The sequence below is a fragment of the Limnobaculum xujianqingii genome (assembly GCF_013394855.1).
Lineage (GTDB): Bacteria > Pseudomonadota > Gammaproteobacteria > Enterobacterales > Enterobacteriaceae > Limnobaculum > Limnobaculum xujianqingii.
In genome coordinates, this window is sequence record NZ_JABMLK010000001.1 from 1,622,844 (window position 1) to 2,084,216 (window position 461,373).

Annotated in this window: 409 protein-coding genes, 4 tRNA genes, 3 rRNA genes, 1 other RNA gene, 5 pseudogenes, 1 riboswitch and 1 other annotated feature (1 of these 424 cut by a window edge); of the genes and pseudogenes, 177 read left to right on the top strand and 245 right to left on the bottom strand. The window is 46.6% G+C overall.

What is annotated here, in order from left to right; genetic code table 11:
• Positions 1-122, bottom strand: the 5' portion of a protein-coding gene (locus tag GOL65_RS07415) for a hypothetical protein (protein ID WP_140919962.1). It extends 115 nt beyond the left edge of the window; only the first 122 of its 237 coding nucleotides appear in the window; its start codon is at positions 120-122; its stop codon lies beyond the left edge, outside the window.
• A 223-nt stretch (positions 123-345) separates the two neighbouring features.
• Here GOL65_RS07415 and epd point away from each other — a divergent pair, with 223 nt between their 5' ends.
• A complete protein-coding gene (gene epd / locus GOL65_RS07420) occupies positions 346-1,407 on the top strand; it encodes an erythrose-4-phosphate dehydrogenase (protein ID WP_140919963.1) in 1,062 nt (353 codons plus the stop codon).
• A gap of 264 nt (positions 1,408-1,671) precedes the next feature.
• On the opposite strand, the gene thiD is transcribed toward epd, so the two are convergent.
• The 6 genes from thiD to GOL65_RS07450 all read right to left on the bottom strand — a co-directional run bounded on the left by thiD (position 1,672) and on the right by GOL65_RS07450 (position 20,320).
• Complete coding sequence (gene thiD, locus GOL65_RS07425; protein WP_140919964.1) at positions 1,672-2,469, bottom strand: bifunctional hydroxymethylpyrimidine kinase/phosphomethylpyrimidine kinase; 798 nt, start codon at positions 2,467-2,469, stop codon at positions 1,672-1,674.
• Positions 2,466-3,281, bottom strand: coding sequence for a hydroxyethylthiazole kinase (thiM, locus tag GOL65_RS07430; protein ID WP_140919965.1), 816 nt, complete (start codon positions 3,279-3,281; stop codon positions 2,466-2,468). The genes thiD and thiM overlap by 4 nt, the downstream gene beginning before the upstream one ends.
• 34 nt (positions 3,282-3,315) lie before the next feature.
• Positions 3,316-3,419, bottom strand: a riboswitch (TPP riboswitch).
• Positions 3,420-3,467: 48 nt separating this feature from the next.
• Positions 3,468-4,637: an HlyD family efflux transporter periplasmic adaptor subunit gene (locus tag GOL65_RS07435; protein WP_140919966.1), complete on the bottom strand. Its 1,170-nt coding sequence runs from the start codon at positions 4,635-4,637 to the stop codon at positions 3,468-3,470.
• 10 nt (positions 4,638-4,647) lie between these two features.
• Positions 4,648-6,807: a type I secretion system permease/ATPase gene (locus GOL65_RS07440; protein ID WP_179038209.1), complete on the bottom strand. Its 2,160-nt coding sequence runs from the start codon at positions 6,805-6,807 to the stop codon at positions 4,648-4,650.
• Positions 6,807-8,216: a TolC family outer membrane protein gene (locus tag GOL65_RS07445; RefSeq protein ID WP_179038210.1), complete on the bottom strand. Its 1,410-nt coding sequence runs from the start codon at positions 8,214-8,216 to the stop codon at positions 6,807-6,809. Before GOL65_RS07445 ends, GOL65_RS07440 begins: the two co-directional genes overlap by 1 nt.
• 104 nt (positions 8,217-8,320) lie before the next feature.
• Entirely contained in the window at positions 8,321-20,320 is a 12,000-nt protein-coding gene (locus GOL65_RS07450) for an Ig-like domain-containing protein (protein WP_140919969.1), read from the bottom strand.
• 751 nt (positions 20,321-21,071) lie between these two features.
• Here GOL65_RS07450 and raiA point away from each other — a divergent pair.
• From raiA to pheA, 3 genes are all read left to right on the top strand, one after another.
• Positions 21,072-21,410, top strand: coding sequence for a ribosome-associated translation inhibitor RaiA (gene raiA / locus GOL65_RS07455; protein ID WP_130592956.1), 339 nt, complete (start codon positions 21,072-21,074; stop codon positions 21,408-21,410).
• Between the two features lie 159 nt (positions 21,411-21,569).
• Positions 21,570-21,706, top strand: a sequence feature (Phe leader region).
• Positions 21,571-21,618, top strand: coding sequence for a pheA operon leader peptide PheL (pheL, locus tag GOL65_RS22030; RefSeq protein WP_218652040.1), 48 nt, complete (start codon positions 21,571-21,573; stop codon positions 21,616-21,618). (Overlaps the previous feature by 48 nt.)
• Positions 21,707-21,738: 32 nt before the next feature.
• Positions 21,739-22,896, top strand: a complete 1,158-nt coding sequence (pheA, locus tag GOL65_RS07460; protein ID WP_140919970.1) for a bifunctional chorismate mutase/prephenate dehydratase — start codon at positions 21,739-21,741, stop codon at positions 22,894-22,896.
• Between the two features lie 491 nt (positions 22,897-23,387).
• On the opposite strand, the pseudogene mrcB reads toward pheA, so the two are convergent.
• Together mrcB and hrpB are read right to left on the bottom strand one after the other, a co-directional pair.
• Positions 23,388-25,718, bottom strand: a pseudogene (gene mrcB, locus GOL65_RS07465) (bifunctional glycosyl transferase/transpeptidase); the annotation flags it as partial.
• 145 nt (positions 25,719-25,863) lie between these two features.
• The gene (hrpB, locus tag GOL65_RS07470) at positions 25,864-28,302 is read right to left on the bottom strand and encodes an ATP-dependent helicase HrpB (protein ID WP_140920070.1); all 2,439 of its coding nucleotides are present in this window, start codon (positions 28,300-28,302) and stop codon (positions 25,864-25,866) included.
• A gap of 405 nt (positions 28,303-28,707) precedes the next feature.
• Between hrpB and sfsA the strand changes: the two genes are divergently transcribed.
• The 6 genes from sfsA to GOL65_RS07500 all read left to right on the top strand — a co-directional run bounded on the left by sfsA (position 28,708) and on the right by GOL65_RS07500 (position 34,416).
• Positions 28,708-29,412: a DNA/RNA nuclease SfsA gene (gene sfsA / locus GOL65_RS07475; RefSeq protein ID WP_140919972.1), complete on the top strand. Its 705-nt coding sequence runs from the start codon at positions 28,708-28,710 to the stop codon at positions 29,410-29,412.
• A gap of 200 nt (positions 29,413-29,612) precedes the next feature.
• On the top strand, positions 29,613-30,068 hold the full coding sequence (gene dksA, locus GOL65_RS07480; protein WP_108901630.1) for an RNA polymerase-binding protein DksA: 456 nt from the start codon (positions 29,613-29,615) through the stop codon (positions 30,066-30,068).
• A 68-nt stretch (positions 30,069-30,136) separates the two neighbouring features.
• The gene (gene gluQRS, locus GOL65_RS07485) at positions 30,137-31,066 is read left to right on the top strand and encodes a tRNA glutamyl-Q(34) synthetase GluQRS (protein ID WP_140920071.1); all 930 of its coding nucleotides are present in this window, start codon (positions 30,137-30,139) and stop codon (positions 31,064-31,066) included.
• A gap of 116 nt (positions 31,067-31,182) precedes the next feature.
• Positions 31,183-32,571, top strand: a complete 1,389-nt coding sequence (pcnB, locus tag GOL65_RS07490; protein WP_140919973.1) for a polynucleotide adenylyltransferase PcnB — start codon at positions 31,183-31,185, stop codon at positions 32,569-32,571.
• A gap of 53 nt (positions 32,572-32,624) precedes the next feature.
• A complete protein-coding gene (gene folK / locus GOL65_RS07495; RefSeq protein WP_140919974.1) occupies positions 32,625-33,110 on the top strand; it encodes a 2-amino-4-hydroxy-6-hydroxymethyldihydropteridine diphosphokinase in 486 nt (161 codons plus the stop codon).
• A gap of 205 nt (positions 33,111-33,315) precedes the next feature.
• Complete coding sequence (locus tag GOL65_RS07500; protein ID WP_140919975.1) at positions 33,316-34,416, top strand: GGDEF domain-containing protein; 1,101 nt, start codon at positions 33,316-33,318, stop codon at positions 34,414-34,416.
• A 9-nt stretch (positions 34,417-34,425) separates the two neighbouring features.
• Here GOL65_RS07500 and GOL65_RS07505 read toward each other — a convergent pair whose 3' ends face one another.
• The 4 genes from GOL65_RS07505 to GOL65_RS07520 form a co-directional block, all read right to left on the bottom strand.
• Complete coding sequence (locus GOL65_RS07505; protein WP_140919976.1) at positions 34,426-35,712, bottom strand: polysaccharide deacetylase family protein; 1,287 nt, start codon at positions 35,710-35,712, stop codon at positions 34,426-34,428.
• Between the two features lie 122 nt (positions 35,713-35,834).
• Positions 35,835-36,488, bottom strand: a complete 654-nt coding sequence (locus GOL65_RS07510; protein ID WP_322091092.1) for a DUF1287 domain-containing protein — start codon at positions 36,486-36,488, stop codon at positions 35,835-35,837.
• Between the two features lie 102 nt (positions 36,489-36,590).
• Complete coding sequence (locus tag GOL65_RS07515; protein ID WP_130592963.1) at positions 36,591-37,361, bottom strand: ABC transporter permease; 771 nt, start codon at positions 37,359-37,361, stop codon at positions 36,591-36,593.
• Positions 37,358-38,284, bottom strand: coding sequence for an ABC transporter ATP-binding protein (locus GOL65_RS07520; protein ID WP_140919977.1), 927 nt, complete (start codon positions 38,282-38,284; stop codon positions 37,358-37,360). Before GOL65_RS07520 ends, GOL65_RS07515 begins: the two co-directional genes overlap by 4 nt.
• A 337-nt stretch (positions 38,285-38,621) precedes the next feature.
• On the opposite strand from GOL65_RS07520, the gene can reads away from it, so the two are divergent.
• The gene (gene can, locus GOL65_RS07525) at positions 38,622-39,278 is read left to right on the top strand and encodes a carbonate dehydratase (RefSeq protein WP_130592965.1); all 657 of its coding nucleotides are present in this window, start codon (positions 38,622-38,624) and stop codon (positions 39,276-39,278) included.
• 69 nt (positions 39,279-39,347) lie between these two features.
• Here can and hpt read toward each other — a convergent pair whose 3' ends face one another.
• Both hpt and GOL65_RS07535 read right to left on the bottom strand, forming a co-directional pair.
• Positions 39,348-39,884 (bottom strand): hypoxanthine phosphoribosyltransferase, encoded by a 537-nt coding sequence (gene hpt, locus GOL65_RS07530; protein ID WP_140919978.1) that lies wholly within the window; start codon positions 39,882-39,884, stop codon positions 39,348-39,350.
• A gap of 174 nt (positions 39,885-40,058) precedes the next feature.
• Positions 40,059-40,727: a TetR/AcrR family transcriptional regulator gene (locus GOL65_RS07535; RefSeq protein WP_140919979.1), complete on the bottom strand. Its 669-nt coding sequence runs from the start codon at positions 40,725-40,727 to the stop codon at positions 40,059-40,061.
• A gap of 115 nt (positions 40,728-40,842) precedes the next feature.
• On the opposite strand from GOL65_RS07535, the gene GOL65_RS07540 reads away from it, so the two are divergent.
• Positions 40,843-42,054: a Tm-1-like ATP-binding domain-containing protein gene (locus GOL65_RS07540; protein WP_140919980.1), complete on the top strand. Its 1,212-nt coding sequence runs from the start codon at positions 40,843-40,845 to the stop codon at positions 42,052-42,054.
• Between the two features lie 9 nt (positions 42,055-42,063).
• Positions 42,064-42,894, top strand: a complete 831-nt coding sequence (locus GOL65_RS07545) for a phosphoenolpyruvate hydrolase family protein (RefSeq protein ID WP_140919981.1) — start codon at positions 42,064-42,066, stop codon at positions 42,892-42,894.
• 337 nt (positions 42,895-43,231) lie between these two features.
• Here GOL65_RS07545 and GOL65_RS07550 read toward each other — a convergent pair whose 3' ends face one another.
• On the bottom strand, positions 43,232-43,510 hold the full coding sequence (locus GOL65_RS07550) for a YdgH/BhsA/McbA family protein (protein WP_140919982.1): 279 nt from the start codon (positions 43,508-43,510) through the stop codon (positions 43,232-43,234).
• Between the two features lie 127 nt (positions 43,511-43,637).
• Complete coding sequence (locus tag GOL65_RS07555) at positions 43,638-43,907, bottom strand: YdgH/BhsA/McbA-like domain containing protein (RefSeq protein ID WP_140919983.1); 270 nt, start codon at positions 43,905-43,907, stop codon at positions 43,638-43,640.
• Between the two features lie 338 nt (positions 43,908-44,245).
• Here GOL65_RS07555 and GOL65_RS07560 point away from each other — a divergent pair, with 338 nt between their 5' ends.
• From GOL65_RS07560 to speD, 6 genes and pseudogenes are all read left to right on the top strand, one after another.
• Positions 44,246-44,905, top strand: coding sequence for a TetR/AcrR family transcriptional regulator (locus GOL65_RS07560; RefSeq protein WP_179038211.1), 660 nt, complete (start codon positions 44,246-44,248; stop codon positions 44,903-44,905).
• Positions 44,902-45,099: an AraC family transcriptional regulator gene (locus tag GOL65_RS07565; RefSeq protein ID WP_140919985.1), complete on the top strand. Its 198-nt coding sequence runs from the start codon at positions 44,902-44,904 to the stop codon at positions 45,097-45,099. Before GOL65_RS07560 ends, GOL65_RS07565 begins: the two co-directional genes overlap by 4 nt.
• A gap of 15 nt (positions 45,100-45,114) precedes the next feature.
• Positions 45,115-45,225, top strand: a pseudogene (locus GOL65_RS22575) (helix-turn-helix domain-containing protein); the annotation flags it as partial.
• A gap of 221 nt (positions 45,226-45,446) precedes the next feature.
• The gene (locus GOL65_RS07575; RefSeq protein ID WP_140919986.1) at positions 45,447-45,797 is read left to right on the top strand and encodes a YacC family pilotin-like protein; all 351 of its coding nucleotides are present in this window, start codon (positions 45,447-45,449) and stop codon (positions 45,795-45,797) included.
• Between the two features lie 222 nt (positions 45,798-46,019).
• A complete protein-coding gene (speE, locus tag GOL65_RS07580; protein WP_140919987.1) occupies positions 46,020-46,877 on the top strand; it encodes a polyamine aminopropyltransferase in 858 nt (285 codons plus the stop codon).
• A gap of 42 nt (positions 46,878-46,919) precedes the next feature.
• Entirely contained in the window at positions 46,920-47,720 is an 801-nt protein-coding gene (gene speD, locus GOL65_RS07585; protein WP_140919988.1) for an adenosylmethionine decarboxylase, read from the top strand.
• A gap of 55 nt (positions 47,721-47,775) precedes the next feature.
• Here the strand turns inward: speD and tyrA are convergent, their stop codons facing one another.
• Both tyrA and GOL65_RS07595 read right to left on the bottom strand, forming a co-directional pair.
• On the bottom strand, positions 47,776-48,897 hold the full coding sequence (gene tyrA, locus GOL65_RS07590; protein ID WP_140919990.1) for a bifunctional chorismate mutase/prephenate dehydrogenase: 1,122 nt from the start codon (positions 48,895-48,897) through the stop codon (positions 47,776-47,778).
• 333 nt (positions 48,898-49,230) lie between these two features.
• Positions 49,231-50,298, bottom strand: a complete 1,068-nt coding sequence (locus tag GOL65_RS07595) for a 3-deoxy-7-phosphoheptulonate synthase (RefSeq protein WP_140920074.1) — start codon at positions 50,296-50,298, stop codon at positions 49,231-49,233.
• Positions 50,299-50,550: 252 nt separating this feature from the next.
• Between GOL65_RS07595 and btsR the strand changes: the two genes are divergently transcribed.
• Positions 50,551-51,267, top strand: coding sequence for a two-component system response regulator BtsR (gene btsR / locus GOL65_RS07600; protein WP_140919991.1), 717 nt, complete (start codon positions 50,551-50,553; stop codon positions 51,265-51,267).
• Between the two features lie 73 nt (positions 51,268-51,340).
• The gene (locus tag GOL65_RS07605; RefSeq protein ID WP_140919992.1) at positions 51,341-51,706 is read left to right on the top strand and encodes a DUF2799 domain-containing protein; all 366 of its coding nucleotides are present in this window, start codon (positions 51,341-51,343) and stop codon (positions 51,704-51,706) included.
• 87 nt (positions 51,707-51,793) lie between these two features.
• On the opposite strand, the gene GOL65_RS07610 is transcribed toward GOL65_RS07605, so the two are convergent.
• Positions 51,794-52,117, bottom strand: coding sequence for a hypothetical protein (locus tag GOL65_RS07610; protein WP_140919993.1), 324 nt, complete (start codon positions 52,115-52,117; stop codon positions 51,794-51,796).
• A 377-nt stretch (positions 52,118-52,494) separates the two neighbouring features.
• Positions 52,495-52,818, bottom strand: a complete 324-nt coding sequence (gene pspE, locus GOL65_RS07615; RefSeq protein ID WP_140919994.1) for a thiosulfate sulfurtransferase PspE — start codon at positions 52,816-52,818, stop codon at positions 52,495-52,497.
• Positions 52,819-53,303: 485 nt separating this feature from the next.
• Here pspE and GOL65_RS07620 point away from each other — a divergent pair, with 485 nt between their 5' ends.
• The 5 genes from GOL65_RS07620 (at position 53,304) to GOL65_RS07635 (ending at position 59,761) form a co-directional block, all read left to right on the top strand.
• Positions 53,304-54,380, top strand: coding sequence for an HlyD family secretion protein (locus tag GOL65_RS07620; RefSeq protein ID WP_140919995.1), 1,077 nt, complete (start codon positions 53,304-53,306; stop codon positions 54,378-54,380).
• A complete protein-coding gene (gene rbbA / locus GOL65_RS07625; protein WP_179038212.1) occupies positions 54,377-57,124 on the top strand; it encodes a ribosome-associated ATPase/putative transporter RbbA in 2,748 nt (915 codons plus the stop codon). The genes GOL65_RS07620 and rbbA overlap by 4 nt, the downstream gene beginning before the upstream one ends.
• 2 nt (positions 57,125-57,126) lie before the next feature.
• Positions 57,127-58,251 carry an ABC transporter permease gene (locus GOL65_RS07630; protein ID WP_140919996.1) on the top strand — a complete coding sequence of 375 codons (1,125 nt, stop codon included), beginning with the start codon at positions 57,127-57,129 and terminating at the stop codon, positions 58,249-58,251.
• Between the two features lie 202 nt (positions 58,252-58,453).
• Positions 58,454-59,209 carry a hypothetical protein gene (locus GOL65_RS22035; RefSeq protein WP_218652008.1) on the top strand — a complete coding sequence of 252 codons (756 nt, stop codon included), beginning with the start codon at positions 58,454-58,456 and terminating at the stop codon, positions 59,207-59,209.
• A gap of 318 nt (positions 59,210-59,527) precedes the next feature.
• Positions 59,528-59,761: a helix-turn-helix domain-containing protein gene (locus GOL65_RS07635; RefSeq protein WP_140919997.1), complete on the top strand. Its 234-nt coding sequence runs from the start codon at positions 59,528-59,530 to the stop codon at positions 59,759-59,761.
• Between the two features lie 75 nt (positions 59,762-59,836).
• Here GOL65_RS07635 and GOL65_RS07640 read toward each other — a convergent pair whose 3' ends face one another.
• The 3 genes and pseudogenes from GOL65_RS07640 to GOL65_RS07650 all read right to left on the bottom strand — a co-directional run bounded on the left by GOL65_RS07640 (position 59,837) and on the right by GOL65_RS07650 (position 62,940).
• Positions 59,837-60,544 carry a M15 family metallopeptidase gene (locus GOL65_RS07640; RefSeq protein ID WP_140919998.1) on the bottom strand — a complete coding sequence of 236 codons (708 nt, stop codon included), beginning with the start codon at positions 60,542-60,544 and terminating at the stop codon, positions 59,837-59,839.
• A 25-nt stretch (positions 60,545-60,569) separates the two neighbouring features.
• Positions 60,570-61,628, bottom strand: coding sequence for an ankyrin repeat domain-containing protein (locus tag GOL65_RS07645; protein ID WP_140919999.1), 1,059 nt, complete (start codon positions 61,626-61,628; stop codon positions 60,570-60,572).
• A gap of 113 nt (positions 61,629-61,741) precedes the next feature.
• A pseudogene (locus GOL65_RS07650) lies at positions 61,742-62,940 on the bottom strand (TCR/Tet family MFS transporter).
• A gap of 188 nt (positions 62,941-63,128) precedes the next feature.
• Here GOL65_RS07650 and GOL65_RS07655 point away from each other — a divergent pair.
• Positions 63,129-63,764, top strand: a complete 636-nt coding sequence (locus tag GOL65_RS07655) for a TetR/AcrR family transcriptional regulator (RefSeq protein WP_140920000.1) — start codon at positions 63,129-63,131, stop codon at positions 63,762-63,764.
• Between the two features lie 109 nt (positions 63,765-63,873).
• Here GOL65_RS07655 and GOL65_RS07660 read toward each other — a convergent pair whose 3' ends face one another.
• Entirely contained in the window at positions 63,874-64,779 is a 906-nt protein-coding gene (locus tag GOL65_RS07660; protein ID WP_140920001.1) for a LysR family transcriptional regulator, read from the bottom strand.
• Positions 64,780-64,896: 117 nt separating this feature from the next.
• On the opposite strand from GOL65_RS07660, the gene GOL65_RS07665 reads away from it, so the two are divergent.
• The 3 genes from GOL65_RS07665 to GOL65_RS07675 all read left to right on the top strand — a co-directional run bounded on the left by GOL65_RS07665 (position 64,897) and on the right by GOL65_RS07675 (position 67,326).
• The gene (locus tag GOL65_RS07665) at positions 64,897-65,763 is read left to right on the top strand and encodes a pirin family protein (protein ID WP_140920002.1); all 867 of its coding nucleotides are present in this window, start codon (positions 64,897-64,899) and stop codon (positions 65,761-65,763) included.
• Between the two features lie 52 nt (positions 65,764-65,815).
• The gene (gene ycaC, locus GOL65_RS07670) at positions 65,816-66,442 is read left to right on the top strand and encodes an isochorismate family cysteine hydrolase YcaC (RefSeq protein ID WP_140920003.1); all 627 of its coding nucleotides are present in this window, start codon (positions 65,816-65,818) and stop codon (positions 66,440-66,442) included.
• A gap of 134 nt (positions 66,443-66,576) precedes the next feature.
• Entirely contained in the window at positions 66,577-67,326 is a 750-nt protein-coding gene (locus GOL65_RS07675; protein WP_140920004.1) for a GNAT family N-acetyltransferase, read from the top strand.
• 171 nt (positions 67,327-67,497) lie between these two features.
• On the opposite strand, the gene GOL65_RS07680 is transcribed toward GOL65_RS07675, so the two are convergent.
• The 3 genes from GOL65_RS07680 to GOL65_RS07690 all read right to left on the bottom strand — a co-directional run bounded on the left by GOL65_RS07680 (position 67,498) and on the right by GOL65_RS07690 (position 70,313).
• A complete protein-coding gene (locus GOL65_RS07680) occupies positions 67,498-67,671 on the bottom strand; it encodes a hypothetical protein (protein WP_179038213.1) in 174 nt (57 codons plus the stop codon).
• A 786-nt stretch (positions 67,672-68,457) separates the two neighbouring features.
• The gene (locus tag GOL65_RS07685) at positions 68,458-69,432 is read right to left on the bottom strand and encodes an XcyI family restriction endonuclease (protein WP_140920005.1); all 975 of its coding nucleotides are present in this window, start codon (positions 69,430-69,432) and stop codon (positions 68,458-68,460) included.
• Positions 69,429-70,313: a DNA-methyltransferase gene (locus GOL65_RS07690; protein WP_140920006.1), complete on the bottom strand. Its 885-nt coding sequence runs from the start codon at positions 70,311-70,313 to the stop codon at positions 69,429-69,431. Before GOL65_RS07690 ends, GOL65_RS07685 begins: the two co-directional genes overlap by 4 nt.
• Positions 70,314-70,771: 458 nt before the next feature.
• Between GOL65_RS07690 and GOL65_RS22370 the strand changes: the two genes are divergently transcribed.
• The 4 genes from GOL65_RS22370 (at position 70,772) to GOL65_RS22050 (ending at position 74,138) form a co-directional block, all read left to right on the top strand.
• Positions 70,772-71,272, top strand: coding sequence for an AAA family ATPase (locus GOL65_RS22370; RefSeq protein ID WP_218652009.1), 501 nt, complete (start codon positions 70,772-70,774; stop codon positions 71,270-71,272).
• The gene (locus GOL65_RS07695; protein ID WP_218652010.1) at positions 71,235-72,827 is read left to right on the top strand and encodes an AAA family ATPase; all 1,593 of its coding nucleotides are present in this window, start codon (positions 71,235-71,237) and stop codon (positions 72,825-72,827) included. Before GOL65_RS22370 ends, GOL65_RS07695 begins: the two co-directional genes overlap by 38 nt.
• A gap of 61 nt (positions 72,828-72,888) precedes the next feature.
• Positions 72,889-73,203 carry a hypothetical protein gene (locus GOL65_RS22045; protein WP_218652011.1) on the top strand — a complete coding sequence of 105 codons (315 nt, stop codon included), beginning with the start codon at positions 72,889-72,891 and terminating at the stop codon, positions 73,201-73,203.
• A 119-nt stretch (positions 73,204-73,322) separates the two neighbouring features.
• On the top strand, positions 73,323-74,138 hold the full coding sequence (locus GOL65_RS22050; protein WP_218652012.1) for a hypothetical protein: 816 nt from the start codon (positions 73,323-73,325) through the stop codon (positions 74,136-74,138).
• Between the two features lie 202 nt (positions 74,139-74,340).
• On the opposite strand, the gene GOL65_RS07705 is transcribed toward GOL65_RS22050, so the two are convergent.
• Positions 74,341-74,721 carry a plasmid mobilization protein gene (locus tag GOL65_RS07705; RefSeq protein WP_140920007.1) on the bottom strand — a complete coding sequence of 127 codons (381 nt, stop codon included), beginning with the start codon at positions 74,719-74,721 and terminating at the stop codon, positions 74,341-74,343.
• Positions 74,722-75,198: 477 nt separating this feature from the next.
• Between GOL65_RS07705 and GOL65_RS07710 the strand changes: the two genes are divergently transcribed.
• The 6 genes from GOL65_RS07710 (at position 75,199) to GOL65_RS07740 (ending at position 79,804) form a co-directional block, all read left to right on the top strand.
• Complete coding sequence (locus GOL65_RS07710) at positions 75,199-75,408, top strand: TraC family protein (protein ID WP_140920008.1); 210 nt, start codon at positions 75,199-75,201, stop codon at positions 75,406-75,408.
• A 2-nt stretch (positions 75,409-75,410) separates the two neighbouring features.
• Positions 75,411-75,635: a hypothetical protein gene (locus GOL65_RS22170; protein ID WP_124401819.1), complete on the top strand. Its 225-nt coding sequence runs from the start codon at positions 75,411-75,413 to the stop codon at positions 75,633-75,635.
• Positions 75,636-75,903: 268 nt separating this feature from the next.
• A complete protein-coding gene (trbJ, locus tag GOL65_RS07720) occupies positions 75,904-76,698 on the top strand; it encodes a P-type conjugative transfer protein TrbJ (protein WP_140920010.1) in 795 nt (264 codons plus the stop codon).
• A 32-nt stretch (positions 76,699-76,730) separates the two neighbouring features.
• Positions 76,731-76,889 carry a hypothetical protein gene (locus GOL65_RS07725; protein WP_228723069.1) on the top strand — a complete coding sequence of 53 codons (159 nt, stop codon included), beginning with the start codon at positions 76,731-76,733 and terminating at the stop codon, positions 76,887-76,889.
• 2 nt (positions 76,890-76,891) lie between these two features.
• Complete coding sequence (trbL, locus tag GOL65_RS07730) at positions 76,892-78,436, top strand: P-type conjugative transfer protein TrbL (RefSeq protein ID WP_218652013.1); 1,545 nt, start codon at positions 76,892-76,894, stop codon at positions 78,434-78,436.
• A gap of 627 nt (positions 78,437-79,063) precedes the next feature.
• On the top strand, positions 79,064-79,804 hold the full coding sequence (locus GOL65_RS07740; protein ID WP_179038214.1) for a hypothetical protein: 741 nt from the start codon (positions 79,064-79,066) through the stop codon (positions 79,802-79,804).
• A gap of 285 nt (positions 79,805-80,089) precedes the next feature.
• On the opposite strand, the gene GOL65_RS07745 is transcribed toward GOL65_RS07740, so the two are convergent.
• On the bottom strand, positions 80,090-81,382 hold the full coding sequence (locus GOL65_RS07745; protein WP_228723070.1) for a helix-turn-helix domain-containing protein: 1,293 nt from the start codon (positions 81,380-81,382) through the stop codon (positions 80,090-80,092).
• Between the two features lie 114 nt (positions 81,383-81,496).
• On the bottom strand, positions 81,497-81,721 hold the full coding sequence (locus tag GOL65_RS07750; RefSeq protein ID WP_031597374.1) for a helix-turn-helix transcriptional regulator: 225 nt from the start codon (positions 81,719-81,721) through the stop codon (positions 81,497-81,499).
• A gap of 109 nt (positions 81,722-81,830) precedes the next feature.
• Here GOL65_RS07750 and GOL65_RS07755 point away from each other — a divergent pair, with 109 nt between their 5' ends.
• A complete protein-coding gene (locus tag GOL65_RS07755) occupies positions 81,831-82,661 on the top strand; it encodes a helix-turn-helix domain-containing protein (protein ID WP_140920014.1) in 831 nt (276 codons plus the stop codon).
• Positions 82,662-82,679: 18 nt separating this feature from the next.
• On the opposite strand, the gene GOL65_RS07760 is transcribed toward GOL65_RS07755, so the two are convergent.
• From GOL65_RS07760 to GOL65_RS07775, 4 genes are all read right to left on the bottom strand, one after another.
• Complete coding sequence (locus tag GOL65_RS07760) at positions 82,680-83,900, bottom strand: tyrosine-type recombinase/integrase (protein WP_179038373.1); 1,221 nt, start codon at positions 83,898-83,900, stop codon at positions 82,680-82,682.
• A 462-nt stretch (positions 83,901-84,362) separates the two neighbouring features.
• Positions 84,363-84,653: an addiction module antidote protein gene (locus GOL65_RS07765; protein ID WP_140920015.1), complete on the bottom strand. Its 291-nt coding sequence runs from the start codon at positions 84,651-84,653 to the stop codon at positions 84,363-84,365.
• 3 nt (positions 84,654-84,656) lie between these two features.
• Positions 84,657-84,953 (bottom strand): type II toxin-antitoxin system RelE/ParE family toxin, encoded by a 297-nt coding sequence (locus tag GOL65_RS07770; protein WP_140920016.1) that lies wholly within the window; start codon positions 84,951-84,953, stop codon positions 84,657-84,659.
• 95 nt (positions 84,954-85,048) lie between these two features.
• Complete coding sequence (locus GOL65_RS07775) at positions 85,049-85,957, bottom strand: phage integrase N-terminal domain-containing protein (RefSeq protein ID WP_228723071.1); 909 nt, start codon at positions 85,955-85,957, stop codon at positions 85,049-85,051.
• A 1,002-nt stretch (positions 85,958-86,959) separates the two neighbouring features.
• Here GOL65_RS07775 and GOL65_RS07780 point away from each other — a divergent pair.
• On the top strand, positions 86,960-87,271 hold the full coding sequence (locus tag GOL65_RS07780; protein WP_179038215.1) for a HigA family addiction module antitoxin: 312 nt from the start codon (positions 86,960-86,962) through the stop codon (positions 87,269-87,271).
• 21 nt (positions 87,272-87,292) lie between these two features.
• Positions 87,293-91,117 (top strand): hypothetical protein, encoded by a 3,825-nt coding sequence (locus tag GOL65_RS07785; RefSeq protein WP_179038216.1) that lies wholly within the window; start codon positions 87,293-87,295, stop codon positions 91,115-91,117.
• A gap of 117 nt (positions 91,118-91,234) precedes the next feature.
• Here the strand turns inward: GOL65_RS07785 and GOL65_RS07790 are convergent, their stop codons facing one another.
• The 3 genes from GOL65_RS07790 to guaB all read right to left on the bottom strand — a co-directional run bounded on the left by GOL65_RS07790 (position 91,235) and on the right by guaB (position 95,864).
• Positions 91,235-92,443: a tyrosine-type recombinase/integrase gene (locus tag GOL65_RS07790; protein WP_179038375.1), complete on the bottom strand. Its 1,209-nt coding sequence runs from the start codon at positions 92,441-92,443 to the stop codon at positions 91,235-91,237.
• A 215-nt stretch (positions 92,444-92,658) separates the two neighbouring features.
• Positions 92,659-94,236: a glutamine-hydrolyzing GMP synthase gene (gene guaA, locus GOL65_RS07795; protein WP_140920023.1), complete on the bottom strand. Its 1,578-nt coding sequence runs from the start codon at positions 94,234-94,236 to the stop codon at positions 92,659-92,661.
• A gap of 158 nt (positions 94,237-94,394) precedes the next feature.
• Entirely contained in the window at positions 94,395-95,864 is a 1,470-nt protein-coding gene (guaB, locus tag GOL65_RS07800; RefSeq protein WP_140920024.1) for an IMP dehydrogenase, read from the bottom strand.
• 174 nt (positions 95,865-96,038) lie between these two features.
• Here guaB and xseA point away from each other — a divergent pair, with 174 nt between their 5' ends.
• Entirely contained in the window at positions 96,039-97,397 is a 1,359-nt protein-coding gene (gene xseA / locus GOL65_RS07805; protein ID WP_140920025.1) for an exodeoxyribonuclease VII large subunit, read from the top strand.
• 218 nt (positions 97,398-97,615) lie between these two features.
• Positions 97,616-97,933 carry an MliC family protein gene (locus GOL65_RS07810; protein WP_140920026.1) on the top strand — a complete coding sequence of 106 codons (318 nt, stop codon included), beginning with the start codon at positions 97,616-97,618 and terminating at the stop codon, positions 97,931-97,933.
• A 96-nt stretch (positions 97,934-98,029) separates the two neighbouring features.
• Here GOL65_RS07810 and GOL65_RS07815 read toward each other — a convergent pair whose 3' ends face one another.
• Complete coding sequence (locus GOL65_RS07815) at positions 98,030-98,257, bottom strand: zinc ribbon domain-containing protein (protein WP_140920027.1); 228 nt, start codon at positions 98,255-98,257, stop codon at positions 98,030-98,032.
• A 12-nt stretch (positions 98,258-98,269) separates the two neighbouring features.
• On the bottom strand, positions 98,270-99,226 hold the full coding sequence (locus GOL65_RS07820; RefSeq protein ID WP_140920077.1) for an AEC family transporter: 957 nt from the start codon (positions 99,224-99,226) through the stop codon (positions 98,270-98,272).
• A gap of 442 nt (positions 99,227-99,668) precedes the next feature.
• Between GOL65_RS07820 and GOL65_RS07825 the strand changes: the two genes are divergently transcribed.
• Entirely contained in the window at positions 99,669-101,492 is a 1,824-nt protein-coding gene (locus GOL65_RS07825; RefSeq protein WP_140920028.1) for a monovalent cation:proton antiporter-2 (CPA2) family protein, read from the top strand.
• 104 nt (positions 101,493-101,596) lie between these two features.
• On the opposite strand, the gene der is transcribed toward GOL65_RS07825, so the two are convergent.
• The 21 genes from der to trmJ form a co-directional block, all read right to left on the bottom strand.
• Complete coding sequence (gene der, locus GOL65_RS07830; RefSeq protein ID WP_140920029.1) at positions 101,597-103,096, bottom strand: ribosome biogenesis GTPase Der; 1,500 nt, start codon at positions 103,094-103,096, stop codon at positions 101,597-101,599.
• A 154-nt stretch (positions 103,097-103,250) separates the two neighbouring features.
• Complete coding sequence (gene bamB, locus GOL65_RS07835) at positions 103,251-104,432, bottom strand: outer membrane protein assembly factor BamB (RefSeq protein ID WP_140920030.1); 1,182 nt, start codon at positions 104,430-104,432, stop codon at positions 103,251-103,253.
• Positions 104,433-104,442: 10 nt separating this feature from the next.
• Positions 104,443-105,048, bottom strand: coding sequence for a YfgM family protein (locus tag GOL65_RS07840; RefSeq protein ID WP_140920031.1), 606 nt, complete (start codon positions 105,046-105,048; stop codon positions 104,443-104,445).
• 14 nt (positions 105,049-105,062) lie between these two features.
• Positions 105,063-106,352, bottom strand: a complete 1,290-nt coding sequence (gene hisS, locus GOL65_RS07845; RefSeq protein ID WP_140920032.1) for a histidine--tRNA ligase — start codon at positions 106,350-106,352, stop codon at positions 105,063-105,065.
• A gap of 147 nt (positions 106,353-106,499) precedes the next feature.
• A complete protein-coding gene (gene ispG / locus GOL65_RS07850; protein ID WP_140920033.1) occupies positions 106,500-107,615 on the bottom strand; it encodes a flavodoxin-dependent (E)-4-hydroxy-3-methylbut-2-enyl-diphosphate synthase in 1,116 nt (371 codons plus the stop codon).
• A 45-nt stretch (positions 107,616-107,660) separates the two neighbouring features.
• A complete protein-coding gene (rodZ, locus tag GOL65_RS07855; protein WP_140920034.1) occupies positions 107,661-108,599 on the bottom strand; it encodes a cytoskeleton protein RodZ in 939 nt (312 codons plus the stop codon).
• Positions 108,589-109,341 carry a type IV pilus biogenesis/stability protein PilW gene (gene pilW, locus GOL65_RS07860; RefSeq protein ID WP_140920035.1) on the bottom strand — a complete coding sequence of 251 codons (753 nt, stop codon included), beginning with the start codon at positions 109,339-109,341 and terminating at the stop codon, positions 108,589-108,591. Before pilW ends, rodZ begins: the two co-directional genes overlap by 11 nt.
• 81 nt (positions 109,342-109,422) lie before the next feature.
• Positions 109,423-110,589: a bifunctional tRNA (adenosine(37)-C2)-methyltransferase TrmG/ribosomal RNA large subunit methyltransferase RlmN gene (locus tag GOL65_RS07865; RefSeq protein WP_140920036.1), complete on the bottom strand. Its 1,167-nt coding sequence runs from the start codon at positions 110,587-110,589 to the stop codon at positions 109,423-109,425.
• A 337-nt stretch (positions 110,590-110,926) separates the two neighbouring features.
• Positions 110,927-111,358 carry a nucleoside-diphosphate kinase gene (ndk, locus tag GOL65_RS07870; protein WP_140920037.1) on the bottom strand — a complete coding sequence of 144 codons (432 nt, stop codon included), beginning with the start codon at positions 111,356-111,358 and terminating at the stop codon, positions 110,927-110,929.
• A gap of 540 nt (positions 111,359-111,898) precedes the next feature.
• Positions 111,899-114,202, bottom strand: a complete 2,304-nt coding sequence (gene pbpC / locus GOL65_RS07875) for a peptidoglycan glycosyltransferase PbpC (protein WP_228723072.1) — start codon at positions 114,200-114,202, stop codon at positions 111,899-111,901.
• A gap of 408 nt (positions 114,203-114,610) precedes the next feature.
• The gene (locus GOL65_RS07880; RefSeq protein WP_179038218.1) at positions 114,611-119,563 is read right to left on the bottom strand and encodes an alpha-2-macroglobulin family protein; all 4,953 of its coding nucleotides are present in this window, start codon (positions 119,561-119,563) and stop codon (positions 114,611-114,613) included.
• A gap of 357 nt (positions 119,564-119,920) precedes the next feature.
• The gene (gene pepB / locus GOL65_RS07885) at positions 119,921-121,216 is read right to left on the bottom strand and encodes an aminopeptidase PepB (protein ID WP_179038219.1); all 1,296 of its coding nucleotides are present in this window, start codon (positions 121,214-121,216) and stop codon (positions 119,921-119,923) included.
• A 78-nt stretch (positions 121,217-121,294) separates the two neighbouring features.
• Positions 121,295-121,495 carry a Fe-S cluster assembly protein IscX gene (iscX, locus tag GOL65_RS07890; RefSeq protein WP_108901592.1) on the bottom strand — a complete coding sequence of 67 codons (201 nt, stop codon included), beginning with the start codon at positions 121,493-121,495 and terminating at the stop codon, positions 121,295-121,297.
• A 20-nt stretch (positions 121,496-121,515) separates the two neighbouring features.
• Positions 121,516-121,851 carry an ISC system 2Fe-2S type ferredoxin gene (fdx, locus tag GOL65_RS07895; RefSeq protein ID WP_130593009.1) on the bottom strand — a complete coding sequence of 112 codons (336 nt, stop codon included), beginning with the start codon at positions 121,849-121,851 and terminating at the stop codon, positions 121,516-121,518.
• A 2-nt stretch (positions 121,852-121,853) separates the two neighbouring features.
• Complete coding sequence (hscA, locus tag GOL65_RS07900; RefSeq protein WP_140920039.1) at positions 121,854-123,704, bottom strand: Fe-S protein assembly chaperone HscA; 1,851 nt, start codon at positions 123,702-123,704, stop codon at positions 121,854-121,856.
• Between the two features lie 12 nt (positions 123,705-123,716).
• Positions 123,717-124,247 (bottom strand): co-chaperone HscB, encoded by a 531-nt coding sequence (gene hscB / locus GOL65_RS07905; protein WP_140920040.1) that lies wholly within the window; start codon positions 124,245-124,247, stop codon positions 123,717-123,719.
• A 130-nt stretch (positions 124,248-124,377) separates the two neighbouring features.
• The gene (gene iscA, locus GOL65_RS07910; protein WP_130593012.1) at positions 124,378-124,701 is read right to left on the bottom strand and encodes an iron-sulfur cluster assembly protein IscA; all 324 of its coding nucleotides are present in this window, start codon (positions 124,699-124,701) and stop codon (positions 124,378-124,380) included.
• A gap of 24 nt (positions 124,702-124,725) precedes the next feature.
• A complete protein-coding gene (gene iscU, locus GOL65_RS07915) occupies positions 124,726-125,112 on the bottom strand; it encodes a Fe-S cluster assembly scaffold IscU (RefSeq protein ID WP_130593013.1) in 387 nt (128 codons plus the stop codon).
• 55 nt (positions 125,113-125,167) lie between these two features.
• A complete protein-coding gene (locus tag GOL65_RS07920; RefSeq protein WP_140920041.1) occupies positions 125,168-126,382 on the bottom strand; it encodes an IscS subfamily cysteine desulfurase in 1,215 nt (404 codons plus the stop codon).
• A 47-nt stretch (positions 126,383-126,429) separates the two neighbouring features.
• The gene (gene iscR / locus GOL65_RS07925; protein WP_130593015.1) at positions 126,430-126,933 is read right to left on the bottom strand and encodes a Fe-S cluster assembly transcriptional regulator IscR; all 504 of its coding nucleotides are present in this window, start codon (positions 126,931-126,933) and stop codon (positions 126,430-126,432) included.
• Positions 126,934-127,110: 177 nt separating this feature from the next.
• Positions 127,111-127,884 (bottom strand): tRNA (cytosine(32)/uridine(32)-2'-O)-methyltransferase TrmJ, encoded by a 774-nt coding sequence (gene trmJ / locus GOL65_RS07930; RefSeq protein WP_140920042.1) that lies wholly within the window; start codon positions 127,882-127,884, stop codon positions 127,111-127,113.
• Positions 127,885-128,015: 131 nt separating this feature from the next.
• Here trmJ and suhB point away from each other — a divergent pair, with 131 nt between their 5' ends.
• Together suhB and GOL65_RS07940 are read left to right on the top strand one after the other, a co-directional pair.
• Positions 128,016-128,819 (top strand): inositol-1-monophosphatase, encoded by an 804-nt coding sequence (suhB, locus tag GOL65_RS07935; RefSeq protein WP_140920043.1) that lies wholly within the window; start codon positions 128,016-128,018, stop codon positions 128,817-128,819.
• A 57-nt stretch (positions 128,820-128,876) separates the two neighbouring features.
• A complete protein-coding gene (locus GOL65_RS07940) occupies positions 128,877-129,626 on the top strand; it encodes a hypothetical protein (RefSeq protein WP_140920044.1) in 750 nt (249 codons plus the stop codon).
• A gap of 56 nt (positions 129,627-129,682) precedes the next feature.
• Here the strand turns inward: GOL65_RS07940 and GOL65_RS07945 are convergent, their stop codons facing one another.
• The 5 genes from GOL65_RS07945 to glyA all read right to left on the bottom strand — a co-directional run bounded on the left by GOL65_RS07945 (position 129,683) and on the right by glyA (position 133,909).
• Positions 129,683-130,423 carry a glycerophosphoryl diester phosphodiesterase gene (locus GOL65_RS07945; protein WP_140920045.1) on the bottom strand — a complete coding sequence of 247 codons (741 nt, stop codon included), beginning with the start codon at positions 130,421-130,423 and terminating at the stop codon, positions 129,683-129,685.
• A 30-nt stretch (positions 130,424-130,453) separates the two neighbouring features.
• Complete coding sequence (locus GOL65_RS07950) at positions 130,454-131,461, bottom strand: nickel/cobalt transporter (protein WP_140920046.1); 1,008 nt, start codon at positions 131,459-131,461, stop codon at positions 130,454-130,456.
• A complete protein-coding gene (locus GOL65_RS07955) occupies positions 131,452-132,090 on the bottom strand; it encodes a DUF1007 family protein (RefSeq protein WP_140920047.1) in 639 nt (212 codons plus the stop codon). The genes GOL65_RS07950 and GOL65_RS07955 overlap by 10 nt, the downstream gene beginning before the upstream one ends.
• Before the next feature lie 18 nt (positions 132,091-132,108).
• Positions 132,109-132,483 carry a rhodanese-like domain-containing protein gene (locus tag GOL65_RS07960; protein WP_218652014.1) on the bottom strand — a complete coding sequence of 125 codons (375 nt, stop codon included), beginning with the start codon at positions 132,481-132,483 and terminating at the stop codon, positions 132,109-132,111.
• A gap of 172 nt (positions 132,484-132,655) precedes the next feature.
• Entirely contained in the window at positions 132,656-133,909 is a 1,254-nt protein-coding gene (glyA, locus tag GOL65_RS07965; RefSeq protein ID WP_140920049.1) for a serine hydroxymethyltransferase, read from the bottom strand.
• A gap of 322 nt (positions 133,910-134,231) precedes the next feature.
• Between glyA and hmpA the strand changes: the two genes are divergently transcribed.
• Positions 134,232-135,425 carry an NO-inducible flavohemoprotein gene (gene hmpA, locus GOL65_RS07970; RefSeq protein ID WP_140920079.1) on the top strand — a complete coding sequence of 398 codons (1,194 nt, stop codon included), beginning with the start codon at positions 134,232-134,234 and terminating at the stop codon, positions 135,423-135,425.
• Positions 135,426-135,490: 65 nt separating this feature from the next.
• On the opposite strand, the gene glnB is transcribed toward hmpA, so the two are convergent.
• From glnB to purL, 6 genes are all read right to left on the bottom strand, one after another.
• The gene (glnB, locus tag GOL65_RS07975) at positions 135,491-135,829 is read right to left on the bottom strand and encodes a nitrogen regulatory protein P-II (RefSeq protein WP_108901578.1); all 339 of its coding nucleotides are present in this window, start codon (positions 135,827-135,829) and stop codon (positions 135,491-135,493) included.
• A 13-nt stretch (positions 135,830-135,842) separates the two neighbouring features.
• On the bottom strand, positions 135,843-137,462 hold the full coding sequence (locus GOL65_RS07980; protein ID WP_140920050.1) for an NAD+ synthase: 1,620 nt from the start codon (positions 137,460-137,462) through the stop codon (positions 135,843-135,845).
• Between the two features lie 77 nt (positions 137,463-137,539).
• Positions 137,540-138,877 carry a two-component system response regulator GlrR gene (glrR, locus tag GOL65_RS07985; protein ID WP_130593025.1) on the bottom strand — a complete coding sequence of 446 codons (1,338 nt, stop codon included), beginning with the start codon at positions 138,875-138,877 and terminating at the stop codon, positions 137,540-137,542.
• A gap of 29 nt (positions 138,878-138,906) precedes the next feature.
• Complete coding sequence (locus GOL65_RS07990; RefSeq protein ID WP_179038220.1) at positions 138,907-139,983, bottom strand: hypothetical protein; 1,077 nt, start codon at positions 139,981-139,983, stop codon at positions 138,907-138,909.
• A gap of 6 nt (positions 139,984-139,989) precedes the next feature.
• On the bottom strand, positions 139,990-141,438 hold the full coding sequence (locus GOL65_RS07995; RefSeq protein WP_407657467.1) for a sensor histidine kinase: 1,449 nt from the start codon (positions 141,436-141,438) through the stop codon (positions 139,990-139,992).
• An 888-nt stretch (positions 141,439-142,326) separates the two neighbouring features.
• On the bottom strand, positions 142,327-146,214 hold the full coding sequence (purL, locus tag GOL65_RS08000; protein WP_140920053.1) for a phosphoribosylformylglycinamidine synthase: 3,888 nt from the start codon (positions 146,212-146,214) through the stop codon (positions 142,327-142,329).
• A gap of 425 nt (positions 146,215-146,639) precedes the next feature.
• Here purL and mltF point away from each other — a divergent pair, with 425 nt between their 5' ends.
• On the top strand, positions 146,640-148,133 hold the full coding sequence (gene mltF / locus GOL65_RS08005; protein WP_140920054.1) for a membrane-bound lytic murein transglycosylase MltF: 1,494 nt from the start codon (positions 146,640-146,642) through the stop codon (positions 148,131-148,133).
• 15 nt (positions 148,134-148,148) lie between these two features.
• Here mltF and tadA read toward each other — a convergent pair whose 3' ends face one another.
• Both tadA and yfhb read right to left on the bottom strand, forming a co-directional pair.
• A complete protein-coding gene (gene tadA, locus GOL65_RS08010) occupies positions 148,149-148,646 on the bottom strand; it encodes a tRNA adenosine(34) deaminase TadA (protein WP_140920080.1) in 498 nt (165 codons plus the stop codon).
• Between the two features lie 53 nt (positions 148,647-148,699).
• Positions 148,700-149,341, bottom strand: a complete 642-nt coding sequence (yfhb, locus tag GOL65_RS08015) for a phosphatidylglycerophosphatase C (protein ID WP_228399073.1) — start codon at positions 149,339-149,341, stop codon at positions 148,700-148,702.
• A 200-nt stretch (positions 149,342-149,541) separates the two neighbouring features.
• Here yfhb and GOL65_RS08020 point away from each other — a divergent pair, with 200 nt between their 5' ends.
• From GOL65_RS08020 to GOL65_RS08035, 4 genes are all read left to right on the top strand, one after another.
• The gene (locus GOL65_RS08020; RefSeq protein WP_218652015.1) at positions 149,542-150,345 is read left to right on the top strand and encodes an AraC family transcriptional regulator; all 804 of its coding nucleotides are present in this window, start codon (positions 149,542-149,544) and stop codon (positions 150,343-150,345) included.
• Between the two features lie 90 nt (positions 150,346-150,435).
• Positions 150,436-151,146, top strand: a complete 711-nt coding sequence (locus tag GOL65_RS08025; RefSeq protein WP_218652016.1) for a LysE family translocator — start codon at positions 150,436-150,438, stop codon at positions 151,144-151,146.
• A gap of 593 nt (positions 151,147-151,739) precedes the next feature.
• Complete coding sequence (locus GOL65_RS08030; RefSeq protein WP_179038221.1) at positions 151,740-152,501, top strand: BRO-N domain-containing protein; 762 nt, start codon at positions 151,740-151,742, stop codon at positions 152,499-152,501.
• 68 nt (positions 152,502-152,569) lie between these two features.
• Entirely contained in the window at positions 152,570-153,490 is a 921-nt protein-coding gene (locus GOL65_RS08035; protein WP_179038222.1) for a GNAT family N-acetyltransferase, read from the top strand.
• A gap of 5 nt (positions 153,491-153,495) precedes the next feature.
• Here the strand turns inward: GOL65_RS08035 and GOL65_RS08040 are convergent, their stop codons facing one another.
• From GOL65_RS08040 to GOL65_RS08200, 34 genes are all read right to left on the bottom strand, one after another.
• A complete protein-coding gene (locus GOL65_RS08040) occupies positions 153,496-154,011 on the bottom strand; it encodes a tail fiber assembly protein (RefSeq protein WP_179038223.1) in 516 nt (171 codons plus the stop codon).
• Positions 154,008-155,342 (bottom strand): phage tail protein, encoded by a 1,335-nt coding sequence (locus GOL65_RS08045; RefSeq protein ID WP_179038224.1) that lies wholly within the window; start codon positions 155,340-155,342, stop codon positions 154,008-154,010. Before GOL65_RS08045 ends, GOL65_RS08040 begins: the two co-directional genes overlap by 4 nt.
• Before the next feature lie 3 nt (positions 155,343-155,345).
• The gene (locus GOL65_RS08050; RefSeq protein ID WP_179038225.1) at positions 155,346-156,005 is read right to left on the bottom strand and encodes a DUF2612 domain-containing protein; all 660 of its coding nucleotides are present in this window, start codon (positions 156,003-156,005) and stop codon (positions 155,346-155,348) included.
• Positions 156,002-157,189, bottom strand: coding sequence for a baseplate J/gp47 family protein (locus tag GOL65_RS08055; RefSeq protein WP_179038226.1), 1,188 nt, complete (start codon positions 157,187-157,189; stop codon positions 156,002-156,004). Before GOL65_RS08055 ends, GOL65_RS08050 begins: the two co-directional genes overlap by 4 nt.
• Positions 157,176-157,529, bottom strand: coding sequence for a hypothetical protein (locus GOL65_RS08060; protein WP_179038227.1), 354 nt, complete (start codon positions 157,527-157,529; stop codon positions 157,176-157,178). The genes GOL65_RS08055 and GOL65_RS08060 overlap by 14 nt, the downstream gene beginning before the upstream one ends.
• Positions 157,526-158,218, bottom strand: coding sequence for a Gp138 family membrane-puncturing spike protein (locus tag GOL65_RS08065; protein ID WP_179038228.1), 693 nt, complete (start codon positions 158,216-158,218; stop codon positions 157,526-157,528). Before GOL65_RS08065 ends, GOL65_RS08060 begins: the two co-directional genes overlap by 4 nt.
• Positions 158,219-158,220: 2 nt before the next feature.
• The gene (locus tag GOL65_RS08070) at positions 158,221-159,036 is read right to left on the bottom strand and encodes a baseplate hub protein (RefSeq protein WP_179038376.1); all 816 of its coding nucleotides are present in this window, start codon (positions 159,034-159,036) and stop codon (positions 158,221-158,223) included.
• Positions 159,029-159,325, bottom strand: a complete 297-nt coding sequence (locus tag GOL65_RS08075) for a phage baseplate plug family protein (RefSeq protein ID WP_179038229.1) — start codon at positions 159,323-159,325, stop codon at positions 159,029-159,031. The genes GOL65_RS08070 and GOL65_RS08075 overlap by 8 nt, the downstream gene beginning before the upstream one ends.
• 1 nt (position 159,326) lies before the next feature.
• Positions 159,327-159,854 (bottom strand): phage baseplate protein, encoded by a 528-nt coding sequence (locus GOL65_RS08080; protein ID WP_179038230.1) that lies wholly within the window; start codon positions 159,852-159,854, stop codon positions 159,327-159,329.
• Positions 159,851-161,788: a phage tail tape measure protein gene (locus tag GOL65_RS08085; RefSeq protein ID WP_179038231.1), complete on the bottom strand. Its 1,938-nt coding sequence runs from the start codon at positions 161,786-161,788 to the stop codon at positions 159,851-159,853. The genes GOL65_RS08080 and GOL65_RS08085 overlap by 4 nt, the downstream gene beginning before the upstream one ends.
• 84 nt (positions 161,789-161,872) lie before the next feature.
• A complete protein-coding gene (locus GOL65_RS08090; protein ID WP_179038232.1) occupies positions 161,873-162,334 on the bottom strand; it encodes a hypothetical protein in 462 nt (153 codons plus the stop codon).
• A gap of 44 nt (positions 162,335-162,378) precedes the next feature.
• Positions 162,379-162,831, bottom strand: coding sequence for a phage tail fiber protein (locus tag GOL65_RS08095; protein ID WP_179038233.1), 453 nt, complete (start codon positions 162,829-162,831; stop codon positions 162,379-162,381).
• 9 nt (positions 162,832-162,840) lie between these two features.
• Positions 162,841-164,328, bottom strand: a complete 1,488-nt coding sequence (locus GOL65_RS08100; RefSeq protein WP_179038234.1) for a DUF3383 domain-containing protein — start codon at positions 164,326-164,328, stop codon at positions 162,841-162,843.
• A gap of 10 nt (positions 164,329-164,338) precedes the next feature.
• Complete coding sequence (locus GOL65_RS08105; RefSeq protein ID WP_179038235.1) at positions 164,339-164,854, bottom strand: phage gateway protein; 516 nt, start codon at positions 164,852-164,854, stop codon at positions 164,339-164,341.
• Positions 164,844-165,212, bottom strand: a complete 369-nt coding sequence (locus tag GOL65_RS08110; RefSeq protein WP_179038236.1) for a phage collar protein — start codon at positions 165,210-165,212, stop codon at positions 164,844-164,846. Before GOL65_RS08110 ends, GOL65_RS08105 begins: the two co-directional genes overlap by 11 nt.
• Positions 165,212-165,673: a hypothetical protein gene (locus tag GOL65_RS08115; RefSeq protein WP_179038237.1), complete on the bottom strand. Its 462-nt coding sequence runs from the start codon at positions 165,671-165,673 to the stop codon at positions 165,212-165,214. The genes GOL65_RS08110 and GOL65_RS08115 overlap by 1 nt, the downstream gene beginning before the upstream one ends.
• A complete protein-coding gene (locus GOL65_RS08120) occupies positions 165,670-166,104 on the bottom strand; it encodes a DUF4054 domain-containing protein (RefSeq protein ID WP_179038238.1) in 435 nt (144 codons plus the stop codon). The genes GOL65_RS08115 and GOL65_RS08120 overlap by 4 nt, the downstream gene beginning before the upstream one ends.
• Positions 166,104-166,445, bottom strand: coding sequence for a hypothetical protein (locus GOL65_RS08125; protein WP_179038239.1), 342 nt, complete (start codon positions 166,443-166,445; stop codon positions 166,104-166,106). Before GOL65_RS08125 ends, GOL65_RS08120 begins: the two co-directional genes overlap by 1 nt.
• Positions 166,446-166,486: 41 nt before the next feature.
• Complete coding sequence (locus tag GOL65_RS08130) at positions 166,487-167,557, bottom strand: major capsid family protein (RefSeq protein ID WP_179038240.1); 1,071 nt, start codon at positions 167,555-167,557, stop codon at positions 166,487-166,489.
• A 2-nt stretch (positions 167,558-167,559) separates the two neighbouring features.
• Positions 167,560-168,054 carry a structural cement protein Gp24 gene (locus GOL65_RS08135; RefSeq protein WP_179038241.1) on the bottom strand — a complete coding sequence of 165 codons (495 nt, stop codon included), beginning with the start codon at positions 168,052-168,054 and terminating at the stop codon, positions 167,560-167,562.
• Positions 168,054-169,313 (bottom strand): DUF2213 domain-containing protein, encoded by a 1,260-nt coding sequence (locus GOL65_RS08140; protein WP_179038242.1) that lies wholly within the window; start codon positions 169,311-169,313, stop codon positions 168,054-168,056. Before GOL65_RS08140 ends, GOL65_RS08135 begins: the two co-directional genes overlap by 1 nt.
• A gap of 2 nt (positions 169,314-169,315) precedes the next feature.
• Positions 169,316-170,104 carry a phage head morphogenesis protein gene (locus GOL65_RS08145; RefSeq protein ID WP_228723073.1) on the bottom strand — a complete coding sequence of 263 codons (789 nt, stop codon included), beginning with the start codon at positions 170,102-170,104 and terminating at the stop codon, positions 169,316-169,318.
• Positions 170,067-171,572 (bottom strand): phage portal protein, encoded by a 1,506-nt coding sequence (locus GOL65_RS08150; RefSeq protein ID WP_179038243.1) that lies wholly within the window; start codon positions 171,570-171,572, stop codon positions 170,067-170,069. The genes GOL65_RS08145 and GOL65_RS08150 overlap by 38 nt, the downstream gene beginning before the upstream one ends.
• A complete protein-coding gene (gene terL / locus GOL65_RS08155; RefSeq protein WP_179038244.1) occupies positions 171,572-172,999 on the bottom strand; it encodes a phage terminase large subunit in 1,428 nt (475 codons plus the stop codon). The genes GOL65_RS08150 and terL overlap by 1 nt, the downstream gene beginning before the upstream one ends.
• Complete coding sequence (locus GOL65_RS08160; protein ID WP_179038245.1) at positions 172,962-173,540, bottom strand: terminase small subunit; 579 nt, start codon at positions 173,538-173,540, stop codon at positions 172,962-172,964. The genes terL and GOL65_RS08160 overlap by 38 nt, the downstream gene beginning before the upstream one ends.
• A gap of 4 nt (positions 173,541-173,544) precedes the next feature.
• A complete protein-coding gene (lysC, locus tag GOL65_RS22635; protein ID WP_456152036.1) occupies positions 173,545-173,754 on the bottom strand; it encodes an Rz1-like lysis system protein LysC in 210 nt (69 codons plus the stop codon).
• Positions 173,687-174,061 (bottom strand): hypothetical protein, encoded by a 375-nt coding sequence (locus GOL65_RS08165; protein WP_179038246.1) that lies wholly within the window; start codon positions 174,059-174,061, stop codon positions 173,687-173,689. Before GOL65_RS08165 ends, lysC begins: the two co-directional genes overlap by 68 nt.
• A complete protein-coding gene (locus tag GOL65_RS08170; RefSeq protein WP_179038247.1) occupies positions 174,058-174,492 on the bottom strand; it encodes a lysozyme in 435 nt (144 codons plus the stop codon). Before GOL65_RS08170 ends, GOL65_RS08165 begins: the two co-directional genes overlap by 4 nt.
• Positions 174,482-174,790 carry a phage holin family protein gene (locus GOL65_RS08175; protein ID WP_179038248.1) on the bottom strand — a complete coding sequence of 103 codons (309 nt, stop codon included), beginning with the start codon at positions 174,788-174,790 and terminating at the stop codon, positions 174,482-174,484. The genes GOL65_RS08170 and GOL65_RS08175 overlap by 11 nt, the downstream gene beginning before the upstream one ends.
• A 152-nt stretch (positions 174,791-174,942) precedes the next feature.
• Complete coding sequence (locus GOL65_RS08180) at positions 174,943-175,356, bottom strand: type II toxin-antitoxin system HicB family antitoxin (RefSeq protein WP_179038249.1); 414 nt, start codon at positions 175,354-175,356, stop codon at positions 174,943-174,945.
• Positions 175,357-175,408: 52 nt separating this feature from the next.
• Positions 175,409-175,585, bottom strand: coding sequence for a type II toxin-antitoxin system HicA family toxin (locus GOL65_RS08185; protein WP_179038250.1), 177 nt, complete (start codon positions 175,583-175,585; stop codon positions 175,409-175,411).
• Positions 175,586-176,010: 425 nt separating this feature from the next.
• Positions 176,011-176,433 (bottom strand): antiterminator Q family protein, encoded by a 423-nt coding sequence (locus GOL65_RS08190; RefSeq protein WP_179038251.1) that lies wholly within the window; start codon positions 176,431-176,433, stop codon positions 176,011-176,013.
• Positions 176,434-176,874: 441 nt separating this feature from the next.
• Positions 176,875-179,142, bottom strand: coding sequence for a DUF5906 domain-containing protein (locus GOL65_RS08195; RefSeq protein WP_179038252.1), 2,268 nt, complete (start codon positions 179,140-179,142; stop codon positions 176,875-176,877).
• 3 nt (positions 179,143-179,145) lie between these two features.
• Positions 179,146-179,349: a helix-turn-helix transcriptional regulator gene (locus GOL65_RS08200; RefSeq protein WP_179038253.1), complete on the bottom strand. Its 204-nt coding sequence runs from the start codon at positions 179,347-179,349 to the stop codon at positions 179,146-179,148.
• A 143-nt stretch (positions 179,350-179,492) separates the two neighbouring features.
• Here GOL65_RS08200 and GOL65_RS08205 point away from each other — a divergent pair, with 143 nt between their 5' ends.
• The 14 genes from GOL65_RS08205 to GOL65_RS08270 all read left to right on the top strand — a co-directional run bounded on the left by GOL65_RS08205 (position 179,493) and on the right by GOL65_RS08270 (position 190,801).
• Positions 179,493-180,167: a S24 family peptidase gene (locus GOL65_RS08205; protein ID WP_179038254.1), complete on the top strand. Its 675-nt coding sequence runs from the start codon at positions 179,493-179,495 to the stop codon at positions 180,165-180,167.
• A 588-nt stretch (positions 180,168-180,755) separates the two neighbouring features.
• Positions 180,756-181,721 carry a hypothetical protein gene (locus GOL65_RS22175; protein WP_228723074.1) on the top strand — a complete coding sequence of 322 codons (966 nt, stop codon included), beginning with the start codon at positions 180,756-180,758 and terminating at the stop codon, positions 181,719-181,721.
• Positions 181,722-181,724: 3 nt separating this feature from the next.
• A complete protein-coding gene (locus tag GOL65_RS08220) occupies positions 181,725-182,483 on the top strand; it encodes a hypothetical protein (protein WP_179038257.1) in 759 nt (252 codons plus the stop codon).
• Positions 182,484-182,485: 2 nt separating this feature from the next.
• On the top strand, positions 182,486-183,778 hold the full coding sequence (locus GOL65_RS08225; RefSeq protein ID WP_179038258.1) for a DUF2800 domain-containing protein: 1,293 nt from the start codon (positions 182,486-182,488) through the stop codon (positions 183,776-183,778).
• Between the two features lie 16 nt (positions 183,779-183,794).
• Positions 183,795-184,343, top strand: a complete 549-nt coding sequence (locus GOL65_RS08230) for a DUF2815 family protein (protein ID WP_179038259.1) — start codon at positions 183,795-183,797, stop codon at positions 184,341-184,343.
• A gap of 51 nt (positions 184,344-184,394) precedes the next feature.
• Positions 184,395-184,523, top strand: a complete 129-nt coding sequence (locus GOL65_RS22375) for a hypothetical protein (protein ID WP_267313816.1) — start codon at positions 184,395-184,397, stop codon at positions 184,521-184,523.
• A 52-nt stretch (positions 184,524-184,575) separates the two neighbouring features.
• Positions 184,576-185,199, top strand: coding sequence for an Nmad5 family putative nucleotide modification protein (locus tag GOL65_RS08235; RefSeq protein ID WP_179038260.1), 624 nt, complete (start codon positions 184,576-184,578; stop codon positions 185,197-185,199).
• Positions 185,200-185,279: 80 nt separating this feature from the next.
• Positions 185,280-187,346, top strand: coding sequence for a DNA polymerase (locus GOL65_RS08240; RefSeq protein ID WP_179038261.1), 2,067 nt, complete (start codon positions 185,280-185,282; stop codon positions 187,344-187,346).
• A 3-nt stretch (positions 187,347-187,349) separates the two neighbouring features.
• Positions 187,350-187,826, top strand: coding sequence for an HNH endonuclease signature motif containing protein (locus tag GOL65_RS08245; protein ID WP_179038262.1), 477 nt, complete (start codon positions 187,350-187,352; stop codon positions 187,824-187,826).
• A gap of 14 nt (positions 187,827-187,840) precedes the next feature.
• The gene (locus GOL65_RS08250) at positions 187,841-188,071 is read left to right on the top strand and encodes an ANR family transcriptional regulator (protein ID WP_179038263.1); all 231 of its coding nucleotides are present in this window, start codon (positions 187,841-187,843) and stop codon (positions 188,069-188,071) included.
• Positions 188,055-188,324: a PDDEXK family nuclease gene (locus GOL65_RS08255; protein WP_179038264.1), complete on the top strand. Its 270-nt coding sequence runs from the start codon at positions 188,055-188,057 to the stop codon at positions 188,322-188,324. The genes GOL65_RS08250 and GOL65_RS08255 overlap by 17 nt, the downstream gene beginning before the upstream one ends.
• Positions 188,321-188,935: a SprT family zinc-dependent metalloprotease gene (locus GOL65_RS08260; protein WP_179038265.1), complete on the top strand. Its 615-nt coding sequence runs from the start codon at positions 188,321-188,323 to the stop codon at positions 188,933-188,935. Before GOL65_RS08255 ends, GOL65_RS08260 begins: the two co-directional genes overlap by 4 nt.
• Before the next feature lie 14 nt (positions 188,936-188,949).
• Positions 188,950-189,405 (top strand): HNH endonuclease signature motif containing protein, encoded by a 456-nt coding sequence (locus GOL65_RS08265; RefSeq protein WP_228723075.1) that lies wholly within the window; start codon positions 188,950-188,952, stop codon positions 189,403-189,405.
• On the top strand, positions 189,362-190,801 hold the full coding sequence (locus tag GOL65_RS08270; protein WP_407657468.1) for an SNF2-related protein: 1,440 nt from the start codon (positions 189,362-189,364) through the stop codon (positions 190,799-190,801). The genes GOL65_RS08265 and GOL65_RS08270 overlap by 44 nt, the downstream gene beginning before the upstream one ends.
• 205 nt (positions 190,802-191,006) lie before the next feature.
• On the opposite strand, the gene GOL65_RS08275 is transcribed toward GOL65_RS08270, so the two are convergent.
• Positions 191,007-192,407 carry a tyrosine-type recombinase/integrase gene (locus GOL65_RS08275; RefSeq protein WP_179038267.1) on the bottom strand — a complete coding sequence of 467 codons (1,401 nt, stop codon included), beginning with the start codon at positions 192,405-192,407 and terminating at the stop codon, positions 191,007-191,009.
• Between the two features lie 215 nt (positions 192,408-192,622).
• Here GOL65_RS08275 and GOL65_RS08280 point away from each other — a divergent pair, with 215 nt between their 5' ends.
• Positions 192,623-192,883, top strand: a complete 261-nt coding sequence (locus GOL65_RS08280; RefSeq protein WP_179038268.1) for a YfhL family 4Fe-4S dicluster ferredoxin — start codon at positions 192,623-192,625, stop codon at positions 192,881-192,883.
• A gap of 72 nt (positions 192,884-192,955) precedes the next feature.
• Here GOL65_RS08280 and GOL65_RS08285 read toward each other — a convergent pair whose 3' ends face one another.
• Entirely contained in the window at positions 192,956-193,999 is a 1,044-nt protein-coding gene (locus tag GOL65_RS08285; RefSeq protein ID WP_140920056.1) for a tRNA/rRNA methyltransferase, read from the bottom strand.
• A gap of 181 nt (positions 194,000-194,180) precedes the next feature.
• Between GOL65_RS08285 and trxC the strand changes: the two genes are divergently transcribed.
• From trxC to GOL65_RS08305, 4 genes are all read left to right on the top strand, one after another.
• Positions 194,181-194,612, top strand: coding sequence for a thioredoxin TrxC (gene trxC / locus GOL65_RS08290; RefSeq protein WP_130593034.1), 432 nt, complete (start codon positions 194,181-194,183; stop codon positions 194,610-194,612).
• A gap of 123 nt (positions 194,613-194,735) precedes the next feature.
• Positions 194,736-195,476 (top strand): tRNA-uridine aminocarboxypropyltransferase, encoded by a 741-nt coding sequence (locus GOL65_RS08295; protein WP_140920057.1) that lies wholly within the window; start codon positions 194,736-194,738, stop codon positions 195,474-195,476.
• Between the two features lie 207 nt (positions 195,477-195,683).
• The gene (pssA, locus tag GOL65_RS08300) at positions 195,684-197,039 is read left to right on the top strand and encodes a CDP-diacylglycerol--serine O-phosphatidyltransferase (RefSeq protein ID WP_140920058.1); all 1,356 of its coding nucleotides are present in this window, start codon (positions 195,684-195,686) and stop codon (positions 197,037-197,039) included.
• Positions 197,040-197,246: 207 nt separating this feature from the next.
• Complete coding sequence (locus GOL65_RS08305; RefSeq protein ID WP_140920059.1) at positions 197,247-198,008, top strand: transporter substrate-binding domain-containing protein; 762 nt, start codon at positions 197,247-197,249, stop codon at positions 198,006-198,008.
• Positions 198,009-198,065: 57 nt separating this feature from the next.
• On the opposite strand, the gene GOL65_RS08310 is transcribed toward GOL65_RS08305, so the two are convergent.
• From GOL65_RS08310 to gmhB, 6 genes are all read right to left on the bottom strand, one after another.
• Positions 198,066-198,662: a hypothetical protein gene (locus tag GOL65_RS08310; RefSeq protein ID WP_140920060.1), complete on the bottom strand. Its 597-nt coding sequence runs from the start codon at positions 198,660-198,662 to the stop codon at positions 198,066-198,068.
• A gap of 252 nt (positions 198,663-198,914) precedes the next feature.
• A 5S ribosomal RNA gene (rrf, locus tag GOL65_RS08315) occupies positions 198,915-199,030 on the bottom strand.
• A 126-nt stretch (positions 199,031-199,156) separates the two neighbouring features.
• Positions 199,157-202,064 (bottom strand): 23S ribosomal RNA (locus GOL65_RS08320).
• 229 nt (positions 202,065-202,293) lie between these two features.
• A tRNA-Glu gene (locus tag GOL65_RS08325) sits at positions 202,294-202,369 on the bottom strand.
• Between the two features lie 90 nt (positions 202,370-202,459).
• Positions 202,460-204,002, bottom strand: a 16S ribosomal RNA gene (locus GOL65_RS08330).
• The 16S, 23S and 5S rRNA genes sit together here with 1 tRNA gene alongside, the layout of an rRNA operon.
• A gap of 370 nt (positions 204,003-204,372) precedes the next feature.
• On the bottom strand, positions 204,373-204,945 hold the full coding sequence (gene gmhB / locus GOL65_RS08335) for a D-glycero-beta-D-manno-heptose 1,7-bisphosphate 7-phosphatase (protein WP_140920785.1): 573 nt from the start codon (positions 204,943-204,945) through the stop codon (positions 204,373-204,375).
• A 213-nt stretch (positions 204,946-205,158) separates the two neighbouring features.
• Between gmhB and metN the strand changes: the two genes are divergently transcribed.
• The 6 genes from metN (at position 205,159) to proS (ending at position 210,824) form a co-directional block, all read left to right on the top strand.
• Positions 205,159-206,190, top strand: coding sequence for a methionine ABC transporter ATP-binding protein MetN (gene metN / locus GOL65_RS08340; RefSeq protein ID WP_140920783.1), 1,032 nt, complete (start codon positions 205,159-205,161; stop codon positions 206,188-206,190).
• Positions 206,183-206,836: a methionine ABC transporter permease MetI gene (locus tag GOL65_RS08345; protein ID WP_140920780.1), complete on the top strand. Its 654-nt coding sequence runs from the start codon at positions 206,183-206,185 to the stop codon at positions 206,834-206,836. Before metN ends, GOL65_RS08345 begins: the two co-directional genes overlap by 8 nt.
• A 60-nt stretch (positions 206,837-206,896) precedes the next feature.
• A complete protein-coding gene (locus GOL65_RS08350) occupies positions 206,897-207,712 on the top strand; it encodes a MetQ/NlpA family lipoprotein (protein WP_140920779.1) in 816 nt (271 codons plus the stop codon).
• A gap of 175 nt (positions 207,713-207,887) precedes the next feature.
• On the top strand, positions 207,888-208,229 hold the full coding sequence (gene rcsF, locus GOL65_RS08355) for an Rcs stress response system protein RcsF (protein ID WP_140920778.1): 342 nt from the start codon (positions 207,888-207,890) through the stop codon (positions 208,227-208,229).
• Entirely contained in the window at positions 208,230-208,937 is a 708-nt protein-coding gene (tsaA, locus tag GOL65_RS08360; protein ID WP_140920777.1) for a tRNA (N6-threonylcarbamoyladenosine(37)-N6)-methyltransferase TrmO, read from the top strand.
• A 162-nt stretch (positions 208,938-209,099) separates the two neighbouring features.
• Positions 209,100-210,824: a proline--tRNA ligase gene (proS, locus tag GOL65_RS08365; protein WP_140920776.1), complete on the top strand. Its 1,725-nt coding sequence runs from the start codon at positions 209,100-209,102 to the stop codon at positions 210,822-210,824.
• A gap of 41 nt (positions 210,825-210,865) precedes the next feature.
• Here the strand turns inward: proS and arfB are convergent, their stop codons facing one another.
• Both arfB and GOL65_RS08375 read right to left on the bottom strand, forming a co-directional pair.
• Entirely contained in the window at positions 210,866-211,282 is a 417-nt protein-coding gene (gene arfB, locus GOL65_RS08370; protein ID WP_140920775.1) for an alternative ribosome rescue aminoacyl-tRNA hydrolase ArfB, read from the bottom strand.
• A gap of 3 nt (positions 211,283-211,285) precedes the next feature.
• Entirely contained in the window at positions 211,286-211,834 is a 549-nt protein-coding gene (locus GOL65_RS08375) for a YaeQ family protein (protein WP_140920774.1), read from the bottom strand.
• A gap of 346 nt (positions 211,835-212,180) precedes the next feature.
• On the opposite strand from GOL65_RS08375, the gene GOL65_RS08380 reads away from it, so the two are divergent.
• Together GOL65_RS08380 and rof are read left to right on the top strand one after the other, a co-directional pair.
• Positions 212,181-212,381, top strand: a complete 201-nt coding sequence (locus GOL65_RS08380; protein ID WP_108901554.1) for a YaeP family protein — start codon at positions 212,181-212,183, stop codon at positions 212,379-212,381.
• Positions 212,374-212,634, top strand: a complete 261-nt coding sequence (gene rof / locus GOL65_RS08385; RefSeq protein WP_130593594.1) for a Rho-binding antiterminator — start codon at positions 212,374-212,376, stop codon at positions 212,632-212,634. Before GOL65_RS08380 ends, rof begins: the two co-directional genes overlap by 8 nt.
• A gap of 56 nt (positions 212,635-212,690) precedes the next feature.
• Here the strand turns inward: rof and GOL65_RS08390 are convergent, their stop codons facing one another.
• From GOL65_RS08390 to GOL65_RS08400, 3 genes are all read right to left on the bottom strand, one after another.
• Positions 212,691-213,008, bottom strand: coding sequence for a c-type cytochrome (locus tag GOL65_RS08390; protein WP_140920773.1), 318 nt, complete (start codon positions 213,006-213,008; stop codon positions 212,691-212,693).
• Positions 213,009-213,074: 66 nt separating this feature from the next.
• Positions 213,075-214,412, bottom strand: a complete 1,338-nt coding sequence (gene tilS, locus GOL65_RS08395) for a tRNA lysidine(34) synthetase TilS (RefSeq protein ID WP_140920772.1) — start codon at positions 214,410-214,412, stop codon at positions 213,075-213,077.
• 63 nt (positions 214,413-214,475) lie between these two features.
• Complete coding sequence (locus tag GOL65_RS08400; protein ID WP_140920771.1) at positions 214,476-214,871, bottom strand: VOC family protein; 396 nt, start codon at positions 214,869-214,871, stop codon at positions 214,476-214,478.
• Positions 214,872-215,049: 178 nt separating this feature from the next.
• Here GOL65_RS08400 and GOL65_RS08405 point away from each other — a divergent pair, with 178 nt between their 5' ends.
• From GOL65_RS08405 to GOL65_RS08425, 5 genes are all read left to right on the top strand, one after another.
• Complete coding sequence (locus GOL65_RS08405) at positions 215,050-216,594, top strand: L-lactate permease (protein ID WP_140920770.1); 1,545 nt, start codon at positions 215,050-215,052, stop codon at positions 216,592-216,594.
• Between the two features lie 182 nt (positions 216,595-216,776).
• Positions 216,777-217,496, top strand: coding sequence for a (Fe-S)-binding protein (locus GOL65_RS08410; protein WP_140920769.1), 720 nt, complete (start codon positions 216,777-216,779; stop codon positions 217,494-217,496).
• Between the two features lie 11 nt (positions 217,497-217,507).
• Positions 217,508-218,929 (top strand): LutB/LldF family L-lactate oxidation iron-sulfur protein, encoded by a 1,422-nt coding sequence (locus GOL65_RS08415; RefSeq protein ID WP_140920768.1) that lies wholly within the window; start codon positions 217,508-217,510, stop codon positions 218,927-218,929.
• 2 nt (positions 218,930-218,931) lie between these two features.
• The gene (locus GOL65_RS08420) at positions 218,932-219,636 is read left to right on the top strand and encodes a LutC/YkgG family protein (RefSeq protein WP_228723076.1); all 705 of its coding nucleotides are present in this window, start codon (positions 218,932-218,934) and stop codon (positions 219,634-219,636) included.
• 138 nt (positions 219,637-219,774) lie between these two features.
• Positions 219,775-220,545 (top strand): class I SAM-dependent methyltransferase, encoded by a 771-nt coding sequence (locus GOL65_RS08425; RefSeq protein ID WP_140920767.1) that lies wholly within the window; start codon positions 219,775-219,777, stop codon positions 220,543-220,545.
• 85 nt (positions 220,546-220,630) lie between these two features.
• Here the strand turns inward: GOL65_RS08425 and accA are convergent, their stop codons facing one another.
• The 19 genes from accA to GOL65_RS08520 form a co-directional block, all read right to left on the bottom strand.
• Positions 220,631-221,590, bottom strand: a complete 960-nt coding sequence (gene accA, locus GOL65_RS08430; RefSeq protein WP_140920766.1) for an acetyl-CoA carboxylase carboxyl transferase subunit alpha — start codon at positions 221,588-221,590, stop codon at positions 220,631-220,633.
• A 12-nt stretch (positions 221,591-221,602) separates the two neighbouring features.
• On the bottom strand, positions 221,603-225,085 hold the full coding sequence (gene dnaE / locus GOL65_RS08435; RefSeq protein WP_140920765.1) for a DNA polymerase III subunit alpha: 3,483 nt from the start codon (positions 225,083-225,085) through the stop codon (positions 221,603-221,605).
• A gap of 62 nt (positions 225,086-225,147) precedes the next feature.
• The gene (gene rnhB / locus GOL65_RS08440; RefSeq protein WP_407657497.1) at positions 225,148-225,741 is read right to left on the bottom strand and encodes a ribonuclease HII; all 594 of its coding nucleotides are present in this window, start codon (positions 225,739-225,741) and stop codon (positions 225,148-225,150) included.
• A gap of 27 nt (positions 225,742-225,768) precedes the next feature.
• On the bottom strand, positions 225,769-226,947 hold the full coding sequence (lpxB, locus tag GOL65_RS08445) for a lipid-A-disaccharide synthase (RefSeq protein ID WP_140920764.1): 1,179 nt from the start codon (positions 226,945-226,947) through the stop codon (positions 225,769-225,771).
• Between the two features lie 3 nt (positions 226,948-226,950).
• Positions 226,951-227,739 carry an acyl-ACP--UDP-N-acetylglucosamine O-acyltransferase gene (lpxA, locus tag GOL65_RS08450; protein WP_140920763.1) on the bottom strand — a complete coding sequence of 263 codons (789 nt, stop codon included), beginning with the start codon at positions 227,737-227,739 and terminating at the stop codon, positions 226,951-226,953.
• A gap of 4 nt (positions 227,740-227,743) precedes the next feature.
• Entirely contained in the window at positions 227,744-228,199 is a 456-nt protein-coding gene (gene fabZ, locus GOL65_RS08455; protein ID WP_108902140.1) for a 3-hydroxyacyl-ACP dehydratase FabZ, read from the bottom strand.
• A 139-nt stretch (positions 228,200-228,338) separates the two neighbouring features.
• Complete coding sequence (gene lpxD, locus GOL65_RS08460; RefSeq protein ID WP_140920762.1) at positions 228,339-229,364, bottom strand: UDP-3-O-(3-hydroxymyristoyl)glucosamine N-acyltransferase; 1,026 nt, start codon at positions 229,362-229,364, stop codon at positions 228,339-228,341.
• Between the two features lie 3 nt (positions 229,365-229,367).
• Positions 229,368-229,853 carry an OmpH family outer membrane protein gene (locus GOL65_RS08465; protein ID WP_140920761.1) on the bottom strand — a complete coding sequence of 162 codons (486 nt, stop codon included), beginning with the start codon at positions 229,851-229,853 and terminating at the stop codon, positions 229,368-229,370.
• A 67-nt stretch (positions 229,854-229,920) separates the two neighbouring features.
• The gene (bamA, locus tag GOL65_RS08470) at positions 229,921-232,329 is read right to left on the bottom strand and encodes an outer membrane protein assembly factor BamA (RefSeq protein ID WP_140920760.1); all 2,409 of its coding nucleotides are present in this window, start codon (positions 232,327-232,329) and stop codon (positions 229,921-229,923) included.
• 31 nt (positions 232,330-232,360) lie between these two features.
• Positions 232,361-233,719 carry a sigma E protease regulator RseP gene (rseP, locus tag GOL65_RS08475; RefSeq protein ID WP_140920759.1) on the bottom strand — a complete coding sequence of 453 codons (1,359 nt, stop codon included), beginning with the start codon at positions 233,717-233,719 and terminating at the stop codon, positions 232,361-232,363.
• 25 nt (positions 233,720-233,744) lie between these two features.
• Positions 233,745-234,596 (bottom strand): phosphatidate cytidylyltransferase, encoded by an 852-nt coding sequence (gene cdsA / locus GOL65_RS08480; RefSeq protein WP_179038270.1) that lies wholly within the window; start codon positions 234,594-234,596, stop codon positions 233,745-233,747.
• Positions 234,597-234,614: 18 nt separating this feature from the next.
• Positions 234,615-235,364, bottom strand: coding sequence for a (2E,6E)-farnesyl-diphosphate-specific ditrans,polycis-undecaprenyl-diphosphate synthase (ispU, locus tag GOL65_RS08485; RefSeq protein ID WP_140920757.1), 750 nt, complete (start codon positions 235,362-235,364; stop codon positions 234,615-234,617).
• A 207-nt stretch (positions 235,365-235,571) separates the two neighbouring features.
• Complete coding sequence (ispC, locus tag GOL65_RS08490; RefSeq protein WP_140920756.1) at positions 235,572-236,768, bottom strand: 1-deoxy-D-xylulose-5-phosphate reductoisomerase; 1,197 nt, start codon at positions 236,766-236,768, stop codon at positions 235,572-235,574.
• Positions 236,769-236,968: 200 nt separating this feature from the next.
• Positions 236,969-237,526: a ribosome recycling factor gene (gene frr / locus GOL65_RS08495; RefSeq protein WP_130590637.1), complete on the bottom strand. Its 558-nt coding sequence runs from the start codon at positions 237,524-237,526 to the stop codon at positions 236,969-236,971.
• 144 nt (positions 237,527-237,670) lie between these two features.
• Positions 237,671-238,405: a UMP kinase gene (pyrH, locus tag GOL65_RS08500; RefSeq protein ID WP_140920755.1), complete on the bottom strand. Its 735-nt coding sequence runs from the start codon at positions 238,403-238,405 to the stop codon at positions 237,671-237,673.
• 97 nt (positions 238,406-238,502) lie between these two features.
• On the bottom strand, positions 238,503-239,354 hold the full coding sequence (gene tsf, locus GOL65_RS08505; RefSeq protein ID WP_140920754.1) for a translation elongation factor Ts: 852 nt from the start codon (positions 239,352-239,354) through the stop codon (positions 238,503-238,505).
• Between the two features lie 131 nt (positions 239,355-239,485).
• Complete coding sequence (gene rpsB, locus GOL65_RS08510; RefSeq protein WP_130590634.1) at positions 239,486-240,211, bottom strand: 30S ribosomal protein S2; 726 nt, start codon at positions 240,209-240,211, stop codon at positions 239,486-239,488.
• Positions 240,212-240,540: 329 nt separating this feature from the next.
• Positions 240,541-241,842, bottom strand: a complete 1,302-nt coding sequence (locus GOL65_RS08515) for a dihydroorotase (RefSeq protein ID WP_140920753.1) — start codon at positions 241,840-241,842, stop codon at positions 240,541-240,543.
• Positions 241,842-242,765 (bottom strand): aspartate carbamoyltransferase catalytic subunit, encoded by a 924-nt coding sequence (locus tag GOL65_RS08520; RefSeq protein WP_130590632.1) that lies wholly within the window; start codon positions 242,763-242,765, stop codon positions 241,842-241,844. Before GOL65_RS08520 ends, GOL65_RS08515 begins: the two co-directional genes overlap by 1 nt.
• 425 nt (positions 242,766-243,190) lie before the next feature.
• On the opposite strand from GOL65_RS08520, the gene map reads away from it, so the two are divergent.
• The 3 genes from map (at position 243,191) to dapD (ending at position 247,920) form a co-directional block, all read left to right on the top strand.
• Positions 243,191-243,985 carry a type I methionyl aminopeptidase gene (gene map, locus GOL65_RS08525; RefSeq protein WP_140920752.1) on the top strand — a complete coding sequence of 265 codons (795 nt, stop codon included), beginning with the start codon at positions 243,191-243,193 and terminating at the stop codon, positions 243,983-243,985.
• 401 nt (positions 243,986-244,386) lie between these two features.
• The gene (gene glnD, locus GOL65_RS08530) at positions 244,387-247,062 is read left to right on the top strand and encodes a bifunctional uridylyltransferase/uridylyl-removing protein GlnD (RefSeq protein ID WP_140920751.1); all 2,676 of its coding nucleotides are present in this window, start codon (positions 244,387-244,389) and stop codon (positions 247,060-247,062) included.
• 33 nt (positions 247,063-247,095) lie between these two features.
• A complete protein-coding gene (dapD, locus tag GOL65_RS08535; protein ID WP_140920750.1) occupies positions 247,096-247,920 on the top strand; it encodes a 2,3,4,5-tetrahydropyridine-2,6-dicarboxylate N-succinyltransferase in 825 nt (274 codons plus the stop codon).
• A gap of 70 nt (positions 247,921-247,990) precedes the next feature.
• Here the strand turns inward: dapD and GOL65_RS08540 are convergent, their stop codons facing one another.
• Positions 247,991-248,947 (bottom strand): SMI1/KNR4 family protein, encoded by a 957-nt coding sequence (locus GOL65_RS08540; RefSeq protein WP_140920749.1) that lies wholly within the window; start codon positions 248,945-248,947, stop codon positions 247,991-247,993.
• 93 nt (positions 248,948-249,040) lie between these two features.
• Between GOL65_RS08540 and GOL65_RS08545 the strand changes: the two genes are divergently transcribed.
• On the top strand, positions 249,041-249,442 hold the full coding sequence (locus GOL65_RS08545; protein ID WP_140920748.1) for a DUF3461 family protein: 402 nt from the start codon (positions 249,041-249,043) through the stop codon (positions 249,440-249,442).
• A 125-nt stretch (positions 249,443-249,567) separates the two neighbouring features.
• Here the strand turns inward: GOL65_RS08545 and GOL65_RS08550 are convergent, their stop codons facing one another.
• The 4 genes from GOL65_RS08550 to syd form a co-directional block, all read right to left on the bottom strand.
• Positions 249,568-250,014 carry a flavodoxin gene (locus tag GOL65_RS08550; RefSeq protein ID WP_179038271.1) on the bottom strand — a complete coding sequence of 149 codons (447 nt, stop codon included), beginning with the start codon at positions 250,012-250,014 and terminating at the stop codon, positions 249,568-249,570.
• A 25-nt stretch (positions 250,015-250,039) separates the two neighbouring features.
• Complete coding sequence (truC, locus tag GOL65_RS08555) at positions 250,040-250,819, bottom strand: tRNA pseudouridine(65) synthase TruC (protein WP_140920746.1); 780 nt, start codon at positions 250,817-250,819, stop codon at positions 250,040-250,042.
• A complete protein-coding gene (locus tag GOL65_RS08560; protein WP_140920745.1) occupies positions 250,819-251,148 on the bottom strand; it encodes a YqcC family protein in 330 nt (109 codons plus the stop codon). Before GOL65_RS08560 ends, truC begins: the two co-directional genes overlap by 1 nt.
• Positions 251,149-251,959: 811 nt before the next feature.
• Positions 251,960-252,517, bottom strand: coding sequence for a SecY-interacting protein (gene syd / locus GOL65_RS08565; RefSeq protein WP_140920744.1), 558 nt, complete (start codon positions 252,515-252,517; stop codon positions 251,960-251,962).
• 88 nt (positions 252,518-252,605) lie between these two features.
• On the opposite strand from syd, the gene queF reads away from it, so the two are divergent.
• The 3 genes from queF (at position 252,606) to xni (ending at position 255,923) form a co-directional block, all read left to right on the top strand.
• Positions 252,606-253,460 (top strand): NADPH-dependent 7-cyano-7-deazaguanine reductase QueF, encoded by an 855-nt coding sequence (queF, locus tag GOL65_RS08570; protein WP_140920743.1) that lies wholly within the window; start codon positions 252,606-252,608, stop codon positions 253,458-253,460.
• A gap of 250 nt (positions 253,461-253,710) precedes the next feature.
• A complete protein-coding gene (gene ppnN, locus GOL65_RS08575; RefSeq protein WP_140920742.1) occupies positions 253,711-255,078 on the top strand; it encodes a nucleotide 5'-monophosphate nucleosidase PpnN in 1,368 nt (455 codons plus the stop codon).
• A gap of 68 nt (positions 255,079-255,146) precedes the next feature.
• Entirely contained in the window at positions 255,147-255,923 is a 777-nt protein-coding gene (gene xni / locus GOL65_RS08580) for a flap endonuclease Xni (RefSeq protein ID WP_140920741.1), read from the top strand.
• A 58-nt stretch (positions 255,924-255,981) separates the two neighbouring features.
• On the opposite strand, the gene rlmM is transcribed toward xni, so the two are convergent.
• The 4 genes from rlmM to GOL65_RS08600 form a co-directional block, all read right to left on the bottom strand.
• Positions 255,982-257,085: a 23S rRNA (cytidine(2498)-2'-O)-methyltransferase RlmM gene (gene rlmM, locus GOL65_RS08585; protein ID WP_407657469.1), complete on the bottom strand. Its 1,104-nt coding sequence runs from the start codon at positions 257,083-257,085 to the stop codon at positions 255,982-255,984.
• The gene (locus GOL65_RS08590; RefSeq protein WP_140920739.1) at positions 257,085-257,471 is read right to left on the bottom strand and encodes a DUF423 domain-containing protein; all 387 of its coding nucleotides are present in this window, start codon (positions 257,469-257,471) and stop codon (positions 257,085-257,087) included. Before GOL65_RS08590 ends, rlmM begins: the two co-directional genes overlap by 1 nt.
• 101 nt (positions 257,472-257,572) lie before the next feature.
• The gene (locus tag GOL65_RS08595; protein ID WP_179038272.1) at positions 257,573-258,487 is read right to left on the bottom strand and encodes a transcriptional regulator GcvA; all 915 of its coding nucleotides are present in this window, start codon (positions 258,485-258,487) and stop codon (positions 257,573-257,575) included.
• Between the two features lie 384 nt (positions 258,488-258,871).
• The gene (locus tag GOL65_RS08600; protein ID WP_140920737.1) at positions 258,872-259,096 is read right to left on the bottom strand and encodes a YgdI/YgdR family lipoprotein; all 225 of its coding nucleotides are present in this window, start codon (positions 259,094-259,096) and stop codon (positions 258,872-258,874) included.
• Positions 259,097-259,369: 273 nt separating this feature from the next.
• Between GOL65_RS08600 and csdA the strand changes: the two genes are divergently transcribed.
• From csdA to GOL65_RS08615, 3 genes are read left to right on the top strand one after another with little or no spacing between them, the layout of a single operon-like run.
• The gene (csdA, locus tag GOL65_RS08605; RefSeq protein ID WP_140920736.1) at positions 259,370-260,572 is read left to right on the top strand and encodes a cysteine desulfurase CsdA; all 1,203 of its coding nucleotides are present in this window, start codon (positions 259,370-259,372) and stop codon (positions 260,570-260,572) included.
• Complete coding sequence (csdE, locus tag GOL65_RS08610) at positions 260,572-261,009, top strand: cysteine desulfurase sulfur acceptor subunit CsdE (RefSeq protein WP_140920735.1); 438 nt, start codon at positions 260,572-260,574, stop codon at positions 261,007-261,009. The genes csdA and csdE overlap by 1 nt, the downstream gene beginning before the upstream one ends.
• Before the next feature lie 49 nt (positions 261,010-261,058).
• On the top strand, positions 261,059-261,571 hold the full coding sequence (locus GOL65_RS08615; RefSeq protein ID WP_140920734.1) for a hypothetical protein: 513 nt from the start codon (positions 261,059-261,061) through the stop codon (positions 261,569-261,571).
• A 66-nt stretch (positions 261,572-261,637) separates the two neighbouring features.
• Here GOL65_RS08615 and tcdA read toward each other — a convergent pair whose 3' ends face one another.
• Together tcdA and mltA are read right to left on the bottom strand one after the other, a co-directional pair.
• Positions 261,638-262,444: a tRNA cyclic N6-threonylcarbamoyladenosine(37) synthase TcdA gene (gene tcdA, locus GOL65_RS08620; protein ID WP_140920733.1), complete on the bottom strand. Its 807-nt coding sequence runs from the start codon at positions 262,442-262,444 to the stop codon at positions 261,638-261,640.
• Positions 262,445-262,626: 182 nt separating this feature from the next.
• Positions 262,627-263,739, bottom strand: coding sequence for a murein transglycosylase A (gene mltA / locus GOL65_RS08625; protein ID WP_140920732.1), 1,113 nt, complete (start codon positions 263,737-263,739; stop codon positions 262,627-262,629).
• Between the two features lie 212 nt (positions 263,740-263,951).
• On the opposite strand from mltA, the gene GOL65_RS08630 reads away from it, so the two are divergent.
• The 3 genes from GOL65_RS08630 to GOL65_RS08640 all read left to right on the top strand — a co-directional run bounded on the left by GOL65_RS08630 (position 263,952) and on the right by GOL65_RS08640 (position 264,644).
• A tRNA-Met gene (locus GOL65_RS08630) sits at positions 263,952-264,028 on the top strand.
• A gap of 66 nt (positions 264,029-264,094) precedes the next feature.
• Positions 264,095-264,171 (top strand) — tRNA-Met (locus tag GOL65_RS08635).
• Between the two features lie 131 nt (positions 264,172-264,302).
• Positions 264,303-264,644: a DHCW motif cupin fold protein gene (locus GOL65_RS08640; RefSeq protein ID WP_140920731.1), complete on the top strand. Its 342-nt coding sequence runs from the start codon at positions 264,303-264,305 to the stop codon at positions 264,642-264,644.
• Here GOL65_RS08640 and amiC read toward each other — a convergent pair.
• Positions 264,641-265,882 (bottom strand): N-acetylmuramoyl-L-alanine amidase AmiC, encoded by a 1,242-nt coding sequence (amiC, locus tag GOL65_RS08645; protein WP_140920730.1) that lies wholly within the window; start codon positions 265,880-265,882, stop codon positions 264,641-264,643. The two genes, GOL65_RS08640 and amiC, sit on opposite strands and share 4 nt — an antisense overlap.
• A gap of 305 nt (positions 265,883-266,187) precedes the next feature.
• Between amiC and argA the strand changes: the two genes are divergently transcribed.
• On the top strand, positions 266,188-267,516 hold the full coding sequence (gene argA, locus GOL65_RS08650; protein WP_179038379.1) for an amino-acid N-acetyltransferase: 1,329 nt from the start codon (positions 266,188-266,190) through the stop codon (positions 267,514-267,516).
• Positions 267,517-267,818: 302 nt separating this feature from the next.
• A complete protein-coding gene (locus tag GOL65_RS08655) occupies positions 267,819-268,760 on the top strand; it encodes a siderophore ABC transporter substrate-binding protein (protein ID WP_179038274.1) in 942 nt (313 codons plus the stop codon).
• Between the two features lie 39 nt (positions 268,761-268,799).
• Here the strand turns inward: GOL65_RS08655 and recD are convergent, their stop codons facing one another.
• The 4 genes from recD to recC all read right to left on the bottom strand — a co-directional run bounded on the left by recD (position 268,800) and on the right by recC (position 280,629).
• Positions 268,800-270,674 (bottom strand): exodeoxyribonuclease V subunit alpha, encoded by a 1,875-nt coding sequence (recD, locus tag GOL65_RS08660; protein ID WP_140920727.1) that lies wholly within the window; start codon positions 270,672-270,674, stop codon positions 268,800-268,802.
• Positions 270,674-274,210, bottom strand: a complete 3,537-nt coding sequence (gene recB / locus GOL65_RS08665; protein ID WP_140920726.1) for an exodeoxyribonuclease V subunit beta — start codon at positions 274,208-274,210, stop codon at positions 270,674-270,676. Before recB ends, recD begins: the two co-directional genes overlap by 1 nt.
• Before the next feature lie 2 nt (positions 274,211-274,212).
• A complete protein-coding gene (ptrA, locus tag GOL65_RS08670) occupies positions 274,213-277,092 on the bottom strand; it encodes a pitrilysin (RefSeq protein WP_140920725.1) in 2,880 nt (959 codons plus the stop codon).
• Between the two features lie 156 nt (positions 277,093-277,248).
• Positions 277,249-280,629, bottom strand: a complete 3,381-nt coding sequence (gene recC, locus GOL65_RS08675; RefSeq protein ID WP_140920724.1) for an exodeoxyribonuclease V subunit gamma — start codon at positions 280,627-280,629, stop codon at positions 277,249-277,251.
• A 359-nt stretch (positions 280,630-280,988) separates the two neighbouring features.
• On the opposite strand from recC, the gene GOL65_RS08680 reads away from it, so the two are divergent.
• Complete coding sequence (locus tag GOL65_RS08680) at positions 280,989-282,086, top strand: NADH:flavin oxidoreductase/NADH oxidase (protein ID WP_140920723.1); 1,098 nt, start codon at positions 280,989-280,991, stop codon at positions 282,084-282,086.
• A 67-nt stretch (positions 282,087-282,153) separates the two neighbouring features.
• On the opposite strand, the gene GOL65_RS08685 is transcribed toward GOL65_RS08680, so the two are convergent.
• From GOL65_RS08685 to rppH, 7 genes are all read right to left on the bottom strand, one after another.
• Positions 282,154-282,510 (bottom strand): prepilin-type N-terminal cleavage/methylation domain-containing protein, encoded by a 357-nt coding sequence (locus GOL65_RS08685; protein WP_140920722.1) that lies wholly within the window; start codon positions 282,508-282,510, stop codon positions 282,154-282,156.
• Positions 282,498-282,968, bottom strand: coding sequence for a YgdB family protein (locus GOL65_RS08690; RefSeq protein WP_140920721.1), 471 nt, complete (start codon positions 282,966-282,968; stop codon positions 282,498-282,500). Before GOL65_RS08690 ends, GOL65_RS08685 begins: the two co-directional genes overlap by 13 nt.
• A 1-nt stretch (position 282,969) precedes the next feature.
• Positions 282,970-283,575, bottom strand: a complete 606-nt coding sequence (locus GOL65_RS08695) for a prepilin peptidase-dependent protein (protein ID WP_140920720.1) — start codon at positions 283,573-283,575, stop codon at positions 282,970-282,972.
• Positions 283,569-284,087 (bottom strand): prepilin-type N-terminal cleavage/methylation domain-containing protein, encoded by a 519-nt coding sequence (locus GOL65_RS08700; RefSeq protein ID WP_140920719.1) that lies wholly within the window; start codon positions 284,085-284,087, stop codon positions 283,569-283,571. The genes GOL65_RS08695 and GOL65_RS08700 overlap by 7 nt, the downstream gene beginning before the upstream one ends.
• A 189-nt stretch (positions 284,088-284,276) precedes the next feature.
• Positions 284,277-285,071, bottom strand: a complete 795-nt coding sequence (gene thyA, locus GOL65_RS08705) for a thymidylate synthase (RefSeq protein ID WP_130590596.1) — start codon at positions 285,069-285,071, stop codon at positions 284,277-284,279.
• Between the two features lie 7 nt (positions 285,072-285,078).
• Positions 285,079-285,957, bottom strand: a complete 879-nt coding sequence (gene lgt / locus GOL65_RS08710; protein WP_140920718.1) for a prolipoprotein diacylglyceryl transferase — start codon at positions 285,955-285,957, stop codon at positions 285,079-285,081.
• Between the two features lie 235 nt (positions 285,958-286,192).
• On the bottom strand, positions 286,193-286,720 hold the full coding sequence (rppH, locus tag GOL65_RS08715) for an RNA pyrophosphohydrolase (RefSeq protein WP_140920717.1): 528 nt from the start codon (positions 286,718-286,720) through the stop codon (positions 286,193-286,195).
• Between the two features lie 709 nt (positions 286,721-287,429).
• Between rppH and mutH the strand changes: the two genes are divergently transcribed.
• From mutH to GOL65_RS08745, 6 genes are all read left to right on the top strand, one after another.
• Positions 287,430-288,116: a DNA mismatch repair endonuclease MutH gene (gene mutH, locus GOL65_RS08720; protein ID WP_140920716.1), complete on the top strand. Its 687-nt coding sequence runs from the start codon at positions 287,430-287,432 to the stop codon at positions 288,114-288,116.
• Positions 288,117-288,532: 416 nt separating this feature from the next.
• Positions 288,533-289,066 carry a fimbrial protein gene (locus GOL65_RS08725; protein ID WP_140920715.1) on the top strand — a complete coding sequence of 178 codons (534 nt, stop codon included), beginning with the start codon at positions 288,533-288,535 and terminating at the stop codon, positions 289,064-289,066.
• 98 nt (positions 289,067-289,164) lie between these two features.
• Positions 289,165-289,905: a fimbrial biogenesis chaperone gene (locus GOL65_RS08730; protein WP_140920714.1), complete on the top strand. Its 741-nt coding sequence runs from the start codon at positions 289,165-289,167 to the stop codon at positions 289,903-289,905.
• Positions 289,906-289,992: 87 nt separating this feature from the next.
• The gene (locus GOL65_RS08735; protein WP_140920792.1) at positions 289,993-292,533 is read left to right on the top strand and encodes a fimbria/pilus outer membrane usher protein; all 2,541 of its coding nucleotides are present in this window, start codon (positions 289,993-289,995) and stop codon (positions 292,531-292,533) included.
• Positions 292,534-292,559: 26 nt separating this feature from the next.
• Positions 292,560-293,909, top strand: coding sequence for a fimbrial protein (locus tag GOL65_RS08740; RefSeq protein WP_140920713.1), 1,350 nt, complete (start codon positions 292,560-292,562; stop codon positions 293,907-293,909).
• A 25-nt stretch (positions 293,910-293,934) separates the two neighbouring features.
• Positions 293,935-294,699, top strand: a complete 765-nt coding sequence (locus GOL65_RS08745; protein ID WP_179038276.1) for a fimbrial biogenesis chaperone — start codon at positions 293,935-293,937, stop codon at positions 294,697-294,699.
• Positions 294,700-294,788: 89 nt separating this feature from the next.
• On the opposite strand, the gene lplT is transcribed toward GOL65_RS08745, so the two are convergent.
• From lplT to GOL65_RS22380, 3 genes are all read right to left on the bottom strand, one after another.
• Entirely contained in the window at positions 294,789-295,991 is a 1,203-nt protein-coding gene (gene lplT / locus GOL65_RS08750; protein WP_140920711.1) for a lysophospholipid transporter LplT, read from the bottom strand.
• Positions 295,988-298,144 (bottom strand): bifunctional acyl-ACP--phospholipid O-acyltransferase/long-chain-fatty-acid--ACP ligase, encoded by a 2,157-nt coding sequence (aas, locus tag GOL65_RS08755; protein WP_140920710.1) that lies wholly within the window; start codon positions 298,142-298,144, stop codon positions 295,988-295,990. The genes lplT and aas overlap by 4 nt, the downstream gene beginning before the upstream one ends.
• A gap of 68 nt (positions 298,145-298,212) precedes the next feature.
• Positions 298,213-298,347, bottom strand: a complete 135-nt coding sequence (locus GOL65_RS22380) for a hypothetical protein (RefSeq protein ID WP_267313818.1) — start codon at positions 298,345-298,347, stop codon at positions 298,213-298,215.
• Positions 298,348-298,554: 207 nt separating this feature from the next.
• Between GOL65_RS22380 and galR the strand changes: the two genes are divergently transcribed.
• The 10 genes from galR (at position 298,555) to GOL65_RS08805 (ending at position 308,240) form a co-directional block, all read left to right on the top strand.
• On the top strand, positions 298,555-299,553 hold the full coding sequence (galR, locus tag GOL65_RS08760) for an HTH-type transcriptional regulator GalR (RefSeq protein WP_140920709.1): 999 nt from the start codon (positions 298,555-298,557) through the stop codon (positions 299,551-299,553).
• A gap of 281 nt (positions 299,554-299,834) precedes the next feature.
• Complete coding sequence (locus tag GOL65_RS08765; RefSeq protein WP_179038380.1) at positions 299,835-300,083, top strand: CopG family ribbon-helix-helix protein; 249 nt, start codon at positions 299,835-299,837, stop codon at positions 300,081-300,083.
• 3 nt (positions 300,084-300,086) lie between these two features.
• Positions 300,087-300,362: a type II toxin-antitoxin system RelE/ParE family toxin gene (locus GOL65_RS08770; protein WP_140920708.1), complete on the top strand. Its 276-nt coding sequence runs from the start codon at positions 300,087-300,089 to the stop codon at positions 300,360-300,362.
• A 176-nt stretch (positions 300,363-300,538) separates the two neighbouring features.
• On the top strand, positions 300,539-302,440 hold the full coding sequence (locus GOL65_RS08775) for an ATP-binding protein (protein ID WP_140920707.1): 1,902 nt from the start codon (positions 300,539-300,541) through the stop codon (positions 302,438-302,440).
• A gap of 8 nt (positions 302,441-302,448) precedes the next feature.
• Entirely contained in the window at positions 302,449-303,819 is a 1,371-nt protein-coding gene (locus GOL65_RS08780; protein WP_140920706.1) for a sigma-54-dependent transcriptional regulator, read from the top strand.
• A gap of 207 nt (positions 303,820-304,026) precedes the next feature.
• A complete protein-coding gene (gene phnD, locus GOL65_RS08785) occupies positions 304,027-305,088 on the top strand; it encodes a phosphate/phosphite/phosphonate ABC transporter substrate-binding protein (RefSeq protein WP_218652017.1) in 1,062 nt (353 codons plus the stop codon).
• A gap of 72 nt (positions 305,089-305,160) precedes the next feature.
• Complete coding sequence (phnC, locus tag GOL65_RS08790) at positions 305,161-305,955, top strand: phosphonate ABC transporter ATP-binding protein (RefSeq protein WP_218652018.1); 795 nt, start codon at positions 305,161-305,163, stop codon at positions 305,953-305,955.
• On the top strand, positions 305,943-306,731 hold the full coding sequence (phnE, locus tag GOL65_RS08795) for a phosphonate ABC transporter, permease protein PhnE (RefSeq protein ID WP_140920705.1): 789 nt from the start codon (positions 305,943-305,945) through the stop codon (positions 306,729-306,731). Before phnC ends, phnE (GOL65_RS08795) begins: the two co-directional genes overlap by 13 nt.
• Entirely contained in the window at positions 306,728-307,573 is an 846-nt protein-coding gene (gene phnE / locus GOL65_RS08800; protein WP_218652019.1) for a phosphonate ABC transporter, permease protein PhnE, read from the top strand. The genes phnE (GOL65_RS08795) and phnE (GOL65_RS08800) overlap by 4 nt, the downstream gene beginning before the upstream one ends.
• A 67-nt stretch (positions 307,574-307,640) precedes the next feature.
• Positions 307,641-308,240, top strand: a complete 600-nt coding sequence (locus GOL65_RS08805; protein WP_140920704.1) for a histidine phosphatase family protein — start codon at positions 307,641-307,643, stop codon at positions 308,238-308,240.
• A gap of 133 nt (positions 308,241-308,373) precedes the next feature.
• On the opposite strand, the gene GOL65_RS08810 is transcribed toward GOL65_RS08805, so the two are convergent.
• The 6 genes from GOL65_RS08810 to GOL65_RS08835 all read right to left on the bottom strand — a co-directional run bounded on the left by GOL65_RS08810 (position 308,374) and on the right by GOL65_RS08835 (position 313,138).
• The gene (locus GOL65_RS08810) at positions 308,374-309,129 is read right to left on the bottom strand and encodes an aminopeptidase (RefSeq protein WP_140920703.1); all 756 of its coding nucleotides are present in this window, start codon (positions 309,127-309,129) and stop codon (positions 308,374-308,376) included.
• Positions 309,130-309,472: 343 nt separating this feature from the next.
• Positions 309,473-311,542, bottom strand: coding sequence for a heavy metal translocating P-type ATPase (locus tag GOL65_RS08815; protein ID WP_140920702.1), 2,070 nt, complete (start codon positions 311,540-311,542; stop codon positions 309,473-309,475).
• A gap of 8 nt (positions 311,543-311,550) precedes the next feature.
• Positions 311,551-311,862 (bottom strand): YtxH domain-containing protein, encoded by a 312-nt coding sequence (locus GOL65_RS08820; protein WP_140920701.1) that lies wholly within the window; start codon positions 311,860-311,862, stop codon positions 311,551-311,553.
• A complete protein-coding gene (locus GOL65_RS08825) occupies positions 311,846-312,160 on the bottom strand; it encodes a hypothetical protein (protein ID WP_140920700.1) in 315 nt (104 codons plus the stop codon). The genes GOL65_RS08820 and GOL65_RS08825 overlap by 17 nt, the downstream gene beginning before the upstream one ends.
• Positions 312,153-312,791: a YtxH domain-containing protein gene (locus GOL65_RS08830; protein WP_228723078.1), complete on the bottom strand. Its 639-nt coding sequence runs from the start codon at positions 312,789-312,791 to the stop codon at positions 312,153-312,155. The genes GOL65_RS08825 and GOL65_RS08830 overlap by 8 nt, the downstream gene beginning before the upstream one ends.
• Positions 312,792-312,805: 14 nt before the next feature.
• Complete coding sequence (locus GOL65_RS08835) at positions 312,806-313,138, bottom strand: HMA2 domain-containing protein (RefSeq protein ID WP_140920699.1); 333 nt, start codon at positions 313,136-313,138, stop codon at positions 312,806-312,808.
• Positions 313,139-313,400: 262 nt separating this feature from the next.
• Between GOL65_RS08835 and GOL65_RS08840 the strand changes: the two genes are divergently transcribed.
• Complete coding sequence (locus GOL65_RS08840) at positions 313,401-313,769, top strand: HMA2 domain-containing protein (protein WP_140920698.1); 369 nt, start codon at positions 313,401-313,403, stop codon at positions 313,767-313,769.
• A gap of 237 nt (positions 313,770-314,006) precedes the next feature.
• Positions 314,007-314,843, top strand: a complete 837-nt coding sequence (locus tag GOL65_RS08845; protein ID WP_140920697.1) for a 3-hydroxyacyl-CoA dehydrogenase NAD-binding domain-containing protein — start codon at positions 314,007-314,009, stop codon at positions 314,841-314,843.
• A gap of 123 nt (positions 314,844-314,966) precedes the next feature.
• On the opposite strand, the gene GOL65_RS08850 is transcribed toward GOL65_RS08845, so the two are convergent.
• The gene (locus tag GOL65_RS08850; protein ID WP_140920696.1) at positions 314,967-315,401 is read right to left on the bottom strand and encodes a hypothetical protein; all 435 of its coding nucleotides are present in this window, start codon (positions 315,399-315,401) and stop codon (positions 314,967-314,969) included.
• A gap of 155 nt (positions 315,402-315,556) precedes the next feature.
• On the opposite strand from GOL65_RS08850, the gene GOL65_RS08855 reads away from it, so the two are divergent.
• Entirely contained in the window at positions 315,557-315,790 is a 234-nt protein-coding gene (locus tag GOL65_RS08855) for a DUF2594 family protein (protein ID WP_140920695.1), read from the top strand.
• 812 nt (positions 315,791-316,602) lie between these two features.
• Here GOL65_RS08855 and GOL65_RS08860 read toward each other — a convergent pair.
• Positions 316,603-317,592, bottom strand: coding sequence for a TerC family protein (locus tag GOL65_RS08860; RefSeq protein ID WP_140920694.1), 990 nt, complete (start codon positions 317,590-317,592; stop codon positions 316,603-316,605).
• Positions 317,593-318,390: 798 nt separating this feature from the next.
• On the opposite strand from GOL65_RS08860, the gene GOL65_RS08865 reads away from it, so the two are divergent.
• The gene (locus tag GOL65_RS08865) at positions 318,391-319,692 is read left to right on the top strand and encodes an HAAAP family serine/threonine permease (RefSeq protein WP_140920693.1); all 1,302 of its coding nucleotides are present in this window, start codon (positions 318,391-318,393) and stop codon (positions 319,690-319,692) included.
• A gap of 33 nt (positions 319,693-319,725) precedes the next feature.
• On the top strand, positions 319,726-321,093 hold the full coding sequence (locus GOL65_RS08870) for an L-serine ammonia-lyase (RefSeq protein WP_140920692.1): 1,368 nt from the start codon (positions 319,726-319,728) through the stop codon (positions 321,091-321,093).
• Between the two features lie 92 nt (positions 321,094-321,185).
• On the opposite strand, the gene GOL65_RS08875 is transcribed toward GOL65_RS08870, so the two are convergent.
• The 5 genes from GOL65_RS08875 to uxaC all read right to left on the bottom strand — a co-directional run bounded on the left by GOL65_RS08875 (position 321,186) and on the right by uxaC (position 327,167).
• The gene (locus GOL65_RS08875) at positions 321,186-321,626 is read right to left on the bottom strand and encodes a helix-turn-helix domain-containing protein (protein WP_140920691.1); all 441 of its coding nucleotides are present in this window, start codon (positions 321,624-321,626) and stop codon (positions 321,186-321,188) included.
• A 164-nt stretch (positions 321,627-321,790) separates the two neighbouring features.
• Positions 321,791-322,501 (bottom strand): GNAT family N-acetyltransferase, encoded by a 711-nt coding sequence (locus GOL65_RS08880; RefSeq protein WP_140920690.1) that lies wholly within the window; start codon positions 322,499-322,501, stop codon positions 321,791-321,793.
• A 188-nt stretch (positions 322,502-322,689) separates the two neighbouring features.
• Positions 322,690-324,180, bottom strand: a complete 1,491-nt coding sequence (locus GOL65_RS08885; RefSeq protein ID WP_140920689.1) for a UxaA family hydrolase — start codon at positions 324,178-324,180, stop codon at positions 322,690-322,692.
• Positions 324,181-324,199: 19 nt separating this feature from the next.
• Entirely contained in the window at positions 324,200-325,660 is a 1,461-nt protein-coding gene (locus GOL65_RS08890) for a tagaturonate reductase (protein WP_140920688.1), read from the bottom strand.
• A gap of 94 nt (positions 325,661-325,754) precedes the next feature.
• Complete coding sequence (uxaC, locus tag GOL65_RS08895; protein ID WP_140920687.1) at positions 325,755-327,167, bottom strand: glucuronate isomerase; 1,413 nt, start codon at positions 327,165-327,167, stop codon at positions 325,755-325,757.
• A gap of 318 nt (positions 327,168-327,485) precedes the next feature.
• Here uxaC and GOL65_RS08900 point away from each other — a divergent pair, with 318 nt between their 5' ends.
• The 4 genes from GOL65_RS08900 to exuR all read left to right on the top strand — a co-directional run bounded on the left by GOL65_RS08900 (position 327,486) and on the right by exuR (position 331,342).
• The gene (locus GOL65_RS08900) at positions 327,486-328,475 is read left to right on the top strand and encodes a TRAP transporter substrate-binding protein (protein ID WP_140920686.1); all 990 of its coding nucleotides are present in this window, start codon (positions 327,486-327,488) and stop codon (positions 328,473-328,475) included.
• Between the two features lie 75 nt (positions 328,476-328,550).
• Positions 328,551-329,051, top strand: coding sequence for a TRAP transporter small permease (locus GOL65_RS08905; RefSeq protein ID WP_140920685.1), 501 nt, complete (start codon positions 328,551-328,553; stop codon positions 329,049-329,051).
• Entirely contained in the window at positions 329,051-330,370 is a 1,320-nt protein-coding gene (locus GOL65_RS08910) for a TRAP transporter large permease (RefSeq protein ID WP_140920684.1), read from the top strand. Before GOL65_RS08905 ends, GOL65_RS08910 begins: the two co-directional genes overlap by 1 nt.
• Before the next feature lie 189 nt (positions 330,371-330,559).
• Complete coding sequence (exuR, locus tag GOL65_RS08915) at positions 330,560-331,342, top strand: transcriptional regulator ExuR (protein ID WP_140920683.1); 783 nt, start codon at positions 330,560-330,562, stop codon at positions 331,340-331,342.
• An 88-nt stretch (positions 331,343-331,430) separates the two neighbouring features.
• Here the strand turns inward: exuR and GOL65_RS08920 are convergent, their stop codons facing one another.
• The 3 genes from GOL65_RS08920 to ttdR all read right to left on the bottom strand — a co-directional run bounded on the left by GOL65_RS08920 (position 331,431) and on the right by ttdR (position 333,477).
• A complete protein-coding gene (locus tag GOL65_RS08920) occupies positions 331,431-332,087 on the bottom strand; it encodes an SdpI family protein (protein ID WP_140920682.1) in 657 nt (218 codons plus the stop codon).
• Complete coding sequence (locus GOL65_RS08925; protein ID WP_322091096.1) at positions 332,084-332,365, bottom strand: autorepressor SdpR family transcription factor; 282 nt, start codon at positions 332,363-332,365, stop codon at positions 332,084-332,086. The genes GOL65_RS08920 and GOL65_RS08925 overlap by 4 nt, the downstream gene beginning before the upstream one ends.
• A 197-nt stretch (positions 332,366-332,562) precedes the next feature.
• Positions 332,563-333,477: an L-tartrate utilization transcriptional activator TtdR gene (gene ttdR, locus GOL65_RS08930; protein ID WP_140920681.1), complete on the bottom strand. Its 915-nt coding sequence runs from the start codon at positions 333,475-333,477 to the stop codon at positions 332,563-332,565.
• A 278-nt stretch (positions 333,478-333,755) separates the two neighbouring features.
• Here ttdR and ttdA point away from each other — a divergent pair, with 278 nt between their 5' ends.
• The 3 genes from ttdA to GOL65_RS08945 are packed head-to-tail and all read left to right on the top strand — an operon-like array spanning position 333,756 to position 336,784.
• Positions 333,756-334,664: a L(+)-tartrate dehydratase subunit alpha gene (gene ttdA, locus GOL65_RS08935; protein ID WP_407657470.1), complete on the top strand. Its 909-nt coding sequence runs from the start codon at positions 333,756-333,758 to the stop codon at positions 334,662-334,664.
• Positions 334,661-335,266, top strand: a complete 606-nt coding sequence (ttdB, locus tag GOL65_RS08940) for a L(+)-tartrate dehydratase subunit beta (protein WP_140920679.1) — start codon at positions 334,661-334,663, stop codon at positions 335,264-335,266. Before ttdA ends, ttdB begins: the two co-directional genes overlap by 4 nt.
• A 54-nt stretch (positions 335,267-335,320) precedes the next feature.
• The gene (locus GOL65_RS08945) at positions 335,321-336,784 is read left to right on the top strand and encodes an anion permease (RefSeq protein WP_179038277.1); all 1,464 of its coding nucleotides are present in this window, start codon (positions 335,321-335,323) and stop codon (positions 336,782-336,784) included.
• Between the two features lie 280 nt (positions 336,785-337,064).
• Here the strand turns inward: GOL65_RS08945 and fdnI are convergent, their stop codons facing one another.
• The 4 genes and pseudogenes from fdnI to GOL65_RS08965 form a co-directional block, all read right to left on the bottom strand.
• On the bottom strand, positions 337,065-337,709 hold the full coding sequence (fdnI, locus tag GOL65_RS08950; RefSeq protein WP_140920981.1) for a formate dehydrogenase-N subunit gamma: 645 nt from the start codon (positions 337,707-337,709) through the stop codon (positions 337,065-337,067).
• Positions 337,693-338,583 carry a formate dehydrogenase subunit beta gene (gene fdxH / locus GOL65_RS08955; protein ID WP_140920904.1) on the bottom strand — a complete coding sequence of 297 codons (891 nt, stop codon included), beginning with the start codon at positions 338,581-338,583 and terminating at the stop codon, positions 337,693-337,695. The genes fdnI and fdxH overlap by 17 nt, the downstream gene beginning before the upstream one ends.
• A 12-nt stretch (positions 338,584-338,595) precedes the next feature.
• A pseudogene (gene fdnG / locus GOL65_RS08960) lies at positions 338,596-341,645 on the bottom strand (formate dehydrogenase-N subunit alpha).
• A gap of 481 nt (positions 341,646-342,126) precedes the next feature.
• On the bottom strand, positions 342,127-343,017 hold the full coding sequence (locus GOL65_RS08965) for a LysR family transcriptional regulator (RefSeq protein ID WP_140920905.1): 891 nt from the start codon (positions 343,015-343,017) through the stop codon (positions 342,127-342,129).
• Positions 343,018-343,162: 145 nt separating this feature from the next.
• On the opposite strand from GOL65_RS08965, the gene GOL65_RS08970 reads away from it, so the two are divergent.
• The 9 genes from GOL65_RS08970 (at position 343,163) to GOL65_RS09010 (ending at position 353,157) form a co-directional block, all read left to right on the top strand.
• Positions 343,163-344,140: a saccharopine dehydrogenase NADP-binding domain-containing protein gene (locus GOL65_RS08970; protein ID WP_140920906.1), complete on the top strand. Its 978-nt coding sequence runs from the start codon at positions 343,163-343,165 to the stop codon at positions 344,138-344,140.
• A 606-nt stretch (positions 344,141-344,746) separates the two neighbouring features.
• Complete coding sequence (locus GOL65_RS08975; RefSeq protein ID WP_130590555.1) at positions 344,747-345,415, top strand: cysteine hydrolase family protein; 669 nt, start codon at positions 344,747-344,749, stop codon at positions 345,413-345,415.
• A gap of 6 nt (positions 345,416-345,421) precedes the next feature.
• Positions 345,422-346,315, top strand: a complete 894-nt coding sequence (locus GOL65_RS08980; RefSeq protein ID WP_179038278.1) for a DUF2877 domain-containing protein — start codon at positions 345,422-345,424, stop codon at positions 346,313-346,315.
• Between the two features lie 108 nt (positions 346,316-346,423).
• Complete coding sequence (gene fdrA, locus GOL65_RS08985) at positions 346,424-347,980, top strand: acyl-CoA synthetase FdrA (RefSeq protein WP_140920907.1); 1,557 nt, start codon at positions 346,424-346,426, stop codon at positions 347,978-347,980.
• Between the two features lie 11 nt (positions 347,981-347,991).
• The gene (locus tag GOL65_RS08990; protein WP_140920908.1) at positions 347,992-349,434 is read left to right on the top strand and encodes a YlbE family protein; all 1,443 of its coding nucleotides are present in this window, start codon (positions 347,992-347,994) and stop codon (positions 349,432-349,434) included.
• Positions 349,431-350,390, top strand: a complete 960-nt coding sequence (arcC, locus tag GOL65_RS08995; RefSeq protein ID WP_140920909.1) for a carbamate kinase — start codon at positions 349,431-349,433, stop codon at positions 350,388-350,390. Before GOL65_RS08990 ends, arcC begins: the two co-directional genes overlap by 4 nt.
• Positions 350,391-350,458: 68 nt before the next feature.
• Positions 350,459-350,851, top strand: coding sequence for an allophanate hydrolase-related protein (locus GOL65_RS09000; RefSeq protein ID WP_108901462.1), 393 nt, complete (start codon positions 350,459-350,461; stop codon positions 350,849-350,851).
• A gap of 25 nt (positions 350,852-350,876) precedes the next feature.
• Positions 350,877-352,103, top strand: coding sequence for a cytosine permease (locus GOL65_RS09005; protein WP_140920910.1), 1,227 nt, complete (start codon positions 350,877-350,879; stop codon positions 352,101-352,103).
• Positions 352,104-352,248: 145 nt separating this feature from the next.
• On the top strand, positions 352,249-353,157 hold the full coding sequence (locus GOL65_RS09010) for a LysR substrate-binding domain-containing protein (protein ID WP_130590550.1): 909 nt from the start codon (positions 352,249-352,251) through the stop codon (positions 353,155-353,157).
• 312 nt (positions 353,158-353,469) lie between these two features.
• Here GOL65_RS09010 and GOL65_RS09015 read toward each other — a convergent pair whose 3' ends face one another.
• Positions 353,470-353,676 (bottom strand): hypothetical protein, encoded by a 207-nt coding sequence (locus GOL65_RS09015; protein ID WP_140920911.1) that lies wholly within the window; start codon positions 353,674-353,676, stop codon positions 353,470-353,472.
• 476 nt (positions 353,677-354,152) lie between these two features.
• On the opposite strand from GOL65_RS09015, the gene GOL65_RS09020 reads away from it, so the two are divergent.
• Positions 354,153-355,115, top strand: coding sequence for a bifunctional helix-turn-helix transcriptional regulator/GNAT family N-acetyltransferase (locus GOL65_RS09020; RefSeq protein WP_140920912.1), 963 nt, complete (start codon positions 354,153-354,155; stop codon positions 355,113-355,115).
• 498 nt (positions 355,116-355,613) lie between these two features.
• Here the strand turns inward: GOL65_RS09020 and GOL65_RS09025 are convergent, their stop codons facing one another.
• The 11 genes from GOL65_RS09025 to GOL65_RS09075 form a co-directional block, all read right to left on the bottom strand.
• On the bottom strand, positions 355,614-356,732 hold the full coding sequence (locus GOL65_RS09025; RefSeq protein ID WP_140920913.1) for a PIN domain-containing protein: 1,119 nt from the start codon (positions 356,730-356,732) through the stop codon (positions 355,614-355,616).
• 518 nt (positions 356,733-357,250) lie between these two features.
• Complete coding sequence (locus GOL65_RS09030; RefSeq protein WP_140920914.1) at positions 357,251-357,790, bottom strand: DUF2058 domain-containing protein; 540 nt, start codon at positions 357,788-357,790, stop codon at positions 357,251-357,253.
• 244 nt (positions 357,791-358,034) lie between these two features.
• Positions 358,035-358,805, bottom strand: a complete 771-nt coding sequence (locus tag GOL65_RS09035; RefSeq protein WP_140920915.1) for a heme ABC transporter ATP-binding protein — start codon at positions 358,803-358,805, stop codon at positions 358,035-358,037.
• On the bottom strand, positions 358,798-359,808 hold the full coding sequence (locus GOL65_RS09040; protein WP_218652020.1) for a FecCD family ABC transporter permease: 1,011 nt from the start codon (positions 359,806-359,808) through the stop codon (positions 358,798-358,800). Before GOL65_RS09040 ends, GOL65_RS09035 begins: the two co-directional genes overlap by 8 nt.
• 52 nt (positions 359,809-359,860) lie before the next feature.
• Positions 359,861-360,493 carry an NAD(P)H-binding protein gene (locus tag GOL65_RS09045; protein WP_140920916.1) on the bottom strand — a complete coding sequence of 211 codons (633 nt, stop codon included), beginning with the start codon at positions 360,491-360,493 and terminating at the stop codon, positions 359,861-359,863.
• The gene (gene hutX / locus GOL65_RS09050; RefSeq protein WP_140920917.1) at positions 360,490-360,984 is read right to left on the bottom strand and encodes a heme utilization cystosolic carrier protein HutX; all 495 of its coding nucleotides are present in this window, start codon (positions 360,982-360,984) and stop codon (positions 360,490-360,492) included. The genes GOL65_RS09045 and hutX overlap by 4 nt, the downstream gene beginning before the upstream one ends.
• Before the next feature lie 29 nt (positions 360,985-361,013).
• Positions 361,014-362,336, bottom strand: coding sequence for a heme anaerobic degradation radical SAM methyltransferase ChuW/HutW (gene hutW / locus GOL65_RS09055; protein WP_140920918.1), 1,323 nt, complete (start codon positions 362,334-362,336; stop codon positions 361,014-361,016).
• A gap of 84 nt (positions 362,337-362,420) precedes the next feature.
• Positions 362,421-363,266, bottom strand: coding sequence for a heme/hemin ABC transporter substrate-binding protein (locus GOL65_RS09060; protein WP_140920919.1), 846 nt, complete (start codon positions 363,264-363,266; stop codon positions 362,421-362,423).
• Positions 363,266-365,422: a TonB-dependent receptor plug domain-containing protein gene (locus GOL65_RS09065; protein WP_140920920.1), complete on the bottom strand. Its 2,157-nt coding sequence runs from the start codon at positions 365,420-365,422 to the stop codon at positions 363,266-363,268. Before GOL65_RS09065 ends, GOL65_RS09060 begins: the two co-directional genes overlap by 1 nt.
• A gap of 262 nt (positions 365,423-365,684) precedes the next feature.
• Positions 365,685-366,548: a hypothetical protein gene (locus tag GOL65_RS09070; protein ID WP_179038279.1), complete on the bottom strand. Its 864-nt coding sequence runs from the start codon at positions 366,546-366,548 to the stop codon at positions 365,685-365,687.
• 134 nt (positions 366,549-366,682) lie between these two features.
• On the bottom strand, positions 366,683-367,126 hold the full coding sequence (locus tag GOL65_RS09075; RefSeq protein ID WP_218652021.1) for a hypothetical protein: 444 nt from the start codon (positions 367,124-367,126) through the stop codon (positions 366,683-366,685).
• A gap of 297 nt (positions 367,127-367,423) precedes the next feature.
• On the opposite strand from GOL65_RS09075, the gene GOL65_RS09080 reads away from it, so the two are divergent.
• Positions 367,424-368,791 (top strand): class-II fumarase/aspartase family protein, encoded by a 1,368-nt coding sequence (locus tag GOL65_RS09080; protein WP_140920922.1) that lies wholly within the window; start codon positions 367,424-367,426, stop codon positions 368,789-368,791.
• Positions 368,792-368,840: 49 nt separating this feature from the next.
• Here GOL65_RS09080 and GOL65_RS09085 read toward each other — a convergent pair whose 3' ends face one another.
• Positions 368,841-369,728, bottom strand: coding sequence for a MurR/RpiR family transcriptional regulator (locus GOL65_RS09085; RefSeq protein WP_179038280.1), 888 nt, complete (start codon positions 369,726-369,728; stop codon positions 368,841-368,843).
• Positions 369,729-370,039: 311 nt separating this feature from the next.
• Between GOL65_RS09085 and dcuC the strand changes: the two genes are divergently transcribed.
• Together dcuC and GOL65_RS09095 are read left to right on the top strand one after the other, a co-directional pair.
• Positions 370,040-371,410, top strand: coding sequence for a C4-dicarboxylate transporter DcuC (gene dcuC / locus GOL65_RS09090; protein ID WP_140920924.1), 1,371 nt, complete (start codon positions 370,040-370,042; stop codon positions 371,408-371,410).
• Between the two features lie 123 nt (positions 371,411-371,533).
• The gene (locus GOL65_RS09095) at positions 371,534-371,893 is read left to right on the top strand and encodes an MmcQ/YjbR family DNA-binding protein (protein ID WP_140920925.1); all 360 of its coding nucleotides are present in this window, start codon (positions 371,534-371,536) and stop codon (positions 371,891-371,893) included.
• A 34-nt stretch (positions 371,894-371,927) separates the two neighbouring features.
• On the opposite strand, the gene GOL65_RS09100 is transcribed toward GOL65_RS09095, so the two are convergent.
• Together GOL65_RS09100 and GOL65_RS09105 are read right to left on the bottom strand one after the other, a co-directional pair.
• Positions 371,928-372,533 carry a YdcF family protein gene (locus GOL65_RS09100; protein WP_140920926.1) on the bottom strand — a complete coding sequence of 202 codons (606 nt, stop codon included), beginning with the start codon at positions 372,531-372,533 and terminating at the stop codon, positions 371,928-371,930.
• 180 nt (positions 372,534-372,713) lie between these two features.
• A complete protein-coding gene (locus GOL65_RS09105) occupies positions 372,714-373,142 on the bottom strand; it encodes a hypothetical protein (protein ID WP_140920927.1) in 429 nt (142 codons plus the stop codon).
• 281 nt (positions 373,143-373,423) lie between these two features.
• Here GOL65_RS09105 and blc point away from each other — a divergent pair, with 281 nt between their 5' ends.
• Positions 373,424-373,951 carry an outer membrane lipoprotein Blc gene (blc, locus tag GOL65_RS09110; protein ID WP_140920928.1) on the top strand — a complete coding sequence of 176 codons (528 nt, stop codon included), beginning with the start codon at positions 373,424-373,426 and terminating at the stop codon, positions 373,949-373,951.
• 226 nt (positions 373,952-374,177) lie between these two features.
• Here blc and GOL65_RS09115 read toward each other — a convergent pair whose 3' ends face one another.
• From GOL65_RS09115 to GOL65_RS09125, 3 genes are all read right to left on the bottom strand, one after another.
• The gene (locus GOL65_RS09115) at positions 374,178-374,450 is read right to left on the bottom strand and encodes a hypothetical protein (RefSeq protein ID WP_140920929.1); all 273 of its coding nucleotides are present in this window, start codon (positions 374,448-374,450) and stop codon (positions 374,178-374,180) included.
• Between the two features lie 531 nt (positions 374,451-374,981).
• Positions 374,982-375,055: transfer RNA gene (locus tag GOL65_RS09120), tRNA-Gly, on the bottom strand.
• 161 nt (positions 375,056-375,216) lie between these two features.
• The gene (locus GOL65_RS09125) at positions 375,217-375,951 is read right to left on the bottom strand and encodes a class I SAM-dependent methyltransferase (protein ID WP_140920930.1); all 735 of its coding nucleotides are present in this window, start codon (positions 375,949-375,951) and stop codon (positions 375,217-375,219) included.
• 1,104 nt (positions 375,952-377,055) lie between these two features.
• Here GOL65_RS09125 and GOL65_RS09130 point away from each other — a divergent pair.
• The 5 genes from GOL65_RS09130 to GOL65_RS09150 all read left to right on the top strand — a co-directional run bounded on the left by GOL65_RS09130 (position 377,056) and on the right by GOL65_RS09150 (position 383,507).
• Positions 377,056-378,447: a GntP family permease gene (locus GOL65_RS09130; protein ID WP_179038281.1), complete on the top strand. Its 1,392-nt coding sequence runs from the start codon at positions 377,056-377,058 to the stop codon at positions 378,445-378,447.
• 30 nt (positions 378,448-378,477) lie between these two features.
• Complete coding sequence (locus tag GOL65_RS09135; protein WP_130590524.1) at positions 378,478-380,034, top strand: acyl CoA:acetate/3-ketoacid CoA transferase; 1,557 nt, start codon at positions 378,478-378,480, stop codon at positions 380,032-380,034.
• Positions 380,035-380,115: 81 nt separating this feature from the next.
• A complete protein-coding gene (gene fabG / locus GOL65_RS09140) occupies positions 380,116-380,847 on the top strand; it encodes a 3-oxoacyl-ACP reductase FabG (RefSeq protein ID WP_210405327.1) in 732 nt (243 codons plus the stop codon).
• Between the two features lie 19 nt (positions 380,848-380,866).
• Complete coding sequence (locus tag GOL65_RS09145) at positions 380,867-382,078, top strand: acetyl-CoA C-acetyltransferase (RefSeq protein WP_140920932.1); 1,212 nt, start codon at positions 380,867-380,869, stop codon at positions 382,076-382,078.
• 514 nt (positions 382,079-382,592) lie between these two features.
• Positions 382,593-383,507, top strand: a complete 915-nt coding sequence (locus GOL65_RS09150) for a LysR family transcriptional regulator (RefSeq protein WP_140920933.1) — start codon at positions 382,593-382,595, stop codon at positions 383,505-383,507.
• A gap of 247 nt (positions 383,508-383,754) precedes the next feature.
• Here GOL65_RS09150 and dps read toward each other — a convergent pair whose 3' ends face one another.
• Positions 383,755-384,258 carry a DNA starvation/stationary phase protection protein Dps gene (dps, locus tag GOL65_RS09155; protein WP_179038282.1) on the bottom strand — a complete coding sequence of 168 codons (504 nt, stop codon included), beginning with the start codon at positions 384,256-384,258 and terminating at the stop codon, positions 383,755-383,757.
• 566 nt (positions 384,259-384,824) lie between these two features.
• Here dps and focA point away from each other — a divergent pair.
• Positions 384,825-385,673 (top strand): annotated as a pseudogene (gene focA / locus GOL65_RS09160) (formate transporter FocA); the annotation flags it as partial.
• A gap of 161 nt (positions 385,674-385,834) precedes the next feature.
• Here focA and GOL65_RS09165 read toward each other — a convergent pair.
• From GOL65_RS09165 to prfB, 5 genes are all read right to left on the bottom strand, one after another.
• Positions 385,835-386,491 carry a DUF799 domain-containing protein gene (locus GOL65_RS09165; protein WP_140920936.1) on the bottom strand — a complete coding sequence of 219 codons (657 nt, stop codon included), beginning with the start codon at positions 386,489-386,491 and terminating at the stop codon, positions 385,835-385,837.
• The gene (locus GOL65_RS09170) at positions 386,488-386,844 is read right to left on the bottom strand and encodes a DUF4810 domain-containing protein (RefSeq protein ID WP_140920937.1); all 357 of its coding nucleotides are present in this window, start codon (positions 386,842-386,844) and stop codon (positions 386,488-386,490) included. The genes GOL65_RS09165 and GOL65_RS09170 overlap by 4 nt, the downstream gene beginning before the upstream one ends.
• A gap of 18 nt (positions 386,845-386,862) precedes the next feature.
• The gene (locus tag GOL65_RS09175) at positions 386,863-387,534 is read right to left on the bottom strand and encodes a CsgG/HfaB family protein (RefSeq protein ID WP_179038283.1); all 672 of its coding nucleotides are present in this window, start codon (positions 387,532-387,534) and stop codon (positions 386,863-386,865) included.
• Between the two features lie 254 nt (positions 387,535-387,788).
• On the bottom strand, positions 387,789-389,312 hold the full coding sequence (gene lysS, locus GOL65_RS09180) for a lysine--tRNA ligase (RefSeq protein ID WP_140920938.1): 1,524 nt from the start codon (positions 389,310-389,312) through the stop codon (positions 387,789-387,791).
• Positions 389,313-389,329: 17 nt separating this feature from the next.
• Positions 389,330-390,428 (bottom strand): peptide chain release factor 2 gene (gene prfB / locus GOL65_RS09185; protein WP_140920939.1). Its coding sequence is split into 2 segments (ribosomal slippage): positions 389,330-390,352 and positions 390,354-390,428, totalling 1,098 coding nucleotides; the frame shifts between segments, so codons are not numbered across the junction.
• 294 nt (positions 390,429-390,722) lie between these two features.
• Here prfB and GOL65_RS09190 point away from each other — a divergent pair.
• From GOL65_RS09190 to GOL65_RS09200, 3 genes are all read left to right on the top strand, one after another.
• Positions 390,723-392,738 carry an LTA synthase family protein gene (locus tag GOL65_RS09190; protein ID WP_140920940.1) on the top strand — a complete coding sequence of 672 codons (2,016 nt, stop codon included), beginning with the start codon at positions 390,723-390,725 and terminating at the stop codon, positions 392,736-392,738.
• Between the two features lie 413 nt (positions 392,739-393,151).
• The gene (locus GOL65_RS09195) at positions 393,152-393,571 is read left to right on the top strand and encodes a MarR family winged helix-turn-helix transcriptional regulator (RefSeq protein WP_140920941.1); all 420 of its coding nucleotides are present in this window, start codon (positions 393,152-393,154) and stop codon (positions 393,569-393,571) included.
• 35 nt (positions 393,572-393,606) lie between these two features.
• The gene (locus GOL65_RS09200) at positions 393,607-394,884 is read left to right on the top strand and encodes an MFS transporter (RefSeq protein ID WP_218652022.1); all 1,278 of its coding nucleotides are present in this window, start codon (positions 393,607-393,609) and stop codon (positions 394,882-394,884) included.
• A gap of 232 nt (positions 394,885-395,116) precedes the next feature.
• Here the strand turns inward: GOL65_RS09200 and hpaR are convergent, their stop codons facing one another.
• The gene (gene hpaR / locus GOL65_RS09205) at positions 395,117-395,569 is read right to left on the bottom strand and encodes a homoprotocatechuate degradation operon regulator HpaR (protein ID WP_140920942.1); all 453 of its coding nucleotides are present in this window, start codon (positions 395,567-395,569) and stop codon (positions 395,117-395,119) included.
• 405 nt (positions 395,570-395,974) lie between these two features.
• Between hpaR and GOL65_RS09210 the strand changes: the two genes are divergently transcribed.
• The 12 genes from GOL65_RS09210 to GOL65_RS09265 all read left to right on the top strand — a co-directional run bounded on the left by GOL65_RS09210 (position 395,975) and on the right by GOL65_RS09265 (position 408,813).
• Positions 395,975-396,610 carry a fumarylacetoacetate hydrolase family protein gene (locus GOL65_RS09210; RefSeq protein ID WP_140920943.1) on the top strand — a complete coding sequence of 212 codons (636 nt, stop codon included), beginning with the start codon at positions 395,975-395,977 and terminating at the stop codon, positions 396,608-396,610.
• Positions 396,607-397,377: a fumarylacetoacetate hydrolase family protein gene (locus GOL65_RS09215; protein ID WP_140920944.1), complete on the top strand. Its 771-nt coding sequence runs from the start codon at positions 396,607-396,609 to the stop codon at positions 397,375-397,377. The genes GOL65_RS09210 and GOL65_RS09215 overlap by 4 nt, the downstream gene beginning before the upstream one ends.
• Positions 397,368-398,834 carry a 5-carboxymethyl-2-hydroxymuconate semialdehyde dehydrogenase gene (gene hpaE, locus GOL65_RS09220; RefSeq protein WP_140920945.1) on the top strand — a complete coding sequence of 489 codons (1,467 nt, stop codon included), beginning with the start codon at positions 397,368-397,370 and terminating at the stop codon, positions 398,832-398,834. Before GOL65_RS09215 ends, hpaE begins: the two co-directional genes overlap by 10 nt.
• A gap of 114 nt (positions 398,835-398,948) precedes the next feature.
• Positions 398,949-399,824, top strand: a complete 876-nt coding sequence (gene hpaD, locus GOL65_RS09225; protein ID WP_140920986.1) for a 3,4-dihydroxyphenylacetate 2,3-dioxygenase — start codon at positions 398,949-398,951, stop codon at positions 399,822-399,824.
• 30 nt (positions 399,825-399,854) lie between these two features.
• Positions 399,855-400,247, top strand: coding sequence for a 5-carboxymethyl-2-hydroxymuconate Delta-isomerase (locus tag GOL65_RS09230; protein ID WP_130590508.1), 393 nt, complete (start codon positions 399,855-399,857; stop codon positions 400,245-400,247).
• Complete coding sequence (locus tag GOL65_RS09235) at positions 400,244-401,695, top strand: NAD-dependent succinate-semialdehyde dehydrogenase (RefSeq protein WP_140920946.1); 1,452 nt, start codon at positions 400,244-400,246, stop codon at positions 401,693-401,695. The genes GOL65_RS09230 and GOL65_RS09235 overlap by 4 nt, the downstream gene beginning before the upstream one ends.
• A 14-nt stretch (positions 401,696-401,709) precedes the next feature.
• On the top strand, positions 401,710-402,513 hold the full coding sequence (gene hpaH / locus GOL65_RS09240) for a 2-oxo-hept-4-ene-1,7-dioate hydratase (protein ID WP_140920947.1): 804 nt from the start codon (positions 401,710-401,712) through the stop codon (positions 402,511-402,513).
• Between the two features lie 10 nt (positions 402,514-402,523).
• Positions 402,524-403,342, top strand: coding sequence for a 4-hydroxy-2-oxoheptanedioate aldolase (gene hpaI / locus GOL65_RS09245; RefSeq protein WP_179038383.1), 819 nt, complete (start codon positions 402,524-402,526; stop codon positions 403,340-403,342).
• A 294-nt stretch (positions 403,343-403,636) separates the two neighbouring features.
• Entirely contained in the window at positions 403,637-405,025 is a 1,389-nt protein-coding gene (gene hpaX, locus GOL65_RS09250; protein ID WP_407657471.1) for a 4-hydroxyphenylacetate permease, read from the top strand.
• Between the two features lie 514 nt (positions 405,026-405,539).
• Positions 405,540-406,472 carry a 4-hydroxyphenylacetate catabolism regulatory protein HpaA gene (gene hpaA, locus GOL65_RS09255; RefSeq protein ID WP_140920948.1) on the top strand — a complete coding sequence of 311 codons (933 nt, stop codon included), beginning with the start codon at positions 405,540-405,542 and terminating at the stop codon, positions 406,470-406,472.
• 206 nt (positions 406,473-406,678) lie between these two features.
• Entirely contained in the window at positions 406,679-407,848 is a 1,170-nt protein-coding gene (locus GOL65_RS09260; protein WP_140920949.1) for a p-hydroxyphenylacetate 3-hydroxylase oxygenase component, read from the top strand.
• A 23-nt stretch (positions 407,849-407,871) separates the two neighbouring features.
• A complete protein-coding gene (locus GOL65_RS09265) occupies positions 407,872-408,813 on the top strand; it encodes a p-hydroxyphenylacetate 3-hydroxylase reductase component (RefSeq protein ID WP_140920950.1) in 942 nt (313 codons plus the stop codon).
• Between the two features lie 57 nt (positions 408,814-408,870).
• On the opposite strand, the gene GOL65_RS09270 is transcribed toward GOL65_RS09265, so the two are convergent.
• From GOL65_RS09270 to xerD, 4 genes are all read right to left on the bottom strand, one after another.
• Positions 408,871-410,094: an OmpA family protein gene (locus GOL65_RS09270; RefSeq protein WP_140920951.1), complete on the bottom strand. Its 1,224-nt coding sequence runs from the start codon at positions 410,092-410,094 to the stop codon at positions 408,871-408,873.
• A gap of 473 nt (positions 410,095-410,567) precedes the next feature.
• Entirely contained in the window at positions 410,568-412,298 is a 1,731-nt protein-coding gene (recJ, locus tag GOL65_RS09275) for a single-stranded-DNA-specific exonuclease RecJ (RefSeq protein ID WP_140920952.1), read from the bottom strand.
• Between the two features lie 93 nt (positions 412,299-412,391).
• The gene (gene dsbC, locus GOL65_RS09280; RefSeq protein ID WP_140920953.1) at positions 412,392-413,129 is read right to left on the bottom strand and encodes a bifunctional protein-disulfide isomerase/oxidoreductase DsbC; all 738 of its coding nucleotides are present in this window, start codon (positions 413,127-413,129) and stop codon (positions 412,392-412,394) included.
• 38 nt (positions 413,130-413,167) lie between these two features.
• Positions 413,168-414,067, bottom strand: coding sequence for a site-specific tyrosine recombinase XerD (gene xerD / locus GOL65_RS09285; protein ID WP_140920954.1), 900 nt, complete (start codon positions 414,065-414,067; stop codon positions 413,168-413,170).
• Between the two features lie 104 nt (positions 414,068-414,171).
• On the opposite strand from xerD, the gene fldB reads away from it, so the two are divergent.
• The gene (gene fldB, locus GOL65_RS09290; RefSeq protein ID WP_140920955.1) at positions 414,172-414,690 is read left to right on the top strand and encodes a flavodoxin FldB; all 519 of its coding nucleotides are present in this window, start codon (positions 414,172-414,174) and stop codon (positions 414,688-414,690) included.
• A gap of 6 nt (positions 414,691-414,696) precedes the next feature.
• On the opposite strand, the gene GOL65_RS09295 is transcribed toward fldB, so the two are convergent.
• A complete protein-coding gene (locus GOL65_RS09295) occupies positions 414,697-414,948 on the bottom strand; it encodes a hypothetical protein (RefSeq protein ID WP_140920956.1) in 252 nt (83 codons plus the stop codon).
• A gap of 126 nt (positions 414,949-415,074) precedes the next feature.
• Between GOL65_RS09295 and GOL65_RS09300 the strand changes: the two genes are divergently transcribed.
• The gene (locus GOL65_RS09300) at positions 415,075-415,332 is read left to right on the top strand and encodes a helix-turn-helix domain-containing protein (RefSeq protein WP_140920957.1); all 258 of its coding nucleotides are present in this window, start codon (positions 415,075-415,077) and stop codon (positions 415,330-415,332) included.
• A 27-nt stretch (positions 415,333-415,359) separates the two neighbouring features.
• Positions 415,360-415,902 carry an RNA 2'-phosphotransferase gene (gene kptA, locus GOL65_RS09305; RefSeq protein WP_140920958.1) on the top strand — a complete coding sequence of 181 codons (543 nt, stop codon included), beginning with the start codon at positions 415,360-415,362 and terminating at the stop codon, positions 415,900-415,902.
• A 104-nt stretch (positions 415,903-416,006) separates the two neighbouring features.
• On the opposite strand, the gene GOL65_RS09310 is transcribed toward kptA, so the two are convergent.
• The 3 genes from GOL65_RS09310 to cdiI form a co-directional block, all read right to left on the bottom strand.
• Positions 416,007-416,384 carry a hypothetical protein gene (locus GOL65_RS09310; protein ID WP_140920959.1) on the bottom strand — a complete coding sequence of 126 codons (378 nt, stop codon included), beginning with the start codon at positions 416,382-416,384 and terminating at the stop codon, positions 416,007-416,009.
• Between the two features lie 139 nt (positions 416,385-416,523).
• Positions 416,524-416,808, bottom strand: coding sequence for a hypothetical protein (locus tag GOL65_RS09315; RefSeq protein ID WP_140920960.1), 285 nt, complete (start codon positions 416,806-416,808; stop codon positions 416,524-416,526).
• A gap of 98 nt (positions 416,809-416,906) precedes the next feature.
• A complete protein-coding gene (gene cdiI, locus GOL65_RS22580) occupies positions 416,907-417,011 on the bottom strand; it encodes a ribonuclease toxin immunity protein CdiI (RefSeq protein ID WP_179038384.1) in 105 nt (34 codons plus the stop codon).
• Here cdiI and GOL65_RS09325 point away from each other — a divergent pair.
• Positions 417,004-417,177 carry a SymE family type I addiction module toxin gene (locus GOL65_RS09325; RefSeq protein ID WP_140920961.1) on the top strand — a complete coding sequence of 58 codons (174 nt, stop codon included), beginning with the start codon at positions 417,004-417,006 and terminating at the stop codon, positions 417,175-417,177. The genes cdiI and GOL65_RS09325 overlap by 8 nt on opposite strands.
• Before the next feature lie 126 nt (positions 417,178-417,303).
• Here the strand turns inward: GOL65_RS09325 and GOL65_RS09330 are convergent, their stop codons facing one another.
• From GOL65_RS09330 to sdhE, 11 genes are all read right to left on the bottom strand, one after another.
• Complete coding sequence (locus tag GOL65_RS09330) at positions 417,304-417,990, bottom strand: hypothetical protein (protein WP_140920962.1); 687 nt, start codon at positions 417,988-417,990, stop codon at positions 417,304-417,306.
• Positions 417,991-418,074: 84 nt separating this feature from the next.
• Positions 418,075-418,641, bottom strand: a complete 567-nt coding sequence (locus GOL65_RS09335) for a hypothetical protein (RefSeq protein WP_140920963.1) — start codon at positions 418,639-418,641, stop codon at positions 418,075-418,077.
• Between the two features lie 196 nt (positions 418,642-418,837).
• Entirely contained in the window at positions 418,838-419,227 is a 390-nt protein-coding gene (locus tag GOL65_RS09340) for a DUF6911 family protein (protein ID WP_140920964.1), read from the bottom strand.
• On the bottom strand, positions 419,224-427,923 hold the full coding sequence (locus GOL65_RS09345; protein WP_179038284.1) for a hemagglutinin repeat-containing protein: 8,700 nt from the start codon (positions 427,921-427,923) through the stop codon (positions 419,224-419,226). Before GOL65_RS09345 ends, GOL65_RS09340 begins: the two co-directional genes overlap by 4 nt.
• Before the next feature lie 56 nt (positions 427,924-427,979).
• On the bottom strand, positions 427,980-428,528 hold the full coding sequence (locus GOL65_RS09350) for a toxin-activating lysine-acyltransferase (RefSeq protein ID WP_140920966.1): 549 nt from the start codon (positions 428,526-428,528) through the stop codon (positions 427,980-427,982).
• Positions 428,529-428,539: 11 nt separating this feature from the next.
• On the bottom strand, positions 428,540-430,264 hold the full coding sequence (locus GOL65_RS09355) for a ShlB/FhaC/HecB family hemolysin secretion/activation protein (protein WP_179038285.1): 1,725 nt from the start codon (positions 430,262-430,264) through the stop codon (positions 428,540-428,542).
• A gap of 474 nt (positions 430,265-430,738) precedes the next feature.
• On the bottom strand, positions 430,739-432,505 hold the full coding sequence (gene creD, locus GOL65_RS09360) for a cell envelope integrity protein CreD (RefSeq protein WP_179038385.1): 1,767 nt from the start codon (positions 432,503-432,505) through the stop codon (positions 430,739-430,741).
• Between the two features lie 113 nt (positions 432,506-432,618).
• Positions 432,619-434,049: a two-component system sensor histidine kinase CreC gene (creC, locus tag GOL65_RS09365; protein ID WP_179038286.1), complete on the bottom strand. Its 1,431-nt coding sequence runs from the start codon at positions 434,047-434,049 to the stop codon at positions 432,619-432,621.
• Complete coding sequence (gene creB, locus GOL65_RS09370; protein ID WP_140920970.1) at positions 434,046-434,726, bottom strand: two-component system response regulator CreB; 681 nt, start codon at positions 434,724-434,726, stop codon at positions 434,046-434,048. The genes creC and creB overlap by 4 nt, the downstream gene beginning before the upstream one ends.
• 54 nt (positions 434,727-434,780) lie before the next feature.
• Positions 434,781-435,212: a protein YgfX gene (locus tag GOL65_RS09375; protein WP_140920971.1), complete on the bottom strand. Its 432-nt coding sequence runs from the start codon at positions 435,210-435,212 to the stop codon at positions 434,781-434,783.
• Entirely contained in the window at positions 435,187-435,450 is a 264-nt protein-coding gene (gene sdhE / locus GOL65_RS09380) for an FAD assembly factor SdhE (RefSeq protein ID WP_140920972.1), read from the bottom strand. The genes GOL65_RS09375 and sdhE overlap by 26 nt, the downstream gene beginning before the upstream one ends.
• Before the next feature lie 335 nt (positions 435,451-435,785).
• Between sdhE and ygfZ the strand changes: the two genes are divergently transcribed.
• On the top strand, positions 435,786-436,784 hold the full coding sequence (gene ygfZ / locus GOL65_RS09385; RefSeq protein ID WP_140920973.1) for a tRNA-modifying protein YgfZ: 999 nt from the start codon (positions 435,786-435,788) through the stop codon (positions 436,782-436,784).
• Between the two features lie 43 nt (positions 436,785-436,827).
• On the opposite strand, the gene trhA is transcribed toward ygfZ, so the two are convergent.
• Both trhA and GOL65_RS09395 read right to left on the bottom strand, forming a co-directional pair.
• Positions 436,828-437,475 carry a PAQR family membrane homeostasis protein TrhA gene (gene trhA / locus GOL65_RS09390; protein ID WP_130590437.1) on the bottom strand — a complete coding sequence of 216 codons (648 nt, stop codon included), beginning with the start codon at positions 437,473-437,475 and terminating at the stop codon, positions 436,828-436,830.
• Between the two features lie 272 nt (positions 437,476-437,747).
• Positions 437,748-439,160 (bottom strand): alanine/glycine:cation symporter family protein, encoded by a 1,413-nt coding sequence (locus GOL65_RS09395; protein ID WP_140920974.1) that lies wholly within the window; start codon positions 439,158-439,160, stop codon positions 437,748-437,750.
• Positions 439,161-439,611: 451 nt separating this feature from the next.
• On the opposite strand from GOL65_RS09395, the gene GOL65_RS09400 reads away from it, so the two are divergent.
• The gene (locus GOL65_RS09400) at positions 439,612-440,007 is read left to right on the top strand and encodes a hypothetical protein (protein ID WP_140920975.1); all 396 of its coding nucleotides are present in this window, start codon (positions 439,612-439,614) and stop codon (positions 440,005-440,007) included.
• 107 nt (positions 440,008-440,114) lie between these two features.
• On the opposite strand, the gene gcvP is transcribed toward GOL65_RS09400, so the two are convergent.
• The 3 genes from gcvP to gcvT form a co-directional block, all read right to left on the bottom strand.
• Positions 440,115-442,994 carry an aminomethyl-transferring glycine dehydrogenase gene (gcvP, locus tag GOL65_RS09405; RefSeq protein ID WP_140920976.1) on the bottom strand — a complete coding sequence of 960 codons (2,880 nt, stop codon included), beginning with the start codon at positions 442,992-442,994 and terminating at the stop codon, positions 440,115-440,117.
• A 128-nt stretch (positions 442,995-443,122) separates the two neighbouring features.
• Positions 443,123-443,512, bottom strand: coding sequence for a glycine cleavage system protein GcvH (gene gcvH / locus GOL65_RS09410; RefSeq protein ID WP_140920977.1), 390 nt, complete (start codon positions 443,510-443,512; stop codon positions 443,123-443,125).
• A gap of 72 nt (positions 443,513-443,584) precedes the next feature.
• On the bottom strand, positions 443,585-444,691 hold the full coding sequence (gene gcvT, locus GOL65_RS09415) for a glycine cleavage system aminomethyltransferase GcvT (protein ID WP_140920978.1): 1,107 nt from the start codon (positions 444,689-444,691) through the stop codon (positions 443,585-443,587).
• A gap of 546 nt (positions 444,692-445,237) precedes the next feature.
• Here gcvT and GOL65_RS22180 point away from each other — a divergent pair.
• Positions 445,238-446,026: a tetratricopeptide repeat protein gene (locus GOL65_RS22180; protein ID WP_228723080.1), complete on the top strand. Its 789-nt coding sequence runs from the start codon at positions 445,238-445,240 to the stop codon at positions 446,024-446,026.
• 27 nt (positions 446,027-446,053) lie between these two features.
• On the top strand, positions 446,054-446,767 hold the full coding sequence (locus GOL65_RS22185) for a glycosyltransferase family 9 protein (protein WP_228723081.1): 714 nt from the start codon (positions 446,054-446,056) through the stop codon (positions 446,765-446,767).
• A gap of 26 nt (positions 446,768-446,793) precedes the next feature.
• On the opposite strand, the gene ubiI is transcribed toward GOL65_RS22185, so the two are convergent.
• The 4 genes from ubiI to GOL65_RS09440 all read right to left on the bottom strand — a co-directional run bounded on the left by ubiI (position 446,794) and on the right by GOL65_RS09440 (position 452,005).
• Complete coding sequence (ubiI, locus tag GOL65_RS09425) at positions 446,794-448,002, bottom strand: FAD-dependent 2-octaprenylphenol hydroxylase (protein WP_140920979.1); 1,209 nt, start codon at positions 448,000-448,002, stop codon at positions 446,794-446,796.
• Between the two features lie 11 nt (positions 448,003-448,013).
• A complete protein-coding gene (gene ubiH / locus GOL65_RS09430) occupies positions 448,014-449,195 on the bottom strand; it encodes a 2-octaprenyl-6-methoxyphenyl hydroxylase (RefSeq protein ID WP_140920980.1) in 1,182 nt (393 codons plus the stop codon).
• Complete coding sequence (gene pepP / locus GOL65_RS09435) at positions 449,192-450,508, bottom strand: Xaa-Pro aminopeptidase (protein WP_140920989.1); 1,317 nt, start codon at positions 450,506-450,508, stop codon at positions 449,192-449,194. Before pepP ends, ubiH begins: the two co-directional genes overlap by 4 nt.
• A 927-nt stretch (positions 450,509-451,435) precedes the next feature.
• Complete coding sequence (locus tag GOL65_RS09440) at positions 451,436-452,005, bottom strand: YecA/YgfB family protein (protein WP_140921508.1); 570 nt, start codon at positions 452,003-452,005, stop codon at positions 451,436-451,438.
• A 296-nt stretch (positions 452,006-452,301) separates the two neighbouring features.
• Here GOL65_RS09440 and zapA point away from each other — a divergent pair, with 296 nt between their 5' ends.
• The 3 genes from zapA (at position 452,302) to GOL65_RS09455 (ending at position 453,544) form a co-directional block, all read left to right on the top strand.
• Entirely contained in the window at positions 452,302-452,631 is a 330-nt protein-coding gene (gene zapA / locus GOL65_RS09445; protein WP_130590425.1) for a cell division protein ZapA, read from the top strand.
• A gap of 104 nt (positions 452,632-452,735) precedes the next feature.
• A non-coding RNA gene (gene ssrS / locus GOL65_RS09450) (6S RNA) lies at positions 452,736-452,919 on the top strand.
• 37 nt (positions 452,920-452,956) lie between these two features.
• Positions 452,957-453,544, top strand: coding sequence for a 5-formyltetrahydrofolate cyclo-ligase (locus tag GOL65_RS09455; RefSeq protein WP_140921507.1), 588 nt, complete (start codon positions 452,957-452,959; stop codon positions 453,542-453,544).
• 70 nt (positions 453,545-453,614) lie between these two features.
• On the opposite strand, the gene serA is transcribed toward GOL65_RS09455, so the two are convergent.
• Together serA and rpiA are read right to left on the bottom strand one after the other, a co-directional pair.
• Positions 453,615-454,847 carry a phosphoglycerate dehydrogenase gene (gene serA, locus GOL65_RS09460; RefSeq protein WP_140921506.1) on the bottom strand — a complete coding sequence of 411 codons (1,233 nt, stop codon included), beginning with the start codon at positions 454,845-454,847 and terminating at the stop codon, positions 453,615-453,617.
• Positions 454,848-455,138: 291 nt separating this feature from the next.
• A complete protein-coding gene (rpiA, locus tag GOL65_RS09465) occupies positions 455,139-455,798 on the bottom strand; it encodes a ribose-5-phosphate isomerase RpiA (RefSeq protein WP_140921505.1) in 660 nt (219 codons plus the stop codon).
• Between the two features lie 149 nt (positions 455,799-455,947).
• Between rpiA and GOL65_RS09470 the strand changes: the two genes are divergently transcribed.
• Positions 455,948-456,841, top strand: a complete 894-nt coding sequence (locus GOL65_RS09470) for a LysR family transcriptional regulator ArgP (protein WP_130590421.1) — start codon at positions 455,948-455,950, stop codon at positions 456,839-456,841.
• 61 nt (positions 456,842-456,902) lie between these two features.
• Here GOL65_RS09470 and GOL65_RS09475 read toward each other — a convergent pair whose 3' ends face one another.
• From GOL65_RS09475 to pgk, 4 genes are all read right to left on the bottom strand, one after another.
• Positions 456,903-457,565: an oxidative stress defense protein gene (locus GOL65_RS09475; protein ID WP_179038287.1), complete on the bottom strand. Its 663-nt coding sequence runs from the start codon at positions 457,563-457,565 to the stop codon at positions 456,903-456,905.
• A 142-nt stretch (positions 457,566-457,707) separates the two neighbouring features.
• On the bottom strand, positions 457,708-458,334 hold the full coding sequence (gene argO / locus GOL65_RS09480) for an arginine exporter ArgO (RefSeq protein WP_140921503.1): 627 nt from the start codon (positions 458,332-458,334) through the stop codon (positions 457,708-457,710).
• Between the two features lie 188 nt (positions 458,335-458,522).
• On the bottom strand, positions 458,523-459,599 hold the full coding sequence (gene fbaA / locus GOL65_RS09485) for a class II fructose-bisphosphate aldolase (RefSeq protein WP_140921502.1): 1,077 nt from the start codon (positions 459,597-459,599) through the stop codon (positions 458,523-458,525).
• A gap of 97 nt (positions 459,600-459,696) precedes the next feature.
• Positions 459,697-460,860: a phosphoglycerate kinase gene (gene pgk, locus GOL65_RS09490; protein WP_140921501.1), complete on the bottom strand. Its 1,164-nt coding sequence runs from the start codon at positions 460,858-460,860 to the stop codon at positions 459,697-459,699.
• Positions 460,861-461,373: the final 513 nt, after the last annotated feature.

Sequence of the window (461,373 nt, forward strand, 5' to 3'; positions counted from 1 at the left end):
ATCGGTCGTTCCCGATCGTTAACCACACAACCAGAGCCTCGTGGACAAGGTTCAGTATAAGACTCAGAAGTGCATCCCAACAGAAACAGGGTAATACCAGCAATTAACGATAATCTAATCATAGAAACTCCAACATCGCCGCAACAATATAATCACTAAAGTTAATTATAATTTATAGAATTATACAAAAACGATATTAGCGCACTTTACATTGATACCTGAAGTCTGCCATCTTGTTGATTATCTCAAGTCTGGCTATTGATATTGTGATCTCACAACACACACATCTTCTTGCATTACATTATGCTAACCAGCCGGCATGATAACGAACAATAAAGGTATAACATGACCATCCGAGTAGCTATTAATGGCTTTGGCCGTATTGGCCGCAGCGTTTTACGCGCTTTGTACGAATCAGAGCATCATAAAAAAATCAGTGTGGTGGCGATTAATGAATTGGCTGATCCTAACGGTATGGCACATTTATTGAAATACGATTCAACTCACGGGCGCTTTGCCCGTCGCGTTCGTCAGGAAGGAAGAATGTTATGGGTGGATGATGATGCAATACAATTATTCCATCAAAAAGAGATCGCCAACCTGCCGTGGAAATCATTAAACGTTGATATCGTGTTGGATTGCAGCGGCGTTTATGGCAGCCGGGCCGATGGCGAAGCACATATCGCGGCCGGTGCCAAAAAGGTGCTGTTCTCCCATCCGGGAGGAAACGACTTAGATGCCACCATTGTTTATGGCGTTAACCACCATGATTTAAAGGCTGAGCACCGAATCGTTTCCAATGCCTCCTGTACCACTAACTGCATTATTCCGGTGATCAAACTGCTGGATGATGCATTTGAGATTCGCTCAGGCACTGTTACCACCATTCACGCTGCAATGAATGACCAGCCGGTGATTGATGCTTACCACAAAGACTTACGCCGTACCCGTGCCGCCAACCAATCGATCATTCCAGTCGATACCAAACTGGCGGCGGGAATTACCCGTATTTTCCCTAAGTTTTGCGACCGATTTGAAGCGATTTCAGTGCGAGTACCCACCATCAACGTAACCGCTATCGACCTGAGCGTTACGCTGGAAGTCCCTGTCAGCGTGCAAGATATTAACCAACTGTTAGAACATGCGGCTAAAAATACCTTTCAGGGAATTGTGGATTATACCGAGCTGCCACTGGTTTCTACCGACTTTAACCATGATCCTCACAGCGCTATTGTCGATGGCACACAGACCCGCGTCAGCGGTCAGCATCTGGTAAAAATGTTGGTATGGTGTGATAACGAATGGGGTTTTGCCAACCGTATGCTGGATACCACATTAGCGATGATTGCCAGTGAACAGCAATCAGAAGAAAGTTCTGCTAAAAAACTCACAGAACAAACCCTATAGCATTCACTGCGTTTGTTATCTGACGAGAAAACCTAATAAATAGGCTTCAATGGATATTCCGGTCGTAAAAACTAAAGTGTGTATATTGGTTTTGTGCTCGACCGGAAGACCATTTGTACTTAGCCATAGAGTGCGTCGGGCCTAGTCCGCCTAGGGGCACTCCGGCAGCTAAAGCTGCTACGACCCCAACGGCGGCCTCTCCCTCCGATTAACTATGTTTAAACATAAACCTACCCCGTTAGCTAATTACAGAAGGTTTTATGTTTACCACCAACGATGAAAATGATGTACCGGGCCGATGCCGTGACCTACTTCCAGACTGTCAGCCATAATCAAAGCCTGCTGCAAGTAATCTTTCGCCAGCTGTATTGTCTGCTCCCAGCTATCACAACGCGGGCGTAATGCCGCCAGTGCAGCAGAAAGTGTGCATCCGGTTCCATGAGTATGTTTAGTGGCAATTCTTGGGGCACTAAAACGCAGCGTTTGCTGTGGCGTAATCAACCAGTCGGGGCTTTCTGCTTCACTTAAATGCCCCCCTTTCATGAGTACCGCCGGACAGCCCATCCCTAACAGCGCTTTCCCCTGCTCCAGCATTTCAGCCTCACTGGTGGCAACGGGGCAATCAAGCAAAGCAGCAGCCTCCGGCAGGTTAGGCGTAATCAGAGAAACAATCGGCAACAATTGACGACGTATCGCTTCTACCGCTTCAGGAGCCAGTAACGGATCGCCACTTTTTGCCACCATCACTGTATCCAGTACTACGTAAGGAATGGAATAGCGCTTTAGTGATTCAGCGACCACCTGAACAATATCTGATTCAGCCAACATGCCAATTTTGGCACTGTCGATACGCACATCATCCAGCACCGAACTGAGCTGGGCCGCCACAAAATCAGGATCAATGCGATAAACAGACTGTACACCCAGCGTATTTTGCGCCACCAGCGCGGTCATAACACTGGTGCCATAAGCTTCCAGCGCAGAGAAGGTTTTTAAGTCGGCCTGAATACCCGCACCACCGCTTGGATCGGTGCCGGCAATAGTTAATGCATTAATTCTCATAACGTTTTACCCATCAGATGTTCTGGTTGCAGTTGATAAAGCAAATCAAGAAAACGAGGAACAAAGCTCCCCGGCCCGGCAGACTCTTCGGCAGCCACTCCACCACAAAAAGCCATCACCATGCAGGCACTGGCTACCAGTTCGAGTGCTTTCTCTTTATCCAGCGATAAAAAACCAGCCACCACGGCGGATAATGCACAGCCCGTTCCAACCACTCGAGTCATTAGCGGATTGCCAAAAGGCAATGCATAACAGGTTTGACCGTCGGTCACATAGTCAATAGCGCCGGTCACTGCAACAACAGCGCCACTGCGGTTGGCTAACTCAATCGCTGCCGGTAACGCAGCTAAAGAATCATCAGTGCTGTCAACGCCCCGCCCTGCTGAACTAAAGCCGGCCAGCGCCATAATTTCCGAAGCATTACCACGAATAGCAGCAGGTTTCATGGTAAGTAATTGGTGAGCGAAGTCAGTACGATAACCCAATCCACCTACTGCCACCGGGTCCAAAACCCAGGGAACCGCTGCACGATTGGCCGATTCCACCGCCAGCAGCATAGCTTCTGCCTGAGTTTCATTCAGGGTTCCCACATTAATCAAAAGCCCGCTGGCAATAGCGCTAAAATCTCCGGCTTCCTGACGAGCCACCACCATTGCCGGTGAAGCACCTAAAGCCAGCAGAACATTGGCAGTAAAATTTTGCACCACCTGATTTGTCAGGCAGTGAACCAAAGGGGAAGAGGTTCGCAATTGCGTCAGCCAATGGGCCGCAGCAGAACCGGGAAAAGGTTGAAGGTTGTGAGATGAATTCATAAAGCTCCCAACCGGCGTTAAAGAAGGCAGTACCGGTGGGATACCGTGACTTCCCTACGCTGGCATAATCCAGATCAGGTAATACGGGTGATATCTCAGCCGCTGTGCGTGTTGCACAGGGCACCCCGAGTCGAAGTTACATATTAGACGATTGAGTAAAAGGATCAAGGCATTGTCAGGAAGTTATTAACGCTCCCGCAATGCTTCCTCTAACTTATTCAACGGCTTAATCAAATATTCCAGCACTGTCTTCTGTCCGGTTTTAATCTCTACATTGGCGACCATGCCCGGCATAATGGGGAAACGCTTACCGTTTTTATTATGCAGCTCTGCATTTTTGGTTCGCACATAAACCCGATAATAGTACTGATCCCGCCGAACCTCATCCTGTAAGGTATCCGGTGAAACCACCACTACTGTCCCATCCAGATTGCCATAAATAGACGAATCGTAAGCAGTCAGCTTGACCGTTGCCGGAAGGTCCGGGCGAATATAAGCGATATCACGCGGGTTAATGCGAGTTTCAATCAACAAATGGTCTTCCAGCGGTACAATTTCCATTAACTTGCCGCCCGGAGGCAAAACACCCCCCACTGTGGTTACCTGAATATCTTTTACCACCCCATGCACCGGAGAATAGAGCGTGGCGCGATCCAGTTGATCGGCTTTACCTGCCATCACTTCCATCTGAGCATCCAACTCGGCATTGTTTTTTACCTGCTCTTCACGGGCCCGCACTGCGTACTGATTACGTGCTTCATCAATTTTGCCCTGTAGTTCCGTTGCCTGACGCTGCAGACGAATCACTTCAACCCGACTGGCGGCCCCTTTCTCGATTAGCGGCTGGGTCATTTTCAGTTCAGAATTGACCAGATTATATGAGCGCTGCAAGTTAGAAACTGTTTCATCCAGATTGCGTCGTCTTGACTCATACAGTTGACGCTCACGTGCCACCAGCTCCGGCTCCTGTAAGGTATCCGGGCTGAATTCCAGCGGAGCTCCAGTCAGTTCAGAACGCAAACGCTCCGCAGAAGCTCGCAGAGTTCTCACCCTTGATGCTGCCTCACCGTAGTTAGACTGAAAGCGTTTAGGATCAAGCTGTGCCAACACTTGCCCCTTATTAACAATGTCACCTTCATGTACCGACATAACAGAAACAATGCCGCCATCCAGACTCTCAATCACCTGAGCCCGGGTTGAAGGCGTCACCTTTCCGGTTCCAACGGTAACTTCATCTAATGAAGCAAAACTCGCCCAGATAAAAAGCAATATTCCACCTAATAGCGTCAGCCAAACCACTGACGAATGACGGCGTCCTTGCTGAGCCATATCTTCCTGCATTGATAGTTCAGTCATTGGGCGATCCTCAGGCAACGATAGATGCAACATTGGTGTTATGGCGAGCCTGATTCAGGATTTCATCGCGTGCACCATCTGCGACAATTTTTCCTCCATCAACCACCACAATTCGATCCACCAGCGCCAGTAAAGCCGGGCGATGTGTCACTAAAATCAGTGAACGCCCAACCAGCCAGCTTTGCAGCTGACGGATAACATAGCTTTCCAACTGTTCATCCATGGATGCGGTGGGTTCATCCATGGATGCGGTGGGTTCATCCAGCAATACCACCTGCGGATTACGCACAATTAATCGGCTCAACAGCACCATCTGGCGCTGCCCTCCGGATAACCCTCGCCCACCTTCATTTATCAAACGGTCAAGGCTGGAGGCATCCTGTTGTACCAGCGTTAACGCCCCACTGATACGCAAGGCTTGGATCAACTCCTGATCGGTGGCATGAGGATGGCCTAACATCAAATTCTGGCGCAGCGTGCCAAAAAACAGGCGAGAATCTTGCGACAGGTAACCTACCTGACGCCGGATATCTGCCGGATCTATTTGCGCCATATCGACACCATCGATAATCACTTTTCCTTTGGTGGCTAATGCCTGTCCGGACAACAGCCGTAGCAAGGTTGATTTCCCCATACCTACTTTGCCCAGAATTGCTACTCGCTCGCCCGGCTTAATATCCAGACTGGATATCTGTAGTGCTAAATCGCTTTTTTCTTCGTCATAGCTATATTGCACATCTTTCAGTTGATAATGCCCCGCCAGCACCGGACAGCGCGCCATCGGTTTTTCTGTATTGCGATCCAATGGTTTTTTAAGCAGGTCATTAAGTCCGGTCATGGCACTTTTGGCATGCTGCCAGCGAGAGAACACCATGGTGAGTTGCATCAAGGGAGCAATAGTACGGGAAGACAACAAACTACAGGCCACCATGGTACCGGTGGTAATAGTGCCTTCCAGCACCAGATAAGCGCCAAATACCAACATTCCGGCATAGGTAATTTGCTGAACCGACGATGCCCAACCGCTTAACCGGGCACCCCACACTCGCTGCTTCATACCAATCGCAGCACTGACTTTGTGCGTTTGCTCCCACTGACGTTGAAAATAGGGCTCCGCCTGCAGCGCTTTAATGTCTTCAACGCCCTCGATTGACTCCACCAGTACCGCATTGCGCAAGGCACTTTCACGCATTCCCTCTTTGGCTAACTTAGCCATCGGCCACTGTACCAGCAAACCGGGAATCACAATCAGAGGAATAGCCAACAGTGGAATCAACACCAACTCACCGCCGACTGCCGCCATGATGGCCAAAAACAACAGCACAAATGGCATATCCATCGCGGCACCCACGGTGGTTGAAGTAAGCAACTCGCGTACCTGATCAATTTCTCTTAGCTGAGAAATAAAGGAGCCCGTCGACTTAGGACGTGAATCATTTTTAATCGCCAACGCACGGGTAAAAAACATGGAGGAAACTTTTAAATCGATATGCTTACCCATCAAGTCTGAAATATGAGTACGCGACAGGCGGATAAAAAACTCCATTAACGCCGCCATCAATACCCCAACAAACAACACCCACAATGTAGGATAAGACTGCGATGGAATAACCCGGTCATACACTTGCATGGAGAACAAAATACCCGCCAGAGCCAGTACATTACTGATAATCGAAGCCAGTGAAATCTCTGCCAGTTGCCGCCCGGTATGGCGGAAATGGCGCCAAAACCAGTGCTCACGATAGGGTTGTACAAACTCATCAATACGCGAGTCCTGCCCACGGGCAGCAATACCCAGTAACACCACATCCGGCTGGATACGGGCAAGCAACTCAGGCAGCGGCTCCTCACGCAGTAAATCGCCCCCGTCGCCTAACCAATACACTACGCGTTGTTCTTCATCCAGCGACTCTAAAACAATCAATGAACCATCCTGCAACTGCGCCATTACCGGTAATATTTCGTTGCGCCAGCGTACACTGGTCGCCGTCTGAATCTTTACCTGCATGCCCATCAGGCTACTTAAACGCTCCAACCGCCGGGGCAGCGGTAAACTCTCATACCAGCGCATTTGCTGGCGCAGCGCATTAATATCTGTTGAGATGCCAAAACGTCCGGCAGCCCGGGACATGGCGGTTATCCAGCTATCTGAATTGGGTAAATTAGCCATTATGACGACCCTCCAAGTGTAGGGAGGTCATCGCCGGTCACTTTTTGACGCTCGATCCCCAACATATCTAATAGATTATCCACTGCACCGGCATAGCGTACTGCGGCATCCCAGGCATCGTAGCGGGCCATAATGGCGGCGTTATCTGCCTGTAAAACATCTTGTTCAACGCTGAGTAAGTCATTCAGGCTACGCTTATTCAGGCGGTATTCATCCTGATAGACGCTGCGCGTTTGTTCTGCACTGGCTTGCTGTGCTTCTCCCGCTTGCTGACGCTGCTGTGCTCCCAGTAAATCGGCATAGGCGGTTGAGGCTTTCTGATCGATATCCAGCTTGCTGGCTTCAACTTCTGCCTGAGCATTCTGGCGCTCCCCTTCCGCAGCATCGACTCTGGCCGAAGTAGCGCCGCCCTGATAAATAGGCGCATCCACCACCAGCTGTACCTGATCGTCCCAGTATGAGCCGTCACCATCAGCATATCGGGTACGCCCAGCCTGCACTGAAATAGTAGGCCAGTGCTGAGCTTTAGCCTGTTGAATTCGCTTTTCAGCGGCCAGTTGCTTAGCCTGAGAGCTACGAACTGCGCTATTTTGCTGATAGGGTAATGATTTAACGGAAATCTTTTGCCCCAACAGGTCTTTTGGTAAATCCGGATAGTCGGTAGCAACCACGCCGGTCAGTGCCGATAGTGAGGCCTGCGCTGACATCACCTGAGCCTGATACTGTTGATAAGTGGCTTTCATACCGGCAATGCGCGTTTCTGCCTGTAACACATCAGACTGAGAACTTAAGCCCGCCTCTGCCCGCAACGTAGCCATTTCCCGAACGCTTTCAAGGGAAGCCAGATTACGCTGCGCAGCCTGCGCCAATTCCTGATAGCGTTTAACCTGAAGATAACTTTGCAGAGTCTGTTGCCCCACCCCATTCAGAGTGCTGTAAAGCTGATAATTGTAGGCATCAGATAAATCATGCTGTTCATCAATGCTGCCTCCGGTTTTACCAAAGTCATACAGCAATTGCTTTAAATTGAGGCCAACGGAACCATTATTATCCAGCGAGCCTGAGGAATCGGTTTGATGAGAGCGACCAACGCCGCCCTGCAATGATACCTGAGGAAACCAACCGCTTTTTGCTACGTTCAGATTGGCTTTCCCAACGCGAATTTGGGCTGCGGCCTGAGCTATTTGCGGATTACGGGCAAATGCCCGTAAAATCGCTTCATGAATGGATAAACTGGATTGGTTTTGTTCACTGGGAGCAACCTGCCACTGATACTCTTCCGCCGCATAGCTTGTGGGCAGAAAAGTTAAAAACAGGCTGCTTATGCCGCAACATAAACCGATAAGGTAACTGGAGGGCCGAACAGCGGATCGATGTCCGGCGCCAGGGCAACGTTTGGTGTATTTCATTTTTCCCACATTCTATTAGATGATGGTTGTTATAAATAAAGCTATACCAGAGTCGATCCCTATCTCTGACCGGTGCGGCCAACGACCGCACCAGTGTTTACTGCTTAAACCAGATTAACGTGCAAGCCCTGCTGAACCAGAACATCTCCCAGTGTGTTATTCCCTTGGGATGAATTGTGATAAACGTCGTAAATCACCCCACCAATGGTGCTCTGTCCATTTAAGTTCCAGATATCTCCCTGACCATGTACCAGATTGACCTTATCGCCCTCAGAACCCTTAATCAGTAGCTGCTCCTGAGTTGGATCTTTAACGTTTAGCGCCTCGTTCAGATCCAGAGTGATGCTGTTGCTGCCAGACAGTCCTAAGTCGAAGATATCGATATTGGTTATCTTCTCGCCCAGTTGAGTAAGATCCAGATGGAGATTAGCGCCATCCAGTACCAACGTATCGATTCCGGCACCACCATCAATGTAGCCAAAGCCCAGCGTACTCAGATGGATCACATCGTTACCACTGCTGCCCTGAACGCTGGTTCCACTATTGTGAGTTCCATCCGCTAAATCGATGGTTACCCCGCCAATAGTGAAAGTTCCAGAAACGGCGGCCGCACTCTGCTCTGCTCCGGATGAAGCCTGGTGGTTTTCTGAGCTCAGCGAAGAGGTCAGACGCTCTTCCGTCGTGTTTTCTGTCGAAAGAAGTTGAGTGCTATGTGAAGCATCAGAATTGGCAGCAGCGTCCACTTCATGCATCAATGGCTCTGCCTGTGCGGCAACCGCTAACGGAGGCAGGTTCAGCACCGTACCCAGTCCCAAATCTACGCTAAAGCCGTTTTGCGCCTCATCCTGTGCAGATAAGTGAAGAATCGGCGACAGCAGATTCAGCGTCAGTAATTGAGCCAGCGTCAGATGAATATTGGCACTCCAGCTTCCATCCGCTTTGACCTGAGCCGTAAGCGAAGCCAGCCCCAACAGGGTAATGTTTACATCAGCACCTACTTTCAGGTTGCGCGAGCTACCGCCAATAGTCAGCCCTTTAGTCAATAGGGTTGTGATATCCAACGTGGCTAACGGGTTATAAGAAAGCAGCGGTGGGCTCAGCTTAACGTAAATATCTGTTCCGTCAGTTTTGGTGTTGCCAACCTTATCGGTTACTGTCACGCCCACGTGCAGAGAACCATCTTTCAATAGACTCAGCACGCTGGGTGGCAGACTCAACGACCAGGTGCCGTTTGAACCCACCGTCGCAGTGTAATTGGTACTACCCAATGTCACCACTACGCTGCCACCCACTAAATTACTCAGCGTTCCGCTCAGGGTTTGCGTTTGTCCGGCATCAAGGATATTCAAAATACCATCGTTACCAAACAGACTTCCCAGCGAAATATTCGGCAAGTTATGGGTAATAACATCCAGTTTACCAACGGCATTGGCTACTTCTCCGGCTGCGTTGGTCAGGGCTGCGCTTACGTTAAAACTACCATCTGCCAGCGCAGATAAATCAAGCGTCGGTACGCTCAGCGTCCATTTACCATTGGCATCAACCGTAGCGGTATAATGATTCTGTCCCAGCGTGATATTAACGATCGAACCCTGCGCGTTGGTGGCACTACCGCTAATAACCTGAACATTCTGAATATCCACCGCATTCAGGTTGCCATTGTTAAAGATGCTATCCAGCGACAGAGTCGGCAGTACATGGGAGATAACATTCAATAATCCACTGGCGGTAGCTTCGTTCCCTGCCACATCTTTAACTGATACATCAACGCTAAAGTTACCGTCTAATAAAGCCTTCAGATCCAGAGGTGGTATTGATAACGACCATGCGCCACCAACACCCACTTTAGCGATATATGCCAGACTACCCAGCTTCACACTGATCTCTGCACCAACGGCCAGATTGCTACTGGTACCGCTAATCACCTGAGACGTCAGTAAGTCCACCAGGCTAAGAATGCCATCACCAAAAATCGAACCAATGGAAATGGTTGGCAGGCTGTGAATAATGGTGTTCAGTGAAACGGCCGCACTGGCGGTATTACCCACTCCATCGCTGACCGATACGCTGACAGCCAATGGCCCATCGGGTAATAAGTTCAGAACATTGGTTGGAATCGTTGTGCTCCAGGTACCGTTTGGATTAATGGTCGCCGTTAGCGTATTGCCACCAACTTTAATGGTTACACTGCCGCTGGTAAGATTAGTCACCGTCCCGCTGATTAGCTGGGCAACGCCCGCCTCCAGATGGTTGAGGAAACCATCGCCGTTAAACAGAGGATCAAGGGTAATTTGTGGCAGATTTTTCAACCCAACAATCACGCTGGCACTGCCGGTGTTGGTATTTCCATCCGGGGTGGTTATGGTAATTGCCGCTGTAAGAGGCCCATCCGGTAACTGAGATAAATCAGACGGTAACAGAGCAATAGAAAACGAACCATTTGCCAGCGTAACACCAGCAAAGGTTTTTCCACCCAGCAGAACACTAACTTTAGTTCCTTCCGGTGCATTGCTGATGGTTCCACTAATAAGCTGTGATGCGCTGGCATCTACCGCATTGAGTAAACCATCACCAAATACTGATACCGTTTGTAGCAACGGAGCCAACAGCGACAGGTGCACACCCGCACTCACATTGACCGGGTTACTGGCAATATCGGTGGCGCTGGCTGATACGGTAATATCTCCGCTGCCAATACCTTTCAGGATATTAATAATGGATGGCGTTAACTCTGCACTCCAGCTGCCATCTGAACCGACTACTGCGCTAAGGGTTGAAGAGCCAGCAATGCTCAGGATAATGGTTCGCCCTGCCAGCCCGGTAGCCGTTCCTCCAATTGATACCAGCCCCAGCAAATCACTCAGGCTTAATACTCCATCACCAAACAGCGGATTAAATTTAATGGTTGGTAAGTTATGGGTAATGACATCAAGGTCAATGGATTGTTTAACCACGTTGCCACCGGCATCCGTAACCGTCACACCCACTTTAGTAATACCATCCAACAGTGATGCTAAATCTGTTTTAGGAATCGATACTGACCAGTTACCATTGGCATCAATGCCTGCGCTATAGGTATTGGTACCCAGCGTTACGCTAACCGTGGTTCCTGCCGCCATATTACCAATCGTGCCGCTAATCAGTTGATCAAGCGCAGTTTCGGCTTTATTCAGGAAGTTATCCCCAAACGCAAGAATATTGTTGATGACCGGCAAATCAGTCAGCGCTAATCCAACATGAATCAGCTTATCAACCGTATTTTCATTGGCATCAGTAATGCTGACATTCACATCGAGAGTTTTTGCCGTCAGGCCCAACCATAAATCAGGGGTAAGATCGATGCTCCACTTACCGTTGTTACCTACATTGGCAGTAAAGGTTTGCCCCAGTATGGTTACACTGACTTTCGCCCCGTTGTAGTCACCGGTTGCGGTTCCCGTTAAGGTTTGTGTTAACAACGATTCAGCCAGATTCAGAATACCGTCCGGACCAAAGATAGTACTGATTCCGGCACCCAGTGAACTGTTTAGCGCAACGTTTAAACCTACATTCACCGAAGTAACGTTACCGGCGCTGTCCCCTACGCTGACATTAATGACCTGTGGGCCATCCGTCAGTGTTTCTAATCTCACGGTTGGGAAATTTACACTCCAGTTGCCGTTCTCATCTACAAGGGCGGACAACTGCAACGGCCCCAGCGTTACCGTTATGGTATCCCCCGGATCGCCTTTCCCACCTAATGGCAGTCCCAGCAGAATTTCTGCCGCCGTTAATACGTTCCCTACACCAAGGGCGTCAACCGTCAGGAATGGCGTAATGGTGTCTACCGTAATCGGATGGGTCACGCTGGTGAGGTTACCGGCCTTATCCGCCAGCTCAACCACGATATCCTGAGGCCCTTGTGGCAGCATTTTCAGCTCCGCAGAACTCAGTGACAGGCTCCAGCTACCATCACTTTGCACCTGAGCATAATGGGTTACGCCATGTATCTTGATTGACACATTGGTACCAATTTCACTACCGGTACCACGAAGAATCTGTACGCTTCCGGCTTCGGAGGCATTAAGCACATCGTTTCCGGCAAACACAGCTACCGTAAGCTGAGGAGGTACCCGATCAACCAGAATATTGGCTGACGCAGTGACGCCTCCGAGCGTTGATGCAGACAGGACATAGTTACCATCCTGCAGCAATGCGATAGAAGGAATCGTGACACTCCACTTACCATCTAAACCGATAGTGGCGGCAGGAATAATTAATCCACCAAGACTCAGGTTAACGATTTGTGTCGCCATAGATGGGTCGGCGGTTCCGCTTATGGTTAGCATTCCACCGGATTCACTCAGGTTAATGGCGTTGTCACCCGCTACCGGGTCGAGAGTCAGGAACGGTGTTGGTACCGAGGTATCAACCGTTAATGTTATAGCTGGTGCATTAGCGCTGTTACCCGCTTTATCTGCAACAGTTGCGGTAATTTGCCCTGAAGCCAGCAAGGCCAACTCAGTTGGTGTCAAGGTAATCGACCAACTGCCATCAGTAGTGACCTGCGCACTTCGGCTCAAACCACCAATCGTGATTTGTACCGTTTGTCCTACTTCGACATTGCTGGTAGTACCGCTTAATATTTGTGTTTGGTGACTCTCTGCATAGTTCAGAAGATTATCACCAGCAAAAGCATTAATAGTGATTGCTGGTGGCGTCAGAGAGAAATGTGCTAATCCGCTTACGCTATTGGTATTCAGCGCTTCATCAGTCACGGTAACCACTATCGCTTTATCGCCGTTACCCAATCCGGTCAATTCACTCGATGTCAGGGTCAAAGACCAGGTGCCATTAGCATTCACTACCGCATCATGATTTATACCGCCAACAGAAACACTGACTTTTGCTTTGGTCGGATCCCCCACTACATTCAGTTGCCCGCTTAGCGTCTGATTAACACCGGACTCACTGATATTAAGATAGCTATCACCAAACGGCGTGGCTAATGTCGGCTGTGGCAGCGAGAACTGAGTAGAGAAGTTCTGACTGATGGAGGTACTGTTACCTGCCGCATCGGTGACCGTCAGACTAATCGGATATGTAATACCACTGGTCAACGTTAACAGTGCATTAGCCGGAATATTGGCTGACCAGTTACCGTTAGAATCGATAGTGGTCGGATAAGAAACGCCATTAATGGTTAAGGTTAGTGTTGCACCCAGTCCGGAAATATTGGCATTGGTGGTCCCAGAGATTGTCGAACTGTTTCCGGCTTCACTCAGGTTAAGAATGCCATCGCTAAACGGCTGAGTAATAGTCAGGGTTGGCAGCGTTAATAATGCATCAAAACTGAGATCCTGTTGAGAGGTATTACCAGCCTTATCCGTCACCTTAACCTGTATATCATGCTCACCAGTTCCTAAGGCATTTAACGCCGAACTGTCTAAACTGACGCTCCACTGACCATTGTCGGATACTGTAACGATTTGCGGTTTACCATCAATGGTTACCGTCACTGTCTGACCGGTGCCGGTTATTCCGGTAGTGCCACTAATAACCTGTCCGGTTAAAGCATTCGCTTCAGCGATGTTCAGTAAACCATCACCGAACGGCAGATTAATCTTGGCATTGGGAAGTGTATGGGTCAGTACTTCTACTGAAGCGCTACCGTTAACCGTATTACCGGCGCTATCGGTAGCAATAATGGTGACTGGCCAGGTGCCATCCGGTAGCGCCGTCAGATCGCCGGAAGTCAACGTCAGGCTCCAGTTGCCGTCACTATCCACAGTAGCAGAATGAGATTGGCCGTTAATACTCACCGTGACACTTTGCCCTGCACCACTCACATGGGTTGAACCGGTAAGAGTTCCTCCCGCGGCTGCTTCGATAGCATTCAATATTCCATCAACAAACGGTAAATCGAGCGTTGGTGCCGGTAGATTATGAGTCACTGCATTGAAAGTTAACTCACTGCTGGTGGTACTGTTGCCCACCCGATCGGATAGCGTCACGCTAATGTCGTGAGAACCATCCTGTAAGGCTAATAATACATTCGGTGGGAGTAGAACTGTCCAGTTGCCATTAATATCAACCGAACCGGAATACTTAGTGCCATCAAGGGTGACTTCAACCGTTTGTCCCAGCCCTGTCAGACCTGACTTACCGGTAAGAATCTGACCTGAAGTGGCTTCAGATAAGTTCAGTACATCATCACCAAACAGGGGTGCTTTAAACTCGGCGGTGGGTAAGGTATGCACCAGTGCGTCCAGTGAGCTTAGCACTGAGGTGGTATTGCCTGCGGAGTCTACTGCGGTAATCACAATAGGTACCGAGCCATCGGTTAATGACAACAGCGCGCCAGGAGGTATGGTTGCACTCCAGTTGCCATCGCCAGTAACCACTACCGGATAATTTTGACCGCCGATGGTGATAGTAATGGCTCCCGTTGCGCCCAGCGCCGTTGTGGTACCGGTAATCACACCACCAGCGGTTGCTTCAACAATATTGAGTAAACCATCGCTAAAAGGCTTATCCAGTGTCACTACCGGCAACGTAGTGGCAACCGTCAGATTAAGCGACCCTGAACTGATGTTGCCAGCCTCATCGGCTACCGATACCGCTATCACTGAAACTTTGCCGGAGGTTAAAGCTAACAGATCGCTGGCTGATAAAGCTAACTCCCAATGACCGCCGCTGTCGGCTGTAACCTGAGTGGTCACGCCATTCAGCGTGATATTCACTTTCAGACCAGCTTCAGTGGTACCACTTAATAACTGACCCAGCGAAGCCTCGTCAAAATTAAGAACATTGTTTCCGGCAAAAATATCGATGGTTAATAATGGTGGAACGGTATCGACCTGAATCGTATGGCTAACTGTGGCAGGGTTACCCGCCAGGTCACTCACTTCAACCGTCACGGTTTGTGAACCTTGTGGTAATCCCTGAACTACCTGAGCTGGAAGCGTCAGGGACCAGTTGCCGTCGGCATCGACTACTGCGGTGTACTTCACATTGTTGAGCGTTATGCTAACAATTTGCCCTTGAGTCACATTTTGAGTAAAACCGCTAATTACCACATCGCTTTGCGCTTCCGTTCTATCGATAACGTCATTGCCCGCAATGATATTAAGGTGAAGCTTCGGCAGATTAGCGCTATCGCTAATAACGGTGACGGCATGGCTGTCTTGTGCGGTATTACCGGCAATATCGGTTACGCTCACCGTGGCATTCAATGTTCCATCAGGCAATTGTTGTACATCAACAGCCGGAACCGTATAACTCCAACTGCCATCAGGCTGTATGGTGGTGGTGTAAGTCTTACCATTCAGGGTAATGGTCACTGTCTGGTTCGCTTCGATGTAAGCCGATGTACCGGAAATTACCAGAGGCGCCGCTGACTCCAGCGCATTGATATAGTTATCGCCAGAGATTGCATTGATATGAACCTCTGCTGCGGTATCAAGCGTAAAGGTAGCCGGGAATGTGGTGGTATTACCTGCCACATCGGTCAGACTAACACTGACATTCACCGTGCCATCGGCGATACCCGCCAATTCCCCCGCAGGTAACAAAATCGACCAGGAACCATCAGACTGAACGATACCGGAGTAGGTAACGCCAGTAGAAGACAAGGTTAGTAGCACCAATTGTCCCGCATCACCTGGAGAAGCCAGACCATTAATCGGAATAGCAGCCTGAACGTCTGATGCATTAACAATATTATCGCCAGAAACAACGTTCATTGATAACACCGGAGGTGTCCGATCGATAATCGCTACACTGTTCAGCGTTGAGCTGTTACCCGCCACATCGGTTGCAACCACCGTAATGGGCTGCTGACCATCGCTTAATGTGGCTAAATCAGCGCTGGGGATAGTCACTTGCCAGTTACCATTACTGTCAACGGTTGCGGCATAGTCAATGCCTTTAATGGTGACCGTGACATGTTGCCCACTGCCGGTAACGCCTGTTGAACCACTCAGGGTTTGGTTCTGAGTTGACTCCTGCAAATTCAAATAGCCATCGCCAAACGGAAGATTAATGCTGGCATCAGGAAGAACCGTAGTGATTACCGTAAAGTTATGGCTGCCGAATATCACATTTCCCGAATTGTCTATGGTTGAAACGACTATGGTGGCTGTACCATCAGCTAACGCCAGTGCATCTTCTAAGGCCACAGCAACAAACCATGTGCCATTAGGCAAAACAGCGGTAACGTAAGATTTTCCGTTCAGGGTCAAAGTTACCGTTGTGCCAAGCAAAACACCAACCGATGTGCCGGTGATAAAAAAGCCGTGGCTGGCTTCGACCAGATTGAGATAGTCATCTCCGGTAACCGGAGAAATCGATATGGAACTGGCCAGCGTATCGACGGTAAATCCATGGATTGCCGACGCGCTATTACCACTAAGATCGCTGACGCTAACTTGAAGGTTGTAATCACCATTTGATAATGCGGTTAAGACAGAAGACGGTATTGAAACGGCCCAATTTCCCCCGGCAGTCACTACGCCGTAGTAGGATTGACCATTCAGTACAACAGTAACAGTTTGCCCTTCCTCAACGTTGAGAACTTTACCGGTGACTAACTGATCTACCTGCTGTTCAGCAGCGCTGAGTATGTCATTGCCGGCAAAAGGATAAACACTGATTAACGGTGCGCTAAATGGATTGGCATTAATTTCTACCGGATGCTGAACCAGCGCAGTATTTCCGGCAACATCCGATACGCTGACCTGAATATTTTGTTGACCATCCTGTAGTGCTGCTAAATCGGCAGCAGGAATATTAACGCTCCAGTTGCTGCCATTAACCGTGGTGGTATAGGTTTTACCATTCAGGATCACGGTGATAACCTGACCGTTTTCTGCGCCTGATACGGTGCCAGACAGGGTTTGATCAACTAATGCTTCAGCAATATTGAGGCGATCGTCGCCGGTAAAGCTATTTACTGTTAACAGTGGCGGCAATCGGTCAACCGTCGCCGTTGTGGTTAATGAACCCGCATTACCAGCGGCATCAGTACAAGAGACGTTAATTAAAACACTACCTTCCGGTAGTTGTTGTAACGCCCCCGTTGGCAAACTAACGCTCCATTGCCCATCTGCATCAACACTGGCCTGATAAGTATTATTACCCACCGTCACGGTAACTACCTGCCCTGCACCTTTGACGTTGGTGTTACCGCTTAAGGTTTGGTTACTCTGATTTTCCTGAGCATTCAGATAGCCATCACCAAATGGGGTATTAATCGTAAGCTGTGGAAGCTCATGAATGATAACGGTAAAATCATGACTGGTTGTCGCCAGGTTACCATCACTATCTATAACAGAGGCCACAATAGTTGCTTTGCCATCCTGTAACAGCTGTAAGTCATTACTGCTGACAGAAGCCTGCCAGGAGCCATCCTGCTGTACAATAGCAATATAGGTTTTACCATTCAGAACTACCGTAACCAATTGACCAGCAATAACATGGCTGGTGGTACCATTAATCAGCAATGTCTGATTCGACTCTTGCAAACTCAGATAATCATCTGTTGCCACAATGCCAATGGCAATGCCGCCCTGATTGTTATCAACGGTAAAGCTGTGATTGGTTTCAGCGGTTTGTCCGGCAAGATCGGTAACGCTAACCTGAATGTTAAAGGTGCCATTAGCTAACTTAGCCAGATCCTCAGCAGGAACCATGACACTCCAGGAGCCGTCTGCCAATACCTGTGTGGTATACGTTTGGCCGTTAAGCACCACAGTAATCAGGCTACCGGTTTCTGCATTGGTAGTGGAACCACTCAGCAGTTGATCGGTTTTGACTTCTGAACCATTCAGTACATCATCACCGGTAAACGGCAGAATAGTAACCCCAGGCAATACCGTTTTAACGCCAATAATCTGTGAAATTTGAGTGCTATTGCCGGCTAAATCTTGCAGTGAAACCGTAATAGTATAATTACCGCTGCTCAACAATTGCAGATCGGCTGATGGTACAGATGTACTCCACTGCCCATCCGCACCAACCACCGCCTGATAAGATTTTCCATTTAACGTGATAATAACGGTCTGGCCCTGTTCGGAAATTGAGGCCGAGCCGGATATCGTCTGGGTTGCTGCCATTTCAGACGTAGTCAGAATATTGTCGGTAGCAAATGCTTTTATCGCCAGCGTTGGTGGGGTGGTATCCACCACTGATTGCCCCGCACCAATAAGGCCTGATTTTCCCTGCAGGGTCTGGCTTAACAGTTCCTCCGCAGCATTGACTATACCATCACCAAAAGGGGTATTCAGTGTTGGTTGCGGTAACTGATTAATCAGAACGTTTAAGGTATGTTCCGCGCTAAAGGTGCCCGCTGGCGCGGTGACTGCAGCAGTGATGGTTGTTGCACCATCACTTAACAGTTTCAGGTCACTTGATGGTACCAGAGCACTCCAATGACCAGAGCCATCGACAATAGCCTGATAGCTTTTTCCATTTAACGTCACAATAACAACAGAACCCGCATCAACGCCGGTGGTTACACCGTTGATGGATAAGTCCTGGGTGGCTTCAACTGCGCTCAGGTAATCATCATTCGATACTATCGCAATTGAAATACCCGGCTGATTAAGATCGACAACAAAGGTATGGGTATCTGTCGCGGTTTGCCCGTCAAGATTGGTTACCGTTGCCACGATGGTATAGGTACCGGAAGAGAATTGTTCCATGGCGCCAGCAGGTATTGTCAAATGCCAACTGCCGTCAGCACCAACCGTGGCCAGATAGGTTTGTCCTCCACTCGATAAAGAACGTGCCAGTGCACTACCATCAGAAATATTGACTACCACCGAGCTGCCTGGTTGGGCATTTTGTGTCATACCGCTCAGAACTTGATCGGTTTTCGACTCTGCACTATCAATCTTATCATCACCACCAAATGTATTAATGCTAATGGCTGGTACAGTAATTTTGGCAATATCCAGCGAGCCGTTGGCACTGTTACCCACCGCGTCGCTGACGGTAGCACTCAAGGTGTAATTTCCATCCGCTAATGCTTGTAAATCAGTGCTGGAAATTACCGTTTGCCAGTTCCCTTGTGCATCTACTGTGGCGGTATAACTATTTTGCCCGAGCGTAATGGTGACGATCTGACCTTCTGCACCTATCGCCGTTCCACTGACGGTTTGATTGGCTGTTGATTCGGTTGCATCCAGTGTATTATCACCGGCAAAAGAGGAAATCGTCAGAACCGGAGCCGTAATATCAATCGTGACTTCATGACTATCCTGAGCCGTTAGCCCGGCCTGATTACTAACGCTCACCTGCAATGAGGTTTTTCCATCGGCTAAAAGCTGTAAATCAGCGGCGGGAACGCTGACTTGCCAGCTTCCATCGGCAGCTACCTGAGTGGTATAGGTTTTACCACCTAAGATAATAGTTACCGTCTGTCCCGCTTCTACATGGCTAGTAGAACCACTAATCGTTTGAGTAGATTTTGCTTCAGCGGCGTTAAGTACATCATCCGTTGCGAAAGGGTTTACTTTGATGGTTGGCGCCGTAGCATTACTGTTTCCGTTATTATTACCACCACCATTGTTATCGTTATTTCCACTATTGTTGCCACCATCACCATTGCCAAGATTACCACCGTTATCCTGATCGCTGCTGTGATGCCCTCCACCTCCGGAACCACCTGCTGCGATAGCAATACCAGCTCCCACCGCCAGAGCACCAATAATACCGGCGATAGCTGTTGCAGATAATCCATCGTCAATCAGGCTATCAGTGCCGATAGTGGCATAAGTAGGTGAAATGGTTTCTGCCGCCGCAGGTCCTGGCAGATCGGCCAATGGGAAGACGGCGTGCTGAGTCTCTTTACCATCATCAAATACCAGCTCGCTATGTTCACCTTTTTCATCAAGGGTAAAAAATCCCTGATAGCGTACGGTACTGCCATCTTTCATATGAACAATCAGATCGTTGCCCTGTCGCTCATAGCTGGAAACTAGCGCAGAAGTACCATGAATTCGCACTACACTGGATTGAGTTAATGTAACTACCTGACTTCCCTGAGTATAGTGTGCCAGTTGAGCACCATTATTGCGGGCGACAACTTCAACAGTTCCTAAAACGCTATTTTCCTGAGCCATTGATAACCCCTTGCTATATACGTTGGGTAAATGTGCCGTAAAAACGGCATCAGTAAGTGCTCTCCGATAACTCTTTGGTTATCAGAGAATGAATCTCAGTCCGAGGGGAAAAATATCCATAAAAGAAAATAAACAATAATGAGTTTTCATTATTTTATTTATAGATATATAAGCAATGATTCTCATTTTGGCAAAATAAATACAGAAAATTATTTCAATCGATTAATTCATGAAATAATTTGAAATATCAAAATAAAGAGATGACAGTAACAATTAAATAAAAACAATAAGATAAAAGAAAATTAACCAATCAACAAATAATGCAAAACAAAGGCAATAAATTAAGTGAAAATATAAAAAACACATGTTAATAAATAGACGTTAGTATCAAAAAATATCCATATAATAAATCAGGTAAATAAATTTTTTGTCACTTAAAAAAACCTGATTGATTATGGATAAAGTGATAACGAAATAAACGGTATATAACCAGATGAAAGATGGAAGTAATTGATCAAAAAAGGAGAGTGACGAACTTTTGTACAGATTCAGGCAAAATACACAATCACTAATACTGCTTGAGCTATACTCAATATACAAGTGGAGAGTGATAAATCTTTATGGCTATCACACTTCTGTCATCTTTGTTTTAGGGTGCCACAAAAATTGATCCAGATCACACAATTGTCTGGCTACATCGGTATTCTAAAATCATATCTGACGGCAATTGACTGACAAAGAGGTAGGTTATATGACATTAAATATTACTAGCAAACAAATGGACATTACACCGGCAATCCGTTCACACGTCGAGGACCGTCTTAAAAAGCTAGATAAATGGCAGGCTCAGTTAATTAATCCGCATATTGTGTTATCAAAAGAACCTAAAGGTTTCGTGGCCGACGCTACAATCACTACGCCAAATGGCCCTCTGGTGGCAAGTGCTAAGCATGAAGATATGTATGCCGCTATCAATGAGCTACTTCTGAAGCTCGAACGGCAACTGAATAAAGTACAGCACAAGAGTGAAGCCCGGCGTACTGAGGGCAGCGTGAAAGAGGCTAATTTGCAACAGCTTGAAGAAGATTAATCATTTTATTGAGTTTATCAACGCGCCTCCGGGCGCGTTTTTTTATCTTAAACTATTACTTTTCTCCGCTATCCCTCATCCACTAAACAATAATAGCGGTTGACAGAACTAAAACCTCGCGGTTAAGTTAGAGGCATCATTTATTGGAGTTTTGTTATTTATGCACCATATACCGTTTTTCTTCGCTTTCTTTTTTAACGTCCCCTGACTGGGAGGCGATTCGTCCGTGGCTTGGAAACAAGCAGAGAGAAAGCGAAGACGAACATTAAAGCCTCCCACCGGGGGGCTTTTTTATTGGATAAGATAAAAAATAAGGTAAGACGACACCATGAGCGATAACCCATTATCAGGGCTGAGAGAACGTATCACTGCACTCGATCTTAAACTGCTGGAGCTGCTGGCCGAGCGTCGGGATTTAGCACTGGACGTAGCCAGAACCAAACAGTCAACTCACCTGCCTATTCGTGATAAAGAACGCGAACGCGATCTGTTAAGACGCCTGGTGGAAGAAGGAAAAAAACATCGACTTGATGGTCACTATATTACCCGTCTGTTTCAAATCATCATTGAAGATTCAGTACTGACCCAGCAGGCTCTGCTGCAACAGTATATTAATCAGGACAAACTTAGCTCGGCACGTATTGCTTTCCTTGGGCCTAAAGGTACTTACTCTCATCTGGCTGCACGCCAATATGCTGCTCGTCATTTTGATACCTTGGTTGAATGCGGCTGTAATAAATTTGACGACATTTTCAGACAGGTGGAAATCGGTCAGGCAGACTACGGCATTCTTCCTATTGAGAACACTAGCTCTGGTTCCATTAACGAAGTATATGATCTGCTGCAATCCACCAATTTGTTTATCGTGGGTGAATTGACTAATCCTATTAACCACTGCCTGCTATCGTCGGTAGATACCGATCTGAGTCAGATTGAGGTGGTTTACAGCCATCCACAACCTTTCCAGCAGTGCAGCCAGTATCTTAACGGCTTCCCTAACTGGAAAATCGAATATTGCGAAAGCACCTCAGCGGCAATGGAAAAAGTTGCCAGTCTGAAATCGCCGAAAGCGGTAGCGCTGGGCAGTGAGCCAGGTGGTGCGCTATATAACCTTCAGGTACTGGAACACAGTCTGGCAAACCAAAAAGATAACATCACTCGCTTTATCGTGGTGGCACGTAAACCGGTTGAAGTTGCCCCACAAATACCGGCCAAAACCACTATTATCGTTGCTACCGGCCAACAGTCTGGTGCACTGGTGGAAGCCTTGTTGGTATTGCGTAAACACAATGTGGTAATGACTAAGCTGGAATCCCGTCCGATTAACGGTAACCCTTGGGAAGAGATGTTCTACATCGATATGCAGGTGAATCTGGAGTCAGAATCCATGCAGAAAGCGCTGGAAGACCTGACGCCGATTACTCGTTCAGTGAAGGTGTTAGGGTGTTATCCGAGTGAGACGGTGGTGCCGGTTAAGGTAAATTAGTTGATTTGAGTATTAGTAAATCGGCTTATTGGATATTCCGACCATAAAGACAATATGCCTATATACACCTTTGGTGTACGGCCGGAAGGGCCATATACTCAGCTACAGAGCGTGTCGGGCCTAGCTTCTGATAAGCACCCTTTATAATTAAGGCCGCTATATAGCGGCCTTAATGTGCTGAGAAATCGAATAAATCAACTGTTGTGTATATTCCGACCGTAAAAAACAATGTGCTTAAATCAACACTTAGTACGGTCGGTAAACCATCTATACTCAGCTACAGAGCGTGTCGGGCCTAGATTCCCTAGGGGCGCTTCGTTGGCTTACGCCAAGTCGACCCCAACGGCAATCTCTCCCTCCAATTGCCTATGCTAAAACATAAAACTAAATCATCTGACTTTGTCATCAATCTAAGGCCGCTGTATCGCGGCCTTACTATTTAAAGATATTCACGTTATGCCGCTATCAAATATAAACAGCAATAACTTCAGTTACCCACCAAACATATCCCTGACCCAGTCAGGAACGCTGCTTTCGCTCTGCTGTTGTGGTTGCTGTTGCTGCTGTTCAACTGGCTGTTGCGGTGCCAAACACAGGCTTTCAGGACTGTCAGTCCACACTGGTAACCGGCGATCGCCGCCGTTGCAGACGAAATTACCATCACTGTCGGTGCCCATCATACTGATGTGTTCCGGAGGCGTTAACGTCAGTGCCAGCGGGGTTTGGTTTTCCAGATAGCGGCGGTACAGTGTTAGTGCACCGTTGGCCCCTGTCAGTTTCGCCGGGCCGTTATTATCACGACCAACCCAGGCAATGGAAACTTCTTTGCCGTCAATACCCACAAACCAGCTGTCGCGCAGGTCATTGGTGGTACCGGTTTTTGCCGCCAGATTATAGTTACCAAACTTACCCGCCAGTGAACGTGAGGTTCCGCGGGCAACACCTTGCTGCATCGCATATAAAGTCAGATAAGCGGCTTGAGGTTCCACAACGCGCTGGGCTTGTGGCAGGCTTTGGAACAACACCGTGTTATCTTCAGAGAGCACTGAACGCAGAACCGAAAGCTTCGCCCGTTGACCACCGCTACCGATTGTTTGATACATCTGTGCGGCTTCCATTGGCGTCAGGCTGGTTGAACCCAGCAGCATAGCAGGAACAGTTTGAATTGAGCTGTCCGGCACGCCCAAGCGCTGAAGCATGTCTTTCACTTTATCCAGACCTAAATCCAGACCAAGGTTTACCGTTGGAATATTCAGCGAGTTTGCCAGCGCATCAACCAACATCACTCTGCCACGGAACTGGCGATCGTAGTTTTGCGGCTGCCACGTCTTACTGCCGGGAATATTGACCGACAGCGGCTCATCTTTTAGCCAGGTATTTAAACGATAGTTGCCGGGTTCACTCAACGCCGTCAGATAAGTTGGTGGTTTAGCTAAAGAACCAATCGAGCGCCGGGCCTGAACCGCACGGTTAAAACCAGCATACTGAGGCTGAGAGCCACCGACTACCGCCCGAACTTCCCCGCTAAAGCGGTCAACAATCACCATTGCCGCTTCTAAATCTTTTACGTTACGTGCAGCCCGCAAAGCAGGAACGCCCTCTTCCACCGCTTTTTCCGCCGCATTCTGCGATACCGGGTCCAGAGTAGTAAAGATCTTCACGCCGGACAGATCGTTAACTTTATCCCCCAGTTTTTCCTGCAGCTCATTATGCACTAACTGCATAAACGCTGGCTGAGGAGTAATCACCCCACCACGCGGCTGAACACCCAGAGGACGCGCGCTCAATACGCCGTACAATTCCTGATCGATAACATTTTGCTGTTGGGCTAAACGCAGTACCAGATTACGCCGTTCCAGAACAATATCCGGATTCTTCCATGGGTTATACAGAGAAGCCCCTTTCACCATACCCACCAGCATCGCCTGCTGATCGACACTCAATTCATTAATTGGACGACCAAAGAAATAGAGGCTGGCTAACGGGAAGCCACGAATCTGATCGGCACCACTCTGCCCCAAATAAACTTCGTTCATATACAGCTCAAGAATACGTTCTTTGCTGTATCGGGCATCCAGAATAACCGCCATATAAGCTTCGCGTAATTTACGCGACAGGGAACGCTCATTGGTTAAAAACAGGTTCTTCACCAATTGTTGCGTTAAAGTACTTCCTCCCTGAACGGTGCGCCCCGCTGAGAGGTTAGCTAACACCGCACGACCAATAGAGAACAGACTGATACCGTCATGGCTATAGAAATTACGGTCTTCAGTGGCAATCAGCATATCTGCCATTGGATAAGGGAAACTTTTACCGGCCACAAACAGGCGCTGTTCGCCGTTCGGAGCCTGTAACATAGTAATAAGCTTAGGATCGAGGCGGAAGAAGCCAAACTCACGTCCGGTATCCAGATTCACAATGCGTGACAATCCGGCGTTATTAAACTCCAGACGAGCGCTAATCTGTTCTTCTTTGACGTCAGGGAAATCAAACGGACGGCGCAGCATCTCAATATTATTATTCTGAACGGTATACTCACCGGGACGGGTGATTTTAGTGACATTGCGATACTGCATGCCATTAAGCAAATCCACCATCTCTTTCTTGCTGTAAGACATACCCGGCTCAAGGTTTACCATGCGCCCATACACTGCTGCCGGTAAATTCCAAACCTTACCATCGATACGGCTACGGATTTGTGAGTCAAGATAGATGCCATAGAATGCCAACAGGGCAATAGCCACGATCGCCAGCTTAATACAAAGCCCGACGGTACGACGTAGCCAGCTCGGCTTACGGGATTTTTTAACTTTAGGCGGCATGAATAGCTCCCGATATCATTACGCTTGTCCTCTTGAATTCAGTCATCATCGTTTAGCTTCACTACGGGTAATAAATTGCGGGCGTATTGTACCCTAATTAGAAGGCAGGGTAGACCATTGGTTTTTACCCGCCGATAAATATATATCACCCATTATGAAAACGTTTAGTTTTACGGGTGGGCAGCGCATTTGCCGGATCGTCAGGCCACACATGTTTTGGGTAGCGGCCCTTCATCTCCTTTTGCACCTCTTTATAAGCGCCCTGCCAAAAAGCGGCTAAGTCCTGAGTAATTTGCAGTGGTCGGTGCGCCGGGGATAACAACTCAACCACCAGAGAAACCCGACCATCAGCAATCACCGGAGTTTGTTTTTCACCAAACATCTCTTGTAAACGAACCGCCAGCACTGGCGGCCGTTCGCTATCGTAACGTATTGGCAAACGAGAACCGGTTGGTACGCAATAGCTAACAGGCAATTCACTGTCCAGACGCTGGCGCTGCTGCCAGTCCAGCTTACGATTTAATGCTTCAGAAAGATTAACCTGTTTAAGCCCCTTAATATCCCTGATGCCTTTTAGTGAGGGTAATAACCATGCCTCTAGGGTTTCCAACAGTTCACTGTCATCCACCAACGGCCACGAATACTGAGGCAGCCACTCCCTCGCCCGCTGAATACGAGTACGCAGTTGCATCGCCTCCTCATCCCAGGCTAAAGCAGAAATACCCTGAGTTCTCACCCACTCCAGTAACGCAGCATGCAGTTGCTCTTCAGAAGGTTTACTGAGCGGTTGGGCTTTTAGTATCAGACGACCAATCTGTTGACGCTGCCAGGCTCGTAATGTTCCTTTCTCTTCATCCCACTCAATAGCGCTCTGTTGTGTAACTAACTGCGGCATACGTTGAGCTAATGCCTCCGGCTCGATTTTAGCTGCTAACAATATACGTGCATCAGGGCTATTAGCCCCTTGCAATAACGAAGCCGCAATCAACCACTCAGAGCGCCACAGGCCATCATCCGTATCAATTTGAGCCCCCATACCGTTAGCCAGCAGATAACGCCCTTCTTCTCCGCGCTTTTGTGCAATACGATCGGCAAAGCCCGCTGCCAGCAAAAAAGGTATTTCATCACTGTCCGGATGGGTATTGCGGAATTTTAATCGCTGCCCCAGCTGACGAGCGCGTTTTGTCCATGCAGCCTGAGGATGCAGTAACCAATAACTAATATCTTTACTGCCGTTTCTTGGTGGCTCTTCCACAATGGCGGTCAATAATAAAGCGGTAGCTAAAGATTCTGGCTTTTGTTGCGCCGCATAAACCAGCATCGCTGCTAATCGCGGTTCACAGCCGGTTTCCGCCATCTGGCGACCAACCTGAGTCAGATTTCCCTGTTCATCGACAGCGCCAAGTTGTATCAATAGCCGTCGGGCGGCAGCCAGAGAAGTGGAAGGAGGTAAATCCAGCCAGCGCATTTGCTGAATATCACGACAACCCCATTGCAGCAATTCCACGGTCAGGCCGGATAAATCACTCTGCATAATCTCCGCCTCACCCTGCTCTGCAGCACGTTCCGCCTGCTCACGGGAAAACAGATGCCAACATGCACCGGCAGATAGACGGCCTGCACGTCCGGCACGCTGGGTCATGGAGGCTTTAGAAATACGTTGAGTGATTAAACGCGTCAGTCCGGTTCGCGGATCGAAACGAGCTACTCGCTCAAGACCACTGTCGACCACCAGATTAATACCGTCGATAGTCAGACTGGTTTCAGCGATATTAGTCGTCAGCACAATTTTTCGCCGACCAGGTGGAGAAGGCGAAATCGCTTTTTGTTGTTCAGCTAAAGACAGTGCGCCATACAGCGGACAAAGATCGATATCATCCGTCAGGCTACCGGATAACAAATCACACACCCGACGAATTTCGGCTACACCTGGCAAAAACAACAGCATTGACCCTGAATGTTGATTCACTACCTGCCTGACCGCCTGCGCCACCTTATCTTCAAAATATCCACTGGCAGGTAACGACAGGTAGTGACGTTCAACGGCAAAACTACGCCCTTCAGCTGAAATCACCGGCGCATCCGGCAAAAATTGTTGCAGTCGCTGGTTATCCAGCGTTGCCGACATAATCAGCAGCTTCAAATCATCCCGCAGACCGCTCTGAACATCTAATAATAAGCTAAGGGCTAAATCCGCCTGTAAACTACGCTCATGAAATTCATCCAGAATCACCAGAGAAACATCTTCCAGCATCGGATCCTGTTGCAGCATCCGGATCAACACCCCTTCCGTCACCACTTCCAGACGAGTCGCCGGCCCGCTAAGACTCTCAGAACGCATCCGATAGCCAATACATTCCCCCACCGGCTGATTCAACTGCTGAGCTAACCGCTGCGCCACACTGCGAGCCGCCAAACGACGCGGCTCCAGCATAATAATACGCCCCGACAGCCAGGACGATTGCTCAAGCAACCTCAACGGCAACCAGGTCGATTTCCCCGCACCGGACGGTGCCTGCAACAATACACAAGGCGAATGCTGCAAAGCATCAAGCAATGGCTGAAGAACTTCACTTACCGGCAGAGACACACATAACCTCAATCAGATAACTTAGGTATCAAAATAAATTTTATCGGCCCATAGTGTACCAGCCACCAAAACAACCGGCAGGATAACTTTCATTGATTTACCAAACTGAATACATGATGAATAATAGGCCGCGTTAAATAAGGCACCCTGTCGATTAGCATTGTTCATCGGAGGGAGAGACGGGCGTGGGGGTCGACTTGGCGTAAGCCAACGAAGTGCCCGTAGCCCGGCTAGGCCCGACGCACTCTGATGCTAAGTGTAAGGCCCTTCCGACCGGGTACGGCGACAATATTCTCACATTGTCTTTACGGTCGGAACCTCCACGGAAGCCATCAAAACCAAGGTTGTTATCACTACCCGGAGTTTCAAAGCGACCTTTAAAAACCAATAGGATCTCCCATGAACTTCACCACCCCACTGCAACCCGCCACGCTAATCAAACGCTACAAGCGTTTCCTTGCCGATGTCATCACACCGCAGGGGGACCAACTCACACTACACTGCGCAAATACCGGTGCCATGACCGGCTGTGCTGAACCCGGTGATACCGTCTGGTACTCCACTTCAGACAACCCCAAGCGAAAATATCCCCACTCATGGGAACTCACCCAAACCCAGTCTGGCGATATCATTTGTGTCAATACGTTACAGGCAAACGCTCTGGTAAAAGAGGCACTGGAAAACCAGTGGATTAAAGAACTAAGTGGCTACAGCTCGCTACGCAGCGAAGTTCGCTATGGCGATGAAAACAGCCGCATCGATTTTCTGCTCGAACATCCCGAGCGACCAAAGTGCTATGTTGAAGTGAAATCGGTCACCTTATTACAGCAGCACTGCGGCTATTTTCCCGACGCGGTCACAACTCGTGGTCAAAAACATCTGCGTGAGCTACAAATAATGGCAGAAAATGGACATCGCGCTATGCTTTTCTTTGCCGTGCTACACAGTGGAATTGACAGCGTTAAAGTGGCACAACATATTGACCCAATTTACGCAAAGCTTTTTGAACAAGTTAAGAAACACGGTGTCGAAGTCGTCTGTTATAAAGCCAGACTATCGCCAACAGAGGTGATACTACAAAGTCCGGTATCCGTCATAAGTTAAATTTTCAGGTAAAAAGTAATAAAAGAAGATAGTTTTGGTCAAATAACCAGCAGTTACACCGGCATGAACATGCTTTTCTTCACAGCATTGTCATACTTAAGACAGGAAAAATTGCTAACTTCATCTTCATCTGTTATTTATAGCGGCCTGATTTTTTCTCTAGTGTAAAACTACAACGCGTATTTTGTAGGAGAAGCAAAATGCAAGAAGGGCAAAAGCGTAAAACATCGTCCTTAAGTATCCTGGCTATCGCAGGCTTAGAGCCTTATAAAGAGAAGCCGGGAGAAGAATATATGAACGAAGCCCAGCTTAAACATTTCAAGCTGATTCTTGAAGCATGGCGTGGCCAATTGAGAGACGAAGTCGATCGTACTGTCAGCCATATGCAAGACGAAGCGGCTAACTTCCCCGACCCTGCCGATCGTGCAACACAGGAAGAAGAGTTTAGTCTGGAACTGCGGAACCGTGACCGTGAACGTAAGCTGATCAAAAAAATCGATAAAACTCTGCAAAAAATTGCAGAAGACGATTTTGGTTACTGTGAATCCTGCGGCGTTGAAATCGGTATTCGCCGCCTTGAAGCCCGTCCTACTGCCGATCTTTGTATCGACTGTAAAACACTGGCTGAGATTCGCGAAAAACAAATGGCAGGTTAATCTGTCCGTTACATCTGAATCCCTTATTGGTTCTGCCACCTTTATGATGGCAGAACAAGGGAACAATGATGACGGATTCAGGCTATTCAACCACCTTAATGACTAACCGTTATGTGGGGCGTTTTGCCCCCTCTCCTTCCGGAGATTTGCATTTTGGTTCCCTGATTGCCGCGCTGGGCAGTTTTCTGCAAGCGCGGTCAAATCATGGGGACTGGTTAGTTCGTATCGAAGATATTGATCCCCCCAGAGAAGTGACCGGCGCTGCTTGCCGAATTCTGACCACCCTGGAACATTATGGACTGCACTGGGATGGTGAAGTGCTTTATCAGTCTCAACGCAGCGACGCCTATTACCAGATTTTGCATCAGCTTTATCAGCAGAAACGTTGCTACTATTGCCACTGTACCCGAGCCAGAATTCAACAATCCGGCGGGGTTTATGATGGACACTGCCGCAATTTATCACTGTCATCTCAGGATGCATCTTTACGGTTACATGTGACACAACCGGTTTATCAGTTTTACGATAAACATCTCGGAACACTGGTAGCCGAACCGAATTTCGCCAGCGAAGATTTCATTATCCATCGTAAGGATGGATTGTTTGCTTATAATCTCGCCGTGGTGGTGGATGACCACTTTCAGGGAGTGACAGAAATTGTGCGGGGCGCCGATTTGATTCAGCCAACCGTACGACAAATCGCCCTGTATCACCAGCTAGGTTGGAAAGAACCTGACTATTTTCATCTTCCACTGGCATTAAATAATCAGGGGCATAAGCTGTCGAAACAGAACCATGCCCCACCGTTATCCCTTGACCATCCTCTGCCGGTACTGGCCGAAGCCATGCAGTTTTTAGGACAATCACTGCCTGATGACTGGCAAGATGCTTCCATCGAAGCATTACTGGCGTGGGGTGTTGACCATTGGGACCACAGCCGCATACCCGTAACGCCGGAGCTAACCACACACTTTCCATTCTCAAATGATTCAGTGTGAGCTATTATAGGCCGCCGTTTACCATACGTGGTTTACTGACTACTATTTGATTATTTGATGAGTCTCCTGAACGGCGCCGCTCATCACTGACAGATACACTATGACCGAGGTGCCCTATTTTTACCCGCGTAGCTAATTTTTGCCGCAAGGTACTCACCCGAGAGTCTGATTCAGACATACAGGAACAGAACCACAACACTGATGATGTCGTGGTCATTCCCCGTGCGCAGCACACCATTTCTCGTAAGGACATTAGCGATAATGCCCTGAAAGTCCTGTACCGATTAAATAAATCGGGATATGAGGCCTATCTGGTTGGCGGCGGTGTCAGAGACCTGCTGCTGAATAAAAAACCAAAAGATTTTGATATCACAACCAATGCGACACCAGAACAGGTGCGCAAGCTGTTCCGCAACTGCCGCCTGATTGGTCGCCGCTTTCGTCTGGCCCACATTATGTTTGGCCCGGAAATTATCGAAGTTGCTACCTTCCGTGGTGTGCACAGCGATAACAATGACAAAAATGAATCTCAGCAAGCTAATAACGGCATGCTGCTACGTGATAACGTCTATGGCTCCATTACTGAAGATGCTCATCGTCGCGATTTTACCGTTAACAGTCTGTACTACAGCGCTGATGATTTCACCCTGCGTGATTTCACCGGAGGACTGCAAGATTTACAACAGGGCATTATCCGCCTGATTGGCGACCCGGAAACCCGCTATCGTGAAGATCCGGTCAGAATGCTCAGAGCTATTCGTTTTGCCGCCAAACTTGCTATGCGTATTGAGACAGCAACCGCAGAGCCGATTACTCGTTTAGCCCATTTGCTACGTGATATTCCCCCGGCACGACTGTTTGAAGAAGCTTTAAAGCTGCTACAGGCTGGGTACGGCTACCCTACTTATCAATTGCTGCGTGAACATAACCTGTTTAAGGCTTTATTCCCGCTGATTGACAAGAGCTTTACGCCGCAGGGCGACAGCAACATGGAGAAGATCCTCAGCCAGGTGCTGAAGAATACTGACCAACGTCTGCAAAACGGTAAGCGTGTCAATCCGGCATTCCTGTTTGCAGCCATGCTGTGGTATCCGCTGGTTGAGCATGCCCAGAAACTCACTCAGGAAAGTGGCCTGGCCTATTATGATGCCTTTGCCCTTGCCATGAATGACATTCTGGATGAGCAGTGTATGACGCTGGCCATTCCTAAACGAATTACTTCGTTAGTGCGTGATATCTGGCAATTACAGCTGCGTCTGCCTCGTCGTCAGGGCAAGAAAGCCTATAAGCTGATGGAACATCCAAAATTCCGCGCCTCGTTCGATCTGTTGCTGCTCAGAGCCGAAATTGAAAAAGGTGAAGTTCAGAAACTCAGCCACTGGTGGGATGAATTCCAGCAGGCCGATATGCAACGCCAAAAGACCATGCTTAATGCGCTGGGTGATGAACCATCCCGCCATCGCCGGTCTCGTCGGCCACGCAAGAATACGCCTAAGCCGCAGTAACTTTCTGACTTAAGCCTCCTCCCGGAGGCTTAATAACATAATGGACAGAGATAATGACTCAGGTATTTATCGCATTAGGCAGTAATCTTAATCAGCCACTGGCTCAGGTTGAAGTGGCACTGAATGCTATAAAGCTGATCCCTCAGACTCACCTGGTCGCCTGTTCGCCATTATATCGCACCAAACCATTAGGCCCACAGGACCAACCTGATTATCTGAATGCAGTAGTAGAACTGGAAACCCAGCTTTCTGCTGAGCACCTGCTTGATGCTACGCAGGCTATTGAACTCAATCAGGGACGGGAAAGAAAAGAACACCGTTGGGGACCCCGTACGCTGGATCTGGATATTTTACTGTTTGGTAATCAGACTATTAACACCCCGCGTCTGACAGTTCCTCATTATGATATGCACAACCGAGGGTTTATGCTTTATCCACTGGCTGATATTGCTCCAGACCTGATTTTTCCTGATGGCAGCACGCTGGCTTCGCTGCTGTCCCGGGTACCGGCTGACGGATTAGAGCGCTGGTTTCCTTAGTTATTATCGCTAACTGAATACCATCATTTTTACTGCGAAACCGCTTTAACGGGCCGTTGAGGCAATTGTATTTTTGTTATTCTTAGTTATGTGCAGATTATTTAAGGACTATTTTTACAAAAGGCAATCATCTATCTATGCTTGAGTAACGGCCTGAATTGTCAAATGTGAATAACTTCAGTGCTCAACCTTTCGGGGTCATGTTATGTTTTTTGACGGTGTCATCATTAACATCAGTATTGTGCTGACTGGTTTTTATTTTATTTCCAAGCTGTCTAAACTTCCTTTAGATGCCGCTCTTCCGTTGGGAAAACAAATACAAATTGGCCTGTGCAATGGTCTCCTGTGTTTCACTTTGATGAAATTTTCTATTCCTACTATCAATCACACACTGATCGATTTACGCCATATTCCCCTGATCGTTGCAGCTTGCTATATCGGACCGGTTCCCACCCTGATTACAGCCCTAATCATTTCGGTTTCCCGTGTGGTTATCAACTTTAACGATACAGCCCTTATTGTTTCTGTTTTTTATGCATTCCTGGGAATTGTACTGGCGTTTTGTTCACATTATATTCAGAAGTCCCTGCGCTATCGTGCCGCATTGTTCAGCGTTATTACCGTTGTTTTTATCTGTATTGCCTATGCCATCGCTACACAAAACGTAGCTAAAATAATTAAATTCACTTTTTTAATGACGCTGTTTTCCACTATTGGAATGTTGCTTTCGCTGATGCTATTAAAGGACCTTAAACAGCGAAAAATAGAGATGCTGACATACCAGGGGCTTGCCCAGCAGGACTTCCTCACCAGCTTACTGAATCGCAGAATGTTCGATCAGGCAATACAGAGCATTAATCTGTCTAAGCAAAATGTTGTATTGATGCTGATGGATGTAGATTATTTTAAACAGATTAATGACCAGTATGGTCACGATGCTGGCGATCGTGTCCTGAGAGATATTGCCCACATCCTTGACTCTTACACCGCCTATGGACAGAAGACATTTCGAATTGGTGGAGAGGAATTCTCAGCTATTCTGATTGATTGCCCAATCCCTCTGGCAAAAAAAATCGCTGAAGATATTTGCCGTAAAGTGGAAAGTCATGCCTGTATTCTGGCCAATGGTGAGGTAATCCATGCCACTATTTCGATTGGCATTAGCGGCAGTGGACCACATTATAATAAAAACAGCCTGTCCCTGTTTCGACGCGCGGACCGGGCGCTATATCAGGCAAAATCAGACGGCAGGAACCGAATATCCTACGCGTCTGATGATATCTACCACGACCCAAATTCCGCTTAATAACTCAGCTTATTGCTTTGGTACCATCGGTTTAATATCCGAACGGGTATTAGCAATACGTTCGGCCATCGCCTGAATACTATCTGAACTTAAGATATATAAACGTTTCAGGGTAAAAGGATTATCGCCTGGTTTAACCTTTCCTCTGACGGTGGTCACTGCCAGACGATAACCTGCCAGTTTCGCTGCCTGAATCGCATTGTCGTTATAACCACCAAACGGATAGGAGATATATTGCACTCGTGGATTAAATTGGGTTAGTGCCCGACGAGAGCGTTCAAAATCTAATTCAATATTATGTTCATCACGGCTCAATAACACCGGACGTTTATCATCCGAATAACGATGCAGGAAATGAGTATGTGACTGGATATCGAAGACTTCCTGAATCTGTTTTAGCTCGCTGATACTCATAAACTGTAAAGAGTTCGGATCCCAGTTTTGTGGATCGTGCTTAATCCGCGATGAAATAATAAAAGCCGTTGCCTGAAGCTCATATTTTTTCAGAATCGGATAAGCGTAGCGATGCACCGATTTCAATCCATCATCAAAGGTTAATACTACCGCCTTTGCCGGAATATTAAGGGTATTATTCAAATAACCCTCTAGCTGATACAGGCTGATAGTTTGATAATTTGCCTGCTTCAGGTAGGCCATTTGATTATCAAATGCCGATACCGAAGTGGTGGTTGAGGTATGACGAAAATATTTATTCTCGCTATCCTGCAAAATATGATGATAGGTCAGTACCGGCACGCCGTTGTCCAGTTCGCATTCATCTGCCTGAATGTATTTAGCATCATCGCCGATATTAATTTCATACCACAGAGAACCATCCTCGCCTCTTAAACGACCAAGAATGGGATAACGTAGATTCTCGTTCAGTACTCCAAAAACTTTACTGGTATCTTTTGGCCGATCGTAAATCGTCGTTGGACGAACAGTGATCAGGTTCTGATTTAGCTTTTGTAGATCGGCTAATGCCAGTCCCAAAGCTTTTTTCGATTTAGTGAGAGGTAAGACGGCATCTTTCGGGATCAACCCATGGGCGTTACCAAAAGTAAATTCGTAGTAGTTAGGGCTCAGAGGGTAGACCATAATCTCCTGATCTTTATCCACACTACCCACGTTAATAATGTCATTGCCAACTTGAGCCATAATCTGGCTGTCACGAATAATGCGTACCTGAACTGGTTTTATATCATCACTTTGCGATTCACCTTCTGCCGCAGCACAGGTCGAAAATATAAACAAAGGTAATGTAATCAGCGTAATGAGAAGAGACTTAAGACGCATAAGTTATATTTTTCTTATAGGAATACAAAACACCGGAAATACCAGAACTGAATATTAAAATTGTTCTTATGCAATTATGTAATAAATTGCCTGATGACAGGATCGTTACATCTGGCATGCCACTATTTATTAAAATAGCGGTAATGCCCATTAATTTTCCATAAAAACAGAATATCTTCAGCCCGAGCACCGGAACCTATATTGTGAACAATCAACGGCCTGCCTTCGCGGGTATAACGATCGGTCACAATACCTATATGGGGTAGTCCATTATCCAAACGCCAGGAAACAATGTCACCAGGTAAGTAATCCCTTGCATTGAGTGAGACTGGCTGTTCCATTTTATGCCGTTTAAAATAAGTTTCAAGATTCGGCACTCGTCGATGATCAATATTTGTGTCCGGTTTCTTCAATCCCCAATTGCGTGGGTAAGAAGAAAAGTTTCCTTTCATGTCCTGATGAACCAATTGCTGTAAATCCGCACCCTGCTGGCGCAAAGCCCGAATCACCACATCAGAACAAACACCTCGTTCAATATCTACATCACCGCCGGGATACTTCAAAGAAACATAAGCCGGATCGTAATAACGCGTTTTTCCTATCTGGTCTTCAGCGCTTAACGCCAACGCCTGATTAGTTTGTTTTTTCACCGGTGTTGCAACCGAAGCTGTTGTTGCACGAACCGGAGTCTGACTGTCTGACTGAAGAGAACCGCTGAAAAAAATAGCGGCACCAAACATAAGCAAAAGTGCTGCAACCGTACTGAAAATCTTCATCCCTGAATCCTTTTCTGACAGGTCTTAACAAAAGAACCCGAAAACAAATGTAATTTGATTAAAACTACACTTAAATTCGGGCTCCACACTGCATGATTACTGTTAGCTACGTAAACCGCGGCCGCGGGAAATTAACCACCAGCTTAACAGATAAAATGCCACGGTAAACGCAATTAGCACCCCAAAAGTCAGGGTTAATGTTACGTCTGAAATACCAAGAAAACCGTAACGGAAACCGCTAATCATATAAACGATTGGGTTTACTTTCGACACCATCTGCCAGACTGGAGGAAGCAGCGTCAGGGAATAAAACACCCCGCCCAGATAGGTCAGCGGCGTCAACACGAAGGTTGGTACGATACTGATATCATCAAAGGTTTCTGCAAAAATAGCATTCACCAATCCACCTAACGAAAACAGCACAGAGGTCAGTAGCAGAGTGACTGCAATCACCCACCAGGAATGAATTTCCAGCGAGACAAAAAACAGTGACACCAGAGTAACCAACACACCTACGCAAATACCGCGAGCAACACCGCCACCCACAAAACCCAGGATGATGATGTGCGTCGGTACCGGTGCTACCAACAGTTCCTCAATACTGTGCTGATATTTAGCACCAAAGAATGATGAAGCTACGTTGGAATAGGAGTTGGTAATCACTGACATCATGATTAAACCAGGCACGATAAACTGCATGTAGTCTACGCCCTGCATCTCACCAATACGCGAACCAATCAGGTTACCAAAGATAATAAAATAGAGCGTCATGGTGATCACTGGTGGAACCAGAGTTTGCACCCAGATACGGCCGAAACGAGTGACCTCTTTTATCCAGATACTTTTTAACGCTATCCAGTAGAGATTCATCATTCTGCCTCTTCCTTATAATCATTAACCAAATGAACAAATAACTCTTCGAGTCGGTTGGCCTTATTACGCATGCTCAACACTGAGACACCCTGTGCACTAAGCTGAGCAAATACGCTATTCAGCCCCTGCTCTCTTTCTACTTCCACTTCTAATGTTGAGGTGTCCAGTAACCGACTGATATAACCTTCCAGATGAGGAATTGGACTTTTGGGAGCTAAATCGAGAATAAAGGTTTCTGATTTTAGTTTCGCCAGCAGCTCACGCATCGAGGTATTTTCCACCAGTTCTCCCTGACGAATAATACCAATATTACGGCACAGCATTTCTGCCTCTTCCAGATAGTGAGTGGTAAGAATAATGGTAATTCCCTGTTGATTCAGCTCTTTCAGGAACTGCCACATTGATCGACGCAGCTCAATATCAACACCAGCGGTTGGTTCATCAAGAATTAACAACTTCGGCTGATGCATTAATGCACGGGCAATCATCAGTCGACGTTTCATACCACCGGAAAGGCGCATGGCTTTCTCATTACGCTTTTCCCACAATTCTAAACGTTGCAGATAGGTTTTCGCACGGGACAACGCTTCCTGACGAGGAACACCATAATATCCCGCCTGGGTTATCACAATCTGCATAACCGTTTCGAAGGGGTTAAAGTTAAATTCCTGAGGAACCAAACCCAACTGGCGTTTGGCATTCACTAAATCATTATCAATGTCATAGCCAAATACGCGCACATGACCCGCGCTTTTATTCACCAGAGAGCTGATAATGCCAATTGTTGTGGATTTACCGGCTCCATTAGGGCCAAGCAGCGCATAAAAATCGCCGGCTTCCACGTTCAGATTTATGCCTCGCAACGCTTTCACGCCACCGGCGTAAACTTTACTTAATTGCGATAACTCCAACGCGTATGTCATAAATTAGGGATTACCTTGTATTGATGCAAAAAAATAGAAACCGTCCGCAAAATGCGGCCGTTCTTTATGGTGCTAGCTTAATCGTTACATCAAAAGTTAACAAATTAAAAATTAACACTTTTGAAACATATCAATCGGGTATAACATAATCTTCTTGCTGTTATCCCACTACCCAACGGGTCGAGCATGCTATTTTCACTGATGTTCATAGATGCCCGCGCCATTGGTATGAATAACCTGCAACACCATAAACGATAGTCAATCCGTGGTTCTGTTTTGAAAAGTACCACCATTACCTTATATTAACGCCATTAAAAACTACGAGCTATTAAACTGTATGAAAGAAATAGAACGACTAATGCATAATAATGAGGTCTGGTCAGCCAGTATCAGCAAGGACGACCCCGAATTTTTTGAGCGTTTGGCACTAGCACAACGGCCACGCTTTTTATGGATTGGTTGCTCGGACAGCCGTGTTCCAGCAGAACGGTTAACCGGTCTGGAACCTGGCGAACTATTTGTACACCGCAATGTTGCTAACCTGGTCATCCATACCGACCTTAACTGCTTATCCGTCGTTCAGTACGCCGTTGAAGTACTGGAAGTAGAACACATTATTATTTGTGGTCACTATGACTGTGGCGGTGTAACCGCGGCAATAAATAACCCGGAGCTGGGCCTGATTAATAACTGGCTGCTACACATTCGCGACCTCTGGTATAAACACAGCTCACTGATTGGTGAACTACCGCCAGAAAAACGTGCTGACCTGCTAAGCGAAATCAATGTCGTTGAGCAAGTGTATAACCTTGGCCACTCCACCATTGTTCAGTCCGCCTGGAAACGCGGGCAAAAAGTTCTGATTCATGGGTGGGTATACGGTATGCAGGATGGTAGATTACGCGATCTGGAAGTCAGTGCTAATAGCCGTGAATCCCTTGAGTTATTGTATCGCAAAGCGATATCCAATTTGCTACTGACAGACAGTAAGTAGACCTCAGCAGCAATACAATAAAAGCGGAATAATCGAAAAACGGTCATTCCGCTTTATTTTTACTGGTGATTACTCGTCCAGCAGTACAACCTTACCCACATAAGGCAAATGGCGATAACGCTGTGCGTAGTCGATGCCGTAACCAACCACAAACTCATCTTCAATCGAGAAACCAATATAGTCGATTGGTACCGGAACTTCGCGGCGTGATGGCTTATCCAGCAGAGTACACAGTGCAATAGAGTTAGGCTCGCGCAACTGCAAAATTTCACGCACTTTAGTCAGGGTATAACCTGTGTCAATGATGTCCTCAACGATCAACACATCTTTACCACGAATATCTTCATCTAAATCTTTCAGAATTTTAACATCACGATTGCTGGTCATACTGCTGCCATAGCTGGAAGCAGTCATAAAATCGACTTCGTGATTTACCGTGATCATACGGCATAAGTCAGCCATAAAAATGAAAGAACCGCGCAATAGCCCAACCAGGACCAGCTCTTTGCCGCTGTCGCGATAATGTTGATTAATTTGGGTGGCGAGTTCAGCAATGCGTGTTTTCACGTCTTGCTCGGAAATCATAACTTCAACAATGTGTTTCATAGAAAAATCCGATCAGTTTGCCTGAACGTAGATCCTTTGGCTGAAAGAAAGCACGAGAGTTTACCACAACTCTTTCGCTGGCGCGATGCGTGCTTTGGGTGGTCAATCTTATTGAAATGACTTATTTATGTATAAAAAATAGCCGGTTAACTAAGGAATTAACCGGCCAGATAATTAATTTTTTAACCCGGCGTCTTCTTCAACCTGACGTACAATGGCTTTACCCATCCACTGAACGATATCCTGAATTTGATCTGAATCCAGGTTCCAGATGTCTTTAAACACCAGAAAAACTTCTGAACCGTAAATTAACGAGAAGGCATGTTTCATGCGGTTCAAATCGGCTTCTGCTACCTGATTTTTTAACGGTTCCGCCGCCATTTCAACCAAGCGCTTACGATTCCCCCGGACAAACAGCTTTTCTTTATCCGTCTCTTTATCCAGTCGCTGAGCGCGCAAATCGGCCCACTGTTGTAAAGAGACGCGTAAAGCCGCTCTCAGAGCACCTTCATGTTTTTCCATCTGAGGATAAGCAAATGACAATAAAGCAGAAATTCGCTCACTTACGGTATCTTGCTGAGGCCGCCACTCTTGTATTGGCCCTAAGCTTTCATCGACAATCGTCGAGACCAGAGCACTCTGAGTAGGAAAATAGCGATAAGCCGTAGCACGAGAAACTCCGGCTTCATTTGCCAGCTCGGTAATAGAAGGAAACCATCCCTTCTCAAGCATTTCCATGGCGGTAGAAATCAGCTTATTCAACGTACGGGCCCGAGCACGAGTCAACATTGGTTGCCCTTCATTTGAAGCGACTTTTTTTTCATTTTGTAAGTCATTTCTCATTTTTAATATGATACTCTAGTCTCATTATGGCTATTTTACATACATGGAGTACAGTATGTGACGTTTACTAACTATTACCTCGTCTAAATAAATTCAGAGCCAAGGAAATGTTACGATGAAAAGAAAAACTGTTTATGTTGCAACGACTTTTGATACCAAAAGTGAAGAGGCTTTTTACATTCGGGACCTGATTAATGCAACTGACCTTTTAGTCACCACCGTTGATTTATCGACCAAATCTTCAGACAGCCAATTTGACACGACCTTTTCCGCACAAGATATCGCCGCCCATCACCCACAAGGAGCCGCAAGCGTGTTTTGTGGCGATCGTGGAAAATCGATGGTAGCGATGGCTCAAGCTTTTGAAAAATTTATGCTATCCCGGGACGATGTGGCAGGAATTATCGGCCTTGGAGGATCAGGTGGTACATCTCTGGTTACTCCGGCAATGCAAGCATTACCTATTGGCTTACCTAAACTGATGGTGTCCACCATGGCTTCCGGCGATGTATCAAACTACATTGGCGCCAGCGACATCGCCATGCTCTATTCGGTTACTGATATTGCCGGCCTGAACCGTATTTCCCGTCAGGTACTGGCGAATGCTGCCCATAGTATTGCCGGTGCAGTAAAGTTTGTTATTCCTGAAGTTAAAAATGAAAAACCGGCTTTAGGTCTGACGATGTTTGGTGTGACAACACCCTGTATGCAGGCCATTTCAGCCCAGTTAACCGATAAGTTTGACTGCCTGACTTTCCACGCAACCGGAACCGGCGGCACTGCAATGGAAAAACTGGCTGCCAGCCATTTACTGGACGGGCTGCTGGATATTACGACAACTGAAATCTGCGACCTGCTGTTTGGTGGAGTACTGGCCTGTGGCCCTGACCGTTTGGATGTTGTGGCCCAAACCGAACTTCCTTATGTCGGCTCCTGTGGCGCGCTGGACATGGTCAACTTCGGCAACCCGAATACTATACCTGCACACTATAAAGACCGTCTGTTCTACCCCCACAATGCTCAGGTAACGCTAATGCGTACTACTAAAGAAGAAAATCAACAAATGGGTGAATGGATTGGTCGCAAACTGAATGCCTGTAACGGCGAAGTACGTTTTCTGATACCGGAAGGTGGCGTTTCCGCGCTGGATGCACCTGGTCAACTATTCTGGTCACCAGAAAATGATGCCGCCCTGTTTGAAGCCCTGGAAAAAACCGTGATCCAAACTGAACGCCGTCGTCTGATCCGCGTTCCTTACAATATTAACGATCCGCGTTTTTCCGATGAGGCGGTTAACCAATTTCATCAAATCTGGAACAAAAAATAAGGAGTTCCTATGTCACGTTTTACCCGTGAAGAGCTATTACAAAAATTTCGCGCCATGATTGCACGTAAAGAACCCATTATCGGCGGTGGTGCCGGTACCGGGCTGTCAGCTAAGTGTGAAGAAGCGGGTGGTATCGACCTGATTGTTATCTATAACTCAGGACGCTATCGCATGGCGGGTCGTGGATCTCTGGCTGGTTTGTTGGCCTACGGCAATGCTAACGACATTGTTATGGAAATGGCTAAAGAAGTCTTGCCGGTAGTGAAAAACACCCCGGTTTTAGCCGGTGTAAACGGTACCGATCCTTTCGTCAATCTGGATGTATTTTTAGACGATGTGGCTCGGGTTGGCTTTTCCGGAGTACAAAACTTCCCGACCGTGGGTTTGATCGATGGTAACTTCAGGGCCAATCTTGAAGAGACCGGGATGGGATATGGGCTGGAAGTTGAGATGATCCGTAAAGCTCATCAAAAAGGCCTGCTGACTACCCCATACGTCTTCAGCGAAGCTGATGCCATTGCCATGACGGAGGCCGGTGCCGATATCATCGTTCCTCATATGGGCCTGACCACTGGCGGTAACATTGGTGCGGAAACCGCCATGAAGCTGGAAGATTGTGTTCCGGTGATTAATGCCTGGGCTAAAGCGGCTAAAAGCGTGCGCAAAGATATTATTGTGCTTTGTCACGGTGGCCCTATATCCTCTCCGGAAGATGCGCATTACATTCTGGCTAACTGCCCGGATTGTGATGGTTTCTACGGAGCCAGCTCAATGGAGCGTCTGCCAACAGAAGTCGCACTGACGGATACCACCCGTCAGTTTAAGAATATAACCCGGTAACTACTAAAAAGCCTGCCAGTACTATACTGGTGGGCTTTGAGGCTGTTGATAAACCCTGATAGTTCAGTTTTCTATCTTAAGATAGCCAATCGTTGGGGTCGACTTGGCGTAAGCCAACGACAAACAGGCAAAGCCTGTTTGAACAGCGCTAGCGCTGGCCCGAAGGGCAAAACACCAAAGGTGTTTTGTAACGGCCCCTAACCCGACCAGGCCCAACGCACTCCATAGCTGAGTACAGATGGTTTACCGACCGTTCTCAGTGTAGATATTAGTACCATGTCATTACGGTCGGAATATTCACAGGTGCTGATTGAATAGAATTTATCAACAGTCTCAACTACTTATAAATTTCCGCAGAAACCCGCCAATACGGCGATGTATCAAAAGAACGCGCGCCGATAACGCGAAAGTAGGTTGCCCCGGCTTTTTCCGCCTTCTCTCCTATGGCCTGCACGGCCTGATCAAAGGTTTCAACTCTTACCGTATCGCTAATCACCCCCAGACTGGTCAGATTCATCTTTTCAGCCTGTTGGGTATTAATAATTTCAGTAATGGCATAAGCCGAATTAAGACTTAAAGCGAGAAATGCAGCAGTCAGTATCGAAGATACCTTCATGGCTTTTATCCTTCAGGATTTTACATTCTGCTTATCATACGCTGGATTTTCAGGAGGGAGAAGCTATCGCCAAGCCGGATACCTGCCTGACGGCAGGTTATCCATAGCGAGATTTAACACTCAGAGATTAACGATAAATCTCTGCAGCAACACGCCAGTTATTTGAGTCATCATTAGAGTTAGCTGCAATTACACGATAGTAAGAAGCATGTTGGCTTTCAGCTTTCTTAGCAATAGCACTAACAGCCTGATCCATATCAGCTACGCGAACTGAGCCTGAAATTGTACCCAAGCTTTGTAAGCTGGCTGCCTGTTGGCTACTGACTTCAGTTGCAGCATAAGCAGAACCAACGCTAAATGTTAATAACAGAGCAGCTAAAGTTGTTGATACTTTCATGATATATACCTTCTATAATTTTCAAATTTTTTGAATATGATTTTCAAAATAATTAAATATAAAATCAAACCATTATTTAACACATTGATTAAAATGGCCATTCAATAAAAATCTAAGTCAATTTAATTCAAATCTTGTGTGAATAATAAAATCAAAAATGTGATCTGGATTAGCTTTTAATGCTTATTTTTTTAACATTTGCATAATTAGCACTCAACAAAACCAACACATTCTAGTAAATTCACAGACTTAACCCCTTTTGATTTTTAGTGCTATTACAGTTGATTCTTTCTTTTCAATAAAATACTGTACCGTACAGTACGAATATGGAGAGAAAAATGGGACTAAGTAAAGAAGACCGCCGGACACACATTCTTCAGAAAGCTACAGATATCTTTTTGAATCATGGCTATGAACGCACTTCTATGGATGAAGTTAACGAGTGTATCGGCTGTTCCAAAACCACTCTGTACAAGTACTTCAGTTCTAAACAGGAGTTGTTTGTTCATGTAATTGACCATTCAATTCATACCTATACCCAAGTGATTATTAATGCAATCACACAGCTTCAGAACCGGGAAGTAGATTGCTGGCAGGCTTTACATACCTTTGGTGTCAGCTACCTAAACCTGCATCTGTCACCTGTGATGTTGAAAATCACCCGCATGATCATTGCCGAATGTGAACATATTGGTATTGGTGAGTTGATGTATCAACAAGGCCCACTAAAAGGTTGGCTAAAAATATCCGCACATATCCAACTGTTGATGGAACACCGCATATTGCGTCAGGCCGATCCATTTGTTACCGCCATGCAGCTTAAAGGACTGCTGGAGGCAGGACTAATTGATAAACGACTGCGCGGAGCTATTTCAGATGTAAGTGAAGAAGAGGTTCAACGTCAGGTAGATAACGCTCTCGATACTTTTCGACGCGCTTATGCACTAAATCAGGATGCAATATCCACAAATATAAAAATGGAAGGAAATAAATCATGATTCAAACCAACATTATTCACGACTTGGTTTACTGGATTGAAAGCCATTTAGAAGAACCACTTAACGTCAAGCGCGTAGCGTCAAAATCGGGCTACTCTCAATGGCATCTGCAACGGTTATTTAAAGATATTACCGGCGACTCACTCGCCTATTATATCCGCAAAAAACGCTTACAAAGCGCTGCCTCAGAGTAAAAGCAGAGTAAAAGAAGCATTGCAGAAATCGCCTATCAATACCAGTTTGACTCACAGCAGAGCTTTACCCGGGCATTTAAGAAGATGTTCTCGACCACCCCTTCGGACTATCGCTACCACAACTAAAAAGTACTGTCTGAATGCTTTCAGGCAGTACTTTTTGTCAACTTATGAAAACGCCATAAAGCCAATAGAAACAATTAAAATTGTGCCAAAGCTGGACAAAACCGCAGATCCCCTATCAGAATGAATATACAGAACTCGCTGTATCAAAACGGTATAAAAAAATTTGTCATCCTCTAACTGTATGATACCGTCAATACCTTAATGAACTAATTATCTAGCTAATGAACAACAAATCACCGTTTAATTTACCGTTATTATTACTGTCGCTAATTGGGTTTTCATCTACCTGTCAGGCATTAACAGAGTCAGAAGCTGAGGAACTTGCCGATCTTACTGCGGTTTTTTTCTATCTGAAAAAAGAGTGCGGCTACAAAGATCTTCCTATCCCTGAAATAAAGCGTGCTTTAATCTATTTTGCACAACAAAATCATTGGGATCTGGCAAACTATAATCAAATCAATATGGAAGAATTAGGTCAGTCAAGTTATGACGATTTGAGTCGTATTCCCGTCGATAAAGATAAGAAATGCGCGGCGTTAGCTAAAGACTCGTTTGGTATCATGAACAATTAATCAGTAAAGCACCACGCTTTTAAACTCATTGGCTATACCCACCGTTTATTTCCCCATTTGGCGATTGTTTTTTCAACGTCAGGAGAGATAAAACTTTCTTTCAGCCCGTCTCAGGCTAATTCTCTTAATAAAACAATCAAATAGCCATTAATCGTGCATAATCCCCCCTAGTTCGCTATTATATTGCGCTAACTTTTTATCCAGCCCGGAGGATTAGCGGTGATGTCAAATAAAGAAACCTGGTTTGAAACCCTATACAGCGGCTTTGGTCAGTTTTTTTCTATTAATAAAACGTTATATCACAGCAAAACGGAACATCAGGATCTGATCATTTTTGAAAACGATCTGATGGGTAGAGTAATGGCGCTGGATGGCGTAATACAAACCACCGAGCGCGATGAGTTTATCTATCACGAAATGATGGCCCATGTACCGATTCTGGCTCATGGTAAAGCTAAGCGAATTCTGATTATCGGCGGTGGTGATGGTGGAATGCTGCGTGAAGTATGCTGCCATCAGAGCGTTGAACATATTACTATGGTAGAAATTGACGAAAACGTCGTGGAATTTTGTCGGGAATACCTGCCAAACCATAACGCCGGTGCCTATGAAGACCCACGATTCAATCTGGTGATTGAAGATGGCGTAAACTTCGTTAACCAAACCGATCTGAAGTTTGATGTGATTATTTCAGACTGTACTGACCCTATCGGTCCGGGTGAAAGTCTGTTTACCTCTGAGTTTTATCAGGGCTGTGCTCGTTGCCTGAATGAAAATGGTATCTTCGTTGCTCAAAACGGCGTGTGCTTTTTACAGCAGGATGAGGCGGTTAACAGTCATCAGAAACTCTCTACCTATTTTGAAGATGCCAGTTTTTATCAGGCGGCTATTCCCACCTATTACGGTGGCATCATGACCTTCGCCTGGGCCAGTCAGAATCCACTATTGCGTCAGCACGATCTGGCAACGCTGGAATCACGCTTTAAATCACTGGGAATTCATTGTCGCTACTATAACCCGGCAATCCATGTTGGCAGTTTCGCCCTGCCCCAGTATTTACTGGATGCCCTGAATAAATAACAGGGCGTTCTCTAACCATAAAACATAAGGCGGTGAACCAAATTGCATAAGCTAAAACTGCACGGCTTCAATAATTTAACCAAAAGCCTGGGTTTTTGTATCTACGATATCTGTTATGCCAAAACGGATTATGACAGAGAGCAATACATTGCATATATTGACGAGCAGTATAATGCAAATCGGCTGACTGAGATTCTGACGGAAACCTGTTCTATTATTGGTGCCAATATCCTGAATATTGCCCGTCAGGACTACGATCCCCAGGGCGCGAGTGTCACTATTCTAATCAGTGAAGAACCGATGGACCCGAGCCTGGTGGATCAGTCAGAGCATCCTGGCCCTCTACCTGACTCCGTAGTGGCTCATTTAGATAAAAGCCATATCTGCGTCCATACCTATCCTGAAAGTCATCCTCAGGGCGGCTTATGCACCTTTCGGGCGGATATTGAAGTTTCAACCTGCGGCGTCATTTCCCCACTTAAGGCGTTGAACTACCTTATTCACCAACTGGAATCAGATATTGTTACGCTGGACTATCGGGTTCGCGGTTTTACTCGTGATATTAATGGGGTAAAACACTATATCGACCACAAGATTAATTCGATTCAGAACTTTATGACTGATGACATTACTTCCCTCTACCATATGGTGGATGTGAATGTTTATCAGGAAAATATCTTCCATACCAAAATGATGCTAAAAGAGTTCGATCTTGACCATTATCTGTTTAATGCCAGGCCGGAAGATCTGGATCAGCAGGAGCGTCAACATATCACTCGTCTACTGCGTAAAGAGATGCAGGAGATTTATTACGGCAGAAACATGCCGGAAGTCATGGTATAACGAGAAATGCGCCACACCCATTTGGGTGTGGCGATACAGAAAGGATGCTTTTGATTTACTGCCGACTATCGTTGGCCTGACGTAACAGAGTCCGACTTTCGTTTAAGAAGCGCGTTGCGTAATCACCAAACCAGCTCTTCACCTGATTAAAACTCTCAATAAACTCAGTCTTATCACCCGTCTCAATCAGCTTAATTGCCTCACCAAAGCAGTGGTAGTAGCGCTTAATCAGTGCCTGATTGTCCTGCGATGACATAATAATATCCGCATACAGTTGGGCGTCCTGAGCAAATAAGCGGCCAATCATTGCCAGTTCCAGACGATATATTGGCGAAGAGAGTGACAGCAGCTGCTCCAGGTCTACATTCTCCTGAGACAAATTCAAACCATAGGTGAAAGTTGCGAAGTGACGCAGCGCCTGAATAAAGGCCATATTCTTATCGTGCTCTACCGCATCAATGGCGTGTAGCTTCGCTCCCCATACCTGTAATTGATCCAGCAGCCACTGGTAGCTTTCCGCCCCTCTGCCATCGCAGTAAGCGATAACCTGCTTTGCCAGACTGCCCACATCGGGTCCAAACATTGGGTGTAAGCCTAATACCGGACCCTGATGCACTTCCAGCATTGCCTGTAGCGGCTGGTTTTTTATCGATGCAATATCTACCAAAATGCAATCATTTGGCAGTTTTGGTAAACGGCGGATAATTTGTTCAGTGATGTGAATCGGTACGCTGACAATTACCATGCCGGCACCGGACAGAATTGTTTCTGCTCTTTCCCAGTCTTGCTGTTCCAGTACCCGAATTTGATAGCCAGAAAGTTGAAACAGCTTGCTGAGCAATTGCCCCATTTTGCCGTTACCACCAACAATGACAATTGGCCCCATTTCCGGCTTTAAGGTTTTAAAACCTTTATCATTTTCGCTGGAATAGGATTCACGCATGATCCGGCGCAGTACGTCTTCAATCAGATCGGGAGGAACCCCTAAATCGGCGGCCTCTTTGCGGCGGGAAGCCAGCATACTGCTTTCACGTTCAGGAACGTAAATAGGTAACCCATGCTGGCTTTTTACTTCACCGACTTCTGCTACCAAATCTAAGCGTTTGGCCAGTAGTTTCAGTAGCGCTTTATCAACTTCGTCGATTTGGTCGCGCAGTATTGTTAGTTCAGCCACCATTTTTTTGTTGTTCTCCTGGGGTAAGGATGTGGTGTTGTTTTTATAAGCACTTCGTCGCCATAGGGCGACGAAGTGAAATACTAATAAATTTCAGAGGATATTCCGGCCATAATAACATAGTACCCATATCATCTAAGTGTCCGGCCGGAAGACCATTTGTACTTAGCATCGGAGAGCGTCGGGCCTAGCCCGCCTAGGGGCACTTCGTTGGCATACGCCAAGTCGACCCCAACGGCGGTCTCTCCCTCCGATAACCTTTCGGATAAAACCAATTCCGTCACCTACTGGTGACGGAATTTAGTGGATTAATATATCAACAAATATCACTATAAATCACGGACAAACTAAGGTCTTTTCCTTCAGCTCTTGGTGAACTTTGCGTAATAAGGTGTCGGTGGTTTCCCAGTTGATGCAGGCATCCGTTACGGAAACGCCGTAGCACATGTTGGCTCTTGGTTGTTCCGATGATTGGTTGCCTTCATTGATGTTACTTTCCAGCATCATACCAATGATAGAGCGGTTACCAGCCTTAATTTGCTCCAGTATGGAGTAGACTACATCGGCCTGGCGGCGGAAATCTTTATTCGAGTTGCCGTGACTGCAGTCGATCATTAACGATGGGTTGAGCCCTGCTTTACGCATTTGCTCTTCACAAGCCTGCACGTGTTCCGCTTCATAGTTTGGTGTCTTACCGCCACGCAGGATGATATGACCGTTTGGGTTGCCTTGAGTCTGCAACAGGCAAACCTGACCAGACTGGTTGATTCCCATAAAACGATGTGGCATCGAAGCAGCTTTCATTGCGTTAATCGCAGTTCCCAGACTGCCATCGGTACCATTTTTAAAACCAACCGGCATTGACAGACCAGAGGCCATTTCGCGGTGGGTTTGTGATTCTGTGGTACGCGCACCAATTGCTGACCAGCTGAACAGGTCGCCCAGGTATTGTGGACTATTTGGATCAAGCGCCTCTGTTGCCAATGGCAAACCCATTTCAACCAGCTTCAGCAGTAATTGACGGGCAAGGTGTAAACCATGCTCCATATCAAATGAACCATCCATATGGGGATCATTAATCAGCCCTTTCCAGCCGACGGTGGTTCTTGGTTTTTCGAAGTAAACTCGCATCACGATGTACAGGCGATCCTGTGTTTCGTCTGCCAGTTTCTTCAGGCGATGAGCGTAATCGATCGCAGCGTCCGGATCGTGAATAGAACAAGGCCCACACACCACCAGCAAGCGGTCGTCACGACCATGCAAAATATTAGCAATAGTCTGACGGGCTGCAGAAATATTGGCTTCGTCACTGGCGCTCAGCGGGTATCGTGCTTTCAGTTCTTCTGGTGTAATTAAAACCTGCTCCGCGCTGATATTGACGTTATTAAGTACATCTTTCTGCATAATCATAATGAGTTCCTTAAATCACCGCTCCTGTTAGCGGTAAAACACCAGATAGTTATAGAAAATAAAATAGCACAAACTGAGTGTAAACTTTTAAATCCAATTTTGTAAACATATTTTTACTCTATTTTTTCATCCTACAAATCCCCATCTAAAAAACTCAAAAAACACCCTGATGAAAACTGTCTTCAATGACGAGAATTCGCAGATAACCTCCACCATGTTAAACTAGAGCAAATCAATGGAGGTTTTATGCTTAGAGCAATTATTGTTGACGATGAACAACCAGCCCGGGAAGAGCTGGCTGAGCTACTTACAGAAGTAGACGATCTCACCGTCATTGGTGAGTGCAGCAATGCTTTAGAGGCTATTCAGACCATCCATCGTTTACAGCCGGACGTGGTTTTTCTTGATATTCAAATGCCCAAAATTAACGGTTTAGAGATGGCGGCAATGCTTGACCCTGCCAACATGCCCCATATCGTTTTTGTCACAGCATATGATGAATATGCAATAAAAGCGTTTGAGCAACACGCTTTTGACTACCTGTTAAAACCGGTCGACCTTCAGCGTCTCTGTAAGACGATTTCCCGATTAAAAACCGCCAAAACCGTAAACAATAATTTACACTTAGTCACGGATACTACCTTAAAACATATCCCTTGTTACGGACATAACCGCATCTTTTTACTTCGTCTGGAAGAAGTAGAATATTTAAGCTCAGAACTTAGCGGTGTTCACGTGGTTGGTACGGCGCAAAGTGGTTATACCCAACTTACGCTGAAAATTTTAGAAGAAAAGACCTCTTTCACCCGCTGTCATCGCCAGTATTTAATCAATCTCGACCAGGTCGGAGAGATTCAGTTACTGGAGAATGGCTCCGCCGAAGTTATCACCCGCTCAGGAAAACATATTCCTGTCAGCCGACGTTACCTGAAGCCGCTAAAAGAGCAATTGGGACTGTCATAAGCTTGGGTAAGGTTTTCAATATCATGCCCAATCCTGATATGATGCGCCGGAACTTTAAGACAAAGGCAATGTGATGAAACATATGATAACGATATTTTGTACTCTGCTGTTTATTAGCGGCTGTTCCAGCTCACCAGATGGCATGCCGGGCAGTTCAGATAACAGCGGGCCACCATCAAAATGGTTTGAAATCGGTCACTATGAAGCCATCACAGGTAACGATGTTAAAGACAATACGGTACTGTCCGAGTGGTATGGTGAAGCAGAAATTAACCGTACCTCCTACTTACAGGGTTTTGCCAAAGGTCAGGATGAGCTGTGTCAGCCAGAAAAAATTGCCGACCTGGCTAAAACTAATAAAGAATTCCCGGCCAGTTGCAATAGCGTAGCCAATGCAGAACAGCTAAAAAATAGCTGGCAGCAGTTAATTGAGAAGTAACTCAGTTATCAATAATCATCGATAAAAATATGCCTCACCAAATCCTGCTTCGGTGAGGCATATTTTATTAGTGCTAATCAAAATACGTTATTCTTCAACCGCAATGTAGTGAAAATACAATGGTGAATCATTGTTTACCAGACAGAAAATAGTCCCTAATTTTTCCTGTGCACTATTAATTTTAGCGGTTACCACTGTGCTTACAGGCTGTTTCCCCACTTTCCCATCAAAACGTTCAGTAATAACGCTTGATGGATCAATTTTGGCCTGACCTAACAGGGAAACCATATCCGGGTTCTCCTTCATCACTTTCTGGCCATAATTCAGGCAGCTTTGTTCAACCGAGGTTGCCATTGCACCAGCGCTGCATGATAGTGCGCCAATCATCAAAAAGAGTTTTATTGCTTTCATTTACTACTCCCTATTCTGTCTATTTACAGGCGCTATTTGTCTGTATCTGCTGTATGTCTAACTGCTCCGGGCTTCTGTCTGGTTCAATAAACAAAAAACCTCATGCATATTTTGGTTATGCCGTCATCTCTGAACGACACAGCCAAAATATGCATGAGGTGATTTAAAACAATCAATAGTGATAATTGAGTATTATATAGTTACAGTTAATATCATTCGAATTGATTTTGATATAACGTCTTAAATTGATTAGGTTAAGATGCTCACGCTTCTTTTCAAATTTTAATCAAGTACCTGCACCCGTTTCTGCTCAATTATCATTTCAAACTAATAAACCTGATACCTGATAAGAAAACCGTGGTATTCCACAAACGTTATCAACCGCCGTGTTGGCTCTCTTTTGGAAGATCGATTCCGCTGATTCCCCCTTCATCCAGCACTTGGGTATAACCCATATCCTGAAGGATCTGTTTTGCCATTCCCGACTGGCGACCTGAATTGCAATACAGATGCAAAGTGTCATCCTTATTGCTTATCTGGCTGACGATCTGCTCTTTAAGCTGCCTCAGTGGAATATTGATAGCACCTTTAATATGTTCGGCCTGATACTGTTCCGCTATTCGTACATCAATCCAGTGTTCTGCCGCCATTACAGACGCGGAAAACATCAGCATGATGGTGATTAAGCAACTTCTGAGCATTTCGCAATTTTCCTGAATAAGTTTGGTTAATGATGGTGATTAAATACCACCAGCAATCTTAATGGTAAATAAATTTGAGGCTGGATAATACCCTTAATATCCAATATAGCTGGCGACATAAAATATCAGTAGAAGGGAAACCATACCTCGATATTTAATCTTAAATGACATTTTTACCAGGTTGCCGGATTTCTGCGACTATTTGATATGCTTTCAATATCAGTAATATCTTTAAAAATACCTTTACTCACACATGATTAAACCTCTGAAAAATTCAATCACCATAATGAAAAAATTCTCATAACAAACGCTTTCACATACAAATTCATTAATAGAATTTCATTACCCGTCAATTAATCAACAACAAAACAATAAACAAATTCAAATAATTTGAAACACGTTCAATATTCACTGCGCCAATCATTGTACTATCGGACTAAAGTCAGCTGAACGGCCTTTGCCTACTCTAGAGGGAGTTCTACATTATGAAACTTGCCTTCACCAATAAAAAAGTCATTTATACCCTGCTGATCCTTGCCGTGATTGCTGTCTCGGCTTACACCTGGACTCGCCTGCAGGATAACGGCCCGGGAGACGGTTTTGTCAACGGCAACGGCCGACTGGAAGCGACCGAAATTGATATCTCAACCAAACTGGCCGGGAGAATTGATGACATTCTGGTTAATGAAGGTGACTTTGTGCGCAGCGGGCAAATTCTTTCCCATATGCAAATACAGGTGTTGGAAGCTCAGCGAGCTGAGGCCACGGCACAGTATCATCAGGCAGTTCATGCAGAAAAAAGCGCTCAGGCGCAAATAAAACTACAGGAAAGTGACGTACTGGCCGCCAAAGCCACCGTTGCCCAAAGAGAAAGTGAACTGGATGCCGCTCAGCGCCGTTTGGCCCGTTCAGAAGTACTGGCTAAATCACGAGCCCTGTCATTCCAACAGCTTGATGATGACAGAGCCAGCATGAAAAGCGCTCAGGCCGCACTGATGGCAAGTAAAGCGCAGGTTGCCTCTGCGGATGCCGCAGTAGAGGCGGCTAAAGCTCAGGCAGTGGGCGCAGCGTCCAGCGTACAGGCGGCACAAGCCACCATTGACCGCGTTCAGGCCGATATCATCGACAGTCAGCTTATTGCTCCTCGTGACGGGCGGGTACAATACCGTATTGCACAACCTGGGGAAGTTTTAGGAGCCGGTGGCAAGGTGCTGAATATGGTGGATTTGTCTGATGTATATATGACCTTTTTTCTGCCGGAAACTGCCGTGGGTAAAGTGTCTATCGGCGGTGAAGTTCGGGTGATTCTGGATGCAGCCCCGGGCTATGTTATCCCGGCCAAAATATCCTTTGTTGCCAGCACGGCTCAGTTCACCCCTAAAACCGTTGAAACTGCCAGCGAACGGCAAAAATTGATGTTCCGGGTAAAAGCGCAAATTGACAAACAGCTGCTGCAAAAATATATCGAACTGGTAAAAACCGGTTTGCCCGGTGTAGCCTGGGTCAAACTGGATGCCAGTGAACAATGGCCTGAAAATCTGACGGTGAATGTCTCGCCATGAAACAGCAACCACCGGTAGTACGACTGACGCAAGTCAGCTTACATTACGGTAAAACGCTGGCGCTGGATAATATCTCGCTGGAGATCCCGGCTGGTTGCATGGTTGGCCTTATCGGGCCTGATGGTGTCGGTAAATCCAGTCTGTTATCTCTGGTATCCGGAGCTCGAGCCATTCAGGATGGTGAGATCAACGTACTGAATGGCGATATGCGCAGTAAACAGCATCGGGAGTCCGTTTGTCCGCGCATTGCCTATATGCCTCAAGGGTTAGGTAAGAACTTATACCCAACGCTCTCGGTAGAAGAGAATCTGCAATTTTTTGCCCGTCTGTTTGGTCATAATGCTGCTGAACGCCGCCGCCGTATCGACCAACTCACCTACAGTACCGGACTCTACCCTTTCCTTAATCGACCGGCGGGTAAGCTTTCCGGCGGAATGAAGCAGAAACTGGGCCTTTGCTGTTCCCTGATCCACGATCCTGATTTACTGATTCTGGATGAACCCACCACCGGTGTGGACCCTCTGGCCCGCTCTCAGTTCTGGGATCTTATCGATCGGGTAAGAAGCGAACAGCCGGGTATGAGCGTTATTGTCGCTACTGCCTATATGGATGAAGCTCAGCGCTTTGACTGGCTGGTTGCCATGGACGACGGAAAAATTCTGAAAACGGATACTCCTGCCCGGCTGCTGGAACAAACTCAAACCGACTCACTGGAAGCAGCCTTTATTTATCTGTTACCGGAAGAGAAACGCCGAAATCATGTACCAGTAGAAATCACTCCACTATCAACCAATGACAAAACCGATATCGCCATTGAAGCGCAGGATCTCACCATGCGCTTTGGTAATTTTGTTGCCGTTGATCACGTTAACTTCCGTATTCAGCGCGGTGAAATATTTGGCTTTTTAGGTTCGAACGGCTGTGGCAAATCTACCACCATGAAAATGCTAACCGGTTTACTGCCTGCCAGTGAAGGGCAAGCCTGGTTGTTTGGTCATAAGATCGATTCTAATGATATGAATACCCGCAAGCGGGTTGGTTATATGTCACAGGCATTTTCGCTGTATAGCGAACTGACGGTACAGCAAAACCTGTTGCTACACGCCCGATTGTTCCACGTCCCGGCAGACCAACAGGACCAGCGCATTCAAGAGATGGCGGAACGCTTTGACTTAACCGGAGTGATGGACAGGCTGCCGGACAATCTGCCGTTAGGTATCCGCCAGCGGCTATCGTTGGCGGTGGCGATGGTGCATAAACCAGAGCTATTGATTCTGGATGAACCCACTTCCGGGGTAGACCCCATTGCCAGAGATAATTTCTGGCGGTTGTTGATTGAGCTATCCCGGCGGGATCGGGTCACTATCTTTATCTCAACCCACTTTATGAATGAGGCGGAACGCTGCGATCGTATTTCTCTGATGCATGCGGGTAAGGTACTGGCCAGCGATCCACCGGCTGAATTAATGAAGAAGCGCGGTGCCACTACGCTGGAACAGGCATTTATTGATTATTTAATCGATGCAGGAGCCGGTACCGACACCGGTTCTTCTGCCGCTAAGCCATCTGAACCGACGGTATCGTCTTCCACCAACACCGCAGAGCCTAAAAAGCACGTGGTATTCAGCATTGGGCGCACCATGAGCTATATGTGGCGGGAGACGCTGGAATTACGCCGCGATCCGGTACGGGCAACGCTGGCGCTGCTTGGGTCACTGATCCTGATGTTTGTTATCGGTTTTGGTATCAGCATGGACGTGGAAGATCTGAATTACGCCATTCTGGATCGCGACCAGACTGGCCTGAGCCAAAACTATGCTCTCAATCTTTCCGGCTCACGCTATTTTATTGAACAACCACCCATTCGTGACTATCAGGATTTAGACACCCGCATGCGAAATGGTGATATATCGCTGGCGATAGAAATCCCGCCTAATTTCGCCAGAGACGTACAGCGAGGCAGTGCCGCTCAGATTGGGGTCTGGATTGATGGCGCTATGCCACAGCGGGCAGAAACGGTTCGCGGCTATGTACAAGGAATGCATCAGGGTTGGTTGATGGATCAGGCTACTTATCGGCTGGGTACGCCAGCAAAAGGCGTTATCGATATTGAAACCCGCTTTCGCTATAACCCTGATGTTAAAAGTCTGCCAGCGATTGTTCCGGCAGTAATCCCGATTTTATTGCTGATGCTGCCCGCGATGTTAACCGCACTGGCGGTAGTACGGGAAAAAGAGCTGGGTTCGATTATTAATCTGTATGTTACACCGGTAACCCGTACCGAGTTCCTGATAGGTAAACAGATCCCCTATATTGTGCTGGCGATGGTGAACTACTTCCTGATGGCGTTGGTGGCGGTCACTCTGTTTGATATTCCTATTACCGGCAGTTTCACCCTTCTGACCGTAGCAACCTTTATCTACTGTATTATTTGTACCGGCATGGGGCTGTTGGCTTCCACCTTTACCCGTAGCCAGATAGCCGCCATGTTTACTACCATGATTGCCACCCTGCTCCCTGCTATCCAGTTCTCAGGCATGATTAATCCGGTTTCCTCACTGGAAGGTGGTGGTCAGATTATCGGTCAGATTTATCCGACTACTCATGTGCTGATTATATTCCGGGGAGTATTTTGTAAGGCGCTGGATTTCTCCGATCTCTACAGTGCGGTATATATGCTGTTGATAACCGTACCGGTGATTCTTGTTTTAACTATTCTATTACTGAAAAAACAGGACACTTAACTATGCAACAGTTATCGAATATCTATCGTTTAGGTGTCAAAGAGCTCTGGAGCCTTATCAGAGATCCTGCCATGCTGGTGCTTATCGCCTTTACCTTTACGGTGTCTATCTATACTGCGGCCAGCGCAATTCCTGAATCACGGTATAAAGCGACGATAGCTATTGTTGATGAAGATGACTCTCCGCTTTCCCTGCGCATTAGTTCAGCATTTTACCCACCGCAGTTTGTCACGCCGAAGAAGATTACGCTGAATCAGGTGGACCCGGGGATGGATTCCGGTGATTACACATTCGTGCTGAACATTCCGCCAAACTTCCAGAGTGACGTGCTGGCAGGTCGTTCGCCTGCTGTACAGCTCAACGTGGATGCCACCCGCATGAGTCAGGCATTTACCGGCAACGCCTATATTCAGCAAATCGTAACGGATGAAGCCACCGCCTTTGTGCAGCGTTATCGTGAAACAGCAATTCCACCGGTAGATCTGGCGCTTCGGGTACGTTTCAATCAAAACCTGACCCAGTCCTGGTTTGGTGCATTAACCGAAATCATCAATAACATTACCATGCTGTCGATTATTCTGACCGGCGCGGCGCTGATCCGCGAGCGGGAGCACGGCACCATTGAGCATCTGCTGGTGATGCCGGTTACCCCAACGGAAATTATGTTGGCTAAGGTGTGGTCGATGGGATTGGTGGTATTAGTTGCCTCTACCCTGTCGCTGATTTTTATTGTGCGCGGAGCGTTGAATGTTCCTATTGAGGGTTCGATCTTTTTGTTTATTACCGGTGCGGCGTTACACCTGTTCGCCACCACCGCCATGGGAATATTTTTAGCCACTCTGGCTCGCAGTATGCCGCAGTTTGGTATGTTGCTGATTCTGGTGCTGTTGCCGTTGCAGATGCTGTCCGGTGGCAGTACACCGCGAGAGAGTATGCCGGAGTTTGTGCAGGACATTATGTTACTGGCACCAACCACTCATTTTGTTGAGTTGGGTCAGGGGATTTTGTTCCGTGGGGCGGGGATTGATGTGGTCTGGACGTCGTTTTTAGCGCTGTTTGTGATTGGTTGTGTGTTGTTTGCAACTTCACTGGCGAGGTTCAGGAGGACGATTAGTCAGATGGCGTAGGGATACAGCAATTAAAATAGTTCAAACCAAGTAATCTGCACACTTTTAATACCACTAGTTCAAAAATAATTGAAAATAAAATGACGATAAAACTATTAAAGATTACATTTTAGAAATATCTTCATTATTAAGAGAAAATAAATTTGACAAAGAACTAAAAGAAGAAAGAGAGAATTATCAGATAAACTATGCACTAACACTATTGGCAGTTATAGCTCTATTTATTATATATCTCTCACGCGAAAGTTCCGATTGGACCTGGTTTACTGATTATCAATATTTAACAAAATTATTTGGTATTACCTTATCGTTTATTTATATCGGTATTTCAATTGAGAAAACCTCATTTTTTAAAATAATATGGAATTTTGGATTTTCTAAGTTTATTATTTCAATCGCAATCTCAGCAATAATCTTATTTAGTTCAGGTAAAGCATCAGAGTTAATTAATTTAGTATTTAATGTCGACGCATCTGCTTTTCCTTATACACGAGCCTACATTGTAGGACTATTAGTTTTTCAATACACCTCTCCATTTTTAGTAATTATCGCTTGTTTTTATATATTGCACTCAATCGATATTTGGTACTATATTAAAAAGTTAATAAATAGAAACAGCAGTTATTATACAGAAGTCCCCTATTTATCAATTCTATTCTTAATATCTTCTATAACATTTTTATTATTTTCATATAACTGGGTTAAACGTGATTTTTCTGAAGATGCATATCCTAGTAAAATTTACCGACTAGCTCATATTTTAGATTTTAATTCTAAACACCCATGTCTAAATATTAATAAAAATACTAAAGTTATCTTTTTAGATTCTGCATACAATAAAGTATTAGTTGATGAGAATAATATAAAAACCAAAAATATCGAATCATTCATTAATAAAGATTCGAGTAAAGTGTTCATCCCAAAAAAATTTAATATTGTATTTTGCAAAATAGACTAAAACTCAAGTTATTAAGTCAATAGAATTATATTTATAATTAACGAGTTAGCAAACTGGTATGCTGATCGAAATTTCAGAAAACAAATTTTATTATCATAAAACCAATCCGAGAATTTACCTATTCACCATCAAACCTGATATGAAAAAATAACACTCTAAATTCAAGCATTCCATTAATTATTAAAGGAATCCATGAAGAAGCCTCAAAAATTAAATGAGAGAATACATGTCAATACTGAACTGACTTAGCTAAAAATCAAACAGTTATAGCCAAAGTATTACATGACTTATCTCAGTAAAACAGAAAGGAGGCACACCATGAAAACAGAACAAGATTGGCATTCAGCTGACATCATTGCAGCATTAAGAAAAAGGGGAACTTCTCTATCCGCAGTTTCAAGAAATGCAGGTCTGGCATCATCAACGTTGGCTAACGCGCTGGTAAGGCCGTGGCCAAAGGGAGAAATGTTGATAGCTATTGCTCTGGATTGTAAACCAGCAGAGATATGGCCTTCGCGCTATAACTCAAGAAAGATGACTAAAGATATATAGATGTTTGTATTTAGGGGGGGAATCAATAAAAGAGCCAGCTATCAATTAAGAAACTGGCTCAACAGATACCAATTATCAAGATCGTTCGTTGTTCAACCCCGTCAACGGTAAACAAATATTCTGAACGTGGTTTTTAAACAATTCTGGCAGCCGCTCTAAAACCCTGTGTTTTCCTGACATATCCGCGCTTTTAATAGCATCCACCAGCATATCGACCGTCAGGCTTTGCAGCATTCTGTTTGCCACCGGCCAATAGCTTAAATGCCAGGGCTCCGGGTACATTCCCCCCTGATGCATCCCATATGGCCTGAAGAAGCCATACTTCTCAATATTTTCATTCAGCCACAGGTGCAAATCATAAAATACACCGCCCTTAACCGTTTCTTGTGGTAACAGCTGAACATGATAATTCTCTGGTGCTTTAGTTAAATCAACCACATCAATCTCAGTTCCCCATTGATGCCGGCTGGCACCCGGTAGAGCGGACCAGTTTAAAATACAATCAATGACTTCATCTTCGCTATGGAGCTGTGAATAATCTCTTGGCACCCCGTGAATATCATATAGCGGCTTCTGCCCGTTGAATTTGCCATTCCAGATTTTAAGCTGAGTCTCAAACCCTCTGAATGCGCTAAAAGGAAACAGCGTGAAGCCATCCTTTTGGGCTGCATTTTGCAGCTCACAAAATGGTTGATAAACTTCTTTATTAACAGCGAAACGGGGGTTATTTAACTGAATAACATGCGATCGGGTTCGTCCGGTCAACTCCAGTTCATTCCACATAAAAAATTCTCTCTGTGTTACAGGACTACCGCCGATACTCCACTTTCCCAACCATCAGCGGCTTAGGATTCAACCTCACCCAATCAACTGCAAATTCAGTTAATCGGTAAAGCTCATCCTTATCACCATTACCGCCTTTAATTTGGGCCGCTATAGTTTTGGCTTCCTGCTGCTTATCGCCGCTAAGTGGATTTCCTGATTCAAAATATGCCAGTAATGCACTCAGCATTTTGCGAAAATCCGCATCCCAGTTCATTCCGCCATTATCCAATATCTCATGGGATAAACGACCGGTAATGCGAATCACCTCTCCCTGAACCGTATCGGCATTACCGCTGGAAGGTACCAGCAGTTCCCACAGTTCCTGATGGGCTTTCTGCCAGCGCTGGGAACTAACAATAATATCGGAAGCGCCATCATGCATTTGTCGTGTAGCCACCGGCGTTACATCAAACAAACGGTAGAGTTTTGATAAACCGGCATCGGTTTCCGCAATATGATCTTTAGAAAAGTTAGCCCGATGAAATTCAAACATTTCACCGATGCTGGTAATACGTTCACGCATTTCTGGAGAAATCTTGTTTCCGGCGTTGAGCAAAAGCTCTGCGATCTTCGCCATTCGGTCAATATCAGCATTGCGGCAGCGATCAAGCGCTGCGGCCAGTGCGGTTCTTCCCATGCTGTCTTCAGCGTAAATATTTGCGCCATGGGCAATTAATGTTTGAACGTGATGAACATGGTAAGCGCGGGCCGCCATATGTAGTGGAGTCGCATTCTGATAATCTTGCGCTTCGATGTTTGCACCCAATGCCAGAAGTAATTCAATATTACCGCACCAGGTACCCGCCTGCTCATGCAGCGCGGTGCGTTTATAATTATCTGCGGCTTCAATATCCGCCCCCTGCTCAATCAGCCAACGCGTCAATTCATCGGGGATCTTATAAAGACTTAAAGCCGTTCTCTTACCCAGCCCTCCACGGGCATCCAGCTCACAGCTATCGTAAATCGCTTTCAATACATCAATATCACCGGCTTCCAGCAATTCTCTAATATCTTTGGGTAAGGTCTTTTTCTTTTTAGCCATTATGCAGATCCCTCTTGGTTTTCTTTTTAATTTTATCAGGCTATCTAATGTGCCCGTGGATTTTTAACATTTCAACGTTTAAATAAACCACACCAAACTTCAAGCGCCTGATGCTATATGTTCACCGAACGAGCTTTACGAGTACTGAAAACAATCAATGGAATAGCGATGAAATAAACCACCACCACCGAAAGCCAGATAGCACCGGGCCAGTCCTTTTGAACCACAAAATAAAAGGTTGAGAACGCCAGCGGTCCAACAACAGAAGCCAGACTCACCGCCGATGCCAGCACCCCCTGAAACTGTCCCTGACTGTCACGATCAACCTGTCTGGTTGCCAGCGCCTGAAGTGCTGGAGAACCAATGCCGCCGAGGGCGAACAACGGCATAATAGCGAAAACCATCCAGCCCTGGTTGATAAACGCCAAAGTGATCAGCGCCACGCAGGAACAGGCAACACCAACTAACACGGCTCCCCGCTCCCCAAATAATCTGGTCGCCGGGCCGGGCAACAGTGCCTGTACCAATGTCTGGCAAATACCAAAGGCACCCAGAGACAGGCCAATCCATAAACCATTCCATTGGAAAGTATCAAATCCCCACAATGCCCAGCAGGTACCATAGACTTCACCCGTGGCGCTTAAAATAAAGAACACCAGAACGATTGGCAGAATTCCTTTCATAGAAAAAGCCCAGCGTAGTGGACGTAGCGGATTAAGCGCCGCCAGATTAATCTTTTGACGGCTCGGCACCCGCGACTCCGGCAGAACAAATAGTGCCAGCAAAAAATTACAGGCGTTTAACAGTGCAGCAGCAATAAAAGGAAGCCGTATCCAGTAATCACCCAACAACCCGCCGAGAACCGGCCCGATAATAAAACCAATGCCAAACATGGCGTTAAACAAACCAAAGCGACCAGCTCGCTGATCCTCTGGCGTAATATCAGTAATGTAAGCCATGGCGACAGAAATGTTAGCACTGCTCAACCCGGCAATAGCACGGCCATAGCACGGCCAAGTAATAGCATCCAGAGATGGGGAGCGAACGCCATAATCACATAGTCAATTGCCGCTCCGGCTAAGGAAATCAGCAGCACCGGACGCCTGCCAAGATTATCGCTCAATGCACCAAGTACCGGCGCGAAGACAAACTGCATTGCCGCGTAAAGCGCGGTCATAATACCGATATAGGGCGCGATATCCTGAGTATGCGTTACCTCTTCGAGGAGGCGCGGCAAAATAGGAAAAATAAGACCGATACCCGCAGCATTAAGGCAAATTGCAGCGAAGATAACGATAAGGGGTTTATTCATTGATTGAATTCCAAATAATACTTATGCAGCCAATATTTCTGCTCAATAATCAGCAAATCGACTGAAATCTACTTAACAGTGTAGGAGAGCCAACAGGAGTCATAATCAGACTCACAATTTGCCTTTTCATTTATTTTTATGTATACCTGACATAAATATATACTCAGTACAATTAAAAGAGAAGTTATATGTCCATACCATCCGATCGTCGTTCTCGTAAACGGCTCGCTACACGACAGGCAATTTCCGTGGCGGCTACGCGCCTGTTCTTAGAACGAGGTTTTGATCGTGTAACAGTAGATGAAATTGCAGATGCCGCTGATGTCGGACGCATGACGGTGTTTAACCACTTCCCTCGCAAGGAAGACATGTTCTTCGATCGTGATGAAGAAGGTCGTGAAATGCTGCGTGAGGTATTACAGCAGCAGAATTCTGTTGCTCCTATTGAAAGGTTGCATCTGCTCGCTCATCAAATGATTGCTGAACAGCGACCTTACGTTAGATTCACCGCCGAGAGTCAGGGATTTATACAAACTATCGAAAACAGCGAAACCCTTAAGGCACGAGCAAGAGCAATACGTGATGAGATCGCACAGTTAGTGGCGGAGGAATTGTCTGGATATGCAGGAAAAAAATCAGACGACCCTGATGCGCATCTGGCAGCAAATATGCTGCTGGCGATTTGGACGGTAGCTTTTATTCAGGCTCACAGAGCCTTTCCACAAGAGCAAAAAACTGAGGAAGCTGAGAAGGTATTTCTTTCCGTTGTCGATAAAGGGATGATTGGTTTGAAGGCGGTTATGGTAGGGACACCTTATATTTGAGCACTAATCTCATCAACCAAAACAGAAATTGTTATTGCCGTATTTATCACATTCAACAGGCTGACGATATAAAAAACCTCTCAGAAAATTATAACGGACAGCATCATGATTATTCTCCCTGTACTTGTTTAAAACGTTGAGCAAGAAAATCGATAAGTGCACGAACAGAAGGTAACAGACCACGCCTCGAAGGAAAGACAGCATGGATGATCTCCCGACTCGGCCCCCATTCCGGCACTACTCTGACTAACGAACCATCAGCCAATTGATCGCTTATCATTAACATAGGTAATTGCACTACACCAACACCCGCAACGGCCGCATTACGCAACGCAATCATATCGGTAGTCACAAAACGAGGCTGATGTTGAATATCTAAATGCGCATCGTTTGGACCAAACAGGTTCCAGTGATGAGGCTGTTGAGGCTGCCCTACGGCAAGACTTGGCCAGTCGCTCAGATCGGCAGGAGAAACAGGAAAACCCAATCGCTGAACCAGTTCAGGCGCGGCTACCAGACATTGCATACGGTCAGCCAGAACACGCATCACCAAATCACTGTCCTGTAACGGTGACGGACGAACACGAATCGCCACATCGATAGCTTCACTTACCACATCAATCCGACGATTAGTCGCGTTCAGATGCAGAGTAATATGCGGATGCTCAACCATGAATTCCGCCAGCATCGGACCAACCAGAGCGTGTAATAAAGCTATCGGGCAGCTCAGGCGGATAACACCGCACGGTTCGGCACGGTTGGTATCAATAACTTCCTGAGCAGCTTCAGCCTCAATCAACATGGCTTTACAGTGCTCATAGTAAGCACTACCGATTTCAGTGACACTGAAGCGCCGGGTTGAGCGCTGAATCAATCGAACACCCAGCCGTTCTTCCAGTAAAGCAATGCGTCGGCTAAGTTTTGATTTTGGCATGCCCAACGCCCGCCCAGCCGGTGCAAAACCACCGTGCTCAACGGCTTTGACAAAGTAATAGAGGTCATTCAGATCTTGCATTAGCTTATCGTTCCAAAAATAGGACTCTGATACACAATTTAGCAGACTACCGATAACTTTGTCCCGAAACTATGCTTTATCTAAAGATGTAATCAATAAGATTTCTCAGGAGAGCATATGAAAAAAGTAGTTGGTGTTTACAGCGCCCCACGTGGGCATTGGGTTGGCGACGGTTTTCCGGTGCGTTCGATGTTCTCTTATAACAATCACGGTAAGCAGCTCAGTCCTTTTTTACTACTCGATTATGCTGGTCCAGCCGATTTTGCATCGACCAAAACTCCACGCGGTGTAGGGCAACATCCGCATCGTGGTTTTGAGACTGTGACTATCGTTTATAAAGGTGAGGTCGCGCATCGAGATTCCACCGGTCAGGGTGGCGTAATCGGCCCTGGCGATGTGCAGTGGATGACCGCCGCCAGCGGCATTTTGCATGAAGAGTTTCATTCGCCAGATTTCACTACATCCGGCGGTGAGCTGGAGATGGTGCAGCTTTGGGTAAATCTACCGGCTAAAGACAAAATGAGCGCGCCAGGCTATCAAGCCATCGCTAATCAGGACATTCCAGCTATTTCATTGCCCAATGGAAATGGCACGGTACGCGTAATCGCTGGTGAGTTCGATGGACATACCGGCCCGGCCCGTACCTTTACACCAATGAACGTCTGGGATATGCGGCTGACTCAAGGCAGTCACAACACACTGACGTTACCAGAAAATTGGACCGTCGCGCTGATCGTCCTGCACGGTACCGTACAGGTCAATGACGCAGAAATTGTCCGCGAGTCACAAATGGTGATTCTGGATAGCGCTGGGCAGAATTTATCTATTGAAGCCAACAATGACGCCACGGTTCTGCTACTCAGTGGTGAGCCGATTGACGAGCCAATTGTAGGTCACGGCCCTTTTGTAATGAATACTCAGCAGGAGATTGTGCAAGCAATCGATGATTTCAACAGCGGTCGGTTTGGAACCATGTCGCGTTAATCCCTGCTATCAAACATCCCGGTGCTATGCACTATCATTAAAGGAGTAAATCATGAGTAAACCTTATGTCCGATTAGATAAAGAGCAAGCCGTTGTTTTACTTGTCGACCATCAAGCGGGGCTATTGTCCCTGGTACGCGATATTGAGCCCGATAAGTTCAAAAACAATGTTCTGGCACTCAGCGATCTGGCCAGCTATTTCAAGCTGCCAACCATTCTGACAACCAGTTTTGAATCTGGGCCAAACGGGCCGTTGATGCCGGAATTAAAAGAGAAGCATCCCAATGCGCCTTACATTGCCCGTCCCGGTAATATTAACGCCTGGGATAATGAAGATTTCGTCAATGCGATTAAGGCTACAGGCCGCAAGCAGCTGATCATCGCTGGTGTCGTCACTGAAGTCTGTGTCGCCTTCCCTGCGCTATCGGCTCTGGGAGAAGGTTATGACGTATTTGTTGTTACTGATGCTTCCGGTACCTTCGATGAAGTAACGCGTCTGGCCGCATGGGATCGCATGTCACAGGCCGGAGCCCAGTTGATGTCGTGGTTTGGTGTGGCTTGTGAACTACACCGCGACTGGCGCAATGATGTGGAAGGTCTGGCAGCACTGTTCTCAAATCATATTCCGGATTACCGCAATCTGATGACCAGCTACAACGCACTGACGGCTAAAAAGTAAATCCAAAACAGATGCTTGTGGTTATCATAGGCATCTGTTCAATTAAAATGATCAGGGCACCACAAAAAATATCCATATTAAATATTTTTAACCGCATAATAACCAACAAAGGTTAATTTAAAGCGGAGGTGTACATGAGCGCTGACTTTGTAAACTTAACAGCAGAAAACCTTTCCAATGAACATTTATGCTGCATCATCCGCAGTAGAAAATTCCATCCTGGCATTGATGCCAAGCGACAATGGCTTTCCGACCGACTAAATGAAGGTCATGTTTTTAGAAAGCTAAATGAAAAAGCAACAGTCTTTATTGAATATGCTCCTCTTGAAACAGCCTGGGTTCCGATAACCGGCGATAATTATTATTACCTGTATTGCTTATGGATTTCCGGTAACCACAAAGGAAAAGGTTATGGGAAAGCACTGATGGAATATTGTTTAGCGAATGCCAAAGCACAGGGTAAATCAGGTATTTGTATGCTTGGAGCAAAAAAACAAAAATCCTGGCTTTCTGATCAATCCTTTATAAAAAAGTACGGCTTTGAGGTTGTTGATACCACGGATAATGGATACGAATTGCTGGCACTTTCTTTTGATGGAACAACACCAAAGTTCGCACAACAGGTAAAAAAATCAGAAATTGAAAGTAAAGCACTGACAATCTATTACGACATGCAATGCCCGTATATCTATCAAAATATTGAGACGATAAAACAGTATTGTGAAATGAATGACATTCCAGCCGCTTTCATTCAGGTAGATACGCTACAAAAAGCCAAGGAGTTACCTTGTGTTTTCAATAATTTTGGCGTGTTTTATCAAGGGAAGTTTGAGATGGTGAATTTGTTGGATATTGCTTATTTAAAAAGAATACTTAAAAAATAAAAAACCCAGTTAATCTGTTGAGATAACTGGGTTTAACTTATAGTTTATTGATAAGGGTTAAATACTTATTCCCACTCTATTATAAATTGACTAAAAAAACCTTATAAAACAATATATTAAGACATGACATAATCCAATGACCATGAAAAATGCCATGCACAGTAAAAATTTTCAAGAAGTCGGATCAACCTCTCCCGTGGCAAAGGCTACCAATAGCTGCCTCTCTAAAATGGCCAACTCATCCACGCTACCATCCCGAACAACCTCGGCCAGCAGCTCCGCCGCATAAGAGGGATCGGCCTGGAAACGCTCTACCATTGCCTCGTCGTGACTACGATCTTTCATCGATCGCCCCTATTCGTAGATGCCCTCAAACTTCAAGAGTAGCCTGCTCAGGTCACTAGATGACCGTCGGATTCTGGCCGGTACTGCCTCTCAACGCTGCAGTAAGCGGCCAAAAGCAGCCATTTGGCTTCGAATTACAGGGCAGACCTTCGCCTCACCGGCTTGCATAGGGAGTTCACGGCCTATGCTGCTCGCTGTTAATCAGGCCGTCCACCCGCAGCGCCCAGGCGAAACTCTTGAGCGCGAAAGGTGTATAGGATCACGCTGACATTCCGGTGTTCATCGGTGCTGTCCATCTCACGCTCCCGGCCCGCATGCGAAACGACTGCGCCCCCAACTCGGCCGAGGCCGAGTGTTGCGCGGGTTTCCGGCCGCCCCCAATGCTAGCTGTACCTCGCAGTCGGTGCACATCCCCCTGATCACGCTTCACCGCCAAGAAATATGTACAATCCTATGTCTTCTTTACCGTCAGAGTTTCTAATGCACCTTTTAAACACTTACGACACCAGGGATGACGCAGACGATGCGGCTTCAGCTCTGAAAGGGTTGCTACGCATAGCAAGCGAAAGGGATGACACCACCACTATTTACAATTTATTTGGTGAAGCCACATGGGCCAACCTATATAGTTTGAAGATGTATAATCTAGTGGAGCTGAAAGATTTGCTCGCACGTAGATCGCAGTGGACAGACTCTGACCTAGCGCAGCATGGTCATATTCTCCAAGGCGTGGAAAGGGTCGCCAATAAATACCAACTGACTATTCCGTCACACTGGAAGTAAACTTCACGAGGAAATCCCTACCATCGCGATTATGTTTTGCTTGAAGTCCTCATAGACTGCTCCTTTCCTTAACTGAAGAGCCTTTAGAGCATAGAAGACGTTGGTGGTCGGTGACTCTAGCTTTGCTTTATCAATGTCCAACTTTGAGACATTTACGACAGTCCAACACTCACGATAGCCGTCTTTTTTGGCCTTCTGGTGGCTTTTCTCAGCTTCGCCAATTCGGTTATGAATGTTGGACACATCCGTACCACTCTTCACTTCAATTGCTAAGATTCTTCGTGAAGATTTGTCCGGCATTACTTCACGAATGACGATATCCGGATCGGCTGCAAACTCCACCCACACATCCCGGCCGCTCATGTTTTTTATTTCAATTGCCCCACGTGTGGCGTTGATAATTGCAGGCCTGAGAATCTCTTCAATGACGTCAAAGACGTCCACGATGCCTTGCTGGCCAAGTTTATTGTTCACTCCTCCCCGCATCTGCGGTCCAACAGTTAGCAAGGTCAGGTCATCCAGGAGTCCAATGCTCAGGTCTTTTGCTTTTAAGTTACCCACAAGATGCGAGGCCGCGTTACAAAGAGCGACGCAGAGCTCCTCCATTTTCACCACAGAGCGCGGATTCAGGCGACCACTAACCTCCATACATTTCATGGAAGCCACGCCAAACTCCGAGCCATAAAACTCTTTCTGGCTATAGCCGAGGAGAAGGCGGTAGTAGCCGAGCAGATGCGGGTTCGCGTGCAGAATTGCTGGCACTGCGAAGACAAGTTCTCCTCTTAATCCCCTAGCGGCGAGCGCTTTGAGGTCTTTTGCCGGAACGTATTTGGACAGCTCTGCATCAATGGTTGGAACGGCTAACTCGGATACCGTTTCCAAGAGAGCGTCCTGAAGCCAGACGTTTCTAAATTCCTGAAGCTTCAGAGAGAACGAGACCTGAAGCTCAGGCAATGGGAAAGCGAGGTCCTTCTTCAAGCAGCCGATATCCTTACTACGTTATGGAAAATTCCTCCAAGCCGCTCTACCGCAAGGTCTACGTATGAAGGGTTGAGCTCAACACCAGCATACTTCCTGCCTTCTTCATTGCAGACCAAACCAACTGTACCCGCGCCGAAGAAAGGGTCTAGCACGAAATCACCCGGTTCGGTAGAGGCCTTGACGCAAGGCCGTACCAGCTCAGGAGGGAATGTCGCGAAGTGAGCGCCTGCGTATGGCTTAGTGTTCACATTCCAGACAGTTCTTAAATTGCGCAAGCCGCCGCCATCAGCAACCTGTTTAACTGCATCTGAATTGTAAAAATACTTCTCCGACTTGCTGAACATGAAGAGGAACTCGTGCGAACGGGTCGGCCGGTCCTTTACACTTTCAGGCATGGCATTCGGCTTGTTCCAAATAATGTCGGTTCGTAGATACCAACCATCATCCTGAAGAGCGAAAGCCAAGCGCCAAGGGATGCCCATCAGATCTTTAGGTTTGAGGCCTTCGGGAGTGTCCGGCCTAACAGCCATGGCCCTTGCCGGATTTTTTTTATCCGCCGCACGATAGCCGCGATTTCCGCTTGTATAGCCATCACCGATGTTGATCCACAGCGTTCCGTCATCAGTAAGCACGCGTCTTACTTCAGAAAATACTGCAACTAGTTTCTGGATGAATTGAGGCATAGTCAGTTCGAGACCGATTTGATCGTCGATACCATAGTCTCGAAGCCCCCAATATGGAGGGGAAGTTACAACGCAGCGCACGCTATTGCTTGGCAAGCGTCTTAATACTGTGACCGCGTCACCTTCAAAAATTGTGGAGGCGTCTAGGTTTAATTGCGCTTCGCGAGTAACTTTTTCAACAATTGGGTTATTCATACTTGCCTCTGGCCTGCGTGCGCGGCGATTCTACACTATTTTCAAATTCTTTGCATTTGTTTTCGACCCCAATACCAATAGTTTCAATAAGAGATATCAGCAAAAAAAATGATATCTAATTTTCTCGTAAAAAGTCATAAATGTATATGAACTCGAATTACTGTTATCAACAGTTTGAGTTCATTCTGATCCACCGGCAGCTTCGGATAAGACGAAATCTTTCACGAAGGGCAGCTCTTGGCCGGTTGGCCACTCCTCTGAGCGACTAAAAAAGCAGTAGATCACGACAGCGGGTGCGCGGTGATAATTTTCGATTGCTACCGCCTTCCCAAGCTGGTGTATTGGTCTATGCTGAGGCGGCAAAAGGCCACTGCCTGATCTGGATTTTAGGACGACGTGCGCCAAATGTAAGGCCGCCTTGGCCTGCTCCTACCTTCCCCTCTCCACGGATGCGAGACATGATTGAATCGATCACCCTCTCCGGCATAGCGACCTACAGCCCCGTAACCCCTGAAGCGATTCAAAACCTGAAGGCTTTGAACTACTTCTACGGTGCAAACGGAGCAGGTAAGACAACGATCAGTAGGCTGATAAACAACCCAGCACTATCAACTGCCTCCAAGGTCACTTGGGTGAAGGGCAATCCAATTCCGGCACTGGTCTACAACAACGATTTCATCGCGGCGAATTTCACTGATTCTAAACAGTTCAAAGGTGTGTTCACGCTGGGGCAGGCCGAGCAGGCGCAACTTGATCACCTGGAAGAGCTCAAGAAGGAAAGAGACCGCCACGCGCTTTTCAAAACCAAAGCTCAAGAAAACCTGAATGGCCCGGACGGCAAGAGCGGGAGGATTGCCGAAAAAAATGCCTTGGAAGAGAAGCTAGTAGGACGGTGCTGGGAGCAAAAGCAGAAGCACGACGATGAGTTTCAGGGGGGCTTTCAAAGGTCTAAGAAATAACCGGGAGGCCTTCAAAAATAGGGTCTTACAGGAGAGCAAGAATAACACCTCCCAGCTGGTTGATATCGAAGACCTGCGCAAACGTGCAGATGTACTTTATGGTGACGCACCATTACCCATGAATGCTGTCTCCAATCTAGACCTGTCCCGTTTGGTCGCGCTTGAGCAAAACCATGCCCTGAGCAAGAAAGTGGTCGGTAAAGAAGATGTCAATGTATCTGCGATGATCCAGCACTTGGGAAACAGTGACTGGATAAGGCAAGGTATGAAGTACTTGGGCCATACCGACGATGACTGTCCTTTCTGTCAACAGAAATTACCGCATGAATTCGAAAAAAGCCTCGAAGATTACTTCGACGAAACATTCGAAGCTGATACTCGAGCCCTTTCGATGTTTCGGGATACTTATAACGACTTAGCAGATACTCTGTTAGCCCAGGCTCAAACAGTCCTGACCACGAATTGCTCGCATCTAGATAAAGATAAACTTGATCTTGAGTTGCAGGCCCTAAATGCAATCATATTGGTGAACAGGCAACGCATTGACCACAAGGTGGCTAGCCCTAGTACTGAAGTGACGCTAGAAGGTCTGACAGAAATTTCGCTTAAAATTTCTGAGCTAATCGAGGCGGCCAACCTCAAGGTATCTGAACATAATCGTCTTATTTCGGGATTCTCCGTCGAGCAAAACAAGTTAACAGATGCGGTGTGGCGATATCTAATTGATGTTGAGCTTAAAGACACTCTTGCTGATTATACTAAAGATATTGACCGTATCGGCAAAGCAATTGACGGCATAACTGCGAGCATGGATAGGGCAACAGTAGACATATCCACAGCTGACGCAGAAATTGCAAAGATTGAAAATTCGCTGACAAGTGTGAGACTTACTGTCGTTGCGATCAACAAAATTCTGAAAGACTTTGGATTCCGAAGCTTCTCGCTAGATCCTGCATGTGCCGACAATTCATATCGCCTGATCAGAAGCGATGGAACTGATGCTAAAGCAACGCTCAGCGAAGGCGAAAAAACCTTCGTTACTTTCCTGTACTTCTATCATTTGCTTTGGGGAAGCATCTCGACCTCAGGCATCAGCACTGATCGAATAGTCGTCATCGATGACCCGGTTTCAAGCTTGGATAGCGATGTGCTGTTCATCGTGAGTAGCTTGATCAAGAAGCTTTTTCACGAAGTTCGCCAGAAGGGGAATAACCTAAAACAGATCTTTGTTCTGACCCATAACGTGCACTTTCATAAAGAAATCACCTTTAATCCCCAGCGAACTGGAGATGCGTCTATTAAGGATGAGACGTTTTGGATAGTACGCAAGCCCGATCATTTCTCGAAAATTGAAGGTTTTGAAAGTAATCCCATCAAGACGTCCTATCAGTTGCTGTGGGCAGAATTGACAAAAAAACCATTGCCGACGCTCACCATTCAAAACACCATGCGTAGGATTTTGGAGAATTACTTTAAAATCCTAGGGAATATAGACGCATATCATCATCGACAAGTTCGAAGGGCAGGAAAAGGTTCAATGCCAATCATTAATTAGTTGGGTTAATGACGGATCCCACTATTCGCCAGATGACCTTTACGTAGCAATAAGCGATGGCATGGCACACAGCTATATAAAAATCTTCTTCAAGGTCTTTAAGGCTATGGAACATATGCCTCATTACAAAATGATGATGGGCCGAGACTTTATCGATTTAGATCCTGTTGAGGAAGAAAAAGAAGATGAGGATCTTTTCGGAGATGATGGCGGCACTGCAGTAGGGGGAGATGCACTTATCGTTGTTTCAGGAGCGCCTGTTGATGTGGGCGCTGTCGAGCCATTGCGCACTGCTGCGTCGTTGGTAATCCCAATTGTAGCTTCTAAGCCATTCTCAGCTGAGGCAGATGGTTCGGACCAGGATATCCCATTCTGAGTCGCTTTATGCTCGCGGGTGAGGTCCTACGCTCTAGGTGATCTCCGTCATCGGAAGTATGGTTTCGGTTCGATATAAAGATTAGGGCCCTGCTGGGCCTTTTTTCATGGGGTAGGGGAATGTGGGACTTTTTGAAGGACAAATCGGAAAGGATGCTCTGTGCTTGGGCAGTTGGGGCTCTACTATGCCTGTGCGCGATCAAGGTGAAATTTCCGACTACGGATTACATGCTTGCCGAGTGGCCCAGAGCAGTACTGATCTTCCAATCAAAAGCGTTTGAGGACATCGTCGGAGACCTCCTGACGGGGCTGATCGCAGCGTATTTTTTCTACGTGGTGATTGAGGTCATCCCACGACTCAGGAAGGAAAAGCAGACCATGGACGTCTTGAATCGCCTAGTTGCTTCAGTAGTTGATTCCTACGCCAAGACCCACTGGTTTGGTCACACGATGGCGATCAATCAGGTGAATTTAGACCTCCTGACACTCGATAGTCTCAACAGGATGATCGAAGAGGTGAAGCAGAATAGTCCGAACCTCGGCAAACTCAAATGCGCGCTCTTCACTGCTCATTCGAGGTACTCGGACTTTTGCTCGACCCTGAACCTTGCGGCCTCAATGGGCTCTGAGCGTGCTCTGCAATGGCTCGTCCTGACTGACAAGATTCGTCTGCTCGTAGACAACTACGAAGCTCACCCGGCAAGCGAGGACTATGATGCGAGCCACGTGTACGGCAGCGGACGATCTGAAATCGACGACACCTCAGTGGATTTCCTTGAATATGAGTCAGCCTTAAATAGCTTTATGGGCAGCCTACAATTCGGCGTTTTAGAGTATTTGGAACAAGTCAGAAACTGGATCAGCCCTGTCCCGGCTGACGATATTTCTAACGCACCGATCAATCTGAGCGCCGATGGCAAATCAACCGATCACTGACTAGGCCGTGCCCGCAGTATGACGTCAGTTTAAATACCAAGGGGCCCTGAAGGCCCCTGAATAAACGGGCATTTTCGTGACAAGCAATGAGGTTTGAAAGCGTCGTTCGCGACGATTGCTATCGAGCCATGACAGTAGGAAATGCACCACCCCAACAACCGCCAGAACTGAATTGGATTGCACAATCCACAGAGTTCCAGGTTCAGCTCTCACGCTTTCGAGCATAAACGACAGCGCTCATTTTTTCCCGAATACCGGCTTGCAACTCACGAAACTCGATCATCAACCGCTCCACCTCGACCGAGCTTGCCCCCTGGCCATTTTTCTCCGCAAGCCACAGCTTCAACAAGCCCGCGACACGTCCCAAGTCGCCATTAATCTTGCCTAGATCAGCCACTGCTTTCAGGTCGACAACTGAGCGGATTGGATGGTTTAGGGCTGCCGCCCGAAGTAAAGCCGATAGGGAAAGCCCAGCGTTCCGGGCGCGCCCCTCTATCTCACCTTCTTCAACAGCATTGACGCGGAACCGAAGTGTACGGTCGCGATTCAATGTTTCCCCTTTGGTTTCGCTTTGTCTTGGCATGGTTTCTCCGTTGCTAGATCGCGGCAGCGATTGTGGCCTCGCAGAGCAAGATACGTTGAGCCACAGGCGAATAAGTGGCGGTGGTTGGAGTTACGCGGCGAAGCCGTGTAGCTACAAACACATATCTTGCCGTCTGCCTGAGTGCAATTCAAAGAAATTTAGTGCTAATAGCCGTTTCGGTAAAGTCAGTTGCCTTAAATTTCCTTGAGTTGCGTTAATTCTCCCTAAGTTGCCTATAGTTGCGTTATTTAGGTAAGGAATTGCCTAAAATTGCTTTGAACTGACCCAACCGACTAAATCTAAACGAATGGATAAAACAGGGCGGAGAAAGTACATGAGTGCCGGCCAACTTGCCGTCGCCACGCTCAGCTCGTAGCGATACAGATCCTGATATGGTTAACAACTCCAGCGGTCGCTAGAATCTCCGCTACCCACAATAGATCAAGGCCGATATGGCACCAAAAAGGAGCATGAAAAATGGCTAGAAAAACCCTTTCTGAGCGTCGAGCTGATGCCTATTCTGAATTAGATATGGTTAAGGCAAAGCTTGCAAAACTAGACAATGAGGCAGCAGAAAGAATTGCGAGAATTGCAATAAAATCAGGATTAGTTAATCTTGATCTTGCGGACGATCACATCCGGGAAGAATTCGACAGAATCGTGGAAAGGATAAGCAAGAGGAATTGATTATGAAGACAGCCCACCGCATCAGCGCTTTGGCCACTCAACTCAATGAACTGCAAGCCTGCCTCGGTCGAGCCAGCGGGCAATCTGGTAAGCGTATTGTGGAGGCCCAGCGCATTGCGGCCGAGCTAGCTTCTTCACTCGAAGAGTGGCACCTTGAGACGCTGCACATCCCTGAAACTGAGCGTTGCCTCTACCGCACTCATAATCCTTATTACGCAGCCCACTGACGCCGCGCACCAACTTATAAAAAGCTCACTTCGGTGGGCTTTTTTCGTCCGCAAAACGCATCAAACCGGACAGCCGATTCTTCTTCCTCATGAAAGAAACACCCTAGACAAACCAGAGAGTTGGCATCATTTAAAGGGTTGATCAACGGACAGTTTCCGGACGCAACTTATTGAAATCTATGCGGATAGACTATTATCCGCATATTCAAAACAACGCCATATCGGAGAATAATCAAACCTCAAGTTACTACAAAATGAGGTATTCGGTATGGAAATAGAATCGCGAAAAACTTCAGTTTATGTCGCTCGGACATTTGGCAGAGGCGCGGCGCTAGCTGTGGCAATGGCAACCACAAGCCTTGGTGTAATTCTCTATATGACACCTGCCCCGGCTTACGCCATCTACTGCTCTAACTGCTCGACGTTCTATCAACAGATGTTCGAGTACGCTGAGCAGGTCAACACGGCGCTGAGCACCGCCGAACAATTGCAAACGCAAATTCAGCAGTACCAAAACATGGTCACGCAGGGCACGGGCTTGCCCGATTCGATGTTCGGCAGCATCGCGTCTGACTTGAAAAGCGTGGCCAACATCTACAACCGCTCGCAGGCCTTGGGCCGCCAAATCCAGAACATGGATTCGCAATTCAACACGGTTTTTCCCGGCTTCGAGTACTACCTGAATCAAGCAGCTAACTCGGCAGAGGCCCCGGCGAAAGATCGCTATCAAAAGTGGTCACAACAGGGCCGCGACAACGTGAAAACAGCGATGGAAGCGACGAACCTCAATACCAGCACCTTCGAGTCCGAGAACGCTCAGCTAGACCGCATGGTGGCTCGTTCGCAGTCGGCCATTGGTCGGATGCAGGCGATTCAGGCGAGCAATGAAATTGCCTCGCAGAACGTGCAGCAACTGCAAAAGCTGCGCGACCTACTGGCCACGCAAATCAACATGCAGGGCAATTACATGGCTCAGCAAGGCGACCGGAAGGCTGCCAGCGAAGCCGCCGAACAGCAGTTTGAAGCGCGCAAAAACACACGTGGCGGCGTGAAGGAATACTGAGAATGACTATTTCGAAATGGATCATCGCATTGATGTGCGCCGGATCCGCACTGGCCGGTTACATGGTTACCGTGGTGGTTCAAAGCAATAGCGAATGTACTGCGATGGCTGAGCAACAACGTCACCAGCGTGACGCTGATGCGTCGTTTGAGGCGCGCCCGAACACTCGCGGCGGCGTGAAGGGGTACTAGCTATGGATCGTCGTCTATTATTGTTCCTCGCCTTGGCTGGTGCGTTCGTGGCCGGAAATGCTATGGCCGCGACCGACCTTTCCCATGCTGACACATCGGTTCAGGGCCTACTCGATCTAGTTTTGCAACAGTCGCACCAGTGGTCAGCGAAGCTGTATAATTATGCCATCAGACTGTTCTGGCTGCTGGCCTCGATCCAGTTCATCTGGACGTTCATGCCTCTGGTCATGAAGCAAGCCGATTTCGGCGAGATTGTCGGCGAGCTGCTGCGCTTCGTGCTGGTGATCGGTTTCTTCCTTGCAGTCATGAAGTACTCGGTGGAATGGTCGACGGCCATTGTCGATAGCTTCCGCGATGCGGCGGCATCGGCGAGCGGCCTCGGGCGTGCATTAGAACCCGGCGATATGCTGGCAGTTGCGCTGGATTTTGGCCGCACCATGGTGGTGGGCATATCAGTGTTTTCTCCAGCGAAGGGACTTCTGATCGCTGTATGCGCAATCCTTGTGTTGGCATGTTTCGCCTTCATCGCCGCATTCATGTTTGTCACGCTAGTAGAGTCTTACGTCATCATCAATGCTTCCGTGCTGTTCTTCGGCTTTGGCGGTTCGCAATGGACGCGGGATTTTGCAATTGCGCCGATGCGCTTCACCGTTGCGATTGGTGCCAAGCTATTTGTACTGACCCTGATTGTCGGCCTGATCGTACAGTCGGCAAAACAATGGTTGGCCGCCTATACCAATGATGAAGCATCATTGATGACGATGGTCGGTTTGGCCTTGGTGTGCTGCTACCTCACGAAGACAATTCCTGACCTGATCGGTGGCATGATTAGCGGCACGTCGATGGGCGGCGGACTGGCGGGGGCGATTAACTCCAGCTTTGCCGGTGCCAGCTCCGCAGGTGGTGCCGCGTCGTCTATGGGTGCAGCGGCGTCCTCCGGCGTGGGTGCCAGCACCGGCGGCGGAGCGGCCCAGGGCGCCAGTTCCGCAGGCGCGAAGGTAGGCGGCAGCTCCGCCAATTCTGCCGGGCAGGCGTCGGGCGCTCCGTCCTCGCCAAGCAGCGGCTTACAAAAGGCCGCCAAGCAGGCCGGAAAGGCCGCGCAGGGGAACGACGATAAAGACCAGCAGACGACAACAATAGGGGGAGTTGTCAGCTCCGGCAGCGCACTTTCCCAAGCGGCCAACGGTGGCGCAAAGATGCTCGGCGTGATGGCTTCGATGGCAGTGCCAGGTATGGAAAATGCGCACGTATTGTCTCTTGGTGCAGGATCTCCGCCACCTGTTCCCGACGATACCAACTTGACCACTCCAGCCAATGAAGCAGAGTCGGCCGCGGAAGCTTCACAAGCAGAGCCTAACGTCATCCGTCCGGCCTCGGAAACTAACTCTACTCCTGGACGCCTCGCCTCACTCAAGGTGCCGGGCATGACTCGAACAATGATCAATCGGAGAAATAACCATGATGGACGTTCTGATATTCGCTGGATTCGTGGTATTAGCCTCGACGTTCGCAGTCGGCATGTGGGCGCTGGGCAAGTGGCTGCGTAGCAAGGGCTATGGGCCACAGCTCGATAGGCTGGATCATCAATAGACGGCCTTGCAGCTTCGAGTAAGCCCGCTCGCCTTGTCGGCTTCCTACCGTATGTTTGCGGGGATGCAAACCATGAATCGTTTGCCTCTGCTGGGCAGTAAGAGTAGCGCCGTTCTGAACCGGCAAGTGTTGATGGCCATCCAAGCGGCTCAGGAAACGCAGAAACGAGAGCGTCGCGGCAGTCGCTGATTGCCGATTGCTGAGCTGTCAACAACAACCCCGCCCTAGCGGGGTTTTGTTTTTCCGAAGTTTACGCTCTTCTCTTATGCCCATTTCTGAACGGAACGTTTACCACCTCAACCATCAATGCGGACGAACAGCAAAGATCGTGTCCCAGGAAGTGATGTAACTGAACCAACCGAAGCAACGATGGTGCGAAGGGCTTCGCCACCAGTAATACGCACGGACCTGTCTCAGCCATGCAACCGGCAGAAATCGACCCAAATCGGACCGTCGCGACTCGCGGCGCTAGCCGCAAGCTGCCATCTTTCGCGCTTACGCTCATGGCCCCGAATCTGAGGTGGCTATGCACTCATCCTGATAAGCTCTGAACTTGATTGATTTGATAAGGCTAGGTGCCGAAGATGGGGCTTATCCCAAGTTGTGATCACAGAGAAGATGCCATCAGGTCTCTCGCTGAAATCTATGCAGTTTCAACTGAAGAAATCGGAAGGGTTCTTGAGGCTTCCGAAGTACTAGAAATTGCACAGGTGTATTCCCAAATGGAGTCGCAGGGTTTCCACTTTGTAGTATGCCATCTGCTAAATGCTTCTCCTCGTTCCGATATTATGCACGCTTGTTACTACCATTCGACGAGCTATGATGGCCGCCCTTCATGGTTCGATGATGGATTGCTTGGCTCGTCGCAAGGCGTGGGGCGTTTTCTAGAAAAAATCACCGAATGGCTCTCTCTTGAGGAGCAAGTTGTAGCAAAAGAAGCGGTTAAGGGCATCGTGAAGCGTCGCAGCGAGTACGAAGGTGCCACTGCTGAGACGTGCGGACCATACGCATGGGACACCTTTACTGCTGCCAGCTCTAGCTCAAACGGAGTTAGCTATAGGATTCCAGAGGCGATCCAGGATTTGTGGTCTTCCAGTCTTTGTGGCGGCGGCGGGTTGGTAAACCTGAGGGGGCTCATCGAAGAAAAGCTGAGACCTGTCGTAGTCAAGTTCAAAGGAAAAGTTTCAAATATCGATGACTACTGCGCAACCCTCTGGGCCTATTTGCTATCGGATGACGGTGAGTGCCACCTTACTCATACCTTCGCGGGCGACGGACAAACTATTCCTAAAGAGGACATTCTTGCGCTGATGGAGGTTTCATAAACGCGGCCTGGGGGATACAGCCGGTGGTCCAGCCTACGCAATGGAGCACGTTGGCCATTTATGGGATTTCTACGATTGAATTGGCCGCTTCTGGTCGGTTCCTGTCGTTAGACTCCATCCAGCTTGCCGGTCGAATTCGATGCAAGCGACAAAACAGTAGCAACGCGAAAAGATAGTCATGTGGGGATCAATGACCCGATCCCCTTTGAGCCGGCGAAAAAAGGCTGCCATCCAATTGCCCGGAGGCTTCGCCATTAGTAATACGCACGGACTTGGTACACTGATTTATGGGGCGCTTATGTACCTAGACACAGCCATAACTGATACGCCCATACGCTTTGCTATGGCTCGCACGCTTAAGCCTTCCGCCCGGAGCGCTTGAGCCTTTGCTAGCTTGCCGTTAGCCGTTTCGAGGTAAGTTTCCCGGTCAACGGCACCGGCAGCGCGCCTACGGCCTTCCTCGCGCTTCCTGTGACGTTCTGCGGCCTCGGCCTGGCTAACAATGGTCTTGAGCCGCTGCTGTTCCTCTGGGGTAATCCTGAACAGGTTGATAAGGGTGTCGTTCTTGGGTGTGTAAAGCGGCGCGTATTCCTTGCCTCCAAAACTGACCTTCTCACCGGCCTCGTAGGCTTTGGCCTTGCTGAACAGGGTCATCAGCTCTTTGGAGCGGCTACTCCATTGAGGATCAAGCTCGCGGGCCAGTGCGGCCGCTTCGTGGTACATCTGTTTGCTGTTGGTCGCACCGGAAAGCAACAGAAAGTTCAACCGCCAGAACAGGTGTTGCATCCGCTGACCTTCCACGACGCCGCCGCGCAGCTCGGCGAGCTTGCGCAGGTCTTCGAGACGATCCCAAGCAAGCTTGCGGCCTGAGAATCCGCGCAGATTGTCGGCCTTGCCGCCTGGCACCAAAACGAAAGGCTTTTTCGTGGCGCGCTGCTGACTCTGTTCCTGCCGCTGCTGCTCGATTGTCCAGCGGGCAGCCGGTAGCAGTGCCTCGGCCATGTACTCGAAGTTGTACCGGATCGGCTGGCCATCAATGCCGTTCGTGACATGCACCACGCGGCAGACTTCACCGCTCTTGCTGTTGACCGTCTCGACGGTGCGCAAGACCCGGCTTGCGTCTTTGGCCATCAGATCGGCCCCGATATGCGCGAGGCGATCCACTAGATACCGCTGGCAGGCGTTCCAGCGGGGCAGGGCTTGGCGCGGAATCGTGCCCTCTAGCAGCCACTTGGCCTGTATCCCCCGGCCGCTGTAGATCAGCATGGACGGCGCGGGCACGCCTTCTTCGGCACAAAAATACAACACCGAGGCGGCCAATTTTTCAGGGTCGCGGCCAGCCAGTGCGGGGATGCGGTAGGTGTCGAGGTCTGCGAACAACAGACCAAGCCGGGACAGGTTTACGACGCGCCGGTTAGGTCGGATGAATTCGGCCTGAGACATCCAAGTATCGCGAGTTTTGTCCACCAAATTGAGTATGGTAGGCATATCCGCAAGCGGGTGGGACGACTGACGCTTTTCGCCACGAACGTCAACCAATAGCGAGAAGAACCCGATCCTGTTGCTGTCGTGGTACATCTGCGCCTCGTCCTGGGAACTGAACAGCGCAAGTTGTGAACTTTGATGTTGATTGCGAGCAGTTCGCACGTGCGGCTGCGGTATGGGCCCTGAGTCGGGCCCGATCCACACTACTCAGGCCCCGATTCCGGGTCTGGGAGCTGGGCCAGAAGCCTTGCACGCATCAATCCATTCTTCGACTTCAGCCAAATCCCAAGCGACATTTCGACTGGTTAACGCAATACGGCGCGGGAATTCGCCCCGCTGCTCCATGTTGTAGATCGTGCGCTCTGCTAGCGGGATCATCGCATGCAATTTCTTACGATTGATGAGTGTCTTGCTCTTTGGTTTGGTCTCCATGGGGTCGCTTTCCTTCGAAGTTGTCAGATGCTTGACAATGCCTTCGAGCGCCAGAGCCAGGGCGCAAAAAAGTTAGAATTTGGTTGTCAATCAGAGCTATCATCGACGGATGGGAAAACACTTAAAAACGTCGAGCACCTACGACCCGCTTTTGCAAATGCTGGTTAGAGAGAGCGATACATCGTCGGATCGCATCCGTGCCAAGTTGAGTAACCAATACGAGTGGTGCTTCTGCGAGCTATGTTGGCGCTCCACCGAATATGTGATCAGCATCGCGGCGCCGAAAGTCTTCAAGCGCCTAAAGCGCGGGAATGTCAAAGCAGTCCCATTAACGGAGTCTGTTCGCACCGAAGCTCAGAAAAAAGCCGATGCTTTGGTGGATCGATACGAACGGGCATTGAATGGGGAGCTCGGCAGGTATGAGCCCCCTCGAATGTTGTCGAAGTACTGTGACATTCAGGAACTGCGCGGGGACTTTTCGGTAGCAGCATTTCGTGAGCACGTGGAGTGCCGAATGCTCGTTTCTACTTGGGCGCAACACGGTGAACTACTAAGGCCTGCGGCCCTACCCGGCCAGCCAGAGGGTTCGGCTAAACCGAGCAAATTTTATTGTGAGGCCCACAATCCGCGACGTAGCGATGAGGCACGCCGCGCTTACCAACGCGATAGGAGGTTCGTGCTGGATTATGAGGATTTGATTGCAAAAATCTGGTCTAAAGAAGCTGCTTTCCTCCCAAGCTGGGATATCGAGACCCATGCCGAGGTCAGAAAAGAGGCATACCGCCTTCTCCAAGCATTGAAGTCACCAACCAGCACGATAGATGATCTGTTGATGCGAGGAATTACAAGTCAGGCTGAAATCGCCCGGCAGCTTGGCGTATCACGCCAAGCTGTTTCTGCGGCCATCAAGCGACGGTCTGGAAAGCAGGCATCACCATGAAATATCAAAACTCTAATTTCATTTTTTTCCGGCATTGCTTGGACGTGGTCGTTTGAGCGTCCACTCGTCAATCATATCCGCCCAATCCTGCAACATCGCCCGACGCTGATCACGGTATTCAGCTTTGTTGTAGACGGCCCTTACACCCTTCTGCTCGTGCGCAAGGCACTTCTCAATCCAGTCTGAGTTGTAACCCGCCTCATGCAGCAGCGTGCTCGCTGTGCGCCTCAAATCATGCGGTCCGAACTTGCTCAACGGCTGCCCTTCTTTCTGCGCAAGCCGGTAGGTTAGCGTCAGCACCTGATTGATCGTCGCGGTGCTCATTGGCAAATCGGAATCGTACCGAGAGGGAAAGACGTAATCCGAACCACCGGCAAACGTCTTCAGAGCAATGAAAAAATCCAGTGCCTGCTGAGATAAGAACACCAAATGGGGATTGCGCCGCTTCATCCGCTCTTTCGGAATGGTCCACAGGGCTTCGCTGAAATTGATTTCGTTCCAGGTAGCGTTGGTCAATTCACTTTTACGAACCATGGTCAGCAACAGCAGCTTAGCGGCGACTCTCACGGATGAGGCAGTGCCGATGCGGTCCAGGTACTGATACATCAACGCGATTTCGTCAGGCCCTAAAGCACGGTCACGTGGCTCGAATTTAGCGATGCTTGCAGGACGTACCAAATCAGCCGGATTATCGACCTTCTGGCCTCGCTCTATCGCCCATCGGAACACCTGCATCACAATCTCGCGGGAGTGCACGGCCGTGGCTGGAGCTCCACGCTCCACAATTGCATCAGTCAGCGTTCGCAGATCCTCATGATTGATTTCCACCAGTTTCTGATTACCGAAGTGCGGCTTTAGCTCGCGCTCGTAAACCGATCGGCGCATGTCACGCGTCGAGTCAGCCATCTGATATCCACGCAGCCATTTCTCAGCCCACGCATCAAACGTCTCTGCCCCTTTGGTGCGTGCCTTGGCACGGGCTTTCTCTTTGGCAGGGGACTTACCCGCCGAAACCATCTTTTTAGCCTCGCCCAGGCGCTCTCTGGCTTCCGCAAGTGTGATGCCACCCACGCCATAACGACCGAACGTGATGGTCTCCTGACGGCCATTGATTGAGTAGTTGTAACGAAATGAGATGGAACCGGCAGCGGTGACGGCCACGTACAGCCCGTCGCGGTCGTTCACCTTGTAGAGTTTTTCTTGCGGTTTGAGGTTACGCAGCTTGGTATCGGTCAGCATGGCAGTTACGGATTCCATGGAAAAAATACCATGCTCAGAAAAGCACTCATGCACCACGATAAAACCCAATTAAACCGGGCTGATGATGAGACTTGATACCATGCCCTTCCCTACAAGGGCGACATGGTATCGAGCACCGAACATGGCATTTGGCTCAGTCAATACCCCGTACCATGCCATACAAACACGGTGCTTGGCGATGCACAAAGCTGCCTGAACTTGCCAGATCCAAAAAGCCAAAAGCCCGTAATTACGCGGGCTTCAGGACATTTTCGCTAGCAGGTACCGGCAAATCCCGGCAACCCAATCATTCCCACTCAATCGTTGAAATGGTATTTAATGCATTGATTTATAATTGATTTATACCGTTCAAAAATATTAATACCGTCAAATCTACCGTCGCAGGAAAAAACTACTTCGCGATAACGATTCTCTCCCGATTTTACCCCTACTGAATGATGTTTAGTGAGTTGCCTGAGCAACCAGCTTAACCCCAAGAGCAGCACAGACACGGTTAATGGTGTCAAATCGCGGATGAGCATCAGGGCGCAATGCTTTGTAGAGCGCTTCACGGGAAATCCCGGATGCGTTGGCAATGTCGCTCATTCCACGGGCACGGGCAATTGTACCGAGAGCCTGGGCCAGTGCAGCAGGGTCATTTTCTTCCATTACCACGGTCAGGTATTCGGCAAGTGCCTCGGGGCTATCCAGGTATTCCGTAACATCGAATTCGGGCAAGTTGGAAATTTTCATGGTTCAGTCCTTAAGGGTTGCAGCAAGGGCAATGGCTTCAGCGATGTCTTTCGACTGCGAGGATTTATCTCCACCGCCCAGCATCACAATCAATACGGTTCCGCGCTGGATGTAGTACATACGCCATCCAGCACCAAAGTGTTCACGCATTTCCCATACTCCTTCACCGACAGGCTTACAGTCGCCAAGGTTCCCGAACTGGGCCTTTTCGATGCGTCGCGCAAGGCGACGCTTGGTCATACCATCCTTGATACTGGACAACCATTCGGTGAATTTGTGAGTGGTCTTGATCGTATACATGTTATTCATTGTAATCGAACGATTACAAAATATCAAAAAAATTGTATTTGGGGAGTTTAAAGTGATGACTCAACGCCGGGTCGTGGAGCGTTAAGTTATCGTCCCAGATAAACCGCTGTAATAGCTAAACGCTCATGGCCTAATTCACGGCTGATGATCTGACGTGCGGCCCGATCCTGAACGCGCTGTTCTCGGGTCAATGCCTTGGCGCTTGGTCCTCCGGCAGCAGGAGCCTGCCAGCCGGTCAAGGCTTCATAACGCTGTTGTGCATAGTGGTGTCGTAACCCGTGCATATGGCTTAATCCCGCCCCCTTGCACTGTCCATCATAAGTGTGGCGCTGCTGGATGTAGGTTTTTTGCGCAGGGATTAGTGAGCCTGCCCCGACCAACTGGTGCGCTTCATCGAGTACGGCTCGTTGCTGCGGCGTTGTAAGCGGTACAACCCGCTCCCGTCCGCCCTTCGTCCAGGAGCCTTTCAGCAAAATGAAATCACCCTGATCTGCATAGCCAGGACGAAACTTGATTGCTTCTTCACGACGCAGCCCGAAAGCCTGTTGCAGGGCCAGACTCATGCGTACACAGGGATCATTCACCCTGTCCAGGGCATCACTACCTAACACCTGCGCTTTGCTCTCTTGAGTGACAAAACGCCGCTCAGGAATACCGAGCCGGGTATTGTCTGCCGGAATAATACCGGCCTTGCCCACTTTCTCAGCCCACCAGCGCACATGTGCCAGACGGTTTTTTAGCGTGCCAGCGGATAAGCCCTCGGTCTGCCAGCGTTGCAACAAGACCTCGATATGCTTGCCCTTGAGCGAAGTTGCACGCATCTGGCGGAAACCGACGTCACGTAACTGGCGGCTCATCAACGTCAGCGATCGCAGCCGGTCGGCCTGTGTTGCATGGCTGCCGTCCCGGTTGCGCTGGCAAAGCTGGCGCAGTGTGTAAGTTAAATCATCCATCAAAGCCTCCTGCGGCTCTCGTGTGTGTGCGTGTAGGGTCAAAACTAAGTTTTCATCGGTAAGTGTTGTTGCCAACTCGCCAAAGCGAGATCCCCGAAGGGCTAGGGCCAGGTGCTTAGTCACCTGTTGCCTGCATTGAGGCATCCGCCGTACTCCCTGCGGGGAGATCGGGCGGGGTTGCTGCGTGAAAAAGAGCGCACGGCGCTGTGGAGAACCTCCTGTGTGTGAGAAAAGTGATAGAAAATGAAGACGAACGGTGTCAGGCATTGCGCACTGAACGATTGCCGGTGAGGGTTGAAGCACCTAGGGTACGGAGAGAAGAAGGGGACAGAATAATCAGGCTCCCCCTATGGGTAAGGGGTCATGCGCATGACGAGCCGGGCGCATAAGAAGGCAGCATCGACAATTTTTTGCCGACCTGACGCTGACTGCCCTGCGTCAGTGCCGGTGAATGAAGCCCACCGAAAAGGCTATTGCACGGCCAGTCTGCCAGGGCATCATCACGCAAACAATAAACAATAGGATACGGCGCTAACCCATATTCTTGCGTAGGTGGTGGGGGCTGTCACTGCGGGGCAGTGACAGCCCCTTTGCGGCAAATGGCTCTGTGTTAGCCCCCCCAAACCCCGCTCGCCGCGAGGCAATTACCGGAGGATGGTTAAACACCCATCCCCCGGCATTGCCGCCAGCGTCAGGCGTTCCAGTCGCGTCAAGGGTCTGCTTCGCCAGGGTGCTCACCCGGTCTCTTCGAGCTGCGGTTTCCCCCCCTGCCCTTGACCCGACTTCTACGCCTCACACTTCACAGCACCACATAAAAGCGCCATTGATGCCGCATCGTGCCGCGATATCATCAGACCTCCCCAGGAAGATAACGGTTGCCGTTGTCTTCCTGGGGAGGCACCAAGCGCAGCGCGGTAGTGAACTACCCGCCAGCCTTAAGGGTTGACGTAGCCGTCTTAATCGCGGATTGAACAGCATATCGCGAGGTGATACCTTACGGTTTTATGTTTTGTTTATCCGTTCTGTCCATCGCTGGAGGTCTGTATGTCAATGTACGATCCCCCTCATCCAGGCGAAGCAGTACGCTTGGATGTATTGCCTGAAATTGGATTGAGCATTACCGCACTGGCGGAGCATCTGGGCTATTCCCGTAGCCATTTTTCCGCAGTGCTTAATGGTCGGGCGGCTATCAGTGCAGATCTGGCCCATCGTCTGGAACTGGCTGGCCTGGGTCGAGCACGTCAGTATCTGGCTGAGCAGGTTGCGCATGATCTATGGCAGACAAAACAGCGCACACATCCACCCATCAGGCGATTGTCTATACGAACTTTCAATGTCGCCGGTAGTAATTCGTAGCAAAGGGAATTGTGAAATCTAATGACTTTTTTTGAGCTTGAACCTCCTGATATTTCAAATCTTAGTGATGCTGATCTAAGAGAAATGGTCGCTAGATTGTGTGAAGCTGAATTGATTCGCCAAGAAATTCAGCCATCTTGTGTTTTGTGGGGTGGTGCGCAGGAGGCTGCTGACGGCGGCCTCGATATTCGAGTTACCGATGCAATTCCTTTATCAAATCCAGGCTTTGTAAGCCGTGAGAATACTGGTTTTCAAGTAAAGAAAAACGGTATGAGTAAGGCTGCCTGCAAAAAGGAAATGCTTGATAAAGGAAAGTTAAAAACTGTTATAGGTGATTTGATAGATAAAAAAGGTGCTTATGTAATTGTTAGTGGCAAAGATGATTGTTCGGACAAAATGCTATCTGAACGTCTTCTTGGTATGAAATCTGCCGTCGAAGGCTTATCAAATAGTGAAGATATTCTCCTTGATTTTTATGGTAGAGATCGGCTTAGCGCATGGTTGAGACAATTTCCTGGTGTTACCCTGTGGGTTCGCTCTAGGCTGGGAAAGCCTCTATCAGGATGGCTACCTTTTGGCAGATGGACTGCTACTCCACCTGATAAAGAAGATGAGTTTTTACTGGACGAGCACCCTTGCGTAATCGATATAAATTCTCACCAAAAAAGCCCTATAGCTATTGCTGATGGAATTATGCTTGTGCGTGAAAGATTACGTGGAGATGGTTCGGTGGTCCGACTAACTGGTCTATCAGGAGTTGGAAAAACACGATTTGCTCAAGCACTTTTTGAACAAGGTGTATGCGAAAAATCTCTACCGGAAGCAAATGTAATATATGCAGATCTTGGTGATGATTTATACCCAACGGCATCTGAACTTGTTTCCTACTTAATAGCTAACGATTTTTCAAGCTATGTAGTTCTGGATAATTGCCCACCAGATATTCATAGGAAGCTGCAAAACCAAGTATCGTCAAATCAAGCTAAGTTGAGCCTTCTTACCATCGAATATGACATCTCGGATGATCGACCAGAAGAAACAGAAGTAATACATATTGAACCATCAAGTGAGGAAACCGTTTCTAAACTCATTCAAAAAAGATTTTCTTCTCTTGGGCGGGTCAATGCAGACAAAGTTGCAGAATTTTCCGGTGGGAATGCGCGTATTGCTATTGCATTGGCAAGCCGAGTGGGGGCAGACGAGACTTTAGCAAATTTTTCTGATGAAGATTTATTTCAGAGGTTGTTCAATCAAAGAAAAGGGAAAACTGAAAGTTTACTTGAAAGTGCAGAGGTTTTATCTTTGGTTTACTCGTTTAATGTCTCTCCAAAGGCGTTCAACGATGAATTGAGTGTTCTCTCTAAAATTGGCGGATTGGATCGTCAAAAGTTAAATCGTAATCATGCCGAGTTGTTACGGAGGCAATTATCGCAGCAACGAGGAAATTGGCGGGCAGTTCTGCCACATGCTTTAGCTAATCGTCTCGCACGAAGAGCCCTTCAGAATATCCACCCTGACCAAATTAATACTGAGTTGTTAAAAGTAGATAATTTACGATTATTCAGGTCATGTGCCCATCGACTAGGTTATCTACATGATTTTGAACCCGCGCGGTATCTTGCTCGTTCGTGGATGAAAACCGGTGGACCATTTCATAATATTTCATTGTGTGGTGCTGAGTTACTTACAGCTCTAAGCTATATCGCACCAGTATTTCCAGATGCAGTATTAACCGCTATAGAGGATGCATCAGAAACCCCAGAATTTTGCTCTCGAAACAATCAAAACTTCTCTGTTTTTATAAGACTACTTAGAAAAATCGCATATGAAGACCAGTACTTTGACCGTGCTGCTGAGCTAATTCTTCGCTTTGCGGAGACAGAAAAATCTGGTGAGAATAACAATAGCATCGCTAGGCAATTGGCGAGTCTTTTTTCATTGTATCTCTCTGGTACACAGGCTAAACCATCGCGAAGGTATTCATTTGTGAGTAGAATACTAAATTCCGGTAACTTAAGGCAGCTTGAGATTGCACGGGACATTTTTTGTTCTGCGTTTGAGGCTTCTCACTGGACCTCATTTGGAGGCTTTGATTTTGGCGCCCGTAGTAGGGACTATGGATGGGAGCCAAAGACAAATAAAGAGGAATTAGACTGGTACGTAGGTTTTATTAAGCTGTTAGTACCACTTTTAGATTCGAACAATGAGTTACGTAGTGAGTGGGCAAAAGAGATACTGGCAAACCACTTTGTTAGCTTATGGAGCTATGCAGGTTGCTTTGACATCCTTGAAAAGGTCGTGCGCAAATACGGTACTGGCGGTAAGTGGCTAAATATGTGGATGGCCATTAAGCGGACAATCCATTACAACGGAGATAAACATACCCCTAAAATATTTACAAGGCTTGAAACGCTTGAGCGTTTAGCTGCGCCGGCTGACCCCTATTCCGAAATTGAGGCATATGCTCTAACTAACACATGGGATCATCTAGAGGTTAGAGACGGGGACTACACAAAAAGCTCAGAAGAAATTTATCAAAAGATAGAAAAATTAGGTGAACTTGCGATATCTGAATATAAATACCTTGAAAGATTGGCACCAAGACTATGGGACAAGCACATTGATTCGCCTTGGGCATTTGGTAAAGGGTTAGCTAAAGGCTCATTAGATCAAAAATCAGCATTTGATTCTCTTGTCTGTCTGATGCAAAAGCAAAAGCTAGAAGTAGTTCAACCAGGCCTCTTTTGCGGCTTTATTGCTGGCGTTCATATATGTAATCCTAGCTTATCTCGAAAACTCCAAGAGTCTGTATTAGATGTACCAGAGCTAAAACCATATTTTGTAAATATTCTGACTGCAACTCCGATAGCCCCTTGGGGTACAAAAAAGCTTATTGAACTAGCCAGGGCTGGTGAACTCGAGCCACGGAGGTTTCTACAGATAAGTTCTGGCCGGATGCATGAGTCTATTACTGATGATGATTTATCAAAATTGCTTTCCGCACTTAACAATTTAGACAATGGAATATTTTCAACCATTGAAATATTGAGCATGCGGTTCTTTACTGAAAATGGGAGCAAGTACAGTCCTAGCGCTGAATTACGTCATGTTGGAAGACAAGCTATTTTTAAAATGCTTTCATTGCACAGAGATGAAATTAGAGGTCGGCAGTCTCATGGAATGAACCTCGTTATTAAAGAGTGTTTATCAGAACCAGCAACGGAGAATGAAATACGCGAAATAATTAACTTACTTTGCGGCGGAATTGAGACGTATCGCTTATATGGTTTCGAACTGGAAAATATTATAGCTCATCTAGTAGAAAATTATCCAGAATACATTTTAGATAGAGTATTTCTAGATAGTGAGAGTAGTGAGCAACTCATGCACTTTCTTTTCAAAGATAGGGCGAACCGAAGTAGCTCACCATTAAACTTATCACCTATCGAGCGTGTGCTAAATTGGTGTAATGGAAATCAAGATAGAATTCAGAAAGTAACTGGTGCTGTATCGGCATATACGTCTTTAGACAAAGAATTACAGCCGCTAGAAAATCCAAAGCAAATAGCTCTCAGCCAACATGCCATATTACTTTTAAATGCTGCAGAAAACAAAGCCGCTATAGTTGAGACTATTTTCTCCAGATCTTTTCCTAGCAGCTGGTCAGAATCGCTTGCCGATATTCTTGAGGCTCGGTCGCAGGCATTCTCAGAACTACTGAATCATGACTCTCCTGAGGTGCGAGAGATTGCAAAGGCCAAACTTTCTCTTTTAAATAGGTCAATTAGAGAAAATAGAGAGCGTGAAACGGAGGAGTACAACCGGCGGGAGCAAAGATTTGAGTAATCATTCAGTATGGGTTTTGGCTTCGTCTAATCTAAGTTCTAAAAACCTCTACTTCCCGCCGCTGCAGCCGGAGCATACCGGGCGCAGCGGCCACTTCCATTTGGCATAATACAAATTCTACACCTTATACTCTTCAATCCACCGATCCACCATATCGGCCCAATCCTGCAAAAGCTGCTTTCTTTGCTCGGCGTATTCAGCCTTGTTATACACCGCCCTCACCCCTCGCTGTTCATGAGCCAAGGCTTTTTCAATCCAATCCGAGTTATAACCGGCTTCATGCAAGTGCGTGGATGCTGTGCGCCGCATATCATGGATAGTGAAATCAGCCAGCGGCAAGCCCTGTTTCTGAGCTAGCACAATCGCATGGTTCGCCGCACGGTTAAGGGAACTCAACGCTATTGTTCCGTGCTGAGATTGCCCGAAACTCGGCATAACAAACGGAGAACCATCAGCCAGAATATGCAGTTGCATAAGCAGATCCAGGGCTTGGTGGGACAGATAAACGACATGCGGACGCCCTGCTCCATGGCGGCTGGCTTTCATTCTTTCGGCTGGAATCACCCATTCTGCCGTAACAAAATCTATTTCATCCCAAGTAGCGTTGACAATGGAATTCTTTCTGATCATGGTCAGCATGACTATCTTGAGCGCCACCTTCAGCGCATGGGACGTTTGAGCATTTTTCAGCGTATTAAAGAACAGGCCAATTTCTCTTTTGGATAAGGCCCTGTCTCTGGGCTTGAACGTTGCAATGGTCGAAGGGGCCACATGTTCCGCTGGATTTTCGCATTTAACGCCCCTGGCTTTCGCGTAGGTAAATACGTTGCCCACAATATCGCGTGTCTTGACGGCAGACGCTGAAGCTCCCCTATCCTTGATCTTCTCACAGTGGTTACGCAGCATATCCGGGGTGATTTCACTCAGCAGCTTTTTGCTGAATTTGGGTCTGACATCGCGCTTGATGATGCCCTCTACGATATTGCGCGTACTATCCTTGTAGTCTGCGTCCTGAAACCAGCGTTCAAGCCAGTCACCGAAATAGGTCGATTTTGTCTGCTCTTTCTGCCGTTGCTTTTCAGCCGCAGGAGATAGCCCTTGAGCGATGAGCTTCTTTGCCTCGCGTAATCTTTCCCGTGCATCTGATAGCGTTATCTGATCATACCTACCGAGTGCGAGGGTTTCACGCCTGCCATTTATGCTGTAGTCGTAACGAAACGACACGGTTCCAGAAGGTAACACGGCAACATACAGCCCATCACGATCAACCACTTTGTAAAGCCGATCTTTTGCTTTCAGCACTTTTAATTTGCTATCCGTCAGCATCATCGCCTCCTCACGCTTGTGTGAAATACCGTCAGCCTAAACGGTATTTTTTCCAATCTACCACAAATAATGAAAAGCGATACCGTTAAAAATCACGGTATCAGAGAGCGGATTTCAGTGGATTTTGATGGCTTATAAAAAACAAAAAAGCCAGTCAATCATTTGATTTAACTGGCTTTTAAAGACATTAACAGTCTTCAGTGGAAGCTAAAAACTTATTCCCACTCAATCGTCGCCGGTGGTTTACCCGAAATATCATAAACCACACGAGAAATACCATTCACTTCATTGATGATGCGGTTAGAAACCCGACCAAGGAAGTCATACGGTAAGTGCGCCCAGTGAGCGGTCATAAAGTCGATGGTTTCTACCGCACGCAGCGAAACAACCCAGTCATACTTACGACCATCACCCATTACACCAACAGAGCGAACTGGTAAGAACACGGTGAATGCCTGACTGACTTTATTATACAAATCAGCTTTATGCAGCTCTTCAATAAAGATGGCATCAGCACGACGCAGCAAATCACAATATTCTTTCTTCACTTCGCCCAGAACACGAACCCCTAAGCCTGGGCCCGGGAATGGATGGCGGTACAGCATGTCGTACGGTAAGCCCAGCTCTAAGCCAATCTTACGCACTTCATCTTTAAACAGCTCTTTCAGCGGCTCAACCAGCCCCATCTTCATCTCTTCCGGTAAACCGCCCACATTGTGGTGAGACTTAATCACATGCGCTTTACCCGTCGCAGAAGCGGCAGATTCAATCACGTCAGGATAGATGGTGCCTTGTGCCAGCCACTTCACATTAGTTTGTTTTGATGCTTCTTCATCAAACACTTCCACAAACACGCGGCCAATGACTTTACGCTTCGCTTCCGGATCGTTAATACCGGCCAGCGCGCTCAGGAAACGCTGTTCCGCAGGCACATGGACAATGTTCAGGCCAAAGCGATCGCCAAACATATCCATCACTTGCTCTGCTTCATTCAGACGCAGCAGTCCGTTATCCACAAATACGCAGGTCAAACGCTTGCCAATGGCACGATGCAACAGCATAGCGGTTACTGATGAGTCAACGCCACCGGACAGGCCGAGGATAACCTCATCTTCACCCACTTGCTGGCGAATGCGCTCGATAGCATCATCAATAATAGATGCAGGAGTCCACAGGCCTTCACAGCCACAGATATCCAGCACAAAACGCTTTAACAGGCTTAGTCCCTGATTGGTGTGAGTCACCTCTGGATGGAACTGCAGACCGTAAAAATGTTTTTCTTCATTTGCCATAATGGCAAACGGACAGGTATCAGTGCTGGCAACAGCGGTAAAACCTGCAGGAATAGCGGTAACTTTATCGCCATGGCTCATCCACACGTCTAACTGTGGTTTGCCATCTGCTGACAGCGTGTCGCGGATATCACGGACAAATTCGCTATCATTAATGATATCAACCTTGGCATAACCAAATTCACGCTCGTCAGAGCCCTGAACTTTGCCACCCAACTGCATTGCCATGGTTTGCATACCATAACAGATACCCAGAACAGGAATACCGGCGTTAAATACATATTCCGGTGCGCGTGGGCTTCCGGCTTCAGTAGTACTTTCCGGACTGCCGGACAGGATAATGCCGGTTGGATTGAATTCACGAATTTGCGCTTCGCTGACGTCCCATGCCCAGAGTTCGCAATAAACGCCGATTTCACGGACGCGACGGGCAATTAACTGAGTGTACTGAGAACCAAAATCCAGAATCAGAATGCGTTGCTGATGAATGTTTTTTGACATGTATCGCTTTCCAAAAACGGTAATGTGAGGCCTGATAGCAGACCGGACAAGAAGAAATTGCCCGGTATTATAGCGTTGTTGGCAAGGAGAATACGAGAGGTGAATGTGGATAACTCACACTCCCGCTTCAATTTATTAGCATTCAGAAGAAATCTGAATTAACCCATACGGTAGTTTGGTGACTCTTTAGTAATGGTCACATCATGTACGTGGCTTTCCTGAATACCTGCACCAGTGATACGAACAAACTCCGCTTTAGTACGCAGTTCATCGATAGTGCCGCAGCCGGTCAGGCCCATACAAGAACGTAATCCACCCATTTGTTGGTGAATAATCACTTTCAACAGCCCCTTATACGCTACGCGACCTTCAATACCTTCCGGCACTAACTTGTCTGCCGCATTGTCGGTTTGGAAGTAACGGTCAGAAGAACCTTTAGACATCGCACCCAGCGATCCCATACCGCGATAAGATTTGAAAGAACGTCCCTGGTACAGTTCGATTTCCCCCGGAGACTCTTCAGTACCAGCTAACATTGAACCGACCATGACGCAGGAAGCACCAGCAGCAATAGCTTTAGCAATATCACCAGAGAAACGAATACCACCATCGGCGATCACTGGAATACCCAAGTGACCAACGGCTTCTACTGCATCAGCAATAGCAGTAATTTGTGGTACACCCACGCCGGTAACAATACGGGTAGTACAGATAGAGCCAGGGCCAATACCTACTTTCACCGCGTTAACTCCAGCCTGAGCCAGCGCCAGAGCACCTGCGGAAGTCGCCACGTTACCACCGATTATTTGTAAATCAGGATAAGCTGCGCGAGTTTCACGAATGCGTTGTAATACGCCTTCAGAATGACCGTGGGAGGAATCAATTAGCAGAACGTCAACGCCAGCCTCAACCAGTGCGGCTACACGCTCTTCATTACCGGCGCCAGCACCAACAGCAGCACCTACACGTAAACGGCCCAACTCATCTTTACAGGCGTTAGGTTTACGTTCGGCTTTCTGGAAATCTTTAACCGTAATCATACCGCGCAGATGGAATTTATCGTCAACCACCAGCGCTTTCTCTACGCGCTTTTCATGCATTTTCTGGAATACGGTTTCACGATCGGTAGCTTCGGTTTCATTAACGGTTACCAGACGCTCTTTTGGTGTCATCCATGCGCTAACCGGTTGGTTAAGATCGGTCACAAAACGCACGTCACGACCGGTGATAATACCTACCAGCTCATTATTTTGAGCTACCACAGGATAACCAGCAAAACCATTAATCAGCGCCAGTTCTTTAACTTCACGAACGGTAGTTTCCGGCGTTACAGTGATAGGGTCACTAACAATGCCGCTTTCATGTCTTTTCACCCGGCGAACTTCTTCCGCCTGGCGCTCAATTGACATATTTTTATGAATAAAACCGATGCCGCCTTCTTGTGCCAGAGCGATTGCCAGACTGGCTTCAGTAACGGTATCCATAGCGGCAGAAAGCATAGGAATGTTTAAACGAATTGTTGAGGTCAACATCGTTGATAATTCGGCAGTATTAGGTAATACCGTGGAGTGTGCAGGGACGAGCAGAACGTCGTCAAATGTCAGGGCTTCTTTAGCAATACGTAGCATGGGCAATATCTCACCGGGTTAGGGGTTTAGAAACAGATAAAATATTGCCGAGGAAGTATACAGAGATATATCCATCCACACCACACTTTTTTCAAAAAAAACTTGATTAGCGCGTATAGCTATGTAGTATCGACTAATTAAGTCGCCGTTATCGAGTTTGATCTCCGTCACATTATGTCACTACCTTCATCCCCTCCAATCTTTACCGTTAGCCGTTTAAATCAGACGGTTCGTCAGCTATTGGAAATGGAGATGGGCCAGATATGGCTATCCGCAGAGATTTCTAACTTCTCTCAACCCTCTTCTGGTCACTGGTATTTCACCCTAAAAGACGATAAGGCTCAGGTACGCTGCGCTATGTTTCGCACCGCGAACCGTAAAACCACCTTCCAGCCACAAAATGGTCAGCAGGTTTTAGTACGGGCATCGATAACCCTGTATGAACCGCGCGGAGATTATCAGCTGATTGCCGAAAGCATGCAGCCTGCCGGTGACGGTCTATTGCAGCAGCGATTTGAACAACTTAAACAGCGTTTGTCGGATGAAGGATTATTCAATCCGGCGCGTAAACGCCCTCTTCCTTCTCCGGCAACCTGCATTGGTATTATTACTTCGGCCACTGGTGCGGCTCTGCACGATATGTTGCAGATCCTTCAGCGACGCGATCCTTCCCTGCCGGTAATCATTTACCCAACCATGGTGCAGGGTAGCGAAGCCACATTGCAAATTGCCAGAACCATTGAACTGGCTAATCAACGTAATGAATGTGATGTATTGATTGTTGGACGCGGCGGAGGTTCTCTGGAAGACCTCTGGTGCTTTAACGAAGAGCTGGTTGCCCGAGCTATTTTTAACAGCCAGATTCCTGTTGTCAGTGCAGTCGGTCATGAAACAGATGTCACTATTGCAGACTTTGTTGCTGACTTGCGAGCGCCTACGCCATCTGCGGCGGCAGAACTTATCAGCCGTAATCAGCCTGAATTAATCCGTCGTTTACAGTCGCAGCAACAGCGTCTGGAAATGGCAATGGATTATTATCTGACTCATTTGCGTCAGCGCCTTACCCGTCAGGACAGTCGCCTGCAACAGCAACATCCACAGTTAAGATTATCCCGCCAACAAACGGCATTATTGAAACTGCAAAATCGGCTGGAAGAGGGAATGCAAACCCGCCTGCGCCTGGCAAGCCGCCAGACAGAACGTTTACAACAGCGTTTGTTACACACTCAGCCGCAGGTTAAAGTTCATCGTTGCCAGCAACAACTGCAACAGTATCAATATCAGTTACAGCAGGCGCTGGAACGACAGCTTAATGCCGCGCGTCAGCGTTTTAGCGTTGGTTATTCACAGTTGGAAGCAGTAAGCCCACTGGCAACCCTGGCCAGAGGTTATAGTGTGACAACCACTGCCGAGGGGAAAACACTGAAAAAACTAAAACAAATACAAACTGGCGATACGCTGAAAACTCGCTTGAGCGATGGCTGGATTGAAAGCCAGGTCAGCGGTATTCATTCTGCCAATAATAAATCTTAATTCTGGAAAATTTCACTATCCAACAGTAGCCATGAGAATCTTCATAACAGGCTAGCTGTTTTAATCCCTCCATCCCCCATGAATAGACCTCGGTATTATACATTCCACATAATTACATTATGTTACTATTATTAATTCACCTATTTGAGCTGATTAATGAGATATAGATAGCGCCCCAAAATTGGTGGTCAGTAATTCACAATATATGGAGATATGAAATGAAAAAGCTATTTATCGTTATGATTCTCGGAATGGCATCAACATCCGTTATCGCTGCCTCAACACAAAAAACCACTAACTATAGCTGCGATGATGGCGGTTATTCATTTGAACTTACCCGCATAAACTCTAATAAAGTTAAGATTGTAGACGGTGCGGGCAATACTGCTACATTAAAAGCGCAAGAATCGGCTTCTGGCGAAAAATACGTAAGCAACCAGTATACCCTTTCGTTAAAAGGAGATATGGGTATGTTGGTATATAAAGATAAAAGCAATAAAAAGTCATATCCTCATAATGACTGTAAATTACAATAATATCTCTGTCATAAAAATGGGCGTTAAATCGCCCATTTTTATGCGGTCAAACTAATATATTAAAATTGAACAGTGGGTTAATACCCGAATATTCACCTATTTTTCTTCAACATACTTCAACGTAATCCGCTTCTTCGATATCAAACCATGACCATGCTGGCAGAAATAATCTACCGCACCGCAGGCCTGCATCTTTTCCAATGGTTTATTGCAGTCGGGGCAAAGGGCTATCTGCTGATAAGCCTTATGATAGCCTTCACAATAGAAAGTATTACCTTGTTTCCAGAGCATGGCACGATGACAGTGGGGACAGAGCGCATCCATCAGGATTCCTCGCTAAACCAGACCGCTCCCTCTTAACAACAATAAACCAAGAGCGGTGGTGAAAAATGATGTCAGAGTCGTCAGCGCAATGATGTTAGCCGCTAAGGTAGGATTTCCCCCCATCGCCCGCGCCATAACATAACTGGCTGCTGCTGTCGGTGTCGCCGACAGTAAAAATATAACTCCTAACGGTGCACCACGGAAGCCGTATAACCATCCGCCTAAAAACAGCAGTAATGGCACTACAAGAACCCGGGCAACACAGGAGAGCATCGCGACATTCGATGAACGAAACATGGCGCGAAAATCCAGACTGGCACCAGTACATAACAGTGCCAGTGGTAACGCGATACCAGAGATATAGTTACCGGTCTTAGTTAATACATCAGGAATATGAATAGAAAAAACAGAGAAGGGTAATGCCAGCAAAATACCGATGATCAACGGGTTAGTGACTACGCCGCGAATAATACTGGTGAAACTTGGCCTGCCATTAGGACCGGTTGATAAACTGCGGGCAAGGGTAATTACAGATAAAACGTTATACAAAATCACAGTGACAACAATATAGAATGATGCGACAGAAACGCCTTCACTACCAAACGCCATTGAGGCATATGCAACACCTAATATTGCCGCATTTCCGCGAAAGCCCCCCTGAACAAAGATCCCTCTTTCTCTGCGATCTTTAACTAAGTAAGGCGCAGCCAATTCCAATAACAAAAAGCTACCAAGCGTTCCGATAGCGGCATGCATCATCATCGGTAAATGACTTTGAAAATCTTCATGATTTCCGGCAATACTGAAGAACAACAGGCAAGGCAGAGCGATATTGAATACCACTCTGCTGGCGGTATCGCAAAAATGATCGTCAATCAGGCGCAGATGCCGTAAGAAAACCCCAAGCAGCATCATTAATAAGGTAGGAACCGTTACGCTAAAAGCGAAACTCCATGTTTCCCATGACATCATTTTTGTTTATTCCTTTAAACAATTTAGCAGAGCCTAAAATTTATAAAATATTGTTATTCTATAAGGCTAAAACCACAGTCTCACCATTCTATCCTGCAAAATAAATAAGTAAACACCACACATTTGAGTAAATTTTCATATAAAAGCCCTAAAGCCATATTATCATTATGAAACTATAACAATTGAAAAAATTTACCCGGCAAGAAAATAAGTTTGTCCCGATCGCAAAATTGATCTGCGCTAAATGGCCACTGTTGAGTATAATAATTGCTCGGACGTCAGCGTTTACGGGCTTACCCTCCTCCTCAGCCCTTGCGTGATACAACACTTCAAATATGAAACCTGACGATAAAACTGATGATAAGGAATATCTTTCTATGGAGAACCACACTCCCAATAGCTCTACCTTTTCGGGCAATTACTACAGGAAGCATGCCTGATGAATGAGCCTTTGTTACTACTTACTATTATCCTGTTTGTTGCTGCGGTTACTGTTACGCTATCAAAAAAGATCGGATTAGGTTCCATTCTGGGCCTGTTGATCACGGGTGTGATTATCGGTCCTCATACGCCGGGTCAGGTTATTCATAAGGAACATGTTGATGGAATTTTGCATGTTTCTGAATTTGGTATTGTTCTGCTGCTATTTATCATCGGCCTGGAAATGCAACCTAAGCGCCTTTGGTCAATGCGAAGAGTCGTTTTTGGCTTAGGCTCGCTGCAAATATTACTTTCTGGTATCGCTATTGGTGCCTATTTCTATTTGCTTGGCAATTCAGCCAATGCGGCCATCATTATTGGCCTGACGCTGGCGCTCTCTTCTACCGCATTCGTGATTCAAATATTGCAGGAGCATAATGAGTTCTCCAGCGAACACGGACGTATTGGTTTTGCCATTCTGCTAATGCAGGATTTAGCCATTGTTCCATTACTGGCGCTGGTTCCATTACTTTCCGATAAGATTGCGGTACTGCCAGATGATTCCCCTATGTGGATGCAGACCATTTCAGTTATTGGCGCGCTACTGCTGGTTATTATATTTGGTCGCTATGTGGTGCCCTGGTTATTGAACCGGATGGCGCGTAAAGGCTATCGCGAGAGTTTCTCGCTGTTTGTGATGTTTGCCGTGGTGTTAGCTGCTTATGTGATGGAACACTTCGGTTTATCCATGGCACTGGGCGCATTTATTATGGGTATGATGCTGTCTACCTCTAAATATGGCTTCCAAATTCACGCCAGCGTTGAATCAGCTAAAAGCCTGCTGATGAGTATCTTCTTTATTTCAGTAGGTATGTCTATCGACTTTATGACACTGGCACAAACTCCGGTGCTGTTTGTCAGTAATGTGGCCGTTGTCCTGCTGATTAAAATTGTTGTTCTGTTTTTCCTGTCGCTACTGTTTGGCACCTCCAAAGAAGCCGCAACTAAAGTTGCTTTCCTGCTCTGTCAGGGCGGTGAATTCGGCTTTGTATTATTTGGTGTCGCTAAAGCCTTTGGTGTAATTGATGATACAACCTTTATCATGGGTATCGGCGTCATCTCGGTAAGTATGGCGTTTACACCAAGCCTGTATGCTTTTGGCTGTCGCCTGACCAGAAGAGGCGTACTGTCTGAGATTGACCAGACTCTGACACCGGATGAAACGGCTAATAACGCACGAGTAGTCGTTGCAGGTTACGGTGATACCGGTCATGTACTGGCTCAAATGCTGCAGGATTCCTCCATTCCTCATATTGTGATCGAGAAGAATCCGGAAGTGGTGAAGAAAGCCCAAAAAGCCGGTATTCCTGCCTATTTCGGTGATATCACTGACCCAAAACTGCTTAACGTGATTGGTGTTGAACAAGCGCAAATGGTAATTGTCTCTATCGACCATAACGCCAGTGCACTTAAAGCGGTATCAACGCTGCGTTCACTTTATCCTATGCTAAAAATATTAGCCCGGGTGCTGGACAAAGATTTAAAGGACCAACTGCTGGAAGCCGGTGCCAACTGGGTTGTTATTGAAACTCTGGAAAGCAGTCTGCACATTGGTGCCGAAGCGCTGAAAGTTCTGGGTGTGGCAGATGAGGAAGTATCCGAACTGGTCGATTCTCTGCGTAAAGATGAGATGATGGCTCCGGTAGAGGAACCTGAAAATGACGATACTGAAGCAGAATCAAATACGGTAAGTGAACCTATCGTTACCGATACTGACTTTGAACTCCCGTCTGATGACGATGATAAAACTCTGGAACCACATCAGCGGCCAGAAGCCGGTTGATAAAAGAAATTCTCTGAAGCCAGAGATCTCATCTCCACTGGAGATAGTTTAGAGCTGACAAACAAAAGGGGCGCATATAGCGCCCCTTTTACTTTTCCGAATACTTACTTACCACGACTCTTAATATGCTGCATCAAACGACGACGTTTACGCTGCTGAGTTGGCGTCAGTTTATTACGACGGCCCGCAAACGGGTTATCACCTTCTTTAAACTGAATACGAATTGGTGTTCCCATTACTTCCAGCGAACGGCGGAAATAGTTCATCAGATAGCGTTTGTAGGAGTCCGGCAGGTCTTTCACTTGATTACCATGGATAACCACAATTGGTGGGTTATATCCCCCGGCATGGGCATATTTCAGCTTCACACGACGACCGCTGACCAAAGGTGGCTGATGGTCATCCTGCGCCATTTGCATAATCCGCGTCAGTAACGAGGTACTTACTCTGCGGGTTGCACAGCGATAGGCTTCCTGTACTGATTCAAACAAATTACCCACACCACTACCGTGCAGAGCAGAGATAAAATGAACCCGGGCAAAATCAACGAAACCCAAGCGCAGATCCAATGTCTCTTTAACCTGCTCTTTGATTTCCTGCGATAAACCATCCCATTTATTTACCGCGATAACCAGTGAGCGCCCACTATTGATGATGAATCCCAACAGGGAAAGATCCTGATCGGAAATGCCTTCACGAGCATCGATCACCAGCAATACCACGTTTGCATCTTCGATGGCTTGTAGGGTTTTAATCACAGAGAACTTTTCTACCGTCTCTGTAACTTTTGCCCGTTTGCGCACACCTGCTGTATCAATCAGGATATATTCCCGCTCATCACGCGTCATCGGAATATAGATACTGTCACGGGTTGTTCCCGGCATGTCGTAAACCACGACGCGTTCTTCACCCAGAATACGGTTAGTTAGCGTTGACTTACCCACATTAGGACGACCAACAATCGCCAGTTTAATCGGTAAATTTTCCAGATAAGAGGAATCTTCTTCTTCCTCTCCTTCTGCGGCATCTTCATCAAACTCTTCATCCCAGATATCAGTACCGATATCTGCAAATTCATCATCCTGATTTTCTGATTCAGCAGACTCATCTTCTTCAACTACCGGGCCCAGCACCTGCTCAATCAGAGAGGTCACACCACGCCCATGAGAAGCAGCAATCGGGTAGACTTCCCCTAATCCCAGCGCATAAAAATCGCCTACCGCACTGTCAGGATCCAGACCATCGGTCTTATTCGCCACCAGGAAAGTCGCCTTTTCACGCATCCGAAGATGTTGAGCGATACCCTGATCCGCAGGCATAAGTCCTGCACGGGCATCCACCATAAATAAAACGACATCGGCTTCTTCAATCGCCAATAGCGACTGACCTGCCATATGGGTTTCAACGCCGTCTTCGGTTCCATCAATACCACCGGTATCGATGACGATAAATTCGTGGCCAGCAGATTCGGCCTTACCGTATTTCCGGTCACGGGTTAATCCCGGGAAATCAGCAACCAATGCATCACGAGTACGCGTTAAGCGGTTAAATAGCGTGGACTTACCCACGTTGGGACGCCCGACCAGCGCGATAACAGGGATCATTATTAAAGCCTCTTTCTTTTTAACTCTATGATTTTAAAATGGTTAATTAAAAAACATCACCATCTTTATAGAAGACGAAACGGCCCCTGATGTCAGGAGCCGTTTTTCAGCAGGCATAATTCAATAACATCATGCCTTTTGGATAATCATTAACTCAGCGGCTATAGGAGTAAACGCTACCGCCACGAGCCTGAATTACCAGTCGATCGCCTGCAACGATTGGCGAGGACAGGAATCCATCACTATCAACTTTATTCTGTGCGACGAACTGACCGGTGGAGCTGTCCATCCAGTGCAGATAACCTTCTGAGTCGCCGACCACAACATAACCATTAAACAATACTGGTGCAGTCAGTTGGCGATGCAACAGATCGTTCTGTGTCCACAGAATAGTTCCGCCATTCAGCGTCAGAGCAACCACTTTATCATCCTGGTCTACCAGAAAAACGCGACCGCTGTCGATAAAGAAATCATTAACTGAGCCCATATCGCGTTTCCAGATAATCTGGCCTGAGCGCAGGTCCATGGCAGTAAAGCTACCATTATAACCCTGAGCATAAACAACGTTGTCAACGATCACCGGGGTACTATCTACGTCAGCTAAGCGATCAATTTCCGTTGCGCCACTTGGCTGAGAAATGCGCTGTTGCCAAATTAACTGACCTTGATCTAACAGTACCGCATTCACACGACCGTTATCACCACCAACAACTGCTGCACCATGTGCAACAGCTGGCGCTGATTCGCCACGCAGAGAAAGCAGTGGCATTCCCAGGTTGGCGGTCCATTTAATGGTACCATCCGCTTCACTTAACGCCTGCAACATACCGTTAGTGGTATGAACCAGCACTAAACCATTACTCACTACCGGACGAGACAGTACTTCACCAGCAACCAGGGTTTTCCATGCCAGCGCGCCATCAGCAGTATTAAGGGCATAAACCATGGCATTTTCACTGCCAACATAAACATGCGCGCCCGCTGCCGTTACTCCACCAGATAACATTGGTGATTTTGCAGAAGAGAAGAAACCTGCGCTTTCAGTTACGTCAACTTTCCAAACCTGGCTACCGCTATCGGCATCCATTGCTTTAACCTGACCATTACGCGCTGCCGCATAAATGCGACCGTCCTGCCAGGATGGGCGCAAGTGAGAATAGTATTCACCAACGCCGTTCCCCACTGAAGTACTCCAGTGCTTATTCGGTGAAAATTGGTTACTCACCTGTGGCAGTGGTGACATTTTTACAGCATCATCATCGCCGCCAAACAGCGAACAACCACTCAGCATGGTTACAGACAGCAATCCTACGCAAAAAATTCTACGTAATTTCATTCAAATCCCCTTAGGCGGCCAGATTGTTCAGTTTAATGCGCAGTAGCTCTTTTAGTACCGGTGATGGATTATCTTCAAATGCTTGCGTATAGGCATCACGCGCGCCTTTTGTATCACCTTTAGCCACTAAAACATCACCACGAATTGCCTGAGCCTGTGCAAACCAACCACCTTTTTGTACTGCATCCAGCGTTTTCAGCGCATCATCAAACTGCTTCTCTTGCAGTTGAACACGCGCCAGACGCAGATTGATGGCTGGCAATAGATTATCGTCCTTGGTATGAGTCTGCGCCCACTGCAGTTGTTGCTTAGCTTTGGCAAAATCACCCTTCTCAACCAGATCCTGAGCCAGTTTCAGTGCACCGAAAACACCATAGGTGTTATCGTTAGCCTGAATAAATGCTTCTAAACCGGCCGTATTCTCGCTTTGCAACATCGCATTATCAAAGGAGACCGAAGCAGTTGTTAAGTTGGTATGCTGATGTGACTGCCAGTAACGCCAGCCAAACAGACCACCGATACCTAAAACGACACCCACTACGATAGCTTTTCCGTTTTCACGGAAAAAGTTACGCACCGCATCTAACTGCTCGTCTTCATTGTTATAGATTTCCACGGTGTCCCTCTTGATTAACCGATCAATGTTGCTAAATGCGCAGCAGCTTCAGCCTGCGCTACAGTTTGTTGTTCGCCATTACGCAGATCTTTTACTACTACCTGCCCGGCTGCTACTTCATTTTCACCCAGAACCAGAGCCACTTGAGCACCCCATTTATCGGCACGGGCAAACTGCTTTTTAAAGTTACCGCCGCCGTAGTTGGTCATCAGACGCAACTCAGGCGTTGTATCACGAATGGTTTCTGCCAGCTTCATGGCCGCAATTTGCGTACCTTCACCGGAAGAGATCAGATAAACATCCACTGCCCGCGCGGCTTTAAACTCGGGGTTAACCGCCTGCACTAACAGTACCAGACGTTCCAGCCCCATGGCAAAACCAACGCCAGGCGTTGCATGCCCACCCAGTTGCTCAACCAGACCATCATAACGACCACCGGCACAAACTGTACCCTGAGCACCCAAACTGGTGGTTACCCATTCAAATACCGTGCGGTTGTAATAGTCCAAGCCACGAACTAAGCGTGGATTAATTGTATAACCGATACCAACATTATCCAGAAATGCGCACAGCCCGGCAAAATGCTGTCTGGACTCTTCATCCAGATAATCCATCAATGTCGGAGCACCGTTTAACAGTGCCTGAACTCCTGCATTTTTGGAATCCAGTACCCGCAGCGGATTGGTATACATACGGCGTTTGCAGTCTTCATCCAGTTGGTCTTTATGCTGCTCCAGAAACGCGACTAACGCTTCTTTGTAATTGGCTCTGGCATCCAGTGAACCAATAGTGTTCAGCTCCAGAGTCACGTGCTCTGCAATGCCCAGTTCACGCCACCAACGTGCTGTTAACATAATCAGTTCAGCATCAACATCCGGCCCGGCAAGGCCAAATACTTCGGCGCCCATTTGGTGGAATTGACGATAGCGACCTTTCTGTGGACGTTCATGACGAAACATTGGACCTAAATACCACAGGCGTTGTTCCTGATTGTAGATAAGACCACGTTCAATACCAGCACGAACGCAACCAGCAGTCCCTTCCGGGCGCATAGTTAACGATGTTACCTCTTCACCATCACGCTCGCGATCGTTGAAGGTATACATCTCTTTCTCTACTACATCGGTAACTTCACCAATTGCACGCTTAAATAATGGGGTTTGTTCAAGAACCGGCGTGCGAATCTCACTATATCCATAAGATTCAACAACACGCTTAATAATGTCCTCAACTCGCTGCCATACTGCGGTGTCTTCTGGTAAATAGTCATTCATACCACGTACAGATTGAATTTTCTTTGACACGTCAATTCTCTATATTCTTAAAAATTTCGTTGATTATAGGAGGTATTCCCTCTCCACATCAATGCAAACAGGCGGTTATTACACAGTAACACCGCCCGATTAATCTGTCTTTTTACCAATCGCTACTCATATTGTCACGATTTCTCATTAATCCTGACTGATATCGATACGCTTGGATTTATCCAGCATACTGGCTCTGGCGCGGATCTTCGCTTCCAGTTGATCAATCATATTTTCGTTATCAAAGCGTTCTTTCTGGCGCTCACCATTTTCATAGTAACCGCTTTTATTATGACCGCCTGTCACGCCAATATCAGAGACCAAAGCCTCACCTGGCCCGTTAACCACGCAACCAATAATGGAAACATCCATCGGGGTAATAATATCTTCCAGACGCTGTTCCAGTGCGTTAACCGTACCGATAACATCAAATTCCTGACGGGAGCAGGTTGGGCAGGCAATAAAATTGATCCCTCTGGAGCGAATACGCAGCGCCTTCAGAATATCAAAACCAACTTTCACTTCTTCTACCGGGTCCGCCGCCAGTGAAATACGTAACGTATCACCAATGCCTTCTGCCAGTAACATACCTAAACCAATTGCTGACTTCACAGAACCGCTACGCGCTCCCCCTGCTTCAGTAATCCCTAAATGCAAAGGTTGCTCAATTTGTTTTGCCAGCAGGCGATAAGATTGCACCGCCAAAAAGACATCTGAAGCTTTAACGCTAACTTTAAAAGCATCAAAGTTCATACGGTCAAGAATTTCAACGTGACGCAAAGCTGACTCTACCAGCGCCTCAGGCGTTGGTTCACCATACTTTTCCTGAATGTCTTTTTCTAACGAACCGCCGTTAATACCAATACGGATAGGAATATTTTTGTCGCGAGCACAGTCAACAACGGCACGGATGCGGTCTTCACGTCCGATATTACCCGGGTTAATACGCAGGCAGTCAACACCATATTCAGCGACCTGCAGCGCAATACGGTAATCAAAATGAATATCTGCCACCAAAGGAACCGAAACGCGCTGCTTAATCAGCTTAAACGCTTCTGCGGCTTCCATGGTTGGTACAGAAACCCTGACGATATCTACACCGACCCGTTGTAGCGACTCAATTTGCTTTACCGTTGCCTCTACATCTGTAGTGCGGGTATTGGTCATTGACTGAACGGCAATGGGAGCTCCATCACCAATAGGTACATTACCTACATAAATACGTTTTGATTTACGACGAACAATCGGCGTTTCATTGTGCATTATAAGCTCTCCCCGAAAACTACCACGGCTGGTTAACCTAGTTGGTTATTCAGCCGCTAACGTCAGGCGAGCAGTACGACTTGAACTTTTATACGGGCTCATATCGACAGGTTTGCCTTTGTAACTAATTTCTACTCCAGCTGGCGCTCCCAGTTTAACCCGATAAGGGGCTTGTCCGGAAAGTGACAACTTACCATCTTTTCTCTGTAAACCGCTGTACAGGTTCTGCCCTCTGGCATCGATTACCTCTACCCAACAATCCTGAGTAAATGTCATATAGATATCATTAGTATCCTGTACCAGTTGAGCCGTTGTACCTGCGGCTGCTTCAGCTTCAGCAACCTGAGCTGCTACTGCTTCTTCCAGCGTTGGCGCCACATTTTGAGCAGGTTGAGTTGGAGACTGTGTCTGACCAACATTATTAGCTGCAGGCGCGTTGTTGGTAGAATCCGGGGTTACCGATGGCTGAGTCGTGATTGTATTAGAGGACGTGGTATCAGGCTGGTTATTTGACAATAAAATTTGGTTTTGTTCACCAGATGATGGCATTAACTCGCTTTGCTGTGCCTTATGATTCTCCCACCACCAGGCTCCAGTTAAACCAAGTACCACAAATAAAATCAACCAGGTAAACAAGGTTAACCAACGGTCAATCTTTTTACGCGGTTTACCTAACGTAAAACCTTTAATGCGGTTAGTTTCAACAATATTTTTTTCTACGTTACTTTTTGGCAGTAATGCAATTAACTCATCCTCTGGCACCTGAACCAGCTTGGCATAAGAACGGATATAACCTTTGATAAAGGTTGGCGCTAAATCTAACGGATTTAAGCCATCCTCCAGTTCCCTGACGGTACTCACCTTTAAACGCAGTTGCTCAGCCACCGAACGCTGGCTAAGGTTCAATGCTTTTCTGGCTTCGCTGAGTCGGTAACCGATTTCAGCCAGTGGTGTTTCTCTTTCTTGCGGTGTATCAGTATTCATGAGCTAAAAATAATTGATATTGTTTTGATTGTGAAAAACCTTGCGCCAGTTGCTTACCAAAACGTTTTATATCGTTTAAGCGATTATCTGACGCCGCAAATTGAATCTGTATCCATAAACTTTCAGCACTGACAGGTAGTAACTGTTGATAGAGGTTAATCAATGACTGAGCCTCTTCATGCTTGCCCTGCTGCCAGTAACGAGCTGCGGTATTTAATACTCGCACGCCCTTCTCTGGATTCTGCTTTAATGCCCGGCTTAATTTTTTGTCTGCTTCATCTGGTTGCCCGGCCTGCAATAAACAATAACCTGAATACTCAAGGCTATTAGAAACATCATCGAGACGCTCAGTGGCTGCTGCCAGCTCGAAATAACGTTGTGCTACATCATACTGCCCTAAACTACAGAGAAACGCACCGTAATTATTTAACACATCGCCATTCTCTGGTGCTAGCTGTAAGGCCAAATGATAACGGGAAGCCGCCTGTTCATTCTCTCCGATACCCTGCAGATATAGCCCCATACCCAGCTGTGTTCGATAATCGTCCGGAGCATAATTCACTGCCCGTTCAAGATTTTTTCGAGCAGCCGTTGTATCGCCCTGTGATAAATAGGCCATACCTAAGGTTAGTCGAATCTCTGCAGCCTGCCCCATATCGGCGGCACGTTCTTCTGTTCTCTGGCTGTTACAGCCAATCAATATTCCAGCCAATAACGGTATAGATAACAATATCTTCTGCATTGATTTTACAGTCCTTGTATCTACAACGCTCTATACTACAACAATAATTCACTTTCATATATTGTTGTAACGCATCATGTTTTAGAGCGTTTTAATTGAAATAGGTTCCCCATTCATTTTCTTTTTTAAAGTACGTTTGGTTCTGTCGATAACTTCGCCCGCCAATTGACCGCAAGCGGCATCAATATCGTCTCCACGGGTTTTACGCACAATGACAGTAAAACCATATTCCATCAGTACTTTAGAGAATCTGTCTATCCGGCTATTTGAGCTGCGGCCATAGGGAGCACCGGGGAATGGGTTCCACGGAATTAAGTTTATTTTCGAAGGAGTGTTTTTCAAACACTCAGCTAACTGATGGGCATGTTCTGTTCCATCATTGATGTGATCAAGCATCACGTATTCAACGGTAACTCGCCCCTGATTAGCGTTAGACTTATCCAGATAACGGCGAACCGCTGACAGGAAGCTCTCAATATTATATTTACGATTTATCGGCATGATTTCATCACGGATTTGATCGTTAGGTGCATGCAGTGAAATTGCCAACGCTACGTCGATCATCTCTCCCAACTTATCCAGTGCAGGAACCACACCCGATGTTGATAACGTTACCCGACGCTTGGACAGGCCAAAACCAAAGTCATCCAGCATGATTTCCATTGCCGGTACTACATTAGTTAGATTCAGTAAGGGCTCGCCCATACCCATCATCACTACGTTAGTAATTGGACGCTGTCCGGCAATCCGGGCTGGCCCGATCACTCTGGCGGCTCGCCAGACCTGACCGATAATTTCTGATACCCGCAAGTTGCGGTTAAAACCCTGCTGTCCGGTTGAACAAAACTTACACTCCAGAGCACAGCCAACCTGTGATGACACACACAGCGTTGCCCGATCGTCTTCCGGAATATATACCGCTTCAACCTGTTGATCGCCAACTGCCAGAGCCCATTTAATCGTGCCGTCAGATGAGCGCTGCTCCGTTACTATTTCCGGAGCCCGAATTTCTGCCACTTGCTGCAAGCGGGCGCGCAGAACTTTATTAATATCCGTCATCTGCTCAAAATCGTCATAACCGAACTGGTAAATCCACTTCATGATTTGATCGGCACGGAATGGTTTTTCACCTAATGAAGCAAAAAACTCACGCATTGCCTGTCGATTAAGATCTAATAAGTTAATTTTTTCTGACGGATTAGCTGATAAAACAACAGCGTCAGATGACGTTAATATCTGCTCGGACATGGTATTGAAGGCCTCGTTATTACACTTTATGGCGCTAGAAAATCTAGAGAATGTAAAGGGTATTAAAGTTATCTCTGCGCTCTTTTATTTGCGGAGAGTTATGCGGGCAGCATTGTACTGCTTTTAGTGAAACGTTTCTATGCGCATCAGTATAGTTAAAAATGGATATTCAGTCACAATCAGACCGACTCAAAAATACTGTTTGATATTAAAGGAATTTTAATACCGACCCGGTAATATTGTCATTAACTGATACACTTATTTACCGCTGAAATAAACCTGAAATCAATAAAAGCCAGAAGATTAACCCTCTGGCTTTTATAATAAATAATTCAAATTAACGTGTGCGCGGGCAAACTTCATCATCACTGAAGAAATAAGCAATTTCGCGCGCAGCTGAGGAGGTAGAATCCGAACCATGTACTGCATTTTCAGTCATGCTATCCGCATAATCAGCGCGTAACGTTCCGGCTAATGCATTAGCTGGGTTAGTTGCCCCCATCAGATCGCGATAACGCTGGACAGCATTTTCACTTTCCAGCACTTGCACAACTACCGGGCCGGAAGTCATAAAATCCAGCAGGCCATTGAAGAACGGCTTTCCATCATGTTCCGCGTAAAAACCTGCCGCCTGATCTCGAGTCAGGTGTAGCATTTTTGCAGCAACAATGGTGAATCCTGCATTTTCAAAACGCGAGTAAATAGAGCCAATTGCATTTTTAGCAACGGCATTAGGTTTAAGAATGGAAAAAGTACGTTCGATAGACATATTCACCTCGGGGTTACTGATAGCTGTTCTATATATTTTAATTTATAGGGTAAATCATTGTAGCCAGACGTAATTCGCGGCTGATTATACGAGCAGATATAAGGCTTGCCTATCTCGGATGTAACATTTTTTTAAAATAAACCGAAGTTAGTACACATTTTTGGATGTATACCGCATTTTTGGTGTCGAATAACTACAGATTGAGACTTGAGGTACAATTTTAAAACGAAATACGATGAAATTAGTATCGCAGAAGTTTCGTCCACTAACAGTACTGAGCCTAAATGAGCAAATGTGCGAGTGGCCGAGCAAGAGGCGTTAAGGCGAACGCCTCCTGCACCTCCGCGCCTTCGCACCCGAATCCAGGTCGCTACGCGACTTCCCTCCGTCTTCGTTCGGGCTTACGCACCGGCACTGATTCGCTCCCGGCGAAGCAGTGCCTCGAGCAACATCCATGTTGCTCGTGCTACCCTCTCTCAGTTGTCGGCTGAATTCCAGTGCTCTAATAAAGGGCAGAACATAAGGTCAAGGGCATAAATATCACTCCAGCACGAACCCCACACTACTTACCTGCCCGCTCTCATCCAACACACTAATCTGATATTTACCGGAATTGGTCAGGGTATGAACCATTGGCTTATCTTCTTCGGTTTCCATCAAGGATTCACCGTTAATAAACCACCAGCGTTTACCCCGCCCGCCTTGAGTATCCAGACGTAGGTCGAGAGATTGAGTCCCGGGTATTCGCTTAAGAATCGCGCCGTCTTTTAATCCCAAAATCAACAACGGAGGGCTGACATCATAGCTGATAGGCGGACACACGGAATCTCGTTCAGGCAGGCGACTGGCGCGTCGTTCCGACAAAGGCAACCAGGTTTCCAATGCAATCGGCCATAGCGCAATTCGACGTGATACCGCGCCGCTGCAATCTGGAGCCACCCGTTTTCCTTCGGCATTAACCCAAAGGTTCAACCAGCCACCAATACCGGTATCCTGCCCGATAGAAGGTAACGTCGGCGGTATAGTGCCATCCAGAATCCATGCCTGACGACGCTGACGGCAATTGGTATCACCAGCATCCAGACTTTGTCCCTGAGGCCAACAAATAACTGCCCGACTAACTGAATAGGGGCGCGGATCCTTTGGCCAATTTTTAGCTAGCTGACTATTACGATTTATCAGCAGATGGTTAATTTGATGCAGAATCGGCACCGCTGTAGCATAACCAAACTGACCCGCTACCGGCGTTCCATCCGGACGCCCTACCCAGATACCAATTAAGTAACCACCATTCATACCGATAGTCCAGGCATCACGATAGCCATAGCTGGTACCGGTTTTCCATGCCAGCGGAGTAATGTCTGAAATTTGGCTATCGGGAACTGGTCGCCCTTCTCCGGCCATAATTCTGCGTACAATCCATGCCGCTCCGGGGGAAACCAGCTGTCGCTCCACCAGTGGATCTTCCGGTCGATAACGTAATGCAGCAACTTTGCCCTGTCGTACAAATGCACTGTAACCGCTAACTAACTGGTCCATACGCATACCAGTTCCGCCCAGAATCAGGGACAGATTAGGATCGCTGTTAAGCGGGAAACGTAAAACGATGCCGGCATTGCGCATATTGCCGGTAAATCGTTTAGGACCATAAGCTTCCAGCACCTGAACCGCTGGCAAATTCAGTGAACGAACCAGCGCGTCAGAAGCACTCACCGGACCACTAAATCCGGTATCAAAATTTCCGGGACGATAATCACCAAATTGACGCGGAACATCCTGTAACAGCGATTCCGCATGAATCAACCCATCATCTAACGCCATAGCATAGGCAAAAGGCTTCAACGTTGAGCCGGGAGAACGCCAGGCGCTAATCATGTCCACATGACCAAATCGACTACGATCGTTGAGATCGGCTGAGCCGATATAAGCTTTTACTGACATGGTTGAATGGTCAACTACCAGAATACCCATGGAAGTGCTGGGAGGTAACTGACTCTTCCAGCCCATTACCATATCTTCAAGACGACGCTGCAATGAAGCATCAATAGTGGTATGAATTACATCAGTACTGCTTTCTGCCAGCAAACGTCGGGAAAGCAACGGTGCCAGTTGCGGGGCCTGACGCTCCGCCAGCCAGACACTTTCTTGTTTAATATCATCGGCCTGCGCTTTATCCCAAACGCCATACTCTTCGAGGCGATCGAGCACTTTATCTCTGGCTGCTTGCGCTCGTTCAGGATAACGATCGGGGCGTAAACGACTGGGTGCCTGAGGCAATACCGCCAATAAAGCCGCTTCTGAACGGGTAAGTTCTGACGGAGGCTTATCCAGATAGGCCCAACTGGCTGCACCGATGCCCTGTAACGTGCCACCATAAGGTGCACGGTTGATATAAATCGTTAATATTTGATCTTTGGTGTAATGCCACTCCAGTTGCAGAGTACGAAACACCTGCCGCAGCTTACCAACCAAAGTTTTATCATGAGGTTCAATCAGGCGAGCTACCTGCATGGAAAGCGTACTACCGCCGGAGACAATGCGCTGGTTAGTCAGGTTCTGCCATAAAGCCCGCATAATGGCTAACGGGTTTATTCCCGGATGAGAATAAAACCAGCGATCTTCATAGGTCAGCAAGGCTTGCAGATAGTAAGGGGACACTTCATTTAGCGAAACCGAATAGCGCCATACCCCATCCGCATCGGCAAAACGCCACAGAGGAGAACCATCTTCCGCCACCACGACCTTGGCTACTTGCACATCGGGAGCAGGCAAAGGCCAAACCTTATCTGCCAGCCATAGCCCCGATGCCGTAACAGCAACCAACACCACCACGACAACAGCCAACCTGCGCCAAAAAAGAAATGTGAACAATCGGGAAAATAAACTACGCAATTCAGTTACTCATAGAAGGCGGAAATTAGCTCGATAACGACAACAATATCAAATCAATATTATTAGCAGAGTTAAACGGAGGGAGACCTTTCCGTTGGGGTCGACTTGGCGTAAGCCAACGACAAACAGGCAAAGCCTGTTTGAACAGCGCTTGCGCTGACCCGGAGGGTGAAACACCGTGAGGTGTTTCATAACTGCCCCTAGGAAAGGTAGGCCCGACGCACACCATTGCAAAGTACAGATGGTCTTCCGGCCGCACACATAAAACAATATAGGCATAATGCCCTTACGGCCGGAATATTCTCTAAAGCCAATTTAAATAAGCATAATGGGGCGATGCTTATCGCCCCATTTACACCACTATTTAATCTCTAACCTCGCCGGAGTCGCTCCAATAGCATGCCACTCTGGCTTATACATCGATTCAACCTGCGGAGCCGGAATGCTATAGCTACCCGGAGTGACCGCACGAACCAGATACAACAGTGTTACCGGATGACTCTTCGAGCCATCGACTTTAACCGCTGCAACATAACGATCGTCACGGTATTCCTGATACTTGATTTCAGCGCTTTGCATCTTGGTTTGTAATGCCATCAGTTCACCAGCACTTTCGCTCAGACTGGCACTGCTGCTGCCCAGATTTTGGTTTTCCAGCTCAAAACCCGCCGGTAACAAATCAACCACCAGAGCATCGTTCACCTGATTGTCAGCCCATAGATTCAAATGCACTACCAACAACTGACCACTACTGACATGATCAAGTGAAGCGGTAGAACCATCCAGATTCAGGAAGTTACGTTCAATATGCAGACGGTTACTAACCGGAGCTGGCTGCTTCAGTGGATAACCAGTGATATCAATACGTGGATATACCGTTACGCTACCGCTGTTAGTCAGATTGATACCTTTTGCCAACTGAGTGGCATCATACAGAGCAGAAACTGACTTAGTCTCTTCATAGTCTTTACTTTCAACACCCGAGACTTCAACTTCCCACTCTGCTGACTCACGTTTTGGTAGGTCACGACCCGCCAGATAAACAGCGTTACGTTCTTGCGTTGACAGATAACGGTTTGAAACCAGCGCATCTGACAGCGACATCAACGCACTATCCTGCTGCTGAGGTAACAGGTGATACTCATTCAACAGCGACAGAATTAAGGCGTTATCACGCAAATCGCTACCATAATCACCTAACCAGGTATTACGGTTCGCTCCACCCATAGCAACACCCTGCTGAATCAGTTGATTAGCTTTCGGCATATCACCCATCAATTGCAATGCAACACCCAGTTGAACCTGCGGTAAACCAGACATTGCTTCACCACGACGTTCATACAGCTGACGCAGCGCTCCTAATGGAGCCTGCTGTTGACGTGCCAATACTAATCCAGCATAAGCCTGCACGCTAAACTTGGCAGCATTGGTCGCTGAAGCGTTAGAGATATATTGAGGCTCGATCTGGTTGCGATCCTGCAAATAACGCAGCAAACGCTGATTAGCTTTATTCAATGCATCTTCACGTACTGAATAACCCTGTTCACGCGCACGTACCAGGAAGTCGGTCACATACGCCGTTAACCAGTACTCTTCACTACCTTCACGTTCCCACAGTGAGAAGCTGCTGTTATATTTCTGCATGCCCAGCAGGCGCTCAATACCAACATCAATATTGCGACGACGTACATCATCACTGTCACTCTTAATACCTAACGCAGCCAGTTGAGCCTGATTGGTATACAGCGATGGATACAGCCCACTGGTGGTTTGTTCCAGACAGCCATACGGGTAGGCGAACAGTTCACGAATATGCTGAGCCACATTCAGCGGTGGCACGGCTGTTAGCGACATCTGGCCTTCCACCGTTGGAGTGGATAGTCCCAGCAATGCATCCTGAGGCAGCGCCCAGCTTTCTCCCGCACGTAGCGTCATGGCATAACTGTTAGTCTTCGCCGGAGTTGCAGGACGAACACCCAGCGTCCAGTGACGTTCAAACGCGGTTGAAGCTTCTCCCGGTAACACCAGGCCATTGACCCGAACGGTAACATCTCCCTGACCAAAGCCATTTAATGCTTCAATCGGAATGCTCAGTGTCTTACGCTGGCCTTTGGTCAGTTTAATCGTCTGTTGTGCAGCGCCCGTTTGTTTCACTAAACCTTTGGTTTCAACCGTCACATTAAGAGACTGCTCGCCATCGGTAAGATTACTTAAGTCCAGCGCCAGAATGCTGCGGTCACCGCCGGCAATAAAGCGCGGCATAGACAGCTCGGCAATTAATGGTGCAGCAACGATCATTTTACGTTCTGCGCTACCAAACTCTTCATCACTCCAGGCCTGAGCCATGAGTCTGAGTTCGCCATTAAAGTCAGGGATCGGCATCTGAATTTCGCCTTCACCCTTATCATTCAACACTACCGGCATAGCCTGTTGAGCAACGATTTTCACTACGGTAACCGGTTTTTTACCACCGCGAGCCAGTGCATCATCCTCTCCATCACCACCAAAGCTCAACTTGGCAGTTTTACCTTTTCCTTCAATTAGCTGACCATAAATATCCATTTGATCAACGCTATAACGTTTACGACCAAAGAAGGCTTCATACGGGTCCGGCGTAACATAGTTGGTGATGTTTAATACACCGCTGTCTACCGCAGACATCAGTACGTTGATTGATTTAGGCAACTCGCCATTTTTAACTGAAGCTTTTACTTTTACTGTTAACGTTTGGTTAGGACGCATACGCTCCGGAGCATCCAGCGCCAGAGTGATTTTACGGTTTTCATCCACCAATGGCAGATGCAACAACCCTACCGCACGTTTTGGCGTGGCCTGTAAATTCTTATCACCCGGGCGAACCACTAACGCACTCAGGTAAAGATCGTGGCGGTTCCACTCTTCATTAATAGGTACGCTAAAGTTAGCCCCACCAACCGGTACTTCAATCTCTTGCCACCATAATGGGCCATCGCTGGATTCCAGCATCAGATAGCCTTTACCGGCAGTCGGTGCTTCAACGTGCAGATTAACTTTCTCGCCCGTACGGTAAGCCGGTTTATCCAGTTTCAGTTTGACCTGATCCGGACGTAATGCCCCGGTACCATCGGTATTATCCTGCCAGCTATAACCGGCCCAGAAACGCAGGCTGGTTACCATGCCGCTATGAGGGTCTTCAACTTCAAGGCGATATGAACCCCACTCTACCGGATAGCTAACTTTAGCTACCTGATCGGCACCAATGGATATGTTTTCCTGATTAATAATTAAATCTTTTTGGTCGTAGCGGGAACTCCAACCATCGCTGGAAGACCATTCCCAGTAATAATCACGACGTTCACGAACCAAACGCACATTCAGCCCATCAGCCGACAGCATATTGCCTTTGGCGTTAGCATAAACAATATCGAACCCAGCTAAGCTGTCAGAATCCACCATAAACTGAGGTTTATAGTTATTGGTCTTGTAGTCGTAAACTTCCTTTTTGTTAAACAGCGGGCGAATACCCGGCATGTTAGTGGCAGGCCAGATAGCCTGCTCGGCACGACGAGTTACAGGGCGACCGCCAGATTCCATCAGACTGGCCTGAATAATTACCTTCATCGGCGATTTACTCTCTGCCCAGCCGCTCGGTACTGTTACGCTGGTTAACCCTTCAGAATCTAACTTCAGGTCAAATTCATTAAGTGAACGGCTCAGATTAGTATCCAGAACCGAACCAAACTCATAGCCAGGTAATTTCGCTACCGCATCACGGGCAGGACGCAGGAACATCTGTCCCTGCAAGCGGTTACCAGAGGCTGGTGCACCGTATAAGTAGCGGCCAGTAACATCGAAGGTAATCTCCTGAGAAGGAGAGACCGGAACATCTTCAACTGACTTCAGATCCAAAGCCATACGCTCAGGCAGGAAATCTTCTACTTTAAACTTATAGAAACGGGGCTGTTTATCCCCTAAATTGATGCGTAATGACCATTCACCGGTTGCTGCATTGTTAGGAATGTCATACATAAACTGATAGAAGCCGTTCTTTTTCGGCTGCCAGACAAAACTGCGGGTAACCTGATTATCCGGCTTAAGCACATCAACTTTTACCGGCTGATCGGGCAACTCGGCACCGTCAGAATCACGCAGTAATCCGTTAACAATCAGCGTTTCACCAGGGCGATATAAGTCTCTTGGGCCAAAAGCGAAAAATTGAGTAGCGAAGCCTTCTGGTCCGGCAATATCAAATTCCGACAGGTCCAATGCCGATTTACTCAGATCGATTAAGCTGGTTTGCCCATCTTTGGTAGCCAGCATAATTTTAGCTTTATCATCTTTGATCAGTTGAGCGTGGCCATCAGACGAGGTTTTAGCCTGTGCCAGCGAGTTGCCTTTTTCATCAAACAGCTCAACTTTAACGCCGGAAACACCCTCACCACCTTCCAGCGCCTGGGTGAACACATCCAGACGGTCGTGATAACGGTGTAAAGAGATACCAATATCGCTCAGGGTAAAAATAGTCACCGGATTACTGTATTGATAAACACCGGCTTCCTGCATCATTGCCAGATATACACCTGGCTGTTGCAGCTCTTTAATACTATTTAGTGGCAGTAATACCTGTTCACGCGTATTGCGCTGCGGGTTTAGATCAAAACGTCCGGTATAGGCCAGATCGACTTTATTCAGGAATTCTTGGGATTCCCAGTAACTTTTTGATCCGGTACCTTCCCAGTTCGCCAGGAAACCAGAAAGCATTTCAGGCTTAATGCGGTAAAAGTTAACGTCAACTTTATTCACATTCAGTGCAATAACCGGAAGCCCGGTAATGACTTTGCTCGGTAACAGAGAACCTCTGCTGGCAAAACCAATAGAAGGCTCAATGTCCCGGGTGGTTAACTTTTGCTGGAACTCTTTGTCCAGCTTCATACCGTTAACACCACTCAGATTTTTATTAATGGTCAGAATCAGCTTACGGGAAGGTTCCAGATGACGAAGACGCAGCTCCATCATATTGTCTGACATCTCCCATGCCCCATCGACTTTACCGCTGGCCTCATCCACCAGATTCAGTAAAGAGGCAAAATTCTGATTAGCCGCCAGCGGAATTGAAAAGGTCACCACCATTGCACTGGCACCGTCCAGTTGGACTTCAGAGGCATCAAGAATAGTAAATGATTTACCGGCATAGCGAGCGGCGGCTTGCTGCTCTGCAGTTTGGGTAGCCGGTGCAGTTTCCGGTGCAGCATGGAGTGGTAAAGAAGCGAAGCCAAGACATGAGGCAAGAAGTAGCCCCTTCAGCCTCCAAAAATCAGAATTTCCCTGACGCATAAGCGATTCTCTCTGAGATGAAGATGATGTGATAAACAGATCTGTGGCGATATCTTAGCCGGAATACGGCTAAAAAAATAGATGAGTGTGTAAAGGCATAACGCTATGAGGTTAGCTTGATAGTAGTCACCAAAAAGAAAAGCCAGCCTTAAGGCTGGCTCTATCTTAAACATAGTCAAACGGAGGGAGACCTTTCCGTTTGGGTCGACTTGGCGTAAGCCAACGAAGCGCCCATAGGAAAGGTAGGCCCGACGCACTCTAATGCTAAGTACAGATGACCTTCCGGCCGAGCACATGAGCTATATTCGCTCAATTGTATTTACGGCCGGAATATCCACTGAAACCAATTTACCAGACTTACTGACCCTGCTTCAGCAACAAATTAGCTATTGCTCTAACACCTAATCCTGTTGCTCCTGCCGACCACTGGTCAACAGCACCCTTGCGGTAAGTTGCCGAGCAATCAATATGGATCCAACCCTGCTGATAATTTTTCACAAAGTGAGACAGGAAAGCAGCAGCGGTACTGGCTCCTGCGGTATAAGCAGCACCAGCCATATTGTTTAATTCTGCAAAGTTTGATGGTAATTGGCTACGATGAAACTCAGCCAGCGGTAGACGCCAGAATGGTTCATTTTCGCTATTAGCACTGTTTAACATCTCGTTTGCCAGAGCATCGTCAAAACTAAACAGCGCGTGATAATCATTACCTAACGCCATTTTGGCGGCACCAGTCAGGGTGGCACAGTCAATAATCATCTGTGGGTTTTGTGCTTCTGCATCAATCAGGCCATCCGCTAATACCAAACGCCCTTCTGCATCGGTATTCATTACTTCAACGGTTTTACCATTGCGATAACGAATAATATCACCCAACTTGAAAGCATTACCGCTGACCAGGTTATCGGCACAGCACAGATACAGTTTTACACGCTGCTTCAGACCACGACTAATCGCTAATGCCAGCGCACCGGCGATCGTTGCCGCTCCGCCCATATCGGACTTCATTGAGTCCATAAAGGCACTTTGCTTCATGCTATAACCGCCTGAGTCAAAGGTGATACCTTTACCTACCAGGCTGGCGAATACTGGTTCATCCGGATTACCGGTTGGATTGTAATCCAGAGCCAGTAGTGCAGGCTCACGCTCTGAACCACGACCTACGGTATAAAGCCCCATGTAGTTCTGCTCACGCAGCGTTTCACCTTTAACAATACGGTAGCTCACTGCATCACAAGAAATATTGCAGAATAGATCAACCGTACGTTTAACCAACTCCTCAGGCCCCAGCTCTTCTGCTAGCATATTGATAGTGTCACGAACCCAGTCAATGATTTGTAAACGACGCTCCAGCTCTTGCTGTTCTTGTTGTTCCAGCGTTGCCCACTCAACTTTTCTTTCGCCTTTTGGCCCACGGAAGCCTTGCCAGAAACTCCAGCTACGCTCTAAATCCCAGCCTTCACCTGCCAGCTTAACTTTTTTAATACCCTGTCCGTCGATCTTACGGGCTGCACGTTGAATAGCGCCCAGCTTACCATTGCCATGAAGATGAATAGTCATTCCTTCACTGTTGGTGCTTAACAGGGCTTTGTCTCCCCAAACCGCATCCGCAGGCTCATGAGAAAGATAAACAGGCATAAATTGATTTGTCATTGTTATGGCTCCCGCTATTTTTATATTTACTTAAACCAATAAAATAAGGGCCCCCAAAGGCGGCCCCATTAATGATTGCTATTCTGCTTCGTCCAGCCAGACTAACAGAATCGCCTCAAGGATCTTTTCGTTTGAGGCGTTAGGATCATCTTCAAAATCTTCCAGCTCACACACCCATCGGTGTAAATCTGTGAAGCGTACCGTTTTTGGGTCGGTATCCGGAAACTGATCGTACAACGCTTCGCCAATTTCGCGGCTGTCTTTCCAGGTTAAGCTCATCTTTTATATCCCGTTATTCATTAATGCTCGCGGGCATGATTAACCGTATAGCGAGGAAGCTCAACAACCAGATCTTCATCGGTTACTTTCGCCTGACAGCTTAAACGGCTCTCTGGTTCTAATCCCCAGGCTTTATCCAGCATGTCGTCTTCCAACTCGCTGCTTTCTGCCAGAGAATCAAATCCTTCACGCACAATGCAGTGACAGGTAGTACAGGCACAGGACATTTCACAGGCATGTTCCACTTCGATACCGTTACGTAGCGCGGCATCTAATATGGTTTCACCCTCTTTTGCTTCAACAACCGCACCTTCCGGACATAAGTCCTGATGGGGCAGAAATACTATCTTAGGCATGCTTAAACCTCATCTACGGAATGACCCGCCAAAGCGCGGCGTATTGATGAATCCATACGGCGGGCGGCAAAATCTTGAGTTACAGAATCCAGTGTTTTGATTGATGCTTCTATCGTCGCAGTATCATTACCCTGCATAGCCGTTTGTAATTGGCTGATAGCGCTGTCTATTTCGACTCGTTCGGTTTCAGTCAGCAGATCGCTATCGCTGTTCAAAGCGGCATTCAGACTTTCCAGCACGCGGGCAGCCTCTACTTTTTGCTCTGCCAGCATACGAGCGCTAACGTCTTGTTGTGCGTTAGTCATCGAGTCTTTAATCATGGTGGCGATTTCATCATCGCTCAGGCCATAAGAAGGCTTCACTTGAATCGATGCCTGTACGTTGGTGGACTTTTCCATCGCCGTAACGCTGAGTAAACCATCCGCGTCAACCTGATAGGTAACACGAATATGTGCGCCACCAGCCGGCATTGGTGGTAAACCCCGCAGCGTAAAACGCGCCAGTGAACGGCAGTCATCAACCAGCTCACGCTCACCTTGCAACACATGAACCATCATCGCCGTCTGACCATCCTTAAAGGTGGTGAACTCTTGCGCTCTGGCTACCGGAATGGTGGTATTACGTGGAATAATTTTTTCAACCAGTCCGCCCATGGTTTCAATGCCCAGAGAAAGCGGAATGACATCTAATAATAAAATGTCGGAATCGGGCTTGTTACCAACCAGCACATCGGCCTGAATCGCAGCACCAATTGCCACAACCCGGTCAGGGTCAATACTGGTTAATGGGGTGCGACCAAAAAACTCACCCACTAAAGTACGCACTAATGGCACGCGGGTGGAACCGCCAACCATCACCACTTCCAGCACTTCATCTGCGCTGACACCAGCATCTTTCAGTGCGCGGCGGCAGGCTAATAATGTCTTTTTCACCAGCGACGAAATCAAATCGTCAAACTGTTCACGGGTAACCGTACCCTGCCAGTTACCGACTCTGACTTCAGCACTGTTACTGTCACTAAGGGCTATTTTGGCCGCTATCGCCGCATCCAGTAACTGACGCTGAAGCTGATGATCGCTGTGGGCACCAAATCCTGCCTGTTCACGTAACCAATCTGCCAGCAAATGGTCAAAATCATCGCCACCCAGCGCAGAATCTCCGCCGGTTGCCAACACTTCAAACACACCGCGACTCAGACGAAGAATAGAAATATCAAAGGTACCGCCACCCAGATCGTAAACAGCGATAATGCCTTCCTGACCGGAATCCAGACCATAGGCAATGGCCGCCGCCGTTGGTTCATTCAGCAAACGCAACACGTGCAAACCCGCCAGACGAGCGGCATCTTTGGTGCCCTGGCGCTGAGCATCATCAAAATAGGCCGGAACGGTAATCACCACACCGTCAAGATCGCCGCCTAAGGTATCCTGAGCGCGTTTCGCCAGCGTCATCAGAATCTCCGCGGAAACCTGAACCGGATTAACCATTCCACCTGCGGTAACAATAACCGGTAAACCATTCTCGCTGGCTTGCAGCTGGTAAGGCAGGTTTGGGTAGCGCTGAACGATATCGTTCAGTGAGCGCCCCATCATTCGTTTCACCGAACTCAGGGTATTGGAAGGATCGGCAGCCGCCTGAGCGCGTGCGCTCCAGCCAACATCCGTTCCTTCATGTTGATAGTGCACTACGGAAGGCAGTAAATGGCGCCCTTGATCGTCGGGTAACGTTTCGGCTTGCCCACTGCGGACAGTGGCAACCAGAGAGTTAGTGGTTCCTAAATCAATACCCGCTGCGAGCCGACGCTGATGAGGTGCTGCCGTCATCCCCGGTTCGCTAATTTGTAATAAAGCCATGTTCAGTTTCCGTCAGGCGTCGAATAACTTCTCTTCCAGTTGTTCGACCTGCTGTTGAAGCTTATCCAGAAAACTCAGTTTACGTACGGTATCTGCCGCACTCTTCCAGTTCTGGCTATCCAATTCTTGTTTTAGTTGTTCACTGCGCTGCCGGGTCATTTTTTCTACTCGTTGGCTAAAGGCAGACAGTGCTGATTCGGTCTCTTTCTGACTGGTGTTACGGTGTTCAATACCGTCCAACTCTTCACGCAGTTCCAGCTGTTCCATCAGAAACACCGTATCGTGCATGGTTTGTTGTTCATTTCTTACATCTATCCCATTAAGGGACAGCAAGTATTCTGCACGACGCAGCGGATCTTTCAACGTTTGATAAGCATCATTAATCGTTGCCGCTTGTTGAACCGACTGAAGACGTTCACTCTCAGAAGCCGTGGCATAACGATCGGGATGGTACTGGCGCTGTAATTCCTGATAGCGGGAGGAGAGCGATGAAGTATCCACTACGTAGTGGACCGGCAGGTTAAACAGTGTGAAATAGTCCATGACGTGCTCTGATGATATCTAATGATATAAGTTAGGCGAAAACTCCCTTACCGGTTATCAGTAAGGGAGCGCTTTTCAAAGTCGACATTTTCGAATGCTGTATTTAATCTACAAACGTTACGATAGCAGACTAGACGTTAAAACTTTCGCCACAACCACATTCACTTGAAATGTTCGGGTTATTAAACTTAAACCCTTCATTCAGGCCTTCTTTAACAAAATCCAGCTCGGTGCCGTCCAGATAGACCAGACTTTTTGCATCTACAATTACCTTCACGCCCTTGTCTTCAAACACCGTATCTTCATCGTGTAATTCGTCAACAAATTCGAGAACATACGCCATTCCAGAACAGCCCGACGTTCTTACCCCCAGACGCAGGCCGACGCCTTTGCCCCGATTAGATAAAAATGTCTGAACTCGTTGTGCAGCGCTGTCGCTCATGGTAATCGCCATAACCAAACCTCAATCGTTTATTGCTTATTTACTACTATGTTTGTTTTTATAATCCGCAATGGCTGCTTTGATGGCATCTTCCGCCAAAATCGAGCAGTGGATTTTTACCGGCGGTAACGCCAGTTCTTCAGCAATTTCAGTGTTTTTAATTGCTTCAGCCTGATCTAAAGATTTTCCTTTAACCCACTCGGTAATCAAAGAGCTGGAAGCGATCGCTGAACCACAGCCATAAGTTTTAAAACGGGCGTCTTCAATAATACCCTGATCGTTAACTTTAATCTGCAATTTCATTACGTCGCCACAGGCTGGCGCGCCCACCATACCGCTACCAACGGTAGGGTCTTCATTATCAAATGAACCAACGTTACGAGGATTCTCGTAGTGTTCAATAACTTTTTCGCTGTAAGCCATGTTTATTACTCCCGCTGCTTATCGCGCCAGGTACTACGGCGCGATATCAAATCAATTAATGATGAGACCACTCAATGGTACTGATATCCACGCCTTGTTTGAACATATCCCACAGTGGAGACAGGTCACGCAGGCGGCCAATCGACTTCTTGACTAAATCAATGGTGTAATCGATCTCTTCTTCAGTAGTAAAACGTCCCAGAGAGAAGCGAATTGAGCTATGCGCCAATTCATCACTCATACCTAAAGCACGTAACACATAAGACGGCTCCAGGCTTGCAGAAGTACAGGCTGAACCAGAAGAAACGGCCAAATCTTTCAGGGCCATCATCAGAGATTCACCTTCAACGTAGTTAAAACTGACGTTAAGAATGCTGGCTACGCCTTGTTCCAGGCAGCCGTTCAGGTTAACTTCTTCGATATCTTTCAGACCGTCCCACAGACGATCGCGCAGTGCACGAAGGCGAGGGATTTCGGTATCCATCTCTTCTTTGGCAATACGGTAAGCTTCACCCATGCCAACGATTTGGTGCACCGGTAAAGTACCAGAACGCATACCGCGCTCATGACCGCCACCGTGCATTTGAGCTTCAATTCTTACTCGTGGTTTACGACGAACATATAAAGCACCGATACCTTTTGGCCCATAAATTTTATGACCGGAGAAAGACATCAGGTCAACTTTAAGCTGGGACAGGTCAATAGGTAATTTACCCACGCTCTGGGTAGCATCCACATGGAAAATAATACCGCGACTACGGCACATTTCACCAATGGTCGCGATATCCTGAACCACGCCAATTTCGTTATTCACATGCATGATAGAAACCACACAGGTGTCATCACGCATAGCTGCTTCCAGCTCGCTTAAATCGATAATTCCATTAGCCTGTGGCGCTAAATAAGTCACTTCGTAACCTTCGCGCTCCAGCTGACGGCAGGTATCCAGTACGGCTTTATGCTCCGTTTTACTGGTAATAATGTGCTTACCTTTCTTTTGGTAAAAGTTAGCTGCACCTTTAATCGCCAGGTTGTCCGCTTCCGTAGCACCAGAGGTAAATACAATCTCGCGAGGATCGGCACCGACCAGCTCAGCAATCTGGTTACGGGCAATATCAACTGCCTCTTCTGCCTGCCAGCCAAAACGGTGAGAACGCGAGGCTGGGTTACCGAAAATGCCATCGAGGGTCAAATACTGCATCATCTTCTCGGCAACGCGCGGATCGACCGGTGTTGTTGCAGAGTAGTCCAGATAGATAGGTAATTTCATTCTTTGCTCCGTACACGACTTCTAAATAATGCAATCATTACTGCCAGTTAAGCGCGCAGATTGATCTTTTTTGCCTCATCAAATGCACGATGAGTGCTGGTAACCGTACCTTGAGTTTCGTTATTTTGACGGTCGGCTACATCCAGAATTTCTTGATTCTTTACCAGTTCAGACAGCGTAATCTCATTAAGAAAGCTGCTGATGCGTTCACTGAGATCGTGCCACAGTGTATGGGTCAAGCAACGCGTACCGCTCTGGCATCCACCGCTTCCCATACAACGGGTTGCATCGACAGATTCATCAACGGCACTAATAACTGAACCAACGGCAATATCACCAGCATCTTTGCCCAGCAAATAACCGCCACCAGGACCACGAACGCTGGTCACTAAACCATTCTTGCGCAAACGGGAGAACAATTGCTCAAGATAAGACAAAGAAATCCCCTGACGTTCGGAAATATCAGCTAAAGGGACCGGTCCTTCTTGTGAGTGCAAAGCCACGTCCAACATGGCTGTTACTGCATAGCGACCTTTTGATGTCAGTCTCATTGTTAATGCCCATCTGTTTGTGAAGATGCAGATAGTTTGGCATTCCCAACTATTTCAGTCAACTATTTAGTTGAGTAATTTAGTCAAGTATTATTGAGCCAGAAAAATGTCACCAAATCGAGATATGTCCGCTATTGTCGCCCGTATTGTAACAATTGAAAAGATGTTAATTCAGGATTATTTCTGCCTATTTCTTGTATCGGGGTTTTCTATAGCGCTTAAAATCCCGCGCAGAATGTTTAATTCCTGACTCTCAGGACGAGCGCGATTAATCAGGCGACGCAGTTTATTCATTATCTGCCCCGGATGAGCGGCACGAATAAAACCAATATTCAACAGCGTTGATTCCAGATGCTGATAGAAACGCTCCAGATCTTCCGCCAGTGGATAAACTTCATCTTCCACTACGGCTGGTTGCGGCTTGCCACTTTCTTGCTGATCCAACCAGGCAACGCGAATTTCATAAGCCAGAATCTGTACCGCCATTGCCAGATTTAATGAGCTGTAATCCGGATTGGCAGGGATCGCCACGTGATAGTGACACTTTTGCAGTTCGTCATTAGTAAGCCCAACACGCTCACGACCAAACACTAACGCGACCGGCGCCTGAGCAGACTCCTGACACATTTTTACGCCGCACTCCCGCGGTTCCAGCATTGGCCACTGTAAAGTACGAGAGCGAGCGCTGGTTCCAACCACCAGACGACATCCTTCTAATGCCTGATCCAGCGTATCAACAATAGTAGCATTGCCAATGATATCGCTGGCACCGGCAGCTAAAGCAATAGCCTGCGAGTCTGGTTTTACCAGTGGATTAACCAGATATAAGTTGGTCAGCCCCATGGTTTTCATGGCTCTGGCAGTAGAACCCATGTTGCCGGTATGGGAAGTTTCGACTAGTACAATACGGATATTATCCAGTCCAATTTTCTCGGAGATAAGCTCTGACATAAAAAACTAAATTCTGTGGGCTAAAAGTTATGAGAATGAATAGTAACACAGCCTGTATATTTTGCCGATCCTCTGGTATACTTCGCCCGCTTTATATTTCTCTGTTCTTTAACATTTAGTGGAAGATACCCATGCATCCTATGCTGAACATCGCCGTACGTGCTGCACGTAAGGCTGGTAACCTGATCGCCAAGTTTTATGAAACACCTGACGCCGTTGAAGCAAGCCAAAAAGGTAACAACGATTTTGTCACCAACGTTGACCGCGAAGCAGAACATCTGATTATTGATGTTATTCGTAAAGCTTATCCTCAACATACCATCATCAGTGAAGAACGCGGTGAACTGGTTGGAGAAGACCAGGATGTACAATGGGTTATTGATCCACTGGATGGCACCACCAACTTTATCAAACGACTCCCTCACTTCAGCGTCTCTATTGCTGTGCGCGTTAAAGGCCGCACGGAAGTCGCTGTCGTTTACGATCCTATGCGTAATGAACTGTTTACCGCAGCTCGCGGCCAGGGCGCACAGTTAAACGGCTACCGTTTACGTGGTTCAAACGCAAAAGATCTTTCTGGTACCGTTCTGGCTACCGGTTTTCCATTTAAAGCAAAACAGCATTCTGCAACTTATATCAATATGGTTGGCAAGCTGTTTACTCAGTGTGCAGACTTCCGTCGTACCGGTTCTGCTGCGTTAGATCTGGCTTATGTCGCCTCTTCCCGCGTTGATGGTTTCTTTGAGATTGGCCTGAAGCCATGGGATTTTGCTGCCGGTGAACTGCTGGTTCGCGAGTCTGGCGGTATTGTGACCGACTTCGTTGGTGGACATAACTCTTATGTTTCAGGCAACGTTGTGGCAGGTAATCCACGCGTAGTTAAAGCGCTGCTGTCAACTGTGCGTGATGAATTAAGCGATGCATTAAAACGTTAATCATCGGATACCGGGTAATCTGTTATAAGATTGCCCGGTCATATTGGTTCATTGATAATGATGGATATTATTCAGTTTCCCTGTCCCACCCTATTCTTAGAGTTTTTTGTTCGGGAATTTTCTTTCTATGGCAAAGGAATCGTCAGAACCACATTGCCAGAAGATGCGTTCTTTTATACCGGCCCTTCCAAAGCGACTGAATATCGATTCTTTGAACTAGTTGACAGCCGCCCGATGCGGGGAGTTCGCCAATATAAAAGCTCGAACTATCTTTCATTCATCAATCAAGTTCCCAGGTTGTCTATCGCTGCGAAGCAAAATTCGTTGGTAGAATCGCTATTTACTCCCAATACCAATGCCATTTTAAGCCTGTCCGGCGAGTATTTTTTCGAAAATCAGTGGGTGCGTAGCGAAAACCGGATTAAGTCGAATAAATATGTCGGGGAACAGTCTGAACTGATGTACCACAATATTCGTTCTCTTGCCCCATACCAGTTCCATATTTCCAGCGTGACTAATGATGGAACAATCTGGACTCAATTTCCCCGCTCAGATGTTGAATTAAGCATTCTTCCCGGGCAAACCGCCTGCTTTCTCTGCCGTCGGGAGCAATATGAATTTAATGGTATGGATATATCACAACCTAATTTGAATCTGGTTCTATGGGTAAAAAATCATGGATTACACCATCAGATTAGCTATATCAGCGAACCAGAAGCTGAACAATATGACAGCAGCTCACTATGCGTCGGTGAATTCACACTGAAAGATTTCCGCAAAAGCCGTCTTAAATACCAGTTGGGATAAGCTATCTCCAAACGTTTATTTAAATTCAGCCATCATTCAGAAAACCATTTGTAATCTTAACCTTTCCGGTACTTCGAGGAAAAACTCTGAGGGAAATCGGTAAATATGCCATCCACACCCCAGTTAAATAGCTGATTAGCGCGGTCTTTAGCGTTAACCGTCCAGACATTTACCCGATAACCCTTACTTTTAAAGAGCTGTACCTGCTGTTGAGTCAGTCCCTCATTTTGAGGATGAATATATTCAGCACCGACCCACTCCATAATCACATGCCAGTCATCATTTAAAGTATGATTTTCAAACAGGCAGGCCACAGGTGCCTGAGGACGTAATCGCTTAAACTCCGCCAGCAGCATAGGGTTAAAACTGGAGATGATATATTCCCGTCCGTCATCAAGCTGATTTAACGCCCGATCTAATCCTGCCAGTAAACGACGGCTTGCTTCTGCACTAACATCGCCAGATTTAATCTCAATATTGGCGTTTAGTTGATACTGATTCATCAACGCTATCAGTTGATTCAGTGTAGGAATGCGCTCACCGCGATATTCATCGCTAAACCAGCTTCCGGCATCAACTCCATCCAAATCTTGTTGATTTAATTCAAACAGCGAACCTGAGCGATTAGTGCAACGATCGAGCGTTGAGTCATGGGAAAGGACAATAGTATCGTCCTGAAGAATATCAATATCACACTCAAACCAGCTTACCTGATAATCAACACATAACTTTATGGCAGACAACGTATTTTCCGGCGCCAGTGATGACACACCGCGATGCGCAAACACAGTTTTCATAACTTCTCCCGTGAATAAACTCAAACCACATTAACCGAAATAACGTAAGCCGCCAGATGCCGCTGGCGACACCCCATAATACAGAACCAAACCAAACAAAATCAGCAGTACACCACCAAATAATGAAAAGGAAATAAGCGCCACCTTGCCCCATTCGGAACGCTGGCGAGTTGCCGTCACTTTTTCTGCTAAACGGCGAGCATAATGCACAAACAGTGCTAACAGTGAAATGGTAGTGGCCGTTCCTAACGCCATCACCATCGCTGCGGCTATTCCCCACGGATAAGCATCAATTACTTTAGAAAACAACAATACCAGTATTGCGCCGGAACAAGGCCGAATACCTATAGAAAGAATAATCGCCAGATTGGTTTTCCAGCCACCGGAAACCTCCAGTTCATCGGCAGTAGGTAAATGACGATGAACACATCCACAACTGTCACTATGTACGTGTCCTGGTTCCAGCGGGGTCAGAGCGTTTATCTTAAGGGTTTGTGGCACTGGCTTTTGCTTCACCATACTGCGTAATTGCCGGATAGCCCGGTAGCAAAGTATTCCGCCCACCAGCACAATTAATAAATAGCTGCCCTTTTCCATCCAGAAATTACTTTGATGAATAGTGCGTGTTGAAAGCTGAAGTACTGAAAGCACAATGGTAACCAGCAAAATAGCCACCACACCCTGTACCAGTGAAGCGGCTAAAGTTAGTAGCAGACTGGCACGCAGTTTCAAAGGATGGGTTGCCAGATAGGCGGTGATAATGACTTTGCCGTGGCCCGGCCCGGCAGAATGGAGTACGCCGTAAATAAAACTGAATAACATCAGCATGCCACCGGTTTCCAGTGGATGTTGCTTAACTTGTTGCAACAGCGAAACCAGCTGCTGATGCAATTGCTTTTGCCAAATGGCGCTTTGCAATAAAAAGTCCGGCCACTTTAACCAGACCAGTACTGCCAGCAGTACAAGAGCTATCAGACAAAGATATAGCGGCCAAAAACGACCAGAAAAATAGTTGGGTTTATTATCAATCAATGGCATTTCAACGTCACGATCTGGGCAAACTTGCTGCCCAACATCATGTCTTCTCCAGGAGAATCATTTTTATCTAATGAGCGGGCATAAGCCATCAGAGAAGCGTCCGGTTTAGGTGTGGTTAACTTCACACTGCATATTTCAGCGATATCATCGGATAGATGGATGGACTTTTCTGAAGGATAACGCATATCCACATAGTAACTCTGTTCATAGGTTGATAGCGTGATAGTGCTGTTTTTCAATGGTACAGGATTGGCTAACGGCAAAACAAAAGTAAATACTGCTTTATTACCATAACGCGATAGCGAATAGTTATCCGCCTTCTCAGCAAACTGAACTGGCTTATCGTTGAGCTTCATGTAGCTAAAGTAAAGCTGGTTACGGGTATTTTCCATTAGCTCATCCGCCATACTCTGCCAGACTAACGGTGAATCTTTTGCCATTGAGGCATCTAACAGCAACGCTGCCGATGTCAACTCATCCATCTCCCATACCATACGAACGCCAACCAACTGCTGTTTTTGAATAACCAGGCTGGAATCAATATCAATAAAACTATGGGGGTGAGCGCCTGCTAATGGGCTCAGCAGGCACATCATGGCAAACACTATGGTTCGAGTTATCAGCGTCATGGGGATTTGCTTAATTGATTACTCTTTTACCAACGGATAACTAGCCTCATTCCAGCCACGGTATCCACCATCCATTGAAAGCACATTGGTATAACCCATCTTTTGAATACTTTCTGCTGCCAATGCAGAACGATAGCCACCACCGCAGTACAACACCATCGGAGTTGCTTTATCCGGAACAACAGTTTCAATATCACGTTCTAACACACCACGTCCCACATGTTTTGCCCCGGGAATATGGTCTTTTTGATATTCACTCTCTTCACGAACGTCCAGAACCAGTGGAATTGTCCCCTTGTCCATCATCTCTTTTACTTGCTGAATGCTAACTTCATGTACATTTTTACGCGCAGCTTCACACAACTGCTCAAAACCTGGGTTATGCTTTTTCACACACTTCTCCTTGGTTATCATAAAGACACTATAGATTATCAGCGCCCACAGTGACGATTTCCAGTAAAAAAACAGGCGCTATATTATCGATATAGCGCCTGTTATTAATAGTTCTGTTGCTGGCACTGATTATCACTGTATATGAAAATCGGCGCTATTGCTGTTGGAACAACTATGCGTAAACCGGATAACGTTTACAAATATCCAGAACTTTAGCTTTTACTGCAGCAATGGTGGCGTCATCATTGATGTTGTCCAGCACGTCACAGATCCAACCGGCCAGTTCGCGTACTTCTGCTTCTTTAAAGCCACGACGAGTCACCGCAGGTGTACCGATACGCACACCTGAAGTAACAAACGGGCTTCTTGGATCGTTTGGTACGCTGTTTTTGTTTACTGTGATGTTTGCTCTGCCTAAAGCAGCATCAGCATCTTTACCGGTGATATCTTTATCCACCAGATCCAGTAGCATCAGGTGGTTTTCAGTTCCACCAGAAACAATCTTATATCCGCGAGATTTAAATACTTCCACCATCGCTTTTGCGTTTTTAGCAACTTGCTGCTGGTAAGTTTTAAACTCAGGCTCCATGGCTTCTTTTAACGCTACCGCTTTTGCTGCAATCACGTGCATTAACGGACCGCCCTGACCACCCGGGAATACCGCAGAGTTCAGTTTTTTATACAGCTCTTCATCACCGCCTTTCGCTAAAATCAGGCCGCCACGAGGACCCGCTAACGTTTTATGCGTAGTGGTAGTGACTACATGAGCATGAGGAACCGGGTTTGGATAGACATCAGCAGCAATCAGACCTGCAACGTGAGCCATATCAACAAACAGGTAAGCACCAATTTTATCTGCAATTTCACGCATTTTTGCCCAGTCAACGATACCGGAATAGGCAGAGAAGCCACCGATAATCATTTTTGGTTTGTGAATTTCAGCCTGACGAGCCAGATCGTTATAGTCAATCTGACCACTCTCATCAATACCATAAGGGACGATGTTATATAACTTACCGGAAAAGTTAACTGGTGAACCGTGGGTCAGGTGACCGCCGTGTGCCAGATTCATCCCCAGTACGGTATCTCCCGGATTCAGTAACGCCATATAAACTGCAGAGTTAGCCTGTGAACCTGAATGTGGTTGCACGTTAGCATAGTCAGCACCAAACAGCTCTTTGGCACGATCGATAGCTAACTGCTCAACAATATCAACATACTCACAGCCGCCGTAATAACGCTTACCCGGGTACCCTTCGGCATATTTATTGGTTAATTGAGTTCCCTGAGCCTGCATTACGCGTGGGCTGGTATAGTTTTCAGAAGCAATCAACTCGATATGCTCTTCCTGGCGAACATTCTCTTTTTGTATGGCCTGCCATAATTCGGCATCATAATCGGCAATGTTCATGTCTCGCTTTAACATCCGCATCTCCTGAGTAAGCTAATTAACTGGTAAAGGTGCAACTAAGTACAACATCGAACCAGTGTAATATGTTTTCATCTTGTTAAATAGACCCAAATTAAGGTTTTTACGCAAACGTTTGCTTTTCATCCAATAAACAGACAAAGCCCCCATAAGACAACTTAAAACACTGTTTTCCACTCATACTAAAAATCATCTTACTGATTTAATTGCTGATTTAATTGCTAATTTATCTGCTATTTTTGTATGGGTAAAACTATTGACATGGATCAATTAAAACATGTATTTTAAATATATGTTAATTAATCCCTATCAAAAGGATATGAGAATGCTTGATAGTCAAACGATTGCCACCATTAAAGCTACCATCCCCGTATTAACTGCTACTGGCCCATCGTTAACCGCTCATTTTTACGATCGCATGTTTCAGCACAATCCTGAGTTGAAAGATATTTTTAACCTAAGCCATCAATTCAGCGGTGCCCAACGTGAAGCATTATTTAATGCGATATGTGCCTATGCGGTAAACATTGAAAATTTAGCGGCCATCCTTCCGGCAGTTGAACGTATTGCCCATAAACACACCAGCTTTAACATTCAACCAGAGCAATATGCCATTGTTGGCGAACACTTACTTGCCACTCTGGATGAAATGTTGAGCCCCGGTGAAGAAGTACTAAATGCCTGGGGGAAAGCCTATCAGGTACTGGCTGATGTATTTATCAAACGGGAAAATGAAATTTATCAGCAGGTCGCTGATAAACAGGGTGGTTGGGAAGGATTACGTCCATTCCGTATTGCTAAAAAACAGCAAGAAAGCGAGATTATTACCAGCTTTGAACTGGAGCCAGTCGACGGCAAACCAGTAGCTGATTTTATACCGGGTCAATATATTGCCCTTTATCTGCAAAGCGACAGTCTGGAATACCAGGAGATTCGTCAGTACTCATTAACCCATGCACCAAACGGTAAATATTACCGTATTGCCGTTAAACGCGAGCCGCAGGGCAAAGCCTCAAACTATCTTCATGATATTGCTCGGCAGGGAGATATTCTCAATCTGGCGCCACCTTATGGCGATTTTCATCTGGATGTTAAACCTGACACCCCGGTTGCATTAATCTCTGGTGGTGTCGGCCTGACACCAATGTTAGGCATGCTAAATACGCTAAAAGTACAAACACACCAAAGTCCGGTTTACTGGCTGCACGCCACTGAACGTTCAGGTGTTCATGCTTTCCGTCAGGAAGTAAACCAGTTGCTCGATAGCATGCCAGATACCGAAGCTCACGTTTGGTACCAGCATCCTCAGGATAGCGATCTGAATGCATCCAACCATTATCAGGGTTTGATGGACCTTGATAAACTGAAGTCCACACTTAACCAGTCTGATATGCACTATTACTTCTGTGGGCCAGTGCCATTTATGCAGCACGTTGCTCAACAGTTAATCAATTGGGGAGTTAAACCACAACAGCTCCATTACGAGTGTTTTGGTCCACATAAAGTGTTATAGCCTGTAGTACAACAAGATGAATGAACCGTTGCCTGTAAAGGTAACGGTTCATAAAGGGAGAGTTCTCAGATAGCGTCTTCGTCCTGCTCACCGGTACGAATACGCACCACCCGAGCCACATCAAATACAAAAATCTTACCGTCGCCAATCTTACCTGTCTGAGCGGTATTCATGATGGTTTCGACGCAGGTATCAACGATATCGTCAGCAACAACAATCTCAATCTTCACCTTTGGCAGAAAATCCACCATATATTCAGCGCCGCGATACAGCTCTGTATGCCCTTTCTGGCGACCAAAACCTTTCACTTCCGTTACCGTCATACCGGTAATACCCACTTCCGCCAGTGCTTCACGGACATCGTCTAACTTAAACGGCTTAATGATTGCGTCAATCTTCTTCATAAAAGTCAAACCCTTACCAGTTTTTACGGCCAAAGCCGGAAGTGATCGGATAACGCCGATCTTTGCCAAAGTTACGTGCAGTAATCCTCGGGCCTACCGGTGACTGCCGACGTTTATACTCATTAATATCAACCAGGCGGATAACCTTACGCACAATCGCCTCATCGAAGCCTTCTGCCACCAGTTGATCTACGGACATATCTCGTTCCACATAGCCATCAAGGATCTTATCCAGTACCGGATAAGGCGGCAGGCTATCTTCATCTTTCTGATCCGGAGCCAACTCCGCGGAAGGTGGACGATCGATCACACGCTGAGGAATCACCGGTGAACGGGTATTGCGATATTCCGATAGTTTAAACACCAGCGTTTTTGGTACATCTTTTAATACATCAAAACCACCCGCCATATCACCATAAAGCGTCGAATACCCTACGGCGATCTCACTTTTATTTCCGGTGGTCAACACCAAACTACCGCGTTTATTCGATAGCCCCATTAAGATCACCCCACGGCAACGCGCCTGCAGGTTTTCTTCAGTGGTATCACGGCGAGTGTTAACAAACATTGGCGCCAGCTGAGTCATAAAGGCATCAAAAATCGGCTCAATGGAGATAACATCAAACTCAACGCCCAGTGTTTCTGCCTCTTCCCGCGCATCCTCAATACTGATCTCTGCGGTATAGCGGAATGGCATCATCACTGCCTGAACCTTCTCTTTGCCCAAAGCATCAACGGCAATCGCCAGCGTCAGAGCGGAATCAATACCGCCCGATAAACCAAGAATCGCCCCTTTAAAGCCATTCTTATTGGCGTAATCGCGTACCGCCAATACCAACGCATCATAAATCAATGAAAGTTCTGATGGTTGCTCTGGCAACACCATGGATTCAATATGATAGTTGTTAAATTTAACCAGTTGAGTCTGCTCTTTAAAGGCTGCCAGTTTGTGCGTCATATTACCTGTCGCATCAAAAACCTTTGAACAGCCGTCAAAAATTAACTCATCCTGACCACCCACCTGATTTAAATACAGCAGTGGCAGGTGGGTGCGATGGCAATGCTCTGCCAGCAGTTGGTTGCGGATATAAGGTTTTTCACGGTTATAAGGCGAAGCGTTAATGGACAGAATCATATCTACATTAGCCGCTTTCAGAGCATCAACCGGGCCGTTAAACCACAAATCTTCACAGATCAGTAACCCAATGCGGTAACCTTTAAATTCGACATAACAGGTTCTGTCATCAGCACTGAAATAGCGTTTCTCATCGAACACGCCATAGTTAGGCAGCTGCTGCTTGTAATAGCGAGTAACCAGATTTCCCTGCCAGAACATGGAAAGTGCATTATACAAATGCCCATTGTCCCGCCATGGATGCCCTACAATAACCGCTGTCTCAGAGGAGGCCGCCTGCAATCGGGCTAATTGCTCATCACAACGCTGATAGAGATCGTCACGATAAAGTAAATCCTCCGGTGGGTAACCGGTCAGGGCCAACTCAGAAAACATCACCAGGTCGGCTCCCGCCTGCTGCTGCTCGCTGATGGTTTGTAGCATACGGTTAGTGTTACCTTCAATATCACCAACCAGCCAATTTAACTGCGCTAATGCGATAGAGAGAGCTTTGCTCATATCAATTCACTGTTCGCTATCAGGTTACAAAGGCGGCAGTATAAATGACTGTCGCCCGGATTAAAAAAGATTAAACGCTACTCTTTAAAATCGTTCGCATCTAACTCATGGCGTGACAACAATTTATAAAATTCAGTTCGGTTTCGTCCTGCCATACGGGCAGCATGGGTAACGTTACCTTTAGTCATCTGTAAAAGCTTGCGTAAATAGAGCAATTCAAACTGATTACGCGCTTCGACAAAGGTTGGTAGTGCGGTATTCTCGCCATCCAAAGCCTGTTGAACCAATGCTTCATTGATAACCGGTGTACTGGTCAACGCTACGCACTGCTCAATGACGTTGACCAGTTGACGTACGTTACCCGGCCAACTGGCGGCCATTAAACGTTTCATCGCATCAGTAGAAAAGCTGCGTACAAAAGGCTTATGGCGTTTCGCTGACTCGCGCAACAGATGGTCAGCTAACAGCGGAATATCTTCTGCCCGTTCATTTAACGCAGGAATTTTTAGGGTAACCACATTCAGGCGATAATAGAGATCTTCACGGAACTCCCCTTTTGCCATGGCTTTTGGCAAATCACGGTGAGTCGCCGAAATAATCCGCACATCGATGTCCAGATCGCGATTACTGCCCAAAGGACGTACCTTACGCTCTTGCAACACCCGTAGCAGTTTTACCTGCAGCGGTAACGGCATATCACCGATCTCATCCAAAAACAGTGTGCCGCCGGTTGCGGCCTGAAACAGGCCATCACGGCTGCTGACTGCGCCAGTGAATGCACCTTTGGCATGTCCAAATAACTCGGACTCCAGAAGTTGTTCCGGTAATGCGCCACAGTTAATCGCAATAAAAGGCTTATTTCCCCGTGGGCTGGCGCTATGTATTGCTTTGGCTAATACCTCTTTACCGGTTCCACTCAGACCATTAATCAGCACGCTCACATCAGACTGAGCCACCATTTTGGCTTGCTCAAGCAGACGTAACATCAGCGGGCTGCGGGTCACTATATTTTCTCGCCAGCTTTCATCACCCGCCGGCACTTTCATCACCAGCGCATCATCAATGGCTTTATACAGCGCATCGCGATCTACCGGTTTAGTCAGGAAACTAAAGACACCCTGCTGTGTCGCGGCAACCGCATCAGGAATAGAGCCATGGGCGGTAAGAATAATAACCGGCATACCTGGCTGATGTTTTTGAATTTCATTAAACAGCGCCATGCCGTCCATTTCATCCATCCGCAGATCGCTGATAACTAAATCTATCTGCTCACGACCTAAACGACGCAATGCTTCTTGTCCACTCTCCGCCGTTGTGACATTGAAACCTTCACTGGTTAAACGCATTCCCAGTAGCTTTAACAGACTGGGATCGTCATCAACCAGTAATAAATTGGCAGGCTTACGCGATGTCATATCAACTAAACTCCTTAATAACGGCTGGTCTATTTTTTCTCTGCTGCTGGAGTATCTACTTTAGCCGGAGCAGCTGTTGCCGGTGGCTGTGCTGGTTTAGCACTCTCTTTTTCTGCTTTACTCTGAGGCGCTGCTGGTTTATCTACTGCGGGTGCGGCGGTTTTTGCAGGCTCCGCAGGTTTCTCACTCACAGCAGGCTTAGCCTCTGGTGCAGGTTTAGCTTCTGGCGTAGATTTTGCGGGCTCAACCGCTTTTTCGTTTGCTGCTGGTTTAGCATCGGGAGCTACTTTCTGAGCTGCTGACGCTGGCTGCGTTACCCCTGCTGGCTTTTCTGGCACCACCGGAGGTGGCGGAATAATAACGGGTGCAGGTTCAACTTTTGCGCCACTACCGATAGTGCTATCGGCCGGAAGATTTTTACGTGATGAGAGCTGACGTTCAATATCGGTCAGGTTCTCCAGCTTGCGCGTCATTTCATTAAGCTGATGTTTGGTATCCTGTAACTGAGCGTGCAGCGCGTCCATTTGTGTATCATTACTTTCTTTTTGGCGCTGATGGCGAACTCTTTCATCCGACAGGCTAAGTTCCATGGACTGTTCATCAGTCCAGAGTTGAATCAGAGAATAGACGGTATCCGGATACATGGAACGGTAATTCTTTAGCTGTTCCAGTGAACGTCGACGTTCTGAATTATTGACCTCAACCCGGGACAACAAGACGGCGCGCTTCATTACACCATCCCAGGTTGTCGTTTCGTATTCAGCGGATTGAGCCTGAGCCCGGGAAGCCGGAAGCGCCTGAGAACAGGTAATCAGGCGTAGCCAATATAATGAGTTAGCATAAGTTTCATTATCCTGAGCTTTCCAGATATTACCGTCACAACTCACTCGTGAATAATCACTGACTTTACGATTTGGCGTTTCATAGCGGATTTCACCCGATGCACTTTCAGTAAACGACTGATAGCTACATCCGGCCAACATTACAGGCAACATAAAAACAGAAAGCGTTAATACTTTCTGCCATCGGCCCGTCACCCCGTGCGTATTCACCGGGCTAAGCGTAGAATGATAATTTAAATCTTGTTTGGTAAACCTTTTAGGCATTATGCATTACTTCTCAGCAGTTAACGGTAGTTCAATTCGAAAGCACACATCGGCATAGTCTACATCGACCAGCAGCAATTCACCGTCCATCTGACGGATACAATCACGGGCAATGCTCAATCCCAGGCCACTGCCTTTTACCGCCCCTTTTCGCTGGCGACTCCCCTGATAAAAGGGTTCAAACAGCATCGTTTTTTCCTGAGGCAGGATTTTTTCTCCGGTATTGGCGATATCTATTTGAATAGATTGTCCAACCTGACGACTAATAACCCAAATGGTACCGGATTCCGCACCATAGTGCACTGCATTGGAATAGAGATTATCAAGAACACGCATTAATAATACCGATTCCGCCCAACAATGGCTCAGCGCCAACTGACATTCCGTGCGCATAAGTTTAGCCCTTGCAGGCAAACTATGGGCGGAAATTACCGCAGAAACCATAACCTGTAGGTCAAGATGCTCTTTTTCGGTACGTACGTCTGTCTGATTGCGGTTGTAGTCCAGCAATTGTTCAATCAGTTGTTGTAAATGTCGGCTACTGTTATCCAGTATAGAGACGACTTCTTTTTGATCGTCGGTTAACGGTCCGACAACCTGATCGAGCAATAATTCCGTACCTTCACGCATGCTGGCCAGCGGTGTTTTCAGTTCATGAGAAATGTGCCGTAAAAATTCATGACGTTGTGATTCCAGCCACGAAAGGCGTTCACTCAGCCAGACAATACGTTGAGCGAGCGACTGGATCTCCCTGGGACCTTTAAATGCAGTGAGATTACTCAGTGACTTCCCTTCTCCCAAACGGTTAATCATACGCTCAACCCGTTTCACCGGCCCAATGATCATTCGGGTAAACAGGAAAACTAAGAATACGCTAAGTAAAAACAGCAATAACGCCTGCTGCCCAAAAAAGTAGCCTTTATCCGCAATGGCCTGCTGTAGTTTTTCACCACGAGAGAAAATAATGGCTCGCGTCGCCTGAACCATATCCGCGTTTGCTTTAGAAAACTGCTCTAATAAAATGGATGACTCTTCATTTGGACCACTGTTCTTACAGTGAATTTCGGCCAGCCCTGCCTGCTGCTGCTTGAGCGTTTTATAATAGTTTTGATCGGGGATAATCGCCGCGTGCATCTCCAGCATTTCAGCATATTGCTGACGCTGATTCAGGTAGAGTGTCTCCAGTGTTTTATCGCCCAGCACACAATATTGCCGATAGCTGCGTTCCATACTTAATGCCAGATTGGTCATTGCTTCGCTACGTCGCGCATCTTTTAGGGTCGTATTATTGCTATCCGCCGCCTGTTCACTCAACAAATCTAAACTTTTATATGCCTGATAAGCCAAAATCAGCAATGGTAATAGCACCAACAGGAAGGCCAGTAACACCAGTTGACGAAGGGAATGAGGAAAACGGCTCAATTTTTTCAACCTGATACTCTCACGGTAAATCAATCGATAACGATGCTAACTGACCCCGATGGAAGAAAATAGCTCTTTAACCTGTTTCATCAAAGATTTTCTTACGCCCGGATTGTTCTGCATCTGTCCATTAAGGGCATAATAACTCAAAAATTGCTTTCAGGCTTTTTTGTGTTATCTCGCTCTACTGCTGTATCGCAGCCAAAAAAAAAGCACTTAACCAAGAATGGTAAGTGCCTAACGAATTTCGTTTACTTTAGTACGTGAGTTCCCGAAGGACGTTTCCGTCCTTCGGGAGAAATACGTGGATGTCCTGAGTTTTCGTCTTCTGAGTGATGGAGGCATAACCTGACATCGATAGACCTGACGAATAACATCCATATGTGTCAATAATTGATGAAGTGTTGTTCATAACAGCAGGTTCATCACAACCTGACACAGGCTGGCACCTCACTCAACGTGTCGTCTGATGTTTGATAAGCTGCCGAAGCAGTGAATATCGGGTTGGTAGACGATAGGTACCATGGCTTTGGCATCATTCTAAGGCTTATGTAGCACCACAAATTGTGTTCTGACATAAAAAGGTGAATGAGCGACGCATAAAATAATGCACATAGCGTGCCACATTTAAAATAAAAATTACAATCAATTGATAAACAATGAATTTTATTTAAATTCATCTACTCATATAATTTAATCGTTCTGTCCTTGCGGTGAATTCTTGCCCGAACCGTCTCTAAAAACCGACACTGTTTTACTGCTCTTTAATTATTTAATGAAATCATATAATTATGTGTCTCTTATTTGAGACAGCCTATCAGACCAATTGTCTGCATTTACCAACAGCAATAAGAAATTCTTTATTATTCATAAAATTAAAAAGGCGACTTTCGTCGCCTTTTTATCATTAATAATGTTCTATTAACCTAGCTGCTTGCGCGCATTACGGAACAAGCGCATCCATGGACCATCTTCGCCCCACTCGGCAGGATGCCAGGAATTACTCACCGTACGGAAAACACGCTCAGGGTGAGGCATCATCAGAGTAATGCGTCCATCCCGGTTGGTAATAGCCGTGATTCCTTTTGGTGAACCATTCGGGTTAGCCGGATAGTTTTCGGTAACCTGACCAAAATTATCCACATAACGCATAGAAACAAGTCCGGATTGATCTAACGCCGTCAGATGTTGTGCATCACGAACTTCAACCCGCCCTTCGCCATGAGAAACGACTATCGGCAGGCGCGAACCCTCCATCCCTTGCAACAGTAATGATGGGCTACGGGTCACTTCTACCAGACTAAAGCGCGCTTCAAAACGCTCTGACAGGTTGCGCACAAAACGCGGCCAATGTTCAGATCCCGGAATCAACTCATTCAGATTAGACATCATCTGACAGCCATTACATACGCCAAGAGACAATGTATCCTGACGATTAAAGAAAGCATCAAATTGGTCACGTACCCGATTATTGAACAGTACCGATTTAGCCCATCCTTCCCCGGCACCTAATACGTCACCATAAGAGAAGCCGCCACAAGCTACCAGCGTATGGAAACCATCCAACTGAATGCTTCCCGACAATAAATCACTCATATGTACATCAACAGCATCAAAGCTTGCCCGATGGAAAGCAGCTGCCATCTCAACATGAGAGTTCACCCCTTGCTCACGTAGTACCGCAACCCGAGGACGCGATTGTTTAGCAATGTAAGGGGCTGCAATATCATCTTTAGCATCAAAGCTCAGATTAACATTCAGACCCGGATCATTTGCCTGCTGTTTTGCCTGATGTTCCATATCAGCACAATCCGGGTTATCACGCAGGCGTTGCATCTGCCATGTTGTTTCAGCCCACCACATACGTAGTGTTTGACGGCTTTGCTTATACACTGGCTTCTCAGCGTAACGAATATCTATCTCATCGCCCGACACTGCACAACCAATATGGTGTACACAGTCAGTTAATCCGAATGATGACAGGCAAGCGTTCACTTCGGTCAACTTATCCTGAGAAACCTGAATAACAGCCCCCAGCTCTTCATTAAACAGAACGGATAACATATCGCTATCCAGTGATTGCAGATCGATCTTTAATCCACAATGACCAGCAAATGCCATTTCTGCCAGAGTCACCATCAATCCACCGTCAGAACGATCGTGATAAGCCAAAAGTGAACGACTGGCAACCAGAGCCTGGATAGCATTAAAGAACGCTGCCAGCTTATCTGCGTTATGTACGTCTGCCGGCTTATCACCCAATTGACGATATACCTGAGCTAATGCTGTCGCACCCAACCCATTTCGCCCTTCACCAAGATCGATAAGCAATAAAGCATTATCTTCTCCGGTATGCAGTTGTGGAGTCACCGTACTACGTACATCCTCCACTCGGGCAAAAGCAGTAATCACCAGAGAAAGTGGTGACGTCATTTCAACCGTTTCACCTTCTTGCTGCCAACGAGTTTTCATTGACATCGAATCTTTGCCCACCGGAATAGTGATACCTAATGCAGGGCACAGCTCCTCTCCTACCGCTTTTACAGCAGCATAAAGACCTGCGTCTTCGCCCGGATGACCGGCAGCAGCCATCCAGTTAGCAGAAAGCTTAATGCGTTTCAGTTCACCAATTTGAGTCGCGGCAATATTGGTTAACGCTTCTCCTACAGCCAGACGCGCTGAAGCGGAGAAATCCAGTAACGCAACCGGCGCTCGCTCACCCAGAGACATCGCTTCGCCATAATAGCTGTCATAGCTGGCGGTAGTTACAGCACAATCCGCAACCGGAATTTGCCATGGGCCAACCATTTGATCGCGAGCAACCATACCGGTGACTGAACGGTCACCAATGGTAATCAGGAAGGTTTTTTCTGCTACCGTTGGCAAATGCAATACACGATTAACCGCTTCTTCCAGTGAAATATCTGCTTTCACCAGCGGTTGAGAGACTGAATTTAATGTTTTGACATCCCGTACCATTTTTGGTGTTTTGCCCAGCAGAACATCTAACGGCAGGTCAATTGGATCGTTATCAAAATGACGATCGTGAAGGGTAAGCTGCTTTTCTTCTGTTGCTTCACCAATCACCGCATAAGGTGCACGTTCGCGACGGCACAGGCGATCAAATAACGCTAATTTTTCTGGCGCTACGGCCAGAACATAGCGTTCCTGAGATTCATTACACCAAACTTCCAATGGGCTCATTCCCGGCTCATCGTTAAGAATGTCGCGTAATTCAAACTTACCGCCACGATTACCATCGCTGACTAATTCAGGCATCGCATTGGATAAACCACCAGCACCAACGTCATGAATAAACAGAATCGGGTTGTCATCGCCCAACTGCCAACAGCGATCAATCACTTCCTGGCAGCGGCGTTCCATCTCCGGGTTATCACGCTGTACCGATGCAAAATCCAAATCTGCATCAGACTGGCCCGAAGCCATTGAAGATGCAGCACCACCACCAAGACCAATGTTCATCGCCGGGCCGCCCAACACGATTAGTTTGGCTCCAACGGTAATCTCACCCTTTTGTACGTGGTCGGCTCGAATGTTACCAATGCCGCCCGCTAACATAATTGGTTTATGGTAGCCACGCAGCTCAAGACCGTTATGGCTGTTCACCTGCTCTTCATAAGTACGGAAATAGCCTAATAATGCAGGGCGACCAAATTCGTTATTAAACGCAGCACCACCAAGCGGACCGTCGGTCATAATATCCAGCGCGGTAACGATACGATCTGGTTTACCGAAATCTTGCTCCCATGGTTGTTCAAAACCAGGAATACGCAGGTTAGAAACTGAAAAACCAACCAGACCTGCTTTAGGTTTCGCACCACGCCCGGTTGCACCCTCATCACGAATTTCACCGCCGGAGCCCGTGGCTGCTCCTGGCCACGGTGAAATAGCCGTTGGGTGGTTATGGGTTTCTACCTTCATCAGAATATGCGCGACTTCCTGATGGTAGTCATAAACACCACTGTCAGGTTTAGCAAAAAAGCGCCCAACTTCTGAGCCCTCCATGACGGCGGCATTATCTTTATAAGCAGACAGAACGTAGTCCGGCGTCTGCTCATAGGTATTCTTAATCATTTTAAACAGCGATTTTGGCTGTGTTTTGCCATCAATCACCCAGTCAGCATTAAAGATTTTATGCCGACAGTGCTCAGAGTTAGCCTGAGCAAACATATACAACTCAATATCGGTTGGATTGCGCTGCAAACCAGTAAAAGCATCCAGCAGATAGTCAATTTCATCGGGTGCTAACGCCAGCCCTAGCTTTTCGTTAGCTTTCTCCAGCGCCTGACGACCTTCAGTGAGTACATCAATCACCACAAATGGAGCTGGCTGATGCTGGGAAAACAACGCTTGCGCTTGCTGAGGTTCAGTAAACACACATTCCATCATTCGATCGTGCAACAAACCGGACAAAATGTGCCATTGAGACTCAGAAAGATTTTCCGCCTGAATGTAATAGGCAATCCCCCGCTCTAAACGGTGGATCGATGATAACCCACAGTTATGTGCAATATCTGTCGCTTTTGATGCCCAGGGTGAAATGGTTCCCGGTCTTGGTGTCACCAGTAACAGACGCCCCTGTGGATCATGTTCTGCCAGTGATGGACCATATTTCAGCAACCGTTTTAACTTTGTCAGCTCATCATCTGACAATGGTGTGATCAAGTCCGCAAAGTGTACATATTCAGCATAAATAGCGCTGACCGGCAGTTGGAGGTCCTGACAAAGTGACAGTAACTTATTGATACGAAAAGCAGATAACGCAGGAGAGCCACGCAAAATTTCCATAGTAGAATTTCTCTGGTCTAAAGAGGCCATCACAATAGGTACTTTAATCGCAATCGGTTTCAAATTTAGTAAAACCCCCGAAAAACCGCCTATTGTGATGACCTCTAAGGCTTAAGCGGAAAAAACTGTGCCTATTATAGAGAATCAAACTCAATGACGAAACCGTTTGCGTAGCTATTATTTTTCGCCTGAATAACGAGTCCGATGAAACATAGTATTTGCTATGTTGTCTTTAGTTAAGCAAAATGCCTGTCTATAAATTCAGGCTTATCCTTTTCCTGATACAAATTAACCGAGAATTCCATTTATTATCAAACGATAAGCAGCTATACGAGATAACCCAAACTAGAGTGATTTCAAAGCCCATGAATGTTTAACTCTATTCGTATTCAGCAAAAAAATTCACCTGATTTAGAGAACCATATTTGAAGCCATTAAAGATTAACTATCTGTTTATTGGTGTTGTTACCCTGCTACTGGCTTTAGCCATGTGGCCAACGCTGCAATGGCGCGGCGATAACAGCACTCAATTACAGAAAATTAAGCAACGAGGCGTGCTCAATGTTGCCACTCTCAACGTTACTCCCTACTACTATCAAAGTAGCACCGGGATTGACGGTCTTGACTATGAGCTGGCGAAACAGTTTGCCGACTATCTTGGTGTTAAATTAAATATTGAAACTGAGCATAACGTTACCAGCCTGTTTACTCAGTTAGAAAATGGTGATGCCGATATGCTGGCTGCCGGGCTTATCTTTAACCCTGAGCGCATGAAAAACCTGAATGTTGGCCCTGCCTACTATTCGGTTTCACAACAGTTGGTTTATCGCCAAAATACGCCTAAGCCTCAATCACTGGCCAATATTAAAGGTAAATTAACGGTCGTAGCGGGTGCAGCCAGTATTTCTACATTGCATCAGCTTAAAAAAAGTAAATATCCAAACCTCAATTGGGATGCTACACCCTCTGACTCTTCTGTCGATCTGTTAAAACAGGTAGCTGATGGAAAACTGGATTACACCATTGCGGATTCGGTCACTATCGCTATGATTCAGCGGATTTATCCTAATCTGGCTGTTGCTTTCGATGTCACGGAAGAAGAGCCGGTGATGTGGTACGTGCGTAAAACTGAGGATAATAGCCTGGATGCCGCCATGCTGAACTTCTTCAATCAAATTAATGAAGATGGCACTCTGGCAAAACTGGAAGAGAAATATCTGGGACATGTTGGTGAATTTGACTATGTCGACACCAAAACCTTTCTAAACGCTATTGATAATACGCTTCCTGGTCTGAAGCCGCTGTTTGAGAAATATGCAAAAGGGATCGACTGGCGTCTGGCCGCAGCCATTGCCTATCAGGAATCACACTGGAACCCAACTGCAACCTCAGCGACCGGCGTACGCGGTATTATGATGCTGACCCGTAATACGGCTGATTCATTAGGTGTTACCGATCGTCTGGATCCAGAGCAAAGCATTCGTGGAGGGTTAACTTATTTAGAGCAACTGATGGCAAAAATTCCGGATAGCGTTCCCGAAGAGGAAAAAATCTGGTTTGCCCTGATTGCTTATAATATGGGATATGCCCATATGCTGGATGCCAGAAGTCTGACAGCCCAACAGGGTGGAAATCCGGACAGTTGGGTAGATGTTAAAAAGCGTCTGACCATGCTCACGCAAAAGCAATATTACAGTAAAACCCGTTATGGCTATGCACGTGGTTATCAGGCTTATCAATTTGTTGAGAATATTCGACGTTATCAACTTAGTCTGGAAGGTTACCTGCAGGAAAAAGATCGTCAGTTGGCTAAAGCCCAACAAACTGCAGCACAGGACGCCGAACTGGGTAAGTCTTACCCTGCAATTAAACCTAATCAATTTCAACTCAGGCAGCCAATACCTCAAGAGCAAAACTAAAAGTTGATGTGGTAATTAACTCAGCCCCTGCCGCAGCATTTTTTGTGATTTGATCTGTTCCCGCCGGCGTTTAAAAAAATCACTTAGTCTTGCCGAGCACTCTTCTGACAGTATACCTGCCGTCACTTCAACATGATGATTCATACCAGGGTGTCCCAGAATATCCATCAGAGAACCGGCAGCACCGGTTTTTAAATCGCTGGCACCATAAACCAAACGCTGAATACGGCTATGTACCATTGCTCCGGCACACATCACACAGGGTTCTAACGTGACATACAATGTAGTATTTAACAGCCGATAGTTTTGCAGCGCTAATCCACCTAGCTGTAACGCCATAATCTCTGCATGGGCAGTTGGATTATGGGTACTGATAGGTCGATTCCAGCCTTCAGCAATCACTTGATTGTCCTGTACTAATACCGCACCAACCGGAATCTCCCCTTCTCTATCGGCCCGTTCAGCTAGCTCCAGCGCATAGCGCATCCAGTCTTCGTCACTGTAATGCGTCATCATCATTAATTACTCTACTTTTTATATTAATCACTACCATCGGTTAGCGATGGCTACTCCAGCTCTTTAAGATTACCCTGCTCATCAACCCGCCAGCGATGCTGGCAGCAGGCAAGCACCGGATCGTCCTGAATACTGTCGCTGTAACCACTGTATAATGACAGCGGTTTGCCCAAACGTTGCTCCAGTTCAACAACTTTTTGTTTGCCTAAACAGCGCATATCAATAACCCAACCGCCGTAGCGACTAACCATTTGACTACCAATCAGATTAACTTTTCCCAGAAAGAAAGAATCAGCATACGCCTCTTCAACCAGGCGCTGAGGTGAACCCGTCAGTAACCATACTTGAGTGTTCTCATCATTCAAATACTCCGCCAGACGCCCCTGAACAACTGGAAAAGGAACCACATCCTGCCGGAAATTTTGAATAAACTGCTGTTCCAGCCATTTCAAGCGTGCTTCATTCTGACCTGCAGTGATTGCCCACAGCATTAGACTCATTGGCCAACGGCTATTTCGCCCATTAATCAGTAATCCTAAAACAATCACGGGTAACAGAGGTATAAGGATAATCAGATTAGCGGGTAAGCGGCGAATCATATAGCGGATAAAGCAACCAAACAGATCCTGTTGATGCAATGTTCCATCCAGATCGAAAAACACATTCCTTTTTTGCGATTGATGCTCTGACACTCTGACTCCTGAAGAATTTTCTGTCTGAAGCCTGCTGTTAGTATTGGCTAATATCCGGCTATTCAGCGGCATATATAACCAGTATACCGTTTATTACTGTTTTTATCGCAGGGAAAAGGAATACCCATTGTGAAGATGCGGTATTCGCTATCCTTACCATCCTTGATATAGTTAGTGAATACCATTAGGAGATTTATCTTATGACCAGAATTCATTATGCACATGCCCATAAGACCTATACACCGGGTCTGGAAATGATGTCTCTGGTTTCAAACAGTACATTTCCCCGCCACTTTCATGGGTTATTCGGTATTGGCATGATTAGAAGCGGAGGCCACCGCTCATGGAGTGGCATAGGCCAGATTCAAGCTCTCCCCGGAGATTTGATTACGGTTAACCCTGGAGAAATACACGATGGAATGTCAATTGGCAGCCATGTGAGGCAGTGGGATATGTTCTATTTTGATCCTATCTTTGTCGCCAATACGCTAGCAGACGAATCTGACAGATATAGCGAAATTACTCTCCCGGCGCTGAATGATATCCGATTTGCCAGGATATTTTCAGCGTTCTGCAACGTTATTAACACCAAAACTCCGGACATGATGGCAATAGAAGAGATGAACCAGTTGCTGTTGCACTACACTTTTAGCCATTATGGAACCAGACGCTATCAGCCTGTTACTCATTCTCCGGCAGTTACTTTAGCGCGACAACGTCTTGATGATGCTCCTGAACAACCGGTTTCACTTCAGGAATTAGCACACCTTACTAACCTAAGTCGTTTCCAGCTATTGCGTGGATTCGCCAAAGAAGTGGGATTACCTCCACACGCTTATTTGCTTCAACAACGCGTTCATTTAGCCCGCAAATTACTGGCAACCAATAAAAGCCTCAGCGATACAGCTCTTGAGGCTGGCTTTGCCGATCAAAGCCATATGACCCGCGCTTTTACCCGTTTATTAGGAATCACTCCGGGTCGCTTACGCCAGTCACTTATCTGATAGCTTTCTGCAATTTCGTTCAAGACACCTCCCGGTCCATTCTGCCATCTTCAGCATCAAATAAACGTCTTACCTGATTCAGGAGAAAAAATGAGTGCTGAATTTCTAATAACGGCTCTGGTCATTGCCATTTTACCGGGTGCTGGTGTTTTTTATACTTTAGCCTGTGGATTGTCTGGCGGTCATAAGGCAAGCTTTGCGGCTTCATTTGGAGGTACACTGGGTATTGTTCCCCATATGCTGGCTGCTATTTCTGGCTTAGCTATTATTTTACATACCCATAGCTATCTTTTTGAGGTATTAAAATATGCCGGAGTGGTCTATTTAATCGTGATGGCATGGAATATGTTGAAATCCAAAGGTTCTTTTACTATTGAACTGAATAGCCCTCCATCATCCTCGCGAAAAATTATCGTTTCTGGCGTATTACTAAATATTTTAAACCCAAAATTAACGCTATTTTTCTTTGCCCTCTTACCACAGTTTATCGACCCGAATGATAATGATTATTTACAGGAAATGATGGCTATGAGTACGGTATTTATGCTGATTACCTTTATTGTATTTATTATTTATGGCCTGTTTGCTTCGGGCATTAGAGGTTATATGAGGTTATATCGCCACTCGTCCACATCTCATAGAAATAATGAGACGCAGCTTTGCCGGGATATTTTTACTGTTGGCAATAAAACTGGCTATCACCCCCAGATAAATGATGCTTTAGCTGCAACCATCATTGGAACTGAGCTGCATGGATGGCTCAGTTCCAATTTGCTCTACACTATGGTTATTGGGCTATAACCAGTTTTATGCTACAGTGCGCGGCATTCATCTCCCCCCTGCATTGACAGGCCCCGATCAACTACATTTTTAGTTAACCGAAATGGATAGCATCTTTAGGTAATGTATTAAAATGGCTTTACTCATTACAAAGCGCTGTATCAACTGTGATATGTGCGAGCATGGGTATTTTTTTATTTAAAAACATATAGTTATTTCCATGTGTTATAAGCTGCAAGCAACACAATTCAACTATATGTTTTTAAGTAATACGCTCCGTAACACAAAAAAACCTCACCCCCTATATTCAAACCGCTTGACAAAAAACAATAAACCCGAAGGTGTAAAAAATTACAAGATTATTTGACAATCGATTTAAATATCGCCTATGCTGATCGGACTAGAAATTCACAAGCGGTCATACCGCACCCGATAGTTTTGCGGCTTTTTTATGCCTGAAAGTCAGGTATACTATCGCTCCTACGTCGGGTGGAGAGGCGTAATACAATACCCGTAAGGGGAATATGCCCGGAGCGTCTTGTGAAGCTCTAGTTGACACCCGGCACCCAACTACTAATTGGGTGAGGTAACTAAAATTCACAAGAGGTCAGACTATGGCTATTAAAATTTTCAAATTCCATAATCACCCATTAAAAGCCCACTACATAGATAACCAAATTTGGTTTGAATCAGCCGATATTGCTAAAGCATTAGGCTATTCAAATCCTAAAGCAGTAACAGGCCTTTATGCCCGCTATAAAAAGGAATTTGAAGGGGGTATGTCCAAGGTACTTGATTCGAGTACCTCGGCGAATTTAAAGGCTCGCAAGCGTATTTTCTCCCTTCGCGGTGTTCATCTAATAGCAATGTTTGCTCGGACTCCCGTAGCCGAAGATTTTCGCAAATGGGTCTTAGACCTACTCGACAAAGAGGTTAAGCCTACCGTCAAAAGCAGAGGGCCTTACAAGAACAGAAAATCCGAATTACCTTGCGGTGTTTATCATCACCAGAGCAAATATAATCCCTATCGTGCTTATGCATGGAATGGCGAAAGCACTGTTTATGTTGGCTGCTTCCCTACAGTAGACGATGCTGTTGCTGCCATAGAACATTTTCGCACTACTGCGACAGTTCAGCGGCTTCCGGCAAGCGAGATAAACATCACCGGTTTAGTACCACACACTAAAGACCTATCTACCAACGCTGCGGTATCCGCGGACGGTACCCACCTTATAGCGCCTAGTGATATGGTCGATCATTTTGCGGTATTGTTGGAAGCTGCGCAGTTTTTAGCGTGCTACAAACATGGAAAAGATCTCGCATGGGAATTGGTCGCCTTTACCCAAGAAACGGCTAAGGGTTCAGCCTCACTATAACTTAGCAAGTATAGCCCGTTTCGGCGGGCTATTAACCACAGCTACAATCAGCGGGTACTACCGAGATAATGAGATATTTTTTAACATCAAAAATTTTGAAATGGGAAGTTGGGACAGAAGTAGACTACAAACAGTGCCACCAACTATACGGTGGCAGCTTTGCCACTCATCCTGAAGTGCTGAATTTTCTACATTCCCGATTTGACTGTCAGCCACAATATTATGTGAGGCGTGATAATAACGGTAAGCTGCTCGGCTCCTATTGCACATGGCGAAGAAACCACCTTGCAGGGGATACAAAAGTCACAAAAATGTTAGATATGGAATATTATCCGTTCAATAAAGATGAGTTGATTTTACCCATACAAGATCAACTTAGCGTCATTATTCCAATAAAAAGTAAAATTCTGTCCCGAATAAATGCGAACGCAATACTTAATTCCTGCTTTAAAATGAATAGTCAAAGAGGAATTTGCATTGCAAAAGGATGTGGCAAAAACGGTTTTTCATCGTCCACAAAAAACAGCAGAAACAGGGAGCTAAAGCGGTTTATAAAGGCGGGAGGGGAGATAAAAGATCAATCTGAATTATCCCCGGAAGAACTGGTGTCACTTTATTTCGAACTATTCTTTAAGCGCTGGAACAAACACCATACCAATTACGATCAGCTTGTCGATATGTTAAAAAACCTGCGCTCCTTTTTCTTCGGCCACGTGCTTTTCATCGATGGTAAGCCGTGCGCATTTCAACTGATAATGAAAGCTGAAAGCCCTGAATGGATTAATTTTGATTACATTAATGGTGGTTACGATACTACACATAAATCGTTTTGCCCTGGAACCATTGTAACATGGCTCAACATTCAGTCCGCTTACTCATTATGTGAATCGCTTGGTAAAAAAATGCGTTATTCATTTGGTCGCCCTACTGCCGCCTATAAAAATAGATGGTGTGTGACTGAGCCAGTAGGGCGTATTCTTTCATTATGAGTTAACTATTCTGGTATTTTTGGCCACTCAGGTTTTGATGTGTCTACGCGACTAAGTAAGACTCGGTATTTACGCAATTCATCATAACGAGTCTTTTCTTCATCTGTGGCTATGCCTAAATCTACAGCATCAGATAACGGGGCTATTAAAACGGTAACCTCAGATAATCTACAAGATTTATCTAACTCAGCCGCTCGTACTGCCTCCGATCCTGATAAAACCCGTTTAACAATTTCATCATTAGCGTTAATCATCCATGTACCGTCATTCTGTAAACTATCAGGAACGCTCTCAGGTGCTATTTCTGTTACGTTAAAACCCATCGGAGTTAACATCGATACATCACGCTCAATCGATACAATGTTACTGTCATTATCAGTTGCTATTTTTAGCGTATCTGATTTAAATAATTTCTGTAATTCATACCAATCGTTACCATCGTCATCTTGTAAATAGCTAACCCCCAGACCGAATTTCGGATTTTCCGGCTGATAACTCTTCAAATTCTTTAGCTTAATCATACTGTCCCCGCATTAACCCATTGACCGTTAATTAAATATTGCAAGTGTGTATATGCTCCCCAGTAAGCGGGATTGTAGTTTGCACCGGACATCCCGTTATACACAGCACCCGAAGGCAAATCTATTCGACCTCCAGTATCAGCGATATTCACACGTCCAGCAAAACGAACACCGGACACAAAATTAGCGTACATCCAGCCGTTGATAGTCCCACCCCATACAGGCCCGGCTACCATGCCGTCATTTCTGAGATACGCATTTCCACCACCGGCATAAAGATGGTAAGCAGCATAAACGTGCGCCCCACATCTCAATGAGCCGGGTGCATGGTAATCGCCGTTTGTACTCCACGAAAACATAGTCCCCGTTCCGGAGCTGTTAATAATATGCAGCTTGAAATCCTGGCTGCCATCGCCACCATTAAGAACGCCAAATGTATATGTATATGCGCTATGGCCGGGAATATGAAACTGTTGTTTCACGACCGGCCAAAACTCACTATTTGGCGCGCGGGTTACCGTATTATAAAAAGGAGCTGCCGTGGCATATTGATAACCAAAACCGTTACTCTCCGTATACGTTGCTGATATCGCGCCACCATAATGCCCCCCCTTTGAGGCCGATACCGCATCAACATCAGAGGCAGATAAGGTTACAACCCCCTGCTTACCATTCACGGATACCACTTTGCTGTTTGCAGCAAGTAAAGCGGCATCTGCTTTGTCGCTAACCGCCTTAACCGCTTTTGGCGTTGCCGCCAAAGTTTCATTGTCAAAATTGGTTGAACTACTTAACTGCACAAGCCCTTTCTGCGTTGTCGTTCCATCAGGAACGCCGGATAGCTTACTGGCAGCAAGATCATAGGCAGTTTTAACCGCCTTTGAACTTGCTACCGTCACACTGGAGCTTGATGCCACGCTGTCAGATATCTGAGTCTTATCCACTTTACTGGCTAAATCGGCACTAATATCGGCCTTAAGTCCGTGCCAGCTACTACCCTCCGCTGGCTCGTCATTATTATTCGCGATCTTCGATTGCCACATCTTATTGTCGTGATAAACAAGTCCCATCAGGGGATAAGGCTTTCCCTCAATACTCCACTTAGCAGCCCCATAGACCTGCATTTCTCCGGTTGCCTCAGTAATATCATGAAAGACATCATTCATCTTCTCGCGTTCGATATCTTTCGCTGCCGGATCGGTAGTCTGGTCGCGCTCGTAGTCATACCCGTAGCCCTGGGTATAGGAAACGGAACCGTCCACTTGCGTTTCTACGGGTATGGAAACCCGATCCCCTTGTGTTGCAAAGGGGACTTTAAATACTTTAGTCATCAATTACGCTCCGAAGTTACTGCTATAGAAGTTTTTCCGTTTATCACCAAAACCAAACGACATCTTAGTCACAATACGGTATTTGACACCGACACCCGCCGGGCGCGGCATGAGGTCGAAGTTTTCAAGTAATAACCGGAGTTTCTCATCCGGGTTAAAATTGAAAACGTAATACATGTAAGTCATATCCAGCGGATCAAGCACAAAAACTTTGCTATCCCCTTGCCAGAAAAAGCGCTGCAGGAAGGCGTTGACATTGGTCACTGTCGGCGATGTCGTTAAATTAAAATGACGCATCCTCACTAACAGCCGTTTTTGGCTGGTTGTCAGGGATAATGTGAAGTCTGAATTACGCCTAAAGTTTGAGTTGTTGAAGTTAGCTTTATGGGCTCCGAAACCGAACCCTTTTTTAGTCCGGTCGCTGGCGGGAACATCGATACCGAGTGGCACATCTAATATTCTGGCCCACACCGACAAACCAAAATCGTTTGCGGTATTGATATCGAAAACATCACGGTACCAGTTAGTCCAGAACGCCGATGTACTTCGGTTAAAATACGCCTCTTTAAACCGGGCCAACTGCTGTAACCTCTCCGCCCCTTCATACTGCCAAAGAATGGCTTTTATCAGGTCAGAATGCAGGGTGATTTCTTGTATATTCATATGACAATCACCTGAACCGCGCTTTTATTCAGCCGCGCAACCTGATTGATTTTTATCGGTATCGTATCCGTTGACCAAATGGTGCCATCCGTTGATAACTCAACTCGAGTGACAAACAATCTCGGCTCAACAAAATTCACTGCTGCGGACAGCTCGAAAGGCGATACCTCCCGCCCCACTCTAAGACCGCCATCCCCTTCTATTTCCCCCTCAGTAAACTGTGATATTGCGTTAGGGATAATTGTCTGTGCGTCAAGTGCCGAACTTTTTACCGTCACGCGACAGAAAACGATTACCACCTCTGGCCGGTCAAAAGCAACGTCATACACCTGCCCGCTAATATTGTCAGTAACCGACACCGTGACATCGCCGTTATATCCCGCACCGATGGTTTTAGTCCGTAGTAACGACTGCGCAATGTCCGCCAGCTCACCGCCTTCCACACACACATAGATACTGTGAGGTTTAAGCGTAATACCATCAAATACAAGGGGAGCGTCTGAGTAATTCTCTCGATACGATAACGAGCGGACACCCTCAAGAGCATATAAAGAACTGGTGATGGCTTCGCTGACACTAACAGTATTTAGCGCTAAGGTTTGCGCCCGGCGACGGCGGGCACTGACATCTGACTCGGTAACGCGCCCGACAGCCGCATCAGTAGGATTAACAACCGTTTCCCACCCAAGCACGGAACTTGCGACTTTTGTCAGTTCACCCGCGAGGCAGGTTACCGCACCGGTATTGAGTGCCCGCATGCTTCCGGTTGTTCGTCCATCGCCTCCCAACCTCAGAACGGCAGTGGTGACAAATTTATCGCCTGAGACCGTTTCAGCGATTGAACCGGTGGGAATTATCGTATCCGGTACACCGGTAAAAATAACCCCGGAGAGAGACGAATGTGTAGCACCTGACCGGGCACCGCCCATCAGAGACCACAGACCATCAAGGAAAATCCCACCAGCAATATCGGGGTTAATCTGATTGGCCAGTTCCGCATTATTCCGGACAAGCGCGTCCCTGTTCTCTATTTCCATGGTCACTAACACGCCTTGCGGCGTTTCAGGGGACAAATCGATACTTTGACCGAATACCGCCCGGTATTCTGCTTCAACTTGCGTTCGTATTTCGGCAGTATCAGGCACGATCACACCGGTAGAATTAATATATCTATAATCGGGCATTGGTCACCTCTGTCGTTCCGTATTGCGTCCTGATAATCGCTTCATATTTCACGGTATTGTCTATAACTTCCGCGCTGAATGAAACGACCTCCAGCACTTCGGGGATCTCTCGCATGCGTTCACGAAATGAGGATTCAAACAGGGCCAAGTCCACATTAGGACAAAAAACGCTATTCCAGAACGGGATCCCTTTATCCCGCTTATGAAGCATTTCCCCGCGTTTAGCCAGGGCGTAATGCTCACATAATCGCAATGTTGCCTGCTCATCCCGACATATCGATAAATTACCGTCACGCCCGATAAACAGGTCATTATTTGCGTCTACATCAAATGTCATCATATGGGTACCCCTGATGTATCGCTTCCGTGTTGAACACCGTTATGCTGATGATCTGAACCAATGTTTTTCCCGTTGTGCCGCATTGAGCCGCCACTTGATTCACTGTTGCCATTTACGGCATGGTTACCGTTAATCGTGACGTTACCGGTGTAAATAGTTTCCTCTGCGTTAACTTCAAACTTGGGCGTATCGAGTACCGCTTTATCTGAATGCAGCGAAAAACAAACCGTGCCGTCCATCGACTGGATCACCAACGCATCAATGTTTTTACCATCGATAACCCATTCTTTTAAGGTGTCAGGGAAAAACATGGCATCGCTAAACGAATGTAATCGCTCAGTATTAGGCCAGTCCTCCAGCCCGCCACGCTGGAATATCAGGCTGATATCGCGATCGTTGGCTTTTAACCAGCCAAAATCACCCGGTTTAATGGGTGCCCGGATAAAGAAACCGCCCCCACCGAACCGGAACACCGGTATATTAGCGACCGCCCCGCGGCTGATTTTTTGGCCTTCCGTGGTACCCATCATCACCAACGGTTTAATCACCGCTCGATTACTGACATCGTCATAGCTCACGACGCTGGCCGGAAGCATATCTTCCATTTCCATCATTATGCTTTTCAGCGCATGGTTAAGCTGACCCGCAAGGCTCCCCTCACTGGCCGGATCGTCATTAGGTTTATTCATGGTTATGCTCGTTTACAGGTAGCCTGGTAAAAAAAGGGTTCATCGTGGGAGGCAATATCAAACTTCAATTGCTCAATGATATAGTCGCCATTCAGGGATTTATTGACCTTACTATCGAGTCGAAGCATCCCACCCAGCACCGATTCACCATCAATCAGAAACCGGACGTCTAACCCCTTCTCTGTGGCCTTCGGTATGCCAACCATGCCGGTATTCATTGAAAGTAGGCGGATACGTCCGCTTAGGGCTTTATCGCTGTCTTTAACGAGCAGTACATCATCATCGATAAACGCCTTAACGCCCCCGGCTTCCTGCAGGCGGTTGACTTGTTTGAGCGCGGCGCCGCAAAAATACCAGTTGGCAATATTTTTATCGGTTGCCTGAAAATCCAATTTCACTTTGCAGGCGTCTGCTACGGTCTGAGCCAGTTCACTGAGCTTTTGCATAGCCTGACCGGAGGATGAAACAACATCCATTGCACTGGAGTTATTGGTCTTTGCCTTGATGGTTAATGTGACGTCTGGCGGGGAGGCTATTTCCGCGCTGACAATATCACCGATAAATACCGTGAATACGCCAGAGCTAACCCGACCCGCTTCCAGCACGATCCGTCGGGGCTGTTTGTTACCGTTGTATGGGCTGGTTTCAGTCAGTATAAAATCACGAGTCTCAGCATTGAGGCCGTCAATCGTGACACTGCACTCGTTTTGTAACGGGTTAGCATACTTTGTGCCGCTGGCCTTGATCCGCATCCCTTCATACCAGTTCATTTTCCCGTTAACTTCTAACCCTAACCTTACTCGCCTTAAATCAATCACTGTCATCACTCCAGTAAATAAGTACCTGATTCGTGTTGAAACTCTCCCACCACGGTAAATCATCATTTTCGGTCAGAATGGCAAAGTTACGGCCGGAACTCAGGTACGCAGAGGGGATAATCGGCGCGTTGGCAACAATGCGGGTACCGCGAACCAAATATTCATCATTTAGCATGACGTCACAGACCATCATTCCCCGCGCTTGCTTGATCGTGAGTTCCCATCGTTGATCATCAAGCGTGACCGTCAGACGCTGGTTAGGGGTGCTGTTCAGTTCGATTGTTCTCACGTTAATCCCCCTTAGACCAGTCTTCTATTTTGGTTAATACCGAGCCTTTACGCTGCGTTTTCTCGTCAGCTTCTTGGGTTTGCACTTTTCCGCGGTTGACGGTACCGGATTGCTCCTTTTTCTCTACCTTACGCGGCGGAAGTTCACCGTATTCGGGCTCTACCATCCGCCACTCAGCAAACCGGAGTGATAGCTTGATGGCATCCAGCATTTCGGCTGACTCATCATGATAGAAATTGACCAGCAACATCGGGGAGTACGTGCGAACCCGCGTCTGTATCCCTAATAACTGATGGTTGTCGTAAGCCTGCCGGATGGACTCATAAGCATTCTTCATATCACCGGTAAGTAATAACTCCATCCCGATTTCGATTGCTTCGATAACAACGTGATCGCTTCGGGTTTCACCGTTCTCTACCTGAAACTTTGTAGCCTTATGCTCATCCCTGACGTTGACCTGCATCGGGCTGGCAGAGGCAAATAGGGTACTAAAAGACTCAATGTCAAAAATCTTCACATCAGTGATCATCGTGATACCCCCGTCGCGCTCTGCTGGCCTAAATCTTTGAGTTGAGCGCTCAATTCGCCTTTAACATCCCCGCTAATACCTTGAGCGTCCTCCGCCTTAGTGTTAATGATGATATCGCCGGTCTGTACGTTGGTTTCATTGGTCTGGTTTGACTGGTTAGAAATGGCGCTACTGGTGACCGGGTTCATGGGATTACCGGCCATATTAACCAACCCCATATTGAGCGCTTTTATCTGGCTATCTACCGTTGCTGTCTCACGCTTTGTCTGCTCCGGCGTGACAGGCTTGCTAATATTTCCGCTCTCATCAACAGACCGGATAACGTTCTCATTAACCGTGACGTCTTCATCACCGAAGCCAAAGAAACTTTTAGCAGAATTAAGGCCGCTTTTGACCGCATCAATCCCTTTAGTAATGAAGCCGATAACTTTTTCTACCTGTTCCCACATCCACTGAAACACGCTAACCACGGATTTAGACACGCTATCAAACACTCCGCGGAAGTCATCACCCCATTTCGCCAGCAGCTTAATAACGCCCCATAGCCAGTTAAAAAAGGCTTCCTGCTTTTCTTGCATCACGTCATACGCAGCGACAAGAACATCCGCAACCACCCCGACAACTCCCATGATGAAGTCAAACAAGGTTTTAAAGACGTCGAACAACGCCATGATGACTTTTTCAAGCATCGGGTACTTTTCGAATAAGCGCCCGATCATCGAATCGTTGCCCTCGATAAAGTTCATGATGTCGTCATAGACTAATGCGAACGCCGCAGCCAGTGCCGCAATAATGGCGATAATGAGTAATATCGGCCACGTAGCCGCAAGCGTCGCGGCGGCGGCGGACAGCATCGGCGGAACGTAATATGCCAATATGGCCGCGCCAATAACCGTGAAGAATCCAACAATAAAATGCCTGTTTTCCTTAGCAAACTGAACCAGCTTACTAAGCCACTCGACGGCAACCGTTAGCACAGGGATAACCGCATTCATGAAATCACGGGACAGGCTGTCAGTGGCGTTACTTAGCCCGCCTAATGCAGCTTTTAATGCTATCGCCTTTTCTACGCTCTCTTTCGTGATGACACCCTGCTCTTTTTGTATTTTAAGTAATCGCTCAAGCTCTTTACGCCCTTTCAACACCATTTCAACAGTACGGTTATCAGTGACACCCAGCTCTTTAATCCGAAATATGGCCTCTTCTTTGCTCATGGATTTAACGGAGTCTGCCAGACGTAACATGCCTTCTACTGCATCAATAGATTGTCCCTTTACATCTTTAAGCGATATCCCTAACTTTTTGAATGTCTTTGCCCTGCCTGATTCCACATCCTGTAATGCTTCACCAATAGACTCAGCCATATCAGTTAGAGAATCACGAGCACCCTCGGCATCACCACCCAATGCAACGGCTGCTTTGCCGAAAGCATCCAGCTCCTCAACAGCTACCCCCAAACTATCAGCAGTTTGAGCAAGAGCACTCACGTCATTCGCTTCTGAAATTGCATTACTGACTAAAGCCCCGACAGATAGCGCTATCCCCAATGCACCAAGCGCCCGCTTGGCAAAGCCGGATACAATCTTTTCCCCTTTCTGAAAGGTTTCATTGCTCTTTTTAGTGCTTTCATCCAATTTTTTGGTCGCGTCTGCTGCTGCTTTGACTTCCTTCTCCAGCTCGCCTGTAGCCTTCGCAGCGTCCTTTATCCGTCCGGTTAAAGCGTCAACACTGCCATCTACGCCGGACTCGATAAAGGCATCCCCCATTGCATCTAACAAATCACCAAACCCTGCCGTGGAATTCATCACGGTTTTATTGGCCATTTTCATAGAATTAATGATGTCATCCGTCGATTTACGGGTATCATCAAAGCCTTGCTTCATGCGTGAGGTATCGGCTTCAAATACCGTAACGAAAGTATCTAAAAGTGACATAAACTATCCTTTATTGGCTGGCCAACGCCTCGTTGTAACGGTTAGTGATAGCGATTTCCCACAGGTCCATTGCATCTTCGAGATCTACGGACGTTTGGAGGTCTTTGAGGCTGGCGAATTTTGCGGTAATGATGACGGCAAGGAATCCATCAGCGTTTTTATAATCGACGGGAGCGAACCGCTGACCTTTTGCAGCAGGTAACGCAGGAAACCTGGGCTCCCGTCTTTCCCGAAAAAACTGGTGTTGTACTTCAACATTTCGATTTCAAGCCGAATTAAGGCTTCACCATCCGGAACGTGGTTATCGATTAAGGTCTGCGTCTTGAGTGCAATTTCATTGCCTTCAATATCAACGGCAACATACCGCATCATTTTGAGCATCGCTTCGTGGCTGACATCGTAGTCACCAATTTTAGGCGCATTAGAGAGTGGGTATTTAGCAAGAATTTCACGCCCGACAGTGGCCGGTAGACGGCTGATGATAAACGGGTATTCATTTTTATCGGCGTCAGTGACTGTAATTGCTTTTGGTTTAATCAGATCCATGTGTTACCTCAAAAAAAAAGGCGGGAAACCCCGCCCTTAGATGCTTACTTAGCGCGGGTGCGGTCAAAATCCTGAGCCACAAACGTATAGGGTTTGGATTTAAGTCGCCCGGCACTGGCGACCGAATTACCCCGACTGCCGTTAGTCAATTTTGCGTTTCGTGCGGTCATTGTTGAACCATCGCCATAAGTCGCAACGACAGTAATAACGTCCCCCGCATGGCGGCGACCGCGTTTGGCGGTATTCGCTTCCAGCAAAATAGACAGATTTTCATCTTCTTCGCTGCCGGGTAGTACGTTAATGGTAAATGCCTGCGGCGTTGGCGTAGACCATGACACCATATTCCCGTTAACGTCAGAACCGGTTGCGGCAATATCCACGGCGGGCAGATCAAACGGATCCGCATCATCTGCAAAGGTATTCACCAGAATGCCTGACGGGAATGTTTTTGTTGCTTTGACAACGAGGCCAAAACCCGTTGCTGATACATCATTCATATTTTCACCTTAAACAAGATTATGAGAGCCTTCGACCTTACGCACCCAATCACCTTTACCGTAAATGAGTATGTATTTCATGACGTATTCAGGGAGCATCGACTCACCTGTATTTTCAACAATCTGGACGTCATACCAGTAACCTTTATCCTGCACGTCAAACCACGCCAAATCGTCGCCGGACGCGTCCGCAATGGCGATTTGTTGGTTAACAGTGATGGTCTTACCAGGTAGAATGGTGCCGTTATCTAGCGCCCTGGTTACCGTATCCGCGATAATCATTCGCGCCCGCGCTTCGCCGTCTTGGTTTGCCGGTATGCCGCGGGTAGCGAGTTGCAACGTAAACCATTGCTGAGTGATGTAGGCTTTTAGCCATTGCTCATTAGCATGGACACTCATATCCAACGGATTTGAAGAGCCGCCGCACAGGAAACCACGCTGATAAAACTTGATGACCGAACCGGCCACCGCGGTTTCACCATAATAGTTAACGCGTAACTTATCCATGTTGTCAGCGTCCATGTCTGTACTGACTTGCGACGGGAACGTTACCCCAAACTGACGATACATATAGTTAGTGGTCGCGTTAGTCCGGTCGTAGTCCGTTGCAGCCATGACCGCCATCGGGAGCGCTTGAGCGAAAAATCCTGCGTCGGTATAAAGGTTTAACCCTGTTGACGCCGTACCGATTAATGCGGCGCTGTAATCCTCGGCATTTTCGAGCGTGGTCATCAGATGAAGCTGATATTTTACATTCTCACCGGCAACATACTCGGCAAGCTCAACCGCCTGGCTAAGCGCCAGTTCGGTTAAGAACGTCGCGCTGCCGAATGAATCACTCACTTTCTCAGCGGCTATAAAAGCATTAAGCGGAGATTGTGAAGAGTTACCACTTGAGGTGATGCCGGACGACAACCCCATTAAGTCGGATAACTCAGAGAATAAAACGGAGATAGTCGCCTGTTCCTGAACGCCACCCATTAAGGTGAACGCAGAACTTAAAGAATCAAAAGTGATATAGCCCGTTTTAAACTGCGGTTCGGGTTGAGCATTCATCTTAGCCTGCACAATTGATGCGACATCGGCATATGAGGTAGCACTGGTTAAATCAATCGCTGACAGGGTTTTATTCACACCACCAATAGTCAGGATCAGACTGCCATTCGACACAGCCTGTAAATCCGCAAGCGAACCGGCTCTGACACCAAAAATCGTCGGATTGCGGCCTACTGGCTCATACGATGCAATTTGTAACTCGCGGGGTTTATTGACTGGCGCAGGACTAACATAACTAAAATACTGCCGGGCAAATTTTGCTTCGGGAGAATCCGTACCGAGTAGTTCATCAACCTGACCGGAGGAAAATTCCAGAACTTTACCTGCGGGAATTCGAGGATCAGTCGAGAATATCCGCGCGGTGAGTTTTCGCATCGGTACCGCCGTTGCTCCAATAACCGCACTGGCAATATCGACGTAACGATTTTGCTTCATTGACATAAATGAATACCTATATCTGTTTAATTTGATGGGTAATAACGCGTATAACAGGCGTTTTTGGTTTGATAGAACGATCGAAGGTCACGTTAAAATCAAAAGAGGGGTTCATTTCATAGTCGCCGCGGTCATTCTCAAAAAACGGCGTTCGCACAACGCCCGCACGTTGGATACCAACGCCGGATTTCTTTAGTGCTTCAACAAAAGGGAGCGAATTAACAATCATTCGGACAGTTGCAGTTAAATCTAACGCGGTTAAATCTGATGAATCGTCGTAAAAACCTTGTACCTGAATGGTTTTCTCGGCTTTCTGCACTTCGACATGATTAGCGTTATCACCTATCGGGTTATACCGACGCCCTTGCCATCCATGCCCGCCTTCAACAGCGTTAAAAAACATCACAAATCTGTTTTCTCTGCCTGCTTTCTTAGATTGATAACCTGCAATAACGGGAACAATTATATTTTGTTCCGTCAACTGCTTAAGTATCTGTTTACGCAGCGCGGTATTGACTTCGTTATCCGTCATCGTCACCTGCCTCTATGCAAACAAGCCCCTTCCAGCCATCCTGAACGTACCAATCCGCATCGCCGACAACTTCATAGCGCTTACCATTGAAAACTACGTAGTCAGGCGCTTTTCCACGGTTAACACCCTGTATATAATGTGAGGTGTATAGCTGGCGGTATACTTTCGCCAAATCTAACCCCATATTTTTAATATCCTGAGTATCGACCGCTTGCCAGCTTCCTGATATCAGCACAGGTTCTTTGTAACGGTTAATCCATTTACCTAAGTCATCCGCTTCTCTGTCCTGAAACTGGTACCATTGCGCCTTTTGCTGCGGGATAACTTTTGCCGCGATATTGAGTAGATTTCCAAACATTATTTATCCTCCACAACACTGGTCACGGCCTGCAACATTAATCCGGAATACACCAGAGGTTTGGCGGTCGCTTTGCCTTTGCTGTGCTTTCTCGCTCTGGCCGCAACGGTCGCCGGTTTTAGCGCTGGCGTTGTTACTGCTTGAATACCGAGCTGAATATCTCCTGCAGCAACTTGACCGATAATCGCTAATCCTGAGGTAACATCTGATTCACCGCTTAACGCTTTTTTCGCAGCACTACCGAAGCCGTTAGCGTATTTGCGCTGATTATCATTCACTGATGGGCGCATAAACGGTCTGGGAGGAATTCCCCCCGCCGGATGACCCAGTTCCTGAATGGCGGCAACATAAGCAATCGGTGTATCGTCTGGATATTTCGAGTGTTCAAAAAAGCCGACTTTGATTTGCTTTTTACCTAGCTCATCAAAGACGGCCGCGAGCCTTGCCAATTTATCCGTCATCGTATTCGCCCCCTGTTAGGAAAACGGCCTCCGACGCTTCGAAACGCGGAACGTTCAGACATAGAGCCAACATAGAAAGGCACGCCGCCACAGCGTTGTACTAAAGCCAGATATTCCATGCCGTGCGGCGATAAGTTATACCAGTGCGCAGCGTTTGAACTGGTTGGGGGGGCAGTGAATGACACACTCACCTTATCGATAGAAGCACTGGCAATTGCGCCCGGTGCCGCCATACCCTGTTCAGCTTCGTTACGCAGATAAAGCATGTGAGCAACAACAAGCATCCACAATTGGTTAGTACACACCCCCTTACACGGTGAAAAATAACACCTGGCCTTCTCTGCTATCACATAAACCACATCGTTTCCGATGCTGGCATATAGTGGATATAGAGTACGAAATGACGTGATCGGGAAGGTGTCTGTGCTCATTATTTTTTCGCCTTGCCGGTCTTTGGTACTGTCTTACCTTCCGCCTCTAAAGACTCTGGCGTATCCGGCGCAGACTGATCGCTGGCCATCATATTTGTGGCGACTTTTTCCGGATCGTCTTTACGCTGATCAACATGGATAAAGCCATTTTGGACATGCAACTTAAAGACGTGATTATCTTTTAGCTGTGCGTACTCCTCCGGAGAGATCGGCGTGACGATACCGCGAGGGGTTAACATGTACTTGTCAGCAATATTTGCTTTGCCCGCGATGAAAACAGTACCGTTCTTCACGGCATAACGCTGATCGTTCGATAAGGTGCTATAAACGTATAATTTCATTTAATACTCCAACAAAAAGCCCCCGAACAGGGGGCTATGCATCAAATACCGGTTAGTCGAGTCATCGCCCACGGACGGGTAACAAATACGCCAGCGGTCGCGTTCGTCGCATCTTCCAGATAACCTTTAATTTGGTTTTCTGAACCCAGTAATTGGTATTTTACTGGCACGACTTGCAGGATAGTGGCACTGGTTGCGGTAGAGCCATCATCAACACTGTCCGCAAACATGTAAGTTACATCAGCACCACCATTAGCACCTTTGAATTCAGGAGAGAAAACAAAGCGCAAGTTTGGATAGTTTTCACTGACCCATTGCTTAACCGTCTCTCCTTTCGCTACCGAATTGGCCTTACTCAATACTGATCGATAGCCCAACGGAAGAACCTGAGTCAGGTTGGTGCTATCTTGAATGATACCGCCGGAAGCCAGTTCAATACGGGAGAACATACTGTTAATATCCCCGGTGATCTGCTCAAACGTTGCCGTTAACCACTTTGCTTTAGCCGTTTCATACGCCGGTAAGTTCGGATCGTTTAACAAACCGAATATGCGAGTATCAGGCCCGTTAAAACCAAAGTAGCCGACACGTTCACGGGAGGATTCTAATGATTCAGCCGCCGCATTACGCTTCTCTGCAGCCGCTTCAAAGCCCGCCGCGCTCTGGCGCGCTTCTTCCAGCTTACCGACCTGAAAACCTTGCTCAAATCGCACGATGCCACGTTTTTCCAGATCCTGCATATACGATGCAAGAGGAATATTACTGTTATCGCCGTACAGTTCCGCTGTTCCGGTAGGTGTCGCTACGTTCAGAATGATTTCTTCATCGTGCCATTCGCCCGCATTCATCACGCCGGTGATTTCATCTAAAACGCGAACGCGGGTTGCGGTACGGATTAAGCCGGGTAACACATGCTGCAGCATTTCACGATGGATCAAACCACCGTTCATTGCGGGCCCGGTTAATGCAGAGTCCATTGCATCCAGACCACCAAAGCCGATCTGCGCCATTTCGTCGTACGTCCATTTATGATTACCTTTGGAAACATCCAGAGGACCGCGCTGACGAATTTCACGGCCAGACATATAAAACTTTTCTTTACTCATCGCCATGATTATTCACCTTCAGTCGTAGCGGTTGGAAAGGGGATTTCAGTCAGTCGGATAGCACACAGCAAAGGCGTTTCTACCGACTCAAGATGACGGGTAACAAAACCGATCACCTTGTCACCTACAGCAATACTTTCTTTGGCTTCCAGTTCGCCAACGGCGTTATACACCACGGGGGCATTGATTTTTTTCACACCGGCGGACAGCTTAACGAAAACCTCCCCCATAGAGAGAAACTCGCCTACCGTACCATTTCGGGCGTACTCTTCTTCGATTCGGTACGCTTTGGGGTTAATCATAATCCCCGCAAACGAACCCTCGCCCCCTGCTTCAACGGTGCCGGATGCATCTTCTACGTGGGTAAATACTCGACCGAAAAGGTTTTCTTTTTCATCCGCTGAGTCCAGAACGGCAGTTAGCACGCGGGTTGGGCCATGATGAGAAATTTCACCAATGACACCACCGATTAATCCGGTCGACACGGTTTTAGGAATAGCCATTATTTCGTACCCCATTTTTCTTTGATGGATGACTGACCAACGGCTGAGTCCATCGCAGCCCGTGGTTGTTGTGAATCCGGTGTGCGACCTTGCATCCAGACATCTAGCGCGACGGTCTCAGAACCTTTCGGGCATTGGATACCTAGCTTTTCAACGCCGTACTCTGCGACTTGCTGATGCGTCATGGTGGCGCTATCAAACGTACCGATAAAATTACTGACCTTTTTAGCCAGTTCGTCACGCCCTGCCAGTTGCTTGATCAGCTCACCAGTGTCCATTGTTGGTTTGTCCTTTTCCAGCCGGGCGACTTTGCGCTTTAAGACTGAAATGGTGTCCATCGTGCCAATACCTTTACGCAGGTGTTTTAGACGACGACATAAGCTGTCAGTTGTGGCTTGCGCTAATTCTTCTTTGGCTTCTTCCACTGCGGTTTCAGCAGCTTCGATAGCGATTTCTGCCTTTTCAACCGCTTCGGCCTCACCACTTTCCGCCGCTTCCGTTGCAACTTCTGCGGCTTCTACCGCCGCCTCGGCTGCTTCTTCCACATCGTCGGTAGTGTTCTCTTCTTTAGTCTTATCACCTTCAGCTGCAGGTGTGTCGTCAGTCGTCGGGCTGGCACTTGTTACCTCGACAATCAGCGCTTTAATCTGAGCTAATTGCTCAGGGGTAAAGCCGCCTTCATCTTGGGTTGGTTTGTCTTTCTCTGCTTCGCTCATACTTACTAGCTCCATCGTATCGATAGTAATGATGTTGTGGTCTTGCACAGAGACATCTGGGCCTGTTCGCCCCTCGTCTACCAATGCAAGGTGGTTGCCCCTTAAATCTCTCTGGATAACATCGTAGTGCTCACCCTCAAAATTTCCAGATATGAACTCATAGCGGCTTCGATATCCGGGGGAAAGGTCTATTTTCCCGCCATCGATAAGATTCAAGGCGGCGTTTGATAACACTTTCAGATTGCCGCGAAGGTAAGGGGGATCGAAATAGACTTGTTCGCCTATCATCCCCTGTACACCTTTGCGCTCTGCTGGCGTTGCGTTTTTCCCTATCATTTCGTGCTCATCAATGAAGGGGAGCAACTTAAAGGAATTAATCGTCTCTGGTTTTTCCAGCTCTTCCGCTGGACGGTAGACCATATAGACCTTGTTTGGCTCAGGTGCGCCTATCTCTTTGCCAAGATAGGGAAATACCCCGACTTTGGTGATCGGGTTATCCTTGACCTCAAGCCATCCGTTATTGTCATACTGACGTTTAGTCATGTTTATTCACCGAAATCGACGACAGGAGTCCAAAAGCATTTGCAGTGGGGTAGCTCGCCGGGTAAACCTCGCTGTCCGGTTTTCTCGTCAATGATTGGAGGGTTGTCTAAATCAAACTCAGTACCATCAAGTTTAAGTTTGTGTAGCTTTCGGGGTTCAGCGCTACCGCCTGAGTGGTGCCAAATCCCCTTGCGTATACCGGCTGACTTTGCACGCTCAAGGTTCGACGCGGTTGTGATTTTCCGCGTCTGATCTTCTGCAATAAACTTCGCCCTCTTTTCCGTCACCCCGCCAATATCCTTTATCTCATCAAATATCGTCTTAGCCCCTTCACCAGACTGGCTGACGGAGCGTAAGGCCGCGTTTTCGATTCGAGAATGGAATTGCTGAGGTATGGATTTAATGAGGGCTACGTTTTCAGCGGTTGCCGCGATGATTTTGTCTTTCATCGCATCCGGCATATCTGGCGTCTTGATGGTTAACCCGCCGGATAGTTCTTTTAGTGACTGATTCAGACTACGTTTGGCGCTGCTATCAACTTGAGAAATAAATTTGTTTGCAAGACTGACTGACCGTTTACTGAATATTGATAACCACTTTCGCCGTAGCTTACTCAACAATATTCGGGTCTGGCTGGCTATGCTCGCATCTGTCGTGATAACGCCTATGTCCTTTTCGAGTTGCTTAAATTCCTTTTCGTAATCCTTTGTCATGTCACTAACAAGTTTAGCCAGACCTGCCTGATATCGGGCTTTAACGGGTGCCGGATAGTGAAGCGGTTCCCCCTTCATTACGGCTTTCCGTTGTGTCGCCCAGCGCTCCCTCTTCGGTTTCAGGCGTATATTCTTCGCCATAATCGCTCCCCTCTGGATCGTCTGTTTCTTCCGGCTGCTCTAGCCCGAAATAGCTGGATTCCTTATCCGTTGATATCTTCTGGAAAATAATCTCCCCGTCGATTGCGCCCGTATTGGCGTATATCTGATCGGTTTGAGCTTTCTTCAATTCGATATCGGCATACTCCGCCGCAGTTGGGCTATCCAGTGGACGCCATGTAATACCGACTTCAATATCCTTCACGCCAGCATTACGTAATGAAATGCTGTGATGACGGTTCACAAATTCGTCCAAATCATTGAGCTGTATGCTCTCCAGAACTTCCCGATAACTTGCCGCCTCATAGTCCCCCGTTGAGTTAAACCCTTTTGGTGTGGTTTCAATGAGCTTTGTTGCAGGCACGTTAGCGGATGCAGCTACCAACTGGTATTGCGTCATGATGGTGGCATCGAGATCGGCCAGTGAAGTATCGAACTGATTTACGGTGTCGGCGCTATCCGTTACCTGTACCCCATAGTTATCACGCATGTTCATAAAATAGGCCATATTCTCCATTACGATATCGTTATCCGACGTCTCCATGTTTGCCATGCCTATTGTTAACAGACGTTTCGTCATCGCTAATTGAGGCGCTTCATTAGCCGTACGCTCAGCTGCATACACGCGCTCATAAATACGCTCAGGAACCGACACGCCGAAATAGTTATATTGAGGCTTTAGAACATCCGGTACCGGGTAGGGAATATATTTAATTAAATGCGTTTTGTGATATCGGCGACCACCTAACATGTAATAGGTCGGCTCATAGAATTCCTTTGATGCAGGGTCTTGAATATTCTCTGCTATCAAGTCCGGAGTTACCCATTGTGGATCAACTTGGCTAATCCCCCGGTAAGAACCCGGCGTGACACCATCAATGTTAAAGGGCTTCTCGTAGTATTCAGGGTCGGTCGAGTCGATAATAAACAACGCGACACGCCCACCATACACACGCCCGAAGTGAATAAGCTCACGCATGGCCGCATTGATTTTTCGCTTCTTATCCGCCTTTTTCAGTAGTTCAATAGCGTCGTTATCATCACAATCAATTTCATACCCCTGACGGATAGCATCACGCGCGGGCATATTGCAGGCCTTCTCAACCAGCCAATGCCGGGCGATGACTGCGCACATGTTGTACCCGATAAAGGACTGGCTGGCATACCAACACGCTTGCGCCTCCGGAACGCCGAAAAACGGATTGCCCTTAAAGCTGGGTACCGTGCCATCAATGGAGTCCATAGCGACACCGGCGATTGTGGGTTGCTCCAGTTCCAGACCGGAAAAACCCTTATCTTTTGTCAGACTCTTATAGTAATCCGTTGTAAATGCCGACACCGGCGGGGGTGCTGGCTGTGTTTTTTTCTTACGATTAAACCAGCTCATTAGTGCCTCTTTGTTGTGAAGAAACCGCCACGCTTCTGATATAAATCACGTAGCGCCTGCGTCATGGCATCAACAACGTCATCATTAGCCGCAGCAGGGAACGTAGTAATTTCCTCCACCGCATCTTTTATCCACGGCGCGGTTTCAGGGTGTGGTAACCAAACGTTACCCGCTTCCCACTCTGCCGTAACTGCATGCGCACGGGCTATTTTGCTACCATCCGGCTCTACTGGTATTAACCCCGGCACGGTGCTTTTTAGCGAATCAATGACCGCGGGGCCGTTTGCCTTATCTTCGACCAGCTTTCTACGGCCTTCGGGATAATCCTCATACATTCGCTTAACAGCGCTCTTCGTTGCGGTAAAACTCATCCTCTCCCGAACCTGGTGAAGTAAGTACGCATTAGCACCGGCCTTGCCCCATACCTGACCGACCACATAGTCGGTACCGTCGGTATCCTTGAAAGTCATATCCCAACTGTGAATAACCTTGTCGAACTTCTTCGGCAAATCTTTCGGAAGGTAATATTTAACCCAACTTTCTTTAAATATCGTTTCACCCTGCGGTACTGGCGATTGCTGATATATGGCTGACCAGAAGTAACTACCCAGTGTCGCTTTAGTTTCCAGTAGCTTGTCGATTGGATGTAACTCAGGTACCAACGCTCCACCGGCCTTGTTAATAGCCGGAAACGAAAGCACCTTTGCGCGTCCGTTGGAACTAATAATTTTTCCGGACAGGTCATCAGTGGCCCAGCGAGTAGCCATAATGATTTCACCGCTATTCTTTGACAGGCGCGTTTTGAAAGTAGAAACATACCAATCCCATACGCCTTTTTTAATCGTTGGACTTAGTGCCTCTTTGGCGTTCTTTATCGGGTCGTCGATAATGCCAAGATCAACTTTTTTACCCGTCAACGGACCACCGACGCCCTGAGAAATATAGGTACCCTTTCGCCCTACAATTTCGAACGTTTCAGAATTCCGTTTTGCCTCAACGTCAATCGTTACAACTCGCTTGGCATTAAGCGCGGATTTCGGAAATAGTATCTTGTACTCGTCCGACATCATGATCCGCTGGACATCACGGTTCATATCGCTGGCTAAGTCTTTAGCATAAGACAGGCCCGCGGTGCGTAAGTCTGGGTAGTTACCAAAAACATATGCTGGCAGGTACCTAGAGACAATATCCGATTTACCGTGCTGTGGTGGTGCGGCCAGAATCAGAACCGGTCTTGCTCCTTCAGCCATTTTAATGATGAAGTCATCTAATGCAGCGCAAACCGCCTTGGAAAAATCACTAACAATATATTCGGGGTTTATGTACTGAATAAACGCGTGGAGATTGCCCCTGGCTTCTCGGCGACGTAACAGTTCTGTTGCGGCATCTTCACGACTTATTTGTGATGATTGCTGCAAGTTGGTCATCTGTTAATTCAGCGGCGTTTACGACCTGTATTGGTCCGCCTTCTGCTCCGGTTAGTTCATTTTTAACGTTATCTCTAAACGCCTGAACACTGATATGTTTACCCAGTAATTCAAGATTCTTGACTTTGTCAGGCCATTTTATTTTTTTAAGTATCCCGACCATTTCCCGATCGTCACCACGACCTTCGAACATTTCAGCCATATCGAAACCACTGAGATATCGCCGCCAAACAGATGGCCACTCAGACACGTTTTTTATACTCATGTCTTCGTGCAAGATGTCTGCTACATCCATGTTGTCAATTTCATACAGACGCAACAGCACATAGTTAGCGTCTATGTCTAATGTCTTAACCCGATCGCTTTTGAGTATATTTATTCTTTCAAGTACATCAGGTTCCTGTAGTAAACAAGGGCCTTTGCTGTATGCTGTTTTGGGGCTATACCCCGCACGAATAGCCGCCGGCCCGGCTTTTAAATCAATAATGTATTCGTGGCAAAACAGCTCTTTACGTGCCGGGAGCTTTTTTACCTTGTCCATGTTGTTACCTTAATTCTTCTATCTTCTCAATTGCAGATAGTTGGTTATTACACTGCTCGATAACGGCGAAAAGCTCGGCAATATAACCGGGATACTCACCGTAATGTTGAACATGGTAATCAGGTACCAAGCAGGGTTTAAACAGGCTATTTGGTACCGGTAGCGGCGACGTTGACTTCTCCGGCGCGTTCACGCAACCGTTTAGTAACAGCATCAGGCACAGGAACGCTAAAGCACTTGCTGTTGGCCTGCGCTGCGACAAGCTGTTTTTGCAGCTCTTTGGCCCGACTATCACTAGCCTGCTTTTGTTCTGCGACTCCATCCATGACCTCTTGAATCTGTATATATTGCGTTCTGATTCTGGCTGAGTAGGCCCGTTCTTCTGCCAGTGCTACCACTGCCTGTTGCTTCTCATTCCTGAGCTGATTGAGCTGATGATTCAACCAGCGGCAATAGAGCAGCAATACAACAATGCATAACGACGCTAATGCAGCGGTAATCCATTTATTGGCAAAACTCATGACAAAAATAACTCGCGTTCAGCCTGGCGACGATTATAAAGGCCCTGCATAAACTTATTATTGGCATACACCCAACGAGTGAACTGGTCAGCGGCAGAGTGGAAGTTACCCTCATTAAGACGCTTCAGAAGTGTTGAGCCTTTTAGTGCGTTGCTTCCCAAGTTAAAAGCAAAGGAGACAAGCGCATCAAACTGATTCTGATTAATTGAAACCTTAACCAGTCTTGATACTTCGGCTTCAAATAGCTTGAGGTCATCTTTCAAAAACTCCTCTGCTTCTAGTTCCGATATCTTATCGCCCTGTTTTACGTCTTCGGTATGCCCGTAACCGATAGTCCACGGTTTCCCGCCAGTTGCCGGATCGGGGTATGCTTTTAATTCCAGCCCTTCAAACTGCTTAATCAGGTCTATACCTTTTTGACTAGTTATCATCACCTGCCAGCCTCTTAATCCGGTTAATCAGTATCTTTTCCAAGACTTTAATCAGCTCTGCACCAGCCCAACCAGCAACGCCAGCGACACCACCTGCTACTTCCGGGTCCCATTTGTAATAGTTAGCTGCCAGCACCACCATTGCACCAGCGAATATTGATATCAGTACCTGTAGTGTCAGTGTTTTAAAGCTGAACTCCTGCCCGTTCAATACTCGATGCGCATAACTGGCCATTGCACCAAAGAGCGTCATCAGTGCGGCAATCAGTGTCGTTTCATTTTTCCAAGGCATACGCATTTGCACCTCCATTGGAAGTGTCCGTGTTTAGTTAATAGGGTTAGCCCTCAGTCGTTTTCTGATAGATGAGGGTGTGTTGGTTTTGACGGAGCTAGAATGTAGGAAAGCCCCAACGATTAGGTCGGGGCTTTGATTTCAGAGTAATTAAGCAGCTATTCGACGGATATTGTTAATCTGTGCCCTAAGCTCGTTAGAGCCTGTTCTATCGTGTCTATCTTGGTCGTGTGGTAAACATCAAGAAGCTGTTTTACATTTTGTTTTTTAATACCAACGCGCCGCCCCAGTTCTGAGCGGCTAACGCCTGAGTTAACCATCGCATTAAGCAAGAGAATTTTAGCAGCCACACTAGCCGGAACATCAATATAGTGCTCTGACTCAATATCGCTTGGTAACGGGATCTCTTTACTCTCATCCTCAAAATACATAGAGAACGCAGTTAATAACGCGTCATAGGCCATGAATTTAGCATCAGCCAAATCATCGCCACATGTGAGCGCTTCCGGTATATCAGGGAACGATACAAAAAGGCTTGTACCGTCTGGCTCTATATTTACTGGATATCGCATATTGTGCAATGAAATCCGGTGGTTCAGGAACCAGCCCCGAAAGGCTGGTTAGTTATTTGAGATTTAACTGCTTTAAAATCGCTTTCCTTAGCTTTTCGTTAATCTCTTTGCTTGGGTGCCTTGGCATTGCGCTTCGTCCGTTTGGTCCTAGTAGTATTAAGTGGTTTGTTCCGTTCTTAACAACTACACCCTGGGACTCAAGATACCGCCTGAACTCACTTTGTTTCACTTACTCCCCTTGTTTGTTGAACATGGGATTATAGTAATATTTTTATATTACCCAGTCAACATAAAAAGTAATATTTTTTCATTACCTTTTAATTGTATTAAGTAGGTCGAGTCCCCTCGGGATAAATGCACCTTTTTGAAGGCTATTTAACATAATGGATCTTACACGCCCCATCAAAAATAGGTTCATGTAAAATGCGGGGCTCAGGCCCTGAAATTCTAAGTTATCTAACCAGAATCGTGATGATTGTCGTTATAACATTTCTGTAACAAATTGCGGGTATTGTGGTTCAACCCGATCAACAGGCAAACGGTCTGTTTTTGACAGTTTTACATTTTCGATAGACCAGAAACACGAAAGCCCCGCATCCGAAGAGGGGGAGGCTTTAAAATTGAGGTCATAAAATTAAATCATAATTCTAGATGCTAGAAGATTAGCATAGGTTTTTGTGCGCACGCAAGAGGTACGGGTAAAATAACCTCAGGATCCATATTCAACTGGATCCCTTGTACCACCAAACACCCCTCCAAAAACTCCTCAGAAGCGCGGAGCGATGTTCGGACACCAAACATAGGCAAGCACATTATCTCCGCGATTTGTCGCAATGAGCGGCCACCTATGAAGCGTAAACCTAAGATCAGAATATCTTCCTCGCTGCGAACAGTGCTCATATGCGCGACGCAGGTATCAATCACCAGCCCGTCTTCGTCAGAACACACAGGCTTACCGGATGTCGGTTTACATCCCGGAATAACCGACAGCGCGGGCCAGTCAACCAGCGAGCAATATTCCTCACTCTCAGCCCATCGCCCCCACCGTTCTAGCACACTTTGCATATCTCGACGCATTAGTCTGGCCTCTACGTTTTGCTACTACTGGAATTTTAGTTACCCATAAACCCAGGTGATGGTTTGTCCTAGATATCGATAAGTGCTGCTTCCATGTCGCATAATCTTAAACCTCAACTTTTCTCAACTTTGTAAAAATTTACGTAATCGCTTTTGACACAGTGCCTGACACACCTATTCTTAGGTACTGTGTCAGCCTGCAAGCCGCGCCTTTACTGTGTTTAATACCGTTTTTGAAGCAGTGACACACTAAAACGCCTAAAACCCTATATACGTGTATGTGTGCGTGACATGTATACATATACTTTTATTCCTATACCCTTTAATTAGTTATTTAGTGTGTCACTGTGTCTTTTCTTTTTTATTTACTGATTTATCTATATTTTTAATGACACACCGCCTTGTTTTTACTGTGTCATTCACTGTGTCACTGTGTCATTCCTAAAAACCACTTTGTAATTTTTCGCAGGTTTCCAGCGCCGTTTTAATGTCGTTGTTACTTAACTTGTTATTTTTTACCAATAACCAAGGGCGAACCTGTACCCCGTTAACCCGCGGTTGATACGTTAGCCACTGCGCCGGGCTGTTCTGCAGTACCTTTTTTGCAACGCCTTCGTCTAAAATAAAGTCAATCCCTCCACGTTGGCGTAGCTCATAAAAAATTTGGTGTTGGGCCATCGCGGGGTATGGGGGATCGGATAGCAGCTCTAATAACAGCTTTTCGGTATCAGTTTGGTTACTTTCGATCATTTCTCGACGTGCTGGAGTATCAAAAGAGCGCTTCCAATTGAATGATGAGAGGTCCATTTGAATTAAATAGCTGTACACCTGCGCTAAAAACGTATGGACGTTTAAGGCACCATACAGGCGGTCGTAATACTTAGCGTTCTTAGGTTCGTCGGGACCTGAAAATACGTTTATCCGCCGGTCTTCTTGCGGAATGACCAGGGCGTCAGTGTGGTTGGTCATCATGAAAAAATTGGTGAAAACATCGATAGTGCCTTTGGCCCCGTATTTAAGGTTCACCTCCAGCCGCTTCTCTGTCAGTATGCTGCGGATACTCGCGTTAATAGAAAACCGGTTTTTACCCCCTTCTTTCGACTCTTCTACGCTACATATAAGCGATTGATTAAGACAGTTACCAAAACTACCGGTAGCCAAGTCCTTCAACTCGGTTTTGGTACAATTCCATGCACCGAGTAGCGCTTCCATCAATTCCACAATCCACCCGCGGCCCGTGCCTTGAGTCTTGGCCACCAGCAACGGAGTAACCTTACAACGGGTTTCAGGGCGCTGTAGCGTAAACGCCATCCACTGAATGAACCAATTGCGTTCGACCTCAACCGGCAGGATATAGGCCATGTGATCGAGGAAAACGCCGAGCTGGTCGATACTATCGGTTAGCGTAAACTCGGGCATGTAAAAAGTATTTATCCAGTTCAGCCCGTAAGTATCCGTAATCAGCCGTTCTTGACCAGGTAGGTACTTACTCCCCCTTGCCGTTTTACGTAGAGGGTGAGATAACCATTTATTGCTTACTGCGACATCGACAAAGGTTTTACCCTTCGCCTCTACGATCTGGATGTTGGCGGTAGTGCGGGAAAACTCGGTGTATTTCAGGACTCCGTGCTGTGGGGGAAGTAATAAATCGCAAACTAGATCCCCCTCAGCTATCTGAATATATCTTGCTAAGAAGTGGCCTACTTTATCGGTTTCCAGCGCGGGGATATCCTGCTCTTCCGATATGGCCACAGGTTCCAGATCGTCAAAGTCATCATTACGAAAACCTATTTGATTCAGATAATCGCCATCGTTACGATGCGCACAACTGGCATGTAGGCATTTGAAATGGCCTAATTCGAAACCCGCCGTACCGGCAGGAAAATAAACGGTAGAGGTAGGATCCGATAACCCGCTATGTCCATCCTCAAACGGACAAGTTATATAGCGTTCACCATTGGCGCCGTAATCCAGCGTCCAATTACTGGCATCCAGATATTCAGATACTTCGTCAGTGGCATTAGGTGTATAAGTGCTTCGGTCACGTAAACGGCCTATACCGTCTTCGGTCGAGGACACCACAGGCAGTCCTTCCGCCAGCGCAGACCAGAAGATCTCTAACTGTTCTGGTGTGATAACCGCGGGCTCATCAGGTAAACCGCCATCCCACTCAATACGGGCACCACTTGGATGGGTACCCGCTATAACAGCCTGCCGACCGTCCGCCAGTAACTCAATAATGCCGTTATCAGCACTCAACTTGTGAATACGTCTACGGTATTCACCCGGTACCGCCAACAAGTAAAGACACCTATTACTATTCACTCGGTACCGACGCGGTGGTAGTTCTCCAAAATGAGTAAATAATAATGCTCGTACCGCATCCTGAATATCAGGCGATTCGCTATCACAATCCAACGCTAACCAACCTTTCCCCATACGAGAGCAGATACCGTAATCCCTCTCTTGGCTCCAGCGTTCAATGTTGGCATCGCTTATTTCGCGTTTAGCCCAGTTGGTCAGGCCAACAACGTGACGGTTGCCGTTGTACTGGCTTGGGGTTTTACCTAAAGCCTTTAGTTTACTGTCAGGAGATAGCGCCGCATCGGGGTTACATACGACGGGTAGCAGGTCATGAGTACGCCCTAATACCAAATCGAAATGAAACCATTCCTCAGGTGTCGCCCCCCATTGGTTGATCTGCGACATGGGCTACGCCTTCTTCGCGTCAGTTATTCGTTCTGAGTAAAGCTCTTCCAACGCTCTGACAGTAGAAAACCTCGGGTCTGTGTGGACTCCTGTAAGCATTCGGCTAACAGAAGACTGCTGAACCCCTATATTCTCCGCAATCTGGTGTTGGGTGTAACCTGCATCAACCAGGCTTTTGACCATTTCCTGCGGTGTTAATCCAGACATTATTAGTCCTCCAGTAATATTTCAGGAATCTAATTTATACGAAAACGGATTGATCATCAATACAGTAAAGCGATAACACTTTGGATTACAATATCCGATAACGCATAATCATCCCTTCCAACTTACTGCAAGGATGAAACTACATGATTGATACCAGCGACATACTGTCTCAAAACATCAAATATCTAATGGTCAAAGCCCGAATAAACTCCATAACTGAGCTTGCGCGTCGGCTACAAATAAATCAGCCTACACTACATAGACTAGTTTCTGGGGAGGTCAAAGACCCTAAGTACGCCACACTTAAGCAGATAGCTGAATACTTTCAGGTGTCCCCTATTGACCTCGCCGAGAAAAAGCTACATGAGCTGGATGAGGGGCACGAACTCCCTCCCGAGGCTTATATTTCCCTCCAGTTTAATAAAGTACCGGTTCTAGGAAATACTCAGCTAGGTGTTGGGGGTTTATGGAGCGATACGCCTTATTCCGTGGGAAGTAGCGACGGCTTCATTTACTGGCCTACAAAAGACGTAGATGCATATGCACTTAAGTGCGTGGGGGATTCAATGATGCCACGTATTAAAGAGGGGGAATTTGTGATCGTAGAACCAAACCACAGCTACAACTCAGGGGATGAAGTGCTTGTAGTCACCCAAGACGGGGAGGTTATGGTTAAAACTTTTTTATTTGAGCGAGATGGGCTTCTCCACTTAATGTCCGTCAACGAGGACCATCCACCAGTCAGAGTATCCCGTGAAAGTGTCGAAAAGGTACACTATGTCGCCGGCATAGCTAAATCCGCACTACGCATGTACTAACCCCACTTAAGTTCCCCTCTAAGAAAACCGTTCCTCGCCTGAGCGGTTTTCTTATTCGCAAAATAATACATTTACGCATTGACATGAAATCCCATTACGCATATAAATACGCCATCGCATAATTTATTCTTTTTTGCGATTTAAATTTTACATAAAAACACCTTCCCATAGGTGAAGACAGCGAGCACGAATTGTTTGCATAGATGGGATAGCCGGACAGTGGGCAATAAACGTAGCTGGGCTCAGGGCGGGAACATGATGTTCTTCGACGAACAGGGCGACTAACGCGGTAGGTAGCACTATCAGGGTTAGCAATCTGAGTAACAATGAATTTATAACAGAAGGTCTTGGTATCAGGGCCTTCGATTATAAAAACCCAACACATAACTTCGCCCTGCATCCACAGGGCTTTTTTATATATGAAAAGGTCATCCCGCAAATGAAACCCGAAAACTTCCACAGGTTAACCGGTAAGGATGTACTTCGTTACCGACGGAAACGCACATTTGATTTAGTCACTTTTCTGGCCTACGCCACCGCAGCCGGCCTGATGGTGTCCATTCTACTTATCACCGTAAGGACTCTCTAATGCAAATCACTAAAGAACAAGTTAAGTCTTGGGACGCCTGCGCCTCTGGTTATCGTTGGTTCCTTGAAAGATTTCCCCAAGGCGGTGCATACGCTGATGTTCATCAAGCCCTGACAAAAGACAAACGCTTTGACGATGCGTCTTGGTTAGTTAACCAGATGTACGACACCTTCCTAAACGAGCCGGGCTTCGTTAAAGCCGAAACTGACGCAACAGACTTACAGGTCGAATATTTGAACAGTATGGAACACCCAACCGATCAGACCGAAGGAGAGATTAGCTCTGGCGACGACGCCCAAATCGGCAGCTCTGGCTACAACGCCCAAATCGGCAGCTCTGGCTACAACGCCCGAATCGGCAGCTCCGGTGACGGGGCGCGAATCGGTAGCTCCGGTGTCAGGGCGCGAATCGGTAGCTCCGGTGTCAGGGCGCAAATCGGTAGCTCCGGTGACGGGGCGCAAATCGGTAGCTCCGGTGACGGGGCGCGAATCGGTAGCTCCGGTGACGGGGCGCAAATCGGTAGCTCCGGTGTCAGGGCGCAAATCGGTAGCTCCGGTGACGGGGCGCAAATCGGTAGCTCCGGTGACGGGGCGCGAATCGGTAGCTCCGGTGACGGGGCGCAAATCGGTAGCTCCGGTGACGGGGCGCGAATCGGTAGCTCCGGTGACGGGGCGCGAATCGGTAGCTCCGGTGTCAGGGCGCAAATCGGTAGCTCCGGTGACGGGGCGCAAATCGGTAGCTCCGGTGACGGGGCGCGAATCAACGCTACTGGAGAAAATGCAGTAGTTGCAGCAGCAGGATCTGTTTCACGCATCGTGTTAGGTGAAGGTGGTTGCGCGGCTATTCCGTACAACGACGGCGACCGCATTCGTTTTGCAGTCGCCTATGTCGGTGAAAACGGCATTACGGCCAACACCCCGTATTACATCAACGACGAAGGCCAATTCGTTCAAATTGAGGAATAAGACATGAGCTTAGAATTAGCTATTACCGAAAATACCGAAGTTATGCGCCAACTCATCGCGGTAATGCAAAACGCCGGTAGTACAGGAGGTTTTACCCCGAACGAAAAGCCTGAACCTAAAAAGGATGAAGTTACCGATGTAACTATCGAGGCTGAAAGTAATAAAAAACAAGATATCGAAGCGTTAGACCGCGCAAAAATTATTGCTCTTGCACTTCTGTATGGCGAGAACACTACCGACCTAACCGCCGAAAAGCTAGCCGCCGTAGATGCGTTCGTCACAGCCGAAAGCGGTAGCGAGCTTTCGGAAAAGTCAGACGATCTGTATATGGCTTTAGCGGGAGTAGAAGCCTCCAAGCACTTACACAAACCGGTATTGCTCGACCTATGTATCCAGATGTTTAAGTACTGGGATGCAATTCCGGATATAGCATCCCGACGTGCGTACGCGGATTTATTACTCCGTACCCCGCAAGATGAGCGTTCAAGCGTTAAGCCTAAAGTGAAAAAGGCCGATAAAGTAAATAAGGAGGTTAAGGAAGATAAACCTCCAGTCGCAGACACCTCCGTAACCACTACCGAAGAAGATCCTAAAGCCATTTTTGATACCGCCTCCGCTTTAATTCTTAAACTGGCCAAAGGAGGGTACCGTAGTGAAGCCGTGGAAATTCTGGCCACGTTCGGCGCGACTAAGTTAGGTCAAGTCCCCGCGGATAAATTGCCAGAGGTTATTACACTGGCTGAAAAAGCGTTGGAGGGGTAATCATGCCAGACTCACACGCAAAATTATCACCCTCTTCCGCCCATCGGTGGATGCGCTGTGAGGGAAGCCTAGCATTAGAAGCGGGTTGCGAAGACAAAAGATCCCCCTTCGCCGTTGAAGGTACCGCCGCACATGCGTTGGCTGAAATGGTATTAAGTAACCGGTTAAACCCCTTGCTGTTAGGGATTGAGCTAACAGGAGGGCAACAAGCATCTGATTACCTTGGTACATACCCGTTAGGTGAACCTAATACTCCCAAAGTTGATCAGGAAATGGCCGAATTTGTTCAGGTCTATGTCGATACCGTTTGGGCTCTGGCACAAGGACATGAGCTCCTTATCGAGCAACGTGTCGATTTCTCCAGCGTGGTTGATGTACCCGATCAGTTCGGTACTGCGGACGCCATCATTATCAAAGGTACTGAACTACAGGTTCACGACTTGAAATTTGGTAGAGGGGTAAAAGTTGATGCCGAAGAGAATGAACAGCTCCAACTTTACGCCCTTGGCGCTCTCGAAGAGTTCAGTCTGATTTATGATTTCGAAACTGTTCGAATGTTCATCCACCAGCCTCGCCTCTATCACGTATCCGAATGGGTCATATCTGTTGCAGAGTTAAGAGCCTTTGGAGAACGTGCAAAAGAGGCTGCGACCAAGGCAACTATCGCAGTGGCAATTGTTGAGTGCGAAGGGGTAAATTCATTACCGGCGGATGCATTCACTCCGGGTGAAAAACAATGTTGGTTCTGTAAGGCTAAGGCGTCATGTGATGCTTTAAAGCAACACAACCTGAACACCGCTAAAGGCGATTTTGTCGACCTGACCCAACCATTAGCACCACAGTTGGAAGGTATAAAGGAACAGGTCGGTACCCACGATAACACCAAATTAGGGGAATTATTGGGCCAACTCGACTTAATCGAAAGTTGGTGTAGCGCGGTTCGAGCTAAAGCCAATAATGAACTCAATCAGGGGTACTCAGTACCAGGCTACAAATTAGTTACCGGTAAGCAAGGTAACCGAGCCTGGAGCAATGAAGAAGTTGCCAAAGCCCTGTTAAAAGACCAGTTCCGATACAAAAATGAAGAGGTCTATAACTTCAAACTAATCAGTCCAACCCAGGCGGAAAAACTGATTAAGAAAGCCAGCCCCCGCCGCTGGCCAAAAGTGGAAGCTCTTATCTCACGTGCCGAAGGTAAAAACACCCTGGTACCGGAATCCGATCCACGCCCTGCAGTCATTATTAACCCTGTAAACGACTTTGACGATATCGAAGCCGCAGAATCCCTCATTTAATTAAAAGGTATAAATCATGAAAGTAAAATTAAACAACGTCCGTATGGCCTTCCCTGCTTTGTTCGAACCAAAAACAGTAAACGGTGAAGGTGAACCTCGTTTTAGCGCTGCGTTTATCTTTGCGCCTGACCATCCTTGTGTTGCTGACATTGAGGCAGCCATCGAGCAAGTAGCGAAAGAAAAATGGGGACCTAAAGCGGAGGGCGTCCTTAAATCCCTACGTACCGGTTTAAAGGTCTGCTTACACAACGGTGATGAAAAATCCGAGTACGAAGGTTACCCCGGCAATATGTTCATTTCTGCCAGTAATAAAGCCCGCCCTTTAGTTGTCGATCGTGACCGTTCAGTGCTAACCGCGGCAGACGGTAAACCCTACGCAGGCTGCTACGTTAACGTATCTCTGGATATTTGGGCGATGGATAACAACTTCGGCAAACGTATTAATGCCTCACTTGGCGGTGTTCAGTTCCTACGTGATGGCGATGCATTCGCCGGCGGTGGCGTAGCGTCAGAAGACGAGTTTGACGATGTAAGCGAAGGCGCGGACGCAGAGTCTTTAGTTTAACTAATACCCCCGCCACCGCGCGGGGAAGTTTTTTTAAAGGATGTAAACATAATGAGCTGGGCCGAAGATGAAGGAATCGACGCCTACGATTGGGAAGATTTAGAAGCGTACGAGCGTCAACAAAAACACGGGCAGGTATCGTCACCCGATGAATTTGAAGATTTAGACACTCAAGAATAACGCACCAATCACTCTGCCCCTGTGGGGAGTTTTTTTTTGGAGACCTAAATAAATGTCACAGGTTATTTTAACGAAAGATTTTAAAGAACAAATCATACGAAATGCGTTAACTAAGGCGGGTATTGCTCAAAGAAAATCCGCATTACGCGCAGCCCGAGTTGTGTGGGCCGAACGAGTACGCATCGCGGCTATAGGAGGCCAGGATGTGGAAAATGCAGTTAAAGCAGGTTTGAAGAAAATAGAAGCGCTGGCAAATAAATTCCCTGAAGCGCTCAGAGCTAATGATATGCCGATAAATATAGACACGGATATTAAGCTAAACCTTGCAGGTTCTAGGGTATATGCATATTTCAACGGAAACTATACCAGCTACGAACGGAATTCCCCTAAGCACGTGTCTAAAATCACACCGAAGGAATTCACCTTGCTTGCGGATGATCCATTAGTAACGGAGTTCTACAGCTTCGATGCGCTCTACAAACAGATCAGCGACGAAGAAGACACCATCCGTCAAAACGTCATCGCGGCGCTGGATAAGGTAAGAACCCTTAAACGGTTGCTGGAAATATGGCCAGAAGCAAAAGAGCTGCTTCCCGAAAGCGCCCCTAAAGCGCCGTTACCCCCAGCGATACGCAGGGAAGCTCTCAACGAAATGATTGGCTTACCTTCTGACTAACCCCCCCCGTCTAAATTCACCACCCGGCCGTCACGCCGGGTGTTTTGCAAAGAGGGCTACCCGAATTAAAGGATCTCCCCATGTATCAAAAACTCTGGTTCGACTCCGAAACTTTTTGCGAAGTACCTATAAAAAATGGCACCCACGCGTATGCGGAACAAGTCGAAGTGATGATTATCACTTATGCCTTAGACGATGAGCCGGTTAAAACATGGGATGTCACCAGAGGCAAACCAATGCCTGCAGATTTAAAAGCTGCATTAGCCAATGAAACGATACTTATCTACGCTCAGAACTCGCATTTTGATAGAACGGTGATGCGTCATGCTATGCCTAATGTTATCGCGGGGGGCGTTGAGCGTTGGCGGGATACAATGGTTAAGGCGCTAGCGCATGGTCTTCCTGGCGGGCTTGGTATTCTGTGTGAGGTACTGAACATTGATCAGGACAAAGCCAAGGATAAGGAAGGTAAAGCCTTAATACAGCTATTCTGCAAACTCCGTCCTAAAAACTCAGTTATCAGGCGGGCCACCAGCAAAACCCACCCGGAAGAATGGCGCCGGTTTTTATCGTACGCAGGGCTAGATATTGAAGCAATGCGGGCGATTGATAGGAAATTGCCTAACTGGAACTATCAAGGGGTGGAACTGGCGCTATGGCATCGCGACCAGCAGATTAACGATCGTGGTGTATGTGTCGATGTTCAACTCGCCCAGGCAGCTATCGAAGCAGTAGAGATCGAACAGAAGCGGTTAGCAAAACGTACGCAGGATATTACCAACGACGAAGTACAGGCCGCCACCCAACGTGACGCACTGTTAAAACATATCGCCAGTTCCTTTGGTATAGAGCTGCCAGATATGCAAAAAAGCACATTGGAGCGCAGGATTAACGATCCTGATATCCCGATCGGTTTGCGTGAACTTCTTATTATCCGGCTGCAAGCCAGCACAACCAGCACCAGCAAATATAAAACGTTAGTGAAAGGCGTTAGCGAAGATGGGCGATTGAGAGGAACTCTTCAATTTTGTGGCGCCAGCAGGACTGGACGCTGGGCGGGCAGATTATTCCAGCCTCAGAACTTGCCTAGACCGACGCTACCACAACAAGTTATTGATGAAGGTATCGAAGCGCTAAAAGCGGGATGTGCTGATCTGCTTTACGATGATGTGATGCAACTCACCAGCTCCGCCCTACGCGGCTGCATTATGGCCCCTCCGGGTAAAAAGCTAGTTATATCTGACCTTTCCAATATCGAGGGCCGAGTGCTTGCTTGGTTGGCGGGTGAGGAATGGAAGTTACAGGCTTTTCGTGATTACGACGCGGGCACCGGCCCTGATCTCTATAAACTGGCCTATGCGCGGGCATTTAATATATCACCTGACGAAGTAACTAAAGACCAACGACAGATCGGTAAAGTGATGGAGTTAGGTCTTGGTTATGGAGGCGGCGTGGCGGCATTTTTAACATTCGCGCTTACTTATGGCTTAGATCTCGATGCGCTGGCCGATGCTGCGCTACCTAATATTTCACTAGATATTCAGCGAGAAGCCCAACGCTGGTACAAAGCCTCGGTTGAACAAAAAAAGACGTATGGTCTATCTCAACGGGTATTCATTACCTGCGATTCACTTAAACGTATGTGGCGTAACGCGCACCCTGAAACAACATCGTTTTGGTATGACTTAGAGAACGCCGTAAAACGTGCCATTGCCTCACCTGGTAATACTTTCGTTTGTCGTAAGTTGAAGGTACGCCGGGATAAGGCTTGGTTACGTGTAGTTCTTCCATCCGGTCGTGCGCTCTGCTACCCCGCCCCGCGGGTAGACAACGGCCAGATAAGCTATATGGGCGTAAACCCTTACTCACGTAAATGGCAACGTCTGAAAACCTATAGCGGAAAGCTAGCGGAGAACGCGACTCAGGCAGCCGCGCGGGATGTTCTAGCCGGTAATATGCCGTTGGTCGAAGATAACGGTTACCTCATTAACCTTACCGTACACGATGAAATCATCGCCGAAGCGCCGGACACCTCGGATTACTCACATCAACACCTTAGTGAATTACTCGCTAATAACCCTGCATGGGCTTTAGACCTTCCGCTTAATGCTGGCGGGTTTGAAACACAACACTATAGAAAAGAGTAAGTTATGACACAAAATGACGCTAAGAAGCTATTCGTCTACGAACAGCTTACGGGAATGCTGCGTCGTATGGGTGGACGTAAACCCTATCCCTGGCACGGAACCGGAAAGGATAGAAGGTATTTGGCAACAAGTATCGGTACTAAAACCTACTACCTGCACCAGTTGGTCTGGTTATACCACCATGGCTACATTCCAAAAATGATTGACCACATAAACCGTAATCCCCGCGATTGCAGGATAGAAAACCTAAGACCCTGCACAAACGCACAAAACCAATACAACATTGCCAAACGAGGGCACAACACTTCCGGGTTTAAGGGGGTTGTATTTCACCCTCGATGTTCGCGAAAACCGTGGCAGGCAAAAATCGTTGTTCGGGGCAAAGTGAAAAGCCTCGGATATTACCCAACAAAAGAACAGGCAGCGGAAGCGTACGCAAAAGGCGCTAGTTTTTACGCTAAAGAATTTGCCAGTTTCTAACTGAGATAACTTCCATGACATTTAAATATCATGACAGCCCCCTGTATTTTCGGGCTGCGCGGGATGCTGCGCAAATTGAACGTGAAGGCGATTATCAACGTGCCGCCAAGGTGTGGATTAAAGCGCTGCGATTATCCCGCAGTGCGGATAACCAATTGTGGTGCGAACGGCGATCTGATTTCTGTTTATCTCAAATCCCGCGGGAAAAACTGAAAGAGGCGATTGCTGATGGCTTACACCCGTGAAAGCACAATAGAAAAAAACCTCGTTAAACAGGTTAAAGCCGCTGGCGGGATAGCCTTTAAGTTCGTATCACCGGGGCGTCGTTCAGTACCAGATCGGATCGTGATATTGCCGGGCGGTCGCGTGGTTTTTGTTGAATGCAAAGCACCAGGACAAAACCCACGGCCTGAGCAAGAACGGGAACACAAACGGCTTAGGTCTCTCGGCGTTAACGTAGTGGTTTTAGATAGTAATAATCTGGAGGGCATATTGTGACTACAAAAGCTAAAACCCGCGAAGAATGGCTGCATAACGCAATATTGTTACTCGACCCCATTTTTGAAAATTTAGGCGCCCCACTCCCCGCAAAAATATGTGTGGCAATTGGCTTTCCATCAGGAGGGCTTCGGGGGAAATCAGTTGGTGAGTGTTGGGATCCTAGCGTATCCCGTGATGGTTGTTACGAAATATTTATACGACCAGATTACGAGTACCCAGAACCACGCGAGAATTACGATATTCAAATTCTTGCGACCTTAGTACATGAGTTAATCCATGCGGCTTTAGGCCTCAAAGAAGGCCATGGCACCCGATTTAGGAGGATGGCTAAAACGTTATGTTTAGAGGGTAAACCCACAGCTACCTACGCCGGCGAATCATTCTCGGAATTCATCAAACCTATCGTAGAAAAGATCGGCACGATGCCTCATGCGTTAATGCTCACGGATAAAGATACGAGTAAATCATCCCGCCCTAAGAAGCAGAAAGCTCGATATTTAAAATGTATCTGCTCGGAATGCGGCTACACCGTCCGCGCGGTACGTAAATGGTTAGATATCGGCGCACCGCATTGCCCTTTACATGGTGAAATGGGATTACAAGAATAACAAAGGAATATCCTATGACTAAAACGTGTTCTATTTACGGCTGCACAGCCCCCGTTCATGCCAAAAGTCGATGTAATAAACACTATCACGAGCTCAAGAAAGAACGAAAAATGAAGCCCTGTGCATGTGGTTGTGGTGAATTGACAGCATACCGTTTTAAACATGGGCACCACACTCGCCTTTTTAGTCGCGAAGAACAGGCTCGTCGTGGCCAACTGAACACCGGCGATAAACTACGCGATTCAGGTGTAAGAGACAGCTACCGGAAAGTAGGACAGCGCCACGAACATCGAGTAGTCGCAGAAATAAAAATAGGTCGCCCGTTAACTGCTAACGAAATCGTCCATCATATCAATGGTAACAAAAGGGATAATCGCCCCGAAAATTTAGAAGTGATGACGCAGAGCGAGCACATCAAGTTACACCATGTTGAAATGTTGGCAACACGTAAAGCTATTCGGGGGTACTGACGTGGCAAAGAAATATACCCCAAGAGCCTATCAGGAATTGATCACAACGTTCCTCATCGACAACCCTCGCTGCAATGTGTGGGCTGGTATGGGGATGGGCAAAAGTTTAGCAACGCTTACCACCTTAGAAGATCTCTATATGTGTGGTGAAGAAACACGCCCCGCGTTAGTACTTGCTCCGCTTCGAGTTGCGCGATCGACATGGCCGGATGAAGTCGAAAAATGGAACCACCTTCGTAATATCGAAATGCAGCCCATAGTTGGCACGGTAAAGGAACGGCTTGCCGCCCTGCAGAATACCAACGCGAGCGTGTACACGACTAACTACGATAATTTGGTTTGGCTTGTAGAAACACTGGGCGACCGCTGGCCCTTTGCTACCGTAATCGCGGATGAAAGCACCAGACTAAAATCTTTTCGCTTGCGGCAAGGGGGCAAACGTGCGGCGGCGCTGGCTAAAGTCGCTCATAAACACGTTCATCGATGGGTAAATTTAACCGGTACACCAGCACCTAACGGCCTAGTTGATCTATGGGGGCAGGCTTGGTTTGTCGATCAAGGCCAACGCTTAGGCCGCACATTTGGCGCATTCACTTCGCGCTGGTTTAACAGCATCCAAATACCGGGGCAGCAGTGGTCGAAGCTGGAGCCCTTTCCGTTTGCCCAAGAGCAGATGCAGTCAGCCTTGACAGACGTCACTATTTCTTTAGATGCGGCGGATTGGTTCGATATTGAAGAACCGATCCATAACGTGATGAAGGTTCAGATACCCCCAAAAGCCCGCCAGCAATACCAAGACATGGAAAAACAGATGTTTTTGGAATTGGACGGGATGGACATCGAAGCGCAGAACGCCGCGGCTAAAACGGTTAAGTGCCTGCAACTGGCCAGCGGCGCAATCTATACCGATGACAAAGGTACCTGGTCAGAAATTCATGACGCAAAAATACAGGCTTTAGAGAGCATCCTTAATGAATCGGGCGGAATGCCGGTGTTAGTTGCTTATCACTTCAAAAGTGACCTGGCTCGACTGCTAAAGGCATTCCCTAAGGGTAAACAGCTCGATTCAGATCCGCAGACTTTACGCGACTGGAACGCGGGAAAGATACCGGTTTTATTCGCACATCCTGCCAGCGCCGGCCACGGATTGAACCTGCAAGACGGCGGCAACATTCTTGCGTTTTTCTCTCACTGGTGGGATTTAGAGCAGTACCAACAAATTATTGAACGTATCGGCCCAACCCGACAAATACAGGCGGGACATAACAGGCCGGTATGGATACATCACATTATTGCCGCAGACACGGTAGACGAACTCGTTATGCAGCGGCGCAACTCAAAACGCGAAGTGCAAGATATCTTGCTCGAGGCTATGAAAAGTAAGGGCTTAAAATGAGCATTCAACAAGAAAAAGACGACGATTTATTAACCCCGGAAGAAGCGTGCGCACTGTTGGGCGGGATAACAACTAAAACGTTAAGAGATTGGAATAACAAACACCGGCACCGGTCGGTCTTAGCCCCGATCCGGTTTACACATAAAGTAGTACGATATGAGCGCCGTAATGTTCAGGCGTTTAAAGAGAAATGCCGGGGGCAATACTAGCCCCTCTTTTTACGTATCAACGCAGCCTGCGTCAGTATGCTGGCCTCATGCGCTTCGAAAGCCGTCCGCTTCAACGCCATTTCTTCCTGCAGTATCTCATCCGAAAAATCATAATGTTCCGCCATCGGATCCGGCCGCTTATCTGAGTGGTGCATGCACAAAAGACTTATTTCCCGTGTATCTGACCGTGAATAGCCTTTCGCCCTCATCTGCGCGATGACATTACTTTTCATAAATTTCCGGCACATGGTATTAAATGCACCCTCACGACCTTTAACCGTACCATCGTGCCGGATCCCTTTAACTGCATTCTCCGGGCTGTATGTTTTTACCAGCTTATCCAGAGATCTTTTAGCAAACGGTTGTTTAGGGTTACGCGGCTGTAAAAACACAAAATCCTTGTTACATCCTTCCACCGAATCCCGCCAATCTTTCTGCTCTTCTAATATTTTTTTCATTGCAGTCGTTACCGGTAGCCTAAACTCTTTTTGGGTTTTCATGGCTCCCCGCATGCCAATAACACCGGCAGGGTATACGATCTCGCGCATATCATCGCTCACATATTCCCACTTTAAATTTTCAATGTTTATAGGCCTAACTCCCGTCAGGATCATGAATCTAACTGCATTCTTTTGGTGGGGGGAAGTACAGGCGGCTACATTCAGCCAGAGCGTGGCTATAGATTCAATATCCGTAAACAGCCTGGTTGGTGCTGGCTTTTGTACTCTTGATGATACGTAGTCGTCCGGAACGCCGGCGGCAACATCACGTCCGTTACAGTATAATGGCGCCGCAAACTTCCAAACCCGCCGGAGTTCTGCAAACAATTCCAATACATGGTTATTCGATTTAGTCGCTATCCAACTATCAAGCACACAAATCAATTTGTTAAAAGTCACATCACTAAACGTATCCCGACCACTAAAGGCCAGTTGTATCTGCTTTACACGGCAAGCATACGTATCAAAACTATTCTGGCCTAACTTCTGACGTTGAACCTTAGCGGCTAAATTAGCGGTATACGCCTCCAGTACGCTATGAACGGAATCAGATGTTAACTCACCCCCCGCCATTTCCAGCGCCTTTTCCCTAGCTATAGGGATCGCAAGCTCGGGCCACTCCCCCAATTTCTTACCTTTCAACCCCATTTTTTTAGGGAATTCAGCATACAGAGTTACCTTACCGGCTTTACTGAAATCAATACGTAAATAACTATCCTTTTCATACTTAGATCGTCGAGGTTGGCCCAAGTGCGCTAATATTGTTTTCGCGGCAGTAACACAGACTCGCATGTGCGAACTAGTATACGGGGGCTTGCATGATTCCCAGCTATCCAATGCGGTTAAAAAAACATCATTATTGGGCTTTTTTAGGTTTTGTGTTACAGTGCGCGGCATCCTGATCCCCCGTGTTTATTGAGCCTTAAATTAAAGCTCGCACATGTAGGTTTTTAAAGGGTTGAAAAACGGTCTGTGTTGCGGTTTTGTGTTACTGATTTGAGTTTTTCAACGTTCAGGACACTGTATGACAATACAGTAAGTACGTAAAGGAGCGGGATGCGATAGAATGTTAATTCGCTGATATAGATAGGGTTTTTAGGTAAGTTATTGAAATGGCATTGTTAATAAAAAAGAGTTGTATCAATTGTGATATGTGCGAACCAGAATGCCCAAATCAGGCGATTGCTATGGGTGCTGAGATTTATGAAATAAATCCCGACCTTTGCACTGAATGTGTTGGTCACTATGATGAACCAACCTGCATGAAAGTCTGCCCGATTGATAACACCATCATTCATGATCCTGCACATAAAGAGAGTAATGAACAACTGTGGGATAAGTTTGTACTACTTCATCACTCAGATAAACTCTGATGAATTGATATCACAATCAGCAATAAAAAAGAGCGCATCGCGCTCTTTTTTAGTTTTGGTGATCAACCTCTATTAGCGAGAGGCGTTTTGACGCCACCACTCTGCCAGTAGGATACCGGTAGCAACAGAAACGTTCAGGCTTTCAACATTACCTGTTCCTGTAATTGATACGCTTATATCACTTTGTTTCATGGTTACATCTGACAGGCCATCACGCTCTTCACCCAACACTAATACGGTCTTCGCTGGCAAAACAGCCTCTGGTAACGGTGTACCTTTATGGCTGGAAGTGGTCACAATGGTATAACCCGCCCGGCGGAACAAATCTAATGCCTGAGGGAAGTCATCAATACCAATAGCGGTTAAATGTTCTGCTCCACCTTCTGCAGTACGAATTGCAGCACCAGACTCGAGCATTCCAGGCTCACGCAACAGAACGCCTTTTACACCAAAGTGAGCGCAGGATCGCATCATGCCACCCAGGTTATGTGGGTTACCTACGTTTTCTAACGCCAGTACACAATCGCTTTTTCCGGCTTTCGCTAAATAGTCCGCCACCGTCAGACCGCCGCGTTTCTTAATCAGAAAACAGACACCACCGTGGTGCTCAGTACCCGATACGCGAATAAGCTCTTCTTCATCAACCACGTGATAGGCTTTGCGATTAGCCGCCATCCAACGTAAAGCTTCGCGGAATCTTGGGGTTACCGACTGAATAAAATAGGCGCGAACGATAGCATCAGGACGGCTTTGGAATAGTGCCTGACAAGCATTTTCGCCATACACTTTAGTCTCTTCATCGCGCTGGCGACGTAATTGAGCCGGATCGATTTGGCTCTTGCCGCTAATTCCACCATGATCAAAAGGTTCTGGCTCGCTGACATCTTGCAGCTTCGCCTGCCATGGAGAGCGAGGTGGTTTTTCATTGGCACTACGGACTGGACGATGTGGAAGATCTTTATCTCCCCAACGTGCATTTTTATCGCCACGATCGTTACTTCTGTTTGCCGGGCGCTTTTTATCTGAGCGACGGTTGTTCTTATCATCTTTGTTGTCGTCACCGCGGACGTACATTACTTTAACTTTGCCGTTCTTACCGCTAAAAGAGTCATTCATACCTATATCTCCACTTCCACATCGCATCCGGCGCGCAGATTACCTGATGTTATGTCGGTAAGCCACCATCATCTGCCAAAAGTCTAAATCTATTATAACTATCGACGAAATCACATTGTTGACAGTTAATCATTTGTACATAATAAGTGAAATCAATGTGTAATTTCACTGAGGTAACAGCATGAATACCCTTTGTCCTTCTTGTCTGACTACAAATCGAATCCCTGAAGATCGTATTCAGGAAGATGCAAAATGTGGCCGCTGTGGACATGAGCTTTTTGATGGCGAAGTGATTAACGCTAACAAAGCTTCTTTTGATTCATTATTAAATGACGACCTTCCTGTCGTCGTTGATTTCTGGGCTCCATGGTGCGGCCCGTGCGTCAATTTTGCCCCGATCTTTGAAGATGTCGCTCAGGAAAGGGAAAGAGAAGTCCGCTTTGTAAAAGTCGACACCGAAGCCGAACAGGAACTAAGTGCTCGTTTTGGTATCCGTAGTATACCTACCATTATGGTATTCAAGAAGGGACAACGTATAGATATGTTAAACGGTGCCCTTCCAAAAGCCTCTTTTGACCAGTGGCTGAGTGAAGTTTTAGCTAAAAACAGTTAACACTTTGCAGTAAAACCTGAGGGTTTCGCTAAAAAATTATCCCAGGGGCGCCAGATAAGATATCATGCGCCCCTTTATTATTTATCGACTTTAACCCCGACAGATTATCTCAGGTTACCTTTCATGGCTTCTGATATCACATCCCCCTCTCTTCCTGATAATGCTGTTTTGCAATTAAGGGAACAGCGGCTTGCTCAATCTACCCGGCCTTTTCGCGCCAGAGGATGCAGAGTCATTCGCTGCCACCGTTGTCTGTTGCCACGAGTTCACTGCTTGTGTCACTCTTTTTCAGCGACTCTTGCTGAAAGTACTTTTTGTCTGTTGATGTACGACACTGAGCCATTAAAACCAAGTAATACTGGTCGTCTGATTGCTGATATTTTGCCGGATACTAAAGCATTTCTCTGGTCACGTACCAATATTGACCCTCAACTACTGGCTCTGCTATCCAACCCGGACTATCAGCCTTATGTGATCTTCCCATCCTCTTATGCAACTTCTGATCGAGTAGTTACCCGTGTAGAAAAACAGAGTAACAAACGCCCACTATTTATTATTTTGGACGGTACCTGGACAGAAGCCAGAAAAATGTTTCGCAAAAGCCCCTATCTGGATAACTTCCCGATACTTTCTATAGATAACGACCAAAACTCAGATTACCAACTGAGAGAAGCCAGCCGTAAAGAGCAGCTCTGCACCGCTGAAGTCGCTATTCAGATTCTGAGTCAGGTAGGAGATCGGCGTGCTTCGGAAGGTCTGGAGCGCTACTTTACTGACTTTCGTCAACGTTATCTTGCCGGTAAGGCAAACCGCTCACTGGAAAGCTTCATTGCTTTTTCCACTGGGGAATCTAATGAAAGTTAGAATGTGTAGTTTTAAATATCATTTAATATCAATTAGTTGAAATAGACACTAGTGAGAATTTGTTATGTCAGCGACAGTTTTGCAATATTAGCGCGGTTTTTTAGTCACAATCTTAGCCAGTGGTGGTAGTATTACCAGATCCAACTAATAATCAATTTGCATGTTATGGCCTGTTGCCATAACCCAACAAGAGAAGAATGCTTTGTGATGTTGTCATCATTTAAACGAAAGAAATCTCAACAACACCTTGCACAACTGCCGAAAATTTCCCAACGGATTGATGATATTAAAATATTATCAACGCCAGGTGATTATCGTTCTACTTTACTTGACTTGATTAGTCGCGCAGAGCAACGCATATACCTGATCGCGCTTTATCTTGAGCATGATGATGCAGGTATCGATATCTTATCTGCAATTTATCAGGCCAAAATGCGTCGCCCTGAGTTAGAGGTCGCTATATTAGTAGACTGGCATCGTGCTCAACGGGGCCGAATTGGTGCAGCCGCTGAAAATACTAATGCTGATTGGTACTGTAAAATGGCTGAACAGCATCCTGGGGTTGAAGTTCCAGTCTATGGTGTTCCGGTTAATACTCGCGAAGCGCTGGGTGTACTGCACTTAAAAGGTAGCGTCATTGATAATACCGTTGCCTATACCGGTGCCAGCGTCAATGACGTTTATCTTCACCGCCATGATAAATATCGCTATGACCGCTATCAGCTCATCACCAATGCCGCATTAGCAGATAGCATGATAGGTTATGTTAAACAGTTCCTGTTACCAGCAGAAGCAGTGCGCAGCTTAGATTGCCAGAATCGACCTCGCGGCCAGGAAATTAAGAACGACATTAAAAAATTCAGACAGAGCCTGCGTGTTCATGGTTATGAATTTGAAAACAGCGCAACCAATGAAGAACTCTCTGTTGCTCCATTTGTTGGTTTAGGCCGTCATAGTCCACTGAATAAAGTCATCGATCGGCTGATGAACAGTACTGAACGCAAGCTGACGTTATGTACTCCCTATTTCAATTTACCTGCGCCATTAGTGAAAAATATTATTTCATTATTACGTCAGGGTAAGCAGGTTGAAATTATCGTTGGCGATAAAACCGCTAACGACTTTTATATTCCTGAAGACCAGCCGTTTAAAATTATCGGTGCACTGCCCTATCTGTATGAAATTAACCTTCGTCGCTTTGTTACGCGATTACAGCGTTATGTAGACCAGGGTCTGCTAACCGTTCGTTTGTGGAAAGATGAAGACAATACTTATCATCTGAAAGGTATGTGGGTTGACGATGACTGGCAGCTCATTACAGGTAATAACTTAAACCCACGCGCCTGGCATCTGGATCTGGAAAATGCGATTTTAATTCACGATCCTAAAGGTGAATTAAAAGAAGCTCGTCAACATGAACTGGAATGTATTCGGACGCATACTTTTGTAGTTAATCACTATCAGCAACTACAAAGTATTCAATTCTATCCAGTCAAAATACGTAAGCTGATTCGTCGGTTACGACGTATTCGTATCGATAAGCTAATTAGTCGCATTCTGTAATCCTAAAAAGCCCCGAATATCGGGGCTTTTTAATACACATCAGTAAACCTTTCGGCTCATCTTCATTTTATATTGTATTTATCCTTCAGTAGGATATTTATTACCATTCTGAAAAACACACCTTTAAGCGATTTTCTCGTCTTTTGCTGGCGTTCTATTGGGGATTGATGTTAATTAATAACACACATCAAACCACAAGGATAAAAAATGAAGTTCAAATTATTGGTTGGTACTGCATTGATACTAAGTTGCTTACAGGTTCAGGCTCGTTCTATGGATACCATTCAGCAGTCTGGAACACTCAAAGTGGGCGTTCCCGGTGACTACGCGCCATTAGCATATCGCAATGCTTCAGGCGCTCTTGAAGGCTATGATATCGATATGGCTAACGCATTAGGTAAATCATTAAATCTGAAAGTCGATTTTGTCATTACCAGTTGGCCAACCCTGTCAGACGATCTGGCTGCAGATAAATTTGATGTTGCCATGGGTGGAGTTACTGAAACAGCAAAACGCAAAGCTGAATTTGGTTTAACCAAGCCAATTGTTGCTAATGGAAAAATTGCTCTGGCCAGCTGTTCTGTTGCTAAAGAATTACCTGACTTAGAAAAGATCGATCAACCAAAAGTTAAAGTGGTGGTTAATCCTGGTGGTACCAATCAAACCTTCGTTGATAGCCACATCAAAAAAGCACAAATAATTCGGGTTAAAGATAATTTCGATAATCTACAGGCACTGAGAGACAAAACCGCAGACATCATGGTAACCGATCTGATTGAAGGCGATTACTATCAGAATAAAGAACCAAACGTACTTTGCATGGCAACAGAAAAGCCTTTCTCTGGTACAGAGAGCCACAAGGTGTATATGGTTAAAAAAGATAATACTAAACTGCTGGAGAGTATTAATAGCTGGTTGCAGGGAGAAACTAAATCCCAACTGGCAAAACAGTGGAAAATTCGTGAATAAGTGATAGTTATTATTCTATAAGCCCTAATCAGCTATGTTTGATTAGGGCTTTTCAAACTAAGCGCTACAATCGCTGGAAACACGATCCAATACGGTTAAATACCAGCGTTGGTTAAAACGTCCCAGGTGAAAAACTAGCTCTTCACCATTATCTGATGCTAATACTATTCTACGGCTGACAGATTCAAGTTTTTTTAAATCAGCAATATCCTTGTCGCTCATATCTGTCATTTCATGCTGTTTCAAAAAAGCCGCTGTTTCAGACAATAGATGGTCTTTTCCTGTTTTTCCTACTGATAAACCAAACGGACTCCAACGTTCAGTTCCACAGTCAAACGTAGCAACCGCTTTATAATGAGTAATTTTGCTATTTGCTTTAATGACATCTTTAGATAAAGCCTCATAAGGCAGATATTCCGGAACAGGCTGTTCGAAATCAAATTGAAATAATTGCTCATATTGATATGGAATACCGCGTTTATACACAATATAAATGCCAACATCCTTATAAATAAGAGAGTTAATGATTTGATTATCTTGCTGATGAAAACCGAGTAATACTTTTTGAACCGTCTCTTCAAAAGAAGTATTTATTGAGGCAATAGAGAAACAGGAAAAAAGAAGCGAATACAGGGCAATAAAAAATGTTTTCATACTCTATAGTCCTTTAAATAAAGCGCACATTTTTATATCACATAAAGCAAAAAACCTCAGTCTTTTGACTGAGGTTCTTCTTAATTAAAGCCTGGCTGTTTATGAATGACCGTGTCATTCACCCTTCGGGTCAACGCGTTGCGTTGCTCAAACCCGCTTCGCAGGTTTGTCCTACTCGCCATCGAGTAGAGAACTGCATTACCACCAAAGCAAAAAACCCCCAGCTTTCGCTGAGGGTTCTTCTTAATTAAAGCCTGGCAGTTCCCTACTCTCGCATGGGGAAGCCCCACACTACCATCGGCGCTACGGCGTTTCACTTCTGAGTTCGGCATGGGGTCAGGTGGGACCACCGCGCTATCGCCGCCAGGCATATTCTGTTTCATGAACCGTTGCATTCAATATCACTATCGCACACAACCATTCATTCCAATCCTGAACATTCGCTGAAATCTGACTTCTTTACTCTCTCAATCCCAAAACACCTTCGGTGTTGTAAGGTTAAGTCTCACGGTTCATTAGTATCGGTTAGCTCAACGTATCGCTACGCTTACACACCCGACCTATCAACGTCATAGTCTTTAACGTTCCTTCAGTGGACTTAAAGTCCAAGGGAAGACTCATCTCGAGGCAAGTTTCCCGCTTAGATGCTTTCAGCGGTTATCTTTTCCGCACGTAGCTACCGGGCAATGCCATTGGCATGACAACCCGAACACCAGTGGTGCGTTCACTCCGGTCCTCTCGTACTAGGAGCAACCCCTCTCAATCTTCCAGCGCCCACGGCAGATAGGGACCGAACTGTCTCACGACGTTCTAAACCCAGCTCGCGTACCACTTTAAACGGCGAACAGCCGTACCCTTGGGACCTACTTCAGCCCCAGGATGTGATGAGCCGACATCGAGGTGCCAAACACCGCCGTCGATATGAACTCTTGGGCGGTATCAGCCTGTTATCCCCGGAGTACCTTTTATCCGTTGAGCGATGGCCCTTCCATTCAGAACCACCGGATCACTATGACCTACTTTCGTACCTGCTCGAGCCGTCACTCTCGCAGTCAAGCTAGCTTATGCCCATTGCACTAACCTCACGATGTCCGACCGTGATTAGCTAACCTTCGTGCTCCTCCGTTACTCTTTGGGAGGAGACCGCCCCAGTCAAACTACCCACCAGACACTGTCCTCAACCCGGATTACGGGCCAAAGTTAGAACATCAAACATTAAAGGGTGGTATTTCAAGGTTGGCTCCACGATGACTGGCGTCACCGCTTCAAAGCCTCCCACCTATCCTACACATCAAGGCTCAATGTTCAGTGTCAAGCTATAGTAAAGGTTCACGGGGTCTTTCCGTCTTGCCGCGGGTACACAGCATCTTCACTGCGAGTTCAATTTCACTGAGTCTCGGGTGGAGACAGCCTGGCCATCATTACGCCATTCGTGCAGGTCGGAACTTACCCGACAAGGAATTTCGCTACCTTAGGACCGTTATAGTTACGGCCGCCGTTTACTGGGGCTTCGATCAAGAGCTTCGCTTACGCTAACCCCATCAATTAACCTTCCAGCACCGGGCAGGCGTCACACCGTATACGTCCACTTTCGTGTTTGCACAGTGCTGTGTTTTTAATAAACAGTTGCAGCCAGCTGGTATCTTCGACTGGCTTCAGCTCCATCCGCAGGGGACTTCACCTAATGCCAGCGTGCCTTCTCCCGAAGTTACGGCACCATTTTGCCTAGTTCCTTCACCCGAGTTCTCTCAAGCGCCTGAGTATTCTCTACCTGACCACCTGTGTCGGTTTGGGGTACGATTTAATGTTACCTGGAGCTTAGAGGCTTTTCCTGGAAGCAGGGCATCAACTACTTCACCACCGTAGTGGCTCGTCATCACGCCTCAGTGTTAACAGCCAACCGGATTTACCTGGTCAACCCACCTACACGCTTAAACCGGGACAACCGTCGCCCGGATAGCCTAGCCTTCTTCGTCCCCCCTTCGCAGTAACACCAAGTACAGGAATATTAACCTGTTTCCCATCGACTACGCCTTTCGGCCTCGCCTTAGGGGTCGACTCACCCTGCCCCGATTAACGTTGGACAGGAACCCTTGGTCTTCCGGCGAGCGGGCTTTTCACCCGCTTTATCGTTACTTATGTCAGCATTCGCACTTCTGATACCTCCAGCAGACCTCACAGTCCACCTTCGCAGGCTTACAGAACGCTCCCCTACCCAACAATACTTTCGTATCGCTGCCGCAGCTTCGGTGCATGGTTTAGCCCCGTTACATCTTCCGCGCAGGCCGACTCGACCAGTGAGCTATTACGCTTTCTTTAAATGATGGCTGCTTCTAAGCCAACATCCTGGCTGTCTGTGCCTTCCCACATCGTTTCCCACTTAACCATGACTTTGGGACCTTAGCTGGCGGTCTGGGTTGTTTCCCTCTTCACGACGGACGTTAGCACCCGCCGTGTGTCTCCCGTGATAACATTCTTCGGTATTCGGAGTTTGCATCGAGTTGGTAAGCCGGGATGGCCCCCTAGTCGAAACAGTGCTCTACCCCCGAAGATGAGTTCACGAGGCGCTACCTAAATAGCTTTCGGGGAGAACCAGCTATCTCCCGGTTTGATTGGCCTTTCACCCCCAGCCACAGGTCATCCGCTAATTTTTCAACATTAGTCGGTTCGGTCCTCCAGTTAGTGTTACCCAACCTTCAACCTGCCCATGGCTAGATCACCGGGTTTCGGGTCTATACCTTGCAACTATACGCCCAGTTAAGACTCGGTTTCCCTACGGCTCCCCTATTCGGTTAACCTTGCTACAAAATATAAGTCGCTGACCCATTATACAAAAGGTACGCAGTCACACCCATAAAGAGTGCTCCCACTGCTTGTACGTACACGGTTTCAGGTTCTGTTTCACTCCCCTCGCCGGGGTTCTTTTCGCCTTTCCCTCACGGTACTGGTTCACTATCGGTCAGTCAGGAGTATTTAGCCTTGGAGGATGGTCCCCCCATATTCAGACAGGATGTCACGTGTCCCGCCTTACTCATCGAACTCACAATCTGTGCATTTTGGTGTACGGGACTATCACCCTGTACCGTGCGACTTTCCAGACGCTTCCACTAACACACAAACTGATTCAGGTTCTGGGCTCCTCCCCGTTCGCTCGCCGCTACTGGGGGAATCTCGGTTGATTTCTTTTCCTCGGGGTACTTAGATGTTTCAGTTCCCCCGGTTCGCCTCATACGACTATGTATTCATCGTATGATAGTGCAACGAATTGCACTGGGTTTCCCCATTCGGGTATCGCCGGTTATTACGGTTCATATCACCTTACCGACGCTTATCGCAGATTAGCACGCCCTTCATCGCCTCTGACTGCCTAGGCATCCACCGTGTACGCTTAGTCACTTAACCTCACAACCCGAAGGTGTCTCGAAAGACAACATTCTAAAGTCGTAAACAATTGAGAGACTCGCTCAGTCCAATTAGTGTCAGTGTATTACTCACTATTGGCTGAGGATTCAAATTTCAGCTTGTTCCGGATTGTTAAAGAGCAAATATCTCAAACATGACTGGGCTGTGAATACAGCGAAATCAGTTTTGAGATATTCATCGACAATGTCTTTCACCCATCATCAGCAAGTGGCGTCCCCTAGGGGATTCGAACCCCTGTTACCGCCGTGAAAGGGCGGTGTCCTAGGCCTCTAGACGAAGGGGACACAGATATGTCAGCTTCGCAGACGCTTTGCTCTCTTTTCATTTCATCAGACAATCTGTGTGGACACTGCACTCAATCAGTATCTTTCAGGTAAGGAGGTGATCCAACCGCAGGTTCCCCTACGGTTACCTTGTTACGACTTCACCCCAGTCATGAATCACAAAGTGGTAAGCGCCCTCCCGAAGGTTAAGCTACCTACTTCTTTTGCAACCCACTCCCATGGTGTGACGGGCGGTGTGTACAAGGCCCGGGAACGTATTCACCGTAGCATTCTGATCTACGATTACTAGCGATTCCGACTTCATGGAGTCGAGTTGCAGACTCCAATCCGGACTACGACGTACTTTATGAGGTCCGCATGCTCTCGCGAGGTAGCTTCTCTTTGTATACGCCATTGTAGCACGTGTGTAGCCCTACTCGTAAGGGCCATGATGACTTGACGTCATCCCCACCTTCCTCCGGTTTATCACCGGCAGTCTCCTTTGAGTTCCCACCATTACGCGCTGGCAACAAAGGATAGGGGTTGCGCTCGTTGCGGGACTTAACCCAACATTTCACAACACGAGCTGACGACAGCCATGCAGCACCTGTCTCAGAGTTCCCGAAGGCACATTCGCATCTCTGCAAACTTCTCTGGATGTCAAGAGTAGGTAAGGTTCTTCGCGTTGCATCGAATTAAACCACATGCTCCACCGCTTGTGCGGGCCCCCGTCAATTCATTTGAGTTTTAACCTTGCGGCCGTACTCCCCAGGCGGTCGACTTAACGCGTTAGCTCCGGAAGCCACTCCTCAAGGGAACAACCTCCAAGTCGACATCGTTTACAGCGTGGACTACCAGGGTATCTAATCCTGTTTGCTCCCCACGCTTTCGCACCTGAGCGTCAGTCTTTGTCCAGGGGGCCGCCTTCGCCACCGGTATTCCTCCACATCTCTACGCATTTCACCGCTACACATGGAATTCTACCCCCCTCTACAAGACTCTAGCCTGCCAGTTTCGGATGCAGTTCCCAGGTTAAGCCCGGGGATTTCACATCCGACTTGGCAGACCGCCTGCGTGCGCTTTACGCCCAGTAATTCCGATTAACGCTTGCACCCTCCGTATTACCGCGGCTGCTGGCACGGAGTTAGCCGGTGCTTCTTCTGTGGGTAACGTCAATACATGAAGCTATTAACTTCACATCCTTCCTCCCCACTGAAAGTGCTTTACAACCCTAAGGCCTTCTTCACACACGCGGCATGGCTGCATCAGGGTTTCCCCCATTGTGCAATATTCCCCACTGCTGCCTCCCGTAGGAGTCTGGGCCGTGTCTCAGTCCCAGTGTGGCTGGTCATCCTCTCAGACCAGCTAGGGATCGTCGCCTAGGTGAGCCATTACCTCACCTACAAGCTAATCCCACCTGGGCACATCCGATGGTGTGAGGCCCGAAGGTCCCCCACTTTGGTCCGAAGACATTATGCGGTATTAGCTACCGTTTCCAGTAGTTATCCCCCTCCATCGGGCAGTTTCCCAGGCATTACTCACCCGTCCGCCACTCGTCACCCGGGGAGCAAGCTCCCCTGTGCTACCGTTCGACTTGCATGTGTTAGGCCTGCCGCCAGCGTTCAATCTGAGCCATGATCAAACTCTTCAATTAACAGCTTGATGCTCAAAGATTACTTTCAATAATTCAAATGAATTACTGTCTGGTCACTCTTTAAGACTTGGTATTTTTTGTGTCGTTACACCGAAGTGCAATGACGTGAGATACCGTCTTGTGAGTGCCCACACAGATTGTCTGATAAATTGTTAAAGAGCGATGTTGCGGCGAAAAACTTCCCGCAACACGGGCTGCGTATACTACGCTTTCCCGCGTCAGAGTCAAGTGTTAAATCACAGATTTATGCACGATAACGTCTGAACTGAAGCGGCTGTTGCCGTGTCAGTGGAGGCGCATTATAGAGTCATTAATGTGAATAGCAAGCGTTAAATAAACTTTTTTACTATTACATTTAAATTTGTACTAATTATCGACTAAATTGGCCGGTCTTAATAGCATTTGGTAACGCCTTCAGGCTATCCAACACCATATCTGCCAAGGCCTCGCCTTCTGGTGTGACAGGTTTACCTGTTCTAACCAGCACTTTGTGCCCTACACCAGCATTCATTGCTGCCTGCATATCTTCTGGTTTATCCCCTACCATATAAGAGGCGGCCATATCGATATTTAGCTCTTTCTGTGCTGATAACAACATACCTGGCTGTGGCTTACGGCAATCGCAAGTTTGCGTGAACTCGCTAATCGTTCCTTCCGGATGATGTGGACAATAATAGATACCGTCCAGATCCACATCACGATCCGCAAGTGACCAATCCATCCATTCTGTCAGAGTCATAAACTGATCTTCTGTGAATTTTCCTCTGGCAATACCAGATTGATTGGTTACCAGAACTAAAGCAAAGCCCATCTTCTTCAGCTCAGCGCAGGCTTCAATTACCCCATCAATAAACTGAAACTGATCTATTTCATGAACGTACCCATGGTCAATATTGATTGTCCCATCCCGGTCAAGAAAAACTGCTGGTATAGAATTCGCCACGTAATTACTCCTGATGGCTATTGATATGTCATTAGTATCTCATGATTGTACTCACAGAAAGAACCTTTCGATAGATCCAAAATTGGTTGACTTAGACGTCTAGACGCCTTAGCATCCATTTAATCACTCAGCTTTTGCTGAGTTCTGTTTTATTAACGGTCATTATTCTTTCATGAAGAATGGTTATCGGAATGGTCTCAATATAAGAAAAATATGATTAAACTTCAGAATATTACAAAGATATTCCAGCAAAAGAATCTGACTATCACGGCACTTTCTGACGTGAGTCTTCATGTTCCTGCCGGACAAATCTATGGCGTTATTGGTGCTTCTGGTGCCGGTAAAAGTACGCTTATTCGCTGTGTGAATTTACTTGAGCGTCCAACTTCAGGTCGAGTTCTGGTTGATAACCAGGATTTAACTGCTCTGGATTCAAAAGGATTAACCAAAGCACGTCGCCAAATTGGCATGATATTTCAGCACTTCAATTTGCTTTCTTCCCGTACGGTGTCAGGTAACGTCGCTCTACCATTAGAGCTGGACAATATGCCATCCGCGGAAAGAAATAAGCGCGTAGCTGAATTGTTAGATTTAGTTGGCTTAAGCGATAAACATGATACCTACCCTGCTAACCTGTCCGGCGGGCAAAAGCAGCGTGTTGCTATTGCCAGAGCACTTGCCAGTAATCCTAAAATTTTACTGTGTGACGAAGCAACCAGTGCACTGGACCCGGCAACGACACGTTCGATTCTTGAACTGCTAAAAGATATTAATCGTCGTTTAGGTTTAACGATTCTGTTAATTACCCATGAAATGGATGTAGTAAAACGCATTTGCGATCAGGTTGCAGTTATTAGCGACGGTAAGTTGATTGAACAAGATAGTGTGAGTGCTATGTTCTCTCATCCGAAAACCCCGCTAGCTCAACAATTTATTCAGTCAACGCTGCATCTGGATATTCCTGATGATTATTCCGAACGTTTGAGCCCGGAACAAAAAGAGAATACCCATCCATTATTACGTCTGGAGTTTACCGGACAATCAGTGGATGCGCCTTTGCTCTCAGAAGTCGCCCGTAGTTATAACATTAATAACAATATTATCAGTGCCCAGATGGATTATGCCGGTGGCGTTAAATTTGGTGTCATGCTGACTGAGATTCACGGCACGCCGGAAGAGACCGCTGCCGCCATCCAGTTCCTTCAAGATCACCATGTAAAAGTTGAGGTATTAGGTTATGTCTGAGGCAATGATGTGGATGATGGGTAAAGCCACCTGGGAAACCATCGTCATGACTTTTACATCTGGTTTTTTTGGCTTTGTCATTGGCCTTCCGGCCGGTGTGCTACTCTATATCACCAGACCGGGGCAAATTCTTGAGAATCCTACGCTTCATCGTGGACTATCAGCGGTAATCAACGTGTTTCGTTCTATTCCGTTCATTATTCTGATCGTATGGATTATTCCATTTACTACTATTGTTGCCGGAACCTTTATCGGTTTAAAAGCGGCGCTGGTTCCACTGAGTATCGGGGCAGCTCCATTTATTGCCCGTATGGTGGAAAATACGCTGTTGGAGATTCCCAGCGGTCTGGTTGAAGCTGCACGCGCTATGGGTGCAACTCCACTACAAATTATTCGTAAAGTCTTGCTCCCTGAAGCCTTACCCGGATTAATTAACAGCGCTACCATTACGCTGATTACCCTGCTGGGATATTCAGCCATGGGTGGAGCCGTTGGCGCAGGTGGCTTAGGTCAGCTAGGCTATCAATATGGATATGTCCGGTATGACGCAACAGTGATGAATACTGTTCTTATTCTGTTAGTTATATTGGTTTATATCATTCAGTTCTGTGGTGACCGTCTTGTCAAAGCCGCCAGTCATAAATAACGGTAATGACAAAAAGTAAATTGTGCTGCTTGCAGCGTATTGATAATAGAGAGAAATAATATGCTATTTAAGTTTAAAACCTTTGCCGCGGTTGGTGCTCTTATTGGATCTCTCGCGCTGGCGGGATGTGGGCAGGAAGAGAAGAACCCTAATCACATCAAAGTTGGTGTTATTGTTGGTGCTGAATTGAAAGTTGCTGAAGTCGCTAAGCAAGTGGCAAAAGACAAATATGGTCTGGAAGTAGAACTGGTGTCATTTAATGACTATGTGCTGCCAAACGAAGCGTTAAGCAAAGGTGATATTGATCTGAATGCGTTCCAGCATAAGCCATATTTAGATCAGCAAATGAAAGAGCGCGGTTATAAATTAGCGGTTGTAGGTAACACTTTTGTTTATCCGATTGCTGCCTACTCCAAGAAGATCAAATCTATCGATGAAATTCAGGATGGCGCGCAAATCGCAGTACCTAACGATCCAACCAACCTTGGTCGTTCTCTGTTGTTATTACAAAAACAGGGTCTGATTAAGCTGAAAGAAGGTGTTGGCCTGATGCCTACCGTACTGGATGTGGTGGAAAACCCAAAACATCTGAAAATCATCGAACTGGAAGCACCACAGTTACCACGTTCTTTGGATGATAATCAGGTAACTCTGGCTATTATCAATACCGCTTATTCCAGTCAGATTGGTTTAACGCCAACTAAAGATGGTATCTTTGTTGAAGATAAAGATTCCCCTTACGTGAACATCATTGTTTCTCGTGAAGATAATAAAGACTCTGAAAACGTGAAAAAATTTGTTCAGGCTTTCCAGTCTGACGAAGTATTCAGTGCTGCAGATAAAGAGTTTAAAGGCGGCGCGATTAAGGGTTGGTAATCCTTTAATGAGTTATTCCGTTTTTCAATAATATATTTAAGGGCAGATATTTTTATCTGCCCTTTTTATTCGTCAGTTTTCATCTTATCCTTAACCCTGTTTTTATTTATACTCTCAACTAATTTGAGCGATTGGCCCTCTTATTTCAGGCCTCTACCTATACCAAGGATATCCAATGCGAATTCTTACGCTTTGCCTGTTTGCACTTTTTCTGGGCGGCTGTGCTCAGTCAGGACCTTCAGCTCCAGAATTAGAACCAGTAAAGCTTTATAAAAGCGAAGCTGAGCTTTCCGGAGCCTCATTTAAAGAGATGGGATTAGTTTCCGGCGATTCCTGTCAGTTTACTGCTCAGGACAGTCCTCCAAGCATTACTTCAGCCATGTTAAGCATGCAGAAAAGAGCAGCTTACAAGGAAGCCAATGCCGTGTTATTACACCGCTGTGAAATGATGTCTTCGGTTCCGGGTTGCTATCAGGTTGCGGTTTGTGAAGGCACTGCGTTACATATCAATTTTTAAATGACTGCACTGCATATCGAACCCATAGGCGTTATTCGTTCGCCTTATAAAGAAAAATTTGCCGTTCCTCGCCAGCCTGGCTTAGTGCAGGATGGGGGCGGCGAATTGCTGTTGCTGCCACCCTATAATCAGCCAGAAGCAGTGCGCGGGCTGGAGCAGTTCAGCCATATCTGGTTATTATTTGTATTTCATCAAACTCAGGATGGCGGCTGGCGGCCAACCGTGCGACCACCCCGTTTAGGCGGAAATACTCGCATGGGGGTTTTCGCTACGCGTTCTACTTTTCGACCAAATCCCATTGGCATGTCACTGGTAGAACTAAAAGGCATACACCAGGAAGGGGCTGATATCATCCTGCGGCTTGGCAGTCTGGATTTGGTTGATGGAACCCCAGTGGTTGATATCAAACCTTATTTGCCTTTTGCCGAAAGTATTCCGAATGCTCAGGCTGGATTTGCCCAGTTAGCTCCGGATGCCAACATGTCTGTCAGTTTTTCTGCCGAAGCTGAACTGGTTCTGCAAAAAGAGAGCCATGCTTTGCCCCATCTGCGTCGTTTTATTACTCAGGTATTAGCTCAGGACCCCCGTCCTGCCTATCGAAAAAATGAACAACAGGTCAGGGAATTTGCCGTACACTTAATGGAATTTAACGTACGCTGGCGCGTAGAAAATGGGCAGGCTACCGTTTTTGCTATCGATAAACGCTAGAAATTCCTGTTCCTCTCTTTTGAGAGATGATAGTCACTGATACACTAAGTCACTTTTTTATTTATCAGGCTTATTCTGCGTTCGCTTTATCAGACTCCGCTTCACTGATACACAGCGCTGAAAAATTGCCATTATCTGAAGATTAAATGGAAGCACTACAACATGCGTACTAGTCAATATTTGCTCTCTACTCTGAAAGAGACACCAGCTGACGCTGAAGTCATTAGCCATCAGCTAATGCTTCGTGCCGGGATGATCCGTAAACTGGCTTCTGGTCTTTATACCTGGTTGCCTACCGGTCTGCGCGTTCTGAGAAAAGTTGAAACCATCATTCGTGAAGAGATGAACAACGCCGGTGCTATCGAGATCTCCATGCCGGTAGTTCAACCTGCCGACTTATGGCAAGAGAGTGGTCGCTGGGAGCAATATGGTCCGGAACTGTTACGCCTTGTAGATAGAGGCGATCGTCCATTTGTATTGGGGCCAACCCATGAAGAAGTCATCACCGATCTGGTGCGCAATGAAATCAGCTCTTATAAACAATTACCGCTGAATTTCTTCCAGATTCAAACTAAGTTCCGTGATGAAGTTCGTCCTCGCTTTGGTGTGATGCGCTCACGAGAATTCATCATGAAAGATGCGTACTCCTTCCATACCACGCAAGAGTCTTTGCAGTTGACGTATGACAAGATGTACGACGCTTATAGCAAGAGTTTTACCCGTATGGGGCTGGATTTCCGTCCGGTGTTGGCTGATACCGGCTCTATTGGCGGTAGTTCTTCTCATGAGTTTCAGGTACTGGCTGGCAGCGGTGAAGATGATGTAGTTTTCTCCACTGATTCAGACTACGCCGCCAACATGGAGCTGGCTGAAGCCGTTGCCCCATCAACTGGGCGCGCAGCACCAATAGAAGAACTGCGTCTGGTGGATACACCTGATGCAAAAACTATCAATGAGCTGGTTGAACAATTTAATTTGCCAGTTGAGAAAACAGTTAAAACCCTGTTGGTTCATGCAGCAGAAGAAAGCGGTCATAAATTAATCGCACTTTTAGTCCGTGGCGATCATGAACTAAACGAAGTAAAAGCACAAAACCAACCGCTGGTTGCCAGCCCGCTGACATTTGCCTCAGAAGAAGAGATTCGTGCGGCTATTGGCGCTGGTCCAGGTTCTTTAGGCCCAATTAAAATGCCGGTGCCGATGATCGTTGATCGTTCAGTAGCTGTCATGAGTGATTTTGGCGCCGGAGCTAATATTGACCATAAACACTATTTTGGCATTAACTGGGAGCGGGATCTGCCTCTGCCAGCTACGGTAGCAGATATCCGTAACGTTGTGATTGGTGATCCAAGCCCGGATGGTAAAGGTACTTTACTGATCAAACGCGGTATCGAAGTTGGTCATATTTTCCAGCTTGGTACTAAATATTCAGAAGCGATGAAAGCCACAGTTCAGGGTGAAGACGGTCGTAACCTGACGATGACAATGGGCTGTTATGGTATCGGTGTAACTCGCGTAGTAGCTGCCTCTATTGAGCAGAATCATGACGAGCGTGGTATCATTTGGCCAGACGCTATTGCGCCGTTCTCTGTGGTTATCGTGCCAATGAACATGCATAAATCTTTCCGTGTTCAGGAAGTAGCAGAACAGTTGTATGAAACTCTGCGCGCTAAAGGCGTAGATGTACTGTTGGATGACCGTAAAGAGCGCCCTGGAGTGATGTTTGCCGATATGGAACTGATTGGTGTGCCGCATACCGTAGTTATCGGCGATCGTAATCTGGACAATAACGAAGTTGAATACAAACACCGCCGTGCAGGTGATAAGCAGATGATTAACAGTGATGAAATCGTGTCGTTCCTGCTATCACAAATACAACCTGCCTAATTAATCGTTGGTTATAAAAATCCCGCTACGGCGGGATTTTTTCAGTAATCTACTTTTCCGCGCAGGTTTTTAGTTTCACCCCGCCGAACTTTACTTTCCAGTCGCTTACGTTTGACATTCTTGCTTGGCGCGGTTGCCCTGCGTACTTTTTGAAATCGGGTGGCTTCCTGAATCAATGTGGTTAGCCGGGCTAATGCCGCTTCACGATTTTGTTCCTGACTGCGATACTCTTGCGCCTTAATAATCACCACACCATCACTGGTTACCAGATGACTATTCAAAGCCAGTAAACGTTGTTTATAAAACTCCGGCAGGCTGGAGGCATGAATATCAAACTTTAAATGAATCGCCGTCGAGGTTTTATTCACATGCTGTCCACCAGCGCCCTGAGCACGAATTGCCGTTAAGACAATCTCATCATCAGGGATCGTTACACCAGCCGAAATAACTAAACCCATTATTTATTCACCCAGTGTTTTCCAGGTCTCAAATGTCAGTTCAACATTATTCTGATTGTCTGACAGCCAGATAGCGCCATCCTGAATGGTAGCCTGTAATTGCATATTGCGAGTACACATTGAAGTCAGCTGTTTTAATTGCGCATCATCCAGAAACCGCACCGATAAATTATTGTGGGAAGTCAGTTTGCTTTGATTTTGCTGCCACCAAACTTTTGCCGCTCGTTCACTGTAAGCATATAGCACCACCTGCTCTGATTGATGGCAGGCTTTTCTTAATCGTTTCTCTTCCGGTAATCCCAGCTCAACCCAAAGGACAATTCCGTTATGATCGTTATGCAACCAAATCTCGGGCTCATCATCTGCACACAGCCCTTTAGTAAAAGATAAGCGCTCGTCCGCATGACATATCCAGGCCAGCAGCCGTAACATCATCCTTTGTTCGGTTTCCGATGGGTGCTGTGCCAGCGTTAACACCGTATCGGAATAAACCTGACGATCCATGTCCGCAATATTAACGGTCGCTTTGTAGATTGTTGCTTTTAATGCCATGAAGATATGCCAGTGTAAATAAATTGAGTGGCGGCTAGTGTAACCAATTCGCTCAGGGAACACATCGTTAATCCAATCGGTAGAAGCTGAGCATCAGCCTGAATAGTTACTAACCTTCCTGCTTTTCCCTAAAAACATCACCATGTTAGCCTAATAACAGCATCATCTCTTTTGTCAGCTAATCTTGACAAATTTATTCACTAAACCATCTGCAAGTAGCTGATATAAAGAATCACAACTATGCTATAGTCAGCACTGAAATTAATGATGAGCAAGCTCTGATATTGATTTGGCGTTGCAAGGTAACGCCTGTAACACAAAGATTAGCTGCAAAGGAGGAGGGATTATGCAGAAATACAGCGAACCCGTTCGTCGTAAATATGCGCAAATAGCCAGCGGCGATCTTGGATACGTATCCGATGCGTTAGGATGTGTATTAAAAACATTAGACGATATAGCAGCTGATGAAACGCTATCGTCTGCCGTTAGGGAACAAGCGGCTTATGCTGCCGCTAATTTACTGGTGAGTGATTATGGTGATGACTAAAAAAGAGTACCAACCCATAAACTGTGATGACTATGATAATTTAGAGCTCGCCTGTCAGCACCATTTAGTCCTCGAGATTAAGTTAGAAGATGGTGAGAAATTGGAGGCAAAAGCCTGCGATTTATTATTACGCAAAAAGGTTGAGTATCTGATTGTTGAAGTCGGTGGTGAACAAAGAGAGCTAAGACTCGATTGCATTGTTTATTTTAGCCATCCAACAATTGGTAAAATAGAAATCAGTCTGGCGGACTGATTCATTTAAAACGGGCCCTGTCATCACGGCCCGTTTTATTTTCACCTGAGTATCGACTACTTCTCACCTAAACTGGCGTAATAAGCCGCCAAATCAGCAATATCCTGATCGGAAAGACTACGCACATATCCAACCATAACTACCGCCATACCGCCAGTTCTCTCCCCTTTCTTATAGGCATGCATTGAGTTATCCAGATAGACCTCATTTTGTCCGGCGAGGTTTGGATAGGTTGGAATTGAAATTTTGCCATCAACACCATGACAGCTGGCACATCTTGCCGATTTAGCTTTGCCCGCAGTAGCATCACCAGCAGCCTGCACAGAGAAGCTAAACAGTAATGCGCAGGATAGTAACAATAACGTCTTTTTCATTATCTTGACCTCTGTAAACCACATTGCTTTCAATGAAATAGTGTAGATGAATTTAGTACCGGACTGTTAATATGATTTTTTCCGATACAGAATATTCCAGCCAGCGTCATCTCCCTGTCGCTGACCTTCAACCGTAACAAAAACGCCTAATGCTGCAATCAGATTATCGCCATAAAACAACAAAGGTGTTCTTTGCCGTAGCCAGACGGGCACTCCCAGTTCCTGCCAGAGTTTTTTTAGACTGCGGGAATGAGTGCGACCTGCTATATGAATGTTCAGGTTTCCCGGCGCTGAAAAACGCACAGTAACCTGCTCATCTGCTTTTGGACTACGGACAGCCTCACCCGACTCATCCGGTATTAGTACACCTAATGAATCAGGGAGTAACAGTTTTGACTGTCCATCCCAATCCAGTTGAATTTCATCAACTGATTGCATAGCTGGCAACAGGTATAAGCATTGCCGATAACGGCGAATCTGATAATCACCCAATTTCAGCATCGGTTCTGCATCCTGCTGACTAAGAGCTACTTCCCACCATAGTTTTTCCAGCTGTTCCTGTGACGGCATCATCACGTCATGTTGGCTCAGCCAGCGGCGTAATAGTGCCCGACGCTGAATATCAGAAACCGATGACAAACCTTCAATATCAATAGCACCATCGGAATTCACTAACCGGGATAGAACAGGTGAGAGAAGTTCGTCCAGTAATTGCTCTTGCTCTGCACATAAGCTGGCACTGCGAGACACCATGCGGGAAAACTGAGGCCAGCGCCGCTCCAGAGTTGGCAGAACATTCAAACGCAGGAAGTTACGGTCAAAGCGAGCGTCCTGATTACTGTCGTCATCAACCCAACGAAGTTTTTGAATTCTGGCGTAAGCCTCAATTTGCTGGCGAGAGATATTAAGTAGTGGCCTCACCTGCTGATGACGGCCAAACGCCATTCTTTCCGGCATAGCCGATAAGCCCGCCGGACCACTACCGCGTTTTAACGCCAGTAAAAAGGTTTCACACTGATCGTCTCGATGCTGCGCCGTTACCAGAACGTCATTATCAGATAACAAATCATTTAAAGCCTGATAGCGCGCGTTTCTGGCGGCTGCTTCAATACCTGCCAGAGAAGGATCTACGCTAACATAAGCGACATCCAATGGAATGTTCCATTGTTCACATTGCAGCCTACAATGTTCTGCCCATTCTTCGGCATACTTGCTCAGGCCATGATGCACATATACTGCCCGTAAAATTAACTCTGGTCTTAGTTGCTCTTTTATTGTCATCAGCACATGCAGTAATACCGTCGAGTCAATACCACCACTGAATGCCACCAGAATGTGGTCATCATTTTTCAGCGTTGCATCAACTTGCTGTATAACTTTATCGCACAGCGTTTCATCAGACATTTAGCGCTACCTGTAAAAAGAGATACCGTATGTTAATCAAAATATCACTGTATAACGAGAAACTTACTCACTCTCTTCATAAAGTTCTAATGGTAATCCATCCGGATCGTTGAAAAAGGTAAAACGTTTCCCGGTATAAGGATCGATACGAATTACCTCGTACTTTACTCCTGCGGCGGCCAGCTGGGTTATGGCGAGCTCCAAATCCCGTACGCTAAAAGCTAAATGTCTCAAACCACAAGCCTCCGGCTGAGTTGGTCTGGCTGGAGGCTGTGGGAAAGAAAATAACTCTATCTGATAGTTATCATTGATAGCCAGATCGGCCTTCCACGATTGACGCTCTGCACGATAATGTTCAGTTAATAATTCAAAACCTAATGTATGACAATAAAATTGCTTGCTGCGCTCATAATCTGCGCAAATGACTGCTATATGGTGTATTTTTTCAACTTTAAGCATATAAACATTCCAAAATTTAAAATTATCATCAATTAAATCAGTAAATTGAAAATCATCATACAATAATCAATTTGTGTTATTTTTCTTATTAACACGATTCAGCTCACTGAATACTAAAACCATAACTACTAGAATCCGCGGCTAAATCAAAATGATAGACACAATATAAGGTATAGCCATGTCTGAATCTCTCTCCTTCATTTTAGGAGTTATTCCTCTGGTCGCGTTAATTGTAATGATTTTGAAGATAAAAACTCCTATACATTATGCGGTTATCATTTCTTTAATTATTACTTTAGTTCTTGCTGGTTTCTTCTGGAAAACGCCAGTACAGAGCCTCTCTATGTCAACACTTTATGGTGCCTCTAAAGGGCTGTGGCCAATTATCATTGTTATTCTTGGCGCTATTTACAGCTACAACCTGATGTTGAAAACCGGCAGCATGGATGTGATAAAAAATGTTCTGGCCAATATCAGTGATGACAAACGAATTCAGATCTTACTTATTTCCTGGTGTTTCGGTGGATTTTTGGAAGCCGCAGCAGGTTATGGAACAGCAGTTGCCATACCCATTGGCATTCTTATCGCTTTAGGCTTTAATCCGTTAAAAGCAGCAATCGCCTCGTTGATAGTGAATACCGTACCAACCGCCTTTGGTGCTGTTGGTATTCCGGTTTCTATTCTGGCAGAACAAACTGGATTACCGGTACGTGAACTTAGTAGCATGATTATTATACAATTATCATTGTTTAATATCTTACTTCCTTTCGTCATTGTTGCTATTACCGGTAATGGTATCAAAGCCATCAAAGGTGTGTTCTTTATTACTTTGATGTGTGGTGTAAGCACCTTAATTCCTCAATATTTAGTCGCCACCTACCTCGGCGCTGAACTACCGGCTTTTGCGGGTAGTCTGGTAAGTATGCTGGTCACTATTTTCCTGGCAAAACGCCATAAAGCATCACAAAAAGAGCAAACTGGAGAACCAGAAACGGAAAAGCAGCATTATTCCCGCTCTACTCTGATGCGTGCCAGTGCTATCTATCTGCTAACATTCCTGTTTATTCTACTGTGCTCTCCGCTGTTCCCATCCATTAAAAACAGCGTAGGACAGCTTTCCAGCGTGATTCCTTATGCCCTAAGTGACAGTCAGGTTCTGAAGCTAAAAGTTGAATGGTTAAGCACTCCAGGTGTACTAATTATTATTGCGACTTTTATTGGCGGAATGATTCAGGGTGCCAGAATGTCAACCATGTTCGCCGTGCTCTGGGCCACCGTGGTACAGCTGAAAAACTCCATTATCGCCATTACCGCTATTGTTGCGATGGCAACAGTGATGGACACCAGCGGCATGATTAATGACATTGCCAATACACTGGTTAACGTTACCGGCATCGGTTATATCTTTATTGCTCCAATGATTGGTGCATTAGGTACCTTTGTTACCGGTAGTGATACCAACTCTAACGTGCTGTTTGGCAAGCTACAGACCAGCGCAGCAACTCAGTTAGGTATTGACCCTATCCTGCTGGCAGCCGCCAACACCTCCGGGGCAACCGGCGGCAAAATGATATCTCCTCAGAGTATTGCCATCGCGGTTTCGGCAACCAAAATGGATGGACAAAGCAGCGCCATCATGTCAGGTACCCTTAAGTACTGTGCGATTTATATTATTATTCTTGGCCTGAAAATAGGTGCTATGTACTACTTGTTTTATTCATAATACAAATCACATACAACACATTTAGGCAGTGATAAAATTCGTTCCCGATTGTTACCGGCCACCACTCAGGAGGCCGGTATTTCAAACACCAAAATGATGCGCTAACGGAATACTCATTATGATAATCGTTGAAAAACGACCGTCAGCCAAATGCATCTCTATGTTTTCGGAGTGACTATTGTATGAAAGTAAATTTTTATGTTACCTGCATCGGTGACGCACTGAAGGCCAATATGGCCCGTGATAGCGTGCTGCTGCTGGAACAGCTGGGATGTGAAGTACTTTTTCCTGAACGTCAGGGATGCTGTGGCCAACCAGCGCTCAACAGCGGCTATGTCAATGATGCCAAACCGGCAATGAAATCGTTGATTACCGCCTTTGAAGATAATGATTATCCGATCGTCTCTCCTGCTGGCTCCTGTACTTATGCTATTAAAAGCTATCCAACCCATCTGGCTGATGAACCTGAATGGGCCGCCAGAGCACAAGCGGTTGCTGACCGTATGCAAGATTTAACCAGCTTTATCGTTCACCAACTTGGTGTGGTTAACGTGGGTGCTCGCTTACCGGGAAAAGCAGTCTATCACCCATCATGTAGCCTGTTTCGTAAGCTTGGAGTGAAAGACGAACCCATCGCGTTACTAAATAATGTTGAAGGCCTGGAGCTGCTACCCATCGTTAATCAGGAAACCTGTTGTGGTTTCGGCGGTACTTTCTCCGTCAAGATGTCTGAGATCTCCGGTGAAATGGTAAAAGAAAAAGTTCAGCACATTATGGATGTCGAACCCGACTATCTGATTGGTGCAGACACCAGTTGCCTGATCAATATCAGTGGACGTCTGACTCGTGAAAAGCGTCCGGTAAAAGTGATGCATATCGCTGAAGTGTTAATGAGCCGCTAAGGGGATATCTCATGTCGATGAAAACCAGCAACATAGATTTTAAACCGCGCATCAAAGCAGAGATGGAAGACACCATCATGCGCAAAGCGGTAGCGATGGCTCAGGAGCGTATCGGAGCCAACCGTCAAATTATGGTTAACGAACTCGGTCACTGGGAAGAGTGGCGCGATCGTGCAGAGCAAATCCGTAACCACGTACTTGAAAACCTTGATGCCTATTTGTACCAGCTGTCAGAAAAAGTAACGCAAAATGGCGGACACGTCTATTTTGCCAAAACCAAAGAACAAGCCACTGACTATATTCGTGATATCGCCCGCCAGAAACAGGCAAAAAAGGTGGTGAAATCAAAGTCTATGGTCACCGAAGAAATTGGCCTGAATCACGTATTACAAGCTGAAGGCATTGAAGTGGTTGAAACCGACCTTGGAGAATACATTCTTCAGGTTGATAACGATCCACCATCTCATATTGTGGTACCGGCAATCCATAAAGATCGCTATCAGATCCAAAAAGTTCTGCATGAAAAGCTGGGGTATGACGGTCCTGAAACACCAGAAGCCATGACGCAGTTTATTCGTGAACGCATCCGTAAAGACTTTCTGGAAGCTGATATTGGTATCAGTGGCTGTAACTTTGCAGTAGCGGAAACTGGCAGTATCTGTCTGGTCACCAATGAAGGCAACCTGCGCATGGCTACCACCCTGCCTAAAACGCATATTGCTGTCATGGGAATGGAGCGTATTGCCCCAACCTTTGAAGAGGTTGATGTACTGATTACTCTGCTGTGCCGCAGTGCAGTAGGTACTCGCTTAACCAGCTATAACACCTGGCTAACGGGCCCTCGTGAAGCAGGGCATGTTGACGGGCCTGAAGAGTTCCATTTGGTTATCGTTGATAATGGCCGTTCAAAAATTCTTGGCTCAGAATTTAAAGATGTTCTGCGCTGTATTCGCTGTGGGGCCTGTCTGAATACCTGTCCGGCTTACCGCCAGATTGGTGGTCACGGTTACGGTTCTATCTATCCCGGCCCGATTGGTGCAGTTATTTCACCTTTATTGGGTGGTTATGAAGATTTCCACGACCTTCCTTACGCCTGTTCACTGTGTAATGCCTGTAATCAGGTATGTCCGGTAAAAATTCCTCTGGCTCAGTTAATCGTTAAACATCGCCGGGTTATGGCAGAAACTGGCCTGACGCCAAAAGGCGAGCGCCGTTTCACTCGTTTGTTTAATTATGCTAACGCCCATCCTGCACTGTGGAAAGTCGGTATGACCATGGGTGCCAAAATGGCCAACTGGATGATTAAAGACGGCAAAGTACCGCTTCAAATTGACGTACTCAATGACTGGATGGAAGCCCGTGACTTACCTGCGCCAGATGGTGAAGGATTCCGCAGTTGGTTTAAACGTCATCAGGCTGAGAGGAATAAGTAATTATGTTAATGAATCAACAAAACCGTACTGCATTTCTGGATGAGATTGCCCGTCAGCTAGGGCGTGAAGTGCGCAAAATGCCATCTGAAAGTAAGCCACCGGTAAACAGCTATCCTCAAACACGTCTGACGGATAAAACCCAAGATGAACTTTGTCTGGAATTTATGGAGTTTGCCAGCACTCAGAAAGTAAAGTGTGTACTGAGCCGTCCTGAAGGATTGATTGGCGATCTTATGTCCCTGTGCGACGAGTATGGTGGTACACCAGTGATTATCAGCGGTGACCAACGTTTAGCTGACCTAGGTATCACTGCAGCATTAAAAGAGCAGTTTGATGCATGGGAATGGAACCCTGATAAAGGGGAAGAAAACATCCATATGGCAGAGAAAGCTAAAGTGGGTATTGCCTATGCCGAAGCGGGTCTGACTGAATCTGGTGGTATCGTACTATTCTCTGCACCAGAGCGAGGCCGTTCCGTTAGTTTGCTGCCGGAAACCTCTATCTTCGTGCTACGTAAAAGCACTATTTTACCGCGCGTAGCTCAAATGGCTCAACGTCTGCACCATATGGCTCAGGCGGGCGAACGGATGCCATCCTGTATTAACCTGATTGGCGGCCCAAGCTCCACTGCTGATATTGAATTAATCAAAGTGTTTGGCGTTCATGGTCCTGTTCATGCGGCTTATGTAGTACTGGAAGACTGTTAACCGGGAGTATCACAGCGGCAGGGAGATAATTTTCCCTGCCCTCTTTCTTCAGTTAATTATTTCTGTTCAGCTGGCTATACATCTATTGATGGCTGAAACATACTTATAAATCGGCCATCCATCAGGATATACAGCAAAATGTCAGAAAAACAGACTCATCATGATTTAGTAGAACGGCAGTTTGGTGAACAGGCCAACGCTTATTTAACCAGCAGCGTACATGCTCAAGGCGCGGACTTACAGAAGTTAGCCCTTATACTTAAAACTCAATCTCAAGCTAAAGTTCTGGATATTGGATGTGGAGCCGGACACGTTAGCTTTACCGCTGCGCCACTGGTTCACAGCGTTATTGCCTATGACCTGAGTACAGATATGCTTAATGCGGTTCTTAAAGGTGCCTCAGAGCGTCAGATATCCAATATTCAAACTGCCTGTGGTATCGCTGAATCACTGCCTTTTGAGTCAAATAGTTTTGATATTGTTCTCAGTCGTTATTCTGCTCACCATTGGCAAAATGTAAGTCTGGCGCTAAATGAAGTCTATCGGGTGTTGAAACCTGGTGGAAAGGTAGTGTTTATGGATGTCATCTCACCTGGTAATCCGGTTTTAGATATCTATCTGCAAACGGTGGAAGCCCTGAGGGATCGCTCTCACGTCCGTGATTACAGCATTGCTGAATGGAGCCGGTTTATTAATGAATCGGGCCTGGCTCTCAGTGAAATATCGACTGACCGTTTACAGCTGGAGTTCAGCAGTTGGACGCAGCGTATGCGCACTCCACAACACTATATTGATGCTATCAGAGCTTTTCAGCAGGAAGCATCACTGGAAGTAAAAAGCTATTTTGCGATTGATGCTGATGGTACTTTTTCCACAGATATTGCTATGTTTATCAGTCATAAAAACTGACGATTATCATTTCAGCAACAGTATTCAGGCAATAAAAAAACCCGTGGATGATAAAATTCACGGGTTTTTATTTATTCATCAGCTATCAGCAGTAACCATAGCCCATCAGACGCTGATAACGACGATCCTGTAACGATTCGGTATCCAGTTCATCCAACTCGGACAAATCTGACAGCAGCTTAGCCTTCAGTGATGCCGCCATCTCTTCCGGATTACGGTGTGCGCCACCCAGAGGTTCTGGTACCACGGCATCAATCAAACCCAATTCTTTTAGACGAGGCGCGATGATACCCATAGCTTCCGCAGCCAGAGGAGCTTTATCAGCGCTCTTCCACAGAATAGATGCACAACCTTCCGGTGAAATAACAGAATAGGTGCTGTATTGCAGCATATTCACTTTATCACCAACGCCGATAGCTAATGCACCACCGGAACCACCTTCACCGATAACGGTACAAATGACCGGAACCTTCAGGCGAGACATTTCGCGCAGGTTACGTGCAATCGCTTCTGACTGGCCACGCTCTTCTGCACCCACACCCGGATATGCTCCCGGTGTATCAATAAAGGTAATAATTGGCAAATTGAAACGTTCAGCCATTTCCATCAGGCGTAGCGCTTTGCGATAGCCTTCTGGCGCAGGCATGCCGAAGTTACGGCGAATTTTTTCTTTGGTTTCGCGGCCTTTTTGATGGCCAATGATCATCACCGGACGTCCGTCCAGACGAGCCATACCACCAACAATAGCTTTGTCGTCAGCGTAAGCACGATCGCCCGCTAACTCATCAAAGTCAGTAAAAATATGCTGAATATAATCCAGGGTGTAAGGTCTGCGTGGATGACGGGCAAGTTGTGCAATCTGCCACGCTCCAAGTTCAGAGAAAATTTTATTAGTCAGTTCAAGGCTTTTCTCATGCAGACGCTTAACCTCTTCATCAAGGTTAATATCCAATTTTTCGTCTTGAAGACTGATTGCCTTCAGCGAATCAATTTTCGCTTCTAATTCAGCAATCGGCTGTTCAAAATCCAGAAAATTCAGACTCATAGCATTCCTATTTTAGTCAAATTCCAATTCTACCTGGGCATTACCCACAAGCGTTCTCAGGTCTATCAGCAAACGTTCGGTTGGCGTTACCCGCCATGCTGTACCAAATTTAAGCCGTGCCCGGGCATCTTCCCGCTGGTAATACAGATGTACTGGAATCGTCCCCGATCGATGGGGTTCCAGCGATTCACGAAGACGGTTTAAAAGCTGGTCATCAATTTGCCTGTCCATCAACGAGATGGCAAGCCCACGAGCGTATTTTTCTCGCGCTTCACTGATGTCCATTAATTCGCGGACCATCATTTTAAGCCCGCCGCTAAAATCATCAAAGCTGACCTGTCCGGTCGCTATCAGGATTCGATCTTTTTCCAGCAAATGCTGGTATTTTTCAAGTGCCTCAGAGAATAGCATGACTTCAAGGCGACCGGAACGATCATCCAACGTACAAATACCAATTCTGTTACCGCGCTTGGTAGTCATCACTCTGGCTGCGACCACTAAACCAACGGCAACAATGGTTTTACCACGTTCTGTTGGGTGCATATCTTTCAGACGGATGCCGCCGGTATAGCGTTCCAACTCTTTCAGATATTGCGTGATTGGGTGTCCGGTAAGATAGAGACCCAGCGTTTCACGTTCACCATCTAATATAACCTGCTCTGGCCACGGTGCCACATTAGCATAGGCTTTCTCAACATGCTCGGGTTCTTCTGCCAATACCCCAAACATATCGGCCTGCCCCAGCGCTTCGGCTTTAGCATGCTGATCTGCTGCCTTCATCGCTTCGGTTAAAGAGTGCATTAATGCCGCACGATGTGGGCCGAGGCGATCAAATGCCCCCGCCATTATCAGTTTCTCCAACACCCGCTTGTTTAAGCGCTTAGTGTCAGAGCGGGCACACAGGTCAAACAACTCTTTAAAATAGCCGCCCTGATTCCTTGCTTCAATTATAGCTTCTATTGGGCCTTCACCAACGCCTTTAATTGCACCAATACCGTAAACAATTTCACCATCATCGTTAACGTGGAAATGATACAGGCCGCTGTTGATATCTGGCGGTAGCACTTTTAAGCCCATACGCAGACATTCATCCACCAGGCCCACCACTTTTTCGGTGTTATCCATATCGGCAGTCATTACCGCCGCCATAAATTCAGCCGGATAGTGAGCTTTCAACCACAGTGTCTGATAAGAAACTAATGCATAAGCCGCAGAGTGAGATTTGTTAAAACCATAACCTGCAAACTTCTCTACCAGGTCAAAGATTTTCATCGACAGTTCACCGTCGATGCCCATCCTTTCTGCGCCCTCTTTAAATACCGAGCGCTGCTTGGCCATCTCTTCGGGTTTTTTCTTACCCATTGCGCGACGCAACATATCCGCGCCGCCCAAGGTATAACCCGCCAGAACCTGAGCAATCTGCATAACCTGTTCCTGATACAGGATGATGCCATAGGTTGGTTCAAGCACTGGTTTCAGAGATTCATGTTGCCACTGAATATCTGGGTAGGAAATTGCTTCGCGCCCATGCTTACGGTCGATAAAGTTATCTACCATGCCCGATTGCAACGGCCCCGGACGGAACAATGCCACCAGAGCGATCATATCTTCAAAGCAGTCGGGTTTCAGACGCTTAATCAGATCTTTCATACCGCGGGATTCAAGTTGGAATACCGCAGTAGTTTCTGACCGTTGCAGCATGTCGAAACTTTTTTGGTCGGCCAGTGGAATGGCGCTGATATCAATAGGTTCCTGACCCGCTTTCGCCCGACGCGCATTGATCATGCCCAGCGCCCAGTCGATAATGGTCAGGGTACGCAGCCCCAGGAAGTCAAACTTCACCAGACCTGCATATTCCACATCGTTTTTATCAAACTGAGTAACCGGGAATTGCCCTTCCGCATCACAGTATAACGGTGCGAAATCGGTGATTTTGGTTGGAGAAATAACCACACCACCGGCATGTTTACCGGCGTTACGGGTTACCCCTTCCAGCTGACGCGCCATATCAATGAGCGCCTTAACCTCTTCATCCGCTTCATACAGTTCAGGTAACTGTGGCTCTGCAGCAAACGCTTTTTCCAGCGTCATGCCCGGGTCCATCGGAATCAGTTTTGATATGCGATCGACAAAACCGTATGGATGCCCTAATACCCGGCCTACGTCGCGAATAACCGCTTTTGCTGCCATGGTACCGAAGGTAATAATTTGTGATACCGCATCCCGACCGTACATTTCAGAAACATGGTCAATAACCCGGTCGCGTTTCTCCATACAGAAGTCAACGTCAAAGTCAGGCATGGAAACCCGTTCCGGATTAAGGAAACGTTCGAACAGCAGGTCAAATTCCAGTGGGTCCAAGTCGGTGATGCCCAGCGCATAAGCCACCAGAGACCCCGCACCCGAACCACGACCGGGCCCGACGGGAACATCGTTATCTTTGGACCACTGAATAAACTCCATTACGATCAGGAAGTAACCGGGGAATCCCATCTGGTTAATTACCTGCAATTCAATATCCAGACGTTCATCATATTCCGGGCGTCTCTCCGCCCGGACAGCAGGGTCGGGATATAAAAACTCCAGGCGTTTTTCCAGCCCCTCTTTGGAACGGGCAACCAGAAAATCTTCTGTGGTCATCTCACCAGTTGGAAATTGCGGCAGGAAATACTCACCTAAACGAATTGTTACATTACAGCGTTTAGCAATCTCAACGCTATTTATCAACGCTTCAGGTAGATCGGAGAACAGTTCACACATCTCCTCTTCACTGCGTAGATATTGCTGAGCACTGTATTTTTTCGGTCGTTTAGGGTCGTCCAGAGTAAAACCATCGTGAATGGCTACCCGGATTTCATGAGCATCGAAGTCTGAAATATCGATAAATTTAACATCATTCGTGGCAACAACCGGAATTCCTTCCCGGGTAGCCAGTTCAACGGCAGCATGAAGATAAACCTCTTCTTCATCTCTTCCGGTTCGGACCAACTCCAGATAGTAGTTATCCGGAAAGTGAGTACGATAAAACTGCAAGCACTCATCGACTAAATGCTGATTACCACGCAGCAGCGATTGCCCAACATCACCAAAACGAGCGCCAGAAAGCAGAATCAGGCCGCTTTTGTATTCTATCAGCCAGTCCCTATCGATAACCGGACCACCCTGAACATAGCCTCGCTGGTACGCTTTGGAAATCAGCATGGTCAGATTCTGATAGCCTTCATTGTTGGCCGCCAGAACGGTAATTTCCGTTAGTTCATCGCCGAAAGTTTCGCTTTGAATCCGAAAGTCTGCACCAATAATTGGTTTAATACCTGCCCCATGTGCAGAACCGTAAAACTTCACCAGTCCACACAGGTTAGTAAAGTCAGTAATCGCCATCGCAGGCATGCCTAGCGAGGCCACCTTTTTCACCAACGGGCCCACTTTGGCTAATCCATCAATCATGGAGAAGTCACTGTGAATACGAAGATGAATAAAACGAGGATCAGCCATATCAAATACCAGCTATCAGATTACAAACATTATCGGGATACATCAGAAAAATCATAGCAGACTTATTCCAGCCCTAAAGCACGTCTGACCGGAGCAAAGCTGCGACGATATTCTTCTGTCGCACCATGTTCCGCTAACTTCTCCAAATGCAGGGCTGTAGGATACCCTTTATGTTGAGCAAATCCATACTGTGGAAAACGTAAATCAAGCTCAGTCATTTCACAGTCGCGGGTCACTTTAGCCAGTATTGATGCGGCACTGATTTCAGCTACCCGGCTATCCCCTTTAACCACCGCCTGTGAAGACATGGGCAATTTAGGACAACGATTACCATCAATCAGCACAAAGTCGGGCTGAATATGTAAGCCTGCTACTGCACGTTGCATAGCCAGCATAGTGGCATGCAAAATATTCAACCGGTCAATCTCTTCTGGCTCAGCACGTCCCAGACTCCAACTCAGCGCTTTATCTTTAATTTCATCGTACAGGGATAAACGCTTCTTTTCGCTAAGCTTTTTAGAGTCAGCTAAACCAACAATTGGATTAGCCGGGTCAAGAATTACAGCAGCAGTCACCACCGCACCGACTAACGGGCCACGTCCAACCTCATCAACACCAGCAATCAGGCTTGCCGCTGGATAAACAAATGGTTCGATAATGATACTTTTTGCCATTGGGATTTATTACTCCTTGCTGTCAGACTGGGTCGGAAAATAACCTGCCAGTTCTAAAACAGCCTGCGCTGCCTGACGGTCTGCGTCACAACGAATACTCTGATGCAGTTCAGTAAAAGTTTGCTTCAGAGCACGGGTATGGTCATTGTCATTATTCAGCAATGGAGTCAATGACGCAGCCAGCTTTTCCGGCGTACAGTCATCTTGCAGTAATTCCGTTACCAATTCCCGGCCTGCCAGCAAATTAGGCAGTGACACATAAGGTGTTTTAATCAGACGTTTTGCCAACCAGAAAGTGAAAGGCTTCATACGATAGCCAACCACCATTGGGCACTTGGCCAACATACACTCCAGCGCAGCAGTACCTGAAGCCAATAAAGCTGCATCGCTGGCAATCATTGCGCTACGCGCCTGACCATCCAGTAATCGCACTTTCAGATCGGGAGCTACTTCTGATTTAATTCGCTCGAACTGCTCACGCCGTTTGGCATTCACCAACGGCACCAACACTTCCAATTCAGGATAAGTTTCTCTCAGCAACATGGCTGTTTTCAGAAAATCAGCGCTGAGCATCTCTACTTCCGCATTACGGCTACCCGGTAGTAACGCCAGACAGTGTACGTTATCCGCAATACCTAACTGTTCTCTGGCTGCATGGCGATCGGGAACCAATGGCATAGCATCCGCCATGGTATGACCAATAAAACGACAGGGTACCTGATAGCGGTCGTAGAAGGCTTTTTCAAACGGCAAAAAGGCCAATACCAGATTGGTTGAACGACCGATTTTAAACACCCTATTCTGACGCCAGGCCCATACTGAAGGGCTGACATAGTGAATAGTTTTGATGCCATGCTGCTTTAAGCGGCCTTCAAGAGTAATATTAAAATCAGGTGCATCAATACCCACAAATACATCTGGCTTCAGCTCACTAAAACGTTGGGTCAGCTGTTTGCGGATTTTCAATAACCGGGGTAGACGTTCCAAAACTTCAACTACACCCATTACCGCCAGTTCTTCCATTTCAAACCAGGCTTCACAACCTTCGGCTTGCATTAATGGGCCAGCAACACCAACAAAGCGAGCATCGGGGTATTGATCTTTTAAAGCACGAATCAGGCCTGCACCAAGAATATCGCCGGAGGTTTCCCCGGCGACTAATCCTATGGTAAGAGGACGCGACTGCATAATTTAACGAATGATGCCGCGAGTAGAGCGACTAAAGAAATCAACAAACAGCTGAACGGCAGGTTGTTGTTTTGCCAGCTCTTCAATTTCTGGTTTCACTTCATCCAGCGTCTTGCCACTGCGATAAAGCAGCTTATAAGTATTGCGAATGGCGTGCAGCGCATCTTTCTCAAAGCCACGACGCTTCAAACCTTCAATATTGACACCAAACGGCGTGGCATGGTTGCCCTGCGCAATAACGTAAGGAGGAACGTCCTGAGCAACGCCAGAACAGCCACCCACCATAACGTGAGCACCAATCACACAGAACTGGTGAATAGCCGTCATGCCACCAATAATAGCAAAGTCATCAATCTCAACATGCCCTGCCAGCGCAGCATTATTCGCCAGAATACAACGGTTACCAATTTGGCAATCGTGAGCAACGTGGGCATTGATCATTAACAGATTATCACTGCCGATTTTAGTTAAACCACCGCCTTGTACTGTACCCCGGTGAATAGTCACACTTTCACGAATACGGTTACGGTCGCCAATCTCTACGCGGGTAGGCTCACCGGCATATTTCAGATCCTGATTCACTTCACCAACGGAAGCGAATTGATAAATCTGGTTATCGGCACCAATTTTTGTGACGCCATTAACCACGACATGAGATTTGAGTACGGTACCCGGTCCAATTTCAACCTGAGAGCCAACCAGGCAAAACGGGCCAATGTGAACATTAGCTCCGATGACCGCACCCTCTTCAACGATTGAAGTTGGGTGAATAAAGGCGGTGTTATCAATCACAGTATTAAGACTCCCGACGACGAGCGCACATCATGTCCGCTTCACAAGCGATTTCGCCATCAACTTTAGCGACACCACGGAAGCGGGCTACACCACGACGCTCTTTAATAAACTCAACCTCAAGGACCAGTTGATCCCCAGGTAAAACAGGACGCTTAAAGCGAGCATTATCAACAGCAGCAAAATAGTAAAGCTCTCCTGGCTCTAAACGGCCAAGGCTCTTAAACGCCAAAATTCCTGTTGCCTGGGCCATCGCTTCCAGAATCAGTACGCCGGGGAAAATCGGCTTACCGGGGAAATGCCCCTGGAAGAAAGGCTCGTTTACAGAGACGTTTTTAATCGCTCTTAAAAATTTACCTTTATCAAAATCTAATACCCGGTCCACGAGCAAGAATGGATAACGATGAGGTAGTAAACTCAGTATCTCTTCAATATCCAGAGTACGATTGTCAGTAGTCAAAATGCTCATCCTGTCTTCAAAACTAAACTGATTGTATCAACAACGCGGCCTGCTTTTAGTCTTGAGGACTATAAAACAGGCCGCGAATAAAATTATAAAAATTAATGGGATAACGACTGTTTTCTTAAACTTATATCAGCTATTTTCCATCAACTTTCCGTTCAACGGCTTTCAGGCGTTTGCTCATATCGTTAATATTTAACACCAGAGCGGCTGTCTTGCGCCACTCTTTATTACTCTGAAGTGGAATACCGGAAGAATAAATTCCCGGTTCAGTGATGGGTCGCATCACCATTCCCATTCCAGTAACGACAGCTTTATCGCAGATTTCCATATGACCATTAATAACGCTGGCACCACCAATCTGGCAGTATTTGCCAATCGTCAAACTGCCCGCCATAATCACGCCACCGGCAACTGCGGTATTGTCGCCAATTATCACGTTATGCGCAATCTGACATTGGTTATCAATGATCACACCATTGCCAATAATCGTATCGTCCAGTGCGCCACGATCGATAGTCGTACAGGCACCAATTTCAACGTTATCACCAATTCTGACCGTCCCTAATTGAGGGATCTTAATCCAGTTTCCGCGCTCATTAGCATAGCCAAAACCATCCGCACCAATAACAGTACTGGATTGAATTAAGCCACCTGAACCAATAACAACTTCATGATAAATAGTGACATTAGCCCACAGGCGAGTACCTGCGCCTATACGTGCATTTTTACCGATAAAACATCCGGCACCAATCACTACGTTATCACCCAGTACTACGCCGCTTTCAATAACAGCATTCGCACCAATGGAAACATTCTGCCCCAATGTGGCACTTTCAGCAATTACTGCGGATGGCGCAATATCCTGAGCAGGAGATGGTGTTGTATCCAGTAACTGAGCCATACGTGCGTAGCTGAGGTAAGGATTCTTCACAACTAACGCAGCCAAATGTGAACAGAAAGGAAGATTTTCTTCGCTCAGCACCACTGCACTGGCCTCACAGGTCAAAAGCTGTTCCTGATAGCGGCTATTAGACAGAAACGTAATCTGTCCTTTTTTGGCAGATGTCATTGATGCAACACCGGTGATGACGATATCGCCATCACCGTGTATTTCTGCCCCCAAATGTTCTGCTAAATCAGCTAAACGAATGGAGTGCATAACTTATTTTACCTGCGCTAAAACTTTTTCAGTAATGTCGCTATCAGAGCTTACATAGAATGCAGCATCTGCTTTAACAACAACCGAATAACCATCTTTTTCAGCAACAGTTTTCACTGCGTCCTGAACTTTAGCAACTAACTTGTTCATTTCTTCTGCTTCACGACGACGGCTGTCCTGAGTAAAGGCTGCAGCTTTTTGCTGGAATGCCTTAATATCATTTTCCAGCTTAGTACGATCGGCTGCTTTCATTGAACCACCGCTAGTTTGCAGTTTCTTCACTTTATCCTGAGCAGCTTTCTCTTCAGATTGCAGAGCTGTAGCACGAGATTTGAACTCGCTTTCCAGCTTTTTAGCTACTGCTTCACGCTCTGGCATCTTTTGTAAAATGCTCATCACATCAACAACAGCAACTTTATCGGCCGCCTGAACGCCCGCTGAAGCAACCATAGCTAAACCTAAACCTGCAGCACATAACCACTTTTTCAATTTGAACTCCTTACTATAATTGCTATCGAGTTGAACTCGCTGTTTGTTACTACCTAACTCAGAACGATTACCAGGTGGTACCAATGTTGAACTGGAACTGTTCTGACCTATCTCCCTCATACTTCTCCAGTGGGTTAGCATAGGAGAACACTAGTGGGCCCAGTGGAGACATCCACTGTAACGCCACACCTGCAGAAGTACGGATATTGCCTGCTTCGCTGTAGTCCGGAATGCCCGCAGCTCTTGTTGCATCGGTATTTTTCCAGTTGGTATCCCAAACTGTACCGGCATCAAAGAACACCGAGGTACGCAAAGAGTTAGCATATTTATCGTCAACAAACGGCGTTGGGAAAATAAACTCTGCGCTGGCAACGCCCATTGCGTTACCACCAACCGCATCACTGTCACGCTCTAAATAGCAGTTTGCACTGGTATTTGGCGTTGAACAGCCGCGAATATAAACCGCTTTAGGACCGATGTTATTAGAACGGAAGCCACGAACGGTACTTGAACCACCTGCATAGAAGTTGTCATAGAATGGCATTTCTTTACCACCCAGACCATCACCGTAACCCGCACGTAAACGACCTAACAGAACCCATTTGTCGTTACTATCAATTGGATAGTAAGTAGCACTGTCAAAAGTAATTTTATAATACTCGTTGTCTGAACCAGGAATAGTTACTTTACCATTCACGCCAGCACGGCTACCGGAGGTTGGGAAGTAACCACGGTTGAGGCTGTTATAGCTCCAACCTGCGGTAAAGAAGAAATCATTAGCTTTATAATCGGCTTCATCATTCAGGCTTGGTGTTTCATCAACTGATTCCAGATAACGCCACATACCAATCTGCGGTTGCATATCCGTCAGGTCGTTGTGTACATAATCCAGACCAAAGCGTAATGAGTTATTCTCATTAATCGGGAAGCCTAATGTAGTGCCAAGACCATAACTGCTCTTGCTATAGTCAGACAGGTCAGCATCATCAGCGTTAAATTTATCGTAGAAAATCCGTCCGCCTAAGCTCACACCATCTACGGTAAAGTAAGGCTCGGTCACTGATAATTCGACATAGGTACGGTAATCGTTTTTAGTACCATTGATACCAACGCTCTTACCGGTTCCCATCCAGTTATCTTGTTGTAAACCAACCTGGAAGCTCACGCCACTTTCCGTACCGTAACCCACACCAAAGTTGAAGGTACCGGTGTTACGTTCTTTCACTTTGTACACCACATCAACCTGATCTGGCATACCCGGAACGCGCTCGGTTTCCACGTCAACCGTTTCAAAGTAACCTAAACGGTTTAAACGCTCTTTGCCTTGCTCAACCTGATCGTTACCTAACCATGCACCTTCCATCTGACGCATTTCGCGACGCAGTACGGAATCTTTACTGACATCGTTACCTTCAAAGCGGATACGACGCACGTAGAAACGGTTACCCGCATCAACGCTGATATGCAATTTAACGGTTTGAGCGTTGTCATCAATTTCAGGCTGGGTTGCTACCCGAGGATAGGCATAACCATAACGGCCCAACATTTTCTTAATACTGTCTTCAACCTGGGTCACTTTACTGCCGTTGTACAGTTCGCCTGGATTAACTTTCGCCAGTTCTTCAACTTCTGCACCACGACCCGCCAGGTTGCCTTTCACTTCAACACCTGAAAGTTTGTACTGCTTACCTTCAGTCACATTGATAGTGATATAGATGCTCTTTTTATCCGGTGTCAGACTGACGTTAGTAGAGTCAATATTGAAACGGGCATAGCCGCGATCCAAATAGAAACTACGTAACGCTTCGAGGTCACCCGATAATTTTTGTTTCTGATAATTGCGATCGCCAATAAAGTTCCACCAAGGAACCTCGTCGCGCAATTGGAAGCGACTAACTAACTCTTCAGTAGAGAAAGCGTTGTTGCCAACAATATTGATTTGCTGAATAGTGGCTGATGCACCTTCAGTAAAGACTAATTTTAAATCTACGCGGTTACGCGGTAATGGAGTGACAACGGCTTTTACTGAAGCGCTATATTTACCTACGCTATAGTAAAAATCCTCCAGCCCTTTTTCCATTGAACTCAGAGTGGTTCTGTCCAGCGCTTCACCAACCCGAACACCGGAAGATTCCATGTTCTGTTTCAGCATGTCGTCCTTCACCGATTTATTACCGGAGAAGGTGATACTTGCAATCGTTGGACGCTCTTTGACCTGAACAATCAAGGTACTGCCATCACGCAGTACTCGCACATCCTCAAAGTTTCCGGAAGCGAATAAGGCTCGGATAGTGTTCCCGATGTCATTATCGTCGATAGTGTCACCAACACGGACAGGCATATTTAACAATGCAGCCCCTGTGGCAACGCGCTGTAATCCTTCGAAACGAATGTCTTTTACGACAAACCCATCGGCACCGTATGCGGTGGCGCTGCCAAACAGCAGCGACGCTAGAAGCAACTTTTTCATCGCCATCGTTATAATCTGTTAACCCTAACCAAATTCTCTAGCCGTAAAAGCGTGAGAAGTCATTGAAAAGTGCAAGTCCCATCAACAGTACCAATAAGATTGCCCCAACACGATAACTGTAGTCCTGAACTCTCTCAGATACCGGTTTACCTGTTATCTTTTCTATTGCTAAAAACACAAGATGCCCCCCGTCTAACACGGGCAGAGGGAATAGATTGATTATGCCTAAGTTAACGCTGATAAGCGCTAAAAACATTAGATAATAAACCAAACCATACCCTGCTGATATTCCAGCACCTTGGGCTATCGATATCGGACCGCTCAGATTTTTTAACTGCACGTCACCGGTTATCAATTTACCCAGCATTTTGACTGTTAATTTAGTCAATTGCCATGTTTTATCACTTGCCTGATAAATAGCAGTAAACACACTGTACTGACGAGTAATTTTATACTCATCGGGCAGTGGTATCACCTTCGGCGATATCCCGGCGAAACCTTTAGTGGCCCCATCCTCGGATGTCTTTGCTTCCGGCGTCAGAACTAAAGAGTGGCTTGCGCCATTTCTTTCTATTACTAACTCTATAGGAACATTTGGGCTTTGGCTGACCAGTTTGACAAACTCAGCCCATTGTCCGAAATCTTTACCATTGATCTTAACCAGTCTGTCACCCGCCTGTAAACCTGCCTTTTCTGAGGCAGAACCAGGTTGAACCACATCCAGAACTGGTTCGATCTGGGGAAGTTTAGGTATAAAACCTAAACTTCTTATAGGATCCTGTTTCTCCGGATCAAACTTCCAACCGGTAAGATTCACGGTTTTAGTTTGGTCCAGCGTAGTACCGAATGGTGCAACGGTAAGCTCCATTTGGCTTTCACCAATTTGGCCTACTAACGCCAGGCGAACAGAATCCCAATCAGGCGTTTCGATACCATTAATGGCTTTTAGTTCCATTCCCGCAGAAATATTTGCTTGTGCAGCAATAGATTGCGGTTCAATTTCACCAATTACCGGACGTAAGCTTGGCACACCAATAATAAACACCAGCCAGTAGGCAAAAATAGCAAACAAAAAGTTAGCTATTGGTCCGGCCGCAATAATCGCTGCGCGTTGGCATACGGTTTTATTATTAAATGCCTGATTGCGGTATTGAGGTTCAACCTCTTCTGCCCGCTCGTCCAGCATCTTTACATAACCACCAAGGGGAATCATCGCGACAACGTATTCGGTGCCCCGCTTATCAGTACGTCGCCATATTGCTTTACCAAAGCCAATAGAGAAACGAATAACTTTTACTCCACAGCGGCGCGCGACCCAAAAGTGGCCAAACTCATGTACTGTTACCAAAATACCCAGCGCAACAATAAACGCAGCTACGGTTCCAACAATATTCATAGGCGATCGCTATTCCGTCTAACCTTTAAAAAACCAGGAAAATCAAACAGGCAAAAACTGGGATTGCCGCAGTCAGGCTATCAATTCGGTCCAAAACACCACCATGACCGGGAATTAAATTACCACTGTCTTTAATACCGGCTTCACGCTTAAACATACTCTCGGTTAAATCTCCCAGTACGGAGGCCAATACCGCCAGAACTGAACTGATTAATAACGTATTTAAAGAGATATGCAGCGGTGCATACAGGCTAAACAACCATGCCAGCAGCGCAGATGATATTAATCCGCCCACTAAGCCTTCCAGCGTTTTACCTGGAGAAACTTTAGGTGCCAGTTTATGTTTACCAAACAGACGTCCAAACGCATAGGCTCCGGAGTCAGCGCCCCAAACCAGGAACATAACGTACAGTAACCACCAGGCTCCAGTATAGCTATTTTCTTCAAAACCATACTGACGTAACGTCAACATACCCCAAAAAAATGGCACAATGGTCAGAACGCCAAAAATCAGACGTAACAGCCGGGAATGTTTCCAGAACTGTGCGGAAGCCGGATAAAACAGCACCATCAGCAGCGCCAGAACCCACCAGCCCAATGACGCTAGCAGAAAACCTTCAACCGCAGGATGTAATAACATTGGCAATGGAGAAATATAGGTTGGCCAATAGAGCGCAAACAAACCAATACCACAGATAACCGCCAGCGTAATGCGTTGCACTGGTGTTCCCATACCTGCTAACTGTCCCCACTCCCATGCAGCCAACATACAAATCGCAATAGTCATAATGGCGAAAGGCAGCGGCGGCAACATAAACAGTGCAGCAATAACCAGAGGAATAAGAATCAACGCGGTAATGATGCGTGACTTTAACACGAGAACCTCCTACAGTTCCTAAATGCTCGCGGGTTCAGTCCCACCAAAACGGCGTTCGCGTTGTGCAAATGCATTGAGCGCACCTTCAAAAACAAGTTCATCAAAATCAGGCCATAGCACTTCTGTAAAATAGAGCTCTGCATAAGCTATCTGCCACAGCAAGAAGTTACTTATCCGATGCTCACCGCCGGTCCTGATCACTAAATCTACCGGAGCCAAATCACACAAATTGATATACTGGCTCACCATTTGTTCGCTGATATCATCAGGCTCGATATCACCACTTTTTACCTGCTGAGCAATTTGTTGAACTGCCTGAATAATATCCCAACGTCCACCGTAATTTGCTGCAATATTTAATGTCAGTCCGGTATTGGCTTCAGTTACTGCTTCAGCACGCTGAATACGCCCTTGTAAGCGTTCACTAAAACGCGCGGTATCACCGATAATTTTTAAACGGACATTATGTTTATGTAAGCTCTTTACCTCTTTATCCAGAGCCCGAATAAAAAGCTCCATTAAGGCAGTCACTTCTTGAGGAGGGCGATTCCAGTTCTCGCTACTGAATGCATAAAGCGTTAGTGCCTCAATACCATTATTAACGGCGAAACTCACAGCTCTGCGTACAGCTTTCGCACCTTCCTGGTGACCAAAGATTCTCATTTTACCTAACTGCTTAGCCCAACGTCCGTTACCATCCATAATAATAGCAACATGACGGGGTACAGAGGCTTTTGGGTTATTCACTTGCTGCTTAGCGGGCGACATAACTTGTTAGAATTCCTCAGCTAAAAATAGAACAACCGTAAGAGACTGTTGTTTTTCTTGCGCAAAAAAGCCGTGAACTCTTCACGGCCCAAAAAAACAGCTCGTTAACGCGCTTTTCTACCGCCCAAATCCATGGATCGGATAGCTTAAACCGCATGATGAGACAAACTATACCATTTCGCCCCAATTGGAACAAATCAACCATTGTTAATGATTCCATGATGCAATAATTTGGTCTGCCTGCGCTCTGGCCCATAAATCTATCGCTAAAACCTCATCAATACTGAGAGGTTCCGCATGAACCAGCGATGCCATCACTTGATTATTAATAGCGGCAATATCAGTAAACCCAATTTTACCCTGTAAGAATGCACCAACGCTACACTCATTAGCAGCATTTAACGTTGTCGTTGCGGCCTGACCTGCATGACTGGCTTCAATAGCCAATTTCAGACAAGGATAGCGATCAAAATCTGGCTGTTCAAACGTCAATGCGCCGATACTGCAAAAATCCAGGTGATTAACCCCGGATGTTACCCGATTTGGATAAGCCATTGTGTGTGCAATTGGCGTACGCATATCCGGTGTCCCCAATTGTGCAATGACACTACCATCATGATAACGCACCATTGAGTGGATAACCGACTGAGGGTGAATCAATACTTCCATCTGCTCTGGCGATGCATTAAACAACCAACGTGCCTCAATGTATTCCAGCCCCTTATTCATCATAGTTGCTGAATCGACAGAAATCTTGCGTCCCATTGACCAGTTAGGATGTGCACAGGCCTGATCCGGTGTCATGTGCTTTAATTGTTCTACCGCAGTTTTTCTAAAAGGTCCGCCGGATCCGGTTAATACAATACGGGTAATACCCTGCTCTTCTAATGAAGCACTGCCAAGATCTTTTTGCACGGCTTCCGGCATGCTCTGAAAAATAGCATTATGCTCACTGTCGATTGGCAAGAGTTGTGCCCCTGATTGGGCAACCGCATCCATAAACAGACGACCACAGGTAACCAGTGACTCTTTATTGGCTAATAATACCTGTTTGCCCGCTCTTATCGCGGCCAGTGTCGGCAACAGGCCAATTGCACCGACAATGGCCGCCATCACTTGATCAACTTCCGCATCTTCAGCCAATTCACAGGCGGCCTGAATACCACTGACGACTTCCGTCTTCACCCCTTCAGATTTAAGGATGGTACGTAGTTGTTGTGCTGAAGTTTCATCAGCCATTGAAGCAAAGCGGGGACTAAACTCCCGACACTGCATCGCCATCTTTTCAACATTGCTACCGGCAACTAATGCAAACACACTGAATAAATGTGGATTTTCCCGGACTACCGACAATGTACTGTGACCAATAGAACCAGTAGATCCAAGAATAGTTATTTTTTTCATTAGGCTAATTCATTATCACTGACAAATACGCTGGTATTTCGGCAGAAGCGCGCCTGTCGAAATTGAATGCTGCACATATTACTCTTTTCATAGTGAAGAGATCACTAATTAACTTAGTCGGCTGAACCGCGTTATCTCTCGTTTTGTAAAAAAAAAGCCCGGTGCTGGTAACAGCCACCGGGCCATAATTCAAAACAGAATCAGAACGCCATTAACTCTGCTTCTTTCTCAGTTAATGCTTCATCCACTTTCTTGATATAAATATCAGTCAGTTTTTGAATCTCATCCTGTGTTTTACGCTCATCATCTTCGCTGATCTCTTTATCTTTCAGCAGCGCTTTAACTTTGTCGTTAGCATCACGACGAACGTTACGGATAGAAACACGACCTTGCTCTGCTTCATTACGCACAACTTTAGTCAAATCCTTACGGCGTTCTTCAGTTAACGGAGGAAGTGGAACACGAATAACTGTGCCCGCAGAAGATGGATTTAAACCTAAATCAGCTGACATAATCGCTTTTTCAACCGCCGGGCCTAAGCTGCGGTCAAATACAGTAATTGCCAGAGTGCGGGAATCTTCAACCACTACGTTGGCTAACTGACGCAAAGGGGTTGCTGAGCCATAGTAATCAACCTGAACACCATCAAGAATGCTTGGATGAGCACGGCCAGTACGAACTTTGCTGATATGTGTTTTAAACATTTCCAGGCACTTTTCCATGCGTACCTGAGCATCTTGTCTAATATCGTTAATCACGTTGCTAACCTTTTAATGCTAGTAATATGGTGGGCCACGCCTTATGCACAGCCCGCGAATAAGAAATTTGCTACTTTGCTTCAACACTCATCTTCAGCCTGAAGAGAAGCATACTATAAGCTTTTATTTTACCGTCGCGCTGAATTATTCAGCCGGTTTGGTAATTAAAGTCCCTTCAGCTTCGCCCATCACTACACGGCGTAAGGCACCAGGCTTATTCATATTAAATACGCGAATCGGTAAGTTATGGTCACGAGCCAGTGTAAATGCCGCCAGATCCATCACTTTCAGTTCCCTCTCTAATACATCCTGATAGCTCAGGGTTTCATACAACGTTGCCTCTGGGTTTTTCACCGGATCATCGGAGAACACACCATCAACTTTGGTGGCCTTCAATACTACATCCGCTTCAATTTCAATGCCGCGTAAACAGGCAGCAGAATCGGTAGTAAAGAATGGATTACCCGTACCCGCAGAGAAAATTACTACGCGACCATGACGCAACAGGCTGATAGCTTCTGCCCAGCTGTAATCATCACAGACGCCGTTAAGAGGAATAGCTGACATCAGACGGGCGTTCACATAGGCACGATGTAGCGCATCACGCATAGCCAGTCCGTTCATTACGGTAGCTAACATTCCCATGTGGTCGCCCACTACACGGTTCATACCGGCTTTTGCCAGGCCTGCACCGCGGAATAGATTGCCGCCACCAATAACTACACCAACCTGAATGCCTAACTCGACCAGCTCTTTAATCTCTTGTGCCATGCGATCTAACACACTGGCATCAATGCCAAAACCTTCAGAGCCCTGTAAGGCTTCGCCACTTAATTTAAGTAGGATTCTTTGATATACGGGTTTCGCGTTAGTAGCCATAGTCTTGTTTCCTGGTTGGCTGTTTATAATGGTCTGTTTATTCTAAAAAAACGGACCGATATGGTGATCGATCCGCCTTTTATGCATCAAGCTAAGCTTACTTAGTCATCGCAGCAACTTCTGCTGCAAAGTCTACTTCTACTTTCTCGATACCTTCACCCACTTCGAAGCGGATAAATTGTACAACGCCAGCTTTCTTCTCTTTCAGCAGATCGCCAACGGTTTTGCTTGGGTCCATAACGAAAGCCTGACCAGTCAGAGAGATCTCGCCGGTGAACTTACGCATACGGCCTTCAACCATTTTCTCAGCGATTTCGCGAGGTTTGCCAGATTGCATAGCGATGTCGATCTGGATTTCGTGCTCACGAGTAACCACGTCAGCAGGTACATCGTCTGGAGAAACGAACTCAGGCTTGCTTGCAGCAATGTGCATAGCAACATGCTTAACCAGCTCATCAGTAGTACCGGTTGCAGAAACCAGAACACCGATACGAGCACCGTGCATGTAAGCGCCCAGTCTGTCGCCTTTAACTACTTCAACGCGACGAATATTGATGTTCTCACCAATTTTCGCTACCAGCGCAGTACGCTGCTCTTCAAATTTTGCTTTTAATACTTCAACATCGCTGATGTTTTCAGCCAGTGCTGCATCAACAGCTGCGTTAGCAAAAGCCAGGAAACCTGCATCTTTAGCAACGAAGTCAGTTTCACAGTTAACTTCCATGATGACGCCCACTTTGGCATCAGCAGCAATTTTAGTCAGGATAACGCCTTCAGCAGCTACACGACCAGCTTTCTTAGCCGCTTTTGCCTGACCTGATTTACGCATGTTGTCGATAGCCAGCTCGATATCGCCATTTGCTTCAACCAGCGCTTTCTTACATTCCATCATACCAGCACCGGTACGATCGCGAAGTTCTTTTACTAGAGCTGCAGTAATTTCAGCCATTCTCTTTATCCTCGGTTATTCTTTGTCGGATGTTCTGTTGCATAAATAAGCAAAAAGGGAGCCTGCAAAGGCCCCCTAACCAACATATCTAATACCTGGTTAATAAGGGCTCTCTAATGGAGCACGCCTTATTACTCTGCTTCGATGAAGCTTTCTTCTACAGCCTGAACGCCCTGGTCTGAACGACCTTCACGTACGGTTGCAGCAACAGCGCCAAGGTACAGTTGTACTGCACGGATAGCATCATCGTTACCAGGGATAACGAAGTTAACACCGTCCGGATCAGAGTTAGTATCAACAACAGCAAATACAGGGATACCCAGGTTGTTTGCTTCTTTGATAGCAATGTGTTCGTGATCGGCATCGATAACGAAAATTGCATCAGGCAGGCCGCCCATATCTTTGATACCACCCAGGCTGTTCTCAAGCTTTTCCATTTCACGAGTACGCATCAGCGCTTCTTTCTTGGTCAGCTTATCGAAAGTACCATCTTGTGCCTGGACTTCTAATTCTTTCAAACGTTTGATTGACTGACGAACTGTTTTCCAGTTAGTCAGCATGCCACCTAACCAACGGTGGTTAACGTAGAATTGGTTGCAGCTCTTTGCAGCTTCTTTTACTGGCTCGGATGCAGCGCGTTTAGTACCAACAAACAGGATTTTGCCTTTATGAGACGCGATCTTGCCTAACTCAGCCAGAGCTTCGTTAAACATTGGTACAGTTTTTTCAAGGTTGATGATATGAACTTTGTTACGAGCACCGAAGATGAAAGGTTTCATTTTCGGGTTCCAGTAACGAGTCTGGTGACCAAAGTGAACACCAGCCTTGAGCATATCGCGCATTGATACAGTTGCCATTATTACCTCTATGAGTAAAGTTTGGGGTTATGCCTCCACGTATCCCATAACGCCGACCCCTGAACAATAATGTTCCGGAGCACCCCGCCGTATGTGTCGATACGTGTGTGTTATAACGTTGATTAATGTTAGTGGAGATCTCATTGCCTAAGAACACAACTGAGTGATGTTAATAGTGCGGATTTCCGGCGCGCTTTATACCATAAAAGTGGCAATAAATGCCACTACTTACTATGAGTAATAGCGAAAAAACTATGGGAAAAGCGAAAAAGCACCGCATCACACACTTTGACTCAGCGTGATGCGGAACGATTTATCTTAAGTCTAGCTTAGTTACGGATGATTTTCCCATCCTGATATACCCACTTACCATCCACCATAGTGCGTACTACCTGACCTACCATCTCCATGCCAGTGAAAGGACAGGATTTGCCGCGGGTCAGCATGGCGTGCGGGTCGACAATCCACTCTTTTTTCGGATCGATAAGTACCAGGTCAGCCAGGCCACCAACGCTCAGATGACCACGGTCTTTCCAGTCAAACGCGGCCGCCGGGCCCGCTGTCATTTTGTGAATCAGCGCCTGCAAGTTCCATTGACCGGTTTGTACCAGACAGCTATGTAACACACTAAATGCAGTTTCAAATCCGGCAAATCCACAAGGCGCTTCGTTAAACTCACAGTCTTTTTCTTCATAAGCGTGTGGTGCATGATCTGTGGCAATGGCATCCAGTGTGCCATCTTTTAAACCTTCGATTAGCGCGACAATATGTTCATTAGTCCGCAAAGGTGGGTTAACTTTAAATGCAGAATCAAAAGACTCGATGGTTTTGTCCACCAGACATAGATGATGTGGTGTCACTTCAGCCGTCACCTTAATGCCTTTGGCCTTCGCTTCACGAATTAAATCTACTGCGCCTTTACTACTCACATGGGCAATATGCACATGACCGCCAGTCATTTCAGCCAGCATGATTTCACGGGATACTGCAATGTTCTCCGCTTCTGCCGGACGGCCTTTCAGGCCCAGTTTGGCGGAAACACACCCTTCATGCATCACGCCATCTGCTACCAGACAGCAATCTTCTGAGTGAGAAATTACCGGCAGATTAAACATGCTGGCATATTCCAGTGCTGCACGCATCAGGCGGCCATCATTAACATAGTAACCATCGTCAGAGAATGCTCTGGCTCCGGCCTGTGCCATATCTCCAATTTCTGACAGCTCTTTACCTTCCAAGCCTTTAGTCACCGCACCGGTAATTTCAACCCGCACCACCGCATCAGTCTGAATTTTATGTTTCATTCCGGCGACAATAATCGCCTGATCGATAACCGGACGGGTATTGGCCATGGTCAGGATAGTGGTAAAGCCACCAGCGGCAGCCGATGCGGTACCGGTTAACAGATCTTCTTTTGCTTCTTGTCCTGGCTCACGCAGGTGACAGTGGATATCAATAAAGCCCGGACTGACAACTAACCCACTGGCATCAATGACTTCATCGCTTGCTTCTGCACTCAGTGATTTTCCAACCGCTGCCACTTTTCCGTTGGCAATACGAATATCCAGCACATCATCTAAACCATTAGCAGGATCGATCAGGTGACCATTTTTAATTAACCACTGTGCCATTATGCTTGTACCCCATCAGCTAAAGTTAAAGATAGAACTGCCATTCTGACTGCCACACCATTATTTACTTGTTCTTCAATGGCCGAAAAACGCCCGTAAGCCACATCCGGTGATATTTCCAGACCACGGTTCATTGGGCCAGGGTGCATCACTAATACATTCTCTTTTGCCAGTTTCAAACGCTCATCATTAATACCGAAAATACGGGCATATTCACGCGGCGTTGGGAATAACCCCTTCTTCTGACGTTCCAACTGGATACGCAATACGTTTACTACGTCTGCATCCGCAATGGCATCTTCTACACGATGGTGGATGGTGACGCCCATATCCAACATTTCTTTAGGAATTAAGGTCTTTGGTCCGCCAAGATGAACCTCTGCGCCCATCTTCAACAAACCCCAGATATTTGAACGTGCTACCCGGCTATGCAAAATATCTCCCACAATAGCAACTTTCTTACCGGCGATAGAACCGTGGTGTTGGCGAATGGTTAACAGGTCCAATAGCCCCTGAGTGGGATGCTCATGTGCCCCGTCACCGGCGTTAATCACAACAGCCTTAACATAGCGTGTTGCATATTGAGCAGCCCCTTCTGCGCTGTGGCGCATTACAATGGCATCAACACCCATCGCCTGAACGGTTAACAGGGTATCTCTCAGGCTTTCGCCCTTTGCAACGCTGGAAGTAGAAGCGGCAATATTAATCACATCGGCACCCAGATATTTGCCGGCCAACTCAAAGGATGAGCGTGTTCTGGTACTATTTTCAAAGAAGACGTTAACGATTGCTTTTCCGCGCAAAGTAGATAATTTTTTGATGTCTTGCTTAGTTACCTTTTTCATTTCATCCGCGGTATTCAACACACGTTCGATATCAGCCACCGACATGTGTTCCAACCCTAAAATATGTTGGCCTCGCATTATATTTTTCGCTCCTCTGTTGAAATTTGAATCAAAAAAAACCCCCAATCTAATACTTGTTAGTATCTGATTAGGGGTTGATATCAACCTTTTTAGCTATGTGTACTCTCATCCTGCTTTGCCCAATTTACTATTAAGTGGTTTTAAAAACCTCTTACCTCACACTAAAGATAAAAGACAGCGCCCAAACCTTCTTAATCTATCAGATATGGAATTCTAGTCAATAAGTATTAGTTAGCAATCTTCATTTTTTATTTCTCAACACACATTACCCCTTATTACTGAAGGGTTATTGATACGATAAATTTGGTTCTCTTTTGCAGGACTGATACCATATTCAGATCGTGAATTGATTATCGTTGTCAGTTAACCCTGCGTCTCTGAGCTTCGTTATGTTCTGACTCCTATCATTAATGGACAATTTTATGGCTATTTCTATTAAAACCCCTGAAGACATTGCAAAAATGCGTGTGGCCGGTCGCCTGGCCGCTGAAGTATTGGAAATGATCGAGCAGTACGTTAAGCCTGGCGTAACCACCGGCGAACTGGATCGTATTTGCCATGACTATATTACCAACACTCAGCACGCAGTTTCTGCCAGCCTTGGTTATCACGGATTTCCTAAGTCTGTATGTATCTCTGTGAACGAAGTGGTATGTCACGGTATTCCCAGCGATGACAAAAAGCTGAAAGATGGCGATATCGTTAATATTGACGTTACTGTAATCAAAGATGGCTTCCATGGTGATACCTCCAAAATGTATTTTGTTGGTAAGCCAACCATTCTGGGTGAACGCCTGTGTCGTGTAACTCAGGAAAGCTTATATCTGGCCTTAAAAATGGTTAAGCCTGGCATTCGCCTGCGCACTCTGGGCAAGGCTATTCAACAGTATGTTGAGAAGCAGGGATTCTCAGTAGTCAGAGAGTACTGTGGTCATGGTATTGGTGAGGGTTTCCATGAAGAGCCTCAGGTACTGCACTATGATGCTGATGATGGTGGCGTAGTATTGCAGAAAGGCATGACCTTTACCGTTGAGCCGATGGTTAACGCCGGTGATTTTCGTATTCGCACCATGAGCGATGGCTGGACGGTGAAAACTAAAGACCGCAGTTTATCTGCTCAATATGAGCATATGATTGCCGTTACTGACACCGGTTGTGAAATTCTGACTTTACGGAAAGATGATACCATTGAGGCGATATTGACGCCTGATGCCTGATTGTTTTGTGGGTGTTGTTTTGAATGGCTAACGTGATGTTGGCCATTTTTGTTATTGGAGTACGAGTTTGTTTTAAATTAACTCTGAGGATATTCCGGCCGTAAAAACTCTCTACCCATATCACTTCTGCTCTCGGCCGGAAGAGCATCGGTACTTAACTTCATTGGGCTTCGGGCCTAGCCCGCTTAGGGGCACTTCGTTGGCTAACGCCAAGTCGACCCCAACAGCGGTCTCTCCCTCAGATTAACTTTGTTAGCTAACTAAACATTATTTCCTAACCGTCACGCTTTCATCTGGCGAATTATCAGGTTTACAGGTAGCTTAAGTAATAGTGAGTTGTCCTCAGCGGCAACGATAGATTATTTTGTGATTAACTCTGCCATCAAAAGGTGATTGTCACTATGTTTGAGCACGTTTTGCTGAAAAAGCCCTGCGACCCTTCCTGTTTGAGTAACAGTGAATTGACGTTACCCAATTTGAAACTGGAGCTGGAACGTTTTCAGGCCTGGCTGAAGGAAGCTTTTGAAGCAGACGTAGCGGTTGATGAGCTGCTTAAAGCGCGTTCAGATTATATAGACCATCTGCTACAGCGGCTCTGGCTCTTTCACGGTTTTATTAAACCAACGGCAAAAGGATTGGCTAATCGCAGTGGACTCGCGTTAATTGCCGTCGGGGGTTATGGCCGCAGCGAACTACACCCTCTTTCTGATATTGATATTTTAATTCTCAGTGACCAACCATTAAACGAAGAGCAATCTCAGCGGGTTGGAGAAATCATCACCTTGCTGTGGGATTTAAAACTGGAAGTAGGCCATAGCGTACGCACGCTGGAGCAATGTCTGGAAGAGAGTATTGCCGATCTGACTGTAGCCACCAACCTGATTGAATCACGATTAATTTGCGGTGACGTTACGTTATTTCTTTCACTACAAAAGCATATTTTTGGGCAGGAGATCTGGCCATCAGATACGTTCTTCCATGCTAAGTGTCAGGAACAAGAAGAACGCCACCAGCGTTATCATGGTACCAGCTATAACCTTGAGCCCGATATTAAAGCCAGCCCCGGTGGTTTACGAGATATTCATACTTTGCTGTGGGTAGCCCGTCGCCATTTTGGAGCGACTTCTCTTGATGAAATGGTGAGTTTTGGTTTTTTAACTCCTGCAGAATGTACGGAGTTGGAGGAATGTCAGGCTTTCTTATGGCGTATTCGTTTTGCCCTGCACCTCATTTTGCCGCGCTACGATAACCGCCTGTTATTCGATCGGCAGTTAAGTGTTGCGACTCTACTGGGATATAAAGGAGAAGGTAACCGCCCAATAGAACGTATGATGAAAGATTATTATCGCGTTACCCGTCGGGTAGCGGAGCTGAATCATATGTTATTGCAGCTATTTGATGAGGCAATTTTAGCCGTTGACCATACCGATAAGCCGCAAATTTTGGATGAACGTTTTCAGCTACGCGGTCAGTTAATTGATTTACGCGACCCTAATCTGTTTATCGAACAGCCGGAAACTATTCTGGGGTTGTTCTACCGTTTGGTAAGTAATCCTGATATTAAAGGTATTTACTCAACCACCCTGCGCCATCTTCGTTATGCTCGTCGCCATCTGAAGCAGCCGCTATGTGAGTTACCTGCAGCTCGTCAGTTGTTTATGGCTATCTTGCGTCACCCAGGCGCCGTCAAACGAGCTATTGTGCCAATGCATCGTCACAGCGTACTGGCGGCCTATATGCCGCAATGGGGAAAAATTGTCGGCCAGATGCAGTTTGACCTGTTCCACGTCTATACCGTTGATGAACATACTATTCGGGTGTTACTAAAACTGGAAAGTTTCGCCGATGAAGAGACCCGTCAGGCTCATCCTCTCTGCGTGGAACTTTTCCCTCGCTTACCAAAACAGTCACTGTTGTTTATGGCAGCGCTGTTTCACGATATCGCTAAAGGCCGTGGAGGCGATCACTCCACTCTCGGTGCAGAAGACGCTAAAGATTTTGCCGCATTGCACGATCTCAACTCTAACGAGGTTGATTTAGTCAGTTGGCTGGTCAGGCAGCATTTGCTGATGTCAGTGACCGCTCAGCGCCGTGATATACAAGATCCGGAAGTCATTCAACAATTTGCTGCCGAAGTGCAAACAGAAACCCGATTACACTATCTGATTTGCCTCACCGTAGCGGATATCTGCGCGACTAATGAACCTCTGTGGAATAGCTGGAAGCAGAGCCTGTTACGTGAACTCTATTTCGCAACAGAAAAACAGCTACGCCGTGGCATGCAGTATCGACCGGACTTAAGAGAACGCGTTCGACATCATCGTGCTCAGGCGCTGGCCCTGTTGCGACGGGATAATATTGATGAGGCCGCGCTGCATAACCTCTGGAGTCGATGCCGGGCCGACTATTTTTTACGCCATACGCCGGGCCAGTTAGCCTGGCACGCCCGCCATCTGGTCAATCATAAATCCGATAAGCCACTGGTGCTTATTAGTCCTACCCCTAACCGGGGGGGAACAGAAATCTTTATTTATAGCCATGACCGTCCTTATCTGTTTGCTGCAACCGTTGGTGAGTTGGACAGAAAAAATCTGAGTGTTCACGATGCTCAAATTTTCACTAATCGTGATGAGATGGCAATGGACAGTTTTATCGTTCTGGAACCTAACGGCAAACCGTTGACCGCTGACCGCCATCAGACTATTCGGGAAGGATTAGAGCAAGCGTTAACGCAGCCAGTTTATGAACGCCCGCGCCCACGTATGCTATCTTCTAAACTTCGTCACTTTAATGTTGCAACGCACGTGACGTTTTTACGTGGCCACAGCGAACGACGCACATATATGGAACTGGTTGCCCTTGACCAGCCGGGACTGTTGGCCAGAGTGGGTGAAGTATTTGCGGATTTAGGACTATCGCTACACAGCGCACGTATCTCCACTATTGGAGAGCGAGTTGAAGACTTGTTCATTCTCACAAACAGTGAACGAACAGCGTTATCTTCTGAAATTTGCGAACTTTTGAAACAAAGGTTGACAGAAACCCTGAATCCAACGGATAAATATGGCCCCAAATAATATTCCTTTAAATACACGACATCAGGAAAAGAGATGCAGCAGTTAAAAACCGTTATAGAAACCGCCTTTGAACGCCGTGCTGAAATTACTCCGGCGAATGCAGATACCGTTCTTCGTGAAGCTGTTAAGCAAACTATTGCTAAATTAGACAGCGGTGAATTACGCGTTGCCGAAAAAATCAACGGTGAGTGGGTCACACATCAGTGGCTTAAAAAAGCGGTTCTGCTTTCGTTCCGTATTAACGACAATGTCGTCATGGATGGCGCAGAAGCCCGCTATTTCGATAAAGTTCCAATGAAATTTGCCGACTATGATGCTGCTCGTTTCCAGCGTGAAGGTTTCCGCGTGGTTCCACCAGCCAGCGTTCGTCAGGGTGCTTTTATTGCCCGTAACACCGTGTTGATGCCATCCTATGTCAACATTGGTGCTTATGTTGATGAAGGCTCCATGGTTGATACCTGGGCAACCGTCGGTTCCTGTGCCCAAATTGGTAAAAATGTTCACCTGTCTGGCGGCGTAGGTATTGGTGGTGTACTTGAGCCACTACAAGCCAATCCAACCATTATTGAAGATAACTGTTTTATCGGCGCCCGTTCAGAAGTAGTGGAAGGCGTAATCGTTGAAGAAGGTTCCGTTATCTCTATGGGTGTTTACATTGGCCAAAGCACACGTATTTACGATCGTGAAACTGGAGAAGTCCATTACGGCCGCGTTCCAGCAGGCTCAGTAGTGGTTTCAGGTAACCTGCCATCTAAAGATGGCAAATACAGCCTGTACTGTGCGGTTATCGTGAAAAAAGTAGATGCTAAAACTCGTGGCAAAGTGGGAATTAACGAATTGTTACGGACTATTGATTAATTATTCTCACCAATCTGAATCAAATTCAAAACGCGGGCACTGCCCGCGTTTTCATTCCAATAAACCCAAACTAAAAATCACCCCAAAACTCAATATATTTTGGTTCTTCCGGCGCTTCAAAACTCTCCGGCAGTGAAAAACTAAATTCATGTGCAAAATAGCTAGCCAGATCGTAACCGTAATAAATGATATCCATCTGATAGACGGAAAATACCGGATTGCCAGCCTCATTGGGTGTAGCAGGAATATAGCGATGAGAATAAATGGGAATAAGTTTAGGATAAGTATAGAAATGTTGGCTGACGATAACTTCTCTCTCTTCCGCACTCCCCGGTTTCTCACCCCATGAATTCTCCCAATAGCTATTGTTTTCCACATCAAACAACATGCCTTCCAACGGCCAATTGATACGTTGTTCAATCTGCTGTTTTACTTTGGTGGAATTCAGGCCCGCGCGCCAATTTACGAATCGCTCTGAAACCGGCATTGCCGCTTGAAGAAACTGTTTTAAATCAGGAGGAAAAGTGACTTGAAATTCACTCTGAATCGCAACAAATTCCTCATCACTTAAGCCCTCAACAAAGCTAACACCGCTCTGTTTCAGACGCTTAATCAGTAATGTTATCTGTGAAATATTCATGATGTTACGCCAGTCCCAGTTTAATGCGCCTTCACGGTTAATATTCAAATACCAGCTTTTATCCAGCCGTCTGTCCGCATATTCATCATCCAGCAGAGACGTTGCTTTCCTGATAATTTCCGCCACTTTCCCTGGCGTTAGCGGTTTAAGCTGAGAATAGTCTCTCGCCCTTTGTTGCTGCTCCGGCGTAACTGCACTGATGATATCACCGTAAAATAACCATGGATTATGAAACTGATAATGAACCGTTAACCAGGGGTAAGCTTTGCACCCTGCAACCCAGACGCGTAAAAAGAGATAGTCACTATTTGCCGCATCAGGATCCCATAACACTCGCCAGAAAAAATCAACGCCATCTACATGGATCCTACGTAACTTCATACGCATGTTTATTCCTTTTTAAACATTAGGGTAGTGATTGATATCCCCTGCTATAATAATTATTGCACCGTCATAAAAATAAATCAGGAAGGTTTTCTTATGTACGATAATCTCACCAGTCTCGGTATTACCAATCCTAAACAGATCGACCGCTATAGCCTGCGTCAGGAAGCCAGTAATGATATTTTAAAAATCTATTTCCGTAAGGAAAAAGGAGAGTTTTTTGCCAAAAGCGTCAAATTCAAATATCCACGCCAGCGCAAAACAATTTTAGCTAATCCGGGTGCAGAGAAATCCTATAAAGAAGTTCATGAAATCAGCCCTAACCTTCGCCATGTCATTGAAGAACTTGATAAGATTTGTCACGGAGAACGTATCGAGGTCGACATAAAGAAAAAAATTCTTTCGGACCTGCGCCACCTCGAACAGGTTGTTACTCATAAAATTGCTGAAATTGAGGCCGATCTGGAAAAGCTGACGGAAAAAGAAAACGGTAAATAAGCACCGTCTGGCAAGATGATCTTTAATCCTGACGCGGTATAACAGAAAGTAAAAATCCACCGGTTATCAGGGTGGATTTTTACTACACAACTGCATGATTCGATGGCTATAACAAGAAACAACCACTAAGCCAGAGTACCCCAGTGTTTAATCCAGTCTGCGGCAAATACTTCAGGTTCAGAAACTTCGCTTGAATCAATAATTAATACGTCACCAAGTCGGGTCGCTCCTTGCTCCTGCAGCAGCGCATCAAACTTTTTGCCCGCACCACAGAAATTCTCATAGTTACTATCCCCCAGTGCAATTACACCATAACGTAACCCTGGTTGATGCCCTAAGGAATCTTTAATGTCATAAAATAGCGGTTCAATGGAGCCTGGTAAATCGCCCTGCCCGGTGGTTGATGTCACGACCAGAACATGCTCCTGTTCATAGTTCTGCCACTCATCCAAAGTCCCTTCATCAAACACGGAAACATCATGCCCTTGCTCTTGTAACAGGGTTTGAGCTTCTTCAGCAACCATCTGGGCGTTACCGTATACGGTACCAACAAAAATTCCTATTTTTGCCATCGCTTCTTCTCTCAGTTTTAACGGATTATCTGACAGAACTATCCTGAGTTATTGCCAAATTAATTTCAACCCCATTATATTCGGGGCATTGCGAGGTCCATCCAAATTCTGTCATTAAATTCTGCCAGCGAGAATCCCAAGGGGCGGAGATAAGTAATGGTTGATGAGTAACCGGATGCTGAAGAGCTAAATGACTGGCATGTAACATCAAGCCCTGACAGTCGAAATGTTCTGCCACCGCACGATTATGGCGTAAATCACCATAAGCACTATCACCAATAATCGGATGAAAAATATGTTTCATATGGCGGCGAAGTTGATGCTTACGACCCGTTTGAGGCGTTAGCTCAACCAGACTATAGCGTGCAGTATCATAAGGCCCAACGGCAATTGGTACCTCAACTTGTGACAATCCCCGGTAATGGCTAACGGCGGGCTGAGCCTCTTTATCCTGTTTAGCAAACTTATCGGCTATCTTGTCTAACTGTTCCACCAGAGGGTAATCAATGGTATCGGCTTCATGAACATGACCCCGGACCACCGCGTGATAAACCTTATTGAGCTGGTGATGTTCAAACTGTTGAGACATTTGACGCGCCACTTCGCTGGAAAGAGCCATTAACAGCACCCCAGACGTTGGCCTGTCAAGGCGGTGTACGGTGAAAACATGTTGACCAATCTGGTCACGCACCGTTTGCATTACCACCACTTTTTCATGACGATCCAGCCAACTGCGATGAACTAACCATCCGGAAGGTTTGTTTACCGCCACCAGATGTTCATCCTGATATAAAATATCCAGCATTAGAGAGTATCTTTATTAAGTAATCGATCGATTTGATGGAGAGCATCAATCAAAGATTGATGATTTTCAGCCCGCAGATTGAATGCCTCTTCAAAATAAGGCGCAATAGCAATACGGGTAGGTAATGGATTATGCCCTTCTACCAGCGCCCTCATGCGGGGAATAAACACCCACTGTAGCCACTCCTCAGGCGACATAGTATCAATGCAGAAAGGTTCACTACTCTCGAAAACACTCAGCTCAGGCGCACAAGAACCCCATAACGCCTGTTCCTGCATCAACTGCTCTATCTCTCCCAGCAATTGCCAAACCTGATTATCTAAACTCATTATTTTCTCTTGAAATTAACACGACAGGCCTGTCTGAAAGCCTGAGAAAAGATGATGATTGTATCACTTTGAGAATGGTGGGTAAAAAACCAAATATCGAAGGGCAAAAACAAGAAAGGCCCACTGTAATCTACAGTGGGCCTGGTGCGTTATATAGCTTATCCGGCTATGCGCGTTGCTTCCCTGCTCAATCCTTGAAAAATTGTCCTGTCGGTTATCCTAACCTTGCTATCCTTTGCAGCGTCCTACTTTCTTCCTTGTCCGTCATCCTGCATCATCCTGATGCTCTTCCTTGCTAGTCGTCCTGACCCCCTACACTCCGGTAGGTACTCATTCTCCATCCTGGAGGTGTCCGCTAGTTTTTTCCTTAAACTTTCCTGTGCTACCATCCTGATAGCGCCATCCTTGATTGTCTTCCTGACTTTCTACATTCCTGGTAGAATTGGTTTTCATCCTGAAACTGTCCGTTAGTTCTATCCTGAACTATCCTTCATCTTCCTGATGATATCCTTGGGCTCTTCCTAAGCGATTCCACTTGCTTTATCCTAAAGCCGTATCATCCTGATACAGTCCTTATTCCTGAGCTCCCTTTCGATGGACATAGAATCGCTTAATTTCCTCTGTCTCACAATATACCCTGTGAGACTTACATCCTGTAAGACGACGTGTGAGCCATCAAAAAACAAACTAATATCATGATATTTATATGTATTATCAAAAACTCATTTTAGAAATTGACGATATATCTCACAGGGCTTGTAGGATATGTCTCACAAGGTAGTGCGCATCCATTGTAAGACACCGATCCTATTTATTTCGGAAAACTCACCTGTGGTTCAAGTTTTTGCAGAAATACGGTCAATGACTCAGCCAGCGTTTCTCGCTTGGTAGTACCAAAATGTTCAAGCACCACTTCACCAGACAGATTACACAGGGAGACCATTTCCATTTCTGAATCCGTCGTAGCAATAAACAGTGTAGGAACCAGCTTTAACCTGCGCTGTGTCACTAAATGCCCTATCAGATTTTCTTGCAGTCGAATGAAATCTTCATCACTCCAAACCTGAATTAGCGACAGTTCCAACCCCTCAAAACGAGCGGCCATATCTCCGGCATATTGCGAGGTATAAAACTGAGCCCCTTCTTCTCTTAGCGATATATTCAGCGCACGCTCAACATTAGCCAAAGAAGGTTCAGACTCAAAAGGCTGGGGTAACCACAGCACTGATTCATCCTGCGTACGAACAATACAAGGAGAAGCTACGCCGTATAGCATTTCACTGGCAGGTTCATGGCCAACCTTCTGCTGCCACAAATCGATAAAAGAAGTGGTGAATTGAGTTAAAGCGGAGATTACTGGATATGTCATATTTATCTCAAAGATTGCGTTACACTATATGGCAAATTTTCAATGATTATAGCGTTATTCCCTCTTGGGGTAACACCGGAGTAATAGCATGACTTCCCATTATCAAGATAATCAGGCGCTATCAGCCCTTACGCTGGGTAAAGAAACTGCCTATATTGACCATTATGACGCTACGCTGCTACAGCCCGTTCCACGCAGTTTGAATCGTGACCCATTAGGGTTAAATGCCGCTGACCTGCCTTTCCACGGTGCTGATATCTGGACGCTATACGAACTATCCTGGCTCAACAGCCGTGGTTTACCTCAAGTGGCCATCGGTGAAGTTCATATTGATGCAAGCAGCGTAAATCTGGTTGAGTCAAAAAGTTTTAAACTCTATCTCAACAGCTTTAATCAAACTCCGTTTAATAGTTGGGAAGATGTACAGCAGGTACTCACGCGCGATTTATCTCTGTGTGCACAGGGTAATGTTAGCGTAAAACTGTTTCGCCTGGGGCAGCTGACAGGAGACTGCATTGGTACCTTTAACGGCGAATGTATTGACGATCAGCCAATCGAAATTACCTCTTACGACTTCAATGAAAAATTACTGGAACAGGCAACAGAGAAGCAGGCTCCTGTAGTTGAAGAGACATTAATCAGTCACCTGTTAAAATCCAATTGCCTGATTACCCACCAGCCAGACTGGGGTTCAGTAGAGATTCGTTATCGGGGCCCTAAAATTAATCGCGAAGCGCTATTGCGTTATATCGTCTCTTTCCGACACCACAACGAATTTCATGAACAGTGCGTAGAGCGCATCTTTAATGATATTCAACGCTATTGTCATCCGGAAAGCCTCAGTGTGTATGCCCGTTATACTCGCCGGGGTGGGCTGGACATTAATCCTTATCGGACAAATACTCAATTTGAACCCCAAACCAAACGACTGGCCAGACAATAGACTGAACTGCTTGCACAAAGTATCAAAAGCAACAAAGATAGTGCGATAAATCATAATATTAAGTGATGCTTCGCAATATTTATGTAAATGACAGTAAAAAGCACAAGATTACCGTGAATGGTTTCCAGAACATCAGTAAAGTAGAGAGACTCAGGTAAAAACGGTAAGTATTCTTAATCTGAACAAACAGAAAAGCTTGCTGTTACCCTTTTAGCAAACTTTTCAATAACCTCAACGTTAGGGAGTTGGTTTGATTACACATATTAGCCCACCATTAGGTTCTATGGACCTGCTATCACAGCTTGAGGTGGATACATTAAAAAGAACTGCCAGCAGTAACCTCTATCACTTATTTCGTAACTGTTCACTGGCGGTACTCAACGCCGGTAGCCAAACAGACAACAGTAAAGAGTTACTGGACCGTTACAAATCTTTTGATATTAACGTTTTGCGTCGGGAGCGCGGCGTTAAATTAGAGCTGATTAATCCACCAGAAGAGGCCTTCGTTGACGGCCGTCTTATCCATTCGATTCAGTCGAACCTGTTTGCTGTTTTACGCGATATTCTGTTTGTTCATGGCCAACTCACTCAGGCACTAAAACACCAGCAAATGGACCCTGATAATTCAGTGCACTTAACCAATCTGGTGTTTTTTATCCTGCGCAATGCCCGTGCCCTGCACGTTGGTGAAGAACCGAATATGGTTGTTTGTTGGGGTGGTCACTCAATTAATGAAATTGAATATCTGTATGCCCGCAAAGTGGGCAATCAGCTAGGATTACGTAAGCTAAATATCTGTACAGGATGCGGCCCGGGCGCTATGGAAGCACCAATGAAAGGTGCGGCAGTGGGTCATGCTCAACAGGCTTATAAAGATAGCCGGTTTATTGGTTTAACTGAACCGTCGATTATTGCCGCTGAGCCACCAAACCCATTAGTTAATGAATTGCTCATCATGCCGGACATTGAGAAGCGTCTGGAAGCGTTTGTACGCATAGCCCACGGCATTGTCATTTTTCCTGGTGGTGTTGGTACCGCAGAGGAACTGCTTTATCTGCTGGGTATTCTGATGAATCCGGAAAATAAGGATCAGAAACTTCCTCTGGTCCTGACCGGTCCAAAAGAGAGCGCCGATTATTTCGAAGTGCTGGATCAGTTCATTCTGAGCACCTTGGGTGAACAAGCTCGTAAGCACTATAAAATCATCATTGACGATCCGGAAGAAGTAGCCCGGGTGATGAAAAACGGTATGTCTGCGGTAAAAGAGAACCGCCGTGCGACCGGGGATGCCTACAGCTTTAACTGGTCTATTAAGATTGCCCCAGACCTGCAGCATCCTTTCGAGCCAAGTCATGAGAATATGGCAAACCTGAATCTTTTCCCTAATCAACCACCGGAGCAATTAGCCGCAGCATTACGCAGAGCCTTTTCTGGCATTGTCGCCGGGAACGTAAAAGACGTGGGTATTCAGGCTATTGAACAATACGGTCGTTATAAAATTCATGGCGACCCACAAATGATGAAAGACATGGACAAGCTACTGCAAGGTTTTGTTGCACAGCACCGCATGAAGTTGCCGGGTTCGGTTTATACCCCTTGTTATGAGATTTGTACTTAATCGACCTCGCGCAATAACCATTAACTCTGCCGGAGGTAACTCCGGCAGCTTACGGATAAGCGAAACCTATGCCTATACATCTGCTGATTGTTGATGCCCTCAATCTGATTCGTCGTATTCATGCAGTACAAGGTTCCCCTTGTGCCCCTACCTGTGTACGGGCTCTTGAACAGCTGATTCAACACAGCCAGCCTACCCATGCGGTTGCCGTATTCGATGATGAGCAACGTAATACCGGTTGGCGTCACACGCTCTATCCTGACTATAAAGCGGGCCGTTCACCGATGCCGGAATCGCTGGTAGATGAATTGCCACAACTAAAAACCGCTTTCGAGCAGGCCGGGGTAACCTGCTGGCAATCCAGTGGGGATGAGGCTGACGATCTGGCTGCAACTCTGGCGCACCATATCAGCCAGAGAGGCTATCAGGTAACGATTGTGTCAACGGATAAAGGTTATTGCCAACTGTTAGCGCCAACCTTACGCATTCGCGATTATTTTCAAAAGCGCTGGCTGGACATTCCTTTTATTGAACAAGAATTTGGCGTTAAACCAACCCAACTGGCTGATTTCTGGGGATTAGCCGGTATAAGCAGCAGCAAGATCCCTGGAATTGCAGGAATTGGCCCCAAAGCGGCAGCAACACTACTTAACCAATATGAAACGCTGGATGAAATATATCGGCAGATAGATACCGTGCCGGATAAGTGGCGTAACAAGCTAATCGAACATAAAGAGCTAGCCTATCTGTGCCGGGAAATCGCTACGCTAAAGCAAGATATCCATTTAGAGGGGAATCTTCAGCAACTTCGGCTCAACAAGATGAACGAAGACAGCCTCAACTAAACAAAAAGCCCCGCAGTTTATTCACCACAGGGCTAAATTGAATTGACTTTATCAGCGATTAATCACGTTCATCGCGTCGGCCAGGTATTGATGCCCAAATACGACGAACATGTACTGTAACCTCTTCACGATCGTGATAAAGCTGCTTTGCATTAATTTGTGCGTTGATGCCATTCTCTTTTAGCTTATCTTCGATAGCTTTTAAGTTCTGACATACTTCTTCGTAGCGCTTTTTCATCGGTAGCTTCAGGTTGAAGATGGCCTCACGACACCAACCTTTAATTAGCCAGTCGGCCATCAGGTTGGCTACCCGCCAGGGTTTCTCCACCATATCGCATACTACCCAATAGTTTGTCGAGTTGGCTGGTTCATAGCGAAATCCATCTTCACGATGATGGGTTACCTGCCCGGTATCCATAATGCTTTGAGCCATAGGGCCATTATCTACTGCATCAATCATCATACTGCGCTGAACCAACTGATAGGTCCAACCGCCAGGACAGGCACCAAGGTCTACAGCTCTCATGCCACTGGCTAAACGTTCTTCCCATTCATCTGCAGGAATAAACACATGAAATGCTTCCTCCAGCTTAAGAGTCGAACGACTCGGAGCTTCCGCCGGAAACTTCAGGCGAGGGATACCCATAAAAAACGGTGAATTATTATTGCTGTATGAATAGCCAACATAACAACAACCACTGGCAATAAAGAACACATGTACCACCGGACGACGTGAATTCTCTTTCGCCAGCATAATTCCGCGTTCACGCATTACCTGCCGTAATGGTACCGTCAGCTTGCGACAAAACTTTAACAGTTCTTTGCCTTCATTAGTATCAGGTACTTCTACCCGCACTTCACCGGCATTTTCTACCACGCCCTGTATCATTCCAACGATAGGGGAAACACGGTCTTCTACCGGTAAATCTTTCAACAGATCGCCAACAACCAACATTTGACGGGCAAAAATTAGCGAACTAAAAGGAAGCTCTTTTATCAGACGATCCGCATCTTCATGCTGATAACATTCAAACAGCACATAGCCACTATTATCTTTGACCCGGGGAAAACCATATACTTCCAGCTTCGCCGCTTTTTCTGCAATCTCTGCCGCACATTCTTTCTCGAATCCCGGGCGGCAATACAACGCTACTTTATTCACTATTCAACCTTTTTACTCAGGCGTAATGCACCAACCAGCAGCAGAGCCCAACCAATTAAAAAACAAAAACCGCCAAGTGGCGTGATATAAGGCCACATGCCAATAGAAGTCAGCGCCAGCCAATACAGGCTTCCGCTAAACAGCACAGTACCTACAACAAGAAAAGCCGCGCTACGTCGAAACCAAATGTTATCCCGAACCTGAACAGCAACCCCTAACGCCAGTAATGCCAGAGTATGCATTCCCTGATATTCAAGACCGGTGCGCAACCATGCCATTTGCTTAACGTCCAGAATCTTACTTAAACCGTGAGCACCAAACGCACCAAGAGATACAAAAATAAAGCCGCTTATGGCGGCAAGTACCAGAATCCAACGACTATTCATTGTCATTTATACCTTTAAATGTAAGCGTTATAGCCAAACCTGCTGGAATTCTACCGGTAAATCTAACTTTATATAATCACTGTTTTAATTTTTGATGAGATCTATTCTTCATAGCGCAGATAAACACTCTGCTGTTCACTGCTGGCAAGTGCCAGAATCCACTCGCGAAAAGAAGCAATTTTCCCCAATTCAGCCTGGCTCTCATGACATACCAGATAGAAGGCATTTTTACTGGCTAATGCATGATTAAATGGACAAACCAAACGGCCTGATTCAATTTCTGCTAATGCCAGAACGTTATTCACCAACGCCACCCCCTGACCGTGAACAGCGGCCTGAACCACCATTGCTGTATGGCTAAAAATCGGCCCCTGCTGCACATTGATATGCTGCAAACCTAATTGTCGAATATATGCCTGCCAGTCCCGTCGGGATGCATCATGCAACAAGGTATGATGCTCCAGCGCCTCCGATGTAGTCAACGGATGAGCCCCCATCATCAATGTAGGTGAACATACCGGAATCAAATACTCCGCATACAGTGACTCAACCCTTAATCCTGACCAGTTGCCGCGACCATAAAAAATCGCCACATCCACATCATCGGAAATTTTCCATTCATCGCGATCAATTGCCTGAATTCGTACATCAATCTCCGGATGAAGCTGATGAAACCCCGACAGGCGTGGTACCAACCACTGGATAGCAAAACTGGTTGGAACACTAACCGTTAACGCACCTTTCGCACTGCGCGCCTGTAGTTTGCGTGTAGCTTCATTAAGAGAGGCGAATATCTCTTTTATGTCTAAATAATAACTCTGCCCCTCTTCCGTCAGTAAAAGGGAACGATTACGACGCCGAAAAAGTTTAAGGCCGAGAAAATCTTCCAACGACTTAATTTGATGACTAACTGCGGCCTGCGTCACAAAAAGCTCTTCTGAAGCTTTAGTAAAGCTAAGGTGGCGAGCAGCAGAGTCAAACACCCTCAACGCATTTAATGGAGGTAATCGCTTCATAAGATTGATAATACTTCCCGGCCATGGTGATAATATGTGAATTACTTGGCTATTTGGGTCATTCACGCATTAGTTTTTCTAATGCGTTACATTATAAATTGTCCGTTGTACATATACCAGCAAATACCTATAGTGATGGCACTTCCTAAGCCGGAACGAAAAATGTGTTTTTTGAATGAAGGGCGCATTTTGGCTTTGTGGTTGTGATGTTGTGTTTGCTAATTTTCCTGACATTTGTCAGGTGCAATCATTAATTCACTGATTTCTTTGGGTTAATGATGATTTTATTTTCTGAACATTTACCCTGTCTGTCCATAGTGATTACAGTAGCACCGCCAAGGCGGTGCTTTTTTTTATTCTGTTTTCGGTCAAACAGCGGCGTAATTAGTATGGCTGTTTAACATACTCTTTCATCTCGCTCTGTTTTATCTGCTTTTCACCATCAAAGCGGGTTTCATAAGTCACCATACCGGTACTCTCATCAACCTGTGGCTCTCCCACCGTGATAACTTTAGTGCCATCTTGCATGGTCATCTCATAATGGCTGGAACAGCCAGCTAAACCTAACGTGAGAGCCAGCGCAGCGGAGGCAAGAATAAAACGTTTCATAAACTATTCCTTACGGTTAAACAGGTTGTACCCTAAATAATTCCGGGGCAGGAACGCAACCAACGCACCTGCAACTTGAAGTACGGCGGGTATATTACGCTTGGTAAAAGCCATACCACCATCTTAAATCTCTTTAACTATCTTCTGAAAAGCGTCTGACTGCAAATAAAATTAGCGGCAATTAATAGTGTTCTTTCAACTCGCTGCTAGTACAATCAAAGTTATTGCAGACAAATGCTACCAACATTTAATACCCACAGTGAATGGCCTCCTATGAAATCGTTTAATCCTGATTTATTCCGTCAACAGTTTCCTGCACTCAGTGAAGCAGGCTGTTATCTGGACAGTGCAGCAACGGCACTTAAGCCCCTGTCAGTGATTAACGCCACCAAAGAGTACTATGCTCATAATGGCGCCACAGTGCATCGTAGTGCCCATACTGCAGCTCAACACGCTACCGAGCTGTTTGATAACGCCCGTCTGTTGGTGGCTCAACTACTTAATGCTTCCAGTGAACGACAGATCGTCTGGACCAAAGGCACGACAGAAGCCATCAACTTAGTTGCTCAAAGCTATGCACGACCACGCCTGCAACCGGGCGATGAGATTATTGTCACCGAATCAGAGCACCACTCGAACCTTATTCCCTGGCTAATGGTTGCCAAACAGACCGGTGCTAAAGTGATTAAATTACCACTTAATAAGTGGTTTATGCCCGACCTGAGTCAGTTGCCAGCGTTATTAAGTAGCAAAACTAAAGTGCTGGCTATTGGTCATATGTCTAACGTCACGGGTGGTTGTCCGGACCTGCGTCTGGCCATCACGCTGGCCCACCAAAATGGCACCATTGTTATGGTTGATGGTGCTCAAGGTGTGGTGCACTCGCCTCCGGATGTTCAACAATTAGATGTCGATTTCTATGCCTTTTCTGCCCATAAGCTATACGGCCCAACCGGTATTGGTGCGCTGTATGGTAAAGCAGAGCTATTGGCCGAAATGTCTCCCTGGCAGGGAGGCGGAAAAATGCTAACTCAGGCGTCCTTTCACGGATTTGAAGCACAACCGGTTCCTGAATGTTTTGAGGCGGGTACACCTAATATTGCCGGTGTAATCGGCGTTGGTGCAGCTTTGTCATGGCTAAATACTCAGGATATTGCTGAAGCAGAACGCTATGCCTGTTCACTGGCTCAAGCCGCCTACGATCAGTTGTCATCAATACCCGGCTTTATTAGTTATCGGGCACCCGGCAGCAGCCTGCTGGCGTTTAATATTGAAGGTTTTCACCACAGTGATGTTGCTACTTTGCTTTCAGAACAAGGCGTGGCAATTCGTTCCGGACAGCATTGTGCCCAACCGCTGCTGGATGCCATGGGAGTCAGTGGTACCCTGAGAGCTTCATTCGCCCCTTACAACCAATTGGCTGATGTCGATCGATTATACGATGCGTTAACCCACGCACTTTCACTACTGGAGTAATCATGCTGGCCCCACACCCTTTTGGCACCGATATTGGTACCGAACAATTACTCAGTCTATTTAGTGATAAAAAACAGTGGGAAGACCGCTATCGCCAGCTTATCCAACTGTCAAAACAGTTACCTCCGCTACCGGAAGAACTAAAACAACAGCATCTGGAACTGAAAGGTTGTGAAAACCGGGTCTGGCTGGGACACCAACTCAATGAAGATGGTACTTTGCACTTCTACGGTGACAGTGAAGGACGAATTGTGAAAGGAATTCTGGCAATCCTGCTTGCTCAAATTGAAGGACAAACACCAAAACACGTAGTGAAACTTGACCTGATGCAATTATTTGATCGGTTGGGAATTCACCAACAGCTCAGCGCTTCTCGCTCTCAGGGGTTGGATTCACTGGTTAACACCATAAAGAAAATAGCCCTTCTCTATATATAATATTGTGATGTTTTATTTACTCGCACTAACGTTATATCAAGGATGAATAATGAAAATTACCCAGGCACTACTGCTATCAATCTTATTAAGTTTCACTGCACATGCCAGCATTGAAATGACGACGGTTGAACCAATACCAGGGCGGTTCTCTATGGATATTCCCAAAGGTTTCACTCGAATAGCCGATGATATGCTCAAATCAGAAGCTTCGTCAGAAGATGGACCTTCGATTGCCTATAGCAATGAATCTAATACGGTCAATATCATTATCACCCATCCCCAAATGCCTCTGGATGACGATAATATGGGATTAATGAAAAGTATTATGCTGATGGGTATGAGAAGTTACCAACCTCAGGCCAAAGAAGTAATGGTTGATAATAAAAAAGCCTACATTTTTGATTTCGTCACACATGATGAAAAAGTCGATACACAAAACATGATGCTCATGATCCCTTTCGACGGCAGGGCACTTCTTATCGTATTTAACATTTCAAAAGAAGAAAAAGAAAAATATATGGGAATCGGGAGATCTTCATTAATGTCACTACAGTTTAAATAGCACGTTAAGAGTATATAGTCTGTAAAAACAGAAAATCACCTGTTCTACAGACTCATAATTTACTCGCTACTGATTTCTTGCCGCTTTGGCCAACATCTTTTTCAGCACATGGGATACGGCAACAAAACCAAATGATGCAGTAACCATAGTAATTGCACCAAATCCTGAAGCACAATCCATTCTTTTCGGTCCTTCTGCGGTACTTTTTACCGCACACACGCTACCGTCAGCCTGCGGATAAACTAATTGCTCGGTTGAAAATACACAATCAATACCCAGCTTACCTTTGCCATTCTTCACTACACCAAAATCACTTTTCAAACGTTCACGAAGTTTAGCGGCTAATGGGTCTTGAATGGTTTTTGCCAAATCAGCTACCTGGATCTGTGTCGGATCGATCTGACCACCAGCCCCTCCGGTGGTCACTACCGGAATTTTATTGCGGCGACAGTAAGCCAGTAATGCGGCTTTAGGGCGAACGCTATCAATAGCATCAATAACATAGTCAAACTGCTTAGTCAGATATTCCGCCACGTTATCGGCAGTAATAAAATCATCAATACAGGTCACTTCACATTCCGGATTAATTTCCGCAATCCGTAGAGCCATCACTTCGCCTTTAGGTTGCCCTACCGTTTGACGCAATGCGTGAATTTGGCGGTTAGTATTGGTAACACAGACATCATCCATGTCAATCAAGGTGAGATGACCAATACCACTGCGAGCCAATGCTTCTGCTGCCCAGGAACCTACGCCACCAATACCAATTACACAAACATGAGCCTGTGAAAAAAGCGTCAACGCAGACTGCCCATACAGACGAGCAACACCGCTAAAACGTTGTAAATAGGCATCAGAATAGACCGCAGACATGGTGACCTCATATTGGGTATAGATTGGGTTGCCAGATAAACCGACCCGCAAACCAAAAACAGATTTGATAACGATATATATGCTACGGGGAGTAGGATATATCCCTACTCCCCGCCAGTAAGTTTAATGGATTTAGCAACAAGAGAAAAATAACCTGATGCTAAATTTTCCGTGATAATCGCTTAGTTCGATGCCGATGAAAGCGGTGAATCAGTCGGAGCGCTCAACACCCATACCCGACCATAGTGGTTATAAAAACCTGCGGCATGCCCGGCTTCATCACCAATCCCCTGATAAATATCAAAGTGATGGCCTTTAATCGCCCCACCGACATCCAGCGCAATCATCAGACGCATTTCATACTTACCGGTAAATTTGCCATTATTATCCAGCAAAGGAACCTCAGCCAGAATAGTGGTACCCGGTGGAATCAATGTTTTATCCGAAGCTACCGATGCTTTGGCAATTAATGGAACCGCACTTGCCCCTTTCACCGGAGCAGAATGTCTTGGCTTAAAGAACACAAATGAAGGGTTCTGCTCTAACAACTCCCTGACTTCCGCTTCACTATGCTGCTCGGTCCAACGTTTGATGGCCTGCATAGACATCTCTTCACGGGGTACTTCATTACGGTCTATCAGTACCTTACCAATGCTATTATAAGCACGCCCGTTTTTACCCGAATAAGCAAAGAATACCAGAGGTGTGCCATCGCCGAAATCAATGTAGGCACTGCCCTGCACTTCCATCATGAAGTTATCCACTAATGAATTGCTGTAGGCCAATTCCAGATTTAAACCATCCAGCGCACCGGCATAGATACCAGCACGATCGGGTAAGCGACGCATTTTTTTACTTTTCTTTGGCATCGAGTATAGCGGGTATTTAAACTCGCCCTGACGAGTATGACGGGCATGGATTACTGGCGTGTAATAACCGGTAAACTGAACGTTTCCATAGTTATCCACCCCTTCCATTTGATAAGCGCCAAGTTTGAACTGGGATAACTGAGGGCCTTCTGCACCAGAAACCATCCACTGGAAAATGGCCTGATAAGTATCGCGATGTTTGTTATATAACGACGGAGAAACCTGACTAATTTCATAAACCTGTTGTGCAAAGTCTTTGCCATTAACCGGTTTATTTTTAGCATTTGGATTATTGACTAAACCAAATGTATGACTCAACTTACCATCTTTATATTGCTGTCCACGATCGGTCGGCCGTGACTCACATCCTGCGAGTAACGCAATAACGACACCACCCAGTATAAATTTTACCCAACGTCCTTTCATTATATCGCCGCCTACCTTTGATTAACCGCTGATCTGTTGCTGTCGAACAATATCAAAGCCATCAGTATAAAGGAAAGCACTCATAAAAAAAGTGACGATAACTAAATGATGAAAAGTTAATCAATCGTAAAATTCAAACCTACTTTTTTGTTATTTTAAAGAAAAATAGCTTGCAACCTGAACCACAGAGAGTATTATGCGCCTCCTACGGACGCGGGGTGGAGCAGCCTGGTAGCTCGTCGGGCTCATAACCCGAAGGTCGTCAGTTCAAATCTGGCCCCCGCAACCAACTTAATACTATGCCAAGGTATTAAGGCAGAAACATCTTCTGTTGTAGTATCAAGTCTTTTTCGGACGCGGGGTGGAGCAGCCCGGTAGCTCGTCGGGCTCATAACCCGAAGGTCGTCAGTTCAAATCTGGCCCCCGCAACCAATCCGAATCGTTAATATCCTTACTATCCCTTTCAGCTCTTATTTTCTCACTATCCTTATATTCACTTTCTCTGTGCTACGCTTAAATTCAATCTGTTTGAATTTTGGTTGTTTATACGGGTAACTTAATCAATGAAAATGTCCCCATTCGCTTTTAGCCTGACGGACTGGAGCAATGTAGAAAAAACTGAACATCAGGGCGAAACCGGTACAGCCTGGTGGCAAACTCGTTTTTTTGGTGAAGAGCAAAATAAAATTCGTGTGCGTATGGTTGAGTATTCTGCTGAATATCTTGCCGATCACTGGTGCAGTAAAGGACACGTATTATTCTGTCTGGAGGGGGAGCTGGAAACGACTCTCGATGATGGACGTAAGTTCGTGCTAACGCCGGGAGTAAGCTATCAGGTTGGTGATAATGCTGAAGCACACCAGTCCTATACTAAAACCGGTGCCCGCCTGCTGATTGTTGATTAATATTTAATTGTTGAGAAATAGGCCTTAATACCGGCAAAAACCGACTCAGCGATCTGCTGCTGGAATTTTGCCGTTTTCAGCTTGCGCTCTTCTTCCAGATTGGAGATAAACGCAGTCTCAATCAGAATTGATGGAATATCCGGTGCCTTAAGCACGGCAAATCCCGCTTGCTCAATTTTATTCTTATGCAGCTTGTTTACTCGTCCCATCCGGGTCAGCACCTCTTTACCAAATTTAAGGCTACTGTTGATGGTGGCAGTCTGCACCAGATCAAAAATCGTGTGGTCGAGATAACGGTCACCGCTTTTACTCACTCCACCTATCTGATCCGCCTCATTCTGAGTTTGTGCCAGATATTTAGCCGCATTACTGGTTGCTCCTTTGGTTGACAAAGCAAACACTGAAGAACCATTAGCTGAACGGTTGGTAAAAGCATCAGCGTGAATCGAAATAAACAGATCTGCCTTTTGTGCCTGAGCTTTTGCTACCCGCACTTTCAACGGAATAAACACGTCTTCATTGCGAGTCATATAGACCTTCATTCCCGGTTCTTTTTGAATCAGGGTACGTAAACGGCGTGCAATTTGCAGCACGATATTCTTCTCTTTGGTGCCTCGTTTGCCGATAGCGCCAGGGTCCTCTCCACCGTGTCCCGGATCGAGCATGATAACCAGAGGGCGGTCTCGCCCCGCTTTCCCTGCCTGCGGAGCAGCAGCTGGCTGATCTTTTTCCAACTCGCCCAAATTATACTCTTTCAGCAATGCCAGCAGCGGATCGTCCGGTTCTGAAGATCCACCGTTAGCCGGATACAGATCAACCACCAGACGGTTTTTAAACTCGGCAATCGGTTTTAAGGTAAACAGATTAGGATTAATATTTTGCTTTAATTCCAGCACCAACCGAACGGTATTGGGATCATGTTGCCCTACTCGTGCCAGTTTCAGGTAAGGATCGTTATTTTGTACCTGACCAGAAACTGCTTTTAACACACTGTTTAAATGGACATTCTCAATATCAATCACCAAACGATTGGGATTGGATAACGCAAACTGCTTATATTTTAATGGAACCGTCGATTCCAGCGTTACCCGCGTATAGGTCGAAGAAGGCCATACGCGCACAGCAACAACGCTGGCCGCAGAGGCAGCAATGCCAACGCCACTTACACTCAATAACCACGTCGCAGCGGCTCCCTGCAACAAACGGCGGCGTAAATAATTGGGCTTAGAGCTAGACATGATTCTCCGAAATAAAACAAACGACTGTTGTACCGATAAAATAAAGCTGGCGTAAAACTCTACCGAAGTGAAGCTGCTCTGTCACGTTTTACATGCGTGTTATCTGCTTGTGAGCATAACTTTGATATGAAAATACGTGAAAATAAGCACATAATGCTTAAACTCGCCGAAGACTAATCAATTTTATTCAGTTCGTCTATTGAATAATCACTCACTAAATCGCTTTTGACTGAATTTTCTACTTGCCAGAACACACCAAATAGAATAAAAATACAAAAATTACGAATTATTATGCATTGAGGTTAATCATGAAGGAGCGCAGTACTGAATTGGTTGAAGGCTTTCGCCATTCGGTTCCTTACATAAATGCCCACCGAGGGAAGACCTTTGTCATCATGTTAGGTGGCGAGGCCATTGAGCATGATAATTTTGGCAATATCATCAGTGATATCGGTTTGCTCCATAGTCTGGGGATTCAACTGGTGGTGGTCTATGGTGCCCGTCCGCAAATCGATGCCAACCTGGCGGTACACAATAAACCTTCGGTTTATCACAAACACACCAGAGTAACCGATGCAGAATCACTGGAGCTGGTAAAACAGGCCGCCGGCCGTCTTCAGTTAGATATCACTGCTCGCCTTTCTATGAGTCTGAATAATACTCCATTACAGGGTGCCCATATCAACGTCGTCAGCGGTAATTTTGTTATCTCCCAACCGTTAGGTGTAGATGATGGTATCGACTACTGCCATAGCGGACGCATACGCCGGATTGATGAAGAAGCTATTCAGCGCCAGTTAAGCAGTGGTGCTATCGTCCTGTTGGGACCCGTCGCGGTTTCTGTTACCGGAGAGAGTTTCAATCTCACTTCAGAAGAAGTGGCAACTCAGCTGGCCATCAAACTGAAAGCTGAGAAAATGATTGGTTTCTGCTCTTCCCAAGGGGTGGAAGACGAAAAGGGAAAAATCCTACCGGAACTGTTCCCTAATGATGCACAAACCTATCTGGATCAGCACGAATCCCAAGGGGATTACAACTCTGGGACCGTACGCTTCCTGCGGGGTGCCATCAAAGCCTGTCGTAGCGGCGTTCGCCGTTGCCACCTGATTAGCTATCAGGAAAGTGGTGCGTTGCTACAGGAGTTATTCTCTCGCGACGGTATTGGTACGCAAATCGTTATGGAGAGTGCGGAACAAGTGCGCCGGGCGACCATTCGCGATATTGGCGGTATTTTGGAGCTGATCCGCCCACTGGAACAACAAGGCATATTAGTTCGCCGCTCAAGAGAACAGTTAGAGATGGAAATCGATAAATTTACTATCATTGAACGGGATAATATGACCATTGCCTGTGCAGCGCTCTACCCTTTCCCGGAAGAGAAAATTGGAGAAATGGCCTGCGTTGCCGTTCATCCCAACTACCGCAGTTCATTACGCGGTGAAATATTGCTGGAGAAAATCAGCGGGCAAGCGCGCCTTATGGGGCTGGAAAAACTGTTTGTGCTTACAACCCACAGTATTCACTGGTTCCAGGAACGTGGGTTTATGCCAGCTGATATTGATGTTCTACCGATGAAAAAGCAGGCTTTATATAATTACCAGCGGCGATCTAAAATTTTGGTTACGCCAGTTTAAGTTTTGGTGGTTCTGTTTAGCTTTCCCCGATGGTCTGAAGCCATCGAGGAAAGCTTTTCATATTGCTGGCAAACTTATCTATTTCAATTTCAGTGAACATTCTGGCCGAAAGGACCACATGTCTGTTTCAGAATACATCCACTACACTTTTTATATAACCAATCAAACATTCATTTGATAATAATACTCATTTACATTGATGCTACACACCCATCTCAGGTACACTCTGCATAGTAACAAAGCTATCCCTCTGATTATCCTGACGAATAGAAAGGTTATATAATGAAAAAATCTTATCTCTGTTGGCTACTGCTACGCTAGCGGGCTGTGACCAGAAATCATCAACCAGTGATGCTATAACACCAGCGACTACTCAAGCTCCTGTGCAACCAATCGTTGAGCCAGAAACCAATACCATTAAGGTCGATCATCCACAGGGAACGACTGAAGTGCATAAAAATCCAAATAATGTTGTGACTTTTGATTTTGGTACGTTGGACACTTTAGATGCGTTGGGTGTAACTTCAATTCGTGCTCTGCCAACCAAAAGTATCCCGTCTTATTTGTCGAAGTATGCCAACAACAGCATGATTAATGCCGGTAATATGAAGCAGCCGGACCTGGAAGCTATTAAACAATTAAGTCCTGAACTGATTATTATCACTGGCCGTCAGGGAAAATCTTATGAATCGTTAAACCAAATAGCACCCACCCTGAACTTAAGCCTCAACAATAAACTCTATCTGGACTCATTTAAGAAAAATGTCCTGACCCTTGGGCAAATCTTTGGCAAAACTGAACAGGCAGAAAATGGCCTGGCTGTACTGGATAAGAAAATAGCTGAGTCCAGAAAGAAAGCCGAAGCCTCTGGTCAAAGTGCAATCGTGCTGGTGCACTACAATGGTAAACTTTCTGCTTCGGCGACTAATGGCTATGCCACCATTATTCATCAAGTGCTGGGGATTAAAAAAGCGGATATTAATCTGGGAGAAGAGCGCCAGGCCGGTACTCCGGATTACTTGCTGGAAAAAAATCCTGACATCATCTTTATTGTCGACCGCAATGAAGCTATTGGCGAAGGTAAAATAGACCGTAGCCTGATGGAAGATGAGAAAATTAAGCAAACTAATGCGTTTCGTAAAGGCAAAATTGTCTACCTTAAACCTGACTTATGGTATCTGTCCGGCGGTGGACTGGAGAGTTTAAGTTTACAAATAGACGAAGTGAATACTGCGATTCAATAATATTCACCAATGGCCGGTTAACACCGGCCATCATTATTTTTACCCTTGAACAACGAGTAAATCATTTCCCTGTAAACGTTCAGCTAACCCGCTATGACGTTCTGTTGGAGTAGCAATAGCCGATAGCAGAATATTCTCATTGGCAAACAGCGTCAGTTTCTGACGTGCTCTGGTAATTGCGGTATACACCAGTTCCCGACTAAGCAAAGGCGTAAAGGTATCCGGCAGTACCAGTACCGTATGGTCAAACTCCGAGCCCTGAGATTTATGTACTGTCATCACATAAGCGGTTTCACAATCAGGCAACCGACTTGGTTGTATTGCTTTTAACGAACCATCAGGAAGTTGAAAATAAACCCTCATCTCCCCCTCTGAGGTCATTAACGCGATACCAATATCTCCGTTATACAAACCCAGCGAGCTGTCATTGCGATTAATCATGACTGGACGTCCCGGATACCAGAGTCCGGTACTATCACCTGATTTGTTAATTAAGCGCTTACTTTGCAGCGCTTGTTCAATCCGAATATTTAGTCCTTCAACGCCAAAAGGCCCACTGCGTAATGCACACAACAAACGGAACTGGTTAAATTGCGCCAGAATATTCTGAGGCTGACCAGATTTAATCTGACTGAGATAGTCCCGGTAGCCATCAACGCATACGTCCAACAGATGTAAATAATCCTCTGGAGTTTTAACCGAAAACCAGCCTAAATCATCATAATCATGACTAAAACAACCAATAGCAGCTCGCCCTTCACCCTGATTAACCGCCAATGCCAATTGACCAATACCTGAGTGTTGGTGGAAACGATAGCTCTTCTTCAAAAGACATAAATTGTCTCTGACAGCTACCGCTTGCGGTAAATCCACTGGTGAAATATCAAAACCGGTCAGGCTTGATAGCTCACCGGCACGCTGTCGACTGTAGCCTTGTTCTGCAAATCGGCAAATATCCCCCAAAACTGCACCCGCCTCGACGGAAGCCAGTTGGTCCCGATCCCCGAGCAGAATCAGGCGAGCATGCTCAGGCAAAGCTTCTATCAAACGCGCCATCATCGGCAAGTCGACCATTGAAGCCTCGTCCACAATCAGCACATCAAGATGTAGAGGGTTATCTTTGTGATAGCGTAAACGACGACTGTTAGACTGAACCCCTAACAAACGATGAAGCGTGGAGGCCTCGTTTGGCATCTGCTGGCGCCAACTATCTGCCAGTTGTAATCCCTGAATCGCTTGTCCTAACGATTCGGTTAACCGTGCTGCGGCTTTTCCCGTTGGTGCCGACAGTGCGATACGTAAGCGCTTCTCCCCGGCAAGCTGCAACAGCACTGCCAGTAATCTTGCAACCGTTGTCGTTTTCCCGGTTCCCGGTCCGCCCGAAATAATCGAAACCTGACGGGTTACCGCAACCGCTGCTGCTACTTTTTGCCAGTTAATATCATCTGTAGAGGGTGGGAAATACTTGTCCAGTACGGGGCGCAAAACGTCAGTAGCCTGTTGTGTCAGGCTATCAGACATATCACTTTGGTGCAGGAAGAAGCTGGCAATTAAGCCTTCATCCCGCCACATTCGTTGCAGGTAGAGCCGATCATGCTGCAAAACCAGAGGTGCAGGTATATCGCCATTGGTAACTGCAGGTGCTGACTCCAACGCCAGTATTAAATCAGCAAACTGTGGATTTCCAGCTTTGTGCCAAACTTCTGCTGCCAGCTCGGTATGCCGGCCATCAAACAGCGTCACCTGATTAAAATGGCGTAAAAACAGACATACATGACCCGCGCCAGTTTCAGCGCTCAAATTGGCAATGAGCAATGCCAGACAAGGGTTATCTCCGGCTAATAAACGGGCTAACTGGATATCCAGAGGTCTCAGGAGGGAAGCATCCACGGCTTTTTGCAACAAACTAAACATCAGGCGAGCTCCTCCTGACCGCTAAATAATCGATCTAATCCATCAACTAATGCCCATTCAGGTCGACAATGGAATACACCTTGTCCTGGCTTATCTCTCTCAATGCCACGCAGAAAAAGATAGAACACGCCGCCAAAATGGCGCTGATAATCGTAATCAGCAATGCGGTGACGTAAGTAACGGTGAAGTGCCAGCGAATAAAGCTGATACTGGAGATCGTAACGGTGATCGCACATGGCATCAGCCATTGCCTGAGAGGTATAGGATTCAGCGCTTTCCCCTAACCAGTTAGACTTATAATCCAACAGGTAATAGCGCCCCTGCCAGCAAAATACCAGGTCGATAAACCCTTTTAACATACCCTGAACCTGCCGGAAAACCAGCTCCGGGCAGCGGGCAGACAGTGGATCATAATGCTTAACCAAAGCGTCTAAACGTTCCGCCTGTAACAACGAGCTGATGGGTAAATAGAATTGGAGTTCGGCCTGACGCTCAGCGGCTGAAATATTCTTTAAGCATATCCCCTGCTCATCCAATGGCGAAGAGAGAATGGTCTCTAACCACTGTTGCAGAACAGGCGTCCAGTGGCTTTCCAGTCCTTGTAACTGCACTTTTTCGTTTAATTCATCACTGCCTATCGGCTGAGTAAAATCGAAACTCTCCAGCAGATCATGCAGAAATGTTCCCGGAGCAGCGCCTTTCGGAAAAGTATGAGGGGATAATAGCAGCTGTGAAGTTTCACCTCTTTCTCCCGCAGCATCGGTATCAAAGCGCGGTAATAAGTCATAGTGGTGGGAAGTTCCCTGCTGCTGTAAACCTGAATAACTGGTAACGCGCCAGCTGTTTTGTCGCTGACCGGTGAAAGTACGGGCTACCAGTAGCTCTGGCTGTAATTTATTATCTTGCCACAGCGCTGCATCCATCTCAGTAGCCGAATGAAGCTGAATGCCATCATGCTGTTCCAGCATCTGCAAAGCATCCGCTAAAAAAGCAGCATTACCGGGTTGTCCGCGCTGTAGTAAATATCCCATAGCACTACGATGTATATCAGAATTTCCCTGCCGCCGGTTTCCGGAATAAAGCGGCGTTACACCAATGCTGCAATGGTAGACAGAGCGAGTGAGCGCCACATAAAGCAGACGCAAATCTTCAGCCAGACGCTCTTCCTCAGCCAGAGTTAGCGAATCCTCACTTTGCTGTAAATCCAACATGGCCGAGAAAGTTTCACGATCGTGGTAAAGCGCCTGATTCTGCTGTCGGAAACCGCAAATAAAGGGCAACCAAACGAGTGGATACTCTAATCCTTTTGATTTATGGATGGTTACCACTCTCACCAGATTGCGATCGCTCTCCAATCTCAGTTGTTGGCTATCGGAACGATCGTTAGGCTGAGTAATCTGTTGTGCTAACCAACGTACCAGTGAGTGTTCACTCTCCAGCTTTAACGAGGCCTCTTGTAACAATTCACCAATGTGCATAATGTCAGTTAAGCGGCGTTCACCACCCAGCGTCACCAGCAGATTTTCTGCCAGTTGTCGTTGTGACATGACTTCTCGTAACATAGGCAATACGCCGCGTTTTAACCAAAGTTGGCGATAGCTGCTGAACTCTTCCACTAGCTGGTCCCATTCCCGCTCATCCCGATTGATATCGTCAATCTGGCGGGCATCCAGCCCCAGCAGGCTACTGGCTAAAGCACTGCGTAACGTTCTCTCTTTTTCCGGAGCCAAAACCGCCTGTAATAGCCACAGAACGTCTTTAGCTTCTGGTGTGGCAAACACACTCTCGCGGTTAGATAAATAGACAGAGGGTATCCCCAACGCGCTTAAAGCATCTCTTACCAGCGAAGCTTCTTTACCGGTGCGAACTAAAATAGCAATATCGGCCGCTGCTACTGGTTGACGCTGTGTAGCACTCACTAACCAGGCTCGCTGCTGCTGGCCCGCCGTTAACCACTCCCGAATCTGCACCGCACAACAACGAGCCATAAATTGCTGGTACTCATTCAGACCACAGCCTTCTCCCGGTTGTAGCCACAAAGAGACGGCAGGCTGGTTATCACCATCCAACTCAAAGCTCAGATGCTGATTTTTTTCTGCCGCATTAACCGGTATAAAAGGAATTTGCTGAAAAATAAAAGGAGCGGGCAATTGTTGAAACAGCTGATTAACTGAACCCACCATAGATGCAGAAGATCGCCAGTTCGTCTCCATCGTGTAGTGGTTGCTTACTTCATTTCTGGCCTGCATGTAGGTGAAAATATCTGCGCCACGAAAGGCATAAATCGCCTGTTTAGGGTCTCCTATCAGTAATAACCCGGTATCTTCGCGGCCACCATACAGCTTATGGAATATACGGTACTGCTGTGGGTCGGTATCCTGAAATTCATCAATCATCGCCACCGGATAGCGCTGCCTGATAGCCTGTGCCAGCGCTTCTGCTCCGGAGCGTTGTAAAGCAGAATCTAATCGACTCAACAGATCATCAAACCCCATTTCAGCACGCCGACGTTTCTCTTGTTGAACCGACAGGCGAACTTCACTTATGGCTTTTGACAAGATTAAATCGCGTAGAGTCAAAGGCTCAGAATAGATCAAATCAACAGCAGTAAACAAAGGGTCTACCGGCGCTTCACCCTTTTTGGTTTTTTCATACAGTACCGATTGACGAAAATTATTCAGCTCTTTTGGTAATGTATAATCCTGAGTCTCTTGCTCTGCCCATAAATTAACTTTTTGCAGCCAGTTAGGCAGATGTTTAGTGCTATAACTGCGTTTATCTACACCAGACTGACTGATTAATGATTCCAGCCCGGAAAATGCCTCTCGCCACTGCTGTTTTAATGCCTCGATGCGTTCAATAATCTGCTGATGCCTTAACAGAATATCGTCCTGAGACGGCGGCTGACGTAATTGCGGGGCTTCGCCTTGTAAATAAGGCATCACGTCCGCCAGTAAACGCTCCGGGCCGCTCCACTCGGTGCTTATCGCTTGTGCAACAGGTAAAGGTAAGGGGTAACAATGACGACGCCAGAAATCCGCTACCGCCTGACGCCTTAAAGGAAGCTCATCTTCAATTAGCGATTGCTCAAACAAAACGCCTGATTCAAAGGCATTATGGCTCAGCATACGCTGACAAAATCCGTGGATAGTATAAATTGCCGCTTCATCCATTTGGCGCTCAGCTGCCAATAACAGATCGCTTGCTTCTTCTTTGTCCGCTAACTCTGATAACAATTGCGACAGCAGCGGATCGCTGCTGTCATTACGAATACAGGCAATACGCAAGCGATGAATATTATCCCGGATACGGTTGCGTAGTTCTTCTGTTGCCGCTTCGGTAAAAGTTACGACCAGTATTTCCTCTACTGAAAGTTTACGAGAATAGGCCGCTTGCTGCCCCAAGCCCAGTAATAAACGCAGGTAAAGCACGGCAAGAGTATAGGTTTTTCCCGTTCCTGCCGATGCTTCAATCAAACGCTCCCCAAACAGGGGGAGCGTTAGTGGATCAAGCCTTAAAGGCTGTGTAACCGTCATTATCACTGAACCTTCACCGGTAAGGTTTTCTGTAGTGATGAAGCATCTTTATACACATCCCAACCTTTTAGTTCTGCATATTGGGTTTTCAGATCGCCCTGCCCCATGATTTGAGACAATACTGCCAGCCCTTTACGCTCCATCACTGCCTGTTGATAGAAGGTCTGAATATCCTGTTTGGTCAGCTTTTTCACCTGTTCCAATACTTTTTTACGCGTATCAAAGCGGTCATTACCACGGCTGAAATCATTAAGATAAAGAGCCGTCTCCTCATCCATGGTTTGTGGACGCTGTTCCAGTTCATTAACTAACGCCTGACGATACTGATTAAAATCTTTATCGCTGAGGGCCGAAAGTTTCTTATCTGCCATTTGATAGAAATTCAGATAACGCTCTTCCAAATGAGCCGGAGTCTGATTATTACTTTGCAATAAGAATCCAACCCCCCATTGGCGACCAACGGTCATTGGGAAAGCAAATACCGCATAGCCAAGCTGCTCTTCCGTTCTTAACTGATTATAAAACCACGGCTGAATAATCTGGGTTAACAGGCTGCTGCGCGCCATGCTATTCACTTCATCATAACCGTCAGGAATATACACCGCCGCCAGCGCCGAATCGGTACTGCTGCCTGCCTTCATCAGGTTAGCCTGCTGGGTTTTCTCTACCACTACATTCTGGCCATGCCACCAGCCGGAGCCCTGACAACCAAGCTGTTTACTAATGTTCAACGCCATAGTTTTCACCTGTTCCTGAGTCATATCACCCAGTACAAACATTTCCGGTGAACTGTTCGCCAGCAGTTGATTGCGGTATTGAATAATGTCATCAACGGTAATATCAGACATCAGCTTACGGCGTTCATCACGCTCAGTGTAAGGAACCTGAGAAATCGCTCTGACTGGTTGCAGCGCCAGCTCATAAGCCTTGCCTTTCTCTGCCGCCTCCATCTGATCGCGATACCACGATTTAGCCTGCTCCAGCTCTTCTGGCGTTACGGTAAAGCTGCGATATTGCTCCAGTAACGCACTAACCAGACGAGGTAAATGCTGGCTGAAACCTGATGCAGAAAACTGCAAACCATTATTGGCGGAAAAAGAGAAACTGATCCCCCCAACTGAAGCCTGATAGCTCAGTTGAGACAATGCCTGTTCAGACAAATAATCCGTTAAGGCAAACATCACCTGATTGCGAGCGCTGTCCTGCGCTTTCGCATTACGTAAAGCCAGCGTCACATTTACTTTCGGGTCATCGGCAAAGTATTTACTCGGGATATACCAGGCCCGATTATTGGCTTCGTTTAGCACCAACTGAGGTTGTTTAGCTTTATTTTCTGCCACCAGATTAAAATTATCCGGGATATACGGGTTCAGCGCCGGGAGACTCAGTGTGATTTGCTTCTCTGCTGCCTTCCAGAGTTCAATCTGTTCAGGTTTAATTCGATCGACCTGATAAGGTGCATCGACAAAATAGGCTGTCTTATTGTGAGGTTCATCCGGGCTAATAAACCATATACGAGCGGCTTCTGGTGTCATTTCATCCAGACGTGCTGCAATGGCTTTTGGATCGTATTTGTCCGCCAGATAATCAGAATCCAAAATATTTGGAATTGGAATATTCAGCATGGTGTCGGATAACCATTCGACGTAATCCATATCGCGGGTAATGGATGGATAGCGAAAATCCAGTTTTAACACATGGGCAATTTCATCAAAATAGTCTTTGCGAATACCTTCCTGACGAATCATTTTCAGATAATCAAACACTGCTGCAATCACCTTATCGCGATTAGCTTGTCCTTTATCCGTTAACGAAATACCGATACTGAATACGCCACCGTTGCGATCAACTACCGGGTTAACACCAGCACCAATACTATCTGCCAGACCCTGCTTGCGTAGCCAGTCCGATAGCGTATTCTCACTGCGGTTACCAATTAAATAACTTATGTAGGTATCGGTTTTACTACGAAACTCTGCCACATTGTTAGCAATACGAAACTCAATACGCAGCTGTTTACGAGGTTGTGCTGGCACATAGTGAATAATCAGCCCTTTCTCTTTTTCAGTGGCTGCTGGTACGGTAATCGCTGGAACCGTTGCGTTATGGTTGTTGATTCGACCATAAGTGTCGTTTGCCAGTTTGGCTAAATCAGCTAAAGACTGATTGCCATATAAAACCCCAACCATCAGATTGGCAGAATAATAACGTTGATAAAAAGCTTTCAGTTCATCCTGTAATTTACTGCCTGGCTTATCTTTTAGCGTTTCCAGATTACCACCGGAAAAACGTGAAGTTGGATGAGCGGGGTTTAGGGTTTCAGAACCCACTTGCCCAATACGCATGCCATCACGCGAACGGGCCATGGTTAACTCTGCATTTACTGCGTTACGCTCACGATCGGCATATACCGGATCCAATAAAGGTTCAGCAATAGCATCAGCCAGTCGATCAACCGCTGGTGCCAGGGCATCGTTTTCTACTTCAAGATAGAATGCCGTACGGTAAGACGCGGTGCTGGCGTTATGACTGCCGCCGTGTTTTTTAAGAAATTCAGAGATGCTATCCGGCTCCGGATAACGCTTTGAACCCATCAGAACCATATGTTCCAGATAGTGAGCCAGTCCCAACTGACTGTCAGGGTCTTCCAAAGAGCCTACCGGTAAAGCCAGAGCCGCCAGTGATTTGCTGGCCAGATTGTCGGATACCAGTAATACCGTCATGCCATTATCTAATTTAATTGCCTGATACTCGCGAGCATCTCCCGCACTTTTTTGTATTTCCTCAGGCAGTGGCTTCCAACCCTGAGCCGCAAATGTCAGAGGGGCCCAACAAGACAACATCAGTATGGTGCCTGCGATCCAGGCATGTAACTTACGCATTAAATTTCCTTCTGGAATGACCGAATAACAACCAATACAGACAATGGACAACATTACAGATCGTTGCACCTGCCCCACGCATCAGGCAAAACTTGCTCCTCTGCCCACCACGTCCAACTATGAATTGGACAGTCCGGTCGCTGAGGGTTCACTTTTTTAATCAGATTTTTCTAATCGATAATGCATTAACGTTAGTAAATAGAGCTGACTGTCGCTAATAATCTGTTGATAATGTTTGTCGTCTAATACTCTGAACAATCTCATCAGGTAAGGATCTTCTCCTTCACCACTAACCTGTGGGCCACCTTGCCACGTTTGAATCAGCTTCTGTCTGGCTTTTTGCTGTGTTGGCTCATCCCAAACGATTTGGCCAGCAGATACATCATAGCAACTTTCCAGCCAGGCCCATGCACTCTTTGGTAACAATAACAACGGTGAATTTAGCCCCTGTTGATACCCTTTAAGCCACTCAGAGAGATGCTTCTCTGCCTCTTCCACACTAAATGAGGCAAAACGCCACTCGGTTCCGTCCCGACCATACATTCGACTTTGGCCCTGACCGCCACTCATGCAGTAAACCAAATGCTCTAACCAAAGAGATATACCATCAGCCACCGTTAGTTTTGCTGGCCGCCAGCGTAACAAACCATCCTGTTGTACCTGATTTAACCAGCCGCTAACCGTAATACCATCGATCTGCTTTTCAAACTCAATATTGTCAAAAGGTAATTTTTGCTGTTTTACCCGTTCCGCTAATTCAGTCATATCCTGCATCTGCCCTTGCCAGAATAGTTCACCGAAAGCACCAAATGGCAGTGCACCCGCAGAGCGAAAACGGGCAAATAACTGTTCGGGATCCTTTTCTTCAATCAAACAGTTAAGCAATAGGGTATTAAGCTGATAGCGTTGCAAATTTTCTACTAAAAATGGTTCTTCATCCGGAAGCTCTGGCTCATCAAACGTAAAATTCACATTCAACCGTTGCTGAAAGAACGCTCGTACCGGGTTACGGTAAAAACGACGCAGTTCATCCAGTTCGACTTGCTCCAGAATAACTTCATCCAGCGGTTGTCCAAACTCACCATGAGCCACTCCCCGACGTTCTGCTGCCGGTAACCATTCACTGGCGTAACTTTGTTGTTCACTACCCTGAATAAAATTCTGTTCGCTAAACGGTACCCGGGCATGGTGACATAGCAGATGTTGATATACCGCCTCCGCGCTCTTCTCCAAATCGCTGGCTATATCTTCTGCCAGTACATGACTTTGAGCGATGTATTCCAGTAATTCTGTTACCAGAACGGAAGGATAGCGCGGGCTGTTATCCTGAATAGACTGACCAATGTAGCTGATATACAGTTTTTGCTGGGCTGACAACAAAGCCTCAAGAAACAGGTAACGGTCATCATCGCGCCGACTACGATCTCCTTTACGCGGTTGCACTGCCATCAGGTCAAAACCCAGTGGAGGTAATGTGCGTGGATAAACGCCATCATTCATCCCCAGCAGACATACCACCTTAAAAGGGATCGAGCGCATAGGCATCAGAGTACAAAAATTTATCGGGCCGGCTAAAAAGCGTTGGCTTATGCGTTCATTATCCAGTCGGGAAGCCAAATCATCTTTTAAAATGGTTAGTGGAATTTCCTGACTATAGTTAGCCTCCAGACCAAAACCAATTTGCTTTTGCCACTGTTGTTCAATCAACGCCAGTACCGGCTCAGTGTCTAAATCGGTAATGAAAAATGCTTCGGTCAGTTCATGGCAATATGGCAGCCACTCCGCCAGAGTGTGAGATTCCATCAGGCGCTTACGCCAGACAGACAGTTGCATCAAAAATTCAGCCAGCTGTCCTGCTAAAGCAGCAATAAGACCGCTGGATTCATCGTAGGGTAAAACGCCCTGATAGTCGCCACTCTGGCTATCCATTGCATAGCCTAATAGCATACGGGTCAAACCAAAGCGCCAGGTATGCTGACCTGTTGGTGGTAAGTCAAAATCGCTGACCATGTCATCATCCAGCCCCCAGCGAATACCCGCTTCTTCAACCCATTGTCTTAATACGCGCAACCCTTCTTCATCGATTTGAAAACGCTGGGCTAATGCAGGTACCTCCAGCAGCGTCAGAATATCTTCCGCACTAAAACGACTTTCAGGTAAGTCCAACAACATTAAAAATGCGCTGAGAACCGGATGCGCCTGACTGGCACTGCGGTCAGAAATAGCATAAGGCAAATAGCGATCTGTCGGAGCATTACCAAAAACCGCCTCAACGTATGGCGTGTAGTTATCGATATCCGCCACCATCACAATGATGTCCCGCAGCGTCAGAGTTGGATCATCATCCAGCATAGCCAATAACCGATCATACAGTACCTCAACTTCCCGCTGGGCACTGTGGCACACGTGAATACTGATAGAACGATCGTGAGGATCGAGCAACTGCTTATCCTGACTATTCAGTGGAGAGTTCGGACTGTTAATCACCAGAGCCCGATCTTCTAGCTGGAGAATATCTCGCTGAATCCGATGTAGTAGCCACTCCTGTTCAATATCAACAAAGGCATCAACCTCCTGCATTTTATCCAGTTGTGCCAGCAGATAGAGGTTATCGCGCCCAAGTTTGCCCCAACTGGCCAGAAGAGGATTACTCAGCTGCTGATTACCCTGCTCATCAAACAATGAATCGGCCAGCTCCGGATGACGAAATAGCGCAATATTCTGTTGATTATTTATCTTGTTGCGCTTGCGAGCCTGAAGTTTAGCCAGAAAGGCATAATCCTGAATGTCCCCCCAATAATAACGACAAGGATTGGTAAACATCAGGTGAATATCAATATGCTGTCCCAGAGCCTGCAAAGCCTGCAAATACACCGGAGGCAGCGCAGAAATCCCGCAAATAAATACTCTGGAGGGGAGTTTATCCGGTGAAAAGTCAGGATGATTAAGGGTATCAATAAAACGTTGATACAGGTTTGCCCGGTGCCAGCCTGGCTGTTGTAAAGCATGAGTATATTCGGACAGCGCTCGCCAGAGAGGAGCCTGCCAGATCTGGGCTTCATTTAAGCCATCTACCAGCTCATGTTGCTCCCAGCTACGCAACCATTCAGGTCGATAGACTAAGTACTGATCAAACAGGTCTGCAATACGCCCGGCTAACTGATGACGCTTACGCAGATCTTCGTCATCACTTAAATAGCGTGATAGTGCGCCAAATTCAGGTTGTTGCAGCATTGAAGGCAGCAACCACATTAACTTCCAGGTCATGGCATCTTTACTGAATGCACTCTCCTTCGGTATACCGGGTAAAACCTGTTGAAACATCTGCCAGATAAACGATGCCGGCAGCGGAAACTCTATATTTGCGGCAATACCTAACTCAGTTGCCAGTTCAATTCGCAACCACTGCGCCATACCGTGGCTCTGAACCAGAATAATCTCTCGTTCAAAGGGATTCGATAACGGTTTACCGGCAATCAACGCGGTCGTCAGCGTTTTTAACAGGTCAAGCTGGTTTGAGTGGTAAACCGTAAACATCCGGGCTCCTGAAGTTGTATAACGTCCCGTTTTAGCTAAAAAATCGGGTTAATGTCATTGATATAACTATTTGCTGGGCACAATTCTCAATCTTCTTACCGATGGTGTAAAGCAGGCAATAGATAACTCTTTATTTACACTGTCAATCCGTGTGCCGTTGCCAGTATTATCAACCTTACCTTAAACCATAGCACGAACCATTGTCCTTCATCTGATTGAGGCTGCTATATTAGTTAGCGTACTTACCAATCATGCTATCAGCGAACTTTGACTGCACGGTGATATTTAACAAATTTCGAGCGTTATCGAAAAAATAATTCTGTCGCGTAGCTTACTTTGTATATCCGGAGGTGTCAGACATGAGCCAGTTATTTACCCCCATTAAGCTGGGGCCCGTTGTATTGCCGAACCGTATTGTTATTGCACCCATGTGCCAATATTCCGCCATAGAAGGTAAAGCAACGGAATGGCATACCATTCATCTTGGTCAGTTAGCCTTCTCCGGTTCAGGATTATTGATTGTTGAAGCCACCGCGGTTGAACCGGAAGGTCGTATATCTCCCGGAGATCTGGGGCTATGGAACGATGAAACAGAACAGGCATTAGCCACCACCATACAGGCAGTGAAGAAGTATTCTGCTATGCCATTAGGTATCCAGCTTGCCCATGCGGGTCGAAAAGCATCAATGCCGGCTCCATGGCAACCGGGCCCGGCAGTAACACCAGAAAATGGAGGCTGGCAGCCGGTAGCTCCTTCAGCTATTCCATTTGACAAACATTCTGCACAACCAAAAGAGCTGACTCAGGAACGTATCGCATCAATTATTGCTTCATTTGCCCACTCGGCTAAACGGGCTGATAAACTGGGATTTGAAGTCATCGAAATCCATGCCGCCCACGGCTATCTGTTGCATGAGTTTTTATCTCCCATTTCAAACCATCGTGAAGATGAGTACGGCGGCTCACTGGAAAATCGTATGCGTCTGACGCTTGAGGTTTTCTCGGCGATTCGTAAGGTATTGCCAGAGAATAAAGCCGTTGGCGTGCGGATTTCTGCCAGCGACTGGGTGGAAAATGGCTGGGATCTACCTCAGTCACTAATCCTTTGCCATAAACTGAAAGAACTGGGCTGCGACTATATTCATGTATCCAGTGGTGGTCTGTCAGCCCAGCAACATATTCCTCTCAGCCCTAACTATCAGGTTCCCTTTGCCCGTAAAATTAAAGCTGAGGTAGGAATGCCTACTATTGCCGTAGGTCTGATTACTGAACCTGAACAGGCTGAAGCTATTATTGCCACAGGTGAAGCGGATATGGTCGCTCTGGCCAGAGGTATTTTATATAACCCTCACTGGCCATGGCATGCTGCTGCGGCACTTGGCGCACAGGTTAGCGTACCAAAGCAGTATTGGCGTTCACAGCCTCATCGGGTCAAGAGACTGTTTACTGAGGATTAATACATTCTTAACCGCTTTTATCACTCATGATTCACATGATGGTGAAAGCGGTTAGTAAAATTATTGGCTATTGATTTCCTTGCTCATCACATTGCCACTTCTCCAGTTCAACCCCTTGCGTTGCCGATATAATCACCTGCGCTATAATTTTCAGACAGCCATCTCCCATAGAACTAGTCTGAATGTTCAGATGCCACTGCCCTGATTTAAGTCTGGGTTCCTGCTCAATGGTCTCAGGGTAGATATCTAACGCCTGAGCTGCCAATCGCCATGCATATTGGCTATCGGTATAAAAATTGAATTGGGCCAATAATACCTGTTGATAACGTAACAGCCCCATAATGGTAATGGAAAACAGTAACATTGAGATAAGGACTTCCAACAGGCTGAATCCACCCTGTCGCGACATCTTTAAGGGGAGCATTCTGCGGGCACCTTGAGTGGGCAAAAATCTATTTTCCCACGCGAGAATGGTTGTAGCTTTATACCTTCGGGAGAAAGTTGGCCGCCAAACCTGCCAGCTAACTGAAACAGTACCAGTGGTGGCTGGTTATTTCCCATGCGCCCCTCTCCCCGAACAAGAGTGTCAGTATCATTAAGTTGGCGAATACAGGATGAGAGTTGATGATTTTCTGCTTTTCGACATTGCCACTCACTGCTTAGCCCTGCCCAACGCTGAGATAACGCCCAGGAAAGTGAAGAGAGTGCCTGATGATAGGCACGAAAATAACGCCGCTCATCCGCATAAATCTTTACCTGAATCAGCAACTGTTCACTCTGCCCTTTAAGCATTAAGGTACCAAATAACATCAACAACATGACCATAACAATGGTGCTATACCCTTGCTGACTACGTATTAAACAGATTCGACTCCTCAGCATTTCAGCTCATACTCCGTACTCTTAACGTTAAACGTCGCTTCACTGATGGCCAACGTTTCCAGTGACCTTCTAACGCTATCAGATAATAGGTTGTGTCTTTCCCGGAACTGTTCAACGATCTGCCTACAGACTGAGCAGAAAAATGAGTAATCACGATTTCAGCGGGGTCTAATAACTTCTCCCATCCGTTACCATGACAATCTTTGGCACTGCGATGTTGCTCAATACTGTTATTTAACCAACGATAGGCAAAATGTTCCGCCGCGGTAGAATCAACAGGATCGATTACGCCATTATGGTTAAGGTCATAACGGATGATAATGCAACTACCTACGGCCGATTGTGAATGTTGACTGATAGAAACCGCTTCAGATACCCGCTCCTTGCCATCCTTAAACAGAAATCCTGCCCGACGTAAGTCCTTTGCTATGGTCATGAGTACCTGTTGCATAGATTGCTCCAGACGGTACAAGCGATATAAGGTCAAACTCTGCCGCTGTAATGCAGGGTACATAGCGGAAACGCTGACTATCATCATGCTGCCGATCAGCATTGCCATTAGCATCTCCGTTAATGAAAAACCTCTCTGCGAATTTTCGCCTAACACGAAACGATACCGGGCAGATACGGCTGCTGACCATTGATACTTTCGCTACAACGGCGTAGCCGCCCTTTGGCAGACAGAATAACCCTCACTCTTCCCGCCTGATTAGAAACCACTATATGTCCGGTACCTGCGGTATTACGTATGCCGTAAAAACCAAAGCCAATATCCGAGTGGCTGACCTCCAAACCAAGCGATGGCTCTGGCAGAATAAAACGTAATCCACTGTCGCTATCGCATTCACCATCACGCTTTGTTTGACTGGCAGTCACACAGCCCCTTGCCCCCAGCTTGCCCACCTGCAGCAGATAGGTTTGATTACGCCAGTTAGCCGCCGCCTGAACCCGGGTTAAAAATGCCAATAGCCCCGCACTGCTTTGTTCTAATACAGCTCGTTGTCGGTAATTCTGCCAACTGGAAATCCCCGTTGATGAGAGAATGGCCGTAATAGCTATTACCAGTAAGATTTCAATTAACGTCATACCACGTTGTCCATCAGGTAAATATCGTTTCATAACCCAACGGTAAAACAGCGTCGAACAGGACAACAGAAGGAGAAGAAAAAGATGGGAAATATCGCCAGAAAATTTGATGTAACAGCATGACAGTTAAATAAATTTTCGAGCCATATCGCAATAAACTGAATAAAAAAATCCCCGACTGGGTTGGCCATATCGGGGATGGAAGGTTAACTGGTTTTTTAACTAAATCGCCACCGGCGCCTTAATCCCTGGATGCGGGTCATAACCCTCAATCTCAAAATCATCAAACTGATAATCAAAAATAGAAGCTGGTTTACGCTTAATCACCAGTTTTGGCAACGCTCGCGGTTCGCGGCTTAGCTGCAAATGGGTCTGCTCCATATGGTTCATATACAGATGGGTATCCCCACCGGTCCAGACGAAATCACCCACTTCCAGATCGCACTGCTGCGCCATCATATGAACCAGCAATGCATAGCTGGCGATATTAAATGGTAAACCCAGGAATACGTCGCAAGAACGCTGATAAAGCTGACAAGATAGCTTGCCATCCGCCACATAGAACTGGAAGAAAGCATGACAAGGTGCCAACGCCATCTGGTCCAATTCACCAACGTTCCAGGCAGAAACAATAATACGGCGCGAGTCCGGATCCTGTTTCAGTTGCTCAACCACTTTGGTAATTTGGTCAATCTGGCGGCCATCTGCTGCGCCCCAGGCGCGCCATTGCTTACCATAAACTGGCCCTAAATCGCCGTTATCATCTGCCCATTCGTCCCAAATAGAGACATTATTTTCATGCAGATAAGCAACGTTAGTTTCACCTTTCAGGAACCATAACAGTTCATGAATAATCGAGCGAATATGGCAACGCTTGGTTGTCACCAGCGGAAAACCATCCTGCAAATTGAAACGCATCTGATGACCAAAGATCGACAGCGTACCGGTACCGGTGCGGTCAGATTTATTTGTGCCCTCATTCAGGACTTTTTGCATTAATTCCAGATACTGTTTCATGGTTATCCTATGCTTGTTGTTTCGAAGTCTGCGGACGGCGGTACGCCCAAACCATCATCAAAATACCGATAATGATCATTGGTAAAGAGAGTAATTGCCCCATACTGAAGAAGTTACTAAACAGCCCCAGTTGAGCATCCGGCTGGCGGAAGAATTCAATAATGAAACGGAATGAACCATAACCAATCAGGAACAGACCTGACACGCTACCAATCGGGCGTTTTTTCTGGATAAACAGGTTCAGAATCACAAACAGAACGATACCTTCCAGACACATCTCGTACAGTTGAGACATGTGGCGCGGTAACATCCCATCTTGCATAAAGGGTAACCACTGAGGATTCTGAGCGGCAAATACTTGATCCGCTGCTCTTGAAGTAGGGAAACGCATGGCCCACGAGAAGTCTGTTACTCGTCCCCACAACTCGCCATTAATAAAGTTACCTAAGCGCCCAACGCCTAAACCAAACGGGATCAGCGGAGCGATAAAGTCGGAAACCTGAAAGAAAGTGCGTTTAGTCCGGTGAGCAAACCAAAACATCACCGCAATCACCCCAAGCAAACCACCGTGGAATGACATTCCACCTTCCCATACCTTAAACAGATAGAGTGGGTTGGCTAAAAAGCTGGGGAAGTCATAAAACAGAACATATCCTAACCGACCACCAACAAAGACACCCAGGAAACCGGTATACAACATGGTTTCTACTTCATCTTTAGTCCAGCCACTACCCGGTTGCTTAGCCCGACGATTTGCCAGCCATAGGGCAAAAACAAACCCTATCAGATACATCATGCCGTACCAGCGCAAGGAGAGGGGTAATGTAGGTTCTAAAGAAAAAATGACCGGGTCAAATTTAGGAAATTCCAAAAAATTAGAGTTCATCACTCACCATTTAGTACGAGTTCAATATTGGATTGGGGTTAAGTTGACACTGTCCGACTTAAAAATAAGTCCGAATCTGGCTATCATATCATAGCCGGGAAAACATTCATCAGAACAGGCCAGTTATTCACGTTCATTTACTTTTCAACATATCAACTGACAAACGCTTATCCCGGCAGGCTAAAATAAATTAGCCCCACAATATTGTGAGGCTAACGGATTCATTCACCTGCCCTCATCCCTTTTTACGGCGATGGGGTGGATGGGTTCGCGGAGGTTTTGCTTCCTGCAATAACATCACTACCGGTGAGAACTCTTTCATCACACGACGATAAACATCACGTTTAAAAGAGACTACCTGACGAACCGGATACCAGTAACTAACCCAGCGCCAGCCATCAAACTCCGGCGTACCGCTGCGTTGCATGTTGATATCTGCTTCACTGCTTAACAGCTGTAACAAAAACCATTTTTGCTTCTGACCAATACAAACGGGCTTGGTATCCCAACGCACCAAACGTTTAGGTAACTTATATCGTAACCAGTTTCGTGTATAACTCAGGATGCGCACATCTTTTCGACTCAGTCCAACTTCCTCGAAAAGCTCTCGGTACATTGCCTGTTCTGGCGTTTCGCCGGGGTTTATTCCCCCTTGAGGAAACTGCCAGGAATGTTGACCAAAACGTCTGGCCCACAAAACTTGTCCTTGTTTATTACAAATTACGATACCAACATTCGGGCGGTAGCCATCATCATCGATCACTGGACTACCTCAAATAAGCATAAATCTTAAAGATAGCCTGATTGTTTCATACTACGCACAAGCGGTAAACCTCTGCTTTATGTCTGTGATGTGATAATCAACCTGAGAATAACTTGACACGATGCACAAAGTTATGAACAGAAATGTGTTGCCAATCGTCAGGTTATTCACTTTTACTGTGGATATCTATGTGAAGAACCAGATAACAATGTGGGTAGAACTTTCTTAAACTCATTATTTAAGAAGTAAGTAAAATTAAATAAAACAATTATATTTCAATATAATAATGAGTTTTACACAGTCAAAAAAATTCATTTAGTCAACTTTATACTATCCGCTAATTTATTCATGCACAAAAAATGTCCTCCGCCGTTTTTATCCACAGTACCTGATAAAAACTTGAACAACATCCCGGCTTATGCGTAAAAAAAACCTTTCGTCAAGGTAAAAAATCGTACTCAGGATTGGCATTTTTATAGTTATCCAAGGAAGCTGTGGATAACATAGTGTAAGATCCTGTTCACTGTCGGTGGCTTATCGCATATAAATTCCGATATGATAGATAAACTTTGTCAGTAAAAAATAAAAATAATTTTATAAATCATGTCATTATAATAGTTATCCTCAAATATTTGACGACTAATAAGTCTGCTGAAAATTATTGTTTGATTATTGAACAGAAAATTGAATAAACAGAAATGGGCCTTTGATGTACAACAATCCACTGCCACCAAACACTCCTGACAGCGAACAACAGCTGTATCAGCGTGCACTCGCACTGGCGGGTTATACCATGAAAGAACTGGCAGAAGCCGCCGGATTGCCCATTCCCGAAAATCTGAAACGGGACAAAGGCTGGGTTGGTATGCTGCTGGAACACTATCTTGGTGCCTGCGCTGGCAGCAAAGCAGAACAAGACTTCCCGCATCTGGGTGTGGAATTAAAAACCATACCGGTAAATGCACAGGGTAAACCGCTGGAAACAACCTTTGTTTGTGTAGCTCCTCTGATTGGCAATATTGGGATTACCTGGGAAAATAGCTATCTGCGCAAAAAACTGCGCCGGGTTCTTTGGGTACCGGTAGAAGGAGAACGGAATAAGCCCTTAGCTCAGCGTCGTGTAGGTACCGCTTTATTATGGAGCCCCGATAACCATGAAGAGCAACAGTTAAGGCGTGATTGGGAAGAGCTAATGGATTTAATTGTCTTAGGCAAAGTGGAATCAATCACTGCTCGTCATGGAGAAATATTACAAATACGCCCCAAAGCAGCAAATAGCCGGGCTTTAACAGAAGCCATTGGTGAATTCGGGCAACCCATTACTACACTACCGCGCGGGTTTTATTTGAAAAAAGAATTCACCGCAACACTATTATCAAAACACTTCAAAATATAAGTAACAACTTATATATGTAAAAGATTTAATATCATTAAAAACAAATATCACCTTATTAATATAAGACATAACCACATTTAGGTAATAGAATCAGTCGGCAATTACCACAATCCCACCTCATCAAAACTAAATTTAATCACCCAAAAAACAATAAGATATAACAGCAACGCTTTATGATATTAAATAAAATATAGAAAGCATTATGACCATAGTGTATTATTTTTCACGAAATTACTATATACACTAATAACTTAATAGTTTATTGAAAGATACTATGGGATTAATACCCTGCTTAGCTAAAGGGAAGGATTTGTTTTTTCAAAAAACAGATTGGCTTTATTTAAAATTCATTATAATAAAGCCTTCTCATATTTAATCAGCAAACTATTAGCCACCTAAGTAAAAGGACTTCAAATATGAAAAAAGCAACGCTTATCGCTTTAGCGACTCTTTCACTTGCCTATACAACATCAGCCAGTGCCAATAATACAGTTAAATTTTTGGGTGAAGTCAGTACTCAGACCTGTACTGTTGATATTAACGGTATTGCAAGCAACCCTATGATATTACTACCTACTGTTCCTACCAGCGCGTTAGCTACTCAGGGTAAAACTGCTGGTGCAACGAAATTTACGGTAAACCTGACTGGTTGCACATCAGAAAGTAGCACAACAACCATTAAAACTGTTTTCCTGGCTAACAACGTAACCACTAACGGTAACTTAGGTAATACCGGCAGCGCGACCGATGTTTCCATTAATCTGCTCGATTCCGATGGTGTTACTACTTTGGACTTCACTTCTGGATTTGCCACGACTTCAGCGATGACGCTACCCAGCAATGCCAACTCTACCTCTCAAGAGCTAACTGCACAGTATTATGCTGAGAACGGCCCGGTATCCGCTGGTTCAGTGATTACCAGCGCACAGTACGCCATCACTTATCCATAATTAACCGTTAAATATTAACTCCGGGGTAAGAGTGGGAATAATTCCCGAAGGATTCCCCGGAGTTAATAGCGTAATATTTCTTTACAGGAAGCAAAGCAATGTCGTTACTCTACAGATTATTAAAGCGCAGCAAGGCAGTATTACTGTGCGCTTTAGTCGTCAGTCAATATAGTCATGCCAGCGTTATCATGAATGGTAACCGCATCATCTACCCCGCTTCCGCTAAAGAAAAGACGTTACAGTTTACCAATCAGGACCCACATCCTAATTTGGTACAGATATGGCTGGATATTAATAATCCAAACTCAAATCCATCAACAGCCGATGCACCGTTTGTGGCTACACCACAGGTGTTTCGTATGGAACCTAATTCAGGTCAAGCCGTCAGATTGATGTTTACTGGCGCAGGATTGCCACAGGACCGCGAGTCAGTATTCTATTTTAACTTTCAGCAAATTCCGTCAGTGAAGTCATCGGATAAAGATAAAAACAAATTGCTGCTTTTAGTCTCTAATCGACTCAAAGTTTTTTATCGCCCCAATTCACTACCTGGATCGTCGGATAAAATTGGTGATGAACTGATTTTTTCGGTGAAAAAAATTCAGGGGAAAACGCATCTGGTGGTGAATAACCCAACCGCCTATCACGCCAATTTTACTCAGGCCACCATCACTACTGCCGGTAAATCCGTCAGTGTCACCGATATCACCATGGTTGCCCCTAAATCAGAGATATCCTGGCCGCTAAAATCAGCCATTAGCGTGAATAATTCATCCGTTCTCCAGTATAAGTTGGTGAATGATTACGGTGTTGAAATCAAAGGGAAGTATCAATTCTGATTGCCCAACTACACAGGAAGTGTAGAGACGATGGATTATTTAACCAAATACGTTTACTGGTTCAGGCAACATAGTCTGTTGTTATCAATGATGACAGGAATGGCATATACCCATGCATCCTATGCTGATACCCCACAGGTTGATGTCAATGATGACGAATACAGCTTTGATGAATCCCTGCTTAAAGGCAGCAATCTGGCAATACCAGATATCTCTCGTTTTAATAAAGTAGAAAGCATTATTCCAGGGCAGTATCAGGTAGATATCTATCTCAACAACGTATTTGTCGGTAGCAATAATGTTACTTTTGTTAGCTCTGACAGTAATAAAGTTTTGCCCTGTTTCTCCAGAGAACTATTAATTAAAACCGGAGTTCGTGAATCCGCCATAGACAAAAATACGCAGAATATAACGCATGAAAATGACTGTATTATTCTCGAGCAACAAATTGACGGTGCCAGCAGCCATTTTCAGTTTACCGAATTACGCCTGAATTTAAGCATACCGCAAAAGTTAATGAACCACCGCCCACGGGGATATATCAGCTCTGACTCTCTCTCCAGCGGAGAAACCATCGGTTTCGTTAACTACAGCCTGAACCAGTATCATGTAGCCTATAAAAACAGCGCCTCCAGCGATCTTGACTCTACCTACGCTAACATCAATGCCGGTGCCAACTTAGGACTATGGCGCTACCGCCAGCAATCTTTTTATAGCAATCAGACCGGCCAGGAAAGTCGCTTCACCACAACGCGTCGCTACGTGCAGCGTGCTATAGCACCATTAGGCAGTGAAATGATGCTTGGTGAGGGTTTTACCAGCGGACGTTATTTTTCTGGTCTGGGTTATCGAGGGCTCGAACTGGCTTCCGACGATCGTATGCTACCGGAATCACAGCGTGGTTATGCTCCATCGGTACATGGTATTGCTAAAACCAATGCCAATGTGGTTATTCGTCAGGGTGAAAATATTATCTACCAATCCACTGTGGCCCCCGGCCCTTTTGAGATTAGTGATTTAAATGCAACCAACTATGCTGGCGATCTGGATGTTAGCGTAACGGAAGCTGACGGCAGCGTCAGTACATTTCGGGTACCTTTTTCTGCAGTATCCGAGTCATTACGGCCAAATATTTCACGCTACTCTCTGGTGGTGGGTAAAACCCGCTATGTTGGAGATAGCGATCTGTTTGGTGAGGCTAGCTATCGCCGGGGTATCAGTAACGCTATCACCGCCAACAGTGCTTTTCGTTTAGCTGATGGTTATCAGGCAACCATGCTTGGAGGCGTTTATACCAGCCAGCTAGGTGCATTTGGCCTTGATGCCACCTATTCCCGCGCTCAGCTACCAAATAGTAACGATCAATCAGGCTGGATGTTCCATCTTTCCTATAGCAAAACCTACAGCCCAACCAACACCACTCTCTCCATCGGCGGATACCAGTACTCCACCAATGGCTATCGTGAATTAAACGATGTGCTGGGCGTTCGTCAGGCCGAAAAATCGGGAGATGACTGGCAGTCATCAACCTACATGCAAAAAACTCGCCTTGAAGGCTCAATTAATCAGTCTCTCGATTGGGCTGGCAATATCTATCTCTCCGCTTCAACCCAAAATTATCGCGGGGGAAAAGCCAGAGATAAACAACTACAGCTTGGGTATTCTAAGGTGTTCCAGAATGGTGTTTCATTGAACCTGTCGGTCGCCCGAACCCATAACGGCGGCTATTATAATAACCCCTACAATAACAACGAGGGCTATAGCCAAAATGATAACAATAGCGCTTCTGAAACCAACACCGCGTTTTCTATCTCAATTCCGCTGGGACAAAGTTCTTACGCACCAATACTTACCGGTACGCTAAATCGCTCAGGTAATTCGGGAACGGCTTATCAAACATCGTTATCCGGTACCATGGGAGAAAAGCGAGACATTAGTTATGGTGTGAATGTCTCTACTGACAGTCGCCAGCACCAGACGGTATGGAACGGTAACTTGCAGACCCGTAGTTCCGTTGCCACACTGGGAGCATCAGCCTCAACCGCCAGTGATTACTGGCAGGCTTCAGGTTCTGTTCAGGGGGCAATGGCATTGCATAGCGGTGGTATTACCCTTGGTCCTTATGTTGGCGATACCTTTGCGCTGGTCGAAGCTAAAGGTGCTAAAGGCGCCAGCGTAATGGGCGGACAAGGCGCTAAAATTGATACTTTTGGTTATGCTTTAGTCCCTGCGTTAACGCCTTATCGCTACAATACTATCGCTCTGGACCCCGAAGGTATGGACAGCCGCAGTGAATTGCAGGATGCACAAAAACGCATTGCGCCCTATGCCGGTGCTACCGTAAAAGTGAACTTTAAAACGTTATCTGGGTATGCTCTGTTAATCACCGTACAGCGGCCTGAAGGCAGTGAGCCAATACCTATGGGAGCCGATGTGTATGACCAGCAAGATAAAGTTATTGGAATGGTCGGACAGGGTAATCAGGCCTATCTCCGCTCAAACGATATCGACGGATATCTTAGCGTCCGCTGGGGAACGCAGCCCGACCAACAGTGTCGATTACATTATGACCTGTCAGAACATGATACTGACAAACCACTGATAGTATTAACCGGTCAATGCCAATAACAGAATTGAGTAGAGTAACAATTACTATGAAAAATCATCACTCTCTATTTTCCAGCTATCCTGCTATTGCTATCGCGCTGATAACGTTACTCTGGTCAAATCTGTCTGAAGCACAGTGCAGAAGGGTCACACCCCATATCGATTCCGGATGTGATAGTTGTGGTCTTGGGCTGGGATTGGGTAAAGTTAATATCACCGATAATTACCTGCAGCCAGTCGGTACGCCTTTAGGTAGCTCAGTGGTTAATTTCACCTCAGCAACCAAATATCCCGATCCCAATAAAGTGCTTTACCAGTGCGATCTGACTGATAAAGACGATATCTATGAAGTTTTTGCCACCAACGGTGATGACCGGGTCGGTGGATATTATGAACAAGGCATCAACGATGGTTATCCGGGATACTACGCCACCTATATTCCCTATGTAGCAATTAAGCTAACGCATCTGAACTCAGGCATTGTATTCAGCCGTACCTGGCAGTCGGCCCCACTGACCAACTACGAAGTTGTCGGTGACAAAATCAATATTCGGGTAAGAGACCTCAGTCCGGTACGCTCCGAATTAATTAAAATCAGCACACTACCAGGAAGAGGAAAAAGTAATTACTGTGGCTATTCTGCCTCTAATCCACTCACTGGCATGGCATCGACCACCGGGCCATCAACCTATACCTGTATTCAGCCTAATGGCTATATTCTATTTTCAGGGCCGGGCATTGCGGCACAAACCCCGGGAACGGACAGCGCTGACGAATTTGGTACCTGGGGCACCGGGCGTTGGAATGCAATGGGAATGGGAACGGCACCGCAATCAACCATCACTTATACGGCAACCTGCGTCGCCCGTAACGTTACTCCATTAGTCATATTTCCAATCATTTCGGCGGCACAGCTCAATAATGGAGAGACGGTACAAAGCAATTTGAATATTACTATTGAATGCAGTAACTCTGCGGTTTCCGGTGTAGCCACGGGCAACACGGCGATGGGATTACAAACGTCTCTGGAAGGTTATAACGCTGCCCAACAGTTAGGTTTGGTGAACAACAGTGGCGGAGTCAGCTATTTGCTCTCCAGTGGCTATGGTACTGACAGTTCAATTGCAACCGGAGTAGGGATCAGGCTGCAAAATGCCAGCACCGGTGTCAGAATGAATTTTCTCGGCTGGACCGCCTGTACCTCCTCCGGTTGCCCAAGCGGAGACAGTGCCGGATGGTATCCGGTATTAGCCGGAGCCAGTGGTAGCGGCAGTAACGCCAGCGGTTACAATAACTATACCACTACCCTTCAGGCCACATTAGAGAAGCTACCGGGGAAAACAGCAACCGCCGGAAAAGTAGATGCCACAGCCTATGTACTGGTTAAAGTACAATAACATGATGAATAATATGGTAAATCGAATGAAGAGATATAGTCTGACACTACTACTCTATCTGGGATTCATTTATGGGCTGACATCAGCTAATGCAGGTATTATGCCGTCATCAACACGTGTTATTTATCAGGAAGGTACTACCGAACAGAGCCTGATGCTGGCCAATACCAATCCTTATCCTGTGATGGTCCAAACCTGGATTGATAACGGTGAAATCGATGGAACCCCGGAAAAAGCCGATGCACCCTATATCGCTTTACCCGCCGTATTTCGTATGCAGCCAAATACCATGCAGGGCCTACGTATTATTTATAACCAGCGACCACTACCAAAAGATCGTGAATCCGTATTTTGGCTCAATCTGTATGAAGTTCCTCCCACTAAGTCTGAACAGTCATCGCCTTCATCCAAAGTAAAAATGACCATGAATACTCAGATGAAGATTTTCTACCGCCCCAAAAGTCTGAAAGAAAAGCCACAAAACTGGGCGCAGAATATGCAATTTTCGCTATTTCGCCGTGGAGATCTACTGGTTGTTCGCTGTACCAACCCAACCCCCTACTTTGCCTCTTTCGCATCCCTCAAGTTAGAGATATCTGGCAAACCCTATGCCAGCGAACAGAAACTGGACATGATGACCCCGCCCTTTGGACGGGCAGAATATGAGTTTAAACACCCCACAATGCGCAATGTATCCGGCACGGTAAACTTACAGTTTCAGCTAATTGATGATAATGGATTTAATCAGGCGGGAAGTCAGACTGTAACGGTCAATACCGTAGAGCGGTAATCAGATGACTTTATTGAGATTAAAAAACGTTTATTGAATGGAAAATCTTCTGCCGCGCGTTTAAATAACGCGGCAGAAGTTTAGCAAGGTTACCCTCTCTGACGCCGTAGTTGTACCAACCACAGACCGCCAATAGATACCACCATCAGTCCACCAAACACACAGCCAATGGCGACTACCGGCATATCCACTTTAACAGCCAGAGTATAAAGCCCCAGCATCAGTAACATAGCGGTATTCTCACCGAAGTTTTGTACCGCAACTGCGTTGCCTGCACCAACAGTCTGTTTTCCCCGATGCTGCAACAACGTATTCAACGGTACAATAAAGAACCCACCAAAAATACCGATCACCATCAGAATGGCATAAGAGAGAGACAGGCTACCCTGTAATACAAAAACGACGACACCAACACCCAATAAAATCCCGGCAGGAATACAGCGGTTTACCGTATCCAGGGTAATCCACTTCGCTGCAGCAGCAGCACCAATCACGATACCAACCGCCACCATGGCGTTAAGTAGTGTTGGTGTCAGTAACCCTTCAATATGCAAAGCAATGGGTACCCACAGGATCAACAGAAAACGCAGAGTAATACCCGCGCCCCAGAACAGGCTGGTACCGACCAGAGACATACGGGTACCCTGATCATTCCACAATACCTTCGCGGAGTCGGCGAAACGTAGCACCATCTCCTTCAAATTCCAGCGCATCCCCGGACGAGCAGGTTGTAAACGGGGAATAAAACAGTTTGCCACTACCGCACCGGCATAAACTGCGCAACACACCGCCAGCGCCAGATAAGGGCTAATATCCACCAGCCAACCTCCGGCTAAAGATCCCACCAGAATTGCTGCCAGCGTTGAAGACTCAATCAAACCATTGGCTTTCACTAACTGATCGCCATGGGTAATTTCGCCAAGAATACCGTACTTCGCCGGAGAGTAAGCCGTTGCGCCAATTCCTACCAGGGTATAGCCAAAAAATGGATCTAAACCGCCAATAATAATGGCCGCGCCCAACAGTTTGATACCGTTGGCAACCATCATCACTCGCCCTTTAGAGAAGCTATCGGCAATTTGCCCGACAAACGGAGCCAGCACCACATAAGCCACAATAAACAGCATTTGTAGTGTCGAGTGGCTCCAGAGGGGGTAAGCTTTTTGAATCAATACACCCAGCGTGGCAAAAAACAACGCACTATCGCCGAAGGCCGATAAAAACTGTGCGCTGGTGACCGCCACCATTGCACGGTTCAGCAATGGTTTTGGCGTCACATCAATTGTGGTCATAATGACTCCACGGCCTCTTCAGCCAGTTTACGCAGGGAAACAAAATCTGGCTTACCGCTGCCCAGCAGAGGAAGAGATTTAAGTACGCGAATATCGCGCGGTACCGCCAACGCAGGTAAACCCAATTCCTGAGCCGCACGGTTTAAAGCATCACGGGCTAAATCAGGCGTAGTGGTAAACAGAACGATAGACTCACCTTTTGAGACATCACTACGCACCGTTGCCGCATGCTCTGCATCCGGAGCCACTTTCTTGGCTATGGCTTCAACGCTTTCTAGTGAAACCATCTCACCCGCTACCTTAGCAAAGCGCTTAACCCGGCCTTTAATGGTACAGAAGCCATCATTATCAAATGAGACGATATCGCCGGTGTCATACCAGCCAGCTTCCATTTCGCCTTGAGCATTTTCTGCCGTTGGTGTCTCCAGCACTCCCGGATTCTCAACCCGCAGATAGCCCTTCATAATATTCGGTCCCATGACCTGTAAACGACCACCGTCTTCAATACCTGGTACGGTAATCAGCCGCGAATGGATACCCGGCAGTAATTTACCAACGGTATGGGATTTAGCCGCCATTGGTACGTTAATCGCCAGTACCGGGGCACACTCCGTTACGCCATAGCCTTCAAGAATACGGATACCAAACTTCTCCTGCCATAGTTCACGTGTGGCAGTAGACAGCTTCTCGGCTCCGGCCACCACATAACGCAGTCGGGCAAAGTCATAAGGATGAGCAAAGCGGGCATAGTTATTCAAAAAGGTTGGTGTACCAAACATCACATTACAGTTCTGGTCATATACCAGTTCAGGCACCACCCGATAATGGAGCGGGCTGGGATAAAGAAAGATTCGGCTGCCGGTCATTAATGGCGTCAGCAATCCTGCCGTCAGGCCAAAGGCATGGAATAGCGGCAAGGCAGACATAAACTTATCCTGCGCGGTAAAATCAGCCACGGTACGAATTTGTTCAACGTTTGCTAACAGGCTATCGTGAGAATGGACCACCCCTTTCGGATTGCCTTCTGAACCGGAGGTAAACAGAATAATTGCCGCATCCTCAGGTTTCTGCTTTACCATTGCCATACGAGGAAACAGCAGGTGTTTCATTACCCAGAATTTATCTTCTCCGGTGACGGTATCTTTCAGATCTTCAAGGAAATACCATTTAGCACCGGTAACCTGTTCCGCCAGATAGGTGAGTTTCCCTTTCTCAAGAAATTGACGGGAGGTAACGATGGTCTTTATTTGCGCCGCTTTTAGCGCACTTTCCAGGCCATTTACACCGGCGGTATAGTTCAGCATTGCCGGAACCCGACCACTCAACGAACAGCCAAAAATGGTTGCGGCGGTCACTACCGTATTAGGCAACAGTAATCCTACATGCTCCCCCGGTTCACTCAGTTTGCTGATAATTCGACTCAAGCCCAGCGACTTCTTCAACAGGGTGCGATATGAGTCATTTTTCATTGAAATATCAGCAATACAGGTCTTACCGATACCATAGCGTGTATGTGCTTCCAGCAGTGCTTCATATAACGTCATGCGCTGACGGGTTGCCATACGGGCATCCATCATGACTTGATGCAGACAAACGCCTGCCAGTTTACGACGCTGAGCCGCCTTTGGTGCATCCGGCATAGGAACCCGGGTTGGCGGCAGCACATGAATATTAACCTGCGGAAACAGACGCAGTTTAAATACGCCTTTCAAACGGCTCAGAAAACTAAATTCCAGGCCTTCCAGCCAGACAGGTATCACCGTTGCCTGAGAACGTGCCGCCACAAAAGCCGCCCCGTCATAAATCTTCATTAAGGAACCGGTAACGGTAATACGCCCTTCCGGGAAAATAACAATCGGACGCCCGTGCTCAATTTGTCGCACCAGAGTTTTAATTGACATGGGTTTGGAAGGATCGAGGGGTACAATATCCACATAGGGCATTAATATGCGGATAAACCAGCGCTCGGTGTACAAGCTGTAAACAGCAAAAACCGGTTTAACTGGTAAGAATAACGCCAGCAGAATGCCATCAATAAAGGAGAGATGGTTTGGGGTTATCAGTATACGTTCCTGTTTAAAGCAATCCGTATCGCCATAAACACGTACGCGAAAACATAAGCGGCATAAAGCTCTTAAAATCCGTAAAACCATTACTATCTCCCTATCGGACAACGCGATATGCGTTGATACCTCCATTTCCAGGTTAAGACAATCTATTTCTATTGCTGTTCGCGATTAATCGTTTGATCGAATAAAAAACCAGCAATAACTTCCCGAAGTAAAAAAAAACCTACGCATCCGCGTAGGTCGGTGTAATCCAGTAAATGGTTCTGACGTTGCCGCCAGAGATTCACCAATAAATACCTCTGGGATCTCAAATCTAGTCCATGGTATAGCAGACATCCAGCCAGAAAAGGCTACATAAGCGTACAAAGTGTAACGAAGCATGTAATTTTTGAATTTTCGTCAATTTTGTGACATTCCATATTGCTAATACCCCTGTTTTCCGTGAGACTTCACGATGTAAACGTTTTCTTTTATTCGGGCTGGCGGAGTAAATTATGGCAACCATTAAAGACGTAGCAAAACTGGCAGGCGTTTCTGTTGCCACAGTCTCCCGCGTCATTAATAACTCGCCAAAAGCCCGGGGTGCTACCCGAGATGCAGTACTCAACGCCATGGAGCAGTTGCAATACCATCCAAATGCCAATGCCAGAGCCCTGGCCCGCCAAACTACCGGCACCATCGGCCTGATTGTTTCCGATGTTTCCGATCCTTTCTTCGGTACCATGGTAAAAGCCACTGAACAGGTCGCCAGCGACAGCGGTAACTTTCTGCTGATTGGCAATGGCTATCATGATGAACATAAAGAACGTCAAGCCATTGAACAGCTTATCCGCCATCAGTGCGCTGCGTTAGTGGTTCATGCCAAGGCGATGAGTGATGAGGAATTGCGAGGATTGATGAACCATATTCCCGGTATGGTGCTGATTAATCGTATTCTTTCCGGACTGGAATCCCGCTGTATCGCTCTAGACGATCGCTACGGTTCTCATCTCGCTACCCAATATCTGATTCAACAAGGCCACCGTAATATCGGCATTATCTGTTCCGATCATAAGATATCCGATGCTGAGGATCGCCTTCAGGGCTATCTGGATGCCCTGAAGGAACACCAAATCACTATCAATACTAAACGTATCGCCTACGCTTCACCGGATGAAAGTGGTGGAGAGAAAGCCCTGATAGAGCTGCTGGAAAGAAACCAACAGCTTACCGCCGTGGTTTGCTATAACGACACTATGGCCGCAGGTGCCCTCTCGGTGCTCAGCGATAATAATATTCAGGTACCTGAACAAATATCGTTGATTGGTTTTGATGATGTACTCATTGCTCGCTATCTGCGTCCCGGACTAACCACTATTCGCTATCCAGTGGTATCTATGGCAAAGCAGGCTGCAGAATTGGCGTTAGCGCTGGCACAGGGAAAGACCTTATCCGATGTCACTAATTTGTTTCACCCTACCTTGGTAAAAAGACATTCGGTGACACAGCGATGATAAACCAGCAAGTTAGCCTGGTTAGTTTACGTACGCTACACAGTTAACCACCAAGCTAAATACTGCGATCCACATTCCTGATTTCTATTCCTGAGCTTTTCTCTTTTTTTATTCACCGCATAATTTCCTTCTATACCAGAAGGTGTATTCACTTATATGGATAAGATAAACGGATCACTTCCTGAAAATTCCATCATCAAAATAAAGTGTGATGCTTTTATGAGTATTACCATGTTAAAGTTAATAGGAGTTATTAAATGTTATTAAACGAGGTAATTCTTATGGGCTCTTACACTAAACAGACCATCAGTGCTCAAATTCCTGTTGAGCTGGCCCTCGCCGTTGAGAATCTGGCTATAGAGCTGGACCGTTCAAAAAGCTGGATTATAAAAGAGGCGTTACTCTCAATGCTGGCAGAAAGAGAGCGGCGACATCAAAACGTGCTGGCAGGCCTTGCAGATGTAGATGCGGGTCGTGTGGTTAGTCATTCAGACATGGTGGATTTTACCAACCGTCTCAAGAACGGCTAATAAATGGAAATTTACTGGACGCTTAAAGCTCAGGACGATCTGGAACGTCTTTATCGTTTTGCCCTTCAATATAACCGGCAACATGCTGATGATATTTTAGATCGCCTGATAACGGGATGTTCTGATCTTATGATCTGTCCCGCAATTGGCGTACCGCAAACGCGGTATGAACCTCGCGAAGTGAGAAAGGTTTTGTTCGATGACTACGAGGTCCATTATGAAGTTAAAGACAATGAAATTTTCATTGTGGATCTCTGGCATACCAAAGAAGAACGCTGACTTTTAAGTAATAGCCCCTGCTTAAAGTGCTGTTTGAGCGCAAATCTATACCTCCATCTCAATAATTCCCCTTAGTGACACGATTCATTTATCACTATTGAACATCAAGATTTTACAATTAATAAACATCAATATAAAAATTATAACATTTGGCATATCTATACCTGTGAGGTTTTATGAACTGGCGGATAGGTATCGGTGGCCGGCTATTGTTTGCTTTCTCGCTGTTAGCAACCATGACCCTGATTGCTACCGGTTTAAGTTTCCGTAGCCATGCGGAACTCGAATCACGCCTGTCGGATCTACATCAGAATCATATCGGTGCTTTATTTGCTGCTACTCAGCTTAATGACCAGAGTCGGCAAATTGTTAGTCAGGCTTCAGCACTGTCAATGGCGGAACGCCAAAGTGAACGAGAGCAGGTTAAAGATGAACTGCTCAATACGCTCAATCAAATGGAAGATTGGATGAGGCAGTTGCCCGACAAGCAACGCTATTTTCTGGAATTGAATACCCAGATCCGACAGACCATAATGGTGCTATATCAAGTAACCACTCAGCGGGCAGCCTTTGCTGCCAGCGCACACCAACACAGCCAAAAATTGAATGAAACCTTCGAAGACTGGCGACAAACATTAACCCCTTCGAACATAACCAGCCAGCTCTGGTATCTTGAGTTAGCCTTTCTGGCTGGCTATGTAGAGAAAGTCTCTGCAGCACAGAGCTTCAACGAGCTGGACTATACTTTTTTGCGTATTGAAGAGATAAGTAAACATATCGCCGAATCCGCTGAAAAAGATAAAACTCTGCAAAAGGACAAGTATCAGCAGTTGCTCAGCCTGTTAGCCAAAATATCACGCGACGGCTCGATGTTTCATGATAAGAACCAGGAACTGGATCTCTCTTATCAACAATCATTTTTGGTACTCAACAACCAACGCCATGTTCAGCAGTTGGCCCGACAAATATCCTATTACAGTCATCAAATTAATCAGGTGATTGATAATGAACTATCGGAGGCTACGCAATCCGTCGCGCAGGCAAGCCGCCTCACTCTGGGATTATCGCTGTTAAGCCTGATAATGGTTATTACCCTCTCCTGGCTATATGTACGTCGCAATATTCTGACTCGTATTCGTACATTGCAGGCCAATATGCAGGCTATTGCCAATGGACGGCTTAATACTCCAATTATCATCAGCGGTAATGATGAAATCAGCGGAATGGCTCAGGATTTGGTTTTTTTTCAGCAATCCGCGCTGCTGGCAGAACAAACCCACCGCCAACTGCAGTCAGAGATGGATGAACGCCATCAGGCCGAACAACAGTTAATGCATACCCAGAGAGAACTGGTACAGGCAGGTAAACTGGCTGCACTGGGCCAACTTAGCGTTTCTATCACTCATGAGATCAACCAACCGTTAGCGGCCATGCGTAACTATATCTTTAGCCTTGAGCATTATTTACAACAGAACAACGTGCCGCAGATTCGGCGAAAGATCGATCAGGTTGGCGAACTATTGGATAAGGTGAACAATATCACCCACAATCTGAAAAGCTTTGCCCGTAGAGCAGATAACGATCTCTCCCCGGTACATCTGCACACCGTAATTAATGCGGCAACCGGGCTACTGCAGGTTGATAATAAGGGGATTAAATTACAGATACAGCCACTGTGCCAGAATCAATCAGGGCAACAAATAGATACCGTCTGGGTTGCGGCAGAAGCTATACGTCTGGAGCAGGTACTGATCAACTTACTCTCAAATGCCATTGATGCATTGCATGCCGTTTCCGAACCGGAAATCGTTCTGACCTGGCGTACTCTGGATCATTGGGTTGAATTACTGGTGATTGATAATGGCTGTGGCATTGAACCAGAACATACTGAACGTATTTTTGACCCTTTCTTCTCGCTGAAATCAACCACCAATGGCCTCGGACTGGGGCTATCCATCAGTTATAACATCGTTCAGGACCTGTGCGGTCAGTTAAAGCTTATTAACAGCTACGCGGGCTATACCTGCTTTTCACTGAAGCTACTGCACTCAATAGCTCCGGTTGCTGCCAGTCATTAGGAGTAAATATGAATATTGAAGTAATCATTATTGATGATGAGCCCTGCATGACTGAAAGCCTGGCGGAAATGTTAACCATCGCAGGTTTCCTGCCCAGAGCTTTTGGCCAAGCCCGTCATGCACTGGAATATCTGGCGCTCAGTCGGGAATGCATTGTACTCAGCGACATTCGCATGCCGGAAATGGATGGATTGGCTTTGTTGTCTGCTATTCAGCAACTCGACAGCCAACTGCCGGTGATCCTGATGAGTGGTCATGCAGACATTCCTCTGGCTATTCAGGCAATGAAGCAAGGGGCGCAGGATTTTCTGGAGAAGCCCATCAAAACCGAGCAACTATTTCAGCAGCTGCATCTGGCTTTGAATCGCCGTCAGGCTTATCTGCAAATGCATCATAAACCTGCAGATAATGAGTATCTGACCCAGAAAATCATTGGTCGTTCTTCAGCCATTCAACATCTGCGCCAGCAGGTATCCGTACTGGCGCAGGCTCAGGTTGATACCCTGATTTATGGTGAAACTGGCAGCGGCAAAGACGTGGTGGCTGAAGCTATTCATCACAGCGGCCCCCGGACTCATAAGCCGTTTATTGCCATTAACTGTGGTGCTATGCCAGAAAATCTGCTGGAAAGTGAGCTGTTTGGCCATGAAGCGGGTTCTTTTACCGGTGCTCAAAAACGACATATTGGCAAAATAGAGGCAGCTAACGGGGGAACCTTATTCCTTGATGAAATCGAAAGTATGCCACTGGCAGCCCAGATTCGCCTGCTGCGCGTATTACAAACCCGCACTATTGAACGCGTAGGCAGCCACCAGCTTATTCCGGTGGATATTCATGTGCTAGCTGCCAGTAAGATGGACCTCACCCATCTCAGTCGTCAGGGGCTATTTCGTAGCGATCTGCTTTACCGATTAAACGTTGCCAATTTACATATTCCTCCGCTACGGGAACGGGAGAATGACATCCTGCTACTGTTTGAATATTTCTGCCAGCAGGCTGCCCGGCAATATCAAAGGGAAGTTCCTTCAATTAAACCCAGTCAGCAAAACAAGCTGCTTAACTATTTGTGGCCCGGCAATGTGCGGGAACTGATTAACGTGGCCAACCGCTATGTGTTAGGCATTTCTGGCGATGGCATCAATCTGAATGAAGAGAACCTCAGCGCTACCGCAGAGTCTGAGCTGAACGACCTTGAATATCATCTTGATAGTTATGAAAAGAGCATTCTGATTTCGACACTGGAAACCTGTGCAGGGGAGCTTAGTGAAGTGGCGATGCGCCTCAATCTGACGCGCAAGACCCTGTATCGAAAAATGAAGAAGCATGGACTGGATAAGCGTTACTTTCAGGATCTGGATGGGACAATGTTGTCTTCCTGATCCGAATAAAAAGGACAAAATTGTCCATTAATCCTGACTCTGGTACCAAGAACTCCCGAATATCCATAAGATTTTGTTAATTTAATGTTGGCATTGTTATTGCAAAGTTAAATATGAATTCCCCAAAAATGCATGATGTGACGATCGCGACAGGACGTCTTAATAAAAATAACGACTACCCTAACCCGCATGAATGAGGATGTAACAATGACCAAAATGACAACCAGAATCTTATTTTACTGGCTGACCGCACAAATGATCCTGGCGGCTGGACTGCTGTTTTCATCCGCCATGGCAGCTGACTGTAGTAACAGAGGCGATCTGGACGATCGCTACTGTGATGAAAACCGCGACATGGTGGCAGATACGCCAACCGATCCTAAAGAACTAAAAAATCCCGGAACCTTAGTATTCAGCTACACGCCAGTAGAAGATCCCGCTGTGTATAAAGATGCCTTCGCTGACTTCCAGAAATACCTGTCTGATAAAACCGGTAAAAAAGTGATCTATTACTCTGTTCACTCAAACTCGGCTCAGGTTGAAGCAATGCGTTCCGGCCGTCTGCATATTGCCGGATTCTCTACCGGGCCAACGGGTTATGCCGTTAACTTAGCCGGTTATGTACCTATCGCGGTTAAAGGCACAGAAAAAGAGTTTCAGGGCTACAACCTGATTGTGCTGGTAAAAGCCGATAGCCCCTACAAAACTATGGACGACCTGAAAGGTAAAGTAGTGGCTCACACCTCTGTTTCTTCCAACTCGGGTAATCTGGCCCCTCGCGCTCTGTTCCCAAAAATCGGCATCACTCCGGATGAAGACTACAAAGTAGTTTACTCTGGTAAACACGACCAGTCAGTTATGGGTGTCCTTAGCGGTGACTATGACGCAGCACCTGTCGCATCAGATGTTTATGAGCGTATGGTTGAAGCTGGCCGAGTGAAAGCCAAAGACTTTCGCACCATCTATACCAGCGCTCGCTTCCCAACTTCTGCCTTTGGTTACGCGTACGATCTGGACCCTGAACTGGTAGCTAAAATAAAAGCGGCTTTTACTTCTTACCGCTTCCCACCAGAAATGCAGGAAACTTTCGGTGGAGCCGATCGCTTTTACCCAATTAACTATAAAGATGACTGGCAGGTAGTACGTGATATCGCCTTTGCTACCGGCACCGCCTACAGCAAAAACGGCCTGCAACAGTTAGCTGAAAAAGAAGCCGCTGACGCTGCAAAAAAACGTCAGGCTGAATCTGCTGGTGCCAAAGCACAGTAATCCGCAGCTCCCCTTATATTCATTATCATCAATCGGGATAGCCTTGTGCTATCCCGCAGGAGGCCTGTTACCATGTCGATGCCATCGTCCCTTTCACCACAGAATTCACTACACAATTACCTCAGCATTCGGCAGCTTAATCATGCCTATCGGGCAGGAAAACCAATTCTGAAAGATATCAACATTGATATCGACCAGCCCGGTATCGTCGCCATTATTGGTCCATCGGGCACCGGAAAAAGTACCCTGTTACGCTGTATTAATCGTCTGATTACTCCCACTACCGGTGAGATTCTGTTTCAGCATGCAGATTTGGTTAAAGTTCAGGGTAAAGCCTTGCGTCATCTGCGTCGCCAGATAGGCATGGTGTTTCAGGAATATAATCTAGTAGAGCGCCTGAGCGTTATTGAAAACGTATTAACCGGACGTCTTGGCTATATGAATGCCTGGCAGGCCTGGCGGCGTAAATTTTTGCAGGAAGATATCGATCGCGCCTTTGAGCTATTAGGCCACGTTGGGTTAACAGAATTCGCCACCCAACGAGCAGATAGTCTGTCCGGAGGCCAGCGCCAGCGAGTAGGCATCGCCAGAGCATTAATGCAGAATCCTCATATTCTGCTTGCCGATGAGCCAACCTCATCATTAGACCCCAAAACCGCAGTAGAAATTATGGAACTTATGGATAAGCTGGCGGCCAGCAAAGGTATTCCTACTCTGGTGAATATTCATGACGTAAAACTGGCCCAGCGTTTTGCCAAACGCATCATTGGTATGAGCGGCGGACGCGTAGTTTACGACGGCCCGGCTCAGGGCATTACCGATACTCACCTGAAAGAAATCTACGGGGGTGAGTCATGGCTAGTGTAACCCCACATTTAAATCCGTTTAAAACTAATTGGCTGATGCGCGTCGGAACCCTGGTGGTCGCGGGATATATTCTGTATGCATTCAGCAATATGGGTCTTAATTTCCAGCGTATGGCTATCGGTATGGAACACGCCGAACGCCTGCTCAGCCGTATGTTCCCACCCAATTTTGAACGTTGGGAACTATTGCTACACGATCTGATGGAAAGCCTGCAAATAGCGATCATTGCCAGCGCTGTCGGCATTATCATTTCTCTGTTTGTCGGGCTATTTGCCGCCCGCAATCTGATGCCCAATATTATCAGCGCACCGGCACGAGTTATCATTGCCATTTGCCGTACTTTCCATCCGGTGATTATTGCTATTTTATTTGTAAAATCCGTTGGTTTTGGTGCACTGGCAGGGATTCTGACCCTCATCGTGGCTTCTATCGGTTTTATCGCCAAACTGTTTGCCGAAGCGATTGAAGAAATATCACTTAAGCAGGTGGAAGCCATTCGGGCTACCGGAGCCAGTTTTGTCAGCCTGATTTTGTTTGCAGTACTACCGCAGGTTTTTTCCCGTTTTATTGGTTTTTCAACCTACCAGTTAGACTCAAACCTGCGTAACTCAACCATGGTTGGCCTGGTAGGTGCTGGCGGTCTGGGTGGCACGCTATTCTCCGCCTTCCAGCGCTTTGATTATGATTTTGTCACCGCCATTTTGCTCACCATTATTGCTCTAATCCTGTTGGGTGAAGCCCTGTCTAATCTGGTACGGAGGGTCTTTTCATCATGACAGCCTTACCTGTAACTTCCTCACCTCAAACGGACGCTATGACTATGAATACTGCTCCGGCCAAATATCAGCGTTTTACGCCGCTACAACGAGCTGCACGCTATTTAGTCTATGTCATCATGCTGGCATCATTGTTTGCTTCATTAAGAACCGTTGAGGTCATTCCTGAGTTTCTTTACGACGCTCCTACTCAGATGGCCGATATGTTTGAACGCATGTGGCCACTGGATATCGCAGCTTATCCAGGGACCATTCATCAGGCATTAATGGAAACCCTGAATATTGCCACCCTGGGTACTTTGCTTTGCCTGATTCTGGCAGTGCCATTAGCTCTGCTAAATGCCCGAAATGTGATGCCGTCAAGAATTGTTAACTGGCTGGCACAAACCTGTCTGGTCACCTCCCGCTCGGTTAACTCACTGGTGTGGGCGCTGTTGTTTGTGGCTATTTTCGGCCCTGGCACAATTGCCGGTGTGCTGGCGGTGGCTCTGCGTTCCGTCGGTTTTGTTGGTAAACTGTTGGCAGAGGCGTTAGAAGAGATCAATATGGGCAGTATTGAAGCATTGAAAGCAACCGGGGCTTCAATGCCCAGTATTCTGGTAAAAGGTTACTGGCCACAGGTAGTCCCCGCTTTCTTCAGTATTGTGCTGTTTCGCTGGGATATTAACGTACGGGAATCTGCGGTGCTCGGTTTAGTAGGTGCAGGCGGCATTGGCGTAGTGCTTAACGATGCAATGAACCTGTTCCAGTGGCAATTAGTAGCAACCATTCTGGTCAGTATTTTAGTGGTAGTTTTGTTAGCGGAATGGGTTGTTGTTCGCGTACGCAAAAAATTAATCTAATCTGAATAGGGGAGAAAATTATTCTCCCCGAAAAAAACAGATAATCGATTAATACAGGAACGGTCTAATGATTTTGAGAAACCAATATTATGTACTGCGTCATGGTCACAGTTTAGCCAATCAACAAAAGATCATCGTTAGTGATATTCAGCATGGGCAACATGCCTATGGCTTGTCTCCGGTAGGTATCAATCAGGTTATCCAAACGCTGGAAAACTGGCCTTACCCTATTCCGGATTTGATTTTTCATTCTGACTTTAAACGCACATCCGAAACCGCCGGAATTGTTGCCGACTATTTTAATCGTCAGGCTAAACCAAGCGCAGCACTACGAGAACGTCATTTCGGTGAGTTTGAACTGAGGGATGACAGCCACTATCCATTAGTCTGGAAGCATGACGAAGATAATCTTACGGATTCATTTGCTCAGGTAGAGCAACTCAGCGCCATTTGTGAACGTGAAATGGCATTTATCCAAACGCTGGAACAGCAATACTCTCAGAAAAAGATTTTGCTGGTTGGTCATGGCGATCCCTTACAGATTCTGTTGACCCATTTCCAACAGAAGCCCCTGAGCCAGCATCGGGATTTAGCCCCACTAATGACCGCAGAAGTCAGAAAGTTAAACGGAGAATTACAATCACAGGCTGCATTGAGTAATGCCTGACAGGACCGGATTAAATTAACAGTGATGGCAATAAAGCAATCAGGGTGATGAAAAGTTAACTCTCTTCACCACCCTAAAATTTATTAAGCTAATTTGTTAAGCAAAATAGCTAACCAATAATTTCAACCGTTACCTAACGGCCATAGCGCTCAAAAATCTCTTTCGCTGCTGCATCATAAGCCTGTGCTTTCAGCTCCATAATCTGTTTCAGATCTTTTGAATCGCGATTGTAACGACCACTAACCGCTGAGTTTTCAAACACTTCCGGCGTAAACGTCACCCAGCGTCCGCTCAGCACATCAATCAACGCAACCCGCAGTACAATACGCATATGTTGGGTTTCATCAGGCAAAACCCCACCTACAAACGGTACCCAGGAAACCACTTTAGTTACTTCGTTTTCCGAACCGCTTTCTAACTGACCCCAGTAAACAATGATCTTATCCTGACCGCCATTAGCCGCCGTTGAACGTAGCAGGCGTGGGTAATCGGTGGTCTCTTCCGTTGCTGGTTGTGAGCTGTAACCACGATAACGTTGAGAGTTCGGCGGAATACCGGAGAAAACCGCCACTGAATAATATTCTTTCAGTGCCTTTTGCATTTCAGCATCCGGCGTCATGGCGCCAGACTGAATCAATAAAATGGAGGAATCCTTCGGCAAGCGGAAGGTATAACGGGAATTATTTAATGCAGTCTTAATATCCGCATCGCTGATACCCTGCTTTGGCATAGCGCCCAGTACATCCTGATCGGATAATTCTCCTGCATAAAACTGGTTACGCCCATTATCTGCGTTGGAAATAGAACGCACCGAACAGCCTGAAATTATCAGTGAACCCAAAACCACCAGCATCAATAAGCGACACTGTTGTGTTATCCATTGTTTCATTGTTATCCCTAATTGGTTTTTATAGCTAAAAATAATTAAGTTTGGGGGAGATTTCGTCCACAAACAGTCTCGTGTATGAATAAACCTTAGCGCAGGTGGCCGAGCAGGAGGCGCTAAGGCGAGCGCCTCCTGCACCTCCACGCCTTCGCACACGAATCCAGGTCGCTACGCGACTTCCCTCCGCCATCGTTCGGGCTTACGCACCGGCGCAGAGCCGCTCCCTACGTCGCTGCGCCTCGACTGGCATCCATGCCAGTCGTGCTACCCTCTCTCAGTTGTCGGCTGAATTCCAGTGCTCAATAGAAAGGTCAAAACCAAAGGACACGACCTCAATTCAAAAAACCTACTTCCTCGCGGCAAGCGATCGCAACAACACCCCAATCGTAGTCCCATTATGCAACAGGGCACTCAGCGTCGGGGATAGCCGTCCCATCGCTGCTGCTAACATAATAGCGCTGTTAATCCACTCGGTTAGTTTGATGTTGCTGTTAACCAGTTTCATTGCATCAACCGACAGCTCACGAGCCGTGACTACGCCATGCAGGGAGTCTTGCAGCAGTACGGCATCCGCCGCCTGTTGAGCAAGTTCTGTGCTTTGGTTCATTGCCAGGCCAACATTTGCCTGAGTCAGTACCGGTGCATCATTAACGCCATCGCCAACAAACATCACCCGGCAGCCTTGTTCCTGCAATGACTGAACCACGCTAACTTTACTTTCCGGCGTTGCTTCAGCAAAGAACTGATCAATGCCCAGATCTTTAGCCATTTGCTCGGCCTTATGCTGCTTATCGCCGGTTAACAGAATGACATTCTTAATACCCAGCTCGCGCAGTTGGCTTATCACCTCAGCAGCTTCATCGCGCACATTATCCTGCAAGCCAATCATACCGACCAGTTGTTCATTAAGACTAATAAATAGCAGATGGCGGCCCTGCTCTTCCAACTCTTCGATCTGAGTCTGGAAAGGAGAGAAATCGATGTGGTAATGCTCTCGCAGGAAGTGGCGGCTACCAATAACCATACGGTTACCGTCAAGCTCGGAAATCAATCCGTGGGCAATGACATATTCCACTTCACCATGATTAATGTGTGGTAGCTCGTGCTGCTGAGCAGCGCTGACTACCGCGCGCGCCAGAGGATGATTGCTATGCTCTTCTACCGAAGCAGCGATTGCCAGCAAGCGTTTAGCCCAGGTATGTTTCGGGTCAAAACTCACTACATCGGTAACCAACATATCACCGTATGTCAACGTACCGGTTTTATCGAACACCACAGTATCAATGTCTGCCAGTTGCTCAATGGCACGGCCTCCTTTGAGCAATAGCCCGGAGGTTGCCGCTTTGTACATAACCGATTTAAACGCAATTGGCGTACTCAGCTTTAAGGCACAAGAATAATCGACTAAGAATACTGAGGCCAGACGATTCCAGTCGCGAGTCAGTGCAAATACGCCAGCACCAGCCCCTAGAGTAATCGCTACCCGACGGTCAGCCATTCTTTGGGTAACCTGCTGGGTTTCGCTACGTTGACCGAGTGACTCGGTAATAAAGCGACGAATATTCGCCGTTGAAGACTCATCACCTACCCGCTCAGCGCGTACCGCAATGTTACCGTCCTGAACTTGCGTTCCGGCAAATACCCAGGCCCCTGCTTCACGACGTACAGGCACACTTTCCCCTGTCATGGATGCCTGATTGATTAAACCAATACCGCGCAATACGCTACCGTCGGCAGGAATACTGTCGCCAGGTCCCAGTAACATGACATCACCGTTTACCAGCTCTTCCGCATTGATTTCCTCACTTTCGCCATCGCGCTCAACCCAAACTGAGTGGTATTGCGGCTGCATCAGCTCAGACAGCAACTCATCGGAGTGACGGCTGGTTTCTTGCTCAAAATATTCTCCCAGCGTCAGCAATGACTGGGTCAACATTGCCGTCCGATAATCACCGCGGGCAATCGACAGGCTCAGCGCCAAAGCGTCCAGCACTTCAACTTTCAGCTCTCGCTGGCACAGTGACTCAACGCCTTCGGCAATAGTAGGCGCCATTAAGGCAATCGCCGGTAATGCAGACCAGCGCTTAGGTAAAAACTGAGTTGCAGCCAAACCCGCCAGATTTAACAGATTATCACCACCGCAATATTCCGCTTCGTACTCGCTGTCGGTGGCTGAATCCCAATCAATGGCATTCAGCTGTGTTAACAGCTTTTCCGCATCGGTTTTATTGGTGTGATAGGTTAGTACGGCAGAAGCCGCTGCCGGGCGCAGGCGCACCGTTTTCACTCCGGTGAAAGAGAGCAGATGGGTTTTAAGCCATCCTGCAACGTCTGGTTGCTCCCGCAACTGAACAATGCGCACTCTCAGTCGACCAGGAAGTTGGTGGACTGGCTTAACGGAATATGAATGGGTCATCGGGGCAGTTACTCGCTGTCCTGATCTTTTTCGCGATAGTAATCCAGCTCGGCCTGCACGTCTGCCAGACGCTCTTTCAGCTCTTCCACTTCACCACGAACTGCACCCCAGGCTTTATTAGCCGTTGCACTAATACTTTTTTGTACATTGCGGTTAGACAGCAGATAAGCAATTGCCGCTCCGGCAACAATACCGGTAATCAGATGAGCCCGACTATTGTCCGCACGATAAGGGGTTTGCGGCGCTGACTGATCCACGGGATAAGGCGCATAAGGATTGTAGTAAGGGTTATAGTAGTAAGGATTATTCGGCTGTTTCATCTACGCCTCGCTTATTCATTGAGTCTAATAGGTACATTCCGGCAACGCCTGCGCTGAGTACCGTCAATAATGTCAGTACCGGACGGCCTGCGGTGGCGTTGGCTACCGTCATGGCAGCGCCACTCACTAAACCGGCTTTAGTGGCATCAATCAGAACTTTACTGGTTGCCTGTTCCAGCGTTTTCTCACCACGCTGATACTGACGCCACTGCTCAACGCCAGAAGCTGTTGCACCTACCAGAGCACCGGCAATCAGCGCCCGACTGGCAGGGTTCATGCGGTCGCTGTTATTACTCATCCGCTTTCTCCTGCTCACGATGGCGTTCTACCGACTCCTGAAAGCCTTCTTTACCAGCCTGAACCGTATCACGGAAAATAGCACCACTGGTCATTACACTCTCTTTTACGCTTTCCGCTGTGGTTTCTGCCTTCTCTTTCACTTTGCTACCACCACTTTTCAGCATGTCGCCAGCATTAGCAAAAGTTTGTAGCAGAGTATTACGTACGCTTTCATTACCTAAAATTAGCGCTGCCGCAGCGCCGATCATTGCGCCTTTCCAAAACTCTTTATCATCAACACCAATAGTACTGATGATATTTTTAAATAATCCAGCCTGCTCTCCCATCAAGCCTTCAACCATGCCCTGCGCCTGTCCGCTCCAGTCAAAACCCGGGGCCATTTGCTGAGGCGCTGGCTGTTGAAACTGAGGGGGAAACTGTTGGTACTGTGGTGGCATTGGGTAGCCCATAGGCGGCTGACCACACATTGGATTCCACATTGGAGGATGAGGTGGCCACATCATCTGCGGCATTGGTTGCCCCTGCTGCTGAGGATAGGGAGGATAATAAGGATAACCGTAAGGCCCGTAAGGTGGCATCCCTTGATATTCAGGGATTTCCTGATCGTTACTCTTTTTGTCTTTTCCCATCTTCAGTTCCTCACTTATTTAGACTCTGGCGGAGAGATAATTGGCAGAATTTCAGTTAACGCTTGCTCTGCAACCCGATCGTCATCACCAAACAGCTGTTCCAGTAACTTTGGCGGCAAACGTTTAGCGTCATACTCTAATAATAGACTTCCGGTTGCACTATTAAGGGTATAGCTACGTAAACAATTATCTTTGCCACAAAGCTCTTCTAATGCAGATAACTTACTTTTACTCAGTCCGGCCACCAGTTTATTGGTAAAACGCAATCTGATGCGACCAGGGATATGGTGGGCAAGTTCAACGAAACGGCGTAGCGCCATTAACCCACTAAAACTATCAGAACTCATTTCACATCCTAAAAAATCAACCATTCTGCCGTAGCAGAAATAAGGTGCCATATTAGTTACGGCTATCATATGACGTGACCTGATGATTTAAAACACTTAAACACACTTGTTTGGAAGTAAATCGAACTTATGCCGGAAAAGAGAAAAAACGCAGCATAAAGAAGTAGAGATATTTCGCAGAAATTGGTTAATAACAGTACTGGACAGACCTCAAACATTAATGTAAATTATTCTCGTTATCTTTATCATTCAGGTGGCCACCATGAGTAGTCCATATGTTCATCAGACACAAAACCGTGTTCGCATTCGCTCTGATTATATTCAACAGCACGCAGCTGAAGTAACAGATTTGATTGCAAAACTGGAGTTAGTGCCGGGAATCAAAGAGATTCAATACCGTCGCTACGCGGGTTCTGTGGCAATTCGTTTTGACAGCAAAGTAATCAGCGCCGCTGCTCTGCTGGAAACGGTAGAAAGTTATGGCTGGCTGGAAAACAGCGAAGAGCGCGACTTCATTAATAATGCGGTGCGTCTGGGAGCTAAAACCTTACTGAAAGGTATTGCCTTAACTACGCTGAAGCGTACCTTAGGCGGTTCGTTGGTGAGTGCTGTAGCAGCCATAGCCAGATAAAATAACGCATTCTGTTGCCTCTATTATTATTATATAAGGGTCCACATTAATAAACGTGGGCCCTTTAATTTAATCAAACTGCCCCTCTCAGCCCTCTTAACCTTTTTATTAGCGCTTAGCCGATTATCAGATAAAGAAACTGCGCCTCCCGACACAGTCCTTTGCTGAACAGGTAGATATAATTGAGACCTACGTATAAATAACTCCCAACGATTTGAAAAATAAGAAGGACAAAATATGAAAGTAGGCGTTATCGGTGCAGGTGCTATGGGTGCAGGCATTGCTCAGGTGTTTGCTGCTGCGGAAGGCTTTACGGTAGTTCTCGCTGATATTAAGCAAGAATTCGCAGATAAGGGAAAAAACAACATCATTACTTCACTAAACAAATTAGTGGATAAAGATAAAATGACGGCAGACAGAGCCAAGGCCATCACCGCCAACATTACTCCCGGACTGCCCGAAAATGTTTTTGACTGCGACCTCATCATTGAGGCTATCGTCGAAAATATAGAGGTTAAACGCCAGCTTTTTAACAATCTGAAAAGCATTTGCCAACCTGACGCCATTTTCGCCTCTAATACTTCTTCACTCTCTATTACTGAACTGAGTGCCGGACTGGATCGTCAGGTTATTGGACTACACTTTTTTAACCCAGCTCCCGTGATGGCGCTGGTAGAAATCGTCGTGGGTTTAGGTACCACCGATGAGATGGTCAGCAAAATGCAGGAGATCGTTCAGCAGGTAGGTAAAGTCGCTGTTATCTCTAAAGATGCGCCGGGCTTTATCGTCAATCGCGTGCTGATTCCTATGGTTAATGAAGCCATTGGCATCTATGCCGATGGTACCGCCAGCGCGGAAGATATCGACACGGCAATGAAGCTGGGTGCCAATCATCCTATGGGGCCGCTGGCTTTGGGCGACTTAATTGGTCTGGATGTTTGTCTTGCCATTATGGAAGTACTTTATTCAGAAACCGGCGACTCAAAATATCGCCCTCATATTCTGTTGCGTAAGATGGTCAGAGGTGGAGCATTGGGGAGAAAGAGTAAGAAAGGATTTTATAGCTACGGCTGATATCAAACTCCAGCAGACAGAGGCCCGATCGACCATGTCAATCGAGCCTCTGTGTTTTTTATAGCAGTATGACTATAGCAGTACTACCTCAATACAAATCTCATCGGCAGTAGAGTATCGATATTAAGCAAAACGTTTAGCTGCGCACTGGCAAATACCGCCGCTTTTAGCCGGGCAACGTTTACAAGGTGGAGATTTAAAGGGCAAACGCAAAATTGCCGGAGGTGCCATACTATTAGGCTGTATGCGCATATTACCGACACTTGCGGTTTTCGCTGGCTGACGTGATATTGGCGTGTTATAGCCTCCGTGATCGAACCAGTCCAATAGCGGCTTCAATGGTTTTGAAACTTCAACCAGTACATTGCCCATCACTTCCTGAGAGAGTTCACTCCAGATTGAATCTGTGGATTCTGGTTTAGCGATCCGGGGATGTATATTTGGTAAAACCGCAGGACGAACAAGATTCTGAAGCGCACGATCCCCCGCCTTATTTTTGCTTCCGTGCTTAGACGCTTTTTTACGTAATTTTTTCAGTGCCTTAAGGGCTGATGACATAAAATAGTGTGCCAGCAAACAATAATGAGAATGATTATCTATATTATTAAGCAGTTTTCAATACTTTTCCACCAACAGATGCTCACGCCTGACGCAATACTTTGCTACCATATGTCCAAATTTAAATTGTCACATATATCGACACGGGACTAGTTATGAACAATATCGATTTTCCAACCAGCGCGACACCGGAAGAGATGGCCAGAGAAATTTCCGGTCTGAAAGCAATTCTGACATTAATGCTGATCACCATGGGTCAGGCGGACGCGGGAAAAGTGATTCTGAAAATGGAACGACTGATTGCCGATCATCCGGATATGGCGGAAGCCGAAGCGTTTAAAGGTATCGTTCAGCAAATGCGGCAGGCGTATCGTCAGGAAACGTGCTGATAGTTTTTTGTTTGGAAGCCCCGCGTTAGGTCTAACGCGGGGCTTTTTGGTATTGTGTGTGGTGGGGGGGGTCAGAGGGATTGGCGTCTGAGGATATTCCGACTGAAAGCACGCCGATTATGCATCTTTTACTATTAGCTTCAGTGAATATTCCGGCCGTAAAAGCAATTTACTCATAATTATCGTTGTGCTCGGCCGGTAGATCATCTGTACTTGAGATCTGAGTGCGTCGGGCCTAGCCCGCCTAGGGGCAGTTACAAAACACCTTTGGTGTTTTGCCCTTCGGGCCAGCGCTTGCGCCAAGTCGACCCCAACGGCGGCCTCTCCCGACGATTAGCTTTGGTTATAAGACCTACGAGCAACAGCAACAATTATTCAAGGTAATACCCTTAATCCTAAATTATCTTATGACCTTCCTCTGTTGCCCTTTATCTTTTGACCTTCATTCTTTGGTCTTCGTCCTTTGACCTTCAAGAGCACTGGAATTCAGCTGACGACTGAAAGAGGGTAGCACGACCAGCAGGGATGCTGGGCGAGGCGCAGCGACGCCGGACAAAATTGCAGGAGCAATTTTGAACAGCACGAAGTGCTGGCCCAAAGGGCCGAGCCTCATGGATGAGGCGAGTACTCCGGCTCTGCGCCGGTGCGTAAGCCCGAATGAAGAAGAAAGGGAGTCGCCTAAGCGACCTGAATTCGTGTGCGAAGGCGCGGGGGGTGCAGGGGGGCATTCGCCCTAATGCCCCCTGCACGGCCACTCGCACAAATGTTCATCTAAACGCTGCACTATTTAGTGGACGAAACCAACACTAAACTCAATGCTTTTCATTATCTTGGCGATCATCCTCCAGACGATCATTCCTGTAATTCACCCACCCATTAATCCCCAACGTCACCGCCAAAATCCCTCCAACGGTTCCCAGCGAAATCGCTATCGGAATATGATAAAAATCAACGATCAGCATCTTGATGCCAATAAACACCAATATCACCGCCAGGCCATATTTCAACATAGAGAAGCGTTCCGCTACGTTAACCAGCAGGAAGTACATTGCCCGCAGGCCCAGAATGGCAAACAGGTTTGATGTGAGTACAATAAAGGGGTCGGTAGTTACTGCGAAGATTGCCGGAATACTGTCTACGGCAAAAACAACATCACTGATTTCTACCAGAATCAGAACCAGAAACAGCGGTGTGGCAAACAGTACGCCGTTGCGACGGGTAAAGAAACGCTCTCCTTCCATATTATCGGTCATGCGAATATGGCTACGGATCCATTTCACCAGCGGTTTATCACCAATATTGGATTCATCATCTTCGTTGACCAACGCCATCTTGATACCGGTGAACAACAGGAAGGCACCAAACACATACAATATCCAACTAAATTCAGAAATCAGCCAGCTACCGGTAAAGATCATGACGGCACGCAGAACGATGGCACCCAACACGCCATATACCAGCACACGCCGTTGTATAGCTACAGGAACAGAGAAATAGCTAAATATCATCAGCCAGACAAACACATTATCTACCGCCAGCGCTTTTTCAATTAGGTAGCCGGTGATAAAAGCCAGTGCCTGAGCATCAGCCACCTGCTGACCGGCGGTGTCTTTCAGATACCACCATAAACCAAGCGCAAATAGTAAAGAGAGCGTAATCCAGACGAATGACCAGGCTGCAGCCTGTTTAAAAGACATCGCTCCGCCCTTCTTCTTGCCCTGTCCAAACAGGTCAATCATTAGCATCACGACAACGATAAGTGTAAAACTACCCCACAATAACGGGGTTCCAATAGTATTCATTTGGGGTCTCCTCTGGCCTCTTATCTCAGCCTGCTGTTTAAAACTATAGTTGCTTTAAACAACTTCACTAACAGATACAGAAACCTAACCTTCAGACATAAAAAAACGGCCAACGTCGGAAGACGCAGAGCCGCTGTTTTAGCTAGCTATAAGCGCACCTCGCCTTCCGGCAAGGTCTCACTTACAACCGAAGGTTGCCTGGTAACCGGATGTATATGCATACATCGTATTGACGATTAGCCAGCTTGGAAGTTACTCCCCTTTGCAAAGCAAAAGATACGTATTCTCGTTACCAGAGTCAAGAGGGGGAAAAATTTAAATGATGCAAAAGCAGATTAAACGCTTCGAGTGGGCTGGTAATAAATGAACCGATAACCTGATGAATAATATTTTCTTATTTAATTATATTATTTATTTGCACTTATTTTCTTATTGGTTCTATAATAAATATGTCCGATAGAAATATAATAAAGTATCAACAATGAGCTGTTAAAAAATTAGAAATATTAAATATCAATTTTGATTCTTTATATATTTTCGACTTAATAAAAACCTCACAAAAAGTATCATTACTGGTCTGTAACCCCTCCCCTGAAAATAAAATATCAATCCTGATTCTTTAAAACTTTTTATTCAAAAATGGTTTTGTGATCGAGATTGAGCATTATTCTATTTTAATTTGTTAAAGTTCCTGCCGTGACGAACCCATACATTATTTCTTAATAAAAAGTTAGTTTATCACTGGTATTAATTTAATACCGCGGGACCGTTTTAATAAAAATTTACTTTGGGGTATTTATGGACACTACTCAAACCACAACAACCACAGCAAGTGTTGCACCAGCCTCCAGTTTAGGCTGGCGCAAATCTGACACCATGTGGATGCTGGGCCTGTACGGCACAGCAATCGGTGCAGGCGTATTATTCTTACCAATTAACGCAGGTATTGGCGGTCTTATTCCATTAATTATTATGGCTCTTATCGCTTTTCCTATGACCTATTTTTCTCACCGTGGATTAACTCGTTTTGTTCTTTCAGGTAAAAATCCTGGTGAAGATATTACTGAAGTAGTAGAAGAACATTTTGGTGTTGGCGCAGGTAAATTAATTACCCTATTGTATTTCTTCGCAATATATCCAATTCTGCTGGTTTATAGTGTTGCGATTACTAATACCGTGGACAGCTTCATTGTTCACCAATTAAATCTACCATCACCACCGCGTGCTATTTTATCTTTAATTCTGATTGTGGGATTAATGACAATTGTTCGCTTTGGTGAGCAGTTTATTGTTAAAGCAATGAGTATTCTGGTATTCCCATTCGTTGCCGTTCTGATGTTATTAGCTTTATATCTGATTCCAAACTGGAGCAGCGCAATATTCGAAACTGCCAGTCTGTCATCAACCGCTTCTGCAACCGGTAATGGTCTGTTAATGACTCTGTGGCTGGCAATTCCGGTCATGGTGTTCTCTTTCAACCACTCACCAATTATCTCTGCATTTGCCGTCGCTAAGCGTGAAGAGTACGGTCAAAACGCAGAACGTAAATGTTCGCAAATTCTGGGTCGCAGCCACATCATGATGGTTCTGACCGTTATGTTCTTCGTATTCAGTTGCGTACTGAGCCTGTCTCCTGCGGATCTGGCTGCTGCGAAAGCACAGAACATTTCGATTCTGTCTTATCTGGCCAACCACTTTGATACTCCAATCATTGCTTATATCGCACCAGTGATTGCTTTCATTGCGATTACCAAATCATTCCTGGGCCACTATCTGGGTGCTCGTGAAGGTTTCAACGGTATGGTCATTAAATCTCTGCGCGGTAAAGGCAAGAGTATCGAAATCAACAAACTGAACCGTATCACTGCACTGTTCATGTTAGTTACTACCTGGATCGTTGCAACACTGAACCCAAGCATTCTGGGTATGATTGAAACTCTGGGTGGCCCAATCATCGCCATGTTACTGTTCCTGATGCCGATGTATGCCATTCATAAAGTTCCCGCTATGCGTAAATACAGCGGTCACATCAGCAACGTGTTTGTCGTACTGATGGGTCTGATTTCTATGTCAGCCATTGTTTACAGCCTTATCAGCTAACAGTCGTCCAACATGATGTTGTAAGGAGATTCCATGATTAGCGTATTTGAAATTTTTAAAATTGGTATAGGTCCTTCCAGTTCCCATACAGTGGGTCCGATGGTAGCCGGTATCCGGTTTATTGAAGACCTGAAAAGTAAACAACTGGACAATCTGACCACCGATATTGTTGTTGATATCTACGGTTCTCTGTCACTGACAGGTAAAGGGCACCATACCGATATCGCGATCATCATGGGTCTGGCTGGCAACAAACCGGATACGGTAGAGGTCGACTCCATTCCTGGCTTTATTCAGCAGGTACATGAGACCGGCACCTTACCTATTCGCTGTGCTGACAATACGCTGCGTCGTGTTGGACTAACGCTGAATTTCTCAGATAAGACGTTGCCGCTGCATGAAAATGGTCTGACGTTTCATGCTTACGACAACAATATTCTGCTCAGCAGCAAAACCTACTACTCTACCGGCGGCGGTTTCGTGGTAGATGAAGAGAACTTTGGTAAGGAATCCACCGCTGAGGTGACAGTTCCTTACCCATTCTATTCAGCTAAAAACCTGCTTCGTCACTGCAAAGACAACTGTCTGTCCCTTTCTGCGGTAATGATGAAAAACGAAATTGCTCTGCACGGTAGAGAAGAGGTAGAGCGTTACATGGCGCTGGTATGGGAAACCATGAAAGGCGCTATCCATCGTGGTATGAGTACAGAAGGTGTGTTGCCCGGCCCATTAAAGGTTCCGCGTCGGGCTTCTGCCCTGCACCGCATACTACAAACTCATGACCGCTTATCCACCGATCCGATGACGGCGATGGACTGGGTCAACATGTTCGCCATGGCTGTAAGTGAAGAGAACGCCGCAGGTGGTCGCGTGGTTACTGCGCCAACCAACGGTGCTTGTGGCATCATTCCAGCGGTTCTGGCTTACTATGACCACTTCATTCAACCGGTTACACCGGAAGCTTATACCCGTTATTTCCTGGCGGCTGGTGCGGTAGGATTACTGTATAAGATGAACGCCTCTATTTCTGGCGCGGAAGTAGGCTGTCAGGGTGAGATTGGCGTTGCCTGTTCAATGGCTTCTGCCGGTCTGGCTGAGCTACGGGGCGGTAGCCCGGAGAAAGTGTGTAATGCCGCAGAAATCGGTATGGAGCACAATCTGGGCCTAACCTGCGATCCGGTTGCCGGCCAGGTTCAGGTTCCTTGTATTGAGCGTAATGCTATCGCCGCAGTCAAAGCGATTAACTCTGCCAGCATGGCTATTCTGCGCACCAGTGAACCGCGTGTATCTCTGGATAAAGTTATCGAAACCATGTACGAGACCGGTAAAGATATGAACGCCAAATATCGTGAAACCTCTCGCGGTGGATTAGCCATTAAAGTGGCGCTGTGTGAGTCCTGATAAGAACTAAATTCTGATAATAAATATCCCCTGTCCGGCCCAACCGAACAGGGGATATTTTTTTGTCTGTTGAAATGTTCTGAAGTAACGCGCTATTTCTTTTCCGGTTTAAACCACGGCCAGACCACATTACTTTTGGCTGCCAGGGTATACCAGTTGCTGTCGTCCTGTGGCACGTTTGACTCCAGCCCTGCGGGGTTCTTCTCCCCTTCGCTTTCACTTTCACCGCTCTTTTTGCGGATACGTACCGGTGCTTTTTCCGCATCAGGGGTGATCTGAGCGTTAAATGCCCTGACCTCAGAATCAAATAAGATCCCTTCCAGCTGATGCAGGCGATCTAAACCACGAAGGATGCCAATCAACGTACTTAGCGTAACGGCTTCCCCCATTTCTACGCGTTTGATAGTAGCGATGCCTACCTGCGCTCGTTCTGCCAGCTCAATCTGAGATAACCGCATGGCAATACGCGTCTCTTTAATTCTGCGGCAAAGCTCAGAAATGATTTCGCTATCGGATACGGTATTAAATTTCATGGCTGTACCTGATGTGTTGCAATTGTCTGTTGCTATTATACCTACTAACTATGGTGTTATATAAAATGATTTGAATGAATGTGATCTTCCCCCTGCCAGAACGCGTCTTCTCTGGACATAATGCGAATTCACGGTAGAAGGATAATCACTGCTAACAACGATAATTATAGTTCACGGCAGGCTTTCAGGCTCAGCTTTTGCTTGCCGTTGCTGTCAAAGTTGGCTTCACTCAGCCAGCGTTCCATACCGGCCTTAATTACCGGCCATTCGCTATCCAGGATAGAAAACCATGCGGTATCACGAGTGCGCTGTTTATACACCACCGCCTGACGGAAAATACCTTCAAAAGTAAAACCCAAACGCTGTGCTGCGGCACGAGAAGGCGCATTGAGGTTATCGCATTTCCACTCATAGCGGCGGTATGCCAACTTATCAAAGGCATAACACATCAGCAAATACTGTGCTTCGGTAGCAATACGGGTTTGTTTTAGCAACGGGGAAAAGGTGACATGCCCTACTTCCATCACGCCGTTGACTTTATCGATACGCATCAAAGCAATTGTGCCTACTGCACGATTCGTTGCCTGATCGATAATGGCAAAATGCAATGGATCGGTGGTGCTGGAGGCTTGCTCTACGTGTTGAAAATACAGTGCCCGATCGTTAAAAGGACCATAGGCCATATAGGTCCAGTCACGGCCATCAGGGGCCTGACTAAAAGCATGAAACAAATCTGCGGCATGGCGTGCAGCCTGTAACGGCTCCAGACGGCAATACTCGCCAACTAATTCAAGGCGCTGTGGATGCTGACGCGGTTGCCAGTCTGTAAGTGTTTCACCAACGGGTTGTTGATACTGGTTGAAAGTGTGGGACACAGAAAGACTCCTTCGGTGTGAATTAGTGTTTTTATTACTTTAACCGCAGGAGGCAACAATAGTAAGAGCCGATGAATGAATTTTTAACTCATCATCAAAAGCAAAAAAAAAAGAAAAACCGCCAGCATGGAAAAATACTGACGGTTAACAGAGGCAACAACCGTGAATCATCTATTCAGGTGAGCACCTTACAGCGTTACGCCACTCTTAAAAATGGCCAGTTCACGGAAGTCATTCACTTCATTACAGGTTAGCTTACCGTTGACCACGCTAACGGTGTAATCAATAAATTGGCTCAACAGCTCATCCATCGATACGCCATACAGCAACTGTCCGGCATCAAAATCAATCCAGTGAGGCTTTTTCGCCGCCAGTTCGCTGTTGGTTGCCAGCTTCATCGTTGGTACAAAACCACCATAAGGTGTGCCGCGACCGGTAGAAAACAGCACCATGTTACAACCCGCACCGGCCAAAGCACTGGTTGCTACCGCATCATTACCCGGTGCGCTTAACAGGTTTAAACCTGACACTTTCAGGCGCTCGCCGTACTTAAGCACATCAACCACCTGACTGCTACCCGCTTTTTGAGTACAACCCAGCGATTTTTCTTCCAGTGTGGAAATCCCACCGGCTTTATTTCCCGGCGACGGGTTTTCATAAATCGGTTGCTGATGAGCAATAAAATAGCTTTTGAAATCGTTAATCATGCTGACAGTTTTCTCAAAGGTCAGCTCATCGCGGCAATGGTTCATCAGCGCCTGCTCAGCACCAAACATCTCTGGTACTTCAGTGAGTACCGTAGTTCCTCCATGGGCAATCAGAAAATCAGAAAAGCGCCCCAGTAGAGGGTTAGCCGTAATTCCCGACAGCCCATCAGAACCACCACACTCAAGGCCAAAGCGAACTTCACTCAGCCTGCCCGGTTGACGGCGATCGTGGCGCATTGACTGATACAGCTCATTGAGAAACTCAACTCCGGCTTCCACTTCATCATCATACTTCTGGCAGACCATAAAACGAGTTCGTGACTCATCCACGTCACCCAAAGTACGGCGAAACTCATCTACCTGATTATTCTCGCAGCCCAATCCAACCACTAAAACTGCACCGGCATTAGGATGGCGCACCATATTCTGCAACATCGTCCGGGTATTTTGATGGTCATCACCTAGCTGAGAGCAGCCAAAAGGATGGTTAAACAGATAGATACCATCAATATCGTTTAAATCGCCATGTTGTTGTTTAAAGCGAGTCAGGATCTGGCGGGCAATACCGTTCACGCAACCAACCGTTGGAATAATCCACAGTTCATTGCGGATCCCTATCTGACCATGGCTACGGCGGTAAATCTCCACCTCAGGATCTGCCAGACGGGAAGAGAGTGAAACCGCCACCGGATGATACTGATAATTATCCAGCTCGCCCAAATTGGTTTTAAGATTTTGCGAATGCACATGCTCACCGACCGCAATCGGCTGTAAAGCATGACCGATAGGCAGACCGTACTTCATGACCTGACCATCAGTGGCAATCGCTTCAAGCGCAAACTTATGCCCCCTGCTGACCGGCTGTTTAAGTATCACCGTTTGCCCATCAACATCAACGCTAGCCCCATCCATTAAATCCTGTAGCGCGACGGCAACATTGTCAGCAGGATGAATTTTTATAATTTGTTTCATAGTTGATCCTGACTGTCGGTCATTGGCTAAAACAGTATTGATTTAGCGCGGCTCTCATACCGTTTTCCTGAATAGCCTGAAGCTGGGTGGTCACCAATGGCACCAGACCGGGAATAGCGGTTAAATCCTGTTCCCAATGCGCTGTTTGAGACAGTACATCGCCAACCAGCTCCATCAGAGAAATTTCCCCGGCCTGCTGCTGCGACCAAAGTTTGGCATAGCGAGTTAACCAAACTTCGTCATCCTGTAATGGCGTTATCTCGTCACCACGTTTGCCCGTATAAAAGGCAATCAGTGCCGCCAGAGCAAAAGTAAGATGCATCGGTAACTTTCCATACTGACGCTGATATTCCACCAACTGAGGCAAAATACGGGTACGGTACTTGGTCATTCCATTCAGGGAAATAGACAGTAGTTGATGCTGAATAAAGGGATTTCGGAATCGGCTAATCACCGCATAAGCAAATGAGTTCAGCTGTTCTTTGGGTAGTGACAGCACCGGAACAATTTCATTAAAAATAGTTTGTTCCACGAAGCGATTGATTTGCTCGTCATCCATTGCCTGACCGACATAATCCAGACCAGCCAGATAAGCAACCGGCACCAGAGCCGTATGAGCACCGTTCAGAATCGCGACTTTGCGCTCTTTGTAAGGTTTAATATCGTCGACAATCAGGATATTCAGTTGCAGCTTATCCAGACACAGCGTCTGCTCCAGCCAGCGAGGCCCCTGAATCACAAACAGGTAGAAGTGCTCGGCGGTATCCAGAAAGCTATCCTGATAGCCCAGTTCTTGTTGTAATGCATCCACTTCATTACGTGGATAACCGGTAACGATCCGATCAACCAGCGTTGAGCAGAAAGTATTATGCTGTTCAAGCCAGAGAACAAATGCCGCAGGCAGTTGCCACTGAGTCGCATAGCGCAATACTAATTCACGCAAGGCATCGCCGTTATAATCAATCAGCTCGCAGGGAATCAGAATCCAGCCTTTATCCGCCGCACCATCAAAACAGGTAAAGCGCTCATACAGCAAACGAGTCAGCTTAGCCGGATAACTGGCCGGAGGCGCATCATCCAGTTTATCGTCAGGATTAAAACTGATACCGGCTTCGGTGGTATTAGAGAAGACGATCCGGATGTTTTCATCTCGTGCCAACGCCAGATACTCATCAAACTGCTGATAAACGTTAATCTCACGGTTAACCGAGCGAATTAAACGGGTTTCCCGAACGGTTTCCCCTTGCTCGTTCAGCCCTCGAATAATCGTGGTATACAGACCATTCTGAGTATCCAGCGAAGGCGGAAAATCACTATCAATAGGACGAACCACCACAACACCGGCATTCAGGTCGGTGTTTTCATTTAATAAATCAATTTGCCAGTCAATAAAGGCGCGTAAAAAATTCCCTTCACCAAATTGAATAATCTTATCCGGGTATTGAGGGCCGGGGAAATTCTGACGGTTTAAATTCTGCATAGTTTTACCCTAATTCTATTAACCGATGGGAGGAGAGCGTTACAGCTCTCCTTCTGATTACGGGTGAAAAGTCCAATATGGACAGGCGATGGCATTACTCAAGCTCAATGGCGAAATAGCGTTTAGCGTTGTCAAAACAGATGTTTTTCACCATCTCACCCAGCAGTTGAATATCTGCCGGTGCTTCGCCATCGGCCACCCAGCGCCCCATCATCTGGCACAAAATACGGCGGAAATACTCATGGCGGGTATAGGAGAGGAAACTGCGGCTGTCAGTCAGCATGCCAACAAAGTGGCTCAGCAATCCCAACTGGCTAAGCTGTACCATCTGGCGCTGCATGCCGTCTTTCTGGTCGTTAAACCACCAGCCGGAACCAAACTGCATCTTGCCCGGAATGCCTTCCTGCTGGAAGTTACCGCACATGGTGGCCAGTACTTCGTTATCACGAGGATTCAGGCAATAGAGAATAGTTTTCGGCAGCGCATTATTCGCCGCCTGGGCATTGAGTAAACGCGACAATGGCAAGGCCACAGGCGCATCGTGAATGGAGTCAAAACCGGTATCCGGCCCTAAGCGTTGCAACATGAAGGCATTATTGTTACGCAGCGCGCCAATATGGTACTGCTGCACCCACTGGCGTTGATGGTATTGGCTACCTAAAAACAGCAGTACGCCGGTTTTAAACTGAGCAACCTCTTCTATAGATGGTGCCTGCCCATGAAGCGCACGGGCCAGAATTCCATCCAATGTTACTTCATCCGCTTGTTGGTATAGCACTTCATCCAGTGCATGGTCAGCGATACGACAGCCGTGTGCGGCAAAATGGTCCAGACGTTTGTTCAGAGCATCACAGAGATCGCTAAAGCGATGAATGGGGTTATCTGCCACCGCTTCAAGACGATGGATATATTCAACAAATCCCGGGGAATCAATATTAAACGCTTTGTCCGGACGCCAGCTTGGCAATACCTTAATGTTAAAACTGCTGTCCTGAGCAATAGTTTTGTGATGCTCCAGTGAATCTATCGGGTCATCTGTGGTTCCTGCCATTTTGACATTCATTTGTTGCATGATGCCGCGGGCAGAAAAGCACTCTTGCTCCAGCAGTTGATTACAGCGGTTCCATAATTCATCGGCAGTTGATGAAGAAAGCAGTACGCCAGTGATACCAAATGGGCGGCGCAGTTCCAGATGAGTCCAGTGGTAGAGTGGATTGCCAATAGTATGGGGAACGGTAGCGGCCCAGGCTTTAAACTTCTCAAGGTCTGGTGCATCACCGGTACACAAGCGCTCTGCTACTCCGTGAGTACGCATAGCTCGCCACTTGTAATGGTCTCCCTTCAACCAGATGTCATATAGGTTTTTAAATTTGTAGTCGTTGGCTATTTGCTCTGGTGGCAGATGGCAATGGTAGTCAAAAATTGGCTGTTCTGCCGCGTAGCCGTGGTATAGCTGACGGGCGAACTCGGTATCCAGTAAAAAATCTTCGGTTAAAAATTGAGACATGGAATGATTTCCTTAGTCAGAGTGATTCGCTGTTTATATCATTCTATAAGTTGTTATACCAATATCAAAGTGAGTTAGATCTCATTTTTGCAATCTTCACCTTTTTACAGCCTGTCACATACCTTACCCTGTCTGAAAATTGCTGACAAACCCTGATGTGAACTAGTGATTACAAAATGTTATCCATAATATTCTGGTTTTTGTGATATACCTCAACCAAGAAAGATGTATGACAGGTTAACATAAGCTATCAACCAAAAAACATATTAATACCTTTGGCTCTACCTTAAACCTCCACTCAAAAAAGGAATAAGAAGGATGAAACTAAAACCACTATTAGCGAGTCTTTGCATTTCAGTACCGCTGATGATGACCTCGATGAGCACTGTCGCGGTTGAAAAAATCACACTGAAGCTGGCTCATAATCTGGATCAGGAACATGTGGTTCATAAAGCGCTGGATCAGATGGCAAAAGAGATACAAGAAGAGTCTGGCGGTAAGATGCGCGTACGTATCTATCCAAACGGTCAGATGGGTGGCCCACGTGAAACCATCGAAATGATGCAAAACGGTGCGCTGGATATGACCAAAGGTAGCGCCAGTGAAATGGAACCATTTGCCAGCGCATTCTCCGTATTTAGCCTGCCATACCTGTTTAAAGATGACGCTCACTTTAAACGTGTTCTTTACGGACCGGTTGGTCAGGAACTGATGAAACAGACAGACAGCAAAGGATTTGTAGCTATCGCCGCTTACGTGGCAGGAACGCGTAGCTTCTATGCTAAAAAGCCAATTAACTCTCCGGCTGATATGAAAGGCATGAAAATCCGCGTGGTATCTACCCCAACCACCAATAAAATCATCGAGCTGTTAGGCGCCTCACCGGCACCAATTCCTTTCGGTGAAGTGTATACCGCCCTGCAACAAGGGGTTATTGACGGCGCAGAAAATAACGAACCTTCTTATTTCCAGACTCGCCATGTTGAAGTAGCCAAATTCTATACCGAAGACCAGCACACCAGCGTACCTGACTATTTGGTTATCGCTTCTAAAGTCTGGAATGGTATGAGTGATGAACAGCGTGCCATTATCACTAAAGCGGCCCGCAATTCCGAAGTATATCAGCAGAAGTTATGGGACGAAGAAGTCACCAACTCACGTAATAAAGCACAGGAACTGGGAGCGACCTTTATCACGGTTGATAAAACGCCATTCCGTGAAGCATTAAGCCCGCTGTATGACGATTTCAGAAAAGATGCCAATGTGGCGGAATGGATGACCAAAATCGAAGGCGAAGCGAATAAGTAATATTTTTCCAATGGCGGTGCTGAAGGGGTTGATAAATACCGTTGTTCAGCCCGCTATTTTTATGGAACAAACAACATGCCTATTGAAAAATTAAAAAAGCCAATTGATTGGTTTATCGCAACATTCTCAGTCGTCATGATGGTGATTCTGGTAATTTGCGTAGTCTGGCAGGTGTTCAGCCGCTTCGTCCTCAATAGCCCCAGCACGATGACGGATGAGATTGCCCGCTTCAGTATGATTTGGGTTGGTTTATTAGGTGCTGCTTATACCGTTGGCCTGCAAAAACACCTTTCCATTGACCTGTTTACCTTAAATCTGACCGGCATTAAACGCCGTATCAGCAACATCATTATTAACCTTTGCATCTGCGGTTTTTCTGCCGGTGTGATGATTTGGGGCGGTTATACCCTGTTGGCAAAAGTGTATGAGTCTGGTCAGGTTTCCCCTGCCATGCAGGTACCAATGGCCTATATCTACATAGTGTTACCGATAAGCGGCATCATCATGGTGTATTACAGCCTGCTGTTTATTATTGATGCTATCGTCAATCCCGGGACAGAAGAGGAGAGTAAATAATGGAATGGCTCACCGCCTGGGAATGGTTTGTTCCCCTTGTTATGTTGATGACCTTTGTCATCCTGGTTTTTACCGGCGTTCCTATCTCTTTTGCCATTGGTATTGCCACGCTGGTCGCTGGCTCACTGATGCTGCCAACCGATGTTACGCTAACCATATCCGGCCAGAAGATAGCCACCGGACTCGATAGCTTCTCTCTGCTGGCGATACCGTTCTTTATACTGGCAGGTTCACTGATGAACAGCGGAGGCATTGCCCACCGCCTGATTAATCTTTCTCAAATTATGGTAGGTCGTATTCCAGGCTCTCTGGGTCACGTTAACGTGATGGCCAACATGATGTTCGGTTCGATTTCCGGTTCAGCGGTTGCTGCTGCCGCAGCCGTTGGCGGCACCATGGCCCCAATGCAGAAAAAGGCAGGTTATGAGCCCTCTTTCACCGCTGCCATTAACGTCACGTCCTGTATCTCTGGCTTATTAATTCCGCCTTCAAACGTGCTGATCGTTTATGCGCTAACCGCTGGTGGTATTTCGGTCGCCACTCTGTTTATGGCCGGTTATATCCCGGGCATTCTGATGGGCCTGAGCGTAATGCTCGTCACCTACATTATTGCCAAACGCCGTAATTACCCAATGGCACCACGTCCTACCATGCAAATGGTAGTAAAAGCCTTTCTGGATGCGATCCCAAGTCTGCTGATGGTCGTGATCGTTATGGGTGGCATTTTGGGTGGTATCTTTACCGCAACCGAAGCGTCCGCTATTGCTGTGGTTTATACCTTTGTACTTTCGGTGCTGATTTACCGTGAAATCAAATTTAAAGATCTGCCAAAGATCATTCTTGATTCAGTAGTCACCACCTCTATCGTATTGTTCCTGATTGGCGTGTCTGTAGGTATGTCCTGGGCCATGACCAATGCCGATATCCCTTATATGATTAACGAAGCGTTAATCAGCGTGTCGGATAACCTGATTATCATCCTGCTGATCATTAACATTATTCTGTTAATTATTGGGGTGTTTATGGATATGACACCTGCTGTGCTGATCTTCACCCCAATCTTCTTGCCTATCGTTAAATCGATGGGAATGGATCCGGTGCACTTCGGTATTATGATGGTATTCAACCTGTGTATCGGACTCTGTACCCCACCGGTCGGCAGTGCGCTGTTTGTTGGTTGCTCGGTCTCCGGCGTGAAGCTGCAAGACTTACTGAAACCTATGTTGCCATTCTTTGCTGCATTACTAGTTTCACTGTTTGCCGTCAGTTACATACCTCAGCTCTCCCTGTTCCTGCCGGGTCTGTTTGGCATGAAATAAGGTTCTGCTTCATCGCTGGTACTGTGTGTGGTGCCAGCGATGAACAGTTAAAAGATAAAAACCGCAATAAACCAATACCCTTCATAGATTTCAACACAACATAGTGAACATATTTTATAAGTGGTATGATAGCCTCATCATGTCCGATTAAGCCTTCAATCACTGGTTTTAACCATTAGAGTACTCAATATGCAAATGGCCGACAGTTCTCGCTTATATCAACAAATCGCTACTGAATTAAAACGTCGCATTGAGCAAGGTGTGTATGCCGTTGGTGAAAAATTACCGGCAGAACGACTGATCTCTGATGAAATGAACGTTAGCCGAACGGTGGTGCGCGAGGCCATTATCATGCTGGAAGTGGAAGGCTATGTGGACGTACGCAAAGGCTCCGGCATTCATGTTATCTCTAATCAGGCCAAAACCATGGTGATGCCCCACAGCGGTTTGGAGTTTGCGTCCTGCGGTCCATTTGAGCTGTTACAAGCTCGTCAGTTGATTGAGAGTAATATCGCTGAATTTGCCGCGACTCAGGTCACCAAAGAAGATTTGCTTAAGCTGATGGAAATTCAGGAACACGCCCGTAAAGAGGACCGTTTCAGGGATTCCGAGTGGGATTTAAAATTCCATATTCAGGTCGCGATGTCCACCCACAATACTGCGATGGCAACTATCGTTGAAAAAATGTGGAGCCAGCGAGTGCTTAATCCCTACTGGCGTAAGCTACACGAACACATTGATGAGCGCTCCATCGAAAGCTGGTGCGACGAACACGATAAGATCCTCAAAGCGCTAACCCGTAAAGACCCTTATGCCGCCAAAGTTGCTATGTGGGAACATTTGGAAAATACCAAACAGATGCTGTTTAACGCCACCAACGAAGACTTCGAATTTAACGTTGATCGTTATATGTTTGCTGAAAACCCGGTGGTACATCTGGAGCATGCTTCGGCGCTTGAGAAGAGAAAATAGTCACAATCTGAATCTTCCCCGAATAAGCAGATAGCTTTATGGGGAAGAATCGTTAATTCCTGTCAGTATATGACGCGGTTTTATAACCTTAACGGGCTTCAAGCAGCCCCTGTTTTTCCAGTCGCTTGTAATACACCAGAGAAAATAGAGTCACAATAACAATCCAGCTACAGGCCAGAGTAATCATAATCCACGAGCTTGCACCACTAAATACCGCGATTAAACCCAGTAAACTGCTAATAACCATCACTCGGGCACATAAACGATGAGTGGCATACCAAACTTGCTCGCTGGCTAAAGTCCATGGTGTTCTGATACCGATATAGAAATTGCGTTTTACCTTCCCCATCGGATTACCAATAAGAAACAGTAAAATAAACAATCCAATATAAACGGTATGTTGTATATCCGAAGCATCGGTCAATACGGCATGCAGCATCACTGCATACAAAAAACCAAACAGACAAACAATGACCATAATGAAGTAAGAATAGGTCGTCTTAAACGACGCTAATCCAAATCGTTTGGGAGAGAGCCAGGGCAGGCACAGGCCAAGTACCACAATAATACTCATCAGTCCCGGACCTGACAGATATAACATCTCACGTGAGCCATAACTGTCAGCTGAACCATCCCAACCCCAGTGTATTGGAATTAATACCGGTAGGTCAGCGTAATATACAGAAGTGACGATAGCGGCGGCAGCGATAAGTAAAACACAAACCATGAGATGTATCTTTTTCATATATTTCCCTTATCTTTGGTGCGTGTGGTGAGATCCATCGCCCATGCGATCACATCTTCCAGTACCGTAGTATTGAGCTGATACCAAATCGTTTGTCCATCACGCCTTCTGGTTATGAGATCCGCATTAACCAACACAGCAAAGTGATGCGACATGGTTGGCTTGGTCATGTTGAAGTGTTGGGCTAAATCCCCTGCGGTCATTTCTCCCCCGCGCAGCAAATGCAGAATTTCCCGACGAGCCGGATCGGCAATTGCCTTAAAAGCATCATTCATCATTATCACGACCTGCCGTTGTATTAACACACCCATCTAATTAGATGATTATCGAAATATAAAAACAATAGTTAGTTTTGTCAAAACGTTATTATGATGAACGCAGGATTAGCTAAGTCGAATAGCCAGCCCGTTGCACTAATTCTGAACCCGGGCATAACCCTGACAACGGTCTGAAGTACGCTATTTTACTCAAAATATTATAATTTCTCGTAATGCAACCGACAGTAGCGGGTGAGAAACTCAACGCAAACCCGTAATTTGACTGAAGTGTATAGCGGAGCCTGATACACCGCCCAAACGTTGGCACTTTGGGTATATTCCGGCAAAATTTGTACCAGTTGCCCGGTTTTTAACAGCGGTTTGGTGTCCCATTCAGAGCGCAACATGATCCCTTTCCCTTCCAGAGCCCAGCGCAGGATAATTTCACCGCTGTTTGAGGAGAGATGGCCCGATACCTTTACCGACTTTTTACCCGCAATCCCCTCCAGTTCCCAAATACCCGGCGTAACATCCCTTTCTTTGGTGATGAGACAATCATGATGAGCTAACTCAGCGAGTGATACCGGTTCACCATACTGCTGAAGATATTGTGGCGCGGCGCAAAGAATACGTCGGTTTTGCATTAACAGGCGGGCAATATAGTTTTCAGGTATGTCATCGTTAATGCGGATATCAAGATCGATATCATCTTTGTTTAAATCAATCTGTCGGTCAAACAGTTCGAAGTTAATCTGTAAGGCGGGATATTCGGTCATGAGTTCAGTAATCGCTGGCGCAATAATGTTTCGTCCAAAACCAAAACTACAACCAATATTTACCATACCCACCGGCAATTCTCTCAGATGGGTAACATCATCCATCAGCGTTTGCAGATGCTCAAGAATAGTGACCGCGTGCTCATAAACCACTTTTCCGCTTTCTGTTAGCGTAATGCCGCGTGAAGAGCGCTCCAGCAGCTTACTGCCTAAAGCAGATTCCAACTGTTGAATACGCTTACTGACAAATGCCGGAGTTTGCCCTAACGTTTCCGCCGCGCCGTTAAAGCTCTGGTTTTTCACCACGCTCACTAACACCTGCAAATCTTTGGATTGGGGATAATGGACCAGACTCATAATCATTCCCACGCTATCTTTTGAAGATGAAGTGATAATACGACAAAAGCCATAGCCACCACCTTGATATTTACCTTATCTGTGAAGCTGAAAAGTTAATAATTTCCATCCATAACAAACAGATTTCACGATCAACGATTCGTTGTTTAATGCTTCACAAATCCCTGGCAGCTAAAACCCTACTTTTTGTGTTAGTTTTCACTCAGTACTAAAAGTTGTTATTTACCATGCTGTTAGCGGCAGAGGTGAATATTATCTAAACGCTGGAGTAACAGATAATGACCATAACAAATAAGAGTGAAGGATTCGAAAAGCTGACCCAAATAGTGGCAGACTTTACCGCCATGATCTCCACCAGAATGCCGGATGATGTGGTGGATAAACTAAAAGATTTAAGGGATCGCGAACAATCAGGATTAGGCAAAATCATTTACCATACGATGTTCGATAATATGGAAAAAGCCATCAAACTGAACCGCCCGGCCTGTCAGGATACCGGCGAGATTATGTTTTTCGTTAAAGTCGGCTCTCGTTTCCCTATGTTAGGTGAGCTGCAAGCGGCGCTAAAGTTGGCAGTGGAAGAGGCCACCATTAAAGCGCCACTTCGTCATAATGCAGTAGAAATCTTTGATGAAGTCAACACCGGCACCAATACCGGCTCCGGCGTACCCTGGGTCACCTGGGATATCATTCCTGACGGTACCGATGCAGAAATTGAAGTCTATATGGCTGGTGGCGGCTGTACGCTTCCCGGCCGTTCTAAAGTGCTGATGCCTTCAGAAGGCTATGAAGGCGTAGTCAAATTCGTGTTTGAAAACATTTCCACACTGGCGGTCAACGCCTGCCCTCCGGTATTAGTCGGCGTAGGTATCGCCACATCGGTTGAAACCGCCGCAGTGCTTTCCCGCAAAGCAGTATTAAGGCCCATCGGCAGCCGTCATCCCAATCCTAAAGCCGCTGAACTGGAGTTACGTTTAGAAGAAGGGTTAAACAAAATTGGTATTGGGCCACAGGGCTTAACCGGTAATAGTTCGGTGATGGGAGTGCATATTGAATCCGCCGCTCGCCACCCTTCGACCATTGGCGTTGCTGTCTCTACCGGTTGCTGGGCTCACCGCCGCGGTACTCTGCTGGTTCGTCACGACCTTTCTTTTGAAAACATTTCTCATACCAGGAGCGGACTATGAAAAAGATTCTGACAACCCCGATCAAAGATGAAGATCTGAAAGACATTAAAGTCGGCGATGTGATTTACCTTAGCGGTACCTTGGTAACCTGTCGGGATGTCTGCCACCGCCGACTGGTTGAGTTAAAACGCGATATTCCCTATGACCTGCGGGGAAAGGCTATCTTTCACGCTGGGCCCATTGTGCGTAAAAACGGTGATGGCTGGCAGATGATCTCCGTTGGTCCTACTACCAGTATGCGAATGGAAGCGTTTGAGAAAGAGTTTATCGAGAAAACCGGAGTAAAAATTATCGTTGGCAAAGGCGGTATGGGACCCAATACCGAAGCAGGCTGCAAAGAACACAAAGCGCTACACGTTATTTTTCCTGCCGGATGTGGCGTTGTTGCAGCAACTCAGGTGGAGGAAATTGAAGAAGTCCACTGGACAGAACTGGGCATGCCGGAATCACTGTGGGTATGTCGGGTGAAAGAATTTGGTCCTCTGGTGGTTTCCATTGATACCCACGGAAATAACCTGATAGAACACAATAAAAAGCTATTTGCCGAACGTCGCGAGTCATTAGTCAATGATATTTGCCAACACGTTCACTATATAAAATAGTCGGTTAACAGAGGCCAGCCGCTGGCCTCTGCACCTCATAAAAGGAAATATCCTATGGCAAATTACTATTTGTCAGGGCGATGGCTTGCTCCTTTACTGGTCAGTGTGCTTATCGCCATTATTCCTACTCCGGAGGGACTCGCCCCTCATGCCTGGCTCTACTTTGCTATCTTTCTTGGCGTCATCGTTGGATTAATTCTTGAGCCCTTTCCCGGCTCGGTGGTTGCCATGTGCGGTATTGCTGTTATCGCAGTGCTCTCGCCCTGGTTGCTGTTTAGCCCGCAACAGCTAGCCGATCCGGGCTTTAAATATACCTCTAAGGCGCTCTCCTGGGCGGTGTCAGGATTCTCTAATTCTGTTATCTGGCTTATTTTTTCTGCCTTTATGTTTGGTATTGGATATGAAAAAACCGGCCTTGGTCGGCGGATCGCACTCATGCTGGTGAAAAAGATGGGGCATAAAACGCTGTTTCTTGGCTACGCCATTATGTTATCGGAACTGATTCTTGCCCCGGTCACGCCATCTAACACCGCGCGGGGAGCAGGAATTGTCTATCCTATTATTCGTAACCTGCCTCAGCTCTACGATTCTCAGCCCAATACGCCGAGCGCCCGTAATATTGGTTCTTACATTATGTGGATGGGCATTAGCGCCGACTGTGTCAGTAGCGCCATTTTCCTGACGGCTATGGCACCTAACTTATTAATTGTCGGATTAATTAAAGGCTCTTCTCATATCACACTCTCATGGGGTGACTGGTTCCTTGGCATGTTACCGTTAAGCATTTTACTGGTTCTGTTGGTTCCCTGGTTAACTTACCTTATTTATCCCCCTCATCTGAAACAGGGTACACAGGTTCCTGAATGGGCCACTAAAGAGTTAGCCACCATGGGGCCGCTCAGCGCCAATGAAAAGAAAATGCTGTTGTTTATGGGCATTGCACTACTGCTGTGGATTTTTGCCGGTCACCTGATTGATGCGGCAACCGTTGGCTATGCCATTGTGGCGTTGATGTTGCTGAATAAAATTATTACCTGGGACGACATCATCAGTAATAAATCCGCATGGAATGTGTTCTTCTGGCTGGCCTCACTGATCACTCTTGCCACCGGTTTAAATAACACCGGATTTATCAGCTGGTTTGGTCAACATTTGGCAGATGGCATGCAGGGGTTCTCTCCCCTCACGGTTAGCGTAGTCTTAATCTCCGTCTACTATCTGTTACGCTACTTCTTTGCCAGCGCAACCGCGTATACCTCTGCCTTAGCACCCATGATGATTGCAGCGGCAATGGCTATACCGGATATTCACTTCACCAGTTTTTGTCTGATGGCCGGAGCAGCTATTGGTTTGGGGAGTATTGTCACGCCTTATGCCACCGGACCAAGCCCTATCTATTATGGCAGCGGTTATTTACCAACCGCAGACTACTGGCGTCTTGGCGCAATTTTTGGCGTACTGTTTTTAGTATTACTATTGATAACCGGCCTGTTATGGATGCCGATAGTATTGTCTTGAATGAAAAGGATAATATCCTATTCTAATAAACGAAAACGGCGAGATAATCTCGCCGTTTTTGACTGCTGAAAAACCAGATAAATTGGCCGCAATAAATATTCCGGTCGTAAAATCTAAAGTGCTTATATTAACTTTGTGCCCGACCGGAAGACCCTCTGTACTTAGTTGTCGAGTGCGTTGGGCCTGGCCGGGTTAGGGGCGCTTCGTTGGCTTACGCCAAGTCGACCCCAACACCCGTCCCTCCCAACGATTGACTATCTTAAAGTACTAAACTGACTTATCAGCTATTGTTTTTCTCTTCTTCGGCTTCAACCTGACGGGCCCAGCGTGGATGGTGCTTCTTCGCCCATTTACGACTGACTTTACCTTCAATCATGCCGGAAATAGAGCCTTTCACCCAGAATGCCATATAGATATGGATCAAAATGGCGTGAATCAGCACAATCGCCGCAACCGCGTGTAATAACAGACACAGACGGATCGACCACATTGGGAACAGATGCGCAAAGTAAGGACGCCAGATGATAACTCCGGTTACCAGCAGCACCAGAATCAGGCTCATAATGCTCCAGAACATCATCTTCTGACCCGGATTATATTTCCCCACGTCTGCTACTTTGTGTTCGTTGCCTTTCAGCACTTCCACAATATGCAGGAACCAGCCAATATCATCTTTCTTCGGGATGTTATGCTTCACAAAACGGAAGAACATCACAATCAGTACGAAGAAAATCAGTACGCCAAAGAAAGGATGCAAAATCCGTCCCATTTGCGGCGTACCAAAGGTCTGAGTCAGCCAGTGTAACGATGGGAAAAACATCGCAATACCCGACAGGGCAACCAGAAAGAAGCAAATCACCACCGTCCAGTGGCAGGCTCTGTCGATAAACGAGTTACGTTTAATCATCTTACTTTTCTTCATGATGATCCTCCTCGTCATCGCTTTCGACTTTATTTGGACCGACACCCACATAGTGGAAAATCAGACCGGCAAAGGTCGCAACAAAACCCAGAGCCGACAGCGGCTTCAGAATACCTTTCCAGAAACCCACCACCGGACTGATGGCAGGATCTTTCGGCAGCCCGTGATACAGCTCAGGACGATCGGCGTGGTGCAGTACATACATCACGTGCGTACCACCAACCCCTTGCGGATTATATAAACCGGCATTGGTGTAGCCACGAGAGTTCAGCTCTGCAATACGCTCTTCCGCCAGATGAATCATGTCTTTCTTGGTACCAAAGGTAATGGCACCGGTCGGACAGGTTTTCACACAGGCAGGTTCCTGACCTACGCTAACGCGGTCAACACACAGGGTACATTTGTACACCCGGTTGTCTTCTTTGTTCAGACGCGGAACGTCAAACGGACAACCGGCGATGCAGTAACCACAACCGATACAGTGTTCTGACTGGAAATCAACGATACCGTTAGCATACTGTACAATTGCACCGGCAGACGGACATGCCTTCAGGCAGCCCGGCTCGCTACAGTGCATACAGCCGTCTTTGCGGATCAGCCATTCCAGTTTGCCGTTTTCCTCGACTTCCGAGTAGCGCATCACGGTCCATGACTGCGGGGTCAAATCCGCCGGGTTATCATAAACCCCGACGTTATGACCGATTTCATCACGAATATCGTTCCACTCTGAACAGGCTACCTGACAGGCTTTACAGCCGATACAGGTGGTGACATCAATCAACTTTGCCACTTCTTCCTGGTGATGACGCACCTGTGGAGGCGGCGTCAAAACGTTGGTGGCGGAACGCTTCATAATGTCTTGAGATTGCATTGACATAATTGTTCTCCGTTACACCTTTTCCACGTTAACCAGGAACGCCTTAAACTCTGGCGTTTGTGAGTTAGCATCACCCACCGATGGCGTCAGGGTATTGGCAATAAAGCCGTTACGCGCTGCACCTTTAAAGCCCCAGTGAATTGGAATACCAACAGTTTCCACATCCTGACCGTTAACTTTCAGAGTGCGAAGACGTTTGGTAACCACCACTTTGGTCTTAATCTCACCGCGTTTAGAGCTCACCTTCACCATATCGCCGTGCTGTACACCTACTTTCGCCGCCAGCCCTTCACTGATTTCAATGAATTGCTCCGGCTGAGTAATGGCATTCAGCTTCGAGTGTTTGGTCCAGGTGTGGAAGTGTTCGGTTAAACGATAAGTGGTGCCCACATAAGGGAATTCCTTACTGGTACCCATTTCTTGCTTATCGCTTTCAAACATCCGCACAGCCGGGTTAGACACTACATTTGGATGCAGTAGGTTAGTCCCAATCGGCGTTTCAATTGGCTCATAGTGCTCAGGGAATGGACCTTCCGCCATTTTATCCAGAGCAAACAGACGACCGACGCCCTCTGGTTGCATGATAAATGGACCGGTTTCCGAACCTGGTGCAGCGGTCAGGTTGAAGTCAGGCACGTCGTTACCGCCCCACTTACTGCCGTCCCACTCGAGCAGAGTACGTTTTGGATCCCAGGCTTTGCCCTGTACGTCAGCGGAAGCACGGTTATAGATAATGCGGCGGTTAACCGGCCATGCCCATGACCATTTGGTGGTTAAACCCAGGCCTGACGGGTCAGCGTTATCACGCAGTGCCATCTGGTTACCGGCTTCAGTCCAGCTACCGGCATAAATCCAGCAGGCACTGGCAGTGGTACCGTCGTCCCTCAGATGAGCAAAGGTCGATAACAGCTGGCCTTTCTTCGCCAGTACATTACCGTTAGCATCCACAACATCCGCCAGCGCCCGGCCGTTAAGCTCTTTTGCCACTTCTTCCGAATCCGGATGATGTGGACGAGAGTAGTTCCACTGCATATTTAGCAGAGGTTCCGGGGTATTACCGCCTTCGGCGTTATACAGCTCGCGAATTTTAAACAGCAGAGCAGATAACATTTCGCCGTCGGTTTTTGCTTCACCCGGTGGCTCTGCGCCTTTCCAGTGCCACTGTAACCAGCGACCGGAGTTAGCAATAGAACCATCTTCTTCAGCAAAACAGCTGGATGGTAAACGGAAGACCTCAGTCTGAATCGCGGCAGGATCGACGTCGTTATGCTCGCCGTGGTTTTCCCAGAAGCTGGCCGTTTCGGTAGCTAATGGGTCCATCACTACCAGGAACTTCAGTTTCGCCAGAGCACGTGCGGTTTTGTTTCTGTTTGGCGATGATGCCAGTGCGTTAACGCCCTGACAGATAAAGCCGGTCACCTGGCCCTTATCCATACGTTCGAAATAGTGCATCCAGTCGTAGGATTGGTCCCATTTTGGCAACCAGTCAAAACCCAGTCATTATCTCTCTGCGCTTTATCACCGTAGAAGCTCTTCATCATGCTAATAAAGAACTTAGGATAGTTACTCCAGTAGTTCACCTGACCTGGCAGTACGCTTTTTGGCGTAACCGCTGACAGGTAGGTTTCCAGATTAGTATGCTTCTCTGAAGGCAGGGACAGATAACCCGGCAAGCTTTGAGATAACAGACCAACGTCAGTCGTACCCTGAACGTTAGAGTGACCACGCAGTGCGTTTACCCCACCGCCCGCCATACCAATGTTACCCAGCAGCAGCTGAATCATCGCCATGGTACGAATATTTTGTGAACCAACAGTATGTTCGGTCCAGCCTAATGCGTACAGGAAGGTGGTGGTTAAGTTTGGCGCACTGGTTTCCGCCAGCACTTCACACACTTTGGCAAAATCTGCCTGTGGTGTACCGCAGATGTTTTCAACCACATCCGGGGTATAACGGCTAACGTGATGTTTTAACAGATTCCATACGCAACGCGGATCGCTCAGCGTTGGATCGCGCATTGGTTGACCGCTGTCATCCAACTGATAGTTCCAGCTGGATTTATCATAACGCCCTTTCTGCTCATCAAAGCCGCTGAACAAGCCGTCTTCAAAGCCGAAATCTTCGCGAATGATATAGCTGGCATTGGTGTAATGCTTCACGTATTCCGCATTGATTTTATTATTATTTATCAGATGCAGGATAACGCCCGACAAAAAAGCAATGTCGGTACCAGAGCGGATTGGGGCATAAATATCTGCCACCGATGCCGTACGAGTGAAACGAGGATCTACCACAACAATTTTGGCATTGTTGTGTTTTTTGGCTTCCAGCGCCCAGCGGAAACCAACCGGATGTGCTTCTGCAGCGTTACCGCCCATCACCACAACCACGTTCGCATTTTTGATATCAACCCAGTGGTTGGTCATCGCACCGCGACCAAATGTTGGAGCAAGACTTGCTACCGTTGGTCCGTGTCAGATACGTGCTACCTGGTCGATTCCTAACATGCCGAGGGACCGGATAAACTTCTGAGTTAATAAGCCGGTTTCGTTACTGGCCGCAGAGCCACACAGCATACCGGTACTCAACCAGCGGTTTACTACCGTACCGGCGTCATTGGTATGCTGAAAATTCGCATCGCGATCTTGTTTCATTAATTTAGCAATGCGATTTAATGCGTCATCCCAGCTCAGGCGTTGCCACTTATCCGAACCCGGCGCGCGGTATTCCGGATATTGCAAACGGCCTTCACTATGAATGTAATCGATAAGCCCCGCCCCTTTCGGACAAAGCGCACCGCGGTTTACCGGATGATCCGGGTCCCCTTCGATATGGAAAATACTACTTTTGGCGTTTTTCGCTCCGTCGCCCAGACTGTACATTAACAGCCCACAGCCAACGGAACAGTAAGTGCAGGTATTACGCGTTTCACGGGCATTGAGTAATTTATAATTACGAGTTTCTGCCAGTGCCGTAGCTGGCGCAAAACCTAATGCCGCTACCGTTGTACCCGCCATACCGCCAGCGCAGATTTTAAAAAACTGCCTCCTGCTGACCTGCATGGTTCTCTCCTCATTGATGACATACGAACTTAATCATTTACGCGCGGATTATAGAGGGAACAACCGTCTCACTTATTGATCTCGATCCTTAATTATCGATTTGTTTTTGTTAAAATTTTTACTACTTAATAGGTATTAATATGAAAATTTGATCAACTAATAGCATTATAATTTGCAAGGTTATTAAATTTAACATTTGAACGAAAAATAGTCATTTTGATGTAATCAAACCAGGCATAAAAATGTTATTGATGACATATCGCCATGAAAATGAAACATAATATATCGAAAGGTCAAAAATGCACCCCAGATGTAAAAATTTGTAACTTGTTTTATTTTATAAAGAATTTTTACAATTCGACATATTTAACTACCTCTAACGAAGTAATTTTTTTAACATTTAAATTAACATAAAAATGCCGATTTTAGCGTCTTAACAAATTTGATGTAGCAGGGTTTTTAACTCATCAATGGAATATATTTAAACTCGGTGAATTTTGATGTAATCGATAAAAGCTCTGAATGCGGCAGACATATGATTTCGGTTTGAATAATAGAGGTGAAAACCCGATAGCTCAGGTAACCAGTCATCGAGAACAGAAATCAGTTTTCCACTATTAAGCCAGGGTTCCGCCATTTCTCTTAGCAGATAGCCTACTCCTGCACCGTTTAATGCCATATCCAGCGCTAAATCAAGATCGTCAACCAGAACAGAGCCATTAACTGCTATCTCCTGTCTGTGTATTCCCTGTTCAAACTGCCAGTTGTAGAGTTTTCCGCTGGGATAACGAAACTGAATACAGGCATGGCCTGTCAGGTCCTGTGGAATTTTTGGACGAGGGTTTTTATTAAAATAGGCCGGGCTGGCAACCACGGCATAGCGGACTGACGGCCCAAGGGGAATGGAGATCATATCTTGCTCAATAATATTATTTAACCTGATCCCTGCATCAAATTGCTCACGAACAATATCTACAATACGGTCGTCCATACTTATTTCAACTGAGATATCAGGATATTGCTGTACAAAACCAGCAATCAGAGGGGCCAGATACAAACGACCTCCCTGACGAACCGCATTGATACGAATGGTCCCCATTGGTGAGTTCCGGTAATCGTTCAACTCTTCCAGCGTCAGGTTTATCTCTTCAAAGGCTGGCGCCACTTTGTCATACAGCCGCCTTCCCACCTCCGTCAATGAAACACTACGGGTAGTTCGGTTAAACAGCCTGATTTTTAGCTGCTCTTCCAGCTGTCTTACCGAATGGCTAACCGCCGATGCGGTAACTTCCAGATCCTCAGCAGCCAGCCGAAAGCTTTGGCGTCTTGCCACGGCAATAAATGGTGAAAAGTCCGCAAGTTTGAATTTCATTACTGAATATTTCTCATCAAGCCATAAAAATTAGTGATCTTTATTACACACAATTTGCCCGATAAAGTCTCCTGACACAACTCAAGTTATGCGCTTATCTAAGCTGCAAACGTGAAATTCTGAGATCTATTTTTGAGGTAACAATATGACAAATAAAACCATTGAGCATGTATATATTGCGGGCGGTTATGGAATGATTGGCTCCCATATTGCCATGCAAATCAGGCAGCGATTCCCTGCTGCTCGCATTACGCTTGCCGGGCGACATCCTGTTGGTGGAGAAAAATTAGCTCAACAGCTGGGTAATGCGGCAAGCGTTTCTCTCGATCTTAACGGCAATCAATGTCCTGAAGCAGCCAGCAATGCCGACATGATTATCAGTGCAGTACCAGACCCACAAAATATGCTGGCTGAATACGCCATCAAAAACCATATCGCCTTCATCAATATCACCTTAGGTAACGGCGATGACATTCTGCCATTGCTTCATCTGGCAAAATATCACCACGCTTCACAACCGGTTGTGCCGCTTGGTTATTACGAAGCTGGCATGTTATTACCTTTGGTTGCACTTTTGGCACGCCAATTTAAACGTGTAGATACTGTAGACATGACCGCACTGCACGATCTTTCCGATCCTCTCGGTGAGCTTTCATCTCAAGAGCTAAATAACGACATTCCACCCGCACTAATGCGCAGAGACGGCTACTGGATACGCAGTAGCGAGCCACGAGAAGTCACACTGTTTAACCATGAAAAAGTATCGGCCACTCCCTTTAGTATTCTTGATATCAGTGCCGTATCTGCCATGACAAACGCCACCTCAGTCAGGTTGGATGTTGCATCAGGTTCATCCGTTGGCATGCATAATCATCAGCAGCCATCTATTGATTTGTATGTTGATATGAAAGGAATCAATGCATCGGGTCAACCAGTGGCTAAGAGAATCTTAGCTTCTGACCCGCAAGGTCAGGCACACTTTACCGCACTGGGTGTCCTGACGGTAATCGAAGCAATGCTAACCAGTGACAACGTTGGCTTTATACTGCCGGAAGAGTTCATCGATTTTGATATCGCTTTACAGTCAATGCGTGAAGCTGGAGTCTCCATCACACAAAGCTAATTCACCGGCCAGACAAAGATGAGGCTCTCTCTGAGAGCCTCAGATTGATGACAAAGCCAGATGATTTAATTTTATGTTTTAACATAGCCAATTGTCGGGAGGGGCTCCCGTAGGGGTCGACTTGGCGCAAGCCAACGAAGCGCCCCAAGGGAGACCAGGCCCGACATGCACCGAAGTCAAGTACAGGCGGTCTTCCGGCCGAGCACGAAGATGATATGAGCAATATCGTTTTTACGGCCGGAATATGCATTGCTGCTGATTGATTAAGTTTGTCAGCAGTCTCTCTGCCAGCCCTTTCATCCCATTAAACCCACACTTTAAAACCACCAGAAAGATAAAAAAGTCCGCGTTAACTCACACTTGTACATTAAATAATTTGTATATAAGGCGCTTTCAACATCAATTATTTTGATTCAACAACCGAAGACATGATGGGTATCAACCTGATAATGAGAGCTGGTTCTGATTATCTTTTCTGCGTCAAAAAATTTGTCGCTACGGTGGAAATCATTTTCCTGTTGGTTTATTCATTCCTCGCCTAGTCTGATCGGAGAAAAGACACTTAATCCCCTACCCCATAATCATGGGACACAAGGAGCCTGACCTATGACACAACATACTTTTCGTGCTGAACCCTTTGCCCTGCCGTTTGATTTAAAAACTACTGCGCTGGTCATGATTGACATGCAGCGTGATTTCGTTGAGCCGGGTGGTTTTGGCGAAGCGTTGGGCAACGATGTTTCACTGGTTCGCACCGCTATTGAACCCTGCAAAAAAGTGCTGAAAGCTGCGCGTGACCATAAGATGCTGGTGATTCATACCCGTGAAGGACACCGTGCCGATCTGACAGATTGTCCTCCGGCAAAATTAACCCGTGGCGGCCAAACCTTTATCGGAACTAAAGGCCCAATGGGCCGCATTCTGGTACGTGGTGAAGACGGTCATGACATTATCCCTGAACTCTACCCGATTGCCGGCGAGCCAATTATCGATAAACCAGGCAAAGGTGCGTTTTATCAGACCGACTTGCATTTAATTCTGCAAAATCACGGCATCAAAACCCTGATCGTTTGCGGCGTTACCACTGAAGTTTGCGTTAATACCACCGTGCGTGAAGCCAATGACCGCGGCTATGAGTGCATTATTCCTCAGGATTGCGTGGGCTCTTATTTCCCTGAATTCCAAAAATATGCTCTGGAAATGATTAAAGCTCAGGGCGCTATTTTTGGTTGGGTGAGTGACGCTAACGCCATTGTGGAAGGCCTGAAAGGGTAAACAGCAATGGGCGGAGGCGAACGTTCTGTTAACCATAACCTGACAGTACTTTCGGTTGGTTACCTTGCGAAACCAATGCTGCAGGTTAGTCAGTCTTTAATCGTCCACAGCGTTTTCTCCCGGGCGGTGAACTTATCGCTGGCTAATGATGGTTTATTAACTCTGCTGAGTGCTGAATACCAAAACCTGCCCTGTGCTGTAAGAATGGTAACACCTGCCGGATGGGACTGGCGCGACTATTGCGACAACGGCATGAGTATCATCACCGGGCAGGGATGGTTAATTGGCAATGCGTGGCAGGCAAATAGCCTTCAGGCCAGTCAGTGGCAACCGACAAAACTTGCTATGCCCATTAATGCTGACAGCCTGAAAAAAGTAAGCAATGACCACGATGTGTTAAAGACGTTATTAGTTAATTATTGTCAGCAGCATCGAATCAGCAGCACATTAAAGTTGCTTCCCGATTGGCCGGCCAACGGACTGATTCCCCGGTTAGAGTTGACCGACAGTGATAGCCAATTGCAGCAACAGGTTTCCTGTCTGATTGGCTATGGCTCTGGTTTAACGCCGGATGGAGATGACTATCTGTTGGGATACCTGGCTGCGCTCTCTTTGTGGCAGCAGCATCCAGCAATTTCACACCATCTGACCAACGTTAAATCCGCCATCAATCAGATGCTGATGAAAACGACTGATATCAGTAAACACTATTTATCTCTGGCATTGCAGCAAGACTATTCTGAACCCGTACATCAACTTTTAACCTGTCTTTGTCACCGGACATCTCATGAAGTGCTGATGCTCGCCGGCCATCAGGTTATGCAGTTTGGTGCCGCTTCCGGCGTGGATTGTCTGGCTGGCGTACTGCACGGTTTAAGAACCATCAGAAGTACGCAGTAACCCCTGTTGGGGCCTATTTATTCAATATTCATGTTGATATTTCCCCATATCGACACGTGATGATCTTGCCTGCAAACCTGGCAGGCAGTAAAAGCACAGGTAATAAAAATGAGTGTAAAACATAAAGTATTTGCCAATTTGTATCAGGACTCCGTCTCCCTGATGCAGGTATCCGCTCAAATCAATAAGCTGCCCGGTATCGAGCAGGCGTCAGTGGTGATGGGAACAGAAACCAACCTGATTCAACTGCGCGACGCCGGTCTGGACAATGGCTGTCAGGCCGGTCCAAACGATCTGATTATTGCCGTCCGTGGTGAAGATGAAGCCTGTGACGAAGCCCTTGCTCTGGCGGAACAACGCCTGAAAAGCAAACCGGAAGAAAGTAACAGCGGTGGCGTACGCCCACCGGTATTAACCAGTCTGGAAATGGCCACAGAAACCGCTGAAGACGCCAATCTGGCGCTCATTTCAGTACCCGGCGATTACGCCGCTGCCGAAGCGATTAAAGCCCTGAATCTGGGCATGAACGTGATGCTGTTCAGCGATAACGTCAGCATGGCGCATGAAAAACAGATCAAACAATTAGCCCGTGAGAAACACCTGTTAGTGATGGGACCTGATTGCGGTACCGCCATTATTAACGGCATGCCGTTAGGATTCGCCAACGTGGTAAAACGCGGCGCTATTGGTGTTGTTGCCGCTTCAGGTACCGGATTACAGGAAGTCAGCTGTCGTATCGATCAACTGGGCGCGGGAATCTCTCAGGCTCTTGGCACCGGTGGACACGACCTGCATGAAGAGATTGGCGGCATTTCTATGCTGTTTGGCGTAGATGCTCTGGCAAACGATCCGGAAACTCAGGTGATCGTACTGATTTCTAAACCTCCTGCTCGCCCGGTGGCAGAACGCATTCTGCAACAGGCGCAAAAAGCCGGTAAACCGGTAGTGGTTAACTTCCTCGGTGCCGACGCGCAAGAGTTTCATACTTCGGGCATTACCTTTGTCCATACTCTGGCCGATGCGGCAGAAGTTGCGGTAGCGCTGCTGAACCAAAAATCCATTCCCGCTTCCGTGGCACAAATTTCCCCTGCGGATGAAAAAGTGCTGGCCGCTGAAAGCGTACACTTACCTGCCCAGCGTCGCGAAATTCGCGGTGTTTTTGCCGGTGGTACTTTCTGCTATGAAGCGCAACTGCTGTGTAAGCAGCAAGGATTCTCAGCCTCTTCCAACACCCCGGTGAAAGGCAATACCCAACTCAGTGATATCTGGCACAGCCAGGGCAACACCATTGTGGATATGGGAGATGACGACTTCACCAACGGTCGCCCTCACCCAATGATCGACCCAACCCTGCGCAATCAGCGTATTCAGGAAGAACTCAGCGATCCAAAAACTGCGGTAATGCTGTTCGATCTGGTTCTGGGTTATGGCGCATCAATGGAACCGGCAGATGAACTGCTGGAGGTTATTGCTCAGGTGCGTGAGAAAGTTGGCGCACAAAACCTGCCGCTGTTAATCGCCCACGTTTGTGGAACCGAAGCCGACCCACAAGTCAGGTCGCGCCAAATTGAAAATTTACGTCAGGCCGGCGTTCTGGTCGCAGGCTGTAATGCACAGGCTGCGCTTTGGGCAAGTTATGTTGCTCGTCAGCAGGCAGAGAAATAATGGAGTCCACAATGAATCAATTATTTAGTCAACCGCTGAAAGTGGTTAACGCAGGTCTGGCAAGCTTTGCTGATAACCTGCAACAGGCCGGTGGTGAAGTGATTAATCTGAGCTGGCAGCCACCCGCCATGGGTAATATTAAAGCGGGTATGGATCTGGCCTGGTTAATGCGCCATCCGCTGGTTGAACAAGCCAACAAGCAGGCATTTGAACAATACCTGAGCGCTCAGCCAGCGCTGGTTGATGTGATGTTCGCCCGTGAAGCTATCAGCGCCATGTCTCAGCGCAAGCTGATTCTGCATTCCGGCCCACCAATTAGCTGGGACAACATGTGCGGCCCGGTAAAGGGTGCCATTATCGGTGCCATTCTGTTTGAAGGCTGGGCCACCAGCCATGAAGCGGCAGAAAAAATGGTACTGGATCATCAAGTGGATCTGGAACCTTGCCACCATTATCAGGCCGTTGGCCCAATGGCCGGTATTATCAGCCCGTCGATGCCGTTGTGGGTGATTGAAAATAAAACCAACGGTGCCCGTTCGTTCAGCAACTTTAACGAAGGCTTGGGCAAAGTATTACGTTTTGGCGCCAACAACGACGAAGTGCTGCAACGTTTACACTGGATGGCCAATGAACTGGCTCCGGCACTGAAAAAAGCCGTTGCCATCTTAGGCGACCTTGAACTGAAACCATTGATGGCGCAGGCGCTGCATATGGGAGATGAAGTTCATAACCGTAATGCGGCAGCGACAGGCCTGTTAATTAAGCGCCTGATTCCAGCCCTGCTGGAAAGCGGCCTGCCGTTAGATCTGATTCAACGCGCCACGGCATTTATTGTCGGCAATGACCACTTCTTCCTCAACCTGTCCATGGCGGCCTGTAAAGCCATGATGGATGCCGCCGCCAACGTACCGTTCAGCTCAATGGTTACCGTGATGGCGCGTAACGGCGTCAACTTTGGTATTCGCCTGTCAGGTACTGGCGACCGCTGGTTCCAGGCTCCCGCCAACCCGGTTGAAGGTCTGTTCTTCCCTGGCTACGGCGTTGAAGATGCCGCCGCCGACTTAGGAGATAGCGCCATTACCGAAACCGCAGGTGTCGGTGGCTTTGCCATGGCGTCCTCTCCGGCCATCGTGAAATTTGTTGGAGGGACGCCGGATGATGCTACCAATAACAGCCGCCGCATGCAGGCCATCACGTTGGGTGGCAACCCGGCCTTTACGCTGCCGGCACTGAACTTCGCACCAACTGCCGCCGGTATTGACGCACGTAAAGTGGTCGATCGCGGCATTCTGCCAGTGATTAACACCGGGATTGCTCACAAACAAGCAGGCGTAGGCCAAATTGGTGCCGGTATTACCACCGCACCGATGCCGGGCTTTGTGGAAGCTATTTCTGCGCTGGCGGAACAGGTCAGACTGTATGAAGAAAAACATCATGAAGGAAAAGCATCATGAGTAAGCCATTAGCCATTGTGGCAGTAGGCGGTAATGCGTTGATTACCGATGATAAACACAACAGCATTCCTGACCAGTATCTGTCAGTAATTGAAAGCGTTAGCCATATTGCCGAAATGATTGAAGCGGGCTGGGACTTAGTGGTGACCCACGGCAACGGACCGCAGGTTGGTTTTATTCTGCGCCGTTCAGAGTTGGCAAAACAGGAAGTGGCTCCGGTACCGTTGGACTATGCAGTTGGTGACACGCAGGGTGCTATTGGTTATATGTTCCAAAAAGCGCTGAATAACGAACTTCAGCGCCGTGGAATTAATAAGCCCGTGGTGACCATTGTGACCCAAACATTGGTCAGCGCCGACGATAAAGCATTTAACAACCCTAGCAAGCCGATTGGTGCCTTTTTTGATGAAACCACAGCCCGTCAGCGTCAGCAGGAACTGAACTGGACCGTGATGGAAGATGCCGGTCGCGGCTGGCGTCGTACCGTGGCTTCTCCTATGCCACAGGAAATCATTGAACATCATGTGATCGCCAGTCTGTTAGCTCAGGGCTGTGTGGTTATCGCCTGCGGTGGCGGCGGTATTCCGGTAGTGCGTGATGCCAAAGGTCAGTTAACCGGCGTTGAAGCTGTTATCGATAAAGATCTGGCATCGGCCCTGTTGGCTCAACAGCTGGAAGCAGACTTACTGCTGATCCCTACCGGTGTGAAGCAGGTTGCGGTCAATTTCGGTCAGCCGGATCAGCGCTGGTTAAGCAACCTGACCATGGCAGAAGCGCAGGAACTTATCGACCAGCAGCAGTTTGGTGCAGGCAGCATGTTGCCAAAAGTAGAGGCCATCATGGGTTTTATTGCTTACAACCAACAGCATGGCAAAACCGGTCGTGGGCTGATTACCAGTCCGGAAGCCATTCGCGATGCGCTGGAGCATAAAACCGGCACCTGGATTACCCCTTAATAAACCAATTTTAAGCCCTGCTCTGGCGGGGCCTTTAAACAGAATAATTATTTAACAGGAGACAACACATGGCGGCAACAACCTTGCTGGCGGTCAACGGCACTCTGATGCGTGGACTGGAACTTAATCCGAATATGCTGAAAGCCGGTGGCGTATTTGTGCGTGAAGATAAAACCGATGCTCACTACCGCATCTGGAGTATTAACGATCGTCACCCTGGCATGATCAGAGTGATGGAAGGCGGTACCTCTGTGTCTCTGGAAATCTGGGAACTTCCTTTGAGTTCATTCGCTGACTTACTGATGAGTGAGCCTGCGGGTTTAGCCATTGGCAAAGTGAAACTGCAAGACGGCAGTGAAGTGCTGGGCGTGCTGGCAGAGCCATGGTTAACCGAAGGACAAAAAGAGATCACTGATTTAGGATGCTGGAGAAAATATACCGGGCATCATCACCTAAGCTAAACGCTATAGCGTAAAGGAATATCGTATGCGCAAAACGAGTGAAAATTTGAACACTGCTTCAGGGCTTCGTATCGCCATGATTTTGCTGGGTATCGCCGTTACACCGGTACTGCTTTCCTCATCCAGCTTAGGTAATCAGTTGTCCGGCTCTGAGTTGATTCAGGTGGTCAGTATTGGCGGATTAATTCTGGCTATTTTGGCGGCTATTACTATCAGCGTTGGCGAAAAGGCACGCTTACCGACCTATGGCATCGTGAAATACGCCTTTGGTGAGAAAGGCGCTATCGCCATTAATATTCTGATGGCGATCAGTCTGTTTGGCTGGATTACCGTTACTGCCAATATGTTTGGTCATTCAGTTCATGATCTGCTGGCGCAGTATGGTTTTAACCTGCCGGTGCCGCTGTTGGTTGCTTTTGGCTGTGTTATTTTTGTTGCTTCAACGGCATTTGGTTTTGAAGTGTTGGGCAAAGTGGCGCAGTTCGCAGTGCCGATTATCGCACTGGTGCTTTGTTATATTCTCTATGTGGCGGTTAACGGTAAAGTGCCGGTGGTTGAGCACCTTAGCTCGATGAATATGGGGGTGGCTATTTCGTCGGTAGTCGGCACCATTATTGTGTTAGTGGCTACTCTGCCGGATTTCGGTAGTTTCGTACATAACCGTAAACATGCCATCATCGCCGCGCTGCTGACCTTCCTGATTGCCTATCCGCTGTTGTACTGGGCTGGCGCAACGCCAAGCGCACTGAGTGGACAAAGCTCTCTGTTAGGGGCAATGGCACTGTTTGGCGCGGTATTACCGGCGGCTATTTTGCTGATTTTTGCTACCGTTACCGGCAACGCAGGCAATATGTTCCAGGGCACGTTGGTGGTTTCCACCCTGCTGGCCCGTTTCCCTAAATGGCAAATCACCGTGGCTTTAGGCGTGCTGGCAGCCATTGTTGGCAGCATGGATATTATGGCGTGGTTTATTCCGTTCCTGTTATTCCTTGGTGTTGCGACACCACCGGTAGCGGGTATCTATATTGCTGACTTCTTTATCTATCGCCGCAATGGTTATGATGAAACGCTGTTGGCTAAAGAATCTCAGATTAAAGTCACCACCTTTGTGGCATGGATTATCGGTTCGCTGGTTGGCTTTATGACCATCAAAGGCATGTTTACCCTGACCACTATTCCATCGGTAGACTCCATTCTGGTGGCCTGTGTATGTTATGCGGTGTTAAGCAAACTCACGTCAGCCAATAAATAAATCTCTGTTCTGTCTGTTCTCACTCCCCGTATCGGGAGTGAGAATACCATCGGTTTAACACAAACGCTGATACCCGGTTGCATCCGCTAATTAACTGCTTCATGATGTTTTTCAACTAATAGCGCCAATCTCCCGCAGGTTTAATATGTTTATTTCTGATGAGACTATTCGTATTGTCCGTCTGGTTGCTGAATATAAAAGCATTACTACCGCCGCAGAACACATTAATAAAGTGCCGTCGGCCATCAGCTATACGGTTAAAAAGCTGGAGGAATCATTTGGCATTGAGCTGTTTATCCGTAAGGGGCGTTATATTGAGCTGACGCCTGCCGGTGAGTATTTTATTCATCACAGTAAAACCATTCTTGACGATCTGGATGCGCTGAAACGCAATACTGCGCTGGTGCATGAAGGGGTTGAGCGTGAGTTGACGGTGGCGGTGAATAATATTGTCGCTCCCGGTGCACTGGTGGAGTTTATCAGTGAGTTTGAGCAGGCATTTCCTTCTACTCAGTTAAAAGTGAATACCGAGGTGTATAACGGCAGTTGGGATGCGCTGTACAGTAAGAAGGCTGATTTAGCCATTGGCGCGCCCCACTCCGTTCCCAGCACCGAGGGGATTATCAGTGCGCCAATCGGGCAAATGGACTGGGACTTTGTGGTTGGTCCGACTCATCCGTTAGCCACTCAGGTTCACCCTTTGCAGAATGCTGAACTGCGGAAATACCCGGCGATTTGTATTCGCGATACGTCGATTAATTTCACCCGGCAGCAGGCGTGGTTACTCGAAGGCCAGAAGCCGGTGTTTGTGCCTGACTTCCATATTGCTATTGATTTAATTCGCCGAAATGTGGGGATTGGTTATATTCCACATCATTTGTGTTTGCCGTTGCTGAACGCCGGGGAGTTGGTGAAGAAGCCGATGCAGGAGCATAAGCATGCTACTCAGATGTTTGTGGCTTATCGTTCGGATGGGATGGGGAAGGTTCGGCAGTGGGCGGCGGAGTTTTTGTTGCGGGCGGAGATGAAGGGGCGGTTGTGTGGCTACTTCTGAGGTTTGGGTAGTTAGATAGTATTAATTAGCTTCTGTGGGTATTCCGGCCGTAAAAGCTTTAACTTAATATCACCATTGTGCTCGGCCGGAAGGGCCATGTACTCAGCTGCGGAGTGCGTCGGGCCTACCTTTCCTACGGGCACTTCGTTGGCTTACGCCAAGTCGACCCCAACGGCGGCCCCTCCCGTCGATTGGCTGTATTTAAGGAGAGATACTTAATCATCTATCTACATCTATAATCTTTTTATCTGCCACCTGAGACATGGTGTTAGTTAGAGCGGTACTTCACACAAACTAAAGTACCGCATGGTTTTATAGTAACGTTTCAACCTCTGATTTCATTTCATCCTCCACACGATAGAGCGCACTAAACAGCGCTTCCATTTTTTCATGCAGGATAAATTGTAGTGACTCTTTTACCGCTGCTTCATTGATGTTGATGACCGCGCAGGTCAGCGCTAAGCATTGTTCTACCAGTTCCAGCGGATCTTTTGGGGTGGAGTCGATAAGTTTAAGCATGACGGCACCCTCCTTTTTTCAGCCAGTTTGCTGAAACAGAGGATCGTTTTTTCGATCCCGATCCGCAATTGGATCTTACTGCGAGTATAAATTCAGAGTGAGTTTGGGTATGCTTCTTCACAGCCATGATGTTATCTCCGATATAACGTTGTGGTGAGAAACCCCGTATGTGTTCGAGCACTGCGGGGTTTCGCTATTTTGGCGACCGGATAAAAAACCGGCAGCCAGAACACAGTATATTTGTACAGGGAGAGGGTCAATGGAGCAGAGCGGGAGTTGATGGGTTAATTTTAAAATGTGGGGATGGTTCGCAAATATTTGAGAATGATGCAAATTATCTGTGATGAAAGAAGCGATTATTAAGCGTTCTTAATGAGGAACTAAACATGATAAAAGTAGTTAGAAAGCGGTAGTTGCTTAATATTAACCCTTACCATATAGTTGTATTATACAACTATATTCAGAGATTAATGCAAATGAGTGCTGAATCAGAAATTATCAAACAGATACGCGTAGCTTCACGTTTGATGGTGCGGGAGCTCGGTTTTATGAGCAATACTCTGGCAGCAACCGAATATTCCCCTTCCGTAGTGCACACATTGCTTGAAGTGGAAAATAAGGGAACAATGACGGCGGCTCAGTTGGTGCAGATCTTAGGGCTTGAGAAGTCCAGCGTCAGCCGTATGTTGGCAAAATTGATCCGTATCGGTGAGCTGGAAGAAACGCCTTCCGCCGAAGATGCGAGGATCAAACGGCTCAGGCTTACGGCACAGGGCAAGAAAACTGTGGCAGAGATTAATAGATACAGTAACCAACGCGTCATTTCCGCACTAAAAAAAATCTCCCCCTATCAACAGCAAGTGGTTTCACAAGGGCTGACATTCTATGCAAATGCTTTGCAAGCCTGTCGGGAAGATACCAACCCAGGCAATCACGGCAGCCTGAAAATCGTTGCCGGATATCATGCGGGAATGATTGGCCGCATCACTGAAATACATGGCACTTTTTACGCCAGAGAATATGATTTCGGCAGTTTTTTTGAAGCCAAAGTATCAGCGAGTCTGGCCGATTTTGCAGGTCGTCTGGATAAGGAATGTAATCAGGTATGGCTGGCGATGCTTAACGACCGTATTGTCGGTTCTGTCGCCATTGATGGTGAAGACCTTGGCAATAATGAAGCACATTTGCGCTGGTTCATCCTCGATGACGGCTGCCGCGGCAGCGGAGCAGGAAGAAAACTGATTGTCGAAGCAATGAAGTTTTGCGATGAAAGAAAGTTTTCTGCAGTTCAACTATGGACATTCAATCAACTCACTGCAGCAAGGCATCTGTACGAATCATTTGGTTTTAAACTGAGCAAAGAATGGCAAGGCGACCAATGGGGGACCAGCATTATGGAGCAGCAGTTTACTCGCCCTGGTCCGATGATTAACCCGTAATTTCTGGCTAATGGGCGTTTGTAGTGATAATCCCGTATGTGTTTAAGCACTGCGGGGTTTCGCTATTTTGGCAGACGGATAAAAAAACCGGCAGCCAGAACACAGTATATTTGTACAGGGAGAGGGTCAATGGAACAGAGGCGGAGTTGGTGGGTTAATTTTAAAATGTGGAATGGTTTGCAAATATTTGAGGGATGGGGGACATGATTGGAGATGAAAGGAGGGATTGTTAATTGATACTGAGATATTGTCGCAAGAGTTTCCATGCGAACTTGATGATGATCTCAATTTGTTAACGTTTAGTGAATTTTAATCTTATCCAGTCTTTCTATCGCCAATACTTGGTGGTTAAAATTATCTATCACATTATACATCTAAAAATATTTACTTCTGATTCGTGCATAGTTCGACCAACACTAATTTAGTACTTATCGCGCAGTCTAAATTGAGAGATTGCATATCAACAGATGAAATTTTCTACTACGACGAAAATTCAGGCTAGAATTTTATTCTTATAATCAATTCATCAATACTTATTCTTTCAATATTATTATTAGCTAAATCAATAACTCCGCTACCATAAAAATAGATTCTAGGAAAAGAATAAAACCTTGTGATTTTTGGACCGATTTCTATGTTCATAAACTCACTGATTATAGCATCTCTATTTTGGTGATAAATACTTGTATCAATATAAAATTCTAGACTGCAGATTCTAAAATTATAAGAATACTCAAAAGCATATTTATTATCTGGCAGTTTATATCCTGAATAGATTGAAGAATCTTCAGTTCCTTCTATAACATCAAACTCAAATTCTTTACATAACTTTATTATTGTCCCATTAAATCCAGATGATTCATATAAAGAAGCACAATCATCTAAACTTAGATCTTCCATATAAACAGGAGTATAAGACTCAAACTCACTCTCAATATTCTCTAAGAATTTCTCTTTTATTTTCTCAATATCCTCATGTGAGAAACTATGTAATTCTTGATCAACATGCTCAGTTATAAACTCACTTAATGAGCTATAGATAAAAAATTTATTTTGCAACTCAAGATTGAATAAATCTTCTATTAAGTCAGAATGAAACTCTTTTTTTTCTTTCATTGGAGACATAAAGTCATGTGAGTTATTCGTAATAAATATAACCTTATCGTTTACTTTATTCCTATATAAGTATTGCGTTAATCCATTCCAGATCAACGCATCCCTATAACCTTTTTCATTATCTCTAAATGGTCTCTTGGAAAAAATAGCTTTATCTAGTAATAGGTCATTGTCAATATATGATGATGAGATAACACACGTATTTGGAAATATTTTTAATAATTCATCTTCAAAATTAAATTTTTTAATTTCATTATTCAAACTATCAATAGAAAATTCACTCCCTGTAAATCTCTTGACTCGCCCTTCCAGTTGGAGAATATCTTTTTCTAGCTTTTTAATTTCTTCGTTGTACTTATTTTGAGTTTCTTTAATAATAACAAAGGGTATCAAAAGTTTATTTTCAGATGTATTTTTAATAAAATTAGACAAAACTTGGAACATAGCACTAGACATCTTCCAATTATTATAAAATATGTTTGTATCAATTAATATTAACATTTTTATCCCTTCTATTCCCTTGGATAGAACTATTCGCTCTTAAATGACCTCATAACACTACCGTTTGAAATGTGTAAATATGAGTAGAAAGTCGTCTATTATGCTTCAATTCGAGGTTCATATAAGTGAGCTATAAATTATTTTGTCAAAAATTTATATTAGAAACAAAGCAATAAAAATTTATACCCCGTCGCTCTCTGAGGGTATACATCTGTAAGCAGCTTTAAATTTCAAAACCAATTACTGATTCGATGGTATCCACACGACAGTGAAGTATACTTCCCTTGATAGTTAACTTGCACAAATTCGTTATAACGAAGATGCTGATTTGCCTAGTTCAAGATTGATTCCGTGGTCTGGACAGCCCCCATTTAGGGACAATCTAAACCCTCATAACAGTAAAAACTACTAATATAGATGCGATAAAAAAACCAAAAAACGTAATTCAGCCCAATTGACTACAAGATACTGGCAACTACTCCAAATCACCGCGTATTTTCTATAAACTAACCCCCAAATCACCACATCAAATCATCCGGCACCTTAAAGTCAGCATACGGATCTTCCTCATCCAACTCTTCCTGACTAAGCACACTATTCAACACAATACTGTCTGCATCACGTTGTGCAATCTTATCCGCCACACTCGCAGGAATAATCGCATATTGATTCTCGCCATTACCATCAACCACCAAACGAGCAATAGCCAGACGACCACTAATCAACTGCGCCTGAGTCAGCTTATCCACAGTCACTCTTTTAATTAAATTGTCATCCGTGAAGTTAAAATCAATATCGCCTTTTGAAATGTTGATTCTGTTCATTTCAATCAGCTGTTTCACCTGAGCTTTATATTCTTTAGATAACGCAGCCTGTTTTTGTTGTTCGCTTAGCTGCTTATCACGCTCAAGCTGAGCCTTTTTATTCTCTTCCACTGCCTCTCTTGCTTCACGCGCCTGAACCCGTGATTTCTTAGCCGTTCGCTGAACTTTGGCCATCTTTTTGCTGTTTACTAATCCTGCTTTTAGCAGTTGCTCTTGTAAGGTGAGTTTTGTCATTTTCGTTTCTAAACCAATTGAAAAATTTGTGGGATTATACCTGTAATCATTGAAGCTGTACCAGATTACAGGACCTTATTGCTGTATGGTTTGAGTTTGCAAAACACTATCAGAGGCAGGCGCAGCGTTATAGCCAGGAAGGAAATATCATAGAAACTACCAGAACATGATTTCAATCTTTAAACGTTGCATATCTTATTAGAACCGAAATAAAGGGCGGATCAAAAAATCAGCCCATTACCCCCTAACACCGCAAAAACACCAACGGCGCACAAGCATCCGGATGCGTCGACACCCGCAAATCCGCGTGATACAGGTCGCTTAACATCGACTCATTCAGCACTTCATCCGGCGTGCCGTTAGCGATAATTCGCCCCTGATCCAGCAGAATCATACGGTCGGCATACAGAGAGGCCAGATTCAAATCATGCAGCACACAACAAACGTTAAAGTTGTCCTCTTTCACCAGTTTTTTCAGCAATCGAAACAGCTGCTGCTGGTAGTGAACATCCAGCGCGGAAGTGGGTTCATCTAAAAATAGCCACTTGGGTTTATCCCGGTTTTGCCACAGCTGTGCCAACAAACGCGCCAGCTGTACCCGCTGCTGTTCACCACCAGAGAGCTGGGAATAGTTACGTTTCGCCAGATTCTCACAGGAGCACAACGCCATAATCTGAGCCAGTGACTTGTCCCGCTCAGCGTTTTTCTGGGCGTGAAAACCCATTTCTATCACCTCTTTCACGCTGAAAGGAAAGGTCATACCGGAGTTTTGCCGCATCACCGCCCGCGCTTTTGCCAGCTCTTTTACCGACCATTGTTTTAACGGTTTACCAAACAGCAAACACTGTCCTGAGGTGGGTTGCAGATAACCGGTCAACTGCCGCAGCAAGGTTGATTTTCCTGCGCCATTAGGGCCAAGGATCGCCACAATCTCGCCCCCCGGCAGCGTTAAAGAAACGTTATCCGTGAGTTTTCGATGGTGAACGCTATACACCAGATTTTGCGCTTCAATCACGTGCCGACCTCCGGGTGCGTAGGATTAACCATAAGAAATAAGGGCCACCAATCAGACTGGTAAGCAACCCCACCGGCATTTCAGCCGGTTGAACCACGGTGCGTGCCAGCGTGTCCGCCAGCAAAAGTAAGCAGGCTCCGCCTAATGCAGAGCACGGCAACAGCCAGCGATGATTGGCGCCAATACTCATACGAATCAAATGAGGAATAACCAAACCAATAAAACCAATAATGCCGCTTACCGCAACGGTGGAACCAACCAGTAGCGAACAGAGGATAAGCAGCACCTGACGTTTACGTTTTACATTCAGCCCTAAGTAGTGCGCCTCTTCATCCCCTAATTGCAGCAGATTCAGCGTGTGTGCGTTATACCAGGTCAGCACCATCGCCGGAATCGCCAGAGAAGCAGCAATCGCCAGCGTTGACCACTGTGCCTGACCTAAGCTTCCCATCATCCACAAGGTCAGTTGACGCAGCTGCTGTTCATCACCGATATAGCTAAGTACGCCAATCGATGCGCCGCACAGGGCATTGATGGCGATCCCGGCCAATAATAGATACATCATGCCATTCTGGCCGGCGTCTCCACTCAAAAAGAAGATCACCAGACAGATAAGAAAGCTGCCAATAACGGCAAAAAACATCTGTTCATACAGTACCAGTGCCGCCGGTAGCGCCACAGGGAACACAATAATGATACCTACCATCAGCGCCGAGCCGCTGCTCACGCCTAACAGTCCGGGGTCCGCCATTGGGTTACGAAATAACCCCTGCATCACTACCCCGGCCATCGCCAATGCAGAACCCACCAAAACCGCCAGCAGCACTCTGGGTAAACGAATATTGAGCCAGATATCCCGGTAATACTCTTTGAGTTCTGCATCCCATAATGCGGAAAACGTCAGATTTATTGCCCCCAAATTGGTGGCACACAGTGTTAATACAATAAGAAAAACCACCAATCCCCAGAAAAACTGGGGAGAAGAGAGTGAATAATTCATCACTCAATATCTCCATGACATACAAGAAGTTCCGCGCCATAACGGCGCGGTATTTTTATTTATTGGTTACAGGCGTTAACTCCGGCTGCACTAAACTGTAAGTCTGGTTGTTAAGAGAAGTTCCCGCCAGCAGCTGTTGAACCACTTTTGCCACATCACTACGGTAGACAAACCCGTGAACTTCCTGATGCTGATAAAGCTGAGCCAGACCCGTTGCAGTACCGTTCAGCAAGCCACCCGGGCGTACAATGGCAAAATCCAGCGCACTGGTTTGTAACCAGATTTCAGCTAACGATTTCTCACGCACCGCCTGCCCGAATGCAGCTCTTGCCCGCTGAGACAAGGTTGGCCAGCTATCGCCACAGCCTAATGAGGTCACCATCACCATTTGTGACAATTCGCATTTTTCAGCAGTATCAATAATAATACGATGAGCCAGATAATCCTGTGCGCCACCAAGGGTGGAGATAATCGCCGCAGATTCTCCAGCGGCCTGACAGGCTTGCTCAACGGCATGCGGATCGCTGGCGTCTCCTTCAATCACCGTTACGCCCTGCTCCCGCAGGCGCTGAGCGGCATCCGGCTTACGCACTAACGCCACGACCGAACGCCCCTCAGCAAGCGCCAGCTCAAGTACACCCGCGCCAACACCGCTACCACCGGCACCAAAAATTAACCAGGGCTTCACGCTGGCACCTTTTCCAGTTGAGCCGCCAGTGCGCGGAATGCGACTACCTGATCTTCCAACAGTTGACGGTGGTCGTCACGACCAAGGAAGATTTTGAACATCGCGCTGCCGGACTCGTTCAGGAACAGAATAGAGGCGGTATCCATTCCCATAAACTGACGCTCAATCAGCGCGATATGTTTGCAGTTTTCTGCTTTGATGTGTCCGGTCATACCCTGTTTGCCGCGCAGGTTGAAGTAACCATGACGGTGAAAACCCGATGGCAGCTCGCCGGTAAACTCCAGAATCACATCCGAGGTATGAACCAGGGTGGTGACTTTGCCCCACTCTACCGCGGCATCCCACACCGCATCAAACTGGTCACCGCTCACCAGCGTACGCACCGGTAAGTGCTCAATCACGTCCAGCAGCGTAGTATTAAATTGGCCTGCGATAGCTTCCAGCGTGCCATCGGGATTGGTTTTCATTAATTCATGTAATTCAGCGTTCATGCTCATTCCTTATTGATATTGCCAGTCAATTATTGCTTCGCGTTAAGTTCTAAAATCAGTTCCTGCAGGGATTGCAGTAAATTGCTTGCCCAGAAACGACCTTCATTGGTCAGCCGTAAGCAGGTGGAGGTGTCAAACGACAGGCCGGACTGATGCCACTGTTCCAGCAGCGGTAATAAAACCTCAGAGTGAGGAGTTAGTGTGTCCAGCGGAACACGCCCCACTTCAATACCGGCTTGAAGATCGTGCCGCCATTGATATTGGGTATCGGTGCTTTGGGTCATCATCATCAGTGGCTTGGTGCCGTTTTCAATGCCCTGAAAATAGCTATCAAGATTGCGTTCCACCATCCAGGAGTGCCCATTTACTGAGCCACCACCGCCGGAACCAAAGGCCAGACAGTCTGCCCCGCGCTTGATCAGCAGGTTATACAGATTCCGTTCCCGCGTGGTGCGCCCCCAGTGGCTGTTACTGTTACTGATACTGTGCCAGCCATTCTGGTTCATAAAATCCCATCCCTGAAGGTAGAAATCACGTCGTTCCGCCGGTGTTGGTACGGTGATGCGCTTGTTTTCCACCGCTTTGCCTAAGGTGGTATTTGGCAGCAGATTTAACGCATACAGATCGACACCATCCAAACCGATATCGCGCACCGTGGCTAAATCTTCTGCCCAACTTTTCGTGTCCTGCCCCGGTAAACCAAACAGTAAATCACATACCACGGCAGCACGATCCCGTCGGCATAAGCCTTCCATAAAACGCCGGGCTTCCGGGCCATCAGAGGTACGCGCCATGCGCTTACGAATTTCACTGTTAAAGGTTTGAATACCGATAGAGAAACGGTTTGCTCCCGCATCCAGACAGGCATCAATCCGCTCATCATCAAAATTGAGCACCCGTCCTTCAATGGTAATTTCGCAGTCAGGTGCCAGCGGCAAGCGCTGACGCAGCGTGGTGATAATGCGCGCTAAATCTTTGGCCGCCAGCGCTGATGGTGTTCCGCCGCCAAAATAGACCGCATGTATCGGTGCCGATTGATGCCAAGGACTGTCTGCTTCCATCTCAATTTCACGCAGCAGCGCATCGGTATATTTGGTGCAGTGATCTTCATCGTATCGGTTTTGATAAAAGCCACAAAAACTACAGTGGGTAGCGCAAAAAGGGATATGAAGATAGACCAATCTCTTGCGTGGAGGGGTGATGGTATTTACCAGCGCATTCCAGGCCGTGGCCTGCTGTTCCTTGGGAATTGGCATTGCGCTGCGCCAGGGCATCATGGCGCGGCGATCGCGAAAAGGTTGAGAACCTGGTAGGGCAAAATGAGGAGTAAAATCCGGCTGTGGCAATTTCATTGTAGCGTCTTTCACGGTTATTTTAAGTTGTACTGGCAATGAGTTAGTTAATACTGACTAACCCATTGCCAGCGTAAGTAAAAGCTAAGGGCTATTGGGATAAAGCTGTTGATGCAGTTGCTCTACCGCTTCAACAACCCGTGGCCCCATCCCCAGAATCAACGACTGATCCACCTCGATAATGCGCTGGTTTTTCCAGGCTGCCGTGCGGCTAATTCCCGCGATATTACCGAGCTGCTTTCTTTGGGCTTCAGATGCCATGCTCTGAGACGTGACCACAATAGCGTCAGGATTTGCAGCAATAATGGCTTCACCGCTGTAAGACTTGTACTGCTCATGAGTAGCAACATTATTGCCTCCTGCCAGTTTCAGTACCGCTTCAGCAACACTGCCAGCTCCGGCAACCTGAGGTGAATTACCGCCCACGGAGAGTAGGAACATCACCCGAACCGGCTGTTTCTGTTGCGCGTTACTTTTAGCAACGCTATCTAAACGGGTTTGAATACCGTTAATCAGCGCTTCGCCCTGTTCTGAGTGCTTTAGCTCTTTAGATAAAGTACGAATATTTTCGTACATACGTTCAATAGTGGCTGGGGTACGCGGCAGGGTCAGAACCTTCACGTTATGCTTTGACAACTGCTCCATCACCAGTTTTGGCCCGGCATCTTCCCAGGATATAAAGGTGGTTGGGCGCAGAGAGAGAATTCCCTCTACGTTCAGCTGTTTCCAGTATCCTATTTGTGGCAATTGCTTTGTCTCTGGCGGATAAAACGTGGTCTGGTCAACACCAACCACCCGATCGCCAGCACCAATGGCGTACACCAGTTCCGACAGTGAGCCCCCGGCAATCACCAGCTTCTCTTCTGCGGCGACCTGACCGAAAAGAAACAGCGCAAAAATAGTGGTAATCAATCGCTTGGTTATCATCATCAGAATGTCCACGTCAGACCAACCGCGGCATTAATTCCCGCAGCCGGAATAGATTCATGAGCGGTTTGATAGCGTTTATCGGTGAGGTTATTCAGTTCAAGGTTTACCTGATATTGATTCTCCGGGCCAAACTCACTGTTAAATGCCAGATTGAGCGTTGCCCATCCCGGATATTTCTGGGTAGTGGTGCCGGTATTGTCGGTGGCTTTTGATGCCGCACGAATATACAGATCGGAAGTCAGATCCAGTGCGCTCAGTGGCAATTGGTACTTAACGCCGAAACGTCCGGTTACGCTGGGTTCACCGGTATCCCAGGTTTTCATATCCTGCCCAATAAACTGACGGCGCAGGATATTACCGCTGGCATACGGAGCAACCGACCAGCCGTTATACTCGGCAGATAATTCCATACCGTAGATTTTGGCACGATCGACGTTGTCATAGTAATAGTAATCCGCACGAGCCGAGCTGCTGTTGCCCTTACAAATGCTTTGGCCGGAACAGGCGATAGAAGCGATATAGTCTTTGGCTTCTGAGTAATAGACTGCACCATCCACGTACCACATATTGCCGTTATAACGGGCGCCAATTTCGAAGTTATTGGAGTGCTCGGCATCCAGATTTTGATTACCGTAGGTCATACCACCACCGGCGGAAGTATCCATAAATAGCTGGGCAACCGTTGGGAATACATAGCCCTGAGCAAATGCCATTCTTAATTCAGTATTTTCAAAACCGGAATAACGCAGGCTGGTTGAGGTAACAAAGGCACTATCGCTGACAGAGCGGCTATCCAGCGTGGTAAAGCTGTTGCCTGAAATAGAATGAGAAGCGCTTTCATTGCCGCTTTTCAGTTCCGACTCCAGCCAGTATTGACGGGCTCCCAGCGTCCATGTCCAGTTATCACTCAGCTTCCACTCATCCTGACCAAATATCGACCAGTTAGTTTGTTCAGACTTACTGTTAGCCTGGGTGTTTTTGGTATAGTTCACCGCCGCCGGGAAACCTCTGGAGCTGCTGGATTCAGTTTTACCAACTGATTCCTGCGTGACTTTATCCTGCTGGAACTGCGCTCCCAGCACCAGACTATTATTCTCAGAAAGTGAGAAGTTTGATTGTAGCGTCATACCGTAAGTTTTTTGCTCATCTTCAGTGCGGGTCTGGTTGGCAACGCTTAGATTGCCAATCATTGGGCTACCGCTGGGGGTCACCACTTTCACTTTATTCTTAAAGTCACGTTCAAGTTTCTGCGTATAGCCATCAAGATGAATACTCTTCAGATATTCGCCGTCTACCGCGAAGTCATAAAACAACCCGACTTTTTCGCGTTCCAGCTTAGGAATGGCGACACTGAATTCCTCGTAGGAGTCATCATCCAGATAGGTTTGAGTGGATAACTTGTAGCGATCCAAAGACAGGCCAAATTTATGTTTATCCAGCGTATAGCCTAACCACACCCCCTGACTGTTATTTTCAAATCCGGTATCCGGTAAACGCCCGTCCGGTGTGTCGCGATCGCCGTGATCGGCGTAGCTGCCGTTAACACGATAGTCAAAGTTACCCAAGCTGCCCTGAAGGTTAGCCGATTCACGCCAGCCCTTGGTAGCCGAGTCATAAACCGCTTTCACCGTACCACCAATCGGGCTATCGCCCCCTTTACGGGTGATAAAGTTCACTACGCCGCCAATAGCTTGCGAGCCGTAGAGCACCGAATAGGGGCCTTTCACCACTTCGATACGTTCCAGAGAGGAGTCATCAATCAGAATACCCGGACCAAAGTTCTGCCCTGCCCGTTGATAAGTCACTTCCTGTCCATCAATCAGAATCAATACTCGTGAAGAAGCTTCACCACGAATACGAATTTGCTTGCGCCCCGCCAGTGCATTGTCGGTGACTTCAACACCCGGAATATCCTGTAGTTCATCAGCCAGAGATGAACGTGTGGATTTTTCCAACTGTTCGCTGTTGATCACCTGAATAGTTGCCGGGCTGTTCCACAGAGAGGTTTCTGAACGCGTGGCGGTTACTACCATTTCATTTTTTTCTTCAGCAACAGATGAACCAGAAGTTGAAGGCGTTGCAGCCGTTGCGCTTTGAATAACCAAAAGAGATAAAGAGGAAAGTAAAAAGTAACCGTTCCCTGTACGTAATGCCATGCTTAAACTTTAATAAGAATGATTGTTATTATCGTTATAGTTTACATTAGCATTCGTAATCAGATCCATACCAAAAGATATCAATCAAATGCATGATTGACTTGCATCAACAAAATTAGTGGGTTTTATCAAGGAATTGAGGTATCGATCAAACTTTCTGACCAGGTCATATTAGCCAGAATTTAAATATGGACGGGATGTTTTAGACCTCCAACATAGTTAACTTATCGTAAATTCAATAAATTAATCAAAGCGTTGCAAACTATAATTTATTGAATAGATTATCCTGCAAATAAAGCCGATCCGTTTTACTAAATTCGACTGGGGTAAAGCTGTAATTTTCACTTTTAGTTTTAATCACCAGCATCCTGTTATCTGTATTAAAAATATCAATATCTGCAATCGGGATGGTGATATTGGCAAAACGTTTTCTGCGCATACTTCTGAAAGCCACACACTCAATAATAAGATGTGAATCATTGAGGGTAAGCTCAGAAAATGTTTTGCTATCAAATCTGGCTGATATGATAAAAGAGAGCATCAGCACAACAATCAAACCAGTAAAGATCCAGGAATATCCACCCGACTTTAAAACCAGTTCTGTAATCATCAGGCTGGCCAATAGCAGAAAGGTAATGGCAATCACCGAATAGTGATAGAACAGGGTTCTTTTTTGGTAGGCCTGATTGACTATTTTCCTGAACGATTCAACCGGTTCTTCTCTTAATTGCCCCTGCTTTGCCTGCAAAAGCGTTTCATAGATTTGATCTAACGCGTAATTAAACTGATCAAACAGGTTTAGTGGTTTCTTTTTCTTGCCGGACAATGCGTGAGGAATAATACGGATCGATTTATCTTTTCTTTCGATAGACTCGATCTCATTCCACGATGCACAAAACGGCCTACCAATTTCAAAAAAATTAAACTCAATTCCCTGATTGGTAACAATAAGGCTAAACCTTTCACCGGCTAATTTTCGGTAACCGTGCCAAAGAGCAAGTATGGGAACAGACAGCAAAACAACACAGCCTAAAATTAACAGCAGCCACAACAAAGGCGGACGAAGCTTATCAAGCATAAATAAGGCTGAGATAAAGAAAAATTGAATCGGTGTAAGCAGTGCCACACATAACAGAAATAACACTTTGATGGAGCTTTTAAAGCGGGTTGAATAGCTGAATTTCATACCAACAATCCTTCGAGTCAAATCCCTGACGACTACAAGATATAGCTTAATTAAAACATGTTAATGTAATGATCTTACTTCTTTTCCGCATAGCACCGCGCTTTCAGGTCAGCATTATTAATTGAGCCACAACTCCCTTTGCCCTGCTTAGCATAACAATAGTTACGTTGGTCTTTATCACCAATCGACCCACAACTGCCCTGCCCCTTTTCGGCAAAACACCGGGACTTCAGATCAGAATTATTAATCGAACCACAGCTACCTTTACCCTGCTTTGCAAAGCAATAGTTGCGTTGGTCCCGATCGCTAATCGATCCACAGCTACCCTGTCCTTTTTCTGCAAAACAACGAGATTTCAGATTGGAATCATTAATTGAGCCACAGCTGCCTTTGCCCTGTTTAGCATAACAATAGTTACGTTGGTCCCTGTCATTAATCGAACCGCAACTGGCAGCCTGCGCCACACCACTAAGACAGACAAATAACAGCATCAACAAATAGCCCATTCTTTTAATCATCGTGGTTTGCCTTATTGAACAGATCGGAGCAAAACTTATCTTACCTTATTCTTCTGGTTTCATGGATTTCAAATCATGAAGAGTGAAATCACTCACTATTCGGACAGCCTGATAACGATTAAATCCCTTGTGTTATATCCATCACACTTTCACCAATAATCGACCAACGAAACAAGGGAAACTCAAATTCTCATTTTTATGACCGATTAATTGGACCAGACTTTCAACCATTAATGTGGAAAAAAACGTCAATGATGTTCGGATTATCGTTCATCCAAAGCTACACAGGAGTCAATAATGCGAGGCAGCCATAGTTCAGTATTTGATTCAGAACTGTATTCATCTTTGTTTACTCAACCAGAAATGAAACAGATTTGGTCTGATGAAAACCTTATTCGTTGCTGGCTGGAGTTTGAAACTAGCGTGGCCCGTGTACAGGCTGAACTGGATATTATTCCTGATCAGGCTGCTGAAGAGATCGCGGCTACCTGTCGTTCCCTTAATGTTGACTGGCCCCGACTGGCTACAGAGACCCGTTCCGTTGGCATGGCAATCAAACCGCTGGTAGACCAAATCACCGATGCGGGTACACCATTAGTGAAAAAGTATCTGCATCGGGGGTGTACCACCCAGGATCTGCTGGATTCTGCGCTGGCCATACGCATGAAGCAAACGCTGCAATTAGTACGCGGCCAGCTTATCGAACTTGGCGATGCGCTGAAGAGTATGACGCTGGAACACAAAACTACAGTGATGGTTGCCAGAACTAATTCTATGGATGCCTCGGCGACTACCTGGGGATTACAGGTTAGTAGCTACTTAAGTGAATTAAGTCGCCATATTCAGCGCCTGGACTTTCTGTATCCCACCGCCATTACCGGTTTGTTTGGTGGTGCGGTAGGAAATCTGGCATCCGTTGGTCATCAGGGTATGGAAACGCGTAAAAACCTGATGACGGCATTGGGTCTATCCACTCCCGTTGGCATGATGAATGCCAGTCAGGATAATGTGGTTCAGGTGGTACAGTTTTTCGCGCTGGTGCACGGTACGCTATGCCGGATAGCCAACGATGTTGAAACCATGGGGCGAGCCTCCATTGCAGAAGTCAGAGAAGGCGAAGGGGGCGGCGGTTCCAGTACTATGCCGCATAAAACCAACCCTCGTGCCAGCAACATGATACAAACGCTATCCCGTATGGGCTGGACTTACGCCTCTGGCGCAACCAATCTGCTGGATCAACAGGATGTACGCGCAGCATCAATGCGCGTACTAAACTGGAGTCTGATACCTGAATCCGCATTAACCCTCTCTACCAGTCTGGAGCGTGCCTGTCGTCTGATAAGCCATTTAGTAGTTGATAAGCAAAGAATGAGAGACAACTTCAATGCCTCTAAAAACTTCATTATGTCAGAATCAGTGTCAATGAAACTGGCGGAAAAAATTGGCCGCGATCGGGGCTACAACATGATGAAGAAGCTGTTGAAAGATGCTGATGGTTCACAAAACCTACAGCAACTGGCACTCAACTGTGACCCCATTCGTGAAACGTTAACCGAAGCCGAAATTTTGGCGGCTTGCGATCCGTCCTCTTATCTGGGGTGCAACGATGCTCTGATTGATGAAACTGTGGCATTTTTTGATTCGGTGAGAAACGCTAACCGCTGATAACAGAAAGCCCGCCTCAAGCGCATTATCTTTTAGGCGGGCAAATCACTTATTTTGGCAGTGGCGAAAAAGTTTCAAAGAAGACAAACAGCTCTTCTAACTGCTCGAAATTACCTTCTCCCTCGCCTTTTTCATACGCCAGATGCAGTACTAACTCGACAAAGAAGAAGCCAATAATTCGACTTTTAAATACCGACTGCGTATCACTGGGTAATACAAACTGCAGGTTACAAAATTTACCGTAGGGATTAGATTCTGAGTTAGTGATCAGCACCACTACCGCATCTTTTTTGCGGAACCATTCGGTTACTCTAATCACGACCCGATTAAAGCGATAATAAGAGAAAACAATCGATACATCCTGACTCGATATATTCAATAAAGCTTTGGGTAAATCCCCGGTATCAACAGAAAGCAGCGTTACCCGATCGCGAAAATATTTAACCAGAGTCGAAAAATGTTTCGCCATAGCGTGGGAAGAAGAAGGCCCAATAACATAGATGTGTCGGTCGGTATTCAGGATAAGATCGATAAACTCATCCAGACTTTCGATGTCGATATTATTCTTGAAGCTCTCAAATAGCATGGTTACGTTTTTATTAAACTCAGAGACGATATCCGCCGTGGTAGCAGCAACTTTCTCCTGAGCTCTTAATGCCAGTTCAAATGGTGGAATCAACTTTTGCTGCGACAGAGTATTTTCCAGCGCACGACGAAAGGCTGAATAACCTGTGTACCCAAGCTTATTTAAAAAGCGTCCAACGGTTGCTTTACTTACCATCGCGTTGCGAGCCAAATCAACAATGCCATGAAATGGTAGTTCATTAAAATGAGCCTGAATATAACTATCCAGTCGCTCCTCTGACTCTGTCAGTGAATGTAATTGTGCTGTTTGAGAAATATAGTCTTCTAATGTCAACGCGTTGTTATTCTTCATTCTTTTTTGCCCCGGAGCATTACAACAGACTCATCAATAATAATGATGTTACCCGAAAAAACCGTCACGCTGATCAAAGCCATAAATATGGCTGTCAGGTGTTGCTATCACTGCTTTGGCGTTATGCGATCCTGCGCACAATTTATTGTGAGAAAAGCATTTTCTCATATAGTCAGTAGCGCCTTACTTCTACTATGACCGCATAACAAGCCGGCATGCAACACCATTTGTTGCCACCAGATTTCCTTAAGCGCGATGTTATTAAACAGTAGGTTTTTCTACCTGGAAAAACAAATAAAAGGATACACCACATGACTGCATTTATAATCGCAATAGTGATTACTATCATTGCCGCATGGTTAATTATTAAAAATTATCAACCTCAAACCGTGCTGTTGCTGGCAGGTCTGGCTTTACTGACGCTCACGGTGATTCTTCACCCGGAAAAAAGCATTTTATATGGCAAAGCGACCACCACGGGCTCTACCTGGCTGGATATTTTTGCCTTTGCTAAAGGCTCGCTTTCTACTCAGGTAGCCGGCATTGGTTTGATCATTATGGCGGCAGGCGGTTTCGCCAGCTATATGGACCATATCAAAGCGTCAAACGCCATGGTCAATATTTGTATCCGCCCTTTGCAGGTCATCAAAGCGCCCTATCTGATTCTGGCTCTGGGCTATATTTGTGCTCAAATGCTGCACGTCGCGATTTCAAGCGCCGCAGGCTTAGCCATGTTGCTATTGGTTACCTTCTTCCCGGTTTTAGTACGTTTAGGGGTGAGTAAAGCCGCCGCCGCCGCTATGATTGGCCTGTGTGCCTTTATGGACCTTGGCCCGGCAGTGGGAACGGCCAACCTGGCAGCAAAACATGCGGGTATGGAAACTGCGGTCTATTTTGCCCACTACCAAATGCCGGTGGCTATTGCGGTTATGCTGGTGGTATCCATCCTGATTTTCTTCACGGCGAAATACTACGATAAAAAAGATGGTCACACCGTGGTTATTCAGGACGTCAGCAAAACTGATGCTCAGGAAGAGGATGCAGCACCAACCTTTTATGCCCTGCTGCCTATTTTCCCGGTAGCGCTGGTACTGATATTCAGCCCATTGGTAATTGATACCATCAAAATTGATGTGGTTACCGCGATGATCGTCGGTACTATGCTGGCTTTTGTCTGCGAACTGATTGTTAAACGTGATTTCCGCGCCTGCTGTAAAGGGGTACAGGTGTTCTTCAAGGGTATGGGCGGTATGTTTACCAGTATCGTATCCTTACTGGTTTGTGCTGATATCTATGCCCAAGGGATGCAGCAAATTGGTGCTATCGATTATCTGCTTGAATCCGTGCAAAACGCAGGCTTTGGTTTCACCAGCATGACTATCGTGATGACACTATTGGTAGGTATTACTGCAGTGCTGACCGGTTCCGGCGTTGCCGCCTTCTTCTCCTTCTCGGGTCTGGCTCCTTCAATCGCCACCAAGTTTGGCGCTGATGCGGTATATATGATTCTGCCAATGCAGTTAATGGCCGGGATGGGACGTTCTATTTCCCCGGTTGCAGGTATCATTATTGCCGTCAGTAAAGCCGGTGAGTGTTCGCCGTTTATGATTGTGAGACGAACGTTGATTCCGGCGCTGGGCGGCATAGTAACGATGCTGGTGACTAACTATCTGTTGTTCTAAATAGATAAAATAACCTGAATAGAGCCTCGCACTACAATGCGGGGCTTTTGCATTTAATATTTCTTATTATGTTGGATTAGGTAAGATGGAGCAGACTTTATCCGCTTAAATGGGAAAAATATAATGAATAGCAAAGACTTAATCCCTTACTGTCTGACAAAGCTTGGTGCGGTACATGACTATAAAGCCGAATGGGAAGCCGATCGGGTTTGTGTCTGCGATAAGATGTTTGCTTTATTAGGTGAGCTTAATGGTCGTCCGATTATCTCTTTAAAAAGCGATCCGGATCGTGCTGATATTTTGCGTCAGGCCTTCCCCGATATCATTCCCGGCTATTACTTAAATAAAAAGCTGTGGAACACCCTATTTCTGGATGGAGCCTTAACCCTGGAAATGATTGAAGAAAGCATTGACCATTCCTATCTGTTGGTGGTGCAGAAGTTACCAAAGAAAACGCAAAAGATGTTGGGTATACAGCCGTAAAACTCTATCCGGTAGTGACAGGTTAAATCCGCCACTACCGGTGTATTTTGTACAACGAATAGAAAAAAGTCTCTCTGGCTAAAAATGCCATCTTATTTTTAAAGCTTATATACATGGTAGTGGGTGTTGGCGAACTCCAGGCTTTAATACCTGCATCTTCGGCGATAAGCATCGCCCGTTTCATATGCAGCGGATCGCTGACAATGATGGCGCTTTGATACTGCCCGTCATCCATAATGGCCTTGGCGTAGCGTATATTTCCCTGAGTTATGGTCGAGGTTTCTTCGTATAAAATATCCTGCGCCGGGACTCCCTGTTGCTCAGCATATTGCTTAGCCACCCAGGCATCAGAATGTTCATTTCCTTCGCCAAAACCACCGGTAAAAATCAGCTTCTTCACATATCCATTTTGATACAGGAATATACCGTGGTTAATACGCTGCTGAAATACCGGCGTTACTTTTCCATCTGACAAGCCAGCACCAAGCACAATAGCCACATCGGCTGTGGTTCTCTCGTCTTTATCGCTGTAGTTCCAGATAGTAATCGCGTTTATCAGGATATAGAGAAAAGCGGCAATAAACAGTGAAAAGGTGAGATATTTTGAAAGTCGGCGTTTTTTAGTTTTTATATTCACCATCTTTTTCGTCCATTAAAAAGTCTGCTTTAAATAATTAGTCACTGCCAGATGGCGTCAGGGAAGACATAATGTCTTCCCTGTAATAATGGAAAGCTGTATTTCCAATGCTATGATAGCTAACCAATATAATCAAAAAATTCAGAGAAACAATTAATGGCTCATTTTCAGCAATAACAGGACTTATTTTTTGACCATATAGCCAACAAATTTTCGGTCTTTCATCATGGCAACTTTCCCTGAGCTATAAACTATAAATTGGTTAAGGCCTTGAGAATAAACTTTCGCTGTGGCTTCCTGCTCATCTAATGCTGCAGGCTTACCATCAATGTAGGCACTACCATCCGAGCGAACCTCAAGATTAATACCCTCTAAACTATAGGTATGGGCCTTATAAGCCGTTGGTGTTATCTGATTAGCTTCCCTGACATTCTCAAGCGCCTGTTTTTCCGCCGCAGCATTAATTGCAGACTGGCGATTCTGTTCTGCTAAATAGCATGCGTCTTTACCTATCCCCTGAGCAGTACATTGAGCCATACGGTCAGTTGGAGAAGTGCAACTGATCAACACACTCAAAGCCAGACTGGATAATACAATTTTCATTAGTTTCATATCATTACCATAAAACATCAGTTAAACAAGAATGGTTGAAATAAATTATTAACACTTTAACTTTACGAGACAGGGATGATTAATTTCAGTCCTTCAGGGGAATATTCTGTGGGAATTTATTATGAACAACTCATTTAAATAGAGGAGATATATTAAGCAAATATCTATGATTGATTGTTACCATATGTATGTAACCTATTTTATCTACCAATGATAAACGAGCGTGCTAACAGCTTGTACTACACTTATAACTCACTTAAAAGAATGAGGAAGGTGTTTGTATGAAGTTATGCCCCGTTCTCACAATTGTTGGCTTGTCGCTGGCATTGGTGGCTTGCAACTCTCCTACTCCACCAAAAGGCGTAAACCCTATCACCGGATTTGATGCCAAACGCTATTTGAGTAAATGGTATGAAATCTCTCGTTTGGAAAACCGCTTTGAACGAGGGCTGGAACAGGTTACCGCTACCTATGGAGAGCGTAATGATGGTGGAATATCCGTCTTGAACCGTGGATACGACCCGCTAAAAGAGCAATGGAAAGAAAGTGAAGGCAAAGCTTATTTCACAGGTTCCGTAACCACCGCCGCATTAAAGGTCTCATTTTTTGGCCCATTCTATGGCGGTTATAACGTAATTGCCCTTGATGACAACTATCAATATGCGCTGGTGAGTGGACCTAATCGCGATTATCTGTGGATATTATCCCGCACACCACAAATCCCGGATAGCGTTAAACAAAACTATCTTAATATTGCCCGCAAACTAAATTTTCCAGTAGATGAAATGCTCTGGGTTAGCCAGCAATAGTCCGTTAGATCGTAAGAATTAAATCACATTAACTGGAGCGGGTGAAGAGAATCGAACTCTCATATATATACTATATATTGATATTAAAGAATAAATTTGATTTTCTTTTTCTTGCGTGTCATTTCAATTTCTGCAAGGTTCTGTGTAAATACGCGAACGAGTGCGCTTGAATTTTAGACACAAAAAAACCCCGCAGATGCGAGGTTTAGATAACTCAATAAAAATATTACTTAATATGAGTAAAATTGATAGCTGCTGGATCAAAGATAGCTTTAGCCAACTCCAAAGCTTTCTCCTGAACATTATTCAAGCTAGTGTCACGCGACGCAAAAACATTAATCTTTAGCGACGCACTATTATAAATAGGTTTATTCTCACCAGTAACAGACCACGAAGCATCTACCGGCACTGTCCAGTATGATTCAGGGTCCATCATTGCGTCTACTGGACGAAAATCAGATGGAAGGTTAACAATTAAACTAACATTAGATACTTTCATTTTTTTATTCCTTTTTGTTGTAATCACCAGATCACTGTCTGGATATACAGTATACAAAAAGAGGATACTTACCCCTAATTTTCAGGTAAATTATTTTTAAATTTAATTCATTATTTATCAAATAGTTATAGCAATCTCTCATCTGATAACTATCAGATAAAATAGACCAGAATCCTATTTTTAACTATAAAAAAGCCCCGCAATTGCAGGGCGCTGTGAGCTTATTGATGATACAGGTAGCCAGCTTTGCCACGTATCTCTAAGTTGCGTGCTAACTTGCCAATTATGGCCATCGAAGATAATTGGACCACCTCCCTCTGGGGTTGAACAATCTTCTTACCGCACTGCCGCTTATCACCTTGTCGGGTTGATTCTGTTTAATTTCTTAGGCTTTATATATACATAATAGTTGATTAATGAATTTTACAAGGTATCAATCAATAAAAAATTTTATCTTGCCAGATTTAAAATCCATGCTTCAGGATTTATGGGGATTGAGTAACTGTTGAGTAATCGTAGAATAACATTGATTGGAGCGGGTGAAGAGAATCGAACTCTCGTATAGAGCTTGGGAAGCTCTCGTTCTACCATTGAACTACACCCGCCGGGAGGAATAACCGCCGGACGATTATAAACCGCAAATCACCACGGATAAAAGAGATATTTACCAACAAAACTAGTCTGTTGGCACCCACTATCAAAATCACTCAATGTCAGAAAAAACGACTGTTTTACGCTATTTGAACGTCACCATACGTTATGGCTACTACAATGGTTTTTGCGCCGACAATAAAAAGATCATTGGCCGTTCTTTTTCTTCATCCAGTGCCGGAATATCGGCTATCTGTTGTGCTGTCGGGCCCCATTCATTTAAGTGAGTAATCACAAACCCCTGCTTAATCAGCATATTCAAATAGCTACCCAGCATACGGTGCTGTTTCACTATCCCTTCTGCAATCCAGTTAGTTACCCGCGGCCCTTCTGCCTGATAGCTATTCACCGGCCATGATTTTTGCCCGTCAGTATCAACCAGCCAACCGGGATGTTTAGGTGCGGTATAAATCGGATGCTCAGCAGAAAACACCAGATAGCCACCCGGAACTAACGATTGGTAGATGGTATTGAATAAAGCGGGCAGGTTTTCAATATAGTGCAGAGCCAGTGAGCTATACACTAAATCATAACTGTTCTCTGCCAACTTCAGAGTTTCCAAATCGCCACGCTGATAGCTAATCGCCGGATCGTCGGTCATCTCTCTGGCTTTATTCAACATCTTCTCTGACAGGTCGATTCCTGATACCTGACTCGCCCCTCGCTCACGAGCATTACGGCAAAACCAACCATATCCACAGCCAAGATCCGCCACGCGAAACCCTTGCATATCCGGCAACATACTAACAATGGCCGACCATTCCGGCGCACCATCCAACCCATCCACAGAACGGCTCAACTGGGCATAGCCATCAAAGAAAGTCTGAACGTCATAAATATTCTGTGCCATAAGATTCTCCACATTGGCATAGCTAAGCAATAATGCGGACCAAGTTTACGCCGCAGCCACCAGAAAGTGAATTTTGGCACCACCTCTTGGCCCTCCGCCCTTAGTCTTTTATCTTTTGCCTTTTGCCTTTTGCCTTTTGCCTTTTGCCTTTGACCTTCCAGAGCACTGGAATTCAGCTGACGACTGAGAGAGGCCAGCACGACCAACAGGGATGTTGGTCGAGGCACTGCTTCGCCGGGAGCGAATCAGTGCCGGTGCGTTAAGGCCGAACGAAAGAGGAAGGAAGTCGCGAAGCGACCTGGATTCGTGTGCGAAGGCGCGGAGGTGCAGGAGGCCCTCGCCCAAGGGCCTCTTGCTCGGCCGCCGCACAGCAATTGAGCAAAACACGGTTCTACTTGCGGACGAAATCTACTCAAAACTTAATCATGCATCACACAGCAATCAAGTAAATCGCCGCCCTATTTGCGGACGAAACCATTCCCAAACCCAATTCTCTTTTATATAGTTTCTATATATCCCAACAATAAAAATAAAAAAACCAAATTAACCACCTTAAATTCATTTAAAAAACATTTAAACTTTCATTCATCATTTAAAACAACCTAATAATGTGAACCCTATCAAATAATAAAATAATCCTTATTGTTAATTGGTAATACCAATTCTTTTAATAAATCAATCCACCACGTTACCATTATAAAATTAGGGATATAAATCCGTTAAATCCTAATTTCATTTATGCAAATATGATTTTCTAAAAATGCAAATAAAAACGATTCAGCATAAAGATGAATTAACATAACCCATTAATTTTAATTAAAATATTATAAAATTGTTAAATTTAACAATTAGCAGAAATGGTATACCAAAGATTCTTTTATATTTACGCCATCCACTTTGATGACTATTATCCGCAGCCACAGACTATTTAAATCTTCCGTTTCAATAGTCATTAAAAAACCCATAAATAAAATATTTCTCGCTAATTATTAGTTGGAAAAACTCAATTCAAACATCAGGAAAATAGGATCCTGAGCGTATAAATAAAAAACTAAAAAATAGAAACATCTTCTAACCGCACTAAACCTTAGGAGTAACTTAACGATGGATTTCATCATTGTTCTCGGTGCCCTGTGTTTTCTAATGTTCGCAGCCTATCGCGGATATAGCGTTATTCTGATGGCACCCATCGCTGCTCTCGGGGCCGTTCTTCTCACCCAACCTGCCGCCGTTGCCCCAGTCTTCTCCGGACTGTTTATGGATAAGATGGTCGGCTTTATCAAACTCTACTTCCCGGTATTCCTGCTGGGTGCTGTTTTCGGTAAGGTGATTGAACTCTCCGGATTCTCTAAATCAATTGTTGCCGCTGTCATCAGTTGGATCGGACGTGAACGCGCGATTATGGTTATCGTGATCGTTTGTGCTCTGCTGACTTACGGCGGGGTTTCACTGTTTGTGGTGGTATTTGCTGTTTATCCATTTGCCGCTGAAATGTTCCGACAGGGGAATCTACCTAAACGGCTAATCCCCGGTGCCATTGCCCTCGGGGCGTTCTCATTTACCATGGATGCCCTACCAGGCACGCCACAAATTCAAAACATCATTCCTACCACCTTTTTTGGTACCACCACTTTAGCGGCACCAATTCTGGGCTGTATTGGTGCAGTGTTTGTATTCTTTGCGGGCATGGCCTATCTGAACTGGCGTTTACGCAGTGCGATTCGTAAAGGTGAAGGCTACGGTACCAATCTGGTCAATGAGCCTGCGCCGGTAGATACCAGCGATTTGCCTTCTCCGTGGCTGGCTATCTCTCCACTGATTCTGATTGGTGTAGCCAATATGGCCTTCACCAAGCTGATACCAAAATGGTATGGCGCTGAACACATCGTATCGCTGCCGGGGCTAAAAGACCCATTAGTCACCAAGGTGCCTTCTATCGTCGGTATTTGGGCGGTAGAAGCAGCGCTGCTGTTAGGCATTATTTTCGTTCTTTGTACCGCCTTTAATATGGTACGCAAGAACTTCGCTGAAGGAACTAAAGTCGCCATTGGTGGCGCCATGCTGGCATCGGTCAATACCGCGTCAGAATATGGTTTTGGTGCCGTTATCGCCGCACTGCCTGGCTTTATGGTTATTCGTGATGCGTTAACCAGTATTCCTGACCCATTAGTCAATGCGGCAGTAACCGTAACCTCACTGGCGGGTGTTACCGGTTCAGCCTCAGGCGGTATGAGTATCGCACTGGCCGCCATGGGCGATCAGCTATTAGCCGCAACTCAGGCCGCAGGAATCAGCCCGGAAGTTCTGCACCGCGTAGTTGCAATGGCCAGTGGCGGTATGGATACCCTACCTCACAACGGCGCAGTTATCACACTGTTAGCTGTTACCGGCCTGACTCATAAAGATTCCTATAAAGATATTTTTGCCGTGACCTGCATTAAGACCCTGGCAGTGTTCGTGATCATCGGCGTTTACTACATGACCGGATTGGTTTGATTTTTAGCTGATAGCTAAGGAAGTATAAAAATGGCTGCTCAATTTGTATCTCTGGATGAGTTTGCCCAATCCATTCAGGATGGGGACAGGCTGGTACTTGGTGGTTTTATCGGCGCGGTAGTACCTGAAGCGCTGGAAAAAGCCGTTGGTTCTCGCTTTAAGCAGGAGGGGCATCCACGTAATTTGTCCCTCTACTTCGCCGCAGGTCAGGGTGATTCCGCAGAAAGAGCGGTAAACAATTTGTCGGAAGAAGGTCTGGTCTCTTTCGTCATCGGTGGCCACTGGGGCTTAATTCCTAAGCTACAAAAGCTGGCTAATGAAGAAAAAATCACCGGTTATAACCTGCCGCAGGGCATTATCGCTCATCTGATGCGCGATACTGCGGCCGGTAAACCCGGCACCCTTAGTCATGTAGGGCTGGGAACATTTGTTGACCCGCGCATTGAGGGTGGAAAGATCAACCAATCCACTAAAGAAGATTGGGTTGAAGTTATCACCATTCATAATAAAGAGTATCTGTTCTACAAACGTTTAGATGCCAACGTCGCTCTGTTACGCGGTACCACTGCTGATGAAAACGGCAATATCACGATGGAAGACGAGTGCCTGTTTGTTGAAAACCTGGCGGCGGCTCAAATGGTAAAAAACAACGGCGGCAAAGTCGTTGTGCAGGTAAAACGTAAGGTCAAAGCAGGTACTCTCGAACCACAACAGGTACGCATTCCCGGTATTCTGGTGGATATGGTAGTGGTAGTTGATAACCCGGCGGAACACATGCAAACCTTCGCCGAGCAGCAGAATGATGCTTATTGCCGCCTGACGCCAAAAGTAGAAAAAGACGTTAAACCGATAAAACTGGATGCCAAAAAAGTCGTTGCCCGTCGTGCCGCTCAGGAACTGAAGCGCGGAGCTATCATGAACCTGGGTATTGGCTTACCGGAATACATTTCTGCTGTAGCCGACGAAGAAGGACAGACCGGAGCCATGAACCTGACCGTTGAACCAGGAGCCATTGGTGGTACTCCGGCTGGTGGTTTGAGCTTTGGAGCTTCGGCTAACCCGGAAGCTATCATCACTCAGGATCAACAATTTGACTTCTATGACGGTGGCGGTATCGATCAGGCATTCCTTGGCCTGGCGGAATGCGACAAAACTGGCGACCTTAACGTATCGCGTTTTGGTACTAAAATCCCCGGTTGTGGCGGGTTTATCAATATTACCCAAAACGCCAAAGAGGTGTTCTTTTGTGGCACCTTCACCGCCGGAAAATTTGATATTCAGGTTGGTGACGGCAAGCTGACCATCAATAAAGATGGTGATATCAGTAAATTCATCGACAAAGTTCAGCAAATTACCTTCTCGGCAAAAACTGCCAACGAAAACCACAAACCGGTGCTGTATATCACCGAGCGTGCGGTATTCCGCTTAACCCCACAAGGGCTGGAACTAACGGAAATCGCACCGGGTATCGATCTGGAAAAAGACATTCTCGGCAAGATGGAATTCGTTCCACTTATTAGCCCGAATCTGAAAACCATGGATGAAGCCATTTTCCACGATCGCCCTATTGGTTTAACGCTGAAATAACACCCGTATTACCGCGCCACTCATCATCCGGCGCGGCAATCAACCCAATTATTTACGTCTATGCTCAACTGGAGAAAAGTTATGTTAAACAAAATTTGTGTCGTCACTGGTGCAGGTCGGGGAATTGGCCTGGAAATCGTGAAGAAGTTTTCACAAGCCGGAGCTAAAATGATTTTTGCCGTTGATATGAATGAGCAAGAACTGAAATCACTGGAAAACCAATACCCAAATGTACGCCCTGCCAAACTGAATGTGTGCGATCGCCCCGCCATCACTGCCTTTGTTGATGCTGTAAAAGCCGAGTTCGGCCAAATTGATGTTCTGGTGAATAACGCCGGTATTACTCGCGACGCCATGATCGGTAAAATGACTGAAGATGACTGGGATGCAGTACTTAACGTAAACCTGAAGGGCGTTTTCAATATGACTCAGGCCATTGTGGCGCTGATGACCGAAAACGGCAAAGGCTCAATCATTACTATGTCTTCTATCGTGGGTACCGATGGCAACATTGGTCAAAGCAACTATGCAGCCACTAAAGGCGGCGTTATCGCTATGACTAAAGGCTGGGCTAAAGAATTCGCCCGTAAAGGGGCACAAATTCGTGCCAACTGCGTAGCACCTGGTTTTACCGAAACCCCAATGACCAAAGACCTGCCAGAAAAAGTGCTGGAAGGCATCAACAACAAGACTCCTCTTGGCCGTATGGCTACCGCAGAAGATATTGCTGAAGGGGTACTGTTCCTGGCGTCTGAAAAAGCCAAATTTATTACCGGTCAGGTTCTGAAAATTGACGGTGGATTAACGCTGTAAGCGCATTGGAAGGTGATATATGACAAATAAAGTTTACATCATTGCCGCCCAACGTGCGGCAATCGGCAGCTTCTGCGGAACCTTATCCTCATTACCGGCTAGTGATATCGCTGCGCAAGTAATGCAAAAGACGCTGGAAAAATCAGGTGTCAAACCTGAATGGCTGGACGAAGTGATTGTCGGTAATGTGTTGAGTGCCGGTCAGGGGCAAGGCCCGGGCCGTCAGGCAGCATTAAAAGCTGGCGTACCGGATTCCGTTCCTGCCTACACGCTAAATATGCTGTGCGGCAGCGGTATGAAAACCATTATGGATGCAGCCTCCCATATCAAAGCGGGCGATGCCGATCTGGTGATGGCTGCTGGTATGGAGAATATGTCTTCTGCCCCATTCCTGATGCCGGGAAAAATACGTAACGGCGTGAAGATGGGCAATATGACGCTGGAAGACTCCATGCTGATTGATGGCCTGATGGACGCTATGAATCAGATCCATATGGGCGTTACCGCTGAAAATATCGCTGAAAAGCATCATATCAGCCGTCAGGAGCAAGATAACTTTGCTCTGGCCAGCCAGCAAAAAGCCGGTGCAGCTCAGGAACAAGGTAAATTTCGCGATGAAATTGTTCCGGTGATGGTTCCCGGACGTAAAGGGCCGGTTACTTTTGATACTGATGAGTATATTAAGCCTTTTACTACCCTCGCCGACATGGAAAAGCTGCGTATTGCCTTTAAAAAAGAGGGTGGTACTGTTACCGCAGCCAATGCTTCCGGCCTGAATGACAGTGCTTGTGCGCTGATTGTTGCCAGTGAAAAGGCCGTAGAAAAGTATGGTCTGAAACCCATTGCTGAGATTGTCTCCTATGCACAAGCTGGTGTTGATCCTAAGGTAATGGGTCTTGGCCCGGTACCGGCAATTAGCAAAGCGCTAAAAAATGCCGGTATGCGCCTGCAGGATATGGAGCTGATTGAGCTGAATGAAGCCTTTGCTGCTCAGTCACTGGGGGTTTTACGCGAGTTATCACAAGAACATGGCTGTAGCGTAGAATCGATCTTACCTCATACTAACGTGAACGGTGGCGCTATTGCTCTTGGTCACCCGCTGGGTGCCAGTGGCGGCCGTATTACCGTTTCACTGATTCACGAAATGAAGCGTCGCCATAATCAGTATGGTCTGGCTTCATTGTGTATTGGTGGCGGTATGGGTGTAGCTATTGTGATTAAGAATCTCTGATTTTGTTGGTTGAAACCTCATCTCAGGTTTTTGGGGGGTGAGGTTTCTGTCGGTCTATTTAAAGCTCAATGGATATCCCGACCGTAAATACTATGCTGCTATATCATCTGAGTGCTCGGTCGGAAGGGCCATATACTTAGCTTCAGTGCGGGTTGGGCCTAGCCGGGTTAGGGGCACTTCGTTGGCTTACGCCAAGTCGACCCCAACACCCGTCTCTCCCAACGGTTAGATTTTTGATCTTAACCATCAATCAAATCTTTTCCCGTATTACAGTTCAAAAATCTTATTTCCTTTTTCCTGTAATTAATACTCATACCTATCCTCCCATTTTGTGAGCGCTCAGAGCGACCTGCGCGATAAGGGATCGTAAAATATACTTTTGGTATTGATATCCCGTTAACCAATAAACCATTTTTACTACCAGCCAGCGTAGATTGTTCCAAACCTGCTGTTTTGCTTCAAACAACGTGGCGAATATAACAACAATGAAAAACTATAAAGTAGGAGTATCGTCATGCTGGATAAAATTATCTTCTTCTGTGCCGTGGTTAAATCAGGTTCATTAAGTAAAGCGGCAGAAGAGTTTAATATTTCAGTTTCGGCAGCCAGCCGCTGGGTTGCTGAGCTGGAAAAAGAGATGGGAGTAAGTCTGTTAAAACGCTCCACTCGTCGGGTATCCCCTTCTCAAACCGGTATGCATCTTTATGAAAAGTTTGAACCACTGGCGCGAGACGCCCGAGAGATGATTGAAGAGGTCATGAGTACCGGGAATGACTATATTGGCCTGATTCGCATTGCGTCCACCCCGCTGTTTGCCACCGAGCATTTAGTAGACATTATCTCCAGCTTCTTAATTGAGTATCCTAAAATTAAGGTGAAGCTGTTTATCAATCCATTTCCGGTTAATCTGGTGGATGAAGTCGATTTCTCTATTCGAGCCCAGGCCAGCTATAAGGGCAAAATCGATCATGACTCTTCGGACGTGCGTAAACGTTTAGTCAGTGAACCTCTGGTCACTGTCGCCTCATCACTCTATTTAAGCCAACACGCTGCGCCACAAAGCCCGGATGATTTAGCCGACCATCGTTGCCTGTATTCCAAGAGTCTGGTGGGTGGTAATAAATGGCAATTCTTCCTTAATGGTAAAGTCAGTATCTACAACATCCCTAACTTCTTTGAGTGCGATAACTCAGAGATTCTCAAACGATTGGCCCTTAACCATGCAGGTATTGCTTATCTACCTAAATCCTTAGTGGAAGAGGATCTTCGTCAGGGGCATCTGGTCAGTATTCTGGAAAATTATATGGCCAGCACTTTTGATATCAACCTGTACTACAAACGACGGGAACACTACCCCGCCAGGCTATCACTCTTTAAGGATTATCTAATTAATAACCTTGAAAAACGTCTGATGGAAAAGAAAAAATAATAACAATAAGCACAGCCTCTGAATAAAAGAGGCTGTGTTTTATCATTTAGTGCTGACAAATAAGACCATCTTAATAAATAACCATTTTGGCAAAGTAATAAATGCTAATTTTAATCAATTAGAGTTATCGTTATTAATATTTAAAATAATAAAACAGGATTTATATATTTTAAATTTATATATAGAAAAACCCCTTCTGATATTACTATCAGAAGGGGCTTATTATTTCTTTTATTACAGAAAATTATTACGCCAAATGGGCTTCAATAAACCATACGAACTTATCCAGATCGCGGGAAGCAGCAGTCAGCATATCCGCTACGTCTTCATCTTCTGCTTCAGTAATTGCTTTACGCATTTCATTAGCCACTACCGCATAACGGTCGGCCAGTGCAGTCAGATGGTCTTTAACGGTGTAGATATCCGTTGGATAAGCCTTCAGGGTAGTTGCTACCGCTACAGCCTGTAAAGTACCCATTGCAGTGCAACCAAACTGAACTACACGCTCTGCGAAAGTATCCTGATGGTCCAGCAGCACATCACGGAAACCGTCAATCATTTCATGAGCGCTGATGAAGTTAGCACCCTTCATATTCCAATGGGCTTGTTTAGTAATTAGCGCTAAATCGGCCAGTTGAGCAACCATATGATTTAAGGTTTTAATTGAAGATAATTTTACACTTTCTTCGATATCAAGGCGTGTGAAAGCTAATTTTGACTCTTTTGCTTTTAATGATTTAACTGTACTCATTGTCCGTGTCCTCATTGTCTTTTAACATTGGAGTGCCTAATTAATATATAAGTAGTATAGCACTCTGAGAGGATATTGCAGATAGAATGTGCCTATTATAGACATAGGCTATTGTCATAAAAGAAAATAAATATCATTGATTGAATAAGGTTGATAATCATTATTATATACGACCAATTCTCATTTAATAAAGTAATTATAATAAAAATATTGCTGATATATAAATAATACCTGTTTAACCCAATACAACCTCTACCCGATCCGCACTAATGACGTCATATTTCGTCGACACATATGCTGAAATACCCTAAATAGCCTCCTGTTCTAAATTTATGCCTTATCTTTCAGTTGATTAAAAAACCATCAACTATGGCATAAAAAATGCTTGCTTATCATTGCCATGGTTTCACTTTCGACAGTAGAAACCCGCGCCAAAATCCATTTCAGCGCTAATAACTTAACACCCAAAATGTGCAGATAGCTAAGTAACGAAAAGAGAGAGTCAATACGCAAATACTCGCTATCTACGGTTAATGTAAATATCGATAACTAAGAGAGTACACATTATGGATAATCCCCATGCCAACGGCGTTAGTTGCTTTTCCGCCCCGGAGATGGCCAAAATTGCAGAAAATGCCGGTATCTATAAAACCAGTAAACCGCTGAGTCAGGTTTATATCTCCGCTATTCTTGCTGGTTTATTTATCTCTATCGCTTTTGTCTTCTATATTACCGCTATAACCGGAACTGCCAGTGCCCCATACGGGTGGGCGAAATTCCTGGGCGGTGTCTGTTTTTCATTAGGGTTAATGCTAGTGGTTGCCTGCGGCGTTGATTTGTTCACTTCGACTATTTTAACCAGCGTCGCCAAAGCCAGTGGAAAAATTAGCTTACGCCAGATGGTCGCCAACTGGGTTCATGTCTATATCGGTAATTTTTTTGGTGCCCTGTTTCTGGTGGCTATCATCTGGTTTGCTGGTCAACACACCGCGGCTAATGGGCAATGGGGATTGAACGTGCTGAATACTGCACAATATAAACTGCACCATAGTTTTACTCAGGCAATTTTTCTTGGCCTGATGGCCAATCTGATGGTCTGTCTGGCGGTATGGATGAGTTATGCCGATAAAAGTTTGATGGATAAAATGTTTATCCTGATCCTGCCTATCGCTATGTTTGTCGCCAGCGGTTTCGAGCACAGTATTGCTAATATGTTTATGATCCCGATGGGAATTGCGATTAAAAACTTTGCCGCACCTGAATTCTGGCTTGCTATTGGTATTTCGGCAGAGCAATTTTCCGATCTGACGCTAACTAACTTTTTACTGAAGAATCTGTTGCCGGTAACCATTGGCAACATTCTGGGCGGCCTGATTGTTGGTCTGCCGTTTTGGTTTATGTATCTGAGAAAAGACACCATTGATAAAGCGCCGAACAATGCCAATGTGATGCCTTTAGAACAAAAAACTAATCGTCCTCCGCCATCGTCACCCAAGTCTAAAGCTGCCTGAGTACATAAAAAACGGGCCACGCAGTATTATTACGTGGCCCGATAAATTAAATATAACCGCTAAGATTACTCGGCTTCTTTACCGTATTTTGGCGAACGAGGGCCATAGAGAATACCGCTTGGTCTACCGGCAGACAGTAAACGCGCGCTGGTAACCCCGGCAATGTCATAACTTTTATCTGATAATGTATGGCTAATTTGGGTAATAGCCGCTTGTAGCAACATACCCAGAATACCATTGTTACCCGAATCGCCTTCCGCCGAAGAGGCGGTAGCAGAACCACTCCATAACTGTTGACCGGTTTTCAGATCCACCAGTTTGCCATTTACGGTTACCCGCGACTCGCTGGTAATCACTTTATAAGAAGTACCGTAATCGGTAACTTCCAGATAAAGTACCGCATCAGCTGCAAAAATTTCCCTCAACTTGGTAGCACTCACCCCCTGAATATCATGGGCATTCGTCATACCATTTTGTTTGAAAACTTCTTCAACTAACGCTACCGGAAAAACATAGTATCCCGACTCAGCCAGCGGCAAAGTAACCTGAGATAAAACACCATGACTGGCATTCACTTCCGGCGATGAGTTTTGAGGCAGCAGCACTAAAATGCTTTTCGGCTGGCTTTGCCGGAAGGCTGAATAATCATAATCAACCGGTTTAGCACAACCAGCCAATAACAAAGTAGCGACTAACCCCACCAGTGCAATTAAATGTCTCATTTCTTGCCTCCCTTCAACTTCTTCTGCAGAAATTCCATAAAGGGTGCGGATTCAGGAAACAGCACCTTTTCTGCTTCAAATTCACTTCCGGCAAGCTCAGGATGTCCGGTATTGCTATAAAGCATGCCTAAATGAGCATGCAGCCCTGGAGGAACCGGGAGATCTTTAGCTTTCGCCTTTTCAATCCCCTCTTTCAGAGCCGCTATCTGCTCTTCGGGTCCGGTTTCGAGTTTATAATATTGATAAACCGTATCCTGATAATTATCCCAACTATAGATGGGTTTTGGCGCGTTCATACAGCCGCCCAGCACACCAGCTATCAGTAGCAACCCTGCTTTGTATCCTAATTTCATTGAGGCTATTCCATCTAGTTATTGTGCTGGTTTCCAGGAGCCATTTTCGATACCGCTGACCAGATTATTAACCGCTTCGCGAATAGCCAAATCCAATACTTTGCCATTCAGCGTTGAGTCATAGCTTGCGGTACCACCAAATCCAATCACTTCACGGTTAGACAGTTCGTATTCACCTGCGCCCTGTACCGAGTAAACCACTTCTGAAGTGCGTACATTGACGATATTCAGGTTAACTTTAGCGTAAGCAATCTGGGTTTTGCCTCTGCCCAAAATACCAAACAGTTGACGATCGCCAACCTCTTTACGACCAAATTCAGTTACATCGCCAGTAACCACATAATCAGCACCTTTTAACTGCTGACTTTTTCCGGCCATTTTTGCTTCGCTCTTAATCTCTTCCATATTGGCGCGGTCTAACACATTAAAGCGCCCGGTTTGCTGCAGGTGAGTCATAAGAATCGTTTTAGACTGATTTCCCAGACGATCGACACCATCAGAGAATACGCCATTCATATAGTTGGAGCGGTTATCAAACTTACCTACAGAAATCGGGCTACGTGCCCCCTGATAATTGGTGTTGTAAGAAGCTACTTTTGCTACTTCCACACTACGAGAGGACTCTGTAGCACATCCGCCCAGCAACACCATGGCACTAACGCCTATCCCTAACGCTATTTTTTTCATCATGGTCTAAATGATCCTTTATTTATAAAAAACAGGTGACGCACTCCCCGGCAATGCACAGATATACGCATTACGGTTACATTTCGACAATAAAAAGTGGGAGGTGTTCACTTAACACCTCTGGAACCTGATTATCATAATTGATTTACATTAAAAATATATGAAAATTTATAATAAATACATGAAATTAGTTTTAATGCACTGACAACAAAATATTAAAAAAGGGAGCCTTGGCTCCCTTTTTTGCATCGCTTTGGTTATTTCACCGGGCGCATCGCCGGGAACAAAATAACATCACGGATAGTATGGCTATTGGTTAACAGCATTACCATACGATCAATACCAATACCTAAACCAGCCGTTGGCGGTAAGCCATGCTCCAGTGCAGTAACATAATCTTCATCGTAGAACATCGCTTCGTCATCACCGGCATCTTTCTGACTAACCTGATCGGCAAAACGCTGCGCCTGATCTTCTGCATCATTCAGCTCAGAGAAGCCATTACCGATTTCACGGCCGCCGATAAAGAACTCAAAGCGATCGGTAATAAACGGATTATCATCATTACGACGGGCTAATGGTGATACTTCAGCCGGATATTCAGTGATAAAGGTTGGTTGAATCAGGTGGCTTTCAGCGGTTTCTTCAAAAATTTCACACTGAACGCGGCCTAAACCCCAGCTCTTCTCAACTTTGATACCTAAAGATTCAGCAATGGCTTTCGCTTTATCCATATCATCTAAATCGGCAACGTTGGTTTCCGGACGATAGTGACAAATGGCCTCTTTCATGGTCATTTTGGTAAATGGCTTACCAAAATCAAAGGTTTGATCGCCATATTCCACCGTGCTGGTGCCTAATACTTCCTGAGTCAGGGTGCGGAACAGATCTTCAGTCAGCATGATTAAGTCTTTATAATCGGCATAGGCCATATACAGCTCAATCATGGTGAATTCAGGGTTATGACGTGGAGAAACACCTTCATTACGGAAGTTACGGTTAATTTCGAACACCCGCTCAAAACCACCAACCACCAAACGTTTCAGATACAGCTCCGGCGCAATACGCAGATACATATCGATATCCAGCGCATTGTGATGGGTAATAAATGGACGCGCAGTAGCACCACCAGGAATGACCTGCATCATTGGCGTTTCTACTTCCATAAAGTCACGTTTCACCATGAAATTACGAATAGTGGCCATAATTTTAGAACGAATCACAAAAGTACGACGAGAATCGTCATTGGTGATCAGATCTAAATAACGCTGACGATAACGCGTTTCCTGATCCGCCAGACCATGGAATTTATCCGGCAGCGGACGTAACGCTTTGGTCAACAGGCGAACTTCATGACAGTGAACCGATAACTCACCGGTTTTAGTCTTAAACAGTTTACCGCGGGCAGAGATAATATCTCCCAGATCCCACTTCTTAAACTGTTCGTTGTAAGTACCTTCCGGCAGATCGTCACGAGAAACATAAATCTGAATGCGGCCACCTACATCCTGCAATGTTGCGAACGAGGCTTTACCCATAATGCGGCGGGTCATCATACGACCAGCAATCGCAACTTCCAGACCTAATGCTTCCAGCTCTTCATTTTCTTTGTCGTCATATTCTGCGTGTAGCTTGTCAGATGTGACATCACGACGGAAATCATTCGGAAACGGATTTCCCTGTTCACGCAGGGCAGCTAACTTCTCACGGCGAGCCTGTAGCTCATTATTTAATTCCGCAATAGATTGCGCTGCATCATGCTCTTGAGGTTGCTCAGACATTTCTGTTCTATCCTTTTTTATAGCCCAGCTTTTAAGCTTGCTTCAATAAATCTGTCCAGGTCGCCATCTAATACGGCCTGAGTATTACGGGTTTCAACGCCGGTACGTAAATCTTTGATGCGTGAATCATCCAGTACATAAGAACGAATCTGGCTACCCCATCCGATATCCGATTTGTTATCTTCCATTACCTGCTTATCCGCATTTTTCTTTTGCATCTCATACTCATACAACTTAGCTTTCAGCTGTCGCATGGCCTGATCTTTATTCTTATGCTGAGAGCGGTCATTCTGGCACTGCACCACAATATTGGTCGGCATATGGGTAATGCGTACCGCAGATTCGGTTTTGTTAACGTGCTGACCACCGGCACCGGAAGCGCGGTATACGTCAATGCGTAAATCCGCCGGGTTGATATCAATATCAATGTCATCGTCCACTTCCGGATAGACGAAAGCAGAACTGAATGAGGTATGACGACGGCCACCGGAGTCAAACGGGCTCTTACGCACTAAACGATGAACGCCGGTTTCGGTGCGCAGCCAGCCATAAGCATAATCACCAATAACTTTAATGGTGGCTGATTTAGTACCTGCCACATCACCATCAGACTCTTCAATCATTTCGGTTTTGAAGCCTTTGGCTTCAGCCCAGCGCAGGTACATCCGTACCAGCATGCTGGCCCAGTCCTGGGCTTCAGTACCGCCAGAACCAGCCTGAATATCAATATAACAATCGGCGCTGTCATATTCGCCGGAGAACATACGGCGGAACTCTAACTGGGCTAATTTATCTTCCAGCAAATTGACTTCTTCAATCGTCTCATTAAAAGTGTCTTCGTCATCCGCTTCTACTGCCAGTTCCAGCAGCCCGGTGACATCTTCAACACCCTGCTCAATTTGATCGATTGTTTCTACGATAGCTTCAAGGGAAGAACGTTCTTTACCCAGTGCCTGAGCGCGCTCTGGCTCATTCCAGACATCAGGTTGTTCTAGTTCTGCATTGACCTCTTCCAGACGTTCCTTCTTGGCATCATAGTCAAAGATACCCCCGAAGAACCGCTGTCCGCTCGGACAGATCCTGGATCTGGTTTTTTACCGGATTAATTTCAAACATGATTTGTACTTACCATTACGTCGTATACGTTGACAGGATTTTTATCATAAACGAGTAATTCTATCGGATCTGAGCTGCGGAATATAGCCGAAACAGGGGCTTTTTATGCATCTTGCTGTTGAATAATGAGTTGAATGTAAGAGGAACGGAAAATACGTAAGAAAAGTTACCGAACAAATTCATGTTCGGTAACCAATTATTATCATTCTCTATTCAAATTAAGCTGATAAATCTCGTACACTACCCGGCTAACGAATATGTCTATTCCAATTTGCTTACCAGAAAGAAGGCATTATGTGGTTTTTCAGATTTCGACAAGCTTTTGTCGCGCTTTTATTGCCCTGGCTATTGGCGGTATTGACTCAAACCGCAGGCAGAACTTATCTGCTATCAGCTTACGGTTCGAACGAAATTCTGGCGGGTTTCGATTCTGATGTAACACGGATGTTTTGGATCGGTGGTCTGTTTGATATTCGGATCGCCAGTCTGCTGTTTATTCCCTGCCTGTTGATTGCCGCCTTGTTGGCGGTAAGTCAGCGCAGCTTTCATTTTTGGCAGCGCTTCTGGCCCTGGCTGGCAACGTTATTAAGCACGCTGGTACTGACGATCACCGTTGGCAATATCTTTTACTATGCCACCTACGATCGGGCGATTGATATCTTTGTCTTTGGGCTGATTGAAGACGATACAGTCGCCGTATTAACCACCATGTGGCAGGACTATCCGGTTATTCGTGGTCTGTTGGGTTTGGGGCTGTTTGCCCTGTTGGTTTTCTGGCTTTATCGTCGCTGGCAGCGTTGGCTGAGTGCTAAACCAGAACATCGCCTTAGTCTGCCAGTCGGTGCGTTAACTACCCTGCTGATTCTGGCTATTGGCTTTGTTGGAATGCGCGGATCTGTGGGTACCTTCCCTCTGCGTCAGTCAGATGCGCAGGTTTCCGAACTCAAAATGTTAAATATGCTAACGCCTAACGGGTTGATGGCTCTCAATTGGGCGTTTAAAGCTCACAGCGAGAATAACCATTTTGCCGAGGCCTCTGACCAACAAGGGCAGGAACTGTTGAGTCGTTTTCTGGATAAACCAACCCCAGCCGGACTGGCACCATTTATGGCCAAAACCGACGTTAATTCAGTGGCGAAACAAACTCCGCCTAATGTGGTTTTCGCCGTAATGGAGAGCATGGGCTATTACCTTGAAAGTTACGATCGTCCGGATCGCGATCTGTTTGGTGCGTTAAAACAGCATTGGGTCAGCGACTGGCGTTTTGAACGTTTTATCTCGGAAGGTGATGGTACTATCGATAGCTTAAGCCGCTTTTTTGTCCGTAGTCCGATGAGCGGTATTACGCAGTCCAGCGCTCAATCCCTCGATTTTGCCAGTAATATGTTTAAGCCCTGGTTGGCTAATGGCTATAAGGTGGTTTTCGTTACTTCCGGTAATGGCTCATGGCGGAACCTTAACCAGTTTCTTTCTCATCTTGGGGTTAGCGAATTCATGGAGCAAAACGGCCTGAAAAAACGCTATCCCGAAGCGCAGTTAGGAACCTGGGGTGTGCCGGATGAATTTATGTTCCGCTACATTGAAGAGCGGCTGGCAGAAGCAGATAAAAAAGGTGAGCATGTGCTGATTATGTCCATGTCCACCACTCATCATCCTCCTTATAAAACACCGGATGGCTACCAGAAAACCCAAATCGTACTGAATGATGCAGAAAAGCAGCGCCTGAGCAATCTGGCAACCGGTGAGACTCTTGACGAAGTGATGCAGACCCTGCGTTACACCAACGATCAACTGGGGCAGTTTATCAGTTGGGTGAAATCACAGCCGTTAGGCGCCCGTACCATTATCGCCGCCACCGGCGACCATAATATTCGCGGGATTGGTTATCCTGATACCCGTGAGCGAGTGCTGGGGCACGGAGTACCGTTCTATCTGTATGTTCCACAGGCCTATCGTCAACAGAGTTATTTCGATGCTGCTCGTGTTGGTAGCCACAAGGATATCTGGCCAACTCTGTATCAATTGAGCCTGTCGGATACGCCATACTATAAAACTGGCTGCAATCTGCTGGCAGAACATCTGGATGATACCTGGTGTCAGGGTTACAACCCGGAAGCGATTATTACTCTGCAGGGCGCTTATCTTTTGACGGACAAAGGTGAATATCAGCCATGGGCTTCCGATAAAGGTCTGCTGTTGGGAGAACCTCAAGCTATGACTCCGGAACAACAGAAGCAGTTTAACCGCTGGAGTGGGTTTACTGATTTGTTGTTGTGGCAGTTGAACAGGCAGGTACATAAGCAGCAGTAGTTGGGAGAGTTGGTTAGATCGGTATGGTGAGTGATGTGGTGTATTGAGATAGAACAAATTTGGTAAATTGGCATTCATAAATATTCCGGCCGTAAATGCATTATTGCGTATATTGGTATAGTGCTCGGCCGGAAGACCATTTGTACTTGGCTCTGGAGTGCGTCGGGCCTACCTTTCCTAGGGCGCTCCGGCAGCTAAAGCTGCTACGACCCCAACGGACAACGCTTGCGTTGCCCCGAAGGGCAGGCGCTAGCCTGTAAAGCTCTCCCTCCGATTGGCTATTTATAATAGTAGATACTTAACTATCAAAGTTTCTCATCAATTTGGTCTATCACTGGCCAGAAATTAATTGACCCGCTGTTTTGGATTGACTATGGTGTATATACACCATAGTCAATAACGGGGTTTATATCATGCAAATAGCACTTCCTCAGGATCCCTGTTTATGTATCCGTATGCGTCGGGCGGCACAAAGAATGACCGACTATTATGACAAAACGCTGTTACCCAGTGGTATTAGTGTTAATCAGTACTCACTGCTGATTAATATCGCTCGCCTTGGGGAATGTGGTACGGGTGAGCTGGCGGAAAAAGTTGGATTGGAGAAAAGCACTCTGGTACGTACGTTAAAACCGCTGCTTACCGCAGAACTAATTGCCGATGCTTCTGCTGATGAAAGCCGTAAACGTCGTCTTAGCCTGACCTCAAAAGGTGAGTACACACTACAAAAAGCTATTCCTCTGTGGCAGCAGGCTCAAAGCAAATTTAAGCAACAGCTCGGCGAAGAGTATGAAAGCCTGATGGGCTTTTTCAATACCGCCAATACGCTATAACGTGACTAATTACCTGACGATAAAAGGAATATCCATTGAGTAATCACGATAATACCAGGCCTTCAGGATTGAGCGATTCCCCTTCTCGTTCGCCCAACATGTGGCTACCTATTATTCTGGCCAGTATTATCCTGATGGTTACCATGGGGATTCGCCAGACGGTCGGGTTGTTTGTTCATCCGATTATTGAAACTACTGCCATGAGCATCGCTGAAGTCAGTATGGCGCTGGCTATTGGTCAACTGATGTGGGGAGCTTTTCAGCCACTGTTTGGTGCCTGGGCTGATAAAAAGGGTGCTCTCCCTGTGTTGATTGTAGGCGCGGTGCTGATAGCCATGGGGCAAATAGGGACCTTATGGGCCTCTTCGTTTGTTCCACTGACTTTAGCTCAGGGGCTTTTTAGCCCGGCAGGCGCAGCAGCCGGGAGTTTTTCGGTGTTAATTGGTATTGTTGCCAGTCGTTTGCCAACGGATAAAGGCTCAGTAGCCAGCGGTCTTATTAACGCCGGTGGTTCCATGGGGCAATTCATTTTTGCACCGCTGGTTCAGGCGCTGGTGAGTCTGCGCGGTATGTCATCTGGTTTGCTCTTTCTGGCGTGTTCTGCGCTGGTTACTATCATTCCTTCATGGTTGCTTTGCCGAAATGGAAAAATAGCCAAACCTCACCATTCTGCCGTTCCGGTACAAAATCCTCAGGTCGAAATTGGGCTAAAGCAGCAGATCAAAGCGGCATTTCGCAACCCCAGTTATTTGCTATTGCACGCTGGATTTCTCACCTGCGGTTTTCATGTCGCCTTTCTTACCACCCACTTACCGGGAGAGGTTAGCCTGTGCGGGCATGATGCTTCGGTCTCTGCTGTGAGCTTGTCTCTTATTGGTTTGTGTAATATTGCGGGTAGTATCTTTGCCGGAATTCTGGGTAAGCGCTTTCAGATGAAATATATTCTGGCAGTGCTGTATGCCTCACGCGCGTTGATGATAGCCATTTATCTGATGTCACCTAAAACAGAGCTGACATTCTACATTTTTGCTGCCGCTACGGGTCTCACCTGGCTGGCGACGGTTCCGCCGACTGCGGGTATTGTCGGTAAACTATTTGGTACACGTTATCTGGCAACCTTATTTGGGTTTACGCTGTTTACCCATCAGATTGGTGCTTTTTTTGGGGCCTGGCTGGGTGGGCTGGCAATGCAGTATGAAGGCAATCTGTTGTGGGTATGGTATGCCGATATTGCGTTGGCGTTGCTGGCAGCGGTGGTTAATTTGCCGATTAAGGAGAGAAGTGAGGTGGTCTCGCTGCGAGCTGCGTCATAATACAAAGTTCTGTGGGTATTCCGGCCGTAACTACTATGAGCGAATATTATTGTGGTGCTCGGCCGGAAGGGCATCTGTACTTGGCATTGGAGTGCGTCGGGCCTAGTCCGCCTAGGGGCGCTCCGGCAGCTAAAGCTGCTACGACCCCAACGGCGGCCTCTCCCTCCGATTGGCTACGCTCCCCAATAAATACTTACTCTCTTAACCAGAGAGTTATCCAAACGCTGTCTTTTTAATTCACTGATTTTTCAGCAATCTGCTCACTATTCCCGTTATCCACTACTGCAATAAACCGTTCCAGCAGTACCATGAGTTCTCCCAGTTTTTCTTCGGAGAAGCTGCTTTCTATTTGGCGGTAGCCTTTTTCAATGTGTTCTTTTGCCTGTTGGTATACCTGGTGGCCTTTATCGGTTAGTGAGACGTAGAGTTTGCGCTGATCGTTGAGGGGTTTAAGGCGGATGATTAAGCCGTCGCGTTCCATGCGCGATAAAATTCCTGTCAGGCTGGGGCGCAGAATGCAGGTTTGTTTTGCCAGAAGGTGAAAATCACAGGAGTGCATTTCTGCCAATACCCGAATGATACGCCACTGCTGCTCCGTCAGATTATATTCATTGAGGATTGGACGGAAAAAACCCATTGCAGCTTCACGCGCTTGCAACAGGGCAATGGTCAGGGACTCGTGCATAAGGTATTTCACTCTCGGTTAAACTTCAGATAACTCACATCAGTATGGCATGTAAAACCAGATATTCACTTCGGTCTGATACGTCCAACTCAGCCTCACCACCATTCTACAGGGTGCTTTTCCAGCCATATTAACCATTTAACCTAATCTCTGCAGTAAAAATTCAATTAAATATTAATGATAAAAATAAGAGCTGAATCGCGCAAACAATTATTAACAAATTATCTTATTGATAATTAAGATTAATATTAATTTATTGTAAATACATTGTTACTTTGATCACAATGTTTAAACGTTTATTTGATCGCCACGAGACATGCGTATAAATAGATATCATTAATATATTAATGATTAACTCAAGTGAGGTAATCGGATGAAAATGATTTGCAACCGAGGATGACGTTCATGAAGAACAATGTGTTTGCAGTAGCCCTGAATCATAAAAGTCAGCTTGCTGTCTGGAGCAGTGCATTTCAGCAGCCGCCCTATCAGGCGCTGCCTAAAACGCCGGTATGGTTTATTAAACCGCACAACACCCAAATTGGACCTCTGGCTCCTATCCCTTATCCATCGGGTGAACCAGAAGTGCTGAGTGGTGCCACGCTGGCAGTAGTGATTGGTAAAACAGCACGCAAAGTTCCGGTTGGAGAAGCCTTGGCCTATATCGCCGGTTATGCGCTGGCTAACGACATTAGTCTGCCGGAAACCAGTTTCTATCGCCCGGCTATTAAAGCCAAATGTTGCGATGGCTTCTGCCCGATTGGCGAAACCGTTGCGGGTATCAATCCTGAGCAATTAACTATTTTCACTGAAGTTAACGGCAACGAAGTTGACCGTTGGAATACCGCTGACCTCCTGCGTTCCGCCAGTGAACTGGTTGCTGCTCTGAGTGATTTCGCCACGTTGCAACCGGGAGACAAAATTCTGATTGGTACCCCTCATCAACGCGCCAGGATTCATCCCGGAGACCGGGTTACCGTTCGTGCCGAAGGAATGCCTGATTTAACCAATATCGTGATGCAACAAGGAGCTGCTGTATGAGACACGCCCGTATTCAATATCAGAACCAGCCTTATCAGGTCACGATCGACGATCAACAGCGAGCGATACTGGCAGACGGTACTCAGCTTGCAGCAGGCAGCTTTGAATGGCTACCGCCGGCAGATGGCACCCTGTTTGCATTAGGTCTGAACTATGCAGACCACGCTGCCGAGCTGGAGTTTAAAGCGCCGGAAGAGCCGCTGATCTTTATTAAGGCCTCCAATACGTTGACTGGCCACCAGCAGGTGAGCGTTCGCCCTGATAACGTTGATTACATGCATTACGAATCGGAACTGGTGGTGGTGATAGGTAAAACCGCCCGCAATGTCAGCCGTGAGCAAGCCATGGAATATGTAGGTGGTTACACGGTATGTAATGACTATGCCATCCGCGATTATCTGGAGAATTACTACCGCCCTAATCTGCGAGTGAAAAGCCGCGATACCCTGACGCCTATTGGCCCATGGATTGTGGACAAAGAAGACGTTGCCGATCCGCATAACCTGACGCTCACCACTCACGTCAATGGCGAACTGCGCCAGAAAGGATCTACCAAAGATCTGATTTTCGACATTCCTTTTCTGATCGCTTACCTGAGCCAGTTTATGACACTACAGCCAGGGGACATGATCGCGACCGGTACGCCAAAAGGCCTCTCTGATGTCGTGCCCGGTGATGAAGTGATTGTTGAAGTAGAAGGCGTAGGACGCCTGAGCAACCGGATTGTAAGTGAAACTGAATATGAGGAAACCCTGTCATGCAAATGATTAACCACTGGATTAATGGCAAAAGTGTTTCAAGTAAAGAGACCTTCCAAACCCTGAACCCGGCCACCGGAGAAGTGTTAGCCGACGTTGCTTCCGGCGGAGAAGCAGAAATTCATCAGGCGGTTGAAGCAGCCAAAATTGCTTTCCCTAAATGGGCTAATCTGCCAATGAAAGAGCGCGCTCGCCTGATGCGTCGCCTGGGTGATTTGATTGCTGAAAACGTACCTGAAATTGCACAAATGGAAACTGCGGATACCGGTTTGCCACTGCATCAAACACAAAATGTGCTGATCCCTCGGGCATCCCACAATTTCGAATTCTTTGCCGAAGTTTGTCAGCGCATGGACGGTCGAACCTATCCGGTAGATGACAAGATGCTCAACTATACCCTGGTTCAGCCAGTTGGGGTTTGTGCACTGGTTTCCCCGTGGAACGTGCCTTTTATGACCGCCACCTGGAAAGTCGCTCCTTGCCTGGCGCTGGGCAATACCGCGGTATTAAAAATGTCCGAGCTGTCGCCGCTTACCGCCAACTTCCTCGGTGAACTGGCGCTGGAAGCCGGAATTCCTGCCGGTGTACTGAACGTGGTTCAGGGCTATGGCGCTACCGCTGGTGATGCGCTGGTTCGCCATCACGATGTTCGTTCCATCTCCTTTACCGGTGGCACCATGACCGGACGCAAAATTATGGAAAGTGCCGGTCTGAAAAAATACTCCATGGAACTGGGCGGTAAATCACCGGTGCTGGTTTTTGAAGATGCGGATATCGAACGGGCACTGGATGCCGCGCTGTTTACCATTTTCTCTATCAATGGTGAACGCTGTACCGCGGGCTCGCGCATCTTTGTTCAACGCAGCATCTATCCGGAGTTTGTAAAGCGCTTTGCCGAGCGTGCTAACCGCCTGAAAGTAGGCGATCCACAGGATATGACTACTCAGCTAGGCTCGCTGATCAGCCAACAGCACTGGGATAAGGTCTCCGGTTATATCCGCCTGGGTATTGAAGAAGGGGCAACCCTGCTGGCCGGTGGACCGGATAAACCAACCGATCTTCCGGAGCACCTGCGCGATGGACACTTCCTGCGCCCTACCGTACTGGCAGATGTGGATAACAGAATGCGCGTAGCGCAAGAAGAGATCTTCGGACCGGTTGCCTGCCTGATTCCATTCGACAGCGAAGAAGATGGCCTGCGCATGGCTAATGACGTGGAGTATGGACTGGCTTCCTATATCTGGACGCAAGATGTCAGCAAGATACTACGCCTGTCACGCAGCATTGAAGCGGGCATGGTATTCGTCAACACCCAGAACGTACGTGACCTGCGCCAGCCATTCGGCGGCATCAAAGCATCAGGTACCGGACGCGAAGGCGGAGAGTACAGTTTTGAAGTGTTTGCTGAAATGAAGAACGTCTGTATCTCGTTCGGCGATCATCACATCCCGCGTTGGGGTGTTTAAGGGGAATCTCCCTGGCAATTGTTATTACTAAGCGTAACTCGTACCGGAGCCTGAGTGCTCCCTGTCATCGACCATTATTGTGATGCCCCATCGCGGGCATCAAGTGAGGAACATATGGGTAAGTTAGCGTTAGCAGCCAAAACAACACACGTCCCCTCGATGTATTTATCAGAATTACCGGGGAAAAATTATGGGTGCCGTCAGGCAGCCATCGGTGGCCATAAAGAGATCGGCAAACGCTGCCGTGAACTGGGAGTCGACACCATTATCGTGTTTGATACCCACTGGCTGGTCAACAGCGCCTATCACATCAACTGTACAAAAAGCTTCAAGGGCGTTTATACCAGTAACGAACTGCCACACTTTATCCGCGATATCACCTTCGATTACGACGGTAACCCGGAACTGGGCCAAATGATTGCCGATGAAGCCCGTAAACTGGGGGTTCGCGCTCAGGCACACGATATTCCAAGTCTGAATCTGGAGTACGGCACTCTGGTTCCTATGCGCTATATGAACGAAGACAAGCATTTCAAAGTGATCTCCATTTCTGCGTTCTGTACCGTTCATGACTTTGAAGACAGCCGCCGTATGGGAGAAGCCATTCTTAACGCGATTAAGAAGTATGACGGTACCGTTGCAGTACTGGCCAGCGGCTCCCTCTCTCACCGTTTCATTGATGACCGCCGTGCCGAAGAAGGCATGCACAGCTATACCCGTGAATTCGATCGTCAAATGGATGAACGCGTAGTCAAGCTGTGGAAAGAGGGTCGTTTCAAAGAGTTCTGCGCCATGCTGCCGGAATACGCCCAATACTGCTTTGGCGAAGGCAACATGCACGACACCGTCATGCTGCTGGGTCTGTTGGGTTGGGATAAATATGACGGCAAAGTGGAGTTTGTCACCGACTTGTTTCCTAGCTCCGGCACCGGACAGGTTAATGCCATCTTCCCACTGCCAGATGATATCAATTCCCGGGCTGCTGCCTGATCCCATCATCTTTCTGAAACCGGAGGCGATATGCCACATTTTTATGCTGAATGTACGGACAACATACGTGATTCTGCTCAGTTACCTGCGCTGTTCGCCAAGGTTAACCAACATTTGGCCGCAACAGGGATATTCCCTCTGGCGGGTATCCGCAGCCGTGCTATCTGGTTAGACACCTGGCAGATGGCTGATGGTGCCCACGACTACGCCTTTGTGCATATGACATTAAAAATCGGACACGGGCGTAGTGCAGAAAGCCGCAAACAGGTAGCTGAATCCCTGTTTGCGTTAATTAAACAGCATTTCTCCTCTTTAATGGCGGAACGTTATCTCGCTATCTCATTTGAGATGGTCGAGCTCGACGCTGAACTTAACTTTAAGCAGAATAACGTTCACGCCCTTTTTAACGGGGGTGCAGCATGATGTTGCCAGAAGTGATTTATCGTCAGGCATTTATTAACGGGCAGTGGTGTGATGCGCAGGATAAATCCACCTATCCGGTAAATAACCCGGCTAACGGAGAAGTGATTGCTCACGTCAGTAATCTCGGTGAAGCCGAAACGCTGGAAGCCATCGATGCCGCCCGTCAGGCGCTGCCTGCATGGCAAAAACTGACGGCTAAACAGCGTAGTCAGTACCTGCAAACCTGGTATCAACTGATTGTTGAACAACAGGAACCTCTGGCGAGGTTACTCAGCCTTGAACAGGGAAAGCCGCTGGCAGAATCCCGGGGCGAGATTCTGTATGGCGCCAGCTTTATCGAATGGTTTGCCGAAGAGGGTAAACGAACCTACGGGGAGACCATTCCATCGCCTCTGCCTGGCCGTCGGATTACCACCATTAAACAACCGATCGGCGTAGTAGCGGCCATTACTCCATGGAACTTCCCTAACGCCATGATTACCCGCAAAGTTGCTCCGGCGCTGGCGGCGGGCTGTACCGTGGTATTAAAACCAGCACCGGAAACCCCGTTGTCCGCTTTAATTCTGGCGGCTCTGGCTCAAAAGGCCGGTATTCCTGACGGCGTATTTAACGTGGTAACCGGCACTGATGCAGTCGCCATCGGCAGAGCACTGACTCAAAGCCCGGTGGTACGCAAACTCTCGTTCACCGGTTCCACCCATGTTGGCAAATTATTAATGGCCCAGTGCGCCAGCACAGTGAAAAAAATGTCGCTGGAGCTGGGAGGCAACGCCCCATTTATCGTATTCGACGATGCGAATCTGGACGCTGCCGTTACCGGCGCACTAACCGCCAAATTTCGCAATAGCGGTCAAACCTGTGTCTGTGCCAACCGCCTGTTGGTTCAGGACTCAGTGTATGACGCCTTTAGCCAAAAACTGGCTAAAGCAGTTGCCACATTACAAGCCGGCCCCGCGCTGGAAGGCGAATTCCAGCAGGGTCCGCTTATCAACGCCGCTGCCGTGGCCAAAGTTCAATCCCATATTGACGATGCCAAACAGCATGGCGCCCAGGTTCTTACTGGCGGTCAACCGTACCTTCAAGACGGGTTCTTCTTCCAACCAACGGTATTGACCGGGGTGACTGAGAACATGCTGATCGCCAATGAGGAGACCTTTGGCCCGGTAGCGCCGTTAATTCGTTTCCATACCGAAGAACAGGCTATTCAGTTAGCAAACCAGACCGAATCGGGTTTAGCGGCTTACTTCTACTCGCGGGATATTGGCCGAATCGTCCGTGTAGCAGAAGCACTGGAGTGCGGCATGGTAGGAATTAACGAAGGTGCAATTTCCAATGAATCGGCCCCTTTTGGCGGCATTAAACAGTCAGGCCTGGGGCGCGAAGGCTCCCGGCACGGCATTGAAGACTATATGGAGATTAAATATCTCTGTTTTGGCAGCCTGGATTGAAGTGAGAAATCAATATGTTAAATCAAGACACTATTATGCGCATGGCTCAGCAACTCAACCAGGCGGAAAAAGACAGACAGCAGATCCAACAGATTTCGCTGCAAAATCCGGATATCACGCTGGAAGATGCCTACGCCATTCAGCGCACCTGGGTACAGCTTAAAATCGAAGAAGGTCGTGAGATGAAAGGTCACAAGATTGGCCTGACATCAAAAGCTATGCAGTACAGCTCACAAATCAGCGAGCCGGACTACGGCACTTTGCTGGACGATATGTTCTTCGACGATGGCAGCGATATTCCGACAGACCGCTTTATCGTGCCGCGTATTGAAGTTGAGCTGGCTTTCATTCTGGCTAAACCGCTGACTGGTCCGAACTGCACCATTTTCGATGTGTATAACGCCACCGACTACATCATTCCGGCACTGGAGATTATCGATGCGCGCTGCCACAACATCGATCCGGAAACTCAGCGCCCTCGCAAGGTGTTTGACACCATCTCCGATAACGCAGCCAACGCAGGTGTAGTGATGGGTGGCCGCCCCATTAAACCTGATGCTCTGGATCTTCGCTGGATCAGCGCCCTGCTATACCGCAACGGCGTAATTGAAGAGTCTGGCGTAGCTGCCGCAGTGCTAAACCATCCGGCTAACGGCGTAGCCTGGCTGGCAAACAAGCTCCACCCTTATGGCGTTCAACTGGAAGCCGGACAGGTGATCCTTGGCGGATCCTTCACCCGCCCGGTACCTGCCCGCCCGGGAGACACCTTCCATGTGGATTACGGTTCAATGGGCGCTATCAGCTGCCGGTTTGTTTAAGGAGAACATCATGGAAATGCCAATTAACCATTTTAAACGCGCACTGGCAGAAAAAAGACCGCAAATCGGTCTATGGCTCGGCCTGTGCAGCCCATACAGTGCAGAGTTACTGGCGGGTGCCGGATTTGACTGGTTGCTGATTGATGGCGAACACGCCCCTAACGATCTGCAAACCATTTTAAACCAGCTACAGGCGGTTGCGCCTTACGCCTCCCAACCGGTAGTTCGCCCGCCGTGGAACGATCCGGTAAGAGTGAAACAGCTGCTGGATATCGGCGCACAAACCCTGCTGCTACCAATGGTACAAAGCGCAGAAGAGGCCCAGTTAGCCGTTCAGTCTACCCGCTATCCACCGAATGGCATCCGTGGTGTTGGTAGCGCTCTGGCCAGAGCCTCGCGCTGGAACCGCATCCCTGACTACCTGCAAAAAGCCGACAGTGAAATGTGCGTACTGGTACAAATTGAAACCCGTCGTGGGTTAGTCAACTTGCCTGACATACTTCAGGTTGAAGGCATCGACGGAGTATTTATCGGCCCTGCGGACCTCTCCGCCGACATGGGACTACCCGGTCAGCCAAACCATCCGGAAGTCCAACAGGCCATTGAACACGCCATCGGCCAAATTATCGCCGCCGGAAAAGCCCCCGGCATCCTGATGGCCGACCAAAAAATGGCCCGCCACTACCTGTCACTGGGAGCCCTGTTCGTCGCCGTCGGCGTCGACACCACCCTACTCAGCAAAGCCGCCGAATCACTGGCAAAACAGTTCCAACAAACCGCTGAACAGACAGCAACACCGGAAACAAACAGTACCAGTAGTGTTTATTAGAGAGTAGGTGAACAACAAGTAAAGCCATCCTTCGATATTGCTAATAAAACTAATCAAAAAGGGAAATTTATCCCCTTGGTTTTATTAATAAAGCTAATCGGAGGGAGAGGGTGCCGTGGGGGTCGACTTGGCGTAAGCCAACGAAGTGCCCGTAGGCAGCCTAGGCCCGACGCTCACAGAAGCTAAGTACATAGGATCTTCCGGCCGGGCACAAAGGCAATATGAGCACATCAGCCTTTACGGCCGGAATATCCACCAAAGCTAATAACCACCACCACACAAACTGAGAAGCCTATGAACAATACAGAATCGCTACATCAAAATACAGGTGGCAGCTCAACCTCACCGGATATGCAGCACACCACCCATACACCACAGCAACAGGCGGTAATCAAAAAGCTATTCCGCCGCGTGATCATCTTCCTGTTTGTGCTGTTCGTGTTCTCATTTCTGGACCGGATTAATATCGGCTTCGCCGGATTAACCATGGGTAAAGATCTGGGGCTTTCCTCCACCATGTTTGGCCTTGCCGCCACCCTGTTCTATGCCACCTATGTTATCTTCGGCATACCCAGCAACATCATGCTCGGTATCGTCGGAGCCCGGCGCTGGATAGCCACCATCATGGTGCTATGGGGACTGGCCTCTACCGCCACCATGTTCGCCACCGGCCCCACCAGCCTGTACATCCTACGTATGCTGGTAGGTATTACCGAGGCAGGCTTTCTGCCGGGGATCCTGGTCTATCTGACCTACTGGTTCCCGGCATTTTTCCGCGCCAGAGCCAACGCACTGTTTATGATTGCCATGCCCGTCACCATGGCCTTCGGCTCACTGGCCTCCGGCTACATTCTATCCTTAGATGGTATGATGAACCTTAAAGGCTGGCAGTGGTTATTCCTGCTGGAAGGCTTCCCATCCGTACTGTTAGGTATTGTGGTTTGGTTCTATCTGGACGACACCCCACAAAAAGCCAAATGGTTAACCGATGAAGACAAAAAATGCCTGCATGACATGATGGAATCAGACCGCCTGACCTTAGTTCAACCGGAAGGCCCCTCCAGCTATGGCGCAATGCAACAAAAAAGCCTGTGGCGTGAAGTGCTTTCTCCGGTGGTTCTAATGTACACCCTGGCCTACTTCTGCCTGACCAATACTCTGAGCGCCATCAATATCTGGACGCCACAGATTATGCAGAGCTTCAATCAGGGCAGCAGCAACATCATGATTGGTATTCTGACCGCCATCCCTCAATTCTGTACTGTCGCTGGGATGATTTGGTGGAGCCGGCGTTCCGACCGAATGCAGGAACGAAAAGTCCACACCGTACTGCCATACATATTTGCTGCCTGCGGTTGGGTGCTGGCGTCATTAACCAACCACTCAATGGTACAACTGCTGGGAATTATTATGGCCTCGGTCGGTTCATTTACCGCAATGGCGATCTTCTGGACCACCCCAGACCAATCCATCAGCCTGCGGGCCAGAGCCGTTGGTATCGCGGTTATCAACGCCACCGGTAATGTTGGATCTGCAGTAAGCCCACTGTTGATCGGCATCCTGAAAGACCAGACCGGCAGCTTCTCCTCCGGACTCTACTTCGTCGCAGGATTGCTGATAGTCGGTGCCATCATCATTTGGTTTATCCCGATGCAACACTCAAGACCAAGGGCAACACCGTAAATTTATTTATAACGCCGCAGAAGTATCAGAATTTAGTTTATTCAAAAGAGACTCTGCGGCTAAGTTGAAACAACTGTACGGCCCCGAAAGAGTGATTGCATCATGAGGTGATGTATCCAATTGATAACAAAGCCTGATAACTCAGTTTTGTACCTTGAAATAGTCAATCGTTGGGAGGGACGGGTGTTGGGGTCGTAGCAGCTTTAGCTGCCGGAGCGCCCCTAACCCGGCCAGGCCCAACGCGCTCCACTGCTGAATACAGACGGTTTACCGACCGTTAACGAGATAAATATAAGCACCATGTTGTTACAGTCGGAATATTCTCAGGTGCTGATTTATTAAATTTATCAGTAGGTTGGGTTACCTTTAGCTATATGAAGGCTCAGGGAGGCGTTCGCCCTAACGCCACTAGCACCAATAATCATTCAGACACAGCACTATTAGTGGACGAAACAGACTCAATATTGAATTTTCTTTTTAAACCAAGCTGTACCAAAACATCCGGGAGGCGCCAATGAACGATAAAAACCACCACCCACAGCCTTTCATTCCGAATATTGATATCAGCAAAGTGTATGACGCCCGCTATGAATCACGGGATGTTCACTATGAGTCCTTTGCCCGTCTGGCTGAATTTTTTGGTCGGGATATGCAGGTTCACTGGCATGATTGCTATTTTCAGGTGCACTTTTTAGACAGCGGACAAATTGAGCTACAGCTTGATGACCAACACTATTCCGTTCAGGCACCGCTGTTTATTATTACTCCGCCTTCCATTCCCCATGCATTTAATACCAAATCAGACAGCGATGGTCATGTTTTGACGTTGCGGCAGGAGTTGGTTTGGCCACTATTAGAAAAACTCTATCCCGGCAATCAGGGAGCGTTAAATCTACCCGCCATCTGCCAGTCATTATCCGGGCAAGATAAAGAACTCAGCACCATCCGAACCTACTGGCAACTTATCGCCGCTGAGTTTCAACAGCAGGATGGATCGGGAGAACAAACTCTGGCCCTGCTTTCTCAGGCGCTGTTTATTCAACTGCTGCGCAATATTGAAGAGCTGGAGTCTTCAGTATGCAGTGTGAAAGGCAATATTAAGCTGTTTCAGCGCTTTAACTTTTTGATAGCTCAGCATTATCGGGAGCATTACAACGTGCCCCATTACGCCGGATTGATCGGTATTACTGAATCACGACTTAACGATCTCTGCCGTCGCTTCTCTAACATGCCGCCCAAACGCCTTATTTTCGAACGCATTATCAGTGAAGCCAAGCGGTCATTGCTGTTTTCAACCGATTCGGTTCATACCATTGCCTATCAGTTAGGCTTCAAAGATCCGGCCTATTTTGCCCGCTTCTTTAATCGCATGACCGGTAGTTCCCCTACGGGTTACCGCATGAGCCGGGTTTCTATTTCCGAGAAACAGACAGAGCCAACAACTTAATCCTGTCAGCCCATGAAAAGTACCCGTCATTGCCTTAAAAGTCTCTTCTTTGTCTGTGGTTATCTTGTTTCAATATAAAAACAAAATTTAAACAAATAAGTTACATTATTTTTAACCACTGAATCAAGGCCCCTCCGTAACTGGCGGAGGGAGAACAATAAAAAGCGCACTACAGCGTACTGAAACACCATGGAGGCAATCAGATTATGAAAAAGACCAACCCGATGCTTGAGAAATTAAAACCAATCCTTCCGGCTATTGCCGCCAACGCCGCTCGTGCAGAACTGGAACGAAAAGTACCTGACGAAAATATCGCCCTGCTAAAAGGCATCGGTATGCACCGAGTATTTCAACCAAAGTCCTATGGCGGCATGGAAATCTCCCTGCCTGAATTTACCGATTGCGTAACGGCACTGGCCGGAGCCTGCGGTGGCACAGCCTGGGCATTCAGCCTGTTATGTACTCATAGCCATCAACTGGCGATGTTTTCAAAACAATTACAGGATGAGATCTGGGGAGATAACCCGGACGCCACCGCCAGCAGCAGTATCGCCCCGTTCAGTACTATTCGTGAAGGGGATGGCGGTGTCTATCTCAGCGGTGAAATGGGCTGGAGCAGCGGCTGTGACCACGCAGAATGGGCCATTGTCGGCATGCGTCGTGAAAACGACCAAGGCGAACTTATCTATAGTTTTGGTGTAATTCCACGCAGCGATTATGAAATCCGTGATGATTGGTATGCCGTTGGTATGCGCAGTAGCGGTTCCAAAACGCTGGTGATTAAGGATGCATTTATTCCTAATCACCGTATTGAAGCTGCACAGGACATGATGGAAGGCCGCTCCAGCGGTTTCGATCTCTATCCTGACAGCGATATTTTCTATACCCCGTATCGCCCTTATTTTGCCTGTGGCTTTGCTTCTATCAGCCTTGGCGTTGCTGAACGTATGCTGGTGGCGTTTAAAGAGAAAACTCAAAACCGGGTTCGTGCTTATACCGGCGCTAAAGTCGGTACCGCCACACCGGCACTGATGCGACTGGCAGAATCAACCCACCAGATTGGTGCTGCTCGTGCGTTTCTGGAAAAAACCTGGGAAGAACATGCAGAGCATGGGCGTAACCACCAATATCCAACCAGAGCGACACTGACTAACTGGCGCACCAATCAGGCCTATGCGGTAAAAATGTGCGTAGCGGCAGTAGACCGCCTGTTCAGTGCCGCCGGAGCAACCAGTTGGATGGAACATAATGAAATACAACGCCTGTTCCGCGATTCACACATGACCGCGGCACATGCCTACACCGACTATGATATCTGTTCACAGATCCTCGGCCGTGAGCTGATGGGGCTGGAACCCGATCCAACCATGGTTTGAGATGAGAAAAGGAGTCCTGCTTCATGACAACCCATGCTGATAATACTCTGGACCCACGCGCTTTCCGCCGCGCTCTGGGTAACTTTGCAACCGGCGTAACCATTGTAACGGCGGCTTTACCTGACGGTACCAAAGTCGGGGTAACCGCCAATAGTTTTAACTCTGTGTCTCTCGATCCACCGCTGGTGCTATGGAGTATCGATAAGCGTTCCGGTAGCTACCCGGTATTTGAGCAGGCAACTCACTTTGCGATTAATGTGCTGGCAGCGGATCAGGTCAATCTGTCTAACCAGTTTGCCCGCCCGCAGGACGATAAGTTTGCTGGCGTGGATATTGAAACGGGTGCCGGCGGTGCGCCTCTGTTTATCGACTGTTCTGCCCGTTTTCAGTGCGAAAAATATCAGCAGGTAGACGGCGGTGACCACTGGATTATGATTGGGAAAGTTGTCGCTTTTGATGACTGTGGCCGGGCGCCGCTGGTTTATCATCAGGGCTCTTACTCGATGGTTCTGCCTTATCCACGGGTGCAAAAGAAAGAAGAGTGCGGTACTGCTCCAAGCACGTTCCAGGGCAGGCTGCGTAACAATATCTTCTATCTGTTGACCCAGGCATTGCGTAGCTATCAGGCCGACTACCAACCGAAACAGCTTTCTACCGGTTTGCGTGCTAACGAAGCCCGCATGTTGATGGTATTGGAAAATGATGCAGAACTGGAACGTTCTCGCCTGTTAACCGAAGCCGCCATGCCGGATCGTGAAATTGAGGAAGCAGAAGAGAATCTGTGCCGCAAAGGATTAGTCACTCATACTCAAAGCGGTTATCGCCTGACAGATGCAGGTAATACTCAGGCAGAAATGCTATGGGATATCGCAGCCAGACAGCAGGAGCAAGTGCTATCTAAGTTCAGTGAAGAAGAGATTGAAACTGTGCGTAAGGTACTAAAAGGAATTATTGCCCTACGTTAATGGCACATATGAAAAATCTCTCTCAACCTGTAATGCAGGTTGAGAGAGATTAACGTATTACTTCTCGATAACTAAAATGTCGATACGACGGTTTTTAGCACGATTTTCTTCAGTATCGTTTGGTGCTACCGGATGTTCTGAACCATAACCTTTAGCTTCCAGACGGCTGGCATCAGCGCCCAGTTGAATCATCTGAGCACGTACAGAATCTGCACGATCCTGAGATAACTTCAGGTTGATCTCTTCAGTACCGGTGTTATCGGTATAACCACCCAGCTTCAATTTCACATTCGGATACGCTTTCAGAATAGCAACAATGTTATTCAGCTGTTCGTCAGACTGTGGCTCCAGTTGAGCACTGTTGGTTTTAAACAGTAAACGGTCGAAAGAGAACCAGGTAGTGCTGTCTACCGGTAGGCTGCTTTCAATAAACTCAATCAGTTTATTTTCAACGCCGTACTGTGGAATATTCAGCTCTTTACCGTCTGGTAACAGTTTACGGAAGAAGTCACCCAGGTTGCCCCACAGGCTTCCGGTGGTTGCCGGAGCAGTAGCCACTGGCGGTGCGATTTCTACCGGGGTGCTTTCTTTAGTGGTACCACAACCACGCAGGAAATAAGCTGCAGCCAGAATTAACAGTAACAGCAGAAGTAACCACCACTTGCCGCCGCCTTTTTTCTTCTCTGCTAATCTTGGCGTTGGTCTGATAGGTGCATCCGGGTTCAATAATGGTTTAGCGGGTGCAACAACTTTAACGGTGTTTTGTTTAGTTGTGTCATCTCCGGAGAATGACTGGAACTGAACCGGCAGTTCGGCAGAAATCAAATGAGACTGTGAGGATAACCATCCTTTCAGTGAAATAGACTGAGTTGCACGATTATTAACATAATCTCTCAGCGCATTGATAACCATTCCACCAGCAACGGTTAACAGCATTTTGGCTGAACTACCGTTCAGGTTAAATACAGAAGCTATTTTATCGGTAATTTCTGGCATTTTGCCGCTGATCATCGTCATCAGGGAGGATAATTTATCGCTCTGATGCTGATTACCATCAATAAGATTACTAATATTAAACTCAGGAATTTCTTCTAATTCTGCAATAAACTCATGAGAGCTATTTGAATTTTTCAGGTAATTTCTCACCTGTTCTAAAACAACAGGAAAAACGCTGGGTAATGCCAGTCCCAATCCGCTCTCTTTCTCTCCCAAAGAATGAGATAGTTTTTCAATTAGCTGCGGGGTTACATTGGCAGTCAGTAGCTTAATTATATTGTCCATTGTTATTCATCTATCCTTGGATAAATAGTATCTATAACAAACCACTACAGTTCACTATAAATATAGAAGTTAGTTAATTTAATAATGAGGTTAATCATCTTATTGCCGGTTTAATTATTGAAGGACATAATTAACGGAAGGGAGCTTAAGAGAAAGAAACAGGAAACGTCAATCTATTTAGGTTCAGCTATGCTATTTGTCCTACAATAGAATATTTACAGAAATAACATCGAATAATTTAAAACAATCTCAAAAGCGAATAAAAAAACATAACACAATGATTTTTATTAAAAATATAATCTGATACCTTTATCGTCAGCGCATATTAGTTTCATAAAAAAAGATAACAAGATGTTATCTTTTTTATTCCGGATAATGCTTCGCTCAATAAAATCCGTGTCTCATGTATATTGATTACCACAAGTGTGGTTATTGAGACCGTCTAAGTAAAATAAAGATGCTATTTATTTAACTTAATTAGCCCACAGGTGCTGAATCATTAATTGAACATTACGATTACCGCGATATTCATTAATATCCAGTTTATAGGCAATAGTCGCCTGTTTAATACTGGCATCCGGCCACTGAGTAGTATCAATATTGAATGCGATACCGTCTAATAACATGCCTCCGTCCACCGGTTCAACGGTAACTTTTAAATGGCGTTCACCAACCAGACGCTGCTGTAAAATTTTAAACTGGCCGTCAAATACCGGTTCCGGAAAGGATTGCCCCCAGGGACCGCCATCGCGTAATAACTCTGCGGTGTCCAACGTTAATAAAGCATTTTCCAGTTCGCCATCGGTCCAGATAACCCCTTCCAGTGCTGATGGGTCTAACCATTCGCCAATCAAATCGGCAAAACGCTGCTGAAACTCGCTGAAGCGGGCTTCTTCAAGGGATAACCCGGCCGCCATAGCATGGCCACCAAATCGCAGCATTAAGCCGGGATAAAGGGTATCTAATCGCTCAAGAGCATCACGCAGGTGTAGCCCGGCAATAGAACGTCCGGAACCTTTGAGAATGCCATCACCAGCAGGTGCAAACGCAATCACCGGGCGATAAAAACGCTCCTTAATTCTCGAGGCCAAAATACCTACCACCCCCTGATGCCATTCAGGATGGTACATTGCCACACCGTAAGGTAGCTCAGCTTCGTTTTGCTCAAGCTGCTGGCACAGGGCTAATGCTTCAACCTGCATTCCCTGCTCAATCTCGCGGCGCGTATGGTTTAAGGTATCCAGGTCGCTTGCCATCCCGCGCGCTTCGGCCATATCGTTACTCAGCAGTAATTCGACGCCAATCGACATATTATCCAGACGCCCGGCCGCATTCAGTCGTGGTCCCAGTGAAAAGCCCATATCATTTGCCGTCAGTTGACGTGCATCTCGCTTGGAGACTTCCAGCAACGCCTTAATACCCGGACGGCACTGCCCGGCACGAATACGGTTGAGCCCCTGATGTACCAGAATCCGGTTATTGGCATCCAATGGAACCACATCCGCCACTGTGCCCAATGCCACTAAATCCAACAGTTCAGCCAGATTAGGTTCCACAATACTCTGTTGTTCAAACCACTTTTCTTCACGTAAACGAGCCCGTAAGGCCAGCATCAAATAGAAGGCGACACCAACTCCCGCCAGAGACTTGGAAGGAAACTCACAGTTATCTAAATTAGGGTTAATAATAGCGTCTGCGTCGGGTAGTGTTTCTCCCGGCAGATGGTGGTCAGTGACCAACACCTGAATACCTTTAGCATGAGCGCTATCTACACCGGCATGGGAAGAAATGCCGTTATCCACGGTGACAATTAATTCAGCTCCCAGCTCGGCGGCCTGTTCAACCACTTCCGGACTCAGGCCATAACCGTCTTCAAACCGGTTAGGTACCAGATATTTCACCCGGGTAAAACCCATGCTGCTTAGCGCCAGAATGCTTAATGCCGTACTGGTTGCGCCATCTGCATCAAAATCACCCACTATGACAATCTGACGTTTATCCTTCAGCGCCGCTAACAGCAAATCAACGCCTTGCTGAATACCGTCCAGTTGCTGATAGCTCAGTAAACTTCTGGCACCTTTATCCAACTCACTGGCATCCGTTACCCCACGAGAGGCATATAAATGACGCAGTAGCGGTGGAATTGTCGATGGCAGAGTGCTGCTGTCAACCTGAGGGCGACGACGTAATTGTGTTTTATTCATAGTGGAAACGTATTTAAACCTGGTGTTTACAGCGAAGTGCATAGCAGTACCCGCAGCAGTAGAACCACCTGCTGCGGGCGACTAACAAAAGAATTAGTTAACTTTTACACCACTTTTATGCGCAGTATAGGCATCTAACGTGGTTTTCAGATCGCTTGGTGCGCTATAGCCAGAAAGTACGGTAGTACCATCAACGACGATAGCAGGCGTTCCCTGAATACCGAACAGTGAGCCCAGTTCATAATGACGTTTAATATCGATGTCACATTTAGCTGGTTTTACCGCTTTACCGGCAATAGCATCGTCAAATGCGGTCATGCGGTCAGGCGAACACCAGATAGAAGCCATTTTCTTCTCTGCGTCTGACTCAACGCCCTGACGTGGATAAGCCAGATAACGAACAGTGATACCTAACTCATTATAACCGGCAATTTCTTTGTGCAACTTGGTGCAGTAGCCACAGGTGATATCGGTAAACACCGTAACCACATATTTTTCCTGTGGTGCTTTATAAATGATCATCTCATCTTTCAGGGCTTCCATACGTTTGGACAGAATTGGCCCTAATTGATCGGAAGTAGCATTAACCGGCACCGGGCCGCTGATGTCATATAAAGGTCCTTGCAGAATATGTTTACCATCGCTGGAGACGTAAAGTACCCCTCCCTCAGTCAGTACAGTCTGCAACCCGGCAATCGGGGATGGCAGAATCTCAATCTGAGTGGCGCCAAGCTTCTGTTGCAGAGCTTGCTTAATCGCCGCATCATCCGCTTTAGCTACGGAAGTGAATGCTGTCAGCGCCAGCGTTAATAGCAATAAACCTTTCTTCATCATTTTTCCTTTGGAGTATCAGTCCAGAGCCCATCCGGTTAGGCCCGGGGATGGTGCTGTTGGTGTAACTGTTTCAACCGTTCGGTTGCTACATGAGTATAAATCTGAGTGGTCGATAAATCACTGTGACCTAATAGCATCTGTACGACACGCAAATCTGCACCATGGTTCAATAAATGTGTCGCAAATGCATGGCGTAATACGTGAGGTGAAAGCGCCTCACTGTCGATACCGGCCAGCACCGCATAATGTTTAATGCGATACCAAAAAGTCTGGCGGGTCATTTTCTGCCCGCGTTTGCTGGGAAACAGGATATCCAGTGTGCCGCCATTGATCAACCATGGTCGACTATACTGAAGATATTGTTCAAGCCAGTAAACTGCCTCCTCTCCCAGAGGGACCAGCCGTTCTTTATCACCCTTACCAATTGCCCGTACTACGCCCTGACGCAGGCTGACATCACTGATGGTTAGTCCTACCAGTTCAGACACCCGCAGCCCGGTGGCATATAGCACTTCCAGCATGGCTTTATCGCGCAATTCAATGGGTTCTTCAGTACGGGGAGTTTGCAGCAGAGATTCTACCTGAGATTCGGTTAAATCTTTAGGCAATCTCTGTGGTAGTTTTGGCGAAGACAGTAAAGCCGAGGGGTCATCGCTGCGAATTTTCTCGCGATACAAATACTGAAACAGCCGCCGCATGGCACTTAACATGCGCGCAGAGCTGGTTGCCTTATATCCGCCGTCGACTCTGTCAGCCAGATACGATTGCAAATCCAATGCCTGCGCGTTCTCCAGCGTCAGGTCGTGGGCCTGCAACCACTCGCTCAATGCCCGTAAATCCAGACGGTAAGATGCCAGCGTATTCTCTGCCAGATTGCGTTCCAGCCAGAGCGCATCCAGAAATTGTTCAATCAGAATTGTGTTGTCCTGCGCCACTTTTCCTCCTTCGCTGACACTACCTGTTGCTTAATTATGTCTGATAATACCCTATCTGGTATACTTCCCCCTAAACTTCTACCCGTAATAAAGCGATATACACCATGAAGATCGGCCTGTTTTATGGTTCAAGTACCTGTTATACCGAAATGGCGGCAGAAAAAATCCGCGATTTTCTCGGTGAAGATTTAGTGGTTCTGCACAACGTGAAAGACGATCCCGTTACCCTGATGGAACAATATCCAATTCTGATCATGGGTATTCCTACCTGGGATTTCGGCGAACTGCAGGAAGACTGGGATAAGGTTTGGGGAGCGCTGGAGCGCGTTGACCTGCACGGTAAGATCGTGGCGCTTTACGGTATGGGTGACCAGGATGGCTACAGCGAATGGTTTCTGGACGCGCTGGGTATGCTGCATGACCATCTCAAACCGATGGGGGTTAAGTTTATTGGTTACTGGCCAACCGAAGGCTATAACTTTACCAGCCAACGTGCGGTTACACCGGACGGCAGCCAGTTTGTCGGCTTAGCGCTGGATGATGTGGTGCAGTATGACGCCAGCGATGAGCGTATTGAAAACTGGTGTGAGCAGATTTTGGGTGAGATGCAGGAATTGTTGTAGTTAGTGCTAAATGCCGCTTTCTGCGGCATAAGCCATCCCTAATCGCTGTTCAAGCAAGGCATTATCTACTTTTAAATAGATAAAACTGATCAGGTTGTGTTCATTCTGTTTATAGGACTGCCTGAGCTGTTGCACCAGTTCCTCGGCCCTCTCCGATGAGTCAGTCACCGCCAGCAATTTCAGGCCAAAGTCAGGTCTGTGCCGATAAGTTACTCGTTCAATTACAACAAATTGTTGCAGCATGTGTTGTTTAACCATTTGATTAACCTTGTATGTCCCTTTTTTCCTGAAACATTTTACCTGACTTGTTTAGTTATTCTAAACAACCCAAATGTTAAGGGATGCTAAACATATCGTCAATGTGTTTAATTGATGGTTGATGTCATGCTGCCAAAACGTCTTAAGGCCGCCAGAAAAAAAGCTCATCTGACTCAAGAGAAATTAGGAGTTATGGCTGGAATTGATGAATCCACTGCCCGTTCACGCGTTTCTCAGTATGAGAGTGGTACTTATCGCCCGACATTTGAAATGATGTGCTCGATTGCTAAAGTGCTTAATGTACCGGAATGTTATTTCTATACCGTTGATGACAAATTTGCCGAGGCGATTTTGGCGTTATATGAAGCAAACGACGTGAGTTAAAACGGAAATTTTTCAGGATAAAAAAATATGGATAAGCAACACGCCGAAGTCAGTAAATTTTTAAGTTACGTTCTACGCCATCAACCAGAAGCTATTGGGTTAACGCTGGATAGCGAAGGATGGGCGGATATTGATACGTTGATTACCTGCGCCGCTAAAGACGGCAAATACCTTACTCTTGCATTGATTCAGTCAGTGGTTGAAACCAGCGATAAAAAACGATTTGCCCTTTCAGAAGATGGCCTGCGAATCCGAGCCGTTCAGGGGCATTCATCGTCGCAGGTAGATATTCGTTATGAACAACAGGTTCCTCCTGAATTTTTATATCATGGTACTGCTACCCGATTTCTTGATTCTATTCGTGAAAAAGGATTGGTTGCCGGGTCGCGCCAGTATGTGCATCTGTCTGCGGATGAAGCTACGGCGGTTACCGTTGGGCAACGGCATGGTAAGCCGGTGGTGCTGAAAATCAGAGCGCTGGAGATGCATCGGCAGGGGTTGGTGTTTTATCGGGCGGAGAATGGGGTTTGGTTGAGTGGTTCAGTGCCAATTCAGTTTATTACATTTTAAATTTATTCATCTTTAGTCTGTTTGGATTTGTAACGGGCTGATTATTCTTTTGCTAGCATAAGCTAAGAGTCGCTGTTATTAAATTTTAATGGTTAAAGTAAAAGCTATAAATAACGTTCTTTAAGTTTATTCATATAACCTTCAATTTTTACTTTATCATTTGGATGATAATTTATATAGCTATCAGACATGGCTTGCATAAGTCTCACAAAGTGCTGAGGTGTTATTGTTGAGCTTTCATAATCGCCAAACCAGAATATTACTCCATCAAATTCATCCGGGTTATCTAAGTCCTGATCCAGACTACATCCCAATCCTTCACGGATAGTATTGCCAATGCCTCTGGATGCATCATACAGAAATGATGAAAAGCTCATTCTTTGTTTTTTAAGCATAGTTAGAATCAGTTCATATAAGTCTGCCCCATCATTTTTTAGAAAATATTCTTCTTCATTTTCCAACCATTCTATTTTCTCTATCATTTGGCAGTCCTTTGTAAGATAACTACACCATAATTATACTTTTACTATAATCTTGCCTGACTAAAAAATATACGCAGTAAAATAACATGCTTTTTTATATACTTTTTTTGATGCTTACTTAAGTTATATACCTTCATTTTCAGAAATTAGTACTACTACTATTAATCATTATTTGTCTATAAATAATCGTGTTAATATCTTCATCGGAATACACTCCGCCACCTAAGCAAAATGCCCCAGATAATTCTCTTACTTGGTTAACTGAAAGATTAAATGCTTGCATAAAATAATTCATAACAAGAAATGAATTAAAATCATTTAGTTCAGAATAGTCCTGAATTATTTTTATTAAAGAACTAACCTTCTGTCCCTTACTTGCATGATTCCGTAGAAGTTCTAATAATTCTCCATCTAAATTCATCACATAGAATCCATTCAGTTTTTGCCATCCAGAAACATCAACACTAGCAAAGTTTTTATCAACTATGCGAGAAAAATTGAGTTTCGATTAAGGGGATTTATTTAACAAATCTCTACTGTATCAGCATATTCTGGATGCCGATGAAGATAATTTTCACAAGCCAGCCTAACATATTTAAAGCATGCCTCTTCACATACAATGACTATTCAACCACAACTCTATCATTACACTGTGGGATATGTCCCCAACGGCGGCAAAACTCAACCCAGCCCACAGCTCAAAATCAGTGGTAGTTGGCTAGAAGAGCTGGGGTTTACACCCGGACAGCTGGTGACCATTACCATTGAGCCGGGGAGGATGGTGGTTGAATAAAATAGCAATATTTCATAAGCCAAAAACAAAATCCCTAACTTATTAACAGTTACTCTACTACCCTTATAACCACCTTGTTTTCCTTTATTTGAAAACAAGGTGGAGGATTAAATCAAGTATTGAACATCAATTGCAGGTCCATCCGCACCGTTTTTCGAGCCTACTATCGGTATCGGGGTTTAATTTTCCTTCATACCAGTCGTCGGTAATTTCAAGCAGTCTTTTAGCTTGCTCATAATTAATGACTGCTTGTAAAGAGCCTTCGTTACCTTCCTTTACCCATAAATAAACAAGTAATGTAACTTCTGTATGTTCCGTAGGAGTGTAAAATTTAAAAGTACTTATATTCATTAAATTTATAGAATATTTTGACTTCATTGGTTCATTGAAGTAAATGAGTCCACTCGTGAAACCATTAATACTATTGACCTCCATGCTGAATGAAGAAAAATCAGTTCTATCAGATTCAATGAATTTAATAAATTCTTTTATTGGCACTATTTCTTTTTGGTAGTTTTCTTTAGTAAATCCAATCATCGGTTTTACATAGGGTGCCGTTGGAATACTTCCTGCCATAAATACAATCGTATCGCCTGAATTACTCATTCTAAGGTATATACGGTCTGATAATGAATTGAATTCAAGGCCAGGCGTCGCCCATAATATAGCCGTGCTATTATGTGTATATGGAAAATTAGCAATATTATTATTAACCCACCAATTATCCCAATGTGGATGATTTAAAATTTTATCTGTTACAGAGCACCCTGACAAAATCATTGAGATCATAAAAATGTAAAATATATTCATCATTAACTCTTCTAAATTCTATTTTTGTGGAAAAAGGTTTTATTATCAGCCCCACGTTTGCTTTTTAATTCATGATGATCATTCTATCTATTTATATTCTTTCCCACCAAATAATGTTTTATTTCTCGCGCACTCTGTTAATTCCCATGACGCAGGTTTATCCTCTTTACCTTGTGTAATGTCGTTAACTACTACTCCACTAGCATATCGGCCACGTGCAGTGAATATCTCATAACTATGTCCTAATTGCGGAGTAAATGAATTGTAATACTCAAATATCATAGAACCTTTTTTTTCTTGATACCTTACTTTAACTGGCTGTCCCGCTTTAATTTTATATTCCATTACATGTTTGTCTTTTAGTATTGATGTAGCTGGAGATGGGGGCATGCCATCAATTTTTTTATTATACGTAGACTTTATCCCTATAAAATTTATACCTGCGGTTAATGAGTTATGATCGAATTCTTGTAAGCATGAACCTACTTGCTTATATCTTTCGATACTTAAGGGGGTTGCATAATTTTCTACTCTAATCATGGCCACATCATCACTTGCATCATCTTCGAGTGAATTAGTAGTTATGAGGCAACCACTCAAAAGAAAAGATGATAATAATAGTAAAGCAGATTTTAAGTAACTATATTTTAGCATGGTGTATTTCCTTATTAATGAATATGACTTCAGCACCCTAATTACTTAAAATACCGAAGTAATTTATTATATTTACTTTTTCAAATTGAATGTTTTTAAATTTAGCCGCCCCTGAATTTATTTCCACATAGTTATGCTATTGTTCTTATAACCACCTTGTTTTCATTTTTTATTTAAAAACAAGGTGGAAATTAAATCAATTCAGATATTTTGTTGATACATTGCCAGTTTCAAAGAACTCTTTAAAAACAGAAATAACAAAATCAAAATCTTTAGTAAGCTGTCTAGCAGGCCAATAATCTCCATTCACAAGTATTTTATTGTTACTGCCTTTCGGCTCAGAGAATGATCTTACATCTCCACCTAATTCGTTATATTCTAACAGGGTTATTAAATAATACTCACCTTCACCCTCAACACTTAAACGTTCAGGCCCTATATCTTGAGTATTAATAATTCTTAGATGAGTACTCCCTGATTGACCTCTTAATAAATTCAAATACTCTTTCACCATTACCCAAGTAGGTTGAACAATCTCATGATATTCATTATTCAAATGAATAGAGAGTTCATATTCAATTATCATTCCGAAGGTCCTCTATTCTCTATTTTTTTCATACCTTGCTGCCAATACAAGGTATGACCAGTTGATTTCTCGTAAATAGTTAATGAATTTAGACCAGCTTTTTCTGCCATAGAGCGAATATCAGTCATACAGAAGTTACACACGGGTTTTCCTGAAACAACTAACTCCATATTACGGCCTTGCGTCATTCCTTGTTCATAAGCTTGTTGGATCGAACCAACCTCAGCGTGAGCTGTAGCCATATCACCATTAGGATAGTTTTTATCTGGACGTTTATCTATTTTAGCCTGAATAATATTGTTAATTAATGTCGGCCTACTTTGGTCACCTAAATAGAAATCCGGACGATTCCCCTGATTCGTATCAGTAAACACTTTACCCGTTACTGGGTCTGTCAGTTCTGCGGTAACTTTAGGAATCGAAGAATGTGCTTTTGGATCTAATGATTGACTACTTTCCTGCCACAATATTGGTTTCCCCGGTGACGCTATCGCTCCATCAGTTCTTGAAATAACGCTATTCCCTGCCACTCCACCAAAAATTGCCGCAGTTCCTAACCCAACATTCCAGACTCCTTCACCATAACTCCCATCAGAAAGTTGCCCCAAACCATAACCTGCCTGATAAGCTCCGCCTGCCGCTAGTGCAGAACGCGCTACAATTCCCGGCGCACCAGGTAACGCCATTAACGCATCAGTACCTATTATCGCTTGACTGGAATGTACACTAGCTGTTTTAAGATAGCTCAATGCTTCATTATAAGCACTGATATCTCCCGTTGACGCCACAAACGCTTTACCAGCAAGCACTCCCTGAATAGCCTCATTCGCTTTCTGTGGGGTAAATCCATACATGACTTGAAGTTCATAACCATATTGGTCAAGTAAACCAGCCAGTTCTTGTTTCTGGCTTTCTGTCATAGGTTGGCCTGATTGATACAATTCCAATAAAGCATTACTGGCCCGATCTTCATTGGTCAGCTTCACAATATTCAGTGATGCTTCCACCAAATTTTTGCCCGCTTTCTGGTCTTCTATTGATTTAATCAACGTTTCGGCTTTTTCTGGACTCAAGAAATTATTAACTGCCGCATTATACGCAGCTGCCGCAGCCGTCCCCCCATCCGCCGTATTATCAGCTACTAAACCAGCCGCCACTCCAGTCGCGATTGAAGTCATATTAGCAATAAACTGACGCTGAGCTTCTGTCAGATCTTTTGGATTAACTCCGTAAAGGTCTTCTGCTACCACCTTAGCAATTAGCTCACCGCTGGCGGCGCCCAACGCGCCAGACATGCCATTATTCCCTGAACCTTCTGCAACCGCTAGACCCACAATGGCATGACCAATAACTTTGGCAAACAGGTTCGCATTGTTCGGGTGTTCCTCGTCTATCGGGAAATTCTCATCCGCCAGCTTCTTCACGCCCTGAGCTAAAAACGGCGCTGAAGCCGCCGCTGCCGCATTCCCCGCGCTGCCACCACCCATTGCGACAGTAAGCGCCGCACCGGCGGCCTGTATCGCTCGGCCAACATTGCTGCCGGTACCGTAGGTTTCCATCTGTTTCTCATAAGCAGCCTGATACACCACATCATAAGTAGCCTTGTTCAACTGCTCCTGCGTTGGGTTATTTATATCCTGCTTCGCTAAATTATCTCTGGCCTGCGCCTGAATAGCGGGGTCCTTCGATGCAGCCTCCATACTGGCCTTCGCTTCATCCTGCGCATTCTTCACCCCGATATTAGTCGCAATCGTCGTCACTTGCTGCACTATTTGCCCCGCCAGACCAATGGCCTCCAGATTACGCATCTCTTCTTCAGCATTGAAGATTTTCTCCAGCGGATTAGCAGCATTCTCCGTATCACGACTGATGCTGGCAATATCCTGTTTCTGACCCTCCTTATCCCGAATGGTAATAGAACCATCCGCAATCGCCGCATGCGTGGTACTACTTGCACTGTCACCATAGGCCACCACAATCGGCGTTCCCGGAACCCCCGGGAAGCCCAGCGGTGCACCACCGCCCGAGCCAACGCTGACCGACACATGGCTGACGTCATACTCTGCCTTATTCTTAATATCGCTCCAGCCCAGCGTACCGGTATCCAGACTGTTTTTATCTGGCGTAGCTTCAGAGGCAATCACCGCACCGTCTAGCTGAGTATGATTACCCACGGTAATGTCATAACCACCTTTACCGGCATAAATCCCGCTCTGCTCATTGACGCTGGCCCAGGTGCTGTCCATCTTGTCCATGGTGAAGCCCAGACTGCCGTCAAAGCCAGTACCATAACTGCCCGCAATATTCAGCGAGTATTGCTCATAGCTGTAATCATCGGTGTCCTGCAATGAACGCACGGTCAGGTCACGACCCACGTCCATCATCACGGAATCACCTTTCGCCAGCGCACCAATCAGGTTGGTATCCCGACCGCTGATAATGGTCAGATTGTTGCCCGCTTCAAGCTGAGTCTCGGTCCAGTACAGACCGTCTGCATGCATATTCCCTTTCGAGAAGTTAGCATCGGCAAAGAAACGCAGACCGTTTTTACCCCCGCCCCAGCCAAAGCTGACGCCAGCGTTACCGCCGTAGCTCTTATTCTCACTGTCGGTTTTTTGAGTATTGGCCGCCGCCAGCAGGTTAACGTCCCGGTTAGCATCCAGAATCATGTTATTACCGGCATTAATAGCTGAGCCTTTAATGGTGATATCGCCATCAACGCCTTTCTCACCACTACCAGTAGCGGTGATGGACAGATTATTTCCTGCGGCAATGGCAGAGCCCTGAGCCGCCCGAATTTTGGTATCGGTGGTGGATTCCGTATGCTGAGTACCGCCAGAAATACTGATACCCACAAAGCCTTCGCTACCGCTCGGCAGGTCCATCATACCGGCCTGCACCGCCTGAACCGCCGACAGCGCCGCTTTGATTTCCTGTAGCGCCTTGATTTTACTGTCCTGAGTGTCCTGCACCTGTTTCGCTTCGGTTACTGCGGCGTTTAGCGCACTGCCAGCAGCGCCGGATAGTGCAACCGTCATACCCGACTGGGTACGCTCGTACTTGTCGTGAATGCTGGTTTGGTTTTCCACTGACTCAATGGTCACATTTTTACCCTTCAGGCTGATATCCTGCTGAGCGATAACGTCTGAGCCTTTGATGGTCAGATTATTTCCCGCACTTAAAGTAACATTACCTTCTGTACTGCCTACGGTACTACCCAGTTGAGTGACACGATGGCTAATATTGGTCGACTTTTCATCTATCTTGCCATATGTCACCCCAATCCCACCGGAGCTCATCATGCCACTCTTTTTCTTACGAACTATCTCCAGATCATCCTGCTGCTCTTGGGCTGTACTCAGTATCAGGTCGTGACCGGCGTTTAATGTCATATCATGGGTACTGGTGACCTGACTACCTTCAACCCGCAGGTCGTTTCCGGCATTCATGATGACTGTATCACCACTAAAGTTGCTGCTTTCTGCCGAAAGAACATCATGCACCACCTGCTTGGTAGTCACGGTTTTGGTCATGCCGCTGCGGCTGGTGGATTTGCTGGTACTCTCCACATGGTCAGTCGACTGGCCAGTCGTAATATTAATATCGTTTCCAGCTACCACGGCCAGTTGACCATCAGCCTGAACCTGTGCCGCTTTCGCATTGATATCATTTTTCGCTGACAGAGTGACATTACCGCTACTGCTAATCTGGGTACCAATATCCTGCGAGCTGGCCTCTTTACGCGAGCTGTTCTTACTTGCGGAGATATAGTCGCGCTGCTTTTCTTCCGTCACGGTATTCATATTCAGGTCATGACCCGCAGCGATATATGTCTCGCTATTCTGACCGGCGTTAGTAATCAATGCCGCCGTCAGATTAATATCATTACCGGCTGAAAGCTGTAGCACTCCATTGTCATTATTGACCGACAAGGCCCCGACCTGATTGATATTGGTATGAGATGAGCGGTTGATTCCGCCTTTTTCGTTATGGTTGGTGGTGGTGGTAATGTTGATATTATTACCGGCCTGAAGTTTCAGACTGTCAAAGCCCTGCATCAGACCACCAATATTATTAATATCGTTATTTGCCAGCAGCGCTACGTTATTACCGCTGATGATACCGCCCATATTTTGAATATTCTGCGCCAGCACATTCAGCTTATCCCCCGCCAGAATACGCCCCTGATTCACCAAATCATTGCTTAGTTGCAAATTGACTTGCTTACCCGCTAAAAGAGCACCGTTACTATCAATATCCTGCGGCCTGACCATGGCATATACCTGCGGCACCAAAACCGTCTGAATACTGCCATCCGGTAAGGTTACGTCACGGCTCACCAGCCAGACGATATCCGAGGTCAAATTAGCCATCTGCTCTTTGGTTAACGCTACCCCTAACGACAGGTTGTACTTTTGAGCAAATTCAACGCCACTGTTCATCAGTGCCATATACTGCTCTTCGTCATTGGCGTAACCGTTTAAAAAACGCTGCCCCGTCAGGCTGATAATCTGGTCACTGATCAGACGCTGCTCGTAGTAACCATCACCCAAACGTTTATGCATATTATTCGGATCGGCCTTTAACTGGCTGGTCATATAATCCGAACCTAACCAGCGCTTAAGCTGGGTAAATTTAGGATCGGTTTCTACCAGATACAAACCGCCGACTGCCGGATTGATTTTATACAGACTGGCATTGGGTAATGTCAGACTCAAACTCGGTGGACGGGTCACTATGCTGACATCTTGCATGCCATCCACACCCGCCAGCTGAATATTCACGCGATCAATACTGATGCTACCAATGCCACTACCTGGAGCCAAACCTTCCTGACGCGCATTAATCGATGCTCCACTGCCATTGGGTTGGGTATTGCCAGCAGTTTCCGATGCTTTTAACATGATATCCTGATACACGGCTGCCGGAGAGTAGTCGTAATCATGATGTCCCTGCACCCGTACACCACCGATTGGGGTTGAATATCGATGCTGCATAATCCCCGATTCAGTAATGACACGAGTACCCGCAATTTCCGTATTATTCAGGGTATTAGCCGCAATGTTTAATACATTTCCCGCAATGATTTGGCTCTTATCGTTATTGACCGTATCCGCAATAATCAACAAGTTACCACCAGCTAAAATTTTCCCCGGGTCGGTTTCGATAATGGCGTTTTCCTGGGTGGTTCGGACATAGGTAAACTCCCAATAGTCATCGTCTCCCCTATCCGAATCCGGCGTATAGAGTGTGGAAACGCCGCGGCTGTTATAGGTAAAGCTCACTTCATCAAGGAAATAGTGTCGACTGCTGGCATTCATTGCGTACTCAAGAATATTTTCCTGCGATACGACTCGAAACTCGGTCAAAAAGTGGTCATTAACGTTATTCACCACTCCCATCGACAACTTCAGGTCCCCTAACGCTTCAATCGTCGCACTGTGGTTATTCAACACCCCACCCATACCGGTGGCGTTGCTGTTCTCATCCAGTAATCGACCAATGGACATATTGCCACCGCTGAATATTAACGAATGGGTGTAATTGTTTAAGGTACCAACCCCCATATCCAGAGTTTCACGACCGGCAATAGTGGCGGCGGTGCCGCCCTCTTCCCGGTTATTAATCACATCAGCCTGTAAACCCAGCCAGGTTCCGTAAATACGACCGGTGCCATAGTTATCGATTTGACTGGCTTGCAGGTGGGTCAGTAATCCGTCAATCAGCCCTCTGTTGCTTAGAAGTCCACTCAATGTGAGGTTGGTGGACTGGGCACTGATAACCCCGGCAGCATCGTTGGTTAGCGATCCGGCATTAAGATGCATATCACCCGCATACAACTGGCCGCCAAGGTTGCTCCAGTGGCCGGTGGTTTGTGCATTGAAGGCATTGTTAACGTAAAGCTGTGCAAGGTTGGTGTTAATATCTCCGCTATGCGCCTGTAGATTCGCCGCGCCAGCGCTTACCAGACCATCGGCAAGATTAATGCCGTTGGCATCCACATTCAAAGTGCCGGAAGCCAGAGCCTGCCCCTGCAAATCGACAGACTGGGTACTGATAATAGTGATATCACCAGTGTTTGCCAGTTGACCGTTGCTTTGTACACCGGCAGCCAGCAGGGCATTGCCGCCGTTGCTGAAATAATGGCCCGACAGGGTAATATCGTCTAGCGCTGCCAGCGTTGAGGTATTGCTGATGTCCCCAAGAGCATGCAGATTAAGTGTCCCACCGCTGTAGAACTGGGCATGGTTATCAATGCGCTGTCCGGCGCTGAAATCCAGCCCGGCAAAGGCATAGATATCGGCTTGATTGAGGATATTTCCGCTGGCATCCACTAACAAGGCATCTTCACTGCGCAACAGGTGGTTATTGGTAAAGCTGCCATCGGTAAGGTATTTTCCTGCTCCCTGACTGTACAACGTACCGTTATTAAGAATATCACCACCGGCGCTAAGCGTCAGATCACGGTCAGCACCTAGTGTGCCGTCATTGGTCATTGCCCCGGCAACGTTAAAGGAGGCGTGACCTTTGGCATAAATAGTATTGCCGTTATACAGGGTATTTTGGGTGGTCAGAGATAAATCGCTACTGCTGTTGATGGTACCGCTGTTAGTGACGCGTCCGTTGGCGGCTACCGACATTGCATCACCGCTGTACAGGGTGCCGGTATTAAGCAACATACCCGGCGAAGTCAGGGACAAACGGCTGTCAGAACCTATCACCCCATGGTTGGTCAAATCGCCACCGGTGTTAAGGGTAGTCTGACCTTTACCGTACAGCATCTGGTTATTAAACAGTGCTCCGTAAGTGCTCAGATTAAGTTCACCGTCTGCACCAATGGAGCCATAGCTGGTCACCAACTGGTTTGCAGTTAATGACAGGTTACCTTTACTGTACATCGTGCCGTTGTTATATAGCGCACCCGGTGTAGTCAGGCTCAATAGTCCATCTGCTGCCAGTGTGCCGTTATTACTGACCGTACTACCTGCGCTCAAGCGGGCATTGCCTTTAGCATAAATCGTATTGTTACTGGAGAATTCACCCGCTGCATTCAGGGTAATATCCCGATCAGAGCCCAGGGTTCCGCTATTTAACAGATTACTGCGGCTTTGTGCCTGCACATCGCCACCGGCGTAAATTGCTCCGGTATTGTTAATATGGCTGGCAGACAGGGTCAGTCCCAATCCGGTATCAATAGTTCCACCGTTTAACAGCGCATTTTGAATGCTAAGGGAAGCTGCATCCGCAGAATAAATGCTGCCGTAACTGGTCATCCAGTCGCCGCTATCGATACTTAAAAAGCCACCGCTACTGATTTTTCCGCTGGCGGTCTGATTGATATATCCCGGTGTGCTGATGGCGGTACGTCCTTTGCCCTGCACAGTACCATTGTTATCAATACTGTTGGCAGATACCCGAAGCGTCTGACCAGAAGAGAGGGTTCCGCTGTTATTCAATTTACGACGACTGCTGACAGTGGCGTTACCGTCTGCCGCAATCACACCCTGACTGGTCAGGTTGCCCTGAGAGGTCACATTAAGCTGCCCGGTGGCACCCATTTGGCCGGAGCCGGTGTTAACCACATCGCCCTGAGCAGTAATCTGAACTTCGTTTTTACCAAACAGCGTACCGCTGTTGGTCAGCCCTTGCTGAGTGGTCATCGTCAGGTTTTGTGCACTGCTTATCGTTCCGCTATTTTCGATACGACCATCGGCGGTCAGCACTACCGAACCGGCCTGCGTACCGATATGCCCGGCATTGCGAACACCTACGCCGTTTTCAGTGCCCACCATGCGGATAGTATTGGCGTACATGCCACCCAGTGCCGCCACATCCACCGAAAACTGCGGGCTGGCTGCATCGTTACTACCCTGCTTTTCAATCTGGCTGGTATCGGCGCTGACCTTGTTCTTGCCTGTGACCACATTAAGCTCATTGGCCCACACACCCGCATTCACATTCACCGACTGGGCGATAATATCGGTATAGCTCTGCTGGCTACTGTCCATTCCTTTGCCCTGAATGGTCACATTGCCCTGCTGGACGTTGTAGCCCTCCAGTTGACCATTCACCAGATTTGGCGTGCCGGTAGTCAGGGTGGCGCGATTGGCGTTAATAAAACCACAGCCATCACAGGTAATACCCGATGGGTTGGCTATTACCACCTGAGCTTTCTGCCCGGCGACTTCCACATAACCGTTTAACTGACTCGGATTACGAGAATTGACCTCATTAAGAATGATTTTAGCCCCGCCGCGTATGACCTGCGGGTTGCCGTCAACATAGCCGCCCAGTTGGGTTTGTACCGGTGCGGCTGAGTTATTAAGAATGGCGCCACGGTTATCCACATCAAACTGGCTGTAGGTATTGCGCGATACACCTGCGGCGCTCGGTGTCTGGATATTCACCTGTGGCGTGCCGTTAGCACTGCCGATGACCGTTGGCTGCTGGTTACCCGGCGCACTGTGGTCTGCCACGATATCAGCCTGTACCGGCAGGCTGATAGCCAGTAACCCCAATGCCATACTGGTAAACAACATCAGGGGATTAAGGCCAGCAATCAGCTGACTTAAGGTATGTCCGGCTCCGGATGAAACCCGGGTATTTCCGGTTGAATGGGATCCGGCAATCTCCGGCACCACCATTAACTGACCACGGGCCCGGTTAAAAATAACGCGGTATAAATTCTTGTTCATTAGTGAAATCCTTTTACTATTCTTTTTTTAGTTATTCACATCTGCCAGCGACAGGGTTACTGATTTAACTTTTGAGCTAACAGAGCCAGTGTCATCTCGTCTTTGATAACCGGATGCTCCCTGTACCACTGTTCTCGTTCCTGTCGTCGGGTATTCTTGCCATACCAGGTTTTGGTCTGATAGTTTTTTGTTTTGTGATAAATCATTCGACCAAAATGTTCAGGAAAAATGATATCGGTGATAATTCGCTTCATCGCTATCGAATGGCCAAATGGCGCTATCCAGTCGTGGATCCATAAGCGCTCACCACTGGTCCAGTCCTCTTCTCTGAACATTAAGGCATCTTCAGTAAAGTAGTGGCATTCAGCCTGCTCATCCATCCATGCCCATGACAGAAAAAACACCGGCTTATTACCTTCACTGACTAAAACAAACTGCTGATTTTTAATAATCGGCAGCAACAGGGTCGGTAGCGTATTCAACGATGCAGTATTGTGTTGTGGAGAGTGCATCCATAACCAGACCGATGCCCCCAGAACCTCCGCTTCGTTTATTTCACCACCCAGCATCAACGGGGCGGTGATATGAAAGTTTCCATATTTCATCTCGCGCCTCCTTAATACTGCCAGTTCAGGTTAAAGCCTAACGTTACCGGATCGGTTTTAAAGCCATCCGGTTTTGAGGTGGGAATACCGGCAAACAGATCATAGCTGGTATTGAAGGCATAACCTCTTAACCCCAGTACAGCCCCCGCCAGATGTTTCCCCAGCAGGTACTCACTTCCCCCACCGCCCACTTCGCCGTAGTCCAGCCCTACATAGAGCTCCTGAGACGGTAGCGGCGTTTGCCATGCCAGTTCATTACGGGTGAACCAACCCCGATCGGCGGACAGACTCAGTTCACCGTCATAACCCCGCACCGTATAGCGACCGCCAATGGAGAAGCGGTCCTGAGAGGTCAGACTGGTGGAAGAAGGAAGCTGGCGCTGGTACTGGCTGCGAAAGCTGAATTTCTGTTCCAGCAAGCTGAAAGGCACATCCAGATTGGCGGAAATCTGAGCTATTTTGCTCAGGGCCGTCGCCAGACCGGTGTACTCTTCTGGCGCAGGTTGTGCGCCAAACCAACGGGTACCCTGTTGGTAGCTCATTCCCATATCCAACGTGGCGGCGTAAATATAGTGGCGATGTTGCAAACCCAAACGCCAGGCCGAGGTATTACGGCGTTGAACTTCTACTTCCGTGTCATTGATATAGTTACGGGTCGATTTCAGCAGCACATCGTACGTCAGAGTGGTTTTTTGTGAGGCATCTCGATGCAACAGACGGCTCAACCCAAAAGTCAGATTGTTGCTGTCTCCGCTGTAGTCATAATTCTCAATCAGACCTGCTACTTTCTGGTTGTAGCTGTAACTACTGGTGGTGACATTAAATCCCCAGTAGCCATAAGGCACGGAATAGTGAGCGGTATAGTTATGGCTGCCCCGGTCATTTTTCCATTGCAGATCATGACCGCCGGAAATATAGAAGGTATCACTGAGGGATAGAGGATTATCCACATACAGGGTTAATCCTCCCTGATAACGACCGGTGCTGGTGGTGCCGGAATCGTCCAGCGATGCACCCAGTCGCCAGTGGCGATCCTGTTTCCAGCTAATAGCCAGATCGGTTTCTCCCGGCTCGGCGCCCGGCAGCATATTGACATCCGCCTGCGCAGTGGGAACCCGTCGCAGGTTCTCTATTCCCTGTTCAATATCCCGCAGATTAAGCAAATCCCCTTCCGATATCGGCAGAGTATTAAACGACTGAATATAGCCACTACTTTCAGGGGTAAACAGAATACGACTGACTTTACCTTCCAGAATTTGCAGTTTCAGCTCACCGCTGTTCACATCCTGCGGTGGCGCTAATACCCGACTGGTGATATAGCCCCGGTCCACTAACCGATTTTGAATGGCGCTCATCAGCAAATTGATGCCTTTACCACCAATACATTGCCCTTTAGCCTGATCGGCTACGCGCTGTAGCAGCAACCAGTTAGTTAAGTAGTCGCTACCGCTTAATGTCACCTGATTGATGGTGATACAGTTCGCTTCCTGTGGAAATTGAGCAATTGCAGAGCTACCCGCCGGCAGCTTTATACGCACATCAGGCTGCTCAGGCGCAAGTTGTTGCTCCAGCGCTTTTTGACGTTCTTGCTGATGGATAATTTGCTGATTATTGATGTTGTTCAATTCAGGAGCTGAATGAGCATAAAAGGCAAGTAGCAGTAGCGCCGCAGGCCCCCAGACACGTAGAAAAATTCGCTTCCGATGAGCGAAACTGAGATTGGTTTTAAAAGGCATACCTTGTCCGTGGTTATTATCTGTTATAAATAACTAAATCCACCGCATAATCACATTTAGTTATTATTTCATTTTCATCCATGTGAGTACGAATTATACAAGATGGATACACCACTTTATACCTGTTAAAAATACTAGTTTTTTTATAATAAATAATGAATTAAAAAAGGCGGGAAATTTAATTAATGAAACTATTTTCACTGTAAATAATTTAATTTATCCAATTGATATTTAATTAAATTTAAAATAAAAAAACGATTGTAGCTCATCCTTATCAGTTGCTGTGTTTAAGGATTTAAAAACATAACTTAAATTGAATAATAAAAGCAGATGTCTCTCTCAGAATCGAAGATGAAAATGTGTGGCAACTACATCGAAACAATATAGTGAAATGTGAAAAACCCCGCACTCAAACTTTGGTTGAAATACGGGGTTAGACAAGTTTACTGCTGACTATATATCAGTTCAGAAATATCATTTCCATAACCGATACTTTCTTCGTTCCAGACTATCTTCACCCTGTTCTGCCACTGGCTCAATATTGGCATCACCGGAAGGTTGCATACCGCCACCTGAGGTAGATGTCGTTGATGCGGCTGGCGATGCTGGCGATGCTGGCGATGCTGGCGATGCTGGCGATGCTGGCGATGCTGGCGATGCTGGCGATGCTGGCGATGCTGGCGATGCTGGCGATGCTGGCGATGCTGGCGATGCTGGCGATGCTGGCGATGCTGGCGATGCTGGCGATGCTGGCGATGCTGGCGATGCTGGCGATGCTGGCGATGCTGGCGATGCTGGCGATGCTGGCGATGCTGGCGATGCTGGCGATGCTGGCGATGCTGGCGATGCTGGCGATGCAACCTTGTACCAGTCCAGGCGACGTGTCAACGTCATAATGACAGCCAATACAACAAACAGTAATCCGGCACCCAACAACAGAGCATTGTCTTCAGACTGCAGCAGCACATACAGTACCGCGTACAGAATCAATAACCCACCGGCAAAACTGATCCCACGCCATACCCCTTTCAAAACCGCACTTAAATAGAAACCAATCAGGCTGCTACAGCTTACCGCTGCAATACAATAAGCCCAGGCAAAACCAATACGCTCCGAAAGTGCCAGCAGAATAACGTAGAACACCATTAACGCTGCGGCTACCAGCAGATATTGCATAGGGTGAATTGATAGTGACTTCAACACCTCGAACAGGAAAAAGGCCACGAAAGTCATGCTGACAAACAAAATGGCATACTTCACCGTACGCGTGTTCAACTGGTAGTGATTAACCGGCTCAATAAAGCTGGTACTGAAAGTTGGAAAGCCCGATATCCTGCTACCTTCGCTGTATTCCGTTTCAGTATAACTGTATGAACCTGACGAGCGTGACTGAGCCTGGCTTCTGCGAATATCACTCATATCATAACGACCAAAGTTGTTATTGATATTATTAGCCAGCCAGCTGCTCTCCCAACTGGCGGTAAAGCCCTGCTCGGTAACTTCACGTTTCTTCGGTAAGAACTGCCCCAGGAAGTTTGGATGTGGCCAGTTACCGCTAAGATTAAACGTTGAGGTTGCCCCAACCGGCATCAGTGCCAGATGTCCCGTACCCTGTAGAGAAACGGTGAATTCAAAATCCAGCGGCTGCGGGGAAGTCAGCACAGCCTCAGGGAAGACAGTATGCATCCCCTGTGGAAATTCTGAATATTTAGTTCCGGATTGAAACATGCTCTGGTGCTGATTAAGTTTAGCGGTTGGTACGGCCGTAATACCGCGGGAATCCGCCAGCGCTAATACCAGATAAGGTTTCTCATAGGTGATTTTGTCACTATTAACAAAGTTGACTTTACCAAAGGAGCCTTTGAACTGTAGCTGACTCTGATAAACCTGAGTCTGATAAATCCCTACCTTACGTGGTTCTACATTTACGCTACCATCAACCGCTAAGTTATCCGGCAGGAAGTAGCTCTGCCCTTGTACCCGGTTGACTTTTTTTATCGTTTTTCCTTTTTTGGTGCCATCACTGACAATTTCTGTCTCCAGACGCACATAAGGAACCACTAATATTGGCCCAATAACCGTCTGTTCACCGCTGGTTCCATCTTTAATCTGACTAATGACGCTTTCCCGATATTGATTACGACCATCAATCATCTCCAGCACCATGCTGATAGGTACTAACATCAGTAACGTTAGCACTATAAGTACAAAAACTTTCCAAAATAACGTTGATTTAAACATCACCAAACACTCCTGTTCCCTATTATGGCGTCAGGATAAATGTGCTGAGTGAACAGATGATGATGTTGTGTGAAGGCAGTGTGAAGTAACGGGGTTATATCAAGTCAGATGACTTACTTTTCTTTCACCGGCAGAATAAAAATGGCTTTTGCACCACCCTGTTCGCCGTTCACCAGACGAATGGTTCCCTGATGGATGGATGCCACTTCCCGCACAAAGCTCAGGCCCAGTCCGGTACTTTTCTCTTTATCCGGACGAGGAAGGGAATAGAAGCGATCGAACACTTTATCCAGCGCATACTCCGGCATGCCCGGACCACTATCTGCCACAATAATTCGGTAATGTTTATCAATAAACTCACCGCTAATGGCAATGTCTCCCCCTTCTGGCGTGAAGTCCAAAGCATTGTCTAACAAATTACTAAAGGCTTGTTCCAGTAGCAGTTTATCGCCACGAACGCTAACCGGAGCATCAATCTGGCTGGTTAACTGAATTTTACGATGGGTAATCTGCGCCTCTTTGGCAGCAATCACACTGTGCAATACGTCCGCCAAATCGACCGGTGCCAGCTCTTGTCGAATTCGGCTCTCCACCTGAGCCTGTTGCAGCATGCGGTCAACCAACAATTGCAGTCGTTCATTTTGCTGTTGAATATTGCTGATAAAGTGCAGTGCCACGGGCTTTGGTGGCATCTCCTGCAAGATCTCTGCCGCACCGCGAATGGCAGCCAGCGGGCTTTTAAGCTCATGGGTTAGGGTATGAACGTATTTTTCGATATAGTCCTTACCTTCCAGCTTAATTCGCATACTCTCCAATGCACGGGCCAGACTGGATAACTCCGGGCTATCCATTTTCGGCAGAGTTGGTGCATTGCCGTCGGCCACTTCACTGGCGTAGCGCACGAGACGAGAAATAGAACGGTTAATCCACCAGACAAAACCAGCCCCAATTACCAGTGCGATACCTAATAAAATACCACCGGCAATCTCCATACGGCGTTCACTGCGGCGAATAACTGGCTGCATGGTCTGATTGGGTTTGGATACGGTGAGTGACCCAATTATCTTACCGTCAGAGGATTTAATCGGTGCAGCCACATACATGACGGAAGTACTTTCATCTTCAGGATCAATACGGGTGCTACGCGCGCCGTATTTCCCTCTTAAAGTCAGGTAAACATCATTCCAGCGCGAATAATCCTGCCCCAACGCTTCGCCGCTGGAGTCAAAAATGACGATACCCTTACTGTCGGTAATGTAGACCCTATACTCCATGCGATTTTTAACGATATGGTCAATCTGAGCACCAATTGGCGTACGGTTAATATCAAAGAAAGCCTGGGCAATATGGCCTTTACTAAGGTTACGATTACGAATGTCCTGCTCGGCTATTTGCGCCAGAAGGTTTGCGGTATCTACCATCATGCCTTCTGTTGCACGCCGCACGCCTGGCTTCACTTCCTGAACAAAAATGTTCATCACAAAGTAACCGGCCACGGCCACAATCATAAAAAAACCGAGCAATAAGCGAAAACCGATCCTCATTTATCAGGACTCAGGCTATATCCAAGACCGCGGTGGGTCTGAATCGGATTGGTTTCTTCTGATATTACGCGCAGTTTGGCTCTTAAGGTTTTGATATGGGTATCCACGGTACGATCCAGACTCTCTTCTGCATCCTGCCATACCAAATCCATCAGTTGCTGACGGGAGAATACCCGACGCGGTGATTTAATTAGTGTTCTTAACAGCAAAAATTCATAGCGGGTTAGCAATAGTGTCTGGCCGCAGAAGGTAATAGTGGCACCCTCTTCATCCAGCCCAAATGCACCATAGCTGGGCAACATCCGCTGCTGTTTTTCCAGACGGCGCAGGATAGTTCGAACTCTGGCGCTAACTTCACGTGGAGAGAAAGGTTTGGCAATATAATCATCAGCACCAATTTCCAGACCAACAATGCGATCCAGTTCTTCACTGCGAGCAGTCAGAAAAATCAGCGGCAGATCGGCAGATTGAGCCAGCATACGGCGACACAGGTCAAAACCATTAATATCCGGTAGTCCAACATCAAGAATAGCCAACGCCGGACGGCTCTGGTTCAGGGCTGTCAGCACAGGTTCACCACGTTCAAACCAACGCACCTCAAAACCATCCGTCTCTAACGTATAGATTAGGGTATCCGCGATGCTTGCTTCATCTTCAACCAGCCAAATTAGTGACATAACCTTATTCCATATCCTTTCATTCGGGCTACCGGTGCCCTTTCCATCGTTTTTTTAATGCTTATTTTGTTGTTTATCAAGCTGAAGAAGATGAAAACGTAAGCTACTCCATGCTTCAGCATCCATACTGTCAATCGCCAGCCAAACGCGACGGCGGGAATATTTTCCGGAGACAGAAGCAAGCTTCAACATAACGCCCCATTTTAACATCATCGGTTTCCCTGATATGCGCCACTCTTCACGGTGCCACTGAATATCGTAATTACTCAGCAGTATCATCTCACCCTGCATTCGCTGTATGTGACGCTGACTGCGCAGACAATCAAAAATGACCAGAGTGACCAGCGTTAACCACAGCGGCCAATAGCCGTCATTCCACGGAGAGAGTAACACTAACAGCACTAAAGCGCCGTGTATCAACAGTGAAATGCATTGGGTTTTCCAGGAAACCCGAATGTCACTATGCCAGAGAACTACGTTCGGCATTTTTTTTCTGAATCATTTTGATCATACGAGCCATATCCGCCTCTTCCGGTATCGCCTGATTCATTAACCAGCGATACAGCTGAGGATCTTCACATTCCAGTAAACGAATAAATACCTGCTTGTCAGCATCCGACAGGTTGTCATAGTCATTTTCAAAAAATGGCATGATAGCAATATCCAGCTCGCGCATTCCGCGGCGGCACGCCCAGTGAATTCGGGTTTTATTATTAATATCCATTATGGCTCTTACTCATATCAGGTTACGTGGTGGTGTAGAGTAACAATTTGGCTCGGATTTGGGAAAGGCTACAGATAAAGTTAGCTTAAATTTGCCATAAGGATCGAAATTGTTGTGCCAAATCTGACTTATACTCGATAGAGCATGATGTTTTCCCGAATTCAACATAGCGCCTTCACTAACGAAAAAATTTCCAGTGAAAGAACCACGATTCTTATACTGCATTTTGTTATTGTTAAGTAAACTATGCCACAGCTTAATGCCGTAATATGGCGGCTCCCTGAATTTGTTATCCGGGCTCATCTGTATATCGTTCTATTTATGTTGGAGTACCTATGACTTATAAATCCCCACTACCTTCTCAGTTAGCCTGTCCATCCTCTGACCTGTCGCTGACTCTGATTTCATTAGAAGACTGGGCTCTGGTAACCCTGAGCGGTGAAGATAATCGTAAGTACTTACAAGGGCAGCTTAGCAATGATGTATTTGCCCTACAGCCGGAGCAGCATCAGTTAGCCGCTCACTGTGACGCTAAAGGAAAAATGTGGAGTGCCATTCGTCTGTTCCAGTACGGCGATGCTCTGGCCTACCTGCAGCGTAGCAGCCTGTGTGATAACCAGCTCACCGAGCTGAAGAAATATGCGGTGTTCTCGAAAGTAACCATTGAACGAAAAAATGATGCGGTACTTCTGGGGGTGGCCGGTGGCAACGCCCGGTCGATGCTGTCGTCCTTTTATGCAACCTTGCCAGATGCCAACACATCCGTTGTTCAACAGGGTGATACCTGCATTCTACATTTTCCTCTGCCAACCGAACGCTTTCTGATCGTAACCACACAAGATGAAGCCAACAGTTTGTACGGTTATTTGCTGGGTAAAGCCGCACTGAATGACAGCCGCCAGTGGTTGGCCTTGGATATCGAAGCCGGTATTCCAGTAATTGACAGTGCCACCAGCGATGAGTTTATTCCTCAGGCCACCAATATTCAGGCGCTGGATGGTATTAGTTTTACCAAAGGCTGCTATAGCGGGCAGGAGATGATTGCCCGCGCCAAGTACCGCGGTGCAAATAAACGTGCTATGTACTGGCTGGCGGGTAAAGCTCTGAGTTTGCCAAATACCGGAGACGATCTGGAATTACAGTTAGGAGAGAACTGGCGCCGCACGGGCACTGTACTGGCCTCAGTCAAACTGACTGACAGCACAATTTGGGTACAGGCCATATTAAATAATGATTTGGATAGTGATGCCGTTTTGCGAGTAAAAGATGATGTAACCAGTCACTTAGCTATTCAACCGTTACCTTATTCGCTGGAAAAAACCGACAAAGCATAATATTCAATGGCTTCCTGCTACTTTGCAGGAAGCCAGACTCTCATCAGGCAATATACAGATAAATAGCCAGAAAATGGCACACGCTACCACCCAGAACGAACCCGTGCCAGATAGCGTGGTTAAATGGAATTCGTTTATTAACGTAGAAAATAACGCCCAGGCTATAAATTATCCCACCTACCGCTAATAACCCAACTGCACCCACCGATAGTTTCACTGCCATCTGATAAATCACCACCAGAGAGAGCCAGCCCATCCCCAGATAGGTCACCAGCGATACCACTTTAAAACGGTGAGTAAATGCTAACTTAAACAACACGCCAATAAGCGCCAGACTCCAGATAACCACCATTAGCCCCTGTGCCAGTGGAGAACCTAATCCCACCAGTAAGAAAGGAGTATAGGTACCGGCAATCAGCAGATAAATCGCGCAGTGATCAAACACTTTTAGCCGACGCTTAGCCGCCTGATTAGGGATGGCATGATAAAGCGTTGAGGCAAGAAACAGCAGAATAATGCTGCCGCCATACAGGCTATAGCTAGTAATTTCCAGGGAACCGGCATCTTTACCGATAGCCTGAGTTAAAAGCAGTACCAGCCCGACAATACCTAAAATAAATCCAATGCCGTGGCTAATACTATTGGCAATCTCTTCGGCTACTGAGTAGCCCTGTTTAACAGACGCTGACATACGGTGACCTTTTATTCAGGATAAAAACAACGTCGATAGTTTTGATATTCACAACCGATATCAGAGTATATGAGAATCATTTCAGTGTACACATGTAAGCTGAATATTTTATGTAAATCTGTGGAAACATTTAACGATGGAAAAATGGCTGAGAATAAAAGGGTTATGGTTTCAGCGAATGTTGTGATTAAACAGCAACGGCAGCCTTTCAGGGGCTGCCGTTGATTATCAGATGAATAACGCTCACATAGGGAGCATCATCACTTCAATTATTATTGACCTGGTTCCGGATCCGCAATACCGCTACCGTATCCCGCCATCTTACCCAGCTTAATCACAATCGGTGAAAGCAGCAGTAATGCAGCAAGGTTTGGTAACACCATCAGGCCGTTGAACATATCTGCCATTTTCCATACCAGCTCAACATTAAACAGTGAGGCAACAAAGATAAAGCAGATCACCAGGAACTGATAAATACGAACGGCGGACGTTGAACTAAACAGATAACGCACGTTATTTTCCGCATAGTAGTACCAGCCGATAATGGTGGTAAACGCAAAGAAGAATAACGATGCGGAGATAAACAGACTACCGAAATGACCGAACACATAGGTGTAAGCCTGTTGGGTAACAGTAATGCCCTGACCACGGAAAATACTCAGGAAGGATTCACCAACGCGGCCTGCCGCATCCCATTCCTTCATCCCCGAAGTAATGATCACCAGTGCAGTCACGGTAACAATAACGCACACCACGAATACACCCATCATGGCAATAAAGCCCTGTTGTTCCGGTCTTGCTACCCGGGCAACGGCGTGAGCATGGGGAGTAGAACCCATACCGGCTTCGTTAGCAAACAGGCCCCGGGCAATACCAAAACGCATCGCTTGCTGAATACCGATACCAACACCACCACCCACTACTGCCTGTGGATTAAATGCTGCAATAAAAATCGACTCAAAAGCAGGCAAAACATATTGGTAGTTAAATGCCAGAATAGTAAAGGCACCAATCAGATAGCAGATCGCCATAATTGGCACTACTTTCTCACTGAAAGAAGCAATGCTGCGAATACCACCGATAATCACCACACCGGCAACGATAGCCATGATAACGCCCATCAGCCAGTTTGGCACACCAAGAGAGCTGTTAAAGGCAGAAGCAATCGCATTAGACTGCACCATATTACCGATGAAGCCTAAAGCAAAAATAATCAGCACGGCAAAAACGCAGGCCAGCCACTTACACTTTAAACCTTGCTCAATATAGTACGCAGGACCGCCAACGGTCTGTCCATTTCTATCTTTGGTTTTGAATTTTTGCGCCAGAATGGCTTCAGCATAGATGGTAGACATCCCCAAGAAAGAGGAAACCCACATCCAGAAAATAGCTCCCGGCCCACCGGCCAGAATTGCCGTTGCCGGCCCTGCCAGATTTCCTGTTCCTACCTGACCTGCAATGGCGGTTGCCACAGCCTGGAATGAACTCATCCCATGTTTGCCAGCTTTATCCCCTTTAAGTGACATTCCGCCAAACAGCGCTTTAACGCCGGAGCCAAAATGTCGAATCTGGATAAAACCTAAACGAATGGTGAAATAAATCCCTGTTCCGCATAACAGGAATATCAATAGGTGGTCCCAGAGCAGGCTATTAACCTGATCGACCAGTTGCTCAAGTATCTCCATACTTTAGTTTCTCTTAGTTATGTTGTGTGTTTGCTTGCTATTTTTACGCGTGCGTTATCGCACGTCATTTTTGTATATGAGTAGTCTGTCACTTTTCTCATTCTGACAGCCTGACATACCCTATCAAAACACCAAGGGAACGAACCTTGGTATATCAGTAAGATATACAAGTGAGCGCCGCAAAATGACAGAGAAAGAAAACACCTCCCCATATTGCGGGAAATATAACACTAATAATCAAGCGTTGGATAGGGTTATTCCAAACTGGTAGTTAGTACACCATTGTAATTATTTACATGTGCGATAGTGAAAATGATCACATTTTCATCTGATAAACATGGCTAGTTTTGATATTAAGATTGATGATGCATTGCCAAAATAATGATGTTAAACATTATTTGAGTTCAGATAATGATTCCTCTTCATACACGAATTATCAGGGACGAAATCCATGCTTAAAAAAGCAATTTTGTTATGCGCCATGATGTTGATAAGTGGTAATGTGCTGGCCGCCAATAGTGACTATGTCAACGCCTGTGCGGATATGCAGCAACAAGCTAACTCAAAAATTACGCGCACTCAGGCAGTGAAAGTTTGCCAGTGTGTTGAGTCTCGCCAGGAAAAAGATTTAGAAAAAATTCAGGCGATGAATAATCCAACGCAGGCACAGATTAAGAAAGTAATGGAAGATACTGCCAGATACTGTATCAAAAAAGCCGGGATCTCCAGCAACACGGGTAAAACCAGCAGCGCATCAAACGAAGACAATAGTAGTCAATCGGCGAGTAGTACAACGACAAAACCGGGTGGAAAAATCGGAGGGATCCCTATCCGGGGTATTCGCTGACAGACCAGATCACTCTGACTCAATGAGAAAAGTAAAAGAATTGCCGGCCGCGCACAGAAAACAATCTGTAGTAACGGCCGGAATTACCATCTTAAAAGTCAACAAACTTACCAATATTCACCCACCGGCACACAAGAACAGAATAAGTTTCTGTCCCCGTATACATCATCCAGACGTTTTACCGTTGGCCAATATTTATTATGGAATACTGCCTGAGACGGAAACACTGCCAGATCCCGACTGTAAGGATGGCTCCACTCATGTACCAGTTCACCCTGTACATGCGGCGCATTCACCAGCGGGTTGTCATTCAGCGGCCATTCACCGGAATGTACCCGGCGAATTTCGCTGCGAATAGCCAACATGGCATCAATAAAGCGATCCAGCTCCACTTTACTTTCTGACTCGGTTGGTTCCACCATCAGTGTACCCGCCACCGGGAATGACATGGTGGGCGCATGAAAACCATAGTCAATCAGACGCTTGGCAATATCCATTTCGGTAATGCCGCACTCCTCTTTAAGAGGCCGAATATCCAGAATGCACTCGTGGGCGACTAATCCATCTACGCCGGAATAGAGCACCGGATAAGCATCTTTTAGTCTGCGGGCAATATAGTTAGCATTTAAAATCGCTACCTGACTGGCCATCTTCAGCCCTTCCGCCCCCATCATATGAATATACATCCAACTGATTGGTAAAATAGAAGCACTGCCAAACGGTGCAGCTGATACTGCTCCCTGATGAGTGATGACACCTTCAAGCTGAACCACCCTATGTCCGGGAACAAACAGCGCCAGATGTTTTTTCACACCAATTGGCCCCATACCCGGCCCGCCGCCGCCGTGAGGAATACTGAAGGTTTTATGCAGGTTCAGATGCGAGACATCCGCGCCAATGTAGCCCGGAGTGGTAATACCAACCTGCGCATTCATATTGGCACCGTCCAGATAAACCTGTCCGCCAAACTGGTGCACAATATTACACACTTCACGAATAGTCTCTTCATACACCCCATGGGTGGATGGATAAGTCACCATAATGCAGGAAAGCTCGTCACCCGACTGTTCCGCTTTGGCTCTTAAGTCCTGTAAATCGACGTTCCCCTGCTTGTCGCAGTCCACCACCACCACAGTCATACCGGCCATTTGAGCCGATGCCGGGTTTGTGCCGTGGGCTGAGCTTGGGATCAGACAGATATGGCGACTCCCCTGTCCGCGACTTTCATGATAACGACGAATTGTCAGCAACCCGGCATATTCCCCCTGAGCCCCGGAGTTAGGCTGCATGCATACCGCATCATAACCGGTAATCTGTGCCAGCCACTGGGAGAGTTGGCCTAATAAAATCTGATATCCCGTTGCCTGCTCTGGCGGGCAGAATGGATGCAATTCGGCAAACTCTGGCCAGGTAATAGGAATCATCTCGGCGGCAGCATTTAGCTTCATGGTGCAGGAGCCTAATGGGATCATCGCCTGATTTAGGGCCAGATCTTTACGCTCCAGACGATGCATATAGCGCATCATCTCAGTTTCGCTGTGGTAACTGTTAAATACCGGATGAGTCAGAATAGGTGTCTGACGTAGTAACGCCGCAGGAATGCTCTGGCTTTGCGTTATGCATTGGCGATCTAAGGCATCAATATCGATATCTGCATGGTCACCACACAGAATATCGAACAGAATATTCAGATCGTCTACAGTGGTAGTTTCATCCAGACTAATACCCACTGCGCCATCAAGATCCGCCCGCAGGTTAACGCCAAAGCTCAATGCACGAGTTAGCACTGCCGCTTTATCAGCCACTTCGACGCACAGAGTATCAAACCAACTATGGTGGCGGAGCCTAAGCCCTTTTTGTTGTAACCCTGCTGCCAGAATATCGGTTAACCGATGAATGCGTTGAGCGATGCGTTTAAGCCCTGTTGGGCCGTGATACACCGCATAAAAACCCGCAATATTGGCTAACAATACCTGTGAAGTACAGATATTGGAGTTAGCCTTTTCACGACGAATATGCTGTTCCCGGGTCTGCATCGCCATACGCAATGCCGTATTACCCGCTGCATCTTTAGATACCCCGATGATCCGCCCCGGCATGGAGCGTTTAAACTCATCGCGACAGGCAAAAAATGCGGCATGTGGTCCACCGTATCCCATAGGGACACCGAAACGCTGGGAAGAACCGAACACCACATCAGCTCCCATAGAAGCCGGAGATTCCAGCAATACCAGCGACATAATATCAGCAGCTATGCAGGTAATTACGCCACGCTGTTTTAGCTGATGTAATAATTCACTGTCATTATGTAACTCACCAGTAGTTCCGGTCAGTTGAACCAGAACACCAAACAAATCGCTATGGTTCAGCGCATGGCTGGCAGGTCCGACAATCACATTAAAGCCAAAAGCTTCTGCGCGAGTTTGCACCACATCAATGGTTTGCGGATGGACATCCTCCGCCACAAAGAAGCTGTTCGTCAGTTTCAATTTGCTGGCTCGCTTAGCCATTGCCATGGCTTCCGCAGCAGCGGTCGCTTCATCCAACAGCGATGCTGAGGCTAAATCTAAACCGGTGAGGTCTTGAGTCATCTGCTGGAAATTAAGTAATGCTTCCAGACGCCCCTGCGAGACTTCCGGTTGATATGGAGTGTAAGCCGTATACCAACCCGGATTTTCCAGCATATTGCGTAAAATTACCGGTGGAGTCAGTACCGCGTTATAACCCATGCCAATATAAGATTTATAGCGTTGGTTTTGTGCTGCGATAGCTTTGAGCTCGGCCAATGCCTGATGTTCAGTCCGGGCATCCCCGGTTGCCGGAGGGTTTGGTAATTGAATATCCGCAGGGACAATAAACTGCGTTAACTCATCAAGACTTTTTGCTCCGATGATATCCAGCATTTGCTGGCGCTGTTCTGCGGATGGACCAATATGGCGCTCAATAAAAGCTTCACCATACTCAAGCTGTTTAATAGTTCGATTCATTGGATAACCTTCCTGAATTTATTCGATAAGGCCGCCATGCCTGATACAGACTGATACCTGTGCAGGAATATGGATAGCGGGAATAAAAGCAAAACGCCCTGTACTTGAGATACAGGGCGTTTTATCAGTTACTCGTCATCCAGCGTTGCGAGGTAACCTGCAGCATCCAGTAAACTATTGAGCTCATTAATATCATTGGCTCTGATTTTAAACAGCCATCCCTCGGCGTATGGCTCACTGTTAACTAATTCTGGTGCATCACTCAGTTGGTCATTAACAGCAATAACTTCACCACTGAGTGGTGCATAAATATCTGAAGCAGCTTTTACCGACTCGGCAACAGCACATTCTTCACCAACAGAGATTTCATCACCCACTTCCGGGAGTTCAACAAACACCATATCACCCAACAAATGTTGAGCATGGTCAGTAATTCCAACGGTATACACACCCTCTTGCTCCTCACGCACCCATTCGTGAGACGTCGCATATTTCAAATCAGCAGGTACATTACTCATGTCGATCTCCATTTTTATGTCTATTTTTAACTGACTCTGTTTAATTCAGTGATTCAGGATAATTAATCTGATTTATTCTGTTGGCTCCAACAGCGATTTACCATTACGCACAAATCCGGGTTTAACTACCCGTACCGGCATTTCACGATTGCGAATTGGCACAATAGCTATATCACCAATACCCTGTGGAACTCGCGCCAGAGCAATACTGCAACCCAACGTAGGGGAGAAGGTACCGCTGGTGATCACACCCTGATGCTCTTTACCCGCCGCATCACAAAACATCACCGGCAGCTCATTACGCAACACACCTTTTTCAGTCATTACCAGGCCAACCAGTTTGTCAGTGCCCTGTTTACGCAGAACCTCTAATCTTGCACGACCAATAAAGTCACGATCTGCTGGCTCCCAGGCAATAGTCCAACCCATATTGGCGGCTAAAGGAGAAACCCCTTCATCCATCTCCTGACCATACAGGTTCATTCCCGCTTCCAGACGCAATGTGTCACGGGCCCCTAAACCACAAGGCTTAACGCCTTCAGCCATCAGCTTCTGCCACCAGTCATCCAATTGGCTGGCTGGCATCATCAGTTCATAGCCCTCTTCCCCGGTATATCCGGTAGTGGCAATAAACAAATCGCCAGACTGAACGCCAAAGAAGGGTTTCATCTGGCTAACCGCCTGACGCTGCTCTTCTGTCAGTAAGGTAGCGACTTTTTGCTTCGCCTCTGGCCCTTGTACCGCAATTAATCCCAGATCTTCACGTACATGGATTTCGACGGCAAAGGGCCTGGCATGTTCACTAATCCACGCCAGATCCTTTTCGCGGGTAGAGGAATTCACAATCAAGCGGAAAAAATCTTCTGTCAGAAAATAGACAATCAGATCGTCAATCACCCCAGCCGAAGCATTCAGCATTGCGCTGTACAGTGCTTTACCAGGTTGAGTTAACTTGACGACATCGTTTGCTAACAGATAACGAAGAAATTCACGGGTGTTAACGCCGTGCAAATCCACAATAGTCATATGGGATACATCAAACATACCTGCGTGCTGACGTACGGCATTGTGTTCATCGATTTGTGAACCGTAATTCAGTGGCATCATCCAACCATGGAAATCAACCATGCGGGCGCCACAGGCGAGATGTCTATCGTACAGAGGGGTCTTATTGGTCATTGCGTCCTCTTTAAATACTTCAGGGTAAATCCCGTAATAAATAAATCGGGTGCCAAAAGTGGCATCTGACTTTATGTGATAATAAGTTAACGTAATTGTTAATAATTATCGCAACATGTGAACAATTGCTATGATGCAGTAGTTTTGATTCATAAACTGCGTTTTTCTGCACAGAAATCAGTATTGGTTTTATTAAAGTTCGATAGGAATCAGAGGCCGATATTTAACAATGACTTAATTAACAATTAATTAAATCCATATTCGAATTAGATAAACTAATGATTAAACAATCAGAAGATTAGAATTTTTCATGCCTGAAGCTTAATTTACTTCTTCGTTTTTTCTGTATGCAACAGAACCCAACGCACAGTCGGCCTTATCCCGGCATAAGGCTCAATACTTTCTGCTTTTTAGTATATGATTACGGCTATTAAACGCACCACTTTCAGCCATACATGCGTCATTCTGTCGCAATGTTGGTGACGGTTTATCAGGGAAGTGTTCGCCTCGTCATAAACGAAAATATGGGAAGTTACAGTACGTTTTATGAAGAAAAAAGCTAAGGTTAGCAGACCCGCTGCCACTCAACAGTCTCTACAGCAGGCAGTGACAGAATTAATTAATGCCGGAAAAACTGAAGAAGCCTTGAAAAAAATTCAGGTCCGGCTGATGTTCGCCCCTAAGGACATCTGGTTTTTACAGGAAGCTGCGCGTCTTTACCGTCGTAGTGGAAAACTGGATGAAGCTGAACGCTATTACTTGCGTGTGTTGGCCGTGGACCCGCACAATCTCGGTTCATTAAACGGCTTAGGTCTTACCTACTATGACCGTGAAGACTTTGCTAATGCCGAAAAATACTATCAGGTGGCGCTATCCGTACTGCCATCCTATGCAGGCTGCCGCAATAACTACGGCATTATGCTACATAAAATAGACCGCTATCAGGAAGCCGCCGAACAGTATCAGTTAGCTTTAGAATCCGATCCAAACCATCTGGAAGCACGATTTGGGTTAAGTTCAGTATTGGCCCATATGCAACAGTTAGAACCTGCAGCTGAACATATGCGCCGCCTTTTAGAACTCTCTCCACAAGATGCCCGAACTCAAAACACCTTAAGCATGGTTTTAATGCAACAAGGAAATTTTGAACAGGGTTGGGAACTCTACCGTAGTCGTTACAGCAAAAATAATTACCACCGTTTTGTTAATCTGCCATCAATTAACCGCCCCTATTGGGAAGGTGAGGACCTGACCGGAAAAGCTATTCTGGTACATCCGGAACAGGGAATGGGAGATGAAATACAATTTTGCCGCTTCGCTACTCGTCTGAAGTAGGAGAAAGGTGCATCCGCAGTTTATCTGATGTGCCGCCCGGCGCTGTATGCTCTGATGCAATCTCTGCCCAATATCGACGGTGTTATCGTATTAGATAACGACAATCCAGCCACATTGCCGGAGTTTGACGTTTGGAGTTTGCTGTTAGACTTACCGCGACATTTTGTTAACAGTCAGGACCCTTTTGCCCTGCAACCACCTTATGTCTTTGCTCCCTCTCAAATACCAGAACAATGGCGCTTGCCTGCGGAGAATTCCCGTCGTTTACGTGTAGGTTTGGTATGGAAAGGTTCATCTCAGCACGCCAACGATCGCAACCGTTCTTTGGCCAGTTTATCAGTACTGCATCCATTATGGTCAGTACCTGATATTGAATGGGTCAGTTTGCAGAAGGGAGAAGGCGAAGACGAAGCCATTAATGCACCAGCAGAGTTTCCTATTCTGGCCTTAGGGCATCAGGTAACCAATTATGAGGATACTACGGCAATTATCGGGCAGTTGGATCTGGTGATTACCGTTGATACTTCCGTTGCTCATCTTGCCGGAGCCATGAATAAACCATGTTGGGTCATGCTCCCTGCTTTTGCCATTGACTGGCGGTGGATCAAAGGGCAGGAAACCTCACCCTGGTATCCAGCTATGCGCCTATTCCGTCACAATGATGAAAAATCGTGGCCTGAAGTGATTGGACGAATTCGCGACGCCTTAGTCCAGTGGCATGATCAACAAACTAAGGCCTAATCACCCAATATAACGCTGGCAACGCCCTATAATGGGCTTGCCAGCCAGTCTGGTAAATCGCGCAATCCCATCGCCTGATGAACCAGATGAGGTTTTACCCCCGGCAACGTATCTGCCAGTTTAAGTCCGACATCCCGAAACAGTTTTTTCGCCGGATTATCGCCATCAAACAGATCGCGAAAGCCCTGCATTGCCGCCAGCATCATTACTGCGCTCTGCTTACGACTGCGTTCATACTTTCGCAAATAGAGATAATTACCTAAATCTTTACCCTGCTTCTGTAAGCGACGAATCTCTTCTATCAGACAGGCTGCATCCATAAAGCCAAGATTAACGCCCTGCCCGGCCAAAGGATGGATGGTATGTGCCGCATCACCAATCAGTGCCAGTCGGTGAGCAGCAAAACTGCGCGCATAACGAGCCGTTAAAGGAAATATGGCTCTGTCACTGACTACCTGACAGCGTCCCAGACGATTATCAAATGCAATGCCAAGTTGATGGTTAAACTGCCGCTCATCCATATGTTTCATTTGTTCGGCTTTTTCTGGCGGTAATGACCAGACAATTGAGCACAAATCTGATTGCCATAGCGGCAGGAAAGCCAGAATTCCGTCACCATGAAACACCTGACGAGCACAATGTTGATGAGGTTCATCGGTGCGAATAGTTGCCACCAAAGCATGATGACCGTAATCACGAAATGTCAGAGGAATATCGGCATGTTGGCGCACCCATGAATTAGCGCCATCAGCACCAACAACCAGGCGACCACTCAACATTCGCCCGTCTTCCAGAGTGATAAAGGCTTCATTTTCGCCTCTGACCACCTGTTTAAGTCGGGCAGGTGCCAGCAAAGTAATATCACCACTGCTATTAGCTTTATCCCACAGAGCTTTATGAATCACATCATTTTCTATGATATGCCCCAGGTGGGTATAACCGTAATCTTCCGCTTTAAAAGCAATGCGACCAAAGCTGTCCCGATCCCAAACGTCCATAGCGGAATAAGGGCTCAGGCGTAAAGCTTCAATACCTTTCCATACGCCGAGATAATCCAGAAAACGTTCACTGGCAGCATTAATCGCAGAAACCCTAAGGCTTGGATCGGTAGACAGAGATTCATCAGGCAATTGATTTTCAACAATAGCAATACGCAGGCCGCTACCCTGTAATCCACAGGCCAGAGAGAGTCCAACCATGCCGCCACCGGCAATAACTACATCATAAGAGTGCATGAACGATTGTCCTATCGTTTAACCCAGCCAAGGGTTCTGTGCGCTAAAGGCAGCCGGAGTAACTCACAGCTGTCCATGGCCATTAATCCAAGATTTCTTGCCACTATCAGTGGCCCGTAACGATTAGCAAACAGGTGAATCAAGCCGTCCGTCAGGCCAATGGTTGCCTGCTGATCCGGCTGGCGGCGCTGGCTGTAACGGCGTAAAACGCCATAACTGCCTGGATCTTCCTGCTGTTCAACCGCCTGCGATAATGTCTCGGCCAGCGACATCACATCGCGCAGCCCTAAATTAAACCCCTGTCCGGCAATAGGATGCACCGTTTGTGAAGCATTGCCAACCAGAACCAGCCGATGGCTGACCGACTGGCGTGCAGTACGTAAACGTAGTGGATAACTGGTCCGCTGCCCTGCCGAAACAATTTCTCCCAATCGCCAGCCAAACACCTGCTGTAGCTGTTTAACAAAGGTTTGGTCATCCCATGCCATAGCATGCTGTTGTTGAGCCTGTTCCATACACCACACCAGCGACATACGCCCTTTTGACATAGGCAGTAATGCTACTGGCCCCTGAGGCGTAAAACGCTCAAAGGCTTTTCCCTGATGGGGTAAAGCGGTAGTAACATTCGCAATCAGAGCTATTTGCTGATAATCCTCTTCACTCCACTCCATACCCAGCGAGGTAGCCACCGAGGAGAAAGAGCCATCTGCCGCCACTAAAAGCGCAGCCGATAAGTTCTGACCATTATCTAATGTTACCTGAATCCGGGAGATATCACGTTGGGTTTCAACGACTTTAGCCGGGCAGTGCAATGTAATATTTGATGCCTTTTTCAGCAGCGAAAACAGTCGATTACCAACATCGTGCAGTTCCACTACCTGGCCTAATGCAGGCAGAGCATAATCATCAGCCCGCAATGTTACCATGCCGCTATGACCACGCTCAGTCACCAGCACTGTTTTAATTGCTGTTGCACAATCAGCCAATGTTGACCAAATACCAACGCGAGCCAGTTGCTGACAGGTTCCCTGAGCCAGTGCAATAGCACGAGCGTCAAACCCCGGGTGCTCCGCATTTTCCGGCAGTACTGCTTCGACTAAATCAATATGAATACGGCCTTTGCTCAGCGTTGACAGCGCTAAAGCCAGCGTTGCTCCCGCCATGCCTCCGCCAACAATAATCACTGAGTTCATTGTCGTGCTCCTGCCATTAAAGCTTCAATATCATCCGGATCTTTCACTACGCCTGCCGTCAGAATTTCACAACCCTGTTTGGTAATCAAAATATTATCTTCAATACGAATACCAATACCGCGGAATCTGGCTGGTACATCCGCATCAGGTGCGATATACAGTCCGGGTTCTACGGTCAGTATCATTCCCGGAGCCAACAGACGGTCGCGAGTGGAAGAACCGTAGTTACCCACATCATGAACATCCAGTCCCAGCCAGTGACTCAGGCCATGCATATAAAAGCGCTGATGAACCTTATCCGCCATCAGTTGTTCCACATCACCTTCCAGTACACCAGCTTCCACCAGCCCTTGTAACATAATGCGGATCACTTGTTCATTGGCATCACGAATACTGCGTCCGGCGGTGAGCAACGAAATGGCTTTATATTGAGAAGCTAATACGATGTCATAAATAGTGCGCTGTGCCGGACTAAATTTACCGTTAATCGGGAAAGTACGAGTGATATCACCAGCATAGCCATAGTATTCGCATCCGGCATCGATCAGTACTAAATCGCCATCTTTCAGCGGTGACTCATTTTCCGTATAGTGAAGAATACAACCATTTTCCCCACCGCCAACAATGGTGTTATAAGCTGGATAGCGGGCACCGTGACGGGTAAACTCATGGTGAATTTCAGCCTCAAGGTGATATTCAAACATGCCGGGACGGCATCGTTCCATTGCTCTGGTATGGGCTTTAGCGGTAATTTCACCCGCTTTGCGCATGACAACGATTTCTTCTGGTGATTTAAACAGACGCATTTCATGCAGCCACGGACGCCAGTCCGTCATAGTTGCCGGTGCACGTAAGTTCTGGCGGCTGCCGTTACGTAAAATATCCAGCGCCATAAACACGATGCTATCCGCATAGTCATACTGTCCCTGAGCGTGGTACACCACATCAAGGCCGTTAAACAGCAAATGAAGCTGTTGATGGATATCGTCATAAGGCAGAGCACGATCGACACCCAGTTTTTGCGGGGCGGCATCCTGCCCCAGGCGACGACCAAACCAGGTTTCCGCATTTAAATCACGTACCCGATTAAACAACACGCTGTGGCTGTGGGTTTCATCGCTTTTAATTAACACTAACGCCGCTTCAGGCTCATTAAATCCAGTGAGATACCAGAAATCGCTATTCTGACGGAAAGGATATTCTGAATCAGCACTGCGGGTTCTTTCCGGCGCAGCAAAAATAATCGCCGCGCTCCCGGATGCCATCTTAGAGAGTAGAGCCTGACGGCGGCGCTGGAATTCAGATAACGTAATCATAGTTGCTGTCCTTTCGCGTTCGGATTGATGAAAATTTTATGGGACTGTTGCAAATTGCCACGGAGTCCAGCCGAAAGACCGGTTGTACTTTAGATCAGAGAACGTCGGGCTTGACCCTCTGATGAACTTCTTTTGCTGTTAGCTGTTTTGGATATTCCGGCCGTAAAAGCAGTGTTGCTCATATCATCTTTGTGCTCGGCCGGAAGACCGTCTGTACTTTAGTTTGGAGGGCGTCGGGCTTGGCCCTCCGATTAACATTTCTTACTATTGGCTACTGTGGATATTCCGGCCGTAAAAGCAGTGTTGCTCATATCATCTTTGTGTTCGGCCGGAAGACCATCTGTACTTTAGTTTGGAGGGCGTCGGGCCTAGTCAGCCTAGGGGCGCTCCGGCAGCTAAAGCTGCTACGACCCCAACGGCAGCCTCTCCCTCCGATTAGCAATGCTAACTGCCAACCAAACATTTCATTCGGGAATTTAATATTTATATTTTGCCCTTTGCCCTTTGCCCTTTGCCCTTTGCCCTTTGCCCTTTGCCCTTTGCCCTTTGCCCTTTGCCCTTTGCCCTTTGCCCTTTGCCCTTTGCCCTTTGCCCTTTGCCCTTCAGGTTAAAGCATCCGAATGTTGCCGAAGGAAGACCAGAGGCAGCACGAACCGCATGGATGCGGTGAGAGGCATAGCGACGCCGGGAGCGGCTCTATGCCGGTGCGTTAAGCCTCTGGGCTGACTGAGGTTGCCGCCGCAACGCGGCGGTCAACAGTCGGCTGCGTTGGCGCGGGGAGTGCAGAGGGGCGTTCGCCCTAACGCCCCTTTGCTCGACGCAAACACCCTTGCCGAGATAGCCACAACACCTAAAGCGGCGAAACTTACACTTGATCAAACATTCAAACAACGACTTCTGGAGCCACAAAACGTGCATCAAAAATTAATGCAATGTCGGTTTCCCCGCTGCCGGAACCCCCGTCCCAACAAACTCGTTATGACACAACATCGCCGCCATTCTCACATATTCATGAATCTCTGCCAGCGAGCGTTCCAGCTCATCCTGGTCTTCATCTTCTTCATACCTCAACTGAGCAATATTACGCAGATCGTCAATCGCTTCGCCGGTTTCCCCTTTTACTTGCGCCAGCTTAGGCTGCATCATGCCTAGTCCCAGCAAGAAATGGTTAACCCAACCTGACAGAGCATCAATACGTTCAAAAACTGAGCTTTCGTCATCGGGTACCATTAGGTCAAAGTCAAAACCTTCATCTTCCAGATCTTGTTTGGTCACATCGTATAATTGCGTCACCATATCCTTCAGTGGATAACCAAACGCGATACCTTCATTGGTCAAATCATGGACCATCACTGTCCAGCTACTATCATTGCTGCCACCGCACAGTAAGCCACTAATCAGGCCATGCATTTCTGATGCAGTCATCCCGATATGATGTTGTGTCAACGTTGTATTCAGTGTTTGATAAGAGGGAAGCGTGTTCTCGGTCATCATGAATGATTCACCACCATAGGTAAGGTCAGATAAGTTAGCGCTATGCTACCACCAACCGCAGATCCGATTCCATAAAAGGCATAAATCTTAAGTACTTTCTCCCTGCACTTGTCAGGAGAATATCTATCTTTTAATCATAGTCCGAAGGTACCGCCCCACACAAAGCGATAGTTTGGTATAATGGCCGTAGTTTGTTAGATTAGTGATATCTGTTTTATTTATTCGTCTCTTAGTTGATTGGGTCCCCCGGGTTTTCCATACAAAGAGCACAGGTCGAAATTCGGCAGGAAGGTGACATGTCAGCACAACCGGTAGATTTACAAATTTTCGGCAGATCGTTACGGGTAAACTGCCCGCCAGAGCAAAAAGAGGCTCTGAATAAGGCCGCAGAAGACTTGAGTCAACGCTTACAGGACTTAAAGGTTCGTACTCGTGTGACTAATACAGAACAGTTGGTTTTCATTGCTGCGCTGAATATCAGCTATGAGCTGGCTCAGGAAAAAAATAAAACCGATGATTATGCTAAAAATATGGAAGAGCGAATTCGCACGTTGCAGCATACAATTGAACAAGCTTTAGTCGAACAGAACCTGATATCGAAACGTCAGGGTGCAAAATTTGAATAAAACCCATATACTCTTTTATAAATGTTGTTATAGTTAATGTGTAGTTGGTCAAACAGATTAACTAACCAAGAATCATAGAAAACGTAGTGTACGGTTTCTGAAAAAATTCTCTGAGGTGTGCGTTATCGGGCCAGTCCCCTGAGCCGATATTTCAAACCAACAGAATGTGGATTCTTACAATTTGTGTGCATGCCCGGTCCGTCCGGGAAGCCTGATAACTGTAAATTCATGTTCACCTTGAACCAAGGGTTCAAGGGTTACAGCCCGGGACGGCACCTCGGAGTCCTCTCTTGTATGTTCATTCTTTGATATAAGCCTATCCGGTATGACCTTTGAGATTTCTGCTCGTCAAATACTCAGAAAAAAAGTCCGCCAACTCCGCAATAGTTTAACGCCTGAACAACAGCACTCGGCCGCTCAGATACTGTGCCAAAAACTGTGTAACCATCCTAAAATCAAAACGTCTCAGCACATCTCCCTGTTTCTCTCTTTTGATGGCGAAATCGATACCCGGCCATTGATTCTGGCACTCTGGCAACAAAAGAAATCGCTTTATCTGCCGGTTTTGCACCCTTTTAGTCCTGGTCATCTGCTGTTTTTACACTACACGCCAGAAACTCCAATGGTTTCACATCCCTTTGGCATTCAGGAACCCCGGCTTAACGTGCAATCGGTTTTACCTGTGTCACAGTTGGATGTAATTATTACACCTCTGGTTGCTTTTGATGCACAGGGAAATCGTCTGGGAATGGGTGGTGGCTACTATGACCGAACGTTAAAAAACTGGCGCAATAATGGCTCCTGGCCCATCGGAGTTGCCCATGATTGCCAACAGGTTGACGCTTTATCCTGTGAAGACTGGGACATTCCTTTGCCGGAGATTATTACCCCCTCCCGTGACTGGTGTTGGTAAAAACTATCACCAGAAAAATGGCAAAAATAAAGGCGGCTAATTAGCCGCCTTTATTTACAATCAATCCCGGTTAGAACAACAATCTTGCACGAATAGTGCCCTGAATCGATTTCATATGCTCCAGCGCTTCATCTGAACGATCGGTTTCCACATCGATAACCACATAACCGATATCATTATTGGTTTGCAGGAACTGAGCGGCAATGTTAATACCCTCTTCTGCAAAGATATGGTTAATCTGATTCAGAACCCCTGGGCGGTTTTCATGAATATGCAGCAAGCGACTGACATTTTCACTCGGTGCCGGCAGGGAAACTTCCGGGAAGTTAACCGCAGAAAGCGTTGAGCCGTTATCAGAATATTTCGCCAGTTTGCCCGCAACTTCATTACCAATGTTGGCCTGAGCTTCCTGAGTCGAACCACCAATGTGCGGCGTTATCAACACATTATCAAAAGCGGTTAATGGTGATTCAAACGGATCCTGATTGGTTGCCGGTTCGGTTGGGAACACATCCAGAGCGGCACCAGCAATATGATTACTTTCCAGTGCACTACACAACGCCGGAATATCCACGACCGTACCACGTGAAGCATTGATCAGTACGGCACCCGGCTTCATCAGAGCCAGTTCTTTATGGCCCATCATATTCTTGGTGCTGGCGGTTTCCGGTACGTGTAATGTCACCACATCGCTCATATTTAGCAGGTCAGATAAATGACGCACCTGAGTAGCATTTCCCAGCGGCAGCTTGTTTTCAATATCGTAGAACATAACGTTCATACCGATAGATTCCGCCAGAATACCCAGTTGAGTTCCGATATGGCCGTAACCAATGATTCCCAGATTTTTACCGCGAGCTTCAAAACAACCAACCGCCAGCTTACACCACTCACCGCGGTGAGCTTTGGCGTTAGCTTCAGGAATACGACGCAGTAACAGTAGAATTTCCCCTAACACCATCTCTGCAACGGAACGAGTATTGGAGAATGGTGCGTTAAACACAGGGATACCACGTTTAGCGGCTGCATGCAGATCCACCTGATTGGTACCGATGCAGAAACAACCAATAGCAACCAGCTTTTCTGCTGCTGCCAAAATATCTGCACTTAAATGGGTACGGGAACGAATACCGACAAAGTGCGCGTCACGAATCGCTACTTTTAGCTCTTCATCATCCAATGCACCTTTATGATATTCAATGTTGGTATAACCCGCTGCACGCAGGTTATCAACCGTACTTTGGTGAACACCTTCCACCAGGAGAAACTTAATTCTCTCTTTTTCTAACGATACTTTTACCATCTGCTGAACCTTGCCCTAGTGATTATTATATAGACCCTGTCTAACCAACATATCAAAAATAGAAGTTACGGCAATACAATCGATTGCTTATATATCAGTAGAAGGCGTAAGTGAATGTTTTAATTTAGGTGGTTTATTCTGCCGCTAATGGAGAAGAGCAGCGTCTTAACGTTACGAAAATGCTAAGTGTGATATATATCACCAAATTAATATTTTTTTAATTATATGTAATAATTTTTGAATATTTCCCCGAATTTTATAGGGTTATATAAAATTCGGGGTGTTACATAATTACGATTCGATAATTTTCACACCATCAGCAGTGCCAATCAGTGCCACATCGGCCCCACGATTAGCAAACAACCCTACAGTTACCACTCCGGCGATGTTATTAATCTTATTTTCCATCGCTACGGCATCCATAATTTTCAGATTGTGCACATCCAAAATGATATTGCCATTATCAGTAACCACACCCTGACGATATTCTGGCATTCCACCCAGTTTGACCAGCTCTCTGGCGACATAGGCTCTGGCCATCGGAATCACTTCTACCGGCAGAGGAAAAGCTCCCAGAATATCAACCTGCTTAGAGCTGTCAGCAATACAGATAAATTTGCGAGAAATCGCTGCAATAATCTTTTCTCTGGTTAGCGCTGCGCCACCACCCTTAATCATTTGCATGTGACCATTAATCTCATCGGCACCATCAACATAGATGTCCAGAGAATCTACTTCGTTACAATCAAAAATCTGAATTCCCAACTTCTTCAGTTTGGCTGTTGAGTCATTGGAGCTGGAAACGGCCCCTTCGATTTGGTCTTTTATTGAACCTAACGCATCAATAAAATGCGCAGCAGTTGAGCCAGTTCCAACGCCTACAATGGTTCCCGGACGCACATATTTCAGTGCCGCACAGCCTACTGCTTTTTTCAGTTCATCTTGAGTCATGGTGAAATCTACCTACGCTGTCAAAAATGTGATTATTATAGATTAACCCACGAGGCGAAACAGTTAAACCTGTCAGAAACATACGATAATCTAAAAAGTATGGCATAGTGATAGAGAGACGGTCTGATTAAAACGGAGAATACTTAGGAATGAAACGCCCAGATTATCGCGTACTTCAGGCGCTGGATGCGGTTATCCGTGAGCGCGGTTTTGAACGTGCAGCACAAAAGTTATGTATTACACAATCAGCCGTATCTCAACGCATTAAACAGCTTGAATACCTGTATGGTCAGCCGTTGCTGATCCGTACCGTTCCGCCGCGCCCTACTGAACAAGGGCAAAAACTGCTGGCACTGTTGCATCAGGTAGAATTACTGGAAGATGAATGGCTAAGCGATGAAGGCAGTGCTGACTCTCCGTTACAGCTATCTCTCGCCGTTAACGCCGACAGTCTGGCAACCTGGCTATTACCGGCACTCAAACCGGTATTGTCTGACTCTCCCATTCGCTTAAACCTACAGGTTGAAGATGAAACCCGAACTCAGGAACGGTTACGTTTAGGAGAAGTAGTTGGAGCAGTAAGTATTCAGCCTCAGGCGCTACCGCGCTGTTTGGTGGATCAGCTAGGGGCACTGGACTATATCTTCGTAGCATCACCTGACTTTGCTGAACGCTATTTTCCGAACGGAGTGACTCGCTCCGCACTGCTTAAAGCGCCTGCGGTGGCGTTTGACCATCTGGATGATATGCATCAGGCATTCTTACAGCAGAACTTTGACCTGCCGCCGGGCAGCGTACCCTGCCATATTGTTAGCTCTTCAGAAGCCTTTGTGCAGTTGGCAAAACAGGGAACCACTTGTTGTATGATCCCACACCTGCAAATTGAGCGGGAGCTGGCTAACGGTGAATTAATGGATTTGACACCGGGACTCTGTCAGCGCCGGATGCTTTACTGGCATCGTTTCTCGCCAGAAAGCAAGATTATGCGGGGAGTCACTGACGCCCTGTTAAGTTACGGGCGTCAGGTATTAAGACAAATCTGATACGCGATTAACGTTGAATATCAAATACTACGTCAACCTGATCGTTAAAGCTGATGCTCTGCTACTGGTATGTTTGATCAATACCGCTGGCAGAGACAGCATCAGATTTATAAGCACGCATCATCGGCACTGGCATTGGGTTAGCAGCGCGATAGCGAATGCTAAATACCGGTCCCAGCTTAACGCCAAAGTCTTTTGCTAACTCTTCTGCCTGCACTTTAGCATTCTCAACGGCTTTTTTACGCACTTCATTACGATAGGTATCGTCTTTAGCTACGCCTAGCGTGACATCACGGATCTCATTCAGGCCTGCACTTAATGCGCCATCTAACAAGGTGTTCAACTTATCCAACTGACGAACGGTTACTTTCACCTGACGAACCGCAGCATAGTCTTTTACCACTTTGCTACTATCATTACTGTTTGGATAGTTGTACTCCAACCGGGTCTGGATATTAGCCGCATCAATATCAGCTTTGGCAATGCCATTTTTCTCCAGAAACTCCATATACTTAGCAACACGTTCATCGTTTTGCTTTTTCGCTACCGCAGCATCCTTATCAGATACTTTTACCTCGATCAGTAAAGTTGCCATATCCGGCTGAACTTCAATGGTTCCGGTACCTGAAGTTACAATATGTGGACCATCGGGCAACTCTGCAGCCTGCATCGTCATTGGTAACATGGCAACCACAGCTGCCATCGCCAGCGCTTTTAATTTCATGAACTCTCCTCGGAAAGAATATCCTGATGGCGCGAAGTCTGTGCCATCAATGCATAACCGAACCAATGATAGAATTATCCGGAACAATGGCAACAGAATTTACAACATCCTGACGTTCCGTTTACCCAAGATGAATATTAACTCAGGCAAACAATCCTGAAAGCGCATGCCTGGCCAGTTGTATAGCGATCACCCACATTACTGTGCCAACCACCAGATTGATGCCACGCTGAGCCTGACTCTTTTGCAGCCAGGGAGCCATCCAGGCCGCCAGCAGTGCCAGTGAAAAGAACCAAATAATTGAGGCTGTTACTGCACCAATGACAAACCACAATCTTAAATCACCAAACTGCTCACCCAGACTGCCTAATACCACTACAGTATCCAGATAAACGTGTGGATTTAGCCAGGTGACTGCCAAAACAGTGGCGATAATTCGATAACGTGTATGCAGGGTCTGGTTATCCATACTGAAGGTATCAGGATCGGATTTGAATGCCTCACGAAACGCCCCCCATCCGTACCAGAGTAAAAACACTACCCCAGCCCAGGTGACCAGTTGCAACAACAGAGGCGACTGGGCCAGGAGCGCCCCACCACCAAACACGCCCAGAGAAATTAAAATGGCATCACTAATGGCGCAAAGTGCTGCCACCATCACCGGATATTGACGGCGAATCCCTTGAGACAGCACAAAAGCATTCTGCGGCCCAATAGGCAAAATCATCGCCATCCCTAAAATAATTCCCTGAAAATAGGCTACCAGCACGTTATTCCTCGCTTTAACTCTTCACAGATTTCATCGGGCGATAGACTAGCGGGTGATGATGAGAATGAGAAATGGATAATTCTTATTACCCATTAGGTGCAGCTAATGATCAATTAGGGGGCTTAATACCATAAAAAAACACCGGCTGTTACCAACCGGTGTTTATCAACTAATTAAAGCAATAACGATTACAGTACGTTTTCGCAGTTCAGTTCTTTGAATGCTTTTTCTAAACGAGCAATCATGGTTACCTGACCAGCACGTAACCATGCACGTGGGTCATAGTATTTTTTGTTTGGTTTATCTGCGCCTTCCGGGTTACCCAGTTGGCCTTGCAGGTAGCCTTCATTTTTCTTGTAGTATTCCAGAATACCTTCCCAGGTTGCCCATTGGGTATCGGTATCGATATTCATTTTTACTACGCCATAACCAACAGCTTCTTTAATTTCTGCTGCTGTTGAACCAGAACCGCCGTGGAATACGAAATCCAGGCTGTTGTGTGGCAGGTTATGTTTCTTAGAAACATATTCCTGAGAGTTATGCAGAATTTTTGGCGTCAGCTGTACGTTACCTGGCTTATAAACACCGTGAACGTTACCAAATGAAGCAGCAATAGTGAAACGTGGGCTGATAGCGTTTAGCTTCTCGTAAGCGTAATCCACATCTTCTGGCTGAGTATACAGCGCAGAGTTATCCAGATGACTGTTATCAACGCCATCTTCTTCACCACCGGTACAACCCAGTTCGATCTCCAGCGTCATACCAATCTTGGACATACGCTTCAGATACTTACTACAAATCTCAATGTTTTCTTCCAGAGACTCTTCTGACAAGTCGATCATATGAGAAGAGAACAGAGGTTTGCCGGTTTCTGCAAAATGTTTTTCACCCGCATCTAACAGGCCATCTAACCACGGCAGTAATTTCTTAGCGCAATGGTCAGTATGCAGAATTACCGGAACACCATAATGTTCAGCAACCAAATGCACATGTTTAGCACCGGAAATGGAACCAACGATAGCATTGCCCTGACCTTCCAGTTTCATACCTTTACCGGCCATGAACTGAGCGCCGCCGTTAGAAAACTGAACAATGACCGGAGCACGAACTTTTGCAGCTGCTTCAATAACCGCGTTGATAGAATCAGTACCTACGCAGTTAACTGCAGGTAATGCGAAATTATTCTCTTTAGCAATTTTGAATACTTTCTGAACATCATCACCAGTGATAACACCCGGTTTTACGAAATCAAAAATTTTAGACATGCTACTCGTCCTATTTTTCATTGGTTATTGATGGATAAAATAATTTTACCCTATAAATAATAGAAGAAACGGGAGGCAAGCCTCCCGTCTTATCGAATTAACCCTTTGCACGCTCTTCTAACATCACAACTGCCGGCAGTTTTTTACCTTCAACAAACTCAAGGAAAGCACCGCCACCGGTTGAGATATAAGAAATTTTATCTGCGATACCAAACAGATCGATCGCAGCCAACGTATCACCACCACCTGCGATAGAGAATGCATCACTCTCAGCAATAGCCTGAGCAACGATTTCAGTTCCTTTACGGAAGTTAGGGAACTCAAATACGCCTACCGGGCCATTCCACAGGATAGTTTTTGCTTTTCTCAGGATTGCAGCCAGCTCTTCAGCCGATGCATCACCTAAGTCCAGAACTTGTTCATCATCTTTAATGTCAGCAACAGATTTCATCGTTGCTGGCGCAGTTTCAGAAAACTCAGTTGCCACACGCACATCAGTAGGAACCGGAATATGGCAAGTTTCCATCAGTTTTTTCGCTTCAGGAATCAGATCGGCTTCATACAGCGATTTGCCCACATTGTGGCCTTGAGCCGCGATAAAGGTATTTGCGATACCACCGCCAACAACCAGTTGGTCAGCAATCTTAGACAGAGAACCTAATACGGTCAGTTTGGTTGATACTTTAGAACCACCAACAATTGCTACCATTGGACGAGCCGGGTTACCCAGCGCTTTACCTAATGCTTCCAGTTCATCAGAAAGCAGCGGACCAGCACAAGCAACCGGTGCATATTTTGCAACACCATGAGTTGACGCCTGAGCGCGGTGAGCGGTACCAAAAGCATCCATTACAAACACATCACACAGTGCAGCATATTTCTTAGATAACGTTTCTTCGTCTTTCTTTTCGCCTTTATTGAAGCGAACGTTTTCCAGAACCACTAACTCGCCTTGTGCAACATCAACACCATCCAGATAATCTTTCGCCAGACGAACCGGAGATTTGATGGCATTTTTCAGATAATTCACAACCGGTAACAGAGAAAATTCTTCGTTATATTCACCTTCAGTTGGACGACCCAGGTGAGAAGTTACCATAACGCGAGCGCCTTGTTTTAAGGCTAATTCGATAGTTGGCAGAGATGCGCGGATACGGGCATCAGAGGTTACTTTGCCATCTTTTACTGGTACGTTGAGATCTGCACGGATAAGTACACGTTTACCCGCTAAATCCAGATCGCTCATCTTAATTACAGTCATTGTGAATCCTCTTGTTAATTCTCTCAAAGTTACCTGAGCCCGGCACGCTTTGCCGATACTCATATATTCCGATGGTTGATGCTTTTCGGCAGTGTCCGGCTCTATCCCACCAAAGATTGCTACTTTTAACAAAAATCACTTATCACACAGGACATTCGCGGTAAACAAAACACGCGCACCTGTCCTATATATCAAAATATTTAACATACCGGACAAATCGTTGCAGCAAATGATAACACGAAAAGTATAGTTGAGATTAACCCGTCTATTCTAATCATAACAGCGCTGCCTGTCTGTGATACCGCTATCGGTTCGATAGCCTTAAACTACGGGCATTGTTCCAATATTACCGTTATTCTATACCTGAAACCACAAAAACTGAAACGCTTCAGCATGTGTTTACAGATTACGAAAATCCTGCCGGAATTACTACTGGTTATATGCGGTTAAACTAAAAAAGTTCGGTTTTGTGATTAGATATATATTCTGAGATGCAAAGCCTCACGGCTGATG

Excerpts from the sequence above, each read along its gene's own strand:
- GOL65_RS07510 (WP_322091092.1), bottom strand. The coding sequence starts at position 36,488 with ATGAAGATTTTCAGTACGGTTGCAGCACTTTTGCTTATGTTTGGTGCC.
- GOL65_RS09215 (WP_140920944.1), top strand. The coding sequence starts at position 396,607 with ATGAGACACGCCCGTATTCAATATCAGAACCAGCCTTATCAGGTCACG.
- GOL65_RS09270 (WP_140920951.1), bottom strand. The coding sequence starts at position 410,094 with ATGGACAATATAATTAAGCTACTGACTGCCAATGTAACCCCGCAGCTA.
- GOL65_RS08090 (WP_179038232.1), bottom strand. The coding sequence starts at position 162,334 with ATGGATCTGATTAAACCAAAAGCAATTACAGTCACTGACGCCGATAAA.
- GOL65_RS08700 (WP_140920719.1), bottom strand. The coding sequence starts at position 284,087 with ATGAAACGATATTTACCTGATGGACAACGTGGTATGACGTTAATTGAA.
- hpaI (WP_179038383.1), top strand. The coding sequence starts at position 402,524 with ATGGAAATGCCAATTAACCATTTTAAACGCGCACTGGCAGAAAAAAGA.
- dnaE (WP_140920765.1), bottom strand. The coding sequence starts at position 225,085 with ATGGCTGATCCTCGTTTTATTCATCTTCGTATTCACAGTGACTTCTCC.
- ptrA (WP_140920725.1), bottom strand. The coding sequence starts at position 277,092 with ATGCGTAAGTTACATGCCTGGATCGCAGGCACCATACTGATGTTGTCT.
- GOL65_RS08595 (WP_179038272.1), bottom strand. The coding sequence starts at position 258,487 with ATGAAGCGATTACCTCCATTAAATGCGTTGAGGGTGTTTGACTCTGCT.
- epd (WP_140919963.1), top strand. The coding sequence starts at position 346 with ATGACCATCCGAGTAGCTATTAATGGCTTTGGCCGTATTGGCCGCAGC.
- GOL65_RS09260 (WP_140920949.1), top strand. The coding sequence starts at position 406,679 with ATGAAAAAGACCAACCCGATGCTTGAGAAATTAAAACCAATCCTTCCG.
- map (WP_140920752.1), top strand. The coding sequence starts at position 243,191 with ATGGCTATTTCTATTAAAACCCCTGAAGACATTGCAAAAATGCGTGTG.
- hpt (WP_140919978.1), bottom strand. The coding sequence starts at position 39,884 with ATGAAACACATTGTTGAAGTTATGATTTCCGAGCAAGACGTGAAAACA.
- GOL65_RS07770 (WP_140920016.1), bottom strand. The coding sequence starts at position 84,953 with ATGTATACGATCAAGACCACTCACAAATTCACCGAATGGTTGTCCAGT.
- GOL65_RS09475 (WP_179038287.1), bottom strand. The coding sequence starts at position 457,565 with ATGAAATTAAAAGCGCTGGCGATGGCAGCTGTGGTTGCCATGTTACCA.
- GOL65_RS08765 (WP_179038380.1), top strand. The coding sequence starts at position 299,835 with ATGGGCTCTTACACTAAACAGACCATCAGTGCTCAAATTCCTGTTGAG.
- GOL65_RS08045 (WP_179038224.1), bottom strand. The coding sequence starts at position 155,342 with ATGACTAAAGTATTTAAAGTCCCCTTTGCAACACAAGGGGATCGGGTT.
- pgk (WP_140921501.1), bottom strand. The coding sequence starts at position 460,860 with ATGACTGTAATTAAGATGAGCGATCTGGATTTAGCGGGTAAACGTGTA.
- GOL65_RS09440 (WP_140921508.1), bottom strand. The coding sequence starts at position 452,005 with ATGATGACCGAGAACACGCTTCCCTCTTATCAAACACTGAATACAACG.
- GOL65_RS08080 (WP_179038230.1), bottom strand. The coding sequence starts at position 159,854 with ATGATCACTGATGTGAAGATTTTTGACATTGAGTCTTTTAGTACCCTA.
- iscU (WP_130593013.1), bottom strand. The coding sequence starts at position 125,112 with ATGGCTTACAGCGAAAAAGTTATTGAACACTACGAGAATCCTCGTAAC.
- tadA (WP_140920080.1), bottom strand. The coding sequence starts at position 148,646 with ATGACGCATTACAGTGACGAAGACTGGATGCGCTATGCGCTGGAGCTA.
- GOL65_RS08240 (WP_179038261.1), top strand. The coding sequence starts at position 185,280 with ATGTATCAAAAACTCTGGTTCGACTCCGAAACTTTTTGCGAAGTACCT.
- rbbA (WP_179038212.1), top strand. The coding sequence starts at position 54,377 with ATGAAACAGCAACCACCGGTAGTACGACTGACGCAAGTCAGCTTACAT.
- fdrA (WP_140920907.1), top strand. The coding sequence starts at position 346,424 with ATGAGTGTAAAACATAAAGTATTTGCCAATTTGTATCAGGACTCCGTC.
- GOL65_RS08060 (WP_179038227.1), bottom strand. The coding sequence starts at position 157,529 with ATGATGACATTTGATGTAGACGCAAATAATGACCTGTTTATCGGGCGT.
- der (WP_140920029.1), bottom strand. The coding sequence starts at position 103,096 with ATGATCCCTGTTATCGCGCTGGTCGGGCGTCCCAACGTGGGTAAGTCC.
- recJ (WP_140920952.1), bottom strand. The coding sequence starts at position 412,298 with ATGAATAAAACACAATTACGTCGTCGCCCTCAGGTTGACAGCAGCACT.
- GOL65_RS08550 (WP_179038271.1), bottom strand. The coding sequence starts at position 250,014 with ATGGCAAAAATAGGAATTTTTGTTGGTACCGTATACGGTAACGCCCAG.
- GOL65_RS08870 (WP_140920692.1), top strand. The coding sequence starts at position 319,726 with ATGATTAGCGTATTTGAAATTTTTAAAATTGGTATAGGTCCTTCCAGT.
- GOL65_RS08380 (WP_108901554.1), top strand. The coding sequence starts at position 212,181 with ATGCAGAAATACAGCGAACCCGTTCGTCGTAAATATGCGCAAATAGCC.
- GOL65_RS08390 (WP_140920773.1), bottom strand. The coding sequence starts at position 213,008 with ATGAAAAAGACGTTATTGTTACTATCCTGCGCATTACTGTTTAGCTTC.
- GOL65_RS08255 (WP_179038264.1), top strand. The coding sequence starts at position 188,055 with ATGGCTTACACCCGTGAAAGCACAATAGAAAAAAACCTCGTTAAACAG.
- pspE (WP_140919994.1), bottom strand. The coding sequence starts at position 52,818 with ATGCTCAGAAGTTGCTTAATCACCATCATGCTGATGTTTTCCGCGTCT.
- GOL65_RS09025 (WP_140920913.1), bottom strand. The coding sequence starts at position 356,732 with ATGTTAATATTAATTGATACAAACATATTTTATAATAATTGGAAGATG.
- GOL65_RS09135 (WP_130590524.1), top strand. The coding sequence starts at position 378,478 with ATGGCTGCTCAATTTGTATCTCTGGATGAGTTTGCCCAATCCATTCAG.
- dksA (WP_108901630.1), top strand. The coding sequence starts at position 29,613 with ATGCAAGAAGGGCAAAAGCGTAAAACATCGTCCTTAAGTATCCTGGCT.
- GOL65_RS09130 (WP_179038281.1), top strand. The coding sequence starts at position 377,056 with ATGGATTTCATCATTGTTCTCGGTGCCCTGTGTTTTCTAATGTTCGCA.
- GOL65_RS08230 (WP_179038259.1), top strand. The coding sequence starts at position 183,795 with ATGAAAGTAAAATTAAACAACGTCCGTATGGCCTTCCCTGCTTTGTTC.
- GOL65_RS08825 (WP_140920700.1), bottom strand. The coding sequence starts at position 312,160 with ATGAGTAATAACAGCGACCGCATGAACCCTGCCAGTCGGGCGCTGATT.
- GOL65_RS09355 (WP_179038285.1), bottom strand. The coding sequence starts at position 430,264 with ATGCCTTTTAAAACCAATCTCAGTTTCGCTCATCGGAAGCGAATTTTT.
- bamA (WP_140920760.1), bottom strand. The coding sequence starts at position 232,329 with ATGGCGATGAAAAAGTTGCTTCTAGCGTCGCTGCTGTTTGGCAGCGCC.
- creD (WP_179038385.1), bottom strand. The coding sequence starts at position 432,505 with ATGTTTAAATCAACGTTATTTTGGAAAGTTTTTGTACTTATAGTGCTA.
- serA (WP_140921506.1), bottom strand. The coding sequence starts at position 454,847 with ATGGTAAAAGTATCGTTAGAAAAAGAGAGAATTAAGTTTCTCCTGGTG.
- GOL65_RS07605 (WP_140919992.1), top strand. The coding sequence starts at position 51,341 with ATGAAACATATGATAACGATATTTTGTACTCTGCTGTTTATTAGCGGC.
- GOL65_RS07535 (WP_140919979.1), bottom strand. The coding sequence starts at position 40,727 with ATGAGAAATGACTTACAAAATGAAAAAAAAGTCGCTTCAAATGAAGGG.
- aas (WP_140920710.1), bottom strand. The coding sequence starts at position 298,144 with ATGGTTTTACGGATTTTAAGAGCTTTATGCCGCTTATGTTTTCGCGTA.
- accA (WP_140920766.1), bottom strand. The coding sequence starts at position 221,590 with ATGAGTCTGAATTTTCTGGATTTTGAACAGCCGATTGCTGAATTAGAA.
- GOL65_RS09000 (WP_108901462.1), top strand. The coding sequence starts at position 350,459 with ATGGCGGCAACAACCTTGCTGGCGGTCAACGGCACTCTGATGCGTGGA.
- tsaA (WP_140920777.1), top strand. The coding sequence starts at position 208,230 with ATGACTGCACTGCATATCGAACCCATAGGCGTTATTCGTTCGCCTTAT.
- lplT (WP_140920711.1), bottom strand. The coding sequence starts at position 295,991 with ATGACCACAATTGATGTGACGCCAAAACCATTGCTGAACCGTGCAATG.
- GOL65_RS07790 (WP_179038375.1), bottom strand. The coding sequence starts at position 92,443 with ATGCTGACGGATAGCAAATTAAAAGTGCTGAAAGCAAAAGATCGGCTT.
- GOL65_RS07640 (WP_140919998.1), bottom strand. The coding sequence starts at position 60,544 with ATGTGGAATGAACTGGAGTTGACCGGACGAACCCGATCGCATGTTATT.
- GOL65_RS07555 (WP_140919983.1), bottom strand. The coding sequence starts at position 43,907 with ATGAAAGTATCAACAACTTTAGCTGCTCTGTTATTAACATTTAGCGTT.
- bamB (WP_140920030.1), bottom strand. The coding sequence starts at position 104,432 with ATGAAATTACGTAGAATTTTTTGCGTAGGATTGCTGTCTGTAACCATG.
- btsR (WP_140919991.1), top strand. The coding sequence starts at position 50,551 with ATGCTTAGAGCAATTATTGTTGACGATGAACAACCAGCCCGGGAAGAG.
- GOL65_RS08190 (WP_179038251.1), bottom strand. The coding sequence starts at position 176,433 with ATGCGTCGAGATATGCAAAGTGTGCTAGAACGGTGGGGGCGATGGGCT.
- GOL65_RS07945 (WP_140920045.1), bottom strand. The coding sequence starts at position 130,423 with ATGAAAACTGTGTTTGCGCATCGCGGTGTGTCATCACTGGCGCCGGAA.
- GOL65_RS07680 (WP_179038213.1), bottom strand. The coding sequence starts at position 67,671 with ATGAAAGATCGTAGTCACGACGAGGCAATGGTAGAGCGTTTCCAGGCC.
- GOL65_RS08515 (WP_140920753.1), bottom strand. The coding sequence starts at position 241,842 with ATGGCACAGTGGTTAATTAAAAATGGTCACCTGATCGATCCTGCTAAT.
- GOL65_RS08840 (WP_140920698.1), top strand. The coding sequence starts at position 313,401 with ATGAGTAGTCCATATGTTCATCAGACACAAAACCGTGTTCGCATTCGC.
- GOL65_RS07560 (WP_179038211.1), top strand. The coding sequence starts at position 44,246 with ATGGGACTAAGTAAAGAAGACCGCCGGACACACATTCTTCAGAAAGCT.
- GOL65_RS08745 (WP_179038276.1), top strand. The coding sequence starts at position 293,935 with ATGAAGAGATATAGTCTGACACTACTACTCTATCTGGGATTCATTTAT.
- GOL65_RS07630 (WP_140919996.1), top strand. The coding sequence starts at position 57,127 with ATGCAACAGTTATCGAATATCTATCGTTTAGGTGTCAAAGAGCTCTGG.
- GOL65_RS08980 (WP_179038278.1), top strand. The coding sequence starts at position 345,422 with ATGGGCGGAGGCGAACGTTCTGTTAACCATAACCTGACAGTACTTTCG.
- GOL65_RS08050 (WP_179038225.1), bottom strand. The coding sequence starts at position 156,005 with ATGAATATACAAGAAATCACCCTGCATTCTGACCTGATAAAAGCCATT.
- folK (WP_140919974.1), top strand. The coding sequence starts at position 32,625 with ATGACTCAGGTATTTATCGCATTAGGCAGTAATCTTAATCAGCCACTG.
- GOL65_RS07695 (WP_218652010.1), top strand. The coding sequence starts at position 71,235 with ATGAGTTTCAGGGGGGCTTTCAAAGGTCTAAGAAATAACCGGGAGGCC.
- GOL65_RS08345 (WP_140920780.1), top strand. The coding sequence starts at position 206,183 with ATGTCTGAGGCAATGATGTGGATGATGGGTAAAGCCACCTGGGAAACC.
- GOL65_RS09005 (WP_140920910.1), top strand. The coding sequence starts at position 350,877 with ATGCGCAAAACGAGTGAAAATTTGAACACTGCTTCAGGGCTTCGTATC.
- GOL65_RS07660 (WP_140920001.1), bottom strand. The coding sequence starts at position 64,779 with ATGCAAGATCTGAATGACCTCTATTACTTTGTCAAAGCCGTTGAGCAC.
- thyA (WP_130590596.1), bottom strand. The coding sequence starts at position 285,071 with ATGAAACAGTATCTGGAATTAATGCAAAAAGTCCTGAATGAGGGCACA.
- GOL65_RS07810 (WP_140920026.1), top strand. The coding sequence starts at position 97,616 with ATGAAAAAGCTATTTATCGTTATGATTCTCGGAATGGCATCAACATCC.
- GOL65_RS09330 (WP_140920962.1), bottom strand. The coding sequence starts at position 417,990 with ATGATGAATATATTTTACATTTTTATGATCTCAATGATTTTGTCAGGG.
- hmpA (WP_140920079.1), top strand. The coding sequence starts at position 134,232 with ATGAGAATGCTTGATAGTCAAACGATTGCCACCATTAAAGCTACCATC.
- GOL65_RS08405 (WP_140920770.1), top strand. The coding sequence starts at position 215,050 with ATGTCTGAATCTCTCTCCTTCATTTTAGGAGTTATTCCTCTGGTCGCG.
- GOL65_RS09175 (WP_179038283.1), bottom strand. The coding sequence starts at position 387,534 with ATGATGAAAAAAATAGCGTTAGGGATAGGCGTTAGTGCCATGGTGTTG.
- hpaX (WP_407657471.1), top strand. The coding sequence starts at position 403,637 with ATGAACAATACAGAATCGCTACATCAAAATACAGGTGGCAGCTCAACC.
- GOL65_RS07710 (WP_140920008.1), top strand. The coding sequence starts at position 75,199 with ATGGCTAGAAAAACCCTTTCTGAGCGTCGAGCTGATGCCTATTCTGAA.
- GOL65_RS22375 (WP_267313816.1), top strand. The coding sequence starts at position 184,395 with ATGAGCTGGGCCGAAGATGAAGGAATCGACGCCTACGATTGGGAAGAT.
- GOL65_RS08140 (WP_179038242.1), bottom strand. The coding sequence starts at position 169,313 with ATGACTAAACGTCAGTATGACAATAACGGATGGCTTGAGGTCAAGGAT.
- can (WP_130592965.1), top strand. The coding sequence starts at position 38,622 with ATGAAAGAAATAGAACGACTAATGCATAATAATGAGGTCTGGTCAGCC.
- phnE (WP_140920705.1), top strand. The coding sequence starts at position 305,943 with ATGGCTAGTGTAACCCCACATTTAAATCCGTTTAAAACTAATTGGCTG.
- GOL65_RS22050 (WP_218652012.1), top strand. The coding sequence starts at position 73,323 with ATGTGGGACTTTTTGAAGGACAAATCGGAAAGGATGCTCTGTGCTTGG.
- GOL65_RS08225 (WP_179038258.1), top strand. The coding sequence starts at position 182,486 with ATGCCAGACTCACACGCAAAATTATCACCCTCTTCCGCCCATCGGTGG.
- GOL65_RS09015 (WP_140920911.1), bottom strand. The coding sequence starts at position 353,676 with ATGCTTAAACTTATCGACTCCACCCCAAAAGATCCGCTGGAACTGGTA.
- GOL65_RS09195 (WP_140920941.1), top strand. The coding sequence starts at position 393,152 with ATGCAAATAGCACTTCCTCAGGATCCCTGTTTATGTATCCGTATGCGT.
- GOL65_RS07435 (WP_140919966.1), bottom strand. The coding sequence starts at position 4,637 with ATGACTGAACTATCAATGCAGGAAGATATGGCTCAGCAAGGACGCCGT.
- recD (WP_140920727.1), bottom strand. The coding sequence starts at position 270,674 with ATGTTTAGTTTGTTGCAAAAAGCCGTGGATGCTTCCCTCCTGAGACCT.
- GOL65_RS08740 (WP_140920713.1), top strand. The coding sequence starts at position 292,560 with ATGAAAAATCATCACTCTCTATTTTCCAGCTATCCTGCTATTGCTATC.
- GOL65_RS08970 (WP_140920906.1), top strand. The coding sequence starts at position 343,163 with ATGACAAATAAAACCATTGAGCATGTATATATTGCGGGCGGTTATGGA.
- ispG (WP_140920033.1), bottom strand. The coding sequence starts at position 107,615 with ATGCACAATGAAACGCCGATTGTTCGTCGTAAATCAAAACGTATTTAT.
- GOL65_RS08805 (WP_140920704.1), top strand. The coding sequence starts at position 307,641 with ATGATTTTGAGAAACCAATATTATGTACTGCGTCATGGTCACAGTTTA.
- GOL65_RS09335 (WP_140920963.1), bottom strand. The coding sequence starts at position 418,641 with ATGCTAAAATATAGTTACTTAAAATCTGCTTTACTATTATTATCATCT.
- GOL65_RS08945 (WP_179038277.1), top strand. The coding sequence starts at position 335,321 with ATGGCAAATTACTATTTGTCAGGGCGATGGCTTGCTCCTTTACTGGTC.
- purL (WP_140920053.1), bottom strand. The coding sequence starts at position 146,214 with ATGGAAATTTTGCGTGGCTCTCCTGCGTTATCTGCTTTTCGTATCAAT.
- GOL65_RS07820 (WP_140920077.1), bottom strand. The coding sequence starts at position 99,226 with ATGTCATGGGAAACATGGAGTTTCGCTTTTAGCGTAACGGTTCCTACC.
- GOL65_RS09230 (WP_130590508.1), top strand. The coding sequence starts at position 399,855 with ATGCCACATTTTTATGCTGAATGTACGGACAACATACGTGATTCTGCT.
- GOL65_RS09150 (WP_140920933.1), top strand. The coding sequence starts at position 382,593 with ATGCTGGATAAAATTATCTTCTTCTGTGCCGTGGTTAAATCAGGTTCA.
- ubiI (WP_140920979.1), bottom strand. The coding sequence starts at position 448,002 with ATGCACTCTTATGATGTAGTTATTGCCGGTGGCGGCATGGTTGGACTC.
- GOL65_RS08350 (WP_140920779.1), top strand. The coding sequence starts at position 206,897 with ATGCTATTTAAGTTTAAAACCTTTGCCGCGGTTGGTGCTCTTATTGGA.
- GOL65_RS09295 (WP_140920956.1), bottom strand. The coding sequence starts at position 414,948 with ATGGTTAAACAACACATGCTGCAACAATTTGTTGTAATTGAACGAGTA.
- GOL65_RS07440 (WP_179038209.1), bottom strand. The coding sequence starts at position 6,807 with ATGGCTAATTTACCCAATTCAGATAGCTGGATAACCGCCATGTCCCGG.
- GOL65_RS08925 (WP_322091096.1), bottom strand. The coding sequence starts at position 332,365 with ATGATGAATGATGCTTTTAAGGCAATTGCCGATCCGGCTCGTCGGGAA.
- GOL65_RS07635 (WP_140919997.1), top strand. The coding sequence starts at position 59,528 with ATGAAAACAGAACAAGATTGGCATTCAGCTGACATCATTGCAGCATTA.
- zapA (WP_130590425.1), top strand. The coding sequence starts at position 452,302 with ATGTCAGCACAACCGGTAGATTTACAAATTTTCGGCAGATCGTTACGG.
- GOL65_RS09170 (WP_140920937.1), bottom strand. The coding sequence starts at position 386,844 with ATGAAATTAGGATACAAAGCAGGGTTGCTACTGATAGCTGGTGTGCTG.
- ygfZ (WP_140920973.1), top strand. The coding sequence starts at position 435,786 with ATGACTTATAAATCCCCACTACCTTCTCAGTTAGCCTGTCCATCCTCT.
- kptA (WP_140920958.1), top strand. The coding sequence starts at position 415,360 with ATGGATAAGCAACACGCCGAAGTCAGTAAATTTTTAAGTTACGTTCTA.
- ispC (WP_140920756.1), bottom strand. The coding sequence starts at position 236,768 with ATGAAAAAAATAACTATTCTTGGATCTACTGGTTCTATTGGTCACAGT.
- GOL65_RS08095 (WP_179038233.1), bottom strand. The coding sequence starts at position 162,831 with ATGAATGATGTATCAGCAACGGGTTTTGGCCTCGTTGTCAAAGCAACA.
- hpaA (WP_140920948.1), top strand. The coding sequence starts at position 405,540 with ATGAACGATAAAAACCACCACCCACAGCCTTTCATTCCGAATATTGAT.
- speE (WP_140919987.1), top strand. The coding sequence starts at position 46,020 with ATGTCAAATAAAGAAACCTGGTTTGAAACCCTATACAGCGGCTTTGGT.
- GOL65_RS07865 (WP_140920036.1), bottom strand. The coding sequence starts at position 110,589 with ATGTCCGAGCAGATATTAACGTCATCTGACGCTGTTGTTTTATCAGCT.
- GOL65_RS08285 (WP_140920056.1), bottom strand. The coding sequence starts at position 193,999 with ATGAATGACTCTTTTAGCGGTAAGAACGGCAAAGTTAAAGTAATGTAC.
- GOL65_RS07540 (WP_140919980.1), top strand. The coding sequence starts at position 40,843 with ATGAAAAGAAAAACTGTTTATGTTGCAACGACTTTTGATACCAAAAGT.
- GOL65_RS08855 (WP_140920695.1), top strand. The coding sequence starts at position 315,557 with ATGAACAATATCGATTTTCCAACCAGCGCGACACCGGAAGAGATGGCC.
- GOL65_RS08520 (WP_130590632.1), bottom strand. The coding sequence starts at position 242,765 with ATGCGAGGCCAACATATTTTAGGGTTGGAACACATGTCGGTGGCTGAT.
- GOL65_RS08125 (WP_179038239.1), bottom strand. The coding sequence starts at position 166,445 with ATGAAATTATACGTTTATAGCACCTTATCGAACGATCAGCGTTATGCC.
- sdhE (WP_140920972.1), bottom strand. The coding sequence starts at position 435,450 with ATGGATATTAATAATAAAACCCGAATTCACTGGGCGTGCCGCCGCGGA.
- GOL65_RS22170 (WP_124401819.1), top strand. The coding sequence starts at position 75,411 with ATGAAGACAGCCCACCGCATCAGCGCTTTGGCCACTCAACTCAATGAA.
- GOL65_RS09325 (WP_140920961.1), top strand. The coding sequence starts at position 417,004 with ATGACTATTCAACCACAACTCTATCATTACACTGTGGGATATGTCCCC.
- thiM (WP_140919965.1), bottom strand. The coding sequence starts at position 3,281 with ATGAATTCATCTCACAACCTTCAACCTTTTCCCGGTTCTGCTGCGGCC.
- GOL65_RS08770 (WP_140920708.1), top strand. The coding sequence starts at position 300,087 with ATGGAAATTTACTGGACGCTTAAAGCTCAGGACGATCTGGAACGTCTT.
- ycaC (WP_140920003.1), top strand. The coding sequence starts at position 65,816 with ATGAGTAAACCTTATGTCCGATTAGATAAAGAGCAAGCCGTTGTTTTA.
- GOL65_RS08900 (WP_140920686.1), top strand. The coding sequence starts at position 327,486 with ATGAAACTAAAACCACTATTAGCGAGTCTTTGCATTTCAGTACCGCTG.
- GOL65_RS22045 (WP_218652011.1), top strand. The coding sequence starts at position 72,889 with ATGGCACACAGCTATATAAAAATCTTCTTCAAGGTCTTTAAGGCTATG.
- GOL65_RS07955 (WP_140920047.1), bottom strand. The coding sequence starts at position 132,090 with ATGACGCTGATAACTCGAACCATAGTGTTTGCCATGATGTGCCTGCTG.
- ttdR (WP_140920681.1), bottom strand. The coding sequence starts at position 333,477 with ATGAGTCTGGTCCATTATCCCCAATCCAAAGATTTGCAGGTGTTAGTG.
- GOL65_RS07815 (WP_140920027.1), bottom strand. The coding sequence starts at position 98,257 with ATGGATGCGCTCTGTCCCCACTGTCATCGTGCCATGCTCTGGAAACAA.
- GOL65_RS09400 (WP_140920975.1), top strand. The coding sequence starts at position 439,612 with ATGCTTAAAAAAGCAATTTTGTTATGCGCCATGATGTTGATAAGTGGT.
- GOL65_RS08110 (WP_179038236.1), bottom strand. The coding sequence starts at position 165,212 with ATGTTTGGAAATCTACTCAATATCGCGGCAAAAGTTATCCCGCAGCAA.
- GOL65_RS07545 (WP_140919981.1), top strand. The coding sequence starts at position 42,064 with ATGTCACGTTTTACCCGTGAAGAGCTATTACAAAAATTTCGCGCCATG.
- GOL65_RS09190 (WP_140920940.1), top strand. The coding sequence starts at position 390,723 with ATGTGGTTTTTCAGATTTCGACAAGCTTTTGTCGCGCTTTTATTGCCC.
- GOL65_RS08030 (WP_179038221.1), top strand. The coding sequence starts at position 151,740 with ATGGCTATTAAAATTTTCAAATTCCATAATCACCCATTAAAAGCCCAC.
- recB (WP_140920726.1), bottom strand. The coding sequence starts at position 274,210 with ATGACGGTTACACAGCCTTTAAGGCTTGATCCACTAACGCTCCCCCTG.
- syd (WP_140920744.1), bottom strand. The coding sequence starts at position 252,517 with ATGACATATCCAGTAATCTCCGCTTTAACTCAATTCACCACTTCTTTT.
- GOL65_RS07740 (WP_179038214.1), top strand. The coding sequence starts at position 79,064 with ATGGGGCTTATCCCAAGTTGTGATCACAGAGAAGATGCCATCAGGTCT.
- GOL65_RS08425 (WP_140920767.1), top strand. The coding sequence starts at position 219,775 with ATGTCAGAAAAACAGACTCATCATGATTTAGTAGAACGGCAGTTTGGT.
- GOL65_RS08845 (WP_140920697.1), top strand. The coding sequence starts at position 314,007 with ATGAAAGTAGGCGTTATCGGTGCAGGTGCTATGGGTGCAGGCATTGCT.
- GOL65_RS09210 (WP_140920943.1), top strand. The coding sequence starts at position 395,975 with ATGAAGAACAATGTGTTTGCAGTAGCCCTGAATCATAAAAGTCAGCTT.
- mutH (WP_140920716.1), top strand. The coding sequence starts at position 287,430 with ATGTACAACAATCCACTGCCACCAAACACTCCTGACAGCGAACAACAG.
- xni (WP_140920741.1), top strand. The coding sequence starts at position 255,147 with ATGCCTATACATCTGCTGATTGTTGATGCCCTCAATCTGATTCGTCGT.
- GOL65_RS08400 (WP_140920771.1), bottom strand. The coding sequence starts at position 214,871 with ATGCTTAAAGTTGAAAAAATACACCATATAGCAGTCATTTGCGCAGAT.
- GOL65_RS07620 (WP_140919995.1), top strand. The coding sequence starts at position 53,304 with ATGAAACTTGCCTTCACCAATAAAAAAGTCATTTATACCCTGCTGATC.
- pheA (WP_140919970.1), top strand. The coding sequence starts at position 21,739 with ATGAGCGATAACCCATTATCAGGGCTGAGAGAACGTATCACTGCACTC.
- pilW (WP_140920035.1), bottom strand. The coding sequence starts at position 109,341 with ATGCAGAAGATATTGTTATCTATACCGTTATTGGCTGGAATATTGATT.
- trbL (WP_218652013.1), top strand. The coding sequence starts at position 76,892 with ATGGATCGTCGTCTATTATTGTTCCTCGCCTTGGCTGGTGCGTTCGTG.
- GOL65_RS08730 (WP_140920714.1), top strand. The coding sequence starts at position 289,165 with ATGTCGTTACTCTACAGATTATTAAAGCGCAGCAAGGCAGTATTACTG.
- GOL65_RS22185 (WP_228723081.1), top strand. The coding sequence starts at position 446,054 with ATGTGCCGCCCGGCGCTGTATGCTCTGATGCAATCTCTGCCCAATATC.
- pssA (WP_140920058.1), top strand. The coding sequence starts at position 195,684 with ATGTTGTCATCATTTAAACGAAAGAAATCTCAACAACACCTTGCACAA.
- GOL65_RS08105 (WP_179038235.1), bottom strand. The coding sequence starts at position 164,854 with ATGACGGATAACGAAGTCAATACCGCGCTGCGTAAACAGATACTTAAG.
- truC (WP_140920746.1), bottom strand. The coding sequence starts at position 250,819 with ATGCTGGATATTTTATATCAGGATGAACATCTGGTGGCGGTAAACAAA.
- GOL65_RS08205 (WP_179038254.1), top strand. The coding sequence starts at position 179,493 with ATGATTGATACCAGCGACATACTGTCTCAAAACATCAAATATCTAATG.
- GOL65_RS09060 (WP_140920919.1), bottom strand. The coding sequence starts at position 363,266 with ATGATGATAACCAAGCGATTGATTACCACTATTTTTGCGCTGTTTCTT.
- GOL65_RS08590 (WP_140920739.1), bottom strand. The coding sequence starts at position 257,471 with ATGAATAGTCGTTGGATTCTGGTACTTGCCGCCATAAGCGGCTTTATT.
- GOL65_RS09100 (WP_140920926.1), bottom strand. The coding sequence starts at position 372,533 with ATGGTGAATATAAAAACTAAAAAACGCCGACTTTCAAAATATCTCACC.
- ndk (WP_140920037.1), bottom strand. The coding sequence starts at position 111,358 with ATGTCTATCGAACGTACTTTTTCCATTCTTAAACCTAATGCCGTTGCT.
- dcuC (WP_140920924.1), top strand. The coding sequence starts at position 370,040 with ATGACTGCATTTATAATCGCAATAGTGATTACTATCATTGCCGCATGG.
- recC (WP_140920724.1), bottom strand. The coding sequence starts at position 280,629 with ATGTTTACGGTTTACCACTCAAACCAGCTTGACCTGTTAAAAACGCTG.
- GOL65_RS08775 (WP_140920707.1), top strand. The coding sequence starts at position 300,539 with ATGAACTGGCGGATAGGTATCGGTGGCCGGCTATTGTTTGCTTTCTCG.
- GOL65_RS09340 (WP_140920964.1), bottom strand. The coding sequence starts at position 419,227 with ATGATAATTGAATATGAACTCTCTATTCATTTGAATAATGAATATCAT.
- GOL65_RS07515 (WP_130592963.1), bottom strand. The coding sequence starts at position 37,361 with ATGATGAATCTCTACTGGATAGCGTTAAAAAGTATCTGGATAAAAGAG.
- GOL65_RS08540 (WP_140920749.1), bottom strand. The coding sequence starts at position 248,947 with ATGCGTATGAAGTTACGTAGGATCCATGTAGATGGCGTTGATTTTTTC.
- fabG (WP_210405327.1), top strand. The coding sequence starts at position 380,116 with ATGTTAAACAAAATTTGTGTCGTCACTGGTGCAGGTCGGGGAATTGGC.
- mltA (WP_140920732.1), bottom strand. The coding sequence starts at position 263,739 with ATGAAAGGACGTTGGGTAAAATTTATACTGGGTGGTGTCGTTATTGCG.
- GOL65_RS08990 (WP_140920908.1), top strand. The coding sequence starts at position 347,992 with ATGAATCAATTATTTAGTCAACCGCTGAAAGTGGTTAACGCAGGTCTG.
- trxC (WP_130593034.1), top strand. The coding sequence starts at position 194,181 with ATGAATACCCTTTGTCCTTCTTGTCTGACTACAAATCGAATCCCTGAA.
- lpxB (WP_140920764.1), bottom strand. The coding sequence starts at position 226,947 with ATGCAGTCGCGTCCTCTTACCATAGGATTAGTCGCCGGGGAAACCTCC.
- GOL65_RS07520 (WP_140919977.1), bottom strand. The coding sequence starts at position 38,284 with ATGACATACGCGTTGGAGTTATCGCAATTAAGTAAAGTTTACGCCGGT.
- phnE (WP_218652019.1), top strand. The coding sequence starts at position 306,728 with ATGACAGCCTTACCTGTAACTTCCTCACCTCAAACGGACGCTATGACT.
- GOL65_RS07665 (WP_140920002.1), top strand. The coding sequence starts at position 64,897 with ATGAAAAAAGTAGTTGGTGTTTACAGCGCCCCACGTGGGCATTGGGTT.
- GOL65_RS09395 (WP_140920974.1), bottom strand. The coding sequence starts at position 439,160 with ATGGAGATACTTGAGCAACTGGTCGATCAGGTTAATAGCCTGCTCTGG.
- GOL65_RS09010 (WP_130590550.1), top strand. The coding sequence starts at position 352,249 with ATGTTTATTTCTGATGAGACTATTCGTATTGTCCGTCTGGTTGCTGAA.
- GOL65_RS08250 (WP_179038263.1), top strand. The coding sequence starts at position 187,841 with ATGACATTTAAATATCATGACAGCCCCCTGTATTTTCGGGCTGCGCGG.
- GOL65_RS07950 (WP_140920046.1), bottom strand. The coding sequence starts at position 131,461 with ATGCCATTGATTGATAATAAACCCAACTATTTTTCTGGTCGTTTTTGG.
- trmJ (WP_140920042.1), bottom strand. The coding sequence starts at position 127,884 with ATGTCAGAGCTTATCTCCGAGAAAATTGGACTGGATAATATCCGTATT.
- GOL65_RS08600 (WP_140920737.1), bottom strand. The coding sequence starts at position 259,096 with ATGAAACGTTTTATTCTTGCCTCCGCTGCGCTGGCTCTCACGTTAGGT.
- GOL65_RS08265 (WP_228723075.1), top strand. The coding sequence starts at position 188,950 with ATGACTAAAACGTGTTCTATTTACGGCTGCACAGCCCCCGTTCATGCC.
- metN (WP_140920783.1), top strand. The coding sequence starts at position 205,159 with ATGATTAAACTTCAGAATATTACAAAGATATTCCAGCAAAAGAATCTG.
- hutW (WP_140920918.1), bottom strand. The coding sequence starts at position 362,336 with ATGAAATTGCCACAGCCGGATTTTACTCCTCATTTTGCCCTACCAGGT.
- GOL65_RS09020 (WP_140920912.1), top strand. The coding sequence starts at position 354,153 with ATGAGTGCTGAATCAGAAATTATCAAACAGATACGCGTAGCTTCACGT.
- GOL65_RS08145 (WP_228723073.1), bottom strand. The coding sequence starts at position 170,104 with ATGAAGGGGGAACCGCTTCACTATCCGGCACCCGTTAAAGCCCGATAT.
- GOL65_RS08120 (WP_179038238.1), bottom strand. The coding sequence starts at position 166,104 with ATGAGCACAGACACCTTCCCGATCACGTCATTTCGTACTCTATATCCA.
- proS (WP_140920776.1), top strand. The coding sequence starts at position 209,100 with ATGCGTACTAGTCAATATTTGCTCTCTACTCTGAAAGAGACACCAGCT.
- GOL65_RS08420 (WP_228723076.1), top strand. The coding sequence starts at position 218,932 with ATGTTAATGAATCAACAAAACCGTACTGCATTTCTGGATGAGATTGCC.
- GOL65_RS09310 (WP_140920959.1), bottom strand. The coding sequence starts at position 416,384 with ATGATAGAGAAAATAGAATGGTTGGAAAATGAAGAAGAATATTTTCTA.
- tsf (WP_140920754.1), bottom strand. The coding sequence starts at position 239,354 with ATGGCTGAAATTACTGCAGCTCTAGTAAAAGAACTTCGCGATCGTACC.
- GOL65_RS09080 (WP_140920922.1), top strand. The coding sequence starts at position 367,424 with ATGCGAGGCAGCCATAGTTCAGTATTTGATTCAGAACTGTATTCATCT.
- GOL65_RS07500 (WP_140919975.1), top strand. The coding sequence starts at position 33,316 with ATGTTTTTTGACGGTGTCATCATTAACATCAGTATTGTGCTGACTGGT.
- gcvH (WP_140920977.1), bottom strand. The coding sequence starts at position 443,512 with ATGAGTAATGTACCTGCTGATTTGAAATATGCGACGTCTCACGAATGG.
- GOL65_RS08310 (WP_140920060.1), bottom strand. The coding sequence starts at position 198,662 with ATGAAAACATTTTTTATTGCCCTGTATTCGCTTCTTTTTTCCTGTTTC.
- GOL65_RS09105 (WP_140920927.1), bottom strand. The coding sequence starts at position 373,142 with ATGAAACTAATGAAAATTGTATTATCCAGTCTGGCTTTGAGTGTGTTG.
- GOL65_RS08040 (WP_179038223.1), bottom strand. The coding sequence starts at position 154,011 with ATGATTAAGCTAAAGAATTTGAAGAGTTATCAGCCGGAAAATCCGAAA.
- pepB (WP_179038219.1), bottom strand. The coding sequence starts at position 121,216 with ATGACAAATCAATTTATGCCTGTTTATCTTTCTCATGAGCCTGCGGAT.
- dsbC (WP_140920953.1), bottom strand. The coding sequence starts at position 413,129 with ATGAAGAAAGGTTTATTGCTATTAACGCTGGCGCTGACAGCATTCACT.
- hscB (WP_140920040.1), bottom strand. The coding sequence starts at position 124,247 with ATGGACTATTTCACACTGTTTAACCTGCCGGTCCACTACGTAGTGGAT.
- iscR (WP_130593015.1), bottom strand. The coding sequence starts at position 126,933 with ATGAGACTGACATCAAAAGGTCGCTATGCAGTAACAGCCATGTTGGAC.
- GOL65_RS08965 (WP_140920905.1), bottom strand. The coding sequence starts at position 343,017 with ATGAAATTCAAACTTGCGGACTTTTCACCATTTATTGCCGTGGCAAGA.
- GOL65_RS09145 (WP_140920932.1), top strand. The coding sequence starts at position 380,867 with ATGACAAATAAAGTTTACATCATTGCCGCCCAACGTGCGGCAATCGGC.
- GOL65_RS08200 (WP_179038253.1), bottom strand. The coding sequence starts at position 179,349 with ATGTCTGGATTAACACCGCAGGAAATGGTCAAAAGCCTGGTTGATGCA.
- GOL65_RS09095 (WP_140920925.1), top strand. The coding sequence starts at position 371,534 with ATGAATAGCAAAGACTTAATCCCTTACTGTCTGACAAAGCTTGGTGCG.
- fdx (WP_130593009.1), bottom strand. The coding sequence starts at position 121,851 with ATGCCTAAGATAGTATTTCTGCCCCATCAGGACTTATGTCCGGAAGGT.
- rseP (WP_140920759.1), bottom strand. The coding sequence starts at position 233,719 with ATGAATATTGTTGGAACCGTAGCTGCGTTTATTGTTGCGCTGGGTATT.
- GOL65_RS08415 (WP_140920768.1), top strand. The coding sequence starts at position 217,508 with ATGTCGATGAAAACCAGCAACATAGATTTTAAACCGCGCATCAAAGCA.
- suhB (WP_140920043.1), top strand. The coding sequence starts at position 128,016 with ATGCATCCTATGCTGAACATCGCCGTACGTGCTGCACGTAAGGCTGGT.
- dps (WP_179038282.1), bottom strand. The coding sequence starts at position 384,258 with ATGAGTACAGTTAAATCATTAAAAGCAAAAGAGTCAAAATTAGCTTTC.
- GOL65_RS09075 (WP_218652021.1), bottom strand. The coding sequence starts at position 367,126 with ATGATTAAAAGAATGGGCTATTTGTTGATGCTGTTATTTGTCTGTCTT.
- hutX (WP_140920917.1), bottom strand. The coding sequence starts at position 360,984 with ATGAACGCTGAATTACATGAATTAATGAAAACCAATCCCGATGGCACG.
- GOL65_RS08055 (WP_179038226.1), bottom strand. The coding sequence starts at position 157,189 with ATGCCCGATTATAGATATATTAATTCTACCGGTGTGATCGTGCCTGAT.
- GOL65_RS08035 (WP_179038222.1), top strand. The coding sequence starts at position 152,570 with ATGAGATATTTTTTAACATCAAAAATTTTGAAATGGGAAGTTGGGACA.
- trbJ (WP_140920010.1), top strand. The coding sequence starts at position 75,904 with ATGGAAATAGAATCGCGAAAAACTTCAGTTTATGTCGCTCGGACATTT.
- GOL65_RS08560 (WP_140920745.1), bottom strand. The coding sequence starts at position 251,148 with ATGAGTTTAGATAATCAGGTTTGGCAATTGCTGGGAGAGATAGAGCAG.
- lgt (WP_140920718.1), bottom strand. The coding sequence starts at position 285,957 with ATGAACTCTAATTTTTTGGAATTTCCTAAATTTGACCCGGTCATTTTT.
- GOL65_RS07785 (WP_179038216.1), top strand. The coding sequence starts at position 87,293 with ATGACTTTTTTTGAGCTTGAACCTCCTGATATTTCAAATCTTAGTGAT.
- GOL65_RS08180 (WP_179038249.1), bottom strand. The coding sequence starts at position 175,356 with ATGCGATATCCAGTAAATATAGAGCCAGACGGTACAAGCCTTTTTGTA.
- GOL65_RS09345 (WP_179038284.1), bottom strand. The coding sequence starts at position 427,923 with ATGAACAAGAATTTATACCGCGTTATTTTTAACCGGGCCCGTGGTCAG.
- exuR (WP_140920683.1), top strand. The coding sequence starts at position 330,560 with ATGCAAATGGCCGACAGTTCTCGCTTATATCAACAAATCGCTACTGAA.
- GOL65_RS08270 (WP_407657468.1), top strand. The coding sequence starts at position 189,362 with ATGTTGAAATGTTGGCAACACGTAAAGCTATTCGGGGGTACTGACGTG.
- GOL65_RS08410 (WP_140920769.1), top strand. The coding sequence starts at position 216,777 with ATGAAAGTAAATTTTTATGTTACCTGCATCGGTGACGCACTGAAGGCC.
- GOL65_RS09375 (WP_140920971.1), bottom strand. The coding sequence starts at position 435,212 with ATGCCGAACGTAGTTCTCTGGCATAGTGACATTCGGGTTTCCTGGAAA.
- glnD (WP_140920751.1), top strand. The coding sequence starts at position 244,387 with ATGTTTGAGCACGTTTTGCTGAAAAAGCCCTGCGACCCTTCCTGTTTG.
- GOL65_RS07755 (WP_140920014.1), top strand. The coding sequence starts at position 81,831 with ATGGGAAAACACTTAAAAACGTCGAGCACCTACGACCCGCTTTTGCAA.
- GOL65_RS08245 (WP_179038262.1), top strand. The coding sequence starts at position 187,350 with ATGACACAAAATGACGCTAAGAAGCTATTCGTCTACGAACAGCTTACG.
- hpaH (WP_140920947.1), top strand. The coding sequence starts at position 401,710 with ATGTTAAATCAAGACACTATTATGCGCATGGCTCAGCAACTCAACCAG.
- fldB (WP_140920955.1), top strand. The coding sequence starts at position 414,172 with ATGAAGATCGGCCTGTTTTATGGTTCAAGTACCTGTTATACCGAAATG.
- iscA (WP_130593012.1), bottom strand. The coding sequence starts at position 124,701 with ATGGCGATTACCATGAGCGACAGCGCTGCACAACGAGTTCAGACATTT.
- GOL65_RS08690 (WP_140920721.1), bottom strand. The coding sequence starts at position 282,968 with ATGCTGAGGAGTCGAATCTGTTTAATACGTAGTCAGCAAGGGTATAGC.
- rcsF (WP_140920778.1), top strand. The coding sequence starts at position 207,888 with ATGCGAATTCTTACGCTTTGCCTGTTTGCACTTTTTCTGGGCGGCTGT.
- GOL65_RS07920 (WP_140920041.1), bottom strand. The coding sequence starts at position 126,382 with ATGAAATTACCTATCTATCTGGACTACTCTGCAACAACACCGGTCGAT.
- guaB (WP_140920024.1), bottom strand. The coding sequence starts at position 95,864 with ATGCTACGTATTGCTAAAGAAGCCCTGACATTTGACGACGTTCTGCTC.
- xseA (WP_140920025.1), top strand. The coding sequence starts at position 96,039 with ATGTCACTACCTTCATCCCCTCCAATCTTTACCGTTAGCCGTTTAAAT.
- GOL65_RS09030 (WP_140920914.1), bottom strand. The coding sequence starts at position 357,790 with ATGACAAAACTCACCTTACAAGAGCAACTGCTAAAAGCAGGATTAGTA.
- GOL65_RS08085 (WP_179038231.1), bottom strand. The coding sequence starts at position 161,788 with ATGTCACTTTTAGATACTTTCGTTACGGTATTTGAAGCCGATACCTCA.
- GOL65_RS08170 (WP_179038247.1), bottom strand. The coding sequence starts at position 174,492 with ATGATAACTAGTCAAAAAGGTATAGACCTGATTAAGCAGTTTGAAGGG.
- GOL65_RS22180 (WP_228723080.1), top strand. The coding sequence starts at position 445,238 with ATGAAGAAAAAAGCTAAGGTTAGCAGACCCGCTGCCACTCAACAGTCT.
- GOL65_RS07675 (WP_140920004.1), top strand. The coding sequence starts at position 66,577 with ATGAGCGCTGACTTTGTAAACTTAACAGCAGAAAACCTTTCCAATGAA.
- GOL65_RS07765 (WP_140920015.1), bottom strand. The coding sequence starts at position 84,653 with ATGAAAATTTCCAACTTGCCCGAATTCGATGTTACGGAATACCTGGAT.
- GOL65_RS08135 (WP_179038241.1), bottom strand. The coding sequence starts at position 168,054 with ATGGCTATTCCTAAAACCGTGTCGACCGGATTAATCGGTGGTGTCATT.
- thiD (WP_140919964.1), bottom strand. The coding sequence starts at position 2,469 with ATGAGAATTAATGCATTAACTATTGCCGGCACCGATCCAAGCGGTGGT.
- GOL65_RS07880 (WP_179038218.1), bottom strand. The coding sequence starts at position 119,563 with ATGCGTCAGGGAAATTCTGATTTTTGGAGGCTGAAGGGGCTACTTCTT.
- glyA (WP_140920049.1), bottom strand. The coding sequence starts at position 133,909 with ATGTTAAAGCGAGACATGAACATTGCCGATTATGATGCCGAATTATGG.
- GOL65_RS07450 (WP_140919969.1), bottom strand. The coding sequence starts at position 20,320 with ATGGCTCAGGAAAATAGCGTTTTAGGAACTGTTGAAGTTGTCGCCCGC.
- GOL65_RS08305 (WP_140920059.1), top strand. The coding sequence starts at position 197,247 with ATGAAGTTCAAATTATTGGTTGGTACTGCATTGATACTAAGTTGCTTA.
- ttdA (WP_407657470.1), top strand. The coding sequence starts at position 333,756 with ATGACCATAACAAATAAGAGTGAAGGATTCGAAAAGCTGACCCAAATA.
- rof (WP_130593594.1), top strand. The coding sequence starts at position 212,374 with ATGACTAAAAAAGAGTACCAACCCATAAACTGTGATGACTATGATAAT.
- dapD (WP_140920750.1), top strand. The coding sequence starts at position 247,096 with ATGCAGCAGTTAAAAACCGTTATAGAAACCGCCTTTGAACGCCGTGCT.
- lysS (WP_140920938.1), bottom strand. The coding sequence starts at position 389,312 with ATGTCTGAGCAACCTCAAGAGCATGATGCAGCGCAATCTATTGCGGAA.
- rpsB (WP_130590634.1), bottom strand. The coding sequence starts at position 240,211 with ATGGCAACTGTATCAATGCGCGATATGCTCAAGGCTGGTGTTCACTTT.
- GOL65_RS08905 (WP_140920685.1), top strand. The coding sequence starts at position 328,551 with ATGCCTATTGAAAAATTAAAAAAGCCAATTGATTGGTTTATCGCAACA.
- GOL65_RS22175 (WP_228723074.1), top strand. The coding sequence starts at position 180,756 with ATGCAAATCACTAAAGAACAAGTTAAGTCTTGGGACGCCTGCGCCTCT.
- rodZ (WP_140920034.1), bottom strand. The coding sequence starts at position 108,599 with ATGAATACTGATACACCGCAAGAAAGAGAAACACCACTGGCTGAAATC.
- trhA (WP_130590437.1), bottom strand. The coding sequence starts at position 437,475 with ATGTCAGCGTCTGTTAAACAGGGCTACTCAGTAGCCGAAGAGATTGCC.
- GOL65_RS08685 (WP_140920722.1), bottom strand. The coding sequence starts at position 282,510 with ATGCTCCCCTTAAAGATGTCGCGACAGGGTGGATTCAGCCTGTTGGAA.
- GOL65_RS08235 (WP_179038260.1), top strand. The coding sequence starts at position 184,576 with ATGTCACAGGTTATTTTAACGAAAGATTTTAAAGAACAAATCATACGA.
- GOL65_RS08830 (WP_228723078.1), bottom strand. The coding sequence starts at position 312,791 with ATGGGAAAAGACAAAAAGAGTAACGATCAGGAAATCCCTGAATATCAA.
- sfsA (WP_140919972.1), top strand. The coding sequence starts at position 28,708 with ATGAACTTCACCACCCCACTGCAACCCGCCACGCTAATCAAACGCTAC.
- tilS (WP_140920772.1), bottom strand. The coding sequence starts at position 214,412 with ATGTCTGATGAAACGCTGTGCGATAAAGTTATACAGCAAGTTGATGCA.
- hscA (WP_140920039.1), bottom strand. The coding sequence starts at position 123,704 with ATGGCTTTATTACAAATTAGCGAACCGGGGATGACGGCAGCACCTCAT.
- GOL65_RS08820 (WP_140920701.1), bottom strand. The coding sequence starts at position 311,862 with ATGAAACAGCCGAATAATCCTTACTACTATAACCCTTACTACAATCCT.
- GOL65_RS08615 (WP_140920734.1), top strand. The coding sequence starts at position 261,059 with ATGAAAATTACCCAGGCACTACTGCTATCAATCTTATTAAGTTTCACT.
- GOL65_RS07750 (WP_031597374.1), bottom strand. The coding sequence starts at position 81,721 with ATGGAGACCAAACCAAAGAGCAAGACACTCATCAATCGTAAGAAATTG.
- GOL65_RS07980 (WP_140920050.1), bottom strand. The coding sequence starts at position 137,462 with ATGAGCAAAGCTCTCTCTATCGCATTAGCGCAGTTAAATTGGCTGGTT.
- ispU (WP_140920757.1), bottom strand. The coding sequence starts at position 235,364 with ATGTCGCCCGCTAAGCAGCAAGTGAATAACCCAAAAGCCTCTGTACCC.
- GOL65_RS07550 (WP_140919982.1), bottom strand. The coding sequence starts at position 43,510 with ATGAAGGTATCTTCGATACTGACTGCTGCATTTCTCGCTTTAAGTCTT.
- GOL65_RS08150 (WP_179038243.1), bottom strand. The coding sequence starts at position 171,572 with ATGAGCTGGTTTAATCGTAAGAAAAAAACACAGCCAGCACCCCCGCCG.
- guaA (WP_140920023.1), bottom strand. The coding sequence starts at position 94,236 with ATGTCAAAAAACATTCATCAGCAACGCATTCTGATTCTGGATTTTGGT.
- iscX (WP_108901592.1), bottom strand. The coding sequence starts at position 121,495 with ATGAGCTTAACCTGGAAAGACAGCCGCGAAATTGGCGAAGCGTTGTAC.
- GOL65_RS08875 (WP_140920691.1), bottom strand. The coding sequence starts at position 321,626 with ATGAAATTTAATACCGTATCCGATAGCGAAATCATTTCTGAGCTTTGC.
- GOL65_RS09455 (WP_140921507.1), top strand. The coding sequence starts at position 452,957 with ATGACCTTTGAGATTTCTGCTCGTCAAATACTCAGAAAAAAAGTCCGC.
- GOL65_RS08920 (WP_140920682.1), bottom strand. The coding sequence starts at position 332,087 with ATGAAAAAGATACATCTCATGGTTTGTGTTTTACTTATCGCTGCCGCC.
- GOL65_RS09115 (WP_140920929.1), bottom strand. The coding sequence starts at position 374,450 with ATGAAAGTATCTAATGTTAGTTTAATTGTTAACCTTCCATCTGATTTT.
- GOL65_RS07655 (WP_140920000.1), top strand. The coding sequence starts at position 63,129 with ATGTCCATACCATCCGATCGTCGTTCTCGTAAACGGCTCGCTACACGA.
- GOL65_RS08850 (WP_140920696.1), bottom strand. The coding sequence starts at position 315,401 with ATGTCATCAGCCCTTAAGGCACTGAAAAAATTACGTAAAAAAGCGTCT.
- GOL65_RS08195 (WP_179038252.1), bottom strand. The coding sequence starts at position 179,142 with ATGTCGCAGATCAACCAATGGGGGGCGACACCTGAGGAATGGTTTCAT.
- gcvT (WP_140920978.1), bottom strand. The coding sequence starts at position 444,691 with ATGACCAATAAGACCCCTCTGTACGATAGACATCTCGCCTGTGGCGCC.
- GOL65_RS08165 (WP_179038246.1), bottom strand. The coding sequence starts at position 174,061 with ATGAGTTTTGCCAATAAATGGATTACCGCTGCATTAGCGTCGTTATGC.
- lpxD (WP_140920762.1), bottom strand. The coding sequence starts at position 229,364 with ATGCACTCCATTCGTTTAGCTGATTTAGCAGAACATTTGGGGGCAGAA.
- GOL65_RS08020 (WP_218652015.1), top strand. The coding sequence starts at position 149,542 with ATGACCAGAATTCATTATGCACATGCCCATAAGACCTATACACCGGGT.
- blc (WP_140920928.1), top strand. The coding sequence starts at position 373,424 with ATGAAGTTATGCCCCGTTCTCACAATTGTTGGCTTGTCGCTGGCATTG.
- GOL65_RS07595 (WP_140920074.1), bottom strand. The coding sequence starts at position 50,298 with ATGCAGAAAGATGTACTTAATAACGTCAATATCAGCGCGGAGCAGGTT.
- queF (WP_140920743.1), top strand. The coding sequence starts at position 252,606 with ATGACTTCCCATTATCAAGATAATCAGGCGCTATCAGCCCTTACGCTG.
- GOL65_RS08295 (WP_140920057.1), top strand. The coding sequence starts at position 194,736 with ATGGCTTCTGATATCACATCCCCCTCTCTTCCTGATAATGCTGTTTTG.
- tcdA (WP_140920733.1), bottom strand. The coding sequence starts at position 262,444 with ATGTCTGCGGTCTATTCTGATGCCTATTTACAACGTTTTAGCGGTGTT.
- GOL65_RS08065 (WP_179038228.1), bottom strand. The coding sequence starts at position 158,218 with ATGAATAAACCTAATGACGATCCGGCCAGTGAGGGGAGCCTTGCGGGT.
- tyrA (WP_140919990.1), bottom strand. The coding sequence starts at position 48,897 with ATGGTGGCTGAACTAACAATACTGCGCGACCAAATCGACGAAGTTGAT.
- GOL65_RS08280 (WP_179038268.1), top strand. The coding sequence starts at position 192,623 with ATGGCATTGTTAATAAAAAAGAGTTGTATCAATTGTGATATGTGCGAA.
- GOL65_RS08160 (WP_179038245.1), bottom strand. The coding sequence starts at position 173,540 with ATGGACAAGGTAAAAAAGCTCCCGGCACGTAAAGAGCTGTTTTGCCAC.
- fbaA (WP_140921502.1), bottom strand. The coding sequence starts at position 459,599 with ATGTCTAAAATTTTTGATTTCGTAAAACCGGGTGTTATCACTGGTGAT.
- ttdB (WP_140920679.1), top strand. The coding sequence starts at position 334,661 with ATGAAAAAGATTCTGACAACCCCGATCAAAGATGAAGATCTGAAAGAC.
- pyrH (WP_140920755.1), bottom strand. The coding sequence starts at position 238,405 with ATGGCTACTAACGCGAAACCCGTATATCAAAGAATCCTACTTAAATTA.
- GOL65_RS07940 (WP_140920044.1), top strand. The coding sequence starts at position 128,877 with ATGATGGATATTATTCAGTTTCCCTGTCCCACCCTATTCTTAGAGTTT.
- GOL65_RS09235 (WP_140920946.1), top strand. The coding sequence starts at position 400,244 with ATGATGTTGCCAGAAGTGATTTATCGTCAGGCATTTATTAACGGGCAG.
- GOL65_RS08975 (WP_130590555.1), top strand. The coding sequence starts at position 344,747 with ATGACACAACATACTTTTCGTGCTGAACCCTTTGCCCTGCCGTTTGAT.
- GOL65_RS08725 (WP_140920715.1), top strand. The coding sequence starts at position 288,533 with ATGAAAAAAGCAACGCTTATCGCTTTAGCGACTCTTTCACTTGCCTAT.
- creC (WP_179038286.1), bottom strand. The coding sequence starts at position 434,049 with ATGAGGATCGGTTTTCGCTTATTGCTCGGTTTTTTTATGATTGTGGCC.
- GOL65_RS08130 (WP_179038240.1), bottom strand. The coding sequence starts at position 167,557 with ATGGCGATGAGTAAAGAAAAGTTTTATATGTCTGGCCGTGAAATTCGT.
- GOL65_RS08810 (WP_140920703.1), bottom strand. The coding sequence starts at position 309,129 with ATGAAACAATGGATAACACAACAGTGTCGCTTATTGATGCTGGTGGTT.
- GOL65_RS09350 (WP_140920966.1), bottom strand. The coding sequence starts at position 428,528 with ATGAAATATGGAAACTTTCATATCACCGCCCCGTTGATGCTGGGTGGT.
- GOL65_RS08025 (WP_218652016.1), top strand. The coding sequence starts at position 150,436 with ATGAGTGCTGAATTTCTAATAACGGCTCTGGTCATTGCCATTTTACCG.
- GOL65_RS09300 (WP_140920957.1), top strand. The coding sequence starts at position 415,075 with ATGCTGCCAAAACGTCTTAAGGCCGCCAGAAAAAAAGCTCATCTGACT.
- arcC (WP_140920909.1), top strand. The coding sequence starts at position 349,431 with ATGAGTAAGCCATTAGCCATTGTGGCAGTAGGCGGTAATGCGTTGATT.
- GOL65_RS08835 (WP_140920699.1), bottom strand. The coding sequence starts at position 313,138 with ATGAGTTCTGATAGTTTTAGTGGGTTAATGGCGCTACGCCGTTTCGTT.
- hpaR (WP_140920942.1), bottom strand. The coding sequence starts at position 395,569 with ATGCACGAGTCCCTGACCATTGCCCTGTTGCAAGCGCGTGAAGCTGCA.
- GOL65_RS08115 (WP_179038237.1), bottom strand. The coding sequence starts at position 165,673 with ATGACGGATAAATTGGCAAGGCTCGCGGCCGTCTTTGATGAGCTAGGT.
- phnC (WP_218652018.1), top strand. The coding sequence starts at position 305,161 with ATGTCGATGCCATCGTCCCTTTCACCACAGAATTCACTACACAATTAC.
- GOL65_RS07610 (WP_140919993.1), bottom strand. The coding sequence starts at position 52,117 with ATGAAAGCAATAAAACTCTTTTTGATGATTGGCGCACTATCATGCAGC.
- GOL65_RS09065 (WP_140920920.1), bottom strand. The coding sequence starts at position 365,422 with ATGGCATTACGTACAGGGAACGGTTACTTTTTACTTTCCTCTTTATCT.
- rpiA (WP_140921505.1), bottom strand. The coding sequence starts at position 455,798 with ATGACTCAAGATGAACTGAAAAAAGCAGTAGGCTGTGCGGCACTGAAA.
- GOL65_RS08220 (WP_179038257.1), top strand. The coding sequence starts at position 181,725 with ATGAGCTTAGAATTAGCTATTACCGAAAATACCGAAGTTATGCGCCAA.
- GOL65_RS08865 (WP_140920693.1), top strand. The coding sequence starts at position 318,391 with ATGGACACTACTCAAACCACAACAACCACAGCAAGTGTTGCACCAGCC.
- glnB (WP_108901578.1), bottom strand. The coding sequence starts at position 135,829 with ATGAAGAAGATTGACGCAATCATTAAGCCGTTTAAGTTAGACGATGTC.
- gcvP (WP_140920976.1), bottom strand. The coding sequence starts at position 442,994 with ATGAATCGAACTATTAAACAGCTTGAGTATGGTGAAGCTTTTATTGAG.
- uxaC (WP_140920687.1), bottom strand. The coding sequence starts at position 327,167 with ATGTCTCAATTTTTAACCGAAGATTTTTTACTGGATACCGAGTTCGCC.
- hpaE (WP_140920945.1), top strand. The coding sequence starts at position 397,368 with ATGCAAATGATTAACCACTGGATTAATGGCAAAAGTGTTTCAAGTAAA.
- GOL65_RS08640 (WP_140920731.1), top strand. The coding sequence starts at position 264,303 with ATGAAAATGTCCCCATTCGCTTTTAGCCTGACGGACTGGAGCAATGTA.
- GOL65_RS07825 (WP_140920028.1), top strand. The coding sequence starts at position 99,669 with ATGAATGAGCCTTTGTTACTACTTACTATTATCCTGTTTGTTGCTGCG.
- creB (WP_140920970.1), bottom strand. The coding sequence starts at position 434,726 with ATGTCACTAATTTGGCTGGTTGAAGATGAAGCAAGCATCGCGGATACC.
- GOL65_RS09085 (WP_179038280.1), bottom strand. The coding sequence starts at position 369,728 with ATGAAGAATAACAACGCGTTGACATTAGAAGACTATATTTCTCAAACA.
- ubiH (WP_140920980.1), bottom strand. The coding sequence starts at position 449,195 with ATGAACTCAGTGATTATTGTTGGCGGAGGCATGGCGGGAGCAACGCTG.
- GOL65_RS08680 (WP_140920723.1), top strand. The coding sequence starts at position 280,989 with ATGAGCCAGTTATTTACCCCCATTAAGCTGGGGCCCGTTGTATTGCCG.
- GOL65_RS08275 (WP_179038267.1), bottom strand. The coding sequence starts at position 192,407 with ATGCCGCGCACTGTAACACAAAACCTAAAAAAGCCCAATAATGATGTT.
- GOL65_RS07690 (WP_140920006.1), bottom strand. The coding sequence starts at position 70,313 with ATGAATAACCCAATTGTTGAAAAAGTTACTCGCGAAGCGCAATTAAAC.
- gluQRS (WP_140920071.1), top strand. The coding sequence starts at position 30,137 with ATGACGGATTCAGGCTATTCAACCACCTTAATGACTAACCGTTATGTG.
- GOL65_RS07575 (WP_140919986.1), top strand. The coding sequence starts at position 45,447 with ATGAACAACAAATCACCGTTTAATTTACCGTTATTATTACTGTCGCTA.
- GOL65_RS07990 (WP_179038220.1), bottom strand. The coding sequence starts at position 139,983 with ATGCCTAAAAGGTTTACCAAACAAGATTTAAATTATCATTCTACGCTT.
- GOL65_RS08890 (WP_140920688.1), bottom strand. The coding sequence starts at position 325,660 with ATGCAGAATTTAAACCGTCAGAATTTCCCCGGCCCTCAATACCCGGAT.
- GOL65_RS22370 (WP_218652009.1), top strand. The coding sequence starts at position 70,772 with ATGATTGAATCGATCACCCTCTCCGGCATAGCGACCTACAGCCCCGTA.
- GOL65_RS09165 (WP_140920936.1), bottom strand. The coding sequence starts at position 386,491 with ATGAGACATTTAATTGCACTGGTGGGGTTAGTCGCTACTTTGTTATTG.
- csdA (WP_140920736.1), top strand. The coding sequence starts at position 259,370 with ATGAAATCGTTTAATCCTGATTTATTCCGTCAACAGTTTCCTGCACTC.
- GOL65_RS07705 (WP_140920007.1), bottom strand. The coding sequence starts at position 74,721 with ATGCCAAGACAAAGCGAAACCAAAGGGGAAACATTGAATCGCGACCGT.
- GOL65_RS08735 (WP_140920792.1), top strand. The coding sequence starts at position 289,993 with ATGATGACAGGAATGGCATATACCCATGCATCCTATGCTGATACCCCA.
- raiA (WP_130592956.1), top strand. The coding sequence starts at position 21,072 with ATGACATTAAATATTACTAGCAAACAAATGGACATTACACCGGCAATC.
- GOL65_RS08780 (WP_140920706.1), top strand. The coding sequence starts at position 302,449 with ATGAATATTGAAGTAATCATTATTGATGATGAGCCCTGCATGACTGAA.
- GOL65_RS07725 (WP_228723069.1), top strand. The coding sequence starts at position 76,731 with ATGTGCGCCGGATCCGCACTGGCCGGTTACATGGTTACCGTGGTGGTT.
- galR (WP_140920709.1), top strand. The coding sequence starts at position 298,555 with ATGGCAACCATTAAAGACGTAGCAAAACTGGCAGGCGTTTCTGTTGCC.
- GOL65_RS08100 (WP_179038234.1), bottom strand. The coding sequence starts at position 164,328 with ATGTCAATGAAGCAAAATCGTTACGTCGATATTGCCAGTGCGGTTATT.
- GOL65_RS08545 (WP_140920748.1), top strand. The coding sequence starts at position 249,041 with ATGTACGATAATCTCACCAGTCTCGGTATTACCAATCCTAAACAGATC.
- GOL65_RS07645 (WP_140919999.1), bottom strand. The coding sequence starts at position 61,628 with ATGGCTAAAAAGAAAAAGACCTTACCCAAAGATATTAGAGAATTGCTG.
- GOL65_RS09125 (WP_140920930.1), bottom strand. The coding sequence starts at position 375,951 with ATGGCACAGAATATTTATGACGTTCAGACTTTCTTTGATGGCTATGCC.
- GOL65_RS08375 (WP_140920774.1), bottom strand. The coding sequence starts at position 211,834 with ATGGCATTAAAAGCAACAATCTACAAAGCGACCGTTAATATTGCGGAC.
- GOL65_RS08175 (WP_179038248.1), bottom strand. The coding sequence starts at position 174,790 with ATGCGTATGCCTTGGAAAAATGAAACGACACTGATTGCCGCACTGATG.
- lysC (WP_456152036.1), bottom strand. The coding sequence starts at position 173,754 with ATGCTGTTACTAAACGGTTGCGTGAACGCGCCGGAGAAGTCAACGTCG.
- GOL65_RS07780 (WP_179038215.1), top strand. The coding sequence starts at position 86,960 with ATGTCAATGTACGATCCCCCTCATCCAGGCGAAGCAGTACGCTTGGAT.
- fdxH (WP_140920904.1), bottom strand. The coding sequence starts at position 338,583 with ATGTCAATGCAATCTCAAGACATTATGAAGCGTTCCGCCACCAACGTT.
- GOL65_RS07745 (WP_228723070.1), bottom strand. The coding sequence starts at position 81,382 with ATGTACCACGACAGCAACAGGATCGGGTTCTTCTCGCTATTGGTTGAC.
- terL (WP_179038244.1), bottom strand. The coding sequence starts at position 172,999 with ATGACCAACTTGCAGCAATCATCACAAATAAGTCGTGAAGATGCCGCA.
- glrR (WP_130593025.1), bottom strand. The coding sequence starts at position 138,877 with ATGACATCGCGTAAGCCTGCCAATTTATTACTGGTTGATGACGATCCC.
- GOL65_RS07760 (WP_179038373.1), bottom strand. The coding sequence starts at position 83,900 with ATGCTGACCGATACCAAGCTGCGTAACCTCAAACCGCAAGAAAAACTC.
- hpaD (WP_140920986.1), top strand. The coding sequence starts at position 398,949 with ATGGGTAAGTTAGCGTTAGCAGCCAAAACAACACACGTCCCCTCGATG.
- GOL65_RS08815 (WP_140920702.1), bottom strand. The coding sequence starts at position 311,542 with ATGACCCATTCATATTCCGTTAAGCCAGTCCACCAACTTCCTGGTCGA.
- GOL65_RS07445 (WP_179038210.1), bottom strand. The coding sequence starts at position 8,216 with ATGAAATACACCAAACGTTGCCCTGGCGCCGGACATCGATCCGCTGTT.
- phnD (WP_218652017.1), top strand. The coding sequence starts at position 304,027 with ATGACCAAAATGACAACCAGAATCTTATTTTACTGGCTGACCGCACAA.
- GOL65_RS07565 (WP_140919985.1), top strand. The coding sequence starts at position 44,902 with ATGATTCAAACCAACATTATTCACGACTTGGTTTACTGGATTGAAAGC.
- amiC (WP_140920730.1), bottom strand. The coding sequence starts at position 265,882 with ATGTCTAGCTCTAAGCCCAATTATTTACGCCGCCGTTTGTTGCAGGGA.
- GOL65_RS09470 (WP_130590421.1), top strand. The coding sequence starts at position 455,948 with ATGAAACGCCCAGATTATCGCGTACTTCAGGCGCTGGATGCGGTTATC.
- GOL65_RS09265 (WP_140920950.1), top strand. The coding sequence starts at position 407,872 with ATGACAACCCATGCTGATAATACTCTGGACCCACGCGCTTTCCGCCGC.
- GOL65_RS08885 (WP_140920689.1), bottom strand. The coding sequence starts at position 324,180 with ATGAAACAAATTATAAAAATTCATCCTGCTGACAATGTTGCCGTCGCG.
- GOL65_RS08910 (WP_140920684.1), top strand. The coding sequence starts at position 329,051 with ATGGAATGGCTCACCGCCTGGGAATGGTTTGTTCCCCTTGTTATGTTG.
- GOL65_RS08860 (WP_140920694.1), bottom strand. The coding sequence starts at position 317,592 with ATGAATACTATTGGAACCCCGTTATTGTGGGGTAGTTTTACACTTATC.
- GOL65_RS07505 (WP_140919976.1), bottom strand. The coding sequence starts at position 35,712 with ATGCGTCTTAAGTCTCTTCTCATTACGCTGATTACATTACCTTTGTTT.
- arfB (WP_140920775.1), bottom strand. The coding sequence starts at position 211,282 with ATGGGTTTAGTTATTTCGGCTGGTGTAACGATCCCTGATGATGAGATT.